This is a genomic window from Thermoanaerobacterium sp. CMT5567-10 (assembly GCF_030534315.2).
In the GTDB taxonomy this organism is placed as follows: domain Bacteria; phylum Bacillota; class Thermoanaerobacteria; order Thermoanaerobacterales; family Thermoanaerobacteraceae; genus Thermoanaerobacterium.
The window spans coordinates 2640586-2977500 of record NZ_CP130558.2 but is presented as its reverse complement, the minus strand read 5'-3'; the positions used below and the strand labels follow the sequence as shown (position 1 = coordinate 2977500).

At 33.9% G+C, this 336915-nt stretch carries 351 protein-coding genes, 4 tRNA genes, 4 pseudogenes, 4 riboswitches and 2 other annotated features (2 of these 365 cut by a window edge); of the genes and pseudogenes, 42 read left to right on the top strand and 317 right to left on the bottom strand.

Going from position 1 to position 336915, the window contains the following annotated elements; genetic code table 11:
* Positions 1-734, top strand: partial view of a class I SAM-dependent rRNA methyltransferase gene (locus Q2T46_RS15230; RefSeq protein WP_303264809.1) — the 3' portion only. The gene continues 442 nt to the left of window position 1, outside the view; 734 of the gene's 1176 nt are visible here — the last part of the coding sequence; its start codon lies beyond the left edge, outside the window; the stop codon is at positions 732-734.
* Between the two features lie 30 nt (positions 735-764).
* On the opposite strand, the gene pyrE is transcribed toward Q2T46_RS15230, so the two are convergent.
* The 8 genes from pyrE to Q2T46_RS15190 all read right to left on the bottom strand — a co-directional run bounded on the left by pyrE (position 765) and on the right by Q2T46_RS15190 (position 7395).
* Positions 765-1340, bottom strand: coding sequence for an orotate phosphoribosyltransferase (gene pyrE / locus Q2T46_RS15225; protein ID WP_303264810.1), 576 nt, complete (start codon positions 1338-1340; stop codon positions 765-767).
* A gap of 42 nt (positions 1341-1382) precedes the next feature.
* Positions 1383-2288, bottom strand: a complete 906-nt coding sequence (locus Q2T46_RS15220) for a dihydroorotate dehydrogenase (RefSeq protein ID WP_303264811.1) — start codon at positions 2286-2288, stop codon at positions 1383-1385.
* Complete coding sequence (locus tag Q2T46_RS15215) at positions 2285-3016, bottom strand: dihydroorotate dehydrogenase electron transfer subunit (protein WP_303264812.1); 732 nt, start codon at positions 3014-3016, stop codon at positions 2285-2287. The genes Q2T46_RS15220 and Q2T46_RS15215 overlap by 4 nt, the downstream gene beginning before the upstream one ends.
* An 8-nt stretch (positions 3017-3024) precedes the next feature.
* Complete coding sequence (gene pyrF / locus Q2T46_RS15210) at positions 3025-3945, bottom strand: orotidine-5'-phosphate decarboxylase (RefSeq protein ID WP_303264813.1); 921 nt, start codon at positions 3943-3945, stop codon at positions 3025-3027.
* A 56-nt stretch (positions 3946-4001) separates the two neighbouring features.
* The gene (locus Q2T46_RS15205) at positions 4002-5297 is read right to left on the bottom strand and encodes a dihydroorotase (protein WP_303264814.1); all 1296 of its coding nucleotides are present in this window, start codon (positions 5295-5297) and stop codon (positions 4002-4004) included.
* Positions 5281-6213, bottom strand: coding sequence for an aspartate carbamoyltransferase catalytic subunit (locus Q2T46_RS15200; protein ID WP_303264815.1), 933 nt, complete (start codon positions 6211-6213; stop codon positions 5281-5283). Before Q2T46_RS15200 ends, Q2T46_RS15205 begins: the two co-directional genes overlap by 17 nt.
* Before the next feature lie 206 nt (positions 6214-6419).
* A complete protein-coding gene (gene pyrR / locus Q2T46_RS15195; protein ID WP_209454365.1) occupies positions 6420-6953 on the bottom strand; it encodes a bifunctional pyr operon transcriptional regulator/uracil phosphoribosyltransferase PyrR in 534 nt (177 codons plus the stop codon).
* A gap of 199 nt (positions 6954-7152) precedes the next feature.
* Positions 7153-7395 carry a hypothetical protein gene (locus Q2T46_RS15190; RefSeq protein WP_303264816.1) on the bottom strand — a complete coding sequence of 81 codons (243 nt, stop codon included), beginning with the start codon at positions 7393-7395 and terminating at the stop codon, positions 7153-7155.
* A 132-nt stretch (positions 7396-7527) separates the two neighbouring features.
* On the opposite strand from Q2T46_RS15190, the gene Q2T46_RS15185 reads away from it, so the two are divergent.
* Complete coding sequence (locus Q2T46_RS15185; protein ID WP_303264817.1) at positions 7528-8523, top strand: AIR synthase family protein; 996 nt, start codon at positions 7528-7530, stop codon at positions 8521-8523.
* Here the strand turns inward: Q2T46_RS15185 and Q2T46_RS15180 are convergent.
* The 6 genes from Q2T46_RS15180 to ubiB are packed head-to-tail and all read right to left on the bottom strand — an operon-like array spanning position 8505 to position 16506.
* Complete coding sequence (locus Q2T46_RS15180) at positions 8505-9137, bottom strand: MBL fold metallo-hydrolase (protein WP_303264818.1); 633 nt, start codon at positions 9135-9137, stop codon at positions 8505-8507. The genes Q2T46_RS15185 and Q2T46_RS15180 overlap by 19 nt on opposite strands.
* A gap of 12 nt (positions 9138-9149) precedes the next feature.
* Positions 9150-9599 (bottom strand): D-aminoacyl-tRNA deacylase, encoded by a 450-nt coding sequence (gene dtd / locus Q2T46_RS15175; protein WP_303264819.1) that lies wholly within the window; start codon positions 9597-9599, stop codon positions 9150-9152.
* Between the two features lie 45 nt (positions 9600-9644).
* A complete protein-coding gene (locus Q2T46_RS15170) occupies positions 9645-11801 on the bottom strand; it encodes a bifunctional (p)ppGpp synthetase/guanosine-3',5'-bis(diphosphate) 3'-pyrophosphohydrolase (RefSeq protein WP_209454360.1) in 2157 nt (718 codons plus the stop codon).
* Between the two features lie 30 nt (positions 11802-11831).
* Positions 11832-12353, bottom strand: a complete 522-nt coding sequence (locus tag Q2T46_RS15165) for an adenine phosphoribosyltransferase (protein WP_303264820.1) — start codon at positions 12351-12353, stop codon at positions 11832-11834.
* Complete coding sequence (gene recJ / locus Q2T46_RS15160; protein WP_303264821.1) at positions 12350-14809, bottom strand: single-stranded-DNA-specific exonuclease RecJ; 2460 nt, start codon at positions 14807-14809, stop codon at positions 12350-12352. Before recJ ends, Q2T46_RS15165 begins: the two co-directional genes overlap by 4 nt.
* A 26-nt stretch (positions 14810-14835) precedes the next feature.
* Positions 14836-16506, bottom strand: a complete 1671-nt coding sequence (gene ubiB, locus Q2T46_RS15155) for a 2-polyprenylphenol 6-hydroxylase (RefSeq protein WP_303264822.1) — start codon at positions 16504-16506, stop codon at positions 14836-14838.
* 314 nt (positions 16507-16820) lie between these two features.
* On the opposite strand from ubiB, the gene Q2T46_RS15150 reads away from it, so the two are divergent.
* Positions 16821-18065 carry an IS110 family transposase gene (locus tag Q2T46_RS15150; protein ID WP_303264284.1) on the top strand — a complete coding sequence of 415 codons (1245 nt, stop codon included), beginning with the start codon at positions 16821-16823 and terminating at the stop codon, positions 18063-18065.
* Positions 18066-18232: 167 nt separating this feature from the next.
* Here the strand turns inward: Q2T46_RS15150 and Q2T46_RS15145 are convergent, their stop codons facing one another.
* From Q2T46_RS15145 to Q2T46_RS15075, 15 genes are all read right to left on the bottom strand, one after another.
* Positions 18233-18544 carry a phasin family protein gene (locus Q2T46_RS15145; protein ID WP_209454356.1) on the bottom strand — a complete coding sequence of 104 codons (312 nt, stop codon included), beginning with the start codon at positions 18542-18544 and terminating at the stop codon, positions 18233-18235.
* A 14-nt stretch (positions 18545-18558) separates the two neighbouring features.
* Positions 18559-19497: a protein translocase subunit SecF gene (gene secF / locus Q2T46_RS15140; RefSeq protein WP_303265737.1), complete on the bottom strand. Its 939-nt coding sequence runs from the start codon at positions 19495-19497 to the stop codon at positions 18559-18561.
* A gap of 13 nt (positions 19498-19510) precedes the next feature.
* Positions 19511-20746 (bottom strand): protein translocase subunit SecD, encoded by a 1236-nt coding sequence (secD, locus tag Q2T46_RS15135; protein WP_303265738.1) that lies wholly within the window; start codon positions 20744-20746, stop codon positions 19511-19513.
* A gap of 57 nt (positions 20747-20803) precedes the next feature.
* Entirely contained in the window at positions 20804-22195 is a 1392-nt protein-coding gene (scfB, locus tag Q2T46_RS15130; protein ID WP_209454353.1) for a thioether cross-link-forming SCIFF peptide maturase, read from the bottom strand.
* Positions 22196-22259: 64 nt separating this feature from the next.
* On the bottom strand, positions 22260-22397 hold the full coding sequence (scfA, locus tag Q2T46_RS15125) for a six-cysteine ranthipeptide SCIFF (RefSeq protein WP_013298036.1): 138 nt from the start codon (positions 22395-22397) through the stop codon (positions 22260-22262).
* Between the two features lie 54 nt (positions 22398-22451).
* The gene (locus Q2T46_RS15120) at positions 22452-22844 is read right to left on the bottom strand and encodes a TIGR04086 family membrane protein (protein ID WP_209454352.1); all 393 of its coding nucleotides are present in this window, start codon (positions 22842-22844) and stop codon (positions 22452-22454) included.
* 106 nt (positions 22845-22950) lie between these two features.
* Positions 22951-23235, bottom strand: coding sequence for a preprotein translocase subunit YajC (yajC, locus tag Q2T46_RS15115; RefSeq protein WP_209454351.1), 285 nt, complete (start codon positions 23233-23235; stop codon positions 22951-22953).
* A gap of 1 nt (position 23236) precedes the next feature.
* Positions 23237-24361: a tRNA guanosine(34) transglycosylase Tgt gene (gene tgt / locus Q2T46_RS15110; RefSeq protein WP_209454350.1), complete on the bottom strand. Its 1125-nt coding sequence runs from the start codon at positions 24359-24361 to the stop codon at positions 23237-23239.
* Between the two features lie 15 nt (positions 24362-24376).
* Positions 24377-25402 (bottom strand): tRNA preQ1(34) S-adenosylmethionine ribosyltransferase-isomerase QueA, encoded by a 1026-nt coding sequence (queA, locus tag Q2T46_RS15105; protein ID WP_209454349.1) that lies wholly within the window; start codon positions 25400-25402, stop codon positions 24377-24379.
* A 30-nt stretch (positions 25403-25432) separates the two neighbouring features.
* A complete protein-coding gene (locus tag Q2T46_RS15100; RefSeq protein WP_209454348.1) occupies positions 25433-27013 on the bottom strand; it encodes a SpoIID/LytB domain-containing protein in 1581 nt (526 codons plus the stop codon).
* 21 nt (positions 27014-27034) lie between these two features.
* Positions 27035-27247, bottom strand: a complete 213-nt coding sequence (locus Q2T46_RS15095) for a DUF2905 domain-containing protein (protein WP_209454347.1) — start codon at positions 27245-27247, stop codon at positions 27035-27037.
* A gap of 9 nt (positions 27248-27256) precedes the next feature.
* Positions 27257-28252, bottom strand: coding sequence for a Holliday junction branch migration DNA helicase RuvB (ruvB, locus tag Q2T46_RS15090; protein ID WP_209454346.1), 996 nt, complete (start codon positions 28250-28252; stop codon positions 27257-27259).
* Between the two features lie 9 nt (positions 28253-28261).
* Positions 28262-28828, bottom strand: a complete 567-nt coding sequence (gene ruvA, locus Q2T46_RS15085) for a Holliday junction branch migration protein RuvA (protein WP_209454345.1) — start codon at positions 28826-28828, stop codon at positions 28262-28264.
* Positions 28825-29322, bottom strand: a complete 498-nt coding sequence (gene ruvC, locus Q2T46_RS15080; RefSeq protein ID WP_303264823.1) for a crossover junction endodeoxyribonuclease RuvC — start codon at positions 29320-29322, stop codon at positions 28825-28827. The genes ruvA and ruvC overlap by 4 nt, the downstream gene beginning before the upstream one ends.
* A gap of 79 nt (positions 29323-29401) precedes the next feature.
* Positions 29402-29956 (bottom strand): hypothetical protein, encoded by a 555-nt coding sequence (locus Q2T46_RS15075; protein WP_245301271.1) that lies wholly within the window; start codon positions 29954-29956, stop codon positions 29402-29404.
* A 144-nt stretch (positions 29957-30100) separates the two neighbouring features.
* On the opposite strand from Q2T46_RS15075, the gene Q2T46_RS15070 reads away from it, so the two are divergent.
* On the top strand, positions 30101-30550 hold the full coding sequence (locus Q2T46_RS15070) for a chemotaxis protein CheW (protein ID WP_209454343.1): 450 nt from the start codon (positions 30101-30103) through the stop codon (positions 30548-30550).
* Positions 30551-30556: 6 nt separating this feature from the next.
* Here the strand turns inward: Q2T46_RS15070 and Q2T46_RS15065 are convergent, their stop codons facing one another.
* Positions 30557-31297, bottom strand: coding sequence for a YebC/PmpR family DNA-binding transcriptional regulator (locus Q2T46_RS15065; RefSeq protein ID WP_209454342.1), 741 nt, complete (start codon positions 31295-31297; stop codon positions 30557-30559).
* A 188-nt stretch (positions 31298-31485) separates the two neighbouring features.
* Here Q2T46_RS15065 and Q2T46_RS15060 point away from each other — a divergent pair, with 188 nt between their 5' ends.
* Together Q2T46_RS15060 and Q2T46_RS15055 are read left to right on the top strand one after the other, a co-directional pair.
* A complete protein-coding gene (locus Q2T46_RS15060; RefSeq protein WP_303264824.1) occupies positions 31486-31845 on the top strand; it encodes a sulfite exporter TauE/SafE family protein in 360 nt (119 codons plus the stop codon).
* Positions 31846-31867: 22 nt separating this feature from the next.
* Positions 31868-32281 carry a sulfite exporter TauE/SafE family protein gene (locus Q2T46_RS15055; RefSeq protein ID WP_303264825.1) on the top strand — a complete coding sequence of 138 codons (414 nt, stop codon included), beginning with the start codon at positions 31868-31870 and terminating at the stop codon, positions 32279-32281.
* 73 nt (positions 32282-32354) lie between these two features.
* Here Q2T46_RS15055 and Q2T46_RS15050 read toward each other — a convergent pair whose 3' ends face one another.
* From Q2T46_RS15050 to Q2T46_RS15035, 4 genes are all read right to left on the bottom strand, one after another.
* The gene (locus Q2T46_RS15050) at positions 32355-32744 is read right to left on the bottom strand and encodes a CoA-binding protein (protein WP_245301270.1); all 390 of its coding nucleotides are present in this window, start codon (positions 32742-32744) and stop codon (positions 32355-32357) included.
* A gap of 20 nt (positions 32745-32764) precedes the next feature.
* Entirely contained in the window at positions 32765-33007 is a 243-nt protein-coding gene (locus Q2T46_RS15045; protein ID WP_209454338.1) for a hypothetical protein, read from the bottom strand.
* A 72-nt stretch (positions 33008-33079) separates the two neighbouring features.
* Positions 33080-33727, bottom strand: a complete 648-nt coding sequence (locus tag Q2T46_RS15040) for a YigZ family protein (protein ID WP_303264826.1) — start codon at positions 33725-33727, stop codon at positions 33080-33082.
* Between the two features lie 73 nt (positions 33728-33800).
* Positions 33801-34229 carry an NUDIX hydrolase gene (locus Q2T46_RS15035; protein WP_303264827.1) on the bottom strand — a complete coding sequence of 143 codons (429 nt, stop codon included), beginning with the start codon at positions 34227-34229 and terminating at the stop codon, positions 33801-33803.
* A gap of 240 nt (positions 34230-34469) precedes the next feature.
* Here Q2T46_RS15035 and Q2T46_RS15030 point away from each other — a divergent pair, with 240 nt between their 5' ends.
* Positions 34470-34952 (top strand): DUF3189 family protein, encoded by a 483-nt coding sequence (locus Q2T46_RS15030; protein WP_303264828.1) that lies wholly within the window; start codon positions 34470-34472, stop codon positions 34950-34952.
* Here Q2T46_RS15030 and hflX read toward each other — a convergent pair.
* Complete coding sequence (gene hflX / locus Q2T46_RS15025; RefSeq protein ID WP_303264829.1) at positions 34942-36180, bottom strand: GTPase HflX; 1239 nt, start codon at positions 36178-36180, stop codon at positions 34942-34944. The two genes, Q2T46_RS15030 and hflX, sit on opposite strands and share 11 nt — an antisense overlap.
* Before the next feature lie 122 nt (positions 36181-36302).
* On the opposite strand from hflX, the gene Q2T46_RS15020 reads away from it, so the two are divergent.
* Positions 36303-36389: transfer RNA gene (locus Q2T46_RS15020), tRNA-Leu, on the top strand.
* Positions 36390-36725: 336 nt separating this feature from the next.
* On the opposite strand, the gene Q2T46_RS15015 is transcribed toward Q2T46_RS15020, so the two are convergent.
* Positions 36726-37508, bottom strand: coding sequence for a sulfide-dependent adenosine diphosphate thiazole synthase (locus Q2T46_RS15015; RefSeq protein WP_209454334.1), 783 nt, complete (start codon positions 37506-37508; stop codon positions 36726-36728).
* A 77-nt stretch (positions 37509-37585) separates the two neighbouring features.
* Positions 37586-37687: riboswitch (TPP riboswitch) on the bottom strand.
* 216 nt (positions 37688-37903) lie between these two features.
* On the opposite strand from Q2T46_RS15015, the gene Q2T46_RS15010 reads away from it, so the two are divergent.
* On the top strand, positions 37904-39004 hold the full coding sequence (locus Q2T46_RS15010) for a DUF362 domain-containing protein (RefSeq protein WP_209454333.1): 1101 nt from the start codon (positions 37904-37906) through the stop codon (positions 39002-39004).
* Positions 39005-39117: 113 nt separating this feature from the next.
* On the opposite strand, the gene Q2T46_RS15005 is transcribed toward Q2T46_RS15010, so the two are convergent.
* The 11 genes from Q2T46_RS15005 to Q2T46_RS14955 form a co-directional block, all read right to left on the bottom strand.
* On the bottom strand, positions 39118-39846 hold the full coding sequence (locus Q2T46_RS15005; RefSeq protein WP_303264830.1) for a phosphoadenylyl-sulfate reductase: 729 nt from the start codon (positions 39844-39846) through the stop codon (positions 39118-39120).
* A 27-nt stretch (positions 39847-39873) separates the two neighbouring features.
* Positions 39874-40608, bottom strand: a complete 735-nt coding sequence (locus Q2T46_RS15000; protein ID WP_399388656.1) for an ABC transporter permease — start codon at positions 40606-40608, stop codon at positions 39874-39876.
* A complete protein-coding gene (locus tag Q2T46_RS14995; RefSeq protein WP_399387620.1) occupies positions 40574-41413 on the bottom strand; it encodes an ABC transporter ATP-binding protein in 840 nt (279 codons plus the stop codon). The genes Q2T46_RS15000 and Q2T46_RS14995 overlap by 35 nt, the downstream gene beginning before the upstream one ends.
* Positions 41414-41439: 26 nt before the next feature.
* Positions 41440-43125 carry a sulfate adenylyltransferase subunit 1 gene (locus Q2T46_RS14990; protein ID WP_303264833.1) on the bottom strand — a complete coding sequence of 562 codons (1686 nt, stop codon included), beginning with the start codon at positions 43123-43125 and terminating at the stop codon, positions 41440-41442.
* Between the two features lie 15 nt (positions 43126-43140).
* Positions 43141-43941 carry a sulfate adenylyltransferase subunit CysD gene (cysD, locus tag Q2T46_RS14985; protein ID WP_303264834.1) on the bottom strand — a complete coding sequence of 267 codons (801 nt, stop codon included), beginning with the start codon at positions 43939-43941 and terminating at the stop codon, positions 43141-43143.
* Between the two features lie 63 nt (positions 43942-44004).
* The gene (locus tag Q2T46_RS14980; protein WP_303264835.1) at positions 44005-45231 is read right to left on the bottom strand and encodes an O-acetylhomoserine aminocarboxypropyltransferase/cysteine synthase family protein; all 1227 of its coding nucleotides are present in this window, start codon (positions 45229-45231) and stop codon (positions 44005-44007) included.
* Entirely contained in the window at positions 45221-45478 is a 258-nt protein-coding gene (locus tag Q2T46_RS14975) for a sulfurtransferase TusA family protein (RefSeq protein ID WP_132775603.1), read from the bottom strand. Before Q2T46_RS14975 ends, Q2T46_RS14980 begins: the two co-directional genes overlap by 11 nt.
* 23 nt (positions 45479-45501) lie before the next feature.
* Positions 45502-45915 carry a M67 family metallopeptidase gene (locus tag Q2T46_RS14970; RefSeq protein WP_303264836.1) on the bottom strand — a complete coding sequence of 138 codons (414 nt, stop codon included), beginning with the start codon at positions 45913-45915 and terminating at the stop codon, positions 45502-45504.
* Positions 45912-46733, bottom strand: coding sequence for a molybdopterin-synthase adenylyltransferase MoeB (locus Q2T46_RS14965; RefSeq protein ID WP_303264837.1), 822 nt, complete (start codon positions 46731-46733; stop codon positions 45912-45914). The genes Q2T46_RS14970 and Q2T46_RS14965 overlap by 4 nt, the downstream gene beginning before the upstream one ends.
* Entirely contained in the window at positions 46730-46939 is a 210-nt protein-coding gene (gene thiS / locus Q2T46_RS14960; RefSeq protein ID WP_303264838.1) for a sulfur carrier protein ThiS, read from the bottom strand. The genes Q2T46_RS14965 and thiS overlap by 4 nt, the downstream gene beginning before the upstream one ends.
* A gap of 12 nt (positions 46940-46951) precedes the next feature.
* Entirely contained in the window at positions 46952-47824 is an 873-nt protein-coding gene (locus Q2T46_RS14955) for a 4Fe-4S binding protein (protein WP_303264839.1), read from the bottom strand.
* Between the two features lie 191 nt (positions 47825-48015).
* Between Q2T46_RS14955 and hemB the strand changes: the two genes are divergently transcribed.
* From hemB to hemL, 3 genes are read left to right on the top strand one after another with little or no spacing between them, the layout of a single operon-like run.
* Positions 48016-48990, top strand: coding sequence for a porphobilinogen synthase (gene hemB / locus Q2T46_RS14950; protein ID WP_303264840.1), 975 nt, complete (start codon positions 48016-48018; stop codon positions 48988-48990).
* Positions 48972-49556, top strand: a complete 585-nt coding sequence (locus Q2T46_RS14945) for a bifunctional precorrin-2 dehydrogenase/sirohydrochlorin ferrochelatase (RefSeq protein WP_303264841.1) — start codon at positions 48972-48974, stop codon at positions 49554-49556. The genes hemB and Q2T46_RS14945 overlap by 19 nt, the downstream gene beginning before the upstream one ends.
* Positions 49553-50845 (top strand): glutamate-1-semialdehyde 2,1-aminomutase, encoded by a 1293-nt coding sequence (gene hemL, locus Q2T46_RS14940; protein WP_399387614.1) that lies wholly within the window; start codon positions 49553-49555, stop codon positions 50843-50845. The genes Q2T46_RS14945 and hemL overlap by 4 nt, the downstream gene beginning before the upstream one ends.
* Before the next feature lie 34 nt (positions 50846-50879).
* Here hemL and cobA read toward each other — a convergent pair whose 3' ends face one another.
* The 9 genes from cobA to Q2T46_RS14895 all read right to left on the bottom strand — a co-directional run bounded on the left by cobA (position 50880) and on the right by Q2T46_RS14895 (position 61087).
* On the bottom strand, positions 50880-52370 hold the full coding sequence (gene cobA / locus Q2T46_RS14935; protein WP_303264842.1) for a uroporphyrinogen-III C-methyltransferase: 1491 nt from the start codon (positions 52368-52370) through the stop codon (positions 50880-50882).
* Positions 52370-53263, bottom strand: coding sequence for a hydroxymethylbilane synthase (gene hemC / locus Q2T46_RS14930; RefSeq protein WP_303264843.1), 894 nt, complete (start codon positions 53261-53263; stop codon positions 52370-52372). Before hemC ends, cobA begins: the two co-directional genes overlap by 1 nt.
* The gene (hemA, locus tag Q2T46_RS14925) at positions 53260-54498 is read right to left on the bottom strand and encodes a glutamyl-tRNA reductase (RefSeq protein WP_303264844.1); all 1239 of its coding nucleotides are present in this window, start codon (positions 54496-54498) and stop codon (positions 53260-53262) included. Before hemA ends, hemC begins: the two co-directional genes overlap by 4 nt.
* Before the next feature lie 198 nt (positions 54499-54696).
* The gene (locus Q2T46_RS14920; protein WP_303264845.1) at positions 54697-55494 is read right to left on the bottom strand and encodes an ABC transporter ATP-binding protein; all 798 of its coding nucleotides are present in this window, start codon (positions 55492-55494) and stop codon (positions 54697-54699) included.
* Positions 55469-56491, bottom strand: a complete 1023-nt coding sequence (locus Q2T46_RS14915) for an ABC transporter ATP-binding protein (RefSeq protein WP_303264846.1) — start codon at positions 56489-56491, stop codon at positions 55469-55471. Before Q2T46_RS14915 ends, Q2T46_RS14920 begins: the two co-directional genes overlap by 26 nt.
* A gap of 5 nt (positions 56492-56496) precedes the next feature.
* Complete coding sequence (locus tag Q2T46_RS14910) at positions 56497-57333, bottom strand: ABC transporter permease (protein WP_303264847.1); 837 nt, start codon at positions 57331-57333, stop codon at positions 56497-56499.
* 6 nt (positions 57334-57339) lie between these two features.
* Positions 57340-58344, bottom strand: coding sequence for an ABC transporter permease (locus tag Q2T46_RS14905; RefSeq protein WP_303264848.1), 1005 nt, complete (start codon positions 58342-58344; stop codon positions 57340-57342).
* Positions 58345-58364: 20 nt separating this feature from the next.
* Positions 58365-60170, bottom strand: a complete 1806-nt coding sequence (locus Q2T46_RS14900) for an ABC transporter substrate-binding protein (RefSeq protein WP_303264849.1) — start codon at positions 60168-60170, stop codon at positions 58365-58367.
* A gap of 623 nt (positions 60171-60793) precedes the next feature.
* Positions 60794-61087: a helix-turn-helix domain-containing protein gene (locus Q2T46_RS14895; protein ID WP_303264850.1), complete on the bottom strand. Its 294-nt coding sequence runs from the start codon at positions 61085-61087 to the stop codon at positions 60794-60796.
* 183 nt (positions 61088-61270) lie between these two features.
* Here Q2T46_RS14895 and Q2T46_RS14890 point away from each other — a divergent pair, with 183 nt between their 5' ends.
* Positions 61271-61651 (top strand): helix-turn-helix domain-containing protein, encoded by a 381-nt coding sequence (locus Q2T46_RS14890; protein WP_303264851.1) that lies wholly within the window; start codon positions 61271-61273, stop codon positions 61649-61651.
* A gap of 502 nt (positions 61652-62153) precedes the next feature.
* Here the strand turns inward: Q2T46_RS14890 and Q2T46_RS14885 are convergent.
* The 6 genes from Q2T46_RS14885 to Q2T46_RS14860 form a co-directional block, all read right to left on the bottom strand.
* Positions 62154-62585 carry a hypothetical protein gene (locus Q2T46_RS14885; RefSeq protein ID WP_303264852.1) on the bottom strand — a complete coding sequence of 144 codons (432 nt, stop codon included), beginning with the start codon at positions 62583-62585 and terminating at the stop codon, positions 62154-62156.
* Positions 62586-62587: 2 nt separating this feature from the next.
* On the bottom strand, positions 62588-63175 hold the full coding sequence (locus tag Q2T46_RS14880) for a DUF2812 domain-containing protein (protein ID WP_303264853.1): 588 nt from the start codon (positions 63173-63175) through the stop codon (positions 62588-62590).
* Between the two features lie 5 nt (positions 63176-63180).
* Positions 63181-63501, bottom strand: coding sequence for a PadR family transcriptional regulator (locus Q2T46_RS14875; protein ID WP_303264854.1), 321 nt, complete (start codon positions 63499-63501; stop codon positions 63181-63183).
* A 372-nt stretch (positions 63502-63873) separates the two neighbouring features.
* A complete protein-coding gene (amrS, locus tag Q2T46_RS14870) occupies positions 63874-64854 on the bottom strand; it encodes an AmmeMemoRadiSam system radical SAM enzyme (protein WP_303264855.1) in 981 nt (326 codons plus the stop codon).
* Positions 64851-66257, bottom strand: a complete 1407-nt coding sequence (gene amrA / locus Q2T46_RS14865) for an AmmeMemoRadiSam system protein A (RefSeq protein WP_303264856.1) — start codon at positions 66255-66257, stop codon at positions 64851-64853. Before amrA ends, amrS begins: the two co-directional genes overlap by 4 nt.
* 283 nt (positions 66258-66540) lie before the next feature.
* The gene (locus Q2T46_RS14860) at positions 66541-67011 is read right to left on the bottom strand and encodes a hypothetical protein (RefSeq protein WP_311062280.1); all 471 of its coding nucleotides are present in this window, start codon (positions 67009-67011) and stop codon (positions 66541-66543) included.
* A 284-nt stretch (positions 67012-67295) separates the two neighbouring features.
* Here Q2T46_RS14860 and Q2T46_RS14855 point away from each other — a divergent pair, with 284 nt between their 5' ends.
* Positions 67296-68540 carry an IS110 family transposase gene (locus Q2T46_RS14855; RefSeq protein ID WP_303264858.1) on the top strand — a complete coding sequence of 415 codons (1245 nt, stop codon included), beginning with the start codon at positions 67296-67298 and terminating at the stop codon, positions 68538-68540.
* Positions 68541-68676: 136 nt separating this feature from the next.
* On the opposite strand, the pseudogene Q2T46_RS14850 reads toward Q2T46_RS14855, so the two are convergent.
* The 4 genes and pseudogenes from Q2T46_RS14850 to Q2T46_RS14835 form a co-directional block, all read right to left on the bottom strand.
* Positions 68677-69123: pseudogene (locus tag Q2T46_RS14850) on the bottom strand (DUF4879 domain-containing protein).
* Positions 69124-69625: 502 nt separating this feature from the next.
* Positions 69626-70588, bottom strand: a pseudogene (gene ltrA, locus Q2T46_RS14845) (group II intron reverse transcriptase/maturase); the annotation flags it as partial.
* A gap of 299 nt (positions 70589-70887) precedes the next feature.
* Positions 70888-71343, bottom strand: a complete 456-nt coding sequence (gene tnpA / locus Q2T46_RS14840; RefSeq protein WP_303264859.1) for an IS200/IS605 family transposase — start codon at positions 71341-71343, stop codon at positions 70888-70890.
* A gap of 187 nt (positions 71344-71530) precedes the next feature.
* Positions 71531-75298, bottom strand: coding sequence for a phosphoribosylformylglycinamidine synthase (locus Q2T46_RS14835; protein ID WP_303264860.1), 3768 nt, complete (start codon positions 75296-75298; stop codon positions 71531-71533).
* Positions 75299-75644: 346 nt separating this feature from the next.
* Between Q2T46_RS14835 and Q2T46_RS14830 the strand changes: the two genes are divergently transcribed.
* Positions 75645-77132, top strand: a complete 1488-nt coding sequence (locus tag Q2T46_RS14830) for an aminotransferase class I/II-fold pyridoxal phosphate-dependent enzyme (RefSeq protein WP_303264861.1) — start codon at positions 75645-75647, stop codon at positions 77130-77132.
* Positions 77133-77171: 39 nt separating this feature from the next.
* Here the strand turns inward: Q2T46_RS14830 and Q2T46_RS14825 are convergent, their stop codons facing one another.
* The 8 genes from Q2T46_RS14825 to Q2T46_RS14790 form a co-directional block, all read right to left on the bottom strand.
* The gene (locus tag Q2T46_RS14825) at positions 77172-77414 is read right to left on the bottom strand and encodes an SHOCT domain-containing protein (RefSeq protein WP_303264862.1); all 243 of its coding nucleotides are present in this window, start codon (positions 77412-77414) and stop codon (positions 77172-77174) included.
* A 47-nt stretch (positions 77415-77461) separates the two neighbouring features.
* Positions 77462-78850 (bottom strand): cell wall metabolism sensor histidine kinase WalK, encoded by a 1389-nt coding sequence (locus Q2T46_RS14820; protein ID WP_303264863.1) that lies wholly within the window; start codon positions 78848-78850, stop codon positions 77462-77464.
* The gene (locus Q2T46_RS14815) at positions 78813-79502 is read right to left on the bottom strand and encodes a response regulator transcription factor (protein ID WP_303264864.1); all 690 of its coding nucleotides are present in this window, start codon (positions 79500-79502) and stop codon (positions 78813-78815) included. Before Q2T46_RS14815 ends, Q2T46_RS14820 begins: the two co-directional genes overlap by 38 nt.
* 98 nt (positions 79503-79600) lie before the next feature.
* On the bottom strand, positions 79601-79933 hold the full coding sequence (trxA, locus tag Q2T46_RS14810; protein ID WP_303265740.1) for a thioredoxin: 333 nt from the start codon (positions 79931-79933) through the stop codon (positions 79601-79603).
* A gap of 83 nt (positions 79934-80016) precedes the next feature.
* A complete protein-coding gene (locus Q2T46_RS14805; RefSeq protein ID WP_303264865.1) occupies positions 80017-80619 on the bottom strand; it encodes a peroxiredoxin in 603 nt (200 codons plus the stop codon).
* 5 nt (positions 80620-80624) lie between these two features.
* Complete coding sequence (locus tag Q2T46_RS14800; RefSeq protein ID WP_303264866.1) at positions 80625-81287, bottom strand: cytochrome c biogenesis CcdA family protein; 663 nt, start codon at positions 81285-81287, stop codon at positions 80625-80627.
* Positions 81288-81378: 91 nt separating this feature from the next.
* On the bottom strand, positions 81379-82149 hold the full coding sequence (nagB, locus tag Q2T46_RS14795; protein WP_303264867.1) for a glucosamine-6-phosphate deaminase: 771 nt from the start codon (positions 82147-82149) through the stop codon (positions 81379-81381).
* A gap of 20 nt (positions 82150-82169) precedes the next feature.
* Positions 82170-83318, bottom strand: coding sequence for an ROK family transcriptional regulator (locus Q2T46_RS14790; RefSeq protein WP_303264868.1), 1149 nt, complete (start codon positions 83316-83318; stop codon positions 82170-82172).
* Positions 83319-83542: 224 nt separating this feature from the next.
* Between Q2T46_RS14790 and Q2T46_RS14785 the strand changes: the two genes are divergently transcribed.
* From Q2T46_RS14785 to Q2T46_RS14765, 5 genes are all read left to right on the top strand, one after another.
* Positions 83543-83923 (top strand): hypothetical protein, encoded by a 381-nt coding sequence (locus Q2T46_RS14785; RefSeq protein WP_303264869.1) that lies wholly within the window; start codon positions 83543-83545, stop codon positions 83921-83923.
* Positions 83924-84144: 221 nt separating this feature from the next.
* A complete protein-coding gene (locus Q2T46_RS14780; RefSeq protein WP_311062279.1) occupies positions 84145-84330 on the top strand; it encodes a hypothetical protein in 186 nt (61 codons plus the stop codon).
* A 37-nt stretch (positions 84331-84367) separates the two neighbouring features.
* Positions 84368-85033: a hypothetical protein gene (locus Q2T46_RS14775; protein WP_303264871.1), complete on the top strand. Its 666-nt coding sequence runs from the start codon at positions 84368-84370 to the stop codon at positions 85031-85033.
* A 56-nt stretch (positions 85034-85089) separates the two neighbouring features.
* Positions 85090-85425, top strand: a complete 336-nt coding sequence (locus Q2T46_RS14770) for a hypothetical protein (RefSeq protein WP_303264872.1) — start codon at positions 85090-85092, stop codon at positions 85423-85425.
* Between the two features lie 226 nt (positions 85426-85651).
* On the top strand, positions 85652-86215 hold the full coding sequence (locus Q2T46_RS14765) for a TMEM165/GDT1 family protein (protein ID WP_303264873.1): 564 nt from the start codon (positions 85652-85654) through the stop codon (positions 86213-86215).
* A gap of 150 nt (positions 86216-86365) precedes the next feature.
* Here Q2T46_RS14765 and tnpA (Q2T46_RS14760) read toward each other — a convergent pair whose 3' ends face one another.
* The 11 genes from tnpA (Q2T46_RS14760) to aroB form a co-directional block, all read right to left on the bottom strand.
* A complete protein-coding gene (tnpA, locus tag Q2T46_RS14760; RefSeq protein ID WP_303264874.1) occupies positions 86366-86821 on the bottom strand; it encodes an IS200/IS605 family transposase in 456 nt (151 codons plus the stop codon).
* 213 nt (positions 86822-87034) lie between these two features.
* Positions 87035-87853: a cell wall hydrolase gene (locus Q2T46_RS14755; RefSeq protein ID WP_094046457.1), complete on the bottom strand. Its 819-nt coding sequence runs from the start codon at positions 87851-87853 to the stop codon at positions 87035-87037.
* Positions 87853-87980, bottom strand: a riboswitch (cyclic di-AMP (ydaO/yuaA leader). Its footprint overlaps the gene before it by 1 nt.
* Before the next feature lie 57 nt (positions 87981-88037).
* Entirely contained in the window at positions 88038-88184 is a 147-nt protein-coding gene (locus tag Q2T46_RS14750; RefSeq protein ID WP_192402819.1) for a hypothetical protein, read from the bottom strand.
* Positions 88185-88282: 98 nt separating this feature from the next.
* Entirely contained in the window at positions 88283-89656 is a 1374-nt protein-coding gene (locus Q2T46_RS14745; RefSeq protein WP_303264875.1) for a cell wall metabolism sensor histidine kinase WalK, read from the bottom strand.
* The gene (locus Q2T46_RS14740; protein ID WP_150200716.1) at positions 89646-90332 is read right to left on the bottom strand and encodes a response regulator transcription factor; all 687 of its coding nucleotides are present in this window, start codon (positions 90330-90332) and stop codon (positions 89646-89648) included. Before Q2T46_RS14740 ends, Q2T46_RS14745 begins: the two co-directional genes overlap by 11 nt.
* Positions 90333-90350: 18 nt before the next feature.
* A complete protein-coding gene (aroA, locus tag Q2T46_RS14735) occupies positions 90351-91622 on the bottom strand; it encodes a 3-phosphoshikimate 1-carboxyvinyltransferase (protein WP_303264876.1) in 1272 nt (423 codons plus the stop codon).
* Positions 91623-91648: 26 nt separating this feature from the next.
* Positions 91649-92494, bottom strand: a complete 846-nt coding sequence (locus Q2T46_RS14730) for a prephenate dehydrogenase/arogenate dehydrogenase family protein (RefSeq protein WP_303264877.1) — start codon at positions 92492-92494, stop codon at positions 91649-91651.
* Positions 92491-93507, bottom strand: coding sequence for a 3-deoxy-7-phosphoheptulonate synthase (aroF, locus tag Q2T46_RS14725; protein WP_013298107.1), 1017 nt, complete (start codon positions 93505-93507; stop codon positions 92491-92493). The genes Q2T46_RS14730 and aroF overlap by 4 nt, the downstream gene beginning before the upstream one ends.
* Positions 93508-93531: 24 nt before the next feature.
* Positions 93532-94356, bottom strand: a complete 825-nt coding sequence (pheA, locus tag Q2T46_RS14720) for a prephenate dehydratase (RefSeq protein WP_013298108.1) — start codon at positions 94354-94356, stop codon at positions 93532-93534.
* Between the two features lie 52 nt (positions 94357-94408).
* Positions 94409-96100 (bottom strand): AMP-binding protein, encoded by a 1692-nt coding sequence (locus Q2T46_RS14715; RefSeq protein ID WP_399388653.1) that lies wholly within the window; start codon positions 96098-96100, stop codon positions 94409-94411.
* Positions 96101-96216: 116 nt separating this feature from the next.
* Positions 96217-97287, bottom strand: a complete 1071-nt coding sequence (gene aroB / locus Q2T46_RS14710) for a 3-dehydroquinate synthase (protein ID WP_303264878.1) — start codon at positions 97285-97287, stop codon at positions 96217-96219.
* A 314-nt stretch (positions 97288-97601) separates the two neighbouring features.
* On the opposite strand from aroB, the gene Q2T46_RS14705 reads away from it, so the two are divergent.
* Positions 97602-98846: an IS110 family transposase gene (locus Q2T46_RS14705; RefSeq protein WP_303264284.1), complete on the top strand. Its 1245-nt coding sequence runs from the start codon at positions 97602-97604 to the stop codon at positions 98844-98846.
* A 269-nt stretch (positions 98847-99115) separates the two neighbouring features.
* Here the strand turns inward: Q2T46_RS14705 and sdaAA are convergent, their stop codons facing one another.
* From sdaAA to Q2T46_RS14660, 9 genes are all read right to left on the bottom strand, one after another.
* Entirely contained in the window at positions 99116-99994 is an 879-nt protein-coding gene (sdaAA, locus tag Q2T46_RS14700) for an L-serine ammonia-lyase, iron-sulfur-dependent, subunit alpha (RefSeq protein WP_303264879.1), read from the bottom strand.
* 10 nt (positions 99995-100004) lie between these two features.
* Complete coding sequence (sdaAB, locus tag Q2T46_RS14695) at positions 100005-100685, bottom strand: L-serine ammonia-lyase, iron-sulfur-dependent subunit beta (RefSeq protein ID WP_399388650.1); 681 nt, start codon at positions 100683-100685, stop codon at positions 100005-100007.
* A gap of 5 nt (positions 100686-100690) precedes the next feature.
* Positions 100691-102490, bottom strand: coding sequence for an oligoendopeptidase F (pepF, locus tag Q2T46_RS14690; protein ID WP_303264880.1), 1800 nt, complete (start codon positions 102488-102490; stop codon positions 100691-100693).
* Positions 102491-102504: 14 nt separating this feature from the next.
* A complete protein-coding gene (locus Q2T46_RS14685; protein ID WP_303264881.1) occupies positions 102505-102732 on the bottom strand; it encodes a hypothetical protein in 228 nt (75 codons plus the stop codon).
* Positions 102729-103358 carry a cyclase family protein gene (locus tag Q2T46_RS14680; protein WP_303264882.1) on the bottom strand — a complete coding sequence of 210 codons (630 nt, stop codon included), beginning with the start codon at positions 103356-103358 and terminating at the stop codon, positions 102729-102731. Before Q2T46_RS14680 ends, Q2T46_RS14685 begins: the two co-directional genes overlap by 4 nt.
* On the bottom strand, positions 103345-104823 hold the full coding sequence (gene zwf, locus Q2T46_RS14675) for a glucose-6-phosphate dehydrogenase (RefSeq protein ID WP_303264883.1): 1479 nt from the start codon (positions 104821-104823) through the stop codon (positions 103345-103347). Before zwf ends, Q2T46_RS14680 begins: the two co-directional genes overlap by 14 nt.
* 304 nt (positions 104824-105127) lie before the next feature.
* Positions 105128-105439: a hypothetical protein gene (locus Q2T46_RS14670; RefSeq protein ID WP_303264884.1), complete on the bottom strand. Its 312-nt coding sequence runs from the start codon at positions 105437-105439 to the stop codon at positions 105128-105130.
* A 29-nt stretch (positions 105440-105468) separates the two neighbouring features.
* On the bottom strand, positions 105469-105675 hold the full coding sequence (locus Q2T46_RS14665) for a hypothetical protein (RefSeq protein WP_303264885.1): 207 nt from the start codon (positions 105673-105675) through the stop codon (positions 105469-105471).
* Positions 105676-105778: 103 nt separating this feature from the next.
* A complete protein-coding gene (locus tag Q2T46_RS14660; RefSeq protein WP_303264886.1) occupies positions 105779-106957 on the bottom strand; it encodes an FprA family A-type flavoprotein in 1179 nt (392 codons plus the stop codon).
* Between the two features lie 132 nt (positions 106958-107089).
* Here Q2T46_RS14660 and Q2T46_RS14655 point away from each other — a divergent pair, with 132 nt between their 5' ends.
* Positions 107090-108442 (top strand): hypothetical protein, encoded by a 1353-nt coding sequence (locus Q2T46_RS14655; protein WP_303264887.1) that lies wholly within the window; start codon positions 107090-107092, stop codon positions 108440-108442.
* Between the two features lie 25 nt (positions 108443-108467).
* Here the strand turns inward: Q2T46_RS14655 and sspI are convergent, their stop codons facing one another.
* Together sspI and Q2T46_RS14645 are read right to left on the bottom strand one after the other, a co-directional pair.
* Entirely contained in the window at positions 108468-108668 is a 201-nt protein-coding gene (gene sspI / locus Q2T46_RS14650; protein ID WP_013298120.1) for a small acid-soluble spore protein SspI, read from the bottom strand.
* 84 nt (positions 108669-108752) lie between these two features.
* Positions 108753-109025 carry a pro-sigmaK processing inhibitor BofA family protein gene (locus tag Q2T46_RS14645; RefSeq protein ID WP_303264888.1) on the bottom strand — a complete coding sequence of 91 codons (273 nt, stop codon included), beginning with the start codon at positions 109023-109025 and terminating at the stop codon, positions 108753-108755.
* A 143-nt stretch (positions 109026-109168) separates the two neighbouring features.
* On the opposite strand from Q2T46_RS14645, the gene Q2T46_RS14640 reads away from it, so the two are divergent.
* Positions 109169-109975, top strand: coding sequence for an undecaprenyl-diphosphate phosphatase (locus tag Q2T46_RS14640; protein WP_303264889.1), 807 nt, complete (start codon positions 109169-109171; stop codon positions 109973-109975).
* A 49-nt stretch (positions 109976-110024) separates the two neighbouring features.
* On the opposite strand, the gene Q2T46_RS14635 is transcribed toward Q2T46_RS14640, so the two are convergent.
* The 4 genes from Q2T46_RS14635 to Q2T46_RS14620 form a co-directional block, all read right to left on the bottom strand.
* The gene (locus Q2T46_RS14635) at positions 110025-110546 is read right to left on the bottom strand and encodes an O-acetyl-ADP-ribose deacetylase (protein ID WP_303264890.1); all 522 of its coding nucleotides are present in this window, start codon (positions 110544-110546) and stop codon (positions 110025-110027) included.
* A 67-nt stretch (positions 110547-110613) separates the two neighbouring features.
* Positions 110614-111264, bottom strand: a complete 651-nt coding sequence (locus Q2T46_RS14630) for an ABC transporter substrate-binding protein (RefSeq protein ID WP_303264891.1) — start codon at positions 111262-111264, stop codon at positions 110614-110616.
* Positions 111265-111313: 49 nt separating this feature from the next.
* The gene (locus tag Q2T46_RS14625) at positions 111314-112048 is read right to left on the bottom strand and encodes a glycerophosphodiester phosphodiesterase (protein WP_303264892.1); all 735 of its coding nucleotides are present in this window, start codon (positions 112046-112048) and stop codon (positions 111314-111316) included.
* Positions 112049-112061: 13 nt separating this feature from the next.
* The gene (locus Q2T46_RS14620; protein WP_303264893.1) at positions 112062-113741 is read right to left on the bottom strand and encodes a B12-binding domain-containing radical SAM protein; all 1680 of its coding nucleotides are present in this window, start codon (positions 113739-113741) and stop codon (positions 112062-112064) included.
* Between the two features lie 134 nt (positions 113742-113875).
* Here Q2T46_RS14620 and Q2T46_RS14615 point away from each other — a divergent pair, with 134 nt between their 5' ends.
* Positions 113876-115102: a M48 family metallopeptidase gene (locus Q2T46_RS14615; RefSeq protein WP_311062278.1), complete on the top strand. Its 1227-nt coding sequence runs from the start codon at positions 113876-113878 to the stop codon at positions 115100-115102.
* A 46-nt stretch (positions 115103-115148) separates the two neighbouring features.
* On the opposite strand, the gene Q2T46_RS14610 is transcribed toward Q2T46_RS14615, so the two are convergent.
* From Q2T46_RS14610 to Q2T46_RS14290, 65 genes are all read right to left on the bottom strand, one after another.
* Positions 115149-116039 (bottom strand): DUF1002 domain-containing protein, encoded by an 891-nt coding sequence (locus Q2T46_RS14610; protein ID WP_303264894.1) that lies wholly within the window; start codon positions 116037-116039, stop codon positions 115149-115151.
* Positions 116040-116131: 92 nt separating this feature from the next.
* Entirely contained in the window at positions 116132-116827 is a 696-nt protein-coding gene (locus Q2T46_RS14605; protein ID WP_303264895.1) for a hypothetical protein, read from the bottom strand.
* Between the two features lie 13 nt (positions 116828-116840).
* On the bottom strand, positions 116841-117485 hold the full coding sequence (locus Q2T46_RS14600) for an ATP-binding cassette domain-containing protein (RefSeq protein WP_303264896.1): 645 nt from the start codon (positions 117483-117485) through the stop codon (positions 116841-116843).
* Positions 117486-117510: 25 nt separating this feature from the next.
* The gene (locus Q2T46_RS14595) at positions 117511-118284 is read right to left on the bottom strand and encodes a hypothetical protein (protein WP_303264897.1); all 774 of its coding nucleotides are present in this window, start codon (positions 118282-118284) and stop codon (positions 117511-117513) included.
* A 23-nt stretch (positions 118285-118307) separates the two neighbouring features.
* Positions 118308-119039 carry a hypothetical protein gene (locus Q2T46_RS14590; RefSeq protein WP_303264898.1) on the bottom strand — a complete coding sequence of 244 codons (732 nt, stop codon included), beginning with the start codon at positions 119037-119039 and terminating at the stop codon, positions 118308-118310.
* A gap of 55 nt (positions 119040-119094) precedes the next feature.
* Positions 119095-119925, bottom strand: a complete 831-nt coding sequence (locus Q2T46_RS14585; RefSeq protein WP_303264899.1) for a hypothetical protein — start codon at positions 119923-119925, stop codon at positions 119095-119097.
* A 76-nt stretch (positions 119926-120001) separates the two neighbouring features.
* Positions 120002-120406 carry a hypothetical protein gene (locus tag Q2T46_RS14580; RefSeq protein WP_303264900.1) on the bottom strand — a complete coding sequence of 135 codons (405 nt, stop codon included), beginning with the start codon at positions 120404-120406 and terminating at the stop codon, positions 120002-120004.
* Between the two features lie 340 nt (positions 120407-120746).
* Complete coding sequence (locus Q2T46_RS14575) at positions 120747-121433, bottom strand: DUF4367 domain-containing protein (protein WP_303264901.1); 687 nt, start codon at positions 121431-121433, stop codon at positions 120747-120749.
* Complete coding sequence (locus Q2T46_RS14570) at positions 121423-121965, bottom strand: RNA polymerase sigma factor (RefSeq protein ID WP_303264902.1); 543 nt, start codon at positions 121963-121965, stop codon at positions 121423-121425. The genes Q2T46_RS14575 and Q2T46_RS14570 overlap by 11 nt, the downstream gene beginning before the upstream one ends.
* Positions 121966-122351: 386 nt before the next feature.
* Positions 122352-123011 (bottom strand): redox-sensing transcriptional repressor Rex, encoded by a 660-nt coding sequence (locus Q2T46_RS14565; RefSeq protein WP_303264903.1) that lies wholly within the window; start codon positions 123009-123011, stop codon positions 122352-122354.
* Between the two features lie 75 nt (positions 123012-123086).
* Positions 123087-124583, bottom strand: coding sequence for an acetyl-CoA hydrolase/transferase family protein (locus Q2T46_RS14560; RefSeq protein WP_303264904.1), 1497 nt, complete (start codon positions 124581-124583; stop codon positions 123087-123089).
* 146 nt (positions 124584-124729) lie between these two features.
* Entirely contained in the window at positions 124730-125908 is a 1179-nt protein-coding gene (locus Q2T46_RS14555; RefSeq protein ID WP_303264905.1) for an acetyl-CoA C-acetyltransferase, read from the bottom strand.
* Positions 125909-125929: 21 nt separating this feature from the next.
* Positions 125930-126775 (bottom strand): 3-hydroxybutyryl-CoA dehydrogenase, encoded by an 846-nt coding sequence (locus Q2T46_RS14550; protein WP_013298133.1) that lies wholly within the window; start codon positions 126773-126775, stop codon positions 125930-125932.
* A gap of 57 nt (positions 126776-126832) precedes the next feature.
* The gene (locus Q2T46_RS14545; RefSeq protein ID WP_013298134.1) at positions 126833-127825 is read right to left on the bottom strand and encodes an electron transfer flavoprotein subunit alpha/FixB family protein; all 993 of its coding nucleotides are present in this window, start codon (positions 127823-127825) and stop codon (positions 126833-126835) included.
* A gap of 12 nt (positions 127826-127837) precedes the next feature.
* Entirely contained in the window at positions 127838-128620 is a 783-nt protein-coding gene (locus tag Q2T46_RS14540) for an electron transfer flavoprotein subunit beta/FixA family protein (RefSeq protein ID WP_013298135.1), read from the bottom strand.
* A gap of 13 nt (positions 128621-128633) precedes the next feature.
* Complete coding sequence (locus Q2T46_RS14535) at positions 128634-129776, bottom strand: acyl-CoA dehydrogenase (protein ID WP_303264906.1); 1143 nt, start codon at positions 129774-129776, stop codon at positions 128634-128636.
* Between the two features lie 40 nt (positions 129777-129816).
* The gene (locus Q2T46_RS14530; protein ID WP_150200735.1) at positions 129817-130599 is read right to left on the bottom strand and encodes a short-chain-enoyl-CoA hydratase; all 783 of its coding nucleotides are present in this window, start codon (positions 130597-130599) and stop codon (positions 129817-129819) included.
* A gap of 380 nt (positions 130600-130979) precedes the next feature.
* Positions 130980-132260: a nickel-dependent lactate racemase gene (gene larA / locus Q2T46_RS14525; protein WP_303264907.1), complete on the bottom strand. Its 1281-nt coding sequence runs from the start codon at positions 132258-132260 to the stop codon at positions 130980-130982.
* A gap of 23 nt (positions 132261-132283) precedes the next feature.
* Positions 132284-133696 (bottom strand): FAD-binding oxidoreductase, encoded by a 1413-nt coding sequence (locus Q2T46_RS14520; protein ID WP_013298139.1) that lies wholly within the window; start codon positions 133694-133696, stop codon positions 132284-132286.
* Complete coding sequence (locus Q2T46_RS14515) at positions 133689-134702, bottom strand: electron transfer flavoprotein subunit alpha/FixB family protein (protein ID WP_013298140.1); 1014 nt, start codon at positions 134700-134702, stop codon at positions 133689-133691. Before Q2T46_RS14515 ends, Q2T46_RS14520 begins: the two co-directional genes overlap by 8 nt.
* Before the next feature lie 27 nt (positions 134703-134729).
* On the bottom strand, positions 134730-135527 hold the full coding sequence (locus Q2T46_RS14510) for an electron transfer flavoprotein subunit beta/FixA family protein (protein WP_303264908.1): 798 nt from the start codon (positions 135525-135527) through the stop codon (positions 134730-134732).
* 123 nt (positions 135528-135650) lie between these two features.
* Positions 135651-137243: an L-lactate permease gene (locus Q2T46_RS14505; protein WP_303264909.1), complete on the bottom strand. Its 1593-nt coding sequence runs from the start codon at positions 137241-137243 to the stop codon at positions 135651-135653.
* Between the two features lie 196 nt (positions 137244-137439).
* On the bottom strand, positions 137440-138147 hold the full coding sequence (locus Q2T46_RS14500; protein WP_013298143.1) for a FadR/GntR family transcriptional regulator: 708 nt from the start codon (positions 138145-138147) through the stop codon (positions 137440-137442).
* A gap of 436 nt (positions 138148-138583) precedes the next feature.
* Positions 138584-138659 (bottom strand) — tRNA-Pro (locus tag Q2T46_RS14495).
* A 48-nt stretch (positions 138660-138707) separates the two neighbouring features.
* On the bottom strand, positions 138708-140186 hold the full coding sequence (gene spoIVA / locus Q2T46_RS14490) for a stage IV sporulation protein A (RefSeq protein WP_303264910.1): 1479 nt from the start codon (positions 140184-140186) through the stop codon (positions 138708-138710).
* 103 nt (positions 140187-140289) lie between these two features.
* Positions 140290-141282, bottom strand: a complete 993-nt coding sequence (locus Q2T46_RS14485) for an NAD(P)H-dependent glycerol-3-phosphate dehydrogenase (RefSeq protein WP_303264911.1) — start codon at positions 141280-141282, stop codon at positions 140290-140292.
* Between the two features lie 15 nt (positions 141283-141297).
* The gene (plsY, locus tag Q2T46_RS14480) at positions 141298-141897 is read right to left on the bottom strand and encodes a glycerol-3-phosphate 1-O-acyltransferase PlsY (RefSeq protein ID WP_303264912.1); all 600 of its coding nucleotides are present in this window, start codon (positions 141895-141897) and stop codon (positions 141298-141300) included.
* A gap of 13 nt (positions 141898-141910) precedes the next feature.
* A complete protein-coding gene (gene der / locus Q2T46_RS14475) occupies positions 141911-143230 on the bottom strand; it encodes a ribosome biogenesis GTPase Der (RefSeq protein WP_303264913.1) in 1320 nt (439 codons plus the stop codon).
* Between the two features lie 4 nt (positions 143231-143234).
* The gene (locus Q2T46_RS14470; protein ID WP_303264914.1) at positions 143235-144539 is read right to left on the bottom strand and encodes a DUF512 domain-containing protein; all 1305 of its coding nucleotides are present in this window, start codon (positions 144537-144539) and stop codon (positions 143235-143237) included.
* Positions 144540-144590: 51 nt separating this feature from the next.
* Positions 144591-145055 (bottom strand): DUF3189 family protein, encoded by a 465-nt coding sequence (locus Q2T46_RS14465; protein WP_303264915.1) that lies wholly within the window; start codon positions 145053-145055, stop codon positions 144591-144593.
* Between the two features lie 8 nt (positions 145056-145063).
* Positions 145064-145516 (bottom strand): DUF3189 family protein, encoded by a 453-nt coding sequence (locus Q2T46_RS14460; RefSeq protein ID WP_311062277.1) that lies wholly within the window; start codon positions 145514-145516, stop codon positions 145064-145066.
* A 44-nt stretch (positions 145517-145560) separates the two neighbouring features.
* Entirely contained in the window at positions 145561-146688 is a 1128-nt protein-coding gene (spoIIP, locus tag Q2T46_RS14455) for a stage II sporulation protein P (protein ID WP_399387562.1), read from the bottom strand.
* Complete coding sequence (locus tag Q2T46_RS14450; RefSeq protein ID WP_303264917.1) at positions 146672-147385, bottom strand: DUF1614 domain-containing protein; 714 nt, start codon at positions 147383-147385, stop codon at positions 146672-146674. Before Q2T46_RS14450 ends, spoIIP begins: the two co-directional genes overlap by 17 nt.
* Positions 147386-147478: 93 nt before the next feature.
* Entirely contained in the window at positions 147479-148135 is a 657-nt protein-coding gene (gene phoU, locus Q2T46_RS14445; protein ID WP_209453254.1) for a phosphate signaling complex protein PhoU, read from the bottom strand.
* 14 nt (positions 148136-148149) lie between these two features.
* On the bottom strand, positions 148150-148899 hold the full coding sequence (gene pstB / locus Q2T46_RS14440; protein ID WP_209453255.1) for a phosphate ABC transporter ATP-binding protein PstB: 750 nt from the start codon (positions 148897-148899) through the stop codon (positions 148150-148152).
* 39 nt (positions 148900-148938) lie between these two features.
* Complete coding sequence (gene pstA, locus Q2T46_RS14435) at positions 148939-149826, bottom strand: phosphate ABC transporter permease PstA (protein WP_303264918.1); 888 nt, start codon at positions 149824-149826, stop codon at positions 148939-148941.
* Positions 149823-150728 (bottom strand): phosphate ABC transporter permease subunit PstC, encoded by a 906-nt coding sequence (gene pstC, locus Q2T46_RS14430; RefSeq protein ID WP_209453257.1) that lies wholly within the window; start codon positions 150726-150728, stop codon positions 149823-149825. Before pstC ends, pstA begins: the two co-directional genes overlap by 4 nt.
* Before the next feature lie 116 nt (positions 150729-150844).
* Positions 150845-152524 carry a methyl-accepting chemotaxis protein gene (locus tag Q2T46_RS14425; RefSeq protein ID WP_303264919.1) on the bottom strand — a complete coding sequence of 560 codons (1680 nt, stop codon included), beginning with the start codon at positions 152522-152524 and terminating at the stop codon, positions 150845-150847.
* Positions 152525-152595: 71 nt separating this feature from the next.
* On the bottom strand, positions 152596-153495 hold the full coding sequence (locus Q2T46_RS14420; protein ID WP_303264920.1) for a phosphate ABC transporter substrate-binding protein: 900 nt from the start codon (positions 153493-153495) through the stop codon (positions 152596-152598).
* A 94-nt stretch (positions 153496-153589) separates the two neighbouring features.
* A complete protein-coding gene (gene pnpS / locus Q2T46_RS14415; protein ID WP_303264921.1) occupies positions 153590-154951 on the bottom strand; it encodes a two-component system histidine kinase PnpS in 1362 nt (453 codons plus the stop codon).
* Entirely contained in the window at positions 154944-155651 is a 708-nt protein-coding gene (locus Q2T46_RS14410; protein ID WP_303264922.1) for a response regulator transcription factor, read from the bottom strand. Before Q2T46_RS14410 ends, pnpS begins: the two co-directional genes overlap by 8 nt.
* Positions 155652-155693: 42 nt before the next feature.
* Positions 155694-156161 (bottom strand): transcriptional regulator NrdR, encoded by a 468-nt coding sequence (nrdR, locus tag Q2T46_RS14405; protein ID WP_209453261.1) that lies wholly within the window; start codon positions 156159-156161, stop codon positions 155694-155696.
* Positions 156162-156249: 88 nt separating this feature from the next.
* Positions 156250-156501 (bottom strand): YlmC/YmxH family sporulation protein, encoded by a 252-nt coding sequence (locus Q2T46_RS14400; protein WP_303264923.1) that lies wholly within the window; start codon positions 156499-156501, stop codon positions 156250-156252.
* Positions 156502-156593: 92 nt separating this feature from the next.
* The gene (gene sigG / locus Q2T46_RS14395) at positions 156594-157364 is read right to left on the bottom strand and encodes an RNA polymerase sporulation sigma factor SigG (RefSeq protein WP_209453263.1); all 771 of its coding nucleotides are present in this window, start codon (positions 157362-157364) and stop codon (positions 156594-156596) included.
* Positions 157365-157429: 65 nt separating this feature from the next.
* Positions 157430-158155, bottom strand: coding sequence for an RNA polymerase sporulation sigma factor SigE (sigE, locus tag Q2T46_RS14390; protein ID WP_303264924.1), 726 nt, complete (start codon positions 158153-158155; stop codon positions 157430-157432).
* 14 nt (positions 158156-158169) lie between these two features.
* The gene (gene spoIIGA / locus Q2T46_RS14385; RefSeq protein ID WP_303264925.1) at positions 158170-159012 is read right to left on the bottom strand and encodes a sigma-E processing peptidase SpoIIGA; all 843 of its coding nucleotides are present in this window, start codon (positions 159010-159012) and stop codon (positions 158170-158172) included.
* A 231-nt stretch (positions 159013-159243) separates the two neighbouring features.
* Positions 159244-160332 carry a cell division protein FtsZ gene (gene ftsZ / locus Q2T46_RS14380; RefSeq protein WP_303264926.1) on the bottom strand — a complete coding sequence of 363 codons (1089 nt, stop codon included), beginning with the start codon at positions 160330-160332 and terminating at the stop codon, positions 159244-159246.
* A gap of 12 nt (positions 160333-160344) precedes the next feature.
* Entirely contained in the window at positions 160345-161574 is a 1230-nt protein-coding gene (gene ftsA, locus Q2T46_RS14375) for a cell division protein FtsA (protein ID WP_303264927.1), read from the bottom strand.
* 22 nt (positions 161575-161596) lie between these two features.
* Positions 161597-161941: a small basic family protein gene (locus Q2T46_RS14370; RefSeq protein WP_192401826.1), complete on the bottom strand. Its 345-nt coding sequence runs from the start codon at positions 161939-161941 to the stop codon at positions 161597-161599.
* Positions 161941-162660, bottom strand: coding sequence for a DUF881 domain-containing protein (locus Q2T46_RS14365; protein ID WP_303264928.1), 720 nt, complete (start codon positions 162658-162660; stop codon positions 161941-161943). Before Q2T46_RS14365 ends, Q2T46_RS14370 begins: the two co-directional genes overlap by 1 nt.
* Positions 162661-162677: 17 nt before the next feature.
* Entirely contained in the window at positions 162678-163397 is a 720-nt protein-coding gene (locus Q2T46_RS14360) for a cell division protein FtsQ/DivIB (RefSeq protein WP_303264929.1), read from the bottom strand.
* Positions 163398-163460: 63 nt separating this feature from the next.
* Positions 163461-164711, bottom strand: a complete 1251-nt coding sequence (gene murA / locus Q2T46_RS14355) for a UDP-N-acetylglucosamine 1-carboxyvinyltransferase (protein WP_303264930.1) — start codon at positions 164709-164711, stop codon at positions 163461-163463.
* 71 nt (positions 164712-164782) lie between these two features.
* Complete coding sequence (gene murG / locus Q2T46_RS14350; RefSeq protein WP_303264931.1) at positions 164783-165877, bottom strand: undecaprenyldiphospho-muramoylpentapeptide beta-N-acetylglucosaminyltransferase; 1095 nt, start codon at positions 165875-165877, stop codon at positions 164783-164785.
* A gap of 4 nt (positions 165878-165881) precedes the next feature.
* Positions 165882-166988, bottom strand: coding sequence for a stage V sporulation protein E (gene spoVE / locus Q2T46_RS14345; protein WP_311062276.1), 1107 nt, complete (start codon positions 166986-166988; stop codon positions 165882-165884).
* Positions 166989-166995: 7 nt separating this feature from the next.
* Positions 166996-168360 (bottom strand): UDP-N-acetylmuramoyl-L-alanine--D-glutamate ligase, encoded by a 1365-nt coding sequence (murD, locus tag Q2T46_RS14340; protein WP_303264932.1) that lies wholly within the window; start codon positions 168358-168360, stop codon positions 166996-166998.
* A gap of 53 nt (positions 168361-168413) precedes the next feature.
* Complete coding sequence (gene mraY, locus Q2T46_RS14335) at positions 168414-169364, bottom strand: phospho-N-acetylmuramoyl-pentapeptide-transferase (protein ID WP_303264933.1); 951 nt, start codon at positions 169362-169364, stop codon at positions 168414-168416.
* Entirely contained in the window at positions 169361-170734 is a 1374-nt protein-coding gene (gene murF, locus Q2T46_RS14330; RefSeq protein WP_303264934.1) for a UDP-N-acetylmuramoyl-tripeptide--D-alanyl-D-alanine ligase, read from the bottom strand. Before murF ends, mraY begins: the two co-directional genes overlap by 4 nt.
* Entirely contained in the window at positions 170731-172185 is a 1455-nt protein-coding gene (locus Q2T46_RS14325; protein ID WP_303264935.1) for a UDP-N-acetylmuramoyl-L-alanyl-D-glutamate--2,6-diaminopimelate ligase, read from the bottom strand. The genes murF and Q2T46_RS14325 overlap by 4 nt, the downstream gene beginning before the upstream one ends.
* Positions 172186-172272: 87 nt before the next feature.
* A complete protein-coding gene (locus Q2T46_RS14320; protein WP_303264936.1) occupies positions 172273-174309 on the bottom strand; it encodes a stage V sporulation protein D in 2037 nt (678 codons plus the stop codon).
* Positions 174310-174359: 50 nt separating this feature from the next.
* Complete coding sequence (locus tag Q2T46_RS14315; protein ID WP_303264937.1) at positions 174360-174791, bottom strand: septum formation initiator family protein; 432 nt, start codon at positions 174789-174791, stop codon at positions 174360-174362.
* A gap of 21 nt (positions 174792-174812) precedes the next feature.
* The gene (rsmH, locus tag Q2T46_RS14310; protein WP_303264938.1) at positions 174813-175745 is read right to left on the bottom strand and encodes a 16S rRNA (cytosine(1402)-N(4))-methyltransferase RsmH; all 933 of its coding nucleotides are present in this window, start codon (positions 175743-175745) and stop codon (positions 174813-174815) included.
* A gap of 9 nt (positions 175746-175754) precedes the next feature.
* Positions 175755-176186 carry a division/cell wall cluster transcriptional repressor MraZ gene (gene mraZ, locus Q2T46_RS14305; RefSeq protein WP_303264939.1) on the bottom strand — a complete coding sequence of 144 codons (432 nt, stop codon included), beginning with the start codon at positions 176184-176186 and terminating at the stop codon, positions 175755-175757.
* Between the two features lie 162 nt (positions 176187-176348).
* Entirely contained in the window at positions 176349-177617 is a 1269-nt protein-coding gene (yfmH, locus tag Q2T46_RS14300; RefSeq protein WP_303264940.1) for an EF-P 5-aminopentanol modification-associated protein YfmH, read from the bottom strand.
* Positions 177618-177630: 13 nt separating this feature from the next.
* A complete protein-coding gene (gene yfmF / locus Q2T46_RS14295) occupies positions 177631-178887 on the bottom strand; it encodes an EF-P 5-aminopentanol modification-associated protein YfmF (protein WP_303264941.1) in 1257 nt (418 codons plus the stop codon).
* A gap of 100 nt (positions 178888-178987) precedes the next feature.
* Positions 178988-179479, bottom strand: a complete 492-nt coding sequence (locus Q2T46_RS14290) for a YhcN/YlaJ family sporulation lipoprotein (protein WP_303264942.1) — start codon at positions 179477-179479, stop codon at positions 178988-178990.
* Between the two features lie 177 nt (positions 179480-179656).
* Between Q2T46_RS14290 and ychF the strand changes: the two genes are divergently transcribed.
* Positions 179657-180748, top strand: a complete 1092-nt coding sequence (gene ychF, locus Q2T46_RS14285) for a redox-regulated ATPase YchF (RefSeq protein WP_303264943.1) — start codon at positions 179657-179659, stop codon at positions 180746-180748.
* A gap of 35 nt (positions 180749-180783) precedes the next feature.
* On the opposite strand, the gene thiI is transcribed toward ychF, so the two are convergent.
* The 14 genes from thiI to Q2T46_RS14215 all read right to left on the bottom strand — a co-directional run bounded on the left by thiI (position 180784) and on the right by Q2T46_RS14215 (position 194132).
* Positions 180784-181935: a tRNA uracil 4-sulfurtransferase ThiI gene (thiI, locus tag Q2T46_RS14280; RefSeq protein ID WP_303264944.1), complete on the bottom strand. Its 1152-nt coding sequence runs from the start codon at positions 181933-181935 to the stop codon at positions 180784-180786.
* A gap of 2 nt (positions 181936-181937) precedes the next feature.
* Positions 181938-183092: a cysteine desulfurase family protein gene (locus tag Q2T46_RS14275; RefSeq protein WP_303264945.1), complete on the bottom strand. Its 1155-nt coding sequence runs from the start codon at positions 183090-183092 to the stop codon at positions 181938-181940.
* 117 nt (positions 183093-183209) lie between these two features.
* Positions 183210-184724: a 4Fe-4S dicluster domain-containing protein gene (locus Q2T46_RS14270; protein ID WP_303264946.1), complete on the bottom strand. Its 1515-nt coding sequence runs from the start codon at positions 184722-184724 to the stop codon at positions 183210-183212.
* A 15-nt stretch (positions 184725-184739) separates the two neighbouring features.
* On the bottom strand, positions 184740-185900 hold the full coding sequence (locus tag Q2T46_RS14265; protein WP_303264947.1) for a SpoIIE family protein phosphatase: 1161 nt from the start codon (positions 185898-185900) through the stop codon (positions 184740-184742).
* On the bottom strand, positions 185897-187615 hold the full coding sequence (locus Q2T46_RS14260) for a [Fe-Fe] hydrogenase large subunit C-terminal domain-containing protein (protein ID WP_303264948.1): 1719 nt from the start codon (positions 187613-187615) through the stop codon (positions 185897-185899). Before Q2T46_RS14260 ends, Q2T46_RS14265 begins: the two co-directional genes overlap by 4 nt.
* Positions 187612-187857, bottom strand: a complete 246-nt coding sequence (locus Q2T46_RS14255) for a (2Fe-2S) ferredoxin domain-containing protein (RefSeq protein WP_303264949.1) — start codon at positions 187855-187857, stop codon at positions 187612-187614. Before Q2T46_RS14255 ends, Q2T46_RS14260 begins: the two co-directional genes overlap by 4 nt.
* A 94-nt stretch (positions 187858-187951) precedes the next feature.
* The gene (locus Q2T46_RS14250) at positions 187952-188167 is read right to left on the bottom strand and encodes a DUF3006 domain-containing protein (protein WP_132775475.1); all 216 of its coding nucleotides are present in this window, start codon (positions 188165-188167) and stop codon (positions 187952-187954) included.
* Between the two features lie 132 nt (positions 188168-188299).
* Positions 188300-188566 carry a metal-sensitive transcriptional regulator gene (locus Q2T46_RS14245; RefSeq protein ID WP_013298250.1) on the bottom strand — a complete coding sequence of 89 codons (267 nt, stop codon included), beginning with the start codon at positions 188564-188566 and terminating at the stop codon, positions 188300-188302.
* 12 nt (positions 188567-188578) lie between these two features.
* A complete protein-coding gene (locus tag Q2T46_RS14240; protein ID WP_303264950.1) occupies positions 188579-189691 on the bottom strand; it encodes a glycosyltransferase in 1113 nt (370 codons plus the stop codon).
* Positions 189692-189860: 169 nt separating this feature from the next.
* Positions 189861-191438, bottom strand: coding sequence for a recombinase family protein (locus tag Q2T46_RS14235; RefSeq protein ID WP_303264951.1), 1578 nt, complete (start codon positions 191436-191438; stop codon positions 189861-189863).
* A gap of 40 nt (positions 191439-191478) precedes the next feature.
* The gene (locus Q2T46_RS14230) at positions 191479-191607 is read right to left on the bottom strand and encodes a hypothetical protein (RefSeq protein ID WP_280953168.1); all 129 of its coding nucleotides are present in this window, start codon (positions 191605-191607) and stop codon (positions 191479-191481) included.
* A 357-nt stretch (positions 191608-191964) separates the two neighbouring features.
* Positions 191965-192540, bottom strand: a complete 576-nt coding sequence (locus tag Q2T46_RS14225; RefSeq protein WP_303264952.1) for a hypothetical protein — start codon at positions 192538-192540, stop codon at positions 191965-191967.
* Positions 192541-192542: 2 nt separating this feature from the next.
* Positions 192543-193346, bottom strand: coding sequence for a hypothetical protein (locus Q2T46_RS14220; RefSeq protein ID WP_303264953.1), 804 nt, complete (start codon positions 193344-193346; stop codon positions 192543-192545).
* A gap of 267 nt (positions 193347-193613) precedes the next feature.
* Positions 193614-194132 carry a helix-turn-helix domain-containing protein gene (locus tag Q2T46_RS14215; protein ID WP_303264954.1) on the bottom strand — a complete coding sequence of 173 codons (519 nt, stop codon included), beginning with the start codon at positions 194130-194132 and terminating at the stop codon, positions 193614-193616.
* A gap of 129 nt (positions 194133-194261) precedes the next feature.
* On the opposite strand from Q2T46_RS14215, the gene Q2T46_RS14210 reads away from it, so the two are divergent.
* A complete protein-coding gene (locus Q2T46_RS14210) occupies positions 194262-195032 on the top strand; it encodes a hypothetical protein (protein WP_303264955.1) in 771 nt (256 codons plus the stop codon).
* Positions 195033-195040: 8 nt separating this feature from the next.
* Here Q2T46_RS14210 and Q2T46_RS14205 read toward each other — a convergent pair whose 3' ends face one another.
* From Q2T46_RS14205 to Q2T46_RS14195, 3 genes are all read right to left on the bottom strand, one after another.
* Entirely contained in the window at positions 195041-195316 is a 276-nt protein-coding gene (locus tag Q2T46_RS14205) for a hypothetical protein (RefSeq protein WP_303264956.1), read from the bottom strand.
* A gap of 95 nt (positions 195317-195411) precedes the next feature.
* Positions 195412-195540, bottom strand: coding sequence for a hypothetical protein (locus Q2T46_RS14200; RefSeq protein ID WP_303264957.1), 129 nt, complete (start codon positions 195538-195540; stop codon positions 195412-195414).
* A gap of 175 nt (positions 195541-195715) precedes the next feature.
* Positions 195716-195901, bottom strand: coding sequence for a helix-turn-helix transcriptional regulator (locus Q2T46_RS14195; RefSeq protein ID WP_303264958.1), 186 nt, complete (start codon positions 195899-195901; stop codon positions 195716-195718).
* A gap of 155 nt (positions 195902-196056) precedes the next feature.
* Between Q2T46_RS14195 and Q2T46_RS14190 the strand changes: the two genes are divergently transcribed.
* The 3 genes from Q2T46_RS14190 to Q2T46_RS14180 all read left to right on the top strand — a co-directional run bounded on the left by Q2T46_RS14190 (position 196057) and on the right by Q2T46_RS14180 (position 197231).
* On the top strand, positions 196057-196440 hold the full coding sequence (locus Q2T46_RS14190) for a helix-turn-helix domain-containing protein (protein WP_303264959.1): 384 nt from the start codon (positions 196057-196059) through the stop codon (positions 196438-196440).
* 24 nt (positions 196441-196464) lie between these two features.
* Entirely contained in the window at positions 196465-196875 is a 411-nt protein-coding gene (locus Q2T46_RS14185) for a hypothetical protein (RefSeq protein ID WP_311062273.1), read from the top strand.
* A gap of 131 nt (positions 196876-197006) precedes the next feature.
* Positions 197007-197231 carry a phospholipase D family protein gene (locus Q2T46_RS14180; RefSeq protein WP_311062272.1) on the top strand — a complete coding sequence of 75 codons (225 nt, stop codon included), beginning with the start codon at positions 197007-197009 and terminating at the stop codon, positions 197229-197231.
* 147 nt (positions 197232-197378) lie between these two features.
* Here Q2T46_RS14180 and Q2T46_RS14175 read toward each other — a convergent pair whose 3' ends face one another.
* The 5 genes from Q2T46_RS14175 to Q2T46_RS14155 all read right to left on the bottom strand — a co-directional run bounded on the left by Q2T46_RS14175 (position 197379) and on the right by Q2T46_RS14155 (position 198990).
* The gene (locus Q2T46_RS14175) at positions 197379-197696 is read right to left on the bottom strand and encodes a hypothetical protein (protein WP_303264961.1); all 318 of its coding nucleotides are present in this window, start codon (positions 197694-197696) and stop codon (positions 197379-197381) included.
* A gap of 99 nt (positions 197697-197795) precedes the next feature.
* Positions 197796-198311 (bottom strand): helix-turn-helix domain-containing protein, encoded by a 516-nt coding sequence (locus Q2T46_RS14170; protein ID WP_303264962.1) that lies wholly within the window; start codon positions 198309-198311, stop codon positions 197796-197798.
* A 63-nt stretch (positions 198312-198374) separates the two neighbouring features.
* Entirely contained in the window at positions 198375-198497 is a 123-nt protein-coding gene (locus Q2T46_RS14165; protein ID WP_303264963.1) for a hypothetical protein, read from the bottom strand.
* Positions 198472-198687 (bottom strand): hypothetical protein, encoded by a 216-nt coding sequence (locus tag Q2T46_RS14160; RefSeq protein ID WP_303264964.1) that lies wholly within the window; start codon positions 198685-198687, stop codon positions 198472-198474. The genes Q2T46_RS14165 and Q2T46_RS14160 overlap by 26 nt, the downstream gene beginning before the upstream one ends.
* Positions 198688-198807: 120 nt before the next feature.
* Positions 198808-198990 carry a helix-turn-helix transcriptional regulator gene (locus Q2T46_RS14155; protein WP_303264965.1) on the bottom strand — a complete coding sequence of 61 codons (183 nt, stop codon included), beginning with the start codon at positions 198988-198990 and terminating at the stop codon, positions 198808-198810.
* A 201-nt stretch (positions 198991-199191) separates the two neighbouring features.
* Here Q2T46_RS14155 and Q2T46_RS14150 point away from each other — a divergent pair, with 201 nt between their 5' ends.
* On the top strand, positions 199192-199575 hold the full coding sequence (locus Q2T46_RS14150) for a helix-turn-helix domain-containing protein (protein WP_303264966.1): 384 nt from the start codon (positions 199192-199194) through the stop codon (positions 199573-199575).
* 189 nt (positions 199576-199764) lie between these two features.
* Here the strand turns inward: Q2T46_RS14150 and Q2T46_RS14145 are convergent, their stop codons facing one another.
* Positions 199765-200082: a type II toxin-antitoxin system RelE/ParE family toxin gene (locus tag Q2T46_RS14145; RefSeq protein WP_209453294.1), complete on the bottom strand. Its 318-nt coding sequence runs from the start codon at positions 200080-200082 to the stop codon at positions 199765-199767.
* Positions 200060-200350 carry a type II toxin-antitoxin system prevent-host-death family antitoxin gene (locus Q2T46_RS14140; RefSeq protein WP_303264967.1) on the bottom strand — a complete coding sequence of 97 codons (291 nt, stop codon included), beginning with the start codon at positions 200348-200350 and terminating at the stop codon, positions 200060-200062. The genes Q2T46_RS14145 and Q2T46_RS14140 overlap by 23 nt, the downstream gene beginning before the upstream one ends.
* A 272-nt stretch (positions 200351-200622) precedes the next feature.
* On the opposite strand from Q2T46_RS14140, the gene Q2T46_RS14135 reads away from it, so the two are divergent.
* Positions 200623-201174, top strand: coding sequence for an ImmA/IrrE family metallo-endopeptidase (locus Q2T46_RS14135; protein ID WP_209453295.1), 552 nt, complete (start codon positions 200623-200625; stop codon positions 201172-201174).
* A gap of 80 nt (positions 201175-201254) precedes the next feature.
* On the opposite strand, the gene Q2T46_RS14130 is transcribed toward Q2T46_RS14135, so the two are convergent.
* From Q2T46_RS14130 to Q2T46_RS13930, 41 genes and pseudogenes are all read right to left on the bottom strand, one after another.
* Entirely contained in the window at positions 201255-206141 is a 4887-nt protein-coding gene (locus Q2T46_RS14130) for a PKD domain-containing protein (RefSeq protein ID WP_303264968.1), read from the bottom strand.
* A gap of 77 nt (positions 206142-206218) precedes the next feature.
* Positions 206219-207211 (bottom strand): stalk domain-containing protein, encoded by a 993-nt coding sequence (locus Q2T46_RS14125; protein ID WP_303264969.1) that lies wholly within the window; start codon positions 207209-207211, stop codon positions 206219-206221.
* 40 nt (positions 207212-207251) lie between these two features.
* Complete coding sequence (locus Q2T46_RS14120; RefSeq protein ID WP_303264970.1) at positions 207252-207815, bottom strand: hypothetical protein; 564 nt, start codon at positions 207813-207815, stop codon at positions 207252-207254.
* The gene (locus tag Q2T46_RS14115; protein WP_303265746.1) at positions 207802-208539 is read right to left on the bottom strand and encodes an ImmA/IrrE family metallo-endopeptidase; all 738 of its coding nucleotides are present in this window, start codon (positions 208537-208539) and stop codon (positions 207802-207804) included. The genes Q2T46_RS14120 and Q2T46_RS14115 overlap by 14 nt, the downstream gene beginning before the upstream one ends.
* Complete coding sequence (locus tag Q2T46_RS14110) at positions 208532-208885, bottom strand: helix-turn-helix domain-containing protein (RefSeq protein ID WP_303264971.1); 354 nt, start codon at positions 208883-208885, stop codon at positions 208532-208534. Before Q2T46_RS14110 ends, Q2T46_RS14115 begins: the two co-directional genes overlap by 8 nt.
* 102 nt (positions 208886-208987) lie before the next feature.
* Positions 208988-209082: pseudogene (locus tag Q2T46_RS14105) on the bottom strand (Uma2 family endonuclease); the annotation flags it as partial.
* Positions 209083-209120: 38 nt separating this feature from the next.
* Entirely contained in the window at positions 209121-209369 is a 249-nt protein-coding gene (locus tag Q2T46_RS14100; RefSeq protein WP_303264972.1) for a DUF2442 domain-containing protein, read from the bottom strand.
* A 6-nt stretch (positions 209370-209375) separates the two neighbouring features.
* Positions 209376-209624 carry a DUF4160 domain-containing protein gene (locus Q2T46_RS14095; protein WP_013296862.1) on the bottom strand — a complete coding sequence of 83 codons (249 nt, stop codon included), beginning with the start codon at positions 209622-209624 and terminating at the stop codon, positions 209376-209378.
* A 101-nt stretch (positions 209625-209725) separates the two neighbouring features.
* Complete coding sequence (locus Q2T46_RS14090; RefSeq protein WP_303264973.1) at positions 209726-209953, bottom strand: DUF5348 domain-containing protein; 228 nt, start codon at positions 209951-209953, stop codon at positions 209726-209728.
* Positions 209954-210645: 692 nt separating this feature from the next.
* The gene (locus Q2T46_RS14085) at positions 210646-210768 is read right to left on the bottom strand and encodes a putative holin-like toxin (protein ID WP_303264974.1); all 123 of its coding nucleotides are present in this window, start codon (positions 210766-210768) and stop codon (positions 210646-210648) included.
* A gap of 115 nt (positions 210769-210883) precedes the next feature.
* Positions 210884-211951 (bottom strand): hypothetical protein, encoded by a 1068-nt coding sequence (locus Q2T46_RS14080; RefSeq protein ID WP_311062271.1) that lies wholly within the window; start codon positions 211949-211951, stop codon positions 210884-210886.
* A 313-nt stretch (positions 211952-212264) separates the two neighbouring features.
* Positions 212265-213128, bottom strand: a complete 864-nt coding sequence (locus Q2T46_RS14075) for an SUMF1/EgtB/PvdO family nonheme iron enzyme (RefSeq protein ID WP_303264976.1) — start codon at positions 213126-213128, stop codon at positions 212265-212267.
* A gap of 481 nt (positions 213129-213609) precedes the next feature.
* Complete coding sequence (locus Q2T46_RS14070) at positions 213610-214245, bottom strand: glycoside hydrolase family 11 protein (protein ID WP_303264977.1); 636 nt, start codon at positions 214243-214245, stop codon at positions 213610-213612.
* Positions 214246-215144: 899 nt separating this feature from the next.
* A complete protein-coding gene (locus Q2T46_RS14065) occupies positions 215145-215381 on the bottom strand; it encodes a hypothetical protein (RefSeq protein ID WP_303264978.1) in 237 nt (78 codons plus the stop codon).
* A gap of 416 nt (positions 215382-215797) precedes the next feature.
* Positions 215798-216478, bottom strand: coding sequence for a DUF6710 family protein (locus tag Q2T46_RS14060; protein WP_311062437.1), 681 nt, complete (start codon positions 216476-216478; stop codon positions 215798-215800).
* Positions 216468-216800, bottom strand: a complete 333-nt coding sequence (locus Q2T46_RS14055) for a hypothetical protein (protein WP_303264980.1) — start codon at positions 216798-216800, stop codon at positions 216468-216470. Before Q2T46_RS14055 ends, Q2T46_RS14060 begins: the two co-directional genes overlap by 11 nt.
* Positions 216801-216822: 22 nt before the next feature.
* Positions 216823-217758, bottom strand: a complete 936-nt coding sequence (locus Q2T46_RS14050; protein WP_303264981.1) for a M23 family metallopeptidase — start codon at positions 217756-217758, stop codon at positions 216823-216825.
* The gene (locus Q2T46_RS14045) at positions 217758-219500 is read right to left on the bottom strand and encodes a VirB4 family type IV secretion system protein (protein ID WP_399388646.1); all 1743 of its coding nucleotides are present in this window, start codon (positions 219498-219500) and stop codon (positions 217758-217760) included. Before Q2T46_RS14045 ends, Q2T46_RS14050 begins: the two co-directional genes overlap by 1 nt.
* A gap of 44 nt (positions 219501-219544) precedes the next feature.
* The gene (locus tag Q2T46_RS14040; RefSeq protein ID WP_303265747.1) at positions 219545-220195 is read right to left on the bottom strand and encodes a hypothetical protein; all 651 of its coding nucleotides are present in this window, start codon (positions 220193-220195) and stop codon (positions 219545-219547) included.
* Positions 220196-220198: 3 nt separating this feature from the next.
* On the bottom strand, positions 220199-220492 hold the full coding sequence (locus Q2T46_RS14035) for a PrgI family mobile element protein (protein WP_303264983.1): 294 nt from the start codon (positions 220490-220492) through the stop codon (positions 220199-220201).
* A gap of 6 nt (positions 220493-220498) precedes the next feature.
* Positions 220499-221365, bottom strand: a complete 867-nt coding sequence (locus Q2T46_RS14030; RefSeq protein WP_303264984.1) for a conjugal transfer protein TrbL family protein — start codon at positions 221363-221365, stop codon at positions 220499-220501.
* 42 nt (positions 221366-221407) lie between these two features.
* Positions 221408-221650, bottom strand: a complete 243-nt coding sequence (locus Q2T46_RS14025) for a hypothetical protein (protein WP_303264985.1) — start codon at positions 221648-221650, stop codon at positions 221408-221410.
* Between the two features lie 13 nt (positions 221651-221663).
* A complete protein-coding gene (locus Q2T46_RS14020; protein ID WP_303264986.1) occupies positions 221664-223475 on the bottom strand; it encodes a VirD4-like conjugal transfer protein, CD1115 family in 1812 nt (603 codons plus the stop codon).
* Complete coding sequence (gene mobP3 / locus Q2T46_RS14015; RefSeq protein WP_303264987.1) at positions 223465-224739, bottom strand: MobP3 family relaxase; 1275 nt, start codon at positions 224737-224739, stop codon at positions 223465-223467. The genes Q2T46_RS14020 and mobP3 overlap by 11 nt, the downstream gene beginning before the upstream one ends.
* A complete protein-coding gene (locus Q2T46_RS14010; RefSeq protein ID WP_303264988.1) occupies positions 224736-225104 on the bottom strand; it encodes a hypothetical protein in 369 nt (122 codons plus the stop codon). Before Q2T46_RS14010 ends, mobP3 begins: the two co-directional genes overlap by 4 nt.
* Before the next feature lie 12 nt (positions 225105-225116).
* Positions 225117-225752, bottom strand: coding sequence for a hypothetical protein (locus tag Q2T46_RS14005; protein WP_303264989.1), 636 nt, complete (start codon positions 225750-225752; stop codon positions 225117-225119).
* Between the two features lie 617 nt (positions 225753-226369).
* The gene (locus Q2T46_RS14000; RefSeq protein ID WP_303264990.1) at positions 226370-226687 is read right to left on the bottom strand and encodes a hypothetical protein; all 318 of its coding nucleotides are present in this window, start codon (positions 226685-226687) and stop codon (positions 226370-226372) included.
* Positions 226688-227009: 322 nt separating this feature from the next.
* Positions 227010-227201: a hypothetical protein gene (locus Q2T46_RS13995; protein ID WP_303264991.1), complete on the bottom strand. Its 192-nt coding sequence runs from the start codon at positions 227199-227201 to the stop codon at positions 227010-227012.
* Positions 227202-227220: 19 nt separating this feature from the next.
* On the bottom strand, positions 227221-228243 hold the full coding sequence (locus Q2T46_RS13990; RefSeq protein ID WP_303264992.1) for a ParM/StbA family protein: 1023 nt from the start codon (positions 228241-228243) through the stop codon (positions 227221-227223).
* Between the two features lie 42 nt (positions 228244-228285).
* Positions 228286-228654, bottom strand: coding sequence for a type II toxin-antitoxin system RelE/ParE family toxin (locus tag Q2T46_RS13985; RefSeq protein WP_303264993.1), 369 nt, complete (start codon positions 228652-228654; stop codon positions 228286-228288).
* A 1-nt stretch (position 228655) separates the two neighbouring features.
* Positions 228656-229024: a type II toxin-antitoxin system Phd/YefM family antitoxin gene (locus Q2T46_RS13980; RefSeq protein ID WP_399387514.1), complete on the bottom strand. Its 369-nt coding sequence runs from the start codon at positions 229022-229024 to the stop codon at positions 228656-228658.
* A gap of 145 nt (positions 229025-229169) precedes the next feature.
* Positions 229170-229607, bottom strand: coding sequence for an A24 family peptidase (locus Q2T46_RS13975; RefSeq protein ID WP_303265749.1), 438 nt, complete (start codon positions 229605-229607; stop codon positions 229170-229172).
* Between the two features lie 11 nt (positions 229608-229618).
* A complete protein-coding gene (locus Q2T46_RS13970) occupies positions 229619-230260 on the bottom strand; it encodes a Flp pilus assembly protein CpaB (RefSeq protein ID WP_303264994.1) in 642 nt (213 codons plus the stop codon).
* Between the two features lie 3 nt (positions 230261-230263).
* Positions 230264-230770, bottom strand: coding sequence for a hypothetical protein (locus tag Q2T46_RS13965; RefSeq protein WP_311062269.1), 507 nt, complete (start codon positions 230768-230770; stop codon positions 230264-230266).
* Complete coding sequence (locus Q2T46_RS13960) at positions 230760-231185, bottom strand: hypothetical protein (protein ID WP_311062268.1); 426 nt, start codon at positions 231183-231185, stop codon at positions 230760-230762. The genes Q2T46_RS13965 and Q2T46_RS13960 overlap by 11 nt, the downstream gene beginning before the upstream one ends.
* Positions 231186-231225: 40 nt before the next feature.
* On the bottom strand, positions 231226-231423 hold the full coding sequence (locus tag Q2T46_RS13955; protein ID WP_303264996.1) for a flagellin: 198 nt from the start codon (positions 231421-231423) through the stop codon (positions 231226-231228).
* 13 nt (positions 231424-231436) lie between these two features.
* Positions 231437-232264, bottom strand: a complete 828-nt coding sequence (locus Q2T46_RS13950; protein WP_303264997.1) for a type II secretion system F family protein — start codon at positions 232262-232264, stop codon at positions 231437-231439.
* A 6-nt stretch (positions 232265-232270) separates the two neighbouring features.
* On the bottom strand, positions 232271-233164 hold the full coding sequence (locus Q2T46_RS13945; protein ID WP_303264998.1) for a hypothetical protein: 894 nt from the start codon (positions 233162-233164) through the stop codon (positions 232271-232273).
* Positions 233161-234303 carry a CpaF family protein gene (locus Q2T46_RS13940; RefSeq protein ID WP_303264999.1) on the bottom strand — a complete coding sequence of 381 codons (1143 nt, stop codon included), beginning with the start codon at positions 234301-234303 and terminating at the stop codon, positions 233161-233163. The genes Q2T46_RS13945 and Q2T46_RS13940 overlap by 4 nt, the downstream gene beginning before the upstream one ends.
* Complete coding sequence (locus tag Q2T46_RS13935) at positions 234290-235018, bottom strand: AAA family ATPase (RefSeq protein ID WP_303265000.1); 729 nt, start codon at positions 235016-235018, stop codon at positions 234290-234292. The genes Q2T46_RS13940 and Q2T46_RS13935 overlap by 14 nt, the downstream gene beginning before the upstream one ends.
* A complete protein-coding gene (locus Q2T46_RS13930) occupies positions 234903-236057 on the bottom strand; it encodes a hypothetical protein (protein ID WP_303265001.1) in 1155 nt (384 codons plus the stop codon). Before Q2T46_RS13930 ends, Q2T46_RS13935 begins: the two co-directional genes overlap by 116 nt.
* A 254-nt stretch (positions 236058-236311) precedes the next feature.
* Between Q2T46_RS13930 and Q2T46_RS13925 the strand changes: the two genes are divergently transcribed.
* On the top strand, positions 236312-236959 hold the full coding sequence (locus tag Q2T46_RS13925; protein ID WP_303265002.1) for a hypothetical protein: 648 nt from the start codon (positions 236312-236314) through the stop codon (positions 236957-236959).
* Here Q2T46_RS13925 and Q2T46_RS13920 read toward each other — a convergent pair.
* On the bottom strand, positions 236936-237487 hold the full coding sequence (locus Q2T46_RS13920) for a stalk domain-containing protein (RefSeq protein WP_303265003.1): 552 nt from the start codon (positions 237485-237487) through the stop codon (positions 236936-236938). The genes Q2T46_RS13925 and Q2T46_RS13920 overlap by 24 nt on opposite strands.
* 185 nt (positions 237488-237672) lie before the next feature.
* On the opposite strand from Q2T46_RS13920, the gene Q2T46_RS13915 reads away from it, so the two are divergent.
* The gene (locus tag Q2T46_RS13915; protein WP_303265004.1) at positions 237673-238890 is read left to right on the top strand and encodes a transposase; all 1218 of its coding nucleotides are present in this window, start codon (positions 237673-237675) and stop codon (positions 238888-238890) included.
* Positions 238891-239496: 606 nt separating this feature from the next.
* On the opposite strand, the gene Q2T46_RS13910 is transcribed toward Q2T46_RS13915, so the two are convergent.
* Positions 239497-240081 (bottom strand): hypothetical protein, encoded by a 585-nt coding sequence (locus tag Q2T46_RS13910; RefSeq protein ID WP_303265005.1) that lies wholly within the window; start codon positions 240079-240081, stop codon positions 239497-239499.
* A 129-nt stretch (positions 240082-240210) separates the two neighbouring features.
* On the opposite strand from Q2T46_RS13910, the gene Q2T46_RS13905 reads away from it, so the two are divergent.
* A complete protein-coding gene (locus tag Q2T46_RS13905; RefSeq protein ID WP_303265006.1) occupies positions 240211-241584 on the top strand; it encodes a hypothetical protein in 1374 nt (457 codons plus the stop codon).
* Here the strand turns inward: Q2T46_RS13905 and Q2T46_RS13900 are convergent.
* Complete coding sequence (locus tag Q2T46_RS13900) at positions 241568-241825, bottom strand: DUF3343 domain-containing protein (protein ID WP_303265007.1); 258 nt, start codon at positions 241823-241825, stop codon at positions 241568-241570. The two genes, Q2T46_RS13905 and Q2T46_RS13900, sit on opposite strands and share 17 nt — an antisense overlap.
* Positions 241826-241953: 128 nt before the next feature.
* Between Q2T46_RS13900 and Q2T46_RS13895 the strand changes: the two genes are divergently transcribed.
* A complete protein-coding gene (locus Q2T46_RS13895; protein ID WP_303265008.1) occupies positions 241954-242730 on the top strand; it encodes a CAP domain-containing protein in 777 nt (258 codons plus the stop codon).
* A 112-nt stretch (positions 242731-242842) separates the two neighbouring features.
* Here the strand turns inward: Q2T46_RS13895 and Q2T46_RS13890 are convergent, their stop codons facing one another.
* From Q2T46_RS13890 to Q2T46_RS13735, 31 genes and pseudogenes are all read right to left on the bottom strand, one after another.
* A complete protein-coding gene (locus tag Q2T46_RS13890; RefSeq protein WP_303265009.1) occupies positions 242843-244246 on the bottom strand; it encodes an aminopeptidase in 1404 nt (467 codons plus the stop codon).
* 67 nt (positions 244247-244313) lie between these two features.
* Positions 244314-244946 carry a response regulator transcription factor gene (locus Q2T46_RS13885; protein ID WP_303265010.1) on the bottom strand — a complete coding sequence of 211 codons (633 nt, stop codon included), beginning with the start codon at positions 244944-244946 and terminating at the stop codon, positions 244314-244316.
* The gene (locus tag Q2T46_RS13880; protein ID WP_303265011.1) at positions 244939-246087 is read right to left on the bottom strand and encodes a sensor histidine kinase; all 1149 of its coding nucleotides are present in this window, start codon (positions 246085-246087) and stop codon (positions 244939-244941) included. The genes Q2T46_RS13885 and Q2T46_RS13880 overlap by 8 nt, the downstream gene beginning before the upstream one ends.
* A 110-nt stretch (positions 246088-246197) precedes the next feature.
* Positions 246198-246271 (bottom strand) — tRNA-Ile (locus tag Q2T46_RS13875).
* A gap of 1 nt (position 246272) precedes the next feature.
* A tRNA-Ala gene (locus Q2T46_RS13870) sits at positions 246273-246347 on the bottom strand.
* Positions 246348-246385: 38 nt separating this feature from the next.
* Positions 246386-247096 carry a sporulation protein YunB gene (gene yunB, locus Q2T46_RS13865; RefSeq protein ID WP_303265012.1) on the bottom strand — a complete coding sequence of 237 codons (711 nt, stop codon included), beginning with the start codon at positions 247094-247096 and terminating at the stop codon, positions 246386-246388.
* A gap of 50 nt (positions 247097-247146) precedes the next feature.
* Complete coding sequence (locus tag Q2T46_RS13860) at positions 247147-249507, bottom strand: endonuclease MutS2 (RefSeq protein ID WP_303265013.1); 2361 nt, start codon at positions 249505-249507, stop codon at positions 247147-247149.
* Entirely contained in the window at positions 249507-251852 is a 2346-nt protein-coding gene (locus Q2T46_RS13855) for a DUF3656 domain-containing protein (protein ID WP_303265014.1), read from the bottom strand. Before Q2T46_RS13855 ends, Q2T46_RS13860 begins: the two co-directional genes overlap by 1 nt.
* A 51-nt stretch (positions 251853-251903) precedes the next feature.
* Positions 251904-252278, bottom strand: coding sequence for a cell division protein ZapA (gene zapA / locus Q2T46_RS13850; RefSeq protein ID WP_094044863.1), 375 nt, complete (start codon positions 252276-252278; stop codon positions 251904-251906).
* Between the two features lie 96 nt (positions 252279-252374).
* On the bottom strand, positions 252375-254759 hold the full coding sequence (pheT, locus tag Q2T46_RS13845; RefSeq protein ID WP_303265015.1) for a phenylalanine--tRNA ligase subunit beta: 2385 nt from the start codon (positions 254757-254759) through the stop codon (positions 252375-252377).
* A gap of 12 nt (positions 254760-254771) precedes the next feature.
* The gene (pheS, locus tag Q2T46_RS13840) at positions 254772-255791 is read right to left on the bottom strand and encodes a phenylalanine--tRNA ligase subunit alpha (RefSeq protein ID WP_303265016.1); all 1020 of its coding nucleotides are present in this window, start codon (positions 255789-255791) and stop codon (positions 254772-254774) included.
* Between the two features lie 57 nt (positions 255792-255848).
* Positions 255849-256063, bottom strand: a binding site (T-box leader).
* A gap of 33 nt (positions 256064-256096) precedes the next feature.
* On the bottom strand, positions 256097-256867 hold the full coding sequence (locus tag Q2T46_RS13835; protein WP_303265017.1) for an RNA methyltransferase: 771 nt from the start codon (positions 256865-256867) through the stop codon (positions 256097-256099).
* Between the two features lie 57 nt (positions 256868-256924).
* A complete protein-coding gene (rplT, locus tag Q2T46_RS13830) occupies positions 256925-257284 on the bottom strand; it encodes a 50S ribosomal protein L20 (protein WP_013298265.1) in 360 nt (119 codons plus the stop codon).
* A 20-nt stretch (positions 257285-257304) separates the two neighbouring features.
* Entirely contained in the window at positions 257305-257502 is a 198-nt protein-coding gene (gene rpmI / locus Q2T46_RS13825) for a 50S ribosomal protein L35 (RefSeq protein ID WP_013298266.1), read from the bottom strand.
* Positions 257503-257519: 17 nt separating this feature from the next.
* Positions 257520-258032 (bottom strand): translation initiation factor IF-3, encoded by a 513-nt coding sequence (gene infC / locus Q2T46_RS13820; RefSeq protein ID WP_311062436.1) that lies wholly within the window; start codon positions 258030-258032, stop codon positions 257520-257522.
* A 21-nt stretch (positions 258033-258053) separates the two neighbouring features.
* Positions 258054-258166: a sequence feature (ribosomal protein L20 leader region), on the bottom strand.
* Positions 258167-258219: 53 nt separating this feature from the next.
* The gene (locus tag Q2T46_RS13815; RefSeq protein WP_303265018.1) at positions 258220-259266 is read right to left on the bottom strand and encodes a chorismate synthase; all 1047 of its coding nucleotides are present in this window, start codon (positions 259264-259266) and stop codon (positions 258220-258222) included.
* A 1-nt stretch (position 259267) separates the two neighbouring features.
* Positions 259268-260509 (bottom strand): MFS transporter, encoded by a 1242-nt coding sequence (locus tag Q2T46_RS13810; protein ID WP_303265019.1) that lies wholly within the window; start codon positions 260507-260509, stop codon positions 259268-259270.
* 99 nt (positions 260510-260608) lie between these two features.
* Entirely contained in the window at positions 260609-262513 is a 1905-nt protein-coding gene (thrS, locus tag Q2T46_RS13805) for a threonine--tRNA ligase (RefSeq protein ID WP_303265020.1), read from the bottom strand.
* 281 nt (positions 262514-262794) lie between these two features.
* Positions 262795-263394 (bottom strand): DUF445 domain-containing protein, encoded by a 600-nt coding sequence (locus Q2T46_RS13800; RefSeq protein WP_303265021.1) that lies wholly within the window; start codon positions 263392-263394, stop codon positions 262795-262797.
* A gap of 201 nt (positions 263395-263595) precedes the next feature.
* Positions 263596-264051, bottom strand: coding sequence for an IS200/IS605 family transposase (tnpA, locus tag Q2T46_RS13795; RefSeq protein WP_303264274.1), 456 nt, complete (start codon positions 264049-264051; stop codon positions 263596-263598).
* Between the two features lie 177 nt (positions 264052-264228).
* Entirely contained in the window at positions 264229-265107 is an 879-nt protein-coding gene (gene ytxC / locus Q2T46_RS13790; protein ID WP_303265022.1) for a putative sporulation protein YtxC, read from the bottom strand.
* Positions 265108-265161: 54 nt separating this feature from the next.
* Positions 265162-265902: a DUF6873 family GME fold protein gene (locus tag Q2T46_RS13785; RefSeq protein ID WP_399387495.1), complete on the bottom strand. Its 741-nt coding sequence runs from the start codon at positions 265900-265902 to the stop codon at positions 265162-265164.
* Between the two features lie 49 nt (positions 265903-265951).
* Complete coding sequence (locus tag Q2T46_RS13780; RefSeq protein ID WP_399387492.1) at positions 265952-266914, bottom strand: response regulator; 963 nt, start codon at positions 266912-266914, stop codon at positions 265952-265954.
* Positions 266915-267095: 181 nt separating this feature from the next.
* On the bottom strand, positions 267096-268430 hold the full coding sequence (locus Q2T46_RS13775) for a GH1 family beta-glucosidase (RefSeq protein WP_303265024.1): 1335 nt from the start codon (positions 268428-268430) through the stop codon (positions 267096-267098).
* A 145-nt stretch (positions 268431-268575) separates the two neighbouring features.
* A complete protein-coding gene (locus tag Q2T46_RS13770; protein ID WP_013298276.1) occupies positions 268576-268779 on the bottom strand; it encodes a 4Fe-4S binding protein in 204 nt (67 codons plus the stop codon).
* A gap of 151 nt (positions 268780-268930) precedes the next feature.
* Positions 268931-270772, bottom strand: coding sequence for an asparagine synthase (glutamine-hydrolyzing) (gene asnB, locus Q2T46_RS13765; RefSeq protein ID WP_303265025.1), 1842 nt, complete (start codon positions 270770-270772; stop codon positions 268931-268933).
* Positions 270773-270923: 151 nt separating this feature from the next.
* Positions 270924-271262, bottom strand: coding sequence for a P-II family nitrogen regulator (locus Q2T46_RS13760; RefSeq protein ID WP_303265026.1), 339 nt, complete (start codon positions 271260-271262; stop codon positions 270924-270926).
* The gene (locus Q2T46_RS13755) at positions 271262-272854 is read right to left on the bottom strand and encodes an ammonium transporter (protein WP_303265027.1); all 1593 of its coding nucleotides are present in this window, start codon (positions 272852-272854) and stop codon (positions 271262-271264) included. The genes Q2T46_RS13760 and Q2T46_RS13755 overlap by 1 nt, the downstream gene beginning before the upstream one ends.
* A gap of 424 nt (positions 272855-273278) precedes the next feature.
* The gene (locus Q2T46_RS13750) at positions 273279-274601 is read right to left on the bottom strand and encodes an ammonium transporter (protein ID WP_311062267.1); all 1323 of its coding nucleotides are present in this window, start codon (positions 274599-274601) and stop codon (positions 273279-273281) included.
* Between the two features lie 348 nt (positions 274602-274949).
* Positions 274950-276046, bottom strand: a pseudogene (locus Q2T46_RS13745) (RNA-guided endonuclease InsQ/TnpB family protein).
* A 191-nt stretch (positions 276047-276237) separates the two neighbouring features.
* Positions 276238-277338 carry a glycerol dehydrogenase gene (locus Q2T46_RS13735; protein ID WP_303265029.1) on the bottom strand — a complete coding sequence of 367 codons (1101 nt, stop codon included), beginning with the start codon at positions 277336-277338 and terminating at the stop codon, positions 276238-276240.
* 468 nt (positions 277339-277806) lie between these two features.
* Here Q2T46_RS13735 and Q2T46_RS13730 point away from each other — a divergent pair, with 468 nt between their 5' ends.
* Entirely contained in the window at positions 277807-278043 is a 237-nt protein-coding gene (locus Q2T46_RS13730; protein WP_303265030.1) for a PfkB family carbohydrate kinase, read from the top strand.
* Between the two features lie 82 nt (positions 278044-278125).
* Here the strand turns inward: Q2T46_RS13730 and manZ are convergent, their stop codons facing one another.
* The 46 genes from manZ to nifH form a co-directional block, all read right to left on the bottom strand.
* Positions 278126-278950: a PTS mannose transporter subunit IID gene (manZ, locus tag Q2T46_RS13725; RefSeq protein WP_013298288.1), complete on the bottom strand. Its 825-nt coding sequence runs from the start codon at positions 278948-278950 to the stop codon at positions 278126-278128.
* A 29-nt stretch (positions 278951-278979) separates the two neighbouring features.
* Positions 278980-279744 carry a PTS mannose/fructose/sorbose transporter subunit IIC gene (locus tag Q2T46_RS13720; protein WP_013298289.1) on the bottom strand — a complete coding sequence of 255 codons (765 nt, stop codon included), beginning with the start codon at positions 279742-279744 and terminating at the stop codon, positions 278980-278982.
* A gap of 20 nt (positions 279745-279764) precedes the next feature.
* Positions 279765-280238, bottom strand: coding sequence for a mannose/fructose/sorbose PTS transporter subunit IIB (locus Q2T46_RS13715; protein ID WP_013298290.1), 474 nt, complete (start codon positions 280236-280238; stop codon positions 279765-279767).
* On the bottom strand, positions 280238-280654 hold the full coding sequence (locus Q2T46_RS13710) for a PTS sugar transporter subunit IIA (RefSeq protein WP_013298291.1): 417 nt from the start codon (positions 280652-280654) through the stop codon (positions 280238-280240). Before Q2T46_RS13710 ends, Q2T46_RS13715 begins: the two co-directional genes overlap by 1 nt.
* A 187-nt stretch (positions 280655-280841) precedes the next feature.
* Entirely contained in the window at positions 280842-283637 is a 2796-nt protein-coding gene (locus Q2T46_RS13705) for a sigma 54-interacting transcriptional regulator (protein ID WP_303265031.1), read from the bottom strand.
* A gap of 300 nt (positions 283638-283937) precedes the next feature.
* The gene (locus tag Q2T46_RS13700; protein WP_303265032.1) at positions 283938-284768 is read right to left on the bottom strand and encodes an energy-coupling factor ABC transporter ATP-binding protein; all 831 of its coding nucleotides are present in this window, start codon (positions 284766-284768) and stop codon (positions 283938-283940) included.
* Between the two features lie 3 nt (positions 284769-284771).
* Positions 284772-285539 carry a cobalt ECF transporter T component CbiQ gene (gene cbiQ, locus Q2T46_RS13695; RefSeq protein WP_303265033.1) on the bottom strand — a complete coding sequence of 256 codons (768 nt, stop codon included), beginning with the start codon at positions 285537-285539 and terminating at the stop codon, positions 284772-284774.
* On the bottom strand, positions 285526-285819 hold the full coding sequence (locus Q2T46_RS13690; protein ID WP_303265034.1) for an energy-coupling factor ABC transporter substrate-binding protein: 294 nt from the start codon (positions 285817-285819) through the stop codon (positions 285526-285528). The genes cbiQ and Q2T46_RS13690 overlap by 14 nt, the downstream gene beginning before the upstream one ends.
* Positions 285816-286547 (bottom strand): energy-coupling factor ABC transporter permease, encoded by a 732-nt coding sequence (locus tag Q2T46_RS13685; protein ID WP_399388643.1) that lies wholly within the window; start codon positions 286545-286547, stop codon positions 285816-285818. The genes Q2T46_RS13690 and Q2T46_RS13685 overlap by 4 nt, the downstream gene beginning before the upstream one ends.
* Before the next feature lie 134 nt (positions 286548-286681).
* Positions 286682-286894, bottom strand: a riboswitch (cobalamin riboswitch).
* Between the two features lie 121 nt (positions 286895-287015).
* On the bottom strand, positions 287016-287774 hold the full coding sequence (cobK, locus tag Q2T46_RS13680) for a precorrin-6A reductase (protein WP_303265036.1): 759 nt from the start codon (positions 287772-287774) through the stop codon (positions 287016-287018).
* Entirely contained in the window at positions 287771-288502 is a 732-nt protein-coding gene (cobJ, locus tag Q2T46_RS13675) for a precorrin-3B C(17)-methyltransferase (RefSeq protein WP_303265037.1), read from the bottom strand. The genes cobK and cobJ overlap by 4 nt, the downstream gene beginning before the upstream one ends.
* Positions 288489-289529, bottom strand: coding sequence for a cobalt-precorrin 5A hydrolase (gene cbiG / locus Q2T46_RS13670; RefSeq protein ID WP_303265038.1), 1041 nt, complete (start codon positions 289527-289529; stop codon positions 288489-288491). The genes cobJ and cbiG overlap by 14 nt, the downstream gene beginning before the upstream one ends.
* Positions 289526-290281, bottom strand: a complete 756-nt coding sequence (gene cobM, locus Q2T46_RS13665; protein ID WP_303265039.1) for a precorrin-4 C(11)-methyltransferase — start codon at positions 290279-290281, stop codon at positions 289526-289528. Before cobM ends, cbiG begins: the two co-directional genes overlap by 4 nt.
* 2 nt (positions 290282-290283) lie before the next feature.
* Positions 290284-290958, bottom strand: a complete 675-nt coding sequence (cobI, locus tag Q2T46_RS13660; RefSeq protein ID WP_303265040.1) for a precorrin-2 C(20)-methyltransferase — start codon at positions 290956-290958, stop codon at positions 290284-290286.
* A gap of 1 nt (position 290959) precedes the next feature.
* Positions 290960-291532, bottom strand: a complete 573-nt coding sequence (cbiT, locus tag Q2T46_RS13655; protein ID WP_132776426.1) for a precorrin-6Y C5,15-methyltransferase (decarboxylating) subunit CbiT — start codon at positions 291530-291532, stop codon at positions 290960-290962.
* Complete coding sequence (gene cbiE, locus Q2T46_RS13650) at positions 291529-292140, bottom strand: precorrin-6y C5,15-methyltransferase (decarboxylating) subunit CbiE (RefSeq protein ID WP_303265042.1); 612 nt, start codon at positions 292138-292140, stop codon at positions 291529-291531. The genes cbiT and cbiE overlap by 4 nt, the downstream gene beginning before the upstream one ends.
* Positions 292134-293234 carry a cobalt-precorrin-5B (C(1))-methyltransferase CbiD gene (cbiD, locus tag Q2T46_RS13645; protein ID WP_303265043.1) on the bottom strand — a complete coding sequence of 367 codons (1101 nt, stop codon included), beginning with the start codon at positions 293232-293234 and terminating at the stop codon, positions 292134-292136. Before cbiD ends, cbiE begins: the two co-directional genes overlap by 7 nt.
* A gap of 10 nt (positions 293235-293244) precedes the next feature.
* Positions 293245-293868, bottom strand: a complete 624-nt coding sequence (locus Q2T46_RS13640) for a precorrin-8X methylmutase (protein ID WP_303265044.1) — start codon at positions 293866-293868, stop codon at positions 293245-293247.
* 21 nt (positions 293869-293889) lie between these two features.
* Entirely contained in the window at positions 293890-294255 is a 366-nt protein-coding gene (locus Q2T46_RS13635; protein WP_209454148.1) for a sirohydrochlorin chelatase, read from the bottom strand.
* A gap of 71 nt (positions 294256-294326) precedes the next feature.
* On the bottom strand, positions 294327-295034 hold the full coding sequence (locus tag Q2T46_RS13630) for an arginase (RefSeq protein ID WP_303265754.1): 708 nt from the start codon (positions 295032-295034) through the stop codon (positions 294327-294329).
* Positions 295035-295103: 69 nt separating this feature from the next.
* Positions 295104-295634: a folate family ECF transporter S component gene (locus tag Q2T46_RS13625; RefSeq protein ID WP_303265045.1), complete on the bottom strand. Its 531-nt coding sequence runs from the start codon at positions 295632-295634 to the stop codon at positions 295104-295106.
* A 375-nt stretch (positions 295635-296009) separates the two neighbouring features.
* Positions 296010-297230 carry a Zn-dependent hydrolase gene (locus tag Q2T46_RS13620; protein WP_399388640.1) on the bottom strand — a complete coding sequence of 407 codons (1221 nt, stop codon included), beginning with the start codon at positions 297228-297230 and terminating at the stop codon, positions 296010-296012.
* Between the two features lie 247 nt (positions 297231-297477).
* Positions 297478-298692, bottom strand: coding sequence for an NAD-dependent dihydropyrimidine dehydrogenase subunit PreA (preA, locus tag Q2T46_RS13615; RefSeq protein ID WP_303265755.1), 1215 nt, complete (start codon positions 298690-298692; stop codon positions 297478-297480).
* A 152-nt stretch (positions 298693-298844) separates the two neighbouring features.
* Complete coding sequence (gene hydA, locus Q2T46_RS13610) at positions 298845-300233, bottom strand: dihydropyrimidinase (protein WP_303265047.1); 1389 nt, start codon at positions 300231-300233, stop codon at positions 298845-298847.
* A 66-nt stretch (positions 300234-300299) separates the two neighbouring features.
* Positions 300300-301775: an NCS1 family nucleobase:cation symporter-1 gene (locus Q2T46_RS13605; protein ID WP_303265048.1), complete on the bottom strand. Its 1476-nt coding sequence runs from the start codon at positions 301773-301775 to the stop codon at positions 300300-300302.
* 48 nt (positions 301776-301823) lie between these two features.
* The gene (locus tag Q2T46_RS13600) at positions 301824-303182 is read right to left on the bottom strand and encodes an aminotransferase class III-fold pyridoxal phosphate-dependent enzyme (protein ID WP_303265049.1); all 1359 of its coding nucleotides are present in this window, start codon (positions 303180-303182) and stop codon (positions 301824-301826) included.
* 215 nt (positions 303183-303397) lie between these two features.
* Positions 303398-304612, bottom strand: coding sequence for a PucR family transcriptional regulator (locus tag Q2T46_RS13595; protein ID WP_209454157.1), 1215 nt, complete (start codon positions 304610-304612; stop codon positions 303398-303400).
* Positions 304613-304675: 63 nt separating this feature from the next.
* Positions 304676-305794, bottom strand: a complete 1119-nt coding sequence (locus Q2T46_RS13590; protein ID WP_303265050.1) for an iron-containing alcohol dehydrogenase family protein — start codon at positions 305792-305794, stop codon at positions 304676-304678.
* A 222-nt stretch (positions 305795-306016) separates the two neighbouring features.
* The gene (locus Q2T46_RS13585; RefSeq protein ID WP_303265051.1) at positions 306017-306718 is read right to left on the bottom strand and encodes an ABC transporter ATP-binding protein; all 702 of its coding nucleotides are present in this window, start codon (positions 306716-306718) and stop codon (positions 306017-306019) included.
* A gap of 3 nt (positions 306719-306721) precedes the next feature.
* Positions 306722-307522 (bottom strand): ABC transporter ATP-binding protein, encoded by an 801-nt coding sequence (locus Q2T46_RS13580; RefSeq protein ID WP_303265052.1) that lies wholly within the window; start codon positions 307520-307522, stop codon positions 306722-306724.
* Positions 307503-308459 (bottom strand): branched-chain amino acid ABC transporter permease, encoded by a 957-nt coding sequence (locus tag Q2T46_RS13575; RefSeq protein ID WP_303265053.1) that lies wholly within the window; start codon positions 308457-308459, stop codon positions 307503-307505. The genes Q2T46_RS13580 and Q2T46_RS13575 overlap by 20 nt, the downstream gene beginning before the upstream one ends.
* 9 nt (positions 308460-308468) lie before the next feature.
* On the bottom strand, positions 308469-309353 hold the full coding sequence (locus Q2T46_RS13570) for a branched-chain amino acid ABC transporter permease (protein WP_303265054.1): 885 nt from the start codon (positions 309351-309353) through the stop codon (positions 308469-308471).
* Between the two features lie 125 nt (positions 309354-309478).
* Complete coding sequence (locus Q2T46_RS13565) at positions 309479-310660, bottom strand: ABC transporter substrate-binding protein (RefSeq protein WP_303265055.1); 1182 nt, start codon at positions 310658-310660, stop codon at positions 309479-309481.
* A 120-nt stretch (positions 310661-310780) separates the two neighbouring features.
* Positions 310781-311899, bottom strand: coding sequence for an alanine dehydrogenase (gene ald / locus Q2T46_RS13560; protein ID WP_303265056.1), 1119 nt, complete (start codon positions 311897-311899; stop codon positions 310781-310783).
* A gap of 541 nt (positions 311900-312440) precedes the next feature.
* The gene (locus Q2T46_RS15605; protein ID WP_399387467.1) at positions 312441-313073 is read right to left on the bottom strand and encodes an NlpC/P60 family protein; all 633 of its coding nucleotides are present in this window, start codon (positions 313071-313073) and stop codon (positions 312441-312443) included.
* Positions 313074-313189: 116 nt separating this feature from the next.
* Positions 313190-314812 (bottom strand): peptide ABC transporter substrate-binding protein, encoded by a 1623-nt coding sequence (locus Q2T46_RS13545; RefSeq protein ID WP_303265057.1) that lies wholly within the window; start codon positions 314810-314812, stop codon positions 313190-313192.
* A gap of 258 nt (positions 314813-315070) precedes the next feature.
* Positions 315071-315736, bottom strand: a complete 666-nt coding sequence (locus Q2T46_RS13540; RefSeq protein WP_303265058.1) for an ATP-binding cassette domain-containing protein — start codon at positions 315734-315736, stop codon at positions 315071-315073.
* A 40-nt stretch (positions 315737-315776) separates the two neighbouring features.
* On the bottom strand, positions 315777-316181 hold the full coding sequence (locus Q2T46_RS13535) for a Rossmann-like domain-containing protein (RefSeq protein ID WP_303265059.1): 405 nt from the start codon (positions 316179-316181) through the stop codon (positions 315777-315779).
* 251 nt (positions 316182-316432) lie between these two features.
* Positions 316433-317785, bottom strand: coding sequence for a nitrogenase component 1 (locus tag Q2T46_RS13530; protein WP_303265060.1), 1353 nt, complete (start codon positions 317783-317785; stop codon positions 316433-316435).
* Complete coding sequence (nifE, locus tag Q2T46_RS13525; RefSeq protein WP_209454165.1) at positions 317778-319136, bottom strand: nitrogenase iron-molybdenum cofactor biosynthesis protein NifE; 1359 nt, start codon at positions 319134-319136, stop codon at positions 317778-317780. Before nifE ends, Q2T46_RS13530 begins: the two co-directional genes overlap by 8 nt.
* Before the next feature lie 55 nt (positions 319137-319191).
* Positions 319192-319560, bottom strand: a complete 369-nt coding sequence (locus Q2T46_RS13520) for a P-II family nitrogen regulator (protein WP_015311971.1) — start codon at positions 319558-319560, stop codon at positions 319192-319194.
* Between the two features lie 12 nt (positions 319561-319572).
* Positions 319573-319890: a P-II family nitrogen regulator gene (locus Q2T46_RS13515; protein WP_015311972.1), complete on the bottom strand. Its 318-nt coding sequence runs from the start codon at positions 319888-319890 to the stop codon at positions 319573-319575.
* Between the two features lie 14 nt (positions 319891-319904).
* Complete coding sequence (locus Q2T46_RS13510) at positions 319905-320243, bottom strand: iron-sulfur cluster assembly accessory protein (protein ID WP_303265061.1); 339 nt, start codon at positions 320241-320243, stop codon at positions 319905-319907.
* Between the two features lie 19 nt (positions 320244-320262).
* Positions 320263-321609, bottom strand: a complete 1347-nt coding sequence (locus Q2T46_RS13505; protein WP_303265062.1) for a nitrogenase component 1 — start codon at positions 321607-321609, stop codon at positions 320263-320265.
* Positions 321610-321626: 17 nt separating this feature from the next.
* Positions 321627-323234, bottom strand: coding sequence for a nitrogenase molybdenum-iron protein alpha chain (gene nifD / locus Q2T46_RS13500; protein WP_303265063.1), 1608 nt, complete (start codon positions 323232-323234; stop codon positions 321627-321629).
* Positions 323235-323253: 19 nt separating this feature from the next.
* Positions 323254-324072, bottom strand: a complete 819-nt coding sequence (gene nifH, locus Q2T46_RS13495; RefSeq protein ID WP_015311976.1) for a nitrogenase iron protein — start codon at positions 324070-324072, stop codon at positions 323254-323256.
* A gap of 562 nt (positions 324073-324634) precedes the next feature.
* Between nifH and Q2T46_RS13490 the strand changes: the two genes are divergently transcribed.
* From Q2T46_RS13490 to efeU, 5 genes are all read left to right on the top strand, one after another.
* Positions 324635-325456 (top strand): radical SAM protein, encoded by an 822-nt coding sequence (locus Q2T46_RS13490; protein WP_303265064.1) that lies wholly within the window; start codon positions 324635-324637, stop codon positions 325454-325456.
* A complete protein-coding gene (locus tag Q2T46_RS13485; protein WP_303265065.1) occupies positions 325453-325791 on the top strand; it encodes a NifB/NifX family molybdenum-iron cluster-binding protein in 339 nt (112 codons plus the stop codon). The genes Q2T46_RS13490 and Q2T46_RS13485 overlap by 4 nt, the downstream gene beginning before the upstream one ends.
* Positions 325792-325793: 2 nt before the next feature.
* Positions 325794-326582 carry a molybdate ABC transporter substrate-binding protein gene (gene modA / locus Q2T46_RS13480; protein ID WP_303265066.1) on the top strand — a complete coding sequence of 263 codons (789 nt, stop codon included), beginning with the start codon at positions 325794-325796 and terminating at the stop codon, positions 326580-326582.
* A 20-nt stretch (positions 326583-326602) separates the two neighbouring features.
* Positions 326603-327376: an ABC transporter permease gene (locus Q2T46_RS13475; RefSeq protein ID WP_303265067.1), complete on the top strand. Its 774-nt coding sequence runs from the start codon at positions 326603-326605 to the stop codon at positions 327374-327376.
* 269 nt (positions 327377-327645) lie between these two features.
* Positions 327646-328464, top strand: a complete 819-nt coding sequence (efeU, locus tag Q2T46_RS13470) for an iron uptake transporter permease EfeU (RefSeq protein ID WP_303265068.1) — start codon at positions 327646-327648, stop codon at positions 328462-328464.
* A gap of 132 nt (positions 328465-328596) precedes the next feature.
* Here efeU and splB read toward each other — a convergent pair whose 3' ends face one another.
* The 6 genes from splB to Q2T46_RS13440 all read right to left on the bottom strand — a co-directional run bounded on the left by splB (position 328597) and on the right by Q2T46_RS13440 (position 335095).
* On the bottom strand, positions 328597-329619 hold the full coding sequence (splB, locus tag Q2T46_RS13465; RefSeq protein ID WP_303265069.1) for a spore photoproduct lyase: 1023 nt from the start codon (positions 329617-329619) through the stop codon (positions 328597-328599).
* 105 nt (positions 329620-329724) lie between these two features.
* Positions 329725-330354, bottom strand: a complete 630-nt coding sequence (gene thiE, locus Q2T46_RS13460) for a thiamine phosphate synthase (protein ID WP_303265070.1) — start codon at positions 330352-330354, stop codon at positions 329725-329727.
* 2 nt (positions 330355-330356) lie between these two features.
* Positions 330357-331157: a hydroxyethylthiazole kinase gene (thiM, locus tag Q2T46_RS13455; protein ID WP_303265071.1), complete on the bottom strand. Its 801-nt coding sequence runs from the start codon at positions 331155-331157 to the stop codon at positions 330357-330359.
* Positions 331150-332331 carry a putative hydroxymethylpyrimidine transporter CytX gene (cytX, locus tag Q2T46_RS13450; RefSeq protein ID WP_303265072.1) on the bottom strand — a complete coding sequence of 394 codons (1182 nt, stop codon included), beginning with the start codon at positions 332329-332331 and terminating at the stop codon, positions 331150-331152. The genes thiM and cytX overlap by 8 nt, the downstream gene beginning before the upstream one ends.
* Entirely contained in the window at positions 332321-333130 is an 810-nt protein-coding gene (gene thiD / locus Q2T46_RS13445; RefSeq protein WP_303265073.1) for a bifunctional hydroxymethylpyrimidine kinase/phosphomethylpyrimidine kinase, read from the bottom strand. The genes cytX and thiD overlap by 11 nt, the downstream gene beginning before the upstream one ends.
* Positions 333131-333196: 66 nt before the next feature.
* Positions 333197-333312: riboswitch (TPP riboswitch) on the bottom strand.
* 49 nt (positions 333313-333361) lie between these two features.
* Entirely contained in the window at positions 333362-335095 is a 1734-nt protein-coding gene (locus tag Q2T46_RS13440) for an ABC transporter ATP-binding protein (RefSeq protein ID WP_303265074.1), read from the bottom strand.
* Positions 335096-335407: 312 nt separating this feature from the next.
* Between Q2T46_RS13440 and Q2T46_RS13435 the strand changes: the two genes are divergently transcribed.
* A complete protein-coding gene (locus Q2T46_RS13435) occupies positions 335408-336307 on the top strand; it encodes an acetamidase/formamidase family protein (protein ID WP_303265756.1) in 900 nt (299 codons plus the stop codon).
* Positions 336308-336311: 4 nt separating this feature from the next.
* Here the strand turns inward: Q2T46_RS13435 and Q2T46_RS13430 are convergent, their stop codons facing one another.
* Positions 336312-336915: the 3' portion of a DMT family transporter gene (locus tag Q2T46_RS13430; RefSeq protein WP_303265075.1), read on the bottom strand. The gene runs 308 nt beyond the window's last position; only the last 604 of its 912 coding nucleotides appear in the window; its start codon lies off the right edge, out of view — the gene reads right to left on this strand; it ends in the stop codon at positions 336312-336314.

The window sequence follows — 336915 nt, the reverse complement described above, 5'->3', positions numbered from 1 at the left end:
AAGGCATATATGAAAGAAATGATGTAAGCGTTAGAGAAATCGAAGGCCTTCCCAAAACGAAGGGCTATTTATATGGCAATTTTAATACGATTCAACAGTTTGAAGAAAATGGTGTAAAATTTTGGGTTGACCTAGAAAACGGACAAAAGACCGGTTATTTTTTAGATCAAAAAGAAAATAGAGCTGCAATTAAGAAATACGTAAAAGAAGCCGATGTTTTAGATTGTTTCAGCCATACAGGCTCATTTTCTGTTCATGCGCTGCATTACGGTGCTAAAAGCGTTGAAACTGTCGATATATCACAGGCAGCTTTAGATATTGCGAAAAAAAATGTAGAACTCAACGGATATTTAGATAGATGCCATTTTACATGCGATAACGCATTTGATTTATTAAAAAAATATGATGAGGGAAAGAAAAAATTTGATGTGGTGATTCTTGACCCACCAGCTTTCACTAAAAATAAAGAAACAGTCAAAGGTGCTATTAGAGGATACAAAGAGATAAATCTACGTGCAATGAAAATCATAAATAAAGGCGGATTTCTTATTACATGCTCATGTTCGCAACATATAAGTCCCGACACTTTTCTCGATATAATTAAGGATGCAGCATATGATACTCGCAAAAACATCAGGTTAATTGAAAAAAGAACACAGTCAAAAGATCACCCGATTTTACTAGCTTCCAATGAAACCGAATATTTAAAGTGCTTAATACTACAAGTATTTTAATTATCAAAATAAGAGGTTGATAACAACCTCTTATTTAAACTTCCTACTACCAGGCTTATCAACCGGTAACCCTTCTTTGCATAGCGGGCAGTCTTTACTTTCATACGATATAACATCAAGCGATATTACAGATTCGAATTTGATGCCGAAATAAACTTTGCCATTGCTTCTATCAACAATACTTGCAACACCGACAACATTTGCATTGTAATTTTTTACAAGTTCTATAACTTCTTTCACGGAACCACCTGTTGTAACAACATCTTCTACTACAAGTACATTATCACCTTCATTTATTTCAAATCCTCTCCTAAGCTTCATAATCCCTTCTTCTCTTTCCGCAAACAGCGCTTTTGCACCTAACTGTCTTGCAACTTCATACGCAAATATAATTCCTCCAATAGCAGGCCCAATTACAATATCTATTTTTTCACCACTAAATCTTTGCACTATTTCTTTTGCAAACAAAGCACTGTATTCAGGATATTGAAATATTTTTGCGCATTGAAGATACGTATCGCTATGTCTTCCCGACGTCAGCAAAAAGTGCCCTTTATTTAGTACTTTTAATTCACTTAATATTTTTAATATTTCTTTTCTATCCATCCTCACTTGTCCTTTCTTAGATATTTTAGTTTACCATAATATTTATACGTTAATACTATTGATTATCTGATTTATATCGGAAACATTGTTTTCGTTCATGTATTTTTTTATACCTTCAAGAATATCCATCGTACATGTTGGATTAATAAAATTATAAGTTCCAATTGCAACAGCAGTTGCACCAACTATCATAAACTCTATAGCATCTTCAGCAGAAGAAATTCCGCCCATCCCTATCACTGGAATTGACACGGCCTTTTTCGCTTCATACACATATTTAAGTGCTATAGGCTTTACTGCAGGTCCCGATAAACCCGCAAATATATTTTTGAATATTGGTCTTCTTGAGTTTATGTCAACTGCCATGCCTGTAATTGTATTAATAAGCGACACCGCATCCGCTCCACCATCCTCAGCCGCCTTTGCATAAATTTTTATATCAGCAACATTTGGCGTCAATTTTACAATCACAATTTTGCTTGTTACACCTTTAACTCTTTTGGTTATTTCGTATATGCTATTGGGATTTACTCCAAATGCCATTCCACCTTCTTTTACATTTGGACATGAGACGTTAAGTTCCAACGCATGTACACCATCTATATCAAGTTTTTGAGCTATAGTTACAAATTCTTCTATTGTTTCACCTGCTATATTTACAATTATTTTTGTGTCAATTTTTTTTAAGAAAGGCAATTCATCTTTAAGAAACCCGTCTACACCGGGATTTTGTAATCCTACACTGTTTAAAATTCCTGACGGCGTTTCATATATACGGGGTGGTGGATTGCCTTCTTTGGGATTTAAAGTAAGCCCCTTTACCATTATTGCTCCTAGCTTATTTAGATCAACGTATTGTGAATACTCTTTGCCAAAGCCAAATGTACCAGATGCTACAAATATAGGATTTTTAAATTCTAAATTTCCTATATTAACTTTTAAGCTCAAAACACCACCTCCTTAGCCCAAAAAACAGGTCCATCTTTGCAAACTTTTTTATAGTGGTATCCATCCTCAGCTACAGTCTTACATGCACATGTCATGCACGCTCCAATCCCACATCCCATGCGCTCTTCTACTGATATTTGACATGGTATCTTATATTTTTCTGAGATATCTTTTATAGCATTTAGCATCGGTTTAGGGCCGCAGCCATAAATTATATCAACTTCATTTATAATTTCTTTCATAGCATCTGTTACATATCCTTTCATACCATAGCTTCCGTCTTCTGTAGTTACTAAAACATTACCATATTTACTAAATTCATCTATAAGAAAGGCATCGCTTCTAAAACCAAGTACAATATTGATATTTTTTGATTTTAATTTTTTTGAAAGATACAATAGCGGAGGTATACCTATACCGCCTCCAACTACAAGAATGTTATTAAATTTATCAAAGATATCAAAACCGTGTCCATGAGGCCCAGTTACATCAATTTCATCGCTAATTTTCATCTTCGAAAGATTATACGTTCCTTTTCCTCTTACTTCGTATACAACTGTCATTTTGTCTTTTTCAAAATCACATATGCTAAGTGGCCGCTTCAATAAAGTATTTCCACCACAGTTTATCATGACAAATTGTCCCGGCATAGGGATATCTGCAAAATCAAACTCCATCCTAAATACGCCACTTCTTATTTCATCATTTCTTATGATAGTGTGTTTCATATTCCACCTCAACAAGCTATATACTTTCTTTTTAAAAGCGCATTATTTATCATGCCTCTCATCAGAAGAACTTCAGACCTTGCTGCCTGTGCATACTCATATTCAGAATAAACATCTTTCCAGTATTGACTTTTGTAAGCAAAGATAACTTTTCTGGAAGAGTTCACTATTGCACCTAAATTATTTTCATCAAAACAATTTGTTACATCTTCTGCCGTGGCTCCTTGAGCACCATACCCAGGTACTAGAAAAATCACTGATGGCATTTTTTCTCGGAGTATTTTAGCTTCTTCTTTATGGGTCGCTCCCACAACAGCACCTATTGAGCTATACCCTAGCTTGCCTTTCACAAGATTAGAAATCTTATTCACCATATTTGCTACATTCTCATATACAGTACCATTTTCAGTTTCTAAATTTTGAATTGTGTATGACCCTTTATTTGATGTTTTCACAAGTATAAACAATCCCTTTTCATGCTCAATAACGTCGTGTATATATGGAGTAATAGTATCTTCTCCCATATAAGGATTTACAGTAATTGCATCGATATATTCATTTTGCAGATATGCTTTAGAATACATCTCCGCCACATCAGCTATATCCCCTCTTTTCACATCCGCTATAACCATTAATCCCTTTTCTTTAGCGTATTTTGCTGTTTTGAAAAATATATCAAAACCATCCGGTCCATAAACTTCATAAAATGCAACTTGAATTTTCACTGCAGGAACTACATCAAAGATCGAATCTATTATTCCTCTGTTGAAATAATAAATAGCTTCAGATATTCCTTTAACATTATTTCCATACTTTTTAAAAGCTATTTCTTTTATAAATTCCGGAATACTTTCAATCCTAGGATCTAAACCTACAACTGTTGGATTATTTTTAGACTTTATGGCATTTATTAATTTATCTGAAAACATATTAAACACCTCTATTTAATATTTATTCATTTTAACGTATAATTATTCTATATATATTATACATTACATTCTTCAAATTTGCCATTGTTTTTATAAATTATTTTTCCGTCTACTAATGTATATTCAACAACACCAGTTAATCTTTTACCGTTGAATGGAGAATTTTTACCCTTTGATTTAAAATTATCTACATTTACCGTATATTCTTTGTTCGTGTCAACTACCGTTATATCTGCAGCATTGCCCACTTTTATTCCATATGATGTTTTTAAAAGCTTTGCTGGATTTATAGACATATAACTTACTAGATCTTCTAAAGTGATCAAGCCATTTTTTACAAGATATGTGTAAATTACGGAAAAGGCAATCTCGATCCCTGATATTCCGAATGCTGCTATCTCATATGGAACTTTTTTGTCATCTTTTGTATGTGGGGCATGATCTGTAGCGATAACGTCTATTGTCCCATCTTTTAAACCTTCAATAAGCGCATCAACATCTTCTTTTGTTCTTAGAGGGGGATATGCTTTTGTGTTTGTGTCAAAACCATCTACAATTTCTTCAGTAAGACATAGGTTGTGAGGTGTTACTTCTGCTGTTATATTTACTCCATCTGCCTTGGCTCTCCTTATTAGTTCCACACTATCCTTTGTTGATACATGTGCAATATGAAGTCTTGCACCTGTAGACTTGGCTAATATTATATTTCTTGCAATCATAACTTCTTCTGCTTCATGTGGTATTCCCCTTAACCCTATCATAGTTGATATCAAACCATTATTCATGACACCTTCACCGCTTAACATTTTATCTTCACAGTGGGTAATCATCAGCAAGTCGTACATGCTGCCGTATATCATTATTCTTTTCATAAGTCCGGCATTCATTATTGGATGTCCATCATCCGATAATGCCACAATACCCGCATCTTTTAATTTTGCCATTTCGGAAATTTCTTCACCCATCATTCCCTTAGTCATTGACCCTATAGGTATTACCTTCGAATATCCATCCCTCTTTGCAATGCTTTTTATATATTCTACGACAACTTCATTATCTATCACTGGATTTGTATTAGGCATACAAGCGACTGTTGTATATCCACCTGCAACGGCGGCATGGGTACCTGTCTTTATAGTCTCTTTTTCTTCAAATCCAGGTTGTCTTAAATGTGTATGCATATCGACAAATCCCGGTAAAACATATTTTCCATTGGCATCTATAATTAATGCATCATTTGACTCTATCGTTTTTTCTATTGCTTCTACTTTCCCATTATCTACTAAAATATCTGCTTTCTCATTTCCTCCATATCCATTTATTATTGTTCCACCTTTAATAATTGTTTTCATTATTTTTTCTCCTTTCACATAATAATTTTAAAAGTGCCATTCTAACTGCTACACCATTTGTTACTTGCTCCTCAATTACCGAATACCCTGAATTTGCTGTTTCGGATGAAATTTCTACATTTCTGTTAATTGGTCCTGGATGCATCAATATAGCATTCTTTTTAGCAAGTTTCATCCTTTCAGATGTGATACCAAAATATCTGGCAAATTCATCTTTTGATGGAAATAATCCGCTTTTTTGTCTTTCTAGTTGGATTCTAAGTCCCATTACAACGTCAACATCTTCTATGGCTTTATCTATGTCGTAATAGACTTTTGCACCTAATTTTTCGAAAGTTTTTGGCAATAATGTGGCAGGCCCTGCTAATCTCACTTCCGCCCCCAATTTTAAAAGTCCCCACATATTTGATCTTGCAACTCTAGAATGAACTATATCACCAATGATGACTACCTTTAATCCTTTAAAAGATTCCTTTTTTTCTCTTATCGTCATCAAATCTAATAAAGCCTGTGTAGGATGCTCATTTAAGCCATCTCCGGCATTTATTATAGATGCATTTAAATATTTTGCCATAAGATGCGGAGCACCAGACATATTATGACGTACTATTATCACATCCGCTTTCATTCTCTCTACTGTCCTTACGGTGTCAATGAGAGACTCACCTTTTATTACACTGCTGGTTTTAGTCTCTATATTCCCAAAATGTGCACCTAAATACTTAGCTGCCATTTCAAATGATAACCTTGTTCTTGTACTGGGCTCAAAAAATATTGTTATAATTGTTTTACCTTTTAAAATGTCCGAAATTTTTTCACCCTCTATAATTTTTTTCATTTCTTTCGCTGTATCAAGGATCTCTATTAAATCTTCCTTGGACATGTCACGAATGCCCAATACATCTTTTTTTATCACTTCTTATCATCCTTTCTTTTTTATTAAAAAATAGAGCAGTAACCATTTTTATTAGATAAAAATGGCTCTGCTCTTAATACATAATAATATGTCTTTTGTGAATTTTACAAATTTAAAAAATTCCATAAAAAATCTCCCTTCCTTTTTAATAAGTGGGAGAATCGCAATTCTCCCTTATCAGTCTCGCTGGACTAATTTAAAGGTTATTATTCAATTATTATAACTTTATTTACATTATCAACTTCTTCAAGCATCACACTTACAATTTCACTTTTTGATGTTGGAACATTCTTGCCTACATAATCTGGTCTAATAGGAAGTTCCCTATGTCCTCTATCAATAAGTTCTGCTAACTGTATTGATTTTGGCCTACCTAAATCAATGACAGCATCCATCGCAGCTCTTACAGTTCTTCCTGTATATATAACATCATCAACCAGCACGACAATCTTACCTATGACATCTACCCCTATATCACGTTTTTTAACAATTGGCTGCTCCAGTTTCGTTGTTAAGTCATCTCTATAAAGCGTTATATCCAGTGATCCTATAGGAGGTCTTTTCCCTTCAATTCTTTCTATATATCTTGCAAGCCTATTTGCAAGTGGCACACCTCTACGCATGATACCAATTAAAACGAGGTTTTCTATTCCTTTATTTTTTTCTACAATCTCGTGTGATATACGGATTAATGCTCTATCAATTGCCTTTTCATCCATTATCTCCGCTTTATAATTCAAGACTATACCTCCATAAAAAAACTTCTTGATAAAGCAAGAAGTTGATGCACATTTTAAACTCCTTGCCAGCCTCGCAGGACCAGTTAAAGGATGCTCAATCTTTTCTTTTAAATATAATATCACAATATTTTATATTTGTCTATAGACTTTTTTCAAATTCATATTCCCTCTATAAACTGGCGTTAATTGAAAAAGTAAATCAGTCATCATTTGAAGACTTGCGAATATCATTTAATATATCTACGATATCCTGGCTATAAAAATCTGTAGAGCTGACATAACCCCAACCTTTAACCATCTGATATATGCCGTCATAGACCAAATCATTGTATGAACATATAGCATGAGGGATATTTCGATCGTTAAGTATACCGTCCAAAAGGCCTGCTTCTATCTCATTTTCTAATGTAGCTACTTTTTTAAATTTACTATTATTTTTCATGTATAACACCTCCTAACCAATTTATATTCCATATCCGTATATATATTTTATCATATTGTATTGATGTGGAACGCAAAAATTATTTGTGCTAATATAGATATGTACTAAAATTCTTAAAGGATGTGTTGCAGAATGAAAGAAGGAAAAGTACCGGCAGACGTGCTATCAAAGTTTGTTTATACAAATCTCGGCTTGAAGCGAAGCGATGTATTGGTGCATTCAGGCATAGGTGAAGATTGTAGTGTTATTGAAGTTGGTGAATATGCTGTTATACTTTCTTCTGATCCCATAACAGCTTCAAATAATCTAAGTGGCTATCTATCGATAATCATTTCTTGCAATGATATTGCATCATGCGGTGCAAAGCCAATTGGTATTCTTGAAACAATCTTATTGCCGTCTGGTTCAAATGAAGAATTATTGTATGAAATCATGAAAGAAATAGATAGAGGTGCTAAAGAACTTAATATAGAAGTCCTTGGTGGCCACAGCGAAGTTACATCATCTGTTAATAAGCCCATCATATCTACTACAGCAGTAGGAATCTGTGAAAAAAACAAATTCATAAAGACAGGTGGAGCTAAATTAAATGATGATGTAATCGTCACTAAAGCTTTGGGACTTGAGGGAACATTTATTATTGCAAATGACTATTATGACATTCTTAAAAAGCATATTTCGCTTAAAACACTAGATAATGCTAAAAGTTTTATAAATGAACTAAGCGTAGTAAAAGATGGACTAATTTCGGCGGAACATGGAGTAAATTCTATGCACGATATTACTGAAGGTGGCTTATTAGGTGCAGCCTATGAGATTGCTGAGGCATCAAAAAAAGGTATTGAAATATATAATGATTTAATCCCAATAAGGGAAGAAACTAAAATCATATGCAGCTTTTTTAATATAGACCCCCTTAAACTTATTTCAAGTGGGTCAATGATAATTACATCAAAAAATGGCAGTAAAATAGTAAATGAATTAAAGAAACACAATATCGAAGCAACCATAATAGGTAAAATTACAGAGCATGGGAAATTCTTGATAGATGGAAACAAAAAAATAGAGATACTACCTCCAGATTCCGATGAAATATATAAAATATCGAATTATAAAAACGGATTGTGAAGTTTTTCTTCTTTTATAGTAGTCATATCTCCATGACCTGGACAGACTATCAAATCATCGTCTAAGACAAACAATTTATTCTTTATTGAATCTATTATTTCGCTGTAATTACCACCTGGAAAGTCTGTCCGTCCTATAGAACCTTTAAAAAGTGTGTCTCCTGAAAAGCAAACACCATCTACCTTATAACATAATCCACCAGGTGTATGTCCAGGTGTATGAATAATAGATATGATGATATCATTATTTAATTCTAAAGTATCATCATCATTCAGCAAAATGTCAGCATTTTTAACAACTATTTTCTTAAAGCTTATATCAGATAGATTAAGGCGGGTATCTGAAAGCATAACTGAATCATCTGCTGAAATACAGACCTTTGCCTTAAATCTATCTCTAAAGAAATCAACACCACCTATGTGGTCAAAATGTCCATGCGTAATTAAAATGTATTTTAAGCTAAGATTATTTTTCTCTATATAATCTTCAATCTCTTTTGCGGGCGTCCCCGGGTCTATCATTACGCATTCATTGCTACCTTTTACAGATAATACATAGCAGTTAGATTGAAATGGTCCCAATACAAATCTTTTAATATTAATGTCGTTTATCATTGTATTCTCTCCTCAAAAAGTTTTTTTCGAGTCCAAGAGTATTGTCACAGGCCCGTCATTTGTCAAAGATACTTGCATCATTGCTCCAAATTTGCCTGTTTTAACTGAAAATCCCATGCCTTTTAATTTTTCACAAAGCTTATTAAATAAATGTAGTGCATCATCAGGTTTTGCAGCATTCATGTAATTAGGTCTTCTTCCCTTTCTTACATCGCCAAGAAGCGTAAACTGTGACACAAGCAAAATTTCCCCACCTACATCTAGTATAGAAAAATTCATCTTTCCATCATTATCATCAAAAATCCGCAAATTTGCTATTTTATCAGCAATATAATCCACATCTTCTAACGTATCATCTATAGAAACACCCACCAAGACAACAAGTCCTTTTGTTATTTCTCCCACTATTGTATTTTCAACAGTAACCTTTCCATGTAAAACTCTTTGTACGACAGCCCTCACTCTTATTCCTCCAATAACGTAATGTTTTATTTTTAAATGCAAATTTTATGCACTTATTCTGTACACATCTGTAACACCATCGAGAGCTTTTAACTTATTCATAATCTTCTCAAGCTGTTCTCTTGATGTAATCTCCAAAGTTAAATTTATTATAGCCACATTATCTTTTGTCGTTCTAGCATTAACCGCTCTAACTGATATCTTTATGTCAGCAAGAATACTTGTGACATCAGTTAAAAGCCCATATCTGTCATTTGCCATGATCTGAATATCAGCTTGATATGCAATATTTTTGCCTTGATCCCATTCAACTTCTATTATCCTATTTTTGTCATACACATAGTCTTTTATATTGGGACAATCTTTCCTGTGTATTGATACTCCACGACCTTTTGTAACATAGCCTACTATTTCATCACCTGGAACTGGTGAACAGCATTTTGAAAATCTAACCATGACATTGTCTTCGCCTTTGACGATAACGCCCATACCACCAATTTTAGGCTTCCTTTTTATCTCAACAACTGGTGTATTTTGTTTTTTATTTTCACTCTCTATTTGTTTGAGTTCTTCTTTAATGCGTGGTATTATTTGATTTAAAGCAAGTCCACCAAATCCAATTGCAGCAAATAAATCTTCTTCTGAATGCATGTTAAGCTTTTTTAATACAGATTCCATTATATCTCCTTTTAATTGTGATTGCTGTATCCCATGCCTTTTCAGTTCTCTATAAAATATCTCTTCTCCCCGCTCTATATTTTCTTCTCGTTTTTCTTTTTTAAACCATTGCCGTATCTTATTTTTTGCTTGTGAACTTTTTACTATTTGAAGCCAATCCCTGCTAGGACCTCTATCACTATTAGTAGTCGTCAGAATTTCTACAATATCTCCATTTTTAAGCTCATAATCTATAGGCACTATTTTCCCATTTACTTTAGCACCATTTAGCCTATGACCTATTTCTGTATGAATGCTGTAAGCAAAATCAATAGGTGTAGAACCTGCTGGAAGACTTATAACATCACCTTTAGGCGTAAAGACATAAACCTCATCTGTGAATAAATCTATCTTTAATGTCTCCATAAATTCCTTTGCATCTTTAAGCTCCCTCTGCCACTCCAATAGCTGACGTAGCCACGAAAGTTTTGCATCAAATTCATCTTCGTAAGACTTGCCTTCTTTGTATCTCCAGTGGGCTGCTATACCATATTCAGCAGTTCTATGCATGTCCCATGTTCGTATTTGTATTTCAAATGGTTCACCTTTAGGACCAATTACTGTTGTATGAAGTGACTGATACATATTAGGTTTTGGCATAGCAATGTAATCCTTAAATCTACCCGGCATAGGCTTCCACAACGTGTGAACAGCACCAAGCGTTCCATAGCAGTCTTTTACGGTATTTACTATTACTCTTACTGCCATTAAATCATAAATTTGCTCAAAAGTCTTATTTTGCTGTTTCATTTTTTTGTATATGCTGTAAAAATGTTTTGGTCTTCCATCAACTTCAGCTTTTATCCCGATCTCATTTAACTTTTCTTTTAATTTATCGATAAGTTCCTTTATCGATTCTTCCCTTTCTTTTCTTTTCTTTGCAACCTTTTCAACAAGACTGTAATAATCATCAGGGTGAAGGTATCTCAATGATAAATCCTCCAACTCCCACTTTATCATTGACATACCTAATCTATGGGCTATAGGTGCATATATTTCAAGCGTCTCCTGTGCTTTTTCCTTTTGCTTTTCTTCACTTAAATATTTAAGCGTACGCATATTATGAAGACGGTCTGCAAGCTTTATCATTATCACTCTTATATCTTTTGCCATTGCAATGAGCATTTTTCTCATGTTTTCAGCTTGCTGTTCCACTTTTGATTTATATTCAATCATACCCAGCTTTGTTACACCATCAACTAAATCTGCTATTTCTTGTCCAAATTCATTCTTTATATCCTCATAAGTGATAGATGTATCTTCTATGACATCATGAAGAAGCCCACTGGCTATCGTAGAAACATCAAGCTCTAAATTAGCAAGTATCATTGCAACCTCTACTGGATGGACAATATAAGGCTCCCCAGAATTTCTGTACTGCCCTTCATGAGCTTTCAGCGCATAGTCATAGGCTTTTAATATTAAGTTAATATCATTTTCAGTTTTGTCGTACTCCTTTACCTTGTTAATAACTTTTTCAATCATTATATAAGATCACCTTTAAAAACAGACATTTTAAAATTTTATTAAAGAAATTACATCATAGCCTTCAAGCTTTTTACGTCCATTCAAAAATGTAAGCTCCGTTAAAAATAATATACTATCAACAATTCCGCCTAATTCTTCTATTAATTTTGCTGCAGCAAAAATTGTGCCACCAGTAGCAAGCAAATCATCAACAATTATAACTCTTTGACCCTTCTCTATAGCATCCTTGTGTATTTCTAATGAATCCATTCCGTACTCAAGTTCATATTCGTAGTTAATCGTCTCAGCAGGTAGCTTTCCTGGTTTTCTTACAGGTACAAATCCAACCCCAACTTTGTATGCCAAAGGTGCTCCAAATAAAAAACCCCTCGCTTCTGGTCCTGCAATTAAATCTACATCTCTGTCTTTTATTGCATCTGCTAACATATCAATTGAAAATAAAAACGCTTCTTTATCTTTTAGTACAGGCGTTACGTCTTTAAATCCAATCCCTTCTCTAGGAAAATCCGGTATTTCTCTTATTAAAGACTTTACATCTTCTAATGTCATGCTGTTTCCTCCTTAATTTTTGTTTTCAATATTTCAAAAGCAAACCTCAAAAAATTTTTCCCTGACAAATCCAATTTTTTTATTATTTCATCATCTTTAATGTCTACTTTTGACTCAATATTATTTCTTCTTAACACAAAAATATTATCACTTTCTTCAACTTTTATCAATCCAAAGTTTTTTAGAATTTTTAGACACAGCATTACTTTTACTGAGTTTAATTTAAAATAATCATATACTTGATCTTTGAATACAATCGTACTTCCATTCTTTTTAATATTAATATAGACCTTTGCAAAATCACTCCTTCTCGGTATAATCTCAAAAATGTCTTTTAAATTAGCTTTGATGTCTTCCTTTCCATACAAAAGGTGTATCTTACTGTTTTTGTCGTTTGCTAATATATTATAAAACATTTTTGAATCAAATGGTATATCATAAAAAATTATATTTTTAAATACAGATTGCAAATGATCAACTTCTTTATTATTTGCATTCCACAAAATCATTTTCCCTACATTGACTGCTTTGCTGCTTAATTTAAAATCACGATAATCGTGGACGATAAGATAATTTATTAGTTTATTTAAATGATATCGAGTATTTACTATTACAGCAACACTCTCATTGCTTCTGAACATTTTTAAAATATAAGATTGTCTGTCATCCATCTCCCTCATATCAATAAAATTTTTATTATCTATGCTTTCTGCAGTAAAATCACTAAAATTCATTATATTATTTAGTAAATTTCTAAAAAACATCGTGTTTTTTTCTTTTATCTTAATATCTTTCGCAATTATCTCTACTTTCTTATTACCGTTCCACTCATTAACATTGATGTATCCTGCAATATCAATGATATATCCTTCTTTAAATCTATTTGCTTCACTACCTACATTAAACATAATAATGTCATAGCACATTTCATCCTTTTTAGCAATTATTCGTAAATGATTGTTATTTCCAACAGTATAAGTTTGTTTTATATGCAAATCGTTTATAATATAAGCTGGCACAGGATTGCTATTGCCAAAAGGTTCCAACAAACTCAGCTGATTTGCTCCTTCCAAATCTATCGTCTCGTTCTCTATAGAGGTCTCTATTTCAATGGTTGGTATTAAGTCAATGTCATTTAACTTACTTTCTGCATATTCATTCAGTTTATATTTAAATCTTTCGATTTCATCTTTTTTTATAGTTATACCGACAGCCATTTCATGTCCACCGAATCCAATGAGGCAATCACCGGCGTACTTTATAGCATCGTATATATTAAACCCATTTATGCTTCTTCCAGACCCCCTTCCTGTATCACCGGAAATACTTATAAGAATTGACGGCCTATTGTACTTCTCTGTAATCCTTGATGAAACTATTCCAATAATACCTGGGTGCCAATTCTCACTGGAAAGTACAATGAATTTTTCTTTATCTAGGTCTATCTTTGTCTCAACTTGTACAATCGCTTCATCTAGTATCTTTTTTTCGAGTTCTTGCCTCTTTATGTTTTCACTGTTTAAATACTCGGCGATTCTATTTGCTTCAATATCATCATCAGTTGTCAACAATTTTACACATGACACTGCGCTTTCAAGTCTTCCTGCAGCATTTAATCTAGGAGCTAATACAAAACCAACATGATATGTATTTATATCTTTACTATTTAGCCCCGATACATTTATCAATGCCTTAAGTCCCTTATTCCGGCTATTTTTCATCATTTTTAATCCTTCTTTTACAATTATACGGTTCTCTCCTGTTAGTGGCACGATGTCTGCTACAGTCCCTAAAGCGACAATGTCCAAATAATCCAATGCATCATCTCCTATAAGGGCTAAACACAATTTAAAAGCGACACCTACTCCAGATAATTCTCTGTATGGGTATGTACAATTTTTAATATGTGGATTAATTACGCAAGTAGCGTCTGGCAAGACATCTGGAACTTGATGATGATCTGTTATAATGATTTCTATTCCCAATTTCTTTGCATGCTCAACTTCTTTTACCGAAGTAATACCACAATCGACAGTAATTATAAGACTTGTACCTGAGCTGTATATTTTCTCTATAGCATTTATATTTATCCCATATCCCTCATGTAATCGATCTGGTATATAAAAATCTACATCAGCACCTAACTTTTTTAAAGTCTTATATAAAATTGATGTACTAGTTATACCGTCAACATCGTAATCACCATATATAGTGATTTTGTTGTTCCTTTCAATATGATATTTTATAATGGATGATGCTTTTTCTATACCATTCAACAAATTAGGACTATGCATCATGTTAATATTTGGATTCAAATACTCATTTACTTTCTCTAAATCATCATATCCTCTGTTAATGATAGTTTGTGCTACATATTTTTTTAATTCATACTTTTTTGCTACTTCACTAACAAGACTCTCATTTGAGATTTTTTTTGATACCCAGTTGTATGCCATATTTTCGGCCACCTCACAAAATGCAATTATTTACGCCTTTTCTCAACAAAAATTATATTGTAGACAATCATCATACATAAAAAGAATGATATCAAATATCCTATCAACCCTACTGCATTATAACCATATATTTTATATCCACCATCAGAAGACATTATAAGTGATGATCCGATAATAAGTGATGCAGCTATTATGCTTATTATCATTTTATTTATCATTAAATTAAGATCATATTTCATTTTTTCCGTTTCTTCAATATCCAATTTTACCCTGACGTTGTCCTTTAATATTTTAGAAATTATGCTATGAAGCTTTGATGGAAGTTTTTTTAAATGAACGTATATTTTATGCACATCTTTTGCATTTTCATTTATTGTTTTTACAAAATTAAAATTACTTATATAAATTTTTCTAATAAAATCTCTTGCAATGTCAGAAATACTAAAGTCAGGGTCAAGTTCCTTTCCTACACCTTCTATAGTCGCTAACGACTTAAGCAGCAGTGTAAACTCGGCTGGCATCATTAACTTGTACTTATAAATGAGGGACATCATCTTTTTAACTGAATCATTTATATTTATGTTCTTTAACGGAGTATTGTAAAAATAACTGATCATACCGCTAAGATCATACTTTAAATTTCTTAAATTCGTTTCATCTCTAATCGCATCCATATCCGACAAAATTGAAACTACTTCATCTGTATCATTATCGATAAAAGCTTTAAAAAGCTCAACTATCATTTGACGATTTGATCTGTCTATATAACCTACAATGCCAAAATCTATATATGATAACTTGCCATCTGATTTGATAAGGATGTTTCCAGGATGCGGATCACCATGAAAAAATCCAAATTCAAATATTTGCATTAATATTGACATAGCACCGTTATATGCAATCTTCTTTAAATCAAACCCATTTTCAATTAATTTATGTTTATTTTTTACACTGATTCCATCTATGTATTCCATCGTCAGAACTTTTTTAGTCGTATACTCCCAATATATCTTCGGTATGTACACATATGTCTCATTAATAAAATTTTCTCTAAATTTGTCCGCATTGTTGCCTTCTAATGTATAATCTAATTCGTTTAACAGCGATTCAGATAGCTCATTTACTATATCCACAAAATCGACCGGCGAATCGGTAAGCCGTTCGTTTAAAATGTTGGCTATAGTCTTTAAGATGATAATATCACCATTTATTTTATCATATATACCCGGTCTTTGGACTTTTACTACTACATCATAGCCTTCCCTTGTCCTGGCCCTGTAAACTTGCCCGATTGACGCTGATGCGATCGGTTTTTCATCAAAGCTTGTAAATAAATTCGAAATGTCATCTTTAAGTTCTTCTTCAATTATTTTCTTTATTGTTTCAAATTCAACAGGTGGAACATTGTCCTGAAGCTTTGATAATTCAACAATTATATCATGCGGAAGCAAATCGGGCCTGGTGCTTAACAATTGCCCCATCTTCACAAATGTTGGGCCAAGTTCTTCCAGTGTGAGACGAATCCGCTCAGATAAAGCGGCAGGTAAATCATTCTTACGAATGTACACAAATGGAATACTTTTCTTTTTCGACAAAACTTCAGAAATAAAACCAAATCCATTTTTCGTAAGAATTTTTAATATTTCTTTGTACCTTTTTATGTATTTTCTATTTGAAAAAATGCTAAATAATTTCATCTTTATAATCATTCCTTTCGCTTCGCTCAAGGCACAAAACGTAATGAAATGTGCCACTTCGAGCTAATTTTGTTCTATAATTATGTCATAGGGATACCAGTAAACTACAAATCACGGGGAGGTGAGTGGTTTGCTACACTTACGTAGTGACCGCATTTTTATATGTGTAGATTGTCTTTCCAAGCACAAATAAGTGTGCTACTGAGCACGTAACCTTATCTTTGTTTAAACATTCTCGTTTAATGCTAGACAATCAGTCAATGCTGTCTATCCCTTTAATTTTTAGAACCTATCGGTTTAGAAAGGAGTTCCCTATGGCTTTAAAAATCGTGTATAAAATCTGTTGTGGAATTGATGTACACAAAACCTTTGTGGTTGCATGTATTGCTTCCACTAATTCTAATGGAATTACCACCTATAAAAGCCATCGCTTTTCTACCTACACGAAGGGTTTAAGAGAGCTGTTACAATGGCTTTTGGACAATAACTGCAAGGATGTTTGCATGGAATCTACCGGGAAATACTGGATTCCTGTGTTTAATATATTAGAAAGCTCCTGCAACATCATACTTGCACATCCTAAATATGTTAAGGCTATTCGTGGTAAAAAAACTGACAAGAAAGATGCAAAATGGATTGCTGACCTGTTTAAGCATGATCTTGTTGCCGCTAGCTTTATACCTCCCGCTGATATTAGACAACTTCGTGACTTAATGCGCTATCGCTTTAAGCTTATTTGCTTTATGTCTAGCGAAAAGAACAGACTCCAAAATTGTCTCACGGTTTCTAACATACAGTTAGGAAACATTGTTTCAGATACTTTCGGTAAAAGTTCTCAAAAGATAATTGATAAGCTTCTAGAAAATCCTCTTGATACTTCCTTTGATATTGGATCTTTAATTCATGGTTCTATGCTAAAAAAACTCCCTGAGCTGGAACTCGCTGTTGATGGTTATATTACACCTGAACAAGCTGGAAAATTAAAGATCATCAAAGGACATTTTGAAGATTTGGAATCCCGGAAAGCAGAGTTAGAAAAACTAATTCTTGCGCTCGCTGCGCCTTATCAACAAGAACTAGACATAATTCTAACCGCTCCATCGTTTAAAAATATTTTCTCGGCTATTACTGTAATATCTGAAATCGGCGTAAATATGGAGGCTTTTCCTTCAGCGAAACACTTATGCTCATGGGCTGGACTCACTCCAACTAACAATGAGAGTGCAGGCAAGAAAAAATCTGTCCGGGTTTCCAAAGCAGGATGTTACATTAAGCCGCTTCTTGTGCAGTGTGCTAACTCTGTAGTTAAAAGCGAGAAACATCCTGAAATTCGTAACCGCTATTTGCGCATCAAAAAGCGTCGCGGCCACAAGAAAGCAATCATTGCTATTGCAAGAATGCTTCTTACAGCATTATACAACATGTTGAAGAAGAAAGAACCATATAATGCTGAATTATATAAAAAATCTGATGCTTTTCCCGCAAAACGCGAGATTACGGTTGAGCAAGCTATACTATTAGCTCAACTTCAAGGCTATAAAATAAAGCCAGCTATTTAGCATTAACACTTACTTCGATATTTAATTTTTAAAAAGTCATCAAAAGATGGCTTGTTTGCTATGCCATTTTATTCTTATTGCAATTTGTACTTTTAATTTCAACCTTACACCTCAATAAAAATATAGCGGCAATATACCTAAAAGTATTATGCCACTAATAATGAAATTTACAGATTTTGATTGTCAATATTAGACTGGTTTATTTTGCTCTCAAGTTCAGCTACTCTTTCAAGCAACAAATTGTATTCATCTCTGGTTACAAGATTCGCTTCTTTTGCTAACTGTTGAAAATTTTCGTAAGCTTTGTCCTTAATGATCTGTTTTTGCTTGTTTACTGAACTTAAAGCATTGTTTATAAAATTATTTTTTTCTTCTGCAGTAAGTTCACCCCGCTTTATAAGCTCTTGGGCTATCTCCTCTAATTTATCTTTCGTCAGAGAAACAGCACCGAGACCTGCAAGAAACATCTCTTTCAGCATGCTATCACCTCCTATCATGCCTTTTGGGGTTTATTTCCTACTCTGTTTCCTACTCTATTTTTTCCTTCTTTATCCTTAAATATTACCCAAAGGGGAGTAGCAATAAATATTGAAGAATATGCACCACTAGCAATACCAATTAATAGAGGCAAAGCAAAGCTCTTTATAGACGCCGGTCCTAAGAAGTACATAAGTATAAGCATAAGTAAAACAGTCATGACTGTATTTATTGAACGAGTCATCGTCTCATTTACACTGACATTTGCTATTTCTTTGTAGCTTGCCTTTCTCATCAATTTAATGTTATCCCTAATTCTGTCAAATATAACAATCGTATCATTGATAGAATAACCAAAAACAGTAAGTATTGCAGCAACGAATGGAGTATCTACGACAATCCTAAGCAGTGCATAAGCAGATATCAATATTAAAATATCATGTATTAAAGCTAAGACAGCCGCGGCACCCATTTCGAAATTAAATCTAAAGCCTATATAAATTAACATCAAAAGAGAAGCAACTACACAAGCCAGCAATGTACCAAACTGCATTTCCTTACCTATTGATGCACTAACGTTTTGCGATGATACCAAATCATTATCAGATAATTTGTACTTTGACTTAAGCTCATTTATAATTGCAGTTCTAGTTTTATCGTCAAGGCTAGGCGTAGTAATTGATACATGTGTATTGTTTGGACCTATAGCCTTTACTTGCGATTCTTTAACGCCATTGCTCCTTAATATATTTGTAATCTCATTATTTATAGTTGTCGTTACTGTTCTGTGCATGTCAAATTGGGCTACCGTACCACCAGTAAAATCAAGTCCCCAATTTAATCCCATCGTAAATAAAGCAATAAGCCCTGCAAGTACTATTATGCCTGATATTGTAAACCACACTTTCGTCTTTCCAATTACATCTATGTTCCACTTTATATTATTCCATCTCATCATATTCGCCCCCTTATGCACCGTATACTCTTATGTTTTTCGTAAATTCTGTTTCAACAACTGATTTTAATAAGAATCTAGAAACAGTAATTGCTGTAAACATACTGGAGATAACACCTATTATAAGCGTTAAAGCAAATCCCTTTACAGTTCCTGCCCCCATGAAAAACAAGACAAATGCTGCTATCAGTGTCGTAATGTTTGAATCAAATACAGCAACAAATGCTTTTCTAAATCCGGCATCTAAGGAAGCTCTTATGGATTTTCCTGCTCTCATCTCTTCTTTCATTCTCTCAAATATGATTATATTTGCATCAACCGCCATACCTATTGACAAAAGCATACCAGCTATACCTGGTAAATCCAAAGTAACGTGCAGCAAAGCGTACACAATAAAGTTTATAAGTATATATATGCCTAAAGCAATATCTGCTATTAATCCTGGTAATCTATAAAATGCTATCATAAACAATAAAACTATTATTAGTCCATACAATCCAGCTTCTTCACTGGCCTTTAATGCGCTAGGCCCTAATGTTGCACCAACAGAACTGTATTCAACCTGCTTTAATGTAACTGGAAGCGCACCGCCTCTTATGAGATTTGCTAAATTTTTAGCTTCATTAAAATCTTTCATGCCATTTATAACAGCTTGACCACCAGTAATTTGTTCCTTCACTACTGGTGCTGATATTGTCTTATCGTCAAGAACTATCGCTATTTGTTGACCTACAAATTTCCCAGTAGCATCAGCAAAAGCTTTTGCACCCTTGCTGTTTAAATCAAGTGTGACAACAGGTTCTTGTACACCAGCCTGACTCGTTTGATAGACTGCTTTTGAATCTTTAACATCCGCACCTGTTAATATAACCTTGCCATCCGGACCTACAAATTTAAGCTGGGCTGTCTGACCTAAATACGAAATAACTTGGTCTGGATCATTTACACCCGGTATCTCTATCCTTATCCTATTCGAGCCCTGTTGAACTATAAGCGGCTGTGAAACACCTAGAGAGTCTACCCTGTTTCTTATTATAGAGATCGCTCTTGTCATTGCATCCTGTGTTACTTTTCCTTCCGCTTGTTCTAATACATAAACACCGCCCCGCAAATCAAGTCCCAGCCTTATGCTATCTTGAACTGGCTTAATTGAATAATTTCCGGCATTAATACCAAAAAAAGCAACATAAGCTACTATTACGGCAAGTACGATTACTGATAAAAATTTTGCCAATCCTCTCGATCTCATCATAATCCCCTTTCTTTTGTTCGCTATGTTTTATTATATTACTTTTATTGTAAACGGTCAATTATCAAATTGCTGTGGCTTATTATTTTTCTTGAACATCATTTCATATGCTTTTATTGCTATAGCACACTCAAATCTCTTTTTTTGCATTTCACATGACAGTTCATACGGTTTATTTATATCACCATTCATATTATAATTATTGGCAAAACATCCACCACTGCAATAAAATCTTGCCCAACACTGGCTGCACTCTTCTCTTTTATATATGTCGCTTTCCATGAATTTCTCTTGCAATAGCTTATTTTCAATTCCACTATCTACGTTTCCTAATTTATATAACTCATTACCTACAAATTGGTGACATGGATATATTTCACCATCTGGTGTTATTGCTGCGTATTCAAATCCAGCACCGCAACCCTGTAGCCTTTTCTTTATACAAGGACCATTATCTAAGCTGATTTTAAAATGATAAAAAGAAAATGGCCTTCCTTCATCAATCCTTTTTATATACTCTTCTGTAAGTCTATCATATTCTTTCAAAATTCTTTCCAAATGTTCTTGTTTCAATGTGTAATCTGTATCTTCCTTTTCTACCACTGGCTCTACAGATATCTCTCTTATACCCATGTCGGCCAAGTGCAAAACATCATCTGTAAAATCTAAATTTTTTGCTGTAAAAGTTCCTCTAACATAATGTTCTTTATTGCCTCTTTTAAAAACAAAGTTTTTAATCTTTGGAGCAATAACATCGTATGATCCACTGCCATCAATCCTTTTTCTCATACCGTCATTTATCTCTTTTCTGCCATCAAGACTCAACACTACATTAGAAAAATTCTCATTTATATATGTTGATTTTTCATCATCAAGCAATACTCCATTTGTCGTGATTGTATATTTAATAGTTTTTCCATGTTTTTCAGCTTCATCTCTTCCGTACTCAACTATTTTTTTTACAACTTCAAAGTTCATAAGTGGCTCTCCGCCAAAAAAGTCTACCTCCACAACCTTCCTATTGCCTGAATTTTTAATTAAAAAATCTATCGCTTTCTTTCCAACTTCATACGACATCAGTTTCCTGCCGCCTTTAAAATCCCCTGTAGATGCAAAACAATAACTGCATCTTAAATTGCAATCATGTGCCACATTAAGACAAATAGCTTTTATGACAGAGTTTTCTCTATTTATATCTAAATCCTTGTACACATCTTCAGAATAAAGAAGTCCCTTATTTCGTAGTGATTCTATTTCATCATATGCATCTTTAATTTCATCTTCAGAATATTTATTTTTCAGCAAACTAACTATAGTATTAAAATCATTCTCAGTGTACAAATCTAATATTTCATACGTCAAATCATCCACAACATGAATTGATCCACTTACAGGATCAACTACAATATTCATACCAAGTTGTTTATATTTATGTATCTTGCTATACATTTTAACCTCCTAAACATTTTAAATGGCAGTAATAATATATTACTGCCATCAGCCTATGTAAAATTTAATTTTGGCACTCCTGATTTGCAACAGTGCACGAAGTCTTGCAAGCAGATTGGCATGATGCCTGACATTCTCCACAGCCAGGTTTTTTCAGGCTATCTTTCAATGATGTTCTATTGATTGTTACAATATGTCTCATTTTCATACCTCCTCTTCCTAATTGATTATATCATATAATTTGTGACAATAAAAGCTATAGATTAATACCTATCATACCACCAATAGCACCTAAAATAATTCCCCATAAAAGTTTTAAAGCTATGACTGAAGTTAATCCTGCTTCTTTTATAATATATGTACCTAGAAATAGCATAATCAAAACATATAGAAGACCGGCCAAGCCCCCATTTAGCCACCCTTTGCTTCTTGTATGACGCGCAGCTATTGCACCAGCCAAAACTATGCCAATTATCGTTATCAGCATTGTCAATGTAGGAAGTGTTAATTCTGAAAGAGGTGTGTACGTCAATATTAATGCATACACAATGAAAAATGCCAAAGTAATTATATAACTTACCAATAGCCCTATGATTATGCCAGGTATATTTAATACTCTATTATTATAATTTTGAACTTTGCCCTTCAAGTATGGCACCTCCCTCTTATTTATCAATAAATTTTATGCAGTAAAAAAAACAATATTACATTTTAATTTAATCCCATAAAAAAAATGCGGTTACCCGCATTTATGCTTATTTATTTTCACTTTGAGAGTTTAAAACTCTTCCAACTGACCATTTAGCTATCTTCAGTTTAACCTTATCAGCACCGACTTCAATCGTAATTGCATCGTCTTTTATGTTTAATATCTTGCCGTAAATACCGCTTTTTGTCAAAATCTCATCACCGGGTTTTAGTGCATCAATCATGGCTTTCTCTTTCTTTTCTCTTCTCTGCTGTGGCAATATTAGTAGAAAGTAAAAAATTGCCATAAAAATTACAATTTCGCCAATCAAATAAATCGTCTGCGCGTTCATTTTATTCCTCCTTATATCCATATTTTTTATAAAACTGTGATTTAAATTCAAGCAGCTTGTCTTGCCTAATTGCCTCTCTAATGTCTTCCATGAGTTTTGTCAAAAATCTTAAATTATGTATTGTTGCAAGCCTCGCCGCTAAAATTTCGTTAGCTTTAAACAAATGTCTGATGTATGCCCTTGAGAAATTCTTACATGCATAGCAATCACATTCACTATCCAATGGAATAAATTCTTCTGCATGTGGCGCATCTCTTACGATAAGCCTACCACTGCTAGTCAATACAGTACCATTTCTGGCCATTCGCGTAGGCAAAACACAATCAAACATGTCAACTCCTCTTATGACACCTTCTATCAAATCATCAGGACTTCCCACTCCCATCAAATATCTGGGTTTATCCTGCGGCAATAAATCTGTCGTATAATCAACTACATGATACATCAATTCTTTTTCTTCGCCAACACTTAGCCCTCCAATTGAATACCCCGAAAAATCCATATCAACTAATCTATTTGCACATTCTCTTCTTAAATCATCATATGTACCGCCTTGAACAATTCCAAAAAGTGCTTGTTTTTCTGTATTTTTATGTGCTTCTTTTCCTCTTTTAGCCCATCTTAAAGTCATCTCCATGGAGTTTTTGACATAGTCGTAATCAGCTGGATAAGGCGCGCATTCATCAAATGACATGATTATGTCCGCCCCTAGTGCATTCTCAATCTCTATGACTTTTTCAGGAGTCAAAAAATGTATCGACCCATCTAAATGTGAACGAAATTCAACTCCTTCTTCCGTAATCTTCCTTAATGGTCCCAAGCTAAATACTTGAAATCCACCACTGTCTGTCAATATCGCTCTGTCCCAATTCATAAATTTATGCAGTCCACCAGCTTTTTTTATAACTTCATGACCTGGCCTTAAATAAAGATGATATGTATTGCTTAGTATTATTTTAGTACCTATCTCTTTAAGTTCTTCTGGTGTCATCGTTTTTACTGTTGCTTGTGTTCCTACAGGCATAAATACAGGTGTTTCTATGTCACCATGTGGAGTATGTAATACCCCCAGCCTTGCTTTTGTCATTTTTTCCTTTTTTATCAAGTCATATTTTATCGCTGTCATTATATCCTCCCATTTTTAAATGATTAGCATTGCATCACCAAAACTATAAAATCTATACTTATTTTCTATTGCTATTTTATATGCATTCATGACATTTTCCTTACCTGCAAAAGCAGATATCATCATAATAAGTGTAGATTCCGGTAAATGAAAATTAGTTATAATACCATCTACGGCTTTATACTTATATCCTGGATATATAAATATATCAGTCCATCCACTACCGGCATGAATAACTCCATTTTCATCTGCTACTGTTTCAAGAGTCCTTGTAGAAGTTGTGCCAACTGAAATAATCCTTCCACCACTTTTTCTGGCATTGTTAATCGCCTGTGCCGCTTCTTCTGTAACAGTATAAAATTCGGAATGCATTTTATGGTTTTCTATTACCTCTTCTTTAACAGGTCTAAAAGTTCCAAGTCCCACATGAAGAGTTACAAATACCGTTTTTACTCCATATTTTCTTATGTCATCCAAAAGCTTATTTGTAAAATGTAAACCTGCCGTAGGTGCAGCAGCCGAACCTTCATGTTTTGCATAAACCGTCTGATACATATTTTTGTCTTCCAATTTTTTCTTAATATACGGTGGTACTGGCATTTCACCTAACTTATCAAGTACTTCTTCAAAAATACCTTCGTAGCTAAATCTAACAATTCTTCCGCCTACATCTGTGTTTGAAATGATTTCTGCTTTTAACTCCCCATTGCCAAAAATAAATTTTGAACCTATTTTTGCCCTCCTTCCAGGCTTAACTAATATCTCCCATTCATCTTTGCTTAGCCTTTTTAAGAGAACAAATTCAATCTTGCCACCTGTATCTTCTCTAACACCTATTAACCTTGCCGGTATTACCTTTGTGTCATTCAAAACCAATACATCATTGGGGTTTAAATAACTAATTATATTTTTAAAAATATCATGTTTTATCTCACCTGTTAACTTGTTTAAAATCATCAATTTTGATTCGTCCCGGTTTTTCAACGGCTCCTGCGCAATAAGCTCTTCAGGTAAATCATAATAAAATTCATGTAAATTCATATTTGTGCCTCCAAATATTACTGTAATTATTTATAAAGCCTTGTTATTAATTGTATCATAAACATCAATACCTTTATAGTAGTATTTTAATATATCAATATAATTATACCCATGATCTGCCATCCCACGAGCTCCATATTGACTCAAACCAACACCATGTCCATAACCGCTTCCATTTATTGTATATGCCTCAGACGAAACCTTTTGTCCGTTTATCTTGGCTGTGCCACTTCTACTTAAAACATATACATCACCACTGCCAACGGTTTTTACTCCATTAACAGATATAGCACTTAAATTAGGTAAAGATTTTTTTACAACGCCTTGCTGTGATAATATGTACGCTTCACTATCACTGCTTACACCATTGTTGTTTATTGTTATCATCGTACTTTTTAAATTAAAAAAACCTCTTATGTCGTTTTTGTTCAAAACATAGTTCCCTTTATCACCATAAATTGTAACTTGTATAGCTCTGCCTGTCCAACTTTTGCTTGTTACCTTGACATCGACCACATTTCCTACATCAATACCACTGCTTTTCAATTTTTGTTCAATAGAATCTGCAGTAACATCCACCAACCAATTATCAAGGGACTCATTGTAACCAAACACATATTTATCCTCAACACCTCTTAAATAAGGAACACTATTTGAATACACATTTTCACTATCTTCTGTATAACCTCCGCTATGAGAATGGAATATAGCTTCTATCGGCTTTCCATTATAAACAGCAATTACTCCCTTTGTATCATCAACAGCTTTGTTTGAATTTGGATTTTCACCGTCAAATCCATTATACGCCTGACAATTTACATCATTTGTTAAATCAAATCCATACTTACTATACTTGCCTAAATTATAGACAGCATAAGTTCTTGCTGCCACAGCTTGCGCTTTTAATGCTTCTATATTCCAAGAAGCCGGCATTTCCGCTGGTACAACACCATATAAATATTCTTCTAGAGGCAATACATTTATTGCAGTCATATCACTTCCTTGTTGCCTTATAAATTCATAATAACCTCTGTACTTTTTTCCATTAATAGAAATTGGATTATCACCAGTTAAGTTCATAAGATAAAGAGTATTGCTTCCAGCATACAAAAAAATAACTTTGCCATTCACAGCAATCACTATATTTTTATTGGGAGATACTATCTTTATATCCGGAAATTTCGCTATTAAACTTTTCATCGCTGAATTTGCATCAGATTGATTTGAATAAGGACCAAAGTAAATATGAAAACTACCGTCATATCCAACAATCGAATTTGGAATGCTTGAACTTATTTTTGATTGTTCACTGTCTGCTGTCGCTTGATCCTGGAAATTTCCCTCTTGAAGATAAAAATTGTCATCTTTCATCACTTGAACACTGCTTGAAGGTATGTTATATATGTATTTGATATTTTCGGCATTGTCATTTATTCCCACTTTAAAGCCACTTGCAGAAGACAATGAATAAGAAGACAAAGAGCTGGAACCATAAAAAAGTCCAATTTTAACTAAACTCGGCAGACTAATGCTGGCATCTACGTAGTTTAACGTACTGGTTAATATAAGTAGAAACAATAAAAAGACAGCTACATACTTTTTCGACCTCACATCAAATACCCCTTTACATTTTTATTTTCTAAAAAGCCACAATATAAACGTCAAAACCACACTAATTATAATAGACGTCATCAGCGGAAAGTAAAAAGTAAAATTGCCTCTTTTTAGAATAATATCACCAGGCAAATGACCAATTCCAAATTTTCCACTTAATAAAAATATTATACCTGTTATAACCAAAACAACACCAATGCCGATTAAAGCTTTTCCAAATTCTTGAAACATATCTACCCCTCATTCAGGAATACTGTAGTTTAAATATTCGTAAGCTAATCTTGTTGCAATCCTACCTCTAGGAGTTCTGTTCAAAAAACCAATCTGCATCAAATACGGTTCATAGACATCTTCTATCGTTTCACTTTCTTCACCTATTGATGCAGCAATAGTATCTATACCTACAGGACCGCCTGAAAACTTTTCTATAATAGACTTTAGCATTTTTCTATCGATGTGCTCAAGCCCCATATCATCAACGCCCAGCATATCAAGAGCATCTTTGGCAGTTTCAAAATCTATAAAGCCATTACCTTTTACTTGTGCAAAATCTCTCACTCTTTTTAAAAGTCTATTTGCTATCCTAGGCGTCCCTCTAGAACGCCGTCCCAATTCATATGCAGCTTCATCATTTATACCTATATTTAGTATAGCAGACGACCTCTTTATTATTTCACTTAAATCGTTGACAGAATAAAATTCTAGCCTCATAATAACTCCAAACCTATCCCTCAGTGGAGATGTCATTAATCCCGCTCTAGTCGTTGCGCCTATAAGCGTAAAATGCGGCAAGTTAAGCCTTAAAGATCTAGCGCTTGGTCCCTTTCCTATAATTATATCTAATTCAAAATCCTCCATGGCAGGATATAATATCTCTTCCACACTTCTATTAAGTCTATGTATTTCGTCTATAAAAAGAATGTCATTCTCCTGCAAATTAGTAAGTATTGCCGCTAAATCTCCGGCTCGTTCTATTGCCGGTCCAGAAGTTATCCTTATGCCAACGCCCATTTCATTTGAAATAATATTTGCAAGAGTTGTCTTGCCGAGCCCCGGTGGTCCAAAAAGCAGCACATGATCAAGAGGCTCATTTCGCATTTTCGCAGCTTCTATATAAATTTTTAATTCCTCTTTTATCTTTGTTTGACCTATGTACTCAGACAACCTTTTAGGCCTTAAAGAATACTCGGAGGCATCTTCTGGCGTAAAATTTTGTGTTAAAATTCTGTCCTCCATACAATCACCTTATTTCATAAGCTTTTTCAATGCCTCTCTCAAGGCATTTTCAGTATCAGTACAATCTATCCCATATAGTGCTGATATCGATTCTTGTCTGGTATAACCAAGAGATAAAAGTGCATTTAATACATCTTCTGATGCATCATCAATTTTAACTGATTCTGCATTGTTAATAAATAATTTGTCTTTAAGCTCCAGTATTATCCTTTGAGCTGTTTTCTTGCCAACACCTGGAGATTTCTCTATAATCTTTGAGTCACCATTTTTAATGGCATTATAAAAATTATCAATCGAAATTGTAGATAAAATTGAAACTGCTGCCTTTGGTCCTACACCATTTACAGCAATCAATTTTTTAAAAATTTCCATCTCATTTATTGTCAAAAAGCCATAAAGTTGAAATCCATCCTCTTTTACATGCAAATATGTATAAAGTTTTATTATATCGTTTGTATTGGGCAGCTCTCTCAATGTACTTGCTGGTACGATTATTTTAAATCCTATGCCCAGTGTCTCAACAACAACATAATCAATACCTCTTTCTGCAATGGTGCCTTTTATATAATCTATCATTTTAATAACCCCAATTTCCCATTCATAATATTACTATTGCAATGACAAAGGGCAACCGCCAATGCATCAGCCACATCATCAGGTTTTGGTATCTCATTTAAGCTTAATATAGCTTTAACCATATTCTGAACCTGTTTTTTTTCTGCCCGTCCATACCCAACAACAGATTGTTTCACCTGTAGAGGCGTATATTCGAAAACATCTATGCCACAATTAATTGCAGCTAAGATGGCAACTCCTCTAGACTCGCCTATAGTAATAACAGTCTTAGCATTTTTATTAAAAAAAAGTTCTTCAATAGCCATAACGTCAGGTCTATATTTCTCTATCAATGATATCGTACCATCGTATATGTCTTTAAGCCTTATACTTTTTTTTATACCTGCAACCGTTGTAATTGCACCATACTCTAAAACTTTAAATCTACCACAATCATCGTCAATTATCCCATATCCCATAATAGCTATTCCAGGGTCTATCCCAATAATCCTCATCTAAAAGTCCTCCTCGTATAATATTTTAACATCTATCTTATACATAGACAAGAAAAAAACTCTCTAAAATTTAGGGAGTTTAACTGCTTAAATTTGCAAGTATTGAATATGCTTCGTCTATGTCTTTTACTACTATATTATTTAAAATCCTTTCTTTATCATTTGGATTTAAATTATTTACAAGTATATCAGTTTTTTCAACTAGTGAGCTTCCTCCATTACCATCGCTTTTAAACAATGACACATATCCATCTGAACTTGAAATTATGTAATAACCTGGCGGAAAACCATTTTCTTCCTTATACAAAACTATCATATCATTGCTAAATTTTTTAATACTCCAGTCGCTATAAATCTTAGCAATATCTTCTTTGCTCTTTCCGTAAAGTGAAGCGCTTATTTTTTGCTCTTCCCTTATAAGATCACCATTCCCTTTGTACAAAGTCTCAAAAAGCAATTTTCCATCAGGCACTATTGTCTCCCTCGTCATTGCACTATTAACATTTGTCTTTGTATACTGCGGTATTTTTGAAGGACGACTATAAAATTTAATATAGTATATATATCCAGCCAAAAAGATTATTACTATAAAAATCAGTATAATAGATATAGCTCTCTTTCCACGAAATTTCATAATATAACAACCTACCTTTTGTATCTTTAATCACTTCCACTTTTTGTAATTATAACCAATAAAAAAATTTTTTATACATAAAAATTTTTGAAGGATTTTGTAAAATTATATCGAATAATATCATTCGAGAGGAGATGGTTTATTATGCTAAATCAAATAGTTATATTTAAATTAAACGACGAAGAATTCTGCGTCGATATAATGGATGTTCTAGAAATAATTAGAATGCAGACTATAACAAAAGTCCCAGATGTACCAAGTTTTGTAGAAGGTATAATCAACTTAAGAGGCACTGTAATACCTATTATAGACCTTAAAAAGAGGTTAAAGTTGAAATTGACTAATTACGATGATGACACTAGAATAATAATAATCAAAATCAACGAAAAGTCTGTTGGCTTCATTGTAGATTCTGTAACAGAAGTGCTACACGTTGAAAACGACTCTATAAAAGAAGCACCAGATATTATTGCAGGAATTGGAAAAGAATATATTGAATCCGTAGTAAGCTATGACGATCGTTTAATTATAAACTTAGATTTAGAAAAAATACTTACAGAAAGTGAAAAAAAGGAAATAGAAGAAATGCAATAATTTCTTCTATTCCTTTTCATCTTCATCTGGCACATCGACATTATGATATATTTCTTGTACATCATCATTTTCTTCAAGTTTTTCAATGAATTTTTCAAATTTTTCATAATCGCTGTCGGAAAGCTTTACTGTGTTCTGAGGTATCATAGTTATCTCAGCAGATGATATCTCATACCCAGCACTTTTTATGGCATCTTTTACTGCCTGAAAATTAGAAGGCGCTGTCAATATCTCGTATTCATCGCCATCAGAAGAAAAATCATCGGCACCTGCATCTATAACAAGCATAGCTAATTCATCCTCATCAATGTTTTCATTTTTTTCAATAGTTATAAGACCTTTTTTATCAAACATCCAGGCAACACATCCAGAAGAACCGAGGCTACCTCCGCTTCTATCAAATATATGCCTTACATCACCGGCAGTTCTATTTTTATTATCTGTCAAAGCTTCAACTATTATCGCAGAACCAGCAGGGCCATACCCCTCATATATAACTTCTTCAAGATTTCCACCACTTAATTCGCCAGTTCCCTTCTTGATTGCCCTTTGTATATTATCATTTGGAAGATTATTAGCTTTTGCCTTTTCTATAGCATCTCTCAATTTACTGTTTGTCTCCGGATCTCCGCCTTCCTTAGCAGCCATTATTATATCTTTAGTAAGTTTTGTAAATATTTTACCTTTTTGTGCATCCATCTTTTCCTTTTTATGCTTTATATTAGCCCATTTTGAATGTCCAGACATAAAAAACCTCCTTTACTTTGTGCCAAAAATATTTTATCAAAAAACATCCCATAAGTAAAATTTTTAACTTTCATAATGACGTTATACAACTTTATAATATTTTCATCTCACATAAAAATTTTAAACCTGTACATATCTTATGTCAATTGATACAAGAATATATTATAAATAGTTTTTTGGGTGATAAAATGGCTAATCGAATAAATTTGTTAATAATAGGTTTTGTTACAGGAATCTTAAATGGGTTGTTTGGAGCTGGTGGTGGTACAATTATTGTGCCTTTTATGGTTTTCTTGCTGGGAATAGAAGATCATAAAGCACATGCAACCGCAATATCCATAATATTACCACTTACGGTATTAAGCTCTATAATATACGTAAAAAACGGCATATTTAATTTCCCTACAACATTAAATGTCACTTTAGGCAGTGTTATAGGAGGATTATTGGGGGCATTTCTTCTGAACAAAGTCCCAATAAAATATTTAAGAAAATTATTTGGAATAATAATGATAATCGCTTCCATAAGAATATGGATTATTAAATAAAACAAATGAAAGGATTGTCACAATGAAATTATTTATAATAGGAATTTTAGCAGGAATTATAGGTGGCATGGGTATAGGTGGTGGAACAATATTGATTCCAGGTTTAACAATATTTGCTAACATTGAACAGCATCTTGCTCAAAGCATAAACTTGCTATCATTTATTCCAACCGCCTTTATTGCAATTTTATATCATTTGAAACAAAAAAACATAATGACAAACATAATTTTTTATATCATAATAAGCGGTTTGATTGGAAGCTTCATCGGCTCGTATATATCTATTTATATAAATTCATACCTTCTAAAAAAAATGTTTGCTATGTTCCTATTTATCATGGGAATTTATGAAATAATATCTAAGCAAAAGATAGGTGAAAGCAAAAATGAAAAAACACAAAATAAAAAAAACAAACAAGAAATTCAAAAAAAGTAAATTAAATTCTGAAATTTGCGAGAATTACTATGTTACAAATGATATCAAATGGGACGGCAGAGGCGAAACATGATTATTTTCGCCTATCTGTCTCCATCATTACACATGTATTGTAAACAACATTAAGTCCTGAATTATTGGCTTTTTTAATTAATTCATCACTTTCTGCTCCTGGCTGAAACCATATAATATCAACACCCAACTTTGATGCTTCCTCCACAAATGCATCACCTATCTTAGGTGATACAACCATGTCAACAACTTCTGGTACGACTGGTAATTTTGATAATGATTCATAGCATAAATCACCGTCTACAGTTTCATAATTGGGATTAACAGGATATACGGTATATCCTTTAAGTTTTAAATTTTTGTATATTTTGTATCCAAATTTCTCTTTATTGTCTGTTGCTCCTACAACAGCCCAAACCTTTCTTTTCAATGCCTCTTCAACATAATCCATTATATCACCTTCCATTTCATCTAATAATTTTTCGTAAGATAGTTGTTTATTCTCTCTTGAAATTTACCATCTATATAAGACGCTTCATCAATTGGCTTCACAAGCAAAACCGATGTATGAGAGTGTTTTCTTTTAGCCCGCGGCATTCTGTTGCCGCTTTCAAATGCTTCAATTATATTTTTTGCTTTAAAGTACCTTGCAATAGTTATTTCTTTTGAATTGCCTAAATGCCCACATGAAATTAATACTTTATAATAACTCATTTGAAGCACCTCCGAAAAAATTTTGGCAATTCAAATTGATTTTATTAAATTTATATACAAGGTACAAATTGTTTATTCTATATATTTATCATCTTTTTTATATAGATATATATCTTTACCTTCTTTCACAACTGACCTTGAATTTGTCAAATTCACAATATACTTTTCAAAATCTTCTTTCTCTTGAAACGGTACATAAACATTCAATGTAACTTTATCAGTATAATCAATATTTTTAATTATAAAATTATTTTTTAATAAGTCATTTTGCACCATTCCTAAAATTGTATAATCAATAGTAATATATATACTTTTAAAAAGAATCTTCTCCACAATTTTAGCAGCTTCTATCCCTAATTTGGCTCCTTTGACATATGCTCTTATTAATCCACTAGCTCCAAGCAATATGCCTCCAAAATATCTCGTTACAACAACAGCAGTATTCTTTAATCCTTCACTTTTTATAACATTTAAAACAGGTACACCTGCTGTACCTGAAGGCTCTCCATCATCGCTATATCTTTGAATTTCATCTCTATCGCCTAATATATACGCATACACATTATGTGTTGCATCTTTATGTTTCTCCTTTATACTCTTGATAAAATCAATTGCTTCTTCTTCAGTCATCACCGGTTTTGCATGCCCTATAAATCTTGAACGCTTTATTTCTATTTCTTGGCATCCATATTCATATACCGTTTTATAATTATAAAGCAAATTACCACCTCACAATAATTATATCAAATAATTCCAAAAAAATAAAAGCCATATGGCTTTTATTTTTTTGGAATTACGCTGTTACCTTATTTAAAGATTTGTATTTGTAATAAGAAACGTTTACTAAGGCCCTATCTTGACTGTAAGTAATAAGCTCTAAAGCTTTGTCAATTGGATAAAACCCGCCACCCAAAAAGCCATCTTCAGAGCTAATATTAAATTCTACATCATCAGTGGACATTAGATACCATGTGATTTTATTATAGACAGGACGTTGGCGTGTAACAGAATAGAACTCATAGCTAGTTTCTCCTGCAGTAGATAAGACATTTAAAGATTTTAAACCAGTTTCTGCTCGTACCCTTCTTAATGCAGCATCAACGGACAATTCATTACTTCTTATTGCACCTTTAGGCAATACCCATTCATTTTTCTCATTTTTTAATAGGAATACTTCATCTCCTCTGAATACAACTCCACCAGAGCATTCCCTTATTAACATATATAAGCCCCCTAAGCTTTTTATATTTTATTGTGATTTTATATCACAATATTTGCTATATTATATAATATTCTTTGCAAACTTTTAAATTCCTTCTTAAAAAATTATTAATTTTATTTTTATTATTACAAAATTTGAGAAATTTATGTATAAATTATTTCAAATTTCCTAAATTGGTTATAAATCTTAGCATAATGCATAGACTTTTTTAAAAAAATATATTTGAAAGGAGCGATTGCAATGCATATTATATACCATTGCTATGGTGGAACCCATACATCAGTTATAGCATCATATATTCATATTGGGATGTTACCTACTGATAAAACACCTTCAAAAGCAGAAATTGAAGGCATTCCTATGTTTGACAGGTTAAACGGTCAAAATGATACAGGACATATAGTATTAATAGGTACAGACGAATATGGTAACAATGTCTATTCTTTAGGAGTAAAAAACGGCAAAAAATTAGTAGAGCCAGCATTAAAAGATTTGTATTATCATTTGTTTAATACTAATGATGGTTTGCTTGTTATTGATACTTCATCAGCTACTAATTGGATCATGAAAATAGGAGGATTTACATCTATTGCATTGAAAAGCCCTATTATAGGAAGGCCGTTGGTAACATACGGTGTCATAAAAGCTTATAAAAACATTGTTCAAATTGTAAAGAATGTAAAAGCACAAGAAAGTGCTGAATACAATGCTATTAAGAGATAATAAAATCTCTTAATATATTTTTTTCTGCTGCACCTACTTGTGCTTTTATTTTTATACCTTTTTCATCGTATTCTTCTTTTAAAATTTTTGAATTTCTTTTTAAAAACAAATATTCTCTGTTTTTGTTATATGGAAAATAGAAATCTAATACGAATAAATCTTTATACGCAACATTATCAATAGCTTTTAACAATTCATCAATGCCAATCATTTCTTTTGCTGAAATGTAAATTTCATTATCTTTATTAACAGGCATTTGCTCCAACAAATCAGACTTATTGTATACATTTATGATAGGCTTATCAATCGCTTCAAGATCTCTTAAAACATTTTCTACAACTTCAATTTTATGTTTTATATCTTTTGACGTTATGTCTATCACATGAAGCAAAACATCAGCGTATTTTGATTCCTCTAACGTTGATTTAAATGCTTCCACTAAATCATGTGGCAGCTTTCTTATAAATCCTACAGTGTCTATCAAAATGACGTCCCTGCCTGATGGTAACTCAAGTTTTCTTGCTGTTGGATCAAGAGTAGCAAAAAGCTTATCCTCAACATATACAGAAGAATCTGTCAATGCATTCATTAACGTAGATTTCCCGGCATTTGTATATCCAACAATTGCTACAACAGGGATTTTATTTTTTCTTCTTCTACCCCTCAGTAGTTCCCTATGTCTTTTCAGATCTTCCAATTTCCCTTCAATTGCCTTTATTCGTTCTCTAATGTACCGCCTATCCGTTTCGAGTTTTGTCTCACCAGGTCCCCTTGTGCCTATACCGCCACCTAATCTAGATAAATCATTTCCTAGACCTTGAAGCCTAGGCAGTCTGTACTTTAACTGGGCAAGTTCAACTTGAAGCATACCTTCTGCTGATTTTGCTCTTTTCGCAAAAATATCCAAAATAAGACTTGTCCTATCAATGACTTTCCTATCAATGGCTTCTTCTATATTTTTAATCTGACTTCCTGATAACTCATCATTAGCAATGACTAAATCGATATCCATGTTGTCTACAAATTCTTTTAATTCCATAAGCTTGCCTTTACCTATATAACTTGTCCTATCTATGTTTGTTCTTGATTGTGTCATTACACCTACAACTTCTGCACCGGCTGTCTCTGCCAGCTCTTTTAATTCATCCATGCTTTCATTATCATCATCATTTATAATTACTCCTACTAATACTGCCTTTTCTCTACTATCGTCTATTTTATTATCCATATATTTCACTCCACACATATATTAGATACATATATATTATCCCGTATTAACATAATAATCAAGATTTCCAAATTAGGTATTGAAATTTTATTTTTAATATGATAATATATCTAATGTGACGTGCCGAAGTGGTGAAACTGGCAGACGCGCTGGACTCAAAATCCAGTGGTAGCAATACCGTGTGGGTTCGAGTCCCACCTTCGGCACCAATATTAAAGCCTATCGTAGCCGATTTATGAAAATCGATTTTTTTATTGCTGTTGTCTGTATGTAAGTGCTTTTCCAAGCAATGTTTTATTTTTTGACCTAGTAAATAGTTATCAGATACATTATGTAAAACAACTTTTCTTCTAGTTATTTGGCTTTATGAGAAAATAATGACATGCCTTCATTTTTTCCTCATATTGGATCCTTATAACTAAATTCCTCAAAGATTATTATGCTATAGCATAATATGGAGATTCATATCAATATCTAAAGAAATGATAACTTATAAAGCCTTTTCAAAATCAGCACATTTAGAGTAACCTCATTTTCAAAACCTCTTATTTCTTATAAGTATTTAAATAATCAGCAATCAGGTTTGCAGCTTTCTTACCAGATAAAAGCATTCCTCCAAAAATAGGACCCATTCTATGTCCGCCATATACGTTATTCGCAGCCATTCCTGCTACAAATAATCCTGGTGCTATCATCTTTGTATTGTTAATTACCTCTTCTTCTCCTCGCTCAGCATTCATAAAAAACTCTTTTATCATATCAACTTTTCTTCTTTTGTTATAAAAGCTTACAAGAACTGCATCATGCCCTGTAGCATCTAAAACTGCTTTTGAAACAAGCACCATAGGATCTACAAAAAGTTTTTGAAGCTCTATCGTAGAATTGTTAACAACTACTCCAGAAATTTTTTCGTCAATATAATATAAGTCTACAACTGAAATCAAATTGAAAAATTTAATATTACTAAAGGAAGTTGCCTTTGCAATTAGATTACTGGCAAAACTTATCGAAGATACTATTAAGGCATTTTCTTCTTCATTATATGGTATATTTAGCTCTTTCAAAATGTCTTTTACGTCTTTTTGCAAAACAACTCTATTAAAACTCATTGCACCTCCCCATATTCCTCCACCAGGTGAAAGTTTTTTATCAAGAACAGTTACCTTAAAACCATTTTTTGCAAGCAAAATAGCACAATAAAGACCTGATGGCCCAGCACCTGTAATAATTACATCTGATGAAACAGCATTGTAAAGATCCTCAAAATAACTTTTGAGAATCAATCTGCTTATTTTTTCATCTGAAATAGGATTTTTAATATTTTTCATCGTAAAAACCATCTCCTTTATAATCAACTTTTTTTAATTTTTAAATTAAAAATGCCTACCCAAATAGGTAGGCACAAATTTCTTCTTCCGTGCTTCCCTACGCAGGCATTACCCTGACAGGTTCAAAAGGTCGGGAACAGATCCCCTCTCAGCCACTTTTTGGCTCCCTAGCACTTGAATATAATTAGTTTTCAATAATTTGTATAAACCAATTATACTACAAATTCAAAAAAATTCAACAATTATTTTAAAAAAGCAAACATTTCTACTGTTCAACGAAATGGGGTTAGAAATTACTTTTTCAATTAAGTATCAATTAGTATTTAACTATACAATTTTCTAATTATTCGTAAACAATAATTTATCTTATGATATAATTAATAAAGGTGATGTATATGAATAAAAATGATATATATGTAATCTACGGAAGCAATGGTAAGGAAACTGTGAAAAATCTTTTAAAAACAATCAAAATTGAAAATGAACTTAATAAAGATATGTTAATTGGGCTAAAACCAAATCTAGTAGTAGCAAAAGTTCCTGAATCTGGTGCAACCACGTCCACTGATATGATATGCGGAATCATTGAATATCTTAAAGATTTTGGTTTTAACAATATTGTTATTTTAGAAAGCTCATGGATTGGAGAAAGCACTAAGAAAGCTTTTAAAGTATGTGGATACGATAAAATATCAAAAAAGTATAATGTTTCTCTTTTTGATAATAAAGAAGATTCTTTTCACATATATAATGTAGATGATTTTTCGGTAAGTATTTGTGACAAGCCAATGTCTTTAAATTATCTTATAAATTTGCCAGTATTGAAAGGTCACTGCCAAACTAGAATTACATGTGCATTAAAAAATATGAAAGGCTGCATTCCAGATAAAGAGAAAAGAAGATTTCATTCGCTTGGTCTTCATAAGCCAATAGCTTATCTAAATAAAATTTTAAAACCTTCTCTACACATTGTCGATGGATTAATAGGTGACCTTGATTTCGAAGAAGGTGGTAATCCGGTGGAGATGAACCGCATTATAGCCGGTAAAGATCCAGTTTTAATCGATTCTTATGCTGCTGAATTAATGGGTTATAATCCATACGATATAGAATACATAAAAATTGCAGAAAGTATAGGTGTAGGAAGTGCAGTTCTGCAAAAAGCAAATATAATAGAATTAAATAGTGATGATATTGCACAAACGCATTTTACAAATCCAGGTAGAAAAGTTCAACATTTATCAAAATGGGTTGTAGAAAATAATTCTTGTTCAGCATGTTATGGCAGTTTAATTCATGCATTAGGTCGTCTTGATGAACAAGGACTTTTAAAATATCTCGAAAAAAGGATATACATTGGTCAAGGATTTAAAGAAAAAGAAATTGATGGAATAGGGATCGGAATGTGTACCAGAAATTTTACACATTCCGTTAATGGCTGTCCACCAAAAGCTAAAGATATATTAAATTTTCTTATGCAGCAGCTAAAACGATGAAAAAATATTGATAAACTATGCTAGAAAAATATCAATCGTTTAAAAGCACAATAATTAATAAATTAGCTGCTTAATCGGATTTGCAAAATTATTCCTACAGTTAGTTAATCTGATTACTCAGCATTATGCTTTTGAATGTGAAGTCCACATTCTTTTTTATCTGGATCTTCCCACCACCATCTTCCGCTTCTAACATCTTCTCCAGGCTTTACAGCCCTTGTACAAGGCTGACATCCAATGCTTCTGAAGCCTTTATCATAAAGGCTGTTGTAAGGGATATTTTCTTTTTTTATATAATCCCAAACCATATTTTCTGTCCAAAATGCAATGGGATTTATCTTATATATAGAATGATTATAATCCCACTCAAATATATTTACATTCTCACGAGTTACAGATTGCTGTCTCCTTAAGCCACATATCCATCCATCAACCGTAGAAAGAACTCTTTTTAGGGGTTTTACTTTTCTAATTTCACAACATTTTTTCCTAAGATCAACGTTTTTGTAAAAAAGATTCGGACCATATTCTCTAATCAGTGGTTCTAAGTCATAATTTTCAGGAGTATACACTTCGTAATTAAAATGATATCTTCTCATTGTTCGTTCCATCAGATCATAAGTTGATTGAAAGTGTCTTCCAGTATCGATAAAAAATATCCTTGCTTTATTATCAATTTTCAATAGTATATGTGTTAAAACCTGATCTTCTATTGAAAGACTTGAAGCTAATGCGACACGAGATGCACCAATTTTATCATAAACATACTTTATAATCTCAAATGGGCTTTTATTTTTATATTCATTATTTAATAATTCAAGATTCAATTTATCTATGCTCATTATATCTCACCTCATAATATAAAAATTTTACATCAAACCCCATCTACACCTTATTGATCTTTCTATTCTTCCAAATACAAATTTATCTATGATTAAGCCTAAACTTAAAATTATCAGCATTACAGCAACAACCTGGCTTATATTAGATGCATCTTTTCCTTTTGAAAGAATCTGTCCAAGACCTGTTGCAGATACCAACATCTCACCAGAAATCAAACCTCTCCAGGCAAATGCCCATCCTTCCTTAAGCCCTGACACTATACTTGGAAGTGCGGCAGGAATGATCACATTTGAATATAATTTATATCCTTTAGCCCCCATTGTCTTAGCTGCTTTTAAATAAATCGGATTTATATTTTTAATGCCTGAATCTACAGCAAGGCTAATGGAAAATATAGAACCAATAGCAATTACAAAAATAATTGAACTTTCACTGTGACCAAACCAAAGGATTGCGAATGGTATCCATGCAAGATTAGGTAAAGTTTGCAAACCCAATATCAACGAACTGAAATTTTCTTCTATATATTTAAAGCGAATCATCAGCAACCCTATGATAGAACCTATTAAAACCGAAATTAAATATCCTATGATAAGTCTTTTCATGCTGGCTAAAATTGCGTTTAACAATATTTTGCTCTTTAATAAGCTAATTATTGAAACAAAAACAGAAATTGGAGAAGGCATCACATATGGCTCCCATGCATATAAAATATCAGCGTTTATTTTATAGACCAATTCCCATGTTACTATCAATATCATGTAGAAAAAAATCTTTTTCAACACTCCAATCACCGTCATATTCAGCTTTTGCAACTTTTTCTACATCCTCCCTTAATTCATTCATTATTTTCCTCACATAGTAATTTACATCTGAATCTTCCGAAGTTCTGGGTCTTGATAGTTCTATCTTAAATTCCTTTTTTATTTTCCCTGGATTAGCCGACATTACAACAACGTGATCAGCCAATACTACAGCCTCTTCTATATTGTGCGTGACAAATATGATTGTCTTTTTTGTGTCCATCCAGATCCGCTGCAATTCCAGTTGTAAAATACCCCTAGTTTGACTGTCAAGGGCTGAAAATGGTTCGTCCATCAAGAGTACCTGAGAATCAATGGCTAATGCTCTCGCAAGTGCAACCCGCTGTCTCATTCCACCAGACAATTGATGAATATATGAATCTTTAAATTTTGTAAGATGAACCATTTTTAAATATTCCACAGCTCTTCTTTTTCTTTCCTCTTTTTTTATACCTGCCATTTTCATTCCAAATTCTACATTATCTATAACTGTAAGCCAAGGAAAAAGAGCAGGTTCTTGAAACACGACTGCTCTGTCAATACCTGCATCCTTTACTACGCTGCCATTCAAAATAACTCTGCCGCATGACGCACTTTCAAGGCCGGCAATTATATTAAGCAGTGTAGACTTGCCGCAACCAGAAGGACCTGTAATGCATATGAATTCTCCTTTATTTATTAAAAGATTCACATTGTCCAACACTATATTTGTTTTTAAATTTAGCATAAAACTTTTCGATATATTCTCTATCACAAGGCTCAAATCAAACACCTCTTAAGTTTAATCATTTATACAGCTTTATATACAATCCGTTTATTAGCTATAGGGTCATACCACTTATTTGCAAAATCAACTAAATCGTATTTTGACTCCTTAAAATCATTTTTAAAATTAATAAAATCATCTTGATTTTTTACCCTTGCCAAAAATCCATCACTGCTATATACAGGATAACCTTCATACTTATAGTCATTTAAATTGATTAAATCAACCAGTTTACCATCCCTTATTAAGGCAGATAGCTCATTATTTAAGTCAATAACATCAAAATTATCAGGGTAATAATATGTGTCTCCATTTATAGGTAACTTATCACCTATTTTATAAGATTTTCTTTCAACAGCTACTTTCTTTATCTCGTTGTATGGTATTAAATAATAGTATTCATCAAAGCAGGTTATTGGAAGTTCCACATTTCCTTTTACAAATTTATTTGCTACATCTAAAATTTCTAAGCCATTTATAATTCCTCCACCGCTTATATCATAACCATCTACAATAACAAATCTCCCTGTTACATGATTATTTCTAAATTCATCAAAACAAATTTTATCTTTGGTCTTTATCACAACTTCAGCGACTTCATTAGTATTTACTTTTTTTGCGTTGTCATTGGAAAAAAGCGTAGAAGCATCTATTACTCTATTAATTGCGGCTATTTCACATTCTGTCTCTTGTGTAACTAATTTAAGTTTATATCTTTTATTTATTGTCAGCCTGTTTTCACCCATCCAGAATATATTCGCCTTAAACGTATCTCCTACCAGTGGGGCCTCATCATCCTTGCGGGTTATAAATTCTCCCCTTTTATAAAAAAACTCATCAAAAAGCGTAATTCCGACTGACATTCCCGCTTCAACTTTTGTCGTCTTGTCTTTTTCTTGCCAGTATTCTATGGATTTTATTTTAGACGTTCTTTTACTTGGATATATTACTATTTCATCTCCCACATTTAGTACGCCAGATTCTATCCTGCCAGCGATAATCCTTCTATTATCAAATTTATAAACGTCTTGTATAGGTAACCTCAGTGGTTTATCGATTATCTCTTTATCCTTTTCAAAAACATCTAAAGCATCTAAGACTGTATCACCTTTATACCACGGCATTTTTTTTGACCTTAAAGCTATATTCTCACCATAAAAAGCGGATACGGGTATATATTTTTGTGGAAAGACATTAATGCTTTTTAAAAAGGTATCCATATCGCTTTTTACATCTAAAAATTTTTCTTCCGAATAATCTATTAAGTCCATTTTATTAACTAGAACATAAACTTTTTTTATGCCCAGCAATGAAAGAATGTATCCATGCCTTTTTGACTGTTCTCTTACACCTTCATTGGCGTCGATAACAAGTAACGCAGCTTCTGCATTAGCTGCACCAGATATCATATTTTTTAAAAATTCTACATGTCCCGGTGCATCTATTATTACGTAATCTCTTTTTTTTGTATGAAATTGAATTTGCGTTGTATCGATGGTTATACCTTGTTTTTGTTCCTCTTCAAAAGCATCTAATAAATACGCATATTCAAATGGCTTACCAGTTTCTTTTGATATTCTTTTTACTTTTTCAATAGCCCTCTCCGGCAATGACTTTGTATCGTACAAAAGCCTTCCGATAACTGTCGATTTTCCGTGATCAACGTGGCCTACAACTACAATCTTAAGAGTCTCCCTAAACTTAAGCATGCATTTTTCCTCCTTTTACATATAACCATCTTTCCTCAGTTTTTGCATAGCATATGCGTCTTCTTTGTCCTGTGCTCTGCCAGCACGTTCATTTATATTTGTGTGCTTTAATTCCTCTATAATTTCATCAACTGTTGATGCATTTGAATCTATTTGTCCTGTACATTGTGCACATCCAAGGCTTCTATACCTTTTACCATTCTTTGCAAAATATAAATCCACAACCGGTATATTTTCCCTCTTTATATATTTCCAAATATCTAATTCAGTCCAGTTTAATATAGGATGTACCCTGATATGATTACCTTTTGGAAAATCTGTCTTAAACTGATCCCAAAGCTCTGGAGGCTGGTTTGTGTAATTCCACTCAGACTCTTTATTTCGTTCACTAAAAATCCTTTCTTTTGATCTTGAACCTTCTTCATCCCTTCTCACACCTACAATCAATCCTTCAAATTTATATTTATCTATCACATGCTGCAATGCATCCGTTTTTAGTGCCTTACAGCAAACTAATCTGCCTTTCTCTGGCCCCATGCCATTATTTATAGCATCCCAGTTTGTGTAGACGATAAGGTCGAGATTATACTCCTTTGCAATCTTATCTCTAAATCTTATCATTTCGGGTATTTTATACGTCGTATCTATATGAATAAAGGGAAACGGGCAATGTCCAAAAAAAGCTTTTTTAGCAAGCCACAACATTACTGTAGAATCTTTCCCAATCGACCACAACATACCGAGTTTTCCAAAGCTTTTGTAAGCTTCTCTTAATATGTATATACTTTGAGCTTCCAACATGTCTAATCGATCCATATTAACACCTCACAAAATAATTAATAGTAAACATATCATAATACTTATAATTTGAGTAAAAAATTATAGTCTATCAATAGACTGCTTAAAATCTTCTTTTAAATCTTCCACATCTTCAAGCCCAACGCAGATTCTTATTAAATCGTCATATACTCCCATAAACTTTTTTTCCTCATCACTGCTTTCGGCAAAAATCGTAGATGATGGATGAATTATAAGCGTACGTGTATCACCTATATTCGTGATATTTGTTGCATACTTTAAAGAATTAATCATTTTATACGCCTTTTCTTTAGAACCTACACGAATTGTCAGTATCGCGCCAAATTTATCACCAAACTGTCTTTTTGCAATATCGTGAAATGGACTTTCTCTAAGCCCCGGATAGTTAACTGATAGTACTTTATCAAATTCCTTTAAAAAAACAGCTAATTCATAAGCATTCTCGCATAGCCTCTCCATCCTTATCCCAAGCGTTTCTAAACCCAAATTATTAAGATATGCATTAAATGGAGACATACACGCACCAATATTTCTAAAGAGGCCTTTTCTAAGCTTTGCTAGATAAGCAAATTGCCCATATTTTTCAAACTTTTTCAACATTGAATACTTATTAAAATCCCAATTAAATTTACCAGAATCGACTATAATTCCACCAATAGAATTTCCATGTCCATTTATAAATTTTGATGTTGAATGTATAACGATGTCTGCTCCCATTTCTATCGGTCGAATTAAATATGGAGTAGTTACAGTATTATCCACAATTAAAGGAATTTTATTTTCGTGTGCCAGAACTGAAAGACTTTTTATATCAAGAACATCTAATTTAGGATTTCCAATCGTTTCGATATAAATCAATTTTGTATTATTAGTTATAGATTCTTTAAAAGCGTCTATCGAATTATCTTTTGCAAATTTTACAGTAATGCCAAAGTTTTCGAAATCTTTAAATAGTTCATACGTCCCACCGAATATTCCTGAACTAGATAGTATTTCATCACCAGTCTTCAAGATATTTAAAATGGCTAAAGTTATAGCAGCCATTCCTGAGGAGCATGCAACTGCCCCTATTCCGCTTTCCAGTGATGCAATCCTTCTTTCAAAAGCTTCAATAGTTGGGTTATTTATTCTCGTATATGTAAAGCCATATTCACTGCCTTTAAATATATTCTCCAGTTCCTCTGCTGAATGGCTAAATGATGTAGATTGATATATAGGCGTCAATGAGGCTCCAGTCTTTTCATCAGGTCCATAATTCAGATGTAATAGCTTTGTATTAAACCTCATTGACAAGGCCTCCCTTTTTAACAAATATCGTATAAGTTCCATCTCGGTTATTTATAACATTTAATATTTTATGTCCTTCATCTTTAAAGCTGGATGGTACATTCTTAATCGGCTCTCCTTCATTCATTCTTACTTCAAGGATTTGCCCATCTTCTAATTCTTCTATAGCCACCTTTGCTTTTACAAAAGTAATAGGGCATACTACATCAGTTATATCTATAAAACTATCAGCTTTAATTTCATTCACAATTATACCTCCTATCACATTTTTTAATCTTCAATTAAAATATCTTCTTCATAGCTATTTCCATACTCAATTATGAAACTCTTTAAGACAGGGTTTTCTTTGTCCATCAGTGACAATATTAAATAGCTAAGTTTACTATCAAATGCCAGTCTTTTGTCCTCTTCTGACGGCCTTGCCGGTGATTGGGGGTGACTGTGGAAATTCCCGATAAGCGTAAATTTGTTTTCTCTGAAATACTTCAAAGCCTCAAATTGTTCTTTCGGATCCATCGAGAAGTGCTCAGGACTTCTATCTATATTAGTCAGCAAACGAACTTCCTTTACAAATTTCTTTTCACCATCTACTATTCCTGCAAGTAAACCACATGCTTCAATAGGGCTTTCTTTCTTTGCATGATCTAATATTTTTTCATAATCATTCCTTGACAGTATTATCATTTGTGAGCCTCCTTAAGATCGCACTGCGGCTTTGCATAATCTATCAACTCTTTTATTGAAGGATGGATACCACAAACTTGACAGCTTTTTCTCTTCGATATTTTTATTTTCCTAAATTCCATTTTTAACGCATCAAATGTCAATAAATAACCTGTTAAAAGTTCACCAACTCCAAGTATATATTTTAATGCTTCTGTCGCCTGAATCGTACCAATTATTCCACCCATGACTCCAAGCACTCCTGCCTGTTTACATGTAGGAACGGCATCCTTCGGCGGCGGATCTTGAAAAACACATCTATAACACGGTCCTTCACCTGGTACATATGTCATTGTTTGACCTTCAAATCTTATTATTCCGGCATGTGAGAAAGGTTTCTTCATAAACACACAAGCATCATTTATTAAGAATTTTGCCGGGAAATTATCCGTACCATCAATTATAAAGTCATAATCTTTATCATTTATGATATCAATTATGTTTTTAGAGCTTATCCATTCATGATATGTTACTACATTTACATCAGGATTCATCTCATTGATTGTCTCTTTACCAGATATAACTTTATCTTTGCCAATGTCCTTAGTTCTATGAATTATTTGTCTTTGAAGGTTCGATAAATCCACCTTATCATAATCTACTAATCCTATTGTTCCAACACCTGCTGCCGCAAGGTACATAGCTGCTGGTGCTCCAAGGCCACCTGTCCCTACTATCAAAACCTTTGAATTTAATATTTTTTGCTGCCCCTTTGCACCAACTTCTTTTAGTATAATATGACGTGAATACCTTTCTAACTGTTCATTAGAAAAATTCATCTACCTCCTCCTCCCATGTAATAAAGGAATTCCACTATATCTCCGTCTTTTACAGTTATTTTATCAAAATCATCTCTTGACAATATTTCATCGTTAAGCTGAACCGTTACATATTCTTTCATTTTAACATTTAATACATCTAACAATTCTTTTACAGTATACTCTCTGTCAATTTTTTGATCATTGCCATTTACTTTGATATTCATAAGTTGCACCCCTCACTTTATATTTTTATCTTCTAAAATTTCTTTTTTGAAATTTTCAAGTCCAATTCTATTTATTGTGTCATAAAGCCTTTCTTTGCTGATGCCATTGCTTTTGTAAAAATTCATTGTCTTCTCAATAATATTTGGTATTTTTTCTACATCAACAAGGTCCGCAATATGGTACCCAAAGTTGTACCTTTTGCCAAACTTGCCGCCCACAAAGACTGCTACGCCGCTTCTTTTTTTCTTCCACGCATCCATTGGGCACACTCTAATGCATGAACCGCAATAAATACATTTATCATCGTCTCTTCTGGCTAAATTGTCTTTAATCGTAATTGCTTTCACGTCACAGACGTCTGCGCACAGTCCGCAACCTGTGCATAGATCTTCATTAAGTTCAGGCTCTACCTGCCCTTGAAATCCGATATCGTTAAATTGAGGCTTCGTACAATTATTAGGGCAGCCTGAAATTCCCATTTTGAATTTATGAGGGAAACCAGGTGTTGGAAAGAACTCGTCATCGAGTTTTTTTGCTAAACCTTGCGTATCAATTAATCCATATGGGCAAACAGTACCTTTGCAGGCTACAATCGGTCTTACTCTTGGTCCACAGCCAGCCATTGCAAGTCCAATTCTCTCAACTTCTTCTTTTACCTCTTGCAATTTAGAGTAGTGAACCCATGGAATCTCTATCCCCAGCCTTACTGTAAATGTGACATATCCTCTGCCGTATTTTTCAGCAAGTTCAGATACTTTTCTCATCTGTTCAGCGGTAATATTGCCTGCGACTACTCTTATTCTTATTGAATAGTAATCTTTTTGCTTTTGTTTAATGAATCCACCATCTTTTAATGTCTTTATTAAATCATCATTGAAAATCATTTTATCCTCCTTTAATTCATAGTAAATTGATATGAATTTGTGGATTTCTTTTTTATAATTTAACACATCGTTTTATTAATGTCAATCACATTTTATTTGAATTGTTAAACATGATTTTGAAAAATTAGTCATGTACATTAAACAAAAAGTGATATAATAATTTATAAATAAATATTTAGTGAGGTGTCGCTATGGAATTACTAAAAAGGCCAAGAAGGCTTAGAGCAAATGAAGTTATAAGAAGAATGGTAAAGGAAACGTCTATAAGCGTAGATGATTTGATATATCCTATGTTTGTTGTACCTGGAGAAAACATAAAAGAAGAAATTAGTGCAATGCCTGGAGTCTATCGTTATTCTGTAGACAAGCTTATAAATGAGGTCAAAGAAGTACATAATTTGAAAATACCTGCCGTTCTGCTTTTTGGCATACCATCAAAGAAAGATGAATTAGGTTCTGAAGCATATGATGATGATGGGATCGTACAAAAAGCTGTAAAATCTATAAAGGAGTCAATTCCGCAAATGATTGTCATAACTGATGTATGCATGTGCGAGTATACAAGCCACGGGCATTGTGGAATTGTAAGAGATGGCTATGTACAAAATGACGAGACAGTTTCATACATAGCAAAAATAGCATTGTCACACGTCAAGGCAGGTGCAGACATCGTGGCTCCATCAGACATGATGGATGGACGTGTAAAAGCAATAAGAGATATCTTAGATGAAAATGGTTATGTAAACACGCCAATAATATCTTACAGCGCTAAATATGCCTCGTCATTCTATGGCCCTTTCAGAGAAGCAGCCAATTCAGCACCACAATTTGGAGATAGGAAGTCATACCAAATGGATCCTGCAAACTCTGACGAAGCTTTAAGAGAAATTTCACTTGACATAGACGAAGGTGCTGACATAATAATGGTTAAACCTGCACTGCCGTATCTTGATATAATAAGAAGAGCAAAAGACACATTCAATATCCCAATTGCTGCTTACAACGTAAGCGGTGAATACTCAATGATAAAAGCCGCATCTCAGATGGGCTATATAGACGAAAAATCTACAGTTTTAGAATCTTTGACAGGAATAAAAAGAGCAGGGGCCGATATCATAATAACGTACTTTGCTAAGGATGTTGCAAAATGGCTTACTATCCTATAATGTTAAACATCAAAAATAAAAAATGCCTTGTAATTGGTGGTGGTAATGTAGCATATAGAAAGATATTGTCTTTACTTGAATTTGGTGGCACTGTTACAGCTATAGCACCCAAATTCATCAAAGATATTTGGGAACTGTCTAAAAACAGCAAAATAGAATTAATAGATCGAAAATACCAAAAGAACGACGTTCAAAATTACAATTTAGTAATTGTTGCAACCAATGACAAAATGCTTAACAAAGAAATATCAAAAGAATGCATAGATAACAATATACCTGTAAATGTCGTTGATGATAAAGAGCTTTCAACATTTATAACCCCGTCTGTTATAAGGAGAGGTGATCTTACTATATCAATATCAACAAATGGCAAAAGTCCCTTATTGTCAAGAAGAATAAGGGAAATGCTTGAGAATTTAATAACAGACGAATTCGGTAGTCTAATATCCGAACTAAGCAGCACAAGAGATAAACTTAAGTCATCGTCTATGTCGCTTGATGAAAAAATCAAATTATACGATGATATAATAAGAAAAAGCAATCTTTTAAAAAGGGATGATAAATGATGAATCACGAAATATCGAAAAAACTTTTTGATAAAGCTAAAAAACTTATGCCTGGCGGTGTAAATAGTCCTGTAAGAGCGTTTAAATCTGTTGGAATAAATCCACCATATATAAAAAGAGGATATGGCAGCCATATAGAAGATGTAGATGGAAATACGTATATAGATTATGTTCTCTCGTGGGGCCCACTTATACTAGGTCATTGTAATCCTCGCATAGTCAATGCTTTAAAAAATCAGTTGGAAAATGGCACAAGTTTCGGAGCTTGCACTGAAATAGAAGTCAAATTAGCCGAAAAAATAAAAAGCGCTGTTCCATCAGTTGAAGTCATAAGGATGGTAAATTCGGGCACCGAGGCTACAATGAGCGCTATACGGTTAGCTCGTGGATACACTGGAAGGGATATCATAGTGAAATTTGAAGGATGCTACCACGGCCATTCCGATGGTCTTCTCATTAAGGCAGGATCCGGTGCTCTTACATTTGGAACACCTGATTCAAAAGGTGTAACAAATGAAACAGCTAAAAACACGATAATAGCAAAGTATAATGACAGTGATTTGATAGTCGAGATATTTAAAAAATACGGAGAAAATATCGCCGCGGTTATTGTTGAGCCAGTGGCAGGAAACATGGGAACTATTCCGCCAAAAGAGGGATTTTTAAAGACTTTGCGAGAAATTACAAAATCATATGGTTCACTTCTCATATTTGACGAGGTTATGACTGGATTTAGAGTATCTTTTTCATGTGCTCAAGGACTATACGGTATTAATCCGGATATAACCACATTCGGAAAAATTATTGGAGGTGGCTTGCCTGTTGGTGCTTATGGTGGAAGAGAGGATATTATGAGGATGATCTCCCCCGACGGCCCTGTTTATCAAGCAGGTACATTATCTGGCAATCCACTAGCAATGGTGGCCGGTCACGAAACATTGAATGTATTATCAGAAGACCCTTCTATCTATGATGAATTGGATAAAAAAGCTGACAGACTGTGCAGAGGTTTGAAGAATAGCATGGAACAAAATGGAATAGATGTTAAAATAAATCGCGTCGGTACAATGATGTGCATGTTTTTTAGTGACTGCGATGTCTACGACTTTAAAACAGCCACTAAATCAAATACAGATATGTTTGCAAAATATTTCAATGCCATGTTAAAGAGAGGTATATATATGCCGCCATCTCAGTATGAAACTTTTTTCTTATCCACTTCACATACAGATGAAGATATTGATAAGACCATTGAAGCCAGCTTTGAAACGGCAAAAGAAATTTTGTGATAATAAATACGCATTAAAGCGCGAAGATATGCATTTATGCTTCGCGCTTTAATATCTCTTTAATCAAGTTTTCAAATGTGTAAGTATTTGGCATAATATCTACTTTATAACCCGCTCTTTCGATATTATCCTTCGTCACAGGTCCTATTGCAGCTATTTTTACATTTTTTAAGAAAGATATATCATCTCCTAATATTAAAGACATGTATTTAAATGTTGATGTGCTTGTAAATATTGCTATATCAATACCTTTTTTAATCTCATTCGTTAATTTATCTTTTATTTCATAATTTGGGGTATTTTTATACGCCACAATCTTATCTAAAAAGGCGATATCTTTGAGATTGTCTATAAGCATATCGCCACCTATGTCAGAAGTCAAAATCGCCACACTTTTCCCTTTTGCATAACTCTTAAGCTTACCAGCTAAAGCTATAGAAGTATATTCATCAGGCACAACCTCTGGATATATATACATTTTATTTAGAGCCTCACATGTCTTACTGCCTATCGCTGCAATCCTTACTCCATTCAATTTTCTTAAATCAAATTTCTTTAAATTGATAGTTTCTTTAAAGACGTTGACGCCATTTACACTTGTGAAAATGAGATAATCGTATTTTTCAATATTATCAATAAGTCTTGATACATTATCTACTTCCGGAATTATCTTTATAGTTGGGCATATGACGACATCTGCCCCACTATCTTTTAAATCATCCGCGGTATTCATAGCTAAGTCGTATGTCCTTGTTAAAAGGACTCTCTTTCCAAAAAGTCGTTTCTTTTCGAACCATTCAAGCTTTTCACTCATATTTACAACTTTTCCAATGGCTATTATTGCTGGATTGTGCATACCTTCATTGCGGGACTTTTTTGCAATATCTGATAAAGTGCCCTTTACCACCTTTTGATGCGGCGTTGTCCCATTCATTATTACAGCAGCAGGAATATCTTTAGACATACCATTTTCAATCAGTTTATTTACTATAAATTCGATGTTCTTCATACCCATCAAAAATACAAGAGTACCATTAAGTTTAGCAATCACTTCCCAGTCGAGATTTTCAGTTTTACCGTCAGATTCATGACCTGTTATAACATGAAATGATGAACTTAAATTCCTGTGTGTAATAGGAATACCTGCATAAGACAAAACAGCTATAGCAGAAGTGATTCCCGGAATCACTTCAAACGATATGCCCTTATCGTAAAGACACTCCCCTTCTTCACCACCTCTTCCAAATACAAATGGATCGCCGCCTTTTAATCGCACTACCAACTTGCCATCTATAGCCTTTTCAGCAATAATCTCATTTATTCTCCATTGCGGCACTTTATGTGAATCAGGCATCTTTCCAACATCTATAAGCTCAGCACCATCTTTAGCCATTGCAAGTATGCCGTCATTTATCAACCTGTCATATACAATCACATCTGCTTTTTTTATTACTTCAATTGCCTTTAATGTAATAAGACCTACATCACCAGGTCCCGCACCTATTAAATAAACAAAGCCTGCCATTATATACCTCCAATTTTTTCAACTAGTCTATCACCTATTTTACCTATATCCTTCATTAATCCTGTTTCTTTACCTTTTAGAAGTTTCCCATCTTTATAATATGATACTCTCACCGTAATTAAATCATCATTCCCATTTCTTTTATATTCTGAATATATTCCCAATGGTATCTTGCAATTTCCGCCAAACCTCTTCATTATTTTTCTTTCAGCAGACGACTCAAAAAAAGTCTTTGCATCAAGTAGCATTGGATAAATTTCAAAAAATTCTTCTTCAAAATCCCTCCTAATCTCTACAGCCAGTATTCCCTGACACGGTGCCGGAACAATCAAATCTACTGGAAAATAATCCTTTATCATGTCTTCAAGGCCAAGCCGTTTTATCCCAGATGCTGCTAATACTATACCATCTAAGTTTAGCTCATGCATTTTCTTTATTCGCGTGGCAATATTACCCCTTATGGGTACTATCTCAATATCTGGCCTCAAATTCTTAAGCTGAACACTTCGCCTTAAACTACTTGTACCTATTCTTGCACTTTCTCTTAAATCAATAAATCTTTCATTCTTTGAAATAAAAACGTCACGTGGATCTTCTCTTCTATATACAGATAAAAGCTTAAGGTTATTAGGTACTTCGTAAGGCATATCTTTCATGCTGTGAACAGCCATGTCAATCACATTATTAATCAATGCATCTTCAATTTCTTTAACAAAAAGGCCCTTGCCTCCTATCTCGCTTAAAGGTGCATTTAATGCACTATCACCTTTTGTACTTATCTTTACTATTTCAAATTCTATATCTGGTTTATATTTCTTTATTTCATTGACAACTATAAGTGTCTGAGTTAAAGCAAGTTCGCTTGATCTAGTCCCAACTCTAATCTTTTTCATATATTTTCCTCTCTTCGATCGTCATTAAAGGATATATCGTCATTCATCAAAACATCTTTCTTTATCTGTGATATCATCATATTCGCCATCTTGTCTGCAACTCTTTTTAAAGATATCCTAATATTTTCCTTATCTTTATCTGTTGCACCCTCAAGTTTGTTTGCCAATCTATCAAATTCTATATCGCATATGTTGTGTGAATAAATGTATATCTTTTTAATGTATGGTTCAATCTTTATCGTCTTAAACCAATCATTGAACTCCGCTTTTTTATCGCAGATCACTTTCTCAATATCTTTAATAACATCAATACGCTTTTTTCTATTTTCTTCAGCAGTTTTTCTAAGATCATCTATTGTATATAAGCTTAGGCCATCAATTTCTGCAATTTTAGGATCTATGTCTCTCGGAAGCGCAATATCAACTATGCAAATCCGTTTTCCATCATAAACATTTTTAAATTTGTCATAGCAAACAGTATAGTGTGGTGCATTCGTAGCGCTTATCACTATATCGCTTTTTGCAATTTGTTCATACTTATCTTCATATGGCACAACATCTATTTCAGGTATCTCCTCTTTTAGACATTGTGCCTTTGTATGGGTTCTGTTTGAGACACACACGTTGACACCTTTTGCAATAAGATTTTTTATAGCGATTTTCCCCATTTCACCTGTCCCGATAACAAAAGCATTTTTACCTTTTATATCTTTAAATACATCTTCTATAAACTTAACAGCAATATGACTTATAGACGATGAAAAATTTTTTATACCCGTATCTGTGCGGACCTTTTTCCCGAGAGTGATGGCATCCCTAAAAAGTTTATTTAATATTTTGCCAGATCCTTTATTAATTTGTGAAATGTTTAGTGCATCTTTCACTTGTCCCAATATCTGGTCTTCACCGACAACCATCGACTCTAACCCACACGCAACTCTAAAAATGTGTTCCACGACTTTTATGCCAGATATACCATAAAGATAATTTTTAAAGTCATCTTCTAACTTAAAATGCTCTACATAAAATTTTTTTATCTCCTCAAGACCTATGCTCTCTGAATAAAAGTATACTTCACTCCTATGGCATGTTGATAATATAACTATTTCATCAAGCCCATCATTTTTTAATTTTTGGAGCACATCAGCTATATCTGTATTAAAAGATACCTTCTCTCTAATTTCAATAGATATACTTTGATCAATTCCAACCATCTTTATGTTATTTATATCCATGTAAATCAACTTCTTTCGTAATTAATTATCGTTTAATCATAATTTTAGCATAAAACCATCTATTTTTTAAAGCAGATATAATGTGTCATTAAAAAAATAATGCTATCTAAAAAATGATAGCATAAAGTATAATCACGTGCAAAACAATTTATGAATATAAAGAAGAAAATTCAAAGAAATATTTTTCATGTCTAAACTTTATAATGCCCACCGGCTCTCTATTTTAGGGACATCACCTATTAGATGTTTAGTATACTCTTCTGTTGGATTTAAAATCACATCGTCAGGAAAGCCTTCTTCCACAAATCGTCCTTCTTTCATGACGTATATTTTGTCAGACACATAGTAAGCAAGGCCAATGTCATGCGTTATAAACACAACTGTTGTCCCTATTTCATCTTTCAATTTCATTAATGCGTCTAGTATACTAGCTCTAGAACAAGCATCAATCATTGAGGTAGGCTCATCAGCAATGACAAGTCTTGGACGTATCAATAATACACGCGCTATCATAAGCCTCTGCATTTGACCACCAGAAAGTTCAAAAGGATACTTATTATATATCTCTTCAAATCTTAAATTCACAAAATTGCATGCTTCTTCAATCTTTTTGTACTTCTCATCTTTTTTTAGCTTGATATTAAGAAGCTTTATACAGTCCAACAATACATTGTCAACTTTTTTAAATATGTTAAAAGATGAAAAAGGATCTTGAAAAATTGGCTGTACATTTCTCCAATACTCTATTCGTTTCTCTCTGGTCTTCAATTCTATAGGTCTATCTCTGAAGATAATTTCACCACTGGTTGGGCTAAGCAATCCTAATATCATTTTAGCTAATGTGGTCTTCCCACTTCCACTCTCACCAACGATGGATATTATTTCACCACTTTTAAATTCAAAATTAACATGGTCGACGGCAATAGTTTTTTTCTTTTTATTTGAAAATATCTTTGTTACATCTTTTCCACTAAGTAGTAGCTCGTTTCTTGCCATCTTCATACATCTCCTTAAGCTCGTCTACTTGCAATACACACCTATAACTTCTGTTATTTACATATTTCACACTAACCTCACTAATTTTACATTCATCTTTTGCAAATAAACACCGATCAAAAAATCTACATCCATCCAATTTATATTTTAGATTAGGAGGAGCACCGGGAATAACCGTCAGCTTTTTCCCTTTTATACCCTTTTCTGGCACAATTATTGAATTCATCAATCCATTAGAATAAGGATGAATTGGATCAAAAATAACTTCATCTGCTTCTCCTGATTCAACAATCTCACCTGCATACATAACCATAATGTCATCAGCTATATTGTATAAAAGAGGCAATTCATGTGTTATAAAAACCATCGCCTTTATAAATCCTCTCTTTATCAAATCTTTTAAGAGCTTTATCACTATTTTTTGAGACGTAACATCCAGTGCTGATGTCGGCTCATCTGCAATGAGAATCTTTGGATTTAATATTGTAGAAATAGCTATGACTGTTCTCTGCTTCATTCCGCCAGAAAGTTCAATCGGATATTTCTGAAGAACATCTTTTGGCAAATTAAGTGTCTCGAACCTATCTTCGGCTATTTTTCTTATCTCTTTCTTTGTAATGCCAGATATATGTTCTTCCATCACATCTTCAATCAAGTTTATAATCCTTTGAGTAGGATTTAGTGCATTCATCGCTGCTTGAGGTATATACGCTATTTCCTTTCCAAGTATCTCTTTTCTTAGCTGATTGTACGGAATTTTCGTTATATCAATTCCAGACATATTTACAATACCGCTCTCATAAAAAAGAGGAGGATAATAATATCCCATAACGCTCATAGCTAGTGTAGATTTGCCGCATCCTGACTCTCCTGCTATACCCAAGCACTTGCCATCTTCTAAATCAAATGATACATCATCAACTGCAGTAATCTTTTCATTAAATCTTGTCTTATAGACGCTTTTTAAATTTTTAACTTCTAATAATTTTTCAGCCATAATTATTAACTCCTTATTTGTGGATTAAAAATTTGATCAAGACCTGTGTTCATCAAATTTAGCGAAAAAGTAATCAGCGCAATCATTAAAACAGGCGGTACAAAAGCCCACCATGCACCACTCATATGTGCTTCATACATTGTAGCCCAGTTTAACATAAGCCCCAGTGTTACCGTATTTTGAGGTCCAAGCCCCAGCATCGATATGGTGGCTTCTGAAAGAATTCCTGATGCAACTTGAAGTATAAATGCCATACCAACATATGATGCTATATATGGCAATATTTCAGTTGCAATAATCTTTGGTATACTATAGCCTGAAACTTTTGCAAGGTTTACATGATCCCGATTCCGCAATGATATCGTTTGTGCTCTGACAGCTCTTGCAGTCCAAGGCCAGCTAGTGAAACCAATTACTAGGGCAGTAGTTAAATACGATCTGGAACTAATACTGACAGATATTAATACCAATATAATAAAAGATGGTATGACGAGAAATATATTTGTAATTGATGACAGTACATCATCAACTAAACCACCTATATATCCACCAAAAAGTCCCAGAATAAGCCCTACACCCGTGGCAATTCCTCCAGCCAAGATTCCTATAATTAGCGATGTCTTGCCACCAGCTATTAATTCTACTAATTCATTTCTCCCAAAATTGTCAGCACCTAGTGGTAAATTAGGGCCAGGTTTTTGAAACATTGTATAATTCATTTTTAAAGGATCTTCCTTATTCACAATTGGAAAAATAATCACACTCAATAACAATAAAACAAAAATTATAAATCCCAGCCTAAATTTACTTGACTTGAAAATAATACTGAAATTATTTTTCATATCTCATCACTCCTGTTGTGCAACTTTAATTCTAGGATCTATCAAACCATAAACTATATCTATAACAAAATTAGCTATCAAAACGCCTGTAGTGATTAAAAGGGTACATCCTGATATAAGAGGAAAATCCTGTGCAGCAATGGCGTTAAAAAGCACTGAGCCTAAACCAGGATAGCTAAAAACGATCTCTGTAATAAGTGCACCTCCTACCATTGTACCTAAAGAAAGTGCTAGTCCGGTTATTTGCGGAAGTACTGCATTTTTGAAAACATATCTCACTATTTTTGAATCCTTAAGACCTAATAATCGACAATACTTGACATAATCTGCATTTAATTCATATATAGACATCTCTCTCATACCAAGAGACTGACCACCAATTCCTACCAAAACTATGGACCAAAATGGAAGTTGATAATGTTGTAATACTGAAAGAAAGAATGATAATGTAGGACTTGGAATCATGTCAAATGCATATCCACCACTGGCTGGAGCAATTTTTAATGCGACAGCAAATAGCCACACTAGGACTATAGCAAACCCGAATGATGGTATACAACTTATAAATAGAAAAACTGGAAATAAGACTTTGTCAAAGCCCTTCTTTATGTAAGCTGCTAGAACCCCTAAAACATTGCCAAGAATCCAGCTTACAATAATTGCAGGCAGTTGAAGTCCTATTGTCCACATGATTGAACTTGCCAATATATCTGTTACCTTTCGCGGATACTGTCCAAAAGAAGTGCCCATATTTCCATGTAAAAGATTGGAAACGTATATTAAAAATTGTTCCCAGATAGGCTTGTTTAATCCAAATTCTTTCTCAAATGTCTCATAAACTCGTTTAATCGAATTTGTATCTGCCATTCCGCTGGTGATTTTTGAAACAATGGTTGATACCGGGTTCCCCGGTATCAACCTTGGCAAAAGGAAATTCAGAAATAAAGCTACTACAAAAGTTAGGACGTACCAAGCAATTTTACTTGTCATATATTTTCTATAGCTTTTCACTTTAAACTCTCCTCTATTTTTTATTTAGAAGAATGAATTTTATATAAAGCTGCTATTCCATAGCCGTCCATACATATATTTGGAGGAATATTCGTTCCATCGCCTTCAACAGGGAATCCGCTCCAAACAGAAGTATTAACGGTGTAGAAGTCAGCCGGCCTGTACATCAAGCCAATCATTGGAACCTCTTTTAAGTAAATCTCATTAAGCTTTGTCCACGCGTCTTTCAATTGCGTTTCATCTGTTATGTTTGGAATCTGATTTAGCAAAGTATCTACTTCAGAGTTTTTATAGCGGCCATAGTTGAAATAAGCTGTCTGACCTATAGGAGCATACCCATTTGAGCTCATTCCCTGATATGCACGTGCCCAAGGAGAAGATATTCCTATACCTTGATATGAGTACATGCCCATATCAAAATTACCTGTCTGCATATCATTGTTCCAAACAGACTGTTGTGGAAAATATGTTTGAACGTTTATTCCTATTTCTTTGCAAGACGATGCTACAATTTCAAGTGCTGCATTCCAGTCAGACCATCCAGTTGGACACTCAACTTTAAACGACAATTTCTGTCCGTTTAACACTCTTATTCCGTCTGGTCCTTTCTTAGCACCAATGGAATCCAGCAATGCATTGGCACCATCAATATCATGGGACTTCCATTGAAGAGGTGCTAATTGACTTTGATCTACAAGTTTTTGCTCTGAATCAAGAGGCAGCATCAATGATGGTGACATCGTTCCTGAATAGCCACTCATGGCATTCTTCGCAATCTTATCGTAATCTATAGCCATTGCTATTGCACGACGCACATTTGCATTGTCAAGTCCAGGCTTTGTAACATTTATAACCAGCCAAGGTATAACTCCCGGCATATAGTATGGAGGTTTTGATAAATATGTTTTTATATTTGGTCCAAAAGTCTGAATATTCGGTGTAAATTGCTGTGAAACGTCTACCTGATTTTGCCTTAAAGCAGTATCACCGGCAGCATTATCTTTAAATATATTGTGAACTATATATTTTGGTGCCGGCAATTTGCCCCACATGGAAGGTGCCTTGCCCCAATAATTGTCGTCTCTTATCAAGACAACTTTTGTATTGTCATAATAGAAAACTTTGTATGGACCTGATGCCACAGGATTTTCATTTACTTCACTTGATATTTTACTAAAATCATTATTGTCTTTTTCTTCTATCTTTGTCCAAACATGTTTAGGCAAAATGTAAACTGATTCTAGTGCTTCCTCCACCATCAATGGATTTTTATTGTCGCTTTTTAATTTAAATTCCACAGTTGTATCGTCCTTTGCAGTAACGCTATCAAGGTAATTCCAGTTGCTGGACCACGAAACAGGATATTTTTTGCCTAACTCAAAAGTATACACGACATCACCTGCCGTAACTTTTTGTCCATCGTTCCACTTTGCATCTGGATTTAATGTTACTGTACATACAGTATTATCAGATGAAAATGCATATGATTTTCCTAAAAGTGGATACATCTTTCCATCAAGTTGATTGTACATAAACAATGTTTCAAATGTAAGCTCTCTGGCAATACTTGTTGCTGACAATGGAAGTGACGTCTGGCTGGGGCTTAAAGGATTAAATGTCGTAGGAGGTCCCCACTGCAAACCACTTATATAAAGCGTCTCATTTCTTGGCGTAGCTTCACCAGGTTTTACAGAAGTTTCCGTTGTTGTCGTGATCTTGTTGTTTTCAGAAGTTTTGTTGGAATTAGAATTGTTGCTACAGCCAACGATAAGCAGTGATATCATTAAAAAAACCAGTATCATGCTTATGAACTTTTTAAATTTCATAAAAATCCTTCTTTCCCTTTTTGTTTTTAATTTTTCCTGCCCTCTCCACTGCAAAGAAAACTTTTAGCTACCCATACATGTCAAAGAATTTTAAATCATAAAATATAAGCACCTCCCCTTTTTATAGATACTTTAGGAATTATGTTTATGCTTATTTTGATTTTGGGATATACTTTATATTCTCCCAAAAGTTGATTCAACTAAAAGAATGTTTTTGTATAAGTTTAAAATTAATCCTTTTCATAACTAATAAACTCATCTATTCTCAATATCAACTTATTCAATTTCATTAAAAAAATTCATCTATCAATATATTTTTTCTATTGTGTGCAACACCCCAACACCCCTGCATAGTCAATGGTTCAGCTCCCTGGCAAAGGAAAACATCTGAGTTTACTTCAAGGAACTCGACAATGGTCGATAACAATTACGCCTTTGACTAGCATAGGGATCACCTTTGTTCTTTGATAACCTATAGAGGTCGACACAAATCTGCGCAGCCTGTTTTTGTGGCTTTTGGGCATTACGCGCAGTCGATGTAGTTGTGGATTTTGGCAAAGCAAATGACATTCAGATGCTTAAAGTTTTTGCCGCATACATAGCAATGAGAGATAGGCGTCTTGTTATTTCCAAGGCATCACATCCTTTGATGAATTACTAATTAACGACCTTGGAGTTAGTCCCTTCTTCATCATCACATTTGAGTTCCATTTTGTTACTCCAAGGGCATCAAAAAAAACATCCAGTGACACCCCCAGTATATCTGCCATTGCCTTTGCTGCTTTCAATGACGGCACCCGTGTTCCATTTTCTACTTGTGTATAAAAAGCCCGTGTTACACCTGCTGCCTGGGCAACATCTTTCTGTATTAAACCTTTGGAAATTCGAATTTCAGCAAGTTTACTATATTGTTTCAATTTATCCACCTCCCTAAGTTCCAATTCGTAACTTACTATTACTTTAATTATAAGTAACAAAATGTAACTTGTCAAGTCTTATTGGTACACTTTTCAATAGAAAAGTTCCTCATTGTTACTTAATGTTGCTGTAGGTAACCTATGTGGGTATAATTAACATATAGAGCATGTTGTCAGAAAGGAGTGTTTAAAATCATTTTTAATAGAGAGGGTTTTCCGGAAAGGCTTCGTAGGCTCCGAGAGGAAAAAGGACTTCTTCAACGGGAACTTGCAGAAAAATTAAATCTTTCACGTGTTGCAATAACACATTATGAACAAGGAAAAAGATTCCCTGAATGGGGTACTTTGCAAAAAATGGCCGATCTTTTTAATGTATCCGTTGATTATCTCCTTGGCCGAACTGAGCATAGGCACAACCATACTGCCGATGCCAAAGATAAAACAGAGACCATAGCTACCCACAAAACAGATGATCCAATGTCAGAACTTCCAGATGAAGCTAAAAAAGCCCTCGAAGAATTCAAGGAATTCATCTTAAGGAAGTACGGTAAAGGAAAGGAATAATCATATTACTCTTGCTGCTTAAAATAGCAAGCAAGCACGGGATTGTCGTGGAATGACTTCCAGCCGTCATTAGAGACTGTTTATTGTCTTTTCCTTGTTGCCTTCGGTTATTCTGGCAATGGTTATTTTTGAAAGCAGAGCACATTTTTGCTGCCTGCACATTAGCACAGAGCTATAACACCATTTCATCAGTACAGGCAACTCCATTCCCATGACGCTGTTACAGAAATAAAAGATACCGTAAGCAGGCCTGAAAAATGAATTGGTAAGATAAGCAAGAAAAATATCAAATAAATATAGTGTTTAACAGCTATTAGAAGAAGTGAGAAAACAGATTATATAATGAATTAGATTGATAATAAGTATATGTAGTTAGAAATTAATAATATATTAAGAACGTCAATATAGTTTTAAATGTTTGCAAAAATATGAGATTACTTAATTTTAATAGGATAATATCTATTTTTAATTTCCCAGTGAATTAACACTACTTTGCCAATAATTAGGGATTGGTGAATTTGGCATTATGCTTTTCTATCGAAAAACTACCACGATGCCCCTCCGCAATTACAGTTGCCCTTACAGCACCAGTTGCGGTAACACTATATGAAGACGTTTGTATATTTTCTTTGTGAAAATACGTTGTTCCATCTGCACCTTTTATTAGTAAACTGATATTTCCTGCATCAGTTTTAACATTTATATCTAAGTAGCATTCCTCATCTCCTAAGTGCAAAATCTTGCTTAGCTTTCCAGTGAGCATATAGTAGTGGGCACCCCAGTTGCTTTCACCCTTGTTCTCAAAAAAGAGAACTTTCACATATGAACCAAATGAAGCAAGTCCGGTAAATTGCATAATCGCCGCAAGAGCAATAACAGCAACTAATGTAATAATAAGCTTTTTGCCATTAAATGATTTATTTATGTTTTGCATAGTCACCACTCCCTTATCTTAGCATTACGGCTGATTTTAATAATTTCAGATTGATACGCGGTGATTGGAATAAGGACGAGCACCCCGCCAATGCCCCAAACGATGGAACGTTGTACACAGCCCAAAATTACAAACAATAAAAGAAACCAAAGCCAAGCGTTTCTCAAAGATTTGCAGTATTTCAACTTATCCTCATAGGAAGTATGCAATTCAAATTCCTTACCATCGTTTTTTTTCTCAACAATAAGCAATTCACGGTCAAACGTTGTTGAATTTGTTGCTATTCGCCCACCTTTTTCAGCCCATGGGCGATAACGTAATTTTCCAATTGAATAATTCAAATTGATGTTTTTGAAAAATACTTTATAACCCAAATCCTCTAAGAAATTGCAATAATCTGTTACGTCCTCTTTTGATTTATGACCTATGAACTCAATCCGATATTCAAATTGTCCCGGCACGCATTCTTCGAATTCATAAAGTAGTTTACCAGTGCGGACTAATCGATAACCTTTTTTCGCCATTTTGTTCAGCCAATTTTCCTGCGCTGATAATAAACCATCATAAAAGCGATGATACTTTTTACTCATAAAGTTTACCCCTCCCCAATAATTTCAGTTGCGACCTGAATAAGTTCTTGCAGTCGTACAAGTTCTTTCTTTGCAATTTCCTTGCCTGCTTTTGTGATTAAATACTCTTTCTTTCTTCCCTCATTATCCCCGTGAAAAGCAATCCATCCCTTTTTTTGCAAAGCATTCAATGCTCCATAGAGTGTTCCTGCTCCTAAAGAAAGCCGTCCTGCTGTTTTTTCTTCAATAAACTGCATAATAGCATATCCATGCCTTGGTGTATACAGGGAAAGCAAAATGTAAAAAGTCACTTCTGTTAGCGCACCGCCTTTCACGTTATCTCTCAATCTTACACCTCCAAGTTAGTTCGCTTACTATAATTATTATATCAGTAACCGTAATAAAATTCAATAGCTTTTAACGATATTTTAAAATTGCAATATGGAACCACCATTCCTGCACTTCATCCCTTATTCAGGTAAACTCCCGGTATGTATTTTCACGTTTGGCGGCAAGCTCGGAACGATGGTTCTCGTTATAATTGCTATATTTTTATCAGATTCCGATGTTAATAATTTTTTATTTAATTTTTGTTAACCAATTTAATTTTATTTTGGAATTAAAAACGAGTTACAATAAGTTATATTATTCGACAAAAATCTATTGTAACTCGTTTTTTTATTTAAATTATCTCTTGAATTGTTTTGCATAAAGTTTCTTTATATCAAACCATAAAAGCTTTTCCCACATTTACCGCATTTATTATCTTCTATTCCTACAACGTGTACATAGCCACTTCTTTTAATCAAAAGATGTCCGCAATTAGGACAATAAGTATTGTTATCGAATCCGGATACATTCCCTAAATATACATAATTTAGATACTTTTTTGCAATGGCATAAATATCTTCAAGCACTTTTATTGGTGTTTCTGGATTTTTCATTTTATATCGAGGAAAATACTTAGAAAAATGTATAGGGATATCTTTGTTTATGCTTGATGTCCATTTGCAAAGTTCTTCAATTTCAGTATAATCGTCATTTTCTCCTGTCACCACCAATGTGGTTATTTCTACATGACAGTTTAACACAGCTTCTTCAACAACTTTCAAAACGCTTTCCAGATTTCCATGACATATTTTTTTATAATATTCATTAGAAAAAGCTTTTACGTCTATATTAACTGCATCAATATATTGCAAGAGCTCTTTTAAAGGATCGATATTTATATATCCATTTGTTACAAGCACATTCTTAAGACCTTCCTTATGTGAAATTTTTGCAGAATCTAACACATATTCATACCAGATTGATGGTTCATTATAGGTATATGCAATTCCTACATTTCCTTGCTGTTTTTTTGCGATTTCTACCAATTTACTTGGCGATAGGTATTCCCCCTCTAACCTTTGTTGAGATATCTCCCAGTTTTGACAAAATAAACACCTAAGATTACAACCATACGTACCTGCAGATAGTATATGACTGCCGGGCATGAAATGATATAGAGGTTTCTTTTCTATCGGATCCACAGCAAGAGATGTGATTCTACCATAATTTTCAGTATATAACTTGCCACCTTCATTTTTTCTAGCACGACAAAAGCCATATTTCCCATCACTTATTATACAATTTTGCGGACATAATAAGCAGTGTACACTGTCGTTGTCTATCTTTTCATAATAGAGTGCTTCTTTCATTTATGCCTCACAACCTCGAATCTTTCAATAGTGTATTTTTCATCTGGTGCAATGCCAGCTTTTCTAAGCGCAATAGATATCTGCTGATCAACTGTATCAACGCCCTCAAGGTCTGGCAAAAGCAATCCACTTTTATAACCGCTTTTTACGATTACACCGTACTTTTTTGCATCCAGATCGTCTTTTGATTTTACAGGCTCAGGTTTTGTCAAAACGTCAACTGAGTAAACTATATCGTCAAGTTCATCTATCTCGACAGGATAGAACCTCGGATCTTCTGTACCAGCGCTTACTGCATTTCTTATGATTTCCTCTGCTATATTATTCTTTAAAGGATATACAGTGCCTATGCAGCCCCTCAATTCACCATCTTTATGGAGCGATACAAATACACCTGCTTTCTTTTCTTTCATTTCATCTGGCAGATTATCCGGAACATCCATTATACTGTTATTTTTCAAATAATACTCAAGGCTTTCTCTCGCTAGCTTCACATAAACATCTTCTGATTTCCTTATATTGTCTATCCTTTCCCTTTTCAGCCTATATAGTTCATCTAATAAACCTATACCTGTATAACTTTCGGGAATGAATTCAGCTACGCCGTATCCAACGCCAAAAGGACCTTCATGTGATAAAATATTTGCCTTGACTTTGTAACCATCCAGCACACCCAACATGACGCAAACAGATCTAAACCCACATTCCGCAGCATCTTCTATCAATGTTTTATCCATGTTGATTATTTCTTTTACTTTCATGTCTCTTAGCAAATTTAATAGTGTTTCATCAAAAATCTTTCCATTCGGTGTATACCCATTAGGGCTATTTGGCGTTAATTTGTGTGATAAATCACCACTTGCAATAAATACCACATTTCTATTGCTTTCTCTGATGGACTTCCCTATTTGAACGCCAAAATTATATAAATCTTCAAATGACAAAAATCCATATGACATTCTTATAAGTTCAAAAGTTTTGAAATGTTTTTTTACAAAATATAATGGAACGATGCATCCATGGTCAAGTTTCTTTGAAAGCTTAAATCTGTTTATCATTTTGTCATCTATCTTTGCTACAGGAATTTTTTCATTTTCTGCTTTTTTAACTATGTCATCCGCTAATGGCAAATCGCTTTGAAACCCCATCTTTACGCTGTAAGCACCAAATTGTCCTAAATCGCCTTCTACTGTTTCTCTCAAATCAATTGAAACAGCATCACTGAAGACATATGCATGTGGCGAGATAATAATTATTGTATCTGGTTTTTGATTTTCTATATTGCGAGATACTCTCTCAAGAGAATCTATTGTCATTTGTATTTTATGTTCTTCCCCATGTCCCACCTCATGTACTATAATAGGTGGATGTGGCATTAAATATGTTGACAATAATTTACCCATATTATTACCTCCATATTGGCTATAATTACCTTTCAAGTATATATTATACCGCAAATAATATATTTTAAAGTTTTTTCTTATGAAAATTATCAATTTAGTTAACAGAGATTTCGCATTTAAAAATTTTCAGAATGATAAACACGTTGATTTATACAATTTAACGAAGAGCCGCTAGAAATATCTGATTTTCCGTTTTTTACTGGAAACTAAAGAAAAATATGCAAAAAGCAGCAAAGGACTAGAACCTTTGCTGCTTCAATTTTAATTAACAATAAGATAGTCTTCATATAAGCCGTTTTAAAATATTCAGTATGCGTTTATTATTTAAATAACCAGTTATATTTCCTATTTTTAAATCTCTATTTACTCTTGCTTCATATTCAGCAATCCAATCAATTCTACCATTACTATCGGACTGCGTCAGGAAAATATTTGGTTTTATTTTTTGAGTAGATTCATTTGGGTCAAAAGTCAAAATTCCGTGATCCAATAGGGAAATCTGTCCTGCTTTATACAACTCATAAGAAATATTTTTAATATCACTAAAAGAAGCATTTCTAATGTTATATTTACCTGATAACTCCTTCCAGATATCTGAAGAATTATTTGCTTTATCATTATTTTTTATCACAAACGTATTAGAAATTTCTTGTCTTTTATCATGTTTAGTAATTTCACCATCATATAGAATCTGCTGTTGATAACATAAAGGCATTATCATCATTTTTATAATCATTCCTTTCGCTTCGCTCAAGGCACAAAACGTAATGAAATGTGCCACTTCGAGCTAATTTTGTTCTATAATTATGTCATAGGGATACCAGTAAACTACAAATCACGGGGAGGTGAGTGGTTTGCTACACTTACGTAGTGACCGCATTTTTATATGTGTAGATTGTCTTTCCAAGCACAAATAAGTGTGCTACTGAGCACGTAACCTTATCTTTGTTTAAACATTCTCGTTTAATGCTAGACAATCAGTCAATGCTGTCTATCCCTTTAATTTTTAGAACCTATCGGTTTAGAAAGGAGTTCCCTATGGTTTTAAAAATCGTGTATAAAATCTGTTGTGGAATTGATGTACACAAAACCTTTGTGGTTGCATGTATTGCTTCCACTAATTCTAATGGAATTACCACCTATAAAAGCCATCGCTTTTCTACCTACACGAAGGGTTTAAGAGAGCTGTTACAATGGCTTTTGGACAATAACTGCAAGGATGTTTGCATGGAATCTACCGGGAAATACTGGATTCCTGTGTTTAATATATTAGAAAGCTCCTGCAACATCATACTTGCACATCCTAAATATGTTAAGGCTATTCGTGGTAAAAAAACTGACAAGAAAGATGCAAAATGGATTGCTGACCTGTTTAAGCATGATCTTGTTGCCGCTAGCTTTATGCCTCCCGCTGATATTAGACAACTTCGTGACTTAATGCGCTATCGCTTTAAGCTTATTTGCTTTATGTCTAGCGAAAAGAACAGACTCCAAAATTGTCTCACGGTTTCTAACATACAGTTAGGAAACATTGTTTCAGATACTTTCGGTAAAAGTTCTCAAAAGATAATTGATAAGCTTCTAGAAAATCCTCTTGATACTTCCTTTGATATTGGATCTTTAATTCATGGTTCTATGCTAAAAAAACTCCCTGAGCTGGAACTCGCTGTTGATGGTTATATTACACCTGAACAAGCTGGAAAATTAAAGATCATCAAAGGACATTTTGAAGATTTGGAATCCCGGAAAGCAGAGTTAGAAAAACTAATTCTTGCGCTCGCTGCGCCTTATCAACAAGAACTAGACATAATTCTAACCGCTCCATCGTTTAAAAATATTTTCTCGGCTATTACTGTAATATCTGAAATCGGCGTAAATATGGAGGCTTTTCCTTCAGCGAAACACTTATGCTCATGGGCTGGACTCACTCCAACTAACAATGAGAGTGCAGGCAAGAAAAAATCTGTCCGGGTTTCCAAAGCAGGATGTTACATTAAGCCGCTTCTTGTGCAGTGTGCTAACTCTGTAGTTAAAAGCGAGAAACATCCTGAAATTCGTAACCGCTATTTGCGCATCAAAAAGCGTCGCGGCCACAAGAAAGCAATCATTGCTATTGCAAGATTGCTTCTTACAGCATTATACAACATGTTGAAGAAGAAAGAACCATATAATGCTGAATTATATAAAAAATCTGATGCTTTTCCCGCAAAACGCGAGATTACGGTTGAGCAAGCTATACTATTAGCTCAACTTCAAGGCTATAAAATAAAGCCAGCTATTTAGCATTAACACTTACTTCGATATTTAATTTTTAAAAAGTCATCAAAAGATGGCTTGTTTGCTATGCCATTTTATTCTTATTGCAATTTGTACTTTTAATTTCAACCTTATCACTTCCCTAAATAAATTATTAACCGTTTTATTTTATATGTATGGAATCGGACATTGTATTCCATGGATAGTTTGAAGAAGTATTCTGGTAAGTAAAATCACCACTATCATAGCCACTGGCATCCCACCAATAAAACCAACCATCTATAACTGAATCGTTATCTAAATCAATTGGTTGCGATTGAACGGAATTCAAAAGATTTTCATTAATTTTTGCAAAGCGCAGATATCCCTATCCTATTTCAATTGTTACTATATACATCTCATCTCCTCCATGATCTTCAACGGAAGAATGTTGATTTTCCGAAAAATATTCATATGTTGGATGTTGAGAAGAAATTGCAGCATATATCTGTAAATATGTTAATGGCGGAGCTGCCGCGAAAGGCTGAACTGCTTTCGATTCCAAAATTTTTTCTTCATAGTTTTCCTTAACTGTTTTTAAATATCCATAAACTTTTTCATCAATCCTCATTGGAGATTTTATTAGTAAAGATGAATTAAGTGAATTTTTCTCATTTCCATTTTCTAACTCTCTAGCTTGAACAGGAATCGATAATGCCAAAGTAAAAAGCGCTATAATTGACATTATTATCACAATCTTTTCATCATCTTTCGCATCCTTTCATAATTTATTGCATATACTTGTAAGTTTTATTAAATTTTTATGTCCAAACATTTAACTTCAAATAACATCCAATAACGCTATTTAATTACATTTTACTATATTGTTTTAAAATTGTCAATAAAAATCGAAAATCTTCAGAAATTTCGCATTTAAAAATTTTTAAAGTGATAAACACGTTGATTTATATAATTTAGCTAAGAGCAGCTAAAGGTATTTTCCGTTTTTTACTGGAAATCCCTAGTTTTGCAGCAAATTTTCATGTAATCGAGTAGGAGCTGAATAATTATTTTATTCAGCGTCCTCTCACACCACCGTACGTACCGTTCGGTATACGGCGGTTCATTAAGATTTAATATACAATTAGATATCTCTTTGATAAACTCTTGTAACCTATGCCTTCAAAGTATTTATTTGTAAGAGTCATATTGAGTATTGGGCTATTGGATATTCTCCAGTAGCCTTTCCTCGTATTGACGTATTCCCAAGCTTTCTGCTTTTCTACTCCTAATTTTATCAGATTGTCGTACTTTGTTTTTATCTTCTTCCATTGCTTCCATATACATGCTCTTAGTCTACGCCTTATCCATTCGTCAAGGGCTTTCATTATTCCTTTCGCATCTGCTAATCCAAAGTAGTTAACCCATCCTGTCGTTATCTGATTCAGTCTATATATTCTGTATTCCATGCTTATTCCCTTGTTTCGATTGGTTATTTCTCTTACTTTTTCCTTAAACCTTTTGATGGATTTTTTATGAATTCTTATTCTTACTTCGTTTTCTTTTGTATAAAACGAAAATCCTAAGAATTTTCTTTTCCATGGTCTATCTACAGCACTTTTTGCTTCATTGACTTTTAGTTTTAATTTGGTTTCTATGAATTTCTTTATGCTTTTCATTACTCTGTTTCCTGCCGACCTGCTTTTTACGTATATGTTGCAATCATCTGCATATCGACAGAATTTATGCCCTCTTCTTTCTAGTTCTTTGTCTAGTTCATCTAACATTATGTTTGCTAATAGCGGACTTAATGGCCCTCCTTGTGGTGTCCCTTCTTCTGTTGCTACTTTGATTCCATTTATCATTACTCCTGATTCTAAGTATCTTCATATCAGCTTCAGTACTCTTTTGTCTCCTATCCGCTTTTCTAATTTGGACATTAGTATGTCGTGGTTTACTCTGTCAAAGAACTTTTCTAAGTCTATATCTACTACCCATGTGCATCCTTCGTTTATATATACTTCTGCGGCTATTACTGCGTCTTTTGCACTGCGTCTAGGTCTGCTGAATCCATAACTGTTATCAGAGAATGTATGGAGGTTTTTGTTCATCAGACCGAGATTTTGCCTTGTGCTTCCTTCAGATTCCACCTCACGATGGACACCCTTGCTTTTGGCTAGTGGTTCCCGTGACCTCGTCCACAGCGGACTTTCACCGCCTAGCTACCGCCCATGCCGGGCGTACAAATCATAACCACCCGTAAAACGGGTGGTTTGCTCTGAGGCTATAAGCCTCTATTACTAGCCAGCGTCTAAAGGCGCTGGCTTTCACTTTGTTCAAGCCACCATGCATTTGTCACTTTTGCTCGTCCCTAAAGGGACAAATGTACTACGGGCTACCCCTTAAAGGGGTCCTCATATTCTTTTACACTTAATTTGTCCAACATAATATCTCGCTTTTCTTGTTCCTGAATGTATTTCTTTATTGTTGCCTCATTTAGTCCTACAGTGCTTACATAATATCCTTCCGCCCAAAAATGTCTATTGCCAAATTTATACTTTAGATTTGCATGCCTGTCAAATATCATCAATGCACTCTTCCCTTTTAAGTATCCCATAAAACTAGATACACTAATTTTTGGTGGTATACTCACTAACATGTGTACATGATCCGACATTAGATGTCCTTCTATTATTTCCACTCCTTTGTATTTACATAGTTCTTTTAATATATCCCTTATACTTTCTTTGTATTGATTATATATTATTTTTCGTCTATACTTAGGAGTGAACACAATGTGGTATTTGCACATCCATTTTGTGCGTGCCATTTCATCTCGTTTATTAGCCATTAAATCACCTTTCCTTTTGTTATATATAGTAGCTTGAACAACTCTATTATAACGGAAAGGTGATTTTTTGTATAACTTCTGTCGCGCACCCGCATAGCGGGTGGTTTTTTGTTTCGCTCGCTTTGCGAGCTCAACAGGCTAAAGCCCATAAGTAAAAAAGGTTACATTTTGTAACCTTTTTTATGTCTCACTTAAAATATTCAACGCCTGCTTCAAATATTTTTTGCTCCTTATTTCCTTCAATATTTTTAGCTACATTTGTGCCAATCCTTTCAGAATGGCCCATTTTCCCCAGTATCCTACCATCAGGACTAGTAATACCTTCAATAGCCCAGTAAGAACCATTGGGATTGTACGGCATTTCCATTGTTGGATTTCCATTTATATCAACGTATTGTGTCGCAATCTGTCCATTTTGCTTTAATGTGTTTAAAACATCATCATTAGCTATAAACCTTCCTTCACCATGTGATACTGCAACCAAATGAATATCACCGCATTTAACATTATTAAACCATGGTGAAAGAACTGACGTAATTTTCGTCCTGACATAACATGATACGTGCTTTCCAATTGTATTAAATGTCAGCGTCGGATCATTTTCATTAATATCACGTATTTCGCCGTAAGGCAGCAACCCTAACTTTATCAGTGCCTGAAATCCGTTGCATATTCCTAACATTAAACCGTCGCGGTTTTTCAAAAGATCCATAACTGCATCTTTTATCTTAGGATTTCTAAAGACAGTAGCTATAAACTTTCCAGAACCATCAGGCTCATCTCCGGCACTAAACCCACCAGGAAGCATAATTATCTGAGAATTTTTTATGGATTTTGTAAGTTCATCAATAGATTCCTTAATGTCGTCTGCTGTTAGATTCTTAAAAACATATGTTTCGACAGACGCACCTGCTTTTTCAAAAGCCTTTTTGCTATCATATTCACAATTTGTCCCTGGAAAAACCGGTATGAAAACTCTTGGCTTCGCAAATTTTGCAGATGGTTTGTATGAAATTTTTTTATCATATTTTATCTCCAACAGACTTCTTCTGCTGTCTTTTACAACAGAAGGAAATATATTTTTAAGCGGTCTTTCCCAATGGTCTATTGCTTCATTTAAGCTGATTTTAAAATCATCAATGTATATGGCCGGATCAATCACAGTCTCTCCCAAAATTTTATACTCGATGCCTTTTAAATATTTACTTACATCAAAATCACCATCAACTTCTATCACAATTGAACCGTAATCAGATGTAAACAGTTCTTCATCATTCATCTCTGCTTGAAATTTAAAACCAATCATGTTGCCAAAGGCCATTTTTGTTATACACTCTGCAAGACCACCGTATTTAATAGAAGATGAGGCATATATCAAATTTTTATCAATTAACTCATTAATTTTTTCAAAATTTCGTTTTAGAACATCAAAATCAGGCAAATCATACTCATCTCTCTTTGCTTTGATGAGTATTACTTTATCACCGCTCTTTTTAAATTCTGAAGATATTACTTTGTTGGCATCAGCTACAGCCACAGCAAACGCCACCAGTGTTGGAGGAACATTCATATCCATAAATGTTCCCGACATGCTATCCTTTCCACCTATAGCCGGTATATTCAAAGCTTTTTGAGTATACAGCGCACCCAATAGCGAACTAAATGGTTTGCCCCATTTTTTAGAATCCATACCCAATTTCTCAAAATATTCCTGCAGTGTAAGTCTAATCTTTTTATAATCGCCACCCATTCCAACTATTTTAGAAACTGCCTCAATAATTGCATACACTGCACCATGAAACGGACTCCATTTTGATAATTTAGGATTATATCCAAATGTCATCATTGTAGATGTGCTGGTGTCACCCTCTAATACAGGTATTTTAGCCACCATACCTTCTTCAGGCGTCATCTGATACGCTCCGCCAAACGGCATTAAAACAGTTGAAGCACCAATTGTTGAATCAAACCTTTCTGCAAGCCCCTTTTGACTGCAAACATTCAAATCCTCAAGATTTTGGAGCCATAATTCTTTTGTGTCTTTCCCTGACAATCTCTTATATATATTGTCAAAATAACTTTCATCGTTTATCTTATCTACTGCAACGTTTGTTACTTGAGTAACACCATTTGTATTCAAAAACTCCCTGCTAATATCTACAATAGTTTTCCCTCTCCATGTCATCTTGATCCTCATGTCACTTGTCACAATAGCAACTTTTGTAGCTTCTAAGTTTTCTGTCCTTGCAAGTTCAATAAATCTGTCAGCATCTTTAGAATCGACTAATACTGCCATTCTTTCTTGCGATTCCGAAATAGCAAGTTCCGTGCCGTCTAGGCCTTCATACTTTTTAGGAATTGCATCAAGGTTTATTTCAAGTCCATCACTTAACTCTCCTATCGCAACAGAAACACCACCAGCTCCAAAATCATTGCACTTCTTTATCATTTTTATAACTTGCGGATTTCTAAAAAGCCTCTGTATTTTCCTCTCTGTTATAGGATTGCCTTTTTGAACCTCTGCACCACATGTGTATATAGATTCCTGTGTATGCTCTTTTGAAGATCCTGTAGCACCACCACAGCCGTCTCTTCCTGTTCTGCCACCTAAAAGAATAACCACATCACCACAAGAAGGTTTATCTCTATAAACATGCTTTTGAGGCACGGCACCTATTACAGCACCGATTTCCATTCTTTTTGCAACATAGCCTTCATCATATATTTCAGTAACTTGGCCTGTGGAAAGTCCTATTTGATTTCCGTATGAACTGTATCCATGTGCCGCTTCTACAGTTATTTTCCTCTGAGGAAGCTTTCCTTTTAAAGTTTCTTCGATTGGCGTTCTAGGATCTCCCGAACCTGTCACTCGCATCGCCTGATATACATAAGCTCGTCCAGATAAAGGATCTCTTATTGCTCCTCCAAGACAAGTTGCTGCACCTCCGTATGGCTCTATTTCTGTCGGATGGTTATGTGTTTCGTTTTTAAACATTATAAGCCATTTTTCTTTTTTGCCATTTACATCTGCATCAACGATAATGCTACATGCGTTATTTTCATCAGATTCATCTAAATCATCTAGAAGGCCTTTTTTCTTTAGCTCTTTCATGCCAATCGTCGCAATATCCATAAGGCACAGCGATTTTTTGTTTTCACCGTACACAAAATCTCTTGAGTTTTTGTATTCTTCATATGCTTTTAAAATAGGCTTATTGTATTTTCCATCAGAAATTTTGACATCATTGATTTTTGTAAGAAATGTAGTATGGCGACAGTGATCAGACCAATAGGTATCAATAACTCTTATCTCCGTTATTGTTGGGTTTCTCTTCTCTACATCTTTAAAATACGAATGGCAGAATTTAAAGTCTTCTAAGCTCATGGCAAGTCCAAGCTTATCATAAGTATTTTTCAACTTTACGTCATCAAACTCAATGAAACCTTCCAGTATCTCAACTTCTTCTGGATATTCAATCTCTATGTCGAGATTTTCTGGTTTTAAAAGCGAAGCTTCCCGTGAATCAACTGTATTTATGCAGTAATTCTTTATTTTTATAAATTCATCTTCCGTTATGTCACCGCTTAAGACTATCACTTTTGCAGTCGATACAGTTGGTTTCAGACCATTTGTAAGTATTTGAATACATTGCTCAGCAGAGTCAGCTCTCTGATCGTACTGGCCAGGTAAATATTCAACAGCAAAAACTTTGTCATTTTTGTCAAAAACAATATTTTCAATATAGATGTCATCAAGATTAGGTTCTGAAAAGACAGTTTTAACTGCCTGTAAAAAAACATCTTCAGACAAATGAGAAACATCATATCTGTTTAAAACTCGTACATTTTTTAAGCCTTTAATATTTAGATTATTCTTTAAATCATAAAATAGTTTCTGCGCTTCAATGTTAAAAGACGGTTTTTTCTCAACAAAAATTCTTTTTACCTCACTCACAAACAATCTCCCCCGATATTTACTAAAATTACGAACTTTGTATTATTATAATATATAATATTTCTTAAATCAACAGCTTTTTCATATTAGAAAAACGAACATTATAGAATAATTTTTTGATTTTGTTTACATAATTAATGGTATAACTTTTTTAATACTGCTGCATATTATATAACAAAAATCTTAAAAAAAAGAAAAATTTTATATTGAAATCTAAAAAAATATATCTTATAATAAATTGAAAACATAATAAAGTATTTTCGCTCTGCAAAGGCCCGAACCAATTGCAACGAGGTTCAGGCTTTTATTCTGGGAGCCAAACTTATGAAAGAGGGTGTTTATTAAGTTGGAAAGGCTAAATCATTTTGAGACTCCATTATTTGATGCATTGATGGAGTACGTCAACAACAACACCATACCATTTCATGTCCCAGGTCATAAAAAAGGCAATGGAATGGCTAAGAAGTTTTTAGATTTTGTAGGAAAAAATGTATTATCGATGGATGTTACTGTATTTGAACAAGTTGACAGCCTTCACAAGCCTACCGGTCCCATAAAGAAAGCACAGGAATTAGCTGCCGATGCTTTTGGCGCTGACGCCACGTTTTTCTGCATACATGGGACATCGGGAGCTATTCAGGCTATGATTTTAAGCGTTATGGGAGAAAATGAAAAAATTATAGTTCCAAGGAATATTCACAAATCTGTTACATCAGGTATTATCTTAAGTGGTGCTGTACCAGTTTATATGCAACCTGAAGTTGATAAAAATGTAGGCGTTGCTCTTAATGTGACTCCTGAAACTGTGGAGGAAACATTAAGAAACAATCCTGATGCAAAGGCTGTTTTAATTATAAATCCGACTTACTATGGTGTTTCTGCAGATATTGTAAAAATTGCTGAAATAGTTCATGATTATGGTGCTATACTGATGGTAGATGAGGCACACGGACCACACCTGAAGTTTAATGAGAAACTTCCTATCTCAGCTATGGAAGCTGGTGCTGACATCTGCGCACAAAGCACACACAAAATTATAGGCTCTATGACTCAAAGCTCAATGTTGCACGTTAAGTCTAAAAGAGTTGATATAAATAGAGTAAAACAGGTTATGAGCCTATTACAGACTACAAGTCCCTCTTATATTTTATTAGCTTCACTTGATGTTGCAAGAATGCAGATGGTAACAGAAGGAAAAGAATTGCTTGATAAGACAATTGAGCTTGCTGAATATGCTCGTAAAGAGATAAACAACATCAATGGTTTATACTGCTTTGGAAATGAAATTGTAGGCCGTGATGGAGCGTATGATTTCGATCCTACAAAGATTACTATTACAGCCAAAGGACTAGGAATAACAGGCCACGAGCTAGAAAATATATTGGCAAAAAAATATTATATCCAGCCAGAATTAGCTGATATGTACAATGTATTGTGTGTATTTTCTATAGGAGATACAAAAGAAAATGTTGACTATCTTATTAGAGCATTAAGAGAAATTAGTGAAACATTTTACAAAAATAATGTAGAAATGTCAAAAGCTTTAGATATTCCTGAGATACCGGAGATGGTATTATCTCCTAGATATGCTTTTGAATGCTCTAATATAGCTTTGCCTCTGGAAGAAAGCATTGGGCAGATTAGCTCAGAGTTTTTAATGGCATATCCTCCAGGTATACCTATATTATGCCCTGGCGAGAGAATAACTAGAGAAATTATAGAATATGTCATTGAAATGAAAAATGCAAAATTAAGTATCCAGGGGACAGAAGATCCAAATGTTGAATATATAAAAGTAGTTAATGACTTACAGGTATTGAATATAACAGCATAAAGAGCCCTACAATCGTAGAGCTCTTTTTTGTATTACAGCTTATTTTTCTTCGAGATTTCTCTTGCGTTCTTTATATTCTTCTTCGCTAATCTCTCCTCTAGCATATCTCTCTCTAAGAATTTCTAGTGCATCATTACTTCTGTAACCACCCTTTTTATTTTGAAAAAGTGATACAATGAAATATATAGCACCAACTACAATAACTACTTGAATTATCATCCATATGAGGCCAAAGATTATGCTTCCTCCGTAGCCCCAGCCATTCATCAATCCCCACATCATATTACCATCCTCCTTTAAATTTATTATATTATAAAATTGTGAAGAATTCATGAAGTTTGTTGATCAAGCGGTAATTTCACTGTAAATTTTGTTCCTTCATTTAAAATACTTTCGGCATTTATCATACCATTGTGAGCTTTAATTATGGCTTTTGTAATTGAAAGTCCTAAACCACTGCCGCCATACTCCCTGTTTCTCGACTTTTCGCTCCTGTAAAACCTCTCATATATAAATGGCAAATCTTCTTTTGGTATTCCAATTCCATCATCTGACACTGAAAGCACAGCATATTTTCCTTCTTTATAAAGCTTAACTTTTATATTCCCACCTTCACCGGTATATCTGTTTGCATTTGCAAGCAAATTTATCACTACCTCAGATATTTTATCCTTATCAGCAAATATAGATATACCATCTTCAATATTTTTCTCTAAATGCTGATTTTTATTGATGAAAATACTTTCATAGTTTATTAATAAACTTTTAACCAAGTCCGATAAATTGAATCTTACTTTATTAATTTTTAAATTATCAATTTCTATCTTGTTTAACAATTCAATATCATTTATAAGATTCGATAATCTTACGACTTCTTCGTAAAGACTAACCATCCTTTCTTTAGATGGCTCCCACACCCCGTCAATTATAGCTTCTAAATGGCTTCTAAGGGTTGATAAAGGTGTCCTTAATTCATGAGCGATGTTTTGTGTCAATTGTGCTCTTAACATTCCTTGATTTTTTAGCGATGCACCAAGATGATTTATAGCAGCAGTTAAAGCAAGCAATTCCTCCTCTTTTGGTATTTCTTCTACTCTAACGTCGTAATCTCCATTTTCCAATTTACTGGCTACTTTGGCTATGTTTAAAATAGGCTTTGTAAGATATTTTGATATATATATACTGATAATTAGTACCAATATAATAGTCACTATTGTTATTAATGCGATATACTTATTTACATCGTACAAAAACTTATAATCCAGTTTGCTCATAGGCATTGTACCACTATACGTTATGTCAACATAAGCGATCTTTTTGCCATTCACAATTATTGGAAGGGTTTGGGTTGACATTTTGCTGCTATTTGCCATACCCATCATTGAAAGCATTGATGGCGTCTTAATGACTATATTGCCTTTCAAATCCCTAACTACAATGCCATACCCACTCATCATCAGAGTATGTGCCATTCTGCTGCTTGTCTCATTCCAACTACCCGTCTCCTTGTACGTTTCAGCGATTGATGAAGCAATGTTATCAAACTCAGCGTTTGCTGACTGTTTAATATACATTCCAAAATTGTTTATTATTAAAATGTTTATTGTGATACTAAATACAACTATTGATAATAAAGCAATAGAAATAAATGATATAGCTGCTTTTGTTCTAATATTGTTTTTAAGCATTTTCTTCACCAAATTTATAGCCTGCACCATACACAGTTTTTATATATACAGGATTTTTGGGGTCATCCTCTATTTTTTGGCGAAGGTTTTTTATATGCGCATCGATTGTCCTATCAAAGCCTTCAAAGTCATAACCCATAACTTTCTCAATAAGTTCTCCTCTCGTAAACACCTTATTAGGATTTTGTGCCATCACTGTAAGCAATTTGTATTCATTTGGAGTCAAGTTGACAATCTTACCACTTTTTTTAACCTCATAAGATCTTGTATCAATTACGAGATCACCATCATTAAATGAAAATATATCATTTAAAGCCATATCATCTTTTGTTCGCCTCAATATGGCTTTAACTCTCATTGTCAACTCCCTCGGGCTAAATGGTTTTGTAAGATAATCATCTGCACCAATTGAGAATACATATACCTTATCATCTTCACCTACCTTAGCTGTCAGCATGAGAATTGGCACTTTCGATACGGCTCTTATCTTGCTGCATATCTCTTCTCCTGACAATCCTGGAAGCATCAAATCCAATATGACTAAATCAGGTGTCAATCTTTTAAAAGCATTTATAGCATTTGCTCCATTTGTCTCAGTAAATACAGAATACCCTTCCCGCTCAAGATATGCTTTAATGACATCCAAAATTTTTTCTTCGTCATCTATTGCTAGTATCTTCATATAAATACACCTCATATATATTATAACTTATAATCTTGAAGAATATATGAAAATAAGGATACCATATTTAAAATATGATATCCTTACATAACATGGTATTATACTTGAGCATCTATATATCTTGCAAGTCTGTACTCAAGCTGTTCTTTTGGCATAAATCCAATAACTTTATCAACTAACTGTCCGTTTTGGAAAACGCCTAGTGTAGGAATGCTCATTATCCTATATTGTGATGCAATTAAAGGATTTTCGTCAACATTTAACTTTACAACTTTTATCTTATCAGAATAATCCTCTGCAAATTCTTCCAATACAGGTGCCATCATTCTGCACGGTCCACACCAAGCCGCCCAAAAGTCCACCAAAACTGGCTTGTCAGAATTATACACTTCAGTATCAAAGTTCATATCTGTTACATTGATAGGTTTCATCATTATCCCTCCTTATACTATACCCCCGGTATATGGGTTATTGCTAAATTAAATATACCACATTTTTAACAAATTGTCAATAATTATTGAGATATAGTCTTAAAATATTCATCTACCTCATCATACGTCATTGCACCATTGCTTATAGATCTTATTATTCCCTTTTCATCAATGAAAAATGACATAGGTATAAATTGAACTTTATAATCCATAGCAACTTTTGCATCACTGTCTAGAAGTATCGTAAAACCATACCCTTTGCTTTCAAGATAATTTTCAACTGTAGATTTTTCTTCTCCTATGTCTATCGCTAATAGGACGACATCATTTTTGTTATTCTGATAAAACTTGTTTAATTCAGGCATTTCAATCTTACAGTAAGGACACGTTGTGGCCCAAAAATTTAATATAACCTTTTTTCCTTTTAACTTCGATAGAGTAACTGTTTTTCCATTTACATCTTTTAGCGTAAAATCCGGTGCTAAATCACCTTTTTCAGCGCCTACTTGAGCATTATTTATAGCGGTATTCGTATTTTGATTTTGGGTTTGACTTGATACTACATAATTGTTCAAAAAATAAATTGATATTCCTAATATCAAGATTAAAATTATTGAAGCAGTTAATATAATATTTTTATTTCTATTATTTGAATTCCTAGTTTTTTTGGATTTTACTTTCTTCACTTAAATCACCTCAATACATTAATGAAACTTTCAAACCTTGTAATAAGATTAAAATACATTAAAATTCCGAAAATTGTCAAAAATAAGCCACCAATCTTTTCAATATACGGCATAATAAAATTTATCTTTTTGTAAAATGCTTTAAATCTATCAATTAGTATCGCGGTTACTATAAATGGAATTCCAATTCCTAATGAGTAAGCAAACAGCAGAAGAACCCCAACATACACAGTGTTTTGTTCACCCGCATATAAAAGAATAGTTGCAAGTATAGGACCGACACACGGTGTCCAACCAGAGGCAAATGCTATTCCGAAAATAAAACTGCTAAAGTATCCCTCCTTCTTACTCGAAATATTAAGTTTCACTTCTCTACTCAGAAAAGCTGGCTTTATGATGCCCATCATATAAAGTCCAAATAATAATATTATTATTCCACTTACTTTCCTAAAAAGAACTTTGTAAGAAACAAAAAATTTCCCTAATTGACTGGCTGTTGCTCCCATAAGAACAAAAACAATGCTAAAGCCTAACACAAATAAAAATAAATTGAAAAAATTTTTCTTTTTCCCACCAAAAATATATGTTACGTAAACAGGTATTAGTGGTAAAATACATGGTGAAAAGAACGAAACAATACCACCTAAAAACGCTGCAAATAAAGACACTTAAATCCCCCTTATCCCCCTGTAGAGGGGTTGTTTATCTTAATTATACTACATCGAATTTTTAAAAACAAATAAAGCTACAAACGATCGTTTATAGCTTTGAAATAATATCGACATTTTCTTTTGCCTTCTCTAAATCTATTAAAGATGCGGCATCGCTATCTATCACAACTGTGACATCGGGATGCAATGATAAAACAGTTGAAGGAACATCTGTTGTAAGATAGCCATTTAAAGTCTCTTTTATAGCTTTTGCTTTGTTTTTTCCAGATGCCAAAAGCAAAATTTTCTTTGCCTTCATTATCGTGCCTAATCCCATTGTAACTGCCTTTCTAGGAACTTCATCAATGCTTTTGAAAAATCTCTTATTAGCATTTATTGTTTCTTCCGCCAATTCCACTATATGAGTTTTGGTATTTATATAATCATCAGGCTCATTAAATCCTATGTGCCCATTAACACCCAGACCCAATATTTGAAGATCAATTTCTCCAAACTTTTCTATCTCCTCGTCGTACAACCTGCAATCTCTATCAAAATCATCTGAAACTCCCTTTGGGATATGAATATTTTCCTTTTTTATATTTATATGATTAAACAAATTTTCATACATGAAGTAGTGATAACTTTGAGGATGGTCATCAGGTAACCCCACATATTCATCAAGATTAAATGTTATGACGTAGGAAAAATCCACCTCCCCATTCTTGTACATCTTAATTAACTCCCTATAAGTCCCAAGAGGTGTAGAACCTGTAGCAAGACCTAATACGGAGTTTGCCTTTTTATTTATTTGTTCTTTTATGATTTCTGCTGCAGCTTTGCTCATCTCATCATAGTCATTTGTTATCATTATCTTCATAAAAATTCATCCTTTCACATTTAAATTAAAATTAAATAGTTGGTTTTAAGAAGAACGTCAGCAGATGCGCCTATTGCGGCGGCATCTTCGTTTAACTTTGTATATATGATTTTTACATCAAAAGGAACTATTCTTTCAATAAGCCTCTTTAAGCTTTCTATTATATCAATGCCACAATTTATCACATCACCTGCAATTACTATAAGCTCTGGATTTAATATGCTGATGATATTAGCAAAACCCATGCTCAAATTTTCTATAAATTCGTTAAAAGCTCTAAGGCAAATTTCATCTTTTGCAAAATATCCATTAATAAAGTCTTCCATCGTATTAAATTTTCCATTTGACAAATTTTTTAGCGACGAGACAAGACCTAAAAGTGATGCTTTGCTTTCAAAGTACCCATAATCTTCGTAGAAATACTTTTTGTTTAAAATATCTCTACCTATAGCCATATAACCAACTTCTCCTGCTGAGTATTTATGACCCCTTACTAATTTCCCGTTAATGTATATTCCAGAACCAATGCCGTTTCCTATTGTTACGAGTACAAAATTGTTGACATCTTTGCATGAACCGATCCATCTTTCACCCAATGCTGCGTAATTAACGCTGTTGTCGATAAATATGTCATAGTCAAACACTTCTTTTAACTTAGGAAGGAGATTAAAGTCAACCCATGAAAGTCCCGGCGCGTACACTGTTCCTTTTTCTATATTTGTTATACCAGGAGCTCCAACTCCTATTCCTGCAATATCATCTTGATATTCTAATAGCTCTTTAATGATTTTGACTGTGTTTAGGAAAGCTTCTTCTTTTATTCCTGTAGGCCTTTTTATCTTTTTTATTATTTTTCCTTCCAAATTTGTAAGCACTCCAATTGTATTTGTCGATTCTATATCAATACCTATGGAAAACTTTGCATTAGGATTAAAAGTAAGCTCTATAGGCTTTCTACCCGCTGATGTAGTATTGCCATACCCTTCTTCACTTACAAGCCCCTCCTTTATTAATTCATCTACTATTCCAGATACAGTAGATTTGCTCATATTAAGGACTTTAGAGATTTTAATGCGGGAGATAGGCTGCATTTTTTTAATGACATCTAAAACATTTGCCGTATTTATATTTTTGATAAGATAATTAGTACCCTTCCTATACTGCGTCAATTTATCACCTCCCTAATTAGTTCACTGCCAGAACCAATTGCCTTTAAAAAAATTAGTTCGAACATCGAACTTTTATCTAATAATATTATACCATCAAAAGCATCCTTTTGTAAATAATTTTTTCATGAGACTTAGGAGGAATTTCTAAATTTTTGTAGAATATGTTTTATAATTATGCAAGAAAATTAGACAGACAAAAAGCGAAAGTAGGTTAGAATATAATTATGAATAAGAGAAGAAATTTTATAGTAAAAATTGTATTAATGGCAATATTAACATTTACTTTGACTTTTACAGCAGGTTGCTCAAAAAATAACTCAAATAATCATGAAGAAAAAAGCTGGGCATTTTCTAAAATTATCATTTTAAATGGTGAGACTTATGTTGGTACATCTGATGATGTCACTTCTATTGACAAGAAAATTGGTACTATTAAATACTTTTCAACTGGCGAGACAAACATAAATAATACAATTTTCTCCAATTACTATAAAGTTGGAACTAATTTATACTCTATTTTAAATGTTAGTACAAAAGACGCAATTGCAGTAGAAATATCCAAAAATAAATATATTAAAGCAATTAACAAGCGTTTAATCCATTAAAAAGATAAGCATCCTTTTAAACTGCTGTATCTGTCATTCGGCATACAGCGGTTTATTAAGATTTAATGTGTCCTAGATATTTTAACAAATTTTTATATCATATGATTTATTTGCCACCAATTTTACACTTGTTTATAGCAATTGAGATAAAAAATTTTTTTGAAAGGAGATTAAAAAAATTGCATGTTCGTAAGCTATATATCGTTATTAGTGCATTTATAATGTTATGTATTTTAATTTTTTTAGTAATATCTGACGTGACTTCTGAAACAAATATGGTCATATCAAAAGTAAAATCTGGACTTAATGCTGGATTGAATGACTTTTTGCTTAATGCACCTCGTACCAAGGTAAATGCTAATGGAAGTTATTATTTTAAGCATATGACTGGTATGGATAAATATTAAAATAATTTTAGACTAAATGGTCTGGAAAGGAGTATTTATGACAATCAAACATAAAAATTTATGGATTTTGATATTCATTGGCTTGATTGCATTATTATTGGTTTCGTCTATCTCTAATCTTCTATTATATTTAAAATCGGCAAATATAAACAATTACCTTTCAAGGAGAGTTTTTGAAGATACTTCTGGTTTCGCATCATCAGTCTTAAAAACTGATCAAATATTAAATGATTCTCTACATAATAAACAAATTACAGTCGGTAATGCTAACATTCTGGGAAATGAATTTTTAAATCAGAGCAATGATATTTTTGATTTGGTAGATATATATATACATAATGCAATGGAAGAAATACCTATGGGTAACATTATATCTTACATTCCAGAGGAATTTTCATTGTACATAAGTCGAATATTGAATAGACCTCCTCAATCATTTGACATTTATGCATACAACAAAGGCGATATTATTAAATTAAATAAAGAACAATTGGCTAAGTTTACTAAGATGAAAGACATAAATGATGAACTATTAAAAATTGTAAAAAAGGATGTGAATGGATTAACAACATATGGGATAGAAAATAATGCTGATTTTACTCCTTCGAATGCTATTAACAATCCGTTGTGGAAAAGACTAATTAACGATATAGTAGACTACAAAAATAAAATTCATTGGTCCCCCGGCTTCATATTGAATTAATAATTTAAAGTTGTATAATAATTCTAAAGTTAGAATGTTTAAATGAGGTGTTATTTATGAAAGAAGGCAATGAGTCGAATAAAAAAAATGAATTTGAGAAGCAATTAAATGATCTGAAAGAATGGGAAGAAAACCAGTACAACCCAGGCTATTATATAGGAACAGGACGGATTTCCGGGCCCATAAAGGGAGTTGGCAAATACCCTTTTATACAAATAATTATTGGCTTGATAATATTATTACCCATAATAATTGCCATAATCGATGAGACAGATGTGCTAAATATAATATCATTTATAATACCGGCTATAATTGGTCTTTCCCTCATTTACGGAGGCATAATAAAATTAATAAATATGAAAAAATTTAGAAAAGGAAACAAAATGCATTGACATAATTTTTTGACTTATTATATAATGGAGTAGATGTCTTCTAAAAATATTATATAATCTATCTATGTAAAGGGGAGTAGTTCACATATATAAATATGTGGCAAAGTCAACATGCTGGTTTTAACCTGGCTTTGCCTTAAAGAATGAGACCTTTATGTAATATGTTGTACATATTATGTAATAGGTTTTATTTTTTTGGCATACTAATTACAAGGAGGCAGATTGGATGAATGCTTTAATATCGTCTTTTATTCTCGTCTTTGCATCTGAAATGGGTGATAAATCACAGTTTATGGCTATGGCATTTGCCACATTCATTAAAGCCAGAACTGTCTTAATTAGCATATTGATTGCTGCCCTTTTAAATATGGGTATTGCAGTTTTGTTTGGCTCATTTATAACAGAGTACATACCAATAAAATATGTCAAGCTGTTGGCTGCCATATCTTTTTTAATTTTTGGCTTAATGACGTTAAAAAATGGCCACATGGAACACGAAAAAATCAGAAAATCTAAATACGGTCCAGCTTTCACGATTATAAGTACATATTTTATTTCTGAATTTGGAGATAAAACACAACTATCAACATTGGCACTTACTGCTACATACAAAAGTCCAATATTTGTCCTATTAGGCGCTACTGCAGGAATTTTTATGGCTGACGTCATTGGAATTATATTGGGTGTATATTTAGGTAAGAAATTGCCAACAAAACTTTTACATTACATATCAGCGTTCATTTTTATAATATTTGGCTTTATCACTTTGTACGAAGCAAAAACTCTATAGCAATCATGACCACCCGTAAAACGGGTGGTTTGCTCTGAGGCTATAAGCCTCTATTACTAGCCAGCGTCTAAAGGCGCTGGCTTTCACTTTGTTCAAGCCACCATGCATTTGCCACTTTTGCCGCCCCTAAAGGGACAAATGTACTACGGGCTACCCCTTAAAGGGGTTCTCATATTCTTTTACACTCAATTTGTCCAACATAATATCTCGCTTTTCTTGTTCCTGGATGTATTTTTTTATTGTTGCCTCATTTAGTCCTACAGTGCTTACATAATATCCTTCCGCCCAAAAATGCCTATTGCCAAATTTATACTTTAGATTTGCATGTCTGTCAAATATCATCAATGCACTCTTCCCTTTCAAGTATCCCATAAAGCTAGACACACTAATTTTTGGTGGTATGCTCACCAACATGTGTACATGATCCGGCATTAGATGTCCTTCTATTATTTCTACTCCTTTGTATTTACATAGTTCTTTTAATATATCCCTTATACTTTCTTTGTATTGATTATATATTATTTTTCGTCTATACTTAGGAGTGAACACAACGTGGTATTTGCACATCCATTTTGTGCGTGCCATTTCATCTCGTTTATTAGCCATTAAATCACCTTTCCTTTTGTTATATATAGTAGCTTGAACAACTCTATTATAACGGAAAGGTGATTTTTTGTATAACTTCTGTCGCGCACCCGCATAGCGGGTGGTTTTTTGTTTCGCTCGCTTTGCGAGCTCAACAGGCTAAAGCCCATAAAGTAAAATGGATACCTTTCGGTATCCATTTTACTCCTCTTAGCCTCTCATTAGCAATCATTTTTATCTTGCATAAGAAAATACCATATTGCCTACTCTTAATGCAATTGGCAATGACCAAAGCCACTGATTAGTATTACTGTTGTCAAAGTAATAAAGTGCACCGTTTGTAGGATCTACGCCGTTTAAGGCATCCCTTGCAGCACTTATTGAGTCTGGTGTCGCAGGTACATTTATCAAGCCATTTTCAACAGGCGTAAATTGATAGTAACCATTGCTATCGACTTGGTATATTACACCTTTTATGGAGTTAGGAAATATACCGCTTTTTACCCTATTTACTATCACGGCACCGACTGCAACTTTAGCCTGATATGGTTCACCACCAGCTTCCGCATTTATAAGCCTTGCCAGAAGGTCCAAATCATCATTTGTGTATGAAATCACACCTCTTTGTACAGAACCTCTGTTTACACTTACATCACTTCTTATACTTGAAGAAGTTGATGGTGTACCAGATGATGGAATCACAAAAACTTGCCCTGGATATATCATATCGCCTGTTAAACCATTCACGGATTTTAAAGCATCGACAGTAGTACCATATTTCATAGCAATTAAGTATAAGCTGTCGCCTTTTTGAACCGTATATGTGTTATCACTGCCAGGTACAACTAATACTTGCCCTGGATATATGACTGTATCATATAAATTGTTCAGCTTCATTATTTGATTGTATGTTGTCCCATAATTTAAGCCTATTTTATATAGGCTATCACCAGGCTTGACAGTATATGTTGCCGCAAATGCAGTCTGAGAAAATAAAAGAGCTGCTGCTAATGATGCAATGAGAGGCTTTACCTTAATACATTTTTTAAACATAAATATCCCCCTTTTGCCTCCGAGGTTAGTTGACGGGTTCGGGCAAAGGGCTGCCCTACCACTCAGTGGATTCACCCCAAAAAAAGATCCCCCGTACCCCTTTTCGGGGATTCGGCATATTTTACTTTAATTATAAGGGGAATACGTCCATGTGTCCATATTAAACTGATGGGAATATAGGCAATTAGTGGCATTCACTGTAGCCACAAAAAGGGCAGTAAATACATCCACTCTCAGGAACTAGCTGTGCTCCACAGTCAGGGCATGTGTGTTTTTTTGATGAGCTTTTTACATCGATCTCTTTATCTGGCATTGTTTCTTTTTTCAACATTTTATACCCTCCAATATATAGTTTATTATTTACATTTATTATACCATATATTGTGGTATATGTCACTATAAAACATTAAGACAAAAAACAATCCCCAATCATTGATAATTAGGGATTGTAATTTTAAATTCTGATCCTTTATTTAACTGGCTATTCACATCTATCTTTCCACCATGCAACTCAACAATAAGTTTCGCAATAGATAGCCCAAGTCCCATTCCGCCAGTTTCTTTGCTTCTAGCCTTGTCAACCCTGTAAAACCTGTCGAATATATAAGGAATATCCTCTTGAGGTATACCAATACCATCATCTTTTATTATTATGGCTACATTTTTATCTACCTCTTCCACCGAAATTTTTATATTGCCGTCTACATCTGTATATTTTAATGCATTGTCAAGAATTATTCTTAGAAGCTCTTTTATAAGATACCTGTCTGCATTTACTTCTAAATTTCTTTTGCAAAATACTTCTATGTTTTTCTCACCGTACACTATTCTTGCATCTTTAACCAATTCTTCTATTAATTCATATATATTGAATTTTTTTTTGTTAACCTCCAGCGCTTTATTATCTCCTCTTGCCAACATTAAAAGCTTTTCGATCAATATTTCCATATCCTGCTCTTCTTTTTTTAGAGCGCTTATAGATTCTTCTAAAACATCTTTATTGTCCTTTCCCCACCTATCTATAAGCTCTATATAGCCTTTTAAAACAGACAATGGCGTTCTAAGCTCATGGGATACATTAGATATAAATGCATTCTGTCTTTTAAAATAGTCTTCCAACCTGTCTAACATATTATTAAATGTCATAGCAAGCTTTGATAGCTCGTCGTTGTTTCCATTAACATTCAATCTCTTGTTAAGCTTCTTTTCATCGATAGTGTGAACTTCCCTGACCATGTAATCAACAGGTTTTAGTGCCCTACCCGTTATAAAATACCCGGCAAAAAAAGACACCAAAACTCCGATGGCATCTGATATAGCCATCAACAAAAATAACAGTTTCAAAAAAAAGTACTGGCTCTTTAAATTTTCAGCCACTTGAACATATAGCACACTGCCACCTTCAACGTATTTTCTATTAAGATATACAATGTGCGTTTCATCTCTTTCTATTTTCGTAAGGCTATTTAAATTTTTATCATATGGAATATCAATCATATGTGATGACGATCTGTACACAATATTCCCATGCATATCCGTAATTTTAAAATACATGTTTTCGCCAGTCGATGATGCAAATAACAAATCTTTATCAATATTTCCTACAACCCCATCAATCTCTTTTAATTTTTCCATTATCATATCCGATTGATTTTGTATATCGCTAAAAGCCTGATATATAAGGTAGTATTTAAGACCGTACAAAACAGACGCATTTAACACTATCAGTATAAAAGAAAATATAATCGCATAAAGCAATGCAATTCTCAATTTTATCGATAATCTAAAATTTCTAATTCTCATTTTTTTCTTTCCTTAGAGAGTATCCCACACCTCTGATTGTTTGTATTAACTTATTGCTAAACGGCTCGTCTATTTTACTTCGCAAATATCTTATGTATACATCTACGATGTTTGTCTCACCAATATAATTGTATCCCCATACATTTTCTAATATATTTTCACGCGTTAATACTATTTCAGCATTTATAATAAGATATTTAAGAAGATCAAACTCTTTTTTGGTAAGTTCTATTTTTTGTCCATCTCTTAAAACTTCATATGTAGACAAATCCATCGTTATTCCATCATAGCTTATTTTTTTAGTATTTGCTTTGATATTTCTTCTAAGAGCATTTCTGATCCTTGCCATCAGCTCTTCAATCGAGAAAGGCTTCGTCAGATAGTCATCCGCACCAATGTCAAGCCCCATTACCTTGTCTTTTATTTCATCTTTAGCGCTTAAAATTATGACAGGAATCGATGATTTCTTTCGTATTTCCTTTAAAACTGAGAAGCCATCCATACCAGGGAGCATCAAATCTAAAATAATCAAATCGTAATTCCCATCTAAAGCTCTTCTTAAGCCCTCATTGCCGCTGTATTCTATTGCAATATTATAACCTTCATGTTCAAGTTCTATTTGTAAAAATCTCGCAATTTTTTTCTCATCTTCAATTATAAGTATGTTTTCTCCCATTAAAATCACCAATTGTTATTATAACACATTAAGCACACTATAAAAATCAGGAAATGAAATATTCACACATTCTGCATTTTTTATTTTTGTACTGCCTTCAGCTCTTAACGCAGCAATGCTTAATGACATAGCAACCCTATGGTCATTGTAGCTATCAACTAGTGCGCCATTTAAAGTTTCTCTTCCGTGAATTATCATGCCGTCATTCGTAGCTTCGATATCAGCACCCATCTTTTTTAATTCGCATACCATCGTATCTATTCGATTGCTTTCTTTCACTTTAAGTTCTTCAGCATCTTTAATAACTGTTTCTCCTTCAGCGTAAGACGCTGCTACCGCTATAATAGGTATCTCGTCAATTAGCCTTGGTATAATTTCACCACCAATCTCAATCCCTTTAAGGCAAGAAGACTTTACTATTATATCTGCAACAGGTTCATTATTTAAAACCCTTTCATCTTTTATCTCAATATTTCCACCCATTTTCTTTATAACATCTATTATTCCTGTTCTCGTATGATTTACATTGACATTCTTTATTAAAATCTCTGACTGAGGCAAAATACTTGCAGCTACTATAAAATAAGCCGCAGAGGATATGTCGCCGGGAACACAAATCTTACAGCCATGCAATCTTTCAACAGGATGGCACACAATCTTATTTTCATAAGATTCAAAATTGCCGCCAAAATAATTAAGCATAAGCTCACTGTGATTCCGAGATAAAAACGGCTCCTCTATTATTGTCTCATCATCAGCATATAAGCTGGCAAGCATTATACACGATTTTACTTGTGCACTTGCCACTTCTGTCTTATAATTTATTCCCTTAAGGACATTACCTTTTATAGTTAACGGCGCATAATTGTCGTCAATCGCGGATATCTCTGCCCCCATCATATTCAATGGTTTTATTATTCGAGCCATAGGCCTCTTTCTTAAAGACTCATCACCTGTTAAAACGGTTGTAAATTTCTGACCAGCTAAAATACCTGATAAAAGTCGCATCGTTGTACCGGAATTGCCAGCATCTAAAATATCATGGCTTTCATGGAGATACATACCATTACCTTTAACATAGACATCATCTTTTACTATATTAATATTTACACCAAGTTTTCTCATACAGTTTATTGTTGAAAAACAATCATTACTTTTTAAGAATCCTTCAATAATAGTATCTCCTTCAGCAATAGAACCGAACATTATAGCCCTATGAGATATGGACTTATCGCCAGGAACATTTACAACCCCTTTTACATTCCTCTTTTTAGTAATTTCTATATCCATAGAAAAATATTCATTCCTTTCTAAAGTCAAGAAGCTATGCTTTTCCTGATTTCTCTAGCTGAATCAAAAAATTTGCACAACGATTCTATATCATCGTGTTCTAAGTAAAACAAAAATTCATTTAATAGATTCTCATAGTCTAAAAGTAAATTTTTTATTACTTCTTTATTGTTTAAAATTATGTCCTTCCACATCTCTGTTTGAGACATGGAGATCCTTGTAGTATCTTTAAAGCCACCAGCAGCAAACTTTATAGAATCAGCATCTTCCTTGTAGACAAAATTAGTCAAGGTAGCCGACAGTATGTGTGGAACATGGCTCACAATGCCAACTATCTTATCATGGGAATCGCTGTCTATTAATATGGGTTTAGCTCCTAATTTTTTGATGATCTCATTTATAAATACATCGACAATTTCTACTGGTGTATTTTTACCTGGAACGATAAAATAATTATTTCCATTAAAAAGTTCAGAATTGCTTGCAAAAAAGCCGAACTTCTCAGAACCTGTCATTGGATGTCCGCCGATAAAAAACATGTTTTCAGGTATTATCTCATTTATGGCATTCATTATTGTTCTTTTTGTACTTCCAACATCAGTTATTATACAGCCATCTTTTAAATACGGCAGCATTTCTTCAATGCAACTTATAACCGCTCCGACAGGTGTACATATAAATACAACATCAGCATCTAATGGTGCCTCGATCTTTTTAAAGCTTTCATCAATTATGCCTATGCCTTGTGCTTCGTTTATATAATCATCTCTTACATCGACACCTATTATTCTTAAGTCTGTGTATTTTTTTATAGCTTTTGCCAAAGAACCGCCAATAAGTCCCAGACCTACAACTGCTACCTTTTCAATCATATAAAATCACGCCCTACAGCATTTGCTACTTTTGATATTTCTTTCGTTAAGGCCTCAAATTCCTTTGGAGTCAGAGACTGAGCACCATCAGACAATGCATTTTTAGGATCTGGATGAACTTCAATGATAAGGCCGTCAGCACCAGCAGCTATTGCAGCTTTTGCCATTGGGCTGACTAAAAATGATTTGCCAGTTCCATGACTTGGATCTACTATTATGGGTAGATGACTTAATTTTTTAATGACAGGCACTGCGCTTAAATCTAAAGTATTTCTCGTATATTGCTCAAAAGTCCTTATGCCTCTTTCACAAAGTATCACATTTTTGTTGCCTTCACTTAAAATGTATTCAGCCGCGTTAAGCCACTCTTCTATTGTTGCGGCAATGCCTCTTTTTAAAAGAACAGGCATGTTGGACCTTCCAATTTCTTTAAGCAATGAAAAATTTTGCATGTTCCTTGCTCCAATCTGCAATACATCTGCATATTTAGAAACAATTTCTATCGAATGGATATCCATTACCTCTGTCACAATTTTAAGTCCAGTGTATTTTTTTGCTTCATAAAGCATTTCTAGTCCTTCTTTTTCAAGACCTTGAAAGGAATATGGAGACGTGCGAGGTTTATATGCACCACCGCGTAAAAATTTAGCACCGAATTTCTTAACTGCTTCAGCGCTTTCAAAAAGCTGTTCTTTGCTCTCTACAGCACATGGACCAGCCATAATAACTATATTTTTACCACCTATTGATACACCATTGACATCCACAATTGTTGACACAGGATTAAATGTCCGACTTGCAAGTTTATATGATTCTACTATAGGTATAACTTTTTCTACGCCTTCCATTAGCTCAACATTTTTTTCTTTAAGCTTTTTCTTGTCTCCAATTACACCTATTACAACCCGCTCTTCTCCTCTTGATATATGTGGTTTTAAATCGAGGGACAATAAAAGATTTGATACATCAGAAATTTGTTTTTGTGTAGCATTTGGCTTCATTACAATTACCATACAATAATCCTCCGTTCTACCGTTTTACTTGTATTTAGGATATGACCCTAAAACCTTTAAAAATTCCGTTTTACCTTTCAAAACTTCTAATGCTTTAATAATACGATTATCGCATCTATGACCTTCAATGTCAACCCAAAATACATATTCACCTATTTTTTTTCTTGAAGGTCTTGACTCGATTTTAGTCATGTTTATATTTTCATCGGCAAAAACTCCAAGTATATTATAAAGACTGCCTGGCTCATTGGGAACAGAAAATACTAAAGTTGTCTTATCACAGCCAGTATATTGAGAATCTTCATGAGCAAGCACGATAAATCTCGTAAAATTATTTTTTACATCCTGTATGTCTCTATCAATTATCTTTGCATCATATATTTCTGCTGCCCTTGCATTACCTATGGCTGCAGCATCATCTCTATTTTTTATTTCTTCGACCGCTTTTGCTGTGCTATCAGCGTTTACAACTGTAGCATTTGGCAAATTTTTTCTTATATATTCTCTGCATTGTGCCAATGCTTGCGGATGAGAAATAATTGTTTTTATATCCTCAAAATCAATTATCTCATCTGCAATAAGACAATGAGAAATTGGTATGACTATTTCTTCCTTTATTTTGAGCCCTTCCGCATCGTTTATCATCATATCTAGTGTTACATTCACAGTGCCTTCTATGGAGTTTTCTACAGGAACTAATCCTTCATCGCCTTTGTTTGCTCTCAACCTTGTAACAATGTCGGGTATTGTCTTTAATTCTTCTACACAATATCCATCCTTTTGTTTAAGATAATTAAGAAGAGCTTGCTCAGAAAAAGTGCCTCTAGGGCCTAGATAGTATATGTTCATATGGCACCCCCTTAAGCTTTTTCTGATATTTTAATACTTTGTTTTAGTGAAGTCAAGACAAATTTAGCTCGGACATAGCCATTTCTCTTAAGCGGTATTTTTGAATCTTGCCGCTTGCTGTTTTTGGAAATTCGTCAATTATCTTGATGTACTTGGGCACCTTAAATCTAGCCAGCTTCTTTCTAGCATATTCCCTGATATCTTCAGCTTCAATGCAATATCCCTCTTTCGGTATTATATAAGCCATGATTTCCTCCCCATATTTTTCATCAGGAACTCCAACAATTTGAACGTCTTTTACACCTGGATGATGATATAAACATTCCTCTATTTCTGTAGGCGAAATATTTTCACCGCCTCTTATTATCATGTCTTTTAATCTACCTGTAATTTTTAAATACCCTCTATCATCAAGCTTACCGATATCTCCCGTATGAAGCCATCCGTCTTTTTCTATAGCTTTTTCTGTTTCCTCTTTCATCTTGTAATATCCTTTCATTACATTGTAGCCTCTAGCCATTATTTCTCCTTCTGAGCCTACTGGTACTTCTTTTAATGTCTTAGGATCTACAATTTTTATATCAACTCCTGGAAAGACATATCCAACAGTTGAAACCCTATCCTCTAAAGAATCATCAACACTAGTCTGCGTAATACCCGGAGATGCTTCTGTAAGTCCATAGACACTTGTTATCTCTCTCATATTCATTTTTTCCACTACTGCTTCCATCACTTTCTTAGGACATACCGAACCTGCCATTATACCTGTCCTTAAAGTAGAAAAATCAAATTTATCAAAGTCTGGATGATTAAGCATAGTTATAAACATAGTAGGAACGCCATTAAATGCAGTACATTTTTCTTTGTCAATAGCCTCCATAACTTTAACTGGATTAAAGTGATCTACTAATACCATTGCAGCACCTTTTGATAAACATGCCATAACTGAAAGCGTATATCCGAAGCAGTGAAAAAGCGGTACCGTAATGCAAAGTTTATCATTTTCTGTAAATTTCATTCGAGTCGCTATGGCATCGCCATTGTTTAAAAGTCCATAGTGTGTAAGCATGGCACCTTTTGGAAAGTCTGTTGTTCCTGATGTATATTGAATATCAATTACCTCATCTGGTTTTAAAGAATTTTGTATTTCGTATACCATATCGTCATCATATTGTTCACCCATCATTAATATTTCATTAAAACTGTACATTCCTGGATTGCATTTTTCTCCTATATTAATAACATATTTAAGATTTGGAAACTCATTTGAATGTAAGTTTTCTTTATCAGTTTTTTGCAAACTTGGAATGAGATTGTATATTGTTTTAACATAGTCTAAATCTTTATACCCGTCAATCAATATTAAAGCTTTTGCGTCGGACTGCTTTAAAACATACTGCAACTCATTTTCTCTGTATTCTGTATTCATTGGAACAATAGGACAACCAATCTTTGCAGTAGCAAAAAGCGTTATTACCCATTCTGGAACATTAGAAGCCCATATAGCTATGTGATCTCCTTTTTTAATACCTATGTTTAATAAACCTTTTGCCAATTTATTAGCCATAAATTTCAAATCTTTGTAGGTATATCTCACCTTATCTGATACAATAAGAGCGTCATGGTTTGGATATTTTTCTGAAATATAGTCAAGATACTGACCAATAGTCATTTCAATCACAATATCATCTCCATTTAAATAGTTAGTAGCTGGTATTAATAATATATTATAGCACTTTATAATAAAATAATTAAAGTCTAAAATTTTTAATTTTTATTAAATAATTTTAAAGAAAAGAAAAAAACAAGGTGGTATTTAAAGCTTTTTAAAGGCAAAAAAAAAGAGATGTAAAAATCCCTTCAATTTAAAACACTCAATATTTCTTCTTCTGACACATCGAAAATATCTGCATTGCCATAACCGACCGGTAATACAAATTTTATTTTACCTTCCCGATTCTTTTTGTCGTGCTTTATGCCTTCTAATATTTCATATTTGTCCAGATTTCCATAATCTACGGGAAGCTCTGATTCAACTAAAAGTGATCTGATTCGAGATAAATAATCTATATCAATGTACTTTCTATTTAGTGCAATTTTTGCAGCGTAATACATTCCAATTGCAACAGCTTCACCGTGTATGTATTTTTTATACTCTGTAAGTGATTCTATAGCGTGTCCTATTGTGTGCCCATAATTCAGTATAGCTCTTATACTGCTTTCTTTTTCATCCTTTGATACAACATCGCTTTTTATTTCACACGACCTTTTAATAAGATGTCTTACCTTCTCATCGTCTAGATCTAATATTTCTTTTATATTGCTTTCAATGAAATTAAATAAAGATGCATCTTTAATTATTCCATATTTGATTATCTCAGATATTCCACCTCTGATTTCCCTTTTATCTAAACTTTTCAATACATCTGTATCTACAAAAACAGCCTTTGGCTGATAAAAAGCACCAGCCATATTTTTCCCTTCTTTTAAATTTACTCCAACTTTACCACCAACGCTGCTGTCCACCTGTGCCAGCAATGTAGTTGGAACTTGTATAAAATCTATTCCTCTCATAAACAATGCTGATACAAGTCCTGCTATATCCCCTACTACTCCACCACCTAATGCTACAATTGCGCTATCTCTCAATAAACCAAATTTAAAACATTCTTCCAATAGGTGTTTTACTGTATCCAAGTTTTTGCTTTCTTCTCCGGCTTTTATAATAGAATGATGTACCATAAAGCCATTATTCAACAAAGAATTTTCAAGCCGAGTAAGATACAACTCAGAAACATTTGAATCAGTTATAATCAATACCCTATTGCTTCTCAAATGTTTTTTTAAATATAGTCCAGTATCTTTTAGAATCCCATTTGATATGTATATGGGATATGAATAATCCTTCAAATCAACATTTACAATTTCCATTTTTATAATCATTCCTTTCGCTTCGCTCAAGGCACAAAACGTAATGAAATGTGCCACTTCGAGCTAATTTTGTTCTATAATTATGTCATAGGGATACCAGTAAACTACAAATCACGGGGAGGTGAGTGGTTTGCTACACTTACGTAGTGACCGCATTTTTATATGTGTAGATTGTCTTTCCAAGCACAAATAAGTGTGCTACTGAGCACGTAACCTTATCTTTGTTTAAACATTCTCGTTTAATGCTAGACAATCAGTCAATGCTGTCTATCCCTTTAATTTTTAGAACCTATCGGTTTAGAAAGGAGTTCCCTATGGCTTTAAAAATCGTGTATAAAATCTGTTGTGGAATTGATGTACACAAAACCTTTGTGGTTGCATGTATTGCTTCCACTAATTCTAATGGAATTACCACCTATAAAAGCCATCGCTTTTCTACCTACACGAAGGGTTTAAGAGAGCTGTTACAATGGCTTTTGGACAATAACTGCAAGGATGTTTGCATGGAATCTACCGGGAAATACTGGATTCCTGTGTTTAATATATTAGAAAGCTCCTGCAACATCATACTTGCACATCCTAAATATGTTAAGGCTATTCGTGGTAAAAAAACTGACAAGAAAGATGCAAAATGGATTGCTGACCTGTTTAAGCATGATCTTGTTGCCGCTAGCTTTATACCTCCCGCTGATATTAGACAACTTCGTGACTTAATGCGCTATCGCTTTAAGCTTATTTGCTTTATGTCTAGCGAAAAGAACAGACTCCAAAATTGTCTCACGGTTTCTAACATACAGTTAGGAAACATTGTTTCAGATACTTTCGGTAAAAGTTCTCAAAAGATAATTGATAAGCTTCTAGAAAATCCTCTTGATACTTCCTTTGATATTGGATCTTTAATTCATGGTTCTATGCTAAAAAAACTCCCTGAGCTGGAACTCGCTGTTGATGGTTATATTACACCTGAACAAGCTGGAAAATTAAAGATCATCAAAGGACATTTTGAAGATTTGGAATCCCGGAAAGCAGAGTTAGAAAAACTAATTCTTGCGCTCGCTGCGCCTTATCAACAAGAACTAGACATAATTCTAACCGCTCCATCGTTTAAAAATATTTTCTCGGCTATTACTGTAATATCTGAAATCGGCGTAAATATGGAGGCTTTTCCTTCAGCGAAACACTTATGCTCATGGGCTGGACTCACTCCAACTAACAATGAGAGTGCAGGCAAGAAAAAATCTGTCCGGGTTTCCAAAGCAGGATGTTACATTAAGCCGCTTCTTGTGCAGTGTGCTAACTCTGTAGTTAAAAGCGAGAAACATCCTGAAATTCGTAACCGCTATTTGCGCATCAAAAAGCGTCGCGGCCACAAGAAAGCAATCATTGCTATTGCAAGAATGCTTCTTACAGCATTATACAACATGTTGAAGAAGAAAGAACCATATAATGCTGAATTATATAAAAAATCTGATGCTTTTCCCGCAAAACGCGAGATTACGGTTGAGCAAGCTATACTATTAGCTCAACTTCAAGGCTATAAAATAAAGCCAGCTATTTAGCATTAACACTTACTTCGATATTTAATTTTTAAAAAGTCATCAAAAGATGGCTTGTTTGCTATGCCATTTTATTCTTATTGCAATTTGTACTTTTAATTTCAACCTTTCATCTCCTTTGGTTTGTATCAATATCATAATATATGCATATATTATAATAGAAAATTAAATAAATTTAAACAGTTTCAACCTCTTTTCGGGGTAATTACCGATTAAAAAATCGGTCTTTATGGAAAAAAGGCTTTACGGTCTTCACCGTAAAGCCATATAAATTAACCTCCTGAAAAATTCATTTTAAATTTTATGCCTGTTGTTGTCTTAGCAAGTCCGCCTTCTGCCGTCTCTTTCAATGCGCAAGGCATCATTTTCCCAACACTATCCATAGCGCTTATCACATCATCAAATGGAATAATACTTTTCATGCCGGATAGTGCTAAATCAGCACATATTAGTGCATTAGCGGTACCAATAGCATTTCGCGTCACACACGGAACTTCAACCAAACCTGCAACAGGATCACATACTAGTCCCAAAAGATTCATAATGGCAAAAGATGCCGCATTAAGAGACTCATCCGGAGAACCACCCATTAATTCAACTAAAGCAGCTGCTGCCATCGCAGATGCCGAACCAACTTCTGCTTGGCATCCTCCTTCTGCGCCTGAAAGCGTAGCATTTTTCGCAATTATTATCCCAACTCCAGATGATGTAAACAGAGATTTTATCAATTCATCATCACTTTTGCCAAATTTCCTTGCTATAGTTATTAACGCCCCAGGAATAACACCGCTGGAACCAGCAGTAGGTGCAGCTACTATTTTGCCCATCGATGCATTTACTTCTGATACTGCAATTGCAGATGCAACAGCCTTTGAAACTGTCTCTCCGCTTATTGTAAAATTATTAATAATCTTATCATAAAGTCTTTTTGCATCGCCGCCGATAAATCCACCTACTGATTTTATATCATCTTTTAAACCTTTTTCAATTGCTTTCCTCATGACATCTAAATTTGATTTCATTTTGTTAATGATTATCTCTCTGTCATCGCCTGTCATCTCATGTTCATAGTTTATCACAACCTCAGATATGGGCATGTTGTATTTTCTTGTAAGTTCAAGCAATTCAAATCCACTATTAAACTGGTACAAGATTTTCACCTCAGTATGTATTTTTTATGCTGTTTATGACAATGGCTCTTTCAATGCCATTTATCCCTTCTATGCTAATACGTACATCTTCTGGTATGACTTGATCAGATTCTATTACCATAATAGCATTATCACCCCTTAATTGTCTATATACTCTCATAAATGCAATATTTATCTTATATTCTGCGAGAACTTTTGTTACCATAGCAATAATTCCCGGCTTATCAACATGCTTTGTAATCAATGTCTCATATTCTCCTGTAAATTCAACATTCATCCCGTTGATTTCCTTTAATACGACATTGCCGCCGCCTATTGATGAACCTAAAATATCAGTTACATCACCAGATTTATCCCTTATAATTATTCTAACTGTATTAGGATGCTGTGCATCTTTATCGCTTTTTATAAATGAGACAGATATATTCTGCTCTTTTGCAAGTTCAAAAGAATGAGACAGTCTGTTGTCATCTGGATCGAGGCCTAAAATACCTGCAACAAGCGCTTTGTCTGTGCCGTGCCCCTTGTAAGTACTTGCAAATGAATCATAAAGTATAAACTGAACATCTTTTATATCATCTCCAGCTATTTGCCTGGCAATCTTCGCTATACGAGCAGCACCTGCCGTATGAGAACTGCTTGGTCCTATCATTATAGGTCCCATAATATCAAATACGCTGTATTCTTTCAAATTCATCACCTGTCTAATAAGCCATCTATTTCATCCAGTATTGATTCAAAAACATCCAAAGCATCTAAGATAGGTTTCTTTGTCGTAAGGTCGACGCCAGCTTTTTTTAGGATATTAAGTGGGTAATCAGAACCACCGCTTTTCAAAAATTCCTTATACCTTTTTACTGCTGCATCGCCTTCATTTAAAATCATCCGCGATAAAGCAATTGCTGCAGAAAATCCAGTTGCGTACTTGTACACATAAAAACTTGTGTAAAAATGTGGTATCCTTTCCCACTCGTAATCAATCTCATCATCTATTACTATGTCATCGCCGTAATAAAATTTATTTAGTTCATGATATTTCTTGCACAATTTTTCAGGTGTCAATGATTCCCCCTTTTCTACTTCTTCATGCGTAAATTTTTCAAATTCTGCAAACATAACTTGCCTGTAGATTGTTCCTTTAAATTGCTCTAAGTAGTGATTTAATAAATAGAGTTTTTCATTCTTATCTTTTGCATTTTTTATCAAATAGTCTATCAAGATCGCTTCATTGCATGTTGAGGCCACTTCCGCAACAAATATCTTATACTGGGAGTTAATGTATTTCTGAGCTTTGTCAGAATAATAAGTATGCAATGAATGTCCCATCTCATGCGCAATAGTGAAAACATCATCCAACTTCCCCTGAAAATTGAGTAGCACGTACGGATGCACACCATATGTCCCCCATGAATATGCTCCAGATGTCTTGCCTCTGTTTTCATAAACGTCTATCCAATAATTGTTAAAACCTTCTTTTAATATATCAATGTACTCATCACCCAATGGCTCCAAACCTTTAAGGACAATATCCTTGGCTTCTTCATAATCGTACTCCTTATCATAATTCTCAACAAGTGGCACATACAGATCGTACATGTGTAGCTCATCAAGATTCAACATTCTTTTTCTAAGAGAAACATATCTGTGAAGTAAATCAATTCTTTCATGAATCGCATCTATCAAATTATTATATACATCAACAGGCACATTGTCATCAAAAAGCGAAGCTTCCAAAGAAGTCTTATAATTTCTCATTTTCGAATAAAAAATATCCTTTTTTACATTTGAATCTGTCGTTGATGCATATGTATTAACGAAACTTTTATATACATCGTACAGTGATTGAAACGCCCTTTTCCTTACGTTTCTGTCACTGCTGCTCATAAACTTTATAAAATTACCATGAGTTAGCTCCACATAATCGCCATCTTCATTTTCTATCGCAGGAAATCTTATATCAGCATTATCCAACATTTTAAATATATTTCCCGGAGCCTGTGCCATAACAGCACTTTCCGCCAAAATCATCTCTTCTCTTTCTGTAAGGGTATGTGGCTTATACCTTAAAAGATCTTCAAGGAAGTGCCGGTAATCCTCAAAGTCCTTATTGTTTTCTATACAGCCTCTAATAATCCCCTCATCCATTGATAAAATCTCAGGCAAAATGAATGAAGCAGCACTGGAGGATTCTATATTGAGCCTCATCGCTTTGTCAGCTAATGCCTGATATTTACCGTTACTGTTATCCTCATCCCTCTTCATTCTTGCGAAAACAAACAGCCTCTCGGTTATCATGCTGAGTTCCTCATTTAACTTAAGCACATCTAAAAGTGATTTTTCGTCTTTTATCTTTCCTCTAAAATTTAACAGCTCGCCTATTAATCTTCTTGCTTTATCAAAATCTTCGTTCCACTCTTTATCGCTTTCATATATATCTTCAAGTCTCCACTTATATCTATCATCTATATCTTTTCTATCTTTCAACTTCTTACCCATGATTAACCTCCAGATTAAAATATTTTCTTAACTTTCAATTTTGTGATCATATTTTTATTGGATAAAGCATTTTTAAAAGCATCTGAAAGATTTTGACCGTTTTCATGGTTTTTTATAAATTCTATCATCGTGTCTTCTCCGTACTTTTCAATCAATAAGCCTAATATTTCGTGTACATCATCTATATCGACTTCAGAATTGCCAATTATGCAATTTCCTACATTGTACATGTTCAGCTTCATTTTTTATCTTCCTCAAGCAACAATGCTCTGGCAGGAGCAGCTTCCGCACCATCTATTTTTAATGGCGCAGCTACCAATGTATATTCGCCCTCATCAACATCTTTTAATCTTAATCCTTCAATTATAGTTATCCCATTTGCTAGCAATGTCTTATGGATCTCATGGTTGGGCTGTGCTCTTTCTATACCAAGCCCATCTGTTCCCACTCCTATTACATTCTTTTCTTTCAGATACTCTGCACCGCTTGAATCGAGATAGACAAAGTTAAAATTAAAACTGTCATCATATGAATTTTTCGTTTTTAATAGAACGAATTCACCACTTTCTATATCTTTATTTTTTAAATCTTCTGCAGTTATCTTATCATCTACGTTGGTAAGATCGAGAACTTTACATTTTGAAACAGCTTTTGTTAAGTCAAAATGGTCAATCGTATCTCCACCTTGTATCATGTGAAGAGGTGCATCAAAATGCGTACCTGTATGCATATCCATGCTTATCCTTGACTCATGAACACTGTCATTGGGAAAATCACTTGTCACAGTTAATTCAGGTCTTTTCTCTGGCTTGTTCTTATAAACCGGCATATCTTTATTAATACTCATTGATATATCATATATTTTCATCGTAAAAACCTCCTATATTCCACCATTTAAAATTATCTTTTAATAATAAATTGTCAGCATCCGTAGGGCCCCAAGTCCCTGGTTTGTAGTTAGGAAAATCTGGTTTTTGATTTCTCCAAACCTCAGCTATCTTGTCGACATACTTCCATGAATATTCAACTTCATCCCATCTAGTAAAAAGTGTTGAATCACCTCTTAGTGCATCGTAAATAAGTCTCTCATATGCCTCAGGTGAATTCATGCCCACTTGACAGTTTTGACAAAAGTCCATCTTTACCGGTATTATCTTATTTAATGTCCCGGGCTTTTTAGCATTAAACTGCAAAAATACTCCTTCTTCTGGCTGTATCTTTATTACTAATAAATTTGGCATAAGCTCTCCATATTCCTTAAAATACAATATGCCAGGTAAAGGCTTGAATTGTATTATTATCTCAGTTGATTTTACTGGAAGCTTTTTGCCTGTTCTAATATAAAACGGAACACCAGCCCATCTAAAGTTATCAACAAACACTTTTAATGCGGCAAACGTCTCCGTATCAGAATCAGGTGATACTCTATCTTCATTTCTATACCCTTCGTATTGTCCTCTCACAGCATTTTTTAAAACAAGCTCTGGAGTCAATTCCTGTAATGATTTTAATACCTTTACTTTTTCATCATGAATTGAATCAGTAGTAAGATCAACAGGCGGCTCCATAGCAGTCAATGTTAAAAGCTGAAGCATGTGGTTTTGTATCATATCTCTTAAAGCACCGGCCTTTTCATAGTAACCGCCTCTATTTTCAATACCGACCGTTTCACTTGACGATATCTGAACATTATCTATGTATTTGTTATTCCAAACTGGTTCAAAAAACACATTGGCAAATCTAATCACCATTATATTTTGGAGCATTTCTTTGCCAAGATAATGGTCTATGCGATATGTATTTTTCTCACTAAATACATCAGTTATCTTCTTATTTAAGTACACTGCAGAATTAAGATCCCTTCCAAACGGCTTCTCTATCATCACCCTTTGCCATGACTTATTATTTTCTACCATCCCATGTTCATTCAGTTTTTCAACAATAAGCTCAAAATACTCCGGAGCAACTGCTAAGTAAAATATTCTATTTCCATCTGTATTATAATTTTCATCAAGCTCATTTAAAAATCCCTTTAATCTCGTATACCCATCGTCATCGTGAAAATCAAACTTTTGATAGTATATCTTGTTTTTCAGGATTTTCCAAAGCTTTTCATCCAGCTTTATTCTCGAATACTTTTTTATTGATTCATAAACTTCGTTTCGATACAAATCATCAGTCTTGTCACGGCGGCCAACTGAGACTATGCAAAAATTCTCAGGAAGGTTCTTTTCATAAAGCAAATTATAAAGAGCAGGCATCAACTTCCTATGTGTTAGATCGCCTGTGCCACCAAATATAACCATTATGCTGGATACGTCCATAACTGCCATAGTACCACCTTCTTTTCATTCCATGTCTTAACTATAAACTACTTCTATACACTATAATAACCCATAAACAAAAATTTTTAAAATATATTTCTCAACAGAAATATGTTTTTTGCAAAACCTTTTTAATAATCACTTTCTATTGATATATCTTTTCTTGATTATTATTATACTACTTTTGCCAAGTGATTCAAATAAAATAAAAAATTCACAATTTACAAAAGTACAGAAGTAAGCTTCATAATAATAGATTCCCCAAAATTTTGTTAAAAAAACAATGTCTAAAAAAGGAGCTTTGATAAGCTCCCTACCTGATATTTAAATAAATTTTCAAATGATTTTTTACTTCTTCAGAAATACTATCATCTGTATCAATGATTATGTTATTTCCATCTACTTTATATTTAAAATCAGAAAATCCTTTGTTCAAAAGATAATCTCTCACTGCATTTAATCCGCCATCTCCCTGCGCAATAAGCACTTTTTCGCCAATTAAATCTCCATTTACATAGACATTCACTGTATCCTGTGATTTTTTCAAAGTCAAATCTCCATCATAAGTTTCAAATGTACTTATAATCCCTGGAGCTATAGTGTTTTGTCCGTTTAAATTAATCATGAAATCACCTCACAGGATATTCTATACATCTATAAATAAAGATATTCCCTAAAAAGTTTATCATTTGATAAACTTTTTACCATCTGCAAAAAATAAATTCTAATTAACGAATATATTGAATAATACATGTTCTCAGGTATACCCTTAACAGCATCTCTCAATGAAACAATGACTTGAAATACTACAATGGCTGCAATCATAAAAAAGTATTCAAAAGCCTTTCTATCCGATTTCAAGTTGACCATTCTTCTTTAATATCTTTTCTGATTTTTATTGTCAAATCGTAAAATTCTCTTTTCAAAGATTATTTCCGAACATTAAATAAGAGCATTACTGCTCTTATTTAATGTTCTTTTCTTTATGCTTTTCAACTATAGTTTCCGCCAATTCATCTAGCAGTTTAAAATCAGCTTCTTTTGGTAAACCCTTTATAAATACTGGCGGTATCACTTCAACTTTTAGATTCGTAATCATGCTGGACAGTTGGTCGATAGCTTTTCCTCCCCAACTGTATGACCCAACAATTGATAAAAATTTAGTTTTTGGCTTTAATGCATTTGCAAGATATGTAGCATAAATCACTTGTGGATGTGCTCCAGTTAAAACCGTCGGCGTCCCTACAACAATCGTTGCAGCATCAACTAAAGACATGGCAAGTTCACCTAAATCTGTAACTGTCAAATCAAACGGTTTTACAACGACACCTTTGTGTGAAAGCACAGCAGTCAAATAATCCACCATAGCTTTTACCGACCCATGCATCGTGACATACGGTATAACGACTATATTCTTCGGATCGTCGTATACCCAGCTGTTGTACGCATCAAATATGAATTGAGGCTTATTGTAAACCGGTCCGTGAGAAGGTGCTATGTAATCTATTTTTAAGCTTTTGATCTTATCAAGATTCTTCTCTATAAAATTCCTAAACGGCATCATTATTTCTGCATAATATCTTTTTGCCGAATTATAGACAAGACATTCATCTTCTGCAAAAAGCTCTGATGTGGCTAAATGTGAACCCAAAAAATCACATGTAAAAATTATATTATCTTCCTCAAGGTATGTAAACATAGTCTCAGGCCAATGTACCCAAGGCGCGTGAATAAACCTAAGGGTTTTGTCTCCAAGTGATATCCTCTCATTGTCCTCAACTGTATTTATCTTGTCTTCAGGAATATGTAAAAGATCCATCAAAAATGTCTTCGCTTTTGGCGTGCATATAACTTCAGCCTCTGGATATTTTTCAAGGACAAATGGAATACTTCCCGAGTGGTCTTGCTCAGAGTGATTTGATACAACATAGTCAATCTTAGGAACATCATTTAACTGCTCCATTAATACATCTAATTTCATTGGATCAACAGTATCTATCAATGCTATCTTTTCACTGCCTTCAACAAGATATGCGTTATAGCTTGTCCCGTCAGGCAGTGGAATAAGTGAATCAAACAATCTTCTTTCAAAATGTACAGCTCCAAGTTTTACTACTCCATCCTTAATCTTCATTGGTTTCATTTTGATTACCTCCTCATTAATTATTATTTTAACACATCTTTAGTAATTTTTCCAAGTAATATGCAAAATATGTAAATAGAAAGTATAAATATATAAAAACTTGCAAAATCTAATTAAAAATGAGGTGTTACAATGGTTGAGATAACTGGCACGCATATTGTATATTTAATTTCAATTTTTGTTATTTTTATATTTATGCTTTTGCGCAAAGATATCATATTTCCGTGCATACTTGGCATTTTAGCTGTAGCAGCGTCACAGACAAAAAATATATTAAAGTCAATAGAAATACTATATACTGCTATATTTGTATCAGGCAAAGAATTATGGCAAGTAATATTAATAATATCTTTGATAATAGCCATGTCCCGTGCTCTTGATGATATCGGAGCTGATGTAGTTATAACAAAGCCATTTTTGCGTTTTCTGAATACGCCAAGTAAATCGTTTTGGATCATTGGTTTACTTATGATGCTTTTATCTTTTTTCTTATGGCCGTCACCTGCTGTAGGATTGATAGGTGCTGTCTTGATTGGCCCTGTATTAAAATCCGGTTTTGATGAACTAAGTTTTGCATCACTGGTAACTATATTTGGTTTCGGGGTCGCTTTATCAGGAGACTTTTTCATACAAGGAGTGCCGTCTGTAACAGCTAAAACGCTGGGTATTTCCACGTCAAAGTTGATTTTAAGCAGTCTACCTGTTTGGTGTGTAACATCATTAGTTACAATAATTATTCTTTACTTTGTAACAATGAAAGAACTTAAAAGCAAAAAAAATAATGATAAAACTGACAACAATGTAGGTAAAAAGAAGATATACAAAGAAAGTTACATCATATCTATCGTCAGTGTTATATTTTTTGCTGTCGATACTTTTTTAATGTACGCTCTAAAAATAAGAGGAAACGCAGCAACAGCCCTAATCGGTGGCTCTGCAGTGATTATACTTTTAGCATCATCGATAGTGCAGAAAGATTTCTTAAATAAGACAGGAGAATATTTGAAAAGCGGTTTTTTGTCTGGCATTAGGACTTTCGCTCCGATCATACTTATAAGTGCATTCTTTTTTCTTGGAGAGTTGACAACTGCCAAGCAAGTAATTGGGCCTAACGCTAAAGGATATCTAATGGACCTTGGATTATATCTTTCAAACCACATTCCTTTAAATAAATACACTGTAGCTTTAATGCAACTTTTAGTCGGAACATTGACGGGATTATCAGGCTCAGGATTTTCAGGACTGCCATTAGTTGGTGCACTATCTAAAACTTTTGCACACACGCTTAATATCAATTCATCATTGCTGGCATCATTGGGTGAAATCACTTGTATATGGGTTGGTGGCGGTACAATAATCCCTTGGAGCGTAGTACCAGTGACAGCAATCATAAAAGTTGACCCCGACTCAATAGTCAGAAGAAATCTACTTCCTGTAATCATCGGATTAATTTGCGGATATATCGTTACTGTTCTGCTATTATAAATAAAGGGTACCTTAAGATACCCTTTTATGATATTCCTCTCATGACATAATCCATCATATTGTTTTTCTCTGCATCGTTCATTTTTTCCCATGCTGCTTCAAATATTATGCCTAGACCGGGAATTGCATTTTCTTCCTTAGTATCTACAGCATCCTGTATAAAGCCTTTTATTTCATCCTTTGAGCGATTTTTTAAATTATCAAGAACTATCCTTCTTATATCCATATTTTATACCTCCATTCATATTTACTATTATTATTCCATATTAAAACAACAATATTAAACATAAAAAAATAAACCCAATAGGGTTCATATGATAATCTTAAATATATACTTTAAAGCAAGTAAAACAACTATACCTGGTATTCCAAAGACACCTGCTATAAAAGCGTTTATAAGATTAATCTGCAATGTCAGACCAAAAATAGAACCAAAAAAATTGAAAATTAAGAGAAATACATAACCTATTATAGAATTTAGTACAAATTTAAATAATATTTTAACTGATTTTCCAAAAAGCCAAACTATAAATGCAATTATTATGATGCCGATTGCAAATGAAGAAAATCCCGGTAAAAGCACAAAATCACCTCACCACATATTTATACACCTATTATATCACATTAAAAAAAGATTAAAACACTAAAAGATATGTTGAATTATAAACAATATTAATATAAAATTAAATAGTGTTTAACATATTAATGGTAAGGAGTCGGTACTTTATGGTTCTTTTGGTTAAAGCATTTATACTTGGTATCGTGGAAGGTTTAACTGAGTTTTTACCTGTTTCATCCACAGGACACCTCATAATAGTAGGTGACTTATTAAATTTTAGAGGTGCATATGCCACAATGTTTGAAGTAGTAATACAGCTTGGCGCTATTCTGGCCATCGTCTATTACTACAGAGAAAAAATATGGAATTCTCTTAAAAATCTGGCTCCAAACAAATGGGGATTTAGATTATGGTTTAAGATTGTCGTCGCTTTTATACCATCTGCAATTTTAGGTCTTCTTCTGAATGATTTTATTGATAAACACTTGTTTTCATCTTTTACTGTATCAATAGCACTTGTAATAGGTGCAATAATGATGCTAATTGTTGAAAATGCCTTTTCTAATTATAAGATTGATGATATGGACAAAGTAAGCACCAAAAAATCTTTTTGGATCGGTGTTGCACAGTGTATGTCGCTTTTCCCAGGTATGTCAAGGTCAGCTTCAACAATAATGGGTGGAATGATGGCTGGTCTATCCGTGAAAGCAGCCGCTGAATTTTCTTTCTTCTTAGCAATACCAACGATGTTTGGCGCAACAGCCGTCTCTCTTCATAAAGGAATTGCTTCAATGACTGCGTTAGAGTGGGAAGCATTGGCAGTAGGTTTTATAATGTCATTTATAGTCGCACTGATAGTCGTTGATAAGTTTCTTTCTTACCTTAAAAGCCATCCGTTGAGACCTTTTGCTTATTACAGGTTGATTGTCGGAATTATCATGATAGGACTTGTCTTAACGAACGTAGTTAAATAATAAAGATTTATTATTAGCAGGCCAATATTTGGTCTGCTTTTTATTTTACCTATAATTCATCATATGCCTTTGAATAAATATCGTAGTCATGGTCGCTAAATAATACAAATCTCACTTCTTTTATGTCACTTTTATCAAGATAATCTGATACAGCCCTCAGTGCTATCTTTGCAGCTCTATCAACTGGAAAACCATATGCTCCAGTACTAATAGACGGAAATGCTATCGTCTTTAAATTGTTCTTGTCTGCTATCTTTAAGCTTTCTATGTATGCACTTGCTAATAAGTTGTCTTCGTCACTATTTCCATCTTTCCATATAGGGCCAACCGCATGTATCACGTAGCTTGCTTTTAGATTACCGCCATGCGTTATTACTGCTTTTCCTGTAGGACATCCCCCTTCTCTCTCTCTGATTTCTTTACACTCTTCCTCAATTACTTTTCCACCTGCTCTATGTATAGCACCATCAACCCCACCGCCACCTAGAAGTCCGGAATTTGCGGCATTTACAATTGCATCGACTTCTTGCTCTGTTATATCTCCTTTTAAAAGCTTTATTTTTTCTTTCACATTATCACCTCGTCAAAATTCACCATAAGCAAGTTTTGAAAATCACAATCATAGTATACATGAAAAACTACTTCATATCAAGAATCCATTTAAGGAATTTAATTGATAAATCTTTGTTCTGTGAATTAGACACAATCGCTATTACTTTGTCGCGGTAATCATATCCTATTTCATCAAGATACTTGTTTTCCTTATTTAAATCAATTCCGTACGTACCAGCCTTAACATCTTTTGAAGAAGACAATCTTTCTGTTTTAAAACCGCTTAAATCCAATTCTTTTATAGAATCAAGATTTATAAATGCACCTTGCTTTGCTAATACATTAAAATTATCCTTGTCAAGTGCTATGACATTAACTTCCTGCGCAGATATTTTTACCATAAGTTTCTGTACAGATGTGGGATCAAGTTGATATTTCCCATCACTACCTTTTGTTAACATATAAAATTCAACTAATGCTTGTTTCTTACCCTTATCTGTACCTAGCAACTCCCTAGTTACAGTACTTTGGAAGCTCATCTCTTTATCAAAGTTTATTGACGTGCCTATTAATGAAAAATCAAAAACATAATCTTTGTTTGTTATAATTGAATTGACAAATGATGCTGTTATTGCAATTACAACAGCACCAACAATTATGTGTATCTTATAATAATCCCATATGTACTCTACTTTTTCTTTAAATGTCATGTCTTTCATCCACTTATTTTGCTTCATATAGTAACCCCCTATCGTGTAGTAACCCCCTATCGTGAAAATATAAGACTTAATTTATCACTTTTTTTAAGTCTATAAGTTTAAGTGGATCATTTGTAATGATTCCATCAACACCAAATCTTAACATTTTCTCCATTGACTCTGCACTATCGACTGTCCAAGGAAATAGTTTAACATTATTTGATTTGCAACCTTTCACAACCTCAGGTATTATATTAATGTAAAAGGGATGAAGTGAATAAGCATGAATCCTATTTGCTATATGCCATGGTTCCACAAGACCGCATTCATATAAAAGACCTATATTTAGTCTTGGCTCAATCTCTTTCACAGTCTTAACACTGTAATGATTGAAGGATGATATAATTACTCTATCCTCAAAATCGTAATCAAATATACAATTCACTAATTTTTCTTCAAGCCCAGTGTACAAGATTATACCGCTTTTTATCTCTATATTCAATAAAACATCCTTATTTTTTAAAAGTTCAAAAACCTCTGGCAGAGTAGGAATCTTTTCACTAGCAAACCTTTTGCTGAACTTTATCCCTGCACTTAATCTTTTTAATTCACTTAGCGTATAATCTTTGACATATCCTATTCCATCAGTAGTTCTATCAACTCTCTCATCATGTATTACAACCAAATGACCATCTTTGCAAAGTTGCACGTCAAGCTCAATGCCATCTGAGCTGATCTCAACAGCTCTTTTGAAAGCCGACAATGTATTTTCTGGTGCATTCTTGGAATCACCGCGATGGGCTATGACTAGTGTTTTAGGCATAATATCAATCTCCTTAAACATAAATTTTTGCACAATAGGTCCTGCCTTTCAAATGCAAAAAAACAATATATACGCTTTTATTACTCTCTCCCAAAATATCATGTTTAAAAAACCCTATTGAAATATTTTTGCCTTTCTCTGCGCTGGACATATTTTTCGCCAAAGGCAAATTATTTTGCAACCATTCATCATTGTGTAATAGCGATTTTACATTGTCAGGTATTTTCTGATGCAAATCTTTTAAACAATCCGGATAAGCTTTATTGTTTGTTGAGTACATGTAATCATATCGCAAATAGTCCCCTAACAGTTCAGAATCTATTCTTTTAGAAACAGCGAATTTGTACATTATGTCAAATAAATCATTTAAAGAATGTCTTCTGCTAAATAAATTGTAACTCTCCCAATAATCGTACATCGATTTATATAAGTCAAAAGGTCCATCATAAAAGCTTAATAAGAAATTTAATGTTTTATTAAACCTTCCAGAGTTGTAATACTTATCTACCAAAAAAGCTATACTTTTTAGTTTGTAAAGTTCGTAATACGACATTGTACTTGTCTTTAGAACCTCATATGGTGCATCACTTCTAAATTCTATACAGTATTTATCTGCATTTTTTCTTAAATCCGTTCCTTTTAAAAGCTTTAAAAATCCCAACTGAATCTCATCTGGATTTAATTTGTAAACATCATTAAATGAATTCGCAACTGATTTAAAGCTGTCACCTGGCAGTCCCGCAATCAAATCCACATGTACCTTTATACCGGCGTCCACAATAAGCTTTATACCGTTCAGCGCACTCTCCACGTCTGGATTTCTAGATACTTTTATAAGCGTGCTTTTGTTTGTCGTTTGAATGCCGACTTCAAATTGAATTCTATCTTCTATGCCTTTTAAGCTGTCTATAAACTCTTTATTGATTAATTCGGGATTAACTTCACAGTGAAATACTGTATCGCCTTTCAATCCTCTTATTATGTTCAGTATCTCTATCGCCCTCTTTATATTGCTATCAAAAGACCTATCAATAAGCTTTACAATCTTTGCACCCATTTTTGATAATTCATTCAAGTCAGCTTTTACTTTTTCAATGGTTGCATATCTCAGTTTATTGTCAAGCGATGACAGACAATATGAACATCTAAAAGGGCATCCCCTTGACGTCTCATAGTATACAAGTCTATCTGAAATTTCTTCATCAGAGTAAGGAAATGGAATATCGTCTAAATTAACATAATCAGCTTTTGCCTTCACTATTATACTTTCATTGGTCCTATAAGCTATGCCATCCAAGTCATCTATATTTCCTCCCGTACAAAACCTTGCTAAAAGTTCTTTAAAAGTTATTTCACCCTCACCTAAGACAATAAAATCTATTTGACTAATTTTTAGCAAGTTTTCTGCATCGTAGGATGCTTCCGGCCCACCGAGAACTATGACTATTTCTTTTTTTACTTTTTTTATATATTCACATAGCTTTAAAACCTTTTCTATGTTCCATATATAGCATGAAAAGCCAACCACATCAGGCATCTTTTTTAATATTTCATATAATACATAATCAGTGTCATCATTTATTGTCATTTCTAATATCTCTATCTCCATTGGCTTACAGTACCACTTGATATTTCTTATGGCCAAATTTGTATGATAGTATTTAGCATTTAGCCCAACTAATAATGTCTTCATTTCTACACCCCTAGAAATAATCTAATATAATTATAGCATAGTAAAATCAAAATAAAGCAATAAATAATTTAATTTTCGATACGCATATAATATAATATATTCATAGTAATTTTTGAAGAAGGGATGAGATAATATTGAGCGTAAAGTTTAACAAAATATGGTTTTTGCTAACTTTTATAGCATTGTTGTCTTCTTCATTATACATATATTACACATTATCACCAAACACTGTTTCCCCTGATGTTTACAAGTTTTTTTCTCATTACACAGTAGAAAAATCTATACCATATCACAAAGCAAATAGAATAATAAATATCACTTCATTTTTAGTCCAATTAATATTTCTATTATGGTTCGTCTTTGGAGGATTTGCTTTGCGGCTTTCAAAAACGTGTGAAAGACTTAGCGGAGGAAATTACTATGTAGGCATCTTCATGTTCTTCATTGTATTGTGGGCGATCTTAAAAGTTTTATCATTGCCTTTCAGTTTGTATTCATTTAAGCTACAGGTAAAATGGGGATTCTCAGTACAAACACTTCAATCTTGGTGGATAGACTATATAAAAAGCTCAGCCATCGACATTGTACTATCTGGAATCGGAATAATATTATTATTCTTTGCGATAAATAAATATCACAGAACATGGTGGATATTAGCATCTATCTTTCTTACAGCCATGCTTTTTTTGCAAAATTTTATATGGCCATCATTTATCGCTCCTATGTTTAATAAATTTACACCTGTTACTGACCCTGTTATTTTAAATATGGTAAATGATGTATCAAAAAACGCAGGAATAAAAATAGACAGAGTTGAAGAAATGGATGCTAGCAGGAGGACTACACTAGCAAATGCATATTTCTACGGTTTTGGCAGCACAAGCAAGATCGTTCTTTATGATACATTATTGAAAAAATATCCTCAAGATGAGATAAAAGCTGTAATAGCCCATGAAGCCGCTCACTGGAAAGAAAATCACGTTTTAAAAAGCATCTTAATGGGCTCAATAGGAATTTTCATAATGTTTTTCATATTTAACATTTTATTAAAAACAAGTGTAGTACAAACACACAGCATCAAGTACGGACCATTTGTCATATCCTTGCTTTATCTATTTTTGCTTTTGATTAACTTTGATACAAATCCAATTCAAAATTATATCTCTCGTCAAATGGAAAGGCAGGCAGATCTGCTTTCAGTTCAATACCTGCATGATAAAGATGTAGTCATTAAGCTTCAAGTTGACCTTGCAGAAAAAAGCTTGTCTGACATTGAACCACCAAAATTTATAGAGTGGTTTTCTTACACACACCCAAGCGCCATAAATAGAATAAGAGCCATTGAAAAGTCAAAGCTATAAAGTAAAATAAGGATGGTCATCATCCTTACTTTACTTTAATCAATATTTACAGCAAGCTTAACAGTTTATTAATGATATTTTGAAAAAACTGAAGAATTACCTTTATTACGGATTTTGATTCAGGATTTTTATTTACAAAGTCTTTAAATGATGTAGTAAGATTGTCAAGTCCGCTTTTGACTTTATCCCAATTTATATTGGCATTTTGTAATTTTCGAAGCAGTGAAACCAGACTGTTTATTTCGTCTTGCGTCAAAGTTATTCCTAGACTATTTGCAGTATTCTGTATTAAGCTTCTAAGCTCTGCATCAGAAAGTTTCCCTGTCTGTTTAGACATCTCTTCTTTAAGCCTTTTTAAAAGCTCAACCGCCTTTTCCTTATCACCAATCTTGTCGCCAATCTGACCTGTAGTAACCATTTCTTCATTTGCAATCTTCTTGACATCATCGCTTATAGGTTTTCCTGTTGCTTCCTCATAAGCTTTGATTATCCCCGTAAGCGCTGCTGTTCCTGAAACAGGATATGGAGCTGAAACTTTTATATCGGCATCTTCTACACCTGCTGTTATCAGAGCATTTTTGTACATATCACTAGTAACCCATGTTATATTATGGGTAGTTACGTTTAAACCCGAACCTTTTTCTTTAAATGTGATTAATGAAGATGATATTGCCTTAGAACCTATAACATTTGCAGGCAAACTACCACCTAAATATTTATATTCCTCCTGATTAGTAACTTCTATAATATGTAATCCATTTGTGTCATTTAGATTAAAATCTTTAAGAATCTGATTTCTCTGGTCATTTGTAAGATCATGTCCAAAAGTCAAATACCGAGTACCTGGACTTGTATCTGCTAATGCGACGGTGAAAAATGTTGTAAAAACTAGTAATATTGTTACTGTGATCTTAAGATGCTTCATAAATTTCGGCATCAGCTACATCTCCTCCTAAATTTTACTTCCCTAAAATTATAATCATTTTATTTATTTTTGTAAAGCCTCCCTCTTTTATAGGCGTTTATTATTTATCCCCCACGAATCATTTCTTCTACGTCGCTTTTAACATTAAGATAAGTTTCTAATATTTTCGAATTTGTAGTAACAATATCCATATTCCTTATTTCGCTAAAATATATACCTTCTTTTAATTTCTCCTCTGATATAATCGATGTATTTGTTTCTTTAATAGTATATTTTCCAAAAATAGTTGAAACAGGCATATAGCTAATTTTTTCCTTACCTTTATATTTATACCCATTAGGAACCTTCAATTTTTTTAAAAAGAAAATGTACTCTTGATCATCAAGCTGCATAATATAGCCATCCGGCATATAGACTTCATCATTCCCTAAAAAAGTCGGCTCGTAGATATAGATATTTTCACCCTTTTTTAAATTATCGTTTTTATATATTTCTAAAATTTGTACCTTCGTAAGCAGGGCCTGATTAAGTAGTTTTCTTTCTTTTAAAGGTTTGACTTTAACAATAACATCTGCTTTTTCTTTTAATTGAGAAAGGCTTCTAATATTATTATCAAAGTATATTTCCGACAGCCAACCACCATCCTCCTCCAAAGCAATCCTGTATCTGCTGATTTTATCCGGAAGTCTCTTAACATCTACATTATTTACATAAGAATTTCTCGTTAGTATTCCCAATGCAATACAGATAATCAAACTAAGACTTATTGTTAATATTAATAGTGAGTTTTTACGTTTCATAAAATCCCGCTTTCTATTTTATATTGTTAGTGATAAGTTTACCGTCCTGCATCTTATAAATATCATCAGCTAATATTTCTATATCCTGTTGATTATGGCTTGCTATTAAAATTGTTGCTCCACGAGTTTTTTCTTCCAGTAGAAGATTTCTGACCATCATGATACCTTCTTCATCCAAAGCATTTGTCGGCTCGTCTAAGATGATTAAATCCGGTTTCTCCATGATAGCCTGAGCAATACCTAATCTTTGCTTCATTCCTAAAGAATATTTTTTATAAGTACGCCTGTCTTCCGGGTCAAGACCCACCCTTTTTAGAGAATTTTTTATATCTTCATCATTTACAATATTTTTTATAGATGCCAACACTTTTAAATTTTCATATCCTGTATAGTAATCCCAAAACCCAGGATATTCAATTATAACACCTATGCTTTCTGGAAAAGACATATCTTTGTGTAATGTCTTATTGTCGATCTTAATCACCCCGGATGTTGGTTTAATGAGTCCGCATATAGCCCTAAAAAGCATGGTTTTACCGGAGCCATTTCTCCCACAAAAACCATATATTTTGCCCCTGTCTAAAGAAAGATTAATATTTTTTAGTATTTCTCTGTCTTTAATTGTTTTATTTAAATCAACTATTTCTATATACTTCATGGAATACTCCTCCTTTTAAAATTCTCTAATATATATCCATATTCTTCAATCTAAAATTGCCATATACAATTAAAATCATCGAAGCGACAATTAGGTAGATTGCTGAAAATAAAGGTGAAAAGTTTTGGACAGTAAATCGAAATGCTTCCTGATATTTATCTGCAATATCCCCGAAAGAATGCCATGTAAGGATGCCTTGGCTCGGCGGAAGATATTTTATTAAATATATTTTTGAAGCATCAAATTGATACAGAAATCCAGCAAATAGAATTAAAAATATATTAAGAAAGATCGTAAAAAAGTAGCTATAAGTTACCTTCATCCTTAACGCTCCGATATTTATCAAGGCAACATAAAAGAAGTTTAATAAACATACCAAAACAAATTCGGTAAAAATAATAGTCAGACCAATATATCCACGGCTTGGGGAAAGACCTTTTATAATTCCAATTAACGCTACAAATGTAAACTGCACAAAATAATACATTGCAACATTGCAAAATAACTCAAGCACTCTTCCCAGCATCCAACGGTATTTCTTTTTCGTCCTTGTAAAGATATATGCCCCACTAGTTTCAATACTATCGGAAATATAATCTTTCAGCAGATATGTTAGATGAATCTGCGGTAAAATCCAAATAATTACTGGAACAACATATATTATGCTTTCAATTTCCAAAAAACCATACGATAGCAATAATAACCCTTCTAATGTATCAAATCCGTATGATCTAATCATGTTTAAATAATAAATGCCTAAAAAAAATGCCAAAGGTAGTCCACTCAGAGCCCCTTTCATAAAAGGCAGCATCCTTAATCGCATTATTGTACCCCCCAATAAATATCTTTATCCTTACTTATAGCTGAGCCTAATTTGTAAATCAATATATAAATAAATACAAGCCATATCAAATGTAATACACTTATATTGTCAAGCATAAGAAACATATATTCCTCCAAAGTAGCAAAGTCAAATGATAATAAAGATTCTAAAACATTTTTGACAAGGTTCATCATGGCAAAGATCACATAAGTTATGATAAATCCAGCATACGGTCGCTGTGTTTCCAATGATATTATGCTGTATACATTCCCAAGTATCAAAAAACCAAACAGCTGAAAAAGGCATCCAAAAAACATATAATTTAAAAAGCTAAAATTAATCTGCGAACTGTGACCACTAAATAAAATAACTCCAATTACTATAATGTTAATTACAGCAATGTAAATTATAGAAAAAAAACATGTCCCCCAATTCTTGTCTGCCCACCATTCCCTTACATCTTTATACTTCAGCAGCACTTCACATTTATCCATGTCATCACTAATCAACCCTATAATTACCAAAAATGATGGTATGATTACAAACATTACGACGACGTTTTGGAAAATACCATGGTATACTATAAAAGAAAATTGACCTTTTGCTTGATTCAGAATTCTACAGTATTTATAGCAATACAAAACGCCTATTCCAAAAATCGGAAGCAGACACAGGTAAAATCTATGGGAAAAAAAGAGCTTTTTGCATAGTATCCTATGAATTGACTTCATATGGTTTTACATAACCTCCCTCTTATTGTTCTTAGGACTCATGCTAATATAAGTGTCATGCCTGTATTTCCGGCTCGTCCTTGAAACCTTTATGTATAATCAAGGCTACGCTAGAAATAAACAATGCTGCAATCCAGAGAAGCATTATTGCAACGGATCCTGTACCTCCGGCTGCTAAAAGGCTTTCAATTCTGTTCTGACCTTCTCCAATAAAACTTAAAACAACTTCTTGAAGAAGATATGTAATAAATATACCGCCTATCACCGACAGCCTGCTTTTTTTATAAATAAAATACAATGCGTATGCTAGCAGTGCAAATAAGGAAGCAAACAGCCCAATAATCGCCATATGTAGCAAATTATAGAGGAATGGTGCCTGTATTCTAAGAAAATCAAAGCGATTTTCCTGATGGTAGTTTTGAAATCCTATATCATAAGGAGGAAGAGACTGGTTATTGTCAAATCCTTCAGTTGGAAAAGCGATAAAGCATAAAAATTGGTTGACAGCTAGAGGTATGAAAAATACAGCAAAGACTGTTGTAAAGATAGCAATTGCCTTTGCTATTATATATTTTCTTTTGTCTATCCTTGTTATAATACTTTTGTAAATTCCCCTTTTGCAGTCTAAATAATATGAATCGGAATATACCATAGTTGCTATCAAAGGCAGCAAAAGTAATTCTGTCGTCAATACAAAATAGGACTGCACACTCTGTATAATACAGGACTCATATGCAGATCTTACATAGCTCAACTCTTGCCCGAAAAATTCATAACAGTCAATAACATAGCTTCCTATTGATAAGAAAAACAGAATCATAAAAACGATCTTAAATTCTTTACGTTGCATGCAATTTTTAATTTCCAATAAAATTATGTTTTTCATATCATCACCTCACATTTATTTGCTTTATCTTTTTAAAAGATTTCTCAGATAAAAGGTGGATATGCTCTATTACAGACTACTTGAAGTCTACTTCACCGGTGACAAATGCATTAGAAGTTTCAAAATGGTAATTCTTGAGTCCCATTTTTACTTGATCATCCTTGTCAAGATTATAACCACTACTAAATTTAATAGTAGTAGTGTTTCCTTCATTTTGAGTATAGTCTGGTGATATTTTTGTACTGTCAGCCTTTGCAGCCCAAAAGATTGCTTTATCGGTATTGGTAAAAGTTATGACATGATTTTTAATGTAATCTTCATTGGTCTCTTTGTCATGTGTATTTGTATAATTAGCTCGCTGAAAACTGTACAAAGCATATGCCTGATACCCTTTGTAATCTGCAAAAACAATTGAAGGAATTATCATAGCAAAAACTAAAGCAGCAATTAACAGAGACTTTAAAGCCCTTTTCTTTAGCATATTATATAACCCCCCTTAAAAATTTGAACATATCCACCCATACATTATGACAAATTAAATGTACATTTTGTGACAAGAAACACAAATATGTTTTTGAAGGTTTCATCGCTAATTAAAAATTTGTGCAGGCAAATGTCTAAAATTATTAATTTTGAAGTTTCGTATATAAGTAGAACAATAAGGCTAACAATTATCTGTTATAGTGTAGTTTCATAAATCCTGATATGCAAAAATCAGCTGTAATTTGGTAGATGGAGCAGATAGTACTTTGTGTAAAAAGTCCATTTTCTCCTATCTAGCATTCATTTTATATTCTGTAACAATAGCTGTATAAGAAAGCTCATCTTCCGCCGACAGATTCAACGCTTTCCGCAATCTTAAATATAATATCCTTGTCCAGTGTTGACGACACCATAAACATATACGTATCATCATACCAGATCAAGTTTTGAACACCATGATTTGAATAATATTTAGCAGGCAGTCCTTTTAACTTAAGCTCCTCCAGCTTTACTCCTTCGGTATTTATGTGCATAGAAACATTTTCAATCCGCTGCTGGTTGTAGGATATAAAGTCATCACCTTTTTCATACTCCAGCAGAATAAAACCATCCTTCTCACTATTAGATAGTTTGAAGCCTTCAGGTATATAAGTTGGCATGTATATCGTAAATCGTTCATCATTTGCTTTGTTCGATTGCGTTCCCTCAAAAAATATATGCGTGTATTTTTCATAGATTTCGGTTATAAATTTAAATACCTCAGCACGTACAGCTGCTATGCTCATTGCTGACGCAAACAGTATAATAATCGCAGCAATAAGAATGACTACCCGCCTGCGCCAAAATATCTGCCTTCTAATCAGCTTGCTTTTTTTGCTTTGGCGAATAAGTACATTCATTTTTCTTTCAAATTCATGTGAAAACTCATGTTGTATTTCGTCATCGTTCGGCAGAGCTTCTATCTCATATCTATCGGCTCTTATAACCGCACTTTTTAACATTTCATCTGTAAATTTATAAGTCATCGACATGTTCCTCCTTCCATAAAATTTCCTGTATCTTAGTTTTTGCTCTTTCAAGCCGTTTTCTGACTGTTACCTCAGAAATATCCAGTGTTTGGGCAATTTCTGCGTTTGAAAATTCCTGAACATATTTCAGAATCAGCACATCTTTGTAAATAATAGGCAACTTCATTACAGCCTTTGTAAGATTATCCATCTCTCCTATTTTACTGACTGCCTCATCCGCAATACTATATTCAATCTCTTCAAGAGGAATGGTCACGTGATTTTTTCGCTTGTTATACAAGTTGATAGCATAATTCTTTACTATAGTAACAATATAGCTCTTTGTTTTGTAACAATATACATCTCCAACTTTATCAAAATTCTCAATTATTTTTATAAATGCATGATGAACGGCATCTTCCGCCAGATACTCATCTTTTAAGACCTGGTTTGCCACATAAAACATCAGCTTTTTATATGTTACATAAAGCAGTTCGAATTTGTTTTTATCATCTTCAGTATCGAATATAGATAAATAGATTAGCAGCATTATATCACCTCACTTTTTACCAAAAAATTCATTTCTAAAACTATTTTAATCGAAAATTCCGCAAGATTAAATCTACCTGTATTTATTTGCCCTTTGAGATTTTAATCTATAATTTATGATTCCACTACAAAAAGTTTTTTGAACTATATAAGAATATTTTGAATATTTCATAATATGATACCATAAATAAAAATTCAGTTACATAAATTGTCATAATAAACTTACATGAAAAAATTTAATAAAAAATAGAGACAAATGCTCACTTTTATGGTATTAATATATTGCTGTACCATAACAATATTAACCATAGGAGTGGAGCAAATGTCTCATAATAAAGAATATCAGAAAACTCATCAATAATCCAGTACTTAATGAAATCAAAATTATTATTTTTCTTCCTTAATCCTATTAAATAAATCATCTTCATTTAAACGATATGATAATGTAAATAAGCTATCACTTAGCTGAACATTTTCAAGTATCACATCGTCTGCCACTTTCAGATCAATAGACGAAAAATTCCATATAGCTTTGATTCCGCATTTTGTCAGACGATCTGCTATAACTTGAGCATCGTCTTTTGGAATGCAAAGTACAGCTATGTCTATTTTATTTGTAGCTAAAAAATCCTCTAGTATATCAATATTCATAATTTTTGCATCTCTTATTTTTATTTTAAAAAGTCTTGGATTTATGTCAAATATGCCTTTTAAATTAAAACCAATTTCTTCAAAATCCATATAGTTAGCAATAGCTTGACCTAAGTTGCCTGCCCCAATTATAATTGTATTGTATGTTTTATCAAGGCCCAGTATTCTTTTCAATGCATTGTAAAGTTTTATAACATCGTAACCATAACCTTGCTTTCCGAAGTTTCCATAATTATATAAATCCTGCCTAATTTGTGATTCACTAACACCAATCTTCTCACTTAATTCACTTGAAGATATCTTATTTACATTATTTTTTTGTAGTTCTTTCAAACATCTATAATAGGATGGCAATCTTCTGATTACATGCATCGACACAATCGACGTTTTACTCATAAAATCACCCCTTCATTGCTATTGGTAGCAATACTGATTACACACTGTCACAAGTGGTGGGGTTTATTTTAAAATTCATATCTTCATATTTCCAGTATTTAAACATCTTGTATGCCACAAAAACGCTTCATCCAGCAAATTTGGTGTTTGCACAGCACCATGTCTTTCAATCGATCTTTCATAGTAATCCATTAGAGCATCTTTATAATCGGGATGCGCACAATTTTTTATTATCACCATCGCTCTTTCCTTTGGACTCAACCCCCTTAAATCAGCCAGTCCTTGCTCAGTTACTATCACCATGACATCATGTTCTGTATGATCTACATGCGATACCATCGGCACTATGCATGAAATATTATCATCTTTTGCTGTTGATGGTGTAGCAAAAACTGATATATAAGCATTTCTAGTAAAATCTGCTGAACCACCTATGCCATTCATCATTTTTGTGCCTAATATATGTGTAGAATTTACATTACCGTATATATCAACTTCTATTGCCGTATTAATTGATATAACTCCAAGCCTTCTAATTACCTCAGGATTATTACTGATCTCTTGTGGGCGTAATATTATTTTTTCTTTATATTTATTTATATTAGTATAAAATCTTTTAAGTCCTTCTTCTGAAAGGGTCAATGCTGTTCCAGATACTTTTTCTATCTTATCTGCATCTATTAAGTCAAGAACGGCATCTTGTATTACTTCAGAATACAAATTTAAATTGTTGTATTTTAATTCAATAAAACCAGCTAATACGGCATTGGCTACATTTCCAACACCTGACTGCAATGGAAGAAATGTTTTAGGAAGTCTTCCGTGTTTTATTTCAGTTTGAAGAAAATCTATAAGATAATCTGAAATCTTTTTTGATGTTTCATTTATACTTGTAAGTTGTAACGTTGTATCTTTCATATCTGAAAATACAACTGCAGCTATTTTATCTGGATCGCATGGAATATACGGAATACCTATCCTATCACTGACTTTCGTTATTGGTATTGACTCTCTATATGGTGGATCTTTTGGCTCGTATATATCGTGCATTCCTTCAAGTTCAATAGGCTGTGATGTATTTATTTCTACTATGACTTTGTCGGCCATACTTACAAATGTGGGTGAATTACCAACAGACATTGTTGGAATGATGTTACCATCTTCTGTTATAGCAGTTGCCTCAATAATAGCGAAATCAATTTTTCCTAAAAAACCATATCTTATTTGTTGTGGCATATGACTTAGGTGCATATCAATAAATTTAACTGAACCATTATTTATAGCATTTCTCATGTCCTTATTTGTTTGATATGGAATTCTTTTATCGACTAAACCTTCCCTTGCAAATTCACCGTCTAATTCATCGCCTACTATTGCACCTGTATAAAGATTTAACTTTATCTTTTCATTCTTATATCTTTCAGCAATTGCTAACGGTACTGCTTTAGGACCACCTGTTACAAAACCGCTTGTACCTATTGTCATACCATCTTTTATCAATGAAGCTGCTTCTTCTGCCGACATTACTTTATTTCTAATCATATCGCATCTAATTCTTTCTTCTATATCCATAAATAAGCCTCCTATACTGGATTACAATCTTTAAATAACTCAATAAAGTATTAATAATGGTAAAAACCACATATGTATTATATTTTTACATATGTGGTAATTATTATAAATTTATTGAAATTATCAACTCAGCAAATATATGTGTTTTACCTTTCTACAACCATTGCGATTCCCATTCCACCGCCGATACATAGTGTTGCAAGTCCAATATGAGAATTTCTCTTTTGCATCTCATATAAAAGCGTTACTAAAATTCTACATCCGCTGGCGCCGATTGGATGACCTAATGCAATTGCACCACCATTTACATTCACTTTATCAATATTAAATTTTAGTTCTTTTGCAACAGCTAATGACTGTGCTGCAAATGCTTCATTTGCTTCAATTAAATCTAAATCATCTACAGTTAAATTAGCTTTTTCTAGTGCTTTTCTTGTAGCGTATACTGGTGCAATTCCCATAATACTTGGATCAACACCTGCATAACCAAATGATTTAATCGTTGCTAATGGTTTTATTCCAAGTTCTTCAGCTTTTTCTTTCGACATTACAACTACTGCTGCAGCTGCATCGTTAATTCCTGACGCATTTCCAGCAGTTACAGTCCCATCTTTTTTAAATGCTGGTTTTAATTTTGCAAGTGCCTCAATTGTCGTATTTGCTCTTACATGCTCATCAATCTTAAATTCTATCGGATCGCCTTTTTTCTGTGGTATCGTTACAGGTACTATTTCATCTTCAAATTTTCCTGATGATATAGCTTCTGCTGCGAGTTTTTGGCTCCTATATGCAAACTCATCTTGCTCTTCCCTTGTAATATTATATTTTTCAGCTACATTTTCAGCAGTGATTCCCATGTGATATTGGTTAAATACATCCGTTAGTCCATCATATACCATTTCGTCTACAAGCTGTCCATTGTTCATCCTGTATCCAAAACGCGCATCATTTAGAACGTATGGCGCTCTTGACATATTTTCCATTCCACCGGCTACAACAATGTCAGCATCACCAAGCATAACTGCCTGAGCAGCAAGTGTCACAGCTCTAAGACCTGATCCACATACCATGTTCACAGTCATAGCCGGGACTTCTACCGGTATACCTGCTTTTATCTCGGCTTGTCTTGCAGGGTTCTGTCCCAAGCCCGCCTGCAATACATTTCCCATTATTACTTCACTGACGTCTTCAGGTTTCACATTGGCTCTTTTTAATGCTTCTTTTATTACTACAGCACCTAAATCTACTGCAGGTACATTTAGAAGCGTTCCACCAAATTTCCCGACAGCAGTCCTTACACCACTTGCAATAACTACTTCTTTCATGATATTCTCCTCCTTAAAAGATTATTTGTATTCAAAGAAACCTTTGCCAGTTTTTCTACCCAGCAATCCGCCTCTTACCATCTTTTTTAGAAGTGGATGTGGTCTGTATTTCGAATCGCCGTACTCTTCATAAAGCACATTCATTATAGCAAGAACGACGTCATTGCCTATCAAATCAGACAATGCCAAAGGTCCTATTGGATGATTTGCACCAAGTTTCATAGCTTCATCTATGTCTTCTGCAGTTGCAACACCATCGGCAAGTATTCCAATTGCTTCATTAATCATTGGGATTAAAATCCTATTTACAACAAATCCAGGTGCTTCTTTGACCTCTATAGGTGTTTTGTCTACTTTTAAAGCCAATTCTCTGACGACATTAAATGTTTGCTCTGATGTCTTTAATCCTTTTATGACTTCAACAAGTTTCATTACTGGAACTGGGTTGAAGAAATGCATTCCTATGACTTTCTCAGGTCTTTTTGTCGCACTTGCTATTTCTGTTATGGATAGTGATGATGTATTTGACGCAAGGATTGTTTCCATTTTGCATATTTCATCTAGCTCTTTGAATATTTGTTTCTTGAGATCCATATTTTCTATAGCCGCTTCAACTACAAAATCTGCTTCTTTTGCGTCTTCCAAATTTGTTGTACCTCTGATTCTGCTTAAAATTTCGTTTTTCTCATCTGCTGTAATTTTCCCTTTGTCAACATTTCTTTGTAAATTTTTTTCAATTGTGCCAAATCCTTTTTCTACGAACTTCATATCAATATCGCGTAAAATTACTTCAAAGCCATTTTGTGCAAATACTTGAGCGATGCCTGAGCCCATTGTTCCAGCACCTATTACACAAATCTTTTGCATAAAAACACACTCCTTTTTATTTTTATTAAGGTCAACTGTCAAACTGATCAGCTGCCTTTATTTTAACTTTTTGATTTCCTCTATTAATACTGGTATTACTTTGAATAAATCCCCGACTATGCCGTAATCAGCAAATTTGAAAATCGGCGCGTCAGGATTTTTATTTATTGCGACAATAGTACCTGAGTTGCTCATACCTGCTAAATGCTGTATTGCACCACTAATTCCGCAAGCAATGTACAGCTTTGGTCTAACTGTCTTACCTGTCTGGCCAACTTGATGGTCTGATGTTATCCACCCAGCATCAACTGTTGCACGAGATGCGCCAACCACGCCTCCCAGTACGTCTGCAAGTTCTTTTATGATGTTAAATCCATCAGGTCCTCCAATTCCACGTCCGCCTGAAACGATAATGTCAGCTTCTTCAAGGTTCACTACATTTTTTGCTTCTTTTGCTATGCTCAATATCTTAGTTCTTATATCACTTTCATTAATATCAGCATCAAATTTAATTACTTTTCCATCTCTTGTATCATCTCTAATAGCTCTTTTCATGACTCCAGGCCTTACTGTCGACATCTGTGGTCTTTTGTCTGGACATTTTATTGTTGCCATTAAGTTTCCTCCAAATGCCGGCCTTGTTTGCAGTAGCAGTCCATTTTCGTCAATATCTAGCCCTGTACAATCTGCAGTAAGCCCTGTCATAAGTCTAGATGCTATCCTCGGTGCAAGATCACGACCTATAAAAGTTGCTCCATAGAGTATGACTTCTGGTTTATACTCTTTTGCAAGCTCAGATATTGCCTTTGCATAGCCCTCGGTTGTGTAATTTGAAAGAAGAGGATTGTCTACAACATAAACTATGTCAGCGCCAAAACTTATAAGATCTTTTGAAAGATTTTCTACATTGTGCCCTATTAAAACAGCTCCAACATTAACGCCTTTCTTGTCTGCAAGCTTTCTTGCCTCACCTAATATCTCGATGGCAACATTCATAAGTTTTCCATTTCTTTGTTCTGCAAAAATCCATATATCTTTATAATCGTTCATCCATCGCGCCTCCTATATCACATGTCTGCTGTTTAATCTTTCAACTAGATTCTGAACAGCTTCTTTTATATTGCCAGTAAATATTTCTCCAGCTCTTTCAGTATTTGGAGTTGACGTTGCTACAACCTTAGTTGGTGAACCTTTTAGTCCAAGTTCATTTTTATCAACTTCTAAATCATCTGCAGTTAAGATTTTAACTTCTTTTTTATTGTAAGCATTGAATATTCCTTTTATTGAAGGATACCTAGGCACATTAAGTTCTTTAATAGCTGTCAATAAGACTGGCGTCTTAACTTCAATGATTTCATATCCATCTTCAAGAGCTCTTTCAACTATGAGTTTGTCTCCTTCTATTTCTACCTTCCTTACATATGTTACCTGAGGTATGTCTAATTGTTCTGCAATTTGTGGTCCAACTTGTGCAGTATCGCCATCTATCGCCTGTCTGCCGCAAAATACAATGTCGTACTGAAACTTTTCAATTGCTTTTGATAGTGCTTTTGCAGTAGCATAAGTGTCTGCGCCTGCAAATGCTCTATCTGTCAAAAGATATGCTTCATCAGCACCCATAGCAAGAGCCTCACGTAATGCTACTTCTGCTTGTGTTGGTCCCATCGATATTACAGTTACTTTTCCGCCGACTTTTTCTCTTATCCTGATAGCTTCTTCTAAGGCATTTTTGTCATCAGGATTAATAATGCTTGGAACACCTTCACGTATAAGTGTCTTTGTTACAGGATCAATTCTAACTTCGTTCGTATCCGGAACCTGCTTAATCAAAACAAGTATATTCATAAGTGTGCCCTCCTTACATTTTCAATAGGTTACCGGAAATAACCATTTTCTGGACTTCCGATGTGCCTTCATAAATTTCTGTTATTTTTGCATCTCTCATAAATCTTTCCACTGGATAATCTTTTGTAAAGCCATAGCCGCCAAATATCTGAACTGTTTTTGTCGTTACAAACATTGCTGTTTCGGAAGCATGCAATTTTGCCATGGCGGCTTCCATTGTGTACGGAAGACCTACCTGCTTTCTCCAAGCGGCATTGTATACAAGCCATCTTGAAGCATTTATTCTCGTTGCCATATCAGCTATATACCATTGAATGCCTTGAAATTTTCCAATTGGTCTTCCAAACTGTTGTCTTTCCTTTGCATATTTTATCTCTTCATCTAAAGCAGCCTGAGCTATTCCAAGGGCTTGCGCTGCTATTCCTATTCTTCCACCATCTAGTGTAGCCATCGCAATTTTAAAACCTTCTCCTTCTTTACCAAGTAAATTTTCTTTTGGTACAATACAATCTTCAAACACAAGTTCGGCAGTTGATGAAGCTCTTATACCCATTTTTTCTTCAATTTTGCCAATGCTAAAACCCGGAAAATCTTTCTCAACTATAAATGCACTAATGCCTCTTGTGCCTTTTGATTTGTCTGTCATTGCAAAGATTATATATATGTCAGCTTTTCCTCCGTTTGTAATAAATATTTTTGAGCCGTTTAATACGTAGTGATCACCATCTAATACTGCAGTTGTCTGCTGTCCAGCTGCATCTGTACCTGCGTTAGGTTCTGTAAGGCCAAAAGCGCCCAATTTTTCACCTTTTGCAAGTGGCACTAGATATTTTCTTTTTTGTTCTTCTGTTCCCCATTGATATATTGGAAAACTTCCCAATGAAGTATGAGCAGATAAAATTACTCCAGTCGTAGCACAAGCTCTTGATATCTCTTCAACTGCTATGATATAGCTTAAGTAATCTCCTCCAGCGCCACCATACTCCTCCGGGTATGGTATACCCATCATATCATTTTGGGCCATCTTCTTAACTGTATCCCATGGAAACTCCTCTGTTTGATCTATTTCTTTTGCTTTTGGAGCAACTTCTTTTTCAGCAAATTCTCGTACAACTCGCCTCACCATTTCTTGCTCCTTTGTTAATGAAAAATCCATGAAACTACCTCCTTATTGATAAATTTATAGCAATTTTTCATTATTTGCTTTCAAAGTTAGGTGATCTTTTCTCTAAAAATGCACTCATACCTTCTTTTTGATCATTCGCTGCAAAACATAGCGAAAAATCTTCGGCTTCTATTGTATTACCTGTTTCAATATCTGTTTCTATACCCTTATTTATTGATTCTTTCGCAAGTGAAATTGCTATTTGACTTTTTGACATCATTTTTTTCGCGAGTTTTTTTGCTTCTTCAATGAGATCAGATAGTTCAACAACTTTAGATATAAGGCCTATTTTATATGCTTCATCAGAATTTATCATGTCACCTGTGAAAATAAGCTCTTTAGCTTTAGAAGTGCCTATAAGACGTGGTAATCTTTGAGTTCCTGAAAAGCCAGGTATTATTCCAAGTCCTACTTCAGGTTGACCAAATTTTGCATTTTTACTTGCAATACGTATGTCACATGCCATAGAAAGCTCGCATCCACCACCAAGTGCAAAACCATTTACCGCTGCTATAACAGGCTTACTTAGCATTTCTATCTTCCTAAATACTTTCTGTCCATAAAGAGAGAACTTCTTCGCTTCAAGTGGTGTCATATTACTCATCTCAGCTATATCAGCACCTGCAACGAAGGCTTTTTCACCGCTGCCAGTTATAATTAAAACTTTTATCTCTTTATCATTTTCAACTATATCAAGCACACTATCTAACTCTTTTAGTGTCTCATAGTTTAATGCATTTAAAGCCTTTGGACGATTTATAATGATGAGAGCTATCCCATCATCCTTATTTAATAAAACATTATTAAAATCCATTGAAATCCTCCTTTACATAATTTTATAGCCATCAGCAAGCAAAAAAGCCAGATAACAAGCTAAAATGAATTGCTTTTAAATCAGGTATTTGTTATGTTTTTATCAATTTCAAATTTATTATATACCTATTAACCGCAAGATGCAAGTAATTTTTGTTAATTTTTAATCAACTAATACCTCAAAATTACACTACTAGAGTGTAACTTAATGAAAAATAATATTTATATTAGTAAGCTAAGTGATTTGTAAAAGGCTTAATTTAAACCTCTTACAAACCACCAATGAAAATTATAAGAGCAGAATTTTTAAAGAATTTGTGAAATAATGTTAGTACAAAAATTAACCTTAAAATTATCTGTCATTTTAAATTGACAGCGTATTTATTTTTCCCTTACAATAACTGATACTCCATCTGGTATTACATTTATCTTAGAACTATTGTTAACAATGCTTTCTGCAATTTTTAACGCTTCACCTAAATCCTTTGCCGGTGTCATGAACATATCTTTTACATATCCATAGTTTTTGCTATCTGTCACCATGATGACTTCATGTTTCATTAGAATTCGGGCTAATATCTGTGCTTCCCATTGGTCAGGAAGCGTCTCGTTCCGGCCCCTCGAAAGAATTTTATTCATCACATCTTGTGGGTCTTTGGATTCCTTAAACCATCTGTAAAATTCTTCTCCTCCATGACCATCGGCACATTCTGCAGCAATGATTATGACACCGCCGTCTTTACATGCAGCCTCACCGGCAGTCATCCCTTTTACTGCCTGATAGATATTTTGATCAAGAGGATAGCCTCCATTTGATGTTATAACAATATCTGTGGGTTCTGCGTTTACTGTTGCAAGAGAACTTACGAATTCGCACCCTTTGTTATGGGCCATTTCCCTGTGGCCAGCAAATGCATTTACTATTTTGTGGTCTGAGTCTATGACGACATTTAAGATAAATGCGAGGTTAGCTTTTTCTGCTGCATAGATCATGTCTCTGTGTATTGGGTTATTTTCTAAAACACCTGTTCTAGCATACGGGTTTTTGATAAATTCAGAGCAATGGTTTGCCAAGATACATTGAGCGCTGGCTATTCCGGGCAGGATACTTTTTCTTCCACCGGAGAACCCCGCAAAAAAGTGGGGTTCTATAAAGCCTTCGGCAACTAACAAGTCTGCTTCCACTGCCAATTTATTTATTTCTAGTTTACCGCCTGATGGCAATGTACCTATCAATTCCATGTCTTCACTATTTCTCGAGTCATGAACTACAAATTGTTCATTTTCAACGAGATCTTCACCGAATTTTGCTTTCATTTCCTGCAATGTCGTTCCTCTGTGAAATCCTGTTGCAATTAAAATCTTTATATTAGCACTTTTGTTCTTCTTTCTTATTTCATCGAGAAGCAATGGTAATGTAATTTTGCTCGGTACAGGCCTTGTGTGGTCGCTTGTTATGATTACAATGTTTTTCTTACCTTCCGCAAGGTCTTGAAGCCTTTTTGTTCCTATTGGATTCTCTAATGCCCTCTTAACTATATCTTCTTCTGACATATTTACCTTATAGCTTCCAGCCTTTGACCTTAGTATACCCTGGATTCTCTCATCTGGTAAATCAAAAGCTAATTTGCTTTTGCCATAAGGAATTTCTATATTTGCCATAGAACCATCTCCAAAATAGTATTCTATATAACTTTACCAGGGTTCAATATATAATTTGGATCAAGTGCTCTCTTAATAGCTCTCATAACTTCGATTTGTGCTGGCTCTAATGCCATAGACATAAACTCTCTTCTCTTGTGTCCAATACCGTGCTCACCGCTTATTGTGCCACCTAAGTTAATTACTTCTTTGTAGAGCTCCGGCAATAATTTGTGGTGCAAGATATCAAGCCATTCTTCCATTGTGAATTTAGGATTTTTTACAGGGGTTGCATGAATATTGCCATCACCAGCATGACCGTAACAAGGTATAGGTACATCATATTTTTCAGATATCTTCCTAACCTTTTCCATAAATTTTGGTATTTCTGATATTGGAACGACGACGTCTTCAAGGCTCTGGTCAGGGCTATACTGCTTCCAAGCTTCAGCAATATTTCTTCTAATCTTCCATATCCTCTCAGATGTCGTAGCATTATCTGCGATATATACTTCAATTGCTCCATTTTCCATGCAAAGATTTCCTATTACTTCATACTGTTCTTCCAGCTCTGCTTTGCTGTTCCCGTCAAGCTCAATGAGAAGCATAGCACCTGCTTCTTCAAATGGTATCTTTTCATTAAGGTATTTACAAGAAGTCTTAAATGAAAGGTCGTCCATGAATTCGATTGATGTCGGTATAATCCTTCCAAATGTCATTATTTTAGGTACTATCTTAATTGCCGTATCTATATCTTTAAAAAGAACCAATAAATCTACCTTTGACTGCGGAAGGGGCATTAATTTTATATATATCTTCGTAAATATTCCAAGTGTTCCTTCAGAACCTACCATAAGATGTATAAGGTCATATCCTGTAACATCCTTCATACGTTTTCCACCAAGGTGTAAAATCTCCCCTGTCGGCGTCACAACTTCAAGTCCATAAATATACCTTCCTGTAACGCCGTATTTAACAGCTCTTCCGCCGCCTGCATTTTCTGCAACATTGCCGCCTACATAGCATGTCTCAACACTCATCGGATATCCAGCGTAAAAAAGTCCATCATCTTTAATTACATTATTTATTTCATTAGTAACAACACCGGGTTCTACAACCGCCATTAAATTATCTTTGTCTATCTCAAGAATCTTGTTCATCTTTTCGACTGATAGAACAATGCCGCCTTCAACAGGTACTGCACCACCTGATAGACCACTGCCAGCACCTCTCGGCGTAACTGGAATCTTGTATTTATTCGCAAGTTTCATTATCTTTGAAATTTCTTCTGCCGACGATGGTTTTACGACAACATCCGGCATATGTGCATAGGATTTCTCCGCTACTTCGTCGTGTGAGTATGCCTCCATAGCATCGAAGTTATTGTAAATAACATTTTTATTGCCTACTATCTCAATCAGTTCATCTACGATTTCAGGTGTCACTTTATTATACATTTGCTGAAGCCTCCTTTGCCTTGTATTCCTTTATTCTCTCTATCAAAAGCGGTAATACTTCATTCAAGTCTCCAACTATTCCAAGGTTTGCAAGATGAAATATCTGTGCATCGGGATCTTTATTTATAGCGATAATATTTTCTGATGTCTGCATACCAGCTATATGCTGCACAGCACCCGAAATGCCTGCTGCAATATACAAAGCTGGTGAAACCGTTTTACCGCTTAAACCAATTTGATGCGGATATGTCTTCCAACCCCTATCGACAACATCACGGGATGCGCCAACAGCACCGCCAAGAAGTTCTGCAAGCTCATCAATTATTGCAAAATTTTCCTCCTTGCCTACACCTTTGCCGCCTGCAACAATTACCTTGGCATCCTGTACTGTTACTTGCTGTGATTCATCTTTAATAAATCTCAAATATTTCGATTTTGTTTTAAATAGGCTTTCATCGTATTTTTTATAAATAACCTCGCCGTTGCGATTTTTGTCGGGTATTGCCGGCTTCATTGAGTGGGGTCTTACAGTTGCCATTTGCGGCCTCGTATTAGGTGTCTTTATTGTTGCTAAGATATTACCACCAATAGCCGGCCTTGTCTGAAGCAAATTTCCTGTTCCTTCCTCAATATCTAAAACCGTACAATCAGCTGTAAGACCTGTCTTCTTCCTTACTGCAACATATGGCATCAAGGTTCTTCCTGTTGTTGTCGCTGCTGCTATAAAAATGTCCGGCTTATATTCGTCAAGTAGTGCTATCAAAACATTTGCATATGATTCAACAAGAAAATTTTCAAGGTTTTTGTCATCTACCACGTAAACTTTATCTGCACCTCTTGCAATAAGTTCATCAATATCCTCTTTTTTGATGTCATAACCCAAAATAACTGATGCTAATGCCGTATCTAATTTCTGTGAAAGATTTTTGCCTCTATTTAAAAGCTCATATGATACACTGCTAAGTTCCCCGTGCCTAAATTCTGCTAATGTCCAAACTTCACCCATTTATTATTCACCCTTTCATCAAGTTTTCTAAATAAACTCTTTCTTAATAAGGTAGTCCATGATTTTGTCCACTGCTTCGTTTAACGTTTTCTCGTCTTTTACAACTATTTTTTCGCCTTCCCTTGTAACCTTAGGTGTAAATATTTTTACAACCCTTGTAGGTGACCCTTTAAGGCCGAGGTTTTCTTCATCTGCATTAATATTTTTTGGCCCCCATACTGGTATCTCCATCTTCTTTGCCTTAAGTTTTCCTCTTAATGTAGGAAGTCTTGGATCGCTTATCTCTTTTACAACTGTAAGTGCTGCTGGAAGTTCTAATTCTATCTCTTCATAGCCACCTTCTACAAGACGTCTAACTTTGATTTTCCCATCATTTAGTGATAATATTTCACTTGTAAATGTTGATAATGGAAGGTCTAAGAAAGATGCAATTCCAGGTCCGACCTGTGCTGTATCTCCATCTGTTGCCCTTTCACCGCAAATCACAAGGTCAAAATCGCCTATCTGCTTAATGCCGTTTGCAATAACATATGATGTTGCCCAAGTATCTGATCCTGCGAATTTTCTGTCTGATAGAAGTATACCATCGTCGCATCCCATTGCAATTGCTTCTTTAATTGCCTCAAGTGCTTTATCTGGCCCCATTGATATAACGATTACTTGTCCTCCAAACTTCTCTTTTAACCTTATAGCTGTCTCTATAGCGTACAAGTCAAGCGGGTTTATAATGCTCTCAACACCTTCTCTTACCATTGTCCCTGTCTCGGGATTCATTTTTACATTGCTTGTTTCAGGCACCTGTTTAATTGGTACAACTATTTTCATGTTTACACTCCTCTCCACATTTTAAATCATGCTCAACTGGTCTGACCAGTTTCTTTATTTATATTTTACATCAAGTATTATATTTTTGCAAGTCTTTATTTTATTAATATTGTTAAATTTCTGTTAAATCATATTACCTACTGCAAATATCAAAACACCTAGCAAAATGGCATATCCCAAACAGTACAGCAATGTCGAATTGAGAATACGCCCTTCTTTACCCACTAAACCTGTTGCAGATGCAGCAACAGCTATGCTCTGAGGTGATATCATCTTCCCTGCCGATGCACCAACAGTATTTGCAGCGGCAATCCATGCAGCATTAGCATGTATCTGCAATGCCGTTTGCTTTTGCAATGCGCCAAAAAGAATATTTGAAGATGTATCACTGCCTGTTATAAATGTCCCAAGTGCACCAATCAAAGGTGAAATAAACGGATATACTTTTCCTGTCGTGTCAGCTAAGGCTACTGCGATAACAGATATCATCCCACTATAACCCATGACTTTTGCCATCGCAACAATTGATGAAACGACGACTATTGTAGGTACTAACTGTTTTATCGTTTTTACAAATATCTTTAAAAGTCCCTTTATGCTGCTTCCTTGGACAAATCCGCCGATTATTGCGGATATAAACATAATAGTACCAGGTGTCGTTATCCACTGAAATGATGATGGTTTTCCATTTGGTCCAAAGTATATTTGTACTTTTGTTGCTATATCTCCTAAGAATTTAAGATCGGGTATTAGATTTACTGCCATTATAAGGACAAACAAAACAATATATGGTGTCCAGGCTATAAGCTGCTTCTTACCGCTTATTCTTTTATCATGATCATTTACTGCATTTGTTGAGGCTATTTCGCCACTTGCTTTTTCATCAGGGAAAAGCCAGATTTTTTTCACTGGTTTTATCTTAACATAGATGATAATAGACAAAAGTGATGCCAATGAACCAACAATTGCTGCAACTTCCGGTCCTACGAATACTGCAACGGCTGTTTGAAATAGTGCAAATGATATTCCACTGACTATGCAGGCACCTAAAACTTCTTTCAAATATTTAAAGGATTTCGTCATTATTATAACAAGAACTATGGGTAAAATAATTATAAACGGTATGAGCTGATATGCCGTATACGTTGTAAGCAAGCTCTCTTCAATACCTGTTACCTGTGAAAGTGTTATTATAGGTATTCCAATACCGCCAAAGGCAACGGGTACAGTATTTGCAATAAGACATATGACCGCAGCAAATAACGGATCAAAACCAATACCTGCCAATAAACTTGCTGGTATTGCAACAGCTGTACCAAAACCTGCTGCAGCCTCTAAAAAACCACCAAAGGAAAATGCGAGAATTAATGCCTGTATCCTTCTATCAGGAGATATTTTAGCCAACGTTTCCTTTATGATATTCATGCTGCCAGTTTCAACCGTCACGTTGTATGTGTAAATGGCAGCTATAATAACCCATACAATAGGCCATAGCCCAGTTACTGCACCTTCTAAAACCGATTGTGAAGCAAATTTTACAGGCATACCCCATGTAGTTATACTCAGCAAAATCGCCAATGCCAATGATATTAGTGCCGCAATATACGCCTTCATTTTAAACCAACCGAGGCTTATTAAAAGCCACAAAAGCGGTATAAATGCAACAATTGCTGAAAGCAGAACATTTGAAAACGGTCCTTGAATTCCTCCAGACATAACATCCCTCCATTCAATTGTTTGAGAAAAGATTATGGTATGTCATCGTTTACTTAAAGCATATCCTCACATTTCTTTTTCTATCAACCTCCCTTATCATCTGATTGTATGATGGCCTTACCAATATAGTTATTTAATAAAGAAAGCTTTCGCTTTCTAAAATTTTATTCAGTACTCAATAATTAATTATTAACAATCATTTCTCAAGTTTTAGCTTTCTAAGTTCTTCCTGCACAAAATTTATGTGCTCTATAACATATTCTCTTGCATCATCTGCTTTGCCATTTTCTATACTTTCTAATATATTTTTATGCTGTTGATAAAGAAGTTCTAAATTTTTAGGATTACTCATAAGTCTCTTTCGTGAATTTACTATATAATTATCTACTCCAATTGATAATGCTTCGACTATATCATAAAGTAGTTTGTTCTTGGTAGCCCTACATAATGCCCTATGAAAATTTTCATCTGCATATGTATTTTGATCTTCATCAAAATCTTTTCCCATCATTTCAAAATACTTTTTCATTTCTGATATTGATTCTTCATCATGCTTTTGTGCTGCAATATATGCGCTTTCGCTTTCAAGTATTTTTCTTAGCTCGATAAATTCTGTCTCATCATTTTCAAGCGCTAAAGCTAACGACATAGTCTCAATAATAGCATTTGATACATTATTTACAATATATGTACCTCCACCTGGTTTTGTTTCCAAAATTCCTAGTATTTCAAGTGCCGATAGTGCCTCTCTTATTGATGCTCTACTAACATTTAATATATCTGATAAATCTCTTTCGGATGGTAATTTGCTCCCTTTTGATAGATTGCCATTGTATATATTGACTTTTATCTGTTCTATAATATTTTCAAAAACTCTTTCCGATTTAACTGGCTTGAAATCCATTTTTATTCTCCTTTACTTTTATAATATCATGTGAATATGACTTTTACAATATTAGTTATATTTTTAACAAAACTTTCTAATTAATTAAAATTATTTATTTGCCTTTTTCTCTTACGTCGGACTGTAATATGAGCAAAGTTAAAATTTTATAATTTAATGGCATAACATAGATTTTGCTAAAAAAATAATTCATATAGAAAACAATATGCAAAAAGTTGATAAAAGTTGATAATGAACTTCTATTATTACCAGAAAAAAGAATTAAATTAAAGTCCTATAAAAATTCAAATCATCTCGTAAAATTTTGAGATTTATCAAAAGAAACAGTTTGTATTAAAGGATGAATTTAAAGATAAATATATAGATAATGTTTTTATTTAGCTATTTTTTATAAAAACAAAAAAACCGCAACTGCTTGCGGCAACTTACTTTTAAATGGTCTGAGTGACTGGATTTGAACCAGCGACCTCCAGAACCCCATTCTGGCGCGCTACCAACTGCGCCACACCCAGACATCTTACAATAAATATTATAAATCGTTAAGTTCAAAAAATCAAGTATTACAGTATAATACAGATTATACCCCCACCTCCGTCATTGACTATACGTTCTAATGTGTCTCTTAATCTTATGCTTACATTCTCAGGTATTTTACCAAGTTTATTCTGCATACCTTCTTTTACAAGGTCGCTTAAAGATTTACCAAATATATTTGACTCCCATATCTTGTCTGGATCATTTTCAAATTGCTCTGTAATGTATTTTACAAAATCTTCGCTTTGCTTTTCTGTACCAACGATTGGAGATACTTCTGTTGTCACATCTGTCCTAAATATGTGTAAAGATGGTGCAGATGCTCTTAGCCTCACCGCAAAGCTTCCACCTTGTCGCACTATCTCCGGTTTTTCAAACTCCATATTGTCAATACTTGCAGGAACTACTCCTACACCTTTCTTTTTTGCATCTTCTATGGCATCTTTTAGTTTATCGTACTCTGATTTTGCATATGATAATTCTTTCATCATTTTCATAAGATCTCTGTCTCCTCGAATTTCAAGGCCGCATTCATCACTTAATATCTTAAAGAAAAGACCTTCTTTTGTCTTTGCTTCTATATCTGCAATTCCTTCGCCTGGATCGATCTTTCTAACTATTACTTCTGACATGTTTTCATTTGATTTTATAATATCGGCCGTCTTCTTTATATCCCTCAGCCTAAATAAATCATTGATGCTTTGCTTTATAGAATTCATAATGCTTTGTTTCAGCCAGTGGTCATTTTCAAGTACATCGACCCACCTAGGAAGATCAATGTTCAGCTCGGTTATAGGGAATTCATACAACACTTTTTCAAGTATTTCTTTAATGTCGTCAGTTCCCATTTTAAGTACATTTACTGCTACAACAGGTACATCGTACTTTGTTTCCAACTCTTCTCCCAATTTTATTGTATCAGCATCTTCAGGATGCGTCGTATTTAACAGTATAATAAATGGCTTTTGTATGTCTTTTAATTCTTTCACAACTCTTTCTTCCGGTTCTACGTAATTATCTCTTGGTATATCCGTAATGCTTCCATCCGTAGTTACGACAAGGCCAATTGTAGAGTGATCGTTTATAACTTTTTTAGTACCAATTTCTGCAGCTTCTTCAAAAGGAATTTCATAATCATACCAAGGAGTAGTAATCATTCTAGGCTTATCACCTTCTAAGTATCCCATTGCCCCTTTAACCATATATCCTACACAGTCAACTAATCTCACGCTGAATCTGGTTTTTTCATTCAAAGATATTTCGACAGCCTTTTCCGGTACAAACTTAGGCTCTGTAGTCATAATCGTTTTGCCTGCTGCACTTTGAGGTAATTCGTCTTGAACTCTTTCTTTAAGGTTGGCATTATCAATATTAGGCAATACTAAAATATCCATGAATCTTTTTATAAACGTCGATTTTCCCGTACGGACAGGCCCTACTACACCGATATAGATGTCACCTTCAGTTCTTTCAGCTATATCCTTATAAATATCGTAATTGTCCACATCATTTCCCTCCTTTTTGTGCAATAAAATATTGTTTTTTATACTTTAACACTACATATATATGAGGGAAATGAACAAATATGAATAAAAAAGAGGACATAAATTATATATCCTCCATCTCGTGTTTTTTATTTCTCGTCATTAGCGAATAAACTGCTTCTCGCGGATCTTTTCCTTCAAACAATATTGAGTAAATTTCACATGTTATAGGCATTTCTATATTGTGCATTTTCGAGAGCTTATAGGCTGACTTAGTAGTGTTGACTCCTTCAACAACCATTCCAATTTCATCTAGCGTCTCATTCAAGGATTTGCCTTGTCCAATTTTTATGCCGGCTCTCCTGTTACGTGAATACATACTTGTACATGTTACAATAAGATCCCCCATACCAGTTAAACCCAAAAACGTCAATGGATCTGAACCCAGGGCTACGCCAAGACGTGTAATTTCAGCAAGTCCCCTTGTCATAAGTGCAGCTTTCGTATTGTCACCAAATCCAAGGCCATCTGAAATACCTGCGCCAAGGGCAATTATATTTTTAAGAGAACCTCCCAATTCAACACCAATCAAATCTTTATTTATATACAGCCTGAAATTCTCATCCATCATCACATCCTGTACATATTCACATGCGTTTATGTCATCTGATGATATAACACATGCCGTAGGTATGTGCTTGCATACTTCTTCTGCATGGCTTGGACCCGAAAGCACAACAACTGGATTATCTATCATCTCTTTTATAACTTGAGACATTCTTTTTAAGCTTGAAGTCTCTAGGCCTTTTGCCAAATTTACAATTATCGATTCTTTATCTATTACACCGCTTATTCTTTCTACAACACTTCTTACTGCATGTGACGGTACTGCCATCACTACAATCTTCTTATTTTCCAGCGCATACTCTATATCAGTTGTTATGCCAATGCTTTCAGGCAACCTTACATCAAGATATTTTTTGTTGTAGCCAGTCTTTTGAATTTCTTCTAACTGTTTTTGATCTTTTGTCCAAATACATACATTATGTCTCATCGAATTCAAATGAATTGCCATTGCCGTTCCCCAACTGCCGGCACCTAATACTGCTATGTCCATATCAGATATCCCTCTTTACTTAATATTAGTCTTTTGACCCAGCTTCGATTCAGTTCCATTAAGTAATCGTTTTATATTGGCTCTATGCTGAAATACAGCCAGTGATGTAATTATTATCGCGAATACTAGCATATTAGGTGATCTATAATAAATAATATTTAATAAAAGAAAAGATATAGCTCCCAAGATTGAACCCAATGAAACATATTTACTTATCGAAATAATTGCAATTCCTATTATCAACGATAAAATGGCAATAGCTGGATTTATACTTATTATTGCGCCAAAGCTTGTGGCAATACCCTTCCCACCTTTGAATTTTAAAAAAACAGGCCAATTATGTCCGCAAACGACAGCAATTCCAGCTATAAGTCCACCTAAATCTCCAGCTATCAATCTGCCTAATAAAACTGCTAAAACTCCCTTTAAAGCATCAGACAAAAATACTAAAAAGGCAACTTTAAATCCCAAAACCCTCATAACGTTTGTAGCTCCAGCATTGCCACTACCGTATTTTCTTATGTCCGTCTTTTTTATGTAATTAGTAAAAAAATAAGCGCTATTGAAAGATCCAATTAAATACGACAGTATCGCTACAATAATTATTTTTATCATGGATTCACCTCCTTTACTTTTCACTTTTTTTTCTTACTTCAATTTTTAATGGCACGCCCTGAAATCCAAAATTATCTCTTATAGTGTTTTCTAAAAACCTCACATAAGAAAAATGCATTATTTCCGGATCATTAACAAATACCGCAAATGATGGCGGTTTGATACCAAACTGTGTTACATAATAAATCTTTAATAAACGGCCTTTTTCAGCAGGTGGTGGATTTATAAGTAATGCTTCACTTATAACATTATTTAAAAGCCCTGTTGAAATTCTCTTATTGTATTCTTCCCAAACGCTATTTATTTCTTCAAACAGTTTATTAAGCCTTTGTCCTGTTTTGGCTGATATAAATATTGTAGATGCAAAGCTCATAAAAGAAAATTTCTCTTTTATGGCTTTTAAATACTCGTTGACAGTATTGTTGTCTTTTTCAATCAAATCCCATTTATTAACTGCAATAATAATTGCTTTGTTCTGCTCAAATGCATAACCTGCTATCTTCGTGTCCTGCTCTGTTGGACCTTCAGTAGCATCTATTACTAAGATACATATATCAGATCTGTCTATAGCCGACAATGCTCTTAATACACTGTACCTCTCAATTTTATCTTCTATTCTACCTTTTTTCCTCATGCCTGCAGTATCAATTATAACGTACTTTTTATCATCTTTTTCAAAATACGTATCAAGTGCATCTCTTGTGGTACCTGGTATATCGCTAACAATTGCCCTTTCTTCCCCCAATATCTTATTCACAAGAGATGACTTACCTACATTCGGTTTCCCAATAAAGCAAATCTTTATAGTTTCTTCGTCATAGTCATCTATATGCTCAGGAATATTTTTGATAACTTCATCAAGTAAATCTCCTATACCAAGCCCATTCGACGCAGATATTGCTATAGGTTCTCCAAAGCCAAGTCGCATTGAATCGTAATATGAAATAGGCATCTCTTTAAAATTATCTACTTTGTTTAGAACAAGTATCACTTTCTTACGAGATTTTCTAAGCATATTTGCTATATCTTCATCCACCGGGCTTAAGCCATCCTTAGCATCTATAACAAACAATATCAAGTCAACAGTTTTTAAAGCTGCCTCTACCTGCATCCTTATTTTTGAAAAAAACTCATCTTCAGAATCTGGTTCCAATCCGCCTGTATCAACAAGTATAAATTTTCTTCCCAGCCACTCTGTCTCAAAGTAAATTCTATCACGAGTAACACCAGGTTTATCTTCTACTATAGAAATTCTCTGACCTGTTATTTTGTTAAACAAAGTAGATTTACCTACATTTGGTCTACCTACTATGCCAACCATAGGATATGCCATAATATCACCTTCCAGTTATCTTTTGTATGAAATTTTTACCGTTAACTTCAGATACCAAAACTTTCGTGTTTAATTCTTTTTCTATATCATCAATAGTTACATCATCCAAAAAAGAATCTGTACCTTCTTTTATCATACTATCCGGTATCACTAATATTTCACCGTTTAATTTTCCCTTTAATTGAGTGATTATATCTCTACCTGTTATAAGACCTGCTACAGTTATCTTATGTCCAAAAAAATTATTTATAATTGGAACAACTTTAATGTTTATACCTTTCTTCACTAACATATCAACATGGTCCTTAATAAATTTATACGCAGACACACCCGTTATAACACAATAAGTTTTCTTCGATGGCTTTATATTGCCGATTTTTTTATAATAATCTTCAAACTGTTTCTTAAACATTGCCATAAGTCCAACACCATTTTCAATTTGCGGAAAACCTTCATAGCTATTGTAGTCAGGTATATCCTTATTTGCCAACACATAAAACTCATCAGCAGCAAATATAAAGGATGTTCCTTTCTCTTTTTTTAATTTTTTCTGCCACATTGATATTTGAGATAGTACTTTTTCTGCCCCTTCTTTATCGTACGAATCGAGTTTAAAAAGTCCTTCCCTGTGATCTGTAAGCCCAACGGGAACTGCTGCTGCCGATTTTACTCCAGGATACAGTTTTGATAAATCATCGATTGTTTTATCGAGAATACTTCCATCATTAAGCCCTGGGCATAAGACTATCTGGCAGTGTACTTCTATTTTGTTTTCAGTTAATTCTTTTATTTTATTTAAAATCCCATCAGCATGGGGATTTCGCATTAATTCTTTTCGAACATTGTCATCTGTTGCATGGACAGATAAATATATTGGAGACATTCTATATTTAATTATTCTTGAAAACTCAGAATCACTTACATTTGTAAGTGTTACAAAGTTACCTTGTAAAAAAGATAATCGATAATCATCGTCTTTAAAAGCCAAAGTTTTTCTAACATTTTTAGGCAACTGATCAACAAAACAAAAAACGCATTTATTCCTACAGTGCTTTAGCTTATCTATAATTCCTGTCTCAAATACTAATCCTAAATCCTCATCATAATCTTTCTCTATGTCATAAATATATTCCTCACCATTTTCTTTTTTTATCAAAAGATCTATATGCTCATTTGCTATTTGAAATTTATAATCAATTAAGTCAATTATTTCGCTTCCATTTATCGATACTAATGTATCACCACTTTTTATGCCCAATTCATCCGCAATGCTATCTTTAACTACATCTTTTATTTTATGATATGCCATTTACTTTCCTCCTATAAAATATCCAATAATATTATGAATTAATAGGAGAACTTAGTCAAGCTCTTTTAGTCTTGATTTTACTTTATTTACTATGTCCAAAAAGTTATTGTACTTTTTAATTATTCCATATACAGTAAACGGCCGTCCCACAGATATGATTTTAAATCTTCTAGATGTCATGCCACCCAGTTTTGTCAACAATCCAATGGCAGGTAGTGTATCTATCAGCATTATTTCATTTTCACCAATTCCAGATTCTTTTAAAAAACTTCTTACAGCTTTCATCATTATTTTTCTTCCGCTTTTAGCACCTATTGCATAGACGTCATTGTCGTACTCGTCGATTCCCATGTAAAATGGAATTCCTATTTGATTGCCATCTGTTAAATCATAATGAGGCATAGATAAAATTTCATCAAAAGTTGGAATTCTGTCACTTGGAAGCAAACCAACATGGATAGACGCAGCAACAATAGATGAATGGGCACTTCCATAACAAATATACGCTATAATCATATTTACCCTCACATATAATTAAGTTTTAAATCTAAGACAAAGTTCTTTATTTCATCTAATTTTTTAATAAATAAATAGTACAAAATACACTCTGCAGGAGTTCTGAAAATTGATGTTTTCCTGAGATATAAAAATAGTTTCATACATTTAGGTTCAAATTTACTTGTATCTACAAATATCAGCTTATCATATTCCATATTAAATATTTTCCTAAGCCCCTCAAGGGTTTTCTTTATGTTATCGCTAAAATTTTTCATTCCAATTGTATATATTTCATGGTAGTTTTCATCAATTCCGATATATTTTAATTCCCCGTAGTCTGTTTTTAAAATCTCTGGAATACTAAAAAATACATCTTTATCAACTTTATCTTTTATAATTTTTATATGAATGTATGCTGCAATAACTGACGAATAGCATCCATAATAGCTGTAATATATTACTTTCAACTTAACCACCACATAATCTTAAATATTTAAAATTGGTGCATATGCACCAATTGATATCACTTTTTATCTTTATTAAACTTTCCTAAAAAACTGCTAAACTCCTTCTTTGTTGCATCTTTCAATTTTGCAATCATTTCTCGTCCACCTGTACTTAAAAACATGAATCCGACGATTGAAAAAACAGCAACCCCAATTAGAATCCATATTCCCCATCCCGCAGAATTGTTCTGTGATGGTGTACCTTTTTGTGTATTGGTAAGAGCTCCAACCTGCTTTTTTTCGTCAGTGCCATATACTGCTTTTGTCAATACATCTGCCATAAATTTTGCTGACTCTTCTGCTCTTTGCCTCGTATGTGTATCTGTTCCAAATTCCAAAAGCAATGAATTAGGAGTTAAGTCCTGATTGTAATCACCGCTTCCATAAAAAATATCTTTCACTAGATTCGGGTATTCTTTATCAGCGATAGCTTTTATTCTAAATGCCAAATCTTGATTAGCCTTCAGATTTGCATTTGTCCTGCCAAGGACTAGCCTCACGCCTGTGGCATTTGTACCACCTATTTTTCTTATATAATCTTGATATGGCGCAGCATCTCTATGAATATCAAGGAGCAAATCTGGTTTGTCGTTTTTTAAGAGCTTTAATGCCCCCACTCTAGACCTTCTGTATGCCATAGCATCATGCGGCAAATACAATGTTTGATCAACAAATGTCTTGATGCCTTTATTTGATAAGGCATTGCTTAATGAAGCATCGACTTTGTATATGCCGCCATGTCCATAAATACTAGATGCACCATCTGTTGGTATATATGATTCATCACTGTGAGTTGAATACATAGCTATTTTTCTTTCACCTGTTTTTTGAGCCATCACTTGCGATACTTTTTCTATATCTATATTAGGCAACTTTACTGTTTCAATATATTTTGCATATGCTTTATCATTTTTCTTATCAACTTTAATTATTTTGTACATCTTATTATCGTGTGACAAATATTGATCATTTACATTTAAGTCCCATGAAATCCTGAAAAGCACCTTGTTTGAATTGTCTAGATAGACTGTATAATAACCACCTTCTTTGCCACTCCAATCATCTGCATTTATTTTTATAAATGGTAAAGACATTAAAGCAAACATTATTAACAATGCGATTGCTTTTTTATTTCTCATCATCATCACTGTCCTTTTTGCGATATTTTTCTTTTATCGCCTTTATTTCATTTTCACTTAATAGGCTACTTGTCAAATGGGGCTCTGTGTTCTTTTTTGCAGTTCCTCCTTGTATCTTCTCCCTCGTTTCGCCTAATATCTCTGAGAAGAAAACAGCAACTATCATGGATATGACAACTGTATCAAAAGCACCTGCACCTCCAACAGAAATAGTTCCCGGTCTTGCCAAAATAATATTTATCAAGCCTTGCGCAACATCGCTTAAAATAACTCCCATGACACCAGCAATAAATGCACATCTTCTTGACCTGCCAAACAAATATGCAATCAGGCCACTGACAATACCATAAACATAATTTGGCTCAATGAACATAGCTTCAGGCTCGCTCGGCAATAATCTTCCTGCTAAAAACACTGCTGTTCCCGCCAATATTGACGATACTAAGGCATTTGTTCTCTCAGCACCTCTTTCTGCTTTTATGAATAGATAAACTGCTACAGCTGCAGGTATGATAGCACCGCCAATATTTATAGACATCTTTTTGCCAAGTGGTATCGCTGGTAAAAAAGTACCAATGATCATACCGATTATTATGATTAATGCCCATGTATCAGTCATCTTCATTCTGTCAAGGACTCTGTGTGCAAAGCCAAACAATACAAATAAACCCGTAATTGATAATATTATATAAGCAAGTGGCATTTAAATCACCTCTTTTTATAATATCTTTTGCATTTTTAAAAAAAGTATACAAAAAAAACACCTAAAAAGGTGTTATAAAAGTGCTTTAGATTTTTATTCATTTAAATCTATATGCTGACCGCTTTCTAAATAGATTACCCATTCGCATATGTTTGTAGCATGATCTGCTATCCTCTCTAAGTAGCGGGCTACGAACAAAAATTGAGTCGCTTGATCTATATTTTTGTGGTCTTCTATCATGTACGTAAGGAGCTCCCTAAAAATTTGCTTGTACAGACCATCTACAATATCATCTTTTTGATTAATAGTCCTAGCTAGCTCCGTATCTTGATTTACATACGAATCAAGCGATAGTTTAACCATTTCTCTGACAACATCACTCATTCTCGGAATATCAATAAGAGGCTTTATATATGTCTGATCTGCTATTCTAATTGTTGTTTTAGCAATATCTACTGCATGATCCGCCATTCTTTCTAAATCAGTATTTATTTTTAACCCTGTTAAAACAATTCTCAAGTCCTTTGCTAATGGCTGCTGTGTTAAAATAATCCTTGAACATCTGTCATCAATTTCAACCTCTTTTTTATCTATTCTATCATCTTGCTCAATAACCTTTCTCGCTAATTCAGCATCATGGTTTATCAATGATAAAATAGAATTGCCAATAGCTTCTTCCACAAGAGCCCCCATTTTAAGGATATCATAATGTAAATCCTCTAACTCTTTTTCAAAATGAGTTCTGTTCACAGTAACACCTCCTTTTAACCAAATCTTCCTGTTATATAATCCTCTGTTCTCTTATCACGTGGATTATAGAAGATATCTTCTGTTTTTCCTGTTTCTATTATTTCACCGTTTAAGAAAAATGATGTTGAGTCAGATATTCTTCCTGCCTGTTGCATGTTGTGTGTTACTATGACAATAGTATATTTATTCTTTAATTGATCAATCAATTCTTCTATTTTCATAGTTGAAATAGGATCAAGTGCTGACGTCGGCTCATCCATCAATATAATCTCAGGCTCAATCGCTAGTGTCCTTGCAATACACAATCTCTGCTGCTGTCCGCCTGATAATCCTAATGCAGAATCATTTAATCTATCTTTTACTTCATCCCAAAGTGCTGCATCTTTTAAACTTTTTTCAACTATTTCGTTTAATATTTTTTTATTTTTTTGACCGTGTATTCGTGGACCATATGCAATATTATCATATATCGTCATAGGAAATGGATTAGGCTTCTGAAACACCATTCCTACACGCTTCCTAAGCTCTATAGCATCTACATCCTTATATATGTTTTGATTGTCAATCATAACAGTTCCTTTTATTGTAACACCATCTATAAGGTCATTCATCCTGTTTAAAGTCCTTAAAAACGTAGATTTTCCACAACCTGATGGACCAATAAGCGCCATTACGCTGTTTTCTTCAACATCTATATTTACCTTCTTAAGAGCTTGCATTTGCCCATAATATAAATCAAGATCCCTTACTTCAATCTTTTTCATGAATAAGGTTTCCCCTTTCTTTTTATGAATTATATCACATTATTTTCCGCCTGTCATTTTTCTATATAAAGTATTTCCAAGCCAACGTGCTAAAATATTAAAAAGAAGAACTATTATAAGAAGAACGGCTGCAGAGCCATCGGCAATCTGTCTAGCATCTGGTGCAAGCCCTTCACTATTTACCTTCCAAATGTACACAGCCAAAGTTTCAGCTGCTCTGAAAGGATAAAACGGAGATGCAGGATTTGCAGGGTTTAAAACATTAAAATTAAGCGGCGGAGTACTCATGCCTGCTGTGTACAAAAGGGCTGCAGCTTCGCCAAAAATTCTGCCAGAAGTTAGTATTATGCCTGTTATAAGCCCTGGCAAAGCAGATGGAATTAATACTCGCACTATCGTCTGCCATTTAGTAGAGCCTAATGCAAAGCTGGCTTCTTTCAATGATGATGAAACACTCCTTATTGAATCTTCGCTGACACGGGCCATTACAGGTAAATTCAAAACTGTCAATGCTAAAGCACCAGATATCAATGAATATCCCCAATGAAGCATATTTACAAAAATTAAAAGTCCAAAAAGACCTACTACAATTGATGGCAGTGACGATAAAGTTTCCGTTGACAATCTTATTAGCTCTGTTATCTTGCCAGGCCTGGCATACTCTGCCATATACAGTCCAGCTCCAATACCTATTGGAACTGAAATAATCAATGTAATAACTAAAAGCAGCAGTGAATTAAATATCTGCGGTGCTATACCTCCACCTTTTTCCATGAATTTTGGAGGTGTCAATATAAAATGCAAGTTTAGTTCGCTTCTGCCTTGATACAAAATATAACCTATTAGAGCTACCAAAAACAATACAATTAATACAGCAACTAAGTAAAAATAAATCGTCGCTAATTTATCATAAAATTTTGATTTCATTTATACATACTCCTCCTACCAACAAGCCTTATTATTAAAATAAATCCAAAAGATATAAGGAGTAACAGCAAAGCTAATGACCACAGTGCATTGTTCCACGTTGAACCAGTAACTGTGTTAGCCATATCCATTGTGATAATAGATGTAATCGTCGACATAGGCTGCAGGAACGAAAAAGGAAGTGAAGGGCTATTTCCAATAACCATCTGAACTGCTAAAGCCTCACCAAAAGCGCGAGCTAGTCCTAATACTACTGCTGTTAGTATGCCAGGTTTAGCAGCAGGTAATACAACTTTTCGTATTGTCTGCCACCTAGTTGCACCAAGTGCATATGAAGCTTCTCTAATTTCCCATGGCAATGATTTTATGGCATCAGTGCTAACACTTGTTATTGTTGGCAGTACCATTATCGTAAGCACTAATATGCCGGCTAACATGCTGAACCCTAACCCGCCAAAGTATTTGCTTATAAAAGGAACTAAAACAGTAAGTCCTATCCACCCGTAGACGACGGATGGAATGCCTACAAATATCTCCATCGCTGGCTGTAATAAATTTCTCCCAAATTTTTTCGCTATTTCTACCATAAAAATTGCAGCAGATATACTGAGAGGTGTACTTATCAATATTGCGAAAACAGAGACAAAAACAGATCCCAGTATAAATTGCAAAGAACCTATAGCTGGACCTCCTTGATCATTTGGTCTATCAGGCTTCCAAAGTGTACCAAACAAAAATTCTTTAATCGAACGCTTATCTATTATAAACGTAGACAAGCCTTTCGTAGCAACAAAGTAAAAAATCGATACAGTTATAACTATCAATAAAAAAGCACAAATAAAAGCATACGTTCTACCAATCATGTCAAATACTTTTCGTCTTTTGTCATAGTTTTCAGACATTTTTTACCTCCTACTATAAATTTTCGACAATACTCTAATTATAGTAGCAAAATAAAAAAAAATATTCATTAAGGTAATGTAAAATTTATGTTAATTTTATGTTAAATTTTTAAAACTCAAATTTTAAAATCTTTGACTGCACTATTTAGCATTTCGGCATAGCCTATTAAATCTTTTGTAGCTTTTTCAAGTTTAACCATCATGCCATACTCCTCATCGATGTTTTTTTCAACATCGCTAGTGCTTTGGTTAAAACCTGCCGATATTTCTTTTACTATTAATGCCTCCGACATTATTTTGTCAATATATTCCATGACTTTTTTGATTTGCCCTTCCAATCCAAATATATTTTCTCTAGTCGTTTCTATATTTCGATAAATATCTTTAAAATTGCCTTCAGCTTTTTCACTTATCAATAATCCCTTGGTAATCGCATCCCTTTCTCTCTCTATACGTAAATTAGCACCATTTATTTCATTTAGTATTTCAGACAAAATACCTGATGCTTCTGTGATTGCATTTTCAGAATCCTCAGACAGTTTCCTTATTTCAGTGGCTACTACGCTAAAACCTCTTCCATATTCTTTAGCTTTTGCAGCCTCAATCGCTGCATTTAAAGAAAGAAGATGTGTCTGCTTTGATATGTTCCTAATAATATCTACAATGTCGTTTATTTTTTTTGAATTAGCTACCAATCTTTTAAACAATTCATATGTATCCTCAACGCTTAGGCTAATTGCTTTCATATTTTCAGCAACATCCTCAATTGCATTTAGACCCATCAAAGCAGTTTCATTCATCGCTTTTGCAGAATCTACTGTCTTATCCACATTTGTTATCATCGAATTAGCCACAGATTCTATCTCAAGGATATTATTTGTCGTATTTTCAATTGCGGCTTTTTGCTTTTCAGAACCTGATGATATCTCTTTTATGCTCTCAAATATCTCTTTCGTCTTATCTATAGAAATTTCAGAAACATCTTTAAAATCCTCAGCATGTGTATTCAACCCTTCAATTATCTTATAGATCTTTATAACTGTATCTCTTAAATTTGAAACCATATGATTCACGCTATTTGAAATATCAATTATTTCAAGACTACCTGACTTAATATCAGATACTGTTCTCAGATCACCTGTTGAGATTTTGCTGAAAACTCTTTGCAATCTTATCAGAGGTTCTGTAATACCTTTAGTACCTATCATTGACAATAAAAATGCAAGAATTAAAGATAAGATACCTATTAAAATTGTTACATATTTGATTTCGGCTACAGGTTTTAAATAAGCATTTTCACTGACTATAATAACGTAAAGCCAGTCTTTTTCAATGATATATCTATAGCTGATTAATACACTATTATTGTTCAATTTAGTGTGGATTAAACCATTATTGTTTTTAAACATTTTTGTAATTTCAGACTTATCAATTATACTGCTTTTTTCTTTTTTTAAACTCCCATCTTGCCATCTTATGGAATTAAATTGCTTATCAAAAATAAAAATCTGCGGTTTAAGGCCTCTAATATCATAATCAGCTTTTTCGCTTTCAATTACATACTGAAGTTTAGCTCCAAATTCACTTGAATTATATGCTCCTTCGAGAAGTGAAATCTGATTTATCATTGTTTTAGTAGAACTTGACAAGCTGTGCTCTATATCATTGACTATGTAATTTTTAGTAATTGTATATGTAGTACATCCGACAATCGTTATTGATATTAATATGAGGACAGAAAAAAGGAGTATCATTTTTGTTTTTATTCTAAGATTAGATATACTTATCTTTTTCATGTGTTTCTCTCCTAAATATAAGAGCTAGTATAAATACCAGCTCTTATCAAATATTCTTATTCTTTTGTATTTTATTTTAAAGTTACTTTCATGTCATTTATGTTTATAAATCCAAGTTTCTCTGCAGGTCCTTTTTGGACTTCGTCAGACATCATAAAGTCTAAGAATGCTTTAACAACACCAGTGGGCTCACCTTTAGTATACATGTGCTCATACGATGCTATTGGATATTTGCCATTTATGACATTTTCCTTTGTGGGCTCGACACCATTGTATTTTAATGCTTTTACAGAATCATCAACATATGAGAATGCAAGATAACTTATTGCACCTTTCTTTTCAGCAACCGTCTTTCTAACAGTACCTGATGCATCTTCTGTCAATGCTAATCCTTGTACCTCATCTTGACCGCCTAATACGATTTTCTTAAAAGTTGCCCTCGTTCCAGAACTTGTAGGCCTATTAATTACTACTATCGGTTCGTCTTGTCCGCCTACATCTTTCCAATTTTTTATTTTTCCTGTGAATATATCAACTAATTGCTGCTGTGTCAGATTATCTACAGTCACATCTTTATTGACTACGACAGCAAAACCAACGACTGCCACCTTGTGATCAACTAATGACTTAGCATCGATACCTGATTTTTCTTCTGCAAATATATCTGAATTACCTATATCTGCTGCACCTTGTGATACTTGTGTTAAACCTGTACCACTACCGCCGCCTTGGACATTGATAGTGGCATTAGGATATTTTTGGTGAAATAATGTTGCTGCTTGTTCTACCAAAGGCTGTAAAGCCGTAGAACCAACCGCTGTTGCAGAACCAGAAATATCCTGACTACCATTTGATTGATTTGCTGTATTATTTCCTGCATTGTTAGAATTTGAACCGCACGCAGAAAAAACAAACACACTGACAATCATCAATACAGCTAACAAAACTTTGACCGCTTTACTTTTTAACATAAAAGCACCTCCAAAATTTTTCTTTCAGGTATATTGTAACAACCCATTGTAAAGTCATTATTAAGTCTATGTTAAAATCATGTTAAATTGTAAACTATTTTTGCTCCTTTGGTAAAACAATAGTGAATTTTGTACCTTTTCCAATCTCGCTTTCCACTGAAATAGATCCTTTCATTGATTCAACTATATGCTTTACTATTGCAAGTCCAAGACCAGTACCACCTAATTTTCTTGACCTTCCTTTATCAACACGGTAAAACCTCTCAAACAGTCTAGGAATATTCTCCTTTGAGATGCCTATTCCGCTGTCTTTAACTTCTATTAACACATTGTCTTTTCTGTCAATTGTCGTAACTTTTACGTATCCGCCTTCTGGAGTATATTTTATCCCATTATCGACGAGATTAATTATCATCTGCCTTAGCCTGTCTTTACTCGTTTTTATGACCACACCTTTGCAGTTTAAATCTTTTACAAGCTTTATGCTTTTATCATTTGCAGTTTTTTCCATAATGTAAAAAATTTCATTCACTTCGTCATCAATGGCAATGTCTTCTTTTACAAATCCATCTTTTAAATTTTCTATTTCTGACAATGTCAATATATCATTTATAAGTCTCGTCAGTCTCTCAGCTTCAAACTCAATAATTTCAAGAAACCTATCCCTCTCTTCTACGTTGTCGATGGCTCCTTCTCTTAAAGTTTCTATAAATCCTCTTATAGATGTAAGAGGTGTCCTAAGCTCATGTGAGACATTTGCGACAAAATCACTTCTGATTTTTTCAAGTTTTCTAACCTCTGTTATGTCATTTATTATTACAACAAATCCTAACTTTTTATGTGTGACTTGGTGAACGATAGGACTAGAATATATTTTGAGATATTTATTAAATGTGTTAATCTCTAAATTATCTATGTTGTATCCTTTATCCTTTATGATTTTTTCCAAAATATCATGAAATTTTGTATTTCTTACAACGTCTAATATGTGCTTTCCAACAACAGAACTTTCCTTTATATTCAATATTGCTCTTGCTGAATCATTTATTAATAAAATTTTTTCATTTTCATCAAAGGCTATAACACCATTTATAAGGCTTTTCAAAATAGCTTCAAGTTTTGCATTCCTATCGTACAGCTCATCGATGGTCTCTTGAAGCTTGTCCGACATAATGTTTATTGCTGAAGATAACTGACCAATCTCATCGATTGACTTGATTTCCATCCTGTGCTCATAGTTGCCCTTTGTTATCTCTTTAGCAACATCTGTTATCTCATTTATAGGCTGTACAATGCCCTTTATAAACCTATATCCAAAAAAATTGCTGACAATAAGTCCTAAAATTATTCCACACCAAAACCTTAAGGTTGTTATTTTTTCAATAAAAAAAAACGATGTAACCAAAATACCAAGAAAACTTATTATGAAATAGCTATAATAAAGTTTTTTAAGCATTGCCTTCACCTGTATCTTTTAATTTGTAGCCTATACCTCTAACAGTTTCGATGTACACAGGCAACTTATCATCATCTTCTATTTTCTTTCTTAAATGTCTTATATGGACATCCACCGTTCTTGTTTCACCAGCATATTCATATCCCCAAACCTTGTCCAATAAATAATCACGCGTTAAAACTTTCCCTCTATTTTTCGATAAAAGTTTAAGCAGTTCAAACTCCTTCAAAGTAAGGTCAAGAATTTCGTTACCTTTATATACTATGTGTTTTTCTGTGTCTATAGTAATGTCTCCGAATTTAATTATCTCATTATCTTCTGTTTCACTTTTTGATCTTCTTAAAACAACTTTTATCCTAGCCAGCAATTCTCTTATGCTAAATGGTTTTGTAATGTAATCATCTGCTCCCAGCTCTAAGCCCAGTATTTTATCAAATTCTTCACTTTTTGCGGTTAACATTATAATCGGAATATTTTTAAGATGTTCATCAGATTTTATCTTTTTACAGATATCGATGCCATCTATATCCGGAAGCATTAAATCTAAAAGAACCAGATCAGGACTTAGTTCTCTGCATTTTTCAAGTCCTTCTTTGCCGTTATCAGTAAGTATTACATTATATCCTTGTGCCTCTAGATTGTACCTTAAAAGTTCTAGAATATGTGCTTCATCTTCGATTACAAGAATTGTATGTGCCAAAATTGCACCTCCTAAGTACAAAACATGTACAATAATAAAAGGCTATTTCCTCTCTTCGTTATCATTTAGCAATTTTTTCAGCTCATCCATGAATGTATTAATATCTTTAAATTGTCTATAGACTGATGCAAACCTGACATATGCCACTTCATCAACATTCTTTAGCTTTTCCATTACCATCTCCCCAATTTGAGCCGAAGTGATTTCCTTTTCATAAGAATTATAAATATCTCTTTCAATTTCATCCGCCAAATCTTCTAATTTTTTGATTGGAACAGGTCTTTTTTCACATGCCTTTATCATACCTTTTAAAATTTTATCTCTATCATAAGCTTCTCTGCTTAAATCTTTTTTTATAACTAAAATCGGAACTTGCTCAACTTTCTCATAGGTTGTAAATCTTTTACCGCACTTTATGCATTCTCTTCTTCTCCTTATAGATGCAGAATCATCTGTAGGGCGAGAATCAATAACTTTTGAATCCAAATAACCGCAAAAAGGACATTTCAAATATAATCATTCCTTTCGTCATAACCGTTCAAAAAACTTTTTATATCGACATTTGCTAATAAAATTATAATAAAATTGATGTAAATAGTCAAACTTGTGTTACATTTTCATCAATACTAACTAATATCACATCTTCTCCAATTTTTTTTACAGATTTCCATGGTATGTATATGTCAATGTCTTTTACGAACAGTCTAAATCCTTTGCTTTCGCCAGGCAGTATAAATCCTTCAACTTTTCCCTCTTCCAAGTTAACTTCTACGTCAATGATATTGCCAAGTCTTTTACCAGTATTAATATCAATTACATCCTTATCTCTTAAATCTGATGTCTTAAACATATAGATCCCCCCTCAATTTATTTTGCATTATTATAATATATATGTGTTTATTTTTATTAAATTACAATGGAAAAAACTTGCCATAAGGCAAGTCATATATATTTTCTCATATGTGTCAATGCTGATTTTTCAAGTCTTGATACTTGTGCTTGTGAAATACCGATTTCTTTTGCGACTTCCATCTGAGTTTTTCCTTCAAAAAATCGCATTGTTAAAATCATTTTTTCACGGTCATTTAATTTCTTTATTGCTTCCTTCAGTGCTATTTGTTCTAGCCACACTTCGTCTACATTTTTATCATCGCCGATTTGGTCCATTACGTATATTGCGTCACCACCATCGTGATATATTGGCTCAAATAGTGAAACAGGATCCTGTATTGCATCAAGAGCAAATACAACTTCTTCTCTAGGTATATTAAGTTCTTTCGCTATATCACCTACTGTTGGTTCTTTAGAATTTTCGTTAACCAGCTTATCTCTAATCTGTAATGCTTTATATGCTACATCCCTTAATGATCTGCTAACCCTTATTGAATTATTGTCTCTTAAATATCGCCTTATTTCACCAATAATCATTGGTACTGCATATGTTGAGAATTTTACATTTTGATTAAGGTCAAAATTATCAATAGCCTTAATCAAACCTATACAACCAACTTGAAACAAGTCATCTACATATTCTCCACGATTATTAAATCTTTGAATAACGCTTAATACAAGTCTTAAATTCCCATTTATAAATTCTTCTCTAGCATTTTTATCGCCATTTTTCATTCTTATTAACAGTTCTTTTTGCTTTGCACCTTTTAATACAGGTAATTTCGAAGTATTTACTCCGCAGATTTCTACTTTGTTGTTCATATGCCCATCCTCCAAATGTATTGGTTAATTTTAAGTATTACCTGCAGAGCAAATTTTATTCAATATTAAACAAGTCTGTTGATTTCTTTTTTTAACCTTTTTAAAATCCTTTTTTCAAGACGTGAGATATACGATTGAGATATACCGAGCATATCGGCAACTTCTTTCTGCGTCATTTCTACTCCACCACCAAGGCCAAATCTTAAACCTATTATCTTTTTTTCCCTTTCTGAAAGCTTCTTTAGTGCTGCCTTCAACAATTGTTTATCCACTTCATCTTCTATCATTTTATATACTACTTCATTATCTGTTCCTAGTATATCTGAAAGAAGAAGTTCATTGCCATCCCAATCGATATTTAATGGCTCATCAAATGAAACTTCCATTCTCGTCTTGCTATTCCTCCTAAGATACATTAGTATTTCATTTTCAATACACCTAGATGCGTAAGTGGCAAGTTTTATCTTTTTATGAGGATTAAAAGTATTTATTGCTTTAATAAGTCCAATTGTCCCAATTGATATCAAATCTTCTATGCCTACACCAGTATTTTCAAACTTTTTAGCAATGTATACAACCAATCTCAAATTTCTTTCAATAAGCATTGTTTTTGCAGCATTATCTCCCGATTCCATTTTTTCTATTAAAAACATTTCTTCTTCTGTCGAAAGCGGTGGAGGCAACGCCTCACTGCCACCAACATAAAAAATTGATTCTCTTATTTTTAGCTTTGTCAATATTTTTATTACAGCTAGCTGTACAGTTATTTTTATCTTAGTTCTAAGTTTCACTTAATATCCCTCCATTAAATTAGTAATTCAGAACCAATAAGTGCTTCATAATCACCTGTCGTATTTAGCCTTTTTAAATAAATTCCTATAATCACATTTTTAAAAGATTTTTTGTTATCATCAATTATCAGATTATCAGGTATAAATCCTACCATCATGCCACTATCAGTTCCAATTGAATTGTATGGCACTAATCTAAATCTTTTAAGCCATCTGTCGTCATCTACAACTTTTGGTATTTCAAAAATATCGTTTATATTTCCTCTATCAAATAAGTTTTTTACTCCCTCTGGTAGTAAATCTTTTAATGCGTTGTACTCAACTATCACAACTGGATAATTTGACAGAGGATCGTGCAATGTGTTGCCAGTATCTAAAATTGCTTTTACATCCTTTTTTATATTGTTTATGTTAATTTGAATAACATGAATAATATCGCTTTCTAAATTCTTTTTTGAGATATGCCCCCATCCAATATAAATTAACAAAATGGATATGAATAGTGCTCCAATTATGATTTGCTTTAAGTCAAAATTGACAAGATATATTAGTGCAAATGCTGCTCCTCCAACAATAAATGAAATCAGATAAAAAATACTCATAATCTTTATGAACTCGTACAACTTTTTATAACCAAAAGTGATTATAATCATTAAAATCGATATTATTATTTTAAAAGGAAGTGAATAAATTATATTAGGTAAAGAAAAAAATATCAAAATAACGTATAATGCCCCTAACAAAGATGAAAAAAATAAATGAATATTTCTGACTTCCGATTTTGAAAATCTCTTTGTAAGATATAAAATAATGTAATTTATAATTAAGTTTTCAAGAAAAACAACATCAACGTACATGTAGACCAGCTCCAATTGACATTATAAACCATCTAAATTATATATATTCAAATAATAACCCTTTATTCTTATTATAATAAAAAATTATCGATAAAAATGTTACAATTTGGCATCTGTTATCTACGTTGATGTATATTTTTTTATTGAATTTTAACATTTAATGTTATATATTGTAATTGTCTAGACATAAAAAAACACCTTAATCTGTAGTCAATTAAGGTGTATATCTTTTTATTTTTTCCCTCTTCTTAAAAATGTAGGTATATCAAGGTCATCATTGTCAAACTTAATAGCCTCATTTATCTCTTTTACCTCATTTTGCTGTTTAATTTCTTTTTCGATTTTAGGCTTCTTTTCTGCTTCAAATTTCTTTTCAAATCCTGTTGCAATTACAGTAATTCTAATCTGATCTTCTAAACTCTCATCGATTACTGCACCAAATATTATGTTTGCATCAGGATCAGCAGTTTCGTATATGTAGTTTGCAGCTTCATTTACTTCAAATATGCTAAGATTAGATCCACCTGCAATATTTAATAATATTCCCCTTGCACCTTCAATAGACGTCTCTAAGAGAGGGCTTTGAACTGCTTGCTTTGCAGCTTCGGTAGCTTTATTTTCACCAGACGCTATGCCAATTCCCATATGGGCAAGGCCCGTCTCCATCATTATTGTTTTAACATCTGCAAAATCCACATTTACAAGTCCAGGTACAGCAATCAAATCTGAAATGCCTTGGACACCTTGTCTTAACACATCGTCCGCTATTTTAAATGCATCTAACATAGAAGTCTTTTTCTCGGCTACTTGCAAAAGCCTGTCATTTGGTATCGTAACAAGTGCATCTACATGTTTTTTAAGCTCGCCGATTCCCATTTCCGCATGTGCCATTCTTTTTCTGCCTTCAAATGTAAATGGTTTTGTAACTACCCCAACAGTCAGTATCCCCAATTCTTTCGTTATTTCAGCAACTACAGGGGCAGCACCTGTCCCTGTCCCACCACCCATGCCGGCGGTTATAAAAACCATATCTGCACCACTTATAATCTTTTCTATCTCGTCTTTTGTCTCTTCTGCTGCTTTTTTACCAATTTCAGGGTTTGCACCTGCGCCAAGTCCTTTAGTCAGTTTATCACCTATCTGAATCTTTGTCTCTGCTTTTGACATGTAAAGTGCCTGTTTATCCGTATTGATTGCTATAAATTCGACACCTTTAAGCCCTGCCTCAATCATCCTGTTTACAGCATTTCCACCACCGCCACCAACGCCAATTACTTTGATATTTGCAAATTGCTCCATATCTGTTTCAATGCCTATCATATTAGACCCTCCTCATATCCAAAAATCATTAAACCATTCTTTTATTCTTAGGAATACTCCATTTTTCTTTTTGTTTTTTTCTTTTGGCGTCTCACCTTGTTTTTTATATAAATACTTCCGATTTGCATAGACATATTTTACAATTCCAACTGATGCAGAATAAATTGGTGTAGATACTCCGATTGCATTTGGCAAACCTAATCTTACATTTTTCCCTAAAATACTTTCTGCTAAATCTAAACTACCTTTTATAAAAGTTATTCCCCCTCCTGTTATTACAATATTTGTCGACACAAGGTCAATAACGTTAGAACTTTTCATTTCCTCATATACCATAGTCAATATTTCGCTTACCCTTGCTTCTATAATATCTATTATATCATTTAATCTAGTATCTTGAGAACTGTGATTTGCAATATTTGCTATTTTTACTGTTTCATCATTGTTTTCTAATTTCACGACAGAGCCGTATTTCTTCTTTATAATTTCGGCTTCTTCAAAAGAAATCTTTAACCCTATTGACAAGTCATTTGTTATATGATTTCCTCCAACAGGTATCATACCAGTATATACCAAATTACCTGATTTAAATACAGCTATATCAGTTACTCCTGCGCCTATATCAATCAATGCAGCACCAAGCTCTTTTTCGTCTTTCGTCATTATGGCCTCTGCAGTTGCCAGTGGCTCTACAATTATGCCAGACATATTGTATCCTGCTTTTTTAACACACTTTTCCATATTCTGAACAGCAGTCAAGCTTCCTGTTACAATGGCTGCATCGACTTCCAGTCTAATTCCCGCCATACCTACAGGATCTTTTATTTCACCATAACCATCTACTATGTACTCAATAGGAATAAGCTCTATTATCTGCTTATCAGATGGTAAAGCCATTATCTTAGCTGCTTGTAAAACTCTTTCCACATCTTGATTTGTTATCTCTTTGTCATCTCTAGTTACGGCAACAAGACCCTTGTTTCTGTATATTTCAGTAAGTCCACCAGGTATTTTTATATACACAGATGTAACTTTTTGATTAGCCATTCTTTCAGCCTGCTCGATCGATTTTTTGATGGAAAATGCAGTTGTCTCAATATCAACAACAACTCCTTTTTTCATCCCATTACATGGATACATGCCAATGCCGATTATCCTAAGCTCACCATTTTTATCACATTGTCCAATGATAGTACATACCTTTGATGTCCCGATATCAATCCCTGTTATGATTTCATTCAATTAATTCTCCTCCCCTCGGAGCTTATTTTTTTGAAATGTTATTCAAAATATATCTCCTTATGTACGCAAAATTGGTAAATAACCTGCTACCAAAAGCAAATATAGCAGCTAAATAAATTGGTACACCTAATACATCGCCTATATATGCCAAAACTGCTGCTAATATCGCATTTCCAAAAAAACCTGATATAAAAATTGCGTTATCAAATTTATTTTCAAGGCTGGCTCGAATTCCTCCAAACACAGAATCCAGCGCAGCTAATATAGCAACAGAAAGATACGATGTATAAGCAGGAGGTAAGTTGATGGGCAGGAAAAATCCAATAGCAAGTCCTAAAGCTAAACTTAAAACTATGATGAGTGCCATTAATTATTCCCTCCTTCGTAAGGTTTCGCATATTTATACGTCAAAACCCCATCATACTTTTTCACTAACAATTTATCAGACCTTTTTATGCTAACTTGAATTCCCCAGTTCAACAATGTATCAACAATACCACCTTTTAGTTTCAATGCAGCCTCAAGTGTATCTGGATTTCCAATAGCTTTTACAACATATGGAGCAGTAAATCTGGCTGAATTTATATTCATAGTAGTTCCAATCATCCTAATTTCTGACGTTGCGACTAACCTCTGATCATTAATAGATATAGCTTCAGCTCCTGCAGCCCTCAGTTCATTTACTATATTCAGCAAATCTTCATCATGAACTAGAAAAGAATTTTGATCATCGCCTGGCTGCAGCTGTTTATCACTATCATTTATAGTAACTATAACTCCTGGACCTTCAACATCAGATAATCCGGCTAGTTCTTTATATTTGTCAAGGTCATCCTTAAGTGATTTTGTAACTGTGCTAGTTTTTGCCGCAGAATTTTCATAACTTGATATCTTAGATTCTAAATCATTTATCTGGTTTTTTAATTCATCCCTTTCCTTTTGGACCTGCTTTAATTTATTCGTAAGTTCCTCGGCTCTCTGTACAGTGAGATTATCACTATTTTTTACATTTTTAAATTGTGTTGATATCATTATTCCAAGAACAATACATACAAAAGCAATAGAAATAAAAAAGTTCTTTTTCACAGCATTTCCTCCATTTCCTATGGCATATAAACTGGGTTTCCATCGCTAACTATAAGAACATTTCCACTGTAATAGCCTTTTTTTCCCAAGTCATCTAGTATTTTTTCAGAAAACTTTATATAATAGCTGAGATCGTCGACATTTTCTAATACTATATTTATTCCTGATTTCGTCTCCAATGTTATCTTTGAGCCATTGACAGTGATAGCCTTGTATATATTTTTATTATATATTAACGGCAAAAGTTTTGCTATATCCTTATTATTACTTATCTTGCTAATATTACTACCTATTTCAAATTTTTCTATATCAATACCTTTTATCAAAGGAAGTTTATCATTATAATCTCCCAGATCTACTGCCACACAATCTGTATCAATATACAAATACTTGTTTTTGTAGTTTAACTGTGCAACTACCTTTCGTTCATCAATTTTTATTTCCACTTTTGATGGATACAATATATTAACCGATACATCTTTTACATAAGGGTCTTTCATAATAGATTTAATGACAATTGATTTATTAATTTTAAAAATATTGCTGCCTGTCTCAATACCTGACATTTTAATTATGTTATCTTTATCTATCGTTTTTGTCCCGTAGACATCTATTTTTTTTACATCAAATAAAGATGATTTAAAAGCTATAATATATAATATAATTGCAATTATGAGTAAAATAAAAACCAAAATCCCAAATCTCTTTTTTATTCTGGACTGTCTTTTTTCCATCATACACATCGCCTCTATCATATGCTTGTACAAATTTTAAGGTGATGTAAAACAGCCACTGCTGTTTTACATAGTTCTCTCTATGCTAGCACCAAGATTTTTTAAGTTCTCACTAAAATCCTCATATCCCCTATCAATATGTTCTATGTCTTCTACAATTGTAGTTCCAACTGCACCCAATCCTGCTAAGACTAACGCTGCTCCACCTCTTAAATCCTTTGCTAAAACATTTGTCCCCGTCAACTTTTCGACACCTTTTACTACTGCAATACGACCATCCACTTTTATATCTGCTCCCATTCTTACCAGTTCCTCTGTGTACTTAAACCTATTGTCAAATATAGTCTCTGTAATTATTGATGTCCCATCTGCCGTCGACAAAAGAGAAACCATTTGTGCCTGTAAATCAGTTGGAAATCCAGGATATGGAAGAGTGATTATCATGTCAACAGCTTTTGCTCTTTCACACGGTTCTAACTTTATAAAGTCATTGCCGGATATTATCTTAAATCCGCATTCATTAAGCTTAGACAAAAGTGAGTCTATATGTCTTTTTACAACATTTGTGAGAACTAGTTCTCCTTTTGTGATAGCAGATGCAATAAGATACGTTCCAGCTACTATTCTATCGGGTATTATCGTATATTCGGTGTCATGTAATTCTTTAACACCATGTATAACAATTGTATTTGTACCTGCACCAGTAATCTTAGCACCCATAGAATTTAAAAAGTTTTGAAGATCCTCTATTTCTGGCTCTTTTGCCGCATTTCCTATAACAGTCGTCCCATCTGCCATAGACGCTGCCAGCATAATGTTCTCTGTAGCACCAACGCTGGGCAAATCCAAATGTATCTCACTGCCACTTATTGAAGAGCATTTACAGTTAATATAACCATATGATTCACCTATAGATATGCCTAGCTTTCTTAAGCTTTTTAAATGCAAATCAATCGGTCTATGTCCGATATCACATCCACCAGGAAAACTTATCTGGGCAATATTATTTCTTGCTACTAAAGCTCCCATCAAAAAAATTGATGACCTCATAGCTCTCATAAGCTTATCAGGGATGTGATAATCTATAACACCGCTGGAATCAACGATAATATCTGAGTTATTAAATTCCACAGTACAGCCTAAATGCCTCAATATTTCTATCATAGAATACACATCTTTCAATTTGGGACATGAATGTAAAACACTTACACCTTTATTCAATAATGTTGCAGCAAGTATCGGCAATACAGAATTCTTTGCACCGTTTATCCGTAATTCACCTTTTAATCTATTTCCTCCTTCAATTACATACTTCATCCCATTCTATCACCTCCTGTTAAGCTGCACACTTCATAATATGCATCCTAGCTACAGGAGGTTACAATAGCTTATTTTAAATCGTTAATTAGCCTGTATATTTCTTTTGTAGCATCAACTTTTGAAAGTTTTTTTGCATTTGATTTCATCCTTTCTAGCACAACTGAATCTTTTAAGATTGATGATATTTTATCATATAAAATATCTCCATTTAATTCTCTCTCAAGAATAACTAATGCAGCACCATTCTTTTCAAGGACTCTTGCATTATATTCTTGATGGTTATGTGTAACATTTGGGGAAGGTATCAAAATTGATGCTGTTGATGTTGCCAATAGCTCAGCAAGTGTTATAGCACCGGCTCTGCATACCATTATATCCGCAACTGCATACACATCACCCATATCATAACAATATGGAATTATCTTAATATTCTTTCCTATTTTTATATCGTAATCTTTAATCATTTTTGTTACAGTATCATATTGATTTTTTCCCGTTATCATAAGTATTTGAAAATCATCATCTGCACGCTTTATTAATTCAACCATATATTGGTTTATTTTAGCAGCACCTCTACTACCTCCAACTGAAACTACCACTTTTTTACCCTGCTCTAACTCAAATTTCTTAAGGGCTTGCACTTTATTAGCATTTAATATCTCCATCCTTATAGGATTTCCAGTTACATAAACATTGTCTCTATCTCGAAAATATTTTTTTGAATCATCAAAAGCAGTTGCAATAATGTCTACAAACCTTGAAAGTACCCTGTTTGTAAGCCCAGGAAAGGCATTTTGTTCGTGTATTAATGTTGGTATATGCTTAAGGGCTGCAATCATTACCACAGGTCCACAAACATATCCTCCTGTTCCAATTACAATATCTGGCTTATATTCATTGATTATCTTCTTTGCATCTATTAAGCCATCAAAAGCAATTTTAATCGTCCTTAAAGTGTCTAGTGATAATTTCCGTTTAAAGCCTTTCACTCTTATAGTTTTAAGCTCATATCCTGATTTCGGCACTAACTCTTTTTCAAGTCCTTTCTCCGTGCCAACAAATAATATTTCTGCGTCCTTTTCATTTCTTTTAATTTCATCTGCAATTGCTACTGCTGGATAAATATGTCCACCGGTGCCTCCGCCTGTCAGCAAATATCTCATTTTATCAGCTCCTATCCATGTTTGCATAACGTGAAATATTAAGCAATATGCCCATTGCTGCCATCATAAATACTGTCGATGTTCCACCATAGCTTATAAACGGCAGGGACACACCTGTAGCAGGCATTGATGAAGTGACAACTGCAACATTTATTAAAGTTTGAACTCCAATTACACTTATTATCCCAGTAGCAGTTAGACACCCAAAGACATCTGGCGCTTTTGCTGCAACCCTAAGCCCCCTTATTATGAGATACAAAAACAAAAGCAATATAGAAGCTGTTCCTATAAGCCCAAGTTCTTCTCCTATTATTGAAAAAATAAAATCATTTTGTGGCATAGGTAAATACATAAATTTCTGACGGCTTCGACCTAAACCAACTCCAAAAAGTCCTCCAGAACCTAACGCATACAACGACTGCACAATCTGATATCCATGCTCTTTTATGTCTTGCCACGGATTTAAAAATGTAAATACCCTCTGCCTAATATATTTTACAGTAGTCACCACAATTAATGCCGCAGAACCTCCAAGCCCAAACAGTGTCACCATAAAAGATAATTTTGCACCAGCTACAAACAAAATAATTAACGATATAATAAATATCGTTCCTGCCGTGCTAAAATTAGGTTGTTTCATTATTAGCAAAAAGAAAATTCCAGCGATGAAAAGTACCGGCAGCACTCCCTTTTTAAAACTTTTTGCATAACTTGGGTTTTTATCAAAATATTTTGCGAAAAATAATATTATCGCATATTTCGCGATTTCTGATGGTTGAAGTGTAAATCCACCTATTTCAATCCATCTTGTTGAGTTGTACCTTGTGCTTCCTACACCAGGCAGTAATATAACTATCAACAAAATTATCGACAATATTAATAAAACGCCAGACAATTTCTTCAAATTATGATAATCAAAATTCATCATAAAAGTCATGGCAAAAAAACCTATTATGGCCCATAGAAGTTGTCTTTTTAAAAAATAGAAAGAATCATGATACTGATAGTAAGCATTGGCAGAACTTGCGCTAAACACCATTACAACTCCTATAGAAACAAGGACTAAAACAGATATCAATATGTTGTAATCAACGGGATACTTCATATTCACTATAGTACTACCCCCTCAAAGAATTTACAGTATCCTTAAAGAGTTTACCTCTCTCCTCAAAGCTTTTGAACATATCCCAACTGGCACATGCAGGCGACAAGAGCACATTATCACCAGGCATAGACATATTATAAGCAGCATAAACGGCATCATCTAGACTATTGACGATAGTTATATCTTCTCTAGAAAAACCATTTTTAACAGCAGACTGATATATTAAATCTTTCGTTTCGCCAAGCAATATTAACTTGCGCACACACCCATTAAAAGATTTGGTAAACTCATCAAAGCTTACACCTTTGTCGTATCCACCAGCTATAAGAATGATAGGTCCTTTCATGGCTTCTATAGCTTTTATAGCTGCGTCTGGATTAGTACCCTTGGAATCATTGTAGTATTTGACACCATTTATGCTTCTTACAAATTCTATTCTGTGCTCAACACCTTTGAATGTTTTTAATGTTGTGTTTATGATATTCACATCAATGCCTGCTAAAAATGCCATCGTTGATGCAACCATTGCATTCTCCACATTGTGATTTCCAGGAATATATATGTCATCAATATCTATGATGGTATTCTTCACATCATTTATAGATATGACAATCTTTCCATCTTCAATGTAAGTCCCTTGATTTAAAACTTTAACACTGCTAAATGGAAACACCTTGCACTTTGCCTTCTTAAACAATGAAGACATGTTTTTGTCATCACAATTTAAAACAGTATATTCATTGAAACTTTGATTTTCAAAAATACGACCTTTTATGTTTACATAATTTTCAAGTGTTTTATGTCTATTAAGATGATCTGGGGTAATATTTATAATAGCACTGATTACAGGTTTAAACTCTTTTATAGTCTCCAATTGGAAACTGCTTATCTCAGCAACGATGACATCTTCTCTGTTAGCATTTACTGCTGCTTCGACAAGTGGATAACCTATATTTCCAGCCACATATGTCCTAACCCCAGAATTCTTAAAAATTTCCCCCAGCAGCGATGTGGTAGTTGTTTTTCCATTTGTTCCCGTAATAGCATATATAGGAGCTTTTGATAATCTATATGCAAACTCCACTTCACCTATTACTTCAATACCTTTTGATTTTGCTAGTGCAACTATCTCTGAATCAATTGGAATTCCAGGGCTTACAATCACTATTTCTGCACCATCTAAAAGTTCATCTGTAACATCTTTAAAACAAAATGTTATACCACTATCTTTAAATTCGCTTATATCGTCTTTAAGCTCTTCTTTTGATTTCGAATCATATACAAATATCTTTGCCCCAAACATTGATAAAACTTTGCACAATGATTTTCCACTTAGCCCAAACCCTGCTACAATTACTTTTTTACCTCTAAGATCCATTTTTTCCTCCTAAATCACTTATATTTTCTCAAAAATTTCTTTTATCATAAAAATCAACTGATGCCATAAAATGCTAGAAAAACAGCAACTAAAGTCACAATCCAAAATACAAATACAACCTTCGTCTCAGACCACCCAGAAAGCTCAAAATGATGATGAAGTGGGCTCATCTTGAACACTCTTTTCCCTGTAAGTCTAAAATATATAACTTGAATTATTACAGACAGAGCCTCAACAACATATATAATTCCAACAAGTATCAAAATCACTGGCAACTTTGTCAGTGTTGCAAGTGTAGCTACAGCTCCACCAATGGCAAGTGAACCCGTATCCCCCATGAATACTTCTGCAGGATATCTATTAAATTTCAAAAAGCCTAAAAGTGCACCTGTTATGGCAGCACCAAACACAGTTAATGATGTATTGTTCATAAAAAATCCTATCAATGTAAAAAAAGCAGTAACCATAAATGAAACACCAGTTGCAAGGCCATCTAATCCATCAGTCAAATTCACACTGTTGACAGTACCTACAGCCACAAACATTATAAACGGTATGTAATAATATCCTAAATTAATTTCTTTCTTTAGGAATGGAACTATTACATCTGTGCCTACTAAATCTTTAGAAAAGTAGGCAAGTATTATTGCCAGAGCAAATTGACCTAAAAGTTTCTGGCGAGCAGTAAGACCCAATGATCTTTTATAGCGGACTTTAATATAGTCATCCAAAAATCCAATCACACCATATCCAAGAGTAATTAGAATTGCCAACGCCATATACTTATCCCATTTTGAAAATATCAAATTCGCAATCAATAGGGAAATGATTATAATTATTCCGCCCATTGTAGGTGTCCCGGCTTTTTTAAGATGTGTCTTAGGGCCATCACTTCTTACACTCTGTCCAAATTTAAGCTTCGAAAGCCAAGGTATTACTATAGGTCCCAACAAGACACAAATTAAAAAAGATATTACTGTTGCAAATACCATCTTTTGAATCATTTATTAGCACTCTCCTGTAGAAATTTCACGATCTCCTCCATTTTCATTCCTCTAGATCCCTTTATTAAAAAAACATCATTATTTCTCTTAATTTTTTTTATCTTCTCGTAAGCTTCAACGTTGTTTTTGCAAATCATTACATTTTTTGCATCCATTCCGTTTTTTATTGCTCCTTCAGCTATTTTAGCTGCAAAATCTCCAACCGTTATAAGTACATCTATACCTTCATCTTTTACATGTTTTCCTACTTCTTCATGTGCTAAATCAGAGTAATCTCCAAGCTCTAACATGTTACCAAGAACAGCTATTTTCCTTCTGTCTTTGTACCCTTTCAAAACTGATAAAGCAGCCTTCATAGATGCTGGATTTGCATTGTATGCATCATTTATTACTTTTATTCCTGATACATCTAGGATATTTAACCTCATGGCACTTGGTTGAAACTCAGCTAGTGCTTTTCTCATATCTTCTTTATTGACACCAAATTTAATTCCTATACAAATTGCCGCTAAAGAATTGTATACATTGTGCTTTCCGGGCGCATTCAGTTCAATATCCATCATATATCCGTCAATTATGACTTTATACTTCACAGATTCTTCTTTATATTCTATGTCAAAAGCTTTTACATCTCCATTATCTATACCATACGTAATGTATTGAGGACCTTTTTTATTTGTTAATTTTGCAAGCATATCGTCATCTGCATTAAGTATAACTGTATAGCCCTCTTTAAAATCTTCCACCAGCTCAGACTTTGCTTTTAATATATTTTCACGAGAACCCAATTTTTCAATATGGGCAACACCGATATTTGTGTACACTGCAATATTAGGCTCGGCTATGTCTTTAAGTCGCCTAATTTCTCCAAAACCGCTCATTCCCATTTCAACGACAGCCATGTCATGGTCTTTATTTAACCTGAATATAGTCAGAGGCAATCCTATCTCATTATTAAAGTTCCCCTTCGTCTTTAAAACATTGTATTTCATAGATAAAACATCGTATATCATGTCTTTTGTAGTAGTTTTTCCGCTGCTTCCTGTAACAGCTATAAAAGGTATTTGAAATTTTTCACGATAATATTTTGCAATCTTGTGTAAAGCCTCTTTTGTATTATCAACAAATATTATTGGCTTATTGTACCTACCAACATTATTTACTGATTCTGTAAGTGAAGCAGAACCTATTTTAAGGGCATCTTCAACAAACATTTCACCATCAAAATTTTCACCTTTAAGGGGTATAAAAAGCTCGCCTTCTTTTATTGTCCTAGAGTCTGTACTTATACCACTTATAGTCGAATTTATGTCTCCTGATAGTAATTTCCCGCCTGTAGCATCAATTATTTCTTTTAAACTTAAAATCAACTTTTTTCATCTCCGTCTAATATCTCTTTTACTATCTCTCTTTCATCAAAATCTATAACACCATCTTTTAAAACTTGATACGTTTCATGCCCTTTACCTGCCAGAATAACAATGTCATTATCTTTTGCTATAGACAGAGCATATTTTATTGCTTCTTTTCTATTTTCAATAATCTTGTAAGGACATTTTGTATTTTTTATCCCTGCTTCAATTTCACTTATTATCTTCATAGGGTCTTCTGATCTTGGATTATCTGATGTTATGATGACAAAATCTGCATATCTCCCTGCGACTTCACCCATTTTTGGTCTTTTACCTTTATCTCTGTCGCCACCACAGCCAAATAATAATATCTTTCTTCCTGTATCGTACTCACCAAATGCTTTCATCAAATTTTCCAAACCATCAGGTGTATGAGCATAATCAATTACTACATTGTAGGGTGCATCTATGTCAAGAACCTCAAATCTGCCTTTTATTTTAACATCTTTCAACGCCATTTTTACAGACTGAAGTGGTATGCCAAGAATAAATGCCACAGAAATGGCCGCCAGCGAATTGTACACGCTAAATAAACCGGGAATTTTTAAAGCTATATCGCTTTTTATATCTTCTATTTGAACAGTATATTTAGCACCTTTAATGTCATTTTTTATGTCTTTTGCCATTATGTAAGCATAATCTTTTATACCATATGTTACAACTTTAGCATTAGAGTTTTCTATTATTAGTGAAGAATAATCATCATCAATATTGATTACACACGCTATCTTTGCCATTCTAAAAAGTTTTGCTTTTGCATTGGCATAGTCGTCCATTGTCTTATGAAAGTCTAAATGGTCTTGTGTCAAGTTTGTAAAAACAGCAATGTCAAAATCGCACTCATCTACCCTGTTTAATGCCAATGAATGTGATGAAACTTCCATCACTACATACTTAACACCTTCATCTACCATCAGTCTGAGATACCTTTGCAAATCTAAAGATTCGGGGGTTGTTCGCTCTGTTGGATAAACTTTATCGCCTATCATATTTTGTATTGTACCTATTAAGCCTACCTTGTTGTTTTGGCTTTCTAGTATAGATTTTATCATGTATGTAACAGAAGTCTTACCATTTGTACCTGTTACACCTATCAAAAAAAGCTGCTTTGATGGATCACCATAATAATTAGATGCAATCTTTGCTAATGACTTCCTAGTATTTTCAACTTTTATCAGCGTAATATCTTTATCAATGCTGATTTCGCCATCTACCAGGACAGCTACTGCCCCTCTTTCAATAGCATCACCTATGTAATCTGCGCCATCAGATTTAAATCCTTTGATTGCTACAAACATTGAACCATCTTTTGAATTTCTTGAATCGTAACATATACCCCTTATGTCCACATCGACGTTGCCTTTTACAATTGTATATTCAATATCTTTCAATATATCTGCAAGTCTCATAATAGGCCTCCTATTCCATTATATACATTAATAGTATAGCACAATTATGCAGTTTGCATATATTAAAAACTGCATATTGTGCTTGAATTAATTTTCCAGTGGCCTAAAGTCAACTTCAACTGTTGTTCCTTTATCAACTTTCTCGCCTTTTTCTGGTTTTTGATTTACAGCAATGCCGGTACCATTGATTTTTATCTTAAGACCTAGGGAGCTTAAAATTGTGCTGGCTTCTGTGATAGTCTTCCCCTTTAAATCAGGCACTTCTACTTTTCCAGTATTATTGTATTCATTTAGAAGCAGGACAACTGTGGAATCTTCTTCTACCATCGCACCAGGCTTTGGCATCTGATCGATCACAGTGTTGCCTGTTCCGTCAATGGAAAACTGCAGTTTCTCTTTTAATAATGAATTTTGCGCCTCATACAAACTTAAATTTCTTACATCTGGCACTTTAACAAGAGGTTTTACTTCAATCCCTTTTGGTTTTACATTTAAATACGTCAAAGTGTCGTACAATATACTTTTTACTACAGGTCCTGCCAATGCACTTCCAAAGTGAGTTTCGGCGTTAGGCTCGTCAATTACGACTAATGCTATAACCTTTGGATCTTCAGCAGGAGCAAATCCTATGTATGATGCTACATATTTACCTGGCGTGTATTTTTCTGTTGTTCCTGTTTTTCCTCCTACATCATACCCCTCTATATATCCTGCCTTTCCTGTCCCTTCAGATACAACGCTTTTAAGTATTTCTCTCATTGTAGCTGAAGTCTTTTCAGATATTACTTGCCTTACTACTGTAGGCTTAAATTCTTTTATAGTCTTGCCATCAGAATCCACTATTGCTTTAACAATATGTGGCTCCATTAGCTTTCCACCATTTACTATTGCAGAAACAGCTCTTATCATCTGAAGTGGCGTAACTGCAATTCCCTGCCCAAATGAGTTTGTGGCAAGCTCTACAGGGCCTACATCTTTCTCTTTCATAACAAGTCCCGGTGCTTCACCAGGCAATGTTAAACCTGTGGTTTCGCCAAATCCAAACGCATGTATGTATTTGTATAATTTATCAACTCCAAGCCTTTGAGCTATCGTGGCAAAGACTACGTTGCAGGAGTTTTGAACACCTTGTACAAATGTTTCACTGTAATGAGTTGCCCAACAATTAATCCTTTGTCCGGCCACCATGATATATCCGGGATCGTAAAATTGCTCATTTAATCCAACAACTCCTTCTTCCAATGCTGCAGACGCCGTAACTGTCTTAAAAACAGATCCAGGTTCATATGCATCAGATATTGCTTTATTTCTCCAATTTTTAAACCATTCTTCTTGAGATCCAGCAAAAGGATTATTTGGATCGTAATCAGGTCTTGACGCCATTGCTAATATCTCACCAGTCTTTGGATTCATCACAACTGCCACAGCACCTTTTGTCGGTTTTGTATGTGCGTACGCTTCATCAAGTGCTTTTTCTGTAAAATGCTGTATATTTGAATCAATCGTTAAAACTACATTGTAGCCATCTATCGGTGGAATATATTCTTCTTCTCCATTCCCCATTTTCTGCCCTAGTGCATCCACTGGAGATGAAATCCTGCCGGGTATCCCTCTTAAATAACTATCATATACAGACTCGATTCCATCCAGACCTTGATTATCTACACCTGTAAACCCAAGTATATGGGAAGCTAAATTTTTTTCTGGATAATATCTCTTTGTATCACCAGATATTATCACACACGATAAATTCAATTTTCTGATTTTATTTGCCGTATCATCGTCAATTCTTCTTGCAATCAATACCTCTTGTACATTTTTATTATTTATCTTCTTTAATATATCTTCTTTATTGATTTTTAAAATTTCTGCCAGTTTTCTGACAACTTCATCTTTTTGACTATCTTTTAATTCTTTTGGTATAATGCTGACTTTATTTGAGCTAGCACTCTCAGCAAGTGCTTTACTATTTCTGTCTAATATTAAACCTCGCTTAGGCGACACAGCAACATCCAATGTCCACTGGGGCACAGCTAATTTTTGAAATTCTTCACTCTTAACTATTTGTATCCAAAATAGCCTGATAATAAGAACAATGATAATAAAGATAGAAAAAAACAGCAAAAATAAAATTCTCTTTTTAGTCGAAATGCTTGGTGATATGTGAATCCCTCCTATCTCACCAGCAGTCCCAAAATCCTCCCAAAGAAAGTTTTATTTTTATTATTATCATCTGTTTTTTTCTGAGCAACTTCATTTGTTTTACCGATACTCATGTAGACTATTTGCCCCTTTTCAGGTACTACCATTCCCAGCTGATTTTTTGCAATATCTTCTATCCTCTGTAAATCCTTCATTGATGCAATTTTGACTTCTAACTGCTGGTTTAAATTTTCTATTTCGCTGACCTTCGCCTCCATTTTGCTAAGAGCGACAGACTTTTGATAAATTAAAGCATATCTAAACAATACGGTAAGGCTTAAAAAACCTATAAAAACTATTAACATGAGGTTTTTTAATTTTTTATTTTTCCTTGGTTTTTTTGATTTATTTTCTTCATAATACGGCTTTAGGTCATAGTCATAATTGCGTTTTTCTAATACCAATTTATTCTTCCCCCTTATACTTTAGAACAGCAGTTTTTCGGCAACTCTTAACTTTGCACTGCGTGATCTGGGATTAGTTTCAAGTTCTTCTTCATTTGGTGTTACAGGTTTTTTTGTAATAATCTTTATAACTGGTTTCTTACCACAGGTACATGGCAAGTTTTTAGGACATGTACAGGGATTTTCTAACTTTTTGTACGTATTTTTTACAATCCTGTCCTCCAATGAATGGAAAGTTATAATAGCAATTCTACCATTGGGATTCATGGCATCTATGAAATCATCTATTGCATTATCAAGTCCCTTTAGCTCATCATTTACTTCTATTCTTACGGCCTGAAAAGTTCTTTTTGCAGGATGGTGTCCTGTCCTTCTTTTTGATGCTGGAACAGCCTTTTTTATTATATCTACCAGTTGAAATGTTGTCTTAATAGACCTTTTCTTTCTTTCTTCAACAATAAACTTTGCAATTCTTTTAGCCCATTTTTCCTCTCCATAATCATACAATATTTTTGCAATATCATCTTCAGAATAGTTGTTGACAACATACTCAGCAGTAAGAGCACTTTCCTTATCCATTCTCATGTCAAGTGGTGCATCATGCATATAAGAAAAGCCTCTTTTTACCTCATCTAACTGATACGATGATACACCAAGGTCTAAAATAGCACCATCAATGCGTCCTATATCAATATTTTTTAAAATATTTTTTATATTTTTATAATTGTCATGAACATAGGTAACATTGTTGAAGTCCTTAAGCCTTACAGAAGCAGCATTTATTGCATCCATATCCCTGTCTATAGCAATTAACCTTCCTGTTGAAAGACGTCTCAATATTTCGTAAGAATGGCCTCCCCCACCCAAAGTCCCATCAACATAAACTCCGTCAGGTTTTACTTTTAAATATTCAATTGTCTCATTTAATAGTACGCTTTCATGTTTAAATTCCATAAAATCACCTTAAATATTTAAGTCATCCAAATGTTCAGCAACATCCTCAAATGACACATCAACATTGTTCGAATACTCTAGCCAAACTTCTTTGCTCCAGATTTCTACTCTAGACGAAACACCTATTATTACAACTTCTTTGTCGATTTTGGCGTGTTCCCTTAAAATGTTTGGTATTAATACTCTTCCCTGTTTGTCTATTTCACATTCAGTGGCGCCTGCTAGAAAAAATCTTGTAAAAGCCCTAGCATCCTTTCTATTAAGTGGTAGTGTTTTTAACTTTGCCTCGATATTTGACCACTCTGTTAATGAGTATACAAAAAGACAATTATCAAGCCCTCTTGTCAGTACGAACTTATCACCAAGTTCATCCCTGAATTTGGCTGGTATTATGATTCTCCCTTTTGAATCTACTGTATGTTCATACTGACCCATAAGCATATCGAACACCCATTTCCATTACACTTTTAACCACTTCGCACCACTTTAAACCACTTATTATGTTTATTCTATGCAAAATCCAAAAATCCTTCAACAAATAAAAAAATTTTTTTCACAAATAAAAAAATAACGAGTTAAACTCGTTATAACAAACTTAATTTTCTATGGTTTTATGACTGATAGAACACAATTTTTTTCATCAAAAAATGTCTTAAATCTATTTATTACATCATCATGAGTTATTTCTTCAATTGTTTTAGTATAATCAAGTATATTTATGCCTCTCATGTAATAAGTTATAAAATTGTGTGATATACTTTCTACAGAGTTAAATGATTTTAAAAAACGTCCAGTTATTTTTCTTTTTATTCTATTTAAGTCACCGTCATCTATAGAATCAACTTTTGATATCTTATCTAAAACGGCTTGTTTTACTGCTTCAGGGTCTTTTGATTGACCACCTATAATAGAATATCCGTGATCTATTTCGCCGACGTATTCTGTATCAAATGTTGAATCAATAAGCCCATCATCATAAAGCTCTTCATATAGATCAGAACTTCTTCCTGCTAAAATCTCTAAGCAAATCTGTGTCACAATGTCTTTTTTAAGCAGCTTTTTACCACCATATCCGACATCATTATCTTTAAAACCTATATTAAAGAGTGGCATTGAAACTGCCATTTTTTGCTCGACATAGTTTTTATTTATACTTTCAGGTTCATTTGGATATATCCTTTTTATTTCTCCTTGTCTTTTATCAGTTTTTACGGAATTATTTACGATATCTAAAACTTTATTGATATCTATATCGCCGGCTGCAAACAACACCATGTTAGATGGATGGTAAAATGTTCTGTAGCATTTATACAATATATCTTTATCAATTTTTGATATAGATTCAATCGTACCCGCTATATCTACTTTAACAGGGTGCAGGTGATACAATCCACCTAACATATTAAAAAAAAGCCTCCAAGATGGATCATCATCATACATTCGTATCTCCTGTGCTATAATGCCCTTTTCCTTTTCTACATTTTCGTCTGTAAAATAAGGCCTCTGCACAAAGTCTAGAAGAAGTTTTAAATTGTCGTAAAAATTATATGTGCTGGAAAATAAATATGCTGTAGTTGTAAAATTCGTGTAAGCATTAGCAGAAGCACCATTTTTAGAGAACTCTTCAAATACACTGCCCTCTTCTTCTTCAAACATCTTGTGCTCCAAAAAGTGCGCTATTCCATCAGGTACATATGTTATTTCCGTTTCACCGGGAACAATAAACTGGCTGTCGTTTGACCCATAATGTGTTGCAAACATAGCATATTGCTTAATAAAGCCTTTCTTTGGCATGACATAGACATTTAATCCAGTTTCATGTTCATAATGATACATCTTTTCTTTTATCGTCTCATTAAAAATCTCTCTCATGTTTTATCCCTCCTCATTTTTTAGTCATAAAATAAACCGTATCTAATTGTATCTTTTTAGAAACATCAATAATATCTTCTTTTGTTACTTCATTTATCTTATTTATAAAATCGTCTATGCTGTAATCGGTGTGTGAAAGATTTTGCGATAAATAAAAATCCGAAACTTGCGTTGCACTATCTTTTATTGAATTCATAGACGTATTTAAAGCTTTGAGCGTTGAATCAAATTCATAGTCAGAAATGTTTCCGTCCTTTATTTCCTCAACTTCTTTAAGTATTATATCCAATGCTTTTTGATAATTTTCAATCTCTATACCTGACATTATAAGCATTAATCCTTTAAATCTCTCAAGCCTTGTTTGTGCATAATATGCAAGACTTGCTTTTTCCCTCACATTCATGAATAATTTTGAAAAAGGACCTCCACCCAGCACACCGCTCAATACCAAAAGCGGAAAATACTCATCGTCGCCCGGTTTTACATTTGTCCTAAATCCCAAAGTAAGTTTCCCTTGAGTGACATCTAGTTTATCTTGGACGTATTTAACTTGATCCACCTTTTTATATATTGGTGTATCAGGTATATAAACAACATCTCTACTGTCTATTTTAAAATACTTATCAAACAAACTTTTTATTTTATCTACACTCACATTGCCAATAACATATATATCTATAGGCAATGTTTTTATAACCTTCTTATAGTATTCGTAAAGATTTATTTCATCTATCTTATCAACATCATCTATACTGCCAAGTTCATATATTGAAAAATCTTCATCTTTACACATCTCTTCAATGCATCTGTCAACAGCATACTTTGTCTTTTCATTTATTCGGGAATTAATCAAATTCTTCTGTTTTTCTTTTTCCTGCTGAACATACTTTGAATCAAATCCATTGTTTACTACTAATGGATTTAAAAGTACATCTGAAATAAACTTAACTCCATCTTCCGTTATGTCATCTTTTATATAGTTGCTGTCTGCAATCTCTAACCTAAATTGTGCAATTTGCCTCTCACCTTTTTTATAAATTGAAAAAGAAAATGTAGCTCCATAAAGCTCCTCAAGATGTCTCGTTATTTCTTTATATGTTTTATAATTGAGACTTCCTCTCTTTAATACTGAAGGCAACAATGCAAATTTTGCTGTTTCATTGCTTAATCTGTTATTTATGTAAATATTAATCGTAAGCGTCTTAAATTTATCCATCTGGCTAACATACAGATTAATGCCCTTTCCAATATTCGCTTTCAAAATGGACATATTTTATCACTCCTTCTATAATAATCCAATTGACCTTAATTATATTTCAAATGTTTTGTCATGTCAATAAAACATAAACCCGGGTTTCCCCAGGTTTATTTTATGCACTTGGTGTAATTCTCTTTAATATCTCAGTAATCTGCTTAGTAAATTCTGATAATGGTTTTCCAGCCGCAATTCCTTTTGCTATATTGTCTATTCTCTTATATAAATCAGGATCCGATGTCACCGATACATTTTTTATACCCTTATCTGTATCCCTAACAGTTTTTTCAACCTTTTTCTTAACTTGAGTTTCGTGAGTTCCTTGTACACTTGCTTTCATATCAATACCTACTATAGCAGTATTTCCAGAAATTACGACTGTAGCTTTATTTACCTCAGGCAATTTTGCTACATTTGTTGCTATCTTTGCTGCTCTTGTACTTTGCAGTACCGGTCTTTTTACAGGAGCTGGTGTAGTAGGTGTAGGTGTTGTAGGAGTATATCTAGTAGGAGACGGCTTCTTAGTAGCCTTACATCCTGTCAAAGATATAGACAAAGCCATTATCAAAGTCAAAAGTATTAATAAAATGTTTCTTGCCTTTTTCAATTTAAACACCTCCAATCAATATTTTGCTCACATAAAAACAATTTATTATAATGTAATATGTTAATAATTGTCAGCCACAATTAAATTTGAACTTTTAACGCTTTTCATATATAATTCTATTTGATGCAAAATAGAAAAATTTTTTCATAAAATAAAAAACAATTCGGAGGAATATAAATGGAAATAGGCATAGTTGGTCTACCTAATGTTGGTAAAAGTACAATCTTTAATGCAATAACACAAGCAGGTGCTGAATGTGCAAATTACCCTTTCTGCACAATAGAACCTAATGTTGGTATTGTTTCTGTGCCAGACAATAGGCTTTATGAACTTGCAAAAATAGTAAATCCTCAAAAGATAATTCCAGCCACAATAAAATTTGTAGACATAGCTGGACTTGTCAAAGGCGCCAGCAAAGGCGAAGGTTTAGGAAATAAATTTTTATCGCATATTAGGGAAGTTGATGCAATTTTAAATGTGGTAAGGTGTTTCGAAGATAGCAATATTACTCATGTTGAAGGTAATATTGACCCAATTAGAGACATTGAAATCATAACATTAGAATTGGTGCTTGCTGATCTAGAAGTTATAGAAAAACGAATTGCAAAAACTTCTAAATACGCAAAAAATGATAAATCTGCAGCACTTGAATTAAATATACTAGAAAAAATCAAAAGTACTCTAGATGATGGAAAGCCTGTACGCACGATGAATTTCGATGAAGATGAGCTTCCATTTGTGAATCAGCTTATGCTTTTAACGTCAAAGCCAGTTATGTATGCTGCAAATATTTCTGAGGACGACCTTATATCTGGCAAAGAAAATGACTATGTTAAAAAGCTTAAAGAATATGCTGAAAAAGAAAAATCAGAAGTAATAGTCATATCAGCAAAGATTGAAGAAGAACTTTCATCACTTCCTGATGAGGAAAAATACGAATTACTGTCTGAATACGGATTAAAAGAACCGGGACTTAATAACATAATACGCCATGGATACTCACTTTTAGGACTTATTACATTTTTTACTGCTGGTCCAAAAGAAGTAAGAGCATGGACTATAAAAAAAGGAACAAAAGCACCTCAAGCTGCCGGAAAAATACACACAGATTTTGAAAAAGGTTTTATACGAGCTGAAGTAATATCTTACAAAGATTATATAGAATCTGGCGGAGAGGTAGCTGCAAAAGAAAAAGGTCTAATGCGACTTGAGGGAAAAGATTACGTCGTAGAAGACGGCGACATAGTAGTATTTAGATTTAATGTATGAGAAAATCCCATAGATGGTAATCTATGGGATTTATTTTAACTATCTTGTTTTATCTTGATTTGGTCTATCACTAAACTGTCTATAAATTTTTCATAGTCAATATTTTTTTCGCCTTCTATGACTTCTTCTAAATCCGGTTTTATTATAGGATGCTTAGGAACAAAAATTGTACAGCAGTCTTCATAAGGTCTTATTGATATGTCGTATGTCCCAATTTTTTGTGATATTTCCACTATCTCACTTTTATCCATTCCAATTAATGGTCTAAACACAGGCATATGTGTTACCGCATTTGTACAGTATAAGCTTTCTATGGTCTGGCTTGCTACTTGTCCTAGGCTTTCACCTGTTATAAGTGCTTTTGCTCCGTACTTATTGGCAATATTTTCAGCAACCCTCATCATCATCCTTCTCATTATTATGGTCGTCATCTTTGGAGGGCATTTATCATATATGGCAAGCTGAAAATCCGTAAAACTAACTACATGCAAGTATATATCTTGTCCATATTCTGAAAGTTTTTTGCACAAATCTATAACCTTGTCTTTTGCCCTCTCCTGTGTATATGGCGGGCTATGAAAATACACAGCTTCTACTTCTACTCCTCTTTTCATCATCATCCATGCAGCAACAGGGCTGTCTATTCCACCTGACAAAAGAACAACTGCCCTACCATTTGTCCCAAGCGGCATGCCACCTATTCCATCTGTTATACCAGAATACAAATAAGCCTTCTCCCGTATTTCTATATTTAAGACGATGTCTGGATTATGCACATCAACATGAACATTCTTTATGTTTTGCAAAATTTTGCCTCCAACCATCCTGCTTATTTCCATACTCTCATAAGGAAATGATTTATTTGGCCTCCTAGTCTCTACTTTAAAACTCTTACCTAAATAGCTTCTCATAAGCTCAATCGCTGCATTGTATATTGCATCAAGATCTAAATCAACCTTTTTCGCTACAGTCATACCTACTATGCCAAAAACTTTTTTAAGTTTATCTATAACCTCATTTACATTTCCGTCACATTCTACGTATATTCTACCATGGGTCTTCTCTACTTTTATTCCATCATAACCTTTTAATGCTTCTTTGATATTTTTAACAAGTTTATTCTCAAAAAATGCTCTATTATCGCCTTTTAATGCTAATTCTCCATACTTTATAAGAATTATATCCATTTTTACCTCCTTTTGTATTTTCTTAAGAAATTCACTTTATCTTTCAAAGCATCTATTGTGTAATCTATCTCTTCATCTGTATTAAAAATGCTAAAAGAAAATCTAATCGCTCCTTCAATATATTCATGACTTAATCCTATAGCCTTTAATACATGGCTTTCTGTATTTTTGTGAGACGAGCAAGCAGAACCTGTAGATACATATATACCCTTTTCTTCTAGTGCGTGAAGCAGTACTTCTCCTCTTACACCCAAAAATGAAACATTTAATATCTGTGGTGCACCTTTATCTATATCAGGACCATTTAAGTGAATATCAGATATTTCACTTTTGATTCCGTCGTACAGCCTCTTTTTCAAATGTATAAGCTTCGACTCGTATTCATGAATATTTTCCTTTATCAGCCTACAAGCTTCTCCAAGGCCTACAATACCAGGCAGATTTTCAGTACCTGACCTTAAATTTCCTTCCTGACCACCGCCATATAATATAGGCTTTATTTTAACACCTCTTTTTATATAGATAGCACCTATACCTTTTGGGCCATGCATTTTATGGCCACTTAAAGATAAAAGATCTATCTTTTGACTCTTCACGTCCAACTCAATCTTGCCCACTGCCTGTATCCCATCTACATGAAAATATGCATTCTTGGCCTTTTCTTTTAATTTCGCAATGTCTTCAATAGGTTCAATGGTCCCTATTTCATTGTTCACTGCCATAATAGATATTAAAATTGTTTTATCATTTATAGCACCTTCAAGTTCATCCAAATCTATATTCCCTCGATTGTCTACATCAAGATATGTAATATCATACCCCTCTTCCTCAAGCTGTTTCATCACATTTAAAACAGATGGATGTTCAATCTTTGAAGTAATTATATGGTTTCCCAGTCTCTTCATGCCGTATGCTATTCCACGTATAGCAAAATTATTAGATTCTGTGCCACCAGAAGTATAAATTATCTCATCTGCTTCACACCCTAATAATTTTGCAACATTTCTTCTCGATTCTAATAATATCTTCTCAGCTTTATATCCTTTAAGATGGACTGATGAAGGATTGCCATACTCATTTTCCATAACATCAACCATCTTGTCAATTACTTCTTTGCGAACTTTTGTTGTTGCACTGTTATCAAGATATACCTCCATTTTTACCAATCCTCACATGTCTTTGTACTAATAAATATATTATATGTTAATATCATCAGATATTTCAAGTAAATAATAATAGGGTCCTAAAAGTGGACCCCCTCTTTAAAATTAATATCATGCTTCTTTGCATGAAGTCTTATTGGACTCATCCGAACTGTGACCAATATGAAAATCAACTTCATCCGCATCTAACTGGTTGACTCTCTCTTTTATGTTCTTATACAAAGATGCATCACCAAATTTATTTACAGCTAATTTTGCTTGATTTACGTTGTTGTTGATGACACCAGCACCACCGATGCAACCGCCAACACAAGCCATACCTTCTACAAAATTATTTGGCAATTTACCTGCCTTCATTATTTTCAACGTCTTATTGCACTCTTCAAGTCCATTACAAATTATCGGATTGATTTCAGTATCTGCATCTATCTCTTTTATCGCTTCAATTACCGCTTCTAAAACACCGCCAGATCTTGCAAATTTTCTCCCAAATAGTGTAGCATCATCCACTTCAACATCTTGTTGTTCTTTTATGTCTATCTTTGCTGCATCCAGAATAGCAGCCATCTCCTCAAATGTCATAGCAAAATCTGTTATACCTTTTATATCTTCTCTCATCACTTCAGATTTCTTTGCAGTACACGGTCCTATAAATACTGTCATTGCCATAGGATCATGCTTTTTAATGTATTTTGATATTGCTGTCATTGGCGATACTGTTGTAGATATATTATGAACCAATTCTGGATAGCTCTTTTTTATATGGGCTACAAATGCTGGACAGCAGGAACTTGTCATTACTTTTAAGTCTTTTATCCTTTCTTCAAACTCCTTGGCTTCTTCTACTGCAACAAAGTCTGCTCCAAGTGCAACTTCTATTACATCCGCAAAGCCAAATTCCCTCAAAGCAGATTTTATTTGACCTACTGTTGCATCTTTAAATTGAGACGCTATTGCAGGTGCTACTAAAGCATAAACTTTTTTACCGCTTTTTATCGCTCTTATTATATCCACAATGTATGATTTGTCTGTTATTGCACCAAATGGGCAAGCCAAAGTACAAGCACCACAAGAAGTACATTTCTCATAATTTATAGCAGCTTTTAATTCCTCATCCATTGTTATAGCTTTTGCTGCACAAGACCTGATACATGGCCTTAAATTATCAGATATGGCATTGTATGGGCAAGCATCTTTGCATCTGCCGCATTCTATGCACTTATCATAGTCAATATGGCTTTTTTTATTGATTATCGATATTGCGCCTTTGGGACATACTTCAGTACATCTATGAGTGATACATCCTCGGCACGCTTCTGTAACACGATACCTTTTTATAGGGCACTCTTCGCAAGCAATATCCAAAACTTGAATTACAGGTTCCTCACCATCTACTGCATGTCTCATTGTCCGCTTTAAATTTTTCCCCATTGCTACTTTTGTTCTTTGCTCTATTATAGCCCTTTCTTTATATACGCAGCATCTAAATCTAGGTTTTGTCCCCGGAATTATCTCATGAGGTATTTCATCGTATTCGTCTTCTAATCTGTCTTCCAATGTCAATTTAGCAACATTATAAAGTACTTCATATTTTAACATTTGAACATCAGTGTTAAACTTAAACAAGGCAATCTATCCTTTCTAAAAATAATTTACTTCAACATTTTTGTTTAATTTCTCTAATAAGTTAATAAGTTCTTCAACAATCTTAACCTTTATTCTAAGATCCGCAGGAAAATCTGGATTTTGATGAGCACTATTCACGGCCTGACCCACTAAAAAATTTACATCAGTTGCATAATTTAAAATTTTAAATAGGCGAGTTGCAGCATCCTTCTTTGAATACCTTAGTATGTTTGAATTGCCATCTTCGATGTATTCTTTAAAAATCTCAACTGTCTTTCTTAATGTCAAAACTCCTTCTGTCACCAAATCTATTCCATCTATAAAAGCAGGTGGTGGTATATCAGGATCGATATAATCAGTCGATGTAATAACCTTTTTATTTAAAACTCTTCCTACAATTTTCGCAGCCGTACCACCACATACTACCTTTAATCCTTCATTTTTCATGAGTTTTCTTACAACCCATTCATCCATATTCTTTAAGATAGGTGGCCCCACCATTACAGTCACTTTCTTTGACTCGTTCACCTTTATAACTATCGCTGTCGTATCATCACCAGGTTTATTCTTATATAAATTGTTGCAAGTCGTTATAAGCTGATAGCAAATATCAGATGCATCACTATAAACTCCTAATGTCTTTTCAAGATATTGCTGCACATTCTCCCACTGCCATCCAAGATTCAATATACCGCCTACACCTGCATGTATAACCCCATCAGATACAATTACAAGAGCATCATTGAGGTCCAACTTGAAGTTGCTTTCATAAATTCTTTTATCGCCTATTTCTACACATTTTCTATCTATTTTTTTATAAACTCCATTTTTAAAATAAAATATAGATGGGTTATCATACTCTACCACATGAACATTGTCAGAATTTATCGAAACAACCGTAAATGTAGAATATGCAATATTTCTTTCTTTGCATATAGGCAGCGTTTGCGCTATCGTATCTACAACATCAGATAATTCAGAACCCATATCAAGCATTTTTGAGACAATTCGCGTTGTCAAAGTTGATAAAATATTTGCTTTTACACCGCTGCCTAATCCATCTGCCATTACCGCCATTAAATAGTCTTTTTTTCTTATTATCTGAACACTATCACCGCACAGTTCTTCACCGTATTTGTTTAATGATGCATGTGCAATATCAATGTAATGGCTCATTCATCATCACCTTGATTTAATAGCATATCCTTCATTCTAGTCAATATAACTTTTGTCTCCGCAGTTGTCTCTCCTAAAAGACTTGCAATCTCCTGCGCCACTTTCATCTGCCTATCTATTACTTGCTGTGCCAACTGGTAGTTTTCCCTTTTAACCTTTGAAAAAGCCTCTTTCTGCTTTTCTATCTTTGTAATATCTGTAAAAATACCAATTGCAATTTTATATTCTTCTAAATAATAAATACTCTCTAACGCAATAATTCCATAATTTTTAAATGATACCTTTTTATTGAAAATACTTTTTTTGTTTTCAATCACATCTTTAAAATCCGATATATCAAATATCAAGGATAGATTCTCGTTTTTAACCATTGATGAATTTACTAAAAACATCTTCTCAAAAGCTCTATTCATTTCTTGTATCTCATACTCGTTATTAACAGCAATTATAGCGTTAGGTGTAGAACTGATTATAATGTTAGATAAAGTTTCAGCTCTCCCTCTCATATATGGCAAACACATATATGGTTCCGCCATTCCATTAAAAACAGCTATAGCCTTCTCTCTACATGTATCATAACCACATGCACCACAATTTAGTTCATCTTCCTTAGTAAGCTTTCCGATTTTTGATAAAATATCTTTTATTTCTTCCTCACTAGGAATCTTCCATTTATCACTTAAATTTATAAATTTCCTGCTAAAATCTACTGAACAATCAATCATATTGTTAATATCATTAACAAAGTTCGCCTTTGTATTTGAATAATTAATCACTTCTTCTTTTCTTTTAACAACACTATTATTTAACTTTCCGAAGGCTGGTCCATTAATACACCCTCCATCACAAGCATTTGCTTCTATCCAATATCCGTGCAAGTTGCCTGACCTTATATCGTCCAAAAGCTCCTTAACATTGTCAATCGAAGACACAGATACAACTTTTCTCAAATTTAAATCGATATCCATGCAGTCAATAGTTTTACCTTCAATAGGATATAATTTAAATGGCAACATTGTATCAACACAATCTGTAAATTCCTCCATGGAATCAATATTGATTCCAGCTTCATCTAACCATTCTATAATCTCTTCAAATGTCAAAACAGCATCTATTGCACCTTCACAGCTGAAATCATTCATCTCCACTTTCTTTGCTAAGCAAGGTCCTATAAACACTACCTTTATTTCATTGCCATAAACTTTTTTAACAGCCCTACCAACAGCAATCATAGGTGATACAACTGGTACAAGGCAATTTATTAGATCAGGATAGTACTTCTCAATCAAATAATTTATAGATGGACATGAAGTAGTAATAAGATTGTCATATTTTAAATCATTATAATACCTTTCATACTCTTTAGATATAAACATAGCTCCTACTGAAGTTTCTATTATCATTTCAGCCCCCAAACTTTTTAAAGCATTAAGAAATTTAAAGGCTCTGCCATTTCCTACAAGTGCAGGATAAGATGGTGCTATTGTAAAAACAACTTTATCACCTTTTTTTACAAAAGCTTTAACTTTTTCTACATCTGACCTTACGGTTTTGGCATTTTGTGGACACACATTTAAACATCTTCCACAAGCAATACACAGGTAATCAACTATTTCAGCTTGTTCATTATTAACTTTTATAGCTTTTACAGGGCAATATCTAATGCACTTATAGCAGTTTCTGCAATTTGCTTTTTTAAAATTTATGACACTCATTGTAAATTGCCTAGCACATATTCTTTAAAAAATTTTTCAACGCTATTTGGTTTAATTGACAAACACTTTCCGTCGTCAATTTTTACAGAAACTGCTCTTAAACAATTGCCCATGCAAAAATCCGCTTTTAATTCCACCTTGTCCTCAAGATTATAATCTTTAATAAATTTTTTTAATTCATTTATAACATTGTAGGAGCCTTTAAGATGACATGAACTACCTACACAAACAGTAATAACCATAAAAAATCACCCGTATACTGTATACAATTATTTTACTACACAAAAGAATTTAAGTAAATAATAGTTAATTTATTAACAAATCAAACTAAAATAATTAATCCTCTTTTCTGGATTCTTCTATCATCTTTTTTAACTTATGCGCTCTCTCACCAGTCTTTTCTTTATCAACATCTAAACTGATATCAATAACATCCTCTTCAGCTATATTACTAGGAAGATATTTTATCGGAATATTTATCTTTCTGTCATCATCAAGAATGACTATTGCCACATCATCTTCTATTTTATCAACAATACCATGTATTCTCATCTAATACACCTTCTTTTTAATTATTATACATCTTTTAATTTTCTTTATCAATACTAAGACATATTTTATAAATTTTATAAAAGGGTCTGCCTGCCAAACCCTTTTATAACTTTCATTGTATTAATATGATCTTTATTTTAAAAATTTTACTAATAAGTCAACTACGCTCTGCAGCTCCTCATACGTTATCTTTCCGTCTTCATTTGAAAGAAAACACTGTTCTGCATGTTCATTTATTATAGATAATCCAACTTTTTCTAAGGAAGCTCTTACTGCTGCTATTTGTAGCAAAATGTTTGAACATCCTTTATCCTCTTCAACCATTTTCTCAATTCCAGCTATATGGCCTTTTATAGTTTTTAACCTTAAAAGTACATCATCTTTAATACTTTTGCTCATAATAATCACCTTTCAATTACATTTTATTCTTTTATCCAGTTTTTCAAAGATTATGCTCATCTCTTTTTTAAACAGCTCTTTCCAGTCAAATGATTTTGCAAATTTTTTTCCATTTTGTCCGTATATACTCATTTTATCATGATTTTCTATCAAATCTATAGTTTTTTCTACAAAGTCTGCAATACTGTACTTTATTGTTATACCACATTCATTTTCTTTAATCAATTTGCCTAAGTCACCAATGTCTGTTGCTATAACTGGAAGGCCAGCAGCCATATATTCTACGGCTTTAAGTGGAAAAGAATATTTTATAAGCTCTGTTGGAAAAAGCGTACACAAGCCTATATCAGCTTTTTTAAAGTACAACGGCAAGTCTTTATATTTAACCTTTCCAAGAAAATGAACAAAATCATCAACTTTGTAATCCTTCGACAATTTTCTTAAGTCAGGCTCGTATCTTCCCCTGCCTAGTATCATCATGGAGACATCTAATTCCCGTCTTAATATTGGAAGTGCCTTAATAGGCATTTCAATTCCTGACCAATGTTCTAATGAACCGCTAAATACAAGTATAGTTCCATTGTGTTTTACTTTATCACCTTTAAACAACTCATAATTAACACCATTTGGTATGTAATATGGTGTAATACCTGTCACATTTTTTCTGAATTCTATCAATTGCTTGTTAACAGAAAATGTAATGTCTGAACTTTCTATACAATATTTTTCCATATACTTCGTTCTATTGTAAATATCTTCATATTCAAAAAATGCAGGAAAATAATCTATATCCTCATATGCCAAAAAATTTACTCTCCCAACCTTCAAAAGTTCTACTGCTGTAACACCTGCCCATGGTCCTTGGGCAATGCAAATATCATATTTTTCAGAATCAATTTCCAAATACCTTTTATACAATGTCATAGGACTAAAAAGGCTTGCAAATTTCACAGGTATCCCTATATATTTAGTAGTACCTTCTTGCCTTTTCAGTACTCCCAGATCGTCGTATCTGCAAAATACTACAGTTAAATCGTATCTTTCCTTTAAATATTCTATCAAATGATGGCTTCTCTGTGGAAGTGAGTTTAAAATATCGATAAAAGTAATAAACAATATCTTCATATGATCCCTCCTAATCTCTTTATGTGAAAAGCCAGCATATGCTGGCTTTTCATCCTATTAATATGGCGAATATGGGGCCTTCTGTGGAGGGAATATAGGCGGAAACGGTCTTTGCATGAATTCGTCACAAACGTTTGTCGGAAACTCTTCGCACTCAGGTGGTTGCGTACTATGAGATATAATTTTGAGGATTTGAAAATTTATAGTGTATCTTAACTTTATTATTATTAAATATTTCTATAAAGTCAATAAGGTTTTCAACCATTTGCCTATTTAAATCCTGCATATCAATTATTGCTTTAATTTTTTCATACGCCTGTTGTATAAGTATCATCTTTATGTCCTTAGAATTTATTTGTTTTTCAATCTCATTTAATTTATTTTGATAAGTATTCATTTCATTCTGAATCTCATCAGAAAGTATTTTAAACTGCTCATCATTAATTAAACCTTTTATCTTGTCGTAATACATCTGCTTAAAAGTATTTTGCAGCTCGGAAAATTTCTTTTTATATCCTTCATACATATTTTTCTGCTCCATATATTTTTCTTCAATCGAATCCTCGGCAATTCTTGCTAATTCACGATAATCGACGATTTCTTTAGCTATAGTCCTAAGGTCATCTAAAATTATTTGTTTTAACTTATCTTCCGGTATAGAATGCATTGTACAAGCTTTTGAACCGTATTTTCTAAAAGCACCGCATATAAGTTTCCAGCAAGGCTCCTTTCTATCCTTGTCATAAAAATACCCCATATACGATCCACAATCGCCGCATCTTGCTTTACCAGAAAAAAGATGTGTAATATGCCCCGGTCTGAATTTAAGCTCGGATCTTCCTTGTATTATATCCTGCACCTGCCAGAAAATATCTTCATCTATTATAGGCTCATGCATGTGTGTTTTTTTGATCCACTCTTCCTCAGGCACTTCTCTGACTTTTTTTACTTTGTACGATACCTTTTTTCTCTTATGCTGGACAACTGTCCCAATGTACACTTCATTCGTCAGTATTCTGTGAACAGCGTTGCTATTCCACATTTTAATCTTCTGGTTTGGATTCATATAATTTTCTTTTGAACCTGCTGGTGTAGGATAACCTTCATCAGATAATATTTTAGCAATCTTTTGTTTGCCAAATCCTTCCATATATAATGAAAAAATTCTCTTTACTGCCTGAGTTGTAATATCGTTGGCTGGTATTAATTTGTTTTTATTATTAGGATCCTTTTTATACCCATAAGGCGCTAATGCCCCTATGTATAGACCTTCTTTCATTTTACTGATAAGGTTAAACCTTATTTTTTTTGATATATCTTTAGCGTACATGTCATTAACAACATTTCTAAAGGGTATGCTGTCATCATCACCTTTTAAAGTATCAACACCATCATTTAAAGCAATATATCTTATACCATACTCAGGAAATACCTTCTCTAAATATCTTCCCATCTCGATATAATCTCTTCCAAGACGAGATAAATCTTTTGTTATAATGCAATTTATTAAGCCATTCTCAACGTCATCAATCATCCTTTTAAAATCATCCCGTTCGAAAGTAGTTCCACTTACACCATCATCAATATAAACATCGACAAGATGCCAATTATTTTCGTATACAAATCTTGTTAGTTCTTTCTCCTGTGTTTGAATACTTTCACTGTAACCTTTATTTAAATCTTCTTTTGAAAGCCTGCAGTACACTGCACAGTTCCAGGTTTTATTCAGTACGTTATCCTTGAGCATCTGTAACCTCCTTCATGGATAACCACCATAATATATTTTATCACGAATTTACAGCTTGTTTAATAATTTGTTTTATTAAATCATCAAGTTTTTTACCCTTATCATTAAACTCACGCATAATAAGTATTTTATCATCGGACTTTTCATCTTTATCCTTCTTTTTATCCATTTTTATAACCCCCTTGCATTTCATTTGTTATAAATATATGAGTTTATAGATTGTACACTTGCAAATATTTAAAATTATTACTTTATTGCTGATATCATTAATAAAATAATGTAAGTTTATGAAAAACAAAAGAGACCAATTCCTATGTCGGCTGCATATGAATAATCAAATTTTCATTTCCTTACATTTTAGATAAAAAAATAAAGCCTTCAAGGCTTTATTTTCCCTTTAATTGTTTTTATTTTTTTAAAATAAAAAGCTATAATTACAAATATTCGTACATCCGTATATATTACAACAATAATATTATTACTAACCTTACCCTTTTCACTCTTAGATTTCCCAATAAGTAACTTTCTATTTGTCCTTATTATTTAAAAAGCGCTGAGAAAATTCATGTGAAACATCTGACAATTTAAAAAGAGTAAAAATTATATCCAAAAGAGCATAAAGAGATAACATTACAAGGCTCATTTCTACCATATAACAAACTTCTTTCTTATTCATTTTAAATATTATAATGTTTATTTCCGGAATTTCTCTTATAACAATTATTATCCAACTTCCAACTAATGAGAAAAATATAAATAACGTGTCATCCTTTAACTCTTTAAAAATATTGACTATCTTTTTTTCTAACTCAACAATGTGATCTTCCTTATCTTTAAATACTTTATATAGAGATTCTCTTATATTTTCTACATTCGAATATAATAAAGCAATAACTGCTATAGCTAAACTAAGAATAACTGTAAAAAAATTTAACACAAAATCATCCTTAATAAAAACTGCTGTTCCATTCCCAATACTTTTTGTATTTTTTACTATCAAATAACTTATTCCCAATGAAATAAAAAAAGGAATTAATTTTACAACTATCCCTGCCTTATTAAAATATTTTCTTGTTTTCCTTAAAAATTCATTTATTTTCATTTTTATTCACCTTTTAGCGGATCGTTTTCTTTTATTTTTTGCTCTAATTGAAATAAAGCTTCTTCTGTTTCCATAGATATTTCAGATATTTCAATTTTTTTGATGTTATCATTACTTTTAATTGTTACCCTTTTGAAAGTTTTTCCACTCTGGATTTTTATTCTCCATTGTCCTCCACCGGCAGAAGCATATCTTATTGGATCCTCAAATTCCTCTCTTTCAATATTTAAATTACCATCTTCATTTTTATATTTTATTTCTGTTTCTGTTGAATTATACCTTTTCTTTATCTCTTTTAAAAAACTATTAGTACTAAATATTCCACCAAATAAATTAGGCGCTTTTAAACTCAACACAACCTCATAAATTTTTTGAACATTTCTAACATAATCCCAAAAAGAACTCTCAAAGCTAACAGGATCAATTGTAAAATTATAACCAGAATCTTTTGCTATTGGTATAAATATTCCTTTAATTTTATCTACTGCTGTTTTTACCTCACGGAAAACTGAAGATTTATGTTGAACTAAAATTAATTGTCTCTTTAAATCAAAAACAACATATATATAAGGATAATTAGCTTCTAGTGAACTCTTAATATCATCTTCTGTAGGTTCAAATTTTTCTCTAACCCTTTCAGATGCAAGTTTACAAAGATATAAATTATCTCTATATTTTTTTGTCAAAAATAAAATACACTTCCCTCTATTTGTAATTTTTTCATGCTTTTTTGTATTTTCTAATTCGTTGAAAAAATTGTAAATTATTTCAAATTTTTCTTCCTCTTTTTTTTGAAAAAAAGACATCTGCTCAGTCTTAACCAGAAAATATCGTTATACATATAACTCAACATTGTCCATCTTTTTGTCCCCCTTTTTTTTGATAATATTCTACATTTGTTTTCAAATTCCTTCTTTTTTTGTAAAAAGCTCTAGCTCAGCGGGGGACACTAGGTTTTATCTTGTGTAAAATAAATATTATTTTTTAGATATTATAATATAACCTTCCTGCAAAAACTGTATAATTAAGTAATTAAGTTTTTATCTCCTTTTTTAAAGGTAAAAAATAAAGTGTTATTTACTTAATGCCTTCTCCTCCGTTTCACTCATCCATTTCTCATTCTCTATTTTCTGCGAATAAAGCCTGAATTCATTTAAAACTGTCTTATGCGCACTTACAGATTTTGGTAAATCAACAGGTTTTCTGCCAAAATCCTCTACGAAAATAATTTTTTGATTTTTTGGATCATATTTATAATGATTTATACAACTTTCAATAAGAGCATTATCGCTTAGCGTACTTTTCTTTGACATCGACATTGCGTTTTGCCTCTGTAACTCCATCATACCTGCAATAAGGCCTTCCTCTTCTTCTCTTTCTTTCCTTCTCTTTTGCTTCACATATTCACCCGTCTCCTTATTATGTCTAACTTTATTCTCCTGCTTCTTTCGTTCTTTCTCTTCTGCATATTCAGGAAACTGCTTCAATATCTTTGATACTGCTTGCTTTGTTACGCCAACTTCTTTTGCTATTTCTGTGCATGTCATTTTCTCTAAAAAGTACAACGCATAAACTTTATCTTTATTGCACATCTCATGGCCCCCTTTTTATTTTAGTTTCAAAAAAATTTTTCGATAATATATGGTAGTAAAATAAGTCAGGAGTTTGAGAAATATAAAATTTGATCTTGGCATGATTTTAAGTATAAGAGGTGTTTTTAAATGATAAACAAAGTAAAAAATTTTTTTAGCAAATATATAGAAGCTAATAAAATGCAATCTAAATTTATTCTCTTTTCAAAATGTCATCCACTATGCTTGTGTATAATGAGATATGTAGCCGTCCTAATAGTTGTTCTAGCTTTTCTTAAAACTTTAATTATTTACATGATAACTAATCAGTTTCAAACAACAAATCTTCTATTATCATTATTTTTGTTCATCGCTTTTTTACTAATGTCAGTATTAATTGAAACTTGCTCGAAAAATCTAAACAAAGTTATAATCCAAAATAAAATTGGTAAAATCCTTGCTGAGTACTCATCACTGGATTTAGCAATAGACCATTTATCTAGAATAATTTTTGAAAGTAGCACTAATAAGGACGTCTTAGAAAAAGAAATTGGCGCTTCTAATATGCCAAATATAATAAATGGAACAATGCAGATTATAAGTTTTTTAGTTGGTTTTTTTGCTAATACACTTTCTGAAATATTTAGAATTTCAATTAATCAGAATATAGGTACAGTTTTCCCAAATTTAAACACGTTTTACGAAAGTATTTTTATTTTCAGTGCGGTTTATGTTATTATATTGTTTACTCTCTATCTTTTAGCAGAAATATTCAAATCATATAATTTATATTATATTCATATGTTTGACTATCAAATTAAATATGTTCAGTATACAAAAACCAAATTAATTGAGAAAAAAAATAAAAAAGCAAGAAATATTATCTATATCACCCATTTTAAAAGACAAAAAAATACATAATGAATTATTTATATCAATAAACTATATGTAATCACAGCTAATAAAATAGAAGATAGAAATGATAGTAAAATATAAGATGGTGGTATAAAAAAATTTCTACCGATGAATAAAAAAACAACAAAATTTATCTGCATTACTAAAAATGCAATAATTGACGGTAATATTTTTATACCCGGAATTCCTTGAATAGCCACATAAAAAATTATATTCAGTATTAGAAAAGCAAATAAAGTAATTATAATTAATATGATAGTTCCAGGTTCAAAACCTTTAAATTTTTTCATTAAAAATCACCCCTTTCAAAAATGAGTTATACACAATTTCACTTATGTTTAGTTGACTTTTTGCTAACAACTTTTAGACATACTGCGGCTATATATTATGTCTTTATCATCAGTTTCCAGCCTTCGCCTACTTTTTCTATCTTTATTGGTGTTATTCTCATTAGTCTATCTGCTATCTTTATCAGCAGATCTTTATTCTTGATTGGCCTAAATTCTACCCACATTATCTTTCACCTGCCCTTTTTCACGCATTTCTTTGATTCTTCTATACAATAGTTCAGTTTAATCTATTTCTTCTAAAACTAACAAATTTCATTTACTTTTAGAAGGAAATTTTAATTCTGTGGCGAATTAATGATTTAAATTTAATATATTATTATATCTGCAAAATGCAAAGTTTTATGGCAAAAAAATATCTTCAAAAGACCTATTCAGTACTTTAGCAATTTTAAGCGCTATTGATAACGGCATTCTTCTATTGCCATTTTCTAATTGTGAATAGTAGCTTTCTGATATATCAAGTTTTTTTGCCATATATAATTGCGTATACCCCATACTTTTTCGTATTTCTTTTAGTTTGTACATATATACTCTCCTAACTTTGCAATTTGTCATCTTGATATTATTATAGATTTAACTTTGCGTTTTGTCAAGTTATAAATTATAATTTTTTTATTTTGCAAAGTTTATTTGACTTTGCTATTTGTAAAGTTATAATAATATTTAGGTGGTGTAATTGGATGAGCTTTGGTAAAAGATTTAAGACACTCCGATTAGAGAAAAACTTAACACAAGCAGAATTAGCAAAGATACTTTCGATTGGAGAATCAACAATTTCATTCTATGAATCTGATAAGCGTGAACCTGATTATGAAACCCTACAAAAAATAGCCGATTTCTTTGACGTATCGGTAGATTATTTATTAGGTAGAACAGATAAGAGAAACATAGATACATCAAATGATGTCGATGAAAGGCTTCACAAAGTCATGCAGGAATTAGGTCCCGATGTTCTTTTGGCATTTTATGATCTTCCAAATATGACCAATGAAGAAAAAGAAAATGTTATTACTTTGCTTGAAGGCATAAAAGCAAAAAGAGAGAAGAAAAAGAAAAAAGAATAATAAAGGGGGAAAATTAAGATAATCATGAATATAAAATATATAAGTCCTTTTGTCGACAATCAAGTTAATTGTTCGATATATATTGGTAAAAATGCAGGTAAAATAATTGAAAATCGCATTAAAAAATCAGAAAAGTCAATAAAAATTTTATCGCCTTATGTTAGTCCATCACTTATTGATTTGTTATTAGAAAAAAAAGAAACTGTGAAAGATATAAAATTAATTTCCTCTGCTAAAATTGACGATTTTCGGTATCCCAAAAACTCCATTTTATTAAGAAAATTAATTTTGCAAAATCGTAATACTGATGAAGATGCCATAAACAAACGCAAAAGCTTATATAATTTTACTGTTTATTTAACCTTAATACTTATTATTTATACTTTGATTTCTATTGTGCTTTTAGCAACAAAAATATTAATCTTTTTACTTTAACACCATATGTTTATATGATTTCTGTGATCTTAATATTATTTCTAAGAAAAAAAATATTATCTATTAGAACCTATACCTATAGTTATACTACTCCTTTTTTTATAAAATTTATAAATGATGATGAACTTTTTTTGCATTATAAACTTTATATAATCGACAATTCATATGCTTTTTTAGGCTCCTTAAATTTTACAAGAAAAGGACTTTTTGATAATTATGAATCATGTATAACTATAAAAGATGAAAAAGTTGTGAAAAAACTCTCTGATTATTTCGATTATATAACAAATATATCATGCAGACAAGTTGATATATCATTGTGGGGACGTATAATTCACGGTGAGCCTATAAACTAGATATTATTTTATTAAGAAACGATTTTTATATTAAAACAGAATTAAAAGTTGCATAATAGCAAGAAACATCAATGATAATTAAAAGGAAGCCTCATCTATACGATGAGAAGCCTTCGCTATTCATAAAAAACATTGAAAAAGCTGAGACTATCTATTTCCCAGCTTTTTGCTTAATTCTACTATTTTATTATCATGATACAATGTTTTAATTGTCATGTTATTCACATCTATTTGAATCCTGTCAATCTTTTCGTTTATTTCATCAATTTTTTCATGCATAACCTGCCTGTCATTAAGTAAAGCTCTTATTTTGTCGGTTATCTCACTGTCAATTTTGGTACCAAGCTTTCTTATTTCTTCTTTTGCAGTATGCATTTCCAGTTTTAAATCATTTACTGTTTCATTTAAATTTTCTATTTTGTCATTAATTTTTTCTAATAAAAAAAGAATTTTTTCTTCATCCATTAAAAAATACCTCGCTTTTCATTCGGAGACTACCCATCTTAGATTTATTTTAATGTATTAAATGTAAAAATTCAATAGAATTTTGGATCTATTTTTAGTCTATCTTAAAGCTCTCTTTTCTGTCATGCTCATCCATTTCTCATCCTCTATGTCTTGCATATATTCATAAGATCCATTTAAGACCTTTTTATGTACTTTTATTGCTTTTGGCAAATCAGCCGGCTTTCGTCCAAAGTCTTCTACAAATACTATTCTTTCATTCTTTGGTTCATATCTGTAATGATTTATACAGCTTCTTACCAGTGCGTCATCGCTTAGCGTACTTTTCTTTGACATCGACATTGCGTTTTGCCTCTGTAACTCCATCATACCTGCAATAAGGCCTTCCTCTTCTTCTCTTTCTTTCATCCTCTTTCGCTTCACATATTCACCCGTCTCCTTATTATGTCTAACTTTATTCTCCTGCTTCTTTCGCTCTTTTTCTTCTGCATATTCAGGAAACTGTTTCAATATCTTTGATACTGCTTGCTTTGTTACGCCTATTTCTCTTGCTATTTCTGTGCATTTCATTTTCTCTAAAAAGTACAATGCATAAACTTTATCTTTATCGCACATATCATGGCCCCCTTTTTTAGTTGACTTTTTGCTAACAGTTTTTAGACACACTGCGGCTATATATTATGTCTTTATCATCAGTTTCCAGCCTTCGCCTACTTTTTCTATCCTTGTTGACGTTATTCTCATTAGCCTATCTGCTATCTTTATCAGCAGATCTTTATTCTTGATTGGCCTGAATTCCACCCACTTTATCTTTCACCTGTCCTTTTTCACGCATTTCTTTGATTCTCGTGTATAATAGCTCAGCTAATGGTCTATAAAATTTTTCTTCATCTACTTCTTCATAACCAATTATTTCTTCGCTGTCAGGAATAAAATTATTTGCCATGAGCTTTTCACGTGCTATTGTGGCTCTTACAATCGCTACTTTCATAAAGGCATCTCTCCCATCATAAAATTTCCTTTTATTTTTCTTGTTTATAGAAGGATATTCAGACTTTGTGTCGAATTAATGATCAAAAGATTATTTTGCCCTTTTACGTGGCATTATTTATTAAAAAAATAAATCTTCTACATGACAACCAATGAGCTTTGCCATTTTAAAGGCTAAATCTAAATTAGGCTTTCTTTTGCCTATTTCTATCATAGATAAATATGATCTTGATATACCTAAGATATTTGATAATTCTTTAGCGGTCATATTATTTTGTTTTCTAAATTTTCTAATTTTATTCATCAGATTACCTCCATGTTTTTATTTTACCACAAATTAGGGCATATTCAAGTTTTAAAAAACAGTTTTTGCCTCAATATGTGTCAATATTTAATATTTATGTGCCTTTTTCTTCAATTATCTTAATATAACGCCCTATAACGTGGCAATCAATTGCCGCGAATTGTAGTAAAATAAAATTAGTAAATTTAGATAGGTGGTTATATGAATTTTGCAAATAGACTTAAATCTTTACGAGAAGAAAAAAAATTAAGTCAAGAAGAATTATCTCAATTAATAAATATTAGTCGTTCTACATTATCTATGTATGAAATAAACAAAAGACAACCAGACCCCGAAACCTTACAAAAAATAGCCGATTTCTTTGACGTATCGGTGGATTATTTATTGGGTAGAACAGATAAGAGAAACATAGATGTATCAAATGACGTCGATGAAAGGCTTCACAAAGTCATGCAGGAATTAGGTCCCGATGTTCTTTTGGCATTTTATGATCTTCCTAATATGACTGATGAAGAAAAAGAAAATGTTATTACTCTGCTTGAAGTCATAAAAGCAAAAAGAGAAAAGCAAAAGAAAAAAGGATAAAAATTTGGCATTATTTTTTAAAAGGAAGTGATACAAATAAAGCCATTTGTTAATAATCAACAAAAGTTTTATCCTCTTATATTAACTATAATTAATAGATTTATTTAGTGGCAAAATAAAAAAGTTTAGATATAAAATTCATTTTCTTTTGCTAAAGTAAAAGATTTATATAACCCTCAAAATTCCTTATTACCGTATCAGCCACCCATAATCCTGCCTGCAATCAACTATATAATCAACGTACACTGTCTGGTCCTTAATCTGATACAAAATCAAATACCGTTTCTCTACGAACATCTTGTGATATTTATTCGAAGGGATAAATTCTACCTCCAGAAATGGAAAACGCTCCGGCATTTCATGCAGAGAACGGATAGCATTCATTAAGCCATTTTTTACCTTACGGGCGGCAGTAGGACTTTTCTGTGCCAGAAAGCGGACATGGCCCGCCAACATTTGGCGGGCACGATCGGAAACAATCACATTATACTGAACCTTCTTTTCCATGCTCCACCTCATCAATAATGCTGTCCAGATAGCTGTCCAGTTCATCCGGTGTAACCCCGGTACGTCCTGCCAAACGGTCTTCCGCGACAGCCAGCAATTCTTCGCGCAACTTCAGCATTTTTTCACGGCGGGTAAATGCCTCTATATCCATGACAACAAGATCACCTTCCCCGTTTTTAGTAAGAAAAACAGGTTCTCCGGTAGACTTGCATAAAGCCGCAATTTCATTGTAATTCTGCCTGATGCTTGCGGACGGTTTAATCTGCATGATATCAACTCCTTATAGTAATATTCTAATCATATTATACTCTTTTCATGCTATGATATCAATTAATTCTTCTTATTATAGAAGTATTTTTTTATTTTACTTTTCTTTACACTATTTAGGATTGTCAGTTTACAATTATAGTATCTAGGAAGTATGTGAATAATATTATTTTCATTTCATCTGTCTTCGTAAAAAAATTATTGAATATTTTTAATACTCATGATAAACTATTCATATACAAACGTAAGTTTGCATTAAAAGGAGGACAAGCTATGTACTACACTATGGCACAAAAAGCTAACAAATTGCTATTAAAATATAATATTATCAACTTCCCTATTAATACTGAAATAATTGAATACATAATTGAAAATGAAGGCCTTGAAATTGAATTTACAGATTCTATTAAAAATGCAGTAATAATAGATAATGCAATTTATATGAATAAACCTGATAACATGCGCGATTATCGTTCTTTTATTGTGCACGAATATGGACATTTTACTTATCAATGTGGAAATATTGAATATCTGCCAAATAAAAATAAATATGAAATGGAGGCTCAAGCCTTTGCAGCATATTTTTTAATGCCAATCGGCATTTTTGAAAAGCATCTTGAATTAGAAGAAAATGATTATGAACTGTCGCAGGATTTCGGAGTAACATTAGAGCTTGTAAAATTTAGAAAAAATTTAACAAAAGCACTAATTGACAGCGGAGAATATAACTTATTAGTATATAGCTTATATTTCAGAAAAGATGATTTAAAAAATATAATTATAAATAATAATACAGATGAAGAAATATATAAAAGAATAATATGAATGTAAATACTACAAAAAATCAATGGATTACAAAAAATTATGCCCTGTATAGAGCAGTTACTCCATACAGGGCTTTAATATTAAATCTTTGGTCCAATTATTTCTGATTTTGAATGGTCATATATTGAACCTTTAACTCTTACAGTAATGGTATCCGTCACAGTCTTTATTCCACCACTTAGAACTTGTTTATACGCAGTAAATACTATCTGGTAAGTTCCATCAGCCATATCTTTAGGAATTATTACTACAATATCCCTTCCTTCTGCCTTTGTATGTTTTGTATGCCATGTCATCACATCTTGTGGTGGATTAGTTAAAGTAATATCTGATGTCAAAGTCGTAACATTAGAAGTAGTAAACTCATTTTTAGAATACCACATCTTTGCTTCTACCCGGTAAGCTTTCCCTTCTGTATGTGCATATAAAATCATTGCTTCGCCAGCTTTGTATGTGGTCTTGTTCGAACTTCCGATAACAATAAGCTTTCCTTGAACTTGTACTGTAACTGTATATGGATCCGACCACATCGGTGTAAGATTTGGATTTCTACTTGTTGAGTCATCTAATACTCTTAGTTGTATCTTATACGTCCCGTCATCTCCAAATCCCATTTCCTCAAAAGTGGGCTTCCACTCGCTTATTGTTACCCATGTCCCGTCAGGCTTTTGAACCTTCCACTCTCTAGCCACAATTGGATCTCCGTCTGGATCATAGCTTGTGTCGTCTATTGAATATAATTCATCAGCTACTACTGGATTTGGATTTATTGTAAATCTGGCCACAGGCTTATTGTTCTCCGGTATAATAGTTACAGTCTGTGTGTATGGCTCTGACCATAATGGTGTACCAATGCGAGGATTATCTCTGACTTTAAGCTCTATCGTATATGTCCCAATACCCAGTGAAGAGATATTATTTGGCATCGTACCGCCATAATTTATCCATGTCCCGTCAGTCTTTTGTACTCTCCATTGCCACTCTGCAATAGGATCGCCATTTGGATCATAGCTTTGATCAGTTATGTTAATTGTCTTATTAATAACCTGTGTAATAGGATTAACAGTAAACTGTGCAACAGGCGGTAAATTTATATTCTGCGTCGTTATTGTCTGCACTTTAGGTTCACTCCATGCTCCTTCTAAATCTTGTACTCTAAGGTATACCAAATAAGTATATCCTACAGGAAAAATGCCTGACATTTTACCATCGTGCCACGATGCTTCATTTACTTCTTTCCATTTCCATTCCCATGCGTGAATACCTTTGTTTGACAGTGACATATGATCAAGATCATAGCTTTGATCAGCAATTGAAACAACATAATTAGAACCGCTGGGCGTCATAGATACAGCAAACTGTGCAATGGGTCTTCTATGAACATATATATACATGCTGCTTAGAGGCTTATAGCTCCACAATCTGTAGTTATCAAATCTATTGTCATCTTTAGGATTATCTCTCGCCTGATACTGAACCTCATATTTACCAACTTTATCAAATACAGTTACAGGACTGGAAAGATACTGTCCACTGAATGTCGCAAGGCCGAGGCTATTTTCAAAGTAATTTGGGTCATGCAGGTACATCCATCGCTCCTGATATTTTGTATCATTTTCCGGGTCATTGTAGTAAGTGTTGTAGCTAACTTCCTCGCCAAGCAGTACATACTGCTCAAGAAGCTTCGGCATGGACTCAACAATGCTTATAATGTAGTCAACAGCCTGGTTGAGCGCCGTGTCCATATTTGTATTGTAGAAAAATGTGCCTTTACCGTCATTCTTTGATATAAAGGTCTGATATTGGCTTTTATTGGTATCCATGCCGAGGCCTATGAAATAAGCATTGGCCGAAAGTATTCTCGATAGGATGTCACCCAATTTGAGCGGATCATTTAATTCAGGAAGCTCTACGTCGCTTATATTTACCAGAAAACGAACTGAGTTGTCCCGCCATGTGGTGGTCTTTAAGGCTTCGTCTAATGTTTTTATACTTTCGGTAGTAATCTGTATGTCCTTATAATACGCACTGGGCTGGTCCCAGACGTAAAATCCATAGCTTCCTTGACTGTAGTAATTTGAGTCCGTGTCAGTCCATTCAATATCGAGGCTACCATCCCTGTATATCTTGATATTGTTGCCCTTAACCTCTATCCTCACATTCCAAGTCTGCCCACGATAGAAGTATGGAAAAGACCCGCCGGTTTTTACCACCTGGAAACCGCCATTTACCACTTTTGCAAGCACGCTTCTCTGATCATAACGCACATTTCCGCAGGCGGAATGGTTATCTATAATGTATACATAGTAATTATTCACGTCTTTCATCCGAAACATGAATCCCATTTCGCCGTGTTCAAATTCTGTAGCATCATTGCGTATCCCAAGCTTATAGTTCACCGTTAAGTCTTTCGTAGAAAACGCGTTTGGTTTATACCAGCCGACCGCGGGCCTGCTGCCGACATTGCAGACAACGGCATTTAAGCTGCTGTCGTAACTCCATGCGTTTGAAGGCGGCGTCCCAGAATTGCCGACGTAGAAACTTACCCAATTTGAAAAAATAGCGGAAGGGTCTTGAGTCTGGGTAGAAGTCGTTGCCGTTTCTATCGCCTCTATGCGCGCATCTATATTTTTTGCGGCAAGTTTAGTCTGAATGATGCTGTTTATCTTACTGTTTAAGTTTTGAGTCTTACTCGAATTTGTTTTCCCTACTGTAAATACTACATCTATCTTAGGCTTTTTCAGCACTTCAAAATCTACAACAGGCTGTAAGTTTATAACCTCGCATATTTTGTCGTTTATTGACTTATCCGAAGTATCGTCCGTCCTGTAGTCCGAAGGGGAAATAAATTCACCTATTGTGTCTTCTCCAAAGCTCTCTTTTATGGAAAGCTCAAATAAATATTTTCCCACATGCGTCGTATAAAGGACAGGGTTTATATTATTGCCGCTGTCCAAGGTGGCCCAACTTTCATCGTCGAAGCTGCCGTTATTGTTAGAATCGTATTTATACCTCCATATCCTCTGCGATATATAGTCACCGTCGGAAGAATAGGATGAATCTATAAGCTCTATTTTCGCCTTATTCCCATTTTGGGGGTCTCTCAGTACCGTCGTCATCACAAAAAAATCCGCAACCGGCGGCAAATCCGAGCCAATCGATAAAATTTTTTCATACCAGTCAGAGTAATTTCCTGCACTATTCTTTACCTTTACTCTTACTTTGTAGTCTCCCGCTTTCTTAAAAAGAACCGTTCTTGTCTTCATATCCGTTGATGACACTATCTTTATATCATCCTGCGTTAATCCACTGCTTACAGATGTTATATCCCATTCTGTCGCATCCCATACCATTGGATATTTGGGTGATGTATAGCTGCCTGACGCATCTAACACTACCTTCCTGTTTTCTTTCAAAGCACCTGCATAATCAAAAAACGCTTCAGGAACAGCAGGTTTCACTTCTATCGTCTTCTCTGCAGTGTCTTTTAATCCATCATTGTCTGTTACAGTAAGCTTAATAGTATATGTTCCAACATTACTAAATGATAGTGTACCGCTGTCACCCGAAATAGAGCCTTCAATACCGATTGAAGGATTAAATGTCCAGTTATAATTTGTTATAACCCCATCAGTATCATAACTTGAAGAACTTATTCTAACATCATCACCCTGTATAACTTCTGATGGCGCATTTATCCCAGCAACTGGCGGTACAGGTGTCGGAGCTGGTGGAGGTGTAGGTTCCGGTGTTGGCACATCTTCATATTGACCAATTATTTTTGTCGTTTCTGCTTCCGAAGATTTATTTATACTTTGGTCATAAACGCGTACTTTTGCCCAAACTTTATCTCCCGGTTTTGCATTAACTATTAATTTTGTATATTTTGCCTTTGAAAGAGATGTTAAATCCTGCAGCACAGTACCATCTGAACCAAGCAAATCAACTCCATTCACTTGAAGCCAAAATCTTACACCAAAAGGTCCTGTACCACTTGACACTGAAGAACTGGCATCAATGGTTGCATTTACATTTCCTGACGTTCCTGCTTTAAGAGATGATGGATCTAATGTAAGGTTTATTCCCGCCTGTATATTTCCTGGAGGAAGAGGAGGTTTTGTAGCAGCAGTTACAGAGAAGGTGTAATCCTTTCTCGTAATCCTGCCTACCGCATCTTGTGTATATAAAGTTACGGTATGTTGACCTGCAGAAAAAGTCTTTGTAATTGTATCAGTAAAATTTTGTTGATTTAACAACGTTTTAGCACTAATAACTCTTTGTCCATCTATGTCAACTGTATATACGACTTTATCTTGAAGTCCTAACGTGCTTTTCAAATCACTATTCCAAAAGTTAAAAAACGATATTCCAGAAACCATAATCTTTACATTATCATTTTCCTTAGGATTTGTTGGTGAAATAGATATGTTTGCAGAAGGAGGCCTCGTTGTAGCAACATATACTTCTCCTTTGCCTCCCTTCTCATCTAATACCTTATATCCTGTTACATGAGCACCACATAGCTCAGTAATGTATCTAATATATACACGATCAGAACCTGATATATTAAGCTTGATTTGACTTAAATATGTATTGACGAAAGATGGATTTCCACCAAATGCTGTTATCCACTGCGGTATAGTGCTGTATTTTATAAAATTGTACTGTTCTGCACTACCACCTGCATAGATGTGTCTTACCACCTTGTCATATCCTGAAAGTGTGCCATCTACCATCACATTCCACTTACCTGAGTAAAGTTTTTTCTCGTTAGGCATGGGCTTTATAGGATTAGGAACTGGTGAACGATCGTTGATTGTCACTTGGCTATCAACACTTAAATTCAAATCCCCTGAATCATCGATTACTGCGGCATAAGCATTTTGAGGCTTTGGTATGTAAATTAAACCTACCAGAAATGTAATTAAAGTAATAATAGATAGAATTCTTTTAAATCGCTTTGACAAAAGCATCAACTCCTTTAAATCATTAAAATAAAGAAGCCTCAGTTTTATCTGAAGCTTCTATAAATCAAGCAAAATATTTATATACTTGGAGGTGTAGTATATTTAGCCCTCCATATCATTATTGTACCATCGTTTAAATACTGTACTGCATGGTCTAAATTTTCCGCCACAAACCTTAAAGGAAGCATTGTATAACCATTTTTAATATACACTTTTCTTGGCATTTTAACAGTGCTTCCATCTACTACTGCACTATCAGAACCAACTTTTAATACCACTGTTTTTCCTTTATCTTTTATGGTTATTTCTTGTTCCTTAGAGTCGTAATCAACTGTTGCGCCTAATTCTTCCATTACACCTCTAAGCGGTATCATTGATACGCCATTATCAGATATGACCTCCGTTGGCAGTTTCCCTTTATTTTCTTTAAGCTCATATCTTACAGTAATGTCATTCTTTCCAATCCAAACATCTACTCCATCCCAATTGTATATACATTCATCAGTATATCCATTCCATTTTGGGTCAACCAAATACTTGGTATATGCAGGATCTTTTAATCCTTCCCATCTATCATAAAAATTTTGAAGCAATACATCTTTGTATTTTGTCTCCTGCCATGGAGTGCCGTTAATGCTAACAAGATTTATTGTAACAAGTCCTTTCCAAAAATCGTATTTTAACGTATCAGGATTATTATACTGGATTTCTCCATATAATTCTTTGTAGTTTTCCCTTAATGTAGTAATATCTCTTAAAGCAGCAGCACTTCGACCTTCTTTATAGTAATAATCTAAATCATTTTTATAAAATGAGCCATCTACAAGAATCAGTCTGTCCGTATTTTTAAGCTTATCGCTATATGCTATTTCATGTTCTTTACCCGGCATTATATAATACCATCCCAATTTGTCATGACCATTTTCATCAGGAGAAACTGCTTTTATCCAGCCTTTGTCTATCCAGTCCTGATAAGGAAGTTCATCACTCTGACTTAAAGCTAAAGCAAAAGCAGGAATGGATAAAAAGATTAATAAAAATGCAATAACCATAGAAATAGTTTTTCTCATTTATAAAAACTCCTTTCTATTTGGATTTTTTAAATAACCTTCATTGGAAGTGTTGACTGTATTTTTTTACTACATCTATAAAAGACTCTTCACTCAACTTTCTTCTTTTTTTCTTCATTTCGTTTCTTATATTTTCTGCTTCCTCAACACTTATGTATCCTTTAACGTAACACATATACAAAATTTCATCTGTACATGTAAAGGGAATATTGATTCTGCTACAATAAGCAGCAATATCTACAAAATTATTGCTTGCCACAGTACCTTGCCTAAATTGAGCTATAGAAATGGCAGAAGCTTCTCCTTTACCTATCACTTTACCATTAACCTTGCCTTCTATAAATGCCAAATACAAACTCGCTTCAAGACTATCAATATTAAATGTCTCTATGCTGATCTTATTCTTTTGAATTTCTTTCTCTATATTGAAAAATACGAAATTACTGTTCTTAAAAAATCTCATTCTAGAAAGCTCTTCATTGACCTGAGCCGGTATTATTAACTCTCCATCAAAAACTGAAAAGAGAATGTCCATTCTATTTACCCAAGAAAAGGAAGAGATACAGTCAGTATCAAACACTATAGGATATTTAACAGTCTTCATACTCCTGCACCTCTTCCCCAAATAACACATCTTCAAACCCTGCTTCAATTAAAAGTTCCTCATATTTCCCTTCAGAAATAATGCCATCATCTAAAAGTATTCTTGCTTTTTCTACGTAATCTGAAACAATTAAATCTTCTTTAGTGGGTAAATAAAGAGAAGTATCATAACCATACTTTACTGCCTCGTTAATAATTCCCTTTTTAAAACGCAATATATCCTCCTCATCTAAAACCCCAATTTGCTGCAGCCTAATAAGCATTACAGAGTGGCTGACTCCAAACAAAGCCTCCAAATAGAGCAGGTCAGGAAAATCCAGTTTTTTCTTGGATGAACCCATTCTTTTAAACAACTCCAGCTCCAGTGTTTCAGCAGGCACCAAAAAATTTGCAGCAAAATAATCTGCTTTCTTTTCACTTAACGACTTCTGCTCAAAAATGCCGGCTACACACACACTTCCTGTTTGACCTTCTTCAAATAAAATGTGGTATAACTCATGAGCAGCAGTAAAATTTTGATGCCCTTTTGTTTTTGATGAATTTATCAACACAAAATTAACATTTCCCTTCCTTAAAAACATCCCTGAAATATTGCTTTTTAAAGTTTTTTTAGCATAAAAAATATTTTTTTCTTTAAAAATCATAAACACATCAATAGGTCCATCTCCAAGTCCCATTTCTCCTCTGATTTTGCGAGCATCCCTTTTCCCTTCAATCTCAAGCATTAACACGACCATACCTCTTTTCCAACAGCTTTTCCATCTGATACAGATTATTTACAAAATTTTTAGCCCACCCTACAACTTCTATATCCTCCTCCGTCAATCCATCAGTTCTGAAAGCTAAAACAATATCATGTTCTTCAATGTTTTTTATAAAATACTCTATGGAATACCCATAAAAGGATGCAAGCTTCTCAAGTGTAGCAATATCTATTTCTCTCCTACCGTTCTCATAATATGAGAGCAGTTCTCTTTTAATCCCTATAGCCTTTTCCACTTCAGTTTGAGTATAACCATTCTTTTCCCGAACTTCTTTTAATTTTTCTCCAATTGCCTTATATACTGACATCTCATTCCCTCCTTTTTTGTTAAATCTATATATTTATTCTACTCTTATTGTAACATATTCGTTACAAAATATCCATATATTTTTGCTTTATGAACTCATATTATATGGTACTCCATCAATTATTTCATACCTTCTCCTTCTGGCCACGTCAAATAATCAGCATACGTATATTTCTTATTTTCTTTTGGCAATTGCATACCTTCCTTGTATAAAACTTTTTATCTGGCATTTATAATCAAGCCAAACTTATGCTCTTTCCATTAACCCAAAGTTCGTATTCACTTAAATCTATATCACTGTTCCAACTTATACCATACCCTCCAACGTCAACTTTTACTGTTTTAAAATACGCTTTATTTTTCAACATTTCAAATGGCCATTCATCAAGTTTTTGTTTCATATCATATTCTTTTATTACTCCATTTTCAAAAGTAATAATCAATTTGTAATCATCTGCAGCCTTTACATCAATAATTTTATACATACTTCATCACTCCAATCCTGGTAACCTTATAAATTTTTGACTTTCCCAAATATCTAATAACTCGTTTTGATATTTACTTGCCCACTCAATAATCATTTCTCTTGCCCTTTTAGGAAGATCTCCCTCAATCATTTCTAAAGTATTTATGTTAAACATACCTACATATTCACCATATATAGCATGAAAATGTGGTGGTAAATGATCTCCAAAATACATTTTTATCACTATCCCATAGAACCTCGTTATTTCTGGCATTTTAATATCATTCCTTATTTTTAAAACATTAATATATCCGAATTTTCTTAAAACATCACACTTATATTATATCATAACTATCCATCTTAATGTTATTTTTTCTAAATATTATAAAATCTTGCTTTTTGGTTTAAAGAAATCTCTTTAATTTCCTTATCTATTGTCAATAATACATACCTACCGTCTTTAAACTCAACTCTGCCACATATCCATCTAAGACTCCAAATGTCCCATAAATCCACGAAATCACCAGAATGTAGATCATACCCTCCTATGTTATACCTGTCCGTCTCATAATTCCATTTAACAAAACCGTTAATCACTTCCATAATCCATATCCTCCTTCTCGAAATCATAATATTGATACAAGCCTATTACTAATACCCAAAAGTTATGCTAAAATTAAAAATCAAATTTGCCTCCCGGCAGGGAATAAAAACAGAGCCTGCGAATTGGAGGTCAAGAGGCGTGGGAGGGATACCGGACTGAAGCGAAGCTGAAGGAGGATATGCTCACACGGCAAGAGCGAACCTCTTGACCGTAAACCGAGCAGGCGTATAATCCAAAAAGCGGGAGGCAAATTTTAAAAAAGTACTCGTAAGAGTACTTTCCATATAAAGACCATAAAAATATACGGAAAAAAAAATAAAAGCACTTCTGTAAATATAAGCAGAGGTGCGTTATAAATTCGGATTTTTGTTTTGAGCAAAGCGAAAATGAAAAATCCGCACTATTAATTATAAATTTTATATTGTATCATTTTTGCTATGATCTATTAATGAAAGCTATCTTTGTATCAATTTACTATTAGGACACTCTTCAATGATTATTGGATTTCCTTAGATCTATGATCCGTGACATCCTCCCCTCAATGAATTGAGGGGCATCTCTTTAAAGAATGCGCGCAGGCTTTTGTCCTTGTACTTTGGTTTCTAAAATATTGTTTACTTTTATGCTCATCGTGTTATAATATAAGAAAAAGTAATCGGCACCGCAAAGTGCGGTCGCCCATAAGCGACAATTATAAATTTATAACCGCGCTGTTGGGAGCAGGGCGGTTATTTTTTCTGTTAAAACTAATAATTGCTATGACGAACATTTCAAACATTATCATTAAAGATAATGTTTCATACATATTCATCATAAGCAACCACCTCCCTTAGCGGGAAAGTGACAACCACACCCTGCTATATCCCGATTACTCTATCCATATAATACCACAACATAAATGTCTACAATATAAAATATATAATCTGTTTCTAAACCAGTAACTTTCCAAATAAAGCTCTCTTTCTCCGTCTATTTGGCAATACCGGCTCAAGTAGCTTTAAAATAACCGAATCATTGTCTTTACTGAAGGGATTGGGACAGTGAGGAAAAGGTGTTCCTTTAATACATGTATAAAAAGAAAACTCATCCACATCGCTCTTTGATGCTAAAGGAAAGATGATACTATATTCATTGTCAAACTTATCAATACATTCGTGCCATCTCCATTTAGCAGCCGACGCTACAATAAAAGCCTCATCTGCCATATAAATCTCTCTCATCCTTGATGAATCTAAAACTCCAAGATCTCTAATCACATATTCATATTGTCCCGCCTTAATTTCTTTAAACAACGTATCAAAATTCCACTCATCTCTGCCTTTACTTTCATCTAATGCAAAAATATCTATTCCATGAGCAACGTACGATCCTTTAACTTTCCCTTCTTTTACTCTTAAAATATTTGTGAAATATGAGAACACAGGTCTTTGGCTATCCTCTATAACTGCTACAGAATAACCTGAACGTGAGAGAAAAGAAGCTAAAGAAAAAGCTGTATGAGTACATCCCAAACCATGTGCAGTACCAGCAACTGCTATGACAATTATACCAGAATGTCTCTCCTCTATTACTACTCTTTCTTTATTTCGCTTGCCATCATTTATAAACTGCCCCGTGTGCCATCTTGCAGCTTGTGAATATGTTGCGGGCGTAGACAGCAAAATATCATTAATTACCCTATTCCAATCTGCATCTTTTTCTTCAGCAGCTATATCGTATATACCAAGACCAACTATAGAAGAAATTAGCTCATCACCCGGTTTTCTTTCAGGAGCAATAATAATCACTCTTGTATTTGGCCTTGATATTCTAAAACTTTGAAGTGCTGAAACTATTCCTTTCTCTGAAAAAACGTCTATATCTACTATCATAACATCAGAAGAAATTCTTGAAGCTGAATAAAATACATCTTTCACGCTTTCAGAATCCAGTTTACCAACATGCTTAAAAACAATATCTTCTCCACTTTCCAAAATATCTTTTATCTTCTCCGACATTTGTTTAGTAACAATGATTGATAGAAGCAAATTTTCACCTCCATAAAAATAAAAGCACTTCTGCAAATATAAGCAGAGGTGCGTTAAAAATTCGGATTCTTGTTTTGAGAAAAGCAAATAGGAAAAATTAATCTCCCACCTATAAAAGATGAGAGATTCTTAAGCCTATTATTAAATTAACAAGTTTATAAACTGACCAGATGGCATCAAAATTATTTGAATTAAGGACGCATCAAGCATTCCAGTTGAATCATAAATTTGGATATTATTATTAACTAAAGACACTATATCAAAAAAATGAATTCATTTGCGTTTATTTATTGCGGCACACACGAAAACCTTGATCAGGCCCTTTACAATATGGTTCGTATCCACCCCGGAAAGATACTTCACAGCAACTTACATCGCCAAGCCAACCTCCACCTTTCCAGACCCGTTGAGTTCCACTATTTGCACCAAAATTGCCATACCAATTCCAGCACCATTCTCTTACATTACCCGACATATCATAAATTCCTAACTCGTTCGTTTTTTTAAGACCAACAGATTTTGTTTTATCATTGTTATTTTTTATCATGGGCCAATTCCATGCTCCTGGTAAGTATTTATCGCCAGAATTTTTCCAATACCATGCTACTTCATCCGCATTATTGCTTCCACTATATGTGTAATTTTTACTTATTTGCCCTCCACTTGCGGCGTATTCCCATTCTTCTTCTGTCGGTAATCGATAACCATTAGCTTCAGCATTAATTGTCACTGTCCATTTTATATTATCATAAGCATTCTTATTATTCGGCTCCTTTTTATTCTTGTCGATATTATAATACGGCTTTAATCCCTCCTTTATGCTCCTTTTATTACAGTACTCAATACAATCATACCAACTTACCATTTCTACAGGCAAATTATCACCTTTGAATTGTGAAGGATTATTTCCCATTATCTCAATCCACTCTTTCTGAGTTACTTCATATTTACCAATATAAAAGCTTGATACTGTTATGTCTTTCCCATAAAAGTTAGACTTTACATTTTTAAAAGTTCCTCCTTTGACAAATATTAAGTTATCATATTTTTCTTGTGGACGTTCCACATAATTATTAGTTTTTTTTGTCGAACAGCCATTGCTAACAACCATTATCATCATTAAAATAAGCATTAATAATTTTCTCACCGATATCCTCCTCTTCTCTTCCAGCTTATTCAAAATCCCAAAATTATTACTTTTAAAGATTTTTCTTCTGTTAAATCATCACTGTTTTCTTACGCTCTTACCAAAATGCATATTATATCAAATATCCTAAATATAACCAAAAATAAGAATAAATATAATGAACGCTGTAAATCCATCAATAAAATTCTGAGCTTACATAATTAAAATGTACTCTCTGAAATGCAGTATTTTTCCGTTAAATTGTATTAATTACTATTTGAAACTAAATTTTTGAATTATACAACATTAAACAATCTTAAAACCTATTTACATTAATAAGTTGTCACTCTTACTTTTTATTCTTTAAAAGACTAATATTTAAGTAGTATGTGAATAAGCAGCATTTTTAAAATTTAAAGATATACAAGGTTATCGGATGTAAAAAAGTCTACTTTACCTTAAATTAACAAACATTCTTAAGCGAAAATCATTAAATGTTTTATCACCACACTGTTACATTAGCATAACCACTGCTTTGATATCCCTCTACTGCTATTATCTGGTAAGCCCAACTGCTACCCAAATTCATTCCATGACTTTTCCAGGCATTAACGTGATTGGAAAAAGTGATAGTGTTGTTGGTTCCGATCGATCTCTTAGACTGTCTGACACTCCAAAATTGAGTAAATGTTTGAGTTCCATCAATGGAGGGTGCATTGACTCTTGTAGCCGTATATATATCATATGTTCCTCCGTCACTAGTCACAGTACCCATATACGTTCCAGTAGGTCTATAGCTACCCCAATCGTCAACAACGTAGTATTCTATTAATGGACCTCTTGTCCACCCATAAAAAGACAAATATCCATTACCGTTCGGTGAAAAAGCTCCAGCATTATAGTTTACTACTCTAGAAGGCGATCCAGTACTCCAACCTTTACCAACAACAAAATTTCCACAATTTGACCATGAAACGCTGTATTGACCACCAGCTAAATTAGAAGCATTTACTGTTCCTACACCATCACTCCAATTTTGCCAGTAGTTTGTTGTATCTGCAAATGCAGTCACCGTAAGCAAACTAAAACTAATCAAAAAAGTGCAAATTAACATGAAAATTTTCTTAAAGTTTAACATTAATTTACCTCCTCTCTGCTGCTTACTACATACTACTTGAATATTATCCTTTTGCAGATAGTAAGTAGATAATAAATCAAAAGATCTTTTTACTCGAATCCTTTACTTTATAATGTCCTTATTTGTCAAGACAATTTTTTAAAAGCCAATTTGGATTTTTCCCTTATTCGGAAGAATTAGGCTTGTACATATTTTGAAAGTATCGATTTAAATAATTTCTAAGATATGCCTTTTTCTTACCACTATAAAATTTTTTTACCTGATATGTAGAATTTCACGATTCTTGTGTAAATTTATTATATTAATAGCATTATTAAACATTAATGGAGGAAATCTTAGATGTACCAGCTTTAAGAAGTTTTGAACATTATTGACATTTTAATTTATCAAACTTGAAATTGATTTTTAAACTCTCTAATTTAGTCAGTTTAATTTTTCTTCATTTCTGGAATGTTTGCGTTTAAAATATGATTATAGGAGTCATTCTCGTCATATCTTCTGTAGAACAATCATTATTATGTAGAATAAGAAACTCAGTATGAACACTAATCTAAATTTTTTCTGATAATCTTATTATCGCTCACCTCCACGACTTTGATATTGCCTTTTTACGGTTTTATCAAATAAACCATCGTTATAAATACCGTCATTTAAAGATCAATACATTAAGTAGCTACAAAAATTTTTTAATAAACCGTTAACTGTAAATGACTACATCTGATTTAATACAAGTATAACATAAACAATTTTTAGTAAAATAGATTTTTTTTACCTAATTCTTTGTTTTTTTTTCTTTTTTAATTTAATTTTATTTGTCAAAGTAAAAAAATACTCCATCACATTTTTATTTATGCTTTTGACTTCCTTCCCCTCCTTCTCAAACTTTTTCATTCTGATAGTTAAGAGAAAACAAGCCTACAGGCTAGAGGCCAATTAGGAATATCATATTTTATACATTTCCTAATCAATACGCAATAGCTTTTTTTATTTTTGTAATATTCATCGAAAAACTTTTTGTCAATTCCAGCATAATCTTTTGTTTTTTCCCATACCGAATAAAGCGTATCTTCAATAAGCACTAATATTTCTGCTTCTCCTATAATTTTTATAACTTCAAAAGGTGACCCACTCTCCATCCTATAGGAGACTTCTCTCAAGTCTTTTGTTAAATTGCATCAAATTTAAGAAAAAATAAAATAACTTATTACTTCAATTTCTTTATTAAAGCTTCTTACAACCTTATATCTCAAATTCGTTAGTTTCACATACTTTCTAATTTCCCCATAGACATCTAAACCACCATCTACCTTATTTTATTATTTCTTTTGAATAAATCACAAAATATTCAGCATCCTTATTTTTTAATGATTTCAATCACTTATAGATAGGCTAAAAACTTATCCTCTCCGACTTTTGTTTAGTAACAATGATTTGATAGAAATAAATTATCACCTCCATAAAAATAAACGCACTTCTGCAAATATATACAGAGGTGCGTTGTAAATTCAGATTTTTGTTTTGAGCAAAGCAAAAATAAAAAATCCGTACCATATTAAATTTGATATTTCATCTTTGATGTCTCGTAAATAATTCCAATACGAAAATCAAGCAAATCCTCTAATCTTTGGTTACTATGTCTGTTATACCACCATACTCCATCTGTATATACATGGTCGTAAAGTTTACTAACGTCATATTCGGTGGCTTTAATACGTCCTTTTTTAAATCCAACACCTGCAGCTATAGAATGCATCCCGTTATATACAAAACAGATATTTACAGATGAAAAATAATAGGCCTTATGATTGTTTTTTTGGTATACAAATTCATTTTCCCCTATATTTTTAATACTTTCTCTCATCTTCTCTCTATGCCATGGAAAAACCAAAACACATTCATTTGATAAATCAATTGCTCTTCTTTCAGCATCTGTTTCATATATTGAAAATCTAATTCCTTCTTCATTGTAATAATAGTAAGGAAAAGGAAGCAGAATTCTTAAATCTTTGTCAAACCATTTTTCCTTATAAAAAATATTTGTTAGTACGTCATACTTCAAATCCTCTCGAATAGCATCAAGCATATAATCTAATATTAAAATCCTGTCTTCTTTTGTTTTTTCTTCTTCGCAAACTTCTTGAACAAATTCAAGAGCATACTTAAACTCATGAGCCGGATCTAATCTCTCTAAAAAACTTCTTTTCTTCTTTCTAAAAAGATTTTTAAGTAGAATTTTGTATCACCTCGTCTTCTAATAATTTAAGGACGTTGTAGTAAATTCTTCCCTGCATGAAAGGTTCATAGTGCATCAAAGAAATCAGCTCATTACACGCTCTCATGTATTTTCTTTCGTCAAGAGCCTTCTTTATTTTAATAAGGTGAAAAATGTATGACATATGAAGTATATCTCTTCTTTCATACTTCTCAGAAGGCTTTAATTTCTTCAACTCCATGTAAAACTCCTTTAAAGCATTTCTTGCTTCTAAATTTTTCTCTTCTCCTTCATCATTCCACCAATTGTCATAAGGATCTAAAATAGAATAAAGCTTTTCCATCTCTTAGCCTCCAATATAAAAATCATTTGAAAAAGTCTAACGGATTTACAGCCTTTCCTCCGTTTCTCACTTCAAAGTGAAGGTGAGGACCTGTGCTTTTCCCTGTAGAGCCAACATAACCAATAACATCACCGGCTCTTACAATTTGACCTTTATTCACTGCTATTTTAGATAAATGTGCATATCTCGTCTCCAAATTGTTGTTGTGCCATATAAAAACAACTAATCCATAGCCGTCATTCCATCCTGCATATACAACTTCGCCATCTGCTGCAGCTTTAACTGGCGTACCCAACGGTACAGCAATGTCAATACCAGAATGATACCTTTCCCCACCATAAACAGGGTCAATCCGCGTACCAAAACCTGAAGTTATTGTGTACCCACCAGACAATGGCCACTTAAGTTCATTTTCAACAGGCGTCCACCCACTAGAAATATCAGTAGCAGGCGAATCCAAAAACACAGAAAAATCAATACTTAAAAATTCCTTAACCTTATCTTTTTGTTCTTTAGTAAAATTCAGCATATTCATAACTTCATCAACACTTCTAAGACGGTAAATAGGATATCTTGCAACATCATCCCCTTCTTTAACTTCTACATATCCTGTAATCTCTATAAACATCTTTGCCAGTTCTTCAATTTCATGAAGGTTTGCCTTGCCAAAATCCTGCTTAAATCTTACAGCATCTATGGCAACAAGCTCTTTCCAATCAACTTCTACGCCTTCACTATAATGATTCTTTGTGTTTTCACTTACCTTTTCTGCCGTACTTATATACATCTGAACTTGCTCATAGCTTACAAGAGGTATCTTCTCATAAGCAGTAATAGGTCCTGCAAAAACCAACATAAGAAATACAATTGGAATAAAAATAAAAAGAAGTGCAAACTTTAAAGCACTTCCCAAATCATCAGGCAAAAAAGCTATTAACACCTTCCCTAAAACTTGCATCAATTACCTCCCCCAGTAAGATACTGAAGCTCATAAGGTGCCGCCTCAATCTTAATATGAATCTTCTGAGTACCTGCCACAAAAAGTCCTTCGCCTCTTTTTGCATTTGCTAAAAGATCATGCTCGGCTTCAGATAAATTCATAAGCCCTGATATAGCTTCAAGATCCTTTTCACCTTGTGCAAGAAGAAGCTTAAAAGTAGGATTATCCAAAAGTGCTTGACCATATCTTTGAACCTCTGGTGCAAGAAAATCAATAATATTTTGGCTTATCACAACAAGACTCCCATTGTATTTTCTTATCCTTTTTGAAGTATCCCTTAAAAATGCTATTGCTTGAGGCGTCTGAGGATCTACAAGCATCCATGCCTCATCTACAACTAAGATGGTCCTCTCTTTTCTATCCCTTTCAATGATATTCCATGCAAAAGAAAGGACGTTAAAGTACTGTGCTCTTTTAACCTGATCCTCTGCATTTTGTAGTTCATGCACATCAAACACAATAAAATCAGAATCAGCTTCAACTGTGCTTGGTCCAGCCCAAAGGTATGAATCCGCTCCTTCAGCAGCTCTTTTAAGAAGTACTGAAAGTCTTCCATATGCATCAGGATTGCTTTCAGATGCTTTAACGCAATACTCATAAAGCTCTCTAACATTTGGCCACGTATCATTTGAAATGTCCTCAGGATTCGTATCCCATATTATACCCACCTTTTTATACACTTCTACTAAAGCGTCTTCCAATGCTGCCTTTTCAACATCCGTCAAATCTCTAAGATATAAGCTAAAGAAAGTCCTCAAAGTTTGAATATGCAATGCTAAAGGACTTTGAAAAGAATTAGATTCATCTGTCTCTCCTTCCTCAGTAGGTCTTAACCTTACTTGCAAAGGATTTATTCTACCTTCACCGCCTGTACAATTGATCCACACACCATTAAGCTTTTTGCACATATCTTTGTATTCCCTCTCTGGATCTATAATAATCACTCTGCTGCCTTTCATGTATTCCCTTAAAAGAAGCATTTTAGCAGTAAAGCTCTTTCCTGCTCCAGGCTTTGCTAAGATAGTCCAGTTAGAATTAGTTCTATCACCACCCCGCTTCCAGATATCAGTTAAGACAAGTCCTCCATCTCTATCCTTACCCAATACAACACCGCTTCCATCATTTATGCCTGACGCAGTAAAAGGAAAAGAAGCTGCAACAGTTTCCGCAGGCATATTTCTTCCTCCTGCATCCCTTACATCATCGTGCAACACACACCAAGGTCCTACAGCCTTAAGACCTTCCTCCTGCCTAAAAACAAGAATTCTCCCTCTCATTCCAGAAGCTGCTAAAGTTGATTCGACTTGCCGTACTTTCCTATCAAGGCTTTGCTGGTCACTGGCAAGAACCATCAAAACAACTGTAACGTAAAAAACTTGCTGTTGTTCCTGGTCTATTTTTCTCATAAGCTCCTCAGCATCTTTCAAAGATTGCTCAGTTCGTTGCATTGTAAGGGCATTGCCACCCATTTCAAGTCTGCCTGCATACTCGCCTATAGCCTTATTTAAACTTAAAATGAGATTTGTCGGATCAGTAGGCTCAACGTGAATAGAACAAATAACACCAGGCATTGCTGCAATCTTAGAAAGCCATGCAGCATTTACTTTAGGAGGATAACCTGCAATAACCATTATCCTCGCAAACTGATCATTAAAAACAACTTGCTTTCCACTAAACTCAAGTGCTTGAGGTGATATCATGTCAATCAAACCCGTAAGTACATCTGTTTTTCTCTTCACAATTCTCACTCCTCCTCTTTTTTAATATAACTTTCAAAGACAGGCGGCAAATATGGTCCGTTAAATGCCGGTGCTTTCTCAAAAGCTGCCTGTGCCGGATGCGTAAAACTAAAAAGCACGTCTATTAACTCCTGATCAGTAGTTATATCCGATTTAAGTCCGGACTTCTCAAGATTAGAAGCAAGTTCATAAATCTTAACCTTAAGTTCCTCTTTTTCCTTGCCTGAAATCATAATAAAAAATCGCCTTTCTATTGCCTCACCACTTGTAACAATAGAAGCGACGTATTTCAAATACTCTTGAAGCAATTTTCTCTTTGTCATGTTTACTTCTTCTTTCGATTTCGACTGAAGAAAACCAATATATGAATCAAGATCGACAGGTCGCCCTATGGAAAATATCTGCATAGTATCCTTTAACCCATTTAAAGTTTCATACATAGACTGAATAATTTTCTTTTTCTCACTCTCGCTTTTTAATCCTATATTTAATGGCCAAACTCTTAAAGCACAAACATATCGCCCATCCTTCAATAAAATCGTATCATCTCCAATGTCTTTGACAGGAAACCAATCTTGTACAGCCTTTTTCCTTATCTCATCTTTCTTCTCTTTGCCATTTTTTAAAATCTTCTCCCTTTTCAATAAACCTATCAACATCTACTCCCTCCCAATTACATTAAGATATCTTCTTTGTTTCTTACTCCATTTAATGTAGCTTTTTATTAAACTTAACACACTGCTTCCATCTGGTCCTGGAATAACTAAAAAGTACGCAAGTCCAGTAAATATAAACACAACCAAATATCTTATTAAAGATTGAGTAAAAATAGATAAAATTAGATAGACAAAAATACCTACCAAAAAACCTGAAAGGACGAAAAAAAGCTCATTCCATCCAAAACCAGGTATCAATTCAAATTTTCCCGAAATATTCTTAGGCACTTGATACAAATTAGATCACCCTTTCAATATAGCTTTTCTTAATATATACATGCTTCCTGCTGACTGTCCAGCTTGACCTACTGCAGATCCCATTCCAGTATGATATGCAAATTGTCTTAAGACAGAAGGAGTCTTAAATGCTACCCATAGCCAGCCTATAAGCATTAAAAGGCTCAAAACAGACGAATTAAATTGCATATTTACCTCTGTAGAAAGAAATCCTCTTATCATAAAAGTTTGAACAGCTTGAGAAAGAGATAATACAATAAGCTCTCTCCACCACACCGTCCATACACCTTCATCTGGTCTTGTAAGTCCTACAGCCATTATTGGTGCTGAAACTGCAAGAAAAGCTATCTCTACTGCTCTTATCCCTGTCTGAATCAAAATCAATATCCAAACTATTAACACTGTAAAAGCTATTAAAATCATGGCTATAGTAGAAGATAAAGATAATGAAAGTATGTTTTGAGTCCATATAACAGGATTGCCAGCTTGTGTTGATGGAAGTGACGCTATAGCCTTTGCAAATTCCGAGCCCCATTCATAAATTGTATTGACTGCCCAAGGACCTGCTGAAACCATCAATGCAGCAAAAGCAGTTCTTTTAACAAGTTCAAATGGTCGAGCAGATGAATCACCAGAAGAATATAAAATATACGTCTTAAATGCTTCAGCAGCAACCTTTACTCCTAAAAGAGTTCCTGCTATAAGCTTAGTAAAATAAATTGCATTAGTTATGTAAGGTGTATTGAGAATTTTTATAGCCACAGCCATTTCATCCCCCAAAAATGAAATGAAAAGCCCTAAAATACTGTCGAATGTATTTGAAATAAAGGTTGTCACTGCATTCATAATCATGTTCTCTATTGTTGTCAACAAAAAAACACCTCCTAAAAGGGCCTTAAATCTGGCCCTTTTAATTTATTTAAAATACGATAAAAAGACTTTAACAAGCGATGCAGCACTCATTCCAATTGCTCCACCAATCAATACATTTTTTATAGATCTGTTGTGAGCAGCAGTGACTGATGGATCACCATCACCCATCTGTTTCATAAGTGCATGATATCCTATAGCTGCTCCCGATGCTGCAGGAATTAGGTAAAGAATCCATGTTAAAGCATCATTTAAAAGATTAAAAGCACCAGAAATAATCGTTGGCATAAATTCTCCTCCTTCATCTTAATTTTGATAATAAATTTTGATCTGTTCTGTCTTTATCTGTCTTGTCTTTTTCTGCTATAGTTGGCACCCAAACAGGAACAGTTATCACCTCCTTTTTAATGTTATATTCTATAGAAGGCACTAAATCTTTGCTTGCAGGCCATTCAGAAATATCAGGAAGTGGAAGAAAGGCAGGATTGTATCTGGCTTGAAGGATAAGTGATTTATCCTTTGGCCATCTTAACACTTCGTCTGGAAGTAAAAGAGGCCTTCCTGTAAGGCCTTCTGTTGTACCATGACTAAAATCTGTGTTTCTAACCTGTGAAGAATAGCTTTCTGTCCTAACCGTATATTGACCTGTCTTCCCACTTATTATCCTTGCTGTTTCTAAATCTGTAGTAAGAATGTATAACCATGTAGCACAGTTTCCTGTGATTGTCTGAGAAAGCTCTCTGTACTTAGCCTTAATCTGAGATATATCCTGAACAGCCAATAAAAACCTCATACCTCTTCCTGCTGCAACAGTAACTTTTCTATCAAATTCAGGTATTGTAGGAAGATTTCCAAACTCATCAAGTATAAAATTTACTCTTCTTAAAAGCCGACCTCCATTTTTATTTGCTAAATCGACTAAAGCTTGATATGTCTGTTGTATATACAAAGTAGCCAATATATTCCTCGTGCCTCTCTCATCTGGTATAACGATAAAAACAGCTACTTTTTCTTTTCCTAAGTCATCTAAATTGTGATCCTGATTTGATGTAAGCCAAATAACCGCAGGATCTGACCAAAGTCTAAGCTGTGCTGCAGTTCCTGTAAAAATCGAGCTTCTTAATCTGTCTTCTGAAAGTGCTGCAACACCATAAGCTGATGATGCAGGATGGTCTTTAGGAAGAGAACGAAAATATTCATCTAATAATTCTCCACCGCCTGCTCCCATTTGATGCAGCATTTCATACACACTTCCTAAATGCCTTGCCTCATAAGGAGCAAAAGAAGCAACAGCCAAAATCAAAGCAGCAGTCAAACTTTCTTGCGACTGTGGCCATATAGGATCTCCTGTGTACTGCTGTTGATTGCTTATAATATTTGCAACATCCCATGCTACTTGACTTGCTGAAGAATAATCATTGGAGTCCAGTGCAGATGAAACGCGCAAAAGTGGATTCCACTGATTCCCCCTGTATGGATCTCTAAGATCTATAAGGATTACTTTATATCCTTCGCTTTTTAAGTACTCTGACGAATGGCTATAGATCTCACCTTTCGGATCAGATATAACAATGCTCTCTCCTGCTTTTGCTAAATTCCAGATTGTAGGAAGTATAACTCTTCTGGATTTTCCACTCCTTGTTGAACCTATAACTAAGCAATGCCCATCTCCTGAATCCAGCCATGCTTCTTCTCCGTCAAAACCTACTACAAACCCGCCCTTTGCCAAATTACTTCTCGTATTCCATACTGTAAATGTCTGTGAAATCTCCTTTTCTGTCCTCCATCTTGCAGTACCATGCTGTCCTTGCCCAAATGCTTCTGGTAAATTCATTACATCGTTTCTTCTCTTTTTTCTGCCATAGATAGGATAAAAGACTGAAACCAATGCTGCAAAAATAGTAGGCTGTAACCACATCCACGGAATTCGCACATCCTCTTTTTCTAATAGTGTTATTCCAGACAAAGGCTCTTTTCCTATAGATGATATCCACATATTAAAACCATTCTTAAAGCCATAATCTTTTGCATAAAGTGGTAAAATACAAAGAAAAGGTCCAAGTAAGAAGTCAGCAATAAGTATTAGAATGGCTAAAGCAACTTTAAACTTCACGACTCTCACTCCTTCTTTCGATAGCCTTTCTCTTCTTTTCCATTTCCTTTTGAGCTGCAATATTGCTCTGTGCTTCAGCTCTCAACCTTTCTCTTTCCAATGCTCTCCACGCAGATCGCCATACTGTATTAGTAAGTCTTGTTGTATCCATTAAATTCTCTTCTCTAAGTGCTGCTGCACCTTTTAATACAATCTGAGATACTCTCTTTTGTATGTCTTCATAAGCTTTTTCTGCTGCGCTTTCTAAAATTTCAGGATTTGACGTGTAATGGCTGGTCAGCTCTTTAGCAAGGTCTTTGTACCTTTCAACAGATTCATGAAAACTTGGTTGCTTTAAAAGCCAGTCTGTAATCTCCTTTGCCTTTTCTTTTACTTCGGAAGGCATGTAAGCATAAGCGATGCGTCCATGAGATGGCATAATCTTCGAAAGCTCTTTTAGCTTTTCAAAAAGCTCTTCTCTCGTAGTTTGGTCAAGAGTAGGCGGAAGACCAGGCTTTTCGCCATTTAATGCTTTTATTTCTATCCTTGCTTTTTTTACCTCATTTAGCAACTCTGAAATATCTCTTTTAGCCGTATCCCTTATAAGGTCCCGTACTGCTGATTTTTCTGCTGTAAGCGCAAGTCTTTCTTTTGCATATATTTCATTTAAAAATACTTTTCTTATGTCTTTTCTCTCACCTTCTGAAAGTTTTCCCTGATGCCTCTGAGGTGTTTTCTCCCACATTACAATATGCACATGAGGATGACCTTTTTTTTGATGGAAAGCAGCAACCCACTTCAGATTTGACTCTGGAATGCCCATTTTTGCTGCTGCATCTGATATTGTAGCTCTAAGAGCCTTCTCCCATGATTCTCTTGTAGTATATCCAAGCTTTACAGCATCTTCTTCCTTCAATGAAAGGATAAAACGCCAAGCAATACCTAAATGATTACTCAGTTCTTTCATTGTTTCTTTCAAACTAACATTTCCATCAGAGCTGAAAAGCCCATGGCTTCCCGGTCTTTCATCCATATACTTTACATGTCCTGCAGGAGTACCAGCAATATCTATCTCAAAATTATCAATAAAATCATCGAAGTTGTCATATTCTGAAAGTATCTTTTCTGCATATTTATTTCCCTCATCCAGTTCCTCTAATTCATTTAATTCACCTTTGTCAACACCAGATCTGGTTCCTATATACAAAAGATGCGCAACATTTTTAGCCCGATTTTCAAGAGTAGGTAGATAAAATTTTGCTATCATCACAAAAGGAGAGCTCATTCATTATCATCTCTTTCTTTAAGATAAGCAACTGCCTTAACTCTTGCCTCATTGTAAAGCTCAATAGCATTGTGCTTCCCTAAATCTGCTATGGTCTGTACATTCATATACATTGCTGTAGCTGCTGCAACGGCTGATTTAGCCATAAGCTTTGCCAATCTATCTTCTGTAGGTTTTAATACATCTCGCATTGCCTTTCGGACGGCTTCTGTAACTTTGTCAATACCATCATTTGCTGCTTCAATCAAAACTGCTTCTGAAAGCATTTTTCTTGCAACAGCAGAAATAGATTCATCTCGTCTTGATGCTAAATTCACCAAAGCTTGATAAACATCCTCTGGCAGTTGAACATTTACCCTCTTCAAATACATTCCTCCTTAAAAGATAATAAAAATTTTAAAAATTCTACGTGCAAAGATTTCGTACCACATAATCAAATAAAAAATTATATCGTACCAAAGCTTAAAATCTTTATGAGGCATAAACCATAAACTTGCAGTAACAGGTACAAAATATATTAACAAACTAATGTAATCAATAAGTATTACCTTTTCCATATTTAGATTAAGCAAAACTTTAATTAAATTTGAAATACCGTATATCACAAATGACCATCCAGTCCATATAAGAAATAAATACACGTGAATTTTCTCTCCTGTTATTTTAGATATTTTAGCTGGATTTAAAAAAGAAAAAAGGAAATCTTGAAAAGAGATAGAATAGAGTATATATACTGCAAAGAAAGTACCTAAAATGTGTGTTATACCTATAATTATGTCTTTTAAACCATATAAGTTAGATGTAACTCTTTTAAATTCTTCTTCATCATACAAGAATGGAGGAATACTATGCAAAATTTTTATTTCAGGATTTCTATCGCTTTTATTATCGACTTCTTTTTGCTCTTGCTCCCCATCAGCCCTTATATCATTCTTCCATTGATCCTTTTGATTACATTTAGACTTGCTTTTATCAGGATCAGCAAATTTTTTGTAGTTGCTTATTTTAAACATGAATGGCACCTCCAAAAACATCCAAATTCTCTACTGCTATTTATTTTTTATAAACCAGATGATTCTATCCTAAAACTTTACAAAGATTTTAGTACTGTTGCATTGCCAAATATCATTAAAAAAATGAAAGATAAAGACTCTTTCATTATAAAAACTCACCTATTTACTAATAAACAGAAGTTTATAAAAAAACTTACTACAGTTCCTTGTACAGTTGATTATCATGAATATAGCCCTACCTGCTGGGAAAAACTAACCCTAACTCTTACAATTTATTTTATAATTTTTGTAAAAAAGTTTTTTCTAAGAAATAAAAATACCTCTAATCTTACAGCAGTATTAAACAGAACTTTTTATCAAATTGTCATAAAAAAGCAACTTTAAAAACATAAAATTTCACGTACATCATATAAGCATCACTAAAAAATTCAGAATTATCAATGGCTAATAGCTATTTAAAGCACAAAAATGCACCTTTACCATAAGAAAAGCACCTTAAAATACACCTCTTACAAAACCAGTTCCGCCGGGCACTGCCCGGCGTGTGTGATGCACAAAGTGCACCTCCCCTTATCCTGCATTATAAAAACCAAGCATAATTACTACACGCTTTTTAACTAAAGCGAAAGAATATCTTGCAAGCTTTCTATCAAGAATTGATCTGTTGTGTCCTTAGGTTCATCCAACGTTTGGGCTTGAAGTTCTGCCCTTTTAAAAGGCACTTTTAAATCAAATCCTAAAATAGCAACTTCGATCCTATTAAGCTTCTCATTTATCTCTTTAAATGGATCCTTTTTATTTTCACTTAAATAAAAATCAATATAGAACCTTAAGGCACTTTTTATAAATGCTGTCCTATCTTTTCCATTAAACTTTGACAAAACCTCATTTAAGTCGCTTTCATCCACTCTAAAACTGTACACCTTTGAAGACAAAAAGATCACCACCTGTTTACAGGTTAACTTGAAGTAATAATGATATCATAGGGCTATAAAATATATAAAGTGTAAACAGACAACAATCAATTTTTATTAAGTTTGTTTACACTTTGCTGTTTTTCTATTTCTTATTTCTTTGGTATCAAGGCTTTTATATGTATACATACATTGTAAACAACACAAAATCTGGCAAAATAAAGACTTAAGTCATACAAAAATAAAAAAATGTAAACAACCAAGGTATCTTGCAAAATAACTTTTGTTTACATTTTAATAGCTAATGCACCATATTTATTGATATAAAGCATCATAAAGCTGTTTACATTATTCGTTCATCATCATTAATAGATATTGCCTTAAGATTTGTATTCTCACAAAACCTGATAATGTATTTTATATCTCTCTTAGTTATATAGTTTTTCTCTTCCATATAGTAATCAACCATCTGTTTCATAAGTTCCCACACATTTTCATAATTAAGTTTTTCTATGTTTTTTAATCTTTTGTCCATCACCCCACCTCCAACATATCTAGCCGTTTTTCTTCTCTTCTAATTCCGCTACTTTCAAAAAACCTCTCGCATTGGCCATCTGAGGATCTTTCACAATAACTGTATTATCATAGATATCTATCAAAAACTCTTGCAGATTTTTAGCACCTCCTCCAGCAAGAAAAATAGTGTTAAAGAAGTCTAATTTATTACTCCAAACAGCTTTAAGCCTATCCTTTATCACCCTTGCAATTTCAACTTTAATACCTTTAATTTCATCTCCAAAATCAATCTGCCTTCCTCTAAAAAATATTCGTTCGTCTTTTGCAATTCTCATAAGTTCAGGTACATCTAACTTACTACCTGTCTTCTGTGTAAATAACTTGTCAAGTGAATTGTAAATAGAAGATATACCTACATCTATAGTACCTGATAAATCCTCTCTCAAAACCAAGCGGTCCTCCACTAAAAAAACTATAAAATCTGTTGTCTTAAAACCTATATCAACAAGTCCTAAATAGCTGCCTCTTACTAAATATTTATGTAAGTCCTCCATAATTGCTGAATAAACCGCACCCGCTGCCTGAGGGAAAATTGTTACTTTATCAAACTTAATCGTCCTTACCTTTTCATCCCCTTTAAAACAAGCCAAATTTCTATATCCCTTAAGCATTTCTAAAAATTCCTCTTTTTTGTGGATATACTGTTCAAGAGGTAAACCAGTCACCAAATGCACTGGACCTCCGTCTTCAGGGAAAAGCAAAAGGCACGATGCGGCAATTAACACTTTAGTATTAGGATGATTTATCTTATTTTCATCAAATACATAAGATACATTCCTTCCTTCTCTTCTGGCTAACTCCCCAACAAAAAATTCGTGCCTTTCCCCGTTCATGATTACAATGTGCATATTATCAATTCTTTTCTCAAAACTACTTTCAAAAAGGCCTTTAAGATTTCTCTCATAAGCATTCCCAACAATAGATGGAAAAACAACTGTTTTACCAGTTTCACTAATACCCTTCGTATATCCATATCCTAAATCCAATCCCATCTTAAACATTTCAAATCCTCCTTCTAATTTTATGCAAAATAAAAAAACGCCTTAATCGGCGCGCATATCATTTTCAAAACCCTTCTCAAACAACTTACTCCCATATTTTCTTTTTCTTTTCTCTGCCAGTGAATAACAATAATCATCATCTCTTACAGAAACAACTACTATATTCATAATTTTTTTATCTCTAACAAGTGTGTAAACTACCCGTATTCCTATATTTCTATATTTTATCTTAAAAAAACCTGTCAGATTATTTCCATGCTTATTGCCAAGAGGCTTTCCATAACCACCTTCGCTTTGAGGTAGAGGATTAGAGCTTACCTTCTCAATACCTGAATATATAACCATCCTGATACTCTTATCCAACTTAAACAAATCTTTCTTTGCTTCTGGTATAAAAGAAATATTCCACACGTTATTCAATCTCCACCAGATCAATGTATTTTTCTAATTCTTCTCTCGTTAAGCCCTCCTCTTTAAGAATCTCTTCAAAAGGTATACATTCTTCCTCTTTCAAATTTTTCGTTCTTTCAATTGCAAGCTGTAAAAGTTCAAGATCTTCCTGTGCTTCCATAAGTTCATCATACTGTTCGATAGGTATAATCACTGCTTGTGGCTTATTATTTTTAATCACTATAAAATGCTCCTTTTTTTTAGAAACTTCCTCTATGATTTTCGACGCTTTTCCTCTTCCTAAATCACTCACAGAAATCATACATGAAACCAAATTTTTAAGATTAGAAAATCTTCTCTTTTTCATACTCGTATCATCCACCTTAAACAATATCTATTCCTCCTTCCTATTCTATTCATTACTTAACTTAAGTATACATTTCTTGTTTGAAATTTTCAATCAAAAAATCATGAAAATTTTGATGAATTATTAATATCTACTATTTGCCTATAAAGTTTATAGTATCCATCACCATCTAATATAAGAAGTGTAAATTCCAAGAAAACACCTCCAAAATCAAATAAAAAATGTAAGACAAAAACACATACGGCACAAGTGGCACAGAATGCCTTAAACCCTTTCCTTTCAATATGCCGTAAATCAAAGAAAATATAAGAAGTACAAACATAGGCAATGCCAGCATAGAGAAATCTTTACCCATAAAAAAAGCCAAAACAGTCAGAAGTTTAATATCCCCACCGCCAATACTTCTTGACGAAATAAGTGATGTAATCATAAGAAGAATAAAAACTATTCCAGCCATTAAAAGGCTTTCCTTTAAATTGCTAATGAAAAAAAGAGAATAAATAAAAAGGACAATGACCGCAAAATCAGGCACTTCTCTTTTTTTTAAATCAACATAACTTAAATATGCAAGAATAAATATAACCGGTATATATTTTATCTCTCTCACCTCCAAATTATTTAATATCCCATCAAAAACAAACTTCCTTTAGCTTCATACTCTTTTATAGCAATAGCCTGTTCTGGTGTGACAATTAGTGTTACTGCTGCGGGAAGTAAAGAATCCGTATCATACTGATTGTTTTTATCAGCTTTTTTAATATCCACTCCTGACTTATTGACAATATCATATATTTCAACTTTATTAGCTATTACAGCTCCATTTTCGCCTTTCTCATAACTTTTTGGAGCCCATCCTACATCAACAAAGTCACCTGGCTTAATTTTTCCTGCCAAAGAAGACTCTAAATTTACGCTTATCGACAACCTTCTCATACCTTCTTTTAAAACTGGAACATCGTCTTTAGAAACCATACTCTTCATCACGTATGAACCCTCTGCTATATCCACTTTAGCATATCCCGAGGGCTTTTCACTTAGCAAATACATATCTTTAACATACGCAGACTGTGGTATAAGCTTTATACCAAGCTTCGAATCTATTTTTTCTCCTGCCTTAATATCAGAAAATGCTGCTATAACTTGAACTTTCTTATCACTTTCCGTCATCTTGTAAAAGTACTGATATTGAAAATACGACAATATAGCCGCCAAAATCAAACTTATTGATATCAAAAATATTCTCTTTTTAAACAAAACCATCTATCATTCCTCCTCTAAATTGTAAAAATTGTCAACATCTCTATGTACAACAATATCAACATATTTCCCTAATAGACCAATTAGTCCAGGTCTTCGGGCTTTAAAACTTATAACAACATGAATAGACGTGTTTCTTATCAATGTCCCTTTAGGGCAATACGTAGGATAATCACCTGGATTGTAAACTATAAATTCGTCAACATGCACTGAACTTGCTGCCACACTTCCAGGCATGGGATTCATATTATCATCAAGCTTCATATTCTTTTTAAGGTATTCATAAAAAGTATCCTTTGCAGCATCTTTATCCAAAACATACTCTCCATAAGCTACATCAACAGGATCTGCACTTTTAAGTGAAGCAAGAGCTGATGATACAACAGCATCATCTGCAACATTTTTAATATTGTATAGGTATCTGCTTTCTATCAAAAATATGCTGAAGACAAAAAGCGGAATGAGAAAAAGTAGTGTCAATAATATTACCCCACTGCCTTTTTTATCTTTCATACTTTTTGCTAACAGATGTGATAGGTCCATAAACCATCTCAACATTATTATCAATCCTTTTTACTCCTCCAAATGTAATACTGTACCTTCTAATTACAGTTTCCATTGATATCTTTACTTTTACATCTTCACCGTAAGGTACAGGATATGGAGTGTAATCTATATGAACTTTATCAGTATCAATTCCTTTAGACTTAAGAAAAGCTTCAAGATTATAAAGCTCATCATCTGTCATTCCGCCTTCAATCTCCATTCTTAAGACTGCTTCTCTTGCAGCCTGGCGTAAAGTATCGTATCTTGTCAAATCCATAAGCATATTTACTGTATTAGCAATTGGCATTATAAGAAAGGGAAGCACAAGCACAAAGGCTATTAACTCTACATTCCCCTTTCTCCAAGATTTCCTAATTTTCATAGTTAAGCAGGGAGAATTTAATCTCCCCGCTATCACCTCCTTACTGTCCATTTAGAACCTGCTGCATTTGGCTATTAAGGTTTGAAATACCTGAACTCGTCGTCTGTCCAAGATTTCTAATAGGGTTTGCTGCAACAAGAACCACAAACAAAATTATTAAAGCTATTGAAACAAGTTCACTAAGACCTTTTGAGTTTAGTAAAGATTTTTTAATTGAATCCTTAAATTTCTTCAACACAGAATCTGCCTCCTTAAAAAATCATTTTTAATCCACTTTGAATGTTTGTAAAATATGAATAAATGTACAGCGTAACTATGGAAGCCATTAAAAAGAAAATAGCAATAAGGACCTTATATTCCATGGATTTGTCCTCACGTGCTATCTTAGATGCTGCAGTATTAAAAAGCGAAGATGAAAGAGTCGATAAAATTTCCACAGTTCTCCCTGTCCTGTCCCCTTGCAGCAAAGCCATTGCTAAGACATTAGCCTCTGGCAGATTGACTTCACTAGTAAACTTTCTTAGTGCCACCTCCTTTTCTCTTGTCATAATGTACTCTGCAGCAAGCTTCGTTATTGCACTTCTCACCTCCTTTGACTTCGCTGACTTAGCTGTAATCAAAAATATATCTTCAAGCGGCACGTCAGCCGCCGCTCCCAGCTCAAATAAGTCCACTATTTCAGGCATTTCTCTTTTAAATTTCTCTATGCGGTCCTTTCTTGCAGACTGAATATATAAATCCAATCCAAATATGCTAAGCAAAAATAGTAAAGCAGCCTGCAATCCACTCATTTTAGTTAAATAAATGTATATAACTGCAAATAAAAGAAGCCCTATGTGGGCAAGAATATACGTCTCTGCTGTAAGCTTTAAGGGGTTTCCCGCTGCTTTAAGCATTTCATTTATTTTATCAAGCGCACTTTTCTTTACTGTCTTTCCCAAAAGCTTTGAAATTTCATCTATAGGCTTTATACGGTAGATTCTTTTTCTAAGCCTATAAATTTCATACTCCTTAATAACTGTATAAATTAAAAAAGCCAGTAAAAGCATTAAAAAAAGGCTGTAAATAATCTTTAACATCCCCTTTCAAACAGAAGAATTAATATTCTTAATCATGTATAATCCGAAAATAATGGAAACAGCATTAGACACCGCTATAACCTGTCCTGTAACTGTATTTTTAACAATATATACAATATCAGGATCACTTGAAATATTCACCATAAGCATTAGATTCATAACTATCATGACAAGTATTACAATACTTCCTACATAGGCATTAGCAGACTTAATAGCTTCAAGTGAATAAAGTTTTTCCGCCTGATCTTTAAGCTTAGTTATCGCCTTATTAAAATTGCCGCCGTATTTAACGCTCATTTTAGCAAAATTTATAAACTTCCTGAATTCATTGTTTCCTGCCTCAGATGCCATGTTATCCAAACACTCTAATACGCTTATCTGAGTTTTTTCAAATTGAAAAACATTTTTTTCAATGATTGACTTTAAAGGATTTGAGATATAAGGTGCAGTAGATTTTAAAGCATTAATTATATTGTCTTCAATATTATAAAACCCCATAAAGGTCGTCAAGAAGGCAAGATACGCTTCTTTAACTTTTTTAACATTTATGGACGAAAGAAGCATCATAAATGCAAATGGCAAATACAGAGCTGCAAAAGCGTAAAACAACGCTGCAAATCCAAGCCTGCGAAAAAAATAAACAGCCAAAGCTAGAATTACTAAATTTATTGCAGCTATATTTTTTGCATTGAGAAAAGGCAATCTTCTCTTAAGGCCTGACTGTGCGAGAAGTACATCTATACTTTTTAAGATTTTACTTCCTTTTCCTGCTATAAAACCTCTTTCACTGAAATGCCACTCAATCAATCTTTTTTTAAATTTGATACGTTCTACATAAACCGCCGCAGTATATATGATTAAAGACAGCAGTACAAACTGAATAAAGCTCAAGTAAATCAAGCAGTGCCACCTCCTTTCATATCCAATATTTCTTTAACTCTGTAATCTTCCATAAAAATTATCATATCTATACAGGAGAAAAGCATCTGCCTTAAATCCTCTATAGGTACATCTGTTCCTGACCTCTTCATCAAAAGTACCAATCTATCAATTACCTCTTTTGCAGAATTAGCATGAACAGTAGCCATACTGCCACGATGACCTGTGAAAACAGCATTAAAAAAGTCCATAGCCTCTCTATCCTTTATTTCACCTATAAAAATCCTGTCCATGCTCATAAGTAGCCCTAATTTTGTAAGCTCAAACAAAGTATAGCTTTTTATTTCCGGGTTATCTGAAATTCTTACAAGCTTGCAGATAACATCCGGATGTTTTGGCTTGATTTCAAATGTCTCCTGAATTAAAAGCCCTCTTTCCTCATAAGGAACTTCATTAATCAACGCACCTAATAGAGTTGTCTTTCCACTGCCGCCTTTTCCGGCAATTACAATAGTTTTTCTATCTCTTACTGCACTTTCAAAAAGCTCCTTCTCCTCATCCAAAAACATTCCTTTTTCTACAAGCTCATCAATAGTAAAGCCGGTTGTAGGCTTTCTTATCGAAATAGACGGTGAAATAACATTAATAGGCTTAAGAGATATAACAATTCTTAAATTTCTTTTTCTGTCTGTAAGAACTGCCTCTACATTTGAGTTTTCATCCAGCTTTCCACCGCACATAGCAGCTATTTTATAGCAGTATCTTGTAAGTTTCTCCTCACTTCCAAAATTTACGGGTATTAAAAATTTCTCGCCAAATTTTTTAATATAAACAGTATTGAATGAATTGACAAGGATATCAGATACCTCAGGATCATCAATGTACGGTTGAAGTGGTCCATATCCAAAAAGAACATCAAATATTTTCTGCATAAATGACTCAATACTGCCATGATATATCTTTTTGTCAACAACTATTTCTCTTATTTTATTTTCCAAAATCTTACGAGAAGACGTTCCAGCTTCAATCTCAGCAACTATTTTAGGGTATCTTTCAACAATTTCTGCAGTAACTTCATCACATGTGTCTTCAACAGAAAAATTTGCATTTGCATCATACTTCATAGTATCATCAGGTACAAAAGGATCAATCAGCGCCAATGCTTTTCACCTCCCCGACCGCTTTGATATGTCCTATATCTTCAATGTCTTTGCCAATCAAAACCTTAACAATTCTACCAACATCGCGAAATACATTTTTCTCCCCATATCTTACGTTAAAAGTTTCTACACCTATAATTTTCTCAGCAGTGTTGATATCAACTTCGCTTTTTACTGACGCATTTAGAATAATTTTAAACTTGTTTTTGTCTATTCCCCATCTCTCACAGACGAATTCGATCATTTCTGCAGTATCCTCAATGCTCCAAATAGTCGGTGCTGTCACACATAAAATTACATCACTATTTTTTAAAGCTGTATAAGTTGACGAAAAAAACACTCCTGCATTTGTATCAAGTAAAACATAATCAAACTCCTTCTTCAGTGTCTCAAGCATTATTGAAAAATGTTTCTCTTGAAACTTTGAAAAATCGTTTATAGAAATGCCAGAAAGAATCCATGTATTCTGCTTTTTATTCAAGTGGTGCTTTATTATGGCAAACACATCCCGTTTGTCCTCAACTGCCTCGTAAATATCAGATTTATCGCTAAGCTCAATTCCAAAATATTTGTGAATATGGGGCATAACCTCTTTAAAGTCAGCTAGAACTATATTTGTCTTGTATTTCTTCACCGCTGTTGCAAAAGCTATTGCCAATGTCGTTTTCCCTGTGCTTCCATTTGCGCTCCAAAAAGCTATCATTTTCTTTGGCAATCTCATCACCTCCAAATTTTTCTTCACTCTTTAACCTTGATTTTTTTAAAAGCATTTTTTCAAGCTCATCAATATCTTCACTGCTGTACTTTCTCTGAGAATACCCGTTAAAATAATTTCTGGGTACGGCATAATTTGCGCAATTGCTTGATTTTACATTGTCTACAGCCATCCTTATGGATTTTTCTTTGATATAGTTTTCTATTGTTTTTTCAAGAAAATTAATAGGACTTCTGATATCTCGTCCTTTCATCCGTTCTATACATGTCTTAATGTCATCATCACTAAGCATATATTTGTTTTTAAGCTCATCTATCACATCATCGTCTAAACTTTTTGACCGATTTTTTAAAATCCGTCCATCCATCTCCTCTGATTGATTGATTGATGTATTCTTATGAGTAATATCCTGATGTAATCTATTGATATAAGGGAGATGGGATTTTCCCACCTCTAGAGATGGACTTTTCCTATCTCCTAGAGATTGACTTTCTCCATCTCCAGGAGATGGACTTTTCCCATCTCGGGAGATGGGTATGTCAGGGTATAAGGCTTTTTCATTTTCTACTTTTGGTTTAATAAATTCTCCGTCATTTTCTACTTCCTTGTGATTAATTTCGTCCAATAGCATATCTACAAGCTCATTGTTTCGAACATAATATGTAACATTCTTCTGTTTATCTATAAAGCTGCAGTAAAGTTTTTCCTTACCATTTTTAATAAATAACCTACCTTCCTCTTTAGCTTTTAAAAATTCGTTTCTGGAGCCATATCTTACTCCTATTTTGTCAAACGCAGACCTAAATTCATCAATAGAAAACCCAAGCTCTTCTATCCAGCTATCACCTTCTTTATATGAAAAATGATTTGGTGCTGGCTCTAAAAACTTATAAAAGCAATTGTAGTCATATTTATCAAACCAGTATTCCAATTGTTCAAAAAGGATCGCAGCCGTAACAGAACCTGTGATCTTCCTGTATTCTGGATGATATGGTATTATTCTGCTTGATAAAGCAGCAGACCTATTTCTCCTTTCCATGTTTAACCTCCTCTCTAATCTCTTCCTTCTTTTATTAAGCAAAGACTAATTAAAAATCCTAAAATTATTCCAAAGAAAAGACCGGCTGCTAAGCCGGTAGTATAAAGAGCATTCAAAATTTTCATCTCCTTCTGTTCAAAGTATTGCAAAAAATGCAATTTAAATTTAATTCATTTTTGCTCTAGTAAAAAATTAATATTATTCCTCTATAGACGATATTATATTTAAAGTAACAATCAGAAAGGAAAATGTACATGAAAAATAACAAAGAAAACAATGACAGTTTGAAAAAATTTATTCTGAATTTTATTAATCCATCATATAAAATGAAAAATAAAAATACTTACTTTTCATACCATAGAAGAAATGTTTATCTTCTAATTGAATTAATATTTTTTTTAATCGTTTCAGGTAATCTTTATATTTTTTTAAATCCTCCATTTCCGTTTATGATAATAATATCATTGCTTTGTTCAGTCATCTTACTTCTGTATCTTATGAAGCTTGAAAAACTTTTAATAAACTTAAAAGAATTGGATAAATGTGACATCAGATTTAATATAAATAGAAAAATCGCCGAGAAAAATAAAACAATCAAAATAGAAATTTTAACTGACATAGCAGAAGAAAGTAGTATACAAAGAAAAATAATAGAATCAGAAATAAATATTTCTTCTTTATCAAGCTTTATTAGTACTTTATTAGGTTTTATAATAGGTTTTTTCACAAAAAATACAACTAATATTATTTTTTCTTCTTCTTTTTTTATCGCAATTTTCCTTTTTATCACGTATTTATATTTCTTCTCAGACCTTATAAAGACTTCTAAGTTATACTTAATAGAATTATATGATTATCAAATTTCCTATACACAGAGATTAATTAAAAAAATTGAGAAATAAATTGTTTCTTAAAATTATTTTTTCTCCTTTTATTTCCATTTTAATATCAAAAAGCTTCTCTAAATAGTCAGTCGATAAAAATATCTCATTATTTTTTACCAACAAAATTCCATGGGCAGTAAGTATATTTCCATTTATACTTATTGTTTTTTTGTTACAATCTAATACTATTTTTTTAGTTCCATTATCTATAGATAAAATCCCATTCTCATAAGTAATATATTTTTTATCAATTCCATTCGCAATAGCTACAAACTTGACAGGAAGAAAAATGCTTCCATTGCTTGTAAATGGCGCTTCTTCCATAAATATTCTTTTCCTATAATTGCCTAATATATAATCTTTATTATCATTATTAGGTATAATCCCAATTTCAGAAACGTTAGAATTTAAATAAAAATAACTTGGTAAAGGGGTAAATAAAAAATTAAAAGTATATGCAAACATAAATCCAGTAAAAAGAGGGAGAATGCAAATTATTATGAATTCTAATAACTCCCCTATTAAAATATCCTTTCTTTCTATCAAAGCCATCTCTCCTTTACATTTTATAACTTTTTACCCGTCGAAATGTATAATTATCGAATGAGCGAATTTCATATTTTAAATAGCTTGATATTCTTAACTTTTTAAAAGATAAAAAAAGGAAGTTCACCCCAAATGTCGAATATATAAGTAGCAACCCAATTTTAACAAAAGAGGTGAACCTACTTATGTATATTCGACAAGAATGCTTATTTTCCTTCGACGAATTAATAAAATTTCAACCAGAGACAAAACTTGAAATGGTTTTTTCACAACTTGATTTCTCAAATGTTGTGCTTTCACTATCAAGATCTGAATATAAAAGAGGACCTAAAGGATATGATCCACTGCCTTTGCTTTATGCCTTAGTTGCTATGCAACTTGAGAAAATTCCCAATATAGCAAAGCTTGTAGATAGATTAAAATCAGACCCTGTATTTAGATATAACTGTGGCTTTAGTGTATTTGGTCCTACTCCATCTGCATCAACCTTTAGCAGATTTTTAAACCTAATATCAAAGTCGGAAGCTCTTGAGGAAGACTTTAAGCAATTAATACTTAAAGCTAAAGACCTCAACATAATTGATAGCACTAATATAGCTATTGATTCAACTAAATTGAACGCTTTTGAAAAACCAAAACCTAAATCCAAACTAAAGGATGATGGTAAATCTCCTAACTGGGGAAAGAAAAAAGATACTGATGGCAATGATATAAAATGGTTTGGATGGAAGCTACATATAATAGCCGACTGCAAAAGTGAACTTCCACTTGCCATAGAAATTACTCCTGCAAGCGTAAATGATAGTATTTTAGCAATACCCTTATTAAAGAAGCTAAAAGAGTTCTACGGCAATACATTTGATGTAAAACACTGTATTATGGATTCAGGCTATGATATAAAAGAAAATTACGATTATATTATGAACGAATTTCATGCACAACCAATCATAACCTACAACAAAAGAGGAAGTTTTGCTCCACCAGAAGGATTAAATGAAAGGCTTCACCCAATTTGTTCTATGGGATATGAACTTGTATATTGGGGTAAGGACGGTGATTATTTAAAATTCAGATGTCCACATGTATTAGGAAAGATAGATTGTCCTCATGGTTCTTCTTGGTGCAGCAATTCAAACTATGGGTATTGCCTTAAAATCAATTACAAGAAAAATAACAGATATTTTAGCTTTCCAATAAGGAGTTCTGATGAGTGGCAAGAGATATATAACCTTAGAACTTCTATTGAAAGATGTAACAGCCGATTAAAAGACTATTTAAATACTGACAATCTGCGCTCAGCGGGTATTAAGAAAGCTAAAACCTTTGCTTTATTAAACTGTATTACACTTGTTGCAGGTACTATTGCTGTTAATGTTACTAAATCATTGCCAAAAGTAGCTTAATTAACTACCTGTGTTTAACCAGCTGTATAACCATGGGATGAAAATTATTTTATAAACTATTTTTGTTAAATTTTCAAAGTTCATAAGTTATCCACAGGCATTAATATGCTTAGCTTTGCTATTGCCTTTTTTGGTTCAAAAATTAAAAGCTTAATTGTGCAATTTCCTCGAATAGAATATTCAAAAAAATTTTTAAGGTAAAATTATTATTTATCCTCAAAATAACTTATACCAGATCTAATGACTTTGTACTTACATTATAAAATAGTGAAAAAGCTCCATAATCAATTTCTATAAAGACTTTTTCGCCTTTTGTTTTTCTTTCAACTGTACCTGTAATAAAACAATAAGATGTAATACCCTTGTAGCTTACTGTTTGAACTATTTCATTTTCTATTTTTTTATACGTTGCATAACTTAAATAGCCTTCTTTTTCAACATCTTTGAAGGAAAAATTGTAACAAAAATGAAAATTATTAAACTTATAATTATGATTAATCTCATTTTTGGTTTCTTCCTTCCAAACAAAAATAAAAAGTATTCAAAATTTTCATCTCCTTAAAAAAAATAAGCCTTATTAGCTTTGGTGGTTATCCATTTTTTCTCTCATGGTACGCACTCAGGTGGTACAGGGCAGAATCCATACGAAGGAATCAAAAGCTGCACATCCATAGCAGATTTTATAATGATCCATACACCTATAATTATCTCTAATGTTGTTGGTGTTCCAACATTAACCCTTCCAAACAAGCATTCAGCTATCGCTTCATATTTCATGATAGCAGTTGTCGGTTCTGGTATATATAAGACTATATCTTTATTAAATGTTGTTGTTAACCCTGTTAATGTCTGAATGTCTCCTGATGTATTTGTTATTACAACATCATATGTTACTTGGAATGTAGCCTGCACTCTTGCAAAGCCTGGTCTTTCAGGAATAGGTGTCAGTGTAAATCCAGGAGGCGATACAAGCGTTACAGTAACATTCTCGCAACGTCCAAAAGTGGGATTTGTGATGGTCGGAACGAATGTGACAGGCGGTATGCTGTCAAGGCACAATCTTTGTGAGCAAGAATCGTAAATTTTTGTAACTTCTATACAAGTTATCTCAGTCGGTTCTGGAAGTTGACCTGGTTCTACAGGACCTGGTCCTACTTCTTGTTCTCCAATCAGCTTTTTAGCAAATGCCATTTTATTTCCCCCTTACGATTAATTTTTTATAATTTATTTGATTTTGCATATTTCTAGTAACAATATACGTAGGACCTATAATATTTGTTACAAACTATGAATATAATTTTAATTGAAAGGAGGTATTTTATGGACAAGGTGCTATTTGATTATAAAGGTAGAAAGTATCAATTGTCGCTAAAACAAAATGTTATTACATTATTTGAATCTAGTGAAAATCCCAGTGAAATAAGTCTAATTGACAATGCACTAAGCGATTTTGACGCAGCTTTTAATATGGATAAAAATATTGTAATAACTTACTACAGCAAAGAACAGAATATAGTTCTAGCTACTTTAACCAGTGATAATAAGATTGCCAAAAAGATTTTATATCATTACAACGATAAGACAATTTATATAGACAATTTTAGGCTTATAATATGCAATGATGATGTACATGTATTTTTTATGGAACACAATTTGTCAAATCCAAAAAAGATACTTCTAAAACACTACATCTTCAACGGAGCGCTAAAAGTTAAGGAAGTAGCAGCGATAAACAATATACAAATAAAGCCTTTTTATAGCGTCGCATTTGATAAATTTGGTATACTTCATTTAGTCTACGTAACCACTGAAAATACACAAAAAATATACTATACGACATTTATAAACAATATGTGGACACTGAAAACTACAGTATCAGAGGCAGTCTCTATAGAATGCCCAAATATAAAAATTGACGACAAAAGAAACATCCATATATGTTGGGTAGAAGAAAACATAATAAAAGAGTTAAAGTACAGAAAAAAAATCGATGGTGGATGGCCAAAAGGATCATGGGACAAAAAAATTACATTGTCATTCTCTGACACCATTCTTGGACCTTGTATAAACATAATCGACAGCAATATTTGGTGTACATGGATTCAACAAAATACTTTTTATAGTGCCATATCATCAGACGGAGGAAATAGCTTCAGCAGACCATTTAAATTAGCTGAAAAACCTTCTTCATACGAACTAGTAAAAAAAATTGAGCCTTCCTCTGAAAAAATTATATATGCAAATCAAGATGGAGATGAATTACCTTTCGATTCAGATAAAAATGACATATCATATGACAAAGATAGTTACTTTACTTTTTATATAAAAGAAGTCCAAGAATATTTAAGCACACTTTCAAAGAAAATAGAAAATCTCCAAAAAGAAAAAATACACTTAGAGAGAAACCTAAATCAAAAAAGCTATGAGATTGCACTGAAAAATAGAAATATAGAAGAACTTAAAGAAAATATAAAAAAAATCTATGAGGACAGGACGAAATACACATCTAAAATTGATAATCTAAACTCTGTCTACAACAATGTCTTATCCGAAAATGAAAAATTAAAAAAGCAGATAAAAGATCTGCAGAATAAAATTTTAATATTAAATTCAAAGTTAAATGAAAAAGTGGAAAATGGTACTATTGACAAAATAAAAACTATATTCTTCGGAAAATCTAACGAACACCTATGACCGTGTATCCGCTATAACTCTTTTCTACCTCATATATCCCTTTATAAGGGATATTTATTCTTTGGATAATCGATTTTACAACATTTACGTATTCCAATCCAAATTTCAAAGAATGACTGCAGCTATTCATTATTGACCGTGGAGTTGGAACAAATTCAACAGGTATATTATTCTGCCTTAACACCTTATCGCACAAAACTGCATGTTGATATGAATAAAATACTAATATTGCACATCTCATCTCAGCACCCCCCTATTTTAATATATTCACAAAAAACTATTAATGATAAGCATTTCCTGCATGTCCAATAATTACTTAAAGGTTTTTTTTTATGTCTGTCGAATATTAAATTAGGGAGAGTGATTTTAGTGAAGAAAAACTTAAAATATTATGTAGCATTTGCAGCTATTTCATTATCAGTGATGACTCCTTTCGCAACGGTAAAAGCATCATATTCATTTGGAACATATACAAAAAACAATGTCATATACAATACGGTATATGATACTACTAGTTCCAATGTAAATGCGATAAAATATTCTGGATTTAATACTTCACCAATAAAAATAAATTACTTAAACAGTACCAATATCTGGTATAGCAATAATTTTCGATGGACCAGAGCAACTATCGCTACATCTAAAATCAATCAAGCTGTTGTCAATGGTACGTCAAAAAGTACTGCGACAACATCACTAAATGGCACACAGATAGGTAATGGACAAGTATCAAATATAGATAAGCAGAACTATCAAGGTTTATCAGCACAAGAAAAACAATTAGTAGATCTCATAAATAAAGAAAGAACATCAAGAGGTCTAAGTCCCCTCACAATCGATGAAAACTTATCAAAAGTAGCTCACATTAAAGCAGAAGACATGAAAGGCAACAATTATTTTTCTCATACATCGCCAACATATGGTTCGCCATTCGATATGATGAAACAGTTTGGCATAAGTTATAATGCTGCTGCGGAAAATATAGCTGAAAATAGCGATATTGTAAGTGCTCATTATGCCTTAATGAATTCAAGCGGGCACAGAGACAACATTTTAAATCCTTATTTCAACAAAGTTGGTGTAGGTGTTGTCTCAAATAATAATGGTAACGGAGTAATAGTAGTTGAAATGTTTATAAAAGACTAAAAATAAAACCGAGATTAATCTCGGTTTTATTTTTATATGAATGCTTCTGGTTAAATCAGGGCTTCGGTACGAGTCTTAAAATAATTAATCTACCGGCTATGCCGGTGGATACTTATTTGCTTAAAAGGAATGATTTATATGCTTTATATCCCATATAGAGGTCAAGCTTCGATGATAATTCATATGGCGAATGCATGCTTAAAAGTGCCACACCGCAGTCTACAACTTCCATTCCATAATTTGCAGCGTAAAGTGCAACAGTCCCGCCGCCACCTATATCAACTTTTCCAAGTTCTCCTGTCTGCCATACTACATTGTTCTCATTGAAAATCTTCCTTACTTTAGCAACAAATTCGGCATTTGCATCATTTGAACCACTTTTCCCGCGAGAACCTGTGTATTTCGTTACACATATGCCATTTCCTATGTAAGAAGTATTAAGCTTCTCACTTACATCCGGATACAATGGATCAAATCCTGAATTGACATCTGCTGAAAGCAACTCTGCATTCCTCATAGCCGTCCTAAGCTTCATGTCTGTGCTTCCCTCTTGCTTCTCCAAGATTTCGGCTATCGCATTTTCAAAGAATCTCGACTGCAATCCAGTATTGCCCATACTTCCAATCTCTTCTTTGTCAGCAAAGATAGCTACAGCAGTCTTCTCAGGATTATTTACGTCTAAAATTGCTCTTAACACATCGTATGCACATATTCTGTCGTCTTGTCCATAGGCACCTATCATACTTCTGTCAAAACCTATATCCCTCGGTTTATACGCAGGCACCAGTTCCAGCTCTGCACTTATAAAATCTTCTTCAACTATTCCGTATTTTTCATTTAAAATCTTCAATAAATATGGTTTTACAGAAACGTCTTCAGATAACGGCATATTGCCAACAACTGGATTTAATGCTTCTCCTGTAATCACATCAGAAGCTTTTTTCTCCATTTGATCTTTCCCAAGATGAGGAAGTAAATCTGTTATGTATAATACAGGATCATCATCATTTTCCCCTAACTGGAAAGTGACTTTTTCACCATTCTCTTTTATCACAACGCCATGAAGTGCTAAAGGTATCGTTACCCATTGATATTTTTTGATTCCACCATAGTAATGTGTTTTAAATAAAGCCAAACCACTATCTTCGTACAATGGATTTGGTTTTAAGTCAATCCGAGGTGAATCTATATGAGCGGCTGTAGCTTTAAAACCGTTGTGGACAGAATCCTTTCCGATAACAGCCATTACGACTGATTTGCCTTTATTGTTATAGTAAACTCTGCTGCCAGGTTTTAAATTAGTCGCAGTTTCAATATTTATAAAACCATTCTCTTCAGCAATCTTTATTATTCTGTCAGCAACTTCTCTTTCTGTCTTGCATTCTCCTACAAATGTTTTATAATCTTCTGCAAATTCAAATATCTTTTCCCTTTCTTCATCATTTACCTTAAGCCAACCATTTTTGCTTTTATATCCTAATTTCTTCTCAATCTCTTTTAAATCGCCACTCTCCATTTCACACGCCTCCTAAAATTTTAAATCACATATTAACTATAAAATATTTTTAGATTAAAAGCAAATTTTATGTATGCATATTATACATGTTATTGTTTTTTAATAAGTAAATAGCCGCCTGTGTCCTATCTTTAACATCTAGCTTTCTAAATATATTATACACATGATTTTTAACTGTTTTTTCGCTTAAAAATAATTTATCCGCTATCTCCTTATTGCTATAGCCTTCCGCTATCAGATTCAAAATCTGCATTTCTCTATCAGTAAGCTCTTTTTTGCATTCATCTGTATCTAAATTTTCTATCTCATTTACCAATGAAGGATGTATGTAAACACCTCCGTTTGATATTGTTCTAATCGCCTTAATTAACTCATCTGAATCAGCATCTTTTAAGATGTAGCCCTCAACTCCAATTTTTAATGCTTCCATTAAATATTCCTTATCATTGTAAATTGTCAAAAACATTATTTTGTTCTTTGGATTGTCGTTTTTCAACATCTTTGCAGCTTTAATTCCATTTACATTTGGCATGTTTATATCCATCAATATTATGTCTGGAGAAATTTTTTTAGCGATTTCATATGCTTCTTCACCATCAGATGCCTGATATATGACTTTCATATCTTCTTCTAATTCTATTATCTGTTTCAATCCTTGGCGTAAAAGCACATGATCGTCAGCAATTAAAATATTAATCATTATTTTCATCACCACCTAGCGGAATAGAAATATAAATTTGGGTTCCTTCGTTTGGCGAGCTGTTTATCTCAAATTGCCCGTCCAATATTTGAACCCTCTCCCTCATCCCTAATAGTCCAAATTTATTGTCTGTTGATGGCTTTTCAAAACCTATGCCATCATCTCTGATGATTATACTTATAAATCGATCCCCAAACTCCAATTTTATAATAGCATTTTTTGCCTTTGAATGTTTTTGAATATTTGTCAAGGCTTCCTGAATAACTCTAAAGCAAGTTATTTCAATTTCGGGTTTTAATCTCTTATGTTCTGACAGAGCGACAAAATCAACATTTATCCCTGTCTCACTTATAAAATTGTTTATGTACTTTGAAACGGCAGGTATTAATCCAAGGTCATCAAGAATAGATGGTCTTAAATCGTATATGATCTTTCTTACTTCTTTCAATGAATAGTGAACAATATCTTTTAGGTTTTTAAGTTCTCCCTTGGCTTTTTCAGTATCTTTGCTGATAAGTTTTTCGCATAATTCTGCTTTCAGTATTACATTTGCCATAGATTGTGCTGGACCATCGTGTATCTCCCTAGCTATCCTTTTCCTTTCCTCCTCCTGCGCTTCAATTATGCGGATATTCAAAAGCTGCCTGTCTTTTAACTTTTCATATTGGTTGTGAAGCCTTGTTAAATCTCCAGTTAAATAATCCAGTGCGACGCCAATCTGAGTAGAAAGCTTCTCTGCCTTTTCCACTATTCCTCTGTATTCTATAAGCTTTCTCTCCAATTCATTTCTTCTCGCTATTAAATCTTCCTCTTCCCGCCTTTTTAAAATAAGCTCAACTTGAATTTCCTTCGCTTCTTCATATGCTTCTTTGATGGCGTCTTCACTTATGTTTCCAAATCTTTGACTTACATAAGCCAACTTTAACTTAGAGCTTTTTTCTTTTCTTTCCAAAAGCTCCACTTCCTTTATGACTGATCTCACTTTTACTTTTAATTCGTTTATTTGCTCTTCCAATTCATGATACTCGTTTCTTGTTTTGTCCAATATTTCCGAAATCTGTTCTTTGCTGCTACCTATAACTTCTATGGTTTTCTCAACTATGTTGTCCAGCTTTTTATCATATTCAAACTTAGAAGCCATGTTTACACCTCAAAGGCAAATTTTATTTATCTTATTCGACAAAAAATTCCTAATTCCTTCATTTTTATATTAAAACATAAAAAAAAAAAAGACCCGCTAGGGTACATAAATGGGCTTAGATGGACTTGAACCATCGACCTCACGCTTATCAGGCGTGCGCTCTTACCGCCTGAGCTACAAGCCCATGGTGGAGATGAGGAGATTCGAACTCCTGACCCCTGCTTGCAAGGCAGGTGCTCTCCCAACTGAGCTACACCCCCGTCAAACAATTATTATTATACCATATATTATAATGTTGTCAATTACTTTCTATGTTAATTTTTGAATCACCATTTGGAACAGGCACAGTATATTTATTGCCATTTACATCTACGAAACTCTCTGGTACATCGCCTACAATAATGCTATCAGCAATAGGCATGTGGGTTGAAACTTGTATTTGTTTTGATGCAAGAGGTGCAATGATTTGAATATTTGTCTTTATGTAAAGATATATTATGTGTCTTGTCTGATTTATTCCAGCAGGCTCAAAACTTGATTGAAAATCTACGTATACAGATCCTATAGGTAGCAGTCCGACCTTTATTCTAGGCCCTGTATTGGCAAATATATCTTTTGATATTAGACTTCCAAGAGGCAGCTTCACATATACTGAGCCTATGCTGTTTAGGTTGTCTTGAACAGTCTGAGTAATCCTTGTAGACAATATGTTCATCTCTATTGTATTTGCTTGAAGCATAGAGACTTTGCCGTTTTTGTCCGTTCTCACATTGATAAGATCATTATACTGAATTCCTTTCAAGACTTTCTCGTTGATGGATTTATTAATTGATTTTACTGCAACTTCCTGTGCTACAGTTTCGCTAGCTTTAAGAAGCGCAGGTCCTAGTCTATAGGCTACAAATGAATATATAATGGATATTAAAAATAATATCAGAAAAATGTATATGTGATTTTTATTTATTTCATATAATTTAAGTCTTTTTCTTCCCCATTTTCTTCTCCTCATATAAAAAACACCTCCTCTACATTTTATGATAAATGAGGTGTTTTGGTTACTCATTTTTCTTTTAATTCTACGATTGTTACACCATCTTCTCCTTCGCCGTATCTTCCCAGTCTAAAAGATTTGACGTGCTTATTCATTTTAAGAAGTCTAGCGATACCGCTTCGTAATATGCCTGTTCCCTTTCCGTGTATTACTGTAACCTGCTTAAGACCAGCCAGATAAGCATCGTCCAAGTATTTTTCCACTTCTATCTCAGCTTCTTCCAGCGTTTTACCACGGATATCTATTGATGTTGATATGTTGGAAGATTTTTCATTAATATATGCGGCAAATCCTTTTTCCTGCTTTTTTTCTTCATCTGATTCAGCTTCTCTTAAGTTGCTTATATGGACATTCATCTTTAGTATTCCTGCCTGTATTTTTACATTTCCATCTTTATCTGGCTCAGATAATGCTGTCCCAGTTTGATCAAGCGGTACAATATAAAACGTCTGTCCAGGCATAACTTTTTTAGGTATTTTTTTATACACAGGAACTTCAGACTTTTTAAGGCTTTCCTCCACTTCGCTTATGTTTTCCTTAAGCTTCAATCTCGCTTCTTCTATAAGCTTATTTTTCCTATCGGATTTCTCAGCCTCTCTTAGCTTTGCAATAATCTCGTCTGCGGTAGATTTCGTATTCTCTAATATCTTTCTTGCTTTTTCCCTCGCTTTTTCTATGATTTTGTCTCTTTCTGCTTCAATCTGCCTTCTTTTTCTTTCGTACTCCTCTTTTACGCTGTTTACCTGCCTCTTTAAAGCCTCAATCTCTTCTTTTGCCTTTTCTGCTTCAATCCTCTTATTTTCAAGATCTTTTATTATATCTTCGAATTTCAGCTCTTCGTTAGTTATATAATTTCTAGCATTATCTATGATTTCTTCACTAAGTCCAAGGCGCCTGCTTATTTCAAAGGCATTGCTTTTACCGGGTATTCCTATCGTAAGCCTGTATGTGGGTCTTAAAGTCTCTACATCGAATTCAACAGAGGCGTTTTCCACACCATCATTTTTCAATGCATATTGTTTAAGCTCACTGTAGTGGGTTGTAGCAATGGTACGGCAATTTATCCTGTGAAGAAAGTCAAGAATGCTCATTGCAAGGGCAGCGCCTTCTGTAGGATCTGTACCAGCTCCCAGTTCATCCAGCAAAACCAAGCTATTGCTTGTAACATTATTCAGTATTGTCACAATATTTGTCATGTGGGCTGAAAATGTACTTAAACTCTGCTCAATACTCTGCTCATCGCCTATATCAACAAATATGTTGTCAAAAAAAGCTACACTTGAACCTTCGTCAGCAGGAATATTTAATCCTGACATAGCCATCAAAGTAAGAAGTCCAACTGTTTTAAGGGTAACGGTCTTGCCACCTGTATTTGGTCCTGTTATAACAAGTGTATCAAATGAGTCACCTAAATATACGCTTATTGGCACAACTGCATCTTTTGGAAGCAAAGGGTGTCTGGCATTCTTTAAATTTACATATCTATCTGTATTAAACACAGGCTTAGATGAATTTGTGTTTATAGAATACTTCGCCTTTGCAAAGATAACGTCAAGCTCAGTCAACGCTACCATATTTTCGTGTATCTCAGATATATGCTGACTTATCTCATCAGTAAGTTCTGACAAAATCTTTTCAATTTCTTGCTGTTCTTTTATTTCAAGCTGTCTTAAGTCATTGTTTAACTCAACAACAGTCATAGGCTCTATAAAAAGCGTTGCACCGCTGGAAGACTGGTCGTGAACAAGCCCTTTAAACGTGCCTCTGTACTCCTGCTTTACTGGTACAACATATCTTCCATTTCTTATTGTTATTATAGGGTCTTGAAGTTCTTTTGATGAAGACGCAATTATAGAATTTAAAGTATCTTTTATCTTGTTATTTATATGCGCTTTTTGTCTTCGTATATCTTTAAGCACAGGCGATGCATCATCTGACAGCTCATCTTCTGAAATAACAATTCTGTCTATTCTCTCGTACAAATCTCTAAGATTTGTGAGCCTAATATTGTATTCTCTTAAAAGCGGATAATTGCTTTCTTCTTTTTCACTCCTCAAATATGATTTTACTCTCCCTGCCAATGACAAAAACCTTGAAATTGTCATTAGCTGTCCGATGTTAAGCGTTGACTTTATCTTAGCTTTATTCAAAATGTCATCTATTTTTTTAAATGCAAATGACATATTGCCGTATGAACTTATAAACGATACGGCTTCATTTACTTTGTCAATCTCTTTTGCGGCTTCATCAAGATTATCATATGGTTTAATATCTAAAGCCGTTTCCTTGCCTGGCTCTGAATCGCATAAATTCACAATATGATTAACGATTTTGTCAAATTCCAAATTTCTAAAATATCTCTCTTCCATTATAATACTCCCCTGTAAAAATGTCCTCTTGTGTAATTTTCAATATGAAGATCATAAGTACCAAAATCCAATGAATTTTTGTACGCTTTTAGCACATTTTCTATTTCATCATCGCTTTCTACTGTATCATTTATCCTAATATAAGAAAGACCAGCTTTCCTTAAATCATCTATCTTATCTCCCATCGTAAGTATAGATGAATTTAATAATTTAATTCTGCAAAATCCATCACTGACCACTTTTATGAAATTGCCCTTTCTGTCCCTTAATGAATATTTTCCACTTTCACATGCATTTTTATCGCAATTTATGAGGTTTTTTATCGGACAGTATTCCATTATCATAAGAGGTAACCTGCCATAAGCTATAGATTCAAATCTCACATTTTCTCTCTTTGTTATATCTTCTATCTGGTGAAGATTAAGCTCTGTTGACAGCGTTATTGTATCAGCTCCTTTAAAAAAGTCTACAGAAAAACTGTTTACAACATTCAAATTAAAATCAATGCATACGTCAAGTCCAAGCTTCAATGGCAAATTATAAAGTCCTAAATTAGTAACAAGAACTTTTTTAAACCCCATGTCCTTTATTTTTTTAAGTTCATCCTCTGGGTTTTTTATCTCATCTCTCATGATCTGTGGAAATGCAGGTATTATCTCACATTTTCCGTTATACTGCCTTACTTCTTTCAAATCTTCATCTTTTAATCTGTAATTGAAATAAATCCTATCAACTCCAACCTGCGAAGCAATCTTAACATGCTCTACATTCTCCGTATAAAATGATATCTTTAAATCTTCACTTTTGACATAAATGTCATCAGTCAATTTGACATGTATATTTTTAGGTTCATTGTAGTGTAATTTGGTCTTTATTAGCTTTTCAACTGCTGTTCTTCTAGTTTCCTTTATTTCGCTTAAAGGCAAAAAAAGTCCTTCATCCATATCTATTTCAATGTTTCTAACGGCAAACGGCGTATCATTTATTGAAGACACCTTTTCAATCAATGTGTCTCTATCAATAGCCTTCTTAACTGCCTTTACGGCATCGACTTTACCGCTATTTACAACTTTTATGCCACCATTTTTAAGTTTTACAAATAACGGTATATTCTCTTTCATTTTCACAAACACATCAATAGGTGATTTATACTCTTTTATATTTGAAAATTGCCTGTTTAACTTTACATCGTATGTTTTAAAGATAATGTCACCTACTTTTACTGGCATATCTCTAAGCTCTACCGTCTGTCCTTCATCGGCATCATCTACTTTCATACCGTCTGCTACGATTTTGTCAACTTTAAATCCATGCTCACCAGTCTCAGTAGAAATACCATCGCCTACAGAAAGTGAACTATATAGCTTTAATTTTAATCTTCCATTCCTTTTTGACAAAACTTTACCTAAAGGAATCCCTCTATTTTTAGGGTTTATATAGCTCATCATAGAAGGCTTTCTTTCATAAAGGTATCCATTTGAAAAACCTCTGTTGAAAATCCCAGACATCATTTCTATACTTTTTGATACATCAAATTCTTCTGAATCGTAGTATGCATCAATCGCCTTTCTATATGATAGCACAACTGATGCCACATATTCTTTTTCCTTCATGCGGCCCTCAATCTTAAAAGAATCTACACCAGATTGTATCATATCTCCAACATAATCAATTGTACATAAATCAGCCATGCTAAGCAAATGCTTATTACCCTCGATTATATTTCCTTTCTCATCTACAAAATCATATTTTAAACGGCACGGACCTGCACATCTGCCTCTATTGCCGCTCCTTCCGCCAATTATACTGCTAAATAAACATTGTCCAGAGTAAGAAACGCATAAAGCGCCATGTACAAAGGTTTCTACCTCAATACCTGTATTTGTTTTAATATTTTTTATCTCCTTCAATGTCAATTCCCGTGGCAGCACTACTCTTTTTATTCCCGCATCTTTTGCAGCCTTAATGCTTTCTAAATTACTTAAAGTCATTTGGGTGCTGGCATGTATATTTATCTCTGGATAGTACTCTCTCAATAATTTAACAATTCCAAAATCCTGTACGATAATCGCATCCACATTTAGCTTGTATAGATAATCAATATAATCAGCAAGTATGCCAATCTCTTTGTTAAAAATAAGAGTATTCACTGTAATGTATATCTTTTTATCCCTGAGATGGCAGTACTCCACTGCTTCTTTTAACTCTTCTTCTCCAAAATTTACTGCATATGCTCTGGCTCCAAATAACTTTCCTCCAATATACACAGCATCTGCTCCGCAATTTACAGCAACTTTAAGTGTCTCCAGGCTACCTGCTGGAGCCAATAATTCTACTTTTTTCATCAAACCACCTTATCACTGTTTTTATATATAGTCTTATTCTTTTAATAGATTTTAACCAACATCGTCAAAAGTATTTATATACTCTTCTAGTTCTTCTCTAGATGCCTTCAGTTCTTCTTTAAGCCTCTCAACTTCTTCCGTTAATTCCATTATCTTTTCATCACTGGCATTAAGCTTTGATTTTAACGATACAATCTCTTTTTTTAAAGCACTATTTTCTTCTTTTGAAATAAAAAGTTCATCTGCTATGTTAAGAGCTGACAAAACCAAAATCATTTGAGTTGACAGTTTACTATAGTTTTCAGAAATCCCTGATATTACACTATTTAAGTGGTCTGTCAGCTTCAATATATAATCTTCAGGATAATCTGTCTTCAAAATATATTCATTTCCGTTTATATTTACCGTAATCTTTTTTATCTCCATTAGAACATCCCCTCAAAACCAAACATTACTTTATTTATTTCTACAAATCTTTGCGATTTCCTCCTTTATTAAGAAAAAAAGACCTTTCCGGTCTTTTTATCTAAGTTGTGCTCCAAGTTTCTCATTTAACTTCCTGATTATTTTGTCGTGCACTTTATTGACTTCTTCATCTGTCAAAGTTCTCTCGTATGATCTGTACCATATTGAATATGCAACGCTCTTTTTATCTTCAGGAATGTTTTCTCCAGTATACACATCAAACAGTTTTACATCATCTACAAGTTTTCCGCCTGTTTCCCTTATAACGCTCTCTATATCGGCAACAAATGTATTTTTATCTACTAATACAGCAATATCTCTTTCTACAGCAGGATATTTTGGAAGGGGCTTGTACTTTCTCTCATCATCTTTTGCATATTTAAAAAGAAGCTCAAGATTTAATTCTGCAACATATACTTCTCTATTGATATCGTAATTTTCCTCTATGTCAGGATTGATTTCTCCAAAAACACCTATTCTTTCACCATCAACAATGATATCTGCAGACCTGCCTGGATGATAAAGCGTATTTTCACTTCTTACATATTTAACGTTGCTTACATTAAGCACATCCAAAAGCACTTCAATTACACCTTTTAAAGTCAGAAAATCAACATCATGGCCATACATGCCAATTACCGCTGTCTTCACCTCTACAGGAAGTTCTTCTAAAGGCAGTGATTTTGGAATAAATACTCTAGATATTTCAAAAGCTTTAAAGTCAGAAACTTTACGGCTGTAGTTGGTATACACTACATTTAACATGGACGGTAAGAGAGTCGTCCTCATATACCCCTGATCTTCTCCAAGAGGATTCATAATCTTCACTGCTTTTCTTAGAGGGCTATCATCAGGTAAGTTTATCTTATCAAGGTCTTTCATACCCATAAAAGAAGTAGTTATAATTTCATTTAAGCCGCATGATAGAAATACTTCTTTTACTAGATCTTCTAGTTTTTGCTCTCTTGTCTTTACTCCTGCTGTAATCTGTGTGCATTTTAAGAGTGTATCTTCTATGTTGTTGTATCCATACATCCTACCAATTTCTTCTGCAATATCAGCTTCACCTTCAATATCACTTCTAAAAGCTGGAACCTTCACGACCAAGTTTTCACCATCGCAAATAACCCCAAAGTCTAAAAATGTAAGTATATTTTTCATCTCTTCAATAGTTAGATTTGTACCTAGAAGTTTATTTATCTTTTTATGCCTTACGCTTAAAACTTTTTCTTCTATAGGTTTAGGATATACATCAACAATGCCGTTTAATATCTCACCGCCGCTTAATTCAGCCATAAGCTGTGCTGCTCTATTGCACGCCATTACTGTAATCTCAGGATCGAGTCCTTTCTCAAATCTTGATGATGCTTCACTCCTTAGACCAAGTTTTTTAGATGTATACCTTATGTTACTGCCTTTGAAATTGGCACTTTCTATCAATATATTTACAGTATCATCTGTTATTTCAGTATTTTGACCACCCATAACGCCAGCCAAACCTATTGCCTTTTCTTCATCGGCTATTACCAGCATCTCACTATCAAGTATCCTTTCTTTATCATCGAGAGTCACAAGCTTTTCACCGTTTTTAGCCCTTCTTACGATTATATGTCTATTTTTAACTTTGTCCAAATCAAAAGCATGCAACGGCTGACCTAGCTCCATCATTACGTAGTTGGTAACATCTACTATATTGTTTATTGGTCTTATTCCAGCTTTTAATAATCTCATCTGCATCCAAATAGGTGATGGCCCTATCTTTGCATTTCTTATCACTCTTGCAACGTACCTATAGCACAAATCATCAGCATCTATCGTAACATTTGCAGGATTCTTGTCAGCAACTTCGCTTAGCTTTATTTCAGGCATTCTATAGCTTTTTCTGTATGTTGCTGCAGTCTCCCTGGCGATTCCAACTACAGATAGACAATCAGGCCTATTTGGAGTTATCTCAAACTCTATAACATCATCAAGTTCAAGGGCTTTTTTTACATCTTCGCCAATAGGAAGTTCTGGAAGTATAAATATGCCGTTTCTCTGATAGTCAGGAAGCAAACTTTCATCTAATCCCAATTCCTTTGCAGAGCACATCATGCCATTTGATTCAAGGCCCCTCAGCTTTCCTCTTTTTATTTTCACACCACCTGGCAGCGTAGAACCATGAAGTGCAACAGGTATATAATCGCCAACCTTTATGTTTTGAGCACCAGTTATTATCTGCAGTTTCTCTTCTCCTACATCAACAATTCCTACCTGAAGTTTATCAGCATCCGGGTGTTTCTCAATAGAAATGATCTTTCCTATTACAACATTGTTTATTTCGTTGCCGTAGCTTTTAATTGTTTCAACTTTTGAACCTGACATAGTAAGATCATCAGCCAATTTTTTTGCATCCACCGATACGTCTACATAGTCCTTTAGCCATGAATACGATACTAACATTTGCCTTCCTCCTTAAAACTGTTTAATAAAGCGCAGATCATTTTCATATAAAAGCCTTAAATCATCAATTCCATAGCTTAGCATAGTTATCCTGTCAAGTCCCATTCCAAAAGCAAATCCAGAATACTTCTCTGGATCTATCCCGGACATCCTGAGAACATTTGGATGCACCATGCCAGATCCTAATATTTCAATCCAACCTGAATAACCACAGACTCTGCAACCTTTGCCACCACATGCAAAACATGATACATCCATTTCTGCACTGGGCTCCGTAAACGGAAAATAATGGGGCCTAAATTTCGTCTTAGTATTTGAACCGAAAAGTCTTTTTGCAAACAAGTTTAAAACACCCTTTAAATCACCCATTGTTATGCCTTCATCGACTGCAAGTCCTTCTATCTGATTAAATACAGGTGAATGAGTTGCATCTATTTCATCAGATCTATAGACTCTACCAGGTGAGATAACTTTTATAGGTGGTTTATTTTTTTCCATAGTCCTTACTTGTACCGGTGACGTCTGTGTTCTTAGCAAAATATTTTTAGTTATATAAAAAGTATCTTGCAAATCTCTTGCTGGATGATCTGGTGGAGTATTTAACGCTTCAAAATTGTAATAATCAAGCTCTATCTCAGGGCCTTCAGCAATAGAAAACCCAAGCCCTAAAAATATATCCTTTATTTCGTCTAAAACTTTCGTCATAGGATGTTTATGTCCTATTTCATGAGCTTTCCCGGGCAATGTTATGTCTATATATTCACTTCTTATCTTTTTTTCCTTCTCTACTTTTAATACTTCATCTCTTTTTGCTGCCAAAAGGCTTTCAATCTCAGCTCTTACTTCATTTGATATCTTCCCAACTACCGGTCTTTCCTCAGGGGACAAATTTCCCATGCCCCGCAATATCTTTGTAAGCTCACCTTTTTTGCCTAAGTACTTTACCCTAAGCTCTTCTAATGATTTTATGCTATCGACGGTTTCTAGTTCTCTCTTGGCTTCTTCTAATAAATTTCTTAATGTCTCTTCCAAAGAAATACTCTCCTTTCTTTATTTTCTAAGGTGTTAATAATAAAAAAACTCCATCTTTAAAAGGACGGAGATATAACCGTGGTACCACCTAATTTGGCCAAAAAGCCCACTCATTTTGATATAACGGATAAAACCGGTAATGCCTACTATCAGTTCAGCACACTGCTCCAGAGGGAACTTTCCATTACGCAATACCAGCAGTGCTCTCAATCTATGGCACCGCCTCCCTGTCGTATTGGATGTAATGTACTTTACTCCTTCATAGCATTTTCAATATATTTTTGGGATATTATATCATTTTTATTCTATTTAATCAATCTTTGCCTTTGGGACTCATACAGGCATATGGACGCTGCTACTGATACATTTAAAGATTCTGCCATGCCATCCATTGGTATTTTAAATGAGCCATCCACATACATATCTAGTGATTTATTAACACCTCTTGATTCATTTCCAAAAATCAAAGCAGTGTTTTTTGAAATATCAAAATCATAAATGTACTTATCAGCTTTTAAATTTGTGGACAAAGACCTTACACCGCTTCCTTTTAACGCTTTAAAAAGTTTATCAACTGGTACATCATTTACAACAGGTAGATGAAATATAGATCCCATAGTAGACCGTAAAACCTTTGGATTGTAGACATCAACTGTATTATTTATGGTAAAGACAGCATCTACATTAAATGCATCTGCAGACCTTATTATTGTACCTAAATTTCCGGGATCCTGAACTTCATCTAATATTATGTACAAGCCATCTTTTTTTATCAAATCATTCACATTATAATCAGGCATTTTTACAACAGCCATTATCATCTGTGGTGTGACAGTGTCAGATATCTTTTTAAATATACTTTTATCTACAAATACAAGTCTGTCTTTTTCAACATCCAAGTCGAAGTCACAATCTTCTGAAGCCAACACGTACTTAATTTCAAAACTACTTTTTAAAGCTTCAAAGACGCTGTTTTTGCCTTCTACAAAGAAGAGCTTCTTTTCATATCTATATTTCTTCTCTGATAACTTTTTAATGTCTTTTATAAGATTATTTTTTTCACTCGTTATTAACATATAAACTCCACTATCCCGTATATAGGTTAAAACCCGGCAAATAACCGGGTATAAAAATTACGCATTTAGTTGTTGCTTAGCAATGTTTACTAAATCTGCGAAAGCTTTGTTGTCGTGTATAGCCATCTCAGACAGCATCTTTCTGTTTATCTCTATGTTAGCCTTCTTAAGGCCATTTATAAATCTGCTGTATGATATACCATTTGCTCTTGCTGCAGCGTTAATTCTGGCAATCCATAATTTCCTAAAATCTCTTTTCCTTAATTTTCTACCAATGTATGCATAATTAAGTGACTTCATTACAGCTTGGTTAGCTACTCTAAAAAGTTTGCTTTTTGCACCATAGTAACCTTTTGCAAGTTTTAATATCTTTTTATGTCTTCTTCTCGTGACTTTTCCTGACTTTACTCTCGACATTTCTATAACCTCCTAATTATTTACGCATAAGGAATCAAACGCTTTATATTCTTTGCATCAGTTTTGTAGAGATATGCAATTTTTCTTAGATTTCTCTTAGTCTTTCTAGACTTCTTTGTAAGTATATGTCTTTTAAAAGCTTTAGATCTCTTTACTTTACCACTTTTAGTAAGAGCAAACCTTTTTGCTGCTCCTCTATGTGTTTTCATTTTAGGCATGTTCGTATCCTCCTCAATTAAACGTTTTTAGGTGCTAATATCATCATCATATTTCTGCCCTCCATATTTGGGGCTTTTTCAACATTGCCATATTCTTCTACACTTTTTGCGAATCTATTTAATAATTCTTCGGCGAGATTTGTATGTGCAGCTTCTCTGCCTCTGAATCTAATAGTCACTTTAACTTTGTCTCCATCTTTTAAGAATTTAATAGCATTCTTAACTTTGACACCAAAGTCATGCTCTTCTATAGCTGGAGTCATCCTGATTTCCTTGATATTTATGACTTTTTGCTTCTTTTTTGATTCTTTTTCCTTCTTGCTTTGCTCATACCTGTACTTTCCGAAGTCCATTAATTTGCATACTGGTGGATTTGCCTGTGGCGCAATCTTAACCAGATCGATGTGCCTTTCTAATGCTATCTTATATGCTTCTTTTGCAGACATTATGCCTAATTGATTACCATCTTGATCAATGAGGCGCACTTCCTTATCCCTAATTTCCTCATTAACCTGCAGCTCCTTGTTAATAAATACGCACCTCCTAAAATTTTACAAAAAATAAAGCGGGTATAAACCCGCTTCTGTACACTGTTAACTAACGTTCCTTTAGAAACCTGACACCTGTGGTGAAAGGTGAGAAGCGGGTGCTTCTACTTTAAATACATGTTAAATTATAACATAACTTATCGTACTCGTCAATACCATTTTATAAAGATCAGTATTCTTCCACTTTTTTCTTGTACATATTAAAATTGTCCATCATCTCAGACAGAGAATCGCCGCCAAATTTTTTTGTCATTTCATCGGCTATAGTCCATGCGCAAACAGCTTCAAGAACAACGGATGCTGCTTCTACCGCTGTCACGTCTGAGCGCTCATATACCGCTTTTATCTCTTCTTTTGTGTTTATATCAACCGAATTAAGCGGCTTTCTCAATGTAGGTATAGGCTTCATAGCAGCTCTTATAACTATAGGCATCCCATTGGAAATACCTCCTTCTATACCTCCTGCATTGTTTGTCTTTCTTAAAAATTTTCCGTCGTAATATATTTCATCATGGACAGAAGATCCTTTGCTTCTTGCAGCCATGAATCCCATGCCAAATTCCACGCCTTTTATAGCCTGAACGCTCATTGCGCTATAAGCCAACAGTGCATCAAGCTTTCGATCCCACTGAGTATGGCTGCCAAGCCCTATTGGTACACCTTCTACAGTAACTTCAATTATCCCTCCTAGTGTATCCCCATCATTTTTTGCTTCATCTATAATATTATGCCATTCATCTTTGTTTTTCTCTCCACCTATCTCAAGAATATTGCTTTTAACCTCTATCCCAAAGTTCTTCAAAAGAAGTTTAGCAACAGCTCCAACAGCAACTCTTGCGGCAGTCTCTCTAGCGCTGGCCCTTTCTAAAATATTTCTCATGTCTCTCTGATTATACTTGATTGCGCCAGACAAATCAGCATGCCCAGGTCTTGGCCTTGTTATTACAGGTATGTCTCTATCTTTCCAGTTTTCGTAATCGCGATTTTTTATGACCATGCAAAGAGGGGCACCGATCGTTAAATTATTTCTAATACCGCCTAATATGTGAACAGTATCTTTTTCAATTTCCATCCTTCCACCTCTGCCATAGCCAGATTGCCTTCTTTTAAGCTCATTATTGATAAAATCTACGTCAATAAAAAGATTTGATGGCAATCCGTCAATAATGGCTGTAAGTGCTTCCCCATGTGTCTCTCCAGATGTTAAGTATCTCAAACTAGACTCCTCCTTTACTTAATAAAGCATTTTTGCTTTTGTACAAAGCAACAGCAAAAAACAGCACACTTGATAATACTCTTAAAATCGCTGTCACATACATAAATTTCTCATATCCTATAATTTCATAAAACCATGTTCCTGCAATAGGTGACAAAAATGCTGCAAACTGCGTTACAATTGTGTATATTGCTATATAATTCATCTTTTCCTTGTGATCAGGCAGCAGTTCCAAAAGCCAATTTAATGATAGCATAGTATATCCTGCTGTTACCATACCACCGTAAAAATCAATAACAGCACCAACAAACAGTCTTGCAACTTTAGCCCAAAGTACTGGAACTGTTGCCATAAGCAACGCACTTATGCTTAAAGCTACGCCATTTCCACGTCTGTCAGCAAGTCTTGCCCACCATCTGTATGTAATTATAGACCCGACAGATCCTACAATAGTGAATATGCTCATCCACATATTATTTGCATGAAGATTATCAACTTTATATATGGTAAATATCGGCCATGCCATCATCCACGTAAAAGTAAATATAAATGAGGCAAGGCAAAAATAAATAAACTTCTTCGATTGCTTCATAGATTTTAGAGAATCTATAAATAATATAGACTTTTCCTTTTTATTCGCCACATAGTGAAACTTTGAATAATAGTATGCATCAAGGATTCCAAATATGAAAGCTATGAAGAACATTATTTGATATCCATATGGAAACTTGATTCTGTCCAGCAGCAAACCTGTTATAAAAACTGATGCAGTACCTAGTACACCCGTCCAAATATTCCTGTCTGCAAACACTTTTCCGCGAAACTCTTCAGGAATCAAGTCGCTCATAAACGACTGCCAGCACATGCCTGTAATGATGGCAGGTAAATTAAGTAACCCTACAAGCAACACAACTGCTTCCGGTCTAAACTTGCTCATAAATGGAACCAATGCTACTAAAAGGTAAAATGCCCTTGTTATGTATTCCAAAATATATGCAAATTTAAAAACGTTTTTAGACTTGTTGATAAAAATTGTCGCAGGCAGTATCCCAATTAAAGCCATAAGAGCCGGCAGGGAATTTATAAGGGAGACTTCATAATTATTAGCACCTAATTTAATCGCAAATATTCCGATAAACGGCATTATCATGTTGTACCCTATTGAAAAAGTTATGCCGTTTAACAAATTCATCTTTATGTTGTAGTTAAGATATTTATAGACCTCCCTATTTTTAGTTATCATGATAACCCCCCATTAATATCATTACATAACTAGATTATCATGTTTTTATACGGCAATCAAGAAGCAAAATATCCACCAGACAAGCCGGTGGATATTTTTTTAAAGGGATTTATTCTTAATTTCTTCCAATATAGATGATAAAAATTCTTGAATTGATTTAGACCCAAGATCTCCTTCTTTTCCAGACCTTACAGAAACATTACCTGATTCTACTTCTTTATCGCCTAGTATAAGCATATAAGGTATTTTCTGCATTTGTGCTTCTCTTATCTTGTAGCCTATCTTTTCGTTTCTATCATCTAATTCAACTCTAATATCATTTTCCAAAAGTCTCTGCTGTATATTCTGGGCATATGCTAGGTGTTTATCAGAAATAGGAAGAATCTTTACCTGCACAGGTGCAAGCCACGTAGGAAATGCTCCTGCAAAATTCTCTGTAAGAATAGCTATAAACCTTTCTATGCTGCCAAAAACAACTCTATGAAGCATGACAGGTCTGTGCTTCTCTCCATCTTGACCTACGTATTCGCAGTTAAATCTTTCTGGCATCTGAAAATCTAACTGTATCGTTCCGCACTGCCATGTACGCCCTATACTATCTTTCAAATGAAAATCTATTTTAGGACCGTAAAATGCTCCATCGCCTTCATTTACTTTATAATTAAGGCCTATATGCTCCATCGCCTTAATCAATGCGTTAGTGGCAAGTTCCCAGTCTTCATCAGAGCCTATGGAATTTTCTGGTCTTGTAGAAAGCTCTACAAAATACTCAAATCCAAATATTTTGTAAAAGTAGTCAATAAGCTTAATAACACCAAGAATTTCAGACTCTACCTGATCAGGCGTCATGAATAAATGGGCATCATCTTGTGTAAAGCTTCTAACCCTCATAAGACCGTGAAGCGCACCGGAAAGTTCATGTCTGTGGACAAGTCCTAGCTCGCAAAGCCTAAGTGGAAGATCCCTGTAGCTGTGCATAGTCGAATTGTACACAAGCAAAGCACCTGGACAATTCATCGGCTTTATAGCGTAATCTTCATCATCGATTTTTGTAAAATACATGTTTTCTTTGTAGTGGTCCCAATGTCCTGATCTGTGCCACAGTTCTTCATTCAATATGATAGGTGTCTTTATCTCAAGGTAACCTCTTTTGGCATGTTCTTTTCTCCAGAAATCTTCCAATATGTTTCTTATAACCATTCCTTTTGGGTGGAAAAATGGAAAACCAGGTCCTTCATTGTGAATACTGAAAAGGTCTAGTTCTTTTCCTAATTTCCTGTGATCTCTCTTTTTTGCTTCTTCCAGCATATTTAAGTATTCATCCAGCATGCTTTTTTTAGGGAAGCTTATGCCGTATATCCTCTGCAGCATCTTATTGTGCTCATCTCCTCTCCAATAAGCACCTGCTACAGAAAGAAGCTTTATTGATTTTACCATCCCTGTACTAGGAAGGTGGGGACCTGCACAAAGATCTGTAAATTCACCTTGCCTGTAAAAAGATATGACTGCATCTTCAGGCAAATCTTTTATAAGCTCTACCTTGTATGGTTCACCTTTTTCTTCCATGAATTTTATAGCTTCTTCTCTAGGTAGAACAAACCTCTCCATTTTTAAATCTTCTTTTATTATTTTATTCATCTCTTCTTCTATTTTAGAAAAATCATCAACTGTAAATGGCTCATCAACATCAAAATCATAGTAAAACCCATTGTCAATGGCAGGACCTATTGTAAGCTTCACATCTTTATAAAGTCTCTTAATTGCCTGCGCCATTATGTGTGATGAAGTATGCCAATATATCTTCTTTCCATCTTCATCATTAAATGTCAATATTTCTAATTTGCCGTCTTCATTTATAGGCGTAAAAAGCTCCACAATCTTCCCATTAAACTTGCCTCCAACAGCTTCCTTTGCAAGCCTTTGGCTCAAACTCTTGGCTATTTCGTACACATTCTTACCATTTTCAAATTCTTTCTCTGTACCATCTTTTAAAATTATCTTCATACCTTGTCCTCCTTTATAATTTTTTAAACTAAAAAAACCTCACGCCAAAAGAGGCAGAGGTTCTGCGGTTCCACTCTCATTTATACTCAAAATTATAACGGTATTACCGATCGGATTCATCACCCGCAGCTCAAAGGTGGTCTTCGATATCAAAAATATTTGAATGATTTCAGCCTAAGTCATTCAATCTCTTTGATATTTTTAGATATCTACTTTCCTTCTCATTGCCCAAATATTGATTTTTCTCTATTATATAATTGATAATGAAACTTGTCAATAATCTACATCAATCTTACTATATACGCCTGTAAAATACCTATTATAAAGCCTAAAACCCCGCCTAACATTACAATCATCTTTAATTCTTTATTAGAAACATTTAATATGATCTTTTCAAGCTTTTTAAGCTCAAAAAGCTTTATTTTCTCCTCGACTATTTCTGCTATATTAACTTTTTCAGACATGTCGTTTAGCATAGTTGCGGCAGATTCATCTATAAATTTCTCGGCTTCTTTGTTTACAATACCACCTACATAATTGACAATCATTCCTTTTAATGACTTCGGTATAAATGATGGCATATTGTTTTCTACAGCATTGCCTATACTACTTATTACTCTATCTAAAATGTATCGCTTATTCTCTTCGTTTAAAAGCTTATCCCATATATCGTCTATTGATACAAGCTCATTTTCCACAACTTTGCCTATAGATGCTGCAATCTCATTTCTCCTCCTTGGTATAAGCCCTTGAATAGAAATCCCAAATATTTTTACTGGCTCAGTAGGCCTAAAAAGCATGATGACAGCTATATAATTTGTTATCCATCCAATAGCTGCCCCAACAAGCCCTAAAAACATCGTTTGTATAAAAAAATGCATTAAATCACCTCAACAAATAATCTACATATATAATAACAAATTTTACTCACTAATCATAACCACCCGTAAAACGGGTGGTTTGCTCTGAGGCTATAAGCCTCTATTACTAGCCAGCGTCTAAAGGCGCTGGCTTTCACTTTGTTCAAGCCACCATGCATTTGTCACTTTTGCTCGTCCCTAAAGGGACAAATGTACTACGGGCTACCCCTTAAAGGGGTCCTCATATTCTTTTACACTTAATTTGTCCAACATAATATCTCGCTTTTCTTGTTCCTGAATGTATTTCTTTATTGTTGCCTCATTTAGTCCTACAGTGCTTACATAATATCCTTCCGCCCAAAAATGTCTATTGCCAAATTTATACTTTAGATTTGCATGCCTGTCAAATATCATCAATGCACTCTTCCCTTTTAAGTATCCCATAAAACTAGATACACTAATTTTTGGTGGTATACTCACTAACATGTGTACATGATCCGGCATTAGATGTCCTTCTATTATTTCCACTCCTTTGTATTTACATAGTTCTTTTAATATATCCCTTATACTTTCTTTGTATTGATTATATATTATTTTTCGTCTATACTTAGGAGTGAACACAATGTGGTATTTGCACATCCATTTTGTGCGTGCCATTTCATCTCGTTTATTAGCCATTAAATCACCTTTCCTTTTGTTATATATAGTAGCTTGAACAACTCTATTATAACGGAAAGGTGATTTTTTGTATAACTTCTGTCGCGCACCCGCATAGCGGGTGGTTTTTTGTTTCGCTCGCTTTGCGAGCTCAACAGGCTAAAGCCCAATCGAATAAAACCCAGCTTAAGCTGGGCATTATTTTCTTGCTTCATGTGCAGCACATAAACTGCAGCCATTACATATAAATACCCTGTCTGAAAAAATTTTTTTTACAGTATCAAGTGCTTCTTTGCTTTTTAAATTATTTGCTGAATGGATATAGATTTTAGCTGGTGCCATCGCTATTAAAGTGCTTATTAGCATATCATCATCGCTTAATTCGCCACCACTAAACTCAACAGTTATATCGCTTAAGAATTCACCTGTTATCGGGTTATTATCCTTATCGAAAAACCTAAACTTACCGCATTTATCAACAAGAATATTCAAAACATCTATTTTAGAATCCTGCAGTTCAACAAAATACTTTAAAAGTCCTATAAATTCATCGTATTCCTTCTGCATCAAGTACTCATCAACTGCTCTATCGACAACTTCACTAAGCTCTCCAATAAAATCCCGAAGCCTAAAATTAACAAATCCCTCTATGTCTATGGTTTCATTATCCTTTAGAAAGTCCTCTATTTCTATAAATATTTTTTCTTTCTTCACCAATTTAAATGTTTCTCTATTTACATCGTTATCTAAAATACCGTTTGCTATGTTGGCAATCCTTTGTTTCTCATCAGAATTAAAATAGTTATAATATTTATCTATGATCTTTTTTATCAGTTTTTTGTCAATTTGATTTACTATTATATCTGAAATAATATCTGATATATGTTGCCTTATTTTAGTTATATTTTTATATGAGGCTTTATCTTCTACATCAATATTGAAAAACGTTATATTGCCACGATTATCTAAATTTACGTTAACGTCTATACCTTCTGTTTTCATGTCTTTTAAGCCATGCTCTAAAAAGTCACTACCATTCTTTAATTCATTTGGGATACCGATAGACAAAAGCTGCATTTTTCTCACTCCCTTCGTTAGTAGTATGTGCCTAAATGTTTTTTCTTTGCATCATTAGTAGAGTGGAATAATGGAACCAATGTCTTTTACTTCACCAGATGTTAAAAAAAGCACTTCCTTGTTTTTATATTTCAAAAAATCAATTATTTTCAAATAGTTCCTGTGAAATCTTAAATCGCCAGCAACACAAAAAACATCTTTATCAATCAAACCAGATGCTCCTCCAATAAAGCCGTATTCAAATCCATATAATTTTATATCACCTTGTTCTATCAAAAGGCAATCAAATCCTTTCTTAACCGCCGTTTTAAAAATTCCTGCATCCGATGTAATAAAGCTGTATTCATCAACAATAGCAATATTGCATTTAGTATATCCTTGATTTACATGGATAAACTTTACACCTTTTTCTTCCAGCATTCTTCTTAATATTGGATCAGTGTATTTTAAGTTGTGGAATGCATAATCACCTAATCTTGCTACATTATATGCTATATTGCCGGGATAGTTTCTACTTAACATAGTTTGTCCAAATTTAACGTCTAAATTTAAATCTTTCAATCTATCTACAAAATGTTTATTTACACCAGGAGCGATGATTATATGACCATCACCTGCATTATGCAATATTATATCAGGATGGAAAGATATAGCTTCATAAAGTGAATTGTGTTTTTTTGTCATTATAACCTTTATACCTAAACCATTTAATGTATATGCTATCTCCATTTGCCTTCCATCCACCACAACAGCTTGTACTTTTTTGTCAGGCACATAAGGGTATTTCAAAAACAATTTACAGCCTCCTACCTAAGCACAAAAAATTAGCATACAAACCGTATGCTTAACTTTTCCTTCTATCTTTTAAATATTTGCTTCCTTCCATAGTCTTCAATTTTCTTTTTATCTCTGCAGCTACAGCACTTATCTGAAGCTCATTTTCAAATTTTCTATTTTCATTAGTAACAACCGCTATTGATATAGAAACAAATGGAAATCTCTGTATCTCACCACGCCTATTTATAACTTCTATATAGCCATTGGCCACATCTTCATTGTCATAATACCTTTTTATGTCTTCATCAAAATTATTTATTATATAATTGCATATAGATTCGACTTTGTCAGGTGTAGTGATAATGATGAAGTCGTCACCGCCAATATGTCCTAAAAAATCATTTGTATTTCCAAATTTAAAAAGAGCATCTTTCAATATCCTTGATGTCTGCTTTATAATCTTATCTCCACGGGAAAAGCCGTAATAGTCGTTGTAAGACTTAAAATTGTCTAAATCAATGTAGAGAACTGCATATAGAGATCCGCTTTTTATACGCCTTCTAATTTCATATTTAATATCAATATTCCCTCTTAAACCTGTTAGAGGATTAGCCATTCTGTTGTGTTCGATTCTTTGAAAGAGGTTTTTGACTTGCGCAAGAAGTTCTTTCTCATTGAAAGGCTTTGTTATATAGGCATCAGCACCAAGCTCCAACCCATGTATCTTTTCTTCAAAATCATCACTTGAAGTCAAAAGAATCACTGGTACCAATTGGTTTTCCTCTTCATCCCTCAAAATCCTCAATAAGTCAAACCCACTTAACCTTGGCATTACAACATCTAATATAATCATATCCGGCAATATCAGCCTATATAGCTTTAAAGCCTCATCACCATCTTGCGACTCGTAAATTTTATATCCGGCACCGCTGAGAATGTTTTTTAGAATGGTTCTGCTAAACTTATCATCATCTACGATCAGTATACTTTTTTCATTCACATTACTTCCCCCAAAATTTTTTTCACCCATATATTATATTTCCGTTTTGTAAGAATGATTCGCACCAAATGTAAATTAAAAAAATAATAACCAATATATTACATCACTAATAAATTATAATATTGAAAGCAGCAATAGTCAATAAAATATAATAAAATGGCAGATTTTATACTCTGCCATTTTATTATATTTTATAATATTAATTTTTTTGTTAAATGGTCCTGGTTGAAATAAGATTCTTGTACCACAATGCGCTATCTTTCAATATCCTTTTCTCTGTTTCATAATCTACGTATACTATTCCAAATCTCTTTGAATAACCATGGGCCCATTCAAAATTGTCCATCAATGACCACACAAAATATCCTTTCAAATTCCCTCCATCGTCTATGAAACGCTTAGCCTGTTTAAAATGTTTCTTCAAAAACTCAATCCTCTTTTCATCATGGACATATCCATCATCTGATATCACATCTTTATATGCAGCACCATTTTCTGTAATATACAATGGCAAATCAAAGGTATATTCATTTTTCAATCTCATCAATATATTGTAAAGTGATTCAGGATAAACCTCCCATCCCATCTCAGTTTTTTCATTGTCAACATCTATTTGCTCAGCATTTAAAATACCGTCATTGCCTTTCTTAATAACACCTCTAGTATAATAATTGACGCCAAGAAAATCTAATTTCTGTGAAATCCGTTTTAAATCGCCATCTGTTATAAAATCAGTCTTTGCATATTTACCAAACAGCTCCAGCATATCCTTTGGATATTCACCTTTAAATATCGGATCTAAAAACCATCTGTTTTGGAATCCATCAGCTATTCGAGCGGCAGCTTTATCCTCAGGACTATCTGTAGCTGGAGATACTTCATTTAAATTTAGTGTTATACCTATTTTAGAATCACTTGAATTTATGTCTCTGAATATTTCTACAGCCTTGCCATGTGCAAGCAAAAGGTTGTGTGAAACTAAAACTGCTTCTCCCAAGTCTTTGTGTCCAGGAGCGTGCTCACCAATAAAGTATGACAAAAATGACGAACACCAAGGCTCATTCAAAGTTATCCAATTTTTTATGTACCCGCCAAGCTCGTTAAAAAGCTTTGATGCATATTCGCCAAACCAATCTACAACTTCTCTATTAAGCCATCCACCTAAATCATCAGCCCATTGAGGCAAATCCCAGTGATAGATTGTGACAAAAGGTTTTATATCATTTTTAAGGAGCTCATCTGTCAGCCTCTTATAAAAATCAATGCCTTTTGGATTGTAATGACCTTTCTCTGGAAAAATTCTAGGCCATGCAATAGAGAATCTATAAGCTTCAATGCCTAAGTCTTTCATCATCTTTACATCATCTTTGTAAAGATGATAGTGATCACAAGCCACATCGCCATTATGGTCTTTGTATACCTTTCCATCCTGCCTGCAAAACGTATCCCAGATTGACATACTCCTGCCATCCTCATTGTAAGCACCTTCAACTTGATATGAAGCTGTTGCTACTCCAAACAAAAAGTCCTTGTCAAAGTCCGACATTTCAAACCCTCCCATAAATTATCTGATTACAATTATACCATATATTTACTCTCAATAAAAGAAAATAAACAAAAAAATATAGGTATATACAATTACGTACATACCCTTCTGCTTTTTTATCCTATAATATAACTAGACACTTCATCTATGCATTAACAAGTTTTATTGCACCATGTGGGCAGTATCTGGTACATACCCCACACCCAGTACATTTATCTTTATCAACATTTATTTCTACCTGAAATAAGCCTTTTCTTTCTAATTTAAAAGCGCCAAACTTGCAGCTGCGACTTGCCGGGCAAAATGGTGATCTATCACAAATATTCTGATCAACATATGCATACCTCATAACTGTTCCTCCTTTTTACTTTTTATCTGCGGTATATATTTATACCCCCCTATGGTAATAGGACTGTTTACATTATACATTTAGTAAAGTTGATTTGTCAAGAATTTTTTATCTTAATATAGGAAACCATCGTGATGTGAAAATAATTATTTCATACTATTTTTATATTGTATTTTAAAAGCCATTCATTTATCTGTATGAGGTATGCAAATAGCTGCGGTCCTCCCATAAGTTGAGAAAACCATGCTGGGTCATAATCTCTTGCATCAGTATCTATCAAGTTTTGAACCTCAGTTCTATTTATTAACTGCAAAATCGGTGACGAAGGATTGTCTATTATCTCTTGAAGCCAGCTTTTTACTTTCTCTTTAAAGACTGGGTTATGTGTCTTAGGATATGGGCTCTTCTTTCTCTCTACAACCATATCTGGTATATGCCCCTTTAATGATTCTCTCAAAAGCCCTTTTTCTCTATTATGCAAATTTTTCATCTCCCATGGGATATTCCATACATATTCTACAAGCCTGTGATCAAGAAATGGAACTCGAACTTCCAAACCTGATGCCATGCTCATTCGGTCCATTCTATCAAGAAGCATTGCAAGGAATCTGGTTTGGTTCAAATAAAATATCTCTCTCATGCGGGCAGATTCTTTGTCTTCACCAGGAAGTTTTGGAACTTCATTTAAAGCTTCTCTGTATCGATCATTTAAGTACTCAATTGGACAGATCTTTCTTACCACATCTTCAGACAATAGGTTCATTCTTTTTTCAACCATTCTGATCCAAGGGAAAGTATTTGATTCAATAGCAGTTTTGTTTCTAAACCATGGATATCCTCCAAACACTTCATCAGCACCTTCACCTGATAGTGCGACTTTTACGCCTTTTTTGACTTCTCTTAAAAATAAGTACAATGAAGAATCAACATCAGCCATGCCTGGTAAATCGCGAGCATATAAAGCCGGTATTAATGCATCCGCCAACTCTTCATTGTCTACATAGACATAATTGTGACTCGTATCTATTTCTTTTGAAACAGCTTCAACTAAATCTGAATCGCTATTTGGCTGAAATTGATTTGGCTTAAAATACTTATCATTTCCGATATAATCAACTGAGTATGTTATAAGCTTACTGCCTATTCTTTTTAATTTCTCGTTGGCAAAGACGGAAACTGCAGTTGAGTCTAATCCACCAGAAAGCAGCGAACACAGCGGAACATCAGACACCAGTTGGCGTTTTGAAGCATCGTCTAAAAGATACCGAATCTTTTCCATCGTAGTATCAAGATCATCCTCATGTTCTCTACTTATTAGTGACCAATATTTTTCAATTTTAATCCCGCTTTTGCTAAATATCAGAGAATGGCCAGGTTTTAACTCATGTATATCACGAAAAATGCCAACACCCGGGGTTCTGGTAGGTCCCATAACAAAAATCTCTGCAAGACCTTCTGCATCTACTTCAGCATCAATATATGGATGTGCTAAAATCGCTTTTATCTCAGAGCCAAAAATAAGTGACCCATCTTTATAAGTATAAAAAAGAGGTTTAACACCTAAGCGATCTCTCGAAAGAAAAAGCCTGTTTTCATGGTCATCCCACACTGCAAAAGCATATATGCCATTTAATTTATATACACATTCAGTGCCCCATTCGATATATGATGTCAACAAGACTTCTGTATCTGAATGACCTTTAAATGTATATCCTAATAATGCAAGTTCATGCCTTATTTCCTCTGTATTGTATAATTCCCCATTATATATGATGACGTATTTTTTATCTTCATATTCTTTAATCATCGGCTGCACTCCACCTTCTGGGTCAATTACAATAAGCCTCGTCTGTGCAAATGCACAATGTGATGAAAGCCATATTCCCCAACTGTCAGGGCCTCGATTCTTAAGCTTTTCACCCATTGATGCAATTACGCTGCTTCTATGTGTCAAATCCTCACCAAAGCTAACCCATCCTGCTATTCCACACATCTTACCAGCCCCTTCCAATATAAATAATAAAAGTAACTATATTGATTGATATTGAATTTCATCTGATTTAGTATATGTAGAATCATGTAAAATGTGAAAAAGGCTCCTACACTTTCTCTCGTGTAGAAGCCTTAGCTATTTCACTAAACCTTTATATCGCTTTTTCTCCACGCTCACCAGTTCTTATCCTTATAGCGTCTTGTATGTCGTATATGAATATCTTTCCATCGCCTACATTGCCTGTCCTTGCCACTTTTGTAACTGCATCTACGATGTTTTCAACATTTGAATCATCTGTCACTATCTCTATCTTAACTTTTGGAAGGAGGCTTATTTCTATTTCTTCTCCTCTGTAGATCTCTTTTTTCCCTTTCTGCAGACCACATCCAAAAACCTGTGATACTGTCATCCCATGTATTTTTATTTTATTCAATTCTGTCTTAACTTCTTCTAAAACATCTGGTCTTACAATACAATCGACTTTTTTCATTATTTTACCCCCTTGCTTATCCCGGTATCATCAATAACTTCCGGACTTTTCATATTCTTCTCTAGAACTCCATCTGAGTATACAACAGGTGTCAATTGGAAATCAGGATACGCTAAAACGCCCATCTCTGGCAAATCAAGCCCTGCAATCTCGTCTTCCGGTTTGACTCTTATACCCATTATAGCATCAAGTGCTTTGTAGAACAAGTAGCTTAAACCAAACCCGTATATGATTATAACAGCTATATCTATAAGCTGTGCCCAAAGCTGGCCTGTGCTGCCGTAAAGTATTCCTGTTACAGCACCCTGTACTCCATTAAGTCCAGCACCATATGTGCCGTCAGCAAATATACCGACGCTTAAAATACCCCACAAGCCATTTACACCGTGTACAGAAAAAGCTCCTACAGGATCATCTACCTTCAGTTTATTTTCAACAAAGGCAACAGATACGCAGACCAAGATACCAGCTACAGCACCGATTATAAAAGCCGATATACCATTTACAAACGCACATGGAGCTGTTATCGCCACGAGACCGGCTAAAGCGCCGTTGCACATCATAGACGGATCAGGCTTTCCATATTTAAACCACATATAAAGCATTGCAACAAGTCCTCCTACAGCACCGGCGATCATGGTATTTGTTGCAACAACTGCAAGCCTTAAATCCGTTCCATTAAGCGTGGAACCTGCATTAAATGCAAACCATCCAAAGAATAGTATGATGGTACCGAGAATAGCCATTGGTATGTCATGACCTGGTATTGGCACCGGTGTGCCATCTTTCTTGAATTTTCCTATCCTCGGCCCTATTACCATTGCACCTGCAAGTGCCATCATACCCCCCATTGCATGAACGACACCAGAACCTGCAAAATCAATTACACCATTTCCGAGTCCAAGTTTGGCTCCAAGCTGTGATAGCCATCCTCCTCCCCAGACCCAGCCGCCATAAATCGGATAATAAATCATTGAAACAAAAAACGATCCGATAACAATTGCTGAAAATTTGACTCTTTCTGCCATTGCCCCTGTAGGAATTGTTACAGTTGTATCCATAAATACCATCTCAAAGAAAAACAATGCGTACACACCAACGTCATACGTCCCACCGCTTGATAAGAAAAATCCGTTAAGTCCTAGTAAATTCCATCCTCCTATGCTTAGTGCGTGGTTTAAAGGTGCTGTACCTCCAAGGCTTGAAAAACTTCCTGCTCCTCCCATCATAAATGCAAAACCGGTTAAGAAGAATCCAACAGTACCTACTAAAAATACCATGAGGTTCATCGCCATAGTGTGCATTGCATTTTTAGCTTGTGTAAAGCCTGTTTCAACAAGTGCAAATCCAGCTTGAAAGAAGAATATCAAAAAGGCAGTTAGCATAACCCATACAAAATTAACTCCAAGCTTATTTTTTGCAACTTGTGTCGCTACTTCATCTAATGTAGGCTTACCTGCTACTGCACTTGTAATGTCTTTTACAGTGCCAAGATTTGCTCCTGTTGGATCACCACCAGCAGCATATGCAAAGCAAACTGCTGTTGCCAAAAGTATTGCCAATACGAGACCTATTATCACTTTCTTTTTCATAAAAAGCACCTCGATTATTTATTTTTCATATTCTTTTAAAATTGTTGATTGAAAACTTTTTGTCTTTTATACTTTTTGAAAGATTGTGAATTCTCACAAAATATATTATTACAAGGTAGATGATGGGCAATCCCATTATGAATGCTGGTACGTGATTTGAAAAAATTAATATTGTATTATGCATTGTAATACTGTATAATATAAACGCCAAACTTAAAATTAAAATTATTGTATTTATTGTGTATAACATGATGATAGACATTTTTTTCACTTATATCATCACCTCCTTCTAAAAAATGAAGGTGCTTATATCTTAATAGATAAAGATTAAGCACCTTTGCTTTTTATTTGCCAAATAAATTATTCACTTTTAAATAATTATATTTATCTGGCAGCATTTATTATTTATTTTAAAGCTCTTAACTTATTGATTAAAGTCAATAGCTTTAAAGCCTATGTTATACGCTTCTTCGCCGTGTTCAACTATATCAAGTCCTAATTCCTCTTCTTCTTTAGTTACTCTAAGCTCCATAAATAAGCTTATTGCTTTAAGTATGATGAATGACATCAATCCTGCAAAAATATACGTTGCAGCAACACTTAAAAATTGAATCAGCAATTGATTTGGATTGCCGTAAAATAAGCCATTTGCACCTGCAGGATTTATAGCCTTAGTTGCAAATAGTCCTGTCGCCAGTGCACCCCATGTACCTCCAACGCCGTGTATTCCAAATGCGTCAAGTGAATCATCATATCCAAACTTGTGCTTAATGTAATTGACAGATATGAAGCATATTATACCTGATATAACACCTATTACAATCGCTGAAACAGGTGTAACATATCCTGACGCTGGTGTAATTGCAACAAGTCCTGCTACAGCGCCACTTACAGCACCTAGTAGTGTCGGCTTACCGCTTACTTTCCATTCAGTTAATACCCATCCTATGGATGCAGCAGCGGCAGCCGTATTTGTCACAACAAATGCATTAACTGCAATGCCATTTACAGATAAAGCACTTCCTGCATTAAATCCAAACCAACCAAACCACAAGAATGCTGCTCCCATCAAAACCATCGGCATGTGATGCGGTACCATCTTTGCATTCTTTCTCTTACCAAGAATTAAAGCTGCTACAAGACCTGATACGCCAGAACTTATGTGAACAACTGTACCGCCTGCAAAGTCCAATGCACCTAAGTTTTTAAGCCATCCGCCATTTCCCCATACCCAATGTGCAAGTGGATCATATACTAACGTTGTCCAAAGGAGTGTAAATACTATAAATGCTGAAAATTTCATTCTTTCAGCAAACGCACCAGTTATCAAAGCAGGTGTTATTATGGCAAACATCAACTGATACACCATAAACGCCAGAAGTGGTATCGTAGATGAATAAGTGCCATCAGGTCCAAGACCGATGTTATTTAGTCCTGCCCAATGTAAATTGCCTATCAAGTGGTATGTATCACCACTGAATGATAATGAAAATCCAAATAATACCCATTGTACAGAAATAAGTGCAATAATAGTAAAACTTTGCATCATTATGCTTATCACGTTTTTTCCATTAACCATACCACCATAGAAAAACGCCAACCCTGGTGTCATAATCATGACTAAAGCTGCAGAAAACAATATAAATGCCGTATCACCTGTATCAATCTTTCCTGTAGCAGCAAAAGCTATATTTGGTATCAACATTGATAGTACAATAATTGTTGGAATAAGTATTTTTTTTGTCATATAGTCTCCTCCTTAAAATAATAACAAAAGAAGGCGCTCTAATACATAGGTATCCCTATGAATTAGAGCGCCTTTGCTCTGTCGTTTTAAAGCAACAATATTTATTTAAATTATATTATACTATGATTTTTAGATATGTCAATATAAAATTTTTGTATTTAATCGGGCCTTAGAAAAAGCAAATTCCAAAATATATCTTAAATGAATGGCATCGTGAACCTACTCCATCCTATAGAGGATGGAGCTTCCCACTTCATAGATCGTTGCCTGCTGTTATTCGTATCAGGTCTTACACAATCTCCATAGGCGTAATTTCGGGAGGAACCTTCCCTACCAAAAATATTACTCTTAGGCTGTTATGCCTAATTGTCTTAATCCTTCATACAACACATTTATCGCTGCATTTACATCTCTATCTATCTCTAATCCACACTCACATTTGTGTACTCTTACTGATAAGTCTTTTTCTACTATTCTTCCACATCCTGAGCATCTTTGAGATGTATATGCTGGATTTACTTTTATGAATATTTTTCCTTCTTTTTCCGCTTTATATTCTAAAAATGCATCTAACATTCCCCATCCTGCATTTGCTATTGATTTTGCAAGTTTATGATTTTTCATCATATTTTTTACTTGCAAATCTTCAACACATATAATGTCATTATGTTTTACTATGTTATAGCTTATCTTATGCAGATAGTCCCTTCTCTGATTTGCTACTTTTTCATGAAGTTTCGCTAATCTTTTCTTTTGCTTTTCTCTGTTTTTGCTTCCTTTCTTTTTTCTTGATAATTGCCTTTGTGCTTTTTTTAGTTTCTTCTCTGATTTTTGTAGCCATCTAGGATTTGAGTATAATTCTCCGTCTGATGTTGCAGCTATTGAGTTTATTCCTTTGTCTATTCCTATTGCTTTTTCTCTTATAACTGGTTTTTCTTTTTCTTCTTCTACTTCAATTGACAGGTTGATATACCACTTTCCAGCATGGTATTTTATGTTTATTGTTTTGACTTTTGTTGAATCAAAATTTCTGTGTGCTTTGATTTTTATATGCCCTATATTTTTTATATATACATATCCTTCTTTCCCAAAGTTTCTTTTTGATTCGCATTGTGGAAGTGTTATAGATGTGTAGTGGTATTTGTCTTTGAATTTAGGATATTTTGCTCTTTTGTCAAAGAAGTTTTTATATGCTCTATCTAATCTTCTCAACACATCCTGTAATATCTGCGATTGTACTAATTTGTATTCTGGATGTTCTTTTTGTATTTTGGAAGCATATTTTGCTGTTCTTCGTATGTAAGTCCTTTGCCATATTCTTTATAATGTTTTATTCTTTGGTCTAGTGAGTAATTATATAATTTGCGGCAAAGATACAATGTATAAAAGAGTTTTTCTTCTTGCTCTTTTGTTGGTTCTATGAGAAAATGCTGACATATCATCATTTTTTCTCACCTTGGCTTTCTACGATAAAATTTTCTGTATCTATTATGACATATTATTCTATGGCAGACAATAGAAATTCATCTCCCACCTATAGAGGATGGGAGACTTCTTTCAAGCCTTCGTTAAAAAATCATAATGTGATTAATAACTGATCCAATTATTAGCACATATAGATCTTTATCTAGATCTCTTATTTTTTATTTTTGTACATTTTTCCTATTGCATCAGCAGAAAGTATAGCAGCATAAACATCTGCGGCAACAACTTTAAATGGCATATTGTGAATAGTTTCATCAGGCCCACAGGAAGCTTCTGCAACTTTTTTAATCTTTTCATAATTTATTTCTTTAATTCCAATATCTTCTAACGTAACAGGGAGTCCAACACTCATGCAAAACTCTACTACTTCCTCAATCTCCTCTAAAGGACTATTTTCAAGTACCAACTGTACCAATGTTCCAAAAGCTACTTTTTCACCGTGATATAATTGGTGACACTCTTCAATAACAGTAAATCCATTGTGTATGGCATGAGCAGCAGCAAGTCCACCACTTTCAAAACCTATTCCACTTAAATATGTATTAGCTTCTACTATGTTTTCAACAGCTTTTGTGACAGTTTTATTTTCAACAGCAAGTTTTGCTTTTAATCCATCTTCAAGTAAAGTATCATAGCAAAGTTTGGCCAGTGCCATTGCAGCTTTTGTAGATTTTGCTCCAGCCATCGTAGATGCATTAGAACGTAGACATGCTCTTGCTTCAAAATAAGTAGCTAGAGCGTCACCCATTCCAGCAACAAGAAGTCTTGCAGGGGCACTAGCTATAATTTTAGTATCTACAAGCACTAAATCAGGATTTTTAGGAAGCAAAAGATACTTACTAAAGATTCCCTCACTTGTGTAAATTACAGATAATGCACTGCAAGGGGCATCTGTTGAAGCTATAGTAGGAACTATAACTACCGGAATATTTTCGTAATAAGCAACTGCTTTTACAGTATCAAATATTTTTCCACCGCCAATGCCAACTATGACATCAGAGTTTGTTTTCTTAACAAAATTTCTAAGTCTTTCGATTTCTTCTTCAGAACATTCTCCGCCAAATGATTCAAAACAAAGGGAAATCTCTGTGTTTGAGAAGCTTTCTTCAATTATAGATTTTGTTCTGATAATACCATTACTACTAGCAATAACAAGAAAATTTTTCCCTAAAGATTTTGTATGTTCGCTAATTCTTCTAAGTTCTCCATTGCCTTGTATATATTTCGCAGGGCCTATTATAGCTTTTGTCATCGTTAACAACTCCTTAAATTTAAATATGTTATATAAAATTTGTTAAATATATAACATATTATATACATAAAATTTACATGAGTCAATATAATTAGGAAATTTAGTCTAACAAATTTAGGAAAAGTTACAGTACAAAACTTTTATTTTAGTTTTGCTTGTCTTAAAAACTTTGTTATGATATAAAACCTAAATTTTACATGTCCAAAGAAGCTTACTATAATTTTTAAAAATAATTTATGGAAATATTCATATGTATGACGTTATAGCTTTGGGCGAATTGTCAATAAATTTTGCGCCTACTGGTGAATTAGAAAACTGAATTTAGATCTCTATCTCTTACAGATGAGCCTTCAAGAAGTGCGACCATAACTGCTTTAAAATATGCCAAGCAAAACAAATAAAATAATATCTTACGATCCAAATTGGAGGCCGCCACTGTGAAAAGACGAAACAATAGCCAAAAAAGAAATGTTTTTCCCATTAAAGTATGTAGATATAGCAAAGCTGTCTTTAGAAGAATTGCATTTCTTAATTGGTGAATCGAATATTCAAATAGCTAGCGATATATTATACAATATGGGAATCAAGCTTGTATTGGTGACATTAGGTCAAGACGGTTGCTATTACAAACATTCATCAGGTTCTGGACACATACCTGCATATCGTGTCAATGTGGTAGACACAACAGGAGCAGGCGATGCTTAATTAACTTGTACTTGCTTAATTTTAGCTAATATACAATCATAACCACACATCTAGCGTGTAGTTATGATTGTATAATTTATAACTATTTAAGTATCCCTAAAGCATAGCCTAAAATTCCTATTGCAAAAAATCCAAATATAATCCATATGGCATTGACTTTCTTTTTTAATAGTGACATTGTCGCAAACGTTAGCAACAATGGTAAAAGTCCTGGTAATAATTGATCTAATATGTCTTGTACAGTTGTTGTAACAGTCTTTCCGTTAGTAACTACTTTTGAAACCACTACAGGTACATTTATCGTGGTCCATTTTGAAACTAATGCACCCATTACAAATAATCCAAGTATTGCTGCACCTTCTGTTAATTTCTGTAATCTATTGCCACGCATATCTGCTATTATATTAGCACCTTGCTTATATCCATACATTATACCATACCATCTTACTGCAAGTCTAACAGCATTAAATAAGACAAAGAAAAGTATAGGTCCAAGTATATTACCTGTCATAGCTATAGTAGCACCTAGTGCTGCAAATACAGGTCTTATTGTTCCCCAAAATATAGGATCACCTACACCAGCTAATGGACCCATAAGACCAACTTTTAAACCATTTATCGTAGAATCTTCTATTGGTGCACCATTAGCTTTTTCTTCTTCCATTGCGGCTGTTACACCTAATATAGGTGCAGTAACATATGGATGTGTATTAAAAAATTCGAGATGCCTTTTAATTGCTTGTTTTCTTTCTTCACCACTATAAAGTCTTCTTATGATAGGTACCATCTCAAAACAAAATCCTAATGCTTGCATTCTCTCAAAGTTCCAGGAGCCTTGATGAAAATTAGAACGTATAAACATACTTATTAGGTCTTTTTTAGTTAATTTCTTTTTGGCTTCTTCCATAATGACAATCATTCCTTTCTAATTTCTTTTTATAGTTCATCTAAATCATCACTTGCAATTTGTTGATATTTTGGATTTAATTGTACATATACAATTGCTGCTACTAGACCAATTATTCCCAATGCTACCAAGTTAAAGCTTGTAAATGCTGCTATAACAAAACCTAAGAAAAAGAATGGCATCAGATATCTAGCTTCCATCATATTTATAACCATTGCATAACCTACTACAACGATAAATCCTCCTGCAATCTGTAATCCCCTCGTTACTACTTCTGGTATAGAATTTAACATTGCATTAACTCCACTGGTACCAGCAACCGAAGCTACTAATGCTACAGGTATTGCCACGCGAGCCGCCTGTATCAATAAACTAATAAGATGGTTTCTGTCTATTCCACTTAGATCTCCTTTTTCTGCATATATGTCAGCCCTATGTTGGAAAAATACAGTTATTGTTCTTGCTAATATTGTTAAAACTTGTCCAGCCGCCGCAATTGGAACTGCTATCGCAATACCAGCTCCAATTGATTGATGTCCTGCAATTACTAAGATAGTTGAGATAGCACTTGCAAGCGCTGCATCAGGAGCCATCGCAGCACCTATATTCATCCATCCAAGCGCAATCATTTCAAGTGTACCTCCAAGAATGATTCCCGTTTTAACATCACCCAAGATAATACCTATAAGTGTTGATGCAACAAGTGGGCGATGAGTCTGAAATTCATCAAGTACACTACCAATTCCAGCAATTGCAGCAACCAAAATCACCAGTATTAATTGTATCGTACTCATCTATTTTCCTCCTCCAATATTTATATTTTTGACATTAAGTCAATTTTGGGATCTGATGAAACTTTTCTTATTTCAAGTTCTATCCCCATTTCATGTAACTTTTTAAAAGCCTCAATATCTTTTTCATCAACAGATACCGCATTAGTAATCATTTTCTTGCCATCCTTAAATGACATACCTCCTATGTTTACAGATTTTATATCTACACCCCCTTCTACCATTTTTAATACATCTGTCGGGTTTGTAAACAAAAGGAGAGCTTTAAAGCTATTGTATTTAGGATTTTTATATACTTCAATAGCTTTCTCAATCGTTAAAACATTTGCTTTAACTCCAGGTGGTGCAACTTGAATTAATAGTGTTTTCCTTAACTGGTCATTTGCAACTTCATCATTACAAACTATAATTCTATTACATTTTGTTTCCTTAGCCCATAATGTTGCTACTTGCCCATGTATTAATCTATCATCTATTCTTGCTAGAACTATTTCCATCATAATTCCTCCTCACAATAATTTTTACTTTCTTTAAAATTTCTAATTCCAAGCTTTGAAGCTTCTTTCAGGTGTTCCACCAAGTCATCTAAAGTCTCTGACGATCTCCTAGCATATGCCTCAATCAACATAGGTAAATTAACTCCTGTAATTACATCCATCTTTTCGTTTTCATTTGCTAAAACAATAGCAGCATTATATGGACTTCCTCCAAACAAGTCAACTAAAAACAATGCACCATCTGTTGTATTCAATTCTTTTAATACTTTTTTATATTTAGATATCAAATTTTCAATACTTTCACCTGCCTCAAAAGTTATGCTTGCAACATTCGTTTGTTTGCCATAAATAAGCTCTGATGATTTAATTAATTCTTCTGAAAATTTCCCATGTGTTCCGATTATTAGTGCTATCAATATATATACCCTCCTGTATTTATATTTTCGTATATTTTTAATTGCAAAAATCATGCCAAAAAAGTGTATTAAAAAAGTTCTACCTTATAAGCCGTGATTTATAAGGTAGAACTTTTACTTTAAATAAAATCATCAAATATATTGATACACTGTTTGATTTTTTGATACACTTTTTTGATACATTATATTAATACTGTTGCTCACACAACATTTCAGCAATTAAATAAATTTCATCATCTATTAAATTTATATTCAGTGCGTCTGAGAATATTTTACTGCAATTTCTAACTTTTTCTATTATATCTTTATTTAAATTCAATACACTATCTTTATATTTAATACTATCATTTATAATTATTCGTTCTAAAGCACAGCCAGTATGAATAATTAGTTTTATCTTCATTGTATTGCTAAATTGTTTATTTAACTCTATTTCCAATCTATTACAAAATCTTATTAACAAATTTATAATCTTCTCTGGATTTAAAAATGTTAAAAATTGATTTAAACTATCCATGCAAAGATTTCTAACTGCTATGTCTTGATCTTTCTTTACAATTTTGATGCTATGATTAGATACAATTTTTCTTAATAATTCTTCACCATCATCTTCAATTAGTCTTTCTAAAGATATAAATGGTACTGGCAGATTTGGATCTTTCATTCCTATGGAAGCAATTATATTATATTTATCTTTAATCTCTGATAAATCATTTTTCATATTTTTAATACCAACAGGAATAATATTAATTTTTTCGTCGGTTATATTAGTAACTATATCATTTACAAGTTCTTTTAATTTAATAGCTGTTCCTTGACCACTAGAACAAATCGTTATTATAGCTTTTTCCTTATTGCTATTGTTGTTTTTAACTTCTGTTGCATATCCTCTAAAATCTTTTAGAGATTCGTAAATACTATCTAAATCTAAATCGTATGCATATGACTTTCTTATTGCCTCAATTAATGTAGGTGTTGATACCATATCTAAAATTTTTACTTTTATGCCTGTTTGTTCAGTTATAACTGTATCAAAATTGCAAAGAGAACCCATATCAACAAGCAACAAAACTCCCTTACCAGAATTTATTTTTTTTACTTTTTCAATAATAGTTTTTAATATTTCATTAGGGCTAATATTAAGTGGCATATCAACTGCTTCTACCTTTTTTTCTCCCATTAGATCCCCCAACAAACTTGTTGCAACATTTACCATACTACTTGCTGTACTATCCCCATGAGCAGCAACTATTATTCCAACATGTGCATCTTTCTCTTCTTCGATATTTACCAATAAAATGGTAATATACTCAACTTCTGCATCAGGAACAATTATATTGTACTTTTTCTCGATTAAACTTTTTATCTCAAAGGCAGTCTCAATTTCTTCCTGTTTATACTTAAGAAAATCTTTTACATCAAATGACTGTATAACCATATTATTTTTTATTCTTTTAAACAAAGCACTTAAATGAAGACCTAATGCGTATATAAATCTATCACTGTATTTTCTCTTTAATTTATTTTCAGCAAATTTTTTTATTTCACTAGCAAAATCCAAAATATTTTCATCAACCACTGATAACAATTTTTCTTTTTTATTTTTAGTATCCTCAAATTTTTTATAAAATCCCTTTAAATGAATTTTTATGTCAGTAGCAATAAATTCTTTTATGCTTTGTTCATCCATACCTTCACTTTTTAAAATACTTATCTTATCTTCAATAATTTTATATAAATTAAACGGTGGTTCTGATAAATCCTGATTTAAACTAATTAATATACGGTCATCATGTGGTGTGACAATCAATTTTCCGTTTACCAAATCACTTATTTCTTCTATATCTTTTCTTTTATTTCTAAAGTTTAGAAGACCTTCTTTAATACTAGATGGAAGCATTTTAAAGTCAATGTCTATGCTCTCTTTATCCATAAAATTTAAAAATCCTCTTGCACATATAAGCTGTATGTTTGATTTAAGCTGTCCTATATTACCATAAGTTACACTGCCGATAAGTGCTTTCACAACATCTTCAGTAATACTTATTTTTTTATTCACCCTGCGAGCTTCTTTAGAAAGAAGATATCTAACCATTTCAACTTTATCACTGCATGGCCTATCTTCAAAAGATGGTATATTAATTATAATTGGAATTCTCCTCATAAATGTTTTAAGTAAATGTGAATTTATGTCTTCATTTGTAGCACCTATTATTAATACATTTGCCTTTCTTTTTCTTTCCGTCTCTCCCAACTTATTATATGTTCCTGTATCCATAAAATAAAATATCATTTCTTGCCCTTCTGGTGGCAATCTATGTATTTCATCAAGAAATAAAATTCCTCCATTTGCTTTTTCTACAAGCCCATCTTTGTCAGTATCTGCTCCAGTAAAGGCTCCTTTGACATGTCCAAATATCTGAGATATAAGTAACTGTGGATTATTATAATAATCAGCACAATTAAATGCTACAAATGGTGCATTATCATCAAATCTCTTAATTTTTTTACCGTATTCAAACATAATATTTGCAAATAATGTTTTTCCTACGCCTGTCTGACCTATAATTAAAGAATGAAGTCCATTAGGTGGGTATAAAATAGCAGCCTTTGCTTGTTCTATTTGGTTTTTTAAACTGGTTTCACTGCCAATTAGACAATCAAACGGCGACATCTCAATCTTTTGTTCTTTTTCTTCTTTTATAAGCTGCTTAATGTCATCTACTTCAATTATTTCTTCGGATATCTTATCTTTTAATAATTTCTCTATCATGTCTCTATGAATATAAAGAACAGGTCTTTTTTTTATTTTTATAACCTTGTTCCTTCTAACAAGTTCATTTAATTCTTTACTAACATTTGTTCGAACTAGATGTAAATTTCGGGCTATTTCATCTGTACTCAAACCCTGTCGGTCTCTTAATTCATCAATTGTCCATTTCATTTCTTTTAAATATTTTTCTATTTTATCAATTCTTTTCATGATATCACCTTAGTAGAAATTATAAATTATAATAAAGTCAAATATATAGCACATCACATCATTTATTTTATATTTTTAATAGCAAACTTACAATAACTAATTTTTAGTTAATTTTATGCAATACCTAAATTATAACTTGCATATTTTGATGATTAAGTTGTTTAAATTATATTAATTATTGGTATCATGAAATTTAAAAATGTTTTACCTCATAAAAATAAGGAAAAAAGCCTTTTTGTATTTGTTAAATAAGCGAAGTTTCCTTTTTGCACTTGGCAAAAGTTATCAAAACTTCAGCAGCTATTTTATATATTTCTTTAATTCTTCTATATTTTTTGGTATACTATTTTCATCTATGATTCCCTTTTCTTTTAAAATTTCATATATTTCCAGAAGTATAGGCTTTCTTAAATCACTCCAATCAAGTTCTTCTACGTTAGTAAAAATAACTTCAGGTTCACCTTTTGCAACAACTTTTCCATTCTTCATGACATATATATAGTCAGCCCATGAATAAGCAAAATCCACATCATGAGTTGATAAAATGATCGTCTTCCCCTCTTCAATCAATTTGTCAAACACACTCATAATCTCCTGTACATGATTAGGGTCTAAATAAACCGTTGGCTCATCCAGTATTATAACTTCAGGTTCCATAACTATGATATCAGCTATTGAGACACTTTTTTTCTGCCCATAGCTTAAAAAATGGGTGGGCTTGTCTTTCACATCGATAATTTTCATTTTTTTCATTACTTTTTCCACTTTTTCTTTCACTATGTTTTCTGGAATATCTAAATTCATGGGACCGAAAGAAATCTCTTGGTACACACTGGCAGAAAAAAGCTGTATATCAGGATTTTGAAAAACAATACCCACATTCTTCCTGAGTTTTGTGAGTTCAGAACGATTGTATTTTATTTCTTCCCTGTTATACAATATTTTCCCTGATTTAGGTTTTAAAATTCCATTGAAGTGCAAAAACAATGTCGTTTTACCTGCACCGTTTGGTCCCAAAACTGCTGTCTTTTTACCCTTTTCTATCAACATATTTACGCCATCTAAAGCTTTTGTACCATCGCTATATTCAAAAGTAACTTCTAACGCTTCTAATATAAATTGATCTTTCATAGTTCACCTTCTTAAAAGTATTGATGTGCTTATTAAAACAAGTTCTATCAAAACAATATATATTAAATTTCTATAGCAAAATCTGTAATCTTTACTGATAACTTTTAATTCCCCATTATAACACCTTGCTTCTAAAGCCACATATAAATCCTGAGAATCTTTGTAAGACTTAATAAAAAGAAAAGATATTAAAAGTCCTAAAGACCTGTAGCTATTTTCTAATGTAGCATATCCTAATCTTGAATTCTGAGATGTATAAACTTCCCCAGCGGTATCAAATAAAACAAATATCAGTCTGTAGGTTAGCTGTAGTAACTCCAAAAATAATAAAGGAATTTTCAATTTCTTTAAGATATCTATAATGTCAACTACAGGAGTAGTGAGTACGAGAAAATATAAACAAGATATTACTGCCAAAGTTCTAAAAAACAAAATAACAGCAGTACTAATGCCTTTCGGAGTAATTCCTAAAGTTACCTCAAAAATATCAAGACTTATTAATGCAGCACTTTTATCACCTATAACATTGATGATAATTGTTAGTACACTTATCATCAAAAAAGAAAATGGAATTAACATAAGTTTTATGTACACTTTTCCTGGAATTTTTGCTTTTAACACAGTTATCATAAACATCAAAATAATTACTGCAATGTTTGTATATATATCAAATACAAAGCACAAAATCATTGTTAAAAAGGCAAATAAAAGTTTTTCAACAGGATGTACGTTGTACATCCTGTTTGTATAAGAATAATTATCTATTAGCATTTTTTCTCCCCTTCGCAAGACCTATATAATATCCTAAAAATCCTGCGCCTATTGCCGCTTGACACGCAAACAGAAGGCTCTCAATTTCTCCACTTGGTGGCTCCCAAACCGGTTTCAACCATGGTTTGTAATTTTTGTCTACCTGAGTGATAGCCTCTGTTGCCCTGTTATCTGCCCCAGCAAACTCAGCATTTTTAATTGTAACAAGAGGAAACACTATTAGCGAAATAACCAACAACCCTAATATCAAATTTATCATTAAAAACTTTTTGCCCCTCATACTAGCTTACCTTCTTTCTCTAAAACATTAAGCTCAATGAGTTCTTCTTTACTGTAGGCAATTAGCAAATTGATTACGAGTACAGTTAAAAGCCCCTCACTTACCGCCAAAGGTACTTGAGTCACTGCAAAGATCCCCATAAATTTTAAGAAGGAGACTGTAAATCCTCCTATTTCAGCCGGAAAAGCAATAGCAAGTTGGAAGGAAGTCGTCACATATGTAAGCAAATCCCCAATTGAGGCAGCTAAAAATACTGCAAGCCAATTTGGACCACCTACCTTTTTTACTCCTTTAAATATATAATAGGAGACAATTGGTCCTACTATTGCCATAGAAAATGTATTAGCACCCAAAGTTGTTATGCCACCATGAGCCAAAAGTAACGCCTGAAACAAAAGCACTATAAGTCCTAAAACGCTCATAGCAAAAGGTCCAAAGAGTATAGCTCCAAGTCCTACACCAGTTGGATGCGAACAACTTCCTGTAACAGAAGGAATTTTAAGTGCTGAAAGCACAAAAGCAAAAGCACCTGCAAAACCCAAAAGCATTTTAAGTTTTGGATTTTTCTTTACACTTTTGTTTATCGTCATAAATCCCACAATTACAAAAGGCAAAGAAGCTATATCCCATATTATGCACCATTTAAGAGGAAGAAAACCTTCCATTATGTGCATTGAATATGCAATTTGCGGTGCCATCAAAAGCAAAGCAAATACCGTTAACAACATCCATTTTTTCACATTAAACACCTCTTTTTATAAAATTTAAGCAAAAATAAAACCTCTTAACTTACCAATGGCATTAAGAGGTTAAAAAACACATAAATATCCTGTTATAACACCTCCTCTATCGACCGTAGAGTAAGTTTGACACAAATACAGGCAGGTCTCCTGACTTAGGTTCATCCCTCTTTACGCCTTCCCACCCGGCACTCATCAACTTCCGCTGAGAGACTAAGCAGTGGCACAATGTAAAGAGCTCACCATCACAGTGGCGGGACCGTGCAGGATTTTCACCTGCTTCCCTTTTAACCCAATTTGATTACAAATTGGGCACCTGTATTCGCCTGTTATCAAATTTTATTCTTAAATAAAGTATATCATTTTATAAATATGTTATCAATAAAAATTGAAAATGCTTTCAGTTCCAAAATTTTATGAGTTCATTCAGTTGACATCGTATAGACTGATACGCTTTTATCCTAATTGCTGACTTGTAATTTTCGTCACATCTTTCATAAGACTGTCAACATCTGTTATCACAACAGGATAATTTACATCAGGCCTTTTTATTAAAATTACAGGAATATCTAGCATTTCAGCAGCTTCAAATTTTTCTAATATCCCTCCCACAACGCCACTTTCTTTTGTCACGATCACTTCTGCCTCTCTCTCTTTAAACATTTGATAATTTAGTTCGCTGCTGAAAGGACCTTCCATTGCTATTATGTCTTTTGGTGTTAGCCCTAAATCTTCACATTTTTTTAGGACATTACTTAAAGGAAGTACTCTTGCCGTTACCTTTTTCCCCATTACCCAGAGGAACTTAAATTTTTCGAGGTTTTTACTGCCTACAGTCAAAAAAATATTGTGATATTCTTTACATTTCTCAGCTGCTTCCTCAAAACTTTCAGCTATGACGGCATTGTCATAATAAATGCTTTTCCTTTCATATCTTATATACTTTATACCAGTTTTGTTGCAGGCATTTATAGCATTTACGCTTACATCTTTTGCAAAAGGATGAGTCGCATCAATTATAATATCTATGTTATTTCTATAAATAAATTCAATGAGATTCAATTCATCCAGTGGGCCTTTGTGGACTTTTACTCCATCACTAAAAAGGCTTGCACCATAATCTGTCACTGTACTTGCTATAACCTCAATACCTTTAAGTTTTAATCGTTCTGCAATCTCCCTTCCATCTTTTGTACCTGACAAGACCAGTATCATAAAATATATCCCCTCGGCGTTATCATTTTGCCCTTTTCTACAAAAGTGCTTTCGTTACCTATTATTACAATTGTCCTCATATCAATTTCATAATTTGCCATTTCTTTTAAAGTGGTGATTATCACTTGTTGTCCCTCTCTTGAAGCATTTTTTACTATTCCAACAGGGATATCCTCTCTTTTGTATTTCATAATAATTTTCTGAGCTTTTATAAGATTTTCCGGTCTTTCTTTGCTTTTAGGGTTGTATATGACAATTACAAAGTCAGCCTGTGAAGAAAGTTCCAGCCTTTTTTCTATCACCTGCCAAGATATCAAATGATCTGAAAGGCTTATAACTACAAAATCCTGCATTACAGGTGCCCCTAGTATAGCAGCCGCAGCATTTAGAGCAGTTACTCCTGGTATTACTTCTATTTTTAAATCTATGTTATCTTTGTGGACAACCTCATACATAAGCCCTGCCATACCATATATCCCTGCATCACCACTTGACACAATGCACACATTTTTGCCTTGCAAAGCTAATTCAACAGCTTTTTTAGCCCTGTCAATTTCTTTTCTCATCCCTAATGAAATTACCTCTTTGCCCTCAATTAAAGGTTTAATAAGGTTTATATAAGTAGTATATCCTACGACTACATCACATTCTTTTAAGGAAGTGTATGCTTTAAAAGTCATGTCATTTATATCCCCAGGGCCTACTCCTACGACTTTAATCCATCCCATGCCAATCCTTCTTTCTAAATTTATACACAGCTAACGTTATTCCATTCTTTTTAAGATATGCTATCTCTTCTCCAGCGTTACTAGCCAAATAAGCAGAGGGTCTTGCAACACTTCCAACCCCTACTGTATGAAATACAAAATCAGAAATAGGAAATTTGTTTTCTATTTTTCTCAGCTCTTCTTTTGTATAAAAAACAAGAGGAATTTTCAAAAATTCTGCCAACTGAAGCATCCCTTTTTCTTCCTTTTTTATATCTATGGTAGCAATTGACTCGATGCTTTTTAATCTCAAATTTAGATTATCAAAAGTTTCCCTTATAAAAGTAAGCAAATCCTCAAAAGCTATTCCTCTTTTGCATCCTAAGCCAATAACTACATTTTTAGGTCTTAATATGACATAAGGTTTTTCTGTCGGTTTTTTTATTTCCTTGTCAGTTATGTAAACAAAGGCATCAACTTTACTGTGAACATCGTTTTTTATGTAATCTTTTAATAAGGGTATTTTTTCTACATCTTCATCAAGAATAAAACGTACATTTTCTCCATTTACAAAGGCTGCACTGACTTTTTTTAAATCCTCTATATTTTCAAGATAGTAACCATAATCTTTCGCAATCACATCTAAAGATATGACGCCCTCTACATCTGTTGCAGTTGTTATAACAGGCTGTGCTCCAATTGCAGAAGCCACCTTTAAAGTAAGTTCATTTGCGCCACCTACATGACCTGATAAAAGGCTTATGGCAAATTTCCCCTTTTCGTCTACTGCCACAACAGCAGGGTCAGTAAATTTGTCCTTTATCACTCCTGCAATTGTTCTTACCACAATCCCTGTAGCCATCACAAAGACCAATCCTTGGTATTTGTTAAATATTTCATGAACAAAGTCTATAAAATTTCCTTTTATTGCATAATCTTCAGGGGTTGCGAATTTTTCTTTTACATACACATCTCCTTTTAACTTTTGGCCAATCTCATTTGCCAACCTCGATGCATTTTTTGTGAGAGCAATTATCGCTATTCTCATAAATCTTCCTTCTTCCTGAAGCTATGAGAAAATTCTTTATCATAAAGCTTTGAATAGGTTTTTATATCTTTTAAAAAATCTCCTACAAGTATCATAGCAGTTTTATTTATTCCCTTTGATTTGACCTTTTGTGAAATGTCGTTAAGGGTACCTTTAACAATCAGTTGATCTTCCCAAGTAGCTTTATAGACAACTGCAACAGGTGTATTCTCTTGGTAACCTTTTTTCAATTCTGAGACAACTCTGTCAATTTCCTGAACACTCAGAAATATCGCCATAGTAGCTCCATGACGCGATAAATCTTTTAGTTCCTGCTCTTTAGGCACTACTGTCCTTCCACCTATTCGTGTTATAATCACTGTCTGGGTTATTTCAGGAATTGTCAATTCTTTTTTCAAGACTGATGCTGCTGCCAAAAAAGAACTAACACCGGGAATTATTTCATAATCTATATTTTCTTTTTCTAGCCTTACAATTTGTTCATGTATGGCACCGTAAATAGCAGGATCTCCTGTATGTATTCTTGCTACATCTTTTCCATCCTTATGAGATTTTACGATAAGCCCAATTATTTCATCAAGATTCATTGTAGCACTATCGTAAACTTCGGCCTTTGGCTTTGCGTATTTCAATATCTCTTTATTGACAAGTGACCCTGCGTATATGACAACATCACAAGCCTGTATTATTTTCATACCTTTTAATGTTATAAGTTCAGGATCTCCTGGTCCTGCACCAATAAAATAAACCACAGCTACTTCACCTTCTTTGCAATAATCAAAGACAAATAGTCTATCTTTTTTCCTATGTATTTATCAAGATCGTAAGATATTTCTTCATCTTGATGGCCGCACTTTATTACAAGATATCCTTTGAAGTTTTTTTCTTTTAGAAGATTTACTATTTCCTCGTATCTTCTCGAAATTTTCATCAATACCACGTTATCAAACATATCAAGTGCTTTTGAAATTTCTAATATATCTCCTGATGGAACAACTGCAAAAGTTTCATTTCCCTCTGCAATTGGAATATTTAATCTTGAAGCAGCTGCGCTATATGAGCTAATTCCAGGGATGGTCTCTGCCTCATAACCTTCAATTCTCTTTAGAATGTATATGTAAGTGCTATAAATCATGGGGTCTCCTATTGTTATAAAAGCTACATCTTTCCCATCATCAAGAAATGTTTTGATTTTTTTAACATTTTCCTCCCATTTTGCTTTAAGATCTTCTTTTGAGTATGTCATTGGAAATTCTATAAATACTACATCACATTTTATATAAGGCTTTGCAATTTCATAAGCAATACTTCCTTCTCCTTTGCTTGAAGGAGCTACCACCACATCTATTTTTTGGAGTATTTTTACAGCTTTCAAAGTAATGAAGCTTTCTTCCCCCGGTCCCACTCCTATACCGTATAATTTCGCCATTCTATCCCTCTCTTTTCACTGTTATAATGTAGACAGGATTTTGCGATATCATCATCGTCTTATTTCCCGCTTCTTTTGACACCGAAACATTGACACATATTGTTTGGACCGTAAACAATCTTTGTTTAAAATAATGATGAGCAGAATACGCGGTATCAAGTGTAATCCCGTTTACTACAACTACCCCATCCTCCTTTAATTTAGTTGTGACAATGTCAAATATTTGATACATTTTATCCCCTGTTCCCCCAATGAATACCCTGTCAGGTGAAGGCAAATCTAAAAGGGCATCAGGAGCTAAACCGCCCACAACAACAACATTTTCTACGTTAAATTTCTTAATGTTTTCGTTTATAAGTCTTACACCTTCTTCCTCTTTTTCAATAGAATAAACAACGCCTTTTTTCGATATTAATGCAGCCTCAACGGACACAGAGCCTGTACCAGCGCCAATATCCCATACTACACTGTCTTCTTTAAGCCTCAGTTTAGATATTGACAAAACTCGTATTTCTTCCTTTGTCATTGGAACATTGCCTCTTACAAAATATTCATCAGGAATTCCAGGTGTCATATATTGCCACATGTTATCACCACTACATTTAAATCAAATTTTTTATTGCAGTTTAAAAGTTCTTCTACTGTAAAAGAGTAAATCCTCTCCGTATCATAAGACAGATTTTCACCAACGTGTATTTTCCTGTCTTGCAAATTTTCTTCTTTCAACATAGCTGCAACAAATTGCGGCGTATGCGTATCATCAGTAAAAATAGCGACTTTTTTATTCTCTTTTACTTTTTTTACTAAATCTTCAGTACGACCATGTAAGCTTACAACCGCCAAGTCATTCATTGTTATTTTAAGTTTTGCACACATATACTGTATTGAGCTTATGCCCGGAATTATTTCTAATTGCTTTTTGTCCACATATTTTAAAATCACTTCCGATATGCCATACAAAGAAGGTTCTCCTGATGCTAAAATGACAATATTGCCTTCTTTGTTGAGTATACTACGATAATCTGTTGAAGCGTTTATCATAATCTTTTCGCAATCAATGTCTTCAAATTCTTCAAGATGGCGTCTGCCTCCCACCAGTACATCTGCCTCTTTTATTCTTTCAAGTGCATAAGTGGTAATGAATTTTTTGTTTCCCGGACCTATCCCTACAATTGTCACCATTCTACTTTATCACCTGCTTTTGCAATAATGCCTCTTTTCAATGAAATGAGATGAACTTCGATATTTAATTTATCGTAAACATACTGCTTACATTTCATGTAGACCCTGTCTGCTATAAACTGACTGAAGTCTTTTATATCGACTCCCGCCCTTTCAATTATATCAAGGGCTTCCTCCGTTGTATTTGAATCCAGAACTTTATCAACAGTCTCTTTATCTGCACCAAAATGGGCTACATAGGCCGCCATTATTTCTGCTCTCGCATCTGCAACATGGCTGTGGGTATTAAATATTCCTGCTGCTACTTTTACAAGTTTCCCTATGTGCCCTGCCAATACCACATGTGTAAAACCGTACTCTACTGCCTTCTCCAGCATAAACCCCAAAAAATTACCATAAGATATGATGAGTCTTTCTCCCACGCCTTCTTTTAAAGCATATTCTTTGCCATAATTTCCTGGAGCAAAAACTACCTTTTTGTATCCTTCAGCAGAAAGGATAGAAAGTTCTAACTCAAGAGAAGATTTTAAAGCTTCCTCCGACATAGGCTCTACAATCCCTGTAGTACCAAGTATTGATATACCGCCTACAATTCCAAGCCTCGGGTTGAAGGTCTTTAAAGCCACCCTTTCACCACCTGGTACACTTATGGTAATTTTTACACCTTTCCCTTCTGGCAGTACTTTTTTGACTTCATTTAAAATCATTGACATTGGAACAGGATTAATAGCGGATTTCCCAGGGCTTACAGGAAGTCCCGGTTTTGTAACTACTCCAACTCCTTCGCCTCCATAGACATCTATCCCTTCTCCTTCTTTTACCTCAGCCTTCGAATAAATTATAAGGCCGTGAGTAGCATCCGGGTCATCCCCTCCGTCTTTTCTTATACCGCACTTTACCCAGCCTTCTCCTGAAGTTATATCCAAAACCTCCAGCTTAAGCCGCCATCCCTTTGGAGTATCTATCTCTACAGTATCTAGTCTCCCACCTGTAAAAAGCATGTAAGTAGAAGCCTTCGATGCAGCGGCTGCACAAGACCCTGTAGTGTAACCATACCTTAATTTTTTTCCTCTCTTTACAACGTAGTTCTCCATAAACACCACTCTATCTTTCAATCATGTAAAGGAGGGCATTAACTATCGCTACTGCTACTGTGCTTCCTCCTTTTTTCCCTTCTGTTATGATGTAAGGAATATCAAGCTTTTTTACCTCTTCCTTCGCCTCTTCAGCTCCAACAAAGCCAACAGGAACACCTATTATAAGGGAAGGCTTTGCTTTTCCTTCTCTCACAAGCTCTATGAGTCTAAATAAAGCTGTGGGGGCATTTCCAATAGCAAAGATTTTATTGCTTTCGTCTTTTGCCGCTATTTCCATAGCTGCCATTGATCTTGTAATGCCACACTTCTTTGAAATTTCTTTAGCTTCAGGAAGATTAATGTAACTTTTTACTTTTGAACCTATCTTCTCTAATACCTTTTTATTTATTCCTGCTTCCGCCATCTTTGTATCACTAACAATATTAAATCCTTCCTTTAGTACCTTTAAACCGTCTTCTATCGCTCCTTTTGAGATTTTAAGTATATTGGCAAATTCAAAATCTGCTGTTGCGTGAATCACCCTTTTTACTATTAAAAGCTCCTTTTTATCGAATTTAGACTCATCTATGTTTTTGCCTATTATTTCAAAACTCTTTTTTTCAATTTCCCACGGATCTTTTATGTAATTCATAAATTATCTCTCCAATAAACTTTATTTTACTTCCTCTGTCCTTTCCAAAATTATATCCACGATTCTGTCGTCATAGCCAATTGGCCTTCCAAATTTTATAGAAAGACCGGGATACTTCTTCCTCTCCTCTTCAAAAACCACCGGTATATCCTCTTTTATATGTATTCCTTCGAATAAAAATAGTGGCACAGCAACGATATCATAAATACCTTCTTTTACAAACTCTTTAATAGAAGTAGGGATGTCAGGAGTGTCAAATTCCATAAATCCTGCCTTCACATCCTTATATTTATCTAAGCTCTTTATTCTATCTACCACCTTGATTACAACTTTTTTTGTCTCCTTAACGCGGCTCCCATGAGCTATGACTAACAACCCTTTCTCCATTTTATCTCTCCTCTTTCTACTACAAGCGTTAAAGCTCAAGCTTTTTTCTAGGTATTCACTTGGCTACTTTTTTATGCAAAATTAAGATAAAAAATTTGATCTGAAAGTGAAAGTTTCTTAATATCCCAGTCTCTCCTATAAAGTTTAATCACCTTATAAGGCAAATTGAGATTTTTTATGAATTTCTCAAACTTGTTGTCAAGCCACGGTGGTGTCCATGCCCCCGATCTACAAATATGTACAGCTACCGTGTATATACCTTCAGGTAATACATCTATATCCCTGTAATATCGAATTGAAAAAAGTTTATTAAAATCTTTAAAGTCCTCAGGCTTTTCAAAAGTATGAGGACTATATATTATGTGAGCCTTTTTTATCTTACCTTCATTTAACAGCTTCCCCAGCCAGTTAGCACAGTTTAACTCAAAATTAACCGAGCTCATTCCTGCATAGCCCAAATCAGCGTGTGTATCAAAAGAATATACTTCTTCACATTCATTAGCTCTGGCGATGTGATATGATAGCATATGAGATTCAGACACAAATACTTTGATATTTCTTATAAAATCAAAGTGTTCTCTTATTTTGACCCAAAAATTTTCCAATATCGGAGTTGTATCTACTGACTTTTCCAGATCCTCACCTTCTAAAACACTTTTTATGTACCTCTTATACCACACCGCCTCTATGTTTTTTTGGTTTTCAACATAAGAACCTAGCCACTCTCTTTTCAGAGGGATGAAATAATCCCAATCTATGCTCAAAAGGCTGTGAACCATATTCACCACCTATTAACCTCTAAAATACCGCCTTTATTTAAAATAATCAAAAAATTAAATTTGATTTTATTAGTGGGCTTTAAAATAAACCATATTTATTCTTTTTAGCAGTATTTGCGTAAATAAAGCATATATTGGCACATTGATAAGTTCTCCTATAACTTTTGGAGGTAAAGTAGTTACTATTGGTATTTTAAATAACAATTGAAGAAAATAAGGCACGAGTACTACTGATGAAATGAACTGACCTACCCCAATCGCTATCATTAATTGCCATAGAGAAGGAATTGGAGCTTTTACCGGCTTTAAAATTAAAGGCGGAATAATACCTGTGAGAGCTGCTGTCAATGTGAAATGTGGCATGTATGGTCCTAAAGGATTAATGTAATACCCAACTATATCACCTACAGCACCTACTATCCCCCCCGCTGTAGGTCCAAACATTATACCTGCAAGAATCACAGGCAATGCGCCAAAGCCAATTCTTACACTTTCAATGCCGCCAATAGCTATTTTTATGCTAGCTATTCTACTTAAAACTATGTTTAGGCTAATCAACAATGCTAGAAAAACCAGTTCTCGTACATGTATTTTTTTCATTAAACAAGCCTCCCTACATATTATGATAGACTATAATGAAACTACTACACAATTAGAAAAAGACTACTACAATAGTAGCATAAAGTCTATATATCATCAATACTCCCAAATCAAGTTTTAATACTTTAATATTATAATATCAGATTAATTGCTTTTTATTTTTTTATATAGTAGAAAAAGGCACGATAGTTTTTCCCCATCATGCCTAATTTTTATCATATACATTTGTTTTGCAATATTAGTTGTTTTTTGATAATTTTTTCTAAAAACAAAAAACTGAAGGAATTATGCTGTGCAATGTGTTCTTTACTTGACATTCTTTGTTGTGGCAATATTACCGATGTACGGCGTTTGCAAAACTCGATATATTACTTTCTATTTTTTATCAATATCCAATATCGTTTGTAGTAATACATTAGCGCCCTTCCAGCAATCGTCGAGAGATGTTTTTTCTATTTCGCAATGGCTGTGTCCGCCAATACTTGGAACAAATATCATAGTCGTAGGCAGGATATCAGCAACAAACTGGGCATCATGTCCAGGGCCACTGTACATTCTCATACATGGATAGCCATATTCTTTTGCATTTTTCTCAACTAAATCGACCAACTCTGTATTAAAGGCAACAGTCTTACGTGACCACAATTTCCGGTAGCTAACCTTGCACTTTGCAAGTTCTTTAGGAATGTTTTCAATAACATCGACAACCTGCTGTACTATTTTCGGATCTTGATGTCTTGCATCCAAAGTAAACTTAACATCATCCGGTATAATTGTATGTACATTTGGTGAGCAAATAATTCTACCCGTGGTATAAACCAACTTACTGTCAAGCTTATCAAGCTCTTTATGTAGATACTGAATAGCCTCAGAAGCTGCATAGAGAGCATCTTTTCTCATTCTCTGCGGAACAGTTCCTGCATGACCAGCCTGGCCGATAAATTCAAACTCATAATTGACCATTCCAACGACACCTTCAACAACGCCAATATCCATTTTTGCAGCTTCAAGCACTGGGCCTTGCTCAATGTGCAGTTCCACAAAAGCCATATATTCCTTAGGATTCATTCTATTTTTCTCGTCACCCTTGTATCCGCTTGCATCCAAAGCTTCACCAAATGTTATTCCATCCTTATCCTTTGAGGCCAGCATCTTGTTCTTATCAAATTTACCAGTAATAACACCTGATGACATCATAGCAGGGTCAAAACGAGCCCCTTCTTCATTGGTCCAAATCATAACCGTAATTGGATGACGGTGTGGAATCTTCTTTGTAACAATCGTTTCAGCTACTTCCATTGCACTTATTACACCTAAAATACCATCATAGTTTCCACCTTGTACTACCGAATCGCAATGTGATCCCACTGCAATACGTGGAAGATCTTCTGATCCTTTAAATGTCGCATATATATTTGCCATATCATCTGTTACAATGTCTGCACCCAGTTCTTTCATTCTTTTGCAAAATTCTGCTCTTGCCTGCAGATCCGGTTCTGACAAAGACAATCGTGTTACTCCACCATTTCCAGTGTCACCAAATTTACTAAATGTATGAATCTTATCTGCCAATCTTTCTTTGTCACAAGTTACCATGTTTTTCATTTTACACACACTCCTATATAAATTTTTGGAATAAATTAATTAAATTTTTCTTCTAAAATAGTTCATAATAACTTATAAATGTTTAAGTATCATTATAAGCCTTTATGTTTATCAGCAATTAAATAATTAACTTTTGTTTTTTCAAGCAACTTGTTCTAACTTCAAAATATCGATGTTCTCAAAAATTTTTCACCTAGAGTGTTATTAAATTTCGATCAAAGCAAATTTTAGAATAATTTCAAAGCGTTAATGCTCTTTTGGGACAAATAATTGTACATAGTGAACATCCATCACATTTTTCGGCATCCACAACTAACTGTCCATTTTTAAATTTTAATGCATCATAACCGGCATCGCCACATACCTTTACACACTTTCCACATTGAATACACAATTTATTATTGATTTGAACCACTTTTTTAACTATACTTAACGCAGAATGATCTTTTATACGATTCAATGACTTCCCTTTAATTTCAGTAATTTTTTTAATATTTTTGTTGCGCATATATCTTTCTAATCCTTCTATAAAATTTATAATAATGTCATATCCTTCTATCATAACAGCAGTACAAACTTGAACAGCGGATGCACCTAAAAGCATATACTCAACAGCGTGTTCCCAAGAAGATATACCTCCTATACCAAATATCGGTAGATTAATGCTTTTAGCTATTTGCGATACAGCTCTTAATCCTATAGGTTTAACTGCCAGTCCTGAATATCCGCCATATGTTGAATAACCATCTACCGAAGGAAGCGGCTCCATCGTATCTAAATTTATACCTATAAGACATTGAACTGTATTTATAGCCGAAATGCCATCTGCACCACCATTTTGAGCAGCTTTTGCTATAGATATGATGTCCGTAACATTAGGAGTAAGTTTCACAATCACTGGAATATTCACAACTTGCTTAACCCATTCAGTTAATTCGGAAGTCATTTTTGCATTTTGGCCTATAGCAGCACCAACACCCATTTCCGGCATACCATGTGGGCATGAAAAATTTAATTCCAACGCATCAACACCTGAATCTGCTACCTTTTTGGCTAACTCCTGCCACTCTTTTTTGTCGGCTTCTGCCATAATACTGCCAATTAGAATGCGATTTGGGTACTGTATTTTTATTTCTTCTATTTCTTTTAACCAGATAGTTAGAGGACGTTTGCTCACAAGTTCAATATTTTGAAAACCTACTATTTCACCATGATTTCCTCTAATAACGTTAAAACGTGGTTTTACGTCAACAATATTCATATTGTCGGGTTTTAATGTCTTTAATACGGCACCACCCCACCCCATATCAAACGCTCTTTTAATCATGGTACCATATGCAGTTGGTGGTCCAGATGCCAGTACAAAAGGATTGGGAAATTTTATACCACAAAATTCTGTTGAAATATCTATACATTTACTATTTTTTTCATATAATATAGGCTCCATCTGCATCACCTTTATTCCTTCCTTAAAATTTGAATTGAGTGATATTCGACACCCATTAAAAGTATAATTTATAGGTAACGATAACTGTTAATCATATCAACCAAATATTTTATAATATCGCTATTCCTCTAATCTGTAATTTCGTTAAAAACTGTATTCTATACCAAAATTGGTGCCTGTCGTTTTAAGAACTTTCCAAAACCTTTTCTCCCGATAAAGTTTCCATTCTCAACAATTATATTGCCTCTTAAAATGGTAATTACAGGATACCCTGTTACTTCAAACCCTTCATATGGCGTGTAATCCACATTTTCATGGAGTTTACTTTTAGTTATTACTTTTTTTACATTAGGATCAAATATTACAATATCCGCATCACTGCCAACAGCTATGGTCCCTTTTGAAGGATACAATCCAAAAATTTTAGCCGGATTAGTAGCCGTTACCTCAACAAAACGCTGAAGACTTAATTTTCCCATATCAGCTCCATAGCTATACATTAGCGCCATCCTTGTCTCTATACCTGGAGCACCATTTGGAATTTTACCAAAAAATTCTAAACCTAAATCCTTCTGACCCTTTAAAAAGAATGGACAGTGGTCTGTTGATACTGCTTGTATTTCTCCTTTAGCAAGTCCATCCCAAAGAGAATTTAAATTCTCTTTCGGCCTTAGAGGAGGTGACATAACATATTTTGCCCCCATAAAATTTGGCTCTTCATATTTCTCTTCAGATAGCAATAGATATTGCGGGCAAGTCTCCGCCATAACCGGCAATCTCTGTTCTCTTGCCCTCGCAAGCTCTATCAAAGACTCTTTACAGCTTAAATGCACTATATAAAGCGGAGCATTAGCAAAACTCGCTATCTTTATAGCACGACTTACAGCTTCTGCTTCTGCCACCGTCGGACGGCTCATTGCATGGTACTTAGGCTCTATTTTACCTTCCTTATAAAATTTTTTTATTAAATAGTCAATTATATAATAATTTTCAGCGTGTACACATATCAATCCACCATTCTCTTTTGCCATAATCAATGCCTTTAACAGTACATCATCATTTACCTTCAAACCATCATAGGTCATAAAAAGCTTGAAACTGGAATAACCATTTTTTATAGCTCTTGGCATTTCGTTTAATATATCTTCATTCATATCAGTTATAGCTATATGAAATCCATAATCAATAACCGCTTTGCCATCAGCCTTTTTATGCCACGTTTCTGCAGCTTGCTGTAAAGACTGTCCTTTTGCCTGCATTGCAAAATCAATTATAGTTGTAGTCCCGCCACATGCAGCTGCTATTGTGCCTGTCTCAAAATTATCGCTAGAGACAGTACCACCAAAAGGCATTTCCAAATGAGTATGAACATCAATTCCTCCAGGAAATACGTATTTACCTTCCGCGTCGATAATATTGGCTCCATCTCCTGTTATGTCTTGACCTAAAGCAACTATAATACCATCTTTTACTGCCACATCTGATTTGAACGCATCAGATGCTGTTACAACGGTCCCTCCCTTTATAATAAGGTCATATTCCCTCATTACTAACACCTCCAAAAATATTTAATAGCCAATTTATATCATAAATGTTATTTTTATGATAAATTTTTATTCGTTTAGATGTTTGCTGATTTCCGTATTATAAAATTGAACACTCGTATTATACATCAACAGAAAATATAAGATGCCAGAAACAAAAAATCCTACAAACCATGCGTAATCTGATAAAACACTTAACATCGGAACTATCTTACCAATTAAGGCAAAAAACACTCCAACAATTAATGCAATAATTGCTTTTATATTAAAACCTTTGGAGTAAAAATATTCTCCTTCTTCAGTATAAAGATCCATAAGATTAAGATTTGTTCTTCTATAAATCCAATAATCGCATATCATTATGCCAGCAATTGGTCCAAGAACACCTGAATATGTGCCTAACCAGTTATAGATATATCCACTTGGATCTGCTAGAAGCCTCCATGGCATTATTAATATTCCAATAATACCCGTAATCAATCCTCCACTTTTAAAACTGATATATTTCGGTAGCAGATTAGAAAAATCGTTAGCCGGTGAAACAACATTTGCTGCAATATTCGTTGTAAGTGTTGCAAATATAACGCAAAGAAGAGATATCATTGATACTATTGGGTTTGAAAACTTGGTCATTAACTGTGAGAAATCCCAAATTGGCTCTCCATATATCACGATGGTTGCTGAAGCAATTAACACACCAAGGAGAGAAAATAATCCCATTGATGTTGGAAGTCCAAGGGCCTGACCCAATATCTGCGATTTTTGCCCTTTTGCGAACCTTGTAAAATCGGGAATGTTCAGTGAAAGTGTCGCCCAAAAGCCAATCATTCCTGTTAATGAAGGAATAAATACTTTAAAGAACTCACCAAAATTAGTCAACTTGCCCGGTTGAGATACGATAGGACCAAGTCCCTTAGCAGCAATAACGGCCCAGATAAAGAGGGCGATGATGTATAATACCAGAAGTGGTGCTGCAAAGGCTTCAAGTTTTTTCACTGCATTCATACCCCTGAATATAATATACATGGTGATAAGCCAGAAGATCATAAATGTTATGGCTTGAGGCAGCATCAGGCCGAGAATATTGAAATTACCGCCCAGTTTTAACCACCCCGGAAATACTACGCCTAAAAATGTATTTATAGCACTGCCGCCTATATAGGTTTGAATACCAAACCAGCCGCAGGCAACTCCAGCACGCAGGAGTGCTGCAATATTTGCGCCAAATGTACCAAAAGCAGACCTGCAAAGTACAGGGAAAGGAATTCCGTATTTTGTACCTGAGTGGCCGTTGAGAATCATCGGAATTAAAACTATGAGGTTCCCAACGAAAATGGTAAATATAGCCTGTTTCCAGTTCATACCTATTGAAATCAACCCGCTGGCCAGCATAAATGTAGGTATGGAAAATGACATTCCCACCCACAAGGATAGAAAGTGATAAGTATCCCATGTCCTTTGTTTTATTGTTGTAGGCGCAAGGTCCTCATTGTAAAGCCTGCTGTTTGATAAATCTTCTGTAAGTTCAAATAATTGTTCTTTCATATATAACTCCCCTTTCTTTCGACATAATAAATAAGATAATTTAACGCCTTATGCTTTTTCAATATACTCATCTACAAAATCTAAAACCTCATCAAGAATTGATAATGCCTCCCTTAATTCCTCTTCCTTTATAATCAAAGGTGGTGCCACTAATATGCAGTTTTCATGAGAGTAAGTAGAAAACCCTCTCTCTCTTAACCTATCTATAATTCTTGGCATTATTTTTTCAGGGTCTTTTCCATATGGAACTAAAGGTTCCTTTGTACCTTTATGTTTAACAAGTTCTACCGCCGAAAAAAGTCCTATATATCTTACATCACCAACACATGCGTGCTTTTCTTTTAACCTTTCCAATTCGGCACCCAAAATTTTTCCCATCTTCTTTGAATTTTCTATTAATCCTTCTTTTTCATATACATCTATAGTTGCACAACCTGCTGCACAACCTATTGGATGTGCATTATATGTTAAGCCACACATTAAAACATTGTCATCAAAATATTCTGCTATCTTTTTGTCTACAATAACACCACCCAAAGGCACATACCCACAAGTAATTCCTTTTGCAAATGTTATAATATCTGGTTTTACATTCCAATTATTACATGCAAACCATTCTCCCGTTCTTCCCCATCCTGTCATGACCTCATCACACACCATAAGTATCCCAAATTCATCACATATATCCCTTATTCCTTGTAAATATCCCTTAGGTGGAATAATTACTCCGTTACTTCCAGTCACTGTTTCAAGAAAAATCGCCGCTACATTATCCGCACCTTCATAAATAATTTGTTCCTTAAGCTTATTCAAGTAATACCTGCTTGCCTCCTCTTCACTCTTAAATTCTATTTTTTCACGATAAACATATGGATCAAAGAATTTAATAAACCCAGTCAATCCCGGCTCACAAGTATATCTTCTTGGTTCTCCGCTTAGATTTGCAGCTCCGAAGCTAGCTCCATGGTATGATCGATATCTTGAAAATATTTTTTGCCTTCCTGTAAACATCCTCGCTATTTTTATTGCATTTTCATTGGCATCTGCCCCACCTAATGTAAAAAATACCTTACCCATATTATCCGGAGCCTTTTCTATTACTTTTGCAGCCAATTTTGATCTAACATCAACAGCATAGCTTGGTCCGATAAAAGGAAGTCTTTCCGCTTGCTCTTTTATCGCGTTTATAATCTCCTTATTTCCATGTCCTACATTTACATTTACTAGCTGAGAAGACATATCAAAATACCTTTTCCCACTAACATCCCAAAAATAAATTCCCTCTGCCTTTGTAATGACCAATGGATTAAGATTTTTCTGAGCACTCCAAGAATGCAAATTATACTTCTTGTCATATTCCCTTATATTGTCTTCATTCATAACAATTTCATTATCTTCAGTTAACATTTTAGCCCTCCTCACTTGAAATACCATATAAAATAGAAATGGTGCTAATCATAAGGCATTTTCTGTACCTTTAATTAGCACCATTGCTATTTTATTTTAATATATTAATTGTTTTTAGTCTTATCTTTAAAGCTTAAATAAATTTTACATAATAATTAATAAAATGTCATCCTACATTATGTAGCATTATTTTCATAAATTTTAATACAATTGATTCAATATTTGAGAAATTTTCCAATAGCCAATGCTACTTGTAAATTAAATTTAGTTTCCCAATCAGATAAATCCACATTAAGGATTTCCTCAATTTTTTTTATTCTATAGTTCAAAGTACTGCGATGTATAAAGAGATCTTTAGCGGTTTTTACAAAATTACCATTGTTTTGTAAAAATACCTCCAATGTATTAATGAGATCAGCTCTTGAGCTTTCATCATATTTCATCATTGGTTCCATCAATTCATTGAAAAAAGAAATCATTTCACTCTTATCCTTCATTTCAAATAAAAGTCGAAAAATTCCCGCTTCACTATAACTATAAACTGAATTGCCTCCCATTATTTTATAAGCCAGCTTTAAAGCTCTTTCAGCCTCTTTTAAACTATTTTTTATATCTTTTAAATTAGAATAATATCGTCCTATTCCAATGCTAACTTTTAATGGAGATAGCTGCTCGATAACACTTTTTCTTATTTCCTCTGCAATTCCTACTACTGAGCTTTCATCTTCTGCTTCCTTTTTAGATATGAGAGATATAACAGAATCACCACGAATTAAAGAAAGCGGTCTCTTGCCGTTTTTTTCTAATGTATTGTTTACAATCTGCTGCAAACAAAATTTTATATCCATTATCTTCTTTTCGTCTTTTATGTTGCTTTTATTTATATATTGCCCAAATTTATCTATATCTGTAATCATAACACAGTTTTGATGACTGATGTTAAAGCCATGATATTCTGCCCTGCTTACAAAAACCTCTTCAGATTTAAAATCTGTAAAAAGTATGTTTTCTAAAAATTCTCCTATTGACTTTTCCTCAATTGACTTTTTTATAATAAAATTACATATTATCTCTGTAACATCAACAAGTTTAACCTCCCAAGGAAGCTCAAAAAGCGGGAAATCAAGCCTATCGGCTAATAAAATAGCTTCTTTCGGAATATTCTTGATATAAGGTCCCACATTTATCACAAGTCCTGCCAGATTCTTCGAATTTATTTCTTCAATAATTTTCATCAGAATATCAACATTATCTTTTATGCTTATACCTGTTGTAAAGAGCAACTCACCTCCATGAACCCATTTAGAAACATCAGGAATATCTACAACATGCACCCAGCTTAAATTCCTGTCAAGACCGTTTTTTCCACCAACTAATCTAAACTTTTTCAAAGATGGAAGCACTAGTATATCTCTGCACTTTATACTCATACATAACCATTCCCTTTTTTAAAAGGTAAAAAACAATGGTATAATACCATTACCAGATATGTCTTAGAATATGCTCTTCGTATAAATGTCTAAAAGATCATCTTGTGTTACTGATTTTTTGTTATTAGCTATATTACTAGCTTTTATGGCTATAGACGAATATTTATTCAACTCATCTCTTGATATTTCAGGTATTTTGCCTTCTTTACGTATCAGTTCATTTATAATCTTTTCAAATTCATAAATATCTTTAATTCCTAATAACTTTAATACCATATTAATTTTATATTCTTCACTGTCATAATTAAATTTCAAATAATTTGCAAGCAATATCCCATTTGCCCTGCCGTGTGGAATCTCTTTATAATATGTGAGAGAATAACCCATAGCGTGAACAACAGATGTCCCTGTATGTGCTATTAACATACCACCTAATGTTGAGGAATAAAGTAATAATTCTCTTGTTTCAAAATCAAGTTTTTTAATATCAGTACTTGCATCTAATACATTTTTATAACATGTCTTCAAACTGTTTAATCCATTAACAACAATATATTCATAAAAATTATTATACTTTACTGATAGAAATCCTTCTATCAAATGTGACAACGCATCCAGCATAGTATCCACAGTAACATTATATGATAAACTCATGGTATATTTAGCATCTAAAAAAGCTATTTTAGGAAATATCAATGGGCTAAAAAAGCTCTTTTTACTTCCAATTTTGTCATACGTCAAAATTGAATATGGTGTAACCTCGCTTCCTGTCCCTGCTGTTGTCGGAATAGCTATTATAGGCAAAGGTCTTTTTTTAATCATGTTAGAAAAAAGCTCTTCCGGTTCAATTAAATTTGTGGCCAGGGTTGCAATGGATTTTGATGCATCAAGTGGAGAACCACCACCAATGCCGATTATAAAATCAGCTTCGACTTTTCTTGCAACATCAGCACCATCTAATACATTTTCTAAGTCCGGATTGGATTTAACACGATTAAAAATCTCGTATTTTACGCCGTTATCTGTAAGTACCGATAACACATCATCAAGTGAACCATTTTTTTTAGAACTTTTACCTGTAACTATCAATGCTTTCTTACCTATACACATTAAGTTGCTGTTTTCTTTAATACAATTTTCACCAAAAATAATTCTCGTTGGTATAAAAAAGTTGAATTTCATATGTTATCTCCTCCTCTATTATCATTATTATCATTAATTTTATCCATAATTCTTTAATACATTTCAATCGTATTGTCCGTCAAGCACTTTGACAAAACCGCATTAATAATTGGAAATTACCTCTTTTGCTTTAAACCATCATTTTGAAATCACATCTATTGCCATGTATCTAAAATATCAAATGATTAAGTACAAGGCAATTTAAGATAGTGTATTTTCGTACTACCCCCCTAAATACGACTTTTTAACCCTTTCATCGTTTTTCAAGACAGATGCAGCACCTTCAAGAGAGATATTTCCTGTTTCAAGGACGTATGCTCTATCTGCAATAGATAGTGCCATTTTAGCGTTTTGTTCTACTAAAAGGATGGTTGTGCCGTCATCATTTATATTTTTTATTGTCTTAAATATATCTTGCACTACTATCGGTGCAAGCCCCATCGATGGTTCATCCAATAAAAGCATTTTTGGCTTTGCCATCAATGCTCTTCCTATGGCCAGCATTTGCTGCTCTCCTCCGCTTAAAGTACCGGCAATCTGCTTATGCCTTTCTTTTAGGCGTGGGAATAAATTAAACACTTTTTCCATGTCGCTTTTTACCATTTTGTCTTTCTTGAGATAAGCTCCCATCTCAAGGTTTTCCATCACAGTCATGTTGGCAAATATTCTTCTTCCTTCTGGCACTTGGCAGATGCCCATATCGACTATATTTTGAGCAGGCTTTTTCGTTATGTCTACATCGTTGAATTTGATGTAGCCTTTTTTTGGCTTCAATATGCCTGATATCGTCATTAGAGTAGTGCTTTTACCTGCGCCGTTTGCACCTATTATTGTCACGATCTCACCATCATTTACTTTTAAGTCTATGCCTTTTAAGGCATTGACCATTCCATATGATACGTTGAGATCTTTTACCTCTAACATGTTTTAAGCACCTCCTTCAATTGATAAAATTTCACTTTCATCAGGACTTTCTTCTCCAAGGTATGCTGCTATTACTTCTGGGTTTCTCTTGATTTCGTCTGGTGTGCCATGGGCGATTATTTTCCCGTAGTTCATGACGTATATGTCTTCGCATAAGTCCATCACTAAAGACATATCGTGCTCAATCAAGAGTATTGTTATGTCAAATTTGTCCCTTATGAATCTGATTGTGTCTGTAAGCTCTTTTGTCTCTTGTGGATTCATTCCTGCTGCAGGTTCATCTAGAAGAAGAAGCTTTGGCTTTGTTGCTAGTGCTCTAGCTATTTCAAGTCTTCTCTGTTCGCCATATGGTAGATTTTTGGCAAGGTTTAAGGCATGTTTGTCAAGATTGAAGATTTTAAGTAAATTCATTGCTTCTATATTCTGCGATTTTTCCCCATCTAAGTATTTTTTGTGCTGAATGAATGAGCTAAATAGTCCGTATTGCACGTGAATGTGCTGGGCTATCTTGACATTGTCAAGGACAGTTAGGTTTTTAAATAATCGTATGTTTTGAAATGTCCTTGCTATACCAAGCTTCGTGTTGTTGTACGGCTTTTGAGATATGCTTTTTCCATCAAATATCACTTTCCCTGATGTTGGTTTGTATATTCCTGTTATTATATTGAATACTGTTGATTTTCCTGCACCATTAGGTCCTATAAGACCTGTAAGAGAGCCTTTTTCCAGTTCTATATTGGCATCTATCAAGGCCTTTATACCGCCGAAATCTATAGAAACATCTTTAATTGAGAGTAAACTCATTGCTTTTCTCCCCTTTCTTAAATAATTTTTTGAGAGAAAATTCTCTTGTACCCATCAATCCTTCTGGTCTGAATAGCATTACGATGATTAAGAGGAGTGAGTATATTACCATTCTTAGCGCAGCGTAGTCCTGCAGCACTGCGTATACGAATGTGAGGAAAATTGCTGATAGTATTGATCCTGTTATGCTACCTAAGCCGCCTAAGACAACCATTGTCAAGATATCAAATGACTTCATGAAGTTGAATGTTTCTGGCTGTATGATGTAAAAGTTGTGAGCGTAAAGTGCACCGCCTATTCCTGCAAAGAATGCACCTATTGTAAATGCCAATGTCTTATAGAAAGTTGTGTTTATGCCCATCGATTCGGCTGCTGTCTCGTCTTCTCTAATTGCAACACAGCATCTGCCGTAGCTGGAGTTTATGAAGTTTCTGATTAAGACGACGGTTATGACTGATATCCAGAATACCCACGTCCAGTTTGTGTACTTTGGTATTCCGGATAGACCGCTTGCTCCACCGACGTATTCGGTGTTTAAAAAGATTACCCTTATTATTTCTCCGAAACCCAGTGTCGTTATGGCGAGATAGTCACCTTTTAATCTTAATGATGGTATTCCTATCAATATTCCTGTTATTCCTGCTGATATGCCTCCTACTAACAATGCCAATGGAAATGGAAGCCCCAATTTGTATGTTATGATGGCAGATGTGTATGCACCGATTGACATAAAACCTGCATGTCCTAATGAAAATTGTCCTGTAAATCCATTAATAAGGTTAAGGCTTACAGCAAGTATTATATTTATACCCATAAGAACTATGTTTATTTCGTAATAATCGTTCAATATACTTGTTGACAGCAAGATTTGTATTATACCGTAAATGGCGAATAGCCCTATAAAAATCAGCAACCTGTTTTTCAATATTTGCTTCAACTTTACCACCTACACTTTCTCTCTTACATTTTTGCCAAATAGTCCTGTTGGCTTTATTAAAAGTATTATGATGAGTATTGCAAATGAAACGCCATCTCTGTATAGGGAGCTGCCGTAACCGGAAACAAGTGCTTCTATGACCCCCATCAATAATCCTCCTACCATAGCACCTGGTATTATTCCTATTCCGCCTAAGACTGCTGCTATGAATGCTTTTAAGCCTGGCATGATACCCATTAGGGGATCTATTGAGTTGTAGTATATGCCAACTAAGACACCTGCAACAGCAGCAAGGGCAGATCCTATTGCAAATGTAAATGAAACGGTCCTATCTACATTTACTCCCATAAGTTTTGCTGCATCTGGGTCTGTGGAGACAGCTCTCATGGCCTTTCCCATCTTTGTTTTGTATATTATTAGCTGAAGTCCCACCATCATGATTATGGATACGACAAATATGACGATTTGCTGGTTTGATATTGTAATTATTCCGTTGAAAAATGAGTACATGTGCTGCTTGAAAATCTGAGGATACGTCCTGACTTGCGGAGACAAGAGGATTATGCCTCCGTTTTCCAGCAAAAGGGAGACACCGATAGCTGTAATCAATATTGAGATTTTTGACTTATCTCTTAAGGGCCTGTACGCCACACGCTCTATTGTCACACCTAGTATAAGGCTTACTAACATTGCCAATAAAAGAGATGGTACAAAGCCGAGGTGGAGATATGTGGATGCAAAGAATCCTGTAAAGGCACCTACCATGTATATATCACCGTGAGCGAAATTTATAAGCTTCATTATGCCGTAAACCATAGTATATCCGAGAGCAATAAGTGCGTATATACTTCCTAAGGATAAACCATTTATAAGCTGCTCTATAAATGTCTTCATAAATATCACCTCAAGTTAAAATGTATTAAAAGAACATAAGCGGCCACTATGTGACCGCATTGCAGTGTTTTACAAGTTTTATTCAGCACTTATTTTTGTTTACTTCATAAGCAACCGTATTTACTTTACTGTGCTGCTACCTTTTCAACAAAGTTCTGCTTACCATCTTTTAACTGTATGATAACAGCAGATTTGACTGGATTATGCTGACTATTTATTGTTATTGTACCTGTTACGCCTTTAAAATCTTTAAGCTTGGATAAAGCATCAATAATCTTTGCAGGATCAGTTGAGTTGGCATCTTTTATCGCTTGCACCAACATGCCTGCTGTATCATACGCAAGTGCTGCCATCGCATCAGGTTCTGTACCGTAAGCATCTTTATATTTCTTAATGAAATCTTGAACAGTCGGATCAGGGTCTGTTGATATAAAGTGATTGCTGTAATAAACGTTGTTTAGTGCAGATGCACCTGCTATCTTTAATAGTTCAGGTGAGTCCCAACCGTCACCACCAAGCAAAGGTACTTCTATACCCATGTCCCTTGCCTGTTTAGCTATTTTTCCTGTTTCTTGATAGTATCCAGGTATAAATATGACATCTGGATTTAATCCTTTTATCTTAGTAAGGGCTGCTTTAAAATCCTGATCACCTGCTACATATGCTTCTGTATCAATAACTTTCCCGCCAAGCTTTTCAAACTGTTCTTTGAAACTTTGTGCAAGACCTTTGCTGTAGTCACTTTTATTATCAATATACACAACTGCGGTTTTGGCATTCAATTTTTCTGCAGCAAATTGTGCCATAACACTACCTTGATATGGATCTATAAAGCAAGCTCTGAATATCTCGTTTTTGACCTTGTTTGTGTTAGGATCGACTGTAACACTTACAGCAGTAGCCGAACCTGTTATCAAAGGTATATGGTTTTGCATTGCAATAGATGATGCTGCTATTGTATTTGTTGATGTTACAGGCCCTAAGATAGCTACAACTTTATCTTGTTGTATAAGTTTTGTAGCCTGATTTATTGATTCATCAGTTTGCGATTTATTATCTCTTTTCAATAAAACAATTTTTTTACCAAGCACACCACCGTTTTTATTCACTTCATCGATGTACAATTTTGCACCATTGTAGGACGATGTCCCGAATGTTGCAACGCCACCTGTCAGCTCATAAAGTGCTCCAACTTTTATGGTATCTGATGATGCAGATGTTGAATTGCTTTTTGAACAACCTGAAAATATTACAGCTAAAATTAATACAGCAATGATGAATGATGTGAATCTAAATGACTTTGACATAATTGACCTCCTTTTATAAAATTTTTATTGATCTTTAATCTGGAATTCTTATTAACGTCAATGCTAATAAAATTAATTGATGCGCATCAATTTGATAACAAGAATTTGATAAAATTTAAGCTATTTCAATGCTTCAAGAGGATCGACATATTTAAATCCATGTGCATCTGCTACTGCTTTATATGTCACATTGTCATAATATATATTCAATCCCTTTAAAAGTGATTTGTTTTCTAATAACGCTTTTTTATAGCCTTTATTCGCAATATCAATCGCATACGGAATTGTAACATTTGTTAATGCAAATGTAGATGTCCTCGGAACTGCTCCTGGTATATTCGCTACAGAATAATGTACAACACCATACTTAATAAAATATGGATTTTCATGTGTGGTTATCCTATCAATTGTCTCAACAGATCCACCTTGATCTATTGCTACATCAACTATAACAGAACCCTTCTTCATACTTTTTACCATATTTTCTGTAACAAGCTTTGGTGTTTTTGAACCTGGAATCAATACAGCACCTATTAAAAGATCTGCTTTTTTCACACTCTCTGCAATGTTATAACTATTTGACATCAATGTTGTTATCTTGCCACCAAATATGTCATCAAGATATGCAAGTCTTTGAGCATTGAGGTCAAGTATTGTCACATGTGCTCCCATGCCTGAAGCTATTTTTGCAGCATTTGTGCCTACAGTTCCACCGCCTATTATTACAACTTCTGCCTGTTCAACACCAGGTACTCCGCTTAATAAAACACCTCTCCCTTTATTTACATTTTCTAATAAATGTGCTCCGATTATTACAGACATTCGCCCTGCCACTTCACTCATGGGAACCAATAATGGAAGTGATCCATCGTCATTTTGTACAGTCTCATATGCAATACCGATAATCTTTTTCTTTAGAAGTGCTTTTGTTAATTCAATATTTGGTGCTAAATGTAAATAAGTAAATAGGATTTGACCTTCTTTAAAATAATCATATTCAGATGGTTGTGGCTCTTTTACCTTTATTATCATATCCGATTTTTGAAATACTTCGTAAGGAGTTTCAACAATTTCAGCACCTGCCTTTATATATTCTTCATCCTCAATACCGCTTCCAATACCTGCATTTTTCTCAATATACACTGTATGACCATTAGAACAAAATGCCTCAACTCCCGCTGGTGTTATAGCCACTCTTTCTTCACCTATTTTTATTTCCTTTGGTACGCCAATCTTCATTTATGTCACCCTTTCTAAAAATATATAGGGTGCCCAATTCATAATAGAACGGGCACCCTTGCCTACTTTTTAGTTATATATTTAATTGTAACTAAAAATAGAAAGCTTATGAATATAATAACATATTCATAAGCTTCATTGCTTTGCATTTTATAAATATTTAATTTATCATTTCATTACAGTGAAATTATATCATAAAAAAATATAAAGGTCAATGCTTATTAAGGATATACAGAGATTTCGCATCAAAATTCAAATAGAAATTTTATTTTTACTGGAATCATATCTTTTTATTATTTGTTTGAAAAACTGGTAATCTTACATAACATTATGGATTAAAAATAGGTACACTTCCCCCCTTACCCCAAAAAATATTAATGATAAATTTCCAGTTTTATTTTTTAGCCTACGTCTTTATAAATATTAGATTATCCCAATCATCTTCTATAGTTAATCTTTCACCTCTTCTTATGTCCTCAATTATATTTATCTGAAATATCTGTTTCTCTCTAAACCCTCTAATACATCTAAAAAAGTATAATCATCGGCGTTCCTTGGGAAGTCTAAATCCAAATGTCTTATATACATACATTATAAAGCTTGAGCAATCCCTCCCATTAAAGCTGTCACCCCAGCCATACCTATCACCAAGAAGTTTAAATGCCTGTCTTAAAATATTTGCCCTCGTATATGGAAGGTAACCTCTATTTATATCTTGCAACGTTGATACCAATGCATCTTTAAATACAAGATTTCCATTAACATCTTTTGTAGGCAACTTAACAACATGATTTCCAAATGTATTTTGATTACCTATACTTACAAGCTTATTATTTTCTAGGGGTATCCTTGTACCCATATCAAATTCTAGTTCTGAAATATCTTTATCAAATGGGTTAAACTGTGTCCTTATGTGATTACCCGTTACAACTCCGAGATATCTATATAATGGCGTTTTATAGTATTGTCCAAGTATATCATATATAGCTATATCACATGCTGCTTTTGCACTTGAATTGTGCAAAATACTCTTATCAAGTTTTAGCATTAGATTATCAAAATCAAGAATGTCCATACCCATTATGGTTGGCTTTATGTATCTTTCAAATGAAGTTTTAAATGGCTTTTTAACAGGTGCTTTTATTAGTAATGTTTCAACATTATTAATTTTCATGTCTATATTCATTCCTTTTCGGGTGATACTTTTGGAAAAAGTTCTATGAATATAAATGTGGTAAATAAAAATTTATATAAGTTGACTTTATATCCCTTTTATTATTTTTTCAAAATCTATTTTTCTATATATACCCATTTCCATTCATCAGATACGCCGACCGGATGTCTTACATATCCCTTCACATAATCCTTTTGTACATATGCTGTTGATGAAAAATAAATTGGCGCAACCGACATTGCGTCAATAAAGATTTTTTCAGCCTTCTTCATGTCATCCATACGCAATTTAGCATCTGGAGTAGATTCAGCATCGTTTATTAATTTATCATATTCAGGATCTGAAAAACCAGAGTCATTATTTCCTCCATTTGTAACCCACATATCAAGAAATGTCATAGGATCATTGTAGTCTGCAATCCAATCATCTATAGCCATATCGTATTGTTTACTTTTAAGCCTTTGAAGCCTAACTTTAAATGCCATACTTTGTATTTCGACATCGACTCCAAGATTCTTTTTCCAAAACTCTTGCAATGCTTGCGCTAACTTTTTGCCGGAATCAGAATCACTGGCTAAAAGTGTAATCTTAGGCAATTTTGTTATATTAAGTTCCTTCATGCCTTCATTTAATAATTCTTTCGCTTTATTTGTATCCTCGCTAAACAGGTCACCAACTTCTTTTCTATATTCGTCTTTTTCACCAGGTATGCCATTTGGAACTATGCCATATGCTGGTGAAGAACCATCTTTAAGTACATTGTCCGCAAGCTCTTTCCTATTTATCGCCAAACTAAATGCCCTTCTAATATTGGCATTTTTAAATATCGGACTTGTATTATTTAATGCTATAAAATAAACCTCGCCATTTGGAGCATATTTTACTTGTCCTTTATACTTGTCAATATAATCACCTGTCACACTTATTGTGTCATATTTTCCAGTGTCGTAATTTTGCGCCAAGGTATTTAAGTCTTTCACTATATCAAGGTCTATTTCACTCAATTTAACATTATTTTTATCCCAGTAATTTTCGTTTTTTACTAATGTTAGATTTTGCTCATGGTTCCATTCTTTCAACTTAAAGGGTCCACTGAATACCATATTATCTGGGCTTGATGCTAATTTATCACCGACTTTTTCCACAAATGATTTCTCAACAGGAAGATATGTGATAAATGATGTCAGTCCTAAAAAATATGGTGTAGGTTTCTCGAGTGTAACTTGTAATGTTTTAGAGTCAAGTGCTTTAATACCAACATCATCAGCAGATGCTTTACCTGAATTATATTTCTCTGCATTTTTAATTGGATACAAAATATACGCATATTCTGATGCAGTCTTTGGATCTAATGCTCTCTTCCAAGAATATTCAAAGTCTTGTGCTGTTATTGGATTCCCATCACTCCACTTAATATTATCTTTTAAATGAAAAGTATATGTAAGTTTATCTGGAGAGATTGTCCAATCCTTGGCCAAACCTGAGCCCTTTTCCACTTTCCCGTCTTTATCTATTCTTACTAATCCTTCAAATACTGCATTTAAAATCTCAAATGATGTCATATCTGTTGCTCTTTGTGGGTCTAACATAGGTGGATCATTTGGAAGGCTTAAATGCAGAACCTGCTTGACATTTGAATTGGCGTTCGTTGTTGACATCTTTTTATCGCTTTTGCCACACCCTGTTAATAAAATTGATAACAATAAAACAACAATTAAAGTTCGCGTAATAAAACGCATGATTCAGCCTCCTCTTTTTATTAGTTTTTTAAATTACATTAAGATTGTATATTTAAATATAAATTTATTACCTACAAAAATAAGGGCATTCCTTTACATCAGAGTGCCCCTTTGCACTAAATTTACATTTGGTATCGGATGATATCGGGGCTATATGATATTATGCCCCATAAAATTAGTTACTAATCTTTACTTTTCTGTATTTATATCCGTTTTCGGTCGCTGTCAACACAAACTGGACGCCTAATTCATTGTCCGTCAAGCACTTTGACAAAACCGCATTATAATTTCACCTCCATCTTCATCTTTTTCTGCCTTAAAGACCTTATCACCAAGCTCTGCCTCACATCGGCAGTGTGTAACCAAAACAAAAGGTATATTCCACTGTTTATGAAGTTCTTTTATTTCTTTACGCAGTCTTTCTCTTAGCTTCCTATCCATAGCTGAAAGGGGTTCATCCAGCAATAACAAATGAGGTTTTGTTATAAGTGTCCTTGCCATAGCTACTCGTTGTCTTTCACCACCTGAAAGCTGAACTGGATATCTTTCAGCCAGATGAGATATATTAAATTGTTTAAGTATTTTATTGAGCTGCTTTTTTTTTTCTTCTTTTAATAAATTTTTTACCCCATAAAGAATGTTATCTTTTACTGTTAAGTGACTAAAAAGTGCATATTCTTGAAATATATACCCAATACCCCGTTTGTAGGAAGGAAGATTGATTCGCTTCGATGAGGAAAAAAGAACTTTCTCTCCCAATATTATCTCCCCCGAATCCGGCTTTTGAAGGCCTGAAATACATTCTAAAACAGTTGTTTTACCAGATCCCGAAGGTCCAATAAGAACCAAAATTTCTTTATCAACCAATAAGTCAACTTTAAGAACAAAATCAGGAAGCTTTTTAACAAATTTTGCTTTAAGCATACATCAATCACCTTTTTGCCTGTATATTAGGAATTCTATATCAATAAGAACAAGGGCAAAATCTTTCCCACCCCATTAACTTGGCGGGCCCAGCAGCCGTCGTCCCAAAAAAGATCAATGGTTTTTGAACCTTTAAAATATTCTCAATCGTTCCATTAACAATAACACTCCCTGTTACCAATGCTATATCGCACCATTCTATTGCGTCCTTATAATCTTTCTCTCCATCCAGTATCAAAACACCGCTTTTTTCTTTACCTATGTTGTCTTTATCCAGGTCAAGCACTTTAACGGAAAATTTGGAGGAACAGGCTTCTACTAACGCAGGTTGCAGCCCTACAAAGCATATACGCGGTTGTGCGTATTTTTCAGCAATGAAGGAGACTATTTTTTGAGCACAGTTTTCTAAATCATTGTTTTTGCAGTGTACTGTGTGATCATCCAAACGCAGATGCCGCATAATTGCATTTAAAGAGGAAATAAAAATAGCTCTTTCATAATTGTTTTTAAGTGGAAGTTCCAGTATCTCTCCAACAGAACCATGAAAATCATTTAATGAATCAATAAATATATGAGCATATAATTTTTCAAGAAAGATTCAATTGAAAAAAATAATTTCTACACATATCCCATTAGACAGTAGAAATTAATCTTACAAATAAATATGATACAAAAAAAGGAGGCGAATACTGTTTTTTATATAACCTTATAATATTTTTCATACATATCTTTCCTATATGTTTTGTATTTATTTTCTAGTAGCGTATTTGTAATTCTATCAAGTAAATTTAACGTTCCAGTGTAACCTACAGATAATATTCTCTGTCCTCCGACTCTATCTAGTATAGGGAATCCTAGGCGTACAAGCGGTATACCACCTTTCTCGGTTAGATATTTTCCGTCAGATGGACCTATGGCGATATTTACTTCCTTTTCTTCTGATAATTTTAATATGTGACTAAAATCAGTTTCATCAACAATTGTAATGTCATCATTTAGGGGATTATCTTCACTGGCAATTAATTCTTTTAATTTTTGTGTCTTACTTCCGGTCGCAATTAAAAGAGGATGTATCCCATTTTCCATACATGTAGTAAATACAGAATACACCATTTCAGGATCTCCAAAGATAGTGCATCTTCCTACAAAATTGTATTTGTGCGAATCTATCATTCCGTCAATAAGTCTACCTCTTTCCATTTCTATAGATTTTGGTATTGGATTACCTGTAATTTCCTTTAACAATTTCAAAAACGCATCTGTGTTTCTTAATCCTATTGGTATCGGCACTTTATAAAGCGGTACATCAAATCTATCTTGAAGATATTTACCCGGTGTTTCTTCATAATTTATACCTATTTCAATTGTTGCAATAGATCCTCCCATAGACATTATGTCAGATATTTTTGTGCCACCATCAGGGATTTTTTTGTAAGGGAAATTAAAAGGACTATCCAACGTATCAGAATAATCAGGAAATAGAATGTACGGTATTTTCATAAGTTCAAGAAGTCTCTTTATTTCTCTTAAATCTGCTGTGCTTATATTTGGTACAATTACGTTTATTCTGTCATGTCTTTCTTTGTCTGTCGAAAGCTCTTCAACTATTCTGTATGATGTTTTTACAAATCCTTCACTGTGTGTTCCACCATATCCAGGCGTTGGTGCCGTTATTATTGGTATACTTATATTTCTCGATGTTTTATACTCTGACTTTATTCTGTCTATATCTTCACCTATTGTTTCTGCAAGGCATGTCGTAAGTATCCCAATGCAGTTCGGATTGTACACTCTAATCACATTATCGAGAGCTTTAATAAGGTTTTTCTCGCCACCGTACACCGTTCCCTTCTCGTTCAGCGATGATGATGCAACGTCAATTGGCTCATGGTAGTGTTCGGCGATGTGTCTTCTCATGTATGTTGCACAGCCCTGTGAACCGTGCAACAACACCATAGATTTTTCGATTCCCCTAAATGCAATTATACCGCCTAAAGGCATACACATATTACATGGATTTTCATTTACGCTTTTATACGTTTCATACACATTTGTTCACCCCATCTTTCACATATTTCCATACCGGCGAACATGCTGTTGTATAGACTTCTTCAGCAAAATTGATTGCGCCTTCATAGCCGCTTAAGGGGTGTTTTCTGTCGTGATTGTGATCGATAAATGCGATACCCATCTTGTATGATAGAAATCTCTCCTTAACACCGCCGGCTAGAATGTCTGCTCCCTTTTCAACCATAAATTTTTCAAGTTCTGATGGGTTTGCATCATCCAGTATGACAGTGCCATAATCTGCTATTTCTTCAATCTTTTCGTATTCATCCTTTTGTCCATTTTGTGTACCAATTACTACTACATCTATCCCCAGTTCTCTAAACTGCTTAATAAGCGATATTGCCTTGAATCCGCCCCCAACAAAAATAGCAGCCTTCTTGCCCTTTAAATATCTTTTATATTTTTCTATTATAGGTTTTGCCATTTTAGTTTTCTCTTCTATTAGTTTTTCTGTTTTTAACATAACATCCTTATCATTAAAAAATGCTGCAATTTTCCTTAGAGAATTTGAAGTATCTTCAATACCTAAAAATGATACTTTCATATACGGTATATCGAAAGTTTCTTCAAACTTCTTTGCAAGATACGTCATAGAGCCTGCGCATTGAACGATATTTAAACTGGAAGCTGTTGCTTTTTTCAATGATTCAAAATTTGAATCACCAGTAAATATTGTATTCACTTTTAGACCCATTTGATTAAGGTATCCTTTTATTATCCATGCTTCACCTGCAAGATTAAAATCACCCATGTAGTTTATACTTAAAGGTTCCTTTTTTAATACAGGAAATTCTTTAATTAGGTCTAAAAGCGAATTGCAGGCAGCTTTATAACCTGCAGCTTTATTTCCGACGAAACCGCTGGATTCTACAGGCACAACATATATATTGTATTTCTTTGATGATTCTTTGCACACAGCTTTTATGTCATCGCCAATTACGCCGGCAATACATGTTGAATATACGAAAATAAGCTTTGGCTTATATTTTTCGTATATTTCATCTATGCACTTAGATAGCTTTTCTTCTCCTCCAAAAATTACATCACTTTCTTTTAAATCAGATGAAAAGCTATTTCTGAAAAGCTCTGAGCCGCTTGACAGACTTCCCCTTATGTCCCACGTATAACTGGCACAGCCGATAGGACCGTGGACCAGATGTACAGCATCTTCTATAGGATTTAATACGACTCTCGCACCACTGTATACACATGCTCTCTGACTTACACTGCCTGCAACACTATCAGTATTACATATAAATTCCTTCTTATGATGTTTTCCCTTCATCTTTATAAATTTCTCTCTTTCAGGTATGTCAAGTCTGAGTTCCATAATACCACCACCTTTTTAAAATAGAGAAGCCTTTAAAAAGGCTTCTCTATAAATTTTATTTTATTGCACTTAAACCAATTTCAGATGTCCTTATGCGAATTGCGTCAGTAATTGGCAAAACGAAAATTTTTCCATCCCCTGGATAGCCTGTATTATTTGTCTTTATTATAGTTTCAACAATTTTAGGAACATCAGCATCATCTGCAACAATCGAAATCAATCTTTTTGGAATAAACCTTACATCTACGTCTGCCTCATCCAACATAAATTCATCCATCACTGGATCAACTTCACCAATGAATCCTTTCTGCTTGCCTCTGCCACTTACACTCAGTATTGACATAGGTGAAAAGCCAAGTCCATCCAGAGCCGTTTTTGTTTCATGAAGTTTCTGTCTCCTGATGATTGCTACAATCTCCTTCATAAGTAATCCTCCTCATAACTCTTTATTGCCAGTTCTAATTGTGTATGCTTCATCTACTTCACTTATAAATATCTTGCCATCACCTATGTTTCCTGTTCGAGCATTACTTTCTATTAGATTAACTATCTTTGATACATCTTCATCTTTTGCTACAATCATAAGCAAAATTTTTGGTAATTCATCATATACAATAGGACCTACTTGTATTCCCTTTTGTTTACCACGTCCAAATATGTGCATTTTTGTCATAGAGCTGTATCCATTTTTATCAAGAGCCTCAACAACTTGCTTCTCTTTTTCTGGCCTTATTATGGCACGTACCATTTTCATATGAATATCCCCTTTCAATTAATATAATCACAATCGCTATATCTAGCACAAGTTGAACACAAAGCATTAAAATTATGTGGCATATTTATGAAAAATCTATTGTACTTGTTATCATACTCAATTACGCTGTATTTTAGGTAATTAAGATCTGATTTATCAATATAGATATACACATCATCATACTCTAAGATTTCATCATTTTCATTAAAATTATCAGCAACCGCAAAACCGGCTAGAAATCCTTCTTCTGTTGGGACTGTATAGATTCGCAGTCCTGTTGTTTCAGTCCTATTAGGCAAATTTTTTAATATTTTTTTAACCTGCAATAATGCCTCATCTGACAGCTTAATCATGTTATTCACCTCTTGATATCTACATAATAAGCTCCAGAAGATGTTCTGGCGATTTAGCATCCTTGTAGTCAAGAAGAGTGTTTCCTGTTCTTTCAACAAGCCATGCTGTCCCTTTATATCCTACAATTGGGAAATGTTGAAGATTTGCTCTGTCTAAAATTGGGAAGCCAACTCTCAAAAGCGGCAAATCGTACTCCTTTGCAAGATATTTTCCATGGCTATTACCAAATAGCATATCAACAGGTTTTTTATCAAGTTGTTCTTTTAGATACCATAAATCGCTATCTGATGAAACATATGCATCTGGAACCATAGATTTTACTGTTTTTTCCCATTCACTACTGTAAGTCCCTGTTAAAGCATACAAAACATTTATCCCTAAATCATTTGCATATCCAACTATAGCTTCAACGATATCGGGATCTCCAAATACTGCAGCTTTTTTATTGTACCAATGGGCGTGTGCATCCAGCATCATATCCACAAGCCTTCCTCGTTCTTCTTCAAGTTCGTAAGGTATAGGCTTACCTGTTATTTCACTTAACTTCATGATAAATTTGTCTACATTACTTATGCCAATAGGCAGTGGAAGTACCTCATACGGTACATTGTACATTTCATTTAAAGATTCTGCAGGGGCGATTCCTGCTTCTCTCCCTAGAACTATAGTAGCTATCGAATTTCCCATGTCTTCTATTTCGGATATGGTAGTGCCTCCCTTTTGATACAGATGTATCTCACCTGTCATAGGTGCATCTAAAACATCAGAGATATCTGGTAGAATGATTGCATCAATCCCCATTATCTTCAATATTCTCTTTATTTCCCTCAAATCACCCGGGCTTAATAATCCTGGAATAATGTTTATTTTCCCATTTGGTGAACTCTTTTTAGCAAATGTTTCTATGGCAGATTTTACCATGTTAGAAAAACCTGTCACATGTGAGCCTACGTAGCTTGGTGTACTTGCTGTAAATACTTTGACATCTTCTGGTATCTCACCGCTTGCTCGCATCTCATTTATTGTACCAGGAACATCATCGCCGATAGTTTCTGCTGAACATGTTGTGGAAATTCCGATTACTTTTGGTTTGTAAATGCTTAAAATATTTCGTATCGCCTGCTTTAGATTTCCGACACCGCCAAAGACAACTTGTGCTTCTGAAAAAGAGCTTGTTGTTGTCGGTATAAATTCTCTGAAATGGCGGGTAAGCTGCATCCTTAAATACGATGTGCAACCCTGTGAACCGTGGCTGTGTGGCATGCATTGGTGTATACCAAGGCACGCCCAAACAGCTCCAAGCGGCTGACACGTCTTTAGAGGATTTACCGTAAGGTATTTGCGTTCAGTATTATTGCATTCCATTTTTGATTCTCCTTTCGCTATTTTTTCCAAGGTGGAGTCACCTCTTTCCAAATTGGATTGTTTATAGCCATATCCATGTCCCTTGCAAAATTTACAGCACCTTCAAATGCACTGTAAGGTCCACTGTAGTCATAGGAATGTATCTGTCTTGAAGGAACCCCCATCTTTTGAAATACATATCTGTCTTTAATACCTGATAAAAATATGTCAGGCTTCAAAGCTTTTATAAGCTCTTCAGTCTCGTGATGGTTGAAATCATCAATGACGATGGAGCCTTCTTCCATATGAACCATCATTCCTTCATAATTCATGAAGTGATCAGGCATCTTGCTCTTCATTTCTTCTATTTTCTCCTGAGGATATGCTGGTTCTGTCACTCTCTCAAAATGATACGTGTCAAGTATCTTGTGATGGGGTGCTTCTTTTATCTCAGGTATTATTTTGCGTCCTTCGTAATCATCCCGATGGGCAAATTCATAGCCGGCAACAATTGTCTCCATGCCGATGTCTTTCAGCAAATCTTGATAATGGTGTGCACGAGAACCTCCAACAAAAAGTATTGCTCTCTTGCCTTTAAGCCTTTCTTTATAATAGTCAAGTCTAGGTTTTATTTTCATAAGCTCTTCTTCAATAACTTTTTCAGTGTTTTCGTATATCATTGGATCGTCAAAGAATTTAGCCATTTCCCTTAATGATTCTATTGTGGAAGTTATGCCTATATAATTTACTTTAAGCCATGGAACTCCAAATTTTTCTTCCATCATGCGGTTTGTGTAGTTTATAGATCTGTGGCACATCAATATTGAAAGTTTTGCCCTGTGAGCCTTTGCAAGATCATCGTATTTTGAGTCGCCTGTAAATACACTTACAACGCGATATCCTATCTTTTGAAGCAGATCTTTTACTAACCACACATCACCGCCAATATTGTATTCACCGAATATGTTGATATCGTATGGTGTCGGGTTTTCAAGTTCTTTTGTCCCAACTATATCCATTATAAGAGTATTGCTGGCAAGATGATGCCCGGCAGATTGGCTGACGCCTTTATAACCTTCACAGCTTACAGTAATTACTTTTATGCCCAGCTCTTCTTCGGCCTTTTTTGCGACGGCTTTTATGTCATCGCCAATAAGTCCAACTGGACATGTAGCGTATATGCCTATAACTTTCGGCTTAAATATTTCATACGCTTCTTTTATGGCGCCATAAAGTTTTTTCTCGCCACCAAAGACTACGTCTTTTTCCTGCATATTAGTAGAAAAGCAATTTTTTATGAAATAGTTATAGCCTTCTTCTGGCTCTGCAAGATTTCTTCTCGTATTCCATGTGTAGTATCCACATCCAATTGGTCCATGTGTCAAATGAAGAATGTCCTTTACAGGTCCAAAAACGACACCCTTTGCGCCTGCATAACTACATCCCCTGTTTGTCATAATTCCCGGAATTGTGGCAACATCTGCCATTATATGCTGTTCCTCGCTTGGATCTATCACTACAAGGTGCGTTTTTCTCTCTTTACTAACCTTCTTAGGATAAGAATCTGTAATGTCTTCAATCAATTTCTTGTTTTTTTCAACTAGGCTTTCCATCATATCATCTTGCGTATGATTTCTTTCGATCATTTATAGACCCCCTTTCAAACTAATCCATAAGTCCATATTCTATGAGGAGTTTTTCAAGTTCATCTGTTGGCATTGGATTTGGTACGACAAACATGTCATTTTCATCAATTCTTCTAGCAAGTTCTCTATACACATCTGCCTGTGGTGCCTGTGGATCATAATCAATGACAGTCTTTTTATTTATCTCAGCACGCTGGACGATATTGTCCCTTGGGACAAAGTATACAAGCTGTGTCCCTAGTTTTTTGCAAAATGCCTTTAGTAGTTCTTCTTCGTTGTCAACTTTTCTAGAATTACAAATAATACCGCCCAACCTTACGCCTCCTTGATTTGCATACTTTCTAATTCCTTTGCAGATGTTGTTTGCAGCATACATCGCCATCATCTCACCACTAGCCACTATATATATTTCTTTTGCTTTGCCTTCACGAATAGGCATTGCAAAACCACCACAAACGACATCACCAAGGACGTCATAAAAGACATAATCAAGGTCGTCTTCATAAGCTCCTAAGTTTTCCAGCATATTTATCGATGTGATGATACCACGCCCTGCACATCCAACACCTGGCTCGGGGCCGCCTGATTCTACGCATTTTGTATTGCCATAGCCAGAACGCATAATATCGTCAAGTTCTATATCTTCACCTTCATCCCTTATAGTGTCAAGAACTGTTTTCTGATTTAATCCATGAAGCAAAAGCCTTGTTGAATCTGCTTTTGGGTCGCATCCAACTACCATGACTTTTTTACCCATTTCTGACAATGCTGCAACAGTATTTTGTGTCGTTGTTGATTTTCCAATACCACCTTTACCATAAATAGCTACTTGTCTCATCGTTAAAAACCTCCTTAAATTTTTCAATATCTTTATATTTTTTATTAGTATCTAGATCAAAATTACAATAACGCCAAAATCATCACCCCCTAACAAAATAACGCCATGCATATATACAGTAAAAATATATATACATGGCTCCATTGCCAAAACAAAAAGCGCTTTTCATTTTTAGAAAAGCGCCTTTGCTTATTACAATATTATAAATTTAATATTCATTTTTATTTAAGTTCTGAACTAAATTATAGCTGTCTTTTGGAATAAAGCAAAATAGATATGTCAAATAAAATTATGTATTAAGAAAGATTAGCAAAAATTTATCGTTGTTAACAATGATATCAGTATTTTTATTAAATGTCAAGCAAAAAATTTTAATACTTTACAAAAATAAAGTATTGACATTAAAAATATACTATGCTATTATATTTTCAATAATTTTCATAAATAAAAAAATAAAAGACGAAGAAGTCTTTAGCCATTCGGTTAAAGACTTTTTTTAGGCACTGGAGCCTTTAATCAGTCGATTAAAGGCTCCAAAATTTTTTATAGGGAGAGGATGAAAATGAATAAAGAATTTAATACGGTAGGTTTTGGACACCCATGTTTTAACCCTGATGCGACTTTATATCACGGCAGGATACATCTGCCCGTAGCACCTAAGTGCAATATAAAGTGCAAATACTGCGACAGAAAGACAGGATGCGTAAATGAAAACAGGCCCGGCGTAACAACTAAAGTCATGGATCCGTATGAAGCAATATTATATGCTAAAAAGATGTTAAAAAGAGAGCCTCGCATTTCTGTCATAGGAATAGCAGGCCCCGGCGACCCACTTTACAACGATGAGACATTCTTAACTTTTAAATTGATTTCTTTAGAATTTAAAGATATGATCAAATGCTTAAGCACAAATGGACTGCTTTTAAGCGATAAGCTACCTCTTCTAATAAACTGCGGCATAAGTACAATCACAGTGACAATAAATGCTATAGATCCCAACATAGGTCAAGAAATATACGATTATGCAATTTATAAAGATAATACGTATAGAGGAATAGATGCAGCAAAAGTGCTTATAGAAAAACAGCTAGAAGGCATAGAAGCTGCTTGTGACAACGGCTTACTTGTGAAGGTCAATACTGTCTTGATACCTGGCATAAACGATAAGCACATAGATGATATAGCAAAAAAAATAAAGGAACTTGGTGTTGCCATCATGAACATAATGCCGCTTATTCCACAAGCTGAATTTTCACATTTAAAAGCTCCCAAGTGCAATGAACTTGAAAAAGTGAGGCATCAAAATTCAAAAATTATAAGTCAGATGTACCACTGCAGACAGTGCAGAGCTGATGCGGCAGGACTTTTAGGTGATGACATATGATGCATAGAATTGCAATCGCATCAAGAGATGGCAAAATGGTTAACGAACATTTTGGACACGCAAAAAGATTTATCATCGTTGATTTATATGATGATGGAAATTATTTTGTCCGTGAAGTCAGAGAATGTATAAATGCATGTGGAGGCGATGATTTTAACGACAGAATGAATATTGTAATAGACAAAATCAAAGATTGCGAGGCAGTCTTCGTATGCATGATAGGAAATGCAGCCATAATGCGGCTCAAAGAAAGAGGAATCAAAGCATACGTAAACCCCAGCTTTATAGAAGATGTGCTTAAAGATTATTTGATAAATTCCGTTGGTGGTGATTAACAATGAAAGACCAAAAAATTATTTTGCTAATATTATCTATCTTTTTAATCATTTTAATGGTAACAGGATGCGATATAAATGCCAGTGAAAGCAGCAATAAATCCTTGACAGTTTTTGTTGCTGCAAGCTTAAAAGATTCTATGGATACAGTTGTCAAGCAGTTTGAAAGATTAAATCCGGGTGTAAAAATAATCTTAAATTCTGCTGGAAGCCAGACATTGAGGACGCAAATAGAACAAGGAGCATACGCTGACATATTTATTTCTGCTGATGAAAGAAACATGACGCCACTTTACAGCGAAAATCTTGTTGAGGCACCTAAAACATTATTATATAACAAGCTTATTGTCATCGCATATAAAGATAGCAGCATAAATAGCTTTATGGATATAAAAAACTCCGGAGTGAAATTAGCTCTTGCAGATGAATCTGTCCCTGCCGGTAAATATGCACTTGATATGCTGTCAAAAATCGATGCTGACTATAAAGGGTTCAAGGAAGCAACACTTAGAAATGTCGTTACAAAAGAAGTAACTGTTACAGATGTTGCACAAAAGGTTGCAATGGGTGAAGCAGACGCTGGCATTGTTTATGTAACTGATGCAAAGCCATTTTCTGGCAAAATAAAAGTTATTAACATACCTGATAAATACAATGTCATTGCAACATATCCTGCTGCTATCGTTAAAAATACTAAATACAAGACTTTATCGTCGAAATTTCTAGATTTTTTATTAAATGGAGATGGAAAGAAAATACTAAAGGATTACGGATTTATAATGAAAGGATAATTATTAAAGAGGTGTTTCAAATGGCGTATATTTATTTGCCTATATCAATTTTAATTTTTTTCTTATTAATACCTTTTATTTCGCTAATAATTAAAACTCCTTTAAATATAATAGTAGCTGAAATCACATCTAGTCCTGCAATCAATGCACTACTGCTCAGTATCATATCATCCAGTGTAACTGTCGTCATCACATTTTTATTTGGAACACCTCTTGCATACTATATTGCATTTAAAAAAGGAAAGATATCTACGTTTGCCGAATACCTTGTGGACATACCTGCAGTTTTACCACCTGCAGTTGCAGGAATTGCCCTTTTGATGGCATTTGGTAGAGAAGGCATCATAGGAAAATTTTTGAGTTCAATAGGCATACAAATATCATTTACAGTGATAGCCGTAATATTAGCGCAGATTTTCATATCATCAACATACTACATCAAAGTAGCTTATTCTTCATTTATGTCTGTCGATAGAACAATATGGGAAGAATCACAACTAATTGGTGTCAACGATTTTAAACTGATGACAGCAATATACATACCGATAACAAAGAGATTTCTCATAACTGGACTTATAAGCACATGGGCAAGAGCTATTGGCGAATTCGGAGCAACTATCATCTTTGCCGGCAATCTAGAGGGAAAGACGAGAACAATGCCGCTAGCCATATACACTGCAATGCAAAGTGACTTAAATTACGCTTTAAGCCTTTCTGTTATAATGGTCATGTGCTCTTTTATCATAATCTACCTTTGCAGGTTTATGATAAAAAAAGATGTTGACAGATCTTAAAAAATATCCCGGCTCCCTAATGTACTTCCTATCAAGTAGACAGTAAAAAGTTCTTAATGGCGTCAATCATTTGATTATGGTTGACGACATTTTTATGTGGTTTGATTCATAAAAGATACCATTTGTACCATATTGTTGAGTCTCTTTTGATAGCAATAGTTGCGAAATATCTGGTATTTTTGTCCATTTATTGACAAGTGATAGTTGATAATTTATAATATAAATGATAATGAAAATCAAAATCAATAATAAAGGAGGATTTATATTATATGGTAGGTAGTTTCTTAATAACTTTACGGGAAGGTATAGAAGCAGCATTGATTTTAGGTATTATACTTGGATATCTGTCTAAAATTGGGCAGAACTCTTTAAAAAAGAACGTATATTATGGAGTAGGATATGCTTTTTTATTAAGCATTCTTTTGGCATACATATTTAAAATTTTTTCAGTCGAATTTGAGGGTATGGCAGAACAGCTTTTTGAAGGAATTGTCATGCTACTGGCTGTAGTATTAATTACTTCAATGATTTTATGGATGCAAAAACAAAGTAAAGACTTGAAAGGAAATTTAGCAAGAGAAATTGACATGGTCATCGAAAACAACAGTTCATGGGGTATTATCGCTATTTCGTTTATTTCTGTGTTCAGGGAAGGAGTAGAGATTGTTTTATTTTTGCAAGCAAGCCTGACACAAAGCAGTGCTATAGTATCGTTTGTCGGCTCAACTTTAGGCCTTATGGTTGCAGTTATATTAGCTTATTTTATTTTTAAGACATCCATTAAATTAGATCTTAAAAAGTTCTTTAAGATTACAGGAGGACTGTTGATATTCATATCTGCAGGGTTACTTGCGCAGGGCATTCATGAATTACAGGAAGCACATATTTTACCGGTAATTATAGAGCATTTATATGATATTAATGGAATTATCAATGAAAAAGGAACATTTGGAAGCTTTTTAAAAGCTATGTTCGGCTATAATGGAAACCCATCATTATTGGAAGTAATATCATATATTGTTTATATTGTCGGTATAGGAAAATTATTTTTTGTCTCAACAGCAAAAGACATTGAAGTCAATAATTAAAAAAATTCAACCCCCACCTGCTAAATCATGTAGGTTGACTATGCCATTTAGGCAGTAAAGGCTTCTACACTAAAAATCTTTTTCGTGTAGAAGCCTTTTAAAATCCACTATAAACTTATTTGACATTTAGACTCATATTATATATTTAATGACATTGTCAGCGAATATTGACTTTATTTCATTTGTAAAAAATTGTTTCATTTCTTTTATCTCATCATTTTTGTACATAAATTTTTTGTAGCCAAATTGGCCGAATTTACAAACCCTTTCTTCATCATTCATAGGCAACGTATTTTCAGGAAAAATCTCTGATATGGCACTTTTGGCTTTTGCTGTGTATCTGTGCGAGATAATTTCAAATGTTATTGGATATGCAGTTTTTTCAGGTATACTTTCCTTTATTTTAAATAATAGTTCTTTATAATCTTTTTGCCAATTATCGTATAAAAAAACAGGTGCTATTAAAAAACCCATAGGATAGCCTGATTCAATTATTTTTATGCTGGCTTCCAATCTTTTATCCAATGATGGAGTCCTTTTTTCATACTCGTTTATTACTTTCTCTGCATTTAAGCTGAATCTCACTTCTGTATGTCCATTATGCTCAATATTAAGCAGTGTTTCTATATCTGTAAACTTCGTGACAAATCTAAATCTTCCATTTTGGCTTTTGCCGAAAAATTCTATCGCAGATTTTAGAATGTTGGTATATGGTTCTACTGGCACGGGATCTGATGTTGCCGAACCTTCAAAAATTGTCTTTTCAGGTTTCCTTGCTTCAATATAATCGTTAGCCCACATAAATATGTCATCTATGTTTACATTAACCTTTATGTATGGCCTCTCACTTAAATTTGTATTAAGATAACAATATTGACATTTCCCTACACAGCCTGATAGAAGAGGTAGCTGATAATTAGCTGATGGCTTACACGATTGAAAATCAAGTTTTTTCTTTATGCCCACAACCAAAGTATTTTTCCCTTCTTTATAATAATCTCGCAAATTGTCTCCTGGTATATGTCCTTTTATCCTATTTCCTTTCATTTCTATAATCTCAACTTCTTTTTTGTCTTTAAAAAAATTGTATATATTGTGTCCTATTTCATAGTCTATAGCATTCTTTTCAAAAATAATACGCCTAGGAATAAACATTTTCGTACTCCTTTTTAAAGTAATTTGTTTATTTTTATTCTTAGCGCATTTCAAATAGTATATACAAAAAAGCACATCCTATCTAAAAGAATGTGCTTTTCGTACCTACTTTGATATAGCATCTTTTAAACGCCTTGTGGCAAAACCTATATCGTCTGATGCCATTATCTCTGATACAACTGATATTCCATCAACGCCTGTCCTCATTACATCCGGTGCATTGCTGTATTTTATGCCTCCAATAGCGACAACAGGTATATTCACTGCCTCTTTTATTTTTTTTAAATTCAAAAGCCCTATTGCTTCACCTATGTCTTTCTTTGTGCCTGTATAGAATACCGCACCTGCTCCTATGTAATCAGCACCGTCTTTTTCAGCTTTTACCGCCTCATCTACGCATCCAGCAGATATGCCGATTATCTTATCATCTCCCATGATCTTTCTTGCAATACTGCATGGCAGATCTTCTTGACCTAAATGGACACCATCTGCATCAACAGACAGTGCTATATCGATTCTGTCATTTATTATAAATGGAACGCGATATTTTGCTGCAATATCTTTTAATCGCAAAGCAATCTGGTAAAATTCCATTGATGAAATATCCTTTTCTCTAAGCTGCAGCATAGTCACACCGTTTTGCAATGCTTCTTCTACAGCATCGTAAAAATCTCTGCCAGCTCTCAAAAGGGTTCTGTCAGTAACCAAATAAAGAGATAAATCAAAATCTCTCATGTTTACGCCTCCAATATTTCAATATCAGCATATTTCCTTATAATGTCAGAATCTATAAGGTACAGATAATCCATGAATTTTGCCCTGAATGTTCCAGGCAAATTGCACTCTTTCTCAGCCAACTCACCAGATATATTCATAACAAGAAGAGCTGCCAATGACGATATCACTTTGTCATCGCTGCAAGCTGATGTAGCCGCCATTATTGCACCTAACGTACACCCTGCACCTGTTATTTTTGTAAATAAGTTGGTACCGTTATTTACTTTTACCACTCTCCTGCCATCGCTTATATAATCTTCTTTTCCTGTCGATACAACAACTGTATTTGTTAACTTTGCAAGTTTTACACAAGAGTCAACATTTCCGCTGTCATCAAGGGAGTCTACACCTTTCACATTTGCACTTTCACCTGATAGAGCCTTTATTTCTCCGCCGTTTCCCTTTATAATGCTTATTTCTCCTATTTTCAAAAGCATATTTACAAAGTCAACTCTACTTTTTATGGCAGCACAGCCTACAGGATCTAGGACGACTGGTTTTTTGTGGTCTTTTGCTGATATTACAGAATTGATTATTGTCTCTTTAGTCTCATTATTTATAGTGCCTATATTTACATACAAAGCATTTGAAATGGCTGTAAAATCATACGCTTCATCTGGTGACATCACCATCGCTGGAGATGCCCCGACACTAAGTAGAGCATTGGCATTGTCATTTATGACTACATAGTTTGTTATAGCATGGACAAGCGGCACTTCTTTTTTTAATCTTTTTAAAACTTTTATTGCTTCTTCAACCATAAATCTTCTCCTCTCTCTTATTTAAAGATTTAATTACTGGATATATTATCGCAGTCAAAATAATCGTTCCTATAGTTGGCGTAATAAACCACTTTGAAAGATATCCACCGAAATATGTAAGATAATTATACGTTAAAGCTCCAACGATAAATGAAATAGCTGCAGGTACATTAAGAAGTTTATCGCTTTTACTTTTCATCAAGAAGTAATCTTCAAATACCACCGTATATGCCGGGATAAATACGCTTCCTATGGCGTACAAAAAATTCTGGTAATTGTCCATTGGAAATAAGTACGCTGCAATCAAACCTACTATCGAATATATCACAAGTAGATTTTTTCTTTTTAATCGTGTTTTGACAATGGAAATCGTCGAAACAGCAGCAGAATAAACATCCATAAAAGTCGTAGTAACCGTAGATAGGAGTATTATGAGAAGCGGCACAACCCCTGTTTTTATTGATGCAAAATATGAAATTATATCCTTTCCACCTGTTTTCAAAGCCACATAAAGTCCTATAAAATACATAAAGCAGCTTGCTATGAAATATCCTGCAAATGTATAAATAAAGCTGGACTTTCCATCTTTACTGTTCATTGTGTAATCTCCAACCAATGGAAGCCATGATATAGGCATAGCAACAGCAAGCTCTACAGCACCGCTGAAGCTCATGTCTCCCGTTACTGACGCTATTTTCCCACCTTTTAAATATGCAACTACAAAAATAGTCAGGATAAACAGAAGTACAACAGCAATATTGTTTATCCAGTAAGCTTCATTGTCAAAGAATAAGGTCCACAGTAAAACAGATACACCTACTATAAAAATCCCTAAAGAAGTAGACATGCCAATAGCACCATTGAAAGCCTTTGCAGATTGTATTATCATAACAGCCGTCCAACCAATCAATTGAAGCACATTTAAAAATCCTATAAAGATCATGCCTCTGTCGCCTAAAACACCTTTCGTGGACTCTATTGCAGGCTCTTTAACCTTATAAGACATGAGCCCTCCTAAAGCAAAAAACAAAGTGCCGATTATGTGACCCAATAATATGCTTAGAATACCTTTAGTTAAGCCCAATGGTGCAAAGTATGAACCAGTATAAACCTCTGCAATCGATATTGCAGCACCTGCCCATATCAAAAATAACGTCGAGTTCTTAATCTTCATAGTCTATACCTGCCTTCTTATAAAGATCTACTAAATGTCCTACAGGTCCTACTCCTTTACCTATCTCAAGAGAATTTTTAATAGCCTCTGTTATATAGCTTTTTGCGCCTATAACGGCATCTTTCAAGCTTAATCCTCTTCCAAGATATGAAGCTATTGCAGAAGAGTATGTACATCCTGTCCCATGTGTATTTTTGGTGCCAATCCTCTCCTGTGGTAAACTTAAAAATTCATTTCCATCGAAAAACACATCAGTAGCATTTTCTACTGAATGACCGCCTTTTACGACGACGGCTTTTACACCCATATCGATGATTTTCTTGGCAGCCTCCTTCATGTCTTCAATTCCCTCAATATTCATACCAGTAAGTTCACATGCCTCTGGTATATTTGGCGTTATTATGTCTGCCATAGGCAAAAGCTTTGTCTTCAATGCGTCTATGGCGTCTTCTTTTAGAAGGTAGTATCCGCTTTTTGATATCATTACAGGATCTAATACGACGTTTTTTGGATTCCATCTTCTAAGTGATGATGCAATAGCGTCAATGATTTCTTGGCTGGATACCATACCTATTTTCACAGCATCTACTTCTGTATCTTCAAATACGCAATCAATCTGCTTTTTGATGATATCTGCATCCATCTCCCTTACATCAAAAACTCCTACAGTATTCTGTGCCGTAACTGCCGTTATGACGCACATGCCGTATACACCAAGGGCGCAAAACGTTTTTAAATCTGCTTCTATGCCAGCTCCACCAATGCTGTCAGAGCCTGCAATTGTAAGTAACTTTCTCACATCGATTCCTCCTTTTTTGTATGCCTTAAGGAAATACAAAATGAAAAAAGTGTGCCGGATAAGCACACTTAAAGTCCACTGTACTCCCTACGCCGGCATTATCCAGATCAGGTTATGGGTCATAGCAGAAATAGCTGCTAACTCTCAGCCGGGCTATCATCCCAGCTCCCCAGACAAAATATTAACTTTTATTTAATTTTAACACAAATTATCTGACTTGTACAGGATATTTCACTCTATCGTCAAATTTTCCTGCTGGTAGTTGTACAAATTATAATATACACCTTTTCTATTCATAAGCTCTTCATGTGTGCCTTCTTCTTCTATCCCATTTTCAGTAAGTACGATTATCCGCTTAGCATTTCTTATAGTTCCTAACCTGTGGGCGATTATGAGGGTAGTCCTGTTTTTCGATAGATTTTCAATAGACTTCTGGATAATCGATTCACTTTTATTATCAAGTGACGATGTTGCCTCATCAAGTATAAGTATCGGAGGATTTTTCAAAAACATCCTCGCAATAGATATCCTCTGCTTTTGCCCACCAGAAAGCTTTACACCTCTTTCACCAATATACGTATCATAGCCATCTTTAAGCTCCATTATGAAGTCGTGAGCATTTGCTGCTTTTGCCGCATTGATTATGTCTTCATCACTGGCATTTAAGTTTCCATATGCAATATTTTCTTTTATTGTGCCCGAAAACAAAAATACATCCTGCTGGACAATACCTATATTTTCTCTCAATGATGATAGCTTCACATCCCTTATATCTATACCGTCAATTTTTATAGAACCAGCATCTATCTCGTAAAATCTCGGTATAAGGCTCAGAAGTGTGGTCTTACCTGCACCTGACGGTCCTACTATCGCAACCGTCTCCCCATGTTTTATCTTAAGGTTTATTCCAGATAAGACTTCTTTTTTGTTGTCGTAGCTAAATGTGACATTGTCAAACTCAATATCGCCTTTCACATTTTTTAACTCTATCGCACCTTTTTTATCAGCTATCTCCGGCTCCGTATCCATAAGCTCTACAAAGCGCCTAAATCCTGCCATTCCTTGCTGGTACTGCTCTATAAACCGCAAAAGGACAGTCAAAGGCTGTAAAAACTGACTAATGTATATTATATATGCCACCAAGTCGCCTGTATTTATAAGCCCTTTTGATATGAAGTATCCACCTGCGGCAAGAGTTATCACAACTGATATATTAGAAAGAAAATTTACACTAGAATCGAATATTCCAATATGCTTTACTGCTTTTGACCTGGCGCTTTTGTACATGGAGCTTTTATTATCAAACTTTAATTTTTCAAATTTTTCCCTTACAAATGATTTGACAACCCTTATTCCTGTGATGCTTTCTTCCAATGTAGCATTCATCTGTGCCTGCGTCTCACGGACATTCTTCCATATAACTTCAAACTTATTGTTGTAAATATACATGTATATAAACATAAAAGGTATTATAGTAAATACAACCAGTGTCAGCCTTACATCAATTGTTAGCAAAAGTATGAATGTGCCTATTATCCTTATAATGGACAAAAAAAGATCCTCTGGACCATGATGTGCTACTTCTGCTATTTCATTTAAGTCATTGACAACCCTTGACATTATATAGCCTGTCTTTGTATTGTCATAGTAGTTCATAGACAGTTTCTGAAGATGTGCAAAAGCATCTTTTCTCATATCGTACTCTATGCTTACTCCCAACACGTGCCCGTAGTATCCAACTATGTATTCAAGTATCATCCTTCCAAAGTACATAATAGCCAATAGTATTGCAAACCTGTATATAAGGCTAAAATCTTTATTTGGTATGACATTATTTATCACATTTCTAGTAACCATAGGAAAAACCAAATCTGAAGCAGATATAAAAAATGCACATGCCATGTCAAGAATAAAAAGCCATATATGCGGCTTGTAATACGACGCAAATCTCTTTATTAGTTTCAAGGAATCCCCCCCAATTGAAAAACCACAGGCAAAAACCTGTGAAAGTTTACATAATACCACTATAAATAAATTTTACTATAATAGATAGTTTATAATATCGATTAATAATTGTCAACTTTATCAAAAGTCAAACAGTTCACGTCTAACAATGAAAAATAGTATTAAAAACATTTGAAGACGAATAAAAATTTATAAGCATTGGAATTTTCACATTCTTTTATTAAAATATTTTAACTTCTAAAATACATTTGCCTTGAATAATCAATTCTCAGGTAATATAATGGTTTTGATTTAACTTAAAAGGAGGTCATTATAATGTATAAACTATCTAAAGAAAACCACATCTTCAGCTTTGCAAAAAACAATAAACCTAATATTTTTGTAAATGACGGCGATGATGTGGAAATCGAAACTCTAGATTGCTTTTCTGAACAGATCAAAACAAATTATGACAAATTGGAAACAATGGATTGGGACAAAGTAAACCCTGCAACAGGTCCAATCTATGTGAATGGCGCAAAAGAAAATGACGCACTTGAAGTGACAATTAAAAAGATCGACATAAAAGATAAAGGTGTCGTTGCAACCGGAAAGGATTTAGGAGTTTTAGGCGACATGATGGATGATTTATATTCAAAAGTAGTTGAAATAAATGATGGCAAAGTCATTTTCAATGAAAAGCTCTCATTTCCTGTAAAACCAATGATAGGCGTAATAGGCGTCGCTCCAAAGGAAGGCGAGATAAACTGCGGCACACCGGGTTCACACGGCGGAAACATGGATACAACTCTTATCGGTGAAGGTTCCAAGCTTTATTTACCTGTATTTGTAGATGGTGCCCTTTTCGCATTAGGAGACTTACATGCTGTAATGGGTGATGGAGAGATAGGCGTATCAGGCGTAGAAGTAAGCGGTGCAGTCACTGTAGGACTAAAAGTTTTAAAGAACTTAAAACTTAACAATCCAATCGTCAAGACAAATGAAGTAACGGCTACAATCGCATCAAATGAATCAATAGAAAAAGCCATAGAAACAGCAGTAAAGGATATGGCAGAACTTTTCCAAAATTATACTGACCTATCGATAGAAGAAATATCGACCCTTTTTAGCATCACTGGCAATGTCCAAATATCGCAAGTTGTTGACCCGCTTAAAACAGCTCGTTTCTCAATGCCAAACTGGATTTTGGAGTTATATGGAATAATATTTTAATTTTTTACATCTCTTCATCTGCATCTTTACTGCTAAATAAAGCTATATTGTCTCTCTGTACAATCAATATACCTATAAGTATTACGATTGTCCCGATTACAAGCTGGATAGTAATTTTTTCTGATAAAAATATTGCTGCAATTATGCTGGCTAGTATCGGCTTTGCAAAGAAAACCATAGATCCTACACCAGTATTTACACTTGAAAGCCCTAAGAAGTAAGTATAGTACGCAATGCCTGTCACAAATACAGTCAAGTACAGCATCTGTGGGATAGCCTTAGCAGGCAAATTAAATACAGGATACTTGTTATAAAGAAGGATTGGCAGCAGCATTAGACTACCTATTATAAATGAAAATGAGTTCATAACGACACTATCATATTTTACGGTAAACTTCTTTCCTATAACAGTATAGATTCCATACGTAATTGATGATAAAACCAACAGTATAATACCTACTAGATGATTACCTCCTACATTTAGCTGTTTATAAAAAACTATAACTAAACCTATTATTCCCAGTATAAGACCGTAAATTTTTGTAGAATTTAATTTTTCACCCAATACGAATGATGCCACAATCATTACAAAAAGCGGATTTGAACTA

Coding starts and splice junctions, on each gene's coding strand:
- mraZ (WP_303264939.1), bottom strand. CDS start 176,186: ATGCTTATGGGTCAGTATGAACATACAGTAGATTCAAAAGGGAGAATC.
- manZ (WP_013298288.1), bottom strand. CDS start 278,950: ATGGAAGAAGCCAAAAAGAAATTAACTAAAAAAGACCTAATAAGTATG.
- Q2T46_RS14765 (WP_303264873.1), top strand. CDS start 85,652: ATGAATGCTTTAATATCGTCTTTTATTCTCGTCTTTGCATCTGAAATG.
- thiS (WP_303264838.1), bottom strand. CDS start 46,939: ATGAATATCAAAGTAAATGGCAATGATCAAAAAATTGACAGAGAGTAT.
- Q2T46_RS14510 (WP_303264908.1), bottom strand. CDS start 135,527: ATGAAAATAGTTGTACCAATTAAACAGGTGCCTGAAACAAGCAATGTA.
- ychF (WP_303264943.1), top strand. CDS start 179,657: ATGGAAATAGGCATAGTTGGTCTACCTAATGTTGGTAAAAGTACAATC.
- Q2T46_RS14500 (WP_013298143.1), bottom strand. CDS start 138,147: ATGGATTTCAAGCCAGTTAAATCGGAAAGAGTTTTTGAAAATATTATA.
- Q2T46_RS14980 (WP_303264835.1), bottom strand. CDS start 45,231: ATGAGGTTTAATACAAAGCTATTACATCTGAATTATGGACCTGATGAA.
- Q2T46_RS14750 (WP_192402819.1), bottom strand. CDS start 88,184: ATGTTGAAAAAAGAAACAATGCCAGATAAAGAGATCGATGTAAAAAGC.
- pepF (WP_303264880.1), bottom strand. CDS start 102,490: ATGGGTAAGAAGTTGAAAGATAGAAAAGATATAGATGATAGATATAAG.
- cbiQ (WP_303265033.1), bottom strand. CDS start 285,539: ATGCTAATAGATAATTATTCTTATACAAACAGGATGTACAACGTACAT.
- Q2T46_RS14190 (WP_303264959.1), top strand. CDS start 196,057: ATGAGCTTTGGTAAAAGATTTAAGACACTCCGATTAGAGAAAAACTTA.
- amrS (WP_303264855.1), bottom strand. CDS start 64,854: ATGAAAGAAGCACTCTATTATGAAAAGATAGACAACGACAGTGTACAC.
- scfA (WP_013298036.1), bottom strand. CDS start 22,397: ATGAGACATATTGTAACAATCAATAGAACATCATTGAAAGATAGCCTG.
- Q2T46_RS14680 (WP_303264882.1), bottom strand. CDS start 103,358: ATGAAAATATATGATATATCAATGAGTATTAATAAAGATATGCCGGTT.
- yfmF (WP_303264941.1), bottom strand. CDS start 178,887: ATGTCCATTTTGAAAGCGAATATTGGAAAGGGCATTAATCTGTATGTT.
- Q2T46_RS14250 (WP_132775475.1), bottom strand. CDS start 188,167: ATGAGAATACATGGTATTGTTGATAAAATAGAAGATGATGTGGCAATA.
- Q2T46_RS14100 (WP_303264972.1), bottom strand. CDS start 209,369: ATGTATAAAATTATTGATGTAAAGGCTGCAGATGATTACAAATTGATT.
- Q2T46_RS14970 (WP_303264836.1), bottom strand. CDS start 45,915: ATGATAATACTGTCAAGGAATGATTATGAAAAAATATTAGATCATGCA.
- cobK (WP_303265036.1), bottom strand. CDS start 287,774: ATGATACTGGTCTTGTCAGGTACAAAAGATGGAAGGGAGATTGCAGAA.
- Q2T46_RS14515 (WP_013298140.1), bottom strand. CDS start 134,702: ATGGGTGAAGTTTGGACATTAGCAGAATTTAGGCACGGGGAACTTAGC.
- Q2T46_RS14570 (WP_303264902.1), bottom strand. CDS start 121,965: ATGCTGCTAATCTATTTATCTATATTCGATACTGAAGATGATAAAAAC.
- pstC (WP_209453257.1), bottom strand. CDS start 150,728: ATGTCTGAAAACTATGACAAAAGACGAAAAGTATTTGACATGATTGGT.
- rsmH (WP_303264938.1), bottom strand. CDS start 175,745: ATGGAATTTAAACATGAAAGCGTACTATTAAATGAGACAATTGAATAT.
- Q2T46_RS14670 (WP_303264884.1), bottom strand. CDS start 105,439: ATGATTAATTTAAACGGACAAAACACTATAGCTCCAGGGATTATAAGT.
- Q2T46_RS14825 (WP_303264862.1), bottom strand. CDS start 77,414: ATGATGTGGGGATTGATGAATGGCTGGGGCTACGGAGGAAGCATAATC.
- Q2T46_RS14655 (WP_303264887.1), top strand. CDS start 107,090: ATGGTTGAGATAACTGGCACGCATATTGTATATTTAATTTCAATTTTT.
- Q2T46_RS14090 (WP_303264973.1), bottom strand. CDS start 209,953: ATGGAAGTGATTAACGGTTTTGTTAAATGGAATTATGAGACGGACAGG.
- tnpA (WP_303264274.1), bottom strand. CDS start 264,051: ATGGCTAATAAACGAGATGAAATGGCACGCACAAAATGGATGTGCAAA.
- hemC (WP_303264843.1), bottom strand. CDS start 53,263: ATGAAAAAGATTAGAGTTGGGACTAGATCAAGCGAACTTGCTTTAACT.
- Q2T46_RS14855 (WP_303264858.1), top strand. CDS start 67,296: ATGGTTTTAAAAATCGTGTATAAAATCTGTTGTGGAATTGATGTACAC.
- Q2T46_RS14135 (WP_209453295.1), top strand. CDS start 200,623: ATGTACTACACTATGGCACAAAAAGCTAACAAATTGCTATTAAAATAT.
- rpmI (WP_013298266.1), bottom strand. CDS start 257,502: ATGCCTAAAATGAAAACACATAGAGGAGCAGCAAAAAGGTTTGCTCTT.
- Q2T46_RS13950 (WP_303264997.1), bottom strand. CDS start 232,264: ATGTTAAAGATTATTTACAGCCTTTTTTTAATGCTTTTACTGGCTTTT.
- der (WP_303264913.1), bottom strand. CDS start 143,230: ATGGCATATCCTATGGTTGGCATAGTAGGTAGACCAAATGTAGGTAAA.
- ald (WP_303265056.1), bottom strand. CDS start 311,899: ATGAAGATTGGCGTACCAAAGGAAATAAAAATAGGTGAAGAAAGAGTG.
- Q2T46_RS15605 (WP_399387467.1), bottom strand. CDS start 313,073: ATGAAAATTAATAATGTTGAAACATTACTAATAAAAGCACCTGTTAAA.
- Q2T46_RS13640 (WP_303265044.1), bottom strand. CDS start 293,868: ATGAATTACATAAAAGATCCGTGGGAAATTGAAAAAAAGAGTTTTGAA.
- Q2T46_RS13930 (WP_303265001.1), bottom strand. CDS start 236,057: ATGGAAAGGAGAAATAGGTCTGCTGCTTTATCAAGCAGAATAATACCA.
- Q2T46_RS13720 (WP_013298289.1), bottom strand. CDS start 279,744: ATGAGTACGATACAATTAATACTGGTGATTTTGGTTGCTGCAATTGCT.
- Q2T46_RS15035 (WP_303264827.1), bottom strand. CDS start 34,229: ATGTTAATAAGGGAATGCTCTGGTGGAGTTGTATTCAGAGGAGATGAA.
- Q2T46_RS14120 (WP_303264970.1), bottom strand. CDS start 207,815: ATGAAGACTGTTAAATATCCTATAGTGTTTGATACTGACTGTATCTCT.
- sspI (WP_013298120.1), bottom strand. CDS start 108,668: ATGGATATAAGAAGGATAGTTCTTGATAATTTAAAAAATCGCTCAAAG.
- Q2T46_RS13630 (WP_303265754.1), bottom strand. CDS start 295,034: ATGGTTCACAGCCTTTTGAGCATAGATTGGGATTATTTCATCCCTCTG.
- Q2T46_RS13590 (WP_303265050.1), bottom strand. CDS start 305,794: ATGAAATTCAACTTTTTTATACCAACGAGAATTATTTTTGGTGAAAAT.
- Q2T46_RS15150 (WP_303264284.1), top strand. CDS start 16,821: ATGGCTTTAAAAATCGTGTATAAAATCTGTTGTGGAATTGATGTACAC.
- Q2T46_RS13965 (WP_311062269.1), bottom strand. CDS start 230,770: ATGAAAGATAAAAAAGGCAGTGGGGTAATATTATTGACACTACTTTTT.
- Q2T46_RS15170 (WP_209454360.1), bottom strand. CDS start 11,801: ATGATTGAAAAAGTTATTAACAAGGTAAAGGAGTACGACAAAACTGAA.
- secF (WP_303265737.1), bottom strand. CDS start 19,497: ATGAGATGGAATAATATAAAGTGGAACATAGATGTAATTGGAAAGACG.
- Q2T46_RS14755 (WP_094046457.1), bottom strand. CDS start 87,853: ATGTTTAAAAAATGTATTAAGGTAAAGCCTCTCATTGCATCATTAGCA.
- Q2T46_RS14325 (WP_303264935.1), bottom strand. CDS start 172,185: ATGAGACTTGCAGATATATTGAAAGATATTGAATATACAATTGTAAAA.
- Q2T46_RS15185 (WP_303264817.1), top strand. CDS start 7,528: ATGAAAGAAGGAAAAGTACCGGCAGACGTGCTATCAAAGTTTGTTTAT.
- nifD (WP_303265063.1), bottom strand. CDS start 323,234: ATGATCGAAAGAAATCATACGCAAGATGATATGATGGAAAGCCTAGTT.
- aroB (WP_303264878.1), bottom strand. CDS start 97,287: ATGGAAATTGTAAATGTTGATTTGAAGGATTATTCATATCCCATATAC.
- Q2T46_RS14740 (WP_150200716.1), bottom strand. CDS start 90,332: ATGGGAGAAAACATACTTATAATTGAAGATGAGAAAAAAATTGCGAGA.
- Q2T46_RS14880 (WP_303264853.1), bottom strand. CDS start 63,175: ATGAGTAAAAAGTATCATCGCTTTTATGATGGTTTATTATCAGCGCAG.
- Q2T46_RS14420 (WP_303264920.1), bottom strand. CDS start 153,495: ATGTTAAAAAGTAAAGCGGTCAAAGTTTTGTTAGCTGTATTGATGATT.
- Q2T46_RS14205 (WP_303264956.1), bottom strand. CDS start 195,316: ATGAAAAAATTTAAAGGTTTTGAACCTGGAACTATCATATTAATTATA.
- Q2T46_RS14085 (WP_303264974.1), bottom strand. CDS start 210,768: ATGATGAATATGTATGAAACATTATCTTTAATGATAATGTTTGAAATG.
- yajC (WP_209454351.1), bottom strand. CDS start 23,235: ATGAACGCGCAGACGATTTATTTGATTGGCGAAATTGTAATTTTTATG.
- hemB (WP_303264840.1), top strand. CDS start 48,016: ATGGAATTACTAAAAAGGCCAAGAAGGCTTAGAGCAAATGAAGTTATA.
- Q2T46_RS14175 (WP_303264961.1), bottom strand. CDS start 197,696: ATGGATGAAGAAAAAATTCTTTTTTTATTAGAAAAAATTAATGACAAA.
- thiM (WP_303265071.1), bottom strand. CDS start 331,157: ATGGTTGAAGAAGCAATAAAAGTTTTAAAAAGATTAAAAAAAGAAGTG.
- Q2T46_RS14585 (WP_303264899.1), bottom strand. CDS start 119,925: ATGAAAAACATAATTTTATTGGAAATTAAAAATTGCATGCAACGTAAA.
- Q2T46_RS14535 (WP_303264906.1), bottom strand. CDS start 129,776: ATGGATTTTTCATTAACAAAGGAGCAAGAAATGGTGAGGCGAGTTGTA.
- spoIIP (WP_399387562.1), bottom strand. CDS start 146,688: ATGATGATGAGAAATAAAAAAGCAATCGCATTGTTAATAATGTTTGCT.
- Q2T46_RS13760 (WP_303265026.1), bottom strand. CDS start 271,262: ATGAAAAAAGTCGATTGTATTGTAAGACCAGATGTTTTAGAAGAAGTT.
- Q2T46_RS13925 (WP_303265002.1), top strand. CDS start 236,312: ATGAAAAATAACAAAGAAAACAATGACAGTTTGAAAAAATTTATTCTG.
- tnpA (WP_303264874.1), bottom strand. CDS start 86,821: ATGGCTAATAAACGAGATGAAATGGCACGCACAAAATGGATGTGCAAA.
- Q2T46_RS15145 (WP_209454356.1), bottom strand. CDS start 18,544: ATGCTGAAAGAGATGTTTCTTGCAGGTCTCGGTGCTGTTTCTCTGACG.
- pheT (WP_303265015.1), bottom strand. CDS start 254,759: ATGTTAGTATCGTATTCATGGCTAAAGGACTATGTAGACGTATCGGTG.
- Q2T46_RS15075 (WP_245301271.1), bottom strand. CDS start 29,956: ATGAAATTTCGTGGAAAGAGAGCTATATCTATTATACTGATTTTTATA.
- Q2T46_RS13510 (WP_303265061.1), bottom strand. CDS start 320,243: ATGATTAAGCTGTCAGATGAGGCATTATTGCAGGTTAAAAAAATATTA.
- Q2T46_RS13595 (WP_209454157.1), bottom strand. CDS start 304,612: ATGAGTATAAAGTGCAGAGATATACTAGTGCTTCCATCTTTGAAAAAG.
- Q2T46_RS15065 (WP_209454342.1), bottom strand. CDS start 31,297: ATGTCTGGACATTCAAAATGGGCTAATATAAAGCATAAAAAGGAAAAG.
- Q2T46_RS13605 (WP_303265048.1), bottom strand. CDS start 301,775: ATGAAAGAACAATTATTTGAACTTACAGAAGATTTATCAAACAGCAGG.
- plsY (WP_303264912.1), bottom strand. CDS start 141,897: ATGATAAAAATAATTATTGTAGCGATACTGTCGTATTTAATTGGATCT.
- murG (WP_303264931.1), bottom strand. CDS start 165,877: ATGAGATATTTGCTGACAGGCGGAGGCACCGGTGGACATATTTATCCA.
- ruvC (WP_303264823.1), bottom strand. CDS start 29,322: ATGAGGATTATTGGGATAGACCCTGGAATAGCTATTATGGGATATGGG.
- Q2T46_RS14915 (WP_303264846.1), bottom strand. CDS start 56,491: ATGGCTGAAAAATTATTAGAAGTTAAAAATTTAAAAAGCGTCTATAAG.
- Q2T46_RS14780 (WP_311062279.1), top strand. CDS start 84,145: ATGTTATGTATTTTAATTTTTTTAGTAATATCTGACGTGACTTCTGAA.
- mobP3 (WP_303264987.1), bottom strand. CDS start 224,739: ATGAGCTCTCCTTTTGTGATGATAGCAAAATTTTATCTACCTACTCTT.
- murA (WP_303264930.1), bottom strand. CDS start 164,711: ATGAAGTATGTAATTGAAGGAGGAAATAGATTAAAAGGTGAATTACGG.
- Q2T46_RS14115 (WP_303265746.1), bottom strand. CDS start 208,539: ATGCTTGAGATTGAAGGGAAAAGGGATGCTCGCAAAATCAGAGGAGAA.
- ruvA (WP_209454345.1), bottom strand. CDS start 28,828: ATGATAGATTATATAAAAGGCACCATTGCAGAAAGAGGTATTGATTAT.
- Q2T46_RS14145 (WP_209453294.1), bottom strand. CDS start 200,082: ATGGAAAAGAAGGTTCAGTATAATGTGATTGTTTCCGATCGTGCCCGC.
- Q2T46_RS15050 (WP_245301270.1), bottom strand. CDS start 32,744: ATGGATTATGTTGAAGAGGCATTGAAAAGAAAGGTTTGGGCTGTTGTA.
- amrA (WP_303264856.1), bottom strand. CDS start 66,257: ATGGGTAAATTATTGTCAACATATTTAATGCCACATCCACCTATTATA.
- hydA (WP_303265047.1), bottom strand. CDS start 300,233: ATGAGGGAATATGACCTTATTATAAAGGGAGGGACCGTTGTAACAGCA.
- Q2T46_RS13735 (WP_303265029.1), bottom strand. CDS start 277,338: ATGACAAAAGCTATAATAGGCCCTGCGAAATATATACAAGGCAATGGA.
- Q2T46_RS15165 (WP_303264820.1), bottom strand. CDS start 12,353: ATGACATTAGAAGATGTAAAGTCTTTAATAAGAGAAATACCGGATTTT.
- Q2T46_RS15190 (WP_303264816.1), bottom strand. CDS start 7,395: ATGAAAAATAATAGTAAATTTAAAAAAGTAGCTACATTAGAAAATGAG.
- queA (WP_209454349.1), bottom strand. CDS start 25,402: ATGAATTTACATGAATTTTATTATGATTTACCTGAAGAGCTTATTGCG.
- Q2T46_RS14025 (WP_303264985.1), bottom strand. CDS start 221,650: ATGCCAACGATTATTTCTGGTGCTTTTAATCTTTTAAATGATGCTTTA.
- Q2T46_RS14520 (WP_013298139.1), bottom strand. CDS start 133,696: ATGTATAATAAAGTGACACCTGAAATCGTAGATGAACTGATTGAGATA.
- Q2T46_RS14095 (WP_013296862.1), bottom strand. CDS start 209,624: ATGCCAGAAATAACGAGGTTCTATGGGATAGTGATAAAAATGTATTTT.
- Q2T46_RS14555 (WP_303264905.1), bottom strand. CDS start 125,908: ATGAAAGAAGTAGTTATTGCAAGTGGTGTAAGGACTGCTGTCGGGAAA.
- Q2T46_RS15055 (WP_303264825.1), top strand. CDS start 31,868: ATGAAATTATTTATAATAGGAATTTTAGCAGGAATTATAGGTGGCATG.
- Q2T46_RS13485 (WP_303265065.1), top strand. CDS start 325,453: ATGATGCATAGAATTGCAATCGCATCAAGAGATGGCAAAATGGTTAAC.
- Q2T46_RS14595 (WP_303264897.1), bottom strand. CDS start 118,284: ATGAAAGGGGCTCTGAGTGGACTACCTTTGGCATTTTTTTTAGGCATT.
- Q2T46_RS14155 (WP_303264965.1), bottom strand. CDS start 198,990: ATGAATAAAATTAGAAAATTTAGAAAACAAAATAATATGACCGCTAAA.
- hemA (WP_303264844.1), bottom strand. CDS start 54,498: ATGGATATAAATAACATAAAGATGGTTGGAATTGATCAAAGTATATCT.
- zapA (WP_094044863.1), bottom strand. CDS start 252,278: ATGGAGATAAAAAAGATTACGGTAAATATAAACGGAAATGAATATATT.
- Q2T46_RS13545 (WP_303265057.1), bottom strand. CDS start 314,812: ATGCGTTTTATTACGCGAACTTTAATTGTTGTTTTATTGTTATCAATT.
- asnB (WP_303265025.1), bottom strand. CDS start 270,772: ATGTGTGGAATAGCAGGATGGGTTAGCTTTGGTGAGGATTTGACACAT.
- Q2T46_RS14005 (WP_303264989.1), bottom strand. CDS start 225,752: ATGTTTAAAATAAGCAACTACAAAAAATTTGCTGATCCTGATAAAAGC.
- Q2T46_RS14245 (WP_013298250.1), bottom strand. CDS start 188,566: ATGAGCAAAAGTATTAAAGATGATGTACTTTTAAGGTTAAAAACTATA.
- modA (WP_303265066.1), top strand. CDS start 325,794: ATGAAAGACCAAAAAATTATTTTGCTAATATTATCTATCTTTTTAATC.
- Q2T46_RS14820 (WP_303264863.1), bottom strand. CDS start 78,850: ATGGTGCAGGCTATAAATTTGGTGAAGAAAATGCTTAAAAACAATATT.
- scfB (WP_209454353.1), bottom strand. CDS start 22,195: ATGTATAGCAAGATACATAAATATAAACAACTTGGTATGAATATTGTA.
- Q2T46_RS14955 (WP_303264839.1), bottom strand. CDS start 47,824: ATGATTTTCAATGATGATTTAATAAAGACATTAAAAGATGGTGGATTC.
- Q2T46_RS14550 (WP_013298133.1), bottom strand. CDS start 126,775: ATGCAAAAGATTTGTGTAATAGGTGCTGGAACAATGGGCTCAGGCATC.
- Q2T46_RS13800 (WP_303265021.1), bottom strand. CDS start 263,394: ATGCATTTTTTTATACAAACGATGTTTTTAGGGCTTGTTGGGGCAGCT.
- Q2T46_RS15070 (WP_209454343.1), top strand. CDS start 30,101: ATGCTAAATCAAATAGTTATATTTAAATTAAACGACGAAGAATTCTGC.
- Q2T46_RS13885 (WP_303265010.1), bottom strand. CDS start 244,946: ATGATTAATATTTTAATTGCTGACGATCATGTGCTTTTACGCCAAGGA.
- Q2T46_RS13600 (WP_303265049.1), bottom strand. CDS start 303,182: ATGTTAACTGAAGATAATGAAATTGTTATGAATGAAGACAATATAAGG.
- Q2T46_RS14125 (WP_303264969.1), bottom strand. CDS start 207,211: ATGAGAAAAACTATTTCTATGGTTATTGCATTTTTATTAATCTTTTTA.
- Q2T46_RS13730 (WP_303265030.1), top strand. CDS start 277,807: ATGTTTTTCCCATTAAAGTATGTAGATATAGCAAAGCTGTCTTTAGAA.
- Q2T46_RS14055 (WP_303264980.1), bottom strand. CDS start 216,800: ATGGAAAAGCTTTATTCTATTTTAGATCCTTATGACAATTGGTGGAAT.
- Q2T46_RS14785 (WP_303264869.1), top strand. CDS start 83,543: ATGAATAAGAGAAGAAATTTTATAGTAAAAATTGTATTAATGGCAATA.
- Q2T46_RS14540 (WP_013298135.1), bottom strand. CDS start 128,620: ATGAATATACTTGTTTTGATTAAGCAGGTTCCGGATACGAACGAAGTT.
- Q2T46_RS13915 (WP_303265004.1), top strand. CDS start 237,673: ATGTATATTCGACAAGAATGCTTATTTTCCTTCGACGAATTAATAAAA.
- Q2T46_RS13475 (WP_303265067.1), top strand. CDS start 326,603: ATGGCGTATATTTATTTGCCTATATCAATTTTAATTTTTTTCTTATTA.
- Q2T46_RS13685 (WP_399388643.1), bottom strand. CDS start 286,547: ATGTTGTTAACGGTATTTGCTTTGCTTTTGATGGCACCGCAAATTGCA.
- Q2T46_RS14545 (WP_013298134.1), bottom strand. CDS start 127,825: ATGAACGATTATAAAGATATATGGATTTTTGCAGAACAAAGAAATGGA.
- pstA (WP_303264918.1), bottom strand. CDS start 149,826: ATGAAATCAAAATTTTATGATAAATTAGCGACGATTTATTTTTACTTA.
- Q2T46_RS13580 (WP_303265052.1), bottom strand. CDS start 307,522: ATGAGTTTACTCTCAATTAAAGATGTTTCTATAGATTTCGGCGGTATA.
- cytX (WP_303265072.1), bottom strand. CDS start 332,331: ATGAAGATTAAGAACTCGACGTTATTTTTGATATGGGCAGGTGCTGCA.
- pnpS (WP_303264921.1), bottom strand. CDS start 154,951: ATGCTTAAAAAACTTTATTATAGCTATTTCATAATAAGTTTTCTTGGT.
- Q2T46_RS14225 (WP_303264952.1), bottom strand. CDS start 192,540: ATGAAAATAAATGAATTTTTAAGGAAAACAAGAAAATATTTTAATAAG.
- Q2T46_RS14255 (WP_303264949.1), bottom strand. CDS start 187,857: ATGGTTATTACTGTTTGTGTAGGTAGTTCATGTCATCTTAAAGGCTCC.
- thiE (WP_303265070.1), bottom strand. CDS start 330,354: ATGAGAGATTTTGATTTATCTCTTTATTTGGTTACTGACAGAACCCTT.
- Q2T46_RS13715 (WP_013298290.1), bottom strand. CDS start 280,238: ATGGAAATAGTTCTAGCAAGAATAGATGATAGATTAATACATGGGCAA.
- mraY (WP_303264933.1), bottom strand. CDS start 169,364: ATGATTCAAAAGATGGTATTTGCAACAGTAATATCTTTTTTAATTTGT.
- Q2T46_RS14485 (WP_303264911.1), bottom strand. CDS start 141,282: ATGGACATAGCAGTATTAGGTGCCGGCAGTTGGGGAACGGCAATGGCA.
- Q2T46_RS14745 (WP_303264875.1), bottom strand. CDS start 89,656: ATGAGAATTAGAAATTTTAGATTATCGATAAAATTGAGAATTGCATTG.
- Q2T46_RS14630 (WP_303264891.1), bottom strand. CDS start 111,264: ATGAAGCAAAATAAGTGGATGAAAGACATGACATTTAAAGAAAAAGTA.
- murD (WP_303264932.1), bottom strand. CDS start 168,360: ATGGATCTTAGAGGTAAAAAAGTAATTGTAGCAGGGTTTGGGCTAAGT.
- Q2T46_RS14965 (WP_303264837.1), bottom strand. CDS start 46,733: ATGAATTTTTCTAATGAACAGTTAGAAAGGTATTCACGTCATATTATA.
- Q2T46_RS15015 (WP_209454334.1), bottom strand. CDS start 37,508: ATGAAAAATATTAAAAATCCTATTTCAGATGAAAAAATAAGCAGATTG.
- Q2T46_RS13860 (WP_303265013.1), bottom strand. CDS start 249,507: ATGGAAGAGAGATATTTTAGAAATTTGGAATTTGACAAAATCGTTAAT.
- Q2T46_RS14045 (WP_399388646.1), bottom strand. CDS start 219,500: ATGATATCACCTCAAGCACTTGAGTTTAGTGGAAAGCAAGTTGTTTTT.
- yfmH (WP_303264940.1), bottom strand. CDS start 177,617: ATGAGAGAGATTTTTAATGAGACGATAAAAGAAAAGATGTATCATTAT.
- tnpA (WP_303264859.1), bottom strand. CDS start 71,343: ATGGCTAATAAACGAGATGAAATGGCACGCACAAAATGGATGTGCAAA.
- pyrF (WP_303264813.1), bottom strand. CDS start 3,945: ATGTTTTCAGATAAATTAATAAATGCCATAAAGTCTAAAAATAATCCA.
- Q2T46_RS13585 (WP_303265051.1), bottom strand. CDS start 306,718: ATGTTAGAGGTAAAAGATCTCAACGTATCATATGGAATGGTCAATGCC.
- Q2T46_RS14080 (WP_311062271.1), bottom strand. CDS start 211,951: ATGTCGGAGAAGATAAAAGATATTTTGGAAAGTGGAGAAGATATTGTT.
- Q2T46_RS13705 (WP_303265031.1), bottom strand. CDS start 283,637: ATGAAAAGAATTGATAAAATAGAAAAATATTTAAAAGAAATGAAATGG.
- Q2T46_RS14235 (WP_303264951.1), bottom strand. CDS start 191,438: ATGCTCAAGGATAACGTACTGAATAAAACCTGGAACTGTGCAGTGTAC.
- Q2T46_RS13890 (WP_303265009.1), bottom strand. CDS start 244,246: ATGGAGAGTGGCGATTTAAAAGAGATTGAGAAGAAATTAGGATATAAA.
- Q2T46_RS14580 (WP_303264900.1), bottom strand. CDS start 120,406: ATGCTAAAGAAAAGGGCTTTAAAGTCTCTGTTAATTGCTGCTTTAGTT.
- Q2T46_RS15010 (WP_209454333.1), top strand. CDS start 37,904: ATGAATAAAAATGATATATATGTAATCTACGGAAGCAATGGTAAGGAA.
- Q2T46_RS14195 (WP_303264958.1), bottom strand. CDS start 195,901: ATGTACAAACTAAAAGAAATACGAAAAAGTATGGGGTATACGCAATTA.
- splB (WP_303265069.1), bottom strand. CDS start 329,619: ATGTTTATTCCTAGGCGTATTATTTTTGAAAAGAATGCTATAGACTAT.
- Q2T46_RS14210 (WP_303264955.1), top strand. CDS start 194,262: ATGATAAACAAAGTAAAAAATTTTTTTAGCAAATATATAGAAGCTAAT.
- Q2T46_RS15180 (WP_303264818.1), bottom strand. CDS start 9,137: ATGATAAACGACATTAATATTAAAAGATTTGTATTGGGACCATTTCAA.
- Q2T46_RS13750 (WP_311062267.1), bottom strand. CDS start 274,601: ATGACAAAAAAAATACTTATTCCAACAATTATTGTACTATCAATGTTG.
- ruvB (WP_209454346.1), bottom strand. CDS start 28,252: ATGGAGGACAGAATTTTAACACAAAATTTTACGCCAGAAGATGCCTCC.
- Q2T46_RS14220 (WP_303264953.1), bottom strand. CDS start 193,346: ATGTCTTTTTTTCAAAAAAAAGAGGAAGAAAAATTTGAAATAATTTAC.
- hemL (WP_399387614.1), top strand. CDS start 49,553: ATGATGAATCACGAAATATCGAAAAAACTTTTTGATAAAGCTAAAAAA.
- cobJ (WP_303265037.1), bottom strand. CDS start 288,502: ATGGGATGGATTAAAGTCGTAGGAGTAGGCCCTGGGGATATAAATGAC.
- thrS (WP_303265020.1), bottom strand. CDS start 262,513: ATGAAGATAATTTTAAAAGATGGTACAGAGAAAGAATTTGAAAATGGT.
- Q2T46_RS15060 (WP_303264824.1), top strand. CDS start 31,486: ATGGCTAATCGAATAAATTTGTTAATAATAGGTTTTGTTACAGGAATC.
- Q2T46_RS13515 (WP_015311972.1), bottom strand. CDS start 319,890: ATGAAAATGGTACGTGCCATAATAAGGCCAGAAAAAGAGAAGCAAGTT.
- Q2T46_RS13490 (WP_303265064.1), top strand. CDS start 324,635: ATGAATAAAGAATTTAATACGGTAGGTTTTGGACACCCATGTTTTAAC.
- Q2T46_RS13900 (WP_303265007.1), bottom strand. CDS start 241,825: ATGAGATGTGCAATATTAGTATTTTATTCATATCAACATGCAGTTTTG.
- Q2T46_RS13570 (WP_303265054.1), bottom strand. CDS start 309,353: ATGAAGACATTTATAGAGCAGCTTATAAATGGTTTATCCTTAGGAAGT.
- Q2T46_RS13635 (WP_209454148.1), bottom strand. CDS start 294,255: ATGGAGAAAGGGTTGTTAGTCATAGCTCATGGGAGCCGCGTTAAGGAG.
- trxA (WP_303265740.1), bottom strand. CDS start 79,933: ATGAAACCTATCAATGTAACAGATATGAACTTTGATACTGAAGTGTAT.
- cysD (WP_303264834.1), bottom strand. CDS start 43,941: ATGGATCGATTAGACATGTTGGAAGCTCAAAGTATATACATATTAAGA.
- Q2T46_RS14360 (WP_303264929.1), bottom strand. CDS start 163,397: ATGATGGAAAAAAGACAGTCCAGAATAAAAAAGAGATTTGGGATTTTG.
- larA (WP_303264907.1), bottom strand. CDS start 132,260: ATGGCAAATATAGAAATTCCTTATGGCAAAAGCAAATTAGCTTTTGAT.
- Q2T46_RS14150 (WP_303264966.1), top strand. CDS start 199,192: ATGAATTTTGCAAATAGACTTAAATCTTTACGAGAAGAAAAAAAATTA.
- Q2T46_RS13880 (WP_303265011.1), bottom strand. CDS start 246,087: ATGGCTTCTAAGTTTGAATATGATAAAAAGCTGGACAACATAGTTGAG.
- Q2T46_RS14685 (WP_303264881.1), bottom strand. CDS start 102,732: ATGAAGCTGAACATGTACAATGTAGGAAATTGCATAATTGGCAATTCT.
- Q2T46_RS14945 (WP_303264841.1), top strand. CDS start 48,972: ATGGCTTACTATCCTATAATGTTAAACATCAAAAATAAAAAATGCCTT.
- nifE (WP_209454165.1), bottom strand. CDS start 319,136: ATGGAACTCAGACTTGACATACCTGAAAGAGAGAAATTTATAAAGATG.
- Q2T46_RS14275 (WP_303264945.1), bottom strand. CDS start 183,092: ATGGAGGTATATCTTGATAACAGTGCAACAACAAAAGTTCGCAAAGAA.
- Q2T46_RS14565 (WP_303264903.1), bottom strand. CDS start 123,011: ATGAGTAAAACGTCGATTGTGTCGATGCATGTAATCAGAAGATTGCCA.
- tgt (WP_209454350.1), bottom strand. CDS start 24,361: ATGACAGCGATAAAATATGACTTGATAAAAAAGGAAAAAATGACAAAA.
- Q2T46_RS14200 (WP_303264957.1), bottom strand. CDS start 195,540: ATGTGGGTAGAATTTAGGCCAATCAAGAATAAAGATCTGCTGATAAAG.
- Q2T46_RS14230 (WP_280953168.1), bottom strand. CDS start 191,607: ATGGATAAAAAGAAGGATAAAGATGAAAAGTCCGATGATAAAATACTT.
- cbiD (WP_303265043.1), bottom strand. CDS start 293,234: ATGGAGAACTACGTTGTAAAGAGAGGAAAAAAATTAAGGTATGGTTAC.
- cbiT (WP_132776426.1), bottom strand. CDS start 291,532: ATGACACCTGGAATTCCTGATGAATATTTTGTAAGAGGCAATGTTCCA.
- cbiE (WP_303265042.1), bottom strand. CDS start 292,140: ATGGTGACAATTGTAGGGATAGGTCCGGGAAACAAAAAATTCATTACC.
- Q2T46_RS14050 (WP_303264981.1), bottom strand. CDS start 217,758: ATGCAAGTTTTAGGGAAGGTGTTAATAGCTTTTTTGCCTGATGATTTG.
- Q2T46_RS14065 (WP_303264978.1), bottom strand. CDS start 215,381: ATGGAGAGTGGGTCACCTTTTGAAGTTATAAAAATTATAGGAGAAGCA.
- recJ (WP_303264821.1), bottom strand. CDS start 14,809: ATGGCATACAACTGGGTATCAAAAAAAATCTCAAATGAGAGTCTTGTT.
- Q2T46_RS15045 (WP_209454338.1), bottom strand. CDS start 33,007: ATGAGTTATTATAAAGTATTAATTTCATGTGGGCATTTAGGCAATTCA.
- Q2T46_RS14185 (WP_311062273.1), top strand. CDS start 196,465: ATGAATATAAAATATATAAGTCCTTTTGTCGACAATCAAGTTAATTGT.
- Q2T46_RS13855 (WP_303265014.1), bottom strand. CDS start 251,852: ATGAAAAAAGTAGAATTATTGGCTCCAGCAGGTAGCCTGGAGACACTT.
- hflX (WP_303264829.1), bottom strand. CDS start 36,180: ATGGATAATAAAATAGACGATAGTAGAGAAAAGGCAGTATTAGTAGGA.
- Q2T46_RS14400 (WP_303264923.1), bottom strand. CDS start 156,501: ATGTTTAAGACATCAGATTTAAGAGATAAGGATGTAATTGATATTAAT.
- Q2T46_RS15095 (WP_209454347.1), bottom strand. CDS start 27,247: ATGTTTCAAGAATTTGGAAAAGCTTTAATCGGCATTGGTGTTGTTTTG.
- nagB (WP_303264867.1), bottom strand. CDS start 82,149: ATGAAGATAATGATAACAAATGACTATGATGAGATGAGCAAAGCTGCA.
- Q2T46_RS13690 (WP_303265034.1), bottom strand. CDS start 285,819: ATGAGGGGCAAAAAGTTTTTAATGATAAATTTGATATTAGGGTTGTTG.
- yunB (WP_303265012.1), bottom strand. CDS start 247,096: ATGAGGAGAAGAAAATGGGGAAGAAAAAGACTTAAATTATATGAAATA.
- Q2T46_RS14600 (WP_303264896.1), bottom strand. CDS start 117,485: ATGAAGTATATAGAAATAGTTGATTTAAATAAAACAATTAAAGACAGA.
- Q2T46_RS14530 (WP_150200735.1), bottom strand. CDS start 130,599: ATGGATTTTAATAATGTTTTATTAAATAAGGATGATGGGATAGCTCTC.
- cbiG (WP_303265038.1), bottom strand. CDS start 289,529: ATGAGAATAGCGATAATTGCTCTCACAAAAAATGCATCGAGGTTGGCA.
- Q2T46_RS14560 (WP_303264904.1), bottom strand. CDS start 124,583: ATGGATATAGAAGAAAGAATTAGATGCGATATGATTAGAAATAAAGTA.
- Q2T46_RS14160 (WP_303264964.1), bottom strand. CDS start 198,687: ATGAAAGTAGCGATTGTAAGAGCCACAATAGCACGTGAAAAGCTCATG.
- Q2T46_RS15215 (WP_303264812.1), bottom strand. CDS start 3,016: ATGAAACACACTATCATAAGAAATGATGAAATAAGAAGTGGCGTATTT.
- secD (WP_303265738.1), bottom strand. CDS start 20,746: ATGAGATCGAGAGGATTGGCAAAATTTTTATCAGTAATCGTACTTGCC.
- Q2T46_RS13775 (WP_303265024.1), bottom strand. CDS start 268,430: ATGTCGGACTTTGACAAGGACTTTTTGTTTGGAGTAGCAACAGCTTCA.
- Q2T46_RS13540 (WP_303265058.1), bottom strand. CDS start 315,736: ATGCTTAAAGCAAAATTTGTTAAAAAGCTTCCTGATTTTGTTCTTAAA.
- sigG (WP_209453263.1), bottom strand. CDS start 157,364: ATGAACAACAAAGTAGAAATCTGCGGAGTAAATACTTCGAAATTACCT.
- cobA (WP_303264842.1), bottom strand. CDS start 52,370: ATGGCAGGCTTTGTTTATTTAATAGGTGCGGGACCTGGTGATGTAGGT.
- Q2T46_RS15030 (WP_303264828.1), top strand. CDS start 34,470: ATGCATATTATATACCATTGCTATGGTGGAACCCATACATCAGTTATA.
- Q2T46_RS14900 (WP_303264849.1), bottom strand. CDS start 60,170: ATGAAATTTAAAAAGTTCATAAGCATGATACTGGTTTTTTTAATGATA.
- Q2T46_RS14625 (WP_303264892.1), bottom strand. CDS start 112,048: ATGCCTAAAACACTAGTCATAGCCCATCGCGGTGATTCCAAGAATGCA.
- Q2T46_RS14575 (WP_303264901.1), bottom strand. CDS start 121,433: ATGACTTATAAATTTACAGATGAAATGTTAAAAAGTGCGGTTATAAGA.
- Q2T46_RS14265 (WP_303264947.1), bottom strand. CDS start 185,900: ATGAGCCATTACATTGATATTGCACATGCATCATTAAACAAATACGGT.
- Q2T46_RS13505 (WP_303265062.1), bottom strand. CDS start 321,609: ATGGAATGCAATAATACTGAACGCAAATACCTTACGGTAAATCCTCTA.
- Q2T46_RS13970 (WP_303264994.1), bottom strand. CDS start 230,260: ATGGTTTTGTTTAAAAAGAGAATATTTTTGATATCAATAAGTTTGATT.
- Q2T46_RS13995 (WP_303264991.1), bottom strand. CDS start 227,201: ATGGACAAAAGATTAAAAAACATAGAAAAACTTAATTATGAAAATGTG.
- Q2T46_RS13835 (WP_303265017.1), bottom strand. CDS start 256,867: ATGTTAATAACGAGTGAAAAAAATAATCTTATAAAAGACATTAAAAAG.
- ubiB (WP_303264822.1), bottom strand. CDS start 16,506: ATGAAATTATTTAGCATTTTTTCAAATAGAAAATACATAAAAAGGTAC.
- Q2T46_RS14240 (WP_303264950.1), bottom strand. CDS start 189,691: ATGAAGATATTGTTTATTACTTTTATCGATATTTTAAACTCACTTCCA.
- rplT (WP_013298265.1), bottom strand. CDS start 257,284: ATGTCGAGAGTAAAGTCAGGAAAAGTCACGAGAAGAAGACATAAAAAG.
- Q2T46_RS13755 (WP_303265027.1), bottom strand. CDS start 272,854: ATGAAAAAGAAAGTGATAATAGGTCTCGTATTGGCAATACTTTTGGCA.
- Q2T46_RS14170 (WP_303264962.1), bottom strand. CDS start 198,311: ATGTGCGATAAAGATAAAGTTTATGCATTGTACTTTTTAGAGAAAATG.
- Q2T46_RS14470 (WP_303264914.1), bottom strand. CDS start 144,539: ATGGCATATCATAAAATAAAAGATGTAGTTAAAGATAGCATTGCGGAT.
- Q2T46_RS14450 (WP_303264917.1), bottom strand. CDS start 147,385: ATGCCACTTGCTTATATAATATTATCAATTACGGGTTTATTTGTATTG.
- ytxC (WP_303265022.1), bottom strand. CDS start 265,107: ATGCAGCTTTTGTCTATCGGTATCCCAAATGAATTAAAGAATGGTAGT.
- pyrE (WP_303264810.1), bottom strand. CDS start 1,340: ATGGATAGAAAAGAAATATTAAAAATATTAAGTGAATTAAAAGTACTA.
- Q2T46_RS13905 (WP_303265006.1), top strand. CDS start 240,211: ATGGACAAGGTGCTATTTGATTATAAAGGTAGAAAGTATCAATTGTCG.
- Q2T46_RS14110 (WP_303264971.1), bottom strand. CDS start 208,885: ATGTCAGTATATAAGGCAATTGGAGAAAAATTAAAAGAAGTTCGGGAA.
- pheA (WP_013298108.1), bottom strand. CDS start 94,356: ATGAACATATACTATCTAGGCCCTAGAGGCACTTTTTCTGAGCAAGCT.
- Q2T46_RS15005 (WP_303264830.1), bottom strand. CDS start 39,846: ATGAGCATAGATAAATTGAATCTTGAATTATTAAATAATGAATATAAA.
- zwf (WP_303264883.1), bottom strand. CDS start 104,823: ATGGCAGTTATGGACGTATCCAGCATAATGGTTATATTTGGTGGCACA.
- Q2T46_RS14775 (WP_303264871.1), top strand. CDS start 84,368: ATGACAATCAAACATAAAAATTTATGGATTTTGATATTCATTGGCTTG.
- Q2T46_RS14770 (WP_303264872.1), top strand. CDS start 85,090: ATGAAAGAAGGCAATGAGTCGAATAAAAAAAATGAATTTGAGAAGCAA.
- Q2T46_RS13770 (WP_013298276.1), bottom strand. CDS start 268,779: ATGAGGTATGCATATGTTGATCAGAATATTTGTGATAGATCACCATTT.
- Q2T46_RS15205 (WP_303264814.1), bottom strand. CDS start 5,297: ATGAAAACAATTATTAAAGGTGGAACAATAATAAATGGATATGGAGGA.
- aroF (WP_013298107.1), bottom strand. CDS start 93,507: ATGGTAATTGTAATGAAGCCAAATGCTACACAAAAACAAATTTCTGAT.
- Q2T46_RS14505 (WP_303264909.1), bottom strand. CDS start 137,243: ATGTCTGGAGGAATTCAAGGACCGTTTTCAAATGTTCTGCTTTCAGCA.
- pstB (WP_209453255.1), bottom strand. CDS start 148,899: ATGAAAAAGATTGAAGTAAGGGATCTTGATTTATATTATGGGCAAATG.
- Q2T46_RS14910 (WP_303264847.1), bottom strand. CDS start 57,333: ATGAAAAATAATTTCAGTATTATTTTCAAGTCAAGTAAATTTAGGCTG.
- spoIIGA (WP_303264925.1), bottom strand. CDS start 159,012: ATGTACGTTGATGTTGTTTTTCTTGAAAACTTAATTATAAATTACATT.
- Q2T46_RS13620 (WP_399388640.1), bottom strand. CDS start 297,230: ATGGTAACTTGTGACAAAGAAAGATTGGCAGATAAGATTCATACATTT.
- Q2T46_RS14610 (WP_303264894.1), bottom strand. CDS start 116,039: ATGCCGAAATTTATGAAGCATCTTAAGATCACAGTAACAATATTACTA.
- Q2T46_RS15000 (WP_399388656.1), bottom strand. CDS start 40,608: ATGATATTGATAGTAACATGGGAATTGGTCTATAAAATAAACGCTGAT.
- Q2T46_RS13520 (WP_015311971.1), bottom strand. CDS start 319,560: ATGAAGGAGATTGTAGCAATCATCAGGAGACAGAAACTTCATGAAACA.
- Q2T46_RS14260 (WP_303264948.1), bottom strand. CDS start 187,615: ATGAGTGTCATAAATTTTAAAAAAGCAAATTGCAGAAACTGCTATAAG.
- Q2T46_RS13810 (WP_303265019.1), bottom strand. CDS start 260,509: ATGATAACTAAAAATAGGGAGGTCTATAAATATCTTAACTACAACATA.
- ftsZ (WP_303264926.1), bottom strand. CDS start 160,332: ATGATAGGCATTGAAACAGATATGGAGCAATTTGCAAATATCAAAGTA.
- Q2T46_RS13625 (WP_303265045.1), bottom strand. CDS start 295,634: ATGAAAAAAATACATGTACGAGAACTGGTTTTTCTAGCATTGTTGATT.
- preA (WP_303265755.1), bottom strand. CDS start 298,692: ATGCAGATGGAGCCTATATTATATGAAAAAAATAGTAAATGTATAGAT.
- Q2T46_RS13910 (WP_303265005.1), bottom strand. CDS start 240,081: ATGGCATTTGCTAAAAAGCTGATTGGAGAACAAGAAGTAGGACCAGGT.
- Q2T46_RS14815 (WP_303264864.1), bottom strand. CDS start 79,502: ATGAAGATACTAGCAATAGATGACGAAGAAAAAATTTTGGATGTCATT.
- Q2T46_RS14465 (WP_303264915.1), bottom strand. CDS start 145,055: ATGATTATAGCGTATATTTGTTATGGAAGTGCCCATTCATCTATTGTT.
- Q2T46_RS14605 (WP_303264895.1), bottom strand. CDS start 116,827: ATGAAACGTAAAAACTCACTATTAATATTAACAATAAGTCTTAGTTTG.
- Q2T46_RS13700 (WP_303265032.1), bottom strand. CDS start 284,768: ATGAAAGATCAATTTATATTAGAAGCGTTAGAAGTTACTTTTGAATAT.
- Q2T46_RS14990 (WP_303264833.1), bottom strand. CDS start 43,125: ATGCTTAAGTTTAGGGAGACTCTTAAGATTGTAGTTGTAGGCCACGTT.
- aroA (WP_303264876.1), bottom strand. CDS start 91,622: ATGGATATAGAAATTACTAAAAAGAGGAATGTAAAAGGGGTTGTAAAT.
- Q2T46_RS14730 (WP_303264877.1), bottom strand. CDS start 92,494: ATGATTGAAAAGGTAGCAGTTGTAGGTCTGGGACTTATTGGCGGTTCT.
- Q2T46_RS13565 (WP_303265055.1), bottom strand. CDS start 310,660: ATGTCAAAGTCATTTAGATTCACATCATTCATCATTGCTGTATTAATT.
- Q2T46_RS14620 (WP_303264893.1), bottom strand. CDS start 113,741: ATGAAGACATTATTAGTTGGGCTAAATGCTAAATACTATCATACAAAT.
- efeU (WP_303265068.1), top strand. CDS start 327,646: ATGGTAGGTAGTTTCTTAATAACTTTACGGGAAGGTATAGAAGCAGCA.
- Q2T46_RS14370 (WP_192401826.1), bottom strand. CDS start 161,941: ATGGCACTCATCATAGTTTTAAGTTTAGCTTTAGGACTTGCTATTGGA.
- Q2T46_RS13990 (WP_303264992.1), bottom strand. CDS start 228,243: ATGTTTAAGATGGGATTGGATTTAGGATATGGATATACGAAGGGTATT.
- Q2T46_RS14425 (WP_303264919.1), bottom strand. CDS start 152,524: ATGAAAAAGATAAGTATATCTAATCTTAGAATAAAAACAAAAATGATA.
- Q2T46_RS14140 (WP_303264967.1), bottom strand. CDS start 200,350: ATGCAGATTAAACCGTCCGCAAGCATCAGGCAGAATTACAATGAAATT.
- thiI (WP_303264944.1), bottom strand. CDS start 181,935: ATGGATATAATTCTTATAAAGTATGGAGAATTAGCATTAAAAGGCGAT.
- Q2T46_RS13960 (WP_311062268.1), bottom strand. CDS start 231,185: ATGAAAATTAGGAAATCTTGGAGAAAGGGGAATGTAGAGTTAATAGCC.
- Q2T46_RS14640 (WP_303264889.1), top strand. CDS start 109,169: ATGGTTCTTTTGGTTAAAGCATTTATACTTGGTATCGTGGAAGGTTTA.
- Q2T46_RS14885 (WP_303264852.1), bottom strand. CDS start 62,585: ATGCAAAACATAAATAAATCATTTAATGGCAAAAAGCTTATTATTACA.
- Q2T46_RS14660 (WP_303264886.1), bottom strand. CDS start 106,957: ATGAAACCAATGAAGATTAAGGATGGAGTAGTAAAACTTGGAGCTGTA.
- Q2T46_RS14070 (WP_303264977.1), bottom strand. CDS start 214,245: ATGTTAAACTTTAAGAAAATTTTCATGTTAATTTGCACTTTTTTGATT.
- Q2T46_RS14590 (WP_303264898.1), bottom strand. CDS start 119,039: ATGAAGTCAATTCATAGGATACTATGCAAAAAGCTCTTTTTTTCCCAT.
- nifH (WP_015311976.1), bottom strand. CDS start 324,072: ATGAGACAAGTAGCTATTTATGGTAAAGGTGGTATTGGAAAATCAACA.
- cobI (WP_303265040.1), bottom strand. CDS start 290,958: ATGGCGAAATTATACGGTATAGGAGTGGGACCGGGGGAAGAAAGCTTC.
- Q2T46_RS14215 (WP_303264954.1), bottom strand. CDS start 194,132: ATGTGCAATAAAGATAAAGTTTATGCGTTGTACTTTTTAGAGAAAATG.
- Q2T46_RS14920 (WP_303264845.1), bottom strand. CDS start 55,494: ATGGCAAGAAACGAGCTACTACTTAGTGGAAAAGATGTAACAAAGATA.
- Q2T46_RS13780 (WP_399387492.1), bottom strand. CDS start 266,914: ATGGGTGAAAAAAATTTTGGGGGAAGTAATGTGAATGAAAAAAGTATA.
- Q2T46_RS14705 (WP_303264284.1), top strand. CDS start 97,602: ATGGCTTTAAAAATCGTGTATAAAATCTGTTGTGGAATTGATGTACAC.